Origin of the sequence: Bradyrhizobium guangdongense (assembly GCF_004114975.1) — a bacterium.
GTDB lineage: Bacteria > Pseudomonadota > Alphaproteobacteria > Rhizobiales > Xanthobacteraceae > Bradyrhizobium > Bradyrhizobium guangdongense.
On sequence record NZ_CP030051.1, the window covers coordinates 1,762,820 to 2,217,377 of the forward strand.

A 454,558-nucleotide genomic window follows, 5' to 3' on the forward strand; every position below is an offset into this window, starting at 1 on the left:
GATCAACGAGGTCGATGCGACCATGATCGAGGGCATCGCGAACATCACCAGGAAGCTGGTGACCAGCATGGCCCAGACGAAAAGCGGAATGCGGTCGAGCGTCATTCCCGGCGCGCGCAGCTTGAAAACGGTCACGACGATCTCCACGGAGACCGCGAGCGCGGCGACCTCCGTGAAGGTGATCATCTGCGCCCAGACATCTGGCCGCTTCGTCGGGGTGTACTGCAATGACGAGAGCGGAACGTAGGCAAACCAGCCGACGTCAGGGCCGACATTGAGCATGAAGGAAATCCAGAGGAAACAGCCGCCGAACAGGAACATCCAGTAGCTGAAGGCATTCAGGCGCGGGAAGGCGATGTTGCGCGTTCCGACCATCAGCGGCACGAGATAGACGGCGAATGCCTCCATGACAGGCACGGCGAAGAGGAACATCATCGTCGAGCCGTGCATGGTGAAGATCTGGTCGTACTTGTCGGCCGACAAGAACGTCTTCTCGGGGCCGGCGAGCTGAACGCGCATCAGCACTGCGAGAACCCCGCCGAGCAGCAGGAACACGAATGCCGTGACGATGTAGCGGCGCCCGACAACCTTGTGGTCCACCGACGCAAGTGCCCCGAAAAAGCCGGACGGCGTCCGCCAGAGGTTCTCGAGCCGCGTCGAAAGCTGCAGACCATTGAGCGCGTCGTCGCGCAGCTCGCGTTGCTCGGCCACAATGCTCACTTGAGCTGCTCCAGATAATGAAGAATCGCGATGAGCTCGTCCGATTGCAGCGGCATCTTCGGCATGTAGTTTCCGGGCTTGATGTGCTGGGGATCGGCGATCCAGGCCGCAAGCGTTGCCGGGGACATCGGCAGCGTTCCGGCCGCGACCGTCGTCCGGCTGCCGACATGGGTGAGGTCAGGGCCGAGCTGGCCGCCAGCGAGCGTACCGCGGATGCTGTGGCAGAGCGCACAGCCTCGCGCGCGGAACAGCTGCTCGCCCAGCCTGCCGAGCTGGTCGGCCGGATCGCGCGCGCTTTCGTTTTCGTGGTCGCGCCAGCGGCCGAATTCGTCCGGCGGCAGCGCGAGCACCGCGAAGGCCATATGGGCATGCTGAAGGCCGCAGAATTCGGCGCATTGGCCGCGATAGACGCCGGCATTCTTCGCGGTGAATTGCAGCTCGTTCTTCTGCCCGGTGATGAGGTCCATCTTGCCGGTCAGGCTGGGGACCCAGAAGCTGTGGATCACATCGGCGGACTCCAACTCGACCTTCACGGGCTTCCCGGCCGGAATGCGGATCTCGTTTGCGGTCACGAAGCTCCGGGCGGGGCTGTCGTCCTCGTAGCGGACTTCCCACCACCATTGATGCCCGATGATCTTGAGCGTGAGCGCGTTCTCGACCTTGGCGAAGACGGTGCGTTGGCCGGCATAGCTGACGATCGAGAGCCCGAGCACGATGACCAGGGTTGCAAGCCCCAACACGAAGATGACGCGACCGCTGGCTCGCTCAAACGGCTGGTGCAGCGCGAGCGGCTGGTCGGCCGCGCGCTTCCGGCGCAGCATGCTTAGCCCAAGGACGATCACCACGGCGATCCAGACGAGGGCCGCGACGATCAGGAAGACGGAGAGAGTGTGGAATATCTCGCCGGATTGAAGTCCCTGCGGGTCGAGCGCGGACTGCCGGCCTGCGCAAGCGGCCAGCGGCAACGTCGCAGATGGCACCAGAGCCGTTCGCATCCGGACAGGCATCGATGTTCGCCATGCTCCCCTTTTCCGGGAGCGAACCGGACAAACGTTTGAAGGTTCCTATTCGTCATCGGAGCGGTTGGCGGCGTTGGAGCCGCCAAGCTCCGGAACGTCGGCGAGCGCGCTCGATCCGAGCTGCTTGATGACGCTGAATGTGCCGTCGGCCTCGAGCACGACCGCGCCGACATTCTCAACGCGGTCAATGCCTTGGTGCCGGATCGCGGCACGCACATCCGCCTCGGCGACGCGCTGCCGGCGCATCGCATCGTGAACGAATTTCCCGTCGAGCAGCAGCAGCGTGGGTTGTGGATTGACGACGACCCGCAACTGACTCCAGTGCGCCACGGCGAAGGCGATCACGAATTGCAGGCCGATCAGGATGGCGAAGCCAACCAATGATTGCGCAACACTGATGTTGCCGGAAAGAACGCTGTTGGCGAAGGTGGAGCCCAGCGCGACGGTGACGATCAGGTCGAAGGCGTACCATTTCGCCAGCGTTCTGGGACCCGCGACGCGGAGCATGATGACCAGAGCGACATAGGTGAACGTGGTGCCGATGGCAGTTCGTAACAGCGGCGCCCAGCCTTGATAGAAAATATGTCCAACATCGACCATCGGACTGCCTGACTAGAGCGGCCAACCCCGGGTCGCGATGAAGATTGCGGCGTCCGCCGCCGCCATCAAGAGCAGGATGATCAGGACAGCGATGACAGCTCCGGGCTGGGTAATCGCGCGAAGGTCTTCAGGCATTCATGGTCCTCCGCATCCTGGCGCTGAGCGGCGTCCATTTCCCGCGCCGCTATTGCTCATTCGCAGGCTCCCGCTAGATATTCGGGCAATGCGCGCGTGCCGCTGTGGTTCCTACGTTGGTTGCCGTGAGGAGAGGTCCTGTGTCCAGAATTGGCGTGATTTCGGATACTCACGGTCTGCTGAGGCCGCAGGTTGAACAATACTTGGCGGGCGTCACGCATATCATCCACGCCGGCGATATCGGTGCCGAGCATGTGCTCGAGGGCCTGCGCAGGATTGCGCCTGTCACCGCCATCAGAGGCAATGTCGACGTTGGCGGTTGGGCAGACCGGTATCCGGCCGCGGAGACGCTGCGCCTGGGTGATCACCGCTTCTATATTCTGCACGATCTTGCGGAATTGAAGGACAAGCGGCCGGGCGCTGTTGATGCCGTCATCTACGGTCATTCGCATCGTGCGAGCGTCAGGATGGATGCTGGAGTCCTTTACCTCAATCCGGGAAGCGCCGGGCCGCGGCGCTTCAGGCTTCCGATCACGCTCGCAACGCTTGATATCGGTGAGGGTGGCGAGCTGCTGCCGGTCATTCATACCCTCGACGAATCTCCCGGGCGGCCCGCATAAGCCGTCTTGAATGGTCGATTTCATACCAAAGCCGAAATGCAGACGTCGGGCAAAACACCTCGCCCCCCCCTGTCAATCCCTTCTCATAAAAATATTCCACTTTACCGAAATTCGGAAATGTCGTATGTGTCGCCCATCCCGGCTCATCCTTGAGGGGCGGTCTCGAGTCGTCTTGATTGCGAGCCGGGCTTGCGGTGGACGCGGGCGGCGTTGGGCGCGAGAGGTGCGGGCAGGGCGGGTAGTCCCTGTGAGCCCGTAACCGCGCGCAGACGAACGGCGCTGTCAGGTTCGTCTCGCCAGCATGCTTCCGGCAACTTCGACGAAGCCGGGGGATCATGCGGCGAACAAGCGAGCCGTGCGGACGGCAAAACCGTGTGGTCCTGGCCGTCGTTGCTACGGTCAAGCCTGTCGCGGAGGTGTGGAGCGTCCAACCGGATCAACCACATCGTCAATTCGCGGGGTGAGGGAGGCCAGAGGGAAATCGGCTCCCGGGAGAGCACGGCATAAGCCGTCAAACCATCGCGCAGGGAAGGCCGAGTGTTCGGCGCCACCTGTATGCTGCTGTGCGGTCTTTTTGCGCTACATTTTCGCGCAGCGGACCGCGGGTGCGAGGTCGGCACCCGGTCTTCCCTGCGCCCTCTTGGTTCGAGAGGGCAGAACGGAAAGCAAAAGCTCGGGTGAAACACGCCGCGAGGCCGCAAAACTGCGTGCAGCGCTCGGTCCCATCGCTCGATTCAAGCGAGCACCGTAGCTCCCCGGGTTCGCTCGGCCGTCTCCATGTAGTTTCGGTCGACGACCCGCAGCGTCCTCCGCACCATGCCGTCGACGATTGCCGCCGACTTGCTGGGGCGCACATAGATCGCCGTGGATTTGAGCAACCACGGCAACACGGCCTGCTCCAGTCGTTCCTGATAGGCGTCGCGCATCATGTCGAAGGCCTGCAAGCCGGGACCGGCGAGAACGACGTGATGCGGGCGCAGCACCGATATTGTGGCGGCGACCGCCTCCGCGAGCGCGTTGCCGGCCTGCCGGAACAATTGCTCGAGGCGGGGATCGCCGTCCCGTGCCCTGTCCCGCAGCAGGGCCATCTGCGCTTCCGACGGTTGTTGCGAGGTCGCGGGCGGCAGGTCGATGATGGTGCGAGCGTCGCGGTAGAGCGCATAATCGGCGAGATAGGCCTCGACGCATCCGCGCTGGCCGCAGCGGCATTGCGGCCCGTTCGGGGCCAGCTTGACATGGCCGATCTCGCTGCTGGCGCCGACGCCCCAACGTGCCTCGCCGTCGACGACGACGCCCATTCCGACGCCGTGGCCGACCGTAATCGTGGCTGCAAGGCCCTCCGCCAGCGCCGGCTCGGCTGCAGCGAGGGCCAGAGCGACCGGGACGGCGTCGTTCGCAATCACCACGTCCACCTCGAAGGTCCGGCGGATCGGCGTCGCCAGATCGACGTCGGTGACCGACAGCGCCGGGCTCCAGAGATGCCGTCCGGTATCGGCATTCACGATGCCTTGCAGCGCGATTCCAATGCCGAGCAGCCGATGGCGCGGCGTGCCCGTCGCCTCCAGCATGCTGTCGATCTGTGCGATCACGATATCACACAGCGCCGTTGCATCGAGCGCGCGGGTCTCGAGGGCGAGCCGGGATTGCGCCAGGTCCGAGCCGCTGAAATCGGCGAGCAGCGTCTCGATCAGGTTCATGCGCAGCGAGACCGCGATGATGCGGCCGAACCCTGGATTGAGCGTCAGTTGGATGGCCGGCCGGCCGCGACGGCGGCCATTGCCGTCCGCGTCGTCTTCGCCGCCATCCTCGGGCCAAGCCGTCGTCGCGTCCGTCTCGGACAGCAGCTCTTCGGCCATCATCCTCGATGTGATCGCCGAAATGGCCGGGAAGCTCAGCCCGGTGCTGCGGGCGAGCTCCACGCGCGGCATCGGGCCCTGGCGCCGCAGGGCTTCGATGAGGCGGCCGCGGTTCGATCCGCGAGCCTGGCTGGAAGTGCGCGTCGGCTTGAGCTCATCGTCCATGCGGCGTCCTTTAATTCGTCGGTTGAAATTATTCGACTATTCGACTTTCGTACATGCGGCACGGTGTCGTTCCAAACGCGGCAAATACGTCACATGTTACCGGCAATACTATTGCAGAGTGAAGACAGACTGCAGATCACGCTTGACGAGCTAATTACCCCCTCCTAATTTATTCACACACAAAATTAAATAGGGCGCAACAAGCGCTGGACGTCAACGCCGGGGGATACCGGTCTGACGAAAGGGAGGTAACACATGAACGGTTTGCTGAAGAAATGGATCGTGCCGTTTTGTGCGAGCGCAGCCGTGCTCGCCATGACATCGGGCCTGGCCGAGGCGCAGCAGAAAAAGACCATTGCGCTGGTCACCAACGTTGCTGCCGACTTCTGGACCATTGCTGGTCGTGGCCTCGAGAAGGCGCAGAAGGAGCATCCGGACTACAACATCGAATTAATCGTCACCAACGAGGGCACCGCCGCCGGTCAGCGGCGGGAGCTGGACGATCTCCTGGTGCGTGGCGTTGCCGGGATCTCCATCTCGGTGGATGACGCGCCGCACGCGACCGAAGAGCTCAACAAGGTCGCGGCCAAGACCGTGTTGATCACGACCGACAGCGACGCGCCCCAGAGCAAGCGTCTCGCCTATATCGGCACCGACAACATCGCGGCCGGCCGCCAGGCGGGCGAGGAGATCAAGAAGGCGCTGCCGAACGGCGGCAAGATCGCCTTGTTCGTGGGAACGATGGACGCGGACAACGCGCGTGAACGGGTGCAGGGCATCAAGGACGCGATCGCCGGCACCAAGGTCGAGCTGGTCGACGTGTTCACCGATCAGGTCGACTTCGCCAAGGCCAAGGCGAACATGGAGAACGTTCTCGTCAAATACCCTGATATCGCGCTGTTGTCCGGTCTGTGGAGCTACGAGACGCCGCTGATCTATGACGCGGTCAAGGCGGCGGGGAAGGCCGGCAAGGTGAAGATCGTCGGTTTCGACGAGGATCAGCGCACGCTGCGGGGTATTTCCGACGGCACGATCGAATCGACCGTCGTGCAGCAGCCCTATGAGTTCGGATACCTCTCGGCGACCAACATCATCAAGACGCTGAACGGCGACAAGTCCTGGATTCCCAAGGATAGCAAGCTGATCGTTCCGACCAAGGTGATCAGCAAGGCCAATGTCGCCGAGTTCACGGCGCAGTTGAAGGACCTGCTCAAGAAGTGACGTCAGCGCATTTCGGTGCCCGGCAGCTGTCTCTGCCGGGCGCTGGATGGGAGGGAGCGCCGAATGGTGGAGACGCTGCTTGAGCTCGCGGGGATCGGGAAGACTTATCCCGGCGTCAGGGCTCTCGATAATGTCAGCCTGCGCCTGCATCGTGGCGAAGTGCTGGGCCTTATCGGCGAGAACGGCGCGGGCAAATCGACGCTGATGCGCGTCTTGGGCGGCGTGATCGAGCCGAGCGAGGGCGTCATCCGCATCGCTGGCACGGAATACGCCCGCATGACGGTGGGCGAGGCGACGCGGGCCGGCATCGCCTTTGTGCACCAGGAGCTCAATCTGTTCGAGAATCTGGATGTTGCAGCCAACGTGTTCATCGGTCGCGAGAAGCTGACCGGCGGCCCGTTGAAGCTGGTGGACAGCGCACAAATGCGCGCCGGCGTGACGCCTCTGCTGGCGCGGCTGGGCGCCGACTTCACCCCCGATACGCTGGTCGGCGATTTGTCGATCGCGCAGCGCCAGATGGTGGAAATCGCAAAGGCCCTCTCGATCGACGCCCGTATCATCATCATGGACGAGCCGACCTCGAGCTTGACGATTTCCGAGACCGAACGGCTGCTCGAGGTAATTGCGGACCTGAAGACACATGGCATTTCGGTGATCTACATCTCGCATCGGCTGGGCGAGATCATGAGCTGCGCCGATCGCGTCGTGGTGCTGCGCGACGGGCGAACGGTGGGCGAACTGGCGCGGCATGAGCTCAGCCATGTCGCGATGATCCGGCTGATGATCGGCCGCGATCTGAAAGCGCTGTACACGCCGCCGAAGCGCCCGCCGCAGCCGGGCGGCTGCAACATCGTCGATCTCGTGACCACCGCTTTTCCCGACAGGCACATCAATCTCTCGGTCCGTCGTGGCGAGATCCTCGGGCTCGCCGGTCTCGTCGGCGCCGGCCGCACGTCCCTGGCCCGGACCGCCTTCGGCATCGACCCGCTGCTGGGTGGCGAGATCAGGATCGACGACGTGCCGGTCGGCGTTGCCTCGCCGCGCGACGCGATCGAACAGGGCATCTACCTGGTGCCGGAGGACCGCAAGAAGTCCGGACTGGTGCTGGAGCTGCCGATCCGGGAGAACGTGACGCTTGCAAGCCTGCTGAATTACGCGCGGATGTGGCTGGTCGACGGCGCGGCCGAGCGCAAGGCCGCGAATGAACAGGCGAGGCGCCTGTCGATCAAGGCGCCGAGCGTCGATATCGAGGCCGTGGCGCTCTCCGGCGGCAACCAGCAGAAAATCGTGCTGGGCAAATGGCTGTCCATGCAGCCGCGCGTGATGTTCTTCGACGAGCCGACCCGCGGCATCGATGTCGGCGCCAAGAGCGAGATCTACGCGCTGATGCGCGATCTTGCCGACCGGGGCGTGGCGATCGTGATGATCTCCTCGGACATGGAGGAGGTGATCGGCGTCTCCGACCGGGTGGCGGTGATGCATGAAGGCGCGGTCAGCGGCGTTCTGGAGCGCGATCAGCTCAGCGAATACAACGTGCTGCGGCTAGCGATGGGCCAGGCGGTGCAAACCACGGAAGTCGCTGCGTCATGACGAAGAAGGAACTTGGCCTCGCCGTGTTGCTGGTGGTCATCTCGGCCATCACGGGCATCATCAATCCGGCCTTCCTGTCGCTGGTGAACCTGCTGAACATGGCCAATCTCATCGGCCTGTTCGGCGTATTCGCGCTCGGCGAGGGGCTGGTAATCATTACCGGAGGAATTGATCTCTCGCTCGGCTCGATGTTCGCGCTGCTCGGCGTCGTCTTCATCGACCTGCTGACGACGTATCAGGTCCCCTGGCCGCTGGCGCTGTTGCTCGTCCTGCTGGGCGGAGTGGCGCTCGGCGCCATCCAGGGTTTCCTGATCACGCGGCTGAAGATGCAGCCGTTCATCGTGACCTTGTGCGGCCTGCTGATCTATCGCGGCACCGCGCGCTACTATACGAGCGACTCGACGCGTGGCTTCGGTTATGGCGACGAAGCCGCCACGCTCAGCAACATCGCCTCGGGCAACGTCGCGGGTATCCCGAACACCTTCATCTTCCTGGTCATTCTGGCGCTGATCCTCGGCGTTCTGCTGCACCGTTCGGTGTACGGGCGCTGGCTCTATGCCGTCGGCAAGAACGAGGAGGCGGCACGCTTCTCGGGCATCAGCACGAACCTCGTGATCGCGGCCGCCTATATCATCAGCGGCGGCCTGGCCGGCGTCTCGACCGTGATGTTCGTGTTCTACACCAATTCGGTCTCGCCGAGTTCGTTCGGCAATTTCTACGAACTCTATGCGATCGCCGCCGCCGTCCTGGGCGGGTGCAGCCTGCGCGGCGGCGAGGGCTCCATTCTCGGAATCGTGCTGGGGACCGCGCTGCTCCAGGTGCTCCAGAATCTCGTCAATATCCTCGGCATCCCCAATTCCCTGAACTTCGCGGTGATGGGATCGGTGATCCTGATCGGTGTGCTGGCGGATCGGCAATTGCAGACCCGGCGGCAGCGGAAGATGGCGTTGGCCAGCATGGTCCGCACCCCATCCAAAGCGACGACGTCGCAAGGCGAGTCGGGCGCGCCACGCGGATCGGCGGCTTTGACGACAGGCACGGGCGATCGCCGATGACAGCTTAGCGCGTTACCCGCTGCAGGGCTTTGGGCGGGAGCGCGACAAGAAACAGACAAAGCCGGGGACGCTTGGAGTACTACAAATGCCGTTGCATAGATCAGTTTACGTCGCACGTCTGTGCGGCGCGGGGGTCGTTTTGTCATCACTGCTGAGCGGTGGAGCGAATGCCGCCGATCTTCTCACGAAGGCACCGCCGGTCCCTTATGCGACCGATGATTTCTGGACGAGGCCGTATCTGTTCGGCGATCTCGGCAGGACGAAGCTCAAGGAGCAAGGCATCGAGCTGGGCCTGACGCTCGGCGACGAAGCCGTCGGCAATCTGTCGGGCGGAAGCAAGAACACGGCGGCCAATGCCGGGCAACTGTGGTTTGGCGCGAAGTTCGACATGGGCAAGCTTGTCGGCATCCAGGGTGGCACCATCGGTCTTACATTGGTCGATCGTTTCGGAAAGAATCTGAATACCGAAGCGGGCATTCCCGCCTTGCAACTGACCAACGAAGTGTTCGGCCGCGGCAACATTCTGCGACTGACGCAGCTCTACTACTCGCAGAAGCTCTTCGATGACCGCCTCGAACTCAAGGGCGGCCGCCTTCCGGTCGGTTCGGACTTCTTCTTCGGTCTGTGCGAGTTCATCAACCTGACCTTCTGCGGCGGTCAGCCGGGCAACATCCAGGGCGGGTACATCTATAACTGGCCGGTGAGCCAGTGGGCCGGCGTCGTCCACTACAAGTTCGCCCCGGAGTTCACGATTTCTGCCGGCGTCTACGACGCCAATCCGAATTATCTCACGACCGACGATCCGACCGTCTATTTCCTGCCGGGCGTTCCTCACTCGACTCCCGCCAGCGGCGTGCTGGTGCCGGTGGAGTTGGTCTGGACACCCAAGGCTCCCTTGACCGGGACCTGGAGATTTGGCGGCTGGTATGACAGCGCCTCCACCATTGATGGCGGCATGCCGGGTATCATCTCCACCGTTCCGGGCGTCGGCGGCGTCCCGGATCAGAATCTCGGGGATCAGCGCGGCCGCTACGGCGTCTACGAATCGATCCTGCAACGCTTGACAGTGGATGGGGCCGGCGCGGTCGGGTGGTACGCCTTCCTCAATACGACGGTTGCCGATCACCGGACCTCGTACCAGGACTACCAGATCGCCGGCGGCTTCAAGCACACCGGAACGTTCGCCTGGCGTCCCCAGGACGAAGTCGGCTTCGCCGTGGGCACGACCCACGTGAACTCGGCGGCCCTCAGCCCCAACGCCGGCGGCAACGAAGTGCCGCTCGAAGTCTGGTACGGATGGCAGGCGACCGGCTGGATGAATCTCAAATTCGACGCGCAATACGTGATCAATCCCGGCGGGCGCGGCTACAACGGCGCGGGCGTGAAGACCGACAATGCCGTGGTTCTTGGTATGCGTACCGAGGTCCACTTCTGAACGGTGGCGCGTTCGATCAGAGCGCGCCGCACGACTTCGATGCATGCCCGTACTCGGGCATGCATCGTCGTCGTCAGATCCGGGCCGGCAGGAGCTCGCGCGCTGAGCCTACTGACGAAAAGGGCGCAGCGGGCGTCTCAGACCCAGCCGCCATCGACGATGTAGTGCTGCGCGGTGCAGGCGGAGGCTTCGTCGGAAGCGAGGAAGACGGTGAATTTCGCGACCTCGTCCGGCACGAGCCGGCGCTTCAGGCACTGTCTCTGCTGGAGTTCGATCTCGCCCGCCGGCGTCATCCATTTCTCGAGCTGACGCTCCGTCATGATCCAGCCCGGTGCGATCGCGTTGACGCGGATATTATAGGGGCCGTAATCGCGCGCCAGCGAGCGCGTCAAGCCGATCACGCCTGATTTGCTGGCGGTGTAGGCCGCCATGCCGCCCTGTCCCGCGATCCAGGATACCGAGCCGAAATTGATGATGGCGCCGGCGTTCGCGGCCTTCATGTCCGGCAGCACGGCTTGGGATGCAAAGAACTGGTGCTTGAGGTTGACGGCGATGCGGTCGTCCCAATATTCGGGTGTCATCTCCTCGGTCTTGTGCCGTTCGTCATGCGCGGCATTGTTGACGAGGATATTGATCGCGCCGTGCGTGTTGCGCGCCTCCGCCACGCCTGCGCGTAGCGCGGGGATGTCGGTCAGGTCGACGTGCTGGAAATGCGCAGCGAGGCCCCGATCGGACAGCTCGCGCGCCAGGCGTTGTCCCTCGTCGACCTTGATGTCGAAGAACACGACTTTCGATTTCTGCTCCGCGAACCGCCGCACGATCGCAGCCCCAATTCCCGCCGCACCTCCGGTGACGAGCACGACCTTGCCGGCGAGGTCGGAGTAAATGGCAGCCATGGATATCTCTCAATGTGTTGCGGCCGACGCGACGGGTCGCCCTGATTCTTTTCCGGACCTTAGCCATTCCTTTCGTGAGGTGCATAGATCAGAATTTTAGTTGCGTACCTCAAAAATCGAGAGCAGGATTGCGCTCAAAGAATAAAAGCTGCCGGGAGGATCTGATGAGACTGCTCGAGAAGCTGGGACTCGCCGCTGCCGCATGTCTCCTTGTGGTCAATGTCGCGGTCGCCGATACCACGGTGAAATGGCTCCACATCGAGGTTAACCCGGCCCAGGTGAAGATCTGGGAGGACGTCGCGCGTGCCTATGAGGCGTCGCATCCGGGCGTCAAGATCGAGATGCAGTTCCTCGAGAACGAGGCCTACAAGGCCAAGCTGCCGACCATCCTGCAATCCAAGGATCGGCCGAACATCATCTACAGCTGGGCCGGCGGCGTCCTGAAGACGCAGATCGAGGCCGGTGTCCTCGAGGACATCACTGATCAAGTGAAGGGATACAGCGACAGCCTCACCCCGGCAGCGCTCGCCGCCTTTACCAGCAACGGCCGTGTCTATGGCCTGCCTATCGCGCTCTCGCAGGTCGGCTTCCTCTGCAACAAGGAGCTGATGGTCAAGGCCAAGGTTGATCCCGCCGCAATCAAGACCTGGGACGATCTGCTCGCCGCGGTGAAGACACTCAAGGCCGCCGGCGTGACGCCGATCGTGGTCGGCGGCGCCGACAAATGGCCGCTGCACTTCTACTGGACCCACCTTGCGGTGCGCATCGGCGGTAAGGCGGCATTCGATGCAGCGCTGCGCGACGAGAATGGCGGCTTTGCCGGCGAAACCTTCCAGAAGTCCGGCGAGCTGTTCAAGCAGCTCGTCGAGCTCCAGCCGTTCCAGAACGGATTCCTCGGCTTCAAGAACCCGCAGGCCGTCGGCTATTTCGGCGACGGCAAGGCGGCGATGACGCTCGCGATCTCCAGTGCCTATAATCTGCAGCGCGCGCTCGCCGCCGACAAGGTCGGATTGAGCGAAGACAAAATCTGCTGGTTCGATTTTCCGGTCGTAGCCGGTGGCAAGGGAGAGCCGACGGACACGCTTGGCGGCATCACCGGCTGGCTGGTCACCAAGGGCTCGCCCAAGGAAGCGGTCGATTTCCTGAAGTACTTCATTTCGAAGGACGTGCAGACGAGGCTCGCTGCCGGCAGCTACATCATCCCCGTGGTGCAGGGCGCGGAGGCCGGCCTCAACAATTCCTTCATGAAGATGATCGCGGCCAATCTCGCAAAGTCGCAGTATCACCAGAACTTCTATGACCAGAGCCTCGGCCCCTCGGTCGGTCGCGTCGTCAACGACGTCTCGGCGGAGATCGCTGGGGGCAGCATGAGCCCGCAGGACGCAGCGAAAGCGATCGAAGCGGCGTTCAAGCAGGGTAACTGACGGTGGCGCGGCGGATGGCGATGACCTCGCCGATCAGCGTTGCTGGCAAGGCGGCCCCTCAGGCGCTGCGCGGACCGAGCTGGGACGGCCGCTTCACCGTCCTGATCTTGTTCCTGCCACCGGCATTGCTGCTGTTCACGCTGTTCGTGGTGCTGCCGATCGGCGAAGCAGCCTGGTATTCTGGTTTCAACTGGAACGGCTTTGGCCGGCCGAGCAACTGGATCGGCTTCGACAACTACCGTTTTGTGCTGGAGACCCGCGCCTTCTGGCTCGCGCTACGCAACAACGGGCTGATCATCGTGGTCTCGCTCGCCATCCAGTTGCCGCTCGCGCTCACGCTGGCCTTGATGCTCGCCGAGCGCTTTCGCGGGGCGGTGGCGCTGCGCATGCTGTTCTTCATGCCCTACATCTTGGCTGAGATCGCGACCGGGTTGATCTTCTCGTTCGTCTATGACGGCGATTACGGTCTCGTCGCCTCGATCTGGCGGACCTTCGGCGCCGAGCCGCCGCATCTCCTGGCCTCGACCGACACGGCCATGCTGGCGGTGCTGATCGTGATCGTCTGGAAGTACTTTGGCTTCCACATGATGTTATTCATCGCAGCGCTGCAGAGTCTCGACAAAAGCCTGGTCGAGGCGGCGCGGATCGACGGCGCAACGCGCGCGCAAGCCCTGCGCCATGTCGTCATCCCCCTGCTGTATCCAACGATCCGCTTGTCCGTGTTCTTCGCCATCGTAGGGTCGTTGCAACTATTCGACCTCGTCATGCCGCTGACGCGTGGGGGGCCTGCGGACTCCTCCAACACGATGGTGAGTTTCCTCTACAACAACGGAATCTCGCGGATGCGGGTCGGCTATGGCAGCGCCATCGGCGTCATCCTGTTCGTGATCTGCGTGACCTTCGCCTTCACGTACAAACGATGGTTCATGCGCGATGAGTAGTGCGGAGACCAACCGTGTGCCGTTCGATCCCGCCGTGCCGTTCAAGGTGGCGTTCCTCGCCGTCGTCGCCGTCTTCGTGCTGGTGCCGCTGCTCGCGACCGTGCTCGGTGGCTTCAAGTCGCTCGGCGAATTGCGCGTCAATCCGTTCGGCCTGCCCAGTCATTGGGAATGGCAGAATTATGCGGATATCCTGTTTTCAGGGCGATACTGGCAGCTCTTGCGCAACTCGCTGATCATCTCGACGCTCACGGTGACGTTGACACTGATCACAGCCTCGATGGCGGCGTTCACCTTCGCTCACGTGAAGTTCTTCGGGTCGTCGATGCTGCTGAGCTATTTGACCCTCGGCCTCTTGTTTCCGGCGGCGACCGCCGTGCTGCCGCTGTTCATCAAGGTGCGCGATCTCGGCCTGCTTGACACCTATTTCGGCGTCGCGCTGCCGCAAGTGGCCTTCAGCCTCGCCATGAGCGTGCTGCTGTTACGCCGCTTCTTCAAGGACATCCCCTATGAGCTGCTGGAGGCTGCGCTGGTCGACGGCTGCAGCTACATCAAGTTCTTCCGCTATGTGACGCTGCCGTTGTCCCGGCCAATCCTGGCGACCGTCGGGACCATCACCTTCGTCAACAGCTGGAACGCCTATCTGCTGCCGCTGGTGATGCTCAACACCGATGCACTCTATCCATGGCCGCTCGGCATCATGGTCTATCAGGGCGAGTATTCGTCGGAGTGGCACCTGATCCTGGCCTTCATCACGCTCACCATCCTTCCGACGATCATTCTGTTCCTGCTGGCGCAGAAGCACATCGTCGCCGGACTCACCGCAGGCGCAGTCAAGGGATGATCGATACGTCACGGAGACAGAAATGAGAAAAGTCGGCGTCGGAATCATCGGGTGCGGTGTGATCAGCACCGCCTATCTCAAGGCGGCGCAGCGCTTCCCTGTCATGGAGGTGAGGGCATTGGCCGACATGCGCAGCGATGTCGCGGAGCGGCAGGGCGCCGCCTTTGGTCTACCGGCGATGCGGGTCGATCAGCTGCTGAAGCGGGACGACGTCGAGGTCGTCATCAATCTCACGGTGCCGCTGGCCCACACCGATGTCAGCCTCGCGGTGCTGAATGCCGGCAAGCACGTTCACTCCGAGAAGCCGCTCGGCATCAACGTCGCGGAAGCCCGCAAGGTGATGGATCTCGCCGCGCAGAAGAGCCTTCGCGTCGGCTGCGCGCCGGACACCTTCCTCGGCGGCGGACACCAGACTGCACGCAAGCTGATCGACGATGGTGCGATCGGCACGCCGGTCGCCGGCAGCGCCTTCTTCGGCTGCCCCGGTCACGAGCGCTGGCATCCCGCGCCCGGCTTCTACTATTTGCGCGGTGGCGGGCCGATGCTCGACATGGGGCCGTATTACATCACCGATCTCGTGCAACTGCTCGGTCCGGTTGCCAGCGTGATGGGCTCGACGGCACGCCCGAAATCCGAGCGTCTGGTCACCAGCCAGCCGATGAACGGCACCATGATCCCGGTCGAGGTTTCCACCCATGTTGCCGGCACGCTGGAATTCGAGAGCGGTGCCATCGTCTCGATCGCGATGAGCTTCGATGTGCCGAAGCACCGGCATGCGCCGATCGAGATCTACGGCGACAAGGGCAGCATCCTGGTGCCGGATCCGAACCGCTTCGGCGGCGAAGTGCAGGTCGCGAGGACCGGCGGGGAATGGGAAACGATGCCGTTGACGCACGGTCATGTCGAAGGCGAGTTCCGTTCGATCGGTGTCGCCGACATGGCCTCGGCGATCCTGCACAACCGGCCGCATCGCGCTAGCGGCGCGCTCGCATTCCACGTGCTGGAGGTGATGGAGGCGTTCCAGACCTCGGCTGATGAGGGCCGCCGCGTCAAGATCGAGAGCCGCGTCGAGCGGCCGGCGATGCTGCCGGCCGGACGCGAGACCGGGCAGATCGACTGAGGGAATGACCATGCGCAAGGCAATGATTGTATGGGGCGGCTGGTCGGGGCACGATCCCGATCTCTGCGCCTCGATGATCCGCGGCTGGCTGAAGGCCGAAGGTTTCGAGGTTCGGATCGAAACGACCACAGAGGCGTTCGGCGATCCAGGGATTCATGACCTCTCGTTGATCATCCCGATCTACACCATGTCGAAGATCGAGAAGGCGGACGCGCTCAATCTCTGCGCCGCCGTACGGGGTGGGGTCGGGCTCGCCGGGCATCATGGCGGTATGTGTGACGCGTTCCGTGATTCTGTGGACTACCAGTTCCTGTGTGGCGGGCAGTGGGTTGCGCATCCCGGCAACATCATCGATTACAAGGTCGACGTGTCCAGGCCCGACGATCCCATCATGAAGGGGCTGAAAAGCTTCGAGCATCGTTCCGAGCAATATTACATGCATGTCGACCCCGCCATCGAGGTGCTGGCAACAACGACTTTCACCGGCGAGCATGCGCCCTGGATTGATGGAGTGGTGATGCCGGTGGTTTGGAAGAAGCGCTACGGTGCGGGCAGGGTGTTCTATTCCTCGCTTGGCCACCGCGCCTACGAACTCGACGTGCCGGAGATCCGGACAGTGATGACCCGGGGCATGCTATGGGCGGCGCGCGAATGACAGCTGGCGCGCCGCAGCCGACGGTTCGTGCCACGCTGGAGGACGTCGCGCGCGCAGCAGGCGTTTCGCTCGCCACCGTCGATCGCGTCGTCAACCGGCGGGAGGGCGTGCGTGCCAAGACCGTCGCGCGTGTCGAGGCCGCGGTCGCCAAGCTCGGCTACCGTCCCGACATCGCGGCCGCGCGTTTGGCGCGCGGGCAAAGCTTTCGCTTCGCCTTCGTGCTGCCGACCGGAAGCAACAGCTTCATGACCAACCTGACCGAGCAGGTCCAGCGCACCGCGGACTGGCTCGCCAGCCAGCGCGGTTTCATCGATATCCTCCATGTCGACGTGTTCGATCCGGACGTGCTGGCGCGCGCGCTGGAAAATCTCTCGCCGGCCTATCAGGGTGTCGCTGTCATCGCGCTCGACCATCCCCGGGTGCGCGCCGCGATCGACGAACTCTCTGCGCGTGGCGTGGCCGTCGTGACCCTGGTGTCGGACGCGCCGAGTTCGCGCCGTCTGCACTATGTCGGTATCGACAACCCCGCCGCGGGCCGAACCGCGGCAACGCTGATGGGGCGCTTCCTCTCCGGCCGCGAGGGGAAAGTCGCCGTGATCGCGGGATCATTGTCGCTGCGCGATCACGCCGAGCGGCAGTTCGGCTTCCACCAGATACTGTCCAGCGAGTATCCCAACCTCATCGCATTGCCTGTCATCGAGGGCCGCGACGACAGCGAGCGCACACGGGAGCTCACCGCCGCGCTGCTCAAGCGGCATGCGGACCTGCGCGGCATCTACTGTTGCGGCGCCGGCAATCGCGGCATCGCCGAGGCGCTGGAGGCGTCAGGCCGCGCGCACGAGGTGGTCTGGATCGCCCATGAGCTGACCCAGCATACGCGACGGTTCCTGGTTCGTGGCACGCTCGGCGCCATCATCAACCAGGACCCCGGTCACGAGGCGCGCTCCGCGGCGCGAGTGCTGCTGGCGCATTGCATGGAAGAGCCGATCAGCCCCGATCAGGAGCGTATCCGTATCGACATCTTCCTGCGGGACAATCTGCCGTAAGCTTCAGTTTGCGCGCATCTCGCTCAGAACTGCTTCGCCATCTCCGCGAGGCGGCGGTGGGCGGAGCTGCGGGCAGCGAGGACCGGTTCGGCAGGACCTGCCGTCGGCCCGATCGGCACGAAGCGCACGTCGTTGACGCCGATGAAACGGAGCGCCTCGCGCAAGTAGGGCGTTGCCATGTCGATCCGGCCGCGGTTCATGCCGGTGGCGAAATCGCTGCCGGAGGCGATGATGACGATGGTTGGTCGGTCCTTCAGGAGCGGAAGATAGCCTCCAACCGGATCGAACCGGAACGTCAGGCCGGGCTGAATGACAATGTCGAACCATTGTTTCAGCTTGTAGGGGATGCCGAAATTCCACATCGGCGTCGAGATCAGCACGCGATCGGCCAGCGAGAAGCGCAACGCCATCCGTTCGGCCTCGGCAAAACTGTCCCGCTGCGCGTCGTTGAAGGCTTGCGCCTTCATGCGCGCATATTTGGCTTCGACGATGGGACCGGCAAATTCCGGCATCCGCTCGCGCCAGAGATCGACGACGTCGATATCCCAGTCGGGGCGAGCCTGGCGAAAGCCATCAAGGAAGACGCGCGCGGCGGCGCCCGATTCGGAGTCGGGGCGGGGCGAACAGGATAGATGCAGGAGCTTCGCCACTGCTCATCCCAGCGCTCTGATGACGGCATCTGAACGGGTGACCACGGCGACGTTCTGCATGGCGAAGTTGATCGAAGCAGAGTGCCAATCGGCATTCATGGTCGAGCAGCAATCTTCCGGCACGATCATGAAATAGCCCTTGTCGGCACCGGTGCGTGCGGTGTGCTCGACCGACATGTTGGTCCATGCGCCGGTGTTGATGATCATGTCGCGGTCGGTGGCCTTGAGGATCGTCTCGAGCCGCGTGCCTTCCCAGGCGCTCATCCGCATCTTCTCGACGACGAAGTCGCCAGGACGCGGCTCGAGGCCGGAGACCGGCGCCGCACCCCAGCTTCCGCGCACCATCGCCTTGCTGTCGACCAGACCCTCGAACAGCGGCGCGTTCAGGGTCACGCCGGGCGCGCCGGGCTCGACCACGAACCAGACGTGGATGACGACAACGCCGCGGGCGCGGGCCGCCTCCGCCAAACGCCGGACGTTTTCGACAACATGCTGCTGTTTCGCGTGGCCCGGCGCACCGGAGTCGGCGAATGCACCGCCGTCCATGATAACGTCGTTCTGCAGATCCTGGATGATCATGGCGCAGCGGGTTGGATCGAGCCGCATCTCGCCGTCGGCGAGGATCGGTGCTGAGGCCGCAGGGCCCGCGCGAGTCGTCTCGCCTCCGCCGCGCCGGCCGCTCATATAGGGCTCGTGGCGCGGTCCGGTCTTGGTCGGAATCGCGTAGACTGAATGTGTCGCGGTGAGATAGAGCGTCCGGAAGTCGGGTCCGCCCCAGGCGAGATTGGCGACGAGTTCGGGCACACGGACTTTTCCGAGCAGCTCGCCGCGCGGCGAATAGACCCAGATGCCGCCGGGGGCGGTGACCCAGACGTTGCCGTGCTGGTCGCACTTCATGCCATCGGGAACGCCTGGCTCCAGCTCGGAGCGGATGCCGCTCGCGAACACGCGCACGTTCGACAGCGTGCCGTCAGCATTGACGTCGAACACGCGGATCAGCGCCTGCACGGTGTCGTTGACGTAGAGCAGCCCTTCGTCGGGCGAGAAGCACAGCCCGTTCGGCTGGTCGAACAGGTTGCGATCCACCACCAGTTTCGGCTCGCCCCCAGGCACGACGCGATAGACGCCTTGGAAGCCGAGCTGCCGTGGCCGCTCGACGCCATAGACCGGCATGCGGCCATACCAGGGATCCGAAAAATAGATCGCGCCGGAGGAGTGGACGCAAACGTCATTGGGACTGTTGAGCTCCTGTCCCCCATAGTGCGAGGCGAGCACCTCGCGGCGCCCATCAAGCCGCTCGCGGATCAGAGATGAGGTCGCGTGTTCGCAGACGATCAGATTGAGCTCGGCATCATAGGTCATGCCGTTGCACTTGTTCGACGGACGCTTGACCTCGACGACGCCGCGTCGTGCATCCCAGCGCCGTCGCACGTCGCCCGGCATATCCGAGAACAGCAGATAGTGATCGGCCGGATGCCAGATTGGCCCTTCCGTGAACTCAAAGCCGGTGCCGACCTGCGCGACGGGCGCGTACGGATCGATCAGGGTCTCGAATTCGGAGCGCAAGGTGACGTGCGTCATCGGTCGTTCCTTAGATCGCTCAGGCGGGGAACCAGTTACGGGCGGGCAAGGACTGCACGATCGGGCCCGGGACCTGGTCGTGCAGCCTGCCCACGACATTGCCGCCTTCGATCTTGGCGGGACGGTCGTGCACCGGCAGCAGGTAGCGCGAGTTGCTGAGCAGCTTCTTGATGGCGGCCTTCTCGGCACGCTTGCTGGTGCCGTGGTTACCGGTCGTGCGTGGCTCCCAATCCTGGATCTCGTTGAACGGCGTGACGATCTGGTCGTTGAAATCGTAGATCACGTCACCGCAGATGGTGGCGATGCCATCAGCCGTCTCGACAATGATGTTCATCGAGCCCTCGGTGTGGGCGCCGGCAGCATCGCAATAGACGCCGGGCATCAGCTCGATCGGGCCGGTGATCTCCAGGTCCAGGAAGCGCAGCGCGCTCTTGGTGTGCAGGCGATCGATCAGATGCTTGATGTCAGGGGCTGGATATTGCGGATGCATCAGGCCCGAGACGGAATATTCGAGCTCCTTGCGGTTGAGCACGACGGTCGTGTTCATCGGGAATAGATCGTCCTTGCCGGCGTGGTCGATATGCAGGTGGGTATGGCAGACGAACCTGATGTCGCCCATGCGCACGCCGTGGCGCGCAAGCTGGTTCTCGATCATGTTCTCATGATACTGCAGGCCGCGCATGCCCAGCGTCTCCATGATCTGGTTCGAGCGATAGCCAGTGTCGACCACGACAGGATATTTGCCGCCGAGGATCAAAAAGCCCAGCGTGAGGACGCGGCGGACGCGGCCGCAGTCGCGGCCGAGCACCAGAAAGCTCGATTCCAGTTCGATATCGCCGTAGTCCAGGATCTTGATCTCCAGCGCCATTCGTTGCTCTCCCTCGATTGTTTCTTGTCCGTCAAAGCCGGTAGACGCGCGTTGCGGTGGTGCGGAAGATCGCGTCCTGTTGTTCGATGCTCAGCGGCCCGGTCGCGTCGCGAAACGCGTCGACGAGCTCGCGATAGCTGGTCCACAATTTCTCGATCGGAAAATTGGAGCCGAACAGGCAGCGCTCGGCCCCGAAGATCGCGACGGTGTCGCGGATCACGGCGGCGATATGCGCGGGGTCATTGCGATGGATGAAGGTGCCGAGCCCGGACAGTTTTGAGACGACGTTTGGGCAGGTTGCGAGCCGGGCCATGCCAGCGCGCCAGGCGGCCCGGCCGGCCGGCGAAAGATCTTCGAGCATACCGGCATGCTGCAGGATGAAAGTCACCTTGGGGCAGGATTCGGCGAGCAGCGCCCCATCGGGCATCTGCGGTGTGAACAGCTGCAAATCAAAGCTCCAGCCATAGTCAGCGAGATGCGCGATGTTGCGGCGGACGATGGGATCAATGCAAAGGTCGGGTCTCGCCGCGAAACGATAGAGAGGGTTCTGATGCCAATGCAGCTGCATGCGGACGCCGCGCACGAGGGAATAGCGCTTGAGGCGGTCGAGCTGCGGGCGGACGTCGTCGACCGCGAAATCGGCATAGGCGACGATGGCGTGGGGCCACCCGTGCGAGTCGGCGGTCCGCTGCACCCAGGCGGTTTCGTCCTCGAAACGGTCGTTCGCCCAGTTGGTCTGGACATAGACCGAGCGGGCGACACCGCTGCCCTTGAGATCGTCGAGATATTCCTGAATAGGGTAATCGCGGCGGATGGCCTCGTACGGCCCGAAGATGCGAGGCTGCATCGGCCCGACCAGCCAGGGCAGGTCGGCCTGCCGCCAGATGTGATGATGGCCGTCGACTATCTCGGTCACGCAACTCTCCTTCGTCCCAATGCCAGCATATGCGCGACGATCGAAGTCGTGGATCCACCGTCGACGAGATCGTCGACGAAGCGCTCGATGGCAACGAGCGCTTCGGTCTGCGGGCGGAAACCTGGGCCGGTCGCCAGCGGCGTCAGCCAGCTCAGGCGCCAAGCCCGTCGCGACAGCTTTGCCACGGCGTCCCGCAGCGCATCGGGCTCTCCGCGTTCGAGCCCGTCCGAGACGATGACCACGGTCGCCCCGCGCGCATAGCCGCCGAACCGAGGTACCGCGAGGAAGGCCTGCAGCGCATCGCCGATGCGGGTGCCGCCGTCCCAATCGCTGACGAGATGCGCGGCCGCATTCAGCGCCTGCTCGCGGCGCTTCAGCCGCAGCGCGCGCGTGACGCGGGTCAGCCGCGTGCCGAAGGTGAACACCTCGACGTTGGGCGCGGCCTGCACCAGCGCATGCGCGAGCTTCATGTTGTCCTCGGTGCGGCTCTTCATCGAACCGGAGACGTCGATCAGCAGCAGGAACTTTCGTGGGCGCTGGCGGCGCTTCATGTGGCCGAGGCGCAGGATCTCGCCGTCGCTGCGAACGCTGTCACGTAGGGTGCGGCGCAGGTCGGCAAAGGAGCCGCGGCGCGCCCGCATGCGGCGATGACCACGCCGCCTGGGCAGCCGCCGCGGCGCCTCTCGCGCCAGGCGCCGGAGCGCGTCGGTGGTGGAGAGCTGGGCGAAGCGGCGCTCGACCAGCGCCTCCGTGCGCGTCGCGGTCAGGCCGGACTCATTGGCGTCATCCGCGAGCAGCGGCTCCTCGTCGCCGCGGCCTTCTTCCTGCAGGCGAACGGTCTCGTCGTCCTCGACCTCGTCGGAATGTTCAATCGCCTCGCTACCGCGGAAGTGAAGATCGAACAGTCGTTCAAAAGTCGCGCGGCGCTCGGGCGGCGGGGCAAGAGTGGCCAGTGCTGCCTGTCTGATATCGCTGAGGTCGTGCGGGCCGAGCAGCTCGATCGCAGCGAGGAATGCAGTGGTCTGCTCAGGCGCGACGGCGAAGCTGTTGGCGCGCAGCAGCGCGACGAATGAGACGAACACGCTGGCGGCGCGGGGAAGCCGCGGCTCAGTGCTCATGCGGTCGCCTCCGCCAGCATGGCGTCGAGCCGCGGTGAGATGAAGTGCAAATCCTCCTCGTCCTTCAGCGCCACGCCGATCGAGCGCTTGAACGCATCGGGCCAGCGCGCGCCACCCTTGTGCAGAAGGGTCGCGGCTTCGGCCCAGTCGACCGCCTCGGCAATCCCCGGCGCCTTGCTGAGGGGTTCGCGGCGCAATTTCTCGACTGCCGCCACTACGGCGCGCGCCGTGGACTCCGCAACACTGGAGGCGCGCATCATGATGATCCGCGCCTCACGCTCGGCCGTCGGATAGTCAATCCAGTGATAGACGCAGCGTCGGCGCAAGGCCTCATGCAAATCGCGGGTCCGGTTCGACGTCAGCACCACGACCGGGCGCTCGACGGCCCGCACGGTGCCGCGTTCGGGAATTGAAATCTGGAAGTCGGACAGGAACTCGAGCAGGAAGGCCTCGAACTCCTGGTCGGCGCGATCGATTTCGTCGATCAAAAGCACCGTGGAATCGGGTGCTCGCAGCGCCGCCAGCATGGGTCGCTCGATCAGGAATGTCTCGCCATAGATGTCGATGCTCTCGTCGCCGGCCTGGCGGATCGCCAGCATCTGGCGCGGATAGTTCCATTCGTAGAGCGCGGCGGAGGCGTCGATGCCTTCATAGCATTGCAGGCGGATCAGACGGCGACCAAGCACAGCGGCAATGGCTTTCGCGGCTTCGGTCTTGCCGACGCCCGGTGCGCCCTCGAGCAGCAGCGGCTTGCCGAGCGCGAGACCGAGATAGGCTGCGGTGGCAAGACCCTCGTCGGCGAGGTAATAGGCCGCGCGCAGCGCCTTCTCCAGCGCCTCCGGGCTGTCGATGCCGACGATGTTGCTGCGGACCGCCATGACCAAAACCTCTAGCGCCGCGCCTGCGGCCGTGCGCCGCCCTGGGCCTTGATCGCGCGCAGCACTTTTTCAGGCGTAATCGGCAGATCATCGATGCGCACGCCGACGGCGTTGAAGATCGCGTTGGCAACGGCCGGCAGCACCGGATTGGCGCACATCTCGCCGGGACCCTTGGCGCCGAACGGGCCGTCAGGGGCGGGGCGCTCCAGCACCGCAATGTCGTGCGGGCAGATGTCGCCGGGGCCGGGCATCAGATATTCGACGAAGTCGCGTGGGCCGTGCACCGGCTCGGGGTAGTATGGTTCCGGCGTCTCATAGAGCGCATGGCTGACCCCCATCCAGGCGCCGCCGACGAGTTGCTGCTCGACCAGCCGCGGATTGAGTGCGCGGCCGAGCTCATAGGCGGAATCCATGCGCACCATCGCGACCTCGCCGGTCTCGTCGTCAACCTCGACCTCGGCGACGAGACAGGCATGGGCGTAGCAGGTCGCGGGCGACATCTCGCCTGTCTCCGGATCGACGTCCGAGAGCGGCACCAGGAAGATGCCGCGACCGGAGATGGTCTTGCCCTGCTTGAACTGCGCGGCGATCGCGACGTCCTTGGTCGAGATCGAGCGATGTGGCGCGCCTTTCACGTGGATGTTGCCACGTCCGTCGGTTTCGAGATCGGCGGCGTTGACCTCCAGCTCTTCGGCGGCGGCTTCCATCATCACGCCGCGTGCCTCCCGCGCCGCCGCCATCACGGCATTGCCGACGCGGTGAGTGCCGCGCGAGGCGAACGAGCCCATGCAATGCGGGCCGGTGTCGGAATCGGCGGTGTCGACATAGACGTCCTCGACCGGCACGCCCAACGTCTCCGCGCAGATCTGCCGCGTCACCGACTTCATGCCCTGGCCGAGATCGATCGACGACAACGCCACAGTGAACTTGCCGCTCGGGTTGGAGTGCACCAGCGCCTGGCTGGGATCGCCGCCGAGATTCATGCCGATGGGATAGTTGACCGACGCGATGCCGCGTCCACGATGCCGGGTCATCTAGCGCCTCCTGGTGCCGAACACGGAGGAAAAGCGGGTGGCGCCATGCGAAGGCGCGGCCGGCCGCGGCGGAGGTGGTGGCGGCTCACGCGGCGGTTCGCCGGTGACGGTGGGCGGCAGCCGGTCGTAGCTGGTGCGCTGCTGAACAGGGGCGGTTGGCCTCGCGCGAGAGTCCGTCGGCGTCGGCGGGATCACGGCGCGGCTGCCGCCGCCGTCCTTGCGCGAGGATGCGCGCTTGAACTCTTCGCGCAGCGGCCATTTGGCCTTCTCGGCCGCGACCTGGACGCACTCGACGAGCGCGGTATTCTTGGCTTCGCGCCGGTGAGCCTTCATGTCGCCGTCGCGATAGGCGTTGAGGATCCGGAATTCCATCGGGTCCATGCCGATGAGGCTTGCCAGCTTGTCCATCTGGCACTCGATGGCAAAATCCATCGCGGTGACGCCGAAGCCGCGCATCGCGGTCGCAGGAGTGCGGTTGGTGAAGACGCAATAGACGTCGCCGTAGACATTCGGGATGGTGTAGGGCCCTGGCAGATGCGCGGCGCATTTCACGGCTGCGTAGCTGGACAGCCGCGTATAGGCGCCGCTGTCGAAAAGGGCGCGGATCTTGCGTGCGACGATGCGGCCGTCGCGCATCACGCCGTCCTTGATATAGATGCGCTCGGCGCCGCGTGGCGGGCCGTATTGCATCTCTTCCTCGCGGCCGAACACGTAGCGTACGGGCCGCCCGGTCAGCATCGCGCCAAGGATCGCGAGCGGCTCAGTCAGCGTGTCCACCTTGCCGCCAAAGCCGCCGCCGACGGTGCCGCCGATGAAGTGGAAGGTGTTGGAGGGCACGTCCAGGATCTTGGCGCAGGTGTCGACCGAGAAGAACAGCGCCTGTGTCGATGTGTAGACAACGTAGCGGCCGTTCGTATCAGGGGCGGCAATCGCGCCGTTGGTTTCGGTCGGCGCGTGCTCGATCGGCGACATCTGGTAGCGTTGCTCCAGCACATGATCGGCGGTTGCCAGCGCCGCGTCGGCGTCGCCGAAGCGCAGCCTCTGGTGATCGTAGGTCTCGTGATAGGTGAACGTGTTCTTTGGATAGGTCTCGTTGACCACGGGTGCGCCGGGCTTCAGCGCGTCCTCGACGTCGAACACTGCCGGCAACGGCTCGTAATCGATCCTGACCTTTGCGATCGCTTCGAATGCCTCGCGCTCGCTGTCGGCGACGATGGCGAGGATCGGCTCGCCCTTGTAGCGGACTTTGTCGACCGCCAGCGACGGTTCGTCATCCTTGCCGAAATTGATCAGGCTGAGCAGCGTGTTGAGATTTACCGGCACATCAGTGCCTCTGATGATCCGGCGCACGCCGGCCGAGCGTTCCGCCTCTGTGGTGTCGATGCGGCGAATGCGTGCATGCGCCTGCGTCGAGCGGACGACCTTTAGATGCAGCATGCCTTGCAGCTTGTGGTCGTTGAAGTAGCTCGACGTGCCAGTGACATGGCCGAGCATGTCCTGCCGCTGCGTGCCCTTGCCGATTTCCTTTAAGTTGTCGTCGCGCTCGTCGGCGAAGATGTCCTTGCGCAGTTCCAGCATGGCCCACGTTCCCTTACGCGCTGACCCGGCCGCCGGCGGCGGCGAGGATGGCATTGATGATCGGCTCATAGCCGGTGCAGCGGCAGATGTTGCCGGAGATGGCCTCGATGACCTCGTCGCGGCTCGGCGAAGGATTGCGGTCGAGCAGGGCCTTTGCGGCCATCAGCATGCCCGGCGTGCAATAACCGCACTGGGCGGCAAAATTGTCGGCGAAGGCGCGCTGCAGCGGATGCAGGTTCGGACCCTGCCTCATACCGTCGAGCGTCTCGATGGAGCGGCCGGCGACGGTTTCAGCCAAGGTCAGACAGGAGAGGTGAAGCTCGCCGTCGATGAGCACGCTGCAGGTGCCGCAGCCGCCCTGGCCGCAGCCGAATTTCGGCGTCATGTCGCCGATCAGCTCGCGCAACGCGACCAGGAGATTGGTGCCGCCGTCGACGAAGATCGCGACGTCGCGGCCGTTATGGCGAAATTGCAGGGGAATTTTCGACATGGGGCTCTATTCCTGTCCCGACAGCAAACGGCGCAGATGTACGCCGACGATTTCGCGACGATACCAGGCGCTGCCGAGTGCGTTGTCGGCTGGCGATGCTCCTTCAGTCGCGGCGGATGCTGCGGCTGCGATGGTTGCAGCATCCAGCGAGCGGCCCTCAAGAGCCCGCTCCGCAGCGCGGGCGCGGATCTGCGTCGGCGCCATCGAGCCCAGCGCGACCCGCGCGCCGGCAATGCGGCCGCCGGAGATTGGCAGATGCGCGGCCAGCGTGATGACCGAGCCACCCTTCGGCTTGATGCGCGCGATCTTTCGATAGCGGAACGCCTCGGTACTCGCCGGCCGGGTGCAGGAGACCGACAGCACCAGAGTCCCGGCCTGCCGGCCGCGCGCCTGCAAGAACTCCTCGATGGGAATGTCGCGCGAGCCGAAGCCGCCAGCGACGGCGACAGTCGCATCGAGCGCCAGCAGCGCGACGGTGAAATCGCCATAAGGATTTGGCGCGAAGAGATTGCCGCCGACGGTGCCCATGTTGCGGACCGCGGGGCCGCCGATCGAACGGGCAGGGGCGTGCAGGAAGCCCAGGTCGCGCTCGGCAAGGACGCGCGCGAAGGTCACGCCGGCGCCCAGCGTGACGCGCGGGCCCGAGGCATCGATGCGGCTCAGCGCCTGGTCCTGGGCGCGAACGACGGTCGAGATCGACACATCGCCCTCGTTCAGCGCCCGCATCACCAGCGTGCCGCCGCCGAGATAGCGCGCGCTGCGGTCCGAGGACAGCGCGCCGGCCGCCTCGCTGGCGCTTGAGAAAGTCTTCACGGTCACGGCCATCTAGGCGGCCTCCTTCAGATGCCGGCGGATTGCGTCGAACCCGGCCTGGTAAATGTCTTCGGCAACCATGTGGGTGATGCGGTCGCGATCCTCGGGCCGGGTGGTGAAGCGCGACTCCCAGTGCCAAAAGGTGCGATCGCCGTCGGTGACCGGCAGCAGGCGGACATGGGCGACGTAGTTGAACATGGGGATCGGAGTATCGAGCAGGCAGTAGCTGAAGCTTTGTTCGAGGTCCGACAAGGCGAGCAATTGCTCGCGCAGCTCGGCGCCGTCCCTCAGCTTGAACCGCCTGACGCAACCGATCTTGTCGGAAGGATGCGCGCGCTCGATCGAAGAGGTCGCAACCGCCGGATGCCAGTGATCATGCCCGTTGAAATCGCGCAGCAGCGCCCACGCCGCATCCGTCGGCGCGTTGAGGATGGTGCTCTTGACGATGTGCGGCACGGCTAGACCCCGGCGATCTTCTTCACCTCGCCCCGCTTGCGGGGAGAGGTCGCGCCGAAGGCGCGGGTGAGGGGGAGCCTCCGCGAGTCTAACTGCTTTCGTCCCCGGGGAGACTCCCCCTCACCCCGCAGGGGGGGCGAGGGGGCGCAATGTGCCATGGTGTGAGTGTTTGCGATCATCGATCAGCCTCCAAACACGCGCTTGAGGGCATCGAACCCGCCCTGGAACACGCCGCCGCCGATGTTGCCGACGAGCTCGGCCTCGCGCTCCGGCGCGCAGTCGAACTCGGCTGTCCATTCCACGAAGGTCTGATCGCCGTCGGTGACCGGCGTGAGGCGCAAGGTCGCGACGTAGTTCTCGACGCCCATCGGCGATTCCAGGATCGAATAGGTGCAGAACATGTCGTAATCGGAGAGGCCCAGCAGCTTCTCGCGGATGCGGTCGCCGTTGCGCAGGCGAAAGTCGCGCACACAGCCGATCTTGTCCGCGGGCTCGCCGCCCTCGATCCGGCTTTCGGCAATCGCGGGATGCCAGTTCGGCAATCCGTTGAAGTCGCGCACGCGCGCCCAGACGCGATCGTTGCGCGCTTTGACGACGGTGGAGACGTAGACGCGGGCCATGGGTCGGACCTCAGCTCTTCTTGCGCGGACCGCGCTCGGCCGGCGGTTCACCGCCACCTTCAGCCGCAGGCGGCGCTGCCGCCGACTTGTCGCCACCGCCCTTGCGTGCGGAATCCTTGATGCCTTGCATGTCGCGAGCCTCGCGGATCAGGCCCGGCATTTTGGCAAGGCTGCCGCCCTCGACGCCGATATCGGACAGTATGGAGTCGATCAGCGGCGCCTGGACGCGGTAGCGCAGCGCGGAGTCGATCACCTCGTCGGTGGCGCTGCGGCCGCCATTGCCGCCATTGCCATTGCCGTTGAGACCATCGACCTGCAGGATGCGGATGCCCTCGATCTTTTCCATCGGCTTGACGCTCTCGCGCACGATGCCCTCGATCTTGTCGAGCAGCTTGCGGCGGAACAGCGAGTAGCGCGCCTGATCCGTCAGCACGTTCTCAGCCTCGTTGAGCATCCGCTGCGCCTCAGCCTCGACTGCGGCGCGGACACGCTCGGCGTCCGCGGCGATCCTCGTCTCCTCAGCCTGCTTCTCAGCGAGCAGCACCTCGACCGTCTTGCGGCGTTTGGCAATCTCGCTCTCGCGGGCGGTGACGACGCGCTCGGCCGCTTCCGTCGCGCGCATGCGGGCCTCTTCGGCCGCGGCCCGGGCAGCGGATTCTTCGAGCGACTTCTGGTGAATGGCGATCGCCTTTTCCATCAGGACCGTCTCGACCTCCTTCTCGCGATTGACCTCCAACTTACGCAGCTCGCGCTCGCGACCGATCCGGGCCTCGTCGAGGCCACGGTCGGAGGCGATGCGGGCGCGTTCGACCTCTTCGCGCGAGGCGATCTCGGCTTCTTGCAGCGACTGGACGCGCGCGACCTCGAGCTGCTCGATGGCGCGCCGCCGCTCGAGCCGCGCGGCTTCCAGCGCCTGCTCGCGCGAGACATCGGTGGTCTCGACCTCCTTGCGGGCGACGATCTCCGCCTGCCGAACCTGGCGGTCCGCATCGATCCGCTCGGATTTTTTCACCGAGAGGGCGATGACGCGGTCCTCGTCCGCGATCTCGATCGCCTTTTTCTGCTCGATATTGAGCACCTCGCGCTTCTTGGACGAGTTGATCCGTTCGGCCTCCAGCGCGAGATCGACCGTGATGCGCTGGCGCTCGATTGCGTCGCGCCGCTTCAGCTCGGCCGCTTCGAGGACGCCGGTCCGTTCGATTTCGAGCGCGCGGGTCTCGCGTTCGGCCTGGATCCGCTCGGCCGCAACTGCCTTCTCCTGAGCGATACGGGCCGCCTCGATCGCCTCGCGCGAGGCGATGTCGGCTTCTTCGACGGCGCGGTTGCGAGCGATCTCGAGCGAGCGCACGCGCTCTTCCTGGGCGATTCGGCTGGCCTCCGTGGTCTCGCGCGCGGCAATGCCGGCGACGTCGAGCGCCTGGTTGCGCTCGATTTCCAGTTGCCGCGTGCTCTGCTCGGCGGCGATGCGCTCGGCGGCGAGCGTCCGCTCCCTGGCGATGCGGGCGGCTTCGACGGCGCGCTGCGCCTCGATCTCGGCCTCCTGGATGGTGCGGACCTGCTGAATCTCCAGCGCGCGGGTGCGCTCGTCCGAGGAGATACGCTCGACATTCACGATCAAGGTCTGGGCGATACGCGCTTTTTCGGTCGCCTCGCGCGCGGCGATCTCGGCCTCGTCCACGGCACGGGAGCGCTCGATCTCGCGGCGCCGCGTCTCCTCTTCGTTGGCGATGCGGGCATCGGTCACGACCCGGTCCTGCTGGATGCGAGCCTTCTCGATGGCTTCGCGCGCGGCGATCTCGGCCTCCTCGACGGTTCGCATCCGCTCGATCTCGCGTTGACGGACCTCGCGCTCGGAGGCGATGCGGGTGGTATCGATCGAGCGCTGGTTGGCGATCCTTGTCTTCTCGATCTCCTCGCGCGCCAGCAGCTCCTTCTCCTCGATGGTGCGGGTCCGCTCGATCTCCTTCTGACGGGTCTCGCGCTCCGAGGCGATGCGGGCCTCGGCAATCGCCTGGTCGTTGGCGATGCGCGCGCGCTCGATGGCTTCGCGCGCCGAAATCTGTGCCTGCTCGGCTTCGGTCTCGCGCAGGGCCCTTTCGCGGGCAACTTCCGTGCGCTGCAGCGCGCGTCGCATCTCGATGTCGCGTTCCTGCTCCAGTCGCGCCGTCTCGCTTTCCCGCTCGATCTCGAGTGCCTGCCGTTCGGCTTCCAGATTGCGGGTTCGAATCTTGATCATCGAGTCCTGCTCGATGTCGTTGCGCAGCTTGCGCCTTTGCTCGATCTCCTCCATCAACCGGGTCAGGCCTTCGGCGTCGAAGCGGTTCGAGGGGTTGAAGAATTCAAGGTCGGTCTGGTCGAGATCGGTGATGGCGACGGATTCGAGTTCGAGACCGTTCTGGGCGAGGGCTTCCGCCGCATTGGTCTTGACCCGGGCGACATAATCGCCGCGCCGCTCATGCATCTCCTCCATGGTCATCTCGGAAGCGACGGAGCGGATCGCGGAGATGAATTTGCCGGCGAGCAGCGCGTGGAGTTGCTCCGGCTCCATGGTGCGGCGCCCGAGCGTTGCGGCCGCAATCGAGACGGCCTCGCGGGTCGGCTGCACGCGGACATAGAAGTCCGCCTCGATGTCGACGCGCATGCGGTCGCGCGTGATGACGGCATCCTGCCTCGAGCGTACGATGCCCATCGGCAGCACGTTCATGTTCACAGGCGTGTAGGCGTGGATGAAGGGCATCACGAAGGCGCCGCCGTTGATCACCACGCGTTCACCGAGGAAACCGGTCCGGACGAACGACACCTCCTTTGAGGAGCGTTGATAGAGCCAATTGACGATGTAGACGCCGACCACGATGACGATAACAGCGACGATCAGCCAGAGGATGAGCTCGCCGACCAGGATCCCTGACATGTTTCCCTCCCTCGATCTTTCAGGCGTTATGGCGCGCCGATCGCCTTGAATTTGCGGACCTGCTCCGTCAGAGCCCGTTCCACCGGCAGTCGCTCCATCGAGGAAGCGCCGTAGAAGCCGTGGCAGTAGCGGGTGTTCTTCATGATGAAGTCGGCATCCTGGGGATCCGCGATCGGGCCGCCATGGGCAAGCACCAGGATGTCCGGATTGACGCTGAGCGCGGCCGAGGCCCAGGTGTCGATGCGCGCCGGACAGTCCTTCAGCTTAGGCGCGGTCTGCGCGCCGATGGTGCCGCCGGTGGTGAGTCCGAGATGACAGACGATGATGTCGGCGCCGGCGATCGCCATCGCGGCGGCTTCCTTCTCGCTGAAGACGTAGGGCGTCGTCAGCAGGTCCTTCTCGCGCGCCTTGGCGATCATGTCGATCTCCAGCGCATAGGACATGCCGGTTTCTTCAAGGTTCGCGCGGAACACGCCGTCGATCAGCCCAACGGTCGGAAAGTTCTGCACGCCGGCAAAGCCGAGCGTCTTGAGCTGGTCGAGGAATACGTCCATGTCGCGGAACGGATCGGTGCCGTTGACGCCGGCGAGCACCGGCGTCTTGCTGACGACGGGGAGCACCTCGCCGGCCATCTCCAGCACGATGGCGTTGGCGTCGCCGTAGGGCATCAATCCCGCGAGCGAGCCGCGCCCGGCCATGCGGTAACGACCGGAATTGTAGATGACGATGAGATCGACGCCGCCGGCTTCCTCGCACTTGGCCGACAAGCCGGTGCCGGCGCCGCCGCCGACAATCGGCTCGCCGCGTCTTGCCATCTCGCGAAACCGTTTCAACAGGGCTGCGCGTTCAAAACGGGCCATCGGTCACCTCGACACTCTCCGGCGCGCCCCGGCGCGGCCGAACAGCGTTCGGAATGCGCTCACGATGGTCGAGGCGAACTCGGGATCGTTGATGTTTTGCTTGAGGCGGATCAGTTGCCGATTGCCCGTCTGCCGCACCGTGCGCTCCAGCGCTCGGAACAGGGCGGCGTCGGCCTCCGGATTCCAGAATGGCCGACCGCGGGCATCAAGTGCGGAGACCCCGCCCTCGGGCAGGAAGAAGCGCACCGGTCCGTCCATCTGGTTCAGCCGTTCGCCGATCCAGCGGCCGATGCGCTCGTTCTCCTCCGCCGTCGTCCGCATCAACGTCACCTGCGGATTGTGCACGTGGAACTTGCGGCCGCGGTAGCGCTCGGGGATGGTGTCGGGTGCGCCGAAATTGACCATGTCGAGCGCGCCGACCGAGCCGACATAGGGCACACGGGTGCGGATAACAGCGCCGAAGCGATCCTCCGTGGCGGGAAACACGCCGCCCATCAGGAGGTCACAGATCTCGGTCGTGGTGAGATCGATCACGCCGGCGAGCTGGCCGGACTCGACCAGCTTCTCCATCGAGCGGCCGCCGACACCGGTGGCATGGAAGACGAGACATTCGAAGTCGCCGCGCAAATCGGCGGCAATCTTCGAGACCGCCGGCGTGGTGACGCCGAACATGGTGATGCCGACCGAGGGCAAGGCGGCGCTAGTACTTCGCTCGCTGGTCTCGCGTTGATCGAGTCGCGCCTTGACCATGCCGGCGATCGCATGGGCGCCGTTCGACAGCACCGCGCGCGAAATCGAGTTGAGACCCTGCACGTCGGTGACCGAATACATCATGGTGATGTCGGCGGGGCCGACATAGGGGCCCACGTCGCCCGAAGCGACAGAGGAGATGATCAGTTTTGGCACCCCGACCGGAAGGGCACGCATGGCCGGCGCGACCAGCGATGCCGCGCCCGAGCCGCCCGCCGAGATCACACCGGCGATATTGCCCTGGCGCTTGATCCAGTTCGCGAACGCATCCGCCATCGCCGTCACCGCAACACCGCGGTCCGGGCCGAACACGGCAGAGCCACCGCGGCCGTGATTCAGCGCGATCTCCTGGGCCGAGACATCGCACGTGCCGTGCTTGCCGCTGGTGGAGACGTCGACCAGGCGGGTGCGGAGGCCGGTCTCCGCAATGATATCGCGGATGAAGCGCAGTTCCGTGCCCTTGGTGTCGAGCGTGCCGACGACCAGCACGACGGGCGGCCCCGAAGCCTCCGTCGTCACCGGCTCGCGCCTGCGCCGCGCCGTCTCGTCGAGGCGCGCGACCTGGGTCGAGAGCGTACGTGCCGCGGCCTCGATACGTCCGATCGGGACCGGCTGCGACCAGCGTGTCGGCGTGACAGGATTGGAAATGTAGATGCGGATCGGGCCGCTGCTACGCGCAGGCTGCGGGGCCGGCTTCGAGTCGCTGTCAGCGGCGGGCGCATCAATGTCCGGTTCGAGTTCGGCGTGAAGCCCGACACCGAGCAGGCGCTGCTGCAACTCGCGGTCGGCGGCGAGCCGCACAGAGTCGATGATGCGATTGATGCGGCCGTTGACCATGATCGCGACATTGCGCGAGATGGCAGTGGCGACACCGATGTTCTGCTCGATCACGAGTACGGACATATCGCCGTCCTCGCCGAGCTGGATCAACATTTCCTCGACCTGGGCGACGATGACGGGCGCAAGCCCCTCGGTCGGCTCGTCCATGATCAGCAGATGCGGATTGGTCAGCAGCGCGCGCGAGATCGCGAGCATCTGCTGCTCGCCGCCGGAGAGCTGGCCACCGCCATGGTCCCGTCGTTCGGCGAGCCGCGGGAAGGTGTCGTAGATGCGCTCGACCGTCCAGGCGCCGGCGCGCATGCCGCCGGCGAGCCGCAGATGCTCGTCGACGCTGAGCGAGCGCCAGAGCCGGCGGCCCTGCGGGACGTAGCCGACGCCGAGCCGCGCGATCTGGGCCGGTGGCCTCCGTGTGATGTCCTCGCCGCGGACGCGGATCGATCCGCCGCTGACCGGCACAAGGCCCATGATCGCCTTGCACAGCGTGGTTTTGCCCATGCCGTTGCGGCCGACCACGGAGAACACGCCCGTGTCGAGAGAGAGGTCGACGCCCTGCAAGGCATGCGAATGGCCGTAATAGACATCGAGACCGCGGACCTCGAGTGCTGCGGGGGAGCGGCGGACGTCACTCATGGCCGCCTCCGAGGTAGAGTTCCTGCACCTCGGGGTCGGACTGGATCTCTTCCGGCACGCCCTCCTTGAAGATGCGGCCGTTATGCATCATCGTCACGCTCTCGACGACGCGCAGCGCCACGTCCATGTCGTGCTCGATGATGATATAGCCGATATGGTCCGGCAGCGAGGTGAGGATCTCCACCAGCTCGCCGCGTTCGGTCGGCGAGAGACCGGCGGCCGGCTCGTCGAACAGCACGAAGCGCGGCGCACCTGCGAGCGCCAAGGCGATCTCGAGCTGACGCTGCTGTCCATGCGCAAGCTCGGCGACGCGCTGGTCCTTCACCGCGCTCAAATGCACCGCCTGCACCAGATTGTCAGCGGCGTGCATCAACGCATCGTTCTGCCCAGGCCGCAGGAACGAGAACCGGCCGCGCGAGACCCCGCGGCAGGCGAGGTAAACATTTTCCTGCACGGTGAGGCCCGGGAACAGCGCGGAGATCTGATAGGTGCGCCTGAGCCCGCGGCGGATGCGCTCATAGGGCGGGAAGTGCGTGACATCCTCGCCGAAAAAGCGGATCGTGCCTGATGTCGGTGGGAAGTCGCCGGTGATGCAGTTGAACAGCGTGGTCTTGCCGGCGCCGTTGGAGCCGAGCACGGCGCGCCGTTCGCCGGGGCGCACCGTGATGGTGATGTCGGTGAGCGCCGCCAGTGCGCCGAACAGCCGGGTGACGCCGCGCAGCTCGAGCGCCGCACCGGCACCGACTGCGGAAAGGCGCTGGGCGACACTATCCATGGCGGCGCCCTCCGCCCGCGGGATCCGGCTGAAGACGATGGCTCCGACGCCAGCGCTGCCACAGGCCGATCACGCCGTCCGACGACCAGAACACGATGGCGAGGAAGCCGAGTCCGATCAGCAGGCGGAAACGGTTGCCGTCGAGCCCGATCTTGACCAGGAAGTCGAGCGCGAAGGTGCGCAGGAGCACGAAGACCAGTGCGCCGATATAGGGCCCGACCGGCCGCGTGATGCCGCCGACCACGGCGATGATAAGGATATCGATACAGGCGCCGACGCTGACCGAGCCCGGCGAGATCTGGCGATAGTTCCAGACCTGCAGCACGCCCGCGAGGCCCGCGATGAAAGAGGCGACGGCATAGGCTGCGACGCGATGCGCATTGACGTTGAAGCCGAGCGCGGCCATGCGGCGGGGATTGTCGCGGACGCCCTGCAGCGCCAGGCCGAACGGCGCGCGGGAGATGTAGTCAACCGCGAAATAGCAGAGCGCGGCGATCGCAAGCACGACATAATAGAAGGGAATGTCCGCCCGCCAGTCGACGTCCCAGAAATGCGGCGTCGCGACATTGTTGATGCCGGTGTGGCCGTTGAAGATCGCCCAGTTCTGGTTGGTGAAGTAATAGAAGGCCGCGCCGATCGCGAGCGTGATCATGATGGTGTAGATGCCCTCGGTCCGCACCGCGAGCGCGCCGCCGAGCGTGCCGAAGAGCGTCGCCAGCGTCAGCGCCATCGGCACCGCCAGCCACCACGGCCAGCCCAGGCTGATATTGGCGTTGCCGCTGACGCCGAACACCGCGACCATGTAGGCGCAGAAGCCCGCGATGGTTAGCTGCATCAGGCTGACCATGCCGCCATAGCCGGCGAGAAACATCAGGCTGAGCGCGATGGTGCCGAGGATCAGCGTAGTCGCAAAGATCTCGATCAGGAAGAAGCCGTTGGCGATCAGGGGCATGATCAGGAGAATGACCGCCACGATCCAGGCCGCGGGATTGTCGATGTCGGGCCAGCCACGCACGGCCGGCCGCTGCGCCGTCGCGGCGGAGTTTCGGACCTGAATGGGCGCATCGTGGGTGACCGACATGTCAGCGCCTCGCAAGCAGGCCCTGCGGCCGAAGCGCCAGCACCAGCACCATGATCAGAAAGGTCACGACGATGGCGTAGGTCGGGATGTAGACCGAGCCGAGCTGCTCGGCGAGGCCGATGATCAGCGCGCCGAGCGCGGCCCCCGGGATCGAGCCCATGCCGCCGACGATCACGACGACGAGCGAGGCGAGCAGGAAGCGGATGTCCTCGCCGGGTGAGAGCGACTGGAAGGTGCCGCCAACCACGCCGGCGATGCCGGCAAGGCCGGCGCCGAGCGCAAAGACCAGCACGAAGACGACCTGGATACGCACGCCGGTCGCGGCGAGAATGTCGCGATCGTCGACGCCGGCGCGGATGATCATTCCGATCCGGGTGCGGTTGAGCGCGAGCCACATCGCGATGCCGATGATCACGGAAGCCAGGAAGATCACGAGGCGTACCAGCGGGTAGCGCAGGTAAACCGGTTCGCCCGAGGATTTCACCGCGGTGATCAGCGGCAGCTCGATCGGACCGATCAGCCAGTTAGGTGTCTGGATCTGGTAGAAGTCGCCGCCGCAGGCCCACAGCATGAGATCGGCGAACACGATCGAGAGCCCGATCGTCACCATGGTCTGGCGCAGATCCTGGCCCTCCATGCGGCGAAATACGAGGACCTGAAGCAGCACGCCGACCAGTGCCGTCAGGATGAAGGCCACAATGAAAGACAGGATCCAGGAGCCGGTCGAGGCGCTGATGGCGTAGCCGACATAGCCGCCGAACAGGTAGAGCGAGCCGTGCGCGAGGTTCACATTGCGCATCAGGCCGAAGATCAGCGTGAAACCGCTGGCGACGAGAAAATAGAGGCCGCCGAGCGTGATGCCGTTGAAGAGCGCGTTGAGGAATACCCGCTTGCGGCCGATGGCCTCTTCGAGGCCGGGCGGCCACACCGCGAAGATCAACCACAGCGCCACGGCGACCGCGATGATGACGATCAGCGCCCAGGCAGGATGGCGCTCGACAAAGCGGGTCATGATCGCCGCTCCGTCTTCCCCTCTCCCCGCAAGCGGGGCGAAGGGGCACGCAGACCGTTGCCGGCCGCAAGCCCTGCCATGATTATGCGCTCCCTACCGTGCACGATCCTCTTGCCGGGATCGCGTTCCGCCTATCCTAATGGGGCTGACAGAGGGGCATTTGATCGTGAGTATCTTTTCGCGCGCCCCTTAGGCGCGCAAAACCTTGGCCGCGCGGCGATAATCCGTCGGCGCCATGCCGACATTGGCGGCGAAGAAGCGGGTGAAACCGCTCTGCGAGGAGAAACCGAGATCGAAGCCGATGTCGGCGATCGGCACCTCGCTCGCCACCAGCGCCTCCAGCGCCTGCTCCATCATCAGCGTGTTGAGATAGAGGTGGGGCGTGACCCCGGTCTGGGTGCGGAACAGCCGATAGAAGTGCGGTCGCGACAGTCCGGATTCGCGCGCGATGGTGTCGAGCTCGATCTCGGCGCCGGGGCTCTCCGACATCATCTTGATGCATTTGCGCACGCGAAAATCGGTGACCGAACCGTTGGCACGCGGATCGCGCGCGATCCTGGCCTGTTGCCAGCTTTCGTCGTAACAGACGTCGATCAGACGTCTCAGCTCGCCGTCGAGGCTGTTGAGCGAGGGGGCACCGCACACGAGGGCGGCAGCATGCCTGATTTGCCTGTCAAGCGCCTGCGTCCGGGTGAATTGCGTCCGACCGAAGCGCAGCCGGTCGGCGCCGGGCACATCGGGCGCAAACCACTCCGCATTGACATAGAGCACGAAGAAGACAGCACCGCCGTCGAGATCGGAGGGCAGGAAATTGTGCGGCTCCCATGGATTGACCGCAACCACGGAACTTTCCGTGAGCTCGTAACGTCCATCGCTGACGTCGATGGATGCGGGACGCCCCCCGACATGGAAGATCAAATGACCTTCGCGATGTGCGTGGATATTGAAAGGGCGGTTCAACTGATAGACCGTCGCCCGGCCGAAACGGCCGTGGAAGACGGCGAGCGCGCGGCTCATGCCTTCCCTCCCAGTAGCTCTTGCTTTTCCGACAGCGTTCAACAACCTGGGAGAGAATGCAAGGGGGAGCAATATAGCGCCCTTTGCAAACCTCTCCCTGGCCAGTCATCGCTCGCGAACGAGACTACGTCAGTACTTCTTACATTCCGGTACTGTACGGCTTGGCAAACCAATCTTGGCGAACACCGCGGGGTCGTAGCCCAGCGTCTGGTTCACGTCCGGGATCACCTTCACGACTTTCGAGAACAGCGCGCCCTTGCCGTCGTCGACCACTTCGGTGACGAAATTTGTGCCGATCGCCTGACGGTTGGAATCGAGCTTGATTTTGCCGTTGGGTGCATCGAGCTCGATCTTGGCAAGGGCTTCCTTGTACTTGGCCTGGTTGTTGGAGAGATCGCCATTGACCTGGCGGAGCGCCAGGATCAACGCCATGGTCGAGCCATAGTAGTTGGTGGCGAGCAGCGACGGGCTCGGGAAGCGCTTGTTCGGCGGGAAGGCGTCCTGATAATCCTTCACGAACTTCTGCCAGCGCGGATCTTCCCAGGTATCGGCTTGGCCGCTCGCAGCCAGCGTGCCGATCAGTGCGCTCTTGGCATTGCCCTTGGACGACAGAATGGTCTGGTCGATCATGATCGAGCCACCCATCAGATGCGCCTTGCCGCCGGCCTGCTGATATTGGTTGAGGAAGTTGACGGCATCCGCGCCGCCGAGGCCGAGATAGATTGCGTCGACATCGTCGGGCAGGGCGGCGATGACCGAGGCAAAGTCCTTGGTGCCGAGCGGCACCCATTGCCGGTTGGTGACCTGGCCACCGGCGCCGCAAAATTCGAGCACGAGGCCGAACACCTGGGTGTAGATGAACGAGTAGTCTTCGCCGACGGTCGCGATCTTTCGGTAACCCTTGGTCTCATAGGCATACTTGCCGAGGCCCACCTGCCACTGTGCGCCGTCCATGTTGTAGCGGAAGAAGTTCGGCGCAGGATCGACATAGGTCGTTTCCTGGGCGCCCGAGGCGGCGTTGATGAAAGTCAGCTCGGGGTGGGTCTTGGCGAAGTTCTTGACCGCGATGCCTTCGTCTCCGGACAGCGGTGACAGCAGGATCTGCACCTTGTCCTGCTCGATCAGCTTTCGCACCGCGCGGACCGCGGAATCAGGTGTGGCGTCGGTCGAGGCGATGACGAATTCGAGCTCCTTGTCGCCGACCTTCTTGCCGAGCACGTTGAGTGCGGTCTGGAAACCGCGGATGCCGTCCTCGCCAAGGACGGTGTAGGTACCTTCGAGCGTCGCGGTGACGCCGACCTTGATCTTTTCCTGTGCGAAGGCGGTGCCCGACAATAGCAGGCTGCTCAGCGCAATCAGTCCTAGACTGCCTTTCAACATTGCTCTCCTCCCTGGGGCGTTCTTGTCGTTGTTCGGCACCGCACCTCGCGCAACCGCCGCGTGGTGCGATGCTTTTGCAAGGTCGGCGCTTCTTGGGAGGAAGGCTAACCGAACTCGGATGCAGCGCACGCGTCGAAGCCGTGTGCGGCTTAACGGGCAGTCTCATTTTGAATGGTGCGTCGCAAATCGTTCCGCGGTGCAGCAGGTTCGCGCGTTCCGCACGCGGACTGGCGCTGCGTCTGACGTCACGTGCGGATCACAAAACCCTGGGCGAGGTGATTTCGCACGAAATAGATCATCGCCATTCCGGGGACGAGAGCGAGGACGGTCATGGCCATGACGAGGCCGAAATCGGTGCGGAAGCCGAACAGAGCGTTGATGGCCATGGTGATCGGCTTGCCGCCTGTGGTCGTCAGGATACGAGCCAGTACCACCTCCACCCAGGAAAAGATGAAGCAGAAGAAGGCGGCCACGCCGATGCCCGGCGCGATCGCCGGAACGAGGTGGCGGAAGAAGAAGCCGGGAAGCGAATGGCCGTCCAGGAAGGCCGTCTCGTCGAACTCGCGCGGCACCGAGGCGATGAAGCCCTCCAGAATCCAGATCGCGATCGGAATGTTGAAGACGCAGTGAACCAGCGCGATGCCGACCGGGGTATTCTCCAGGCCGATCTGCGCGAACAGAACGAAGATCGGCAGCGACAGCACGACGGTCGGCGTGATGCGAAACACCAGCAGCAGGAAGAACAGCTGCCGGTCGCCGATGAAGCTGTAGCGGGCGAACGCATAGGCGGCGGGCAATCCGACGCCGAGGCAAAGTGCGACGTTCAGGACGACATAGATGATGGAGTTGAGAATCGATTGTTTCAGAATCGGCGAATGAAGGATGTTCTGGTAATTGACGAGGCTGAAATGCCCCTCCGTAATCCCGGCTCGGGGCAAGGTGGATACGAGGCTGGTGATGATCGTCTGCGCCAGCGGCACCAGGACGAAGGCGCCGACCACCACGAACAGTGCAATGCGCCCGAGCGATCTCAGCGACTTCACTTGGCGGGCTCCATCGCGACGGGCGCCCTTGTGCTCGTGGCTGCCTTGAAGGTCCATGCGACCGTCAGAACGATCAGGAAATAGACCATCGAGCGGGCGGCTGAGGGTCCGTAGTTGAACGCCTGAATCTCCTCGCCGAGATCGAGACTGAGGAATGCGGTGGCGCTGTCGGGGCCTCCGGCGTTGATGCGGAAGGCTTCGACATAGATCATGAAGCTGTCCATGAAGCGAAGCAGAACCGCCATCGACAGCACGGTCTTCATCTTCGGCAGCTGGATGAAGCGAAACACCTGCCATTGCGATGCGGCATCGATGGCTGCGGCCTGATAGTAGGCGGGCGAAATGCCGGAGATGCCGGCATAGGCAAGCACGACGACCAGGCCGAGCCAATGCCAGGTGTCCATCACCACAAGCACGATCCAGGTGTGCAGCGGGTTGAACTTGTAGTCGAAACCCGCGCCCAGCCAGGCCAGCAACCGGCCGGCAAGACCGGCATTGGGATTGATGAAGTTGAGCCAGATCACCGGGATCATGTTCCAGGGCACCACCAGCGGCAGGGTGATCAGGACGAGGACGGTGCTGACGATGAAGCGATGCGATCGCTGCAGCAAAAGCGCAATCCAGATGCCGAGCGGCAGCTGGATCGAGAGCACGATGGCCGCAAACAGAAAGCTTCGCAATAGGCTCGCGTAGAAGCGCTCCGACGTGACGATGTTGCGGTACCAGTCGAGGCCGACCCAATAGGGATTGTTCAGGCTGAACAGGTCCTGAAAGGAGTAATTGGTGACGGCGACCAGAGGGAGGATGCCGACGAAGGTCATGATGACCAGCGCGGGGAGCACCAGGAACCAGGCTCTGTTGTCGTAGGGCTTCATTTCGAACGATTGCAACGGGGACGCGCCCGGTCACGAAAAAGGGCCTCGATTGACACCGAGGCCCTTCAGCATTCCCGATCGAGGGTGAGTTAGCGCCTCACACGGTCCAAATCCAAGAGGCGGTAGCGCAGCCCAGTTCCGCGCGGTGCTCATGCGCGGTTGATCAGCTCCGATACCAGCTCCCCAGATTCCACGTCGTCACATCCCAGCCCGAGATATCCGTCATGAGGTTGTTGACGGCGCCGCCGACGATGTAGCGCGACAGCAGCGGGAGAAACACGTCTGCTTCGCAGAAGATCTCGTTCACCTTGATCAGCAGCGCGGCGCGCTTGACCGGATCGAGCTCCTGCTGTGCGGCCTTGTAGGCCTTGTCTGCCTCTGGATCGGACCAGCGCGAGACATTGCGGCCGAGCCATTTGTTGTCCTTGCTCGCGATCTCCCAGGAGACGCACTGGTTCAGGAACCGCTCCGGATCGGGCTGCGGCATCGTGGTGTTGTACATCTCCATGTCGCAATAGAATTTCGAGTAGGTGTCCGGGTTGCCGACATCGGACGAGAAGAACACCGAGGCGGTGACCGATTTGAGCTCGATCTCGATGCCGGCTTTCTGGCAGGCCTGCTTGACGATGGCCTGCGTCTTCTGGCGCGGGGCGTTGGTCGAGGTCTGGAAGACGTATTTGAGCTTCTTGCCGTCCTTCTCGCGGATTCCGTCCGCGCCCATCTTCCAGCCGGCCACGTCAAGGATCTTGTTCGCCTTGTCGATGTTGAACTCGTAAGCAAGCTTGGGCGACTTGAACTGCGTCGGCTGGTTGACGAAGCTCGCGGTGGCGACGGCAGCGCGGCCATAGATGAATTTCTGGATTCCGTCGCGGTCGATCAGCAGGTTGATCGCTCGGCGTACCGCCGGGTCCGATAGCGTCGGGTGCTTGGTCTTCGCGTTGGAGCGTTCGCCGTCGACTTCGGTCCACGGGTCCGTTGTGTTGAGAATCATGAACTCGACGCCGCCGGCGGTCGTGAACTCCACCTTGCCCTTGCCGCCGGCCTCCATGCGCTTGAGGATCTCGTCCTCGACCAGCAGGTTCCAGGCATAGTCGTATTCGCCGGTCTGGAGCACGGCCCGCGCAGCGGAGACCGCATCGCCGCCACCCTTGATCTCGAACGTATCGAAATACGGCTGGTTCTTGACGTGATAGTCGGGATTGCGTTCGGCGCGAACCAGATCGCCCGGTTTGAACTCGACGAATTTGTAGGGGCCGGTGCCGACCGGCTTCAGATTGCCCGGCGCATCGCGCGACTTCGCGCCGGCATAATCGGCGAAATGATGTTTTGGCAGGATCTGGCCGACCGAGCCGACGAAGGGATCGGCCCAGAACGGGGTCGGCGCCTTGAAGATCACCTTGACGGTGTAGTCGTCGATCTTCTCGACCGTGATGTTCTGATAGGACCCGGTGGTGTAGGCGGCGGTGGCGAGATCGGCGGCGTAAGCCCACGTGAAGACGACGTCGTCGGCGGTGAACGGCTTACCGTCGTGCCACTTCACGCCTTGCTTCAGCTTCCAGATCACGCTGGTGCCGTCGGCCGAGAGGCCGCCATTGGCTTTGGTCGGGACCTCGGCGGCAAGGCAGGGGATGAGGTTGCCCTCCCTGTCCCAGCCGGCGAGTGGCTCGAAGAAGACGCGCGAGGCGACCTGGTCCTTGGTGCCGAGCGCGAAATGCGGATTGAGCAGGGTGGGGGCCTGCCAGACCAGCATCCTGAGCGGACCGCCGCCGCCCGCCTTAGTCGGCTTGTAGGCGAGCGTGGCGTCGGCCATCGCCACGTCGTTCCAGAGCAGGATCTGGCTGGCGAGTGGCGCAGCGATGCCGACCGCGCCCATGGCCTGGATGAACGAGCGCCGCGACAGCGTGCCCTGCTTCACCTCCGCGATGAACCCGCGGATGTCGTTTTCGTCCATCAGATGACCTCCACCTGCCACAAGAACAGTCGTCACCGGCTGAAACCCATCATGTTGCATCCAGGCCGAGGCGGCAATGGCGGCAAAGGTCGAAGGCGTGCGGCGAAATAGCGAGGGAGATCCCTTTCCAAGTTCGAAGGCCGGCAGAAGATCGATATTGTCGCGCCTTGCTCCGTCATTGCGAGCGCAGCGAAGCAATCCAGAATCTCTCCGCGATGGTGGTCTGGATTGGTTCGCTGCGCTCGCAACGACGCTGTGGAGGCATTCTGCTCCCTCAAGGCCTGCATCTCGCGGGATGCCGCCATGCGCCTGGTTCCCGCTCTCGGTAATCCATTGCCCTGCACGTGCGGCCCTCATTATATTAACGCGATGATTGCGACCGGAGCAGCCTGCGCGGCGCGTTCCGCGATGAGGGCCACGCGATGGACGATATGATCGGCTTCCCCGACCCCGGCCTCGATTTGTCCGATGGATTCAAGCCGCACACCTCGCATTGGGGCGTGTTTTCGGCACGCAACGGCAAGGCTGGGCTGGAGGTGAGGGCCTATGCGGGCGATCCCGATCCGAACGGCATCATCGACAATTTCCCGGGTGCCTTGCGCCATCAGGCGCGCATCGCCCAGCCGGCCATCCGCCGTGGCTGGCTCGAGCGCGGGCCCGGTCCCGACAACCGGCGCGGCCGCGATGAATTCGTCTCCGTCAGCTGGGAGAAGGCGCTCGATCTGCTCGGCGACGAGCTGGCGCGCATCCGCGACACGCGGGGCCCCGGCGCCGTGTTCGGCGGCTCCTATGGCTGGGCCAGCGCGGGTCGCTTCCATCACGCGCAGAGCCAGGTGCACCGCTTCCTCAACATCGCGATGGGCGGCTATGTCCGCTCGGTGAATTCCTATTCCTCCGGCGCATCCTCGGTGCTGCTGCCGCAGATCATGGCGGGCTACGAGGACATCACCAAGCGCAACGTCACCTGGCAGCAGATCGCTGATGAGACCGAGATCGTGCTGGCGTTCGGCGGCATGGCCTTGAAGAACTCGATGGTGGCCGGCGGCTCGATCAGCAAGCATGTCGAGCGTGGCGCGATGGCGGCGGCACGCCGGCGCGGCTGCGAATTCATCCTGATGAGCCCGCTTCGCGAAGACCTGCCGGTCGAGGCCGGCGCGGAATGGATGACCTGCATCCCCGGCACCGATACCGCGTTGATGCTCGGCGTGGTCCACACACTGGTCAGCGAGGGTCTGCACGATCAGGCCTTCCTCGATCGCTATACCGAGGGCTGGCCGGTGTTCTTGCGCTATCTCAGCGGAGAGAGCGACGGTCAGGCCAAGGACGCGACATGGGCGGCTGCGATCTGCGGTATCGAGGCCGATGCGATCCGCAACCTGGCGCGGCGCCTCGTCGGCAAGCGCGCGCTCATCACCGTCTCGCACTCACTGCAGCGCGCCGAGCACGGCGAGCAACCGGTGTGGATGGGCATGGTGCTCGCTGCGGTGCTGGGCCAGATCGGGCTTCCCGGCGGCGGCTACGCCTATTCGCTGGGCGCGATCGGCTATTACGGCCGCCGCGTCAACGACGTGCCGGGGCCGACGCTCGGGCAGGGGCGCAACGGCGTCAGGGATTTCATTCCGGTGGCGCGCATCGCCGACATGCTGCTCAATCCGGGCAGCACCTATCGCTACAATGGCGAGACGCGGACCTATCCGGACATCCGCCTGGTCTACTGGGCCGGCGGCAATCCCTTCCATCACCACCAGGACATCAACCGCCTGCGCAAGGCGTTTTGGCAGGTCGACACGCTGGTCGTCCACGAACTCGCCTGGACCGCAACCGCGCGCCATGCCGACATCGTGCTGCCCTCGACCATGACGCTCGAACGGGACGACATCGGCTATTCCAGCAACGATCCGCTGATGGTCGCGATGCACCGCATCGCCGAGCCGTTCGGGCTTGCACGCGACGACTACGAGATCTTTGCCGACCTCGCCGATCGCCTCGGCGCTCGCGAGCCGTTCACCGAGGGGCGCACCTCGCGGCAATGGCTGGAGCATCTCTACGAGCCGACCCGCGCCTCGCTCGCCAAGCGCGGCCTTGAAGCTCCGAGTTTCGAGGAGTTCTGGCGGCGCGGCAGCCTGGTCGTGCCGCAGCAGGCCGACGATGGCGGCCGCTTGCGCAGCTTCCGTGAGGATCCGGTTGCGCATCCGCTGCCGACGCCGAGCGGGCGCATCGAGATCTACTCCGCGAAGATCGCCGGACATGGCGATGCGGATTGTCCTGGCCATCCGGTCTGGCTCGAAAAGAGCGATGTGCCCAAGCCTGCTGCGCCGTGCTTCCTCGTCGCCAATCAGCCGGTGACGCGGCTGCACAGCCAGCTCGACTTCGGTGGGCATTCGCTTGGCGCCAAGCATCGCGGCCGCGAGGTCGCGCGCATGAATCCGCGCGATGCGAACGCACGCAGCATCGTCGATGGCGACATCATCCGCCTGTTCAACGAGCGCGGCGCGTGCCTCGCCGCCGTTCACGTCACCGACGACATTGCGCCCGGTGTCGTGCAGCTGCCGACCGGTGCCTGGTACGATCCGATGGATCCTGAAGACGACGCCCCGCTCTGCGTCCACGGCAATCCGAACGTGCTGACGCGCGACATCGGCACCTCGTCTTTTGCGCAAGGCTGTACCGGCCAGCTCACGACGGTGGAGGTTGAGAAGTTCACCGGCAATCTGCCGCCGATCCGGGCGTTCGATCCGGTAGCCTAACCGCCGTTGAAAAATGAAACTGGACCGCCGCCTGACGGCAGGGTCAGGTGGCGGCCCAGTGCGAACTCAGCGAACTTGGGGAAGTTGTAAGGCCGCGCGCAGACGCTAGCCCGGCCGCCGCGGGCATATCAAGTTTCGCTGTGTTGCAACGGCCAGAGATTGATTGCAGCCGCCTCCAAACCGCCACAGATGGCCTCCGGATATTTCGAATGGATCAGCTTTCGCTGGCGATTGTTACCGCCGTTTCCGCCGCATCCTCCAGGATCTCGTCGGACAATTCCCTGTCGTTGACCGCGCGCGCCAGTTGCAGGGCGCCGACCATGGTCGAATAGATCGCGATCGCCTTGCGCCGACGCTCTTTGGCCGAGCCCTGCCTGATCTGCTCGGCCATCAGCGAGATGATGTCAGCGACCTTGCCGGTGAAAGCATCGCGCGTGGCCTTGGGATGTCGCGCGATCTCGGCCACCAGGGCAGCGGTCGGGCAGCCGGTGCCGGCGCGGTCGCGGTGTCGCGTCGAAAGGTAGTCGCGGATCGTGGTTTCGAGCGCGATGCCGTTTTCCAGATTGGCCTTGTGCCGCTCCTCGCGTCTTGTGAGTGCGTCATTGAGCACCTCCCGCACCAGCTCCTCCTTGGAGGCGAAGTGCGTGTAGAAGGCGCCATTGGTGAGGCCGGCCTCCGACATGATGCCGGCGAGGCCGACCGCGGCAATTCCGCTCTTGCGGAACCGGGTGGAGGCAACATCGAGGATGTGCCGGCGGGTGTCGTCCTTGTGTCCTTTGTCGTAGCGCATGGGACCTCGCTCGCTCCTGATGTCGGCCTCGACGGGCGGCCACGGGATCGTGAGCGATCGGCTATTGCATTACGGTCATAATATTGCATTATAGCCGTAATGCAATGGCTGCGACCGTCTGCGGCCCGGAAAAAGACAACAGGACCGCAGGAATGTCTGTCGAGGATGCCATCGCCCCGCCCATGTCCGTCGTGGAGGCGGCCGCGCCTCGACCCGCGGCGACATCCGCTGACCAGCGCCGCGCTGCGCTGTTGACCGCTCCGATCCTGTCGACGCTGTTCAAGCTCGCGGCGCCGACCGTGACCGTCCTGGTGGCGCAGACCGCGGTGAACATTGCGGAGGCCTACTATGTCGGTTTTCTCGGCACCGATGCGCTGGCCGGCGCGGCACTGGTGTTCCCGATCTTCATGCTGATGACGATGATGTCGAACGGCGGGTTCGGCTCCGGCGTCGCCTCGTCGGTAGCGCGTGCGGTCGGCGCCGGCCGCCGGGGCGATGCCGACGCGGCGCTGTTCCATGCGATTATGCTTGCGATCATTGCGGGTGCGGTTTTCACGCTGGGAGTGCACTTTGCCGGCCCGGCGCTGTTCCGTGTCCTTGGCGGGCGGGGCGGCGCGCTCGAAGCCGCCGTCAGCTATTCCAGCTACCTGTTCGCAGGCGCGATCCCTGTGTGGGTCGTCAACCTCCAGGCGGCCGCGCTGCGCGGCTCCGGGAACGTCAAAGTGCCGGCGCTTGTGACCTTGATCGGCGCAATCGTGACCATTCCGGTCTCGCCGCTGCTGATCTTCGGCTTCGGGCCGGTCCCGAGCCTCGGCATCGCCGGGGCCGGTCTTGCTTTCGGGCTCTATTACGGCGCGGCAATGCTATTCCTGCTGCGCTACATGTCCTCCGGTGCGTCCGGCCTGCGGCTGCACATCGTGCCGCTCCGTGCGAAGATCTTCGGCGATATGCTGAAGGTCGGCATCCCCACCGCTTTCAACGCCGTGTTGACCAATCTCACCGTGATCCTCGTCACCGGCGCGGTCGGCCTGTTCGGCACCTCGGCGCTCGCCGGTTACGGCATCGCCTCGCGGCTCGACTACATCATGATCCCGCTGCTGTTCGGCATCAGCACGGCGACGCTGACCATGGTCGGCGTCAACATGGGCGCCGGGCAGACCGCGCGGGCGCAAAGGATCGGCTGGGTCAGCGGCGCCGCCGGCCTGATCATGACCGGCTTCATCGGATTGCTGGTCGCGATCTTTCCGACGGCCTGGCTGCATCTTTTCAGCCGCGACGCTGACGTCGTGAGCGAGGGGGTGACCTACTTGCGCATCGTCGCGCCGGCCTATGCGGCGCTGGGGTTCGGCTTCGTCACCTCCTTCGCAGCGCAGGGCACGGGCCGGGCGATGGGCCCGCTGATGTCCGCGGTCGCGCGCATCCTGATCGCGGCCGGCGGCGGCTGGATTGCGGTGGCTTATTTCGGCGCGGGCATGACCGGGCTCGCCAGCCTGATCACCGCGTCACTCGCCGCCTATGCGATGATCTGCGTGCTGATCATGCTGTCACCGTCGACCTGGGGTGCCGAGCGGCGTGCCTAGGTAGGGCTTGCACGCGGCGGTCACGGCCCCAATCTGCCCTCGTTTCCTGTTTGGCGGTGAATGGAGAAGCGTCGCCCGCCGCGGGCGGTCAATATGGATTTTCATTTCATTGATTTCGCCCGGCGGAGAAGCGAATACGGTCCCTGTTACCATTGCTGAGTTATGGAGACCCTCGATGTCATTTCGTCCCGCCTTGATCCTCGTAACCGTGCTCGCCGCATGGTCGGCAGCAAGCTCCGCCGAGACCATCAAGATCGGCGTGACGCCAGGCCCGCACGCCCAGATCTTCGAGGCGGTGAAGCCGGTCGCAGCCAAGCAGGGCCTCGACATCCAGCTGATCGAGTTCTCCGATTATGTCGTGCCGAATGCCGCACTCGATGCCGGTGATATCCAGGCCAATTCGTTTCAGAACCAGCCCTATCTCGACAACCAGAAGGCGGATCGCGGCTACAAGATCGAGTCGGCTGGCCTCACCGTGAATTTTCCGATCGGCGTTTATTCGAAAAAGCACAAGAGCTGGGCTGACGTCCCGGATGGCGGCAAGATCTCGATCCCCAACGATCCCACCAATGGCGGTCGCGTGCTGCTGCTCTTGCGCGACAAGGGCGTGATCAAGCTGAAGGACGGTGTCGGCTTCAAGCCGAGCGTGCTCGACATCACCGAGAACCCGAAGAAGCTGAAATTCGTCGAGGTCGATGCGGCGCAGGCGCCGCGCTCGCTCGACGACGTCGACGCCGCCGCGATCAACACCAATTATGCGACCCAGGCCGGCCTCGATCCGGTCAAGGATCCGATCCTGCGTGAGGACCCCAAGGGTCCCTACGTCAATCTGATCGCAGTGCGCAGCGCCGACAAGGACAAGCCCTGGGTCAAGATCCTGGTCGACAGCTATCACACGCCCGAGGTGAAGGAGTTCATCCTCACCAAGTTCAAGGGCGCGGTGTTGCCGAGCTGGTAGGCAAGCTGCCTAATCAAAGTCCTGCGCTGGAGGCCGATCCCGGCCGGCAGCCTTGCGCATTGCCCGCTTGTCTCGGGCCGCGGCAACCGACATCATCGGGCCGTGGCCATCCTCGCCCGACAGGGGTCGTATGAAACGCTTTGCCAACCTGAAACGCCTGGGATTCTTCACACGCCTGCTGGACGAGGCGCCGCCGGCGGAGCGCTACCGCTTCGCGGCCGAGCAGATCGTGCGTGCCGAGAAGGCGGGTCTCGATTCCGCGTGGATCGCGCAGCACCATTTTCACGAGCGCGAGGGCGGGCTGCCGTCGCCCTTCACCTTCCTCGGCTACGTCGCCGCTCAGACCTCGCGGATTCGCTTAGGGACGGGGATCGTCACCCTGCCGCTGGAGAGCGCGGTGCGGGTGGCGGAGGACGCCGCGGTGCTCGACCTGCTCTGCAATGGCCGGTTCGAGCTCGGCGTCGGCACCGGGGGGAACCCGTCCGCCTTCGCCGCCTTCGGCCTCGACGGCGCCCAGCGCAACGAGATATTTGCCCGCAATCTCGACGTCGTGCGCAAGGCGCTGACCGGCAAGCCGCTCGAGGGCGGCGACACGCTCTATCCGCAGCGGCCGCAACTGGACAAGCGCATCTGGCAGGCGACGTTCTCGGTGGCGGGCGGCGCGCGCGCCGGCAAGGCAGGCGACGGCCTGCTGCTGTCGCGCACCCAGCCGCGGGCCAAGGAGGCGCCAAACGCCACGCTTGCCGAGATCCAGAACCCGATCATCGATGCCTATCTCGCCGCGCTGCCACCAGGCGCCGAACCACGGATCATGGCATCGCGCAGTGTCTTCGTCGCCGACGATCATCGCGAGGCATTGCGGCTTGCGGATATTGGGCTGCGGCGCGCGCTGCCGCAGTTCATGAAGGGCGGTCACCTTCCTCCGGGCGAGACGCTGGAGGAGATGATCACAGCGTTCGACACGCATGTCGGCGGCACTGATGAGGTGATCGCTTCGCTGCGCACGGATGCGACCCTGGAGCGGGTGACGGATCTCGTGTTCCAGGTCCATTCGGTCGATGCACCCCATCCTTACGTCCTGCGCTCGATCGAGCTGGTCGCCGACAAGGTCGCGCCGGCGCTGGGCTGGAGCCGGACTGCGTCGGACGTGGCTCTGGCGGGCTAGTCAGAGTTTACGGAATTGCACGAGGTTTGAATGATGGCGCCGACTGATATCATCGACACGCTCGCCGGAATCGAACCGGGATCGGCGCTGGACGCCATTCGCGCCAAGCGTCTGCAGGCGCGCGAGAACGCGCAGAAGAGCTATCTCGCCTTGTTCGAGCCGATCGACGCTGGCGAATTCTCGCTGCTCGAACGTGCGGCGGTCGCGGCTTTCGTGACCGGACTGCATGGCGAGTCCCCGGTTGCCACCTTCTATCGCGACAAGCTTGCGGCGAGCGCCGGTGGTGCGGTTCTGCTTGAAACGATCGATGCGGAGATCGCGCGCGGCAAGACTTCCGGTCCGTATGGCTCGTTTCCGGCCGGTCCGCTGTCGGTCGAGAACACGGCAGGCCTGATTTACCGCGTGAGCGCGGCAAGCAAGCCCGTGCTCGGCGCCAGGCTCGTCGCAGCGTTCGAGCATGCGCACCTCCTGGTGTTCCGGCCGCGCGATGCGGCGTCCAGCGACATGAAGGCGCTGCTTGCCGCCGGCTGGTCTCCCACGGGCATCGTCACGTTCTCACAGCTCGTCGCGTTCCTTTCGTTCCAGGTCCGGGTTGTCTGCGGCCTGCGCACGCTCGCCACCGTGAACGCATAAGAGGAGGCTGGCACATGAGCGCCGCTGTCAATCCGCCCGTCGTCTTCACCCAGGATGAGCTCGGCTGGGTCTCCTGGATCGAACCGCTGCCGGAGGCCGAACTGACCGAGCGGCACTTCGCCGGCCTTGTCGATCGCGCCCGCGCCAAATCGGAATATTTCCGCCTGCTGGTGCGCGATCCCGAGGTGCTGGAAGCCCGTACCAAGACCGACAAGGACATCTTCTACAATGTCGCCGACGGCCTGCCGCGCGCCGAGCGCGAGCTGGCTGCCGCTGCGACGTCGCGCTACAATGGCTGTATCTATTGCGCCTCGGTTCATGCGCGCTTTGCTAGCACCTATTCCAAGCGCCGCGATGACGTGCAGAAGCTGCTCGATGAGGGCGTCAATGCCGATCTGGGCGAACGCTGGAATGCCGTGGTCAAAGCCTCGGTGGCGCTGGCCTCGACGCCGATCGCGTTCGGCCCTGATAACATCGAGGAGCTGCGGAAAGCAGGCCTCGACGATGCCGAGATCGTCGACGTCATCAACGGCGCCTCGTTCTTCAACTGGGCGAATCGGCTGATGCTGTCGCTGGGCGAGCCCTCGAAATAGTCTTTTCAACATCTGACTGGATGGAGCCGTACATGAGCAACATCAATCGTCGAACTCTGATCAAGGGCTCACTCGCCGCTGCAGTGGCGGGGACGTCGCTCTCGCGCGCCGCTTATGCCGACACCGATCCGATCCTGCTCGGCGTCAGCGGTCCGCTCACGGGGCCCAACGCGCAATACGGCACGCAATGGAAGCAAGGCTTCGATCTCGCCCTCGACGAGATCATGGCCGCCGGCGGCATCAACGGCCGCAAGCTCGCCTACACCTTCGAGGACAGCCAGAGCGACCCGCGCCAGTCGGTGACGATCGCCCAGAAGTTCGTGTCCGATCCTCGGATCGTGCTGGAGCTTGGCGATTTCTCCAGTCCCGCCTCGATGGCGGCTTCGCCGATCTATCAGCGCGGCGGACTCGTGCAGTTCGGCTTCACCAATTCGCACCCTGATTTCACCAAGGGCGGCGATTTCATGTGGAGCACCTCGGTCAGCCAGGCCGACGAGCAGCCGCTGCTCGCGCGATATGCGGTCAAGGGCCTCGGCCTCAAGCGGCTCGCGGTGCTGCACCTCAACACCGATTGGGGCCGCACCAGCCGCGACTATTTCAACAACGCGGCCAAGGAATATGGCGCCGAGATCGTCATCACCGAAGGCTACATCGCCGAGGAGCGCGACTTCCGCTCCACGCTGGTCCGCGTGCGTGACGCCAATCCTGATGGCCTCGTCCTGATCTCCTATTATTCTGACGGTGCGTTGATCGCGCGCCAGGCGCGTCAGATCGGGCTGAAGCAGGTGATCTGTGCCGCGAGCTCGGTCTATTCGCCGAAATTTCTCGAGCTCGGCGGAGATGCCGTCGAGGACGTTCATGTCGGCACGCGCTATTTCCCGGAAGATCCGCGGCCCGAGGTGCAGAAATTCATCGCCGGCTTCAAGAAGAAGTACAACGGGCAGGAGCCCGACGCGTTCAACGCATATTCCTATGATGCAATGAACATGGCCGCCGCCCTCGTGAGAATCGGCGGCACCGACCGTCGCGCCATCCGCGACGCCTTCGCCAAGGTCAAGGACGTGCCCAGCGTGATCTTCGGCACCGCGACCTTCGACGTCGCGACCCGCCGCGTCAAGGGCGCGATGAATGCCGAGCTCGTCGTGCGCAAGGGCCAGTTCGCGCTTTGGGACGGCAAGCCGACCTGAATGATGGCCGGAGCACTCGCCACCGGCCTTTCTCCCTCCATTAGGAACCCTGCGTGTCTTCCTGGCTCGACTACACCATCAACGGCCTGATCGTCGGCAATGTCTACGCTCTGGTTGCGGTCGGGCTCGCGCTGATCTTCGGCGTCAGCCGGCTGATCAACTTTGCGCAAGGCTCGATCTATTTGGTCGGCGCCTATATCGGCTGGGTCGCGGTGGTGCAGCTGCATACGCCGCTGCCGCTCACCATCATCTTCGTGGCGGTGCTGGCGGCACTGGTCGGACTGGTCATCGAGCGGTTCGGGCTGCGGCCGCTGCAGAACTCGGTGCGCATTGCGCCGCTGCTGGCCACAATCGGCATCAGCTTCGTGCTCGATCAGCTGGTGATGCTGACCTTCTCGCCCAATCCGCGCGCGCTGCCGAGCCAATTGCCTGACGTGCGTTTCCAGGTCGGCGGCGGCACGATCGGACCGCTTGACCTGCTCATTGCCGGCGTCGGCATTTCCAGCGCGCTTTTGCTGTTCGTGTTCCTGCGTTATAGCAAGCTCGGCTGGGCGGTGCGTGCGGCCTCGCAGGACCGCGACGCCGCGATGCAGATGGGGGTCGACGTCAACCGCGTCAATCAGACCGTGTTCGGCATCGCGGCCGCGCTCGGCGGCGTCTCCGGCCTTCTGGTCGGCATGTACTACAATCAGATCGACACTGCGATGAGCCTGCAGGCGACGCTGAAGGGCGTCGTCGCCGAGGTCGTCGGCGGCGCCGGCAATGTGCCCGGCGCTGTGGTTGGTAGTCTTCTGCTGGGACTGGTCGAGAGCTACGGCGTCGCCGTCTTCGGCACCAGCTATCGCAATCTGTTCGCCTTCCTGCTGCTGGTGATCGTGCTGGTGCTGCGGCCGAACGGCCTGTTCGCCAGCGCCCGGCAGGCGCCGCCCGAGCCGCTCACCGGCACCTTCATCGCACCGAGCCGGCCGGTGCGGATTCCGCGCTGGGCCTTGGCCGTCGCGGTTGCCGTGTTCGTGCTCCTGCCGCTGCTGCCGGTGTCGTTCTACGTGCTCCAGACCCTGATCAACGCCTGGCTGCTCGGCATGCTCGCGCTGAGCCTCACGCTGGTGGCCGGCACGATCGGCCAGGTCTCGCTCGGGCACGCCGCGCTGCTTGCGATCGGCGCCTATACTTCGGCGCTGCTGTCGCTGACACTCTCGGTTCCAGTCGGCCTCGCCATCATTGCCGGCGGGTTGATGAGCGCCGCGCTCGGCACGATCCTGATCTCGCCCTCGTTCCGCCTGCGCGGGCATTACGTCTCGATCGCGACGCTCGCCATCGGCGAGATCGTCTCGCTGGTGATCTTGAACTGGGAAAGCGTCACGCGCGGGCCCATTGGCATTTCCGGCATCCCGCCATTGTCGCTGTTCGGCTATGATCTGATCAGCCCTGCGTCGGTGTACTGGTTCGCCTTTGCGGTGATGGTCGTGCTCGCACTGTTGCAGGCCCGCCTGCTCGGCTCTCATCTGGGCCGCAGCTTTCGCGCCATCCGCGACGACGATATCGCCGCGCGTGCCTATGGGCTCAGCCTGAACCGCTATAAATCGCTGGCCTTCATCTTCGGCGGTTTCGCGGCCGGAATCAGCGGCGGCATTGCCGCGCATCTCTACTCCTACATCAACCACGAGACCTTCAACACGCAGCAATCGATCCTGGCGCTGACCGTCGTGATCCTCGGCGGCCTCGGCAATGTCGTCGGCGCCATTGTCGGTGCGGTCGCGCTGGTCGGCCTGCCCGAAATGTTCCGAATCGCAGCCGAGTATCGCATCCTGATCTACGGCATCGTGCTGCTGCTGCTCGTGCGGTTCAGGCCGCAGGGCCTGCTGGGGACGATCTGATGGGGGAGCCGCATGCACCGCTGTTATCACTGCGCGGGCTGACGCGCCGCTTCGGCGGCTTGACGGCCGTTGACGGTATCGATCTCGATCTCGCCAAGGGCGGGCTCGTCAGCATCATCGGCCCGAACGGCGCCGGCAAGACCACCCTGTTCAACCTCGTCGCCGGGCTCGACCGGCCGGACGCAGGCGAGCTTCGTTTCGAGGGGCAAGACATCACCGGCCTGTCGCCGGAACGACTGGCGGGGCAGGGCATCGCGCGCACCTTCCAGCTCGGCCGCGTCTTCGGCAATCTCAGCGTGATGGACAACGTCCTGATCGGCGCCCACACGCGCCTGCGTGCGGTGAAGCCTGCCGTGCCGGTGATCGGCCCGCTGCTGGAATTGGGACTGGCGCTGCTGCGTCCTCCAAGCGTCAGGAACGAGGAGGAGCGGCTGCGCGAAGAGGTCAAAGCCATTCTCGCCCGTTTTGGTGAGCGGCTCTTACCGCGGATCGACCAGCCCGCCTACAGCCTTTCTTACGCCAATCGCCGCCGCGTCGAGATCGCGCGCGCTTTGGCGCTGAAGCCGCGTCTTTTGCTGCTCGACGAACCCACCGCCGGCATGAACCCGAGCGAGACCGCGGAGATGCAGGCGTTGGTCGCCGAGCTGAAGGCGGAGGGCCTGACCATCCTCCTGATCGAGCACAAGCTGGAGATGGTGATGCGCCTCTCCGACCGTGTCATCGTCATGGACGAGGGCAAGAAGATCGCGGAAGGACCGGGCGAACAGGTGCGTGGCGATCCCAAGGTGATCGAGGCTTATCTCGGCCACGGCCTCTCGGGAACGACGGAGCAGGAGAGCGCGGCATGACGACGAGCGCACCCGCACCGCTGCTGGCGCTGACCAACGTCAACACCTTCTACGGCCAGGCCCAGGTCCATTTCGACCTCTCCATCACGGTGGGCCGCGGCCACATCGTGTGCCTGCTCGGCGGCAACGCCAGCGGCAAGTCGACGACGATGAAGATCATTCTCGGCCTGGTGAAGCCGCGCTCGGGCGAGGTGACGTTCGACGGCGCCTCGCTGATCGGCCTCACGACGCCGCAGATCGTCCGCCGGGGCATCGCCTCGGTGCCGGAGGCGCGACGGCTGTTTGCGGATATGAGCGTGCGCGAGAACATCTTGATGGGCGCTTTCGTACGTAACGACCGCAGCGCCGTGGCGCAGGATCTCGACAAAATGCTCACGCTGTTCCCAAAGCTCGGCCAGCGGCTCTCGCAGCGCGCGGGCTCCTTGTCCGGCGGCGAGCAGCAGATGGTCGCGATGGCGCGCGCATTGATGAGCCGGCCGCGCTTGATCGTGATGGACGAGCCGACCATGGGCCTGTCGCCGCTCTATGTCGATCGCGTGCTGGAGCTGATCCGCACCATCAACCAGGAAGGTGTCTCGATCTTCATGGTCGAGCAGAACGCCAGCCTTGCGCTGGAGATCGCCCACGAAGCCTATGTGCTCCAGACCGGCAAGATCGTTCTTTCGGGTCCGGCACGTGCCTTGAAGGATGATCCTCGCGTGCGCGATGCCTATCTCGGCGGCTCCGAGGCGGCATAGGGCACCTATGCACGACCATCGTTCCGGCAGCGTCGGATCGCACTGGTCAGTATGACCATCTTGTGAAAATATCATACCGTTGGGCAATGGGCGTGCGGCGGAATGCGTGTCGTGACCAGATGGTCTGTGCGGGCGGTCGAGCCCGAAATGGTGCTGCTGTTCGGCGGGCTCGTTGCCGCCAACATCGCTGCGTGGACCTGGGCTTTTGCGGCGTTCGGCGACCGGCCCGCGGTGATGGCCACCGCGCTGCTCGCCTGGGTGTTCGGCCTGCGTCACGCGGTCGACGCCGATCACATCGCCGCCATCGACAATGTCGTGCGCAAGCTGATGCAGGCGGGCGATACGCCGCGCAGCGTCGGCCTTTATTTCGCGCTTGGCCATTCCAGCGTCGTGGTGGTCGCGTCCATGTTGCTCGCTTTCGGCGTGGTCAGCCTCGGCGGCGACAGCCTGTTGAAGGAGGTCGGCAGCCTGATCGGCACCTCGGTGTCGGCGCTGTTCCTGCTGGCGGTCGCGGCGATCAACCTCGCCATCTTCGCCGGCTTGTGGCGGACCTTTCGCGCGGCGCGCGACCAAGGCGTTCACGACGCCGCCGGACTGGATGCGCTGCTTGCCAACCGCGGATTTCTCGCGCGGCTGTTCGGTCCGATGTTCCGCCTGGTGACCAAACCTTGGCACATGTTCCCGCTCGGATTGCTGTTCGGCCTTGGCTTCGACACCGCGACCGAGATCGGCCTGCTCAGCATCTCCGCCTCCGAAGCCGCGCGCGGTGCTTCGCTTGCCGACATCCTGGTTTTCCCCGCGCTGTTCGCGTCGGGCATGGCGCTGGTCGACACCGCCGATTCCGCGCTGATGGTGAGCGCCTATCGCTGGGCCTTCGTCGATCCCCTGCGCAAGCTCTGGTACAACCTGACGATAACAGGCGCGTCCGTCGCGGTCGCGCTGTTCATCGGCGGCGTCGAGGCGCTTGGCCTGGTCTCCGATCGGCTTGGACTCGACGGCGGCGTGTGGGCGCTCGTCGGTGTTCTCAATGAATCGCTCGCCAATATCGGCTTCGCGGTGATCGCGCTGTTTGTGATCGCCTGGATGGTCTCGCGCCTGTTTTACCGCCGCGTGTTTGCGGCAGCTTGATAGCGTCAGGCCGACACCGCGCTCGGCATCTGCTCCGCCGGCTGATCGTCGGCGTTAGGATCGCCCGGCGCGGTCGCCCAGGCCAGTTCCACCAGCGTGACGATCCGGCGTCCGCCGCCGTCGAGCTGGACCACGATCAGGCCTTGCTCCTCCATGTAGCCGAGCAGGCGCTGCGCCCGGCGCAGCGAGTGCGAGCCGTAGGCGCGGGCGATCGCGGCATCGCCGGGGCAGGGCCAGCCTTCCTTGGCGGCGCGCGCGATCATCATGAACACGCCCTGCATGTCGTCGGGCAGAATCGAAGCGCGGAGCGTCACCTCCTGCCACGCATCGTCCTCGGCCATATCAGTGCCGAGCCCGGCGCGCGCATGCGTCAGCATGCGGCGGAATTCGCTTAAGTCAGGCACGGACGCGCCGAGGCCCTCGATGCGGCAGCGGACCACGAATTCCTGATAGAGGACGCCGATGGCGCGGAAGCCGGCATCGGGCGCAGCCAGCACGGCGCGCAACGTGCGATCCACGCGCTCGCGCCGTTCCGCGAGCTCCTCGGCGCTGATCGCGACCTCGACCACCTCCGGGCTGATCTCGGGAGCTGCTGCCTTCGCGGCACGGAGCTGCTCGAGCAAATCAGGCGCCGGCCGGCGCGGTGGCCGGCTGGCATCCGGCGGCGGTGCGGCCAGGATCACCGCGCGCGCATCTTCCAGCGTTGCTCCAGGCAGCGGCATCAGCCGCGGCGTCGAATTGCGGGGAGATGTGTCGGTCGGGCCGATGTTCAGGCGCAACGGACGGCGCGACAGCGCGGGGCCCAGCGCCATGAATTGGCCGCGCTCGAGATCGCGAAAGGCTTCCGCCTGCCGCCGCTCCATGCCGAGCAGATCGGCGGCACGTGCCATGTCGATGTCGAGGAAGGTCCGGCCCATGAGGAAGTTCGAGGCTTCCGCCGCGACGTTCTTGGCGAGCTTTGCCAATCGTTGCGTCGCGATGATGCCGGCGAGTCCGCGTTTGCGGCCGCGGCACATCAGATTGGTCATGGCGCCGAGTGAGAGTTTGCGCGCCTCGTCCGAGACTTCACCGGCGACGGCCGGCGCAAACAGCTGCGCCTCGTCGACGACCACCAGCATCGGGTACCAATGGTCGCGCTCGACGTCGAACATCCCGCCAAGGAAGGCGGCGGCGCGCCGCATCTGGTTCTCGGCGTCCAGTCCCTCGAGATTAAGCACGGTGGAGACCCGATGCAGCCGCGCGCGCTCACCCGCGACTTGCAGGCCGCGCTCGGTGTGATCCTCGGCGTCGATCACGAGATGGCCGAATCGTTCGGCCAGCGTGACGAAATCGCCTTCGGGATCGATGATGGCCTGCTGCACCCAGGGCGCGCTCTGTTCCAAGAGGCGCCTGAGCAGATGCGACTTGCCGGAACCGGAGTTGCCTTGCACCAGAAGCCGGGTCGCCAGGAGTTCCTCGAGGTCCATGGCCGCCGCGGCGCCCGCCGTGGTCAGCCCCATCTCGATCGCAACCGTCATGTCCCCGACTCAAATCCCGCCATTCGCGGACAGGGGCTTATCAACCGGATCGGGACGCGTCGAGGGAAACAGGGCGAATCAGGCCGCGTTGCCCACGGGGGACTTCAGGCGTGACCGGATAGCCGTAGAAGTGCGGGCCGATAAGGTGCGCGAGGATCGTCGTCGTCATTCTCAGGGATCGCGCAGGAGCCGAATTCCTGCCGGATCCGCTCGATCTCGACGATGCGCTCATGCAGCCGCTGCAGATGCTCCGCCGACGTCGCCCGCCAGAATCGAAAGGTGTCTGCGGTCAGCGGCAGAAATGCCGTGCCTGATAGCGTCGGTTCGGGAACGACCGTGCGTCCGAGCAGTAGGAACCGGTTCGCGCCGGAGACCACGAGGGTCGCATAGCCGCGGTTGCCGATTCGCCTGATCCCGTTCAGCGACCATTCCGCGAGTTTGCTGAAATAGGGTTCTTCGCGCCAGCGATCGGGGCAGTGGTCATCGACCGTGACGTTCACGGCATCCTGGCTGAAATGCACGACGATGCCGGACTTCGCGGGAAACCATTCGTCGTCGAGGTGGCCTTGCAGCCAGGCGCAGGCGAAGGCGCGGCACATCTGTGGGCGGCGGTCGTAGATGGTGCAGCCGGTGCCTGTCCGCCAGTGCTTGCAGAGTTGGTGCGCGGCTTTGTCGACTGCGGCGACCTCGAGAATGTCGCAGCAGGCGTTGCACGATCCGCACTGCCGGGTCAGCGGCGCGGACTTCGGCAGGCCAGTCGCGCGAAAGCCCCGGCTGTCGCGAACCAGCAGCATCTGCTTTTCGAGCGCATTCAACGCACGTTCGATTTTGAGACGGGATAGTCCGGTGGCGTCGATCACGCCCTTCATAGTCGTCGCGCCTGCCTCTACCGCGCGGACGACGCTCAGCATCGCCTGGTCCATTGTTGTTGTTCTTGTTGCCTCGGTTTTCCTGCCTGGCCTTCCGGCCGGGGCCGAAACAGCAGACTGGCAAACAGGTCACGGACACCTGACTTGAACAGCTATAATGATCACCTTTCTGCTTCAGGACAAGAAGACGGGGCCTGCCGTGTGCGCATGCAGCGCTTGCGGAAATGCAAGATCACGAAGCGTGGTCACACCCGTCATTGACGTCATTTGGAGCGTGAATTCGGCCGCGCGGCTCAATTCGCGGCCTGATGAGGCCGTGGCGGTGCGCAGAGTCGCCAGAAGATCGAGCGTGACAGGCGTTGTCGTCACGCAGTCGTGATATCGCTCGATCTCTCCTGCCGAACTTGCGCGACGTCAACGCCGGAGGCGAGCGCGCGCGGCATCCTCGTCGAACACTGCAGGGCGGTCTTGCATGCTCAACCGACGACGTTTCATGGCGGGAATTGCCTGCGCGGCTGCAATGCGGTCACAGCCGTCGCACGCGGCCGCAGCCATGACATACGCGGAGGCGGTGCGCGCCACCTGGGCACCGTTGCGCGCCGAAGGCGGCCTTGGCGAAATCGTCCGCTATGCGACGCTGGCCGCCAACAGCCACAACACCCAGCCCTGGCGCTTCACCATGGGGCCGCGCAGCATCACCATCGCGCCGGATTTCTCGCGTCGCTGTCCCGCGGTCGATCCGAACGATCATCATGTTTTCGTCAGCCTCGGCTGTGCGGCCGAGAACCTGACACATGCGGCCCCCGCCCTCGGGCTGCGGCCGACGCTGCGGTTCGAAGCCGATGCGATCATGGCAGATCTCGAAAGCACTGCGGCGGAGCAATCAGCGCTGCTGGCCGCGATCCCGCACCGGCAGTCGACCCGCGCCGTCTATGACGGCAAGCCTGTGGCGACCGACCTCTTGCGCGAGCTGGAACGGGCCGGCACGGGGGAAGGCGTTGCGATCCTTCTCGTCACCGACCGCGGGCAGATGGCGGCGGTGACGGATTACGTGGTCGAGGGCAACACGATGCAGATGCGTGACGCCAGGTTCATGGACGAGCTCAAGGCCTGGATCCGCTTCAGCGAGAGCGAGGCGGTTGCGACCATGGACGGCCTGTTCTCGCGCGCTTCGGGCAATCCGGCTCTGCCGCGCTGGCTGGCGCAGCCGCTGCTGCCTTTCGTGCTCACCGAACGCAGCGAGAACGACAAATACCGCGCCGGTATCCAGAGCTCCGCCGGCCTTGCGGTGTTCGTCGCCGAGCGTGACGACGCCGCACATTGGGTCGAGGTGGGACGCGCCTGCCAGCGCTTCGCCCTGCAGGCGACGGCGCTCGGATTGAAATATGCCTTCGTCAACCAGCCGGTCGAGGTGCCGGGCCTGCGCCGTCAACTGGCGGCCTATCTCGACCTCGGCGCGCGCTTGCCCGATCTGGTGGTGCGTTTCGGTAACGGGCCGGAGCTGCCGAAGTCGTTGCGCCGCCCCGTTGCTCAGGTGATCGCGAGAGGCGCGAAATAACGCCGCCGCGCTAAAGCCGTCACTGCGCGCCCGATCCGCCCTGCACGATCTTCTCGTTCAGCTTCTGGTCGACGGTCTCGACCGTGCGGTCGATCTCGGCATTGGGCACGCCGAGTTGATGCGAGATCAGCTTCACCAGCAGGTCGACGCGCTCGATGAAGGGCGCGCCGCTGGCCACGGCCCGAGCCGCCGACGACGGCTTCAGCAGGCTCTCGGCGGCCTTGGCGTATTTCGCGAACGGCACCTGGTCCGCGGGGTCGGCGCCGAGGCGGCGCGCGATCGCGTCGACATGGTCGTAGATCGTCTGCGAGCGCTTGAGGTCGCCATGCACGGCATCGCGGATCGACTGCGGCTCGTGCGGCGTGATGCAGCGGTAGTTGCCGGTGAGCAGCATCGACCATTTCGCCAGCGGCACGAATAGCGAATCGAACACCTTCAGCTTGACCGGCACATCCTTGCCGTCGAGCGTCACCGCGTCGATGTCGGATTCGAGCTCGCGCAGCACCTTGTTGTGCTTATCGTCGGCGAAAACGGAGGCCTTGAAGTTCGTGGGCAGCCCGACATGCAGCACGTTCGCCGCCTCTTCCGGCGGACGGAAGGCCTGCGGATCGGGCGAGCACAGCGTGACCAGCCCCGGTTCGAACCGCTCCCACACCTGCGCATTGGTGTAGGCCTCTTCCAGGTCCATGTCGGCGAGCGCCGGGATGCGCTTCAGGTACGGCAACGGCGGCATGTTCATGATCGACAGGCACGGCAGCTTCGCCGCGGCGATCTTGACCATGAGCATGCGGACCGTGTGGTTGGTATATTGCGGCTCCTGCATCGCCAGCCCGACCATGTCGTAGCGGGACACGTCGACATTCTGCGGCGTCACCGCATCCAACTTGCCGGGCAGGTCGCGCGAGAAGATCGCGCGGTGCACGGCTTCGTCGCGCAGCTTGATGCGCACCTCGGTACCGTCGCGGTTGATCAGCTCCGCGGTCTTGGCGCGGCAGACCAGGGTCACGTTGTGCCCGGCCATCAGCAGCTTGGTGCCCAGCAGGGATCCGTAGGAAGCCCCTAAAATCAAAATGTTACGCGCCATGTTTCGTCCCCTCGATATCTGGTGTGATTTTTGAGCCCCGGTCCGTGATCCCAGGTGCGTTGAGGGGCATGTAAGTCAAATGGGTCAGTGATGGCAACTGGGATAATGCATACAAGGACCGCCGCCTTTTCCGAAGCCGGCTGGCCCAGGCGGCCGTCATTGCCCGATTGAACAGGATCGCCGACTGGCCCTCCGCTCAGAGGCCTGCTGTTTTACGGAAGCCGGGAGTCGTCGGGCATCGGCGAGGCGGCAATCCGCCGCACATCCTCGTGCCTTCAATGTCATCAATGGGATCTATTTTTAGTCGTTGGTGGCAACAAAAAATTGCAAAGCCGGCGTCGCAAAAATGGCAGAGTGCGCGGACTATGACAGACGTCAGCAACGGAGCTGAGACGTGACGATTGAGTTGAGGCGGCGCGACGTTCGCATCGAAACGGGCTCGGTGGAAAGACCGGCGGTTTGGTCCGGCCGGGTCGCTGCGCGAAGGCCGGAAGGCCCGAGCGCATATCCCGCCAATTGCTGACGAGCGCGCCGAGATGCAAGCTGATCATCGCTCTCGTCCCTCGTGCAACGGCGCCGGGCGAAACCTGGCGAGGTTGCGAAGCCGCGCGTCCGGATTCTTCGAGAGCCTGTCCGTCGCAGAGCTCGTACGCGAGACGCGCAGGCATGTGTGGATTTCGGACTGGTCGAGGATCGCGGACGAGCACCTGGCGTTCGCGGCGACCGCGCGCAAGGACGGCTCTGCGCAAGATGCGCGGGAGGCGTGGCTGTGCGGGCTGACGGCGCTCGAGGTTGCGCGCAGCCTGGCCTGTCCGGGAGACCTCGATGGCACCGATCTCGCGGAGAAGGTCGGTCAGGGCCTGCGAGGCTTCGCGGATGACGCCGGTCCGGCGATCCAGCCGGTCGAGATCGATGGCCCCGATGAAGCGGTGCTTGCCGGCTTCTTTCTTCCGGCGCGCCATCACGGATCTTCCGCACCCGTGGTCATCTGCGTCGGCGACGAGGGCATGGCCCGGGGCTCGATGATGAGCCGGTTGCTGCCGGGCTCGCTCTGCGGGACCATGTCGCTGCTGTTCATCGACGTCGGCCAACCCTCCGTTCGCCGTCCGTCCCGGCAGGAGCAGGCGCTTCATGGCTGGCTGGATTATCTGGAAGCCCGTTCGGATGTCGATCCGCAGCGGATCGCGATCTATGGCGAAGGAGCGGGCGCCGCGCACGCGTCCCGGCTTGCGTTCTCGGATCGCAGGATTGCTGCCGCCATATGTGACGGCGGTGTTGCGATGCCGGCCATGCGTCGGGCGTGGCTGCGCCGGACCATCGGCATGGGCCCGTCCGTCGATGACGGCACCGCAGCGGCATCGTTGGTACCGTCGCGCCGGATCGCATGTCCGCTGCTCGTGGTTGTCGGCAGCCGCTCCATGGTCTGGGAGCAGGACGCTCTCGAATTGCAAGCCGGCTATCGGCAGGCCGGAGCCGATTGCTCCGTCGCCGTGCCGAACCGCATCCCGCATCCTCTCGGCGAGGTCGAGAATTTCGTCGCGGTCGACGACTTTATCTTCGAATGGCTGGACGGCAAGCTCGGAGCCGAGCGGAAGCTCGATGCCGTGACCTACCTCTGACGCACGATTCCGAAAGTGCGCGCTCTAACAATTGCGGCGCCGTGAGCCCGGGCCGTCGCTGCGCGTGGAATGATCGACGGCTCAGGACGCATCGATCGCCAGCAGGCGCGCAGCCAAGCGGGCGTTCTTGGCGATCGTTGCGAGCGTGGCATTGAGATCAGCCAGGGTCTTCTCGTCGAGTTCGTTGAACATGGTCGAGTTCAGAGCGAGTTTGCGCTTGGATAGTTTTTCGATGTCGGCCGTCGCCTTTGTCGTCAACGACATCAGGACGAAGCGTGCATCGTCGGCGCCGGGGCGCCGCGACAAGAGGCCTGCCTTTTCGAGACTCTTGGTCTGGTTGGTCACGAAGGCCGGGTGGACCCGCAGCTTGTTCGCAATGTCGATGCCGGCCACGCCGCGCCCTTCGTCGAGCTCGGTGATTGCCATCAGGATCAGCCACTGCGGCTCGGTAATACCCAGCAGTCCAGCCCAGCTGGTGTGGATGTCCTCCAGCTGAGAATGGATCTCGACGACGTTCCAGATGAAGTCTCTGATCGCTCTGTCGAGTTTCTTCTCGATCATGCGGCTTGTCCCCTCCGTTTGGCTTGGTCATTTTTTTGATGAGATATGGACAGGCCTTGCCCGCCCGCGCAAGCCATGTTGGGGCCGTAGACCTATCATACCAAAGCGCAAGGACGCTTATTGCTTGCAAAAAGCAATTAATTAAATTAGGTCTGTGGTCCTCAGAATTTGCTGCTCTTGACCTTTCGACGACAGCGATGTGAGACCTCCAAGAAAGCCCTCGGGATGCCCCCCGAGGGCTTTTTCCGTTAATCGGGCCGGTTAACTGAAGGTTACTAAGCCGGATGCGGGCCCTGTTGCCCCCGTGCAACATTCGGTTCCGAAGTTTCGATTTACCAAATCAACAAATTGAGGCGGTTGTTTTTATAAACTATACGTGAGTCCACGATGGAGGGGGCACCTCGCTGTCGTTTCAGTTCCGAACCTTCTGTGCGGACTGGATTGAACGGAAATTGAAGAGGGCAGAGCGGCCTCCCATCGGGGAGCCGAGCCCCCGGAACCGACTTGGAGGCTTACTAATGAAGTTGACGAAGATGCTCTTTCTCGGCACGGCCGCCAGCCTGATGGCTGTCTCGGGCGCGTTCGCAGCCGATCTCCCCGTGAAGGCCAAGGCGGTCGAATACGTGAAGATCTGCTCGCTGTACGGCGCCGGCTTCTACTACATCCCGGGCACCGACACCTGCATCAAGCTGGGTGGTTATCTGCGTGCGGATGCCAACCTCGGCACCAACTCGGACTTCAATCCGAACCAGGGCGGTACTGCGGGTGCCCGCAACCGCCTGATGAACTACTACACCTTCCGCGCCCGTGAAGACCTGAACATCGATACCCGCACCGCGACCGAATACGGCGTGGTCCGCACCTTCTTCGATGGCGTCTTCACCTGGACGACCGGCAACTACACCCCGACCGGTTCGGCAACGGGCGGCACCGTGTATAGCGGCGCGCTCGGTCTGAACGCTGCGGGCACCGCCCTCGTCGGTTCGAACGGCAGCGGCAGCGTCAACGGCACCGACGGCAACACCTCGGCCGGTGCACTCGGCGTCTACTACGCTTTCATCCAGTTCGCCGGCTTCACGATGGGTAAGGCCGTGTCGCAGTTCGACGCGCCCTGGACCAACTATCCCGGCAACCTCACCGACAACCTCGTCGGCGGCGGCGGCACCGTTACCGGCGTCACTCAGTTCACCTATACGGCCGACTTCGGCCAGGGCGTGACGGCGTCGTTCTCGGCTGAAGATGCCACGGCTTACTATCAGGCCGGCAACCTGAACATGAGCGGCGCGACGGCGGGCGGCATGATCGGCGGCTCGTATGGCACCAACGCCATCGGCGGTTCGCGTTCGCCGAACCTCGTCGGTGCGGTGCGAGTCGACCAGGCCTGGGGCCTGTTCCAGGCGTCGGTGGCTGCGCATGACAACCACGTTGGCTATTACGGCGCGACCGAAGCCACTGGCCACCCCGACGACAAGTGGGGCTGGGCCGTGCAGCTCGCTCTGTCGATCAAGAACATCCCGACCGGCGCGGGTGACACGATCAACATCCAGGGCGTCTACACCGACGGTGCGACGCGCTACAACTTCCAGAACCTGTCCGGCAGCAGCTATGCTCTGTACGGCAGCTCGAGCGCTGCCGGCGCATACGGCAGCCTCGGCTTCGCCCAGGCGCCCGACACGGTGTTCGTGACCGGCAGCTCGCAGGAAACTGTCAAGACCTGGGGCTTCCGTGGCGCTTACACCCACAACTGGGATCCCTACTGGAACTCCTCGCTCTACGGCGCCTACGCTCAGGCCCAGTTCGGTACGCTCGCCAAGACCACCCTGTGCGGCGCCGGCGGTACTGGCGGCGTGTTCGGCGGCCTGGCTGGTGTCACCAGCTGTAACCCGGACTTCGCGATCGGTCAGATGGGTGTCGTCACCCGCTGGACTCCGGTCAAGAACCTGACGTTCTCCGCGGACCTCTCCTGGACCCACCTCGACCAGAAGTACGCGGGTTCGGTTGGTATCTCTCCGAGCGTCACGACTGCCAAGCCGGTCGCGGTTTACGAGCTGAAGGACCAGGACTCGCTGGCTCTGATCCTGCGCGCCCAGCGCAACTGGTAAGCTCGATCTATCCAGACACGTAACGAGCACCCGGCGGGAAACCGCCGGGTGTTTTTTTGTGCGGGATAGGGCTGTGGGGCGACGGGCAAAACACTGCGGAGGCTGTCAATCCGCTCGCGCTAAAATATTCCGCTTTACCGAAATTCGGAAATGACGTATGTGTCGTCCATCCCGGCTTGGTCTTGAGGGGCGATCGTCCGTCGTCACGTTCGCGAGCCGGGGATGCGGTGGACGCGGCAGCGTCGGCACGATGGGGTGCGGGCAGGGCGGGTAGTCCCTGTGAGCCCGAAACCTGCGTGGGGACGAACGAGGCTGTTCAGTTCGTTGCGCCAACATTCCTGCAGCGCGTGTGCACACTGCTGCAAGACCCTGTGGCCGGCGAATGCGCGTACGGCAAAACCGTGTGGTCCTGGCCGTCGTAGCTACGGTCAAGCTGTCGCGGAGGTGTGGAGCGCCCAACCGGGTTAACTGCATCGCCAATTCGCGAGGCGAGGGAGGCCAGAGGGAAATCGGCTCCCGGGAGAGCGCGGCATAAGCCGTCAAACCATCGCGCAGGGAAGGCCGAGTGATTGGCACCACCTGTATGCTGCTGTGCGGTCCTTTTGCGCTACATCTTCGCGCAGCAGACCGCGGGTGCGAGGTCAGCACCCGGTCTTCCCTGCGCCCTCTTGGATCAGAGGGCGGAAAGATCAAGCAAAGCTCGGGCAAAACGCGCCGCGAGATCGCGAAGGCGTGTCTGCGTCTACAAGCTCGCTGTCATCGCCCGGCTTGACCGGGCGATCCAGTACTCCGAGACGGCCGTGATCGAACCGAGAGGCCGCGGCGTACTGGATTCCCCGCCTTCGCGGGAATGACGCCGCGATTTGGAGAGCAACGTCACACGTCGCAACGAACTGCGCAGCTCAACCCTGGCTTGCGACGCGCGCGCGATCGAAATGTTCCTCGATCTTGGGACGGTCGCGGGTGCGTTCGAAGCTGGTGCAGAGCAGCTCCGTCTCCTCGAGCGAGACGGGAGCGCGATACAACCGGCACATGAATTCCGCGGTCGTGCGTCCCTTGCCCGTGCCAGGGCTGCGTTCGGCGAGGAACATGCAATCGCGGCAGATGCTGGCGTCGAGCCGCTGATGAGCTGCATCGAGATGATTGAGAATCTCGCGGAGCGAGTCGCGAAGCCTGATGCACTCCTCGGTGCCGAGCGAGTTGACCGCATTGACCACGTGATTGATCGGATCGTGCTGGCTCAGGCATTTCTCACCCTGTGGGGTGACGTGCAGAACGACAGAGCGCTTGTCCTCCTGCGACGGTTTGCGCACCAGGAAGGACTTGCTCTCCAGCGTCTTCACGATCTGCGAGGCGGTCGCCCTCGTCGCGCCGATGAACCCGGCGAGTGCGGACGGTGTGCGCGAGAAGCGGTTGGCGCGCCCGAGAAAGCGCAGCGCCATCCACTCCCGATCACGCAACCCGTGCTGATTGCCTTCGAAATACCAGGCTCTGGCCGCCTGAACCAGCAGCTCGACTGCTTCGCGTGCCAACGGCATAAATTCCTACCTCGCTCCGGGAATCGCGTGTGCGGCATCCCGAAGCCGCTCTCCGCCGTCGCCCACGAATGCCTCACGAGATGCCGGATGCGCAGCGATGTCCGATGCGTGCCTCGTACCCGGCTTCAGCGCGAAGGCTTGGACTGCAGGGCATCCGACCTGGACAGATCGGCGTCGCAGAAGTCTGCGCGAGAAACGAGACCGATGGCATGCCAACCGCGGGGCCGTCGAACGAAAGCCCGAGCTGCCGTCACTGCTGGACGATGGATCGGAGTTGTTCAACCGAAGCCCCTGAGTTTCAAAACACACGCAGACGTTTCTTATGTTCGACCGAAACGATGAATGAGCTTCTCAACAAAATCAAGTCAAGACACTCGCGGAGATCGGATGTCGTTGCAGTGGAATGTAAAGTTCAAGACAATCGCGATCTTCAGGACACATGATGGTGAGCGCAATACACGGCCTAAAAGCCGGCATGCACGTAGTTCTACGCTTACCTGGTTGCACGGATATTGCCGATCATGTCGATGCAACCTGATCGAAGCTTGTGCACGACAGGCGAGCGGACCACGGAAATCATCCACAACTTCCGCGATCTGCTTCGGGTCGCGCCAAGAAAGCGTGAGGGGAATTCGGAAGGATTGCACGCGCCGGTTGCTGCGACGTTGTGCCCCGCTATCGCGCGCGTCGGCTTGCAGGCTGAGGCGGGTCGTTTCACCCGAACGGATGAGAGCCGCCTCGCAAACATTGGGGACAATCAAACGCCTGCGCAGCTCGCGCTTCGTGATGACATGCGTTCGTCACACGCGGCGACGCGCGGCTTGCGCCTAGCCGCTGCGCTGCCGCTAGCCGCCCTTGAGCATGTCCCTGAGCTCGCGAAACGGATCGGCGCTCGGCGGAGCGGAGGCATCTTGTCGCATGGCGTCGTAGATTCGCGGAACCATGTCGACCGCCTGGTCGAGCCCGGAATCGCGTCCCGACTGGTAGCCGCCCATCAGGCGGAGATCGCGGGTGTCCTCGTATTTGGCGATCAGGGTGCGCAATTTGCTCACCAGCTCGCGCTCCTCGGGATCCCAGACGTTGTGGGCGAGGCGGGAGACCGAGGCCAGCACGTCGACGGCAGGATAGCGCGCCTGGTCGGCAATGTGCCTGGAGAGCACGATGTGCCCGTCCAGCGTACTGCGGATGGTGTCGGCGATCGGCTCGTTGTGGTCGTCGCCGTCCACCAGCACGGAGAAGATGCCGGTGATGGTCCCGGATCCCTCCTCGCCGGGCCCGGCACGCTCCAGGAGGCGCGGCAGATCGGTGAAGACAGTCGGCGCATAGCCGCGCGCCACCGCGGGCTCGCCGGCCGCAAGCGCGACCTCGCGGGCGGCATGGGCGAAGCGGGTGATCGAATCGACCACAAGCAGCACCGATTCGCCGCGGTCGCGGAAATATTCGGCCACCGCCATTGCCGTCTTCGGCGCCAGCCGGCGCATCATCGGGCTTTCATCGCCCGTCGAGACGATGGTGACCGCGCGGTTGCGGTCGTTGCCGAGCACGTCCTCGATGAATTCGCGCACCTCGCGGCCGCGCTCGCCCACCAGCGCCAGCACGACCGTGTCAAAGCCCTGGCTGCGGGCGAGCATCGCCAGCAGCGTCGACTTGCCGACGCCCGAGCCGGCGAAGATGCCGACGCGCTGGCCGGCGCAGATCGGCGCGAACAGGTCGATGACGCGCACGCCGGTGCGCAGCGGCTTGTGGACGCGCGCCCGTTTCATGGCCGGCGGTGCCTCCGTCTCGGCCGAGACGGTCCGCGATCCCGGCGTGAGAGGACCCATTCCATCCAGTGGTGCGCCGAGCGCGTTGATGACACGGCCCTTCCAGCTCGGATCCGGTGCGAACGACAAGGCCGGCATGCGGTAGGCGACCGAACCGAGCCCGCCGGCAAAGTGCCGATCGAACGGCTTGGCGACAATGCCGTCGCTGTCGATCCGTACCACCTCGCCGATTTGCGGCTTGCCGCCGGAGTTGACGCCGATCAGCTCGCCGAGCCTGACCGAACGCGACAGGCCGGAGACGCGGAAATGCGTCGGCGCGATCTCGGAGATTGCGCCGCTGATGCTGGCCAGCGGTGTACTCTGCTGAAGTTCGAGCAGCGCCCACTCGAGTTGGCGAAGAGCGTTCAAGGAAACCGTCCACCCAAATTACGCGCGAGGCGCAGTCTACTTACCGGGATCGCCCAGCGTCTGAATTGCATTCCGGAGCGTGCTCTCGGTGCCGTCGATCAGCGAGTTGGTGCTGTCGAAAGCGCGCGAGGCCGACATCAGTTTCGTCAATTCCATCATCGGATTGGCGCTGGAGCCCTCGACATAACCCTGCTTGAATCCGTCGCGGCTGAAATCGGCGATGGCGGTGGCGGGCCGGTCGGGCGTGACGCCGGAATTGCCGTAGCGGTCGAGATTGGCGTCGGGTGGAATGTTGAATAGGCCGATGGTGCCGATCTCGTTGTTGTCCTGGGTGATCGCACCGCTGCGCGAGATCGAGACCGGACCGCCGTTCGGATCGAGCGTGAGCTGCGCGCCGCCGGAATCGATGACGGGGAAGCCCGAGACCGTCTGAAGGTCGCCGTTGGGGGCGATCTGGAGCCGGCCGTCGCGGGTATAGACCGTGCCGTTGGGGCCGGCGAAGGCGATCCAGCCTTGTCCGACCACGGCGACGTCGAGCGGGTTGCCGGTCTCGGTGATGTTGCCTTGCTCGCGCGAGATGATGTTCTCGCCGGGCGAGGAGAACGCGACCGGGTTGGCGGCGGCCTTGGAGAGGACCGTCTCGAATTTCACGACGTCGGTGCGAAAACCCGATGTGTTGACGTTGGCGACGTTGTTGGCGATCGTCTGGAGACGCTTCTCGAGCGCGACCTGCGCCGACAACCCCACGTAAAGAGCCGATTGCATGGCTTACCTGTTGAACTTGATGTTCTGAAGTGTCGTGAGCGTGTTGGTGTCCATGCTGGCCGACGCTGTCGACGCGCCGGTGATCAGGACCAGGGCGGGGTTGGTCGAGGTGTCGCTCTGGGCCTGCGTCGCATCCCACATCGCGGCGAAACGCTGCACGAATTTGGTGACCTTGGCCGGGTCCTTGAAATCCGTGAGATTGATGCTCTTCGTGATCATCTTGGCCTGGCCATCGATGTCGCCGGAGCTGACGGTCGGCGACCAGCCGAGCGCGGTCTGCACCACCTGGGTCAGCGCCTTGTCGGCGAGGATCTGGTAGGCATTGCCGATCGAGGAGGCCTTGCGGGTGAAATAGAGCGCGAGCCGCAGGCCCTCGTTCTGGTCGCCGGCGTTCTGCTCCATCGTCTGCGTGACGTATTGGGTGGCCGTGCCGGTGGTCGCTGCGGTGGTCGAAGTTGCGTTGGCGCCGTTTGCGGCGAAATTGAAAGCCGTGGCGAATTCGCGGTAGCGGGAGTCGCTCAGCTTGTTGGCGAAGGAGTCCTTGTTCGACACACCTTCGGTCAGGACCTTCCGCATGAAGGCCTTGGCGTAGGTCATGTCGCTGAGGCCATAGGCCTTCATCGCATAGGAGTACAGCCGGTAGTCCCCCAGGAACTCGTCGATCGTCTTCACCTTGCCGATATGGCTCAGGAAGTAGTCGGTCTCGCGGCTGACATCGGGCTCAGTCGCGACCTGGGTCATCGACTTGCCCATGTTGCTGGTTATTCTGGTGTAGTCCGCGATGGTCGATAGCATGGCACGCGCCCCTTTGGCCGTCGTTGCGACCGCGTTGCAAGCTGCCGCGAATTGCTTGCGCGGGGCTGGCCATGCGCAAGCCAGCTTCGCGCAAGGCTCGCCGACTAGATATCCCCGGTGGGATCGGCGATGGAGTGGCGGGTTGCTCAGTTTCGTGGGGATTTTCATCACGGTGGTGGCGCTGCTCGGCGGATTTGCCGCGATGGGCGGGCACCTGGCCGTGCTCATGCAGCCGTGGGAATTCGTGATCATCATGGGTACCGCAGTCGGCACCTTCATCGTGGCCAATCCCTGGAAAACGGTCGTGGATACAGGGGTCGCCTGCGTGCAGGCCATCACCGGCGCGGTGCCGGGTGAGCGCTATTATCTCGATCTGCTCGGAGCGCTTCATGCCCTGATGCGCGAGCTGCGCGGCAAGGGCCGCAACGAAGTCGAGGCGCATATCGACGATCCCTCGTCCTCGGAGATCTTCAAGGCTTTTCCGAGCGTGCTCGGTGATCCGGCGCTGCTCCAGTTCATCTGCGACTACGTCCGTCTCATCATCATGGGCAATGCGCGCACCCATGAGATCGAGGCCCTGATGGATGAGGAGATTCATACCATCGTGAAGAGCAAGCTGACGCCCTACCATTCGCTGGTGACGGTGTCCGAGGCGCTGCCGGCGCTCGGTATCGTCGCCGCCGTGCTCGGCGTCATCAAGGCCATGGGTGCGCTCGACCAGTCGCCGAAGCTGCTCGGCGGCTTCATCGGCGCGGCGCTGGTCGGTACCTTCGCCGGCATCTTCCTGTCCTACGGCATCATTTCCCCCTTCGCGCTGAAGATCAAAATGACGCGCGAGAAGAAGTGTCGGCCCTACATCATCGTCAAGCAGACGCTGCTGGCGTTCATGAACGGTGCCATGCCGCAGATCGCGGTCGAGCACGGCCGCAAGATGATCTCTAGCGGTGAGCGGCCGTCGATCGACGTCGTCGAGAACGAGACGATCGCAGGCCCCAAGGCCGTCGTGGCCGACGCTGAACCCAAGGCTGCACGCGCATGACGATGGAAGACGTCGAGGTGGATCAGCGAAAGCAGCTGCCGAACTATCTGCTGGACGCGGCCGGCATCTCGATCGAACGCATGCCGATGCTCAATGTGATCTTCGATCGCATGGCGGCATCATGCACGGACAGCCTGCAGCCGATGGCCGGAACGCCTTGCTATTTCTCGGTCAACGGCATCACCAACGATCGCGTCGGCGACATCATCAAGGACTACGAGGGCAATGCGGTCGCCGCCGTGCTCTACGCCGAGCAGTGGGACTCCCGCGTCATCATCGTGCTCGACCGCGACTTCGTCTTCACCATGGTCGAGGCGATGTTCGGCTCCGACGGCGCCGAGCCGCCCCTCGACGTCGAGCGTTCGTTCTCGAACATCGAAATCCGCCTGGTCCAGGCGCTGTTCGAACGGTTCGCCAAGGCGCTGCAAACCGCTTTCGCCGGCACCTCCAACGTCAGTTTCCGTGTCGAGCGGGTCGAGACCGCGATGGCATCGCTGGCGATCGGGCGCAGCGGCAACATGTCGATCTGCGCGAACATCATGCTGCAGGCGCTCTATCGCGGCGGCCAGATGTTCCTGATCATTCCGCACTCGGCGCTCAACCCGCTCAGGCAGAAGCTGGCGCATGTCGTCGTCAGCGAGGGCGGCGCGGCCGATCCGCGCTGGCGCGAGCAGATGGAGAGCGAAGTTCACCGGACCGAGGTGACGCTGAGCGCGGTGCTGGACGAGAAGATGATTTCCCTCGAGGACGTCGTGAAGTTCAAGGTTGGGCAGGTCCTTGAGCTCGAGGCCACGCCGCGCACGCTTGCGCGGCTCGAGAGCAACAACCAGGTGCTGTTCTGGTGCCAGATCGGTCAGCTCGATGGCTACTACGCCATGCAGGTGGCAGATCCCGTCGATCAGAAGCGGGAGTTCGTCGATGATATCCTATCTCGTTGATGCGGTGTTGTTGATTGCGCTGGCCTTCACCAGCATGCGGGTGACCCGGATGCACCGCGAGCTGGCGCGGCTGCGCAGCTACCAGGGCGAGTTCTCGACCATCGTCCACGAGACCGCAGGCGCCTTCGATACCGTGATCAACGCGGCGCATGACTCCACCGCAAATCTGGGCCGGCTCGCCAACGTGCTGAGCACGAAGATCGACCAGGCTCACGAGGCGATCGCGGCGCTCGATGCGCGCAATGGGCTCCGGCCCGCGGCGAGCGTGAGCGGCGCCGAAGCCAACAAACATTAGGACCGGCACGGCCGAAGACGGAACTGAACGTCGCGACGCTCCGGGACTGGAAATACCAAGAGGCGATACCAAATGGCGCAATCCTTCGACTACGAATCTGCAACTGCATCCGATGATGCCGAGACGTCTTCGCTGGAGCGGCTGGCGGACATCGCCGCGCGCACGGCCGAGGAGGCCGGCAAGTTCGCCAATGTCGACGCCATCCTGCGCATTCCCGTCACCATGCAGGTTGTGCTGGGATCGGCGACGATCCCGGTCGCCAACCTGATGAAGCTCGGTCGCGGTGCCGTGGTCCCGCTGGATCATCGCGTCGGCGAGCCCGTCGATGTCGTGGTCAACGGCCGCGTCGTTGCCCGGGGCGAGGTGGTCGTCGTGGAAGAGGACAATTCCCGCTTCGGTGTCTCGCTGACCGAGATCGTCGGACCTCTGGGGCAGAGTGATTCCTGACCATGGCGGCACAGGTCGGCATCGCTCCCATCAAGCAGCGAGGCGTTGCCACGCTCGGCGGAACGGAAAAGGTCGCGGCGCTGCTGCTGGCCATGGGCCGCCAGGCGGCCGCGAGCGTGCTCGCGCAGTTCGAGCCGCAAGACATTCGCATCGTCACCAAGGCCGCAGCTGAGCTGCGGCCGATCACGGCGCAGGAGCTGGAGGCGATCGTCGAGGAGTTTGCCCAGCAATTCTCGATGGGCGCGAACATTCTCGGCACGATCGGCGGTCTCGAAGCCGTGCTTGGCGATGTGCTTCCGGCCGACCAGGTCACGGCGATCATGTCGGACCTGCTCGGCAATTCGAGCCGCTCGGTGTGGGACCGCGTCTCGTCGGTGTCGGAGAACTCGCTGGCGACCTATCTCTCCAAGGAGCATCCGCAGACCGCGGCGCTGATCCTGTCCAAGGTCAAGCCGTCCTGCGCCGCCAAGGTAATGAGCCAGTTGCCGTCGAGCCTGCGCAACGAGCTGATGCGGCGCGTGCTCAGTCTCAAGCCGATCGTCGATGACGCGATGAAGGTGCTCGAGAAGACCCTGCACGAAGACCTGACTCTGAATTTCGCTCGCAATTTGGGAGCCGACACCTACGCCCGCGTCGCCGATATCATCAACAAGATGGAGCGCGGCCATATCGAGGACATGCTGAAGAGCCTGTCGGAAAAGCGGCCGAAGTCGGCGGAGGTGCTGAAGGAACTGCTGTTCACCTTCGACGACGTCGTCAACCTGACGCCGAAGGCGCGGACCATGATCTTCGATCAGGTGCCGACCGATCGCATCGTCATTGCGCTGAAGGGGACCGACAAGCAGTTCCGCGAGCTGATCCTGTCGTCCGTCGCCTCGCGCGTTCGTCGCGTCGTCGAGCACGAGCTGGCGATCGGCGAGCCGTCGAACCAGCGCGACGTGCTGGAGGCCCGACGCGTGATCACCGACCTCGCTCTCGACCTCGCAGAAAAGGGTGAAATCGAGCTCAACCCCGAGCAGGAGGATGAGCTGGTCTTCCGCTGACCGCTGAACCGGCATGGCAGAGACATCCGACCAGGAGAGCAAAACAGAAGAGCCGACCGAGAAGAAAGTCCGCGATGCGCTCGAACAGGGCAGGATCCCGGTCTCTCGGGAGGCGTCCATGTTCGCGTCCATGGCGGCACTGATTATCATTCAGGCGTTCCTGATCGGGCAGGGCGTGCAGCAGCTGACGCCGACCTTGATGGGTTTCATCGACGATCCTGGCGGCTTTCGGCTCAGGACCGCGGCGGATGCGCAGAACCTTCTCACCGTGGTAGGCCTCGAGGCCTTGCGGTTCCTGGTGCCACTGGTCGTGATCCTGGCGGTGTTCGGGCTTGCGGCCTCGCTGCTGCAGAATGCGCCCCGTCTGGTGCTGGATCGCATCATGCCGGATTTCTCGCGCATCTCGCCGGCCAGCGGCTGGAGCCGCATCTTCGGCACGCAGGGTCTCGTGGAATTCGCCAAGTCGGTGTTCAAGCTTGCCTCGGTGACATCAGTCGTCTGCTTCGTGCTGCGATCGTCGGAGGCGAGGGCGTTCGAGGCGATGTATACCGATCCGGTTGCGCTGCCCGAGATGATCCTCACCATCGCGATGCGGATCGTATCGGCGATCTGCATCGCGACCATCGTGCTGGTCGCGATCGACCTTGCCTGGGCACGCTTCCACTGGCGGCGCGAGCTGCGCATGACCAAGCAGGAGATCAAGGACGAGCACAAGCAGGCCGAGGGCGATCCGTTGATCAAGGCGCGGCTGCGTTCGCTGGCGCGCGACCGCTCTCGCCAGCGCATGATCTCATCGGCAGCACGCGCGACGCTGGTGATCGCCAACCCGACGCATTTCGCGATCGCGCTGCGCTACCAGCGCGAGGAGAATCCCGCACCGCTCGTGGTGGCCAAGGGCATGGATCTGGTCGCGTTGAAGATCCGCGAAGTCGCCGAGCAGAACAAGATCCCGGTGATCGAGAACAAGGCTCTCGCACGCGCGCTCTACGAGGCGGTGCAGGTCGATCAGGTGATCCCGGCCGAATTTTTCCGCCCGGTCGCCGAGATCATCTACTTCCTCCAGTCGAAGCAGACGCCGCGACCCGAGAAGGTGCGGTAGAGTTCCGAGGATGCTGCTTCGCGCAACAGCTTGACGAAAGCTTAACGCCCTAGGGTTCTTTGCAATGAACCATAATGGGGCCGTCGTGGGACCGCTTTATCTCTTCGAACTCGCATCGTCGCAAGCGCGCTGGCTCGAGCTTCGCCAATCGACCATCGCCACCAACGTCGCCAACGCCAATACGCCGGGCTTCAAGGCGCGCGACGTCGAGCCGTTCAACAAGGTGCTCGACGGAATGCCGGTGAGGCTCGCGACGACGTCGCCCGCGCATATGCAGCTGTCTCCGGCCGAAACCGATACGCGCGCGACGGCGAAGAAGGACAGCTGGGACGTCGTCCATTCCGGCAACTCGGTCAGCCTCGAGCAGGAGATGATCAAGGGCAACGACGTCAACCGCGACTACTCGATGAATTCGGCGATCGTGCGGTCGTTCAACCGCATGATTCTGACAGGTGCGAAGGTCTGAGGTGAACTGACATGCTTGACCCTCTCTCGGCTTCATTGACGGTTGCGAGCTCCGGGCTCGAAGCGCAATCGACCCGCATGCGCATCGTCTCGGAAAATCTTGCCAATGCCAGCTCAACGGGGCGCACGGCCGGTGCGGATCCGTATCAGCGCAAGACGATCACGTTCGATGCGGCGATGGATCGCGCATCGGGCACGCAGCTGGCCAAGGTCAAGGAAATCGGTGTCGACACCACGCCCTATCGCGTCGAGTACGACCCGGGACACCCGGCGGCCGACAAGGCGGGCTACGTCAAGATGCCCAACGTCAACATGATGATCGAGATGGCGGACATGCGGGAAGTCAACCGGTCCTACGAAGCCAATCTCCAGGTCGTGAAGCAGGTCCGGTCGATGCTCGGCATGACCATCGATCTCCTGAGGAGCTGACAATGCTTGAGGCAATTTCATCCACCGCGATCACGGCAGGGCAGGCGGCCTCCCGCGCCACTGAAACACAGTCCATCGCGCCGACGGCGACGTCTGCGGTTCAATCCGCTGGCGACCTCGGCTTCGATTCCGTGATGAAGCAGGTAACCACGGACGCCGTCGGGACGCTGAAGGCGGGTGAGGCGGCCTCGATCTCGGCGATGCAGGGCAAGGAATCGACACGAAAGGTCGTGGAGGCGCTGATGTCGGCCGAGCAGGCCCTGCAGACGGCGGTCGCGGTCCGCGACAAGGTCGTGCAGGCCTACCAAGAAGTCGTTCGCATGTCGATTTGATCTGAAGGAGTGACGATAGTGAAATCGCTCGCCATCGCGGCCACGGGCATGAATGCCCAGCAGACCAATATCGAGGTCATCGCGAACAACATCGCCAACATCAACACGACGTCGTTCAAGCGCGCGCGTGCGGAGTTCACCGATCTGTTCTACCAGATGGACCGCATGCAGGGTGTCGCGAATGTCAACGGCTCCTCGCCGATCCCGGAGGGCGCCAATCTCGGCCTTGGCGTCAAGTCGGCAGCAATTCGCAAGCTGCACATCCAGGGCGCGCTGACTCAGACCGGCAATCCCTACGACCTCGCAATCAACGGCCGCGGCTGGTTCCAGGTGCTCGGTCCGAACAACGAGGTGCAGTACACCCGCGCGGGTTCGTTCAACACCAATGCCAACGGCCAGCTGGTGACGATCGACGGCTACCTGCTTGATCCCAACATCACGGTGCCGCAAGGAACGGTGCAGGTCACCGTCAACCAGACCGGGCAGGTCTTCGCCAAGCTCGACACCGAAGTCAATCCGCGGCAGATCGGCCAAATCAACCTCGCCAACTTCGCCAACGAAGCTGGCCTCGAGCCGCTGGGCAGCAATCTCTATCGCGAGACCACGGCGTCGGGCACGCCGGTCGTCGGCCTCCCGGGCGATGCCGGCTACGGCAAGATCAACCAGCAATATCTCGAGGCCTCGAACGTCGATCCCGTCAAGGAGATCACCGAGTTGATCTCGGCGCAGCGCGCCTACGAGATGAATGCCAAGGTGATCCAGGCGTCGGATGACATGGCGCAGACGGTGTCGAAGAATCTCAGTCGCTAGTTCTGGTATATCGATGTTGAACTGGGTGGGCCTGATCGCGCGCGGGTTGGCCGCCGCGCTGCTGGTGCTCGTCTCCGGGCGGCTTGCCGCGGCGGACGAGCGGCGGCTTCCCGTGCCGGCGGTAGCGATCCGCGCCGGCGAGCTGATCAAGGACGACATGATCATCGAGCGCAGCTTTGCGCCGAACGTGCTCGGTGTCGCCCTGTTCGTCGAAGGCCGTCAGGTGCTGGTCGGCCGCATGGCGAGGCGAGCGCTGCTGCCGGGGCAACCGATCCCGACCAATTCGGTGGAAGATCCCTGGACCATTGCCCGTGGCGCCACGGTCAAGGTCGTGGTCGAAGACTCGGGCCTGTCAATCGTGACCTACGGTTCAGCCATGCAATCCGGCGCGCCCGGCTCGCTCATCACCGTGCGGAACACTGACACAGGCGTGATCATCAGGGCGATCGTCCAGGCGGACGGCACCGTCAAGGTCGCGGACGGGTCATGACAAGATTGCTGATTGCACTCATCCTGATTCTTTCCGCCGCCGGCGCCCAGGCTGCCGTCCGCATCAAGGACATCGCCGACATCAAGGGGCTGCGTGAAAACCAGATCGTGGGTTACGGCCTGGTCATCGGCCTCAACGGCACCGGCGACACTCTGCGCAACGCACCATTCACGGAACAGTCGCTCCAGTCGATGCTCGAAAACATGGGCATCAACGTTCGGAACGAGACGACCAGCACCACCAATCCGCCGCGGCCGACGACTCTGCGCACGCGCAACGTCGCGGCCGTGATGGTGACCGCGGACCTGCTGCCGTCGATCGGGCCGGGCGAACGGATGGACGTGACGGTGTCGTCGCTCGGAGATGCAACGTCGCTGCTCGGCGGCACGCTGGTGATGACGTCGCTGCGCGCGGCCGACGGCGCAGTCTATGCGGTGGCGCAGGGGGCGGTCACCGTCGCCGGTTACAGCGTCGGAGGCCAGGCGCAGAACGTCAGCCAGGGCACGCCGACGGCGGGCCGCATTCCGAACGGTGCGCTGGTCGAGCGTGAGGTGCAAGGAAGCCTCCATGAAATGGAATTCCTGGTGCTGGAGCTGAAGAACCCCGACTTCGTCACCGCGACGCGAATCCTCGATGCCGTCAATCGCTATGCCGGTGGTCGCTACCGGTCCCAGATCGCCTTCGAGCGCGACTACCGGACCATCGTGCTGTCCAAGCCGCGCTATGTCGGTCCGGTCCGCTTCCTCGCCGAGATCGGCGAGCTGACCGTCGAACCCGATACGCCGGCGCGCGTGGTGATCAACGAACGCACCGGCACGGTGGTGATCGGACGCGACGTGCGGATTTCGACGGTCGCCGTCACGCATGGCAATCTGACGGTCCGCGTCACCGAGCTGCCCGTGGTGTCGCAGCCGGCGCCGTTCTCGCAAGGACAGACGGTCGTCGTGCCCCAGACGGTCGTCGAGGCCAACGAGGCGGGATCGCAGGTGGCGATCCTGAGCGGCGTCGATCTCCAGCGCCTCGTGCGCGGGTTGAACCAGATCGGACTGAAGCCGTCCGGCATCATCGCGATCCTTCAGGCGATCAAGACGGCCGGCGCGCTGCAGGCCGAAGTCATCGTGCAATGATGCATAAGCGTCATGCAAGCTTGGTCGCTCAATGCTCTGGTCTCGACCGAGAATCGCACGCCACCCGATGCTGAAGCTGGATCACAAAGCGCAACTTCTTCTCCTCGCAGCAATGTTCGCGCTCGCGGGCACATTGCCGGCGCTGGCGCTGGACGAGCCGAAGCCGTCGAAGCCGCTCAACTTGCTGTCCTTCGCGCGCGCCCGCGCGCCCGGGCCGCAGAAGCCGCATGCATCGGCCCCAGGCGATAACACCCGGGCAACCGCGTGGGCGGCCGAGGATTCGGGACCCGCGACCACCGGCGCCGTGCCGATGCCGGAGGCTCCGCCGCCGCCGGCCGCCACTCCCGCTCCACCGCCTGTGCCGACGCGTCCGGTGAAGCCCGGCAGCGTTGCGGCGCCGCCGAAGCCAGCGCCCGCGCAAGCAATCGCGCCTACAGACAACGAGATAGCGCTGTTCTGTAGCAACGTAGCGGATCCTGCCGTCGATGCCAGGCTCGCCTGGCAATTGAAAGAGCTGGAGAAGGCCGAGACCCAGTTGCGGGAGCGGATCGCCGAAGTCGAGGCGAAGCGGGCCGAATACGAGAAATGGATGGCGCTACGCGACGACTTCCTGAAGAAGGCCGAGGCGAGCGTCGTCGAGATCTATTCGCGGATGAAACCGGACGCTGCCGCCACCCAGATTGCCGGCATGGCGGACGAGACCGCCGCCGCGGTGCTCGCAAAGCTCAGCCCGAGAAGCTCGAGCGCGATCTTCAACGAGATGGAAACGTCACGCGCGGCCCATCTCGCCGATCTGCTCGGCGGAATGCGTCGCGTGGACGACGGAAAGACCAAGTGAATGAAGACGCCGATCCTCATCCTGTTGCTCGTGCTTCTTGCCGGGTGCTCGCACGATCCGGCGGAGGTCCTGACCGGTCCGCAGGTGTCGCCGGTCGGTAGTGGCTTGAGGTCGCAGGCCGATCCGATTCCGGTAACGCCGCGTGTCCGCACGCCCGTGAGCTATCGCTCGACCTGGGACGACGGCACCGATCTGTACCGCGATCCGCGCGCCCGGCACACCGGCGACGTCGTGACGGTGATCATCTCGATGCAGGACAAGGCGAAGCTCGACAACAAGACCGGTCGTTCGCGCGATTCGCAGATCAAGTTCGGGCTCGATTGGCTGATGAATGTCGCCGGATGGAGCGACACAGGTCAGGCCAACGCCAACCTCTCGACCAACACCCAGATCAAGGGCAACGGCCAGATCGACCGCGCCGAGGACATCAAGCTCTCGATCGCCGCGATCGTCACCGACGTGTTGCCGAACGGAAATATGATGATCAGCGGCTCGCAGGAATTCAAGGTTAATACGGAAATGCGTGTGCTGAACGTCGGCGGCATCGTGCGTCCACGCGACATCTCGCGCGGCAATACGATCTCCTACGAAAAGATCGCCGAGGCGCGCGTATCTTACGGCGGTCGCGGAAATCTGTCCGACGTGCAGCAGCCGGGATGGGGACATCGGATCTATGATGCCGTGGCACCGTTCTGAGGCTGGATCGTCGTGGGAGCAGGAGGCGTCATGCGCCTGATTGCCGCCATCGTCGTGCTGACTCTGGTCGCGATCGGCGCGGGCGCGCTTGCGGGCCTGCACCTGTTCGCTGCCGTCGAACGCGTCGCCGACGCGAAGAAGGGCGCCACACCGCCGCCGATCGCGTCGAGCTACGCCGGCAGCGCACGCCTCAGGAAGCTGTCGCCGATCGTGACCAATCTCGCCGCTCCAGCCAACAACTGGGCCCGGGTGGAGGCCTCCATGGTGACCGATAGCATGAGCGACGAGGATGCCGGCATTCTGGCGGCTCATATCAGCGAAGACATCGTCACCTATCTGCGGTCGGCCTCGGTCACGCAGTTCGAGGGCACGCGCGGACTGCAACATCTGCGCGACGATCTGTCCGAACGCGCCAGCATCCGCTCGTCCGGAAAGGTCCGCGAATTGATCATTGAGACGTTGGTGATCCAGTGAAATTGAAGGTCCTGCTGCTCGCGTTGCTGCTGGTCGTGTTGCCCGAGGTGGCATTCGCCCAGATTCCCGACCTCGATTCGCTGCTGCCGCCGGGTAACGGTTCGACCAGCGGCCGGATCATCCAGCTGATGGCGCTCCTGACGGTGCTCTCCGTCGCTCCGGGGCTGCTCATCATGGTGACGAGCTTCACACGCTTCGCCGTCGCGCTGTCGTTCCTGCGCGCGGGCCTCGGCCTGCAAACGACGCCGCCGAACCTCGTGCTGATCAGCCTCGCGATGTTCATGACGTTCTACGTCATGGCTCCGACCTTCGATCGCGCCTGGGAGACCGGCGTCCAGCCGTTGATGAAGAACGAGATCTCGGAGGAAGAAGCCTATCTGAAGATCAGCGATCCGTTCCGCGAATTCATGCTGTCACACGTCCGCGACAAGGACCTGCAGACGTTCGAGTCGCTTGCCGCGGAAAGCTTCCGCAAGAAGTTCGACGACAAGCGCATCGACATGCGCGTCATCATCCCGGCCTTCATGATCTCCGAACTCCGGCGCTCCTTCGAGATCGGATTCCTCATCATCCTGCCGTTCCTCGTCATCGACATGATCGTGGCGACGCTGACGATGTCGATGGGCATGATGATGATGCCGCCGTCGATCCTCGCATTGCCGTTCAAGGTGCTGTTCTTCGTGTTGATCGACGGTTGGAACCTGCTCGCCTCCGGCTTGGTGCGGTCGTTCTCGTAACAGAGAGCATCGTCTTAAGGATTGGTTAAGGTTAGCAAGTGGTGATATTAACCATATGATTTTGCTACATAATTCCAGTTTGCATTAAGCCGGAAGCAAGATTCGGCGTGCTAGCAATGCGGCACGGCGGGTTGGACCCCACCCACATCGTCCAAAGGCATGATGCCGCCCTGTCGTACCGGTGAAAGCCCGGTATGTCCCCTCGTGAAAATGTAACGCGTACATAAAGGGACATTCGCAATGTCAAGCCTGCTTACGAACTCGACTGCCATGACCGCTCTCCAGACCCTGCGGTCTGTGAGTTCGCAACTCGCCACCACGCAGACCCGGATCTCCACGGGCCAGCGCGTCTCGACCGCTTCCGACAACGCCGCCTATTGGTCGATCGCAACCTCGATGCGCGCCGACAACGCCGCGCTCTCCGCCGTTTCCGACTCGCTCGGTCTGTCGGCCGCGACCGTCGATACTGAGTATACCGCTTTGACCTCGGTGGTCGGTGACAGCAACGGTGGTCTCACCAAGCTGCAGTCGCTGCTGGTCGAAGCCAAGACCGCCGGTATCGACCGCACCAAGATTCAGGCTGACATCACCCAGATCCAGCAGCAGATGAAGGGCACCGCCTCCGCGGCGACCTTCAACGGCGTGAACTGGCTCAGCACGACGGCGACGACCCCGACGACGGTCGACCTGGTGTCGTCCTATTCTCGCGTCGGTGGCACGCCGACCACGGGTGCCATCACGCTGACGGTCGCCAACTACTCGCTCTATACCTCGACCCAGGGCGGTATCCTGGACAAGGTCAGCGGCAGTGCGTCGGTCGACACGATCGACATCAGCACGCTGACCGACTCGGCAGCGGACCAGACCACACTCAGCGGCTACATCTCGCAGGTCACCGGCGCGATCAACTCGGTGGCTTCGGCCGCCGCCAACCTCGGCGCCGTCAAGAATCGTATCTCGACCAACACGGACTTCGTGAAGTCGCTGATGGACTCGGTGAGCCGCGGTATCGGTCAGCTCGTCGACGCCGACATGAACCAGGAATCCACCCGCCTGTCGGCCCTCCAGGTTCAGCAGCAGCTCGGCGTTCAGGCGCTCTCGATCGCCAACAGCAGCAGCCAGAGCATCCTCTCGCTGTTCCGCTAAGTCTGACGACCATCCGAGGGGGCCGCGCTTCTCGCGAAGCGCGGCCCTTTCCGTTTGACGCGACATCTCGCCCGCGTCGCAATCTCGGCGGCCCTGTTGCGGCCGGGACACAGAGCCACAAGCCCCGCACAAGCTTCGCGCGATACGGTCGCCGTACGACAGGTTGGGCCCTAACCGCTTTTCGGAGCCCAAAGGCATGACGCCGCCCTGTCGTACCGGTGCAAGTCCGGTATGTCCCCCATCATCAATCTTCGAAGGGACATCAAAATGGGTTCAAGTCTTCTCACCAACTCCGCTGCAATGACCGCGCTGCAGACCCTGCGCAACGTCAGCTCCAGCCTCCAGACTACTGAAAACCGGATCTCGACCGGCCAGCGCGTCGCGACCGCGTCGGACAACGCCGCCTACTGGTCGATCGCGACCTCGATGCGTGCCGACAATGCCGCGCTCTCCGCCGTGTCCGACTCGCTCGGTCTGTCGGCTGCGACCGTCGACACCGAATACACCGCTCTGACCTCCGTTGTCGGTGACAGCACCGGCGGCCTCACCAAGCTGCAGTCGCTGCTGGTCGAAGCCAAGACCGCCGGTATCGATCGCACCAAGATCCAGGCTGACATCACCCAGATCCAGCAGCAGATGAAGGGTACCGCCGGTGCGGCAACTTTCAACGGCGTCAACTGGCTGAGCACGACGGCGACGACGCCCGCGACCTTCGACCTGGTGTCGTCGTTCTCCCGCGTCGGTGGCACGCCCACCATCGGCTCCATCACCCTGACGATCGCCAACTACTCGCTCTATACCTCGACCCAGGGCGGTATCCTGGACAAGGTCAGCGGCACCGCGTCGGTCGACACCATCGACATCAGCACGCTGACCGACTCGGCGGCTGACCAGACCACGCTCAGCGGCTACATCGCCCAGGTCACCACCGCGATCAACTCGGTGGCCTCGGCCGCCGCCGGCCTCGGCGCCGTCAAGAACCGCATCGCGACCAACACCGACTTCGTCAAGACCCTGATGGACTCGGTGAATCGCGGTGTCGGTCAGCTCGTCGACGCTGACATGAACGCGGAATCCACCCGCCTTCAGGCGCTCCAGACCCAGCAGCAACTCGGCGTTCAGGCGCTCTCGATCGCCAACCAGAACAGCCAGAGCATCCTCTCGCTGTTCCGCTAGGCCTGAAAACCATCTGAGCGGGCCGCGCTTCTCGCGAAGCGCGGCCCTTTCGTTTGCTCTGTGTTGCTTGCGCGCCGAGATCTCAACTTGGCGCTTCGAAATCGCCACCTGGCTGTGATCGAGCCACAAGCTTCGCACAAACTTCGCGTGCTATCGCCGCCCTTACGGCAGGTTGAGCGCGCTTTTCCGCAGCCCAAAGGCATGATGCCGCCCTGTCGTACCGGTGCAAGCCCGGTATGTCCCGACACATTCAATTCGTTTTCAAGGGGACGTCAACATGAGCTCTAGCCTTCTCACCAACTCCGCTGCAATGACCGCGCTGCAGACCCTGCGCAACGTCAGCTCCAGCCTCCAGACCACCGAAAACCGGATCTCGACCGGCCAGCGCGTCGCCACCGCGTCGGACAACGCCGCCTACTGGTCGATCGCGACCTCGATGCGCGCCGACAATGCCGCGCTCTCCGCCGTCTCCGACTCGCTCGGTCTGTCGGCTGCGACCGTCGACACCGAATACACCGCTCTCACTGCGGTCGTCGGCGACAGCACCGGCGGCCTCACCAAGCTGCAGGCGCTGCTCGTGGAAGCCAAGACCGCCGGTATCGATCGTACCAAGATCCAGGCCGACATCACCCAGATCCAGCAGCAGATGAAGGGCACTGCCTCGGCGGCAACCTTCAACGGTGTGAACTGGCTGAGCACGACGGCGACGACGCCTGCGACCTTCGACCTGGTGTCGTCGTTCTCCCGCGTCGGTGGCACGCCCACCATCGGCTCCATCACCCTGACGATCGCCAACTACTCGCTCTATACCTCCACCCAGGGCGGTATCCTGGACAAGGTCAGCGGCACCGCGTCGGTCGACACGATCGACATCAGCACGCTGACCGACTCGGCGGCTGACCAGACCACGCTCAGCGGCTACATCGCCCAGGTCACCACCGCGATCAATTCGGTGGCGTCGGCCGCCGCCGGTCTCGGTGCCGTCAAGAACCGCATCGCGACCAACACCGACTTCGTCAAGACCCTGATGGACTCGGTGACCCGCGGTGTCGGTCAGCTCGTCGACGCCGACATGAACGCGGAATCCACCCGCCTCCAGGCCCTTCAGACCCAGCAGCAGCTCGGCGTTCAGGCGCTCTCGATCGCCAACCAGAACAGCCAGAGCATCCTCTCGCTGTTCAAGTAAGCTCCGGCATCGAACACGACCGTGCTCCCTCGGGAGCACGGTCCCGCCGCGACCGGCGGATGTACCGGCACATGACGTGCCCGCCATGATCTCCTGACACCAGACGTCATGCTGTGCGTGCTTCGCGCGACAATGCGCGCGCCCGCCTGTCGCCGTGGGACCGATGGCGTCGACCCAGACTCCTGAAAAATTGCCACGTCTCGCCTGCGAACGGACACATTCCAGTCTGCGCGCAACCTTCAGACAAGGTTGGCAGCGGAGTGTCCTTGCCATTCGCATTGGTACGAGGTCATATGCTCAGTCGCGCGCAGCTACAGCAGCTGCTCAACAATCTGCTGGAACTTGGGCCGCGACGTCTGATGGCCTTGGGATTGATCGGCTTCGCCGTCCTCGTCACCGTGGTCGGGGGGGCCTACTATCTAAGCCGCCCGGAGTTCGAGTCTCTTTATACCGGCCTGACCCGCGAAGACGTGACACGCATTGGCGCCGCGCTGCGCGAGCAGAATATCGCATTCGACGTCAACGCGGCCGGTGACACCGTCTCTGTGCGTCCGAGCCAGACCAGCCAGGCGCGCATGCTTCTCGCCGAGAAGGGCCTGCCGACCAGCGCCAATTCCGGTTACGAACTGTTCGACAAAATTGGATCGCTCGGGTTGACCTCCTTCATGCAGGAGGTCACGAAGCTTCGCGCACTTGAGGGGGAGATCGCGCGCACCGTTCAGCTGATGAAGGGCGTCAAGGCGGCGCGGGTGCACATCGTGATGCCGGTGCGCGGCTCGTTCCGCGCCACGCAGCAGCCGCCCTCCGCTTCCGTCGTGCTGCGCACCGACGGCGCGATCGAAGCCCGCACGGCTCAGTCGATCCGTCATCTCGTCGCAGCCGCCATCCCTGGCATGACGCGCGACAAGGTCACCGTCCTCGATGCCGACGGCTCGATGCTGCTCGCCGAGGAAGACGAGGCCAGCGCTGCGCCGACCAAGATGGCGAGCCTTCAGAAGACCGTCGGCGGCATGGTACAGGAGAATATCCGCAAGGCACTGACGCCCTATCTGGGCCTGGACAATTTCGAGGTCAGTGTCGCGCCGCAGCTTTCGACCGACAAGCGGCAGATCAATGAGACCGTCTACGATCCCGAGGCCCGCGCCGAGCGCTCCGTTCGCAACGTCCGCGAAAACGAGAAATCATCCAACGCAGATCGTTCGACGCCGACCACAGTGCAGCAGAACCTGCCGGATCAGCAGGTCAATTCCGGCGGAACCAAGAACTCGAGCGAGGACAAAACGCGCCGCGAGGACGTCACCAATTTCGAGGTCTCGTCCAAGACCACGACGACCGTGAGCGATGGTTACTCGGTCAAGAAGCTCTTCATCGCCGTGCTGGTCAACCGCGCGAGGCTCGTCGCCGACCTCGGCGACAAGACCAACCAGGCCATCGTCGACAGCAAGCTCGCCGAGATTAGCCAGCTGGCAGCAACCGCGGGCGGCCTGGACAAGGCGCGCGGCGACCAGATCCAGGTGACCGCGGTCGACTTCGTCGAGGGCTCGCGCGATCTCGCTCCGGTGCCGCCGATCAGCTTCGTCGAGATGATAAACAAGCAGCTTGGCAGCGTCATCAATGCGGTGACGATCCTGGCCGTCGCCTCGATGCTGGTCTGGTTCGGACTTCGGCCCGCCGTCAACGGCATTCTGACCCATCGCGCGCAGCAGGAGCAGACCGAGGCGGCGGAAGCTGCTGAACTCGACTCTGCGGCGGCCCTCGCGTTGGCAGACAGCCAGGATCCCGAGCTCAACCTCGTCGAGGATCTCGAAGGCAAGATGCAGCGCACGCCGCAGAAGCGGCTGGAACAGATCGTTCGCCTCGATCAGATGCAGGCGGCAGCAATCCTTAAAGACTGGATGCGACGCGAGGAGGCGGCATGAACGCGGCAATCGGAAAACTCCTGACGCAATTCGACGCCAACGGCCGGGCCAAGTCACCGCCGCCTCCGCCGCCCAAGATCCAGGACGTTCTGGCAAGGAAGGAAATCCGGCGCGAGCCTCCATCGCAGCCGCAACTTCAACCGCAGCGTCAGGAGCGCCCGGCGCCGGCGCAGCCGCAACTTCAACCGGCGCCGGCGGAAGCTGCACCGGCCAATCTCCTCGACGATGCCTATCGCCGCGGCCATGCCGCCGGCCTCGCGGAAGGTGAAGCCAAGCTGGCCGAAGAGCGGGTCCGCAGTGCGATCCGGCTCGGTGAGGAACGGGCCAAATGGTCCGATCAGCAGGCGGTCGCAATCGTCAACGGGTTTGATGCGGCGTGCCGCGAGATCGAGAGCAACATCGCAAGCTCGGTCGCGCGGATATTGCTGCCGTTCCTCGCTGAGGCGGTCCGCGACAAGGCGATCGCATCCCTGGTCGATCAGATATCGGCGCTGACTTCGAATTCTCCTGTGCCGGCGTTCCGTGTCACCGGCCCAAGCGAACTCATCGATCTCGTCAGGACGCAACTCAATCTCGCGGGCCGCACGGGTGTCGAGTATCAGTCCGCCGACACCGTCGAGGTTCGCGTCCTCGCTGACCAGACCACGATCGAGACGCAGATCTCGATCTGGATGGATCGGCTGAAAGAGGCGCGCCGGTAGCTTCACCATGGAGGAGGTCAAGCACGAGCTCGTCATCATCCGCCGGCGGAGCGCCTTCGAGGACGAGAAGGCGCACGGTGGCGTCTGGAAGATCGCCTATGCGGACTTCATGACCGCGATGATGGCGTTCTTCCTGGTGATGTGGCTGCTCAACGCGCTCAACCAGGACCAGAAGCAGGTGGTCGCGAGCTACTTCAACCCGATCAAGCTCGCCGAGAACGCGCCCGCGCCGAAGGGCCTGAAGGATCTCACCAAGAAAGAGCCGACGACGTTCGACGGTCAGGACGGCAAGCGTCAGCCGGCGGGGCCGAACGAAGAGCGCCGCGGCGACTCGCCGACGGCTGAAAAGCCGCCCTTCTACGAAGAGAAGGTGTTGTTCCGCGATCCCTACGCGACGCTGGCTGAAATCGCCGCGAGCTCGAACCAGGCATCGGGCCAGCGGCGCGCCGGCGCGCTGACGTCGGTCGAGGAAGACGGCCTCAAGGGCGGTGAAGCCTATCGCGACCCGTTCGATCCCGGCTATTGGAAACTCGCGCCCGAGGCGTCGAAGGAAGCCGACCGCATCATGGACGGCGAGCCGAAGCCTGACGCATCAGCGCGCGACAATACGGCTGCGACAAATCAAGGCGAGCCGCGCCGCGGCAGGACGGACGATGCCGGCGGCAGCGTGGCTCCCGACGCGCAGGCCTCGTCGACGAGTCTGTCGCCGTTGCTGCCGCCGGGACCGCCACCGTCATCGGCTGCGCGCGATGGCAACACTCAACCGAACCCGCAGGCCAATCTTCAGGCCAATGCAGCACCGCAGGCGCGCGCCACCGATGCGCCGAAGGAATCCGAGTCGCGTGACACCGCCCAGACCCAGCAGCCGACCGTCAAGCAGCTTCAGTCCGCGATTGCCGATGCGCTGTCGGACATCAAGGCCGGAGCCGGACCGGTCGCCGAGGTTCGCCAGGTGGAGGAGGGCCTGCTGGTGAGCCTGACCGACGATGCAAGCTTCGGCATGTTCGCGGTCGGTTCGGCCGAGCCGCGGCCCGAGCTGGTCCGCGTCATCGACAAGATCGGTCCGCTGATCGCGAAGCGCCGCGGCATGATCATCGTGCGCGGTCATACCGACAATCGTCCCTACAAATCGGACAATTACGACAATTGGCGATTGTCCTCGGCGCGCGCGCAGATGGCCTATTACATGCTGGTTCGATCCGGGATCGATGCGCAGCGGATCGAGCATGTCGAGGGTTATGCCGATAGGAGGCCGAAACTCCCGAACGATCCGGCGGCCGCGCAGAACCGTCGGATCGAGATCCTGATCCGGGAGAAGCGCCCTTGAAGAGGTCGCTGCTCGGTGCCGCGCTGCTGACGATGTTATCGCTCGTGGCGACACGTGCGCTCGCTGATCCGGCACGGCCGTCCGGCGAGCCGTATGAGCTCGTCCGTGCGCTGCAAGCGGTGCAGGATGGGATAGCAAACGGCGACACCGCCGCGCACGGCAGCCATATCGCGCTGATCCGGCAGATCGGCGAAAAATTTCTCGCCGCCGATCCCACCGTGTGGAGCAATCCGCAAAACGGCCAGGCAGTCGTGATTTATCTGCTCTCCGGCGGCGCGCCCCAGATCGTCCGCAAGTTGCCGCGCGACAAGATCAATGTCGATGCGCGGCTGTTCGACGGCGCGCTGGCCTATGTCGAAGGCCGGCAAGACGAGGCGAGGGACCTGCTCAAGGACATCAAGCCGCGCACGATCTCGTCCGGCATGGGCGGCCAGGTCGCGCTGGTCCAGGGCGCGCTGTTCGCTCGTTCCGAAGCCTCGCTCGCGATCGAGCGTCTGGACGACGCGCGCCTGCTGTTGCCCGGCACGCTCGTCGAAGAGGCGGCTCTGCGCCGCGAGATCCTGCTGGTCGGGCAGGCCGAGGATTTCGACAAGTTCGAGTTCCTGACGCAGGCCTATATCCGCCACTACCGGAACTCGGTCTATGCCGGCGATTTCTGGCAGCGATTCTCCACGGGCCTGACGCAATCCAGCCTTGCCCTGGACGAACGTCGTTTTGCGCGGATCGCGGCCTTGCTGGAACAGGTCGACCGCGCCAGCCGCCTCAAGCTCTATCTGGTGATCGCGCGCGGCGCTCTGATCCGCGGCAGGCTCACCGTCGTCAGGCTCGCGGGCGAGCGCGCTCTGACGCTCAGCGCCGATGCTGCGGCCGATCGCGAGCGCGCCCATTTTTATCGGGGCGCCTCCCGCGCGCTCACCGACGAGTATGACGGCGGTTTGGCCGAGCTGAAGGCGCTCGACAGATCGAAGCTGGCCGAGCGCGACGTCCAGCTCCTCAACGCAACTCTTCAGCTCGCACTCGACATCCGTAAGCCGATTGCAGCTCCGCCCGCGCTCGCATCGGCCGAAAAACCGCCACTGACGCCGGCGCGGATCGATCTCGCATCATCCGATGCGACGCTCGCGCGCGCCAAGACGCAGCTCGGCGAACTGGAGCTTCTCACGAGGGATCGCCGTCCATGACCAAGCTTAGTGGAACCTCCGGACAGCTTTTCGCAGGCCTCGCCGAATCTCTCGTGCGCGGGGTCTCCCGCTCGGTGAAGGGATCGGCGACGACGGGTGCAAAAACACCCGACGACTCCTCGTTCCACGATCTGCTCCACACTGTCTCGAACATGGCCAAGCGGGCTCTGGACGACCAGAACGGCGACACGACCGCCAAGACCGCTGCTCCGGTGCTTCCGCGCATCGCCCAGCTCACTGGGCGCGACACGCCGAAGGATGAGACCGCGCACGAGCGATCCGGAGAGAGCAAATCGTCGCGCAAGCAGGATCGGATCGATAAATCCGCAAAAGCGGAGGTCCCGAACCGGTCAAACGTTCCTACGATCATGGGGCAGGAGCTCGCCGCCGCGCCGGCCGTGACAATGCAAACGGCCCAGCCGTCAAGCGACAAGAAGGAGACGTCGGCTCGGGACGAGCGGCCCGCTGCAACGAAGCGCGAGGTACAGAGCACGACAAGCACGGCAAAGGCAGATGTCGCGCCATCCGCCACCATGCCGTCGACAGCCGCCCATTCCGCGAGCGATGCATCCGGGCCGCGCCCGCAACCGGCGATGGCCGCTCAGGCCTCGGCGGCCGGCCAGGCGATGCCACAGGAAAGCGACGTCCAGCCGAAAGGCCTACCTATGCCTGGCTTCGAAGCCGTCGCGGCGAATGTCGAGCATGCTGCAAAGTCCGCAGGCCGAGACGCGCTGCCCGAGACAACAAAGGTCACGGTGGTTCAGCAGGAGACGCATCTGCCTCCCGTGGCGCAGTTCGGCGCGACCCAGCAGGTCGCAAATGCCGTTGTGTCGGAATTGAAGAGTTCGCCCGCGCCGGCTGCATCCGCCTCGCCCGGTATCATGGGTGCCCAGAGCAATTCGCCGGATCAGCCGCTCAGGATACTCACCGTCAATCTCGAGCCGCCTGATCTCGGCAATGTCACCATGCGCCTTCGTCTCGTCGGCAACGAAGTCTCGGTCCAGCTCGCTGCCGAACGCAAGGATACCAGCACGATGCTGGATCAGCAGCGCGACCAGATCCGCGACCTGATGCAGTCGGCGGGCTATGTGGCCGACGTCGCGCCGGTACAGCACGGCTCGCTCGACGGATTCCAGTCCGGATCCGGCCAACCGCAGCCGCAGCTCTCGGGCCAGCAACAGCAATCGTCCCAGTCGCAAGGCGCGTTCGGCGGCGCGGGCACGTCGTCCGGTCAGTCCGACGGCGGAGCCAGGCAAGCCCGACAGGAACGGCAGCTTAACCAGGAGGCACGCCATGACCAGGACGTGGCGCCGCACACTCGTCGCGGCCCTGTTTATCTGTAACACCGGCTCCGCCGCAGCCGCGGCGACCGACGTTGCACGCTCCTGCGAGCGAGAGATGGCGCGCGCCTCGCAACAACACGGGATTCCGCTCGGCATTCTCTATGCGGTCGGCCTCACCGAGACCGGGCGGCGCGGCGCGCTCTATCCCTACGCACTCGGGGCCGAAGGACAGACCGTGTTCGCCAAGGACCTGGATGACGCGATGGCGAATTTCGAAGCGATGCGAGCCAGGGGCATCAAGCTGATCGATCTCGGCTGCATGCAGATCAACCACTATTTTCACGGCGACAAGTTCACTTCGGTGCGGGCGATGTTCGATCCGGCCAAGAACGTCGACTACGCCGCGCGTTTCCTCAAGGAGCTTAAGCAGCGCGAGGGCAGCTGGACCATGGCGGTCGCCCGCTACAATGCCGGCCCCAATAACCAGCCGGCGCAGAAGCGCTATGTCTGCCACATCGTCGCGCATCTCGTCTCCAGCGGCTTCGGCGCGTGGACCGATAAGGCACGCTCGTTCTGCCAACCCAAGATGACCTGAATGACCAAGCGGCGCATCAAGTTGTGCATCGTCGCCAACCATCAGCCCCGCGCAAGCAAGACCCCCCATTGTAAATCCAATCTGCCAAAGGAGCCCACTACATGAGCCTGTATGGTGTTATGCGCACCGGCGTTTCCGGGATGAACGCGCAGTCCAACAAGCTGTCGACGGTCTCGGACAACATCGCGAACGTCAACACGGTCGGCTACAAGCGGGCTTCAACGGAGTTCTCCTCCCTGATCCTGAAGAGCGGCTCCGGCAATTACGACTCCGGCGCGGTCGAGACCACGGTCCGCTACGCCATCACCGATCGCGGCAATCTTCAGTTCACGACCTCCGCGACGGACCTTGCGGTCCAGGGCAACGGCTTCTTCGTCGTGCAGGACGCGAACGGCAACAATTTCCTCACCCGCGCGGGCTCGTTCGTGCCTGACAGTAGCGGCAACCTCGTCAATACGGCCGGCTTCCAGTTGATGGGCTACAACATCCAGAACGGCGCCGCACCGAACGTTGCCGCCAACGGCTTCGGCGGGCTCCAGGTCATCAACGTCAACAAGATGGCGCTGCAGGCTTCGCCGTCGACCTTGGCGACCGTGGCCGCCAATCTGGATCCGAGCGCGGCGGTTGTCGCTGCACCGGCCGCTGCAGCTGGCCCGAGCAACTACACCTCGAAGACGTCGATGGTAACCTACGACAATATCGGCAATGCCGTGACGCTCGACGTATATGCCGCAAAGACCGCCGCGAACACCTGGGACATCGAGGTCTACAATGGTGCCACCGCGCTGACGAGCGGCCCCTCTGCCGCGACCACTTTCAAGTTCGACGTGAGCTCGACTGGAAAAGGCAAGCTGGACCTCGTGGGCCCGCCGCCAAGCGCGACCTCGCTCACGGTTGCAATTCCCGGCGGTTCCGGCACGTTCAAGATCGATATGTCGGCCATGACCCAGGTCGCCTCCAGCTTCGATTTCAAGGCGACTGTCGATGGCAATGCGCCGTCTGCCGTCGACAAGGTCAATATCGACAGCAAGGGCGTGGTCACCGCGGTGCTCAAGAACGGCACCACGTTGCCGAGCTTCCAGGTGGCGCTCGCGACCGTGCCGAGCCCGGACCATCTGACGCCCGAGGTCGGCAACGTCTATTCGCCGAACCTGGACTCCGGCAACGTGCAGGTCGGCCTCGCCGGCCAGGGCGGTCTCGGAACCATCCAGTCGGGCGCGCTGGAAGACTCCAACGTCGATCTCGCCAACGAACTGACCTCGATGATCGAGGCGCAGCGCGGCTTCACCGCAAACTCGAAATCGTTCCAGACCGGCGCCGATCTGCTCGACGTCGTCGTCAACCTGAAGCGCTGAGTCCCTCAGCGCGGTTTGCGGGCAAGAGCTCCCATGTCCCTTACATCTGCCCTCGACTCTGCCCGCTCTTCGCTTATGGCGTCGGGCATCCAGTCCTCGACCATTTCGCGCAACATTGCCGGCGCCAGCACCACCGGCTATTCGCGCAAGATCACCGAGCTGGACAATCTCCCCGGCGCCGGCGTCTATGTGGCGGCGATCCAGCGCGCGGCGTCGTCGGGCCTGTACAGCAACGTCCTGACCGCAACCTCAGCGGCGGCCACGCAGAGCGCGATCTATGACGGTCTCCAGAAGATCGCGTCCGCCACGGTGGACGATCCGCAGCTCGATCAGTCGCCGACGGCTCAGCTCAATGCGCTGAAGCAGGCGTTGCAGCAATATGCCAACGCGCCTGACAACACCACGCTGGCGCAAGCAGCCGTCACGTCCGCCAAGGACATGGCGACAGCGCTCAACCAGGCGACTCAGACCGTGCAGTCGGTCCGCGAAGGCGCGGATGCCGACATGAATATATCGGTCCAGAACATCAATCAGTTGCTCTCCCAGTTCCAGACTGTCAACACGGCGATCGTGAAGGGAACGATCGCTGGCGACGACGTGACCGATTATCTCGATCAGCGCGACAACATCGTCTCGAAGCTGTCGCAGGAAGTCGGCGTCACGATGTCGATCCGCACCAACGGCGATGCCGCGCTCTACACCGACAGCGGCGTGGTCCTGTTCGACAAGACCGCGCGCACCGTGAGCTTCGCCCCGACCACCTCCTATTCGGCGAGCATCACAGGCAACGCGGTCTTCATCGACGGCGTGCCCGTGACCGGCGCCAATTCGGTGATGCCGATCAAGTCCGGTAAGCTGGCCGGTCTCGCCCAACTGCGCGACAAGGATACGGTCACCTATCAGAGCCAGCTCGACGAAGTCGCCCGTGGCCTGATCAACGCTTTCAGGGAAAGCGATCAATCGGGCGCTGCGCTGCCTGATGTTCCCGGCCTCTTCACCTATCCCGGCGCGCCCGCGATGCCGGCGAGCGCCACCGTCTCGGTGGGTCTAGCCGCCACGATCTCGGTTGCCGCATCGGTCGACCCGGCCCAGGGCGGCAACCCCAATCTGCTGCGCGACGGTGCGATCAGCGGCAACGTCGCCTACAAATACAATACGGTCGGCAACGGCGGCTATTCGACGCGGCTTCAGCAGCTCATCAGCAATATGGATGCCTCGCAGCCGTTCGATGCAACGACGCAAGGCAAGCCGAACGGCAGCTTGATCGATTACGCGTCGTCATCGACGAGCTGGATCGAAAATCAACGCAAGACCGCCAACGACAGCTCCCAGTATCAGACGACGCTGCTCAACCGCAGCACGACGGCGCTGTCGAACGTCAGCGGCGTCAACATGGACGACGAGATGTCATTGATGCTCCAGGTCGAGCGGACCTACTCGGCGTCATCCAAGATCATTTCGACCGTCGATCAGATGATGCAGAGCCTGCTGGCCGCCGTGGGGAATTAAGTCATGATGAGCGCAAACTACATTTCCACCCTGATGTTGTCCTCGTCGTTGAGGTATTCCATCACGAACAACCAGGCCGCGCTGAGCAAGGCCTCGACGGAAGCAACCACCGGCCGCTTCGCCGATGTCGGCCTCCAGCTTGGTGCGACCACGGGCGGCGACGTCACCCTGCGGGCAGACCTGAACTTCGCCGACCAACTGGTCGATACCAACGGGCTCGTCGCAGGGCGCCTGGATGTGACCCAGGACCGCATCACCCAGCTCAGCACGACCGCCACGGATTTCCTCAAGGATCTGATCGCTGCCCGCAGCACCGACGGCGGCGGGCGTATCATCCTGCCGCCTGCGTCCTCCAACCTCCAGGATCTGATCGGCGCGCTGAACATCTCGTACAACGGCTCTTATCTGTTCTCGGGCATCAACACGCAGAACCAGCCGATTACGGCTTACACCGCCGGCTCGGCCAGCAAGAACCAGGTCGACAGCGACTTCCTTGCTTCTTTCGGCTTCTCGCAATCCTCGGCAAGCGTGAGCAGCATTACGCCGGCTCAAATGCAGACGTTTCTCAACACCAGCTTCGATGCCGAATTCGCAAGCCCGGCCTGGAACACCAACTGGTCGACGGCGACCGACCAGGTCATGCAAAGCAGGATCTCCACGACCGAGATCGCCGATACGTCCGTCAGTGCCAACCAGATCGCCTTCCGCAAGCTCGCCGAGGCCTACACCATGATGGCTGATCTCGGGAATGCGAACCTCAATCAATCGACGTTCCAGGTGGTCGTGGACAAGGCCATCGGCCTCGTCGGCAGCGCCATTACGGATCTTGCTGCGCTCGGCGGCAGCGTCGGAACGGTCCAGCAGCGGATCACCACCGCGACCGACAAGCTCAAGACCCAGAAAGACATTCTGAGCAACCAGATCGTCGGCATGGAGAAGGTCGATCCGGCGGAAGCGTCGACGCGGGTCAATGCCTTGCAGACCCAGATCCAAACCGCGCTCGCGCTCACCTCGCAGCTCCAGAAGATCAGCCTGATCAACTATCTCTGAGCCCGGCGACCGTCGCTCCCGATTCAGTTTCCTGTAATATCCTGGCAGAGTTGTCCGCATGACTTTTGAAGCCTATGAGACGGTCGTTGAAGACAGCGGCTACGAGGCGCGAGGGCGCGAGCGCCAGGCGCTCAGCCTCGGCATCGAGCGGTTGGAGCGTCTCCAGAAGGAGCAGCGCTTCAGCATCGAGGACCAGGTCCAGAGCCTGCTCTATGTCCGGCGGCTATGGACAATCTTCATCGAGGATCTCGCTCATCCCGAGAACGGGCTGCCCGAGCAACTGCGCGCTGACATCATCTCCATCGGCCTGTGGGTGGTCAAGGAGACCGATCGTCTGCGTGAAGATCGCTCGAACGACGTCATGCAGCTCGTCGAAATCAACCGCCTGATCCGAGACGCGCTTTAATGAAGATTTCCTTGCGCGCGGGTGAACGAATCTACATCAACGGTGCGGTGCTGCGCGTGGATCGCAAGGTCTCGCTCGAGCTCGTCAACGACGTGATGTTCCTGCTCGAAGGGCAGGTGATGCAGGCTTCCGACGCCACCACGGCGATGCGCCAGCTCTATTTCATCGTCCAGCTCATGCTGATGAACCCGACGGACATCGGCGCCGCCGCTTCGCTCTATGGACAGCATCATGCGGCCCTCCTTGCCGTGTGCGAGAACCGCGAAATGCTAGACGGGCTCGCCGCGATCGACGAGATGGTCGGCGGGACCCGATACTTCGAGGCGCTGAAGCGGATCCGGGCGCTGTTTCCCCTGGAGCAGGCCATCCTGGCCGGCGCCACGGAATCCCCATTCAAGGCGGCCTGACAGCGGAGAGGCACATGAACGTCCCCAGCGCGACCGATACCAGCGGCACCAATCCGGCCGGTTCGACTTCAACCGGCGCGACCTCGATGAGCAAGGGCGTCGACTACAATACCTTCCTCCAGCTCCTCATCGCAGAGATGAAGAACCAGGATCCGACCAATCCGACCGATACCTCGCAATATATGAGCCAGTTCGCCCAGCTCTCGACCGTCGAGCAGGCGATGCAAACCAATACCAAGCTGGATTCGCTATTGTCCTCCCAGTCGTTGTCGCAGGCGGACGGGTTGATCGGGAAGACCGTCAGCTTCACCGACTCGACCGGTGCCACCTTCAGCGGCAAGGTCGCCTCGATCTCGATCAACAGCAACGGTTCCGTCGCAACCCTTCAGGACGGTACCAAGGTTGCGGTCGGCCCCGGCCTCACGATCAGCGGCTAGCGATGAACGAGCGGGATGCTCTCGACATCGTCCAGGCCGCGATCTGGACCATTCTCGTCGCCTGCGGACCCGCAGTCGGGGCGGCGATGCTGGTCGGCATCCTCATCGCGCTGATCCAGGCCCTGACCCAGATCCAGGAGGCGACGCTGACCTTCGTTCCGAAGATCATCGTCATTCTCGTCGTCGTGGCCATCTCCGGCTCCTTCATCGGTGCGCATCTCTCCACCTTCACCGAGATGGTCTATTCGCGGATCGAGCACGGCTTCTGATCCGCGGAACCTCCAGCCACCATCCTCGCGTAAGCTTTGGGGGGCAGATTGCGGGGCGGACCCTGCTGCCGGTGACCCATGGCCGATACGTTAGCTGCTAGCCTGCCGAACCCGCGACGCTTCGGCGCGGATGCCTTCTTCGCGGGCGGTATCGTGACCATGCTCACGATCCTGTTCCTGCCGATTCCTCCTGTTCTGATCGACCTCGGTCTCGCCTTCTCGATCGCGCTGTCCGCGCTGATTTTGATGGTTGCGTTGTGGATCCAGCGGCCACTCGACTTCTCCGCTTTTCCCACCGTTCTCCTGATCGCGACGATCCTGCGGCTGGCGCTGAATATCGCGACCACCCGCCTGATCCTGTCGCGCGGCGGAGAGGGTGAGCAGGCTGCCGGCCATGTCGTCGCCGGTTTCTCGAAATTCGTCATGGGCGGCGACTTCGTCATCGGCCTGATCATCTTCGCGATCCTGGTCACGGTGAATTTCGTCGTCATCACCAAGGGCGCGACGCGTATCGCGGAAGTCGGCGCCCGCTTCACCCTGGATGCCATTCCCGGCAAGCAGATGGCGATCGACGCGGATCTATCGGCCGGTCTGATCGACGACAAGGAAGCGCAGCGCCGGCGCCGCGAGCTCGAGGAAGAGAGCGCGTTCTTCGGTGCGATGGACGGTGCATCCAAGTTCGTTCGCGGCGACGCCATCGCCGGCTTGATCATCACTGCGATCAACATTTTCGGCGGCATCATCATCGGCGTCACCCATCATGGGCTGACCTTGTCGCGCGCCGCCGACGTCTACACAAAGCTCTCGGTCGGCGACGGCCTGGTGTCGCAGATGCCGGCGCTGATCGTATCGCTGTCGGCGGGTCTTCTGGTGTCCAAGGGCGGCACCAGGGGCTCGGCCGAGCAGGCCGTGCTGCGGCAGCTCGGCGGCTATCCGCGCGCGGTGTCGGCGGCCTCCTTGATGATGTTCGTGCTGGCGCTGATGCCGGGCCTGCCGATGGCGCCGTTCGTACTATTGGGCGGCGTCATGGCCTTCGTCGGCTACTCGCTGCCGAAGCGGCAGGCCGCGGCGAAGCAGAAGGATGACGCGCGCAAGGCGGAGGAGCGGGCGCAGAACGAGGCCAAGGAGTCCGTCAAGGAATCGCTCAAGACCGCCGAGATCGAGCTGTCGCTCGGCAGCCATCTGTCGGTCCACCTGCTTGGTTCGCGCAACGAGCTCGCACACCGCGTCAGCAAGATCCGCAAGAAATTCGCCAAGCAGTACGGTTTCGTCATTCCCGAGATCAAGCTGTCGGACAATCTGTCGATCGACCCCAAGGCCTACCAGATCCGGATCCACGATACCCGCGTCGCCCACGGCGAGCTCAGGATCGGCGAGGTGCTGGTGCTCGTAGACAAGGACGGCAAGCCCGACGTGCCCGGCGATGAGGTGATCGAACCCGCGTTCGGCATGAAAGCGCTGTGGGTGACGGAAGCCTTCACCGAGGAGGTCAAGAGGCAGGGCTGCAAGCCGGTCGACAATCTGTCGGTGCTGCTCACGCATCTGAGCGAAGTGCTGAGGGCAAACCTCTCGCAGCTGCTGTCCTACAAGGACATGCGAGGACTGCTTGACCGGCTCGAGCCCGAGTACAAGCGCCTGGTCGACGACCTCTGCCCATCGCAGATATCCTATTCCGGCCTGCTGGCGATCCTGAAGATCCTGCTTGGCGAGCGGGTGTCGATCCGCAATCTTCATCTGATCCTCGAAGCGATCGCCGAGATTGCACCCCATGTGCGGCGCTCGGAGCAGGTCGCCGAGCATGTGCGGATGCGCCTGGCTCAGCAGATCTGCGGCGACCTCTCCGACAATGGCGTGCTTAATGTCCTTCGTCTCGGCAACCGCTGGGACCTCGCCTTCCACCAGAGCCTCAAGCGCGACGGCAAGGGCGATGTCGTCGAGTTCGACGCCGACCCGCGGCTGATCGAGCAGTTCGCGACCGAGGCGAGCGCCGCGATCCGGAAATTCACCGAGGACGGCACCAGCGTGGTGCTGGCGGTAACACCGGAAGCACGGCCCTATGTCCGCATGATTCTCGAGCGTGTGTTCCCGACATTGCCGATCCTCTCGCATGTCGAGGTCGCCCGCAGCGCCGAGATCAGGGCGCTCGGAGCCATTTCGTGATTAGCGGTCTCACCGACAACGTGCTCGCCACGTTCATCGTGTTCTGCCGCATCGGTGCCTGCCTGATGCTGGTGCCAGGCTATTCCAGCGTGAACGTTCCGCCGCAGATCCGGCTGTTCGTCGCGCTGGTTACGACGTTCGCGCTGACGCCGATCCTGGTCTCAATCCTGAAGCCGCTCGTGGACGACGCTTCGCCACTGACGCTGGCGCTGCTGATCGGCACCGAGTTGCTGGTCGGCAGCGTCATCGGTCTCGGCGGCCGTGTGTTCTTCCTCGCGCTCCAGACCATGCTGGCCGTGATGGCCAGCGCGATCGGCCTGAGCAGCATCCCGGGCACGCCGGTGGGTGACACCGATCCGGCCCCGCCCGTGGTCCCGCTCATCATGGCCGCGGTCACCACGCTGTTCTTCCTGACCGACCAGCACTGGCAGGTGCTGCGCGGGTTGATGAACTCGTACGACGTCTGGCGCCCCGGAGAGAAGCTGAGCGGCGAAATGGCGCTGAACCAGCTCGTGAACCGGCTCACGGACGCGTTCGTGCTGACGCTGCGGATCACCAGCCCCTTCATCGTCTACTCCATCGTCGTCAATTTTTCGGTCGGTCTCATCAACAAGTTGACGCCGGCGATTCCGGTCTATTTCGTCTCGGTGCCGTTCGTGCTGTTCGGCGGCTTCCTGCTGCTCTACCTCACCAGCGACGAGTTGCTGACGCAGTTCATGCTCGGCCTCTCGTCCTGGCTGGCGGGGTGACCGGCCATGGAATCGCGCGCGGACAAGCTCGGTCGCATCGTCTCGCTGGTGAAGCTCCAACTGCGGCTGTCTGAATGGCAGCTCGCGCAATTGCGGCAGCAGGAAAGAACCATGCAGGACGAGCAGGCATGGCTGGTCGGAACCTTGAACGAAGGCAAGGCGCCGGCGGGTTCGTCCAGCGACTCGATCGCGCGGCGCCTCAACAAGACCAGTGTCGGTGCACGCGCTGTGCAGGAGCGCGCTTCGATGCAGCTCGACAAGGTCCGTTCGGAGACCAGGCGCGTGAAGCAGCTCGAGGAGGTCGCCAGGGTGGCGCTCGCCGACAAGCTGCGCGATGCAGAGAAGCGCTCGCTCGAAGACATCACGGGGACCCACGCCGCTGTCCGCGATTTGACGAGGCGGCCAGCCAGCCGGAACAAGCCATGATCGTGACACCGACATCCGACCTCGTTCTAGACGTTCTCGACGCCGCCGATCCTGTGGCGCAACACGCGGCGACTGCCAAGCTCCATGCGCTGAAATCGTCCGACGCCGATTTTGCCGCAACGATGGACGCCGCCGGCAAGGCGGCGGATCAATCCGCCGCAAGCGTCGCCGAGGCGCAATCGGGCGTAGTGAACGGGGCGCCGGTGCATGTGATCAAGAAGCCCGGGCCGGACGAGGTCTATCGCAAGTTCGAAGCCTTCATCCTCCAGACCTTCGTCGAGACGATGCTGCCGAAGGAGTCGGAGGAGGTCTTCGGCAAGGGCACAGCCGGCGGCATCTGGAAATCGATGTTGGCCGAGCAGCTTGGCGCCCAACTTGCGAAGGGCAAAGGGATCGGAATTGCCAAACAGCTCGCAGCTGCGCATCCGGCGGGGCCGGACGTGACGGGCAAGGCCGGATGATGAAGCCAGACAGGGATGACGAACGTTGAGGGATGAATTTGCTATGCAGGTAGAACAGGGCGCGACGGCCCCGGTAATGGAACAGCCGGTCGTCGACATCGAGGCCGTTGCGACTGAGGCTGCACGGGGCGACGTTCTGCTGCCCGCCCTCCTGCTCAGTTCCGGCGGCGAGATGACATCCGACGATGCTGAATCGGCAGGAGCGGAGGCGACGCGCTCCGAGGAGATCCGCGGCCTATTGGCCGCGATTCGCCGGCTCGAAACCATCGTCGTGGAAGAGACCACCGCGCTCGCGACAGGACAGAAGGTCGACTTCGACGACTTCAGCGCCCGGAAAAGCCGGAGCATGCTGGAGTTCGTCCGCCTGATGCGGGCGCGGATGCATCTCGGCGGCGAAACCGAGATCACCGAGGAGATCCAGCGGCTCCGCGAGAAGCTGGAGCGAAATCGCTCCCTCCTCGAGATGCATTACGAGGCCGTGCGCGAGGTCGCGGGCATCATCGTCAAGGCGATCAAGGATGCCGAGTCGGACGGCACCTATACCGGTCGTGCAGTGCGGGATGCAAAATGATCAAACTGGTGCTGGCCGGGCTCTGGGTATGCATCCTCACCGCGGGCACGAGCTACGGCGTGGCCTATTGGAAGGAAAACGGCAGCTTGCTGTCCGCCAAGGACGAATATCTGGATGGGCTGCAATACCAGAAAACGCGTGCTTTGAGCGTGCCCATGGTCGAGGGCGGTGCCGTGCAGGGCTACATCGTCGCGCGATTCGTCTACACGGTGGACGCCAAGACCATGCACCAGCTCACCGTTCCACCCGAGCCGTTCGTCGTGGATGAGGCCTTCCGCAGGATCTATGCGGACGAGCGCCTCGATTTCAGGAAGCTCGCCCGCTACGACCTCTCCCTTCTCACCGCAGCGATCAAGCAGCGCGTCAACGAGCGGATGCAAGCCGATATCGTTCAGGACGTGCTGGTCGAGGACTTCAACTACGTCTCCAAGGAAGAATTCCAGCAGAAGCCCTAGCCTGCCGGGCCGCGAAGCCGCGCCTGCGCAACGACGTTTCTGGCCTCAAAAAGCAAGCCGGCCTCTGCAGGATCTCCCGCAGAGGCCGGTCGTCGTTTGCGAGCCTTCCTCCAGCGCGTCAGTTGCCGGCCGGGTACGCCGCCGGGGCGGCATGGGCCCGGTTCAGCAGGATGCCGACGTCGTCGAGATCCTGCATCGGCTCGTCAATGGCCTCGTTGGCGGGGATGTTGAGCCGGTATCCGACATAGCGCCGTGCCACGATGGCGTCGAAGCCGAGGCGGTCGCGAAGCTTCTTGCGCAGCTTGCTGACGTGGCTCTCGATCACGCTCTCGTCGAAAGTGGATTCGAAGATGCCGTAGACGGCGTTGAAGATCTGCGTCTTGGTAATCCACTTGCCGTGGTTGCTGACCATGTATTCCAGGATGCGCAGCTCGCGGCGAGGCAGGGTGAGGGCGTGGCCCGCGATCTCGGGATCACGTCCGTTGAAGAAGACCTGGATCCTGGTCTCGCAGGGCCGCGGCAACTCGCCCACCCGGCGGCGTGCGATCGCGGCCGTTCGAGCGAGGATCTCGCGCAGGTGAATCGGCACGTGCACGACGTCGTCGACACCCGATTCGAACAGCTCCAGCGTGTTCTTGAGCATCTTCTGGCCGCTCATCGCGATGATCGGAGCCGCAGACCGCTTGCGCATCGCCCGTGGCAGGCTTCCGCGGGCATCGCACTCCCCCAGAAGGAAGGCATCGACGGCTGCGAGGTCCGATTCGTTCGCGGATTGCAGCCAGTCCCAGAATTCTCCGGAGGAGAAGCCGATCGACGATACACCCTCGCGAACGAGTCCTCCTACGTAGCTGTTCGCGACGCTCTCGCGATCATCAACGATAATATACATCAGTCAGTCGCCCCTGTTTCGCACTTGCCGCGGCCGGGAGGTTTATTGTGATGCCCCGGCTCGGCAGCCATGCTGTTTGACGATATTTCCCTCCCGCGAACCGTTATTATGGTTTCGATATTCGCGGGCAGCCCTACGCATTCAGTGCCTGCGCGAGCAGGCCTGCTACTTCGACTCGATACTGAACGCTACTGCGTGAAGCCCGGCGGGTGTCTTACGATCACCTTGCGGAGCGGATTGAGAAAACGACCTGGTACAGTGGCGTCACGTTACGCATTGCGTCCGAACACTACCGAACTCAGTCGATCTCCTCGCCAACGGGCGCGAATCACTTGATGTAGACCGTAACAATTGCCGATTTCCGATCAAGCGTGCGAAACAAAGCGTTTGCTACGTGTGCTTGATGCTGTTGATTCGTTTCCGGTTGTTTCTTTATGTGTCGCCTCGCATCAGTTGATTTCAAATCCGAACTAGTTTTGCACCGTGGTGGTCATAAAGTTCCATATACCCGTAAAAATTCAGCTATTTTGGGTGGTACTGCCGGATCGCCGCAGTGAAGGGTTTTCAACCCCGGATTGACTCTCCTTGCCGCGCAGCCGCGTGCGACAACTCGACTGATTTGTAGCGACGCGACTTCAGCTTGGCGAAATCTTGGCGAGGGTGTGTCTTTCGAGTCGCACTTTTGCCTTATGCAGTTGCGTCGGACTCGCCAACGATCATCCGCGACCAACAGTTTTTCGATGCGCACGTTTCAAGCAAGCTTCACCAACTAGCTTCGCTCGAAGATCGAAATGAACGGAGCATTTTCAAATGTTGTCCGATGGAAAAACGCGTCCCGTCGAAGCTGCGGATCTGTCCGCGACGGCGAAGCCCGCTCCGGACGCGCGCGATGCGAAGCTCAATACGAATGCGCGCGGCGCCAGGCCCGCGACCGTCGCGAAGCCTGCAGCGGCGTCGAGCGATGAGGTCGCAGCCAAAGAAGCGCTCGAGGGATTGAAGCGTATTCGCGCCAAGGCGCGCCTGGACAAGATGGCGATACCAAAGCCCGTGCCGACGGTGATCAAGCCGGCCGTGATCGTCGCCAAACCGCCGCCGCCGCGTCCGACCTGGGTCGCGCCGCTCGCGACGTTGGCAGTTGCCGCCATCCTCGTCGTCAGCGCCTGCACCGGTGTCATCGCCTATCTCACGATGCAGCCGAGCCAGCCCAATGTCGCGGCCAACGCGGAGATCAGGAATTTGCGCGACACGGTCGCCCAGCTGCGCAAGCAATTATCGGGTGTCTCCGAGAATCTCGATGGCCTGCGCACGGCGGTTGATCAGTCAAGCAAGGCGACCAGCGACCGGTTCGGCCGGTTTGCCGAGAACCTTGATCGCATCGAGCGGGTGAGCTCGTCCTCGACGGCGAAGCTCGACAGGCTGGCTCAGGCCCAGGTCCAGCCGCCGACTCCCGTCGCCGCGCAGCCGCTGTCGCCGGCACCGGCGATGCCGATGATGGCCTCGGTCACCGCGCCGGAGACCACGGGATCAGTGTCCCCGGTCGAACGAAGCTCGGCACTACGAAGAGTGGTCAAGGGGTGGTCAGTCCGCCAGGCCTATGAAGGCATCGCGATCCTTCAGGGGCCGAACGGTGTCGTCGAGGCCGTGCTCGGCCAACAGGTTCCGAACCTCGGCCGTATCGAGGAGATCAGGAACGAGAACGGCCGTCTGGTGGTGGAAACCAGCGGCGGCGTCGTCTATTCCGCGCGGAAGTGAGAGGCCGATAATTCTATTGGCGGTGATGTTCGTAGCTGGTGCATAGCAAATCCACCTCGCTCTCCGCGATCGGCGCGCGAAACAACCGGCAGGTGAACTCGACCGTCGTCTTGTTCTCGGAGCTGATGCGATCCTCGCGGAGGAAGATGCATCGCTTGCAGACGTCGGTGTGGTGCCGCTGTTCGGCGGCATCCGCCTGATCGAGCACCTGTCGCAAGGTGTCGCGAAAGCGGATCTTGCTGTCCTCCTCGAGGACGGCGATAGCCTCGATCAGGCCATTGACGGGATCGCGCGCCAGAAACTTCTTTCCCTGCAACGTCACACTCAGCATCACAGAGCGCTTGTCCTTGGCGGAGCGCTTGCGTTCCAGATAGCCGAGCCTCTCGAGCTCGCCGATGATGAACGAGGCGGTGCCACGTGTGGTGCCGACATAGCTCGCCAGCGCCGATGGCGTCCTGGAGAAGCGGTTGGCACGGGAGAGGAACCGCAGTGCCATCCACTCGCGATCGCGCATGCCGTGCTTGGTGCCTTCGAACCACAGGATTCGTGCCACCTGTCCCAGTAATTCAATCGCTTCGCGGGCCAAAATCATATGGGTGCCAGATCGGATAAAGCTTTATTCAATTGAGCCTTTGGTGCGCGATCGCTGCGGGACGCAATGAAGCTGTCGAGCGTTGCTTCGCCCGAAGCGAGAACAATTGCCGCGCTTTGAAGACGCTTCTCCGTTCTGGAGATGGAACATTCGCGAGTGGAACTAGAGCGCCACGAAGAAAGTTCGAGTAAATATGACAGCTCGACTGATCTGAAAATTTCAGTCAAATGGCGCGGTCCCGCGTCGATTATTGGGTGCTGTGCTGCGCCTAAGCAACATGATGTGGCCATATGGCCGCGATCGGGCTCATTTGTTGCGGCAATGCATTCCCAATCGCGCGAAGCCGCACACAATCTGCGGCACGCTTTGGTGCGGCAGGTCACGGGAGAACCCTTTCTTTCGGTTAATGGATGTTGCGGCGCAACGCGGGGACGCGGTTAAATCGGGCACATCATCAGATCGGAGAGGTCAGGCGTGTCGTCAGCAAAAGAGCAAGCCGCGCCGTTCAGCGTCAAACGCGCGGCACTGGCCGCCACCGTTGGCAATATGCTCGAGTTCTACGATTTCATCACCTACAGCTTCTTCGCGATCCAGATCGGGCATGCCTTCTTTCCGACCGGAAGCGAGTACGGCAGCCTGATGCTGTCGTTGGCGACATTCGGTGCCGGCTTCGTGACGCGTCCGATCGGCGGTATCGTGCTCGGCATCTATTCCGACCGGATCGGCCGGCGGCCCGCGATGCTGTTGAGTTTCGCGCTGATGGGGGCGGCGATCCTGACCATCACGTTCACGCCGTCCTATAATTCGATCGGGCTTGCGGCGCCGATCATCGTCATTGCGGCCCGCATGGTGCAAGGCTTTGCGCTCGGCGGCGAGGTGGGGCCGACCACCGCTTATCTGATTGAGATCGCGCCGCCGGAGCATCGGGCGCTGGTGGTGGCCTGGCAGCCGGCGAGTCAGGAGATCGCAGCAACGGCCGGAGCGCTCGTCGGCGTCATCCTGAGCAGGACGATGGCGCCGGAGATGTTGGATCTCTATGGCTGGCGCGTGGCGTTTCTGATCGGGGCGGTCTGCCTGCCGTTCGGAGTCTGGATGCGCCGGACCCTTCCCGAGACGATCTCACCGGCTGACGTCGGTGTCGCGGCAAAGGAAAGCACGGGTCATCTGTCGCTGGCTCGCTCCCACACCGGCCTGATCGTGCTAGCGTTGATGGTGCTGGCCAGCGGCACGATCTCGACCTATGTCACGCAATACATGACGACCTATGCGCAGAATACGCTGCATGTCTCGTCGACTCTGGCGTTTGCCGTATCGCTCGTCAGTAACGGCATTCAGTTCGTCGGCGCGCTGGTTGGCGGTTGGCTCGCCGATCGTCTCGGCCGCAAGCCTGTGATGATCTGGCCGCAGCTTGCGACCCTGCTGCTGACCTATCCTGTCTTCCTCTGGATCGTCCATGCGCCGGGCATGCTGTCGCTGCTGGTTGGCTTCGGCTTGCTGTCCATCATCGGCTCGCTGCCGTTCACCGCGTTCTACGCCACTTTCACCGAGGCGCTGCCACAAAGTATCCGCGGCGGCGTGTTCGCCACCGTCTACGCGGTCGCGATCGCGAGCTTCGGTGGCACCGCACAGCTCGTGGTGACCTGGCTGCTCCATGTCACCGGCGATCCGCTGGCGCCGGCTTGGTACCTGCTGCTTGCGGCGATCGTCGGACTGGTTGCGATGAGTCTGATGCCGGAAACTGCACCGGTGAAGCAGCGCGATCGTCGGGTCTGAAAGGTCCCGCGCTCGCAGGCTGGTGATTTGCGTTTCGCCGGCAATTATTGGCGAATGCGTCGCCTGCAGGATCAGGGCAAGAAACTAGGGCAAGACATCAGGGCAAGGCATAAGGAAGGATCAACCCATGAGTATTGAAACCACCATGACGGCCGATGTCGTCGGGCTGACGAAAGTCGCCCCGGTCTCGCGTCGCGGATTCATGAGCGCCACCGCGGCCGTCGCCGCCGGCTACACGCTTGCGGCAGGTCCCGTCCGCGCTGAGGTCATCACCACGGATACCAATGGCCTTCAGGCCGGCGACGCTAGGGTCAAGGTCGGCTCCGAGGAGATGCCGGCCTATTTTGCGCGGCCCGCGGGCGACACCAAGGCGCCGGTGATCATCGTCGCAATGGAGATCTTCGGCCTGCATGAATACATCAAGGACGTGACGCGGCGCCTCGCCAAGCTCGGCGCCTTTGCGGTCGCGCCCGATTATTATTTCCGCAAGGGCACTGATCTCACCAAGATCACCGACATCAAGGATCTGCTGCCGATCGTCAACGCCAAGCCGGATGCCGAGCTGCTGTCCGATCTCGACGCGACGGTGGCGTGGGCGGGATCGCAGGGCGGCGACACCACGAAGCTCGGCATTATCGGCTTCTGCCGCGGTGGACGCACCGTCTGGGAATATGCCGCGCATAGCGGTGCGCTCAAGGCCGGCGTCGCCTTCTACGGTCCGCCAGTGGATGCACCCAATCCGCTCTGGCCCAAAAGCCCGCTCCAGCTCGCGCCCGAGATGAAGGCTCCGGTGCTCGGCCTCTATGGCGGCGCGGATACCGGCATTCCCGTTGCCCAGGTCGAGCAGCTCAAGGCGGCGCTCGAACAGAACAAGAAGACGGCCGAATTCAAGATCTATCCGGATGCGCCGCACGGCTTCCACGCCGATTATCGCAGCAGCTACCGCAAGGATGCGGCGGAAGATGCCTGGAAGCAGGCGCAGGCCTGGTTTAAAAAGTACGGCGTGTTGAGCTGACGCTGGAAATCAAGGGGCGGCCTGACCGGCCGCCCTTGTTTGCCGTTTCAGAAAGCAAGTCTCACTTCGTCATCGCGCCATAGACGATATCCTGAACCTGCTCGCGATAATATTTGCGCAGCTCGCCCGGCGCGGCCGTTCCCACCACGACAACAAGCCGCTCTTTCGGGTCGCAGAAGAACTGCGTGCCGTAGGCGCCATTCCAGGTGAACTCGCCGGGATTGCCGGGAACCGACGACAATCCCTCGCTGGTGCGGACCGCGACCGCGAGGCCAAAGCCGAAGCCGGCGCGATGCGGCTCGATCACCGCCACGTTGTTCTTGATCTCGGGACCAAGGTGGTTGCTCGTCATGTGATGCACGGTCTTGGGCGACAGGATCCGCTGGCCGTCGAGCTCGCCGCCGTTCAGCAGCATCTGGCCGAAACGGATATAGTCGCCGACCGTCGCGAACGAGCAGGCACCGCCGCAATCGAACCTGGTCGGAGTGTCGAGCAGCTTGATGGCCTGTGGTTTCCCTGTCAGCGGATCATTGGCAAACGGACGGGCGAGGTGAGGGCGTTGCGCGTCGCTCGGATGGAAGGTCGCATCCTTCATCCCGAGTGGCTGCCAGACATTGGCGGCGAGATAATCGCCGAGCCGTTGCTCACTGACCTTCTCGATGACGGCGCCGAGCACGTCGATCGAGAAGCCGTATTCGAATTCGGTCGAGGGCTGATGCGCCAGCGGCAGCTTGGTGATGCGCTCGATGAACGCCTGTGTGTCTCCTTCGATCGCCGGCGCGGTGCCGTCAGGATATTGCCGCGCCAGCGCGCTGGACGAGTCCGGGCGACCGCCATACATCAGGCCGGACGTGTGTCGATACAGATCGTGGATGAAGATCGGCGAGGCCTGCGACTCGAGCTTCAAAGAACCGTCGGCCTGCTGGACGCCGACTTTCATGTCGGCGAAGGCAGGATAGTAATCGGACAGTTTGGCCTGCAACGGCAGCCTGCCCTGCTCCATGAGCGTCAGGCCTGCGACAGCGGCCATCGGCTTGGTCATCGAGGCCAGTGCGAACATCGCATCAACCGGCATCGGCGTGCCCTTGTCGGGATCGAGCATGCCATAGGCCTTGTAGCGCACGAGCTTGCCGTCGCGCGCCACCGCGACGACAGCACCCGGCACGCGCTTGGCAGTGATCTCGCGCGCGAAGAAGTCGTCGAGCCGTGCAAGTCCCTGTTTCGAGAAGCCGACATCTTCAGGGGCGGCTTCAGGCAGCGGTGCGGCGCGTGCTGCTCCGAAGGCGATGACGGCGGCCGCCGCCGCGATCGTGGCGATCGTCTTGTTCATTGCATCCTCCCGGCCGCGAGCTCTCGGCTCGCTCGACCTCTAGATCACGACCGACCAAACGCGGAGTCAAGCGCGGACGGGGCATGTCTGGGACGCGCCTGGAACCTCATCGACCATCCCCATCACGCCACAGCGCATCGAGGCCGTGCCGGTAGGTCGGATAGGCCAGCGTGACGCCGAGCTCGCGCTTCACTCTCGCGTTGGAGACGCGGGCGCTGCTGGCATAGAAGCTGCGCGCCATCGCCGACATCTCGGCGGTCTCGAACGCCTCTTCGGGCGGCGGCGCAATGCCCATGAGCTGCGCGGCATAGGCGATCACGTCCTGCGGCGGAGCCGGCTCGTCGTCGCAGACGTTCCAGGTGCCGCCGTTATCGTGGCGGATGGGCGCCATGATCGCGCTCGCGATATCGTCGACATGAATGCGGTTGAAGACCTGACCGGGCTTGATGATGCGCCGGGCGGTGCCGCTGCGCAGCGTCACCAGCGCGTTGCGGCCGGGACCGTAGATACCGGCAAGCCGCAGGATGGCGACATTGCCTTGGGCGGTTTCAGTCCATGCCTGCTCCGCCGCGACCCGCATCCGAGCGCGGTCGAGCGAAGACTGTGGCGGCGTGCTTTCGTCGACCCAACCGCCGGCGTGATCGCCATAGACGCCGATGGTGGAGAGATAGACCACCTTGCGGTGACCCTTCGCCACGACGTCGCCGAGCGCCGCCAGCGCGGGATCGCCGGTGTTGCCCGGCGGGATCGATATCAGGAGGACGTCGGCATCACGGATCCGGTTGACCGTCGAGTCAGCCGGGCGATTGCCGGAGAAGCCATGCAGCTCCAGGCCGGCCAGGTCGTCCCGCTTGGCCGGATCGCGCACCGTGCCGGCGACATGCGAGAAGCTGCCGCTGAACCTGCGGACGAAATGCCGGGCGGTATAGCCAAGACCGAGGATGAAGAGCCGCATGCGTTTGCCGTGCTAGATCCGAGTTCCCGTTCGCGCTGTCAGCGCGTGCTTGCTCATAAGAGATTTTTGGGTTCGGCAAAAGATATTGCGATTTTACTCGCCCGCCCGTGCAGGCGATGGTCGCGCCATCCAGGGAGGCGTCGATCATGCAGGCGGAAGCGGCCACCATCACGCCTTCGGGCGCGGCAGAGCTGATCCGAAACGCCGCCGCGCTGGTCTTCGATGTCGACGGCACTCTGGCCGAGACCGAAGAGCTGCATCGGCGGGCCTTCAACCTTGCCTTCGCCCGTGCCGGTCTCGACTGGCATTGGAACCAGGCCGTCTACCGGGATTTGCTGCGGGTGACCGGCGGCAAGGAGCGCATCCGCGCCTACCACACCATGCTGTCGATCGCGCCGCCGCTATCGGACGCTGACATCGCCGAGCTTCACCGCACCAAGACCGTACATTATGCCGAGCTGGTCGACACCGGCTGCTGCCGGTTGCGGCCTGGCGTGGCGGAGCTGCTCGCCAGCGCAAAGGCGCGCGGCCAGCGGCTTGCGATCGCGACCACCACCTCGCACGGCAATATCGAGGCGCTGCTGTCGCGAGCGCTGGGGCCGCGGTGGGCGAATAACTTCGAGGCGATCGTTGCCGGCGACGACGTCGGGCACAAGAAGCCTGCGCCGGATGCCTATCTGGAGATCCTGACGCGGCTGAAGCTGGAGCCATCGGATTGCGTCGCGATCGAGGATTCCGCCAACGGGCTGGTGGCGGCGACGCGGGCCGGCATTCCCGTGCTCATCACCCGCAGCATGTACTTCCGGGAAGACGACTTTCGCGACGCCCGGTTCGTGCTGGACGAGTTGTCGGAACTCGCCACCAAACAACAAAACGCAAAACAACCCCATGCACAGTAGATCACGCCGGCGTGAGGGCCGGTGTCAGTGAACCCGGTGGCTCGCTCTATCGTCCTCGGCCTGCTCGACAATCTGCGCGATCGGGCTCGACTGGTGGTGCACCAGCCTCCAGTCATCGCCGACGCGGCGAAAATGGTTGGCGGCGGCGAGCGCGGTGCCGTCGACGATCTCGATGCAGAGCACGCGGGCGCTGTCGCCATCGACGATGGCCTGCGGCTCGGCGCAGACGATCTGCGGCCGCTCCGGGTTCTGCAGGATGTCGCGCCAGCTTCCGATCACCGTAGCGTGGCCGACGATCGCGGGCCAGCCGGGATGAATGCAGGAAATGCCGTCGTCATCCGCCCACATCCGCTTCATCTCGTCGAAATCGCCCGTCGAGAACGCGGCGTAAAAAGCCGCGTTGGCGGCGATGACCTTGCTGTCCTTTGCCATCCTTCTCGGGTGGGCCAATGGCAGGCAAAAATCAAGCGCGACTTCAGGCGCACTTTGAACGCAGTGCAGCATCGCTGCCCAGTTCGTGGTCACGCCGAAACCAGCGTCTCCACTGCGCGCCGCGCGCCTTCCTTGTAGAGACGGCCGAGCGCCGCAGTGACGGCCTCGCGCAGGCGCGGCTCGGCGCCGAGCGGCCCGAACACTCTGGCGACGCCGAGCAACGCGGGTGCGAGCCGCTCGGCGACGGGGCCGGCCTCGCGCGCCAGACTTGCAAGCTCGGCGGCGAGGGGATCGCGCACGTCGATGGCGCGGCCCTGCTCGTCGATCGCGCTGACGTAGCGCATCCAGCCGGCCACCGCGAGCGCATGGGTTGCGATCGGCAGGTTCCTGGCGAGGCGATCCTGCATCGCGCCGAGCAGGCGCTGTGGCAGCTTTTGCGAGCCGTCCATCGCGATCTGCCAGGTGCGGTGATGCAGTGCCGGATTGGCAAAGCGCTCGAGCAGCGAGGCGCGATAGGCGGCGAGGTCGGTGCCAGATGGCATCGTCAGCGTCACCGCGGCATCTTCCATTACCCGCGCGGCGAGCCGCGCGAAATGCGGATCCTGCATGGTATCGGCGATGGTCTCGTAGCCGGCGAGATAGCCGAGATAGGCCAGCGCCGAATGGCTGGCATTGAGCAGCCGCAGCTTCATCAGTTCGAACGGCTTGACGTCGGTGACGAGCTCGACGCCTGCAGCGGCGAGATCGGGACGGCCCGCGCAGAACCGGTCCTCGACGACCCATTGTGTGAACGGTTCCGTCATGACAGGCCAGGCGTCGCGCATCCCGAGTGCCGCGGCGACCGCGTCACGATCCGCATTGGTCGTCTCCGGCACGATGCGATCGACCATGGTGCAGGGGAATGCGACCGTATCGGCGATCCACTTGCCGAGATCTCTCGAGCGGAGCGCAGCGAATTGGGTCACGATCCGCTGCACGGTGTGGCCGTTGGCGGCGAGGTTGTCGCAGCACAGCACGGTGAAGGGCGGAATGCCCAGCGCCCGCCGCCGCGCCAGCGCGGCCACGATGAAGCCGGGCGCCGAGCGCGGCGCATCGACATTGTTCAGGTCGTGCACGACGTCAGGATGGCGCTCGTCGAGATCACCGGTCTGCGGCGTGTGGCAATAGCCTTTCTCGGTGACCGTGAGCGAGACGATGCGAATGGCGGGATCGGCCATCCGCTCTACGAGTGCTGCCGGCTTCTCGCGCGCGACGACGCTGTCCAGCAGCGCGCCGATGATGCGGTGCTCGGTGCCTTCGGCAGCGCGTACGGCGACCGTATAGAGATGATCCTGCGGGGCGAGAGCATCGCGCGTGTCAGGGCTGCGCAGGCTCGCACCGATGATGCCCCAGGACGAGCTGCCCGCGGCAAGACAATCGTCGATGACGACGGCTTGATGGGCGCGATGAAACGCGCCCAAGCCGAGATGCACGATCCCAGGCGTGATGCGCGAGCGGTCATAGGCCGGGCGGCGAATGCCAGCTGGCAGCCGATCGAGATTGGCGCGACCAAGGCGCATCGACGTCTCCCCTTTGCTTTGGCGGCTGCTTGACATGGCGGCCATATCAGGTCAATGCTTCGGTCAATTGGTAAGGCCAATTATCCAAAATTGGCGGGCCGCCGGGCTGGAAGCCTTCCCGGCGAGACCCTTTCGGGAGGACCAGCGTGCCGCTGGAAGCTGTGGAGGCGAGACGGCTCTATCGCCAGGTCGCCGATCAATTGCGAAGCCTGATCGACAGCGGCGAATACGCGGTCGGCAGCCGCTTGCCGACCGAGCGTGAACTCGCCGATCAGCTCAAGGTATCGCGGCCGACGGTGCGCGAGGCGCTGATCGCGCTCGAGGTGGAAGGGCGCGTCCGCATTCGCGTCGGCTCCGGCATCTATGTGACCGAACCCGCCGAGGCCACGCCGGCTCCAACAGCCGTCATCGAGGGGCCGTTCGAGCTGCTGCGCGCCCGCGAATTCCTGGAAAGCGCCATTGCCGAGCAGGCCGCACGGGTGGCGACCAAGGACGATGTCGCGCGCATCGACGCGGCGCTCGTCGCGATGGAGAATGTCGAGCATCCCGGCGAAGCCTCGATGATCCATGACCGCGCCTTCCACATCGCCATCGCCGGGTGCCTCGGCAATGCCGTGCTGGTGCGGGTGGTCGGCGAGCTGTTCGATCAGCGCCTCAATCCCTATTTCGCGCAGCTGGCGCATTATTTCGAGAACCCCTCCACATGGCGCACCGCGCTTAGCGAGCACCGGGCCGTGCGCGACGCGATTGCGGCGCGCCGGCCGCTGGCGGCTCACGACGCCATGCGCGACCACCTCGCGCACTCGCAGGAGCGCTTCGCGCAGAACTTCGGCGCCGAGACATCAGCGGGGGCGCCGGCAGCGCGATCCGGGGCTCAGCCCGGCAAACCAAAGCGGCCGTCGAACAAACAGGCCAAGAGCGGCAGCGGACGACGACGATGAGATTGGGCGGTCCGCCTCTTTATTTGAGGGCGGGCGAACAAGAAGCAGACTTAAGTTAGTGGAGGAAGATCAGTGTTGAAGACAATGACGACGGTGCTGGCGATGTCGGTCGCCGCCACATTTGCGACCACCGAAGCCAGCCTGGCGCAAACCAAGCTGAAATGGGCCCATGTTTACGAGACCTCGGAGCCGTTCCACACCGCGTCGGTCTGGGCCGCGCAGGAGATCGGCAAGCGCACCAACGGGCGCTACCAGATCGACGTCTATCCGGCCTCGCAGCTCGGCAAGGAAGCCGACATCAACCAGGGCCTCTCGCTCGGCTCGGTCGACATCATCATCTCCGGCTCGAGCTTCGCGGCCAAGAGCTTTCCGCCGATCGGCGTGACCTATTATCCCTACACCTTCCGCGATGCCGATCACCTGCTCGCCTACACCAAGAGCGACATCTTCAAGGAGCTCGCCAAGGGCTATGAGGACAAGAGCGGCCATCACATCGTCGCAGTGACCTATTACGGCGTGCGCCAGACCTCGTCGAACAAGCCGATCAAGACCTGCGCCGACATGAAGGGCTTGAAGATGCGCGTGCCCGACGTGCCGGCCTACCTTGCGATGCCGCGCGCCTGCGGCGCCAACACCGCACCGATCGCATTCGCCGAAGTCTATCTCGCGCTCCAGAACGGCACGGTCGAGGCTCAGGAAAATCCGCTGACCACGATCGAGGCGAAGAAGTTCTACGAGGTGCAGAAGCACATCGTGCTCACGGGCCATATCGTCGACCACCTCAATACGGTGATCGCGGGCGCGCTCTGGAAGAAGCTTAGCGACGAGGACAAGAAGATCTTCACCGACGTCGCGCAGGAGGCCGCCGCCAAGGCGACCGAGGCGATCAAGGAGAAGGAGGCCAAGCTCGTCGCCTTCTTCAAGGAGAAGGGCTTGACCGTGACCGAGGTCGACAAGAACGAGTTCCGCGACACCGTGCTGAAGAACGTTCCGTTCGAGACCTTCGGCTATCGCAAGGCGGATTGGGAACGGATCCAGGCGGTGAAGTAAGGCGCGCCGTCGTTCCGGGGCCCGCGAAGCGAGAACTATGGTGCGCAATTGCGCACCTGAGAACCTCGAGATTCCGGGTTCGGCTCTTCGAGCCGCCCCGGAATGACGATTGAGATGTTTGGAGAGTAACCCATGTCCACCGCCGAAATACACCGGCAGATCACCGGCGACGAGATCGCCCATACCTTCGAGGAGGAGGGGACGCCGAAGATCGATCTCGGCGTCTACGCTTTCGAGGACTGGGTGGCGCTGGCGATCTTCTGGGTGATGGCGCTCGCCGTCTTCCTGCAGTTCTTCACCCGCTACGTGCTCAACGACAGCTATGCCTGGACCGAGGAGATCGCGACCTACTGCCTGATCGGCGTGGTGTTCATCGGCGCCTCGATGTGCGTGCGGCTGTCGCGGCACATCCAGGTCGACCTGATCTACCGCTATCTGCCTGGTGCCGTCGCGCGGACGCTGTCTACATTGATCGACCTGATCCGCATCGTCTTCTTCGGCTACGCCATCAAGCTGGTCTGGGTCTACATCCAGATCATCGGCGACGAATCCATGACCACGATCAACTTTCCCAAGAACTACGTCTATTACGCGGTGCTCGCCGGCTTCGTGCTGATGTTTGCGCGCTCGCTGCAGGTCGCTCTGCAGCATCTGCGGCAGGGCTATTCGATCCTCGAACGTCCCGGTGCCTACGACGGTTTTGAAGGGTAGTCTCATGCTGCTGTTGCTTGGCGGTTTTCTCGTTTTGATGCTGCTCGGCGTTCCCGTGGCGATTGCCATGGCCGCCTCGTCGCTGCTCTACATCCTCGTCAGCGGCGTGACGCCCGACGTCACGCTGGCGCAGCGCATGATCGCCGGCGTCGAGAGCTTTCCGCTGCTCGCGGTGCCGTTCTTCATCCTGGCCGGCAATCTCATGAACATCGCCGGCGTCACCGGGCGCATCTACAAATTCGCGGTCGCGCTGGTGGGCTGGATGCGGGGCGGCCTCGGCCACGTCAACATCATCGGCTCGGTGATCTTCTCCGGCATGTCCGGCACCGCGATCGCCGATGCCGCCGGTCTCGGCACCATCGAGATCAAGGCGATGAAGGACCACGGCTATACCACCGAGTTCTCGGTCGGCGTCACCGCGGCCTCCGCGACGCTCGGACCCATCATTCCGCCGTCGCTGCCGTTCGTGATCTACGGCATGATGGCGAACGTCTCGATCGGCGCCCTGTTCCTGGGCGGCGTCATTCCGGGCGTCGTCCTGACGCTGCTGATGATGGCGACCGTGACCTATTTCGCGCACCGCAATAAATGGGGCAGCGACACGCCGTTCTCCTGGCCGCAGCTCGGCTCCGCCGGGCTCGAGATCGTCGTGGTGCTCGCGTTCCCGCTCGCGATCTGGCTGATGGTGATGGCCGGCCTGTCGACCAATCTTGCGGTCGTCATCGGCCTCGGCGCGCTGCTCGCGATCGACTGGTACTTCGACTTCTCGGCGGTGATGGCGCTGATGGCGCCCGTCATCCTGATCGGCGGCATGACGCTCGGCTGGTTCACGCCGACCGAAGCCGCCGTCGCCGCGGTGATCTGGTCGCTGTTCCTCGGCCTCGTGCGCTACCGAACCATGACCCTGAAGACGGTGGCGAAGGCGACCTTCGACACCATCGAGACCACGGCCTCGGTGCTGTTCATCGTCACCGCAGCCTCGATCTTCGCCTGGCTGCTGACGGTGTCGCAGGCCGCCCAGCTGCTCTCGGACTGGATGCTCAGCATCACCCACAACAAATGGGCGTTCCTGGCGCTGGCCAATGTGCTGATCCTGTTCGTCGGCTGCTTCATCGACACCACGGCGGCGATCACCATCCTAGTGCCGATCCTGCTGCCGATCGTGCTCAAGCTCGGCATCGATCCGATTCATTTCGGCCTGATCATGACGCTGAACCTGATGATCGGCCTGTTGCATCCGCCGCTCGGCATGGTGTTGTTCGTGCTTGCCCGCGTTGCCAAGCTCTCAGTCGAGCGCACCACGGTCGCGATCCTGCCCTGGCTGGTGCCGCTTCTGCTCGCGCTGATCGCGATCACCTACATTCCTGAACTGACCCTCTGGCTGCCGAAATACATGGGACTCTCCAAATGACCTCGACCTCTCTCGCCGCAACGCTGTTTGGCCCCGAAGACCTGCGTATGGTCGAGCATCCGCTCGGTAAGCTCGCTGATGGCATGGTGCGCATCCGCTTCGGCGCCGGCGGCATCTGCGGCTCGGACATGCATTACTTCCGTCACGCCCGGACCGGCGACTTCGTGGTGAAGTCGCCCCTGGTGCTCGGCCACGAGATCTCGGGGCAGGTTGTCGAGATCGCAGGCTGGGCGGCGAATCTGAAGGTCGGCGACCGCGTCGCGGTCAACCCCTCGCGCTGGTGCGGCCATTGTGGCGCCTGCCGCGAGGGCCGGCAGAACCTCTGCGAGAACATCTACTTCATGGGCTCGGCGTCGAAGACGCCGCACATGCAGGGCGGCTTTGCCAATTACTTCGACGCCGTCCCCGCGCAGTGCGTGAAGATCCCGGATCATGTCTCCTACCAGGCTGCGGCGCTGGCCGAGCCTCTGGCGGTCTGCCTGCACGCGGTCGCGCGCGCCGGCAACATCAAGGGCAAGCGCGGCATCATTTTTGGTGCCGGCCCGATCGGGCTTCTCACCATGCTGGCCGCGCACCGTGCCGGCATGGACGACGTGACGGTCGCCGACATCGCGCCGGCACCGCTGGCTTTCGCGACCAAGCTCGGTGCGTCCCATGTCGAGAACGTCTCCGGAGGGGAAGAGGGTCTGAAGGCGCAGGCGGCCTCGCGTCCCTACGACGTCGCGTTCGAAGTCTCCGGCACCGCCGCGGGGCTTGCCAGCGCGATCGGCATCGTCAGGCGCGGCGGCGTCGTGGTGCAGATCGGCAATCTGCCTGGTGGCCAGATCCCGACGCCGTCGAATGCGGTGATGGCCAAGGAGATCGACCTGCGCGGCTCCTTCCGCTTCGGGCTCGAATTCATGACAGCGGTGGAACTGATCGGCGACGGCAGCGTCGACGTGCTGTCGCTGGTCACCGCGGAGCGGCCGCTCTCGACCGCGCCCGATGCGCTGCGCCTGGCCCTCGATCGCTCGCAGAGCGTCAAGGTCGTGCTGACCGCGAACTGATCGGAGAAGACCCATGCTCGAGGGATGGCGCTGGTACGGGCCGGACGATCCGGTCTCGCTCGACGATGTCAGGCAGGCCGGGGCGAGCGATATCGTCTCGGCGCTGCATCAGGTGCCGATTGGCGAAGCCTGGACGCGCAAGGCGGTGGAGGAGCGCAAGAATTTCATCGAGAACGGCCAGCCGGGCCGCTCGCAGCTGACCTGGTCGGTGGTGGAATCGATTCCGATCCCCGACGACGTCAAGCGTCTCGGGGCCAAGGCCACGAAATCCATCGACGCCTGGATCGCGAGCCTGGAGGCGGTGGCCGCCTCAGGCATCAAGATCATCTGCTACAACTTCATGCCCGTGGTGGACTGGTGCCGCACGGATCTGGAATGGGAGCTGCTGAACGGCGCCCGCGCCATGCGCTTCGACCAGGACCGTTTTGCCGCGTTCGAGCTGCACATCCTGAAGCGGCCTGCGGCCCTGCAGGAGTATTCGCCGCAAGCACAGGCGCGCGCGAAGGCGCTTTTCGAGCAGATGAGCCAGGCCGACATCGATTATCTTGTCATGGTCATCGCCAGCGCGCTGCCCGGCTCGACCACCGAGCCGATGACGATCCCGCAATTCCGCGACCGGCTGGAGACCTATCGCGACATCACGCCGAAGATCCTGCGGCAGCATCTGGCCGAGTTCCTCGCGCGCGTGACGCCGGTCGCCGAGCAGCTCGGCGTGTCGCTGACCCTGCATCCGGACGATCCGCCGCGGCCGCTGTTCGGCCTGCCGCGCATTGCCTCGTCCGCAGAGGATTATCAGGCGCTGTTCGATGCCGTGCCGTCGAAGGCGAACGGCATCTGCCTGTGCACCGGCTCGCTGGGCGTGCGGCCCGAGAACAATCTGCCTGAGATGGCCGAACGGTTCGGCCCGCGCATCGCCTTTGCCCATCTGCGCGCCACCAAGCGCGAGGCCGACGGTCTGTCGTTCTACGAGTCCGATCATCTCGATGGCGACGTTGACATGGTCGCGGTGCTCAAGGCGCTGCTGAAGGAGAACGCGCGGCGGGCTCCCGACAAGCAGATCGTGTTTCGCCCGGATCACGGCCACCGAATGCTCGACGATCTCGCCGCCACCAAACGAACCAATCCCGGCTACACCGCCATTGGCCGCCTGCGCGGGCTCGCCGAGCTGCGCGGCGCGATCCGCGCGATCGGGCATCGGTGATTGGCAGTTTCCCCATCGCCGCTGCTGGTGCTCTATTCTCCGTGTCATCGCCCGACTTGATCGGGCGATCCAGTACTCCGGGATAGTTGCGAGTCCTCGATCGGCCGCGGCGTACTGGATGCCCCGGTCAAGCCGGGGCATGACAGCGAGTGTATGGCGCTGCTGCCGTCTGTCTAGCGCGAGGGCGCAACGCTTGCCTGTCAGCCCGCGGTCGAAGAAGGCGGGCACCTTGGCCATCATCTCGGGGTTGCTACATGACCGAAGATGTGGCCGGCGTTTTCGCCTTGGCCCAAGACCGCCCGCCAGCCGCACCTGTAATCTGTTTCACAGGCGGATGCGCCGATCTGCGCTAGATGAGATCAGGCCCCGCCACCGCGCGGCCGGCTTCGGAGCTGGCGATGATTGCTGCATTGGCAAGAGCAATATCCCGCGCGACGGGAACCAACGTCGATATCGAAACCCTGAACATCCTGGTGATCTTCTCGGGCGCGGGCCTCCTGATCTCGCTCGTCGCCGCGATGATCTACGGACAGGCCATCAACGCCGCTCTGTTCTGAGCCCGTTTGGTCGGTCAGGCGACGGGATCTTCGGAACGGCTGCGCTCACGTGGCGCCAGCGGCGGGGCCTGCTTCAGGGGACCTGCCTGGCGTGACGCATCGCCGCTTGATGCGTGCTCGACCGGCGCGGGGCCGATGTCGCGATAGGCGAAAATCCAGATCAGAAAGCCCAGAACTGCCAGGCCGGCGCCGACCGGGCCGGTGGAGGTCCAGCCCAGCCCCTGGCGAATGGCGAGGCCGCCGAGGAAGGGGCCGAGCGCGTTGGCGGTGTTGAAGGCCGAATGGTTGAGCGCGGCGGCGAGCGCCTGTGCATCTCCAGCCACGTCCATCAACCGGGTTTGCAGGATGGCCCCGAGCGCGACACTGGCGCCGATGGCGAAGATGTCGATCGCGAGCAGCCAGGGATTGCCGGCGACGAGCGGAAAGACCGCGAGGGCCACGGCGGCGAAGACCAGGATGCCGCCCGCCGTCGGCATCAGCGCGCGGTCGGCGAAGCGCGGCACGAAGAGATTACCGAGCGTGGCGCCGATGCCGAAGATCGCGAGGAAAAACGGGATGACCTCGGTGCTGACCTTGGTGACCTCGATCAATGTCGTCGCCAGATAAGTGTAGACGGCGAACATGCCGCCGAAGCCGATAGCGCTGATCGCGAGCGTCGTCCAGACGCGGCGGCTCCTGAGTGCGCCGAGCTCGCGCAGCGGATCCGACCGGCCGGCCCGGTCGCGCGGGGCGAACAGCGCACAGAGCAGGACGGTGAGCAAGGCGAGCAGCGACACGAGGCCAAAGCTCGCGCGCCAGCCGACCATTTGGCCGATCAGATTGGCCAGCGGCACGCCGATGATGGTGGCGACGGTCAGGCCCAGCATGACCTGGCCGACCGCCTGCGAGCGGCGATGTTGCGGAACGAGCGAGGCCGCAACCAGCGCGGCGATGCCGAAATAGGCGCCGTGAGGCAGGCCCGAGAGGAAGCGGGCCGCGACCATCGAGCCGAAGCCGGGTGCCAGCGCGGTGAGGGCGTTGCCGAGTGCGAACACGGCCATCAGCGCCAGCAGCTGCGTGCGCCGCGCGAACTTCGCGCCGAGCACGGCAATCAGCGGCGCGCCCAGCACCACGCCGAGCGCGTAGGCGCTGATCGCGTGCCCGGCGGTCGGCTCGTCGATGTGAAGATCGGCCGCGAAGAACGGCAGCAGGCTCATCGATGCGAACTCGGTGGTTCCGATCGCAAAGCCGCCCATCGCGAGCGAGAACAGGACGATGGCGAGATGAGGAGGCGCTGAAGCCGGTTTCGATGTCGTGCTTGGCGAAGTCGCGGGAGGCGAGGGCGTCATGGGGCCTGCATGGGGCAAGGGAAGCCAGCCCAGCGAACGTCGCCACCCCTGCATTATTTCTCTCACCTACTTAAACGCGCATGTGTCTGCGTCAACACCGGAAGCTCGACGTCGGGCGGTGCGCATATCAGCGTCCCGGTTTGCTCAGAGCATCCGAAACGCGGAACGATGCCGGGCTGCTGTGCAGTGTTTCGGCTTGCACCTTATTTCCGCTTGTCTTACGCCACCTCGGAACAAATTTGCGCGAGGCCTTCAAACGCATCGCCGGAGCCTGCAGGGAGCTGTCATGACCATCCGAAACACCCGCACCGGGGGCCAGATCCTGATCGATCAGCTCGTTGCCCAGGGCGTCGAGCGTGTCACCTGCGTGCCGGGCGAGAGCTATCTGGCGGCGCTGGACGCGCTGCATGACAGCCCGATCGACGTCGTGATCTGCCGCGCCGAGGGCGGCGCCGCGATGATGGCCGAGGCTTATGGAAAGCTCACGGGACGGCCTGGAATCTGCTTCGTCACCCGGGGCCCCGGCGCCACCAATGCCAGCCATGGCGTCCACATCGCGATGCAGGATTCGACCCCGATGATCCTGTTCGTCGGCCAGGTCGACACCGGCATGCGCGAGCGCGAGGCGTTCCAGGAGCTTGACTACAAGGCCGTGTTCGGCTCGATGGCGAAATGGGCGGTCGAGATCGATCGTCCCGATCGCATTCCCGAGCTGGTCGCGCGCGCCTTCCGCGTCGCCATGCAGGGTCGCCCCGGTCCCGTGGTGATCGCGTTGCCGGAGAACATGCTGACCGAGACCGCAGCTGTGGCCGACGCCATGCGCATCGAGCCGGCGGCGAGCTGGCCGGCGCCTGCCGATATCGAGCGCGTCGGTGCGATGCTGGCCAGCGCCAAGGCGCCGCTCGTCATCCTCGGCGGCTCGCGCTGGACCGACGATGCCACCAGGAGCATCGCGCGTTTTGCCGAGCGCTTCGACCTGCCGGTCGCCACCTCGTTCCGCCGGGCCTCGCTGATCGACGCCGATCATTCGCATTATGCCGGCGATCTCGGCATCGGGCCGAGCCCTGGCCTGAAGGCGCGGATCGAGGGCGCCGATGTGATCCTGCTCATCGGTGGCCGCATGTCGGAGATGCCGTCCTCGTCCTACACGCTGTTCGACATTCCCTCGCCGAAGCAGAAGCTGATCCACGTGCATCCGGGCTCGGAAGAGCTCGGCCGCGTCTACCAGCCGGAGCTTGCGATCCAGGCGACGCCGGCCGCGTTCGCCGCCGCGGTCGAGACGCTGAAGCCTTCGGGCGCCGTGGCCTGGAAGGGCGAGGCCGCCAAGGCGCATGCCGATTACCTCGCCTGGACCGAGAAGGCGCGCGAGCTGCCGGGTTCGTTCCAGTACGGCCAGGTCATGACCTGGCTGCGCGATCGGCTGCCGAAGGATGCGATCGTCTGCAACGGCGCCGGCAATTATGCCGGCTGGATTCATCGCCACCACCGCTTCCACAGCTTTGCCTCGCAGCTCGCGCCGACCTCGGGCTCGATGGGCTATGGCGTGCCGGCGGGCGTGCTGGCGAAGCGGCAGTTTCCGGATCGCGTCGTGGTGGCTTTTGCCGGCGACGGCTGCTTCCTGATGAACGGCCAGGAATTCGCGACCGCCGTGCAATACGACGCGCCGCTGATCGTCATCGTCGTCGACAATTCGCAATACGGCACCATCCGCATGCATCAGGAGCGCGATTATCCCGGCCGCGTGGTCGGCACGCAGCTGAAGAATCCTGATTTTGCGATGTACGCTAAGGCGTTCGGCGGCCATGGCGAGCGCGTCGAGCGCACCGAGGAATTCGCGCCGGCGTTCGAGCGCGCGCTCGCCTCCGGCAAGCCGTCGATCCTCCACTGCATCATCGATCCCAGGGCGATCTCGGTCGGCAAGGATTTTACGCCGGCGGCGAAGGCGTAAGCGATGCCTACAGGCCGCCACGTCGCGATCATCGGAGCCGGCGCGGTCGGCGTGATCAGCGCCATCGAGGCGCTGCGCGAGGGGCATCGCGTCACGCTGATCGATGCGGGCGAACCCGGTGGCGAGCAGGCGGCGAGCTACGGCAATGCCGGCTGGCTGTCGTCGCATTCGGTGATCCCGCCGGCGGAGCCGGGCGTCTGGAAGAAGGTGCCGGGCTATCTGATGGATCCGCTCGGCCCGCTCGCGATCCGCTGGTCGTATTTGCCGAAAGCGCTGCCCTGGCTGATCAAGTACCTGCGCTCGGGCTGGACCGCGGCGCGAGTCGAGAAGACCGCGTTCGCGCTACGCGATCTGCTCAAGGACGCGCCGCTGTTGCATCGCAGGCTCGCGGAAGAGGCCGGCGTGCCCGAGCTGATCGAGCGCAACGGCGTGATGCACGTGTTCACCTCGCGCGGCAATTTCGACAACGATCTCGGCTGGCGCCTGCGCAGGAAGGTCGGCGTCGAATGGCTGGAGCTTTCCGCCGACGAAATGCGCCAGCGCGAGCCGGAGCTGCATCCGCGCTACACTTTCGGCGTGGTGGTGGAGGAGGCCGGACGCTGCCGCGATCCCGGCGCTTATGTCACAGCGCTCGCCCGGCATGCGCTGGCGAACGGCGCCGAGCTCGTGCGTGCCAGGGCGACGGGCCTCAAGCTCTCCGGCGACAAGCTGGTCGCCGTCCTCACCGAGACCGGCGAGATCGCTTGCGATGCCGCGGTGATCGCCGCCGGCGCGCATTCGAAGCAGCTCACGTCTTCGGTCGGCGATCCCCTGCCGCTCGAGACCGAGCGCGGCTATCACGTCATGATCGAGAACCCTGAAACAGGTCCGCGCAGCTCGATGATGGCCTCGGACGCCAAGATGGTGGTGAACTGGACCGACAAGGGCCTGCGCGCCGCCGGCACGGTGGAGATCGCGGGTCTCGAAGCCGCGCCGAACTGGAAGCGCGCCGAGATCCTGCGCAACCATCTGCTCGGCATGTTCCCGAAATTGCCGAAGGACATTCCGGCCTCGCGCGTCAAGACATGGTTCGGGCATCGGCCGAGCATGCCGGACGGTCGTCCCTGCATCGGCTATGCGCGCGCCTCGCGCGACATCGTCTATGCTTTCGGCCACGGCCATGTCGGCCTGGTCGGCTCGGCCCGCACCGGCCGCCTCGTCGCGCAGCTGTTGAGCGGCAAGGAGCCTGAGATTCCGCTCGCGCCGTTTTCGCCCAACCGCTTCTTCTGAGGTCGCGCCATGACTTACGCAGCCAACTCGACCTCCCGCATCGCCCGCGGCGGCAAGGCCATCTACGGCGCGCCGCTCGGCATCCTGATGCTGGAAGCGCGCTTTCCCCGCATCCAAGGCGACATGGGCAACGGCACGACCTGGCCGTTTCCGGTGCTCTATCGCGTGGTGAGCGGCGCCTCGCCGGAGAAGGTGGTGTTGAAGGGCGCGGCCGGGCTGCTGCCCGACTTCATCGACGCGGCGAGGGATCTGGTGCGGCTCGGGGCCGAAGCGATCACCACCAATTGCGGCTTTCTCTCGCTGTTCCAGAAGGAGATCGCGGCCGCCGTCGGCGTTCCCGTTGCGACCTCATCGCTGATGCAGGTGCCGTGGGTGCAGGCGACTTTGCCGCCAGGCAAGCGCGTCGGTCTCGTCACCGTATCAGGCTCGACCCTGACGCCGGCCCATCTCGAAGGCGCCGGCGTGCCGCTCGATACACCTGTGGTCGGCACCGAGCACGGCAAGGAATTCTTCCGCGTCCTGATCAAGGCCGAGAAGGAGGACATGGACATCGCGCAGGCGGAGCGCGACGTGGTCGAGGCGGGCAAGGAGCTCGTCGCCAAAAACCCCGACGTCGGCGCTATCGTGCTCGAATGCACCAACATGCCGCCCTACGCGGCGGCGCTGCAGGCCGAGGTCGGCCTGCCGGTCTACGACATCTATTCCATGATCACCTGGTTTCATGCCGGACTGCGCCCGCGCGTGTTCGCCTGATTTGCGGCTGTCGCGCAGCGCTTTACAACCTCTGCTTTCGTCTGAATTGCAATCGTTGCCGCGGGCCCGGTATATTTGCGCCGTGTTCGGGCATGAATGCAGCTGATGATGAGCAACGTGGAACTGGCTTCCGATAGTATCGTCGATCGCGTCTATGAGCAGCTCAAGGCGATGGCCGTGAGCTACGAGTTCAAGCCGGGTGAGCGGCTCAACGAGGGCGAGCTGGCAAAGCGCCTCGGCGTCAGCCGTACGCCGCTGCGCGAGGCGCTCAACCGTCTCAACACCGAAGGTTTCCTGCGCTTCGCGCCGGGCAAGGGCTTCTTCTGCCGCGAGCTCGACGCGCACGAGATCTTCGATCTCTACGAGCTGCGCAAATCGATCGAGGTCGCCTCGGTCCGCCTCGCCGTCAAGCGCGCCAGGGACGAGGACATCGATGCGCTCTTGAAATTCCTCGAAGCCACCGGCCCCGATCCCGGCGAGCGTTCCTCGATCGAGCTGGTCGAGCTGGACGAGACCTTCCACGAGCGGCTGATGGCGATGTCAGACAATGCCGAGATGCTGCGCGTCCTGCGCAACGTCAACGCCCGCATCCGCTTCGTACGCTGGATCGACATGGACAGCATCAACCGCTCCAAGACGCAAGCCGAGCACCGGGCCGTCGTCGAAGGCCTGAAGGCGCGGGACGAAGAGGCTTGCGTGTCGGTGCTCGAGAAGCACATCGACCGCCGCCTCGATCGGATCACGTCGGCGATCAAGGAAGGCTACGCGCAGATCTACATGCCGGCCGCGGCGCGAACGGCGGCGAATTGACGTCCGGCAGGGCGTCCATGTTGTGAGACGGCCGGTTGGCCCCTCACTCCGCCGCCGCCGTCATCCCGTAACCCAGCCGCTTCGAAATGCCGCCCGCACATTCCCGCAAGGCATGAGCGATCGGGCTGTCCCAGTGCGCGTCGAAAGTGCCTTCCGGTCCCATCGCGGTGATGACCAGCGCGACATGGCCGGAATGGTCGAACACGGGGGCGGAGAATGCGTTGACGCCGGGCAGGGGATCGCCGAGGGCGCGGGCGAGGCCATGCTTGCGGACCTCGGTGAGCATCTCGGCGACCTTGGCGCCTTTCACCGCGCGCTTCGGATTGTAGCCGACGCCCTGGCGATCGAGCCCGCTCTCGAGCGCGGCACTGATGGTCTGCTCCGGCAGGAACGCCGCGAAGGCGCGTCCCGTCGCGGTCTCCAGCAACGCCATCACCGAGCCCGGTCGCATCACGATGTGGACAGGCTGGGCCGGCTCTTCGATCTGCACCACGGTCGGGCCATGCGTGCCCCACACCGCAAGCGAGACCGCATGCCCGATCTGGCTCGCGAGCGCGGCGATCTTCGGCCGCGCGATGCGGACGCCCGAGAGACGACGCAGGCTGATCAGGCCGAGCTCGAGCGCCAGCGCGCCGATTTCGTAGCGGCCGGTGGTCTCGTCTTGCTCGATCAGGCCGATGCGGGAGAAGCTGGCGAGATAAGGATGGGCCTTGGCCGGCGTCATGCCGGCCTCGCGGGCGAGATCGCGCAGCATCATCGGCTCGCCGCATCTGGCGAGCGCGCGGAGCAATTCTCCGCCGACCTCGATCGACTGAATGCCGCGGCTTTCTCGCTTCATGCGCCTCCGATGCGCCTGAGTTCTCGTTTGAGCATGCTCTTTTCGGAAAACCGCTGCACACTTTGCGCTAACGCGGCCCTTCGGGTCCGGATCATGCTTTACGCCGCGTCGCGCTTGGCGGCGCTGTCGGCGAGATGACGGCCGGCAATGTAGCCGAAGGTCAGCGCCGGCCCAAGCGTGATACCGGCGCCCGGATAATTGCCGCCCATGATGCTCGCCATGTCGTTACCGGCGGCATAGAGCCCGGGAATCACCCGGCCCTCGGCGTCGAGCGCCCGGGCGTTCTCGTCGGTGACGATGCCGGCATAGGTGCCGAGATCGCCGATCATCATCTTGATGGCGTAGAATGGACCACGCTCGATCGGCGCAACGCAGGGGTTGGGGCCGTGCAGCGCGTCGCCTTGATAGCGATTATAGGCTTTGGAGCCCTTGCCGAAGGCCGCGTCTTGGCCCAGCGGTGCGGTCGCATTGAATTGCCTGACGGTTTCGGTGAACGCTTTCGCGTCGATGCCGGCCTTTGCCGCCAGGGCCTCCAGCGTGTCGCCGCGCATGAGATAACCGGTATTGAGGTGATGACCCAGCGGCATCGGGAAGGGCGGCACGCAGCCGAGACCGTATTTCCGGAGCGTCTTGTGATCGCAAACGAGGTAGGCCGCGATCTCCTCGCCCGGCTTGGCCGCTTTGATCATGGCTTGGACGAAGTCGTGATAGGAATTGCCTTCGTTCGCAAAACGCTTGCCGTCGCGCATCACAGCGATCACGCCCGGTTTGGCGCGGTCGATGAAATGCGGCATCACGCCCTTCGAGCCGTCCTTGCGCGTGGTCAGCGAGACCGGCACCCAAGCTGCTGCGTTCGGCAGCCGATCCTCGACATGTCCGCCCGCGTTCTCGGCGAGGCGCAAGCCGTCGCCGGTATTGCCGGTCGGCCCAGGCGAATAATGCTCCTGGCCGGTCGGCGCGTGCGGGAACATCTTCTTGCGCCGTTCGACATCATGCGGGAAGCCGCCGCAGGCGAGCACGACGCCTTGCCGTGCCCGGACACGGACGTCGCGCCCCTCGCGCGAGACGATCGCGCCGGTGACCGCGCCGTTCTCCACCGTGAGCTCGCGCACCGGCGAGGACAGCCACATCGGGATCTTCAGATCCTGGGCGGACTTGGCGAGGCGACCGGCGAGGGCATTGCCGTTGGTGAGCGTCATGCCGCGGCCGTAGCGAAGCACGTCCATCAAATGCCGCGACAAGCGCTTGGCGACGTACACCGCCGACGTCAACGACTTCGTCACGCGCATGAAGTGGATGATCTCCTTGCCGGAGCCCAGCATCATGCCGAACACGGTGAGCTCGGGCAGCGGCATGCCGAGCACCTTGATCTGATCGCCGAGCTCGCGACCGTCGAACGGGCGCGTCACCATGGAGCGGCCGCCCTGCGCGCCGCCGGGCGCTTCGGCATGGTAATCCGGAAACACCAGCGGCATGTCGAAGCGGAGCGCGGTCTTGGTGTTGAAGAAGTCGACCGCTTCGGGGCCTGCGGACAGAAACGCATCGACGCGCGCGGCGTCGAAATTGTTGCCGGCCTCGTGCCGCAGATAGGTGCGGGCCTGCTCCGGTGTTTCCTGGATGCCATAGGCCTTCGCCAGCGAGGTGCCGGGAATCCACAGCCAGCCGCCGGAACGGGCGGTGGTGCCGCCGAACCGCGGTTCCTTCTCGACAACAAGCACGTCGAGGCCGCGATATCTCGCAGTGATCGCGGCCGACATGCCGGAGCAGCCAGATCCGGCGACGAGCACGTCGCATTCGTAAGTTTCAATTGCGCTCTGCTCGCTGCCGGTCATGTCTCACCTCACTTCTTCAGGAGTGGGCATTTGGATTCGGAGACCGGGCGGAAGGCGTCCTCGCCTTTCACCGTCTTGATGATCTCCAGATAGTCCCAGGGCTCCTTGGACTGCTCGGGCGTCTTGACCTTGGCCAGGTACATGTCGCGGATGACGCGGCCGTCCTCGCGCAACTTGCCGCCATGGACGAACGTATCCTCGATCGGCAGCTCGCGCATCTTCGCCATCACCTTGGCCGGATCGTCGGTGCCGGCGGCCTTGATGGCCTTGAGATAATGCAGCACCGAGCCGTAGACACCGGTGTGGATCATGGTCGGCATCACGTTGGTGCGTGCGAAGAATTTCTTCGACCAGGCACGGGTTGCCTCGTCCATGTTCCAGTAGGAGGCCGTGGTCATGTAGGTGCCCTGCGCGGCCTTCAGGCCGATGGCGTGCACGTCAGTATCGAACATCAGGAGGCCGACGAGCTTCTGGCCGCCCTGGACCAGGCCGAACTCGCCGGACTGCTTGATGGCGTTGTCGGTGTCCTGGCCGGCATTGGCGAAGGCGACGACGTCGGCTTTCGAGCTCTGCGCCTGCAGCGCGAAAGAGGAGAAGTCGGCAGTGTTGGTCGGATGCTTGACGCCGCCGAGCACCTTGCCGCCCATCTCGTTGATGAAGCGCGTGGCGTCCTTCTCGAGTTGCTGGCCGAAGGCATAGTCCGCCGTGATGAAGTACCAGGACTTGCCGCCTTCCTTGATTACGGCCGAGGCCGTCACCTTCGACAGCGCGTAGGTGTCGTAGGTGAAGTGCACGGTGTTCGGGCTGCACAGCTCGTCGGTCAGCGAGCTGGCGCCGGGGCCGGAGAGCAGGGCGATCTTGTTGCGCTCGCGCACCATGTTGTGCACGGCGATCGCAATGCCGGAATTGGGGATGTCGACGACGGCGTCGACCTTGCCGTTGTCGAACCAGCCGCGCACGATATTGACACCGACGTCGGTCTTCATCTGATGGTCGGCGCTGATGATCTCGATCGGCTTGCCGAGCACGGTCGGCCCGAACTCTTCCACCGCCATCTTGGCGGCCTCGACAGAGCCCGGCCCGGAATTGTCGCGACCCCAGCTCGACAGATCCGTCAGCACGCCGATCCGCACCACGTCGTCGGAGACTTGCGCGGTGGCGGCCGTGGTCACGGCAGCTGAAGTCATGGCCGCGAGCATGGCGCAGGCCAAAAGCCCTCTCATCGTCGTTCCCTCTTCTTTGGGCCGCTTGGATGCGGCCGGTTGTTCTGAGGCTAAGTTAGATAATAGCAAATTAGTTTGTCAATGACGAAGAGCGGCTAGCTGGGCTTCCATGGCTGCCGCGAGGACTTGCGGAGAGGGGTGCACTGTTGTCTCAACAGCCGTCATTGCGAGCGAAGCGATGCAACCCAGACTGTTTTCGCGGAGACATCCTGGATTGCTTCGTCGCAAGAGCTCCTGGCAATGACGGGCGTTGTGAGAGAAGCGACGGGAAAATCTCGCACGGTGATCTCGGCGGCATGCAACACTCTCGCAAGTTGCAACCTTTATTGCGATTGGCCATGATGCCCCCTGGAATAAGGGGCGGATGACATGGCGGCAGCAACGGGGGTCTCCGCTGCGGCGGAGAGGTCGACGACGGCGCATGTGGTGTGGGCGAGCGCGCTCGGCACTGCGATCGAGTGGTACGACTTCCTGATCTACGGCACCGCGGCCGCACTCGTGCTCAACAAGCTGTTCTTCCCGAGCTTCGATCCCTTTGTCGGCACGCTGGCGGCGTTCTCGACCTATGCGGTCGGCTTCGTCGCGCGGCCGATCGGCGGCGCGATCATCGGGCATTATGGCGACCGGCTCGGCCGCAAGACCATGCTGGTCGCGACCATGATCGCGATGGGGCTCGGCACTTTCCTGATCGGCTGCCTGCCGACCTACAGCCAGATCGGCGTGTGGGCGCCGATCCTGCTGGTGATCCTGCGCTTCGTGCAGGGCATCGGCCTTGGCGGCGAATGGAGCGGCGCAGTGGTCATGGTGGTCGAGCATACGGGCTCGAGGCGCGGCTTCTACGGCAGCCTGGTGCAGATTGGCTTTCCCGTCGGCGTCGCGGCTTCCACCGGCATCTTCGGACTGATGACGCAACTGCCCGAGGCCGACTTCCTCAGCTGGGGTTGGCGCGTGCCGTTCTGGATCAGCATTCTGCTGGTCGGCGTCGGTTTCATCGTGCGCATGAGGCTCGCCGAGACGCCGCACTTCAAGGCCGTGGTCGAGCGCAAGGAAGTCTTGGCGCAGCCGGTCTGGGACGTTCTGCGGCGCGACTGGCGCAGCTTTCTGCTCGCGATCGGCATCACGGTGTCGGAAGTCGGGCTCGCTTATCTCCTCACCGTCTTCACCGTGGTCTATGCCACGACGAAACTCGGCCTGCCGCGCCAGGTGAGCCTGAATGCGGTGGTCTATGCCGCGCTCGTCGAGTTCGCGACGCTGCCGCTGGCCGGCTGGCTCTCCGACATCTTCGGCCGCAAGGCGCTCTATCTCGCCGGCGGCGTGTTCTCGGTGGCGCTGGCGTTTCCGCTGTTCTGGTTCCTCGACACCAGGGAGCCGGTGCTGATCACGCTGGCGCTGGTCGTCACCATGACGCTGACGCATGCGCTGCTGTTCGGGCCCAAGGCCGCGTTCATGCCGGAGCTGTTCCGCACCCAGGTGCGCTACAGCGGCGCCTCGCTCGGCGCAAATGTCGCAGCCGCCTTGAGCGGCGGCTTCTCCCCGCTGATCGCGGCCGCGCTGCTGGCCTGGGCCGGCACCTACTGGCCGGTGTCGCTCTACATCGTCGCGCTCTCGATCGTCACCATCGTCGCGACTTTGCTGGCGCCGGAGACCGCCCGCGAGGGATTAAGATCCTGAAAACCATTGCTCCGTCGCCCCTCCGCGGCCCCAAAATTTTTTTGGAGGGGTCCCTTGAAATCGCCGGCGGTTTTTCTAAGTCGTTTTTCGCCGCGAGAGCGGTGTGCCGGGCGCCAGATCGGGTCCGGCGCGGGCGCCGGGCCGGTCTTCGGACCCTGTCTGATACCCTGTTCCTGCGCTCCTTCGTATCCATCTTGCTCTCAGGAGGACTTGGTTATGAGGACCAGTTTCGACTTTGCGCCCCTGTGGCGTTCCACCATCGGCTTCGACCACCTGGCCGACCTCGTCGACAGCACGCTGCGCCAGGCGACCGAGGACAACTATCCCCCCTACAACATCGAACGTTCCGGCGAAGATCACTACCGGATCAGCCTTGCCGTGGCGGGTTTCGGCGCCAGCGACATCACGGTGACGGCCGAGCAGAACGCGCTCACCATCGAGGGCCGGAAGCCCGAGACTGCTGCGCGCGAATACCTGTACCAGGGCATCGCCGCGCGCCCGTTCCGGCGCGTGTTCAACCTCGCCGACTATGTCCAGGTCAAGCAGGCTTCCTTCCAGGATGGTCTGCTGATCATCGACCTCGTCCGCGAGGTTCCGGAAGCCATGAAGCCGCGACGGATTCCGATCGCGGGTGGCACTCCTGCGGCATCGCAGATCGAGCAGAAGAAAGCAGCCTGAGCGCTCAATCGGTCCAGTGGCGGAACGCGGCGTGCGAAGCGCGCCGCGTTCCCCGATGCATCAAGGAGAGAACCATGGCTTTTCGTGACCTCATTCCCTGGTCTGGAAAACAGGAGCTTGCGCCTGCGCGCGACAATTTCGATCCCTTCCTGACGCTGCATCGCGAAATGAACCGTCTGTTCGACGACGTCTTTCGCGGATTCGGCGGCACCGGCCTGTCGCCGCTGATGGAAGGCCGCTTCGGCTGGCCGAAGGTCGAACTCGGCGAGACCGACAAGACGGTGACCGTCTCGGCCGAGCTTCCCGGCCTCAACGAGAAGGACGTCCAGGTCGAGATTGCCAACGGCGTCCTGACCGTGCGCGGCGAGAAGAAGGCGGAGCGCAACGGCGAAGGCCGGTACTTCACCGAGCGCTACTACGGCGCCTTCGAGCGGCAGATCCCGCTGGAGGGTGTCGATGAGGACAAGGCCGAGGCGTCGTTCAAGGATGGCGTCCTGACCGTGTCGCTGCCGAAATCCGAGAAGGCGCGCGAGGGCGTCAAGCGCATCGCGATCAACACGCATTAACGTGAAACCCGGGCGGCGGCGACTGGCGCCGCCGTCCTGGTCAACAAACCCGTCCCTTTGAAAGGAGCATGAGGGAGGCACTGCCAATGACCAACGTGAATGCCAATGCCGGCACTCTCAATCCGCTGTTTCATCCCGCCGCCCATTACGACTCGCCTGCCGAGGTCCTGAATGCGCAGGAGCTCTCGACGCCGGAGAAGCGCATCATCCTGTCGTCCTGGGCGTCCGACATGTATGCGGTGGAATCCTGTCCTGGCCTGCGCGAGATTCCCGGCATGAGCCATACGGTCCGGCTCGTCGAGATCCTGGCTGCCTTGCGCAAGCTCGACGGGGACAACGACAATGACGACCCGCCGCGCGGCGGCGGCGTCCCGATGCGGCTGCGGCGGCCATGGGCCGCCGTAGAGGGGCGAAGTGCATGATGCTCACGCAGACCGTTCTCGGACTCGTGCTGCTCGGCCAGGTCTCGGCGGCCTGGGCTGTTCCGTTTCTGGCTCTGCAGGGCCTTGTCGCCACGCCACGTGGCGAGAGCTGAGGCCAAAGTCTTCCATTCGATCCGAGGCAAGGTGGCAGGTGATGACGATGCGTGCTGTGCGTCCGTTCTTGCTGGCGATGCTGGTGCTGACGCTCACGGCGTCGCAGCCTGCCGCCGGCCAAATCCCCGATTTCAAGACCGGCGGCTCGGTGCCGACCTTGGCGCCGCTGGTGCGTCAGGTGACGCCGGCCGTCGTCAACATCTCGGTCCACGGCCGGGTGCGCGAGGACAATCCGCTCTATCGCGACCCGGTGTTTCGCGAATTCTTCGACGTACCCCGCCAGATCGAGAAGGAGGTCAGCGCGACTGGCTCCGGCGTGATTGTCGATGCCCAGCGCGGCTACGTGCTGACCAACAATCACGTGGTCGAAGGCACCTCCGCCGTGCAGGTCACGACCAAGGACGGCAGGCAGTTTTCCGCGAGGGTCATCGGGCGCGATCCGCCCACTGATATCGCGGTGCTCCAGCTCCAGAGCCCGGCCGGGCTCAAGGCGCTCGCCTTCGGCGACAGCGACGCGCTGGAGGTCGGCGACTTCGTGCTCGCGATCGGCAATCCCTTCGGCCTCGGTCAGACGGTCACGTCCGGTCTCGTCAGCGCGCTCGGCCGGACCGGGCTCGGCAAGCAGGGTTATGAGGATTTCATCCAGACCGATGCCGCGATCAATCCCGGCAATTCCGGCGGTGCGCTGGTCAGCCTGCGCGGCGAACTCGTCGGCATCAACTCCGCGATCATCTCGCCCGCCGGCGGCAATGTCGGCATCGGCTTTGCGATTCCCGTCAACATGGCGCGCAAGGTGATGGAGCAGATCATTGCCAATGGCCGGGTGGAGCGCGGCCGTATCGGCGTCTCGCTGAGGGAGCCACATCCATCGGTCAACAGAGGGCTGACCGAAGGCGCCGTCATCGCCGAGATCGCGGCGGATTCGCCCGCCGACAAAGCGGGCTTGCGGAAAGGCGATATCATCACCAGAGCGGATGATCGTCCGATCCGCACCGCCGCCCAGCTCCGCAATACGATCGGCCTCGCGCGCATCGGCGAGGATGTGAAGCTCGCCGGGCTGCGCAACGGTGTGCCGTTCGCGGTTGTCGTCAGGGTGGCGCCTGCGACGGAATCGAGCAGTGCGCTCGCAGGCCCCGGTCGCCTCGTCCGCTAAAAGCGCGATGAGATCAAGTTCGATCGGCGCCCCGAGGCACCTCTCCCGAAGGGAGAGGTCGGATCGCATCGTAAGATGCGATCCGGGTGAGGGGTTACAGTCTCAGTGATTGCTGCGGCCCCTCACCCGGATTGCTCTGGACGATGCTTTGCATCGCCGGGGAGCAATCCGACCTCTCCCCTCCGGGGAGAGGTGAACCCGGGCCGAGCCCTATTTCATCAGCCGCTCAGGCCGCGCGGTGATCCAGCCCGTCCTGCAGGTCCCGGATCAACCGGTGCTCGCGTTCGATGCGTTGCCGGAAGAGCTCGCGCTCGTGCTCGCTTTTCGCGCTTGCAAGCAGAAGCTTGTAATGGCCGATGACTTTCTCGCTGCCGCGGATGAGCAGTTCTCGCTGACGGATCATTGCACCGCTCCCCGCACATCGATCGGCGCATGGGTCGCAGCGAAAGCCACGGGGAAGGTCGTCGCGGTCAAGCCCTCGAGCGCCGACCGCTCCTCTGCAAGCCGTCTCTCGATGAAATGACGCTCCAGCTCCGACAGCCTGGTCTTGAGCAGCCGCCGGTAGCGGTGGATGTTGTTGCGGTGCGCACGAATGCGGGCCAGATTCTCATCGAGCATCGTCGTCTCTCCAGACGGTCGCGTTTGATTCCTTGATTTTTGAGAGCGAGAAAGCGAGCTTTCTCGGCGAAAAAAATAGGCGGCCGGAATTGCGTGTCAAGAGGTTAGCGCGCGTGCCATGGTGCCGTGTGCGAGCATTGGCGCGGCCCTCGATTGGCTCTATGACTGTCGCCGACAACGATCGGCGAAATGCAGGGAGTGACGCCATGACAAGAACCAGCCGCCGTAGCGTGCTGACCGCCGCAGCCGCGATGACCGCGGCGGGTATCGCCGAAGCAACGCCGGCCGCAGCACAGGCCGCACCCAAGCCGATCTTTCCGGTGCCCATGGTGACGATCCCGATCGTCGGCGAGAGCCAGGTGTTTCAGGTCCGCCGCATCTACTGCATCGGCCGCAACTATGCCGCGCACGCGATCGAGCGCGGCTCGGATCCGAACCGCGAGCCCCCGTTCTTCTTCCAGAAGCCGACCGACGCGATCCAGAACGTGGCGATCGGGGAGGTCGCCGATCATCCCTATCCGTCGCTGACCAAGAACTATCATCACGAGGTCGAGCTGGTCGCCGCGCTGAAGTCAGGCGGCACCAACATCCCGGCCGACAAGGCGCTCGACCATGTCTATGGCTACGCGCTGGGCCTCGACATGACCCGGCGCGATCTCCAGAACGGCATGGCCGCGGAGAAGAAGCCGTGGGAGATCGGCAAGAGCTTCGATCACGCCGCGGTGCTCGGCCCGATCCATCCCGCGACCAAGACCGGCCATTTCGAGAAGGGCGCGATCTCGCTCGCCGTGAACGGCACGGTGCGGCAGAACTCGGACCTCAGCAAGATGATCTGGAGCGTCGCCGAGCAGATCGCAAAGCTGTCGGAAGCGTTCGAGCTCAAGGCCGGCGACATCATCTATTCCGGCACGCCGGAGAATGTCGGCCCGGTGGTGAAGGGCGACGTGCTGCTGTGCAAGCTCGAAGGCCTGCCTGACATGTCGATCAAGATCGTCTAGCGCGCGCGGGCCGCCGCCGGGAACCGGGAGCGCAGGCTCGGGTTCCATCGGCGATTGCCCCGTCTTGGGCCATAAACAAACCCGCTGTGGCCATATTTGAATAAGAGTGATCTCCCATGAGGGAGACGCTTCGATGAACAGGGCTCTGATCATTGCCATCCTGCTGCTGGCTGGCGTGCCGGCAAGCGCAATTGCGCAAGAGCGCGCCGGTTCTGCGGCGTTGGGCGCCGTGTCCGGTGCTGTCGTGCTCGGTCCGGTCGGTGCCGTCGCGGGCGCGGTGATCGGCTATACCGCCGGACCTTCCATCGCGAGATCATGGGGCTTGAGAGGCTCGTCGCGGTCGGCAAGACATCGGCAGCCCTCGCGTCGCGAGGCGTCCCCCGTTGCCGCGGCCAGCGCTCCGCCGCGCACGCGCCAGGCGATGGAAGCCAACGGTCAGATGAGAGCTGCAAGCAATCCGCCGGTGCAGGCCGCCCCCGCGGCGCAGCCGGCTCAAGCTGCGCCCGCGGAGACCACGATGCCGCCCGTTCAGGGATTCGAGTAGAGCGAGGCCCTAGCTCAGGCCGAGGATCTTCTGCGCGGCACGAAGGTGTGGCTTGTCGATCATCTGGCCGTCGAGCCGCAGCGTGCCGGAGTTCGGACTACTCGCGAACGCCGCGATCACCTTCTCCGCCCAGATGCGCTCGGCCTCGGTCGGCTCGAATGCCGCGTTGACGATGTCGACGTGCTTGGGGTGGATCAGCGCTTTCGCCGAAAACCCATCGCGCCGCGCCGCGCGCGTTTCCTGCTCGAGGCCTGCGAGATTGTCGATGTCGGTATAGACGGTGTCGATCGCTGCGACCTCCGCCGCGGCCGCCGCCATCAAGCAGAGATCGCGCGCCAGCCGATAGGGGCTATGGAATACGCCGCCGGTGGCCTTTTCGGTGGCGCCGAGTGAGGCCGAGAGATCTTCCGCGCCCCACATCAGGCCGGCGAGGCGAGGGGAGCAGTTCTTGTAGCTGCCGAGACCGAAGATCGAACTCGCGGTTTCGGTGGCGACGCAGACGATCCGCGTTGTGCCCACCGCGATGCCTGATGCCGCCTCGAGCGCTTCGAGCCAGGCCGCGACCTTTCGCACGTCGTCGCCGCCTTGCGATTTCGGCAGCACGATGCCGTCCGGCCGGCCCGGCATTACCGCGGCGAGATCGGTCAGCGTCATGCCGGTGTCGAGCGCGTTGACGCGGACATAGAGCTGGTGCGAGCCCGGGCGGCTCTTCAACATCTCCAGGGTCAGGCTGCGCGCCTCCGGCTTCTTGTCGGTGACGACGGAGTCCTCGAGATCGATGATCAGCGCGTCGGCCTTGCCTTCGCTCGCCTTCGCGAATTTGCGCGGGGAATCGCCCGGCACGAACAGCATGGAGCGCATCAGACCGGCCTCTCGTGCATCATCGCCATGCGGCGGCATTTGAAAAATCCTCGAAACAAGGCCCTGCCATCGCGCTTTCCTCCCTGCGAAATAACGGCGCGCCCGTTGCTTCGCGCCGCATGACGCTTTGCATCATACACGCACTTGACAGACAAATTCACGTCTATCTACTCAGTCTTCGAACCCAGGGAATGCTCGGGAGGGTGGGACAAGAACATGGATTTCGCGCTCACCGATCAACAGGAAGCCATTCGCGACGCCATCGCCAAGATCTGCGAAGGCTTTCCCGATGCCTATTGGCTGAAGAAGGACCACGACGGCGGCTTCCCGCACGATTTCCACAAGGCATTGGCCGATGCCGGCTGGCTCGGCATCTGCGTGCCGGAGGAGTACGGCGGCTCCGGTCTCGGCATCACCGAAGCTGCGATCATGATGCGGACCATCGCGGAATCAGGTGCCGGCATGTCCGGCGCCTCCGCGGTGCACATCAACGTGTTCGGACTCAATCCGGTCGTCGTGTTCGGCACCGAGGAGCAGCGCAGGCGCATGCTGCCGCCGATGGTCGAAGGCCGTGAGAAGGCCTGCTTCGCCGTCACCGAGCCCAATACCGGCCTCAATACCACCCAGCTCAAGACCCGCGCGGTCGCCAAGAACGACCGCTACATCGTCAACGGCCAGAAGGTCTGGATCTCCACCGCGCAGGTCGCGCACAAGATCCTGCTCCTGGCGCGCACCACGCCGCTGGAGGAGGTGCGCTCGCCGACCCACGGCCTCAGCCTGTTCTACACCGATTTCGACCGCAACAGGATCAAGGTCCACGAGATCGAGAAGATGGGGCGCAAGATCGTGGATTCCAACGAGCTGTTCTTCGAGGATTTCGAGATCCCGATGGAGGACCGCATCGGCGAAGAAGGCAAAGGCTTCCAGTACATCCTCGAGGGCATGAACCCCGAGCGCATCCTGATCGCGGCCGAAGCCGTCGGTCTCGGCAAGCTCGCGCTGTCGCGTGCGACCGAATACGCCAAGACGCGCACCGTGTTCAACCGGCCGATCGGCAAGAATCAAGGCATCCAGCATCCGCTCGCGGTGAACTGGGTCGAGCTCGAGGCGGCCTGGCTGATGGTGATGTCGGCGGCCTGGCAATACGACAAGGGCATGCCTTGCGGTGCTGCGGCCAATGCCGCGAAATATCTCGCGGGCGAGGCCGGCTTCTCGGCCTGCGAGCAGGCCGTGATGACCCATGGCGGCTTCGGCTATGCCAAGGAATTCCACGTCGAACGCTATTTGCGCGAAGTCCTGATCCCGCGCATCGCGCCGGTCAGCCCGCAGCTTGCGCTCAGCTTCATCGCGGAAAAGGTGCTGGGGCTGGCGAAGTCTTACTAGATCTGATGGCGCCAGCCGGATCGTCGCCCATGTGGAGACCGTGACGACGCCCCGCGCCAGCTCAGTTCATCATTGAGAGTGACGGGCGTTGAGTGTCGTTGGCCCCGATGATTCCCGGAAGCTCCTCAGCGCCGCCGGCAATCATGTCGGACATCCGCCAGAACAAATGGGCGAGGCGGCTGAACACCAGCCGCTCGCGCTCGGCGGCAACCGTTCCATCAGGAATCGTCACGGTTTCGAGGCCCACCACCTTCTTGAAATCCGGCCAGATCATCATCGATTGCGCGATCACGGAGTAGCAGCTCGGGGCCTCATCGTTCTCGTCCGGTGGCGACGGCAGCCCCGGATATTGCGTCGGCGCGGCGTAGAACTTGTAGGCGCCGTAGCCGAGCTGCAGCAGGAATTTCTCGGGGACCGCGACGTCGGCGGCAAAGGACACCAAACGTGCCTCGCCCAGAATCTCCGGTTCGATGGCGCTGAGGTCCTGGGCGCGCAGCGCGGAGCAGAAGGCGAGTTCGCGATTGTGCTCGCGAAGCAGATTGGCCAGCGGCTGCTGCTGTTGCACGGTGTCGGTGAGCAGGATGATGGTCTTGAGCATCGCGCGATGGTCCTCAGGGGAAGAGATGGCGGGCGGTCATGACGGAATCGTCGGCCGCGTGGTGGGCAAAGAAGTCGTTGGCGATGTGCTGTCCCGGCGCGATCTCCAGGATGCGGTAGCGGGCCTGAGTCGCCGCCTCGCGCGCCGCGCCCACGTCGTCCTGCCAGGCGCAGAGCGACAGCTCGAGGCGGCCGTAGCCGCCGCAATCGGCGGCATAGGCGCCGGTCACGGCCTCCACAGTGGCGGCAACCGCGCCGGCGTTGGTGGCCGAGATGTCGCGCAGGATGACGGCGATGCCCTTGTCCGCTTCGGCTTTCGACGTCATCACCAGAAAGGCATCGCGCGCGCCGGTGCGGCCGGCGCGGCGGGCGGTGCGCACCAGGCCCGCAAAGGCAGGATCGGGCCCGAGATCGAGCGTCGTGGTCTGCTCGCCGTGCAGCACCGTGGCGCGCATCGCGCCGAGATCGCCCGCGAGGGCATGATAGGAGCGCGGCAGCCATACCGTGTCGAGCGGCACCTGCGAGGAGGTCAGGCTCCAGGCCTGATCGAGCAGATAGCCTTCCCAGATCGCAGGGTAGGATGCGGCGAGATGCTGCCACGTCCGCAGCAGCATCTGCGCAGCACTGGTGCGGCCGATATAGAGCGTCCGCGCCGACATCTCCCAGCGGTTCCATTTGTGGAGCGCGACGTCGCAGCCGAGAAAGCACGGCAGCAGCGGGGCCTCGCGGAGCACGGCGCCGGCCTCGACGAACAGCAGCGGCTCGCGATACCTATTCCACATGCGCAGCATGAACTCCGCTTTCTCGAAGCAGAGCAGGCGATCGCCGAGCTGGGCGTCGATCGGCTCGATGTGACTGGCGAGACCAAACCGCTCGAGCGAATGCCGGAGCGCGAAGGCCGCCGCCGCGTCGCTGCCGCGCGGGTAGCAAGAGACGACCCGTGGGCGGAGGGTGCAGGCAGCAGCGGCGGCGTGGAATTTCGACCAGCCGATGCCGCCCCACCACATCTCGTGCGGGCCATCCACCCCGCAGGGGCCGACGGTGCCGAACTCGGTCAGCTTGGATTTGAGGAAGTCGAAGCCGGGGTTTTCGCTCGAGGCAATGACGACGGCAGAGGCGGGATTGAGCGAGCGGTAGAAGAGCTCGGCGGCCGCGCCGCTGGGCGGCTCCTTCAGAATAACCACGCCGTTATGCCTGATACCGCCGCTGTCGTCGAGCGTCGGCGCGCCATACTGCCCGGTCAGCCAGTCGAGGCGTTGGCGTTGGGCGCGGCCAAGCCGGATGCCGCCGGATTGCAGGAGGTCATCAAGGTTTGCGTGCGTCCCCTCAGTCAATTCCGTGTCCCCTCGCGTCACCGCCCGGCCCTCGGGCCAGCCCTTGGATTTGAACGGCCGGGACGGTGCGATCAGGCGCACTATTTGAGGCAGGAGCCGAGCGGGTTGATCGCGACCGAATAGATCGCGATATCCTGCGTCATCGGAACCGTCGGAATCAGCAGGCAGGCATCTTCGGTCTCGACACGATAATGCGAGCCGGTCCGCTGCATGCCGGCATAGACCAGGCTTTCCTCGGGGATGTCGACCACCTCCTGGCTCTCGGCTGCGTCGCTGACGTCGTCGGCGGATTGGATGGTTACGCCAAGAAGCAGGCCTTCGGGAGCAAATTTCGGCAGCGGCAGCGCGATCATGGTGATGCCCATGGCGCGCGAGACCGGAATACGCAAGCGCAGCTCGCCGAGGCCGGTGCGGTAGAGGGTTGCGGTTTCCAGCGTCGCTTCGGCGTCGGTGCGGAACAACCCGACCTGGACCTGGCCGCAGGGGCTCTCCTCGAAGACATCAGCGGGCAGACGGTTGGCGCCGAACAGCGCGTAGAGATAGGCGTTCGATGGCGACAGGCTTGCAAAGCTGCCGGCAAGCCACATCGGCGGTGCCGCCGACGTGCAGGCGGCGGAGACGCCCCGGGCGGTGATCTGCCGGCGGACGAAGTCGCTGTCGATCATCGGAGCCAGCGCATGCGTGCCGAGATTGACGTCGTGCTTCAATCCGCCGAGCAGCGCCAGTTCGTCCTCGTCAGGCAGCAACAGCAAACGTGCCAACGTCGCCGCGCACCAGCGCGCCGCCACGTCGGGCGCCGTGTAGGGATCGAGACGCAAGTCGAGCGCGGCATCGCCGGCACTCTTCGCAAAGGCGATGCTGCCTGCCTGAATTTCCGCGGCAAGCGCGACCTGGCTGGCGGGGCGCGGATTGATCTCGCGCAGCACCCGGCCATTGTCATAGTCCCGGACCGAGCCATCGGCGGAGCAGCAGATCTGCTCCAGCAGTGCGACATTGCGGATCAGCATGCGCTTGATATGCGGCGTCACCACGAGATCGGAGATGAAGCCTTCCGCGCTGTCTTCTTCGGCAATATCGTCGAAAGCATCGTCGAGCGAGAGCAGATAGGTGCCATGGAGGCGGATCCTGATGCCCTCCATCTCGAAGACGCGGCGCAGCGCCTTCTGCACGCTGCCGGAATAACCGAGGTCCGCGAGCACGAGGTCGGTACAAGAGTCGAACTCAGGGACGGTGTGACGCAGATAAGCCAGCAGCCGTGTGCGTAAATCCGCAGCGAGGCCGACAATCTCGTTGGCATCCATCAGTTCCGGCAGCGCTTTGGCGAGATCCTCGCCCGGCGCTATTCCATTGGGATACCCCGCGAAGAACAAAGCGACTTTCCGCGGCAGGAACTTCATCATGTCGCCGAATGTCGGCGCGTCGATCTTCAACACCTTGCTGAGAAGGTCGATGAGCGGCTGCATGGTGTCGGCCGAGGCGATCAGGCTGACGCGCCGGTTGATCTCGAGGTAGGCCGATATGGCGCCGTGCAATTCCTGCCAGATCCGGTGCGGCAAGAAGCCGTCGCGACCGAGGAAGGCGAGGGCGACTTTTCGGCCGGGGCCCGCGACCTCCTGGCACCGCCGGGCGATGAAGGCGTCGAAGGCCGTCATGACAGGGCCGAGCACGGTCATGCCGAGATGAGAGGCCGGAGACTTCTCGGCGCTGCGCGCGGCGACCACGCGCCGCAAGGTCCGCGCGCCGTGATCGAGCCTGGACGGCGCACCGCCGCACAGCAATTCGAACAGCGCCGTCTCGCGCTGGAACTTGGAAGCCAGCTGCGGCGTCGCCTGCGGATAATAACGCGGACGAATGCCGTGGCGCTTCGCGCCCCTGACATCCGCCCTGTCGTTGTCGCCGACGTGGAAGGAGGCGCCGGCATCGATCGCCTGCTCTGACAGATATTTTGCGAACAGCGCTTCGCCCTTGCCGCTGCCGTGGTCGCAGGAGGCGTAGAGGAAGTCCCAGCTCAGTCCGGGGCAGCACGCGCGCAGCAGCCGCGCCAGCCGATCAGAATCCCAATAGGTGTCGGAGATGAACCCGACGGGATGCCCGGCACGTTTCATGTCCAGATATTTCCCGACCATGTCCGGATTAGCGCGACAGAGCTCGAGCTCGGCTGCAAATTCCGATTCGATGAGATCGGTCAGATGATGCCGCGCAAGGCCGAACAGCCTGAACGGAAAGCCGGAATAGATTTCATCGATGCGAACTTCGCCCGTGCCGCGCGTCTGCTTCGCGGTTCTTCGCGCGCGTGCTTCGGCCTGGATACGATGCTGAACGAAACTTGCGGAAACATCAGGACATGTCCGTGAAATGCCGGAGAGCTCGTAAGTCCTTTCAAATACGCCATCCGGCGTCGTGCAGGCGCGCAGCAGAAATGTATCGAAAACATCGAACGACCAGGCAGAAACAATTTGCGCGCGCCGCTGCGCGCCGGCCGTTGCGATCGTCATGTGCACAGTCCCCGCCAATCAGATCAATTAACGTGCATCCTCACCAAGTCAGGCGGCATGCACGCGAAAAAAACTCGCGCGCGATTCAAAAACGCGCTCGTCGCGACTGACAGATTCAAAAAAATCGCTAGGTTCGAAAAAGGTGATTCGGAAAAAATTGCCGAGTGCGTGAAACGTCTCGCGTTCATTCACACTCGGAAACAATCGCTTCCTGGTGCGCTTCGCGCGCATCGCGTTTGATCACCTAGTGCCGCGTAATGTCAGCGTTTTCTCTCAACGACATCTGCTCAGGATGATTGATCCGCCATGGCGCGAGACGATGTGATGATTGCCGGTGCGATGCGCGAGGGGATCGCGCGCCCGGCAATTATTGCCCGATACTCGGCAAAACATACCGGCTAACATTTTGAAAAATAACAAAAATTCTTCGCCTGGATTGTTTTGGAGCCGCGTTCAACGCCTGGAAGCCGTGTGGCATGTGCGCCGGCATTGCGGGTTGGAGATTGCGGGATGAGTTACGCGGCCGATGTCTGGACTCCCGCGGAGGCCGAGATCACGACGGCGCTACCGGCTGACGGGATCGTGTCCGTGACACCGTCGGTGCCGCTGGCGCCGGACAGCACGCCCGATGCTGCCGATGTGGTCTACGACGAGGACAGCGAGCTTCTGGACAAGCTTGCGCTCGGCGACGAAGCCGCTTTCCGCATGCTGGTCGAGCGTCACATCGATCGTGCCTACGCAATCGCGCTGCGCATCGTCGGCAATGCCGCGGATGCCGAGGACGTGGTGCAGGACACCATGCTCAAGGTCTGGAGCCATCGCGGCCGCTGGCAGCACGGCCGCGCCAAATTCTCGACCTGGCTCTATCGCGTCATCTCCAACCGCTGCATCGATCTGCGCCGCAAGCCGCGCAACGAGAATGTCGAGACGGTGCCTGAGGTTGCCGATGGCCAGCCCGGCGCCGTCGAGATCATCGAGCGCAACGAGATGAATCATATGCTCGAGCTCGCGATGCAGCGGCTGCCCGAGCAGCAACGCATCGCAGTGATCTTCTCTTACCACGAGAACATGAGCAACGGCGAGATCGCCCAGGTGATGGACACCACGGTGGCGGCGGTGGAGTCCCTGCTCAAACGTGGGCGCCAGCAGCTGCGTCAGCTGCTGCGCAAGCACGAGCGCGACATTCGCACCGCCTTTACCGATTGCTAACCATAAAATCCCGCTCGCGAGAATTTTCGCGCCTGATCTCCTTGCGCTCCACCGTTTGAGCGAACGGACGGGGCTGCGGTCCGCGTCGTCAATCGTCTTCGATGCGGCACGCAATGCCCATCAGCACAGGAGTTTCCAATGCCTGCAATCTCCACCAATACCGCGGCCAACTCCGCGGTCCGCTACCTCAACATCAATTCCGCGCAGGAGAGCAGCGCGCTCGCCAAGCTGTCGAGCGGCTCGCGCATCACCTCGGCCTCGGACGACGCGGCGGGCCTCGCGATCTCGACCCGCATCTCGTCGGACGTCACCACGCTGCAGCAGGCCGCAACCAACTCCTCGCAAGCGACCGCGATCCTGCAGACGGCCGACGGCGGCGCCTCCAACATCTCGGACATCCTGGCCCGCATGAAGTCGCTGGCTTCGGAGTCCGCGTCGGGCACCACGACCGACTCCAGCCGCGCCTACATCAACTCGGAATTCTCGCAGCTTACGAGCGAAATCGATTCGATCTCGACCGGCACGCGCTATTCCAGCCAGAGCCTGCTGGACGGCTCGAGCGTGTTCTCCTCGGGTGTCTCGGTGCTGGTCGGCTCCTCCGGCTCCGACACGATCACGATCAAGCTCGCCAGCCTGACGTCGTCTTCGCTCGGCGTGTCCTCGCTCGACGTCAGCTCGCTGTCCGACGCGACCTCGGCGCTCAGTGTGCTGGACACCGCGATCGATACGGTTTCCGCCGCCCGCGCCAGCATCGGCGCGCAGGAATCGCGGTTCAACTTCTCGTCCGATTCGATCTCGACCCAGACCCAGAACCTGCAATCGGCGAATTCGGCGATCAAGGACGTCGATATCGCGTCGGAGCAGGCCACGCTGTCCTCGGCCGAGGTGAAGACCCAGGCTGCGGTCTCGGCCGAATCCGCGGCGAACCAGATGCCGCAATATCTGCTCAAGCTGCTCGGCTAAGCGCCCGGCTTGACGATTTCCGGGCCGGCGTGACGCCGGTCCGGTCCTCCTCGCGATGGATCCAGCAGCACAGTGACGTCAGTCAGTTCGAGCACCAGCACCGCGTCGACCAGCTCGAGCACGTCGAGCGCCGCCACCGTGACCACGACCGGCACCACGACGTCGTCCAGCGTCGATTGGAGCGCGCTGATCACCGCAGCGGTGAACGCCAAGCTCACCCAGGCGACGACGATCTCGACCACCATTACCAACAACGAGGCCAAGATCTCGGCCTACCAGACGCTCCAGACGGACCTCTCGACGCTGTCGAGCGGACTATCCTCGCTCGCGACGGCTGTCGTCAATTCGCTCGCCACAAACGTCTTCGCCACGCGCTCGGCGACCATCAGCTCGACCGGCGACGTCAGCGCGTCCTCCGCGCTCTCGATGTCAGTCAGCAACGGCGCGGCGACCGGCGACCACACGCTGACGATCAGCCAGGTCGCGACGGCGCAGAAGGTGGTCGGAACCTCGCAGTCGAGCCAGACCAGCGCGCTCGGCTATTCCGGCACGTTCTCGCTGGGTCTCGGCAGCGGCAGCACCGCAGATATCACGGTCACAAGCACGATGTCGCTTCAGGACGTTGTCGACGCCATCAATGCCCAGACCTCGACCACGAACGTGCAGGCCTCGATCGTCCAGGTGTCGAGCGGGTCGTACGAGATGGTGCTGTCGGGCACCGAGGATGCCGCCGACATCAGCTATTCCAGCACATCAGGCGACGACATCCTGAACAAGCTGGGCGTGACCGACAGCACCGGTGCGTTCGCCGACGTGCTGCAGACATCGCAGGCGGCGAAATTCTCACTCGATGGCATCTCGATGACGCGGGATACCAATGACATCACCGACGTGTTGACCGGCGTGACCTTCAACCTGCTGCAGGCAACGCCCAGAGGAGCATCGCTCAGCATCAGCATCGAGCCAGACACCAGCCAGATCTCGACGGCGGTGCAGAACCTCGTCACCAACTACAACACGTTCCGCGACGCGGTGATCGCGCAACAGGCGACGGCCTCGGACGGCACGGCGGATACGAGCGCGGTGCTGTTCGGCGACGGCACCATGCGCGATATCATGGATTCGCTCCAGAACGCGCTCAACAGCACCGTGGGCGGGCTCACCATGGCCGACCTCGGTCTGTCCTTCAACGAGAAGAACGAGCTCGAGCTCGACACCTCGACGCTGTCAAACGTTCTCAGCACCAATCTGAGCGGCGTCACCACGCTGTTGTCGGCGCAGACCAAGACCTCGTCGAGCCAGCTCAGCGTCGTCAACACCGGCACCTCTCCACAATCCTTCACGCTGGACTTGACAGTGGATTCGTCCGGGAATCTCACCTCCGCCTCGGTCGGGGGCGATTCCTCTCTGTTTACGGTCAGCGGCACCACGATCATCGGTACCGCCGGAACGGCCTATGCCGGCATGGCCTTCAGCTATTCGGGATCGACGTCGCAATCGATCACCGTGACTTCGACATCAGGCATCGCCACGCAGCTCTATCAGCTGTCCAAGAGCTATTCGTCGAGTTCCGGCTCGCTGCAGACGCTGATTACGAACCTGACCGATCGCGACACCGAGCTTCAGCAGAAGGTCGACGACATCGACAGCGCGGCGTCCGCCTACCAGTCGCAGCTCCAGACCCAATACGCGAATTACCAGGCCGCGATCACGAGCGCGAACAACACGCTCACCTATCTCAAGGCCCTGCTTAACTCCAGCTCGAGTGGTTGATGATGCATAATCCGATGGCGTACATGGCCAATCAGGCCTATCGGGGCGCGGCTACCAGCGTGCCGCCGCTGAAGGCGGTCTCGATGCTGCTCGGCGGCGCGATCACCTTCCTCCAGAAATCGCTGGCGGCGCAGGAAGCGCGGCGCTTCGAGGAGGGGCACGAATATCTGCTGAAGGCGACCGCGATCCTGCGCGGGCTCAGCCACAATCTCGACTTCACCAGGGGCGGGGCGGTCGCCGAGAGGCTGTTCCAGACCTACAACAGCGTGATCGTGGCGAGCCACAGGGCGTTCGGACGGCCGCACGTCCGCGAGAGTTTTCGGCGGATCATTGCGGCTCTCACCGAGCTGCGGGAGGCCTGGGAGTATGTGGACGCAACAGTGCGGGCCGGCAAGCCCGCGCCGGCTGATTCGGCCCGCATGGGCTGAAATGCGAGGGGCATCGGGGCCCGCGAACCCTCCGCGCGATCGCCTGTCCCGCCGTTTGGGCCTGTTTCCGTAGTGCTCCGGGTGGTTTTGGCCCACGCGGACGTCGGAAACCCGTTTCCGCCCCACTTGCAATGCTTTATGACGGCCTGACCGAGGCGGGATCGGCGGGCGATGGACGTCACCGAGTTTGAGCAACTGATCGATCGGCTGGGCGAGGATCTCTCCCTCTGGCCCGACGACCGGCGCTTGCCCGCCGAAGAGCTGCTGAAGCATTCCTCCGCCGCCCAGGCCTTACTGGAGGAGATGCGCGCTCTGCGCCAGGCCCTCGCCGCTCCCCCGGTGCGAGCGCCCGAAGGCCTCACTGATCGCATTGCGGCGGCGGCAGCGAAAATGAAGAGCGACACCGCAGAGCCGCGCACCGAAGGCGAGACGGCGGAGAGCTGAACGGCTCTTCTTCTGTACTTTGATGTGCGCCTCTTCACCCCTCCCGCAAGCAGGGCGAGAGGGCACGCCTCCATCGCCGCTGCAAATCGGCTCGAGATAGCCTCTCACTGCGCACGCGGCAGATTTTGCCAAATCGAAAGGTTTATCGCAGCGGCGAATCCGCGCCTGAATCCGCGCGCCTCCGCGTTTCATCAGCACACAGATTTCAAGCGCGCTGACCGGCATCCGTCTCGCCGGCCGCGCCGGAAGGTCGGAGTTCCTGATGACAGTTTCCGCAGTGAGTTCTGCAACGACCGCGAGCACGGCGACGTCGTCATCGTCGAGCACCTCCTCCAGCTCAACGCTGACGTCCAGCGATTTCCTGAGCCTGCTCGTCAGCGAGCTCCAGAACCAGGATCCGCTGAATGCGACATCGACGACCGACCTCGTCAATCAGCTCACCTCCTACGCCAATTTCAGCTCCCAGCAGTCGATCAACTCCAGTCTGACCTCGCTCGCGAGCTCGTTCTCGAGCCTCGTGACGCTGAACTCGGTCAACTATATCGGCCACACCGTCGAGGCGAAGACCGACACCTCGACCTTGAGCAACGGCTCGGCGACGTTCGGCTACTCGCTGTCATCGGCGGCCTCCGACGTTTCGATCACCGTCAAGGATTCTTCGGGCAACACGGTCTACACCGGCGCCGGGACCGGCAATTCCGGTTCCAACACCTTCACCTGGGACGGCAAGAATTCCAGTGGCACCCAGCTCGCTGACGGCGGCCAGTACACGATCTCGGTCACCGCGACGGACAGCGCCGGCAACTCGGTCCTCAATTACACGACTGTCACCGGTACCGTGACCGGCATCGACACCTCGACGTCCACGCCCTCGCTCACGGTGAACGGCGTCTCCGTCAGCGCTTCCAACATCATCGGCGTCACGTCCTGATCCCGCGTCCAGATCTCCTCGGAGTTTCATCATGAGTCTCACTGGTGCCCTTTCTTCGGCGATCTCCGCGCTCAGCGCGCAGAGCCAGTCGCTGTCCATGATCAGCGACAACATCGCCAATTCCTCTACGACCGGCTACAAGACGACGTCGGCGATGTTCGACGACCTCGTCACCGCCTCGAGCAACGCGACGTCCTATGCCTCGGGCGGCGTCATGGTCTCGGGCCGCGCCAACATCACCCAGCAGGGCCTGCTGGCCTCGACCTCCAACGCCACCGACGTTGCGATCCAGGGCTCGGGCTTCTTCGTCGTCACCAGCGCGACGTCGGGCGGCACCACCTCCTACACCCGCAACGGCGCCTTCTCGACCGACAATGCGGGCTATCTCGAGAACAACGGCAGCTATCTCGAGGGCTGGCGCACCGATGCGGACGGCAACGTCGTCGGCAATGAATCGGCGAGCAATCTCCAGGCCATCAACACAGAGATCGCCTCCACCAGTGGCAGCGCCACTACCAAGACCACGATTGCGGCCAACCTGCCATCGGATGCCGCCACCGGCGACACCTACACCAGCTCGATGACCGTCTACGATTCGCTCGGCGCTGCGAACTCGATGCAGGTGACCTGGACCAAGACCGGGACCAACACCTGGAGCGCGAGCTTCGCCAATCCGACCTCGACCTCGGATACCACCACCGCGACCGGCACGGCCTCGGGCTCGGTCGCCATCACCTTCAACAGCGACGGCTCGCTTGCCAGCACCAGCCCAAGTCCCGCGACCGTCAAAGTCACGGGCTGGACCGATGGCGCGACCGACAGCACGATTACGATGAATCTCGGCACCGCCGGCAAGACCGACGGTCTGACGCAATACGCCTCGGGCGAGACGACGCCGACGGTCAACGTCACCAGCATCTCCTCGGACGGCCTGTCCTACGGCAAGCTCTCCAGCATTTCGATCGGCAAGAACGGCGTGGTCGACGCCACCTATTCCAACGGCCAGACCATCGCGATCTACAAGATCGCGGTGGCGACCTTTGCCGACCCCACCGGACTATCCGCCGCCAGCGACGGTCTCTATTCCGCGACGGTCACCTCGGGGAGCGCCGCGCTGCAGGCCTCCGGCGAGAACGGTGCGGGCACGATCTACGGCAGCGAGCTGGAATCCTCGACCACCGACACCTCCAGCCAGTTCTCGAGCATGATCTCCGCGCAGCAAGCCTATTCGGCTGCGTCCCAGGTCATCTCCACCGTCAACAAGATGTACGACACCCTGATCTCGGCGATGAGGTGAGCGATGCGTCGCGACAAGGCGAGCGCCGCCGGAGAAGCGCTGCTGCGCCGGCTGCAACGACTGGTCGCGCGGGCCGCAACCGTCGCGGAGATCGATCGCAAGCAAATCGTTGCGCTGCTCGACGATCTCGAGACGACGCGGCGCGGTCTGCTGAAGGAATGCGCTGATGTCGACAGCGAAATGAGACAGGCGACCGTCAGGACGACCGCGATCGGCACATACTTGCGCAACGCGCAAGCCCGTCGCGGCAAGCGGCACAATTAGAAGAAGGCGATGATCATGAGTGTAGCCCAAGCCAATAGCCAAGCCACCAAAGCCGGCGCCGCAACCGGCGATGCGCGGATCAAGTCGCTGATCGCGCTGATCGACGTCCTGATCGCGCTGATCGCGGAAGAGAACGCCGAGCTCGCCAAGGGCCTGCCGGCCTCGCGGCTGAAGCAGGTCGATGAGAAGAACCGCCTGGCAGAGATTTTCGAGCGTACGGTCGCCGAGTGCGCGGCCGGCACGACCACGCTGAACGTGCGGGACCGGATCCTGCGCGAGCAGCTGCTGGACCGGATCCTGAAGCTGCGCGCCGCCATGGACGAGAACCTGGTGCGTCTGCGGGCCGCGATCGAGGCCAGCAACCGACGGATCGAGGCGGTCATGCAGGCGATCCGTGAGCAGATCGCCGCCGTGACGCCCTATGGCGCCTCGGGCCGCGTTTCCGCGCGCGCCGTCTCCAGCGGCACCAGCCGCAGCGCCTGAAGAGCAGGGGAGGCCTCCGTGTCGCTCGATATCGCACGATCGATCGCTTTCAGCGGCCTGTCGTCTACGTCGGTGCAGATCAGCGTCACGTCGTCGAACATCTCGAACGCCGACACGACGGGCTACACCAAAAAAACCGCGAACCAGTCGAGCAGCGTCACCAACGGCGTCGGTACCGGCGTCACCGTGACGGGCATCACCTCGACGGTCGACAAGCTGCTGCTGAAGTCGCTGGTCAGTGCGGATTCCGATCTCGGTGCGGCCGACACGACCAATACCTATCTGACGTCGCTGGAAAAGCTCTACGGCTCGACCAGCAGCACCAGCAGCTCGTCAACCGGAACGTCGCTCGCCAACAGCATCGCTTCGCTGGAATCGGCTCTGTCGTCGCTGGCGAGCACGCCGAGCAGCGCCTCGCTGCAATCCAACGTCGTCAGCGCGCTCGACGACGTCACCAGCCAGTTGCGGGAGACCTCGAGCGGGATCCAGAAGCTCCGCTCCAATGCCGACCAGGACATCGCGTCCTCGATCGACGACGTCAACACGGACCTGCAGAACATTTCGGATCTGAACGCCGAGATCAAGCAGACGGCCGCGGCCGGCCAGTCGACGGCCGACCTGGAGGACCAGCGCAACACCGCGCTCCAGGACGTCGCCTCCAAGATGAACGTCAGCTACTACACCGCCTCGAACGGCGATCTCCAGGTCTACACCACGACCGGGCAGGCGCTGGTCGACTCGTCCGCGCACAAGATCAGCTATGCGGCTGCGGCCAACGTGTCGCCGTCGACGACCTACACGGCGGGCTCCTCGTCGAGCGGCTTCAGCGCGATCTCGGTGAACGGTGTCGACATCACGTCGCAGATCACTGGCGGCGACATTGGCGCGCTCGTCACTCTCCGCGACAAGACCCTGCCGGCGGCGCAATCGCAGCTCGATCAGCTCGCGAGCCAGCTTGCCTCGGCGGTCAACACCGTCTCGAACAGCGCCTCCTCGGTGCCGGCGCCGACGAGCCTAACCGGAACGACCAGCGTTACCAGCGGCACGGCGCTGTCCGCCACCGGTACGGTGCGCCTTGCTGTCACCGACCAGAGCGGAAATCTGGTCTCATACGGCGATCTCGATTTGTCGTCCTATTCGACCGTCGGCGATCTCGTGACGGCCATCAATGGCATCTCCGGGATGTCGGCCTCAATCGATGCGAACGGCCATCTCTCGATCTCGGCGACCGCTTCGGGCAATGGCATCGCCATCAACGAGATGACGAGCTCGGTGGGAAGCTCGAACGAGGGGTTTTCGAGCTATTTCGGCCTCAACGACCTCATGACCGGAACCAGTGCATCGGATATCGCGGTCGACAGCAGTATTCTGACCGGCACCAAGGGGCTGCAGCTCGCCACGCTGAATTCCTCATCGAGCCTCACCGCCGGCAACAGCGTGCTGACATCGGGGTCGGCGACCACAGTCAATGCGCTCTACAGCGCATTGACTGCGTCCCGGACGTTTTCCTCCACCGGAGGTCTCGCTGCCACCACCGGGTCGTTCGCCGACTACGCCTCGACTATCGTCGCCGACGTTGCGAGCAAGTCCTCGCAGGCCTCGACCAATTACACCGCCAAGGAGACCGCGCAATCGACCTATGCAAGCTCGCTGTCGTCGCAGTCGGGCGTCAACCTCGACGAGGAATCGGCCAATCTGAGCACGCTACAGAACCAGTACTCGGCGGCGTCCGCGCTGATCTCGGCGATCAACACGATGTACTCGGCGCTGATCACCGCCGTGCAGTCGTCGTAACGCGGGGAGCAGGCCCATGGTCGCGATGCGGATCGCCACCTTCGCCCAGTCGAGCCAGATGATCGCCGACGCGATGCGCGTGGAATCGGTGATGGCCAGCGAGCAGGTCCAGGAATCCTCGGGCGTCGTCTCCACCGATTTCGGCGGCTACGGCTCGAACGCGCAGCATGTCGTCAATCTCCAGGTGTCGGTGACCCGCGCCCAGTCCTATATCGATGCGGCGACGCTCGCCGACAGCAAGGTGCAGGTGATGTATTCGGCGGTCGGATCGATGACCGACATCATCACCCAGCTCCGCACCCAGCTCAGCGCCGCCTCGACCGGAAGCTCGACTGAAACTACATCCGTGATCTCCTCGGCACAGCAGATGCTGCAAGAGATGGGCTCGCTGATGAACACCCAATATGACGGCCAGTATGTCTTTGCCGGCGGTAAGACCGACACGGCGCCGGTCGACCTCACCAGCTTTTCGTCGGGGACAGGCTCCACCACCACGGTGGATGCCAGCTACTACAAGGGCGGTAACGAGATCGCCTCGGTGCGTGTCGCCACCGACAACACCGTGTCGTACGGGGTCAACGCCGACAATTCGGCGTTCGAGGAGGTGATGCGCGTGCTGAAGTTCGTGGCCAACAGCAGCTCGCTATCGTCCTCGGACATTTCGAGCGCGCTCGATCTGGCGAGCACCGCGCTCGACGACACCGCCGCGGTACAGGCCAAGCTCTCCAGCTCAGCGTCCTCGATCGAGGCGGCGAGCACACGCCAGACCGATTACAAGAGCTATGCCGAGAGCCTGTCGAACGACCTCACCGGGGTCGATGTCGCCGCCATCACCGCCCAGCTCTCGACCTACCAGACCCAGCTCACCGCGTCCTATTCGGCGATGTCCAAGATCCTGGGCATGAATCTGGCGAGCTATCTGAAGTAGGCCTATTCGGCCGCGATCCGTTCGATCGCCATGGCGCGGAGCTTTGCGCGCTGGATCTTGACGCCGTTGGCGCTGTCGGTGACCGGGAAGGCGTCCACGAGATAGATCCGTGCCGGCACCTTGTAACCGGCGAGCCGCTCGCGCAGGCGGGCGAGCAACGTTTCCTGCTGCGGGGGCGCGCCGGCCGGGATGACGAAGGCCACGCAGCGCGCCTGGCCGTTCAGATCGACGGCGACGACCTGCGCATCCGCAACGCCCGCGCAGGATTTGAGCTCATCCTCGACCTCGCCGGGCGCGACCAGGAAGCCGCCGAGGCGCATGGCATCGCCGGCGCGGGTTTCATAAACGAATGAGCCGTTGCCGCGGAGCCGGCCGATATCGCCGGTGCGGAAGAAGCCATCCGCAGCGATCGCCTCGCGCGTCGCATCGGGATTGTTGAAATAGCCGAGGAAGCGCGACGGCGCGCTGATCTCGATTTCGCCGGAGACACCGGGAGCGGCGAGTTGGCCGGTCTCGGTGTTGCGCACGCGCACCTTCGCCTCCGATGACATCGGCCAGCCGCCGCCCTCGATGCGATCGGCAAAGGCGTCGGTGCCGCGGCCGATCGAGAACAGCGCCTGCACTTCGCTCGAACCGTAGAGGCCGAACAGCGACAGGCCGCGCGCTTCGGCCTGCGCAGCCAGCTCGCGCCAGCCGGGCTGGAAGGCGGCAAAGCCGCAGACTTCGAGATGCGGGTATGGCCGCGGCGCGTCGCTGAGAGCGAGAATGCGGCGGAACATCTCGTCGGAGCCGAAGGCGTGCGTGATCCTGTGTTCGCTGAGGATCTTCGACGCCGGCGTCGCCTCGAAGGCATCGAGCACGTGGATTGTCGCGCCAGCCGCGATGAAGCCGAGCAGGCTCGTCATGCCGAAGGTGCCGCAGAAAGGCAGCATTGCCAGCAGCGAATGGCGCTGCGGAGAGAGCCGAAGCGCGCGGGCCACAGCGTTGGCGTGGCTCGTCAGCGTCCGCTGCGAATGCGCCACCAGCTTGGGCCCCTTGGTCGTGCCCGATGTGGTGTAGAGCAGCACCGGCAGGTCGATGTCGCCTTGGGCACGTGCCGACGGGTAGGGCTTCTCGAACGCATCGAAGCGTGCGCAAGGCCATTGCGCGGATACCGCGTGCGGGCCGATCACCGCGAGCTTCTGCAGCGCGGGCACCTCGTCTTTGGAGATGTCGGCGAGGATCGCCGCGAAATCGATCGCGCGGAACGCCGCCTCGATCACCAGCAGCTTGGCGCCGGACAATTTGATGAGATGCGCGACCTCCGCGCTGCGGTAGCGTGTATTCACGGCGGCGACGATCGCGCCGAGCCGGGCGGCGGCGAACAGCAGCGCGATCCATTCGATCCGGTTGACCAGCCAGACCGCGACGACGTCGCCCTTGCCGATCCCCTGCGCGGCGAGCCAGGCCGCGGTCTGCCCGATCTTTCCTGAGAATTCCGCGCGCGAGACAGGCGTGTCGTCGAACACGAAGGCCGGCTCGGCAGCGGTGTCCGATCCGATCAGCGAATGAAGTGAAACCTCGTCGGCATGCATGGCAACCGGAGTAGCCCGATCGCGCCAGCCTGTCTACTTGGTGCCGAACATCCGGTCGCCGGCATCGCCAAGGCCCGGCACGATGTAGCCGTGATCGTTGAGCCGCTCGTCGATCGCGGCGGTCCAGATCGGCACGTCGGGATGCTCGCTCTGGAACTGAGCGATGCCCTCCGGCGCCGCCAGCAGGCAGACGAAGCGGATGTCGCGGGCGCCGCGGTCCTTGAGCAGCGAGGCGCCGGCGCAGGCCGAATTGCCGGTCGCCAGCATCGGGTCCATCAGGATCACGGTGCGGTCGGACAGGTCCTGCGGCGCCTTGAAGTAATATTCCACGGCCTGCAAGGTCTCGGGGTCGCGATAGAGCCCGATATGGGCGATGCGGGCCGAGGGCATCAGCGCCAGCATGCCGTCGAGGAAGCCGACGCCGGCGCGCAGGATCGGCGCCAGCGTGAGCTTCTTGCCGGCGATCTTCGGCGCCTGCATCGGGGAGATCGGCGTCTCGATCTCCACCAGCTCCAGCGGCAGGTCGCGCGTCACCTCGTAGCCGAGCAGCATCCCGACCTCGTTCAGGATCTCGCGGAAGCTCTTGGTCGAGCGATCCTTCTCCCGCATCAGGGAAAGCTTGTGCTGGACCAGGGGGTGGGCGACGACGTTGACGCTGCTTGTGCTCATGCAAGCGATCTAACACGGTTCCGCGAAAATGCGCCAGATCGGCTAGGCGTTTTCAGCAAGCGGCGGGGTGGCTGGCCGGTTGCTCGCCGCGTGGGCAGCCATGGTCAATTTGCGGTCGATCGCGCGGAAGCGTGGGGTCTAGACGCCAAGACCGCGCGCCGCGAGCATGATCACGATGGCCAGGATGCTGCCCCAGACCAAGCTCAATGTCATGGCCAGGATGGTCATCGTGACCGCGTGCTCGAAATGTCCTCTGAAGAGTTTCATGCCAGGCGGGACTATCGGATGACCATGGGGTTGCGGCGTTCGCTCAGCTGAAATTCTCGCAAGACGCCGGCTCGTAGAGTGGATCTGCCGCAGGGCGCACGCTGGGAACGCTCGGCCGCGAGGCTTCTACGCCTATGGCCTGGACTTCCTCGAAAGCCGACAGCAGGGCGATTGCGAGGTCGCCGTGGCATCCCTCGACGGCCGTGTCGAGCCAATCCGGGAGCTCGCGTTCACGGGAGATCGCACAATGCCATTCGCCTTCGTCATAGGCGATGCGGCGGATGTGCCACAGCGGCAGTTCGAGCTCGAGCAATGCCAGCGCCGCGTCGGCCCACGCCTCCACGTCGATCAGGCGCATGACGCGCGCGGTGCGCTCGGACTGTCCAAGCGAGGGAAAGCGGCGGCAGGCCTTTTCGATGATTTCGAGCATCAACGGTCGGGTCATGCCTTGCGCGTGACGCAGGCGCTCGCTGAGGGAGGGTGGCTCGTAGTGGGGGAGAGTGGCGGTCATGCAGCCTCCTGGAAGGGGCGTCGGTCAGTCGGCCGGCCTCTTCAGGGTGGCGGGGACGCCATTTGAAAACGAGAGGGGAAGGGGATGGCAGATATAGGAATCTCATAAAGGCCGAGGGGCGCGATGCATCGCAGGCTGTCCGGCCTTTATGAAATTCCTATAACTTCGCCACAGTCCCCGTCTCGAAAACCTATGGCCGTGATGGCATTTCAGCACGGTCAAAAGTCCCGGCTTCTTTCTACGAGCTCCGCCGGGTCGGTGAAAAGTGTTGCTCCCGATAGAGGGTGCAACGAGGAGCATCTCCATGATGGACATTCTGATGCTGGCGCTGGGCTTCGGCTTCTTCGCGCTTGCAATCGGCTACACTTACGTCTGCGAACGACTGTAACGGAGCGGACCATGATCTTCGATTATGTGCTCGCCGGCAGCGTCTCGTTAGGCCTCCTGATCTACCTCACCTATGCACTGTTGCGGCCGGAGCGGTTCTGAGCCGTGCTGCTGCTTGTCGAATTGCTGCTGGCGGATGTTGCGCTGGTCGGCTGCCTGCTTGTGGTGCTGCTGCCGCTGCTCCGCCGGGCACCAAGCCTGAAGGGTTGATTCCATGACCGTGACCGGTTGGCTCCAGATCATTCTGTTTTGCGTCGTCATCGTCGCGCTCACAAAGCCCCTCGGCTGGTACATGACGCGCGTGTTCAACGGCGAAAAGACATTCCTTTCGCCGGTGCTGCGCCCGATCGAGGCCGGCATCTATTGGGTTTCCGGCGTCGACGAGAAGCGCGAGCAGCACTGGCTGACCTACACGGTCGCCATGCTGCTGTTCCATGTCGGCGGCTTCCTGATCATCTACGGCGTGATGCGCCTGCAGGCCGTGCTGCCGTTCAATCCGGCCGGGCAGGGGGCGGTGGCCGAGGATCTGTCCTTCAATACCGCGGTCTCCTTCATCACCAACACCAACTGGCAGAACTACGGCGGCGAGAGCACGCTGTCCTATCTCGTGCAGATGCTCGGCCTGACGCACCAGAATTTCCTGTCGGCGGCGACAGGCATTGCCCTCGCGGTCGCCCTGATACGCGGCTTCTCGCGTGCATCGATGCGCACGGTCGGCAATTTCTGGGTCGATGTGACACGTTGTACGCTCTACGTGCTGCTGCCGATCTGCATCGTCTACACGCTGTTCCTGGTCTGGCAGGGTATGCCGCAGACGCTCGGAGATTACGTCGAGGCCACGACGCTCGAAGGCGCCAAGCAGACCATCGCGGTCGGCCCGGTGGCCTCGCAGGTCGCGATCAAGATGCTGGGCACCAATGGCGGCGGTTTCTTCAACGCCAATGCCGCCCACCCCTTCGAGAACCCGACCGCGCTGTCGAACTTCGTGCAGATGATCTCGATCTTCGCGCTCGGCGCCGCACTGACCAACGTGTTCGGCCGCATGGTCGGCAACCAGCGCCAGGGCTGGGCGCTTCTCGCCGTGATGGGCGTGTTGTTCGTCACCGGTGTCGCCATCACCTATTGGGCGGAAGCCGGTGGCACCTCGATGCTTCAGGCGCTCGGGCTTGCCGGCGGCAACATGGAGGGCAAGGAAGTCCGCTTCGGCATCGTTGCCTCCTCGTTGTTCGCCGTCATCACCACGGCAGCCTCCTGCGGCGCGGTCAATGCTATGCATGACAGCTTCACCGCGCTCGGCGGCATGATCCCGCTGATCAACATCGAGCTCGGCGAAATCATCGTCGGCGGCGTCGGCGCCGGCATGTACGGCATGCTGCTGTTCGTCATTCTCGCGATCTTCGTCGCAGGCCTGATGGTCGGCCGCACCCCGGAATATGTCGGCAAGAAGATCGAGGCGCGCGAGGTCAAGATGGCGATGCTGGCGATCCTGGTGCTGCCGCTGATGATCCTCGGCTGGACCGCGGTCGGCGTGGTCTATCCGGCCGCCGTCGCCTCCATGGCGAATGCCGGCCCGCATGGCTTCACCGAAGTGCTCTACGCCTACACATCGGGCACCGGCAACAACGGCTCGGCCTTCGCCGGCCTCAGCGGCAACACGTTCTTCTACAACCTGACGCTGGCAAGCGCGATGTTCGTCGGCCGCTTCTTTATGATCGTCCCGGCCATGGCGATCGCGGGCTCGCTCGCCGAGAAGAAGTCGATCCCGCCGTCTATGGGCACGTTCCCGACCACCGGCGGCCTGTTCGTCGGCCTCGTCGTCGGCGTCATCCTGATCATGGGTGGCCTGACCTTCTTCCCGGCGCTCGCGCTGGGCCCGATCGTCGAACATCTGGCGATGAACGCCGGCAACCTCTTCTGATTGTCTGGAGTGACCTCCATGGAAGCCATGAAACAGCAAAAGCGTGCGTCCGTCTCGGCGATGCTCGATCCCAAGATCGTCGTGCCCGCGATCCGCGCATCCGTCACCAAGCTCAATCCGCGCTTGATGATCAAGAACCCCGTGATGTTCGTCGTCGAGATCGTGGCCGCCCTGACCACCGTGATCTTCCTGCGCGACCTCGTCACCGGCGGGGCAAATCTCGGCTTCACCTTCCAGATCATCGTCTGGCTCTGGTTCACTGTGCTGTTCGCCAACTTCGCCGAAGCGGTGGCCGAAGGGCGCGGCAAGGCCCAGGCCGACTCGCTGCGCAAGACCCGCACCGAGAGCCAGGCCAAGCTCCTGACCGGCTCGGGGCAGGATTTCAAGCTGGTGCCGGGCACGAGCCTGAAGGTCGGCGATGTCGTGCTGGTCGAGGCGGGCGATACCATCCCCTCCGACGGCGAGGTGATCGAGGGCGTCGCGTCCGTCAACGAGGCCGCCATCACCGGCGAATCCGCGCCCGTGATCCGCGAGTCCGGCGGCGATCGCTCGGCAGTGACAGGCGGCACACAGGTTCTGTCCGACTGGATCCGAGTCCGCATCACCGCGGCGCAAGGCTCGACCTTCATCGACCGCATGATCAAGCTGGTCGAGGGCGCCGAGCGGGCCAAGACGCCGAACGAGATCGCGCTCAACATCCTGCTCGCCGGCCTCACCATTATCTTCGTGTTCGCCACCGTCACCATTCCGAGCTACGCCGCCTATGCCGGCGGCTCGATCTCGGTGATCGTGCTGGTCGCGCTGTTCGTGACGCTGATCCCGACCACGATCGGCGCGCTGCTGTCGGCAATCGGCATCGCCGGCATGGACCGCCTGGTGCGCTTCAATGTGCTGGCGGTGTCCGGCCGCGCCGTCGAGGCCGCCGGTGACGTCGACACGCTGCTGCTCGACAAGACCGGCACCATCACGCTCGGTAACCGGCAGGCGACCGCTTTCCGCCCCGTGCGCGGCGTGACCGAGCAGGAGCTGGCGGATGCCGCCCAGCTGGCCTCGCTCGCCGACGAGACGCCGGAGGGGCGTTCCATCGTCGTGCTCGCCAAGGAAAAATACGGCATTCGCGGCCGCGAGATGGCGGAGCTTGGCGCAACCTTCTTTCCGTTCACGGCGCAGACCCGCATGAGCGGTGTCGATGCCGGCGGCTCGTCGGTGCGCAAGGGCGCGGTCGATGCCATGCTCAACTACATCGGCGGAGGCGCTCCGACCGCAGTCGCGTCCGGCAACACGGCGCGGGCGATACAGCCTGCTGCCCTGTCCGAGCTCGGCCGCGAGATCCAGGCCATTGCCGACGACGTGTCGAAGTCCGGCGGCACGCCGCTGGCCGTCGCCAAGGACGGCAGGCTGCTCGGCATCGTCCAGCTCAAGGACATCGTCAAGGGCGGCATCCGTGAGCGCTTCGCCGAGCTGCGTCGCATGGGCATCCGTACCGTCATGATCACCGGCGACAACCCGATGACGGCGGCCGCAATCGCCGCGGAAGCCGGCGTCGACGACTTTCTGGCGCAGGCAACCCCGGAGGACAAGCTCAAGCTGATCCGCGACGAGCAGGCCAAGGGCAAGCTGGTGGCAATGTGCGGCGACGGCACCAACGACGCGCCGGCGCTCGCCCAGGCCGATGTCGGTGTTGCCATGAACACCGGCACCCAGGCCGCGCGCGAGGCCGGCAACATGGTCGATCTCGACTCCAACCCGACCAAGCTGATCGAGGTGGTGGAGATCGGCAAGCAGCTCTTGATGACGCGCGGTGCGCTCACGACGTTCTCGATCGCCAACGACGTCGCCAAGTATTTCGCGATCATCCCGGCGATGTTCCTGGCGTTCTACCCGCAGCTCGGCGTGCTCAACGTCATGAACCTGTCGAGCCCGCAGAGCGCCATCCTGTCGGCGATCATCTTCAACGCGCTCATCATCATCGGCTTGATTCCGCTGGCGCTCAAGGGCGTCGCCTATCGTGCGGTCGGTGCCGGCGCGCTGCTTCGGCGTAACCTCCTCATCTACGGCCTTGGCGGCATCGTCATTCCCTTCGTCGGCATCAAGGCGATCGATCTCGTGGTCGTTGCCTTGCACCTGGCCTAACCCCGTCATTGCGAGCGAAGCGACGAAGCAATCCAGAACGTCTCCAAGGAAAGATCCTGGATTGCTTCGCTTCGCTCGCAATGACGACGTAACTGGAGACCCAACATGCTCAGAGAAGTCCGCCCCGCCATCGTCCTGTTGCTCGTGCTCACCGCCATCACGGGCTTGGCCTATCCGCTCGCCATGACCGGCATCGCCGGCGCGATCTTCCCCGCCAAGGCGCAAGGCAGCCTAATCGAGAAGGACGGCAAGGTGGTCGGCTCCGCCCTGATCGGGCAGGAGTTCAAGGACGACAAATATTTCCACGGCCGCCCCTCGGCGACGCTGGCGCCGGACCCCAATGATTCCACAAAGACGGTCCCCGCGCCCTACAACGCCGCCAATTCGGGCGGCTCCAATCTCGGTCCGACCAGCAAGGCACTGGCCGATCGGCTGAAGGAGGATGTGGACAGGCTGAAAACCGAGAACCCGAACGCAGCGGTCCCGGTCGATCTGGTCACGACCTCGGCCAGCGGTCTCGATCCCGACATTTCGCCGGAAGCGGCGCAATTCCAGGTGCCCCGTGTGGCCAAAGCGCGGAATATGTCGGAGGATTCGCTGAAGCAGCTCGTCGCCTCCAACACCGAGGGTCGTCTGTTCGGCCTGCTCGGCGAACCCAGGGTTAACGTTCTTGCGCTGAACCTCGCACTGGATCGTGCATCCGCGAAGTAGCGCTCTAGGCTCGGAATATCAGGACGATTATATTGGGCTGATGGTTCAGCAGCGCCGCGATCCCGAACAACGTCCGTCGCCGGAGGCGCTGCTGGAAGCCGCGCGCCGGGAGGAGAGCGCGAGCGGCAAGCTGAAGATCTTCGTCGGCGCCGCTCCCGGCGTCGGCAAGACCTACGAGATGCTGCAGAGCGCCCACGCCAAGCGCAAGGCCGGCGTCGACGTCGTGGTCGGTTTCGTCGAGACCCATGGCCGCGCGGAAACCGAAGCGCTGGTGCGAGGGCTCGAGGTCGTCCCGCGCAAGCGGCTCGATTACTGCGGCCAAATCGTCGAGGAGATGGACCTCGATGCCGTGATCGCGCGACGGCCGAAGATCGCTCTGGTCGACGAGCTCGCCCACACCAACGCTGCCGGCAGTCGTCATCCCAAGCGCTATCTCGACGTCGAAGAGCTGCTGTCCCACGGCATCGACGTCTACACCGCCGTCAACATCCAGCACATCGAGAGCCTGAATGACGTGGTCGCCCAGATCACGCATGTCCGCGTGCGCGAGACTGTGCCTGACTCGATCTTCGACCGCGCCGATGCCATCGAGCTGATCGACCTCACGCCGGACGATCTGATCCAGCGCCTCCGTGAAGGCAAGGTCTACGTCCCCAAACAGGCAGAGCGGGCGCTGGAGCACTACTTCTCGCCCGGCAACCTCACTGCGCTGCGCGAGCTGGCGCTGCGGCGCACGGCCGAGCGGGTCGACGAGCAGCTGCTCAACCACATGCAGGCCAACGCCATCGCCGGTCCCTGGGCTGCGGGCGAGCGCATCCTCGTCTGTGTCAGCGAGGATCCGCGCGCGGCCGGGCTGGTGCGGTATACGAAGCGGCTGGCCGACCGGCTCCACGCGCCGTTCACCGCGCTCTCGATCGAGACGCGGCGCTCGCTGCAGCTCTCGGACAAGGAGCGCGACCGGCTCGCCGATACGCTGCGGCTCGCCGAATCGCTCGGAGGCGAGGCGCTGACAATTCCGGCGGTCGGCCGCCGCATCGCCGACGACGTCATCAACTTCGCGCAAGGCAACAACGTCACCCAGATCGTGATCGGCAAGTCGAGCCGCTCACGCTGGTTCGAGATGACCCGCGGCTCGGTCGTGCACGACCTGGTTCGCCGCGCCGGCAACATCACTGTCCATGTCATCGCCGGTAACGAGCTGCCCGACGAGGCCGCGGCCGGGAGCGCGGTGCAAACCGCCGTGCGGGCCGAGCCGTTTGATCCGCTGCCTTACTTGAAGGCGCTCGGGATCGTGTTGATCGGTCTCGGCGCCGCCGAATTGATCCAGCCCCATTTCGGCATCGAGAATGTCGATCTCGTGCTGCTGACGTCCGTCGTGGCGGTTGCCGTCCGGTACGGCCTGTGGCCGTCGTTGCTGGCGACCGTGGCGGCGTCGCTCTGCTACAATTTTTTCTTCATCCCGCCGATCTACACTTTCACGATCACCGATCCGACCAACGTCGCCGCCTTCGTCCTGTTCACGGTGGTCGCCATGCTGGTCTCCAATGTCGCAGCGCGCGTGCGTACTCAGGCCGACACCGCGATCGGCCGGATCAGGATGACCGAGCAGCTCTATGCCTTCAGCCGCAAGCTTGCCGGTACCGCGACGCTCGACGACGTGCTGTGGGCGACGGCCTATCAGATCGCGTTGATGCTGAAGGTCCGCGTGGTGCTGCTGCTGCCGGAGGACGGACTTTTGACGGTGAAGTCAGGCTATCCGCCGGAGGACCAGCTCGATCAGGCCGACCTTGCCGCCGCCAACTGGGCCTGGAGCAATGATCGTTCCGCCGGTCGCGGCGCAGATACGCTGCCGGGCGCAAAGCGGCTGTTCCTGCCGATGCGCACCGGGCGTGGTCCGATCGGCGTGATCGGCATCGACAACGATCGCACCGGCCCGTTGCTGACGCCGGATCAGCGCCGGCTGCTGGACGCCCTGGTGGATCAGGGCGCACTTGCGATCGAGCGCGTGCTGCTGGTCGAGGACATGGACCGCGTCAAGCGCACCGTCGAATCCGAGCGGCTGCGTTCTGCGCTCCTGACCTCGATCTCGCATGATCTGAAGACGCCGCTCGCTTCGGTGCTGGGCGCGGCCTCGACCATGCGCGATCTTGCCGGCGCGCTGTCCGACACCGAGAAGCGCGACCTGCTCGGCACCGTCATCGACGAGTCCGAGCGGCTCAACCGCTTCATCGCCAATCTCCTCGACATGACCAAGCTCGAGTCCGGCGCCATCGTGCCCAATACGGCGCTGCACGATCTCGGCGAGATCGTCGGCAGCGCGCTGCGGCGCGCTTCGAAAATCCTCACCGCTCACAAGGTAGAGCTGGTGCTGGCAGCCGATCTGCCGATGCTCGAGCTCGACGCCGTGCTGTTCGAGCAGGTGCTGTTCAACCTGCTGGACAATGCCGCGAAATATTCGCCGCTCGACACGACTGTCGCGATCAGGAGCCGGCGCGAGCGCGACCAGGTGGTGCTTGATGTCGTCGACGAAGGCGCCGGCATCCCACCCGACGAGCTCGAGAGCGTGTTCGACAAGTTCTACCGAGTCCAAAAGGGCGATCACGTCCGTCCTGGCACCGGACTTGGACTCGCCATTTCCCGCGGCTTCGTCGAGGCGATGGGGGGCACGATCTCAGCCGCCAATCGCAGTGACCGCAGCGGCGCGATCCTCACCATCCGTCTGCCTGTGCCGGCGCAGACCCACGCATTGGATACCGCCGCATGAGCGCCGCCCCGATCAAGGTCCTGGTGATCGACGACGAGCCGCCGATCCGCAAATTGCTGCGGATGGGGCTGTCGACGCAGGGCTACGAGATATTGGAGGCCTCGAACGGCAGAGGCGCGCTGGAGAAGCTCACGGAACAGCCGGCGCTGATCATCCTGGATCTCGGCCTGCCGGATATCCAGGGCCACGAACTGCTGCGGACCATCCGCGCGCGCAACGAGAGCGTGCCCATCGTGGTGCTGTCGAGCCGCGGCGACGAGGCCGGAAAGGTGCAGGCGCTCGATCTCGGTGCCGACGATTATCTGACCAAGCCATTCGGCATGGACGAACTGCTGGCACGCCTGCGCGCCGCGCTGCGCCATCAGCTTCAGGTGCAGGGCGAGCGCCCGGTGTTCCGCACCGGCGATCTCTCGGTCGATCTCGTGCGCCGCATCGTCAAGCTCGGCGAGCGCGAGATCAGGCTGTCGCCGAAGGAATATGATCTGCTGCGCGTGCTGGTTCAGCACGCCGGCAAGGTGCTGACCCACAGATTCCTGCTCAAGGAGCTCTGGGACGAGCTGACCGACGCACAATACTTGCGCGTCTATGTTCGCCAGCTGCGCCAGAAGATCGAGGCCGACCCGGAACGGCCGCAATATGTGCTGACCGAGACGGGAATCGGGTACCGGTTGAAGGCGGCGGATTAGTTTCAATGGTCATTCCGGGGCGCGCGCCAGCGCGAGCCCGGAATCCATTTCTCCGCTCAGCATGCGTGGCATGATGGATTCCGGGCTCGATGCTTCGCATCGCCCCGGAATGACGACTACCCTGCCTTGCGATGCCGAGCCGTCGAGCGGTGCGCCTTCTTCGCAGCTTGCCGCCGCCCCGTCGCACGTCTGGCATGGGACCTCGTCGCCGTCTTCTTTCCGCCGCGGCCCTTCAGGCTCTGCTTCAGTGCATCCATCAGGCTGACCACGTTGCTCGGCCGCTCTTCCGGCTCGGGCAGCTCGATGGTCTTGCCGCTCGCCTTGCGTTTCACCAGCGCCTTCAGCGCGGTCTCGTACTCGTCCTTGAACTTGCTCGGATCGAAATGCGCTGCCTTGGTGTGCAGGATGTGGCCGGCGAGATCGACCATGTCCCTGGTGATCTTCGGGCTCTTGATGTCGTCGAAGAACTGGTCCTCGTCGCGCAGCTCATACGGAAAGCGCAAGGTGGTGCCGAGCAGACCCTTGCCGAGCGGCTCGATGGCGATGATGTGCTCGCGATTGGTGAGCACGATCTTGGCGAGCGCCACGCGGTCCTGATCCTTCATGGCGTCGCGGATCACCGCGAAGGCGTCGACGGCCGCCTTGCCGTCGGGCGCGATGTAATAGGGGTGGTTGAGATAGCGCTGGTCGATCTCTTCGCTCGGCACGAAGCTCTCGATGTCGATGGTGTGGTTGCTCTCGATCTGGACCGCCTCGAGCTCCTCGGGCTCGATCTCGACATATTTGCCCTTGCGCAGCTCGTAGCCGCGGCCTTTCTGATCGCTCTCGACCACCTCGCCCGTCTCCGAATCGATCATCTGCTGCTTGAGCCGGTTCCCGGTCTCGCGGTTGATCAGGTGAAACCGCGTCTTCTCGGCCGCGGTGGTCGCGGGATAGAGCACGACCGGGCAGCTCACCAGCGACAGCTTCAACGTTCCCTTCCAATAGGCGCGCGGAGCCATTCCATTCTCCAGTGATTCCAAGGCCTTTCAGGAACTCCAACCGGGCTCCGGGGTTTTGGTTCCGGGTGGGACTTTGGCCGTGATAGGCTGAAAGCTGAAAGAGAAGCGGGACCGGTCGTGCTGCAGAAACTCTCCACTTACCGAAAGAAGCGTGACTTCGAGAAAACGCCCGAGCCGTCGGGCAAGACCGCTGTGGCGCCGTCGAAGCAGCGGCGCTTCGTGATCCAGAAGCATGATGCGACCCGGCTGCATTACGATCTCCGTCTCGAATTCGACGGCGTGTTCAAGTCGTGGGCCGTGACGAAAGGGCCCTCGCTCGATCCGCACGACAAGCGGCTGGCGGTCGAGGTCGAGGATCACCCGCTCGACTATGGCGATTTCGAAGGCACGATTCCGGAAGGCCAATATGGCGGCGGCACCGTGATGCTGTGGGACCGCGGCACCTGGGAGGCGGAGGATCCGGAAGCCGGCTTCAGGAAAGGCGATCTCAAGTTCACGCTGCACGGCGACAAGCTGCATGGCAGCTGGGTGCTGGTGCGCATGCGCAACCGCGGCGGCGAGAAGCGAACCAATTGGCTCTTGATCAAGCACCGCGACGAATATGCCAGCGAGGACCAAGACATCCTCGGCGAGGACAAGTCGGTCGCCTCCGGCCGTGCGATGGAGCAGATCGCCGAAGGCAAGGGGCGTGCGCCCAAGCCGTTCATGCTGGCGAAGGGCACGGGCAAGGCTGACGCGGTCTGGCAGTCCAATCGCGCCGAGGAGACGAAGGGCCGCACGGTCAAGCCCGCGCCGCGCGCGGCCTTGAAGGCCCGAAAGTCGGGAAAGAAAACGACGACGGCCACGAGTGCCAAGAAGGTCTCGGAGATGCCGGATTTCGTCGCGCCGCAGCTTTGCACCTCGGTCGAGCGGCCGCCGGCCGGTGAAGGCTGGTGCCACGAGATCAAGTTCGACGGCTATCGCGTGCAGCTCCGGGTCGAGGATGGCGAGGCGACGCTGAAGACGCGCAAGGGCCTCGATTGGACCGACAAGTTTGCGAGCATCGCGAAGGAGGCCGGCGCACTGCCGGACGCGATGATCGACGGCGAGATCGTCGCGCTCGATCACAACGGCGCGCCGAATTTCTCCTCGCTTCAGGCCGCGCTGTCGGACGGCAAGACCGAGGACCTCATCTTCTTTGCGTTCGATCTGCTGTTTGCCGAGGGACAGGACTGCCGCCGTCTGCCGCTCGGCGAGCGCAAGGCACGACTGAAGGAATTGCTGGAAGCGCGCAAGCGCAAGTCGGTGCAGATCCGCTATGTCGAGCATTTCGAGAGCGGCGGCGACGCGGTGCTGCAATCGGCCTGCAAGCTCGAGCTCGAAGGCGTGGTGTCGAAGAAGCTGGATGCTCCCTACCGATCGGGGCGCACCGAAAGCTGGACCAAAGCGAAATGCCGCGCCGGTCATGAGGTCGTGATCGGCGGCTACAAGACCACCAATGGCAAATTCCGCTCCTTGATGGCCGGCGTGCATCGCGGCGACCATCTCGCTTTCGTCGGCATGGTCGGCACCGGCTTTGGTGCCGACAAGGTCAAGCGGATCATGCCGTCGCTGAAGGCGATGGAAGCCAAGGAGAGTCCCTTCGGCGGCAAGAATGCGCCGAAGAAAGCCCGCGAGGTGCATTGGCTGAAGCCCGAGCTCGTCGCCGAGATCGAATTCGCCGGCTTTACCGCCGACGGTAACATCCGCCAGGCCGCGTTCAAGGGCCTGCGCCAGGACAAGCCGGCCGAGGAGGTCGAAGCCGAGACGCCCGTCGATACCGAGCTCGCCGAACCTTCGACGGGGCGGGCGAAGCCCGCCGCAAAAGCCAAATCCGCTCGCTCGGCGAAACAGCCAGGTGGAACCGCGGAGGTGATGGGCGTCGTCATCTCCAAGCCGGACAAGGAGCTGTGGCCTGACGATGGAGAAGGTTCTCCGGTCACCAAGCTCGATCTTGCGCGTTATCTCGAGGCCGTCGGCGACTGGATGATCGTCCACCTCAAGGGCCGGCCGTGCTCGTTGATCCGTGCGCCTGACGGCATCAAGGGCGAGTGCTTCTTCCAGCGCCACGCCATGCAGGGCACCTCGAACCTGCTCGAGCTCGCAAGAGTCTCCGGCGATCGCAAGCCCTACCTGCAGATCGACCGGATCGAAGGGCTCGCGGCCGTCGCGCAGATCGGCGGGGTCGAGCTGCACCCCTGGAATTGCGCACCTTATGCCTATGACACGCCGGGGCGGCTGGTGTTCGATCTGGACCCGGCGCCGGATGTCGACTTCGCCGAGGTCGTGCAGGCGGCCAAGGAGATGCGGCAGCGTCTGACCGATCTCGGCATGGAGAGCTTCTGCAAGACCACGGGCGGCAAGGGCCTTCACGTCGTGGTGCCGCTGCTTCACGGCGCGCGCGACAAGGTGACCTGGAAAGAGGCCAAGGCGTTCGCGCAAGGCGTCTGCCAGTGGATGGCCGACGACGATCCCGAGCGCTATCTGCTCAACATGTCCAAGAAGCTGCGCAAGGGAAAGATCTTCCTCGATTATCTGCGCAATGACCGGATGTCGACGGCGGTGGCCCCGCTGTCGCCGCGCGCGCGCGCCGGCGCCACGGTCTCGATGCCGCTGACCTGGGCGCAGGTGAAGAGCGATCTCGATCCGAAGAAATATACGCTGCGCACGGTGCCCGGCCTGTTGCCACGGTCGAAGGCCTGGGAGGGCTATGACGACGCGGCCGCCTCGATCAAGGCGGCGGTGAAGAAGCTCGCGGGGAAAGTGAAGTAGATCTGCGCTCAGGCATAGCTACCGTAAGGGTGGGCAAAGCGGAGCGTGCCCACCAGCTTTTGTTCCAACGAAAAGGTGGGCACGGCGCTGACGCGCCTTTGCCCACCTTACGAGATCGTCGCAGTGTCGCTAGATCCGTCCCATCAACAGCAGGATCAGCAGAATGATGATGACGAGCCCGAGGCCGCCGCCGCCGTAATAGCCGGTGCCGTAGAACGGCCCGCCGCCGATGCCGCTGAAGCCGCCGAGCAGGGCGATGACCAAGATGATCAGAATGATCGTACCGATAGACATGCGAATCTCCTCCAGCCCTTTGTGAAAGGGTCGTTGCAACCTGTCCCGTGGTGCGGGGGCAACTTGCCGCACGTTTGTTAGTTCCGGGTTTGAAACAGTACGGCGGGCTCCAACGTGCATGGAACCTTTCTCCGTCCGCCCGGCATGACTATGTGAGATCAGTCACCACAGGGCGCCGCCATGTCAGCACCGCTTGTCGTTTCCATTCCGCATCGCCTCGGCCGAGAGGAGGCGGTTCGCCGGCTCAAGACCGGCCTCGGCCGCGCCGCCGCGAGCATTCCGTAATGCAGGTCGAGGAGGAGCGCTGGAACGGCGACTCTCTGGCCTTCCGCGTCCGCGCGCTCGGCCAGATCGCGAGCGGTCAGGTCGATGTCGCCGACGATCACGTCAAGGTGCAGGTGGTGCTGCCGTGGCTGCTACAGCGCTTTGCCGAGATGGCGCAGGCAGCAATCAAGAAGCGCGGGCAATTGCTGCTGACCAAGGACGAGGGAAAGTAGGTTTCAGGCGCTGAGGCGCTGCCGAGAGGGTTTGGCGGCGCTTGCCGTACGGGCTTCGATGATCGCGGCGGGAAAATCACGGAAGGCCTGCACGACGGGGAGCTGATTGCGCGCAAGACCAGGTGCGGTATAGCCGGTGATGTCGACGGTTGCGTCAAATCCTTCGAACGTGGGCCATTCGCGGCCCGCTTGGGTGAAGGCAGCGAACTGGCGTGCGACCACGACGATCGCCGCAGCGCGGCCGCGGCGGCGAGCGAAGGCGATGACATGATCGGCGTGCGCACCTTGGACGTCGAGCGGCTGGTAATCGCCCTGCGCAAAGATGTCGGGGAGTGCGTTCCGCAGCTTGAGCAGGCGTCGCGTCCAGGCCAGCTTGAGCCGGCCGTCGGGACGGGACTTGACCAGGTCATGCCAATCCGGATCGTCCAGCACGCCCAGCGCCGCCTCTCGCGCGGCAAAATCCACCGGGCGGCGGTTGTCGGGATCGACCAGCGACAAGTCCCAGAATTCGGTGCCTTGGTAGAAATCGGGCACCCCCGGCAGGGTCGCCTTCAGCGTGAGCTGGCTCAGCGAATTCAGCGCACCGAGCAGCGCGACGCGACGGGCAAGGGTCTGCAGCGCGTCCAGGAATTCGCCCGATAGCGTGGGATCGAGGATCTTCGCGATGAAGTCCTTGATGCCGCTTTCATAAGCTTCGTGCGGATTGAGCCAGCTCGTCTCCTCCTTGCCTTCCCGGGCTGCTTTCAGCGCATAGGCCTGGATGCGCTCGACGAAAGCGGCGTCCGGCCCCTCAGGCGGCCAGGCACCGAGCAGGGTCTGATAGAGCATGTATTCGAAGGTTGCTGATGGCGCGCGCAGATGGCCACGAAGCGCGAGGTGCGGCGCGTTCAGCACCTTCCAGCGTGCCACCGCGCTGGTCCATTCGCCGGGGATCTCGCTGAGCGCCGCGATGCGCGCGCGGGCGTCCTCGCCGCGCTTGGTGTCGTGGGTCGCGGTCGCCGTCATCCCCAGCGGCCATTCCCTGGCGCGGGCACGCATCGCCTCGTGGAAGGCGGGAATGGTGAGGCCCTTGCTCGCGGGATCGCCGCCGACCTCGTTGAGCGCCAGCAGCCGGTGGAATTGATAGAACGCAGTGTCCTCCAGCGACTTGGCCATGACAGGTCCGGTGAACTGCTGCACCTTCAGCGCGAAGCGGCGCACGCGCGGGGCGCTGTGCGGCGGCCGGCCGGGCTTGAGCAGGTCCATGGTCAGGGCATCGCGCAGGAAATCGAAAATGCCTTCGTCGGCCGCGAACCATTCGGCGCGGGCGCGCGCGATGGTGTCGTCGATCAGCTTGCGGTCGAGTGCCGTCGGGCCGCTGTGGGTCAGATAGGTGCGATAGACCGGGAAGTGCAGCACGTACAGTTCCAGCGCTTGCCGCAGGCTGTCGGCGGAGAAGTCGCGGGTCGAGTAATGCCCGTTGGCGATGCGTGCGAGCAGGCGCGTCAGCACGGTGAATTCGCTGGTCAAGAGCGTCTCCAGCACGCGCCTTTTGGCTTCCTTGACGTAGGGGGCGAGCCGCGGCGGCCGGTTGCTGATCTGCCGCCAGGTTTCGTCCAGCGCTTCCAGCCCCTTGGCATCGACCAGCACCTGGGTGATGGCATTCATCCATTCATAGCCGGTGGTGCCTTGAACGCCGGCGAAGTGCGGCAGCCGTTCGTGCTCGCACAGGATCTTCTCGATCACGGTGTAGAATGGTTTTGCGTTGCCCTGCGCGTCGCGCACCAGCCGGCGCAGCCGCTGGCAATATTGCGCGGGATCGCGCAAGCCGTCGATATGATCGAGGCGGATGCCTTGCAGCCTGCCCTCGCTGACGAGCTGCTTTACCAGCCGGTGCGTCGCGGCAAAGGTGCTCGCGTCCTCGACGCGCAGGCCGGCAAGGCCATTGACGTCGAAGAAGCGGCGATAATTGATGTCGCTCGAGGCAAGCCGCCAATGGCCGAGCTTGTAGTTCTGTCGCTCCAGCAGATGATGCAGCGCCAGCGTCTGCGCCGGGCGATCCTTGCCGGCGCGGTAAGCGGCGAGGCCGTGGCTGATGACGTCGGCCGCTTCAGCGATGTCCTTCAACTCGGTCTTGAAGGCGGGAGCTTCCTTGCGGTTGGGGCGCCGCAAGCCGGTGTAGCGCGCGGCGAGCGAGAGCAGGCGCCTGCCGGCTTCGGTCTCGGCGGCGTCTGCCTCCTTCACGATCATCCGCAGGATCTCGCCATAGCGCTCCGGCGCGATCGGCAGCCGATGTTCGAAATACCAGGCGGAAAAGCTGCCTTCGCCGGCATCGTAGCGCAACTGGATATCGCCGCCCTCCAGCGCCTCGCCATAGGAGACGCCGAGGATCGGCAGCAGCACGCCGCCGCGGGCGCGAAAGGCCAGCTGGTCCCAGTCGATATCGAAGGAGACTGCGTGCGGCGACGCCTGGCCCCATTCCAGCACGTCCAGCCACCAGGGATTGTCGGAAAAATGCACGCCGACATGGTTGGGCACGAAATCGATGATGAGGCCGAGGTCGTGACGCGCCAACGCTTCGCTCAGCCGCGCAAAGCCGGCTTCGCCGCCAAGCTCGGGATTGAACTGGCTGTGGTCGACCGTGTCGTAGCCGTGGGTCGAGCCCTTGCGCGCCTTCATCACCGGCGATGCGTAGAGATGGGTGATTCCCAGCGCCTTGAGGTAAGGCGCGACTGCGGCGGCCTCGTCGAAACCGAAATCCGCGGTGAGCTGAAGCCGGTAAGTCGCAAGAGGGATCGCCGAAGGCATATCAACCTCCGAGATGCCAGATCACCGACCAGGGTGGCAGCCGGTCGCCGGCCGCGGCGCCCCAGATCGGCGCGCCCGTCATGCTGTTGGAGTACGCAACATCCTTGTCCGAGAGGTTGGCAACGAGACGTAGCGTCGTGCCGCCACCCATGCGCCAATGCGCAGTGACGACGCCGTCGTCCGCCGCCTCGGCATTGCCGAACCGCGCGCCCTTCAGCCGCGGCATGATCTCGTTGCGGCGAACTGCGAGCAGCTCACGCACCAGCGCGAGGCGTGCATTCTGCTCCCGCGAGCGCCCCGTCCAATCGAGTACGGCTGATTGCGGCGTCGCCGGGTCGAGCGGGTCGGGCACATCGTCGCCGTACTTCTCGTAGGCCCAGGCATATTCCTGCTTGCGGCCCTTGCGCACGGCGTCGGCCAGTTCGCCCTGGAAATCGCAGAAGAACGGGAAGGGGACTTTCGAACCCCATTCCTCGCCCTGAAACAGCATCGGCACCATCGGTGCGAGCAGCATCACCGCGAGCGCGGCTTCGATCTGCTTCGGCGATGCCAGGCTCTCGAGCCGCTCGCCGAGCGGCCGATTGCCGATCTGGTCGTGGTTCTGCAGGAAGTTGACGAAGGTCGCCGGCGGCAGCTCGCCGCTCGGTTCGCCTCGCGGCTTCTTGCCCCAGAACTCCGAGATCTCGCCCTGATAGACGAAGCCGGAAGCGAGCGCGCGCGCCAGATCCATCCGCGGCGTCTGATAATCCGCGTAATAGCCGGCGTGCTCGCCGGTCAGCATGACGTGCCAGACGTGGTGGTAATCGTCGTTCCACTGCGCGCGGTATTTGCCGTTCGGCGGCTCCTGCGCGGCGTCGAGCAGGCTGGCGCAGTTGTCGCCGTTCTCCAGCACGAGATGGATGTGCCGTCCCGTGGCCTTGGCGAGCTCGCCCGCGGCAACGCTGAGGTCCTGCAGCATCGACTGCTCGCCGGGGACCGCCATGATGTGGTTGGCGGCATCGAGTCTCAAGCCGTCGAAGCGATAGTCGGTGAGCCAGGACAACGCGTTCTCGACCGCGAAGGCGCGGACCTGCGGCACCCGATAATCGATCGTGCTGCCCCAAGGAGTGTGCGCGTCGGTGAAGAAGCCTGGCGCGTAGCGGCCGAGGTAATTTCCTTCCGGTCCGAAGTGATTGTAGACGACGTCCAGGAACACCATCAGCCCGCGCAGATGGGCCTCGTCGATCAGCGTCTTCAGCTCTTCGGGTCGGCCATAGGCACTATCGGGCGCGTACCACAGCACGCCGTCATAGCCCCAGCCGCGGCGGCCGGCGAAATCGGCCAGCGGCATCAGCTCCAGCGCGGTGATTCCGGTCGCAACGAGATGATCGAGCTTGTCGATCATGGCGCGGTAGCTTCCTTCCGCGGTGAACGTGCCGACATGGGTCTCGATCAGCACCGTCTCTTCCCAGGGGCGGCCGCGCCAGTCCTTCGCGCGCCATGCGAAGGCATCGTGATCGATCACTTCGCTCGGGCCGAACACGTCCTCAGGCTGGAACGCCGAGGCGGGATCGGGCACGTCGATCTCGTCGTCGATCCTGAACTTGTAGGGACTGCCGACCGGCAGGCCGGCAATCTCGGCGACATACCAGCCATCCTGCCGGCGCTGCATAGCGTGTCGTCGTTCGAGTAGGAGATCGACCCGACGCGCACCGGGCGCCCATAGTCGGAACGACACGCCGTCCTTGGTCGGCTTCGCCCCGAACGATGGCCTCATAGCGCCCCCGCAAAGGCGAGCACGGAGCGCGGCGGCGCCTTGCTGTCGCTTCCCGGCAGGAAATCGACGCTGTTCAGCTTGGCATCCGTCGTGTTCAGGATCTGCTGCCAGCTCTTGTATTCGGGCATTTTGGGCAATTTGAATGCGATCTCTTCGGGGGCGGCGTTCAGTACGATAAAGATCGCCGCGCTGCCCGGTTCCATCGGTCCCATCACATAAGAGAGGAACCGCCCGTCCGGAAATGTCCAGTCGCTCTCAGTCATCTCGTTGCCTTCGGGCGTCAGCCACAGCGCGCCATACGAAATGCCGTCCTTCGGCCGGCCGTCGAGCCAGCGATGGCTGCGCAATTGCGAGAAGCGGTGGCGAATGTCGGCGAGACCGGAGACGAAATCGACCATGTCGTCGCCGCTCTTGCCGAGATTGTCCCAGGAGACCCAGCCGATCTCATTGTCCTGGCAATAGGCATTGTTGTTGCCGGATTGCGAATTGCCGACTTCGTCGCCGGCGAGGATCAGCGGAATGCCCTGTGCCAGCATCAGACAGGCCAGCACGTTCTTGCGCAGCTGGCGGCGCAGGCCGAGAATGTTGGGATCGTCGGTCGGCCCCTCGACGCCGCAATTGTTGCTGTGGTTGTCGTTGGAGCCGTCGCGATTGTCCTCGCCGTTCGCCTCGTTGTGCTTCTCGTTGTAGCTGAAGAGATCGGCGAGCGTGAATCCGTCATGCACGGTGATGTGGTTGATGCTGGCGCGCGGCCGCCGTCCGTCGTGGTTGAACAGATCGGAGGACGCCGTCATGCGGCTGGAGATATCGCCGATCAGGCTGCCTTCGCCGCTCCAGTAGCGGCGCATGGCGCTGCGATAGCGGTCGTTCCACTCCGACCATTGCGAGGGGAAGGCGCCGACCTGATAGCCGCCGAGCCCGAGATCCCAGGGCTCCGCGACCAGCTTGACGGTCGCCAGCACCGGATCCTGCCGGATCGCCGTGAGAAACGAGATGCCGCGATCGAAGCCGTTCGGGCCGCGCGCGAGCGTGGTGGCGAGGTCGAAACGGAAGCCGTCGACATGGCAGACCTCGACCCAGTAGCGTAACGAATCCATCACCATCTGCAGCACGCGCGGGTGGGTCAGGTTCACCGAGGAGCCGCAGCCGGTGAAGTCGTCGTAGTAGCGCGGGTTCTCGCGGTTCAGCCAGTAATAGGAGGCGTTGTCGATGCCGCGATAGCACAGCGTCGGTCCGAGATGGTTGCCCTCGGCGGTGTGGTTGTAGACAACGTCGAGCATGACTTCGATGCCCGCGTCGTGCAGGCGCGCGACCGTGGTGCGAAAGGAATCGAGCGCATTGTCCTGGGCGTAGCGCGGCTCGGGCGCGAAAAATGACAGGGTGTTGTAGCCCCAGTAATTGGCGAGCTTCTTCTCGACCAGGATGCGGTCGTCGACGAAGCTGTGGATCGGCAGCAGCTCGATCGTGGTGACGCCGAGCTTCTTCAAATGCTCGATCATCGCCGGCGACGACAGGCCGCCATAGGTGCCGCGCAAATTCGGCGGCACGTCGTCGCGCTTCTGCGTCAGGCCCTTGACGTGGGCCTCGTAGATGATGGTGTCTTCCCAGGGGATGTTGGGGCGGATCTCGCGCCGGCCCCAGTTGAAGGTCTCGTCGACCACGACGGCCTTGGGCATGCCGCGCGCATTGTCGCGCCGGTCGAACGACAGATCTTCGCGCGCCGACCCGGTCCGGTAGGCGAAATGCGCGTCGCTCCACACCAGCCGGCCTGCGAGGCGCTTCGCGTAGGGGTCGAGCAGCAGCTTGTTGGCATTGAAGCGGTGGCCGTGCTCGGGCTCGTAGGGGCCGTGCACGCGATAGCCGTAGAGCTGGCCCGGCGAGACGTCGTTGAGATAGCCATGCCACACGTCCTCGGTGCGCTCCGGCAGCTCGATGCGTTCGAGCTCGCGGCGTCCTTGGGTGTCGAACAGGCACAGCTCGACCTTCTGTGCATTGGCGGAGAACAGCGCAAAGTTGGTGCCGCGGCCGTCCCAGCTTGCACCGAGGCGTGCGGACGATCCAGCAGTCAGGCGCATTGGTCAGCTTTCTGGAACGAGGAAGATCGCGGCGAGCGGTGGAACCGTGAGGCGAAGCTCGGGCGCCTTACCGGCAACGGTCTGAACCTCGCCGATGTTCCCGACATTGGTGCCGCCATAATGGGCGGAGTCCGAATTGAACACCTCTTTCCACTTGCCGGCAAAGGGCACGGGGACGCGGTAGTTGCGATAGACGTTCGGCGAGAAGTTGACGACCACGAGACACCGCGCGTGCTCGTCAAAGCCCTTGCGCAGCCAGGCGAACACGTTGCGGTTGGCATCATCAGTAATCAGCCATTCGAAGCCGGCCTGGTCGCAATCCATCTGGTGCAGCGCCGGCACCGCGCGATAGATCCGGTTGAGGTCGCGGACCAGCGCCTGGATGCCCTGATGGTACTTGTATTCGAGCAGGTGCCAGTCGAGCGACTGGTCGTGATTCCATTCGCGGCTCTGCGCGATCTCGCCGCCCATGAACAGCAGCTTCTTGCCGGGATGGCCGAACATGAAGCTGTAATAGGCGCGCAAATTGGCGAAGCGTTGCCATTCGTCGCCGGGCATGCGGCCGAAGATCGAGCGCTTGCCGTGCACGACCTCGTCATGCGACAGCGGCAGGATGAAATTCTCCGAGAAGGCGTAGTGCAGGCCGAACAGGATCTCGCCGTGGTGGTATTTGCGGTGGATCGGATCCTTGCTGATGTAGTTCAACGTGTCGTGCATCCAGCCCATGTTCCACTTGTAGCCGAAGCCGAGCCCGCCGAACTCCACCGGACGCGAGACCTGCGGCCACGCAGTTGATTCCTCAGCCGCCGTGGTCGCCTGCGGAAAACGCGCGAACAGTTCGGTGTTGAAGCGGCGCAGGAAATTGATCGCTTCGATGTTCTCGCGGCCGCCATACTGGTTCGGAATCCAGGCGCCGGGCGGGCGGCTGTAGTCGAGGTACAGCATGGACGCGACCGCATCGACGCGCAGGCCGTCGATGGCGTAGCGCTCCAGCCAGAACAGCGCATTCGACACCAGGAAATTGGTCACTTCGGTGCGGCCGTAATTGTAGATCAGCGTGCCCCAGTCGAGGTGGCGGCCCTGGAGCGGGTTGGCGTGCTCGTAGAGCGAGGTGCCGTCGAAGCTGCCGAGCCCGTGCGGGTCGTCGGGGAAATGGCCGGGTACCCAGTCGAGCAGCACGCCGATGCCTTCGCGATGGCAGGCATCGATCAGTGCGGCGAAATCCTCCGGCGAGCCGAAGCGGCTGGTCGGCGCATAGAGCCCGGTCGGCTGATAACCCCAGGAGCCGTCGAACGGATGCTCGCTGACTGGCAGGAATTCGAGATGGGTGAAGCCCATGTCGCGCGCATAGGCCGGCAGCTGCTCGGCGAGCTCGCGATAGGTCAGCCATTCGTTGCCGTCCTTGCGCCGCCACGAGCCGAGATGGACTTCGTAGATCGACATCGGCGCCGACAGCGCGTTGATGCCGTCAGGCGCGGGCCGCGGCCGCGGCAAGTGCGCCTCGTCGAACACGATGGAGGCTGTCTTCGGCCGCAGCTCGCTCGCAAACGCCAGGGGATCGGATTTCAGCGGCAGCAGATGGCCGTGCGGCCCGATGATTTCGAACTTGTAGTGATCGCCCGGCTTGGCGTTCGGGATGAACAATTCCCAATAGCCGGCGCCGCGCACCCGCATAGGGTGACGCCGCCCGTCCCAGAAATTGAAATCGCCGACCACCGAGACGCGTCGCGCATTCGGCGCCAGCACCACGAAGCCGATGCCGTCGACGCCTTCGAGCCGCATCGGATGCGCACCGAGCTTGTCGTAGATGCGCTGATGGGTGCCTTCGCCGAGCAAATAGAGGTCGAAATCGGTCAGGATGGTCGGAAAGCGGTAGGCGTCCTCGAACTCGACGACGTTGTCGCCGAACTTTGCGCGGAGCTGATAGTGCTTCGAGCCATTCGGCAGCGCGCCGATGAACAGGCCCGAATCGTGGACGCGGTCGAGCCTGGCGATCTCGCCATGCTCGCCGACCGCCTCGACGTTGGTGGCGTCGGGCAGGAACGCGCGCACCACGCTCTTGTCTCCCTCGGGATGCAGCCCGAGATAGTGGAACGGGTCGGAGTGGCGGCCCTCGATGATCGCATAGGCTTCGGCAGGCAATTTAGGCATGGGCTTCGCTCGCGGCACTGGACAGAATGCGAAGCAGGCCGGTCAGCGGCGCGTGGAGCCCCTCAGGCCGGTGGGACAGCTCGTACTCTACCTCGTCGAACGCTTGATCAAGCAGGAAGAACCTTAACATGCTTTCCGCGAAATGGTTCTCTTCCGGCCAGAGCCGCCGGTCGGTCATGGCCTCGCGGTAGGCGGACAGGAAGGTCGCCGTGGCATGCTCGCGCCATTCGTCGAGCGCGGCAGTGAGCCGGCCCTGTTCGTCATTCCCGCCCGCGAGCGCCCGGGTGAGCGCCGCGTTAACCGAAAGATCAATCGAGCGGATCAGGCCGGCGACGTCGCGGGCGGCGGGCAGCCTGCGCCGCTTGTCGGCCAGCGCCAGATGTGGATCGCCGTCGAAGTCGATGATGAAGATGTCATCCTTCACGATCAGAGTCTGCCCGAGACGGAAGTCGCCATGATGACGGATGTTCAACCCGCCGATCTCGGATGGCAAGAGCGCGTTGACATGGTCCGGTAAGGTCGTGCGCAACGCGACGAGTCTGTCGACCAGCGGACGGTCGGCTTCGCGCAGGCCGTCCCTGCTATCGGCGAGCCGGCGGAGAACACGCTCCGCACGCGCCTTGAGATCGCTCGTCCAGCGTTTGATGTCGGCGGGGCCGACCGGTTCAGGGGCCAGGTCGGCGGATGTTGCGGCGGCGAGCGCCATGTGCAACTCGGCGAGCCGGCGGCCGATCTGGGCCATGAAGTGCAGATAGGGCGCCTGCCCCTGGGTCTCGCGATGGGTTTCACCGGCCGGGAGCACCCGCTGCTCGTCGATATAGCGGTCGAGATAGCCCGTGGTGACGGTCCAGCCGTCCCCCTGGTTCTCGACATAGGCATGCAGCACGCCGAGCGCGCTGCTCCTGTCGCCCTCGACCAGCTCGACGCTGCCGAGCAGCGCCGGTGTATTGGGGAAGCGCGCGACCTCGGTGAGATAGCGACCGATCTCGATCTCAGGGTTGGCACCGCTTTCGAGCCGGCGATAGATCTTGGCGACATATTGGTTGTCGACCAGCGCGGTGCTGTTCGACTGCTCGACCGCCCGGATGCGCGCGGGCTCCTTCACGGTGTAGTCGGCGAAGCAGCTGGTGGGCTTGAACTCGAGCCGCAGATTGTTCTCTTCCACCACCAGGTTCTGCGACAAGCCTCGCAGGAAAAGCCCGATGAAGATCTGGTCGGTCGCGACGTCGAGCAGCGTGCCTTCGCGGGCGCCCTGGCGCACGGCGGCGAGTGCCTTCGGGTTGAAGCGCTCGCGGTCGAAACGCACCCACTCGATCTGCATCGGCAGCACGTAGCGCGTTGCGTCGTCCTGCCCCGTCTCGAAAAACGCGATCCAGGGCCTGTTGTCGCCGATGTCGCTGAAGGGCACCGCTGACGTCAGCGTAGCCTTGATGTGCTTGGGATTGTGCTCGGGATACCAGCGCGCCCGTGACAGGAATCCGGGCAGCACGTCGCGCTCGAACACGCCGCGCTCGCGAGCAAGCGAGACCCAGTTCGAATTCACCGGCACCACCAGCGTCTCGAATTCCGGCACCGCGCGCGGCACGACCGGCTCGGACTTGTCGCGCTCCTGGAGCTGGAACCAGTAGAAGCCGTAAGGGCCCAGCGTAATCATGTAGGGCAGTTCGCCGATCGCCGGAAACCGCGTGCGTCCCAGCATCTCCTGCGGGATGCGATCCTTCCACGGCGACAGATCGAGCTCGGTCGCCTGCGCCGCGCGCGACAGGTTGGCCACGCAGAGAATCACTTCGTCGCGATATTGCCGGACATAGGCGAGGACGGCGCGGTTTGCTGGGCGAATGAAGGTCATGGTGCCGCGGCCGAACGCCAGGGTCGACTTGCGCACCGAGATCAGCCGCTTGGTGGCGCTGAGCAGCGACGACAGGCTGCGCGACTGCGCTTCCACGTTGACGGAATCGTAGCCGTAGACCGGATCCATGATCGGCGGCGCGTAGAGGCGGGCGGGATCGGCGCGGGAGAAGCCGCCATTGCGGTCCGGGCTCCATTGCATCGGCGTGCGTACGCCGTTGCGATCGCCGAGATAGATGTTGTCACCCATCCCGATCTCGTCGCCGTAATAGATGATCGGCGTGCCCGGGAATGACAGCAGCAGCGAGTTCATCAATTCGATCTTGCGCCGGTCATTGTCCATCAGTGGCGCGAGCCGCCGGCGGATGCCGACATTGATGCGGGCGCGCGGGTCGTTGGCGTAAGTGGTCCAGAGATAGTCGCGCTCGACGTCGGTGACCATCTCCAGCGTCAGCTCGTCATGGTTGCGCAGGAACAACGCCCATTGGCAGCTTGCGGGGATATCAGGCGTCTGGCGCAGGATGTCGGTGATCGGAAAGCGGTCCTCCTGCGCGATTGCCATGTAGATGCGCGGCATGAGCGGAAAATGATAGGCCATGTGGCACTCGTCGCCGCGGCCGAAATATTCCTGCACGTCCTCGGGCCATTGATTGGCCTCGGCCAGCAATAGCTTGCCCTTGGAATAGGCGTCCAATTCCTGGCGCAGGCGCTTGATGATCGCATGCGTCTCGGGGAGATTCTCGTTCGAGGTGCCCTCGCGCTCGCAGAGATAGGGAATCGCATCCAGCCGGAAGCCGTCGACACCGGCATCCAGCCAGCGCTTCATCACCTGGATGATGGCGCTGACGACGCGCGGATTGTCGAAATTGAGATCGGGCTGATGCGAGAAGAAGCGGTGCCAGTAGAACGCGCCGGCCTCGGGATCCCAGGTCCAGTTCGACTTCTCGGTGTCGGTGAAGATGATGCGCGTGCCCTGGTATTTCTGGTCGGTGTCGCTCCAGACATACCAGTTGCGGGCGCTCGAGCCGGGATGGCTGCGGCGCGCGCGTTTGAACCATTTGTGCTGGTCCGAAGTGTGGTTGACCACGAGCTCGGTGATGACCCGCAAGCCCCGCTTCTGCGCCTCCTGGATGAAGCGCTTGAAGTCCTTCATCGTCCCGAAATCGGGATTGATCGAACCGTAGTCCGCGATGTCGTAGCCGTCGTCGCGGCCGGGCGAGGGATAGAACGGCAGCAGCCACAGGGCGGTGACGCCGAGATCCTGGAGATAGGGGAGTTTCTCGGTCAGCCCGGCAAAATCGCCGATGCCGTCATTGTTGCTGTCGGCGAAGGCCTTGACGTGGAGCTGGTAGATGATGGCGTCCTTGTACCAGAGCTCATCCACGATCTCGGCAGCCTCAGCCTTCTTGGTGTCGACGGAAGACAGAACATTCATGGCGTGACCCCTTACGCCAGGCAGCGGAATACGAGCGCCGGATCGCGGTCGGGATCGATACGCAACCTGATCCCGCCCCATTCGATGCGGGACTGTTCGCCGGTGAAGAGATTCTCAAGTGCCGTCACATGGCGTCGCTGCCCATCGACGTCAACCATGACATCACCGAGCGGCAGCCAGAATTCGCGCACATGGCGCGAGAGCGCGATGGCTGCGACGACCGTGTTGGCTGGTTCGGCTGCCTCCTTCACGAAGGCGATGGTCTCGCCGTCCTCGATGCCGAGGAACCGCAGATCGACGGTCTGCTGCAGGGCTGCGTTGTCGTTGCGGATGCGGTTGAGCGCCGCGATGTAGGGCTTGATGTTGCCGGGCTTGTCCCAGTCGCGCTGGCGGATCTGGTACTTCTCGGAATCCAGATATTCTTCGTGGCCCGGCACGGCCGCGTGCTCCAGCAGCTCGAAACCGCTGTAGAGGCCGTAATTGCCTGATAGCATGGCCGCCAGCGCGACGCGCGACTTAAACATCCAGGCTTCGCCGCTCTGGAGATGATAGGGCAGCAGGTCCGCGGTATTGACGAACAGGTGCGGGCGATAGAAGTCGCGCTCCGGATAGCGGGTCATTTCGCCGAGATACTGCTCAAGCTCCCACTTGCCGGTGCGCCAGGGGAAATAGCTGAAGGATTGCGAGAAGCCGAGCTTGGCGAGGCCCTTCATCAGCTTCGGCCGCGCAAACGTCTTGGAGAACAGGATCACCTCGGGATGCCGCGAGCGGATGTCGCGGATCAGCCACTCCCAGAACGGCAGCGGCGCGGTGTCGTGATTGTCGATCGCGAAGATGGTGACGCCATGATCGATCCAGAACAGCATGGCATCGCGAAACGCGTTCCACAGCCCGATGCGGTCGACGGAGGCGAAATCGGGGATGACGATGTCCGAATAGGGGCCATCCGCCGTCCGCACCGAACGGTCTGGCCGCCATTTGAACCATTCCGGATGTTGCGTCAGCCAGCGATGATCCGGCGAGCATTGCACGGCGAAGTCCAGCGCGAGCTCGAGGCCGTATTCGAGACAGGTCGCGACCAGCGCCCGAAAATCCTCGATGGTGCCGAGTTCGGGATGCAGCGCATCGTGGCCGCCTTCGGCCGCGCCGATGGCGTAAGGCGAGCCCGGCTCGCCTTCGGTCGCAACAGGTGCATTGTTGCGGCCCTTGCGCCTGGTGCGGCCGATCGGGTGGATCGGCGTGAAATACAAGACGTCAAAGCCCATCGCCGCGATATCGGGCACGCGCGCGATGCAGTCGCGGAGGGTGCCGTGCTGGCCCGCGACCGCGCTCTGGCTGCGCGGCATCATCTGATACCAGGCGCCGAAGCGCGCTCTGTCGCGGTCGATGACAACAGGGAAATTCGCAGAACGCGTCAGATCGGGGCGGGCCTGGCTCTCGGCCATGGCCTCGCTGAGTTCAGTCGCAAGCAGCGGGGCGACATCGCCGCTGCCGAGATAGTCCTCGCATTGCCTCGCGATCACGGCCGCCGCGTCCTGTCGCGCGCCATGCGCCTTGGTCAGCAGGCCCGCGCCCTCGATCGCATCGAGCGTGACATCGCCGCCGGCGAGCTGCTTGCGTTCGAGTCCATGACGCCAGGTGGCGAATTCGTCGGTCCAGGCTTCGATGGCATAGACATATTGGCCCGCTTCAGCCGGCACGAACGCACCGGACCAGCGGTCATTGCCGTGATGGATCATGGTCTCGCGTCGCCATTCCCGCTCCTGCTCGCCACGCCAGACCAGCGTGGCGCTGATGGTGGCATCGCCGTCGCGATAGATGTCCGCCCACACTTCGACCGGATCGCCCGCAATCCGCTTCACGGCGAAGCGGCCGCCGTCGATCGAGGGATAGACGTCTTCGATCAGGAAAGCGCTGCCGGCAGCGGCACTCTCGACAGTTTGAATTGTCTTGTTCACGGTGATGCCATTGACAAGAAAGCAGGGGCCCGTTTCCCTTGCCGGGAACCTACGCTTGATACCACTATAGAAAGCCGCTTGTGTGTCATTGGTTCCCTTGGGAACAGCAAGCGCAGTTTGTGAGTTAAGTCCGACTAACCTCTTCCGCGACCACGTTAAAATCGATGCCACCGGCCTGATAAGGGCCTGCAAGCTGCGTGCCGAATGGACCTTTTAGCTCAAGCCCGGATCAAGGGCGTCCAATCCGAATTCGTCGATGCGCTCGGAAAGTTGCGGATCACCGCGCCCGAAGCGCTCAAATCCATCCTCGAGGCCCTGCCGGAGAAGCGGGTCTATCGCTTCGCCAGCGGGCCGGTAGTGGTGCGCGCGCTGGGCAATCCGCGCACCGAGCTTGCGGCCGTCGGCACCGCGCCGTTGCAGTGGAAAATCACAGGTAATGGCAACCTGATTGCACAGGGCGAGACGCGCGAGCCCGTGATCGCCTGGCCCGCCGGCCTGCCACTCGGTTATCACCGGCTGACGCTGACTGATGGCGCGGGCGCGAGGGAAGAGGTGCCGATGATCGTGGCACCCGAACGGGCCTTCGGCGGCGATTTCGACCGCGGCTGGCTGCTCGCCGTGCAGCTCTACAGTGTTCGCTCGAACCGCAATTGGGGCATCGGCGATTTCACCGATCTGGCCGGCCTTGTCAGGCTGGCAAAACAACTGGGCGCCGATGGCGTCGGGCTCAATCCGCTGCATGTCCTGTTCGACGATCAGCCGGCCGATTGCAGTCCTTATTCGCCGAACAGCCGGCTGTTTCTCAATCCGCTCTACATCGACGTCGAGGCCATCCCGGAATTCTCCGCGGACCTCGTCCCGGACGCGGCCGCGACTGCCGCGCGGCTGCGCGAAGGCGATCGGGTCCCCTATGCCGATATGGCCGCGCTGAAATGGCTCGCCTTGCGCGCGGCCTTCGACAGTTTCATGAAAAGCGCGAGCGGCGTCCGCCGCACCCAGTTTGATGCTTTCCGCGCCGACCGAGGACCGCTGCTGTCGCGCTTTGCCTGTTTCGAGGTGCTGCGGCATCGTTTCAACAGACCATGGTGGGAATGGCCGGCGGAATGGCAGCAACCGGACGATACAAAATGCGCAAGCTTGCGCAACGGCGCCGAGAAGCGCGAGGTCGAGTTCGTCGAATTCGTGCAATGGACGGCGGATAGCCAGTTGCACGCGGCCAAGCAGCTCTCGGCCGAGCTCGGCATGCGCGTCGGGCTTTATCTCGACGTCGCCGTCGGCGTGCAATCCAACGGCTTCGATGCCTGGAACGAGCAGGCGGCGATCTCGCGGCATCTCGCGGTCGGCGCACCGCCGGACGTGCTCAACACCGTCGGGCAGGATTGGGGCTTGGCCGGCTTCAACGCAGGCGGCCTGGAGACGCAATCCTTCGTGCCGTTCGCGAACATGCTGGCCGCCTCGATGCGCCATGCCGGCGCCATCAGGCTCGATCACGTGCTCGGCTTGAAGCGGCTTTATCTGGTGCCGCGCGGCTTCAAGCCCGATAACGGCGCCTATGTGCAGATGCCGCTCGAGGCGCTGCTCGCCGCGGTCGTCCGCGAGAGCGTCGCGCACAAATGCATCGTGATCGGCGAGGACCTCGGCACGGTTCCGGAGGGCTTTCGCGAGACCATGCAGGATTTCGGTATCTGGTCGTACCTCGTCATGATGTTCGAGCGCGACGATGCCGGCCATTTCCGCAATGTCGATCATTACCGGCCGAACGCGCTTGTCACTTTGAACACGCACGATCTCTGCACCTATGCGGGCTGGCGCTCGTTCAGCGATCTCAGGATGAAGCGTTCGCTCGGGCTCGATCCCGGCGAGGACGATCAGGCCCGCTGGAATGCGCTCGGCGGGCTCGACCAGATCTTGCGCCAGAACGGCATCAGCGCCAACGATCTCTATTCGGTGCTCACCTTCCTGTCGCGCACGCCGTCGCGGCTGCTCGCGGTCTCGATGGAGGATCTGCTCGGGGTGATCGACCAGCCCAACATTCCCGGCACCATCGACGAGCATCCGAACTGGCGTCAGCGGCTTCCCGTCGCGCTCGACAAGATTGCGACCAAGGTCGATCTCGCGGCTTTGAAGGCCGCGACGCGGGAACGTTCGCTGCACGGCGGGAGTTGACAGGCCAGGGGAATTCCTGGACTCGCACGACATTGTCTCAGAGGATCGAAGACTATGCACTGATCGGCGACTGCGAGACCGCGGCGCTGGTGGGGCGCAACGGCTCGATCGACTGGCTGTGCTGGCCCGCCTTCGATTCCGACGCCTGCTTTGCCGCAATTCTCGGCACCCACGAGAACGGCCGTTGGCTGATCGCGCCGAGCGAGAACGCGACCGCGATTTCGCGCCGCTATGTTGGCGACACCCTCATCCTGGAAACGCGCTTTGAAACCAAGAGCGGCACCGTTGCGCTGATCGATTTCATGCCGCCGCGCGGCAAGGCGTCCGACATCGTGCGACTGGTGCGCGGCCTCCAGGGCGCCGTGAAGATGCGGATGGAGCTCGTGCTCCGCTTCGGCTTCGGGGTCAACATTCCCTGGGTGCGCCGGATCGACCATTCGCTGCTGGCGATCGCCGGCCAGGACATGACGGTGCTGCGTACGCCGGTCGAGACGCGCGGAGAGGACCTGACCACGGTCTCCGAGTTCGAGGTGAAAGCCGGCGAGACCGTACCATTCGTGCTGACCTACGGCCCCTCCCATCTCGACCCGCCCGAGCCGATCGACCCGGAGACCGCGCTTGGGGAGACGCAGAAGTTCTGGGAGGAGTGGTGCAATCATTGCACACGCGACGGTCCGTATCACGACCTGATCGTGCGCTCGCTGATCACGCTGAAGGCGCTGACCTTCGGTCCCACCGGCGGCATCGTCGCCGCGCCCACCACCTCGCTGCCGGAGAAGCTCGGCGGCAGCAGGAACTGGGATTACCGCTTCTGCTGGCTGCGCGATGCCACCTTCACGCTGCTGGCGTTGATGAACTCCGGCTACACCGAGGAAGCCTCGGCCTGGCACAATTGGTTGCTGCGCGCCGCGGCCGGCTCGCCCGCCAACATGCAGATCATGTACGGCATCTGGGGGCAGCGGCGGCTTCTGGAATGGGAGGCCGGCTGGCTCGACGGCTATGAGGGCGCGCAGCCGGTGCGTGTCGGCAACGCCGCGCATGCACAGCTTCAGCTCGACGTCTACGGTGAACTGATCGACGCCTTCCACCAGTCGCGCATGGCCAAGCTCAAGCTGAATGAGGAGAGCTGGGCGCTGGAATGCGCCGTGCTCGATCATCTCGCCGAGGTCTGGGACCATCCCGACCACGGCATCTGGGAGCGGCGCGGCGAGCCGAAGCACTACGTCTTCTCCAAGGTGATGACCTGGGTTGCGTTCGACCGGGCCATCAAGAGCGCCGAGACGTTCGGCTTCAAGGCGCCGCTGCTGCACTGGCGCGCTTTGCGCGAGGCGATCCATCGCGACGTCTGCGACAGGGGATTTGACGCGCAGGAGAATACGTTCGTCGAATCCTATGGGTCGAAACTGCTCGATGCCAGCCTGCTGCTGTTGCCGGGTGTCGGCTTCCTTCCGCCGGAAGACCCGCGCATCCGCGGCACCATCGCGGCCGTCGAAAAGCACATGATGCGCGACGGTTTCGTGCTCCGGCATGATCCGCGCGAGCTGGCTTCGGGGCAGCCGCCGCTCGAAGGCGCGTTCCTGGCCTGCAGCCTGTGGCTCGCCGACGCCTATGTGCTGTCCGGCGATCCCGACAAGGCGCAAGTGTTGTTCGACCGCGTGGTCGGGATCGCAAACGACGTCGGGCTTTTGGCCGAAGAATATGATTCTGACGCCAGGCGCCAGACCGGCAATTTCCCGCAGGCGCTGACGCACATCGCCCTGGTCAACACCGCGCACAATCTGTCGGCGGCACGGCAGAAGAGCGAGAAGCCGGCGATGCAGCGGTCGAAGTAAGGGACGTAAGCCTGATTGCCTCCGCGAGGAAGGTGCGCTCCCTCTCTCGCTTGCGGGGGAGGGCTGGCTTGGGGGTGTCTCCGTTGGCGAGAACCCCCGAGAGGAGAGAGCCCTCACCCGCCGCTTCGCGGCGACCTCTCCCGCAAGCGAGAGAGGTGGAAGCCAGCAAGCAGTCTGTCTAGACTAACCCGCCCCGTTCCGTTTCAGGATCATCTCCATCGCCTCGGCAAAACCATCCTGCTCGTTGCTTGCCGTGACGTGCGTGGCCTGATCCTTGACGTTATCGGTAGCATTACCCATCGCGATCGAGGTGCCGCTGACGCTGAACATCGCGAGGTCGTTCTGCATGTCGCCGATGGTGGCGACCGCATCCAGGGAAATGCCGAGGCGCTTGGCCATGGCCTGCACGAACGTGCCCTTGTCGAAGCCGGGCGGGGTGATGTCGAGATAATAGGTCTGCGAGCGCACCGCGGTGGCCTCGCTGCCGAGCGCCTCCTGCATCGCCTTCTCGCAATGTTCCAGACCTGCCGCATCGGCGCTGGCGCCGACGATCTTGCAGGCGCTCGAAAGGTATGGCGAGAAGTCCGTCACGATGGTCGGATCGGCACGGATCGTGTGCTGCTCGTGGGCAACATAGCCGCCGCGCGGATTGTCGATCAGCCATTTGTCCGCGGTGAACAGCCAGATATCGGCGCCGAAATCCCTCAGGATCTGCAGCGATCGTTGCGCCGCGTTGGCCGGAATGAGGTGCTGTTCGACCGGCCTCATCTCGGGGTCGATGATCGAGGAGCCGTTGAACGGGCCGACCGGCAACCACAGCGCCAGCGGATCGATCAGGAAGCGCATGCCGATCGCGGGGCGGCTCGAGGTGATGGTGAAGCCGATGCCGGCCTGGTGCAGCCGCTGCACAGCGCTCCGCGCGCGGTCCGTCAGTGTCTTGTCCTTGGTCAGCAGCGTACCGTCGACGTCCGAGACCACGAGTGAGATTTTCGTCATGTGATGGCCTTGCTTGTCCCGCTGTCGATCTTCAGCTGCCGCACGATGCCGTCCACGATCGCCTCGACGGTTTCGTCGATCGACGCGGTGATCACATGCTCGCTCGCCTCCGGCGGTTCCAGGGTGTTGAACTGGCTGGTGAGGAGGCCGGGCGGCATGAAATGGCCCTTGCGTTGGGCGAGGCGATCGGCGATCAGCTCCTGTGTGCCCTTCAGGAAGATGAAGCGGACGTCGTCCCGTCCGCGCAGCAGTACGTCGCGATAGGTGTGCTTGAGCGCGGAACAGGCGATGATGACGTGCTCGCCGCTGTTGCAGACCCGCGCGATCTCGTCGGCGATGGCATTGAGCCAGGGCCAGCGGTCCTCGTCGGTGAGCGGATGGCCGGCCCGCATCTTCTCGACGTTGCTCGCGGGGTGAAAGCTGTCGCCGTCCTCGAACCGCCAGCCGAGGCGCTCACTGAGCGCCGCTGCAACTGTGCTCTTTCCCGAGCCCGACACGCCCATCACGATCAAGGCACAAGGTGCTTTAACGCCCGCCACGAATTTCCTCCGGAAGCGCGGCTCTGTCGACCAGCCAGACGGTCTCACCATTCGAGCGCGCGCGTAAGGCCGGCAGATTCTCGCCATCCAGCAGGCGCGTCAAGATCGGCTGCTTGTCGTGCCCTGATATCTCGAACAGCATCTCGCGGCACGAGGCCAAGGTGGGCAGGGTGAGCGAGACCCGCGGCACGAAGGGCGCGACATTGGCCTTGGGGACGCCGACGACCCAGCGCGCGGTCTCCTCGATGGCGGGATAGCCGGGAAACAGTGAGGCGGTGTGGCCATCCGGGCCTACACCCATCAGCACGAGATCGAACAGCGGTCGCGCCGGATCGAGCTTTTCAGATCCGTAGAAAGCTTGCAGCTCGTGCGCATAGGCCGCGGCGCTCTCGTCCGGATTTTCGACCGCGGTCGGAATCGGATGAATATGGTCTGGCGGCGCGTTGCGATCGAGAAACGTGCTGCGAGCGACCGCCATGTTGTTGAGAGGATCGCTCTCGGGCACGAAGCGCTCGTCACCGATGAACCAGTGCACGCGCTCCCACGGGATTTTGCCGCGCCAGCCGTCGCTGCCGAGCAGCTGGTAGAGCTTCTTCGGGCTCGAGCCTCCGGTGAGGCAGATAGCGATGCGGCCGGAATTGGCTGACATCTGCGCGAGCACCCGTTCGGCTGCGGCTTGCGCCAGGGCGTTGGCGTCGGCGACGACGATCAGCTCCGGCGGGTCGGCCGCCGCCATCACGAGAACTTCCGCCAGCTGCGGCCGTCGCGCCGCAGCAGTTCATCCGCGCATCTGGGGCCGTCGCTGCCCGCTTCATAGGTCTCGATGCCGTTGCTGCCCGCCGTCTTCCAGGCGTCGAGGAACGGTTGCACCGCCTGCCAGCCGGCCTCGATGCCGTCGGCACGCTGGAACAGGATGTTGTCGCCGATCATGCAGTCGTAGATCAGCGTCTCGTAGCCGGTGGAGGGATCGGCCCGGAAATAATCGCCGTAGCGGAATTTCATCTCGACGCCGTCGATGGTGATGCTCGGCCCCGGGATCTTGGCGTTGAACTGCAGCTCGATGGTCTCGGTCGGCGCGATGCCGATGGTGAGGAAGTTCTGCGAGAGGCGGTCGACCGTCGTGCCCGAGAACATCGACAGCGGGGCCTGCTTGAACTTGATCGCCACCTCCGTGCGCTTGTGGCCCAATGCCTTGCCCGTGCGCAGATAGAAGGGCACGCCGGCCCAGCGCCAATTGTCGATCATCAGCTTCAGGGCGACAAAGGTCTCGGTGGTGCTGCCCGGCTTGACGTCCTCGGTCTTGCGGTAGTCCGGAATGTCCTCGTCGCCGATCCGGCCTGAGAGATATTGCGCGCGCACCGAATTCCTCAGGGCCTCCTCCAGGCTAGGCTGCTGAATCGAGGTGAGCACCTCGGCCTTCTCCGAGCGGACGGAATGGGCGTCGAACCGCGCGGGTGGCTCCATCGCTACCAGCGACATCAACTGGAACAGGTGGTTCGGCACCATGTCGCGCAACGCGCCGGTGGCATCGTAGAAGCCGCCGCGATGGCCGACGCCGAGCTTCTCTTCGACCGTGATCTGGACGTGGTCGATATGGTTGCGATTCCAGATCGGCTCGAACATGCCGTTGGCAAAGCGCAGCACCAGGATGTTCTGCACCGTCTCCTTGCCGAGATAGTGATCGATCCGGTAGATCTGGTGCTCCTGCATGATCTTGAGCAGTTCGGCGTTCAGCGCCTTGGCCGAGGCGAGATCGGTGCCGAACGGCTTTTCGATCACCAGCCGGCGCCAGGCGCCGTTCTCCTTCATCATGCCGGTACGCCCGAGCTCGCGCGCGGTCGGGGCGAAGGCAGCCGGCGGGGTCGCGAGATAGAACAGGCGGTTGCCGCCGGTACCTTGCGAGCACTCCAGGCCATCGAGGTGCTCGCGCAGGCGATCGAACGACGGCGGGTCTTTCGCGTCGGCTTCGACGAAGGTCACGCATTGCAGCAGTTGCCTGGCGATATCGTCGTCCACCGGGCGCGTCGCGAACTCGCGCAGGCCCTGCATCAGGCTGTCGCGGAGCTCGTCGTCGGTCTGCGGCTTGCGGGCCACGCCGACGACGCAGAACTTTTCCGGCAACAGGTTTTCGGCGGCGAGATTGTAGAGCGATGGCATCACGAGGCGATGGGTGAGATCGCCGGTGACACCGAAAATGACGAAGGCGCAGTTTTCCGGCTTACGCTTGGCTTGCGGGTCTTTTGTCACGAACGAGGGGCCTTCGCTTGATGGTATTTCTTATTTGATTTTCGCGGCGTCGGGCTGCGTCGGCTCCTTGTGGCCGCCGAATCCCGCACGCATCGCGGAGAGAATTTTTTCGGCGAAGGTGTGTTCCTTGCGGGAACGGAAACGTGCGTAGAGCGCCGCGGTCAGCACCTCGGCCGGCACGGCCTCGTCGATCGCCGCATTCACGGTCCAGCGTCCTTCGCCGGAATCCTCCACGAAGCCGGAATATTCCGACAGTTGAGGGCTGTCGGCGAGCGCTGTCGAGGTGAGGTCGAGCAGCCAGGACGGGATCACGCTGCCACGCCGCCACACTTCGGCGATGTCGGCGAGGTCGAAATCGTAACGGTGATCGGCGGGCAAGGCTTCGATATTGGCATTCTTGAGGATGTCGAACCCTTCGGCATAGGCCTGCATCAGGCCGTATTCGATGCCGTTGTGGATCATCTTGACGAAATGCCCGGCGCCGACAGGGCCGGCATGGATGTAGCCCTGCTCGATGCGGGGATCGCGCCCCTCGCGTCCTTCGGTGCGCAGAATCTCGCCGGCGCCGGGCGCCAGCGCGGCGAAGATCGGATCGAGCCGGTCGACCACCTGCTTTTCTCCGCCGATCATCATGCAATAGCCGCGGTCGAGACCCCAGACGCCGCCTGAGGTGCCGACGTCGACATAGTGGATACCGCGCGTCTTCAGCGCCTTGCCGCGCCGAACATCGTCCTGCCAGAAGGTGTTGCCGCCGTCGATGATGACGTCGCCTTCCTGCATCACGCCCGCGATGGTGTCGATCGTCGTCTCGGTGATGTGGCCTGCCGGCAGCATCACCCAGGCGGTGCGCGGCCGCTCCAGTTTCGAGATGAACTCCTCGAGACTTGCCGAGCCCACCGCGCCGTCCGCGGCGAGACCGGCAACGGCCTTGGCGTCCTTGTCATAAACCACGGTCGAATGACCATGGCGCATCAGCCGGCGAACGATGTTGCCGCCCATCCGGCCGAGGCCGATCATGCCGAGTTGCATTGCGATATTCCCTTTAGTTCAACGCGTCGTTCAGCGCCGCATTGAGTGCCGCGAGGCCTTTCTTGAGCCCGCCCTTGAGATGCACCCGAAGCGCGCGCCGGCCGCGCTCGGTGAGCACGTCGAAATCGCCGCGGGCCTGCGCCGCCTTGATCACCCCAAAGCTCGCCTTCTGGCCTGGCACCGGAAGGTCCTTGGCATCGTCGGCGGTGATCTGGAGGAATACGCCGCTGTCGGGTCCGCCCTTGTAGGCCTGACCGGTCGAGTGCAGGAAGCGCGGGCCGAACTCGGCGCAGGTCGCCACATGCCGCTTCTCGCGCACATCCAGCCGCATCGCCTGGAGCGCGTCGATATTGGCCTTGTCGCGCGCGATGTAGCCGAGCAGGGCGACGTAGTCGCCCTCACCCGAGCGCGACAGATGCGCCTTCAGCCATGAGGTGAGGTCGCCATTGGCGCCCGCCGCACGCAGCGCAGTGGCATTGGCCTCGTCGGTGTAGAGATCGGCCTCGATGGTGCTGACCACGGGCTTCTCGGGCGGGAGCGCGCCGCTCTTCTCGTATGCCGACGTCAGCTCGCGGGTCTTGATCTTGGCGGCTTCCACGTCCGGCTGGTCGAACGGGTTGATGCCGAGGATCGAGCCTGCAACTGCGGTTGCCATCTCGAAGCGGAAGAATTCCTGGCCGAGATGTTCGATCGACTTCATCACGATGCGCACCACGGGATGTCCGGCCGCCTCGATCCCGGCAAGCGCCGAGTCATGGGCGGCATCCGTTTCGCCTTCGGTGCGGATGTCGATGAAGAAGCGGTCGTTGCCGTAAACCGCGGACTCGCCCGGCGGCTCGCCGGCAATCGGGATCAGGCCCTTGCCTTCCTTGCCGGTCGATTCCGCGATCAGCTGTTCGGCCCAGGCGCCGAAATCGGCGATCTTCTTCGACGCCAGGATCGTCACCTTGTCGCGACCTTCCAGACCGGCATGGCCCATGGCGAGACCGAGCTGCACGCCGGGGTTTTCGCTCGGCGGCACGTCCGGTCCGCAGGAGCGGACCATCGCGAGCGCATGCTTGATGAAGGTCTTGACATCGATGCCGGCTGTCGCCGCCGGCACCAGGCCGAACGGCGACAGCACCGAATAGCGTCCGCCGATCGACGGCTCGCCGTGGAAGATGCGGGCGTAGTTCAACTTCTTGGCCGCCTTCTCCAGCGAAGAGCCGGGATCAGTCACGGCGATGAAGCGGAAGCCGGTCCTCGCCTTCGGGCCGAGCGCCTTTGCGACGCGTTCGTGGAAATAGTCCTTCATCGCGTTCGGCTCGGTGGTGCCGCCGGACTTGCTGGAAACGATGAACACGGTGTTGGCGATGTCGATCTTGGCTTCCATCGCCCGCACCTCGGCCGGGTCGGTGGAGTCAAGCACGTGCAGCTTCGGGAAGCCCGGCTTCCTTGCAAAGGTCTCGGCCAGCACCTCCGGTCCGAGGCTCGATCCCCCCATGCCGAGCACGACGGCGTCGGAGAATTTCTGACCCTTCACGCGGTTGGCATAGTCCTCGTAGTCGGCGACGTCGGCTTTCGCAGCGCTGTCGAGCCAGCCGAGCCATTTGTCCTCGTCCGTCCCGGTCCAGACCGATTTATCGCGCTGCCACAGCCTGCGGATCTTGGCCGAGGCGCGCCATTCCTCGGTGCTCTTGGCCACGGCCTTGCCGAGGCCGTCGCCGAGCGAGAGCTGCTGGCGGTCGATCGCCGCCCCGAGCACGGTCGCGCGCTTGTGCGCGACGGCGCCGTAGAGCTTGTCGGCGGCGTCCGCGAACAACTTGACGCCGTCCCTGACCAGCTCCTCGGTGATGGCGTCGAGCGAGATGCCGGAGCGCTCCAGCTCTTCCAGCACGCGGTTAGCCTCGTCGACGTTCTCTTCCAGGCTGTCGCGCAGTTTGCCATGGTCGCGGAAGGCGTCCAGCGTTGCCGGCGGCACGGTATTGATGGTGTCGGGGCCGATCAGCTCCTCGACGTAGAGGACGTCGCTGTAATCCTTGTTCTTGGTACCGGTCGAGGCCCACAACATGCGCTGCGGCTTGGCGCCTTTGGCGGCGAGCTTCTCCCAGCGGGGGCCCGAGAACAGCCGCTTGTAGTCTTGATAGGCGACCTTGGCGTTGGCGATCGCGACCTTGCCCTTCAGCGCGGCGAGCCGCTCCTTCTCGGATGGATCGTTGGCGCGGGCAATCTTCTCGTCGAGCTGCTTGTCGACGACGCTATCGATGCGGCTGACGAAGAAGCTCGCCACGCTCGCGACATGCGAGGGATCGCCGCCACCGGCGACGTATTTTTCGAGACCCGCCAGATAGGCTTCGGCGACCTGGAGGTAGACGGCCCTGGAGAACAGCAGCGTGATGTTGATGCTGATGCCGTCGCCGATCAGCGTCTCGATCGCCGGCAGGCCCTCCGGCGTCGCCGGCACCTTCACCATCAGGTTCTTGCGACCGACGTCCTTCCACAGGCGGCGCGCTTCGGCGACGGTGCCTGACGTGTCCATCGCCAGATAGGGCGAGACCTCGAGGCTGACATAGCCGTCGCCGCCCTTCAGGCGATCATAGACCGGACGAAGCACGTCGGCGGCAGCCTGGATGTCCTCGACTGCCACGGCCTCGAACAGATCGGCCACGGTGCGGTCGCCGCGCTTCAGCGCCTTGCCGATCGGAGCGTCGTATTCGTCCGAGCTGCCGATCGCCTTCTCGAAGATCGATGGATTGGAGGTGACGCCCTTGACGCCGTCGGTATCGATCAGCCGCTTCAGGTCGCCCTTGGCGATGAAGCCACGGGCCAGGAAGTCCAGCCAGACGGCTTGTCCGTGCTTTTCCAGTTCTTTGACGGGATTCATGATGATTATTTATCTCCAAGCCTTCGGGCGAGGGGTTTCCGCCCCGGTCCTGACGCGCTATTCTTTAGCTGACATGCTCCCGGGAGGGAACCAATCAAGGGTACGAGCGTCATACTCTTAGTTTAACTCCGTCGCGATCATGGCGATCCAGGCGGCAGTGATGATTTGCGTAATATAATTTGGCCGGAACGGATTGGCCGAAGCGTGTTGCGTGAGGTGCGTCTATCGCGTCGGAGTGTCATCAGGGGATCTCGATCTCTCTGATCGTCATAGGTTCGGTCGCGAATGGTTGTGCTTGGGGGGAAAGCATGCACGCACGTCCTGATGGCGTACCCATCGGGGGCAGCCGGCAATCGGTCGTCCCGTCCGTCTGCACCGATACCTCGCGCGATTTCGAAATCGGTCGATGCGCCACGCGCCTGCGGCTGCTGGTCGCGGCGGGCTTTGCCATGACATTGCTCAGCGCAAGTCTGGTTTTTAAATCAAGTCTTGTTTTCGAATGGTGGGACGACATCGGCAGCTACGACACGACGATGGGCTATCTCGGTGTCGCGCTGTTCGGCCCCATCACCGCCTGGCTGATCTGGAAGCTGCCAGCCGAACGCGGGCCGGTCGTGATCATCACCCCGTACGGCATCCGCGACTTGCGGATCGGCAACGAATTTCTGCCGTGGGACTCCATTGCCGATGTTTCGGCGGACGAGTGCCGGGGGCAGAAGGCGATCGTGCTGACGCCGACGCCCGCGTTGCAGCAGCAGCTCGCCGGCATCCGAAGCGTGGCGCGCGGCACGCGGCGCGATCGGATTGTTATCCGTTCGGGGGGGCTGGCGACCGATTTTGATACATTGCTGTGTGCTTGCCGCGATTGTCATGCTGCAAGCACCCAAGCCGCTGCAAGCACCCAAGCCGCTGCAGGCACCCAAGCCACCGCATTGCAGCAGGAAGATGAACGCGGCACGCAAGGCGTCGCCCTGCAAGCGTCATAAGTTTGCCGCTCGCGGATTGTCATGTTGCAGTGCCGGAGGGTCTCGCTCCGGTATTTGCCCGGATGTGGCGAGCCAGTGACAATTTCTGGAAATAAGCCAAGATGGACAGAGATTCGCACAAATTAAGGGCAAGTGCCTGTTCGTAATTCACGGAGTGCCTACCTTGTGCGTTGCGTCGCGTCGGCAGCCGGGTGTCCAATGATGGTCATGTGCTCACGCTGATTCGAAAGACGGCCTGAGGAACGGTCTAGTAACTGCTTTCGTTTCAGCTTGTAGCGGAACTCACGCGGAGAGGGATCATGTACAACGATTCTCTATTCAACGCCTTCGCCCGGTCGTTCGAGGCGCGAAGCCAGCACGACATGTCGATGGCGGAATATCTGGAATCGTGTCGAAGCGATCCCATGAAATACGCGAATGCGGCCGAACGACTACTAGCGGCGATCGGCGAGCCCCAGACGATTGACACGGCCAAGGACCCACGCCTTGGCCGTATCTTTTTGAACCGTACCATCCGCACCTATCCGGCCTTCGCCGGCTTCTACGGCATGGAAGAAACCATCGAGCGCATCGTCGGTTTCTTCCGCCATGCGGCGCAGGGCCTGGAGGAGCGCAAACAGATCCTCTATCTGCTCGGGCCGGTCGGCGGCGGCAAGTCCTCGCTCGCCGAACGGCTGAAATCGCTGATGGAAGTGCATCCGATCTACGTGCTCAAGGCCGGCGACGAGCTCTCGCCGGTGTTCGAGAGCCCGCTCAGCCTGTTCGATCCCGATCAGCTGGGGCCGATGCTGGAAGAGAAATACGGCATTCCGCGCCGGCGTCTCACCGGGTTGATGAGCCCGTGGTGCTACAAGCGGCTGGAAGCTTTCGGCGGCGATATTTCTCAGTTCCGGGTCGCAAAGATCCAGCCGTCGCGGCTGCGCCAGATCGCGATCGCCAAGACCGAACCGGGTGACGAGAACAACCAGGACATCTCCTCGCTGGTCGGCAAGGTCGATATCCGCAAGCTCGAGACTTACGCCCAGAACGATCCCGACGCCTACAGCTATTCCGGCGGCCTCAACCGCGCCAATCAGGGCGTGCTCGAGTTCGTCGAAATGTTCAAGGCGCCGATCAAGATGCTGCATCCGTTGCTGACCGCGACGCAGGAAGGCAACTACATCGGCACCGAGAATATCGGCGCGATCCCGTTCACCGGCGTCATCCTCGCGCACTCCAACGAAGCGGAATGGGCGAGCTTCAAGTCGAACAAGAACAACGAAGCCTTCATCGACCGCATCTGCGTCATCAAGGTGCCGTACTGCCTGCGGGTCACCGAAGAGCAGAAGATCTACGAGAAGCTGATCCAGGGCTCCGAGCTCGCGGCCGCGCCGTGCGCGCCCTCGACGCTGGAGACGCTGGCGCGGTTTTCGGTGATGTCGCGGCTGCGCAAGCACGAGAATTCGACGCTGTTCGCCAAGATGCGGGTCTACGACGGCGAGAGCCTGAAGGAGTCCGATCCGAAGGCGCGCAGCGTCCAGGAATATCGCGATGCCGCCGGCGTCGACGAGGGCATGGACGGCGTCTCGACGCGCTTTGCCTTCAAGATCCTGGCCGCGACCTTCAACCACGATCCGCAGGAGGTCGCCGCCGACGCCGTGCATCTGATGTACGCGCTGGAGCAGTCGATCCGCAGGGAGCAACTGCCCGAGGAAACCGAGAAGCGTTATCTCGAATTCATCAAGGCCGAGCTCGCGCCGCGCTATGCCGAGTTCATCGGCAACGAGATCCAGAAGGCCTATCTCGAATCCTACTCGGATTACGGCCAGAACCTGTTCGACCGTTACGTCGACTACGCCGATGCGTGGATCGAGGATCAGGACTTCAAGGATCCCGATACGGGCCAGCTGCTGGATCGCGAGCTTTTGAACCAGGAGCTGACCAAGATCGAGAAGCCGGCGGGCATCGCCAACCCCAAGGACTTCCGCAACGAGGTCGTCAAATTCTCGTTACGGTCCCGGGCCCAGAACGGCGGCAAGAATCCGACCTGGACCTCCTACGAGAAGATTCGCGATGTGATCGAAAAGCGGATATTCTCCCAGGTCGAGGACCTGCTTCCGGTCATCTCGTTCGGATCGAAGAAGGACGGCGAGACGGAGAAGAAGCACGGCGAGTTCGTCGCACGCATGGTGGAGCGCGGCTACACCGAGCGTCAGGTTCGCCGGCTCGTCGAATGGTACATGCGCGTGAAGCAGGCCGGTTGAGGCGGATGGTAAAGTGCCCATTCACATTATTGACAGGCGCCTGAATCCAGGCGGCAAGAGTCTTGAGAACCGTCAGCGGTTCTTGCGTCGGGCCAAGTCCCTGGTGCAGGGCGCCGTCAAGAAGACCTCGCAGGAACGCGACATCAAGGACGTCCTGGAGGGTGGTGAGGTCACGATTCCGCTGGACGGCATGCACGAGCCGCGCTTCCGCCGTGAAGGCGGAACGCGCGACATGGTGCTGCCCGGCAACAAGAAGTTCATCGAGGGCGACTATCTGCAACGCCAAGGCCAGGGCAGCGCCAAGGATTCCGGCCCCGGCGAAGGCGACAGCGAGGACGCCTTCCGCTTCGTGCTCTCCCGCGACGAATTCGTCGATCTCTTCCTCGATGATCTCGAGCTGCCCGATTTGGCCAAGCGCAAGATCGCGCAGACCGAGAGCGAAGGCATCCAGCGCGCCGGCTACACCACGTCAGGTTCGCCCGCCAACATCTCGGTCAGCCGGACCGTGAAGCTGGCGCTGGCCCGCCGCATCGCGCTCAAGCGTCCCCGCAAGGATGAAGTCGAGGAGCTGGAAGCCGAGATCGCGGCCTGCACCGACGAGGACGAGCGCGCCGAGCTCATCGCCCGGCTCGAAAAGCTGAAGGCCAAGACCAAACGCATTCCGTTCATCGATCCGCTCGACATCCGCTATCGCCGCTACGAGAAGGTGCCGCGGCCGGTGGCGCAGGCCGTGATGTTCTGTCTGATGGACGTCTCCGGCTCGATGTCAGAGCACATGAAGGATCTCGCCAAGCGCTTTTACATGCTGCTCTACGTGTTCCTGAAGCGGCGCTACAAGCATGTCGAGATCGTCTTCATCCGCCACACCGACCGCGCCGAGGAGGTGGACGAGCAGACCTTCTTCTACGGTCCGGCCTCCGGCGGCACGCTGGTTTCCAGCGCGCTGCAGGCGATGCACGAGATCGTGCGCGAGCGCTTCAATCCCTCGGACTGGAATATCTACGCCGCGCAAGCCTCCGATGGCGACAATTCCTATTCCGACGGCGAACTCACCGGCCTGCTGCTGACCGAAAAGATCCTGCCGGTCTGCCAATTCTTCGCCTATCTCGAGGTCGGGGAATCAGGCGGCAGCGCCTTCGATCTCTCCGATTCCTCGCTCTGGACCCTCTATGAGCGCCTGCGCAACAGCGGTGCACCGCTCTCGATGCGCAAGGTCTCCGAGCGCAGCGAGATCTTTCCGGTGTTCCACGATCTGTTCCAGCGCCGCGAAACTGCCCAGGAGAAAGCCGCTCCATGACGGAACGCTTGTTCGAAGGCGCCGATTGGGATTTCCAGACCTTGCAGCGGATCACCGACGCCTGCGAGGAAGTGGCGTTGAAGGATCTCGGGCTCGACGTCTACCCGAACCAGATCGAGGTCATCACCGCCGAGCAGATGCTGGACGCCTATTCGTCGGTCGGCATGCCGCTGTTCTACAAGCACTGGTCGTTCGGCAAGCACTTCGCGTTTCACGAGGCCTCCTATCGCAAGGGCCTGATGGGCCTTGCCTATGAGATCGTGATCAACTCCTCGCCCTGCATCTCCTACCTCATGGAGGAGAACACGGCGACGATGCAGACGCTGGTGATCGCGCACGCCGCGTTCGGCCACAACCACTTCTTCAAGAACAATTATCTGTTCAAGCAGTGGACCGATGCCGAAGGCATTCTCGATTATCTCGATTTCGCCAAGAACTACGTCATGCAGTGCGAGGAGCGCTACGGCCGCATCGAGGTCGAGCGCACGCTGGACGCGGCGCATGCGCTGATGTCGCACGGCATCGACCGCTATCCCGGCAAGAAGAAGCTCGACCTGCGCGCGGAAGAGAAGCGGGCAGGGCGTCGTCGCCAGCACGAGGAGGAAGTCTTCAACGACCTCTGGCGCACCGTTCCGACAGGCAAGAGCAAGAGCCGCTCGGCGCTCTCGGTCGAGCGTCGGCGCAAGCTGCTCGGCCTGCCGCAGGAGAACCTGCTCTATTTCCTGGAGAAGAGCGCGCCGCGGCTGGCGCCCTGGCAGCGCGAGCTGCTGCGCATCGTTCGCCACATCGCGCAATATTTCTATCCGCAGAGCCAGACCAAGGTGATGAACGAGGGGACGGCGACCTACGTCCACTATCGCATCATGACCAGGCTGCACCAGCAGGGCCGCATTACCGACGGCAACTTCCTCGAATTCCTGGGCTCGCACACCAATGTGGTGTTCCAGCCCGAATTCGACGATCAGCGCTTCTCGGGCTTCAATCCCTATGCGCTCGGCTTCGCGGTGATGCAGGACATCGAGCGCATCGTCACCAATCCGGAAGACGAGGACCGCGAGTGGTTCCCCGACATCGCCGGCAAGGGCGACGTGATGGGCGTGCTGCGCGACGTCTGGGCCAATTACCGCGACGAGAGCTTCATCGGCCAGTTCCTGAGTCCGAAGTTGATGCGGCACTTCCGCATGTTCCACCTCCACGACGATCCCGAGGAGCGCGCCGGCATCCGGGTCGATGCCATCCACGACGAGCGCGGCTTCCGCCGCGTCCGGCGCGAGCTGGCGCGGCAGCACGACGTCGGCTTCATCGACGCCAACATCGAAGTGGTCGACGTCGATCTCTCCGGCGACCGCCGGCTGATCCTGCACCACCACGTCATCAAGGGCTCGCAGCTCAACGAGACCGATGCCAAGCGCGTGCTCCAGCATCTCGCCGATCTCTGGACCTATGACGTCGCCCTGATCGAGGTCGACGCCAACGACAAGGTGCTGCGCGAATACGTCGTCAGCCCGCGCCCGATCCCGGCGGCGGTGGCGTAAGGATAGCGCTCAGGAGGAGGTGTGCTCCCTCCCCCGCAAGCGGGAGAGGTTGCACCGAGTCCGCGGCTGCTTATGCGATGAAAATCAATTCATGCTATCTTAGGCGGAGCGCTTCTTCGCCGGCTTCTTCTTCGTCGCATTCAGCTCCACCGCCGCACGGATCAGCGCCTTCAACGCTTTCTCGTTGATTTTCTCGCCTTCGCGAATGTCGATCGCGCGCCGTACATTGCCGTCGAGGCTGGAGTTGAACAGCCCGGCCGCATCGTCCAGCGCCGCGCCCTTGGCAAAGGTCAGCTTCACCACTTCCTTGTAGGTTTCGCCGGTGCAGATGATGCCGTCGTGCTCCCAGACGGGAACGCCGCGCCATTTCCATGCCTCGACCACTTCAGGATCGGCCTCCTTGATCAGCGCGCGGACGCGCTTCAGCGTCTCGCCGCGCCAGTCGCCGAGTTCCTTGATCCTGCCGTCGATCAGTTTCGAGGGCGACGGCCCGTCCGTTTCTTTCTTTTTTGCGGCCACGGCTTTCTTCACGACCGCGCCTCGCTGCGACGGCTGAGATAGGGCAGCGCGAACAGATAGAGCCCGGTCGCGAGCAGCGGAAGCAGCGGCACGAAGGCCATCAGGCCGATCCAGGCGGCCTGTATCTGCATCGTCAGCGCAACGATGTTGGCGATGACGGCAAGCGTGAAGGCAATCGACAACCAGCGATGGATCTGCCTGATCCACATGTTCGAGCTCATCTCAATCTCCTCTGGGACTATTCAGTATGGACGGGCTCGGCCGGGCTATTCCGTCCGCGCCAGCAGCTCGTCCAGCTTGGTGAAGAACTGCTTCCAGCCGGCATGCGCGCCGCCATAAGCCTGCTTCTGGCTGGGCCGGAAGCCCGCCTGTTCGACGCGCAGATGCGTGCCCGATCCTCGCGGGGTGAGCGTGAAGGTTACGACGCTCTTGAGGTCGTAGGCCGCGTCCTCATGCGTGAAATTCCAGGTGTAGGCGAGGGTACGCTGCGGCTCGATGGCGAGCACCTCGCAATCCAGCACGCCGCCCCACTCGCCGCGCAGATTGAAGCGGTGACCCACGTCAGGCTTGAAGTCGTTCTTCATCAGCCATTCCTCGATCAGATGCGGCTGGGTCAGCGCGCGCCACAGCCGCTCCGGCGGATAGGCGAACTCGCGCTCGATGACCACGGAACGTGTTTCGGTCGCAGCCTCAGTCATTGGTCCATCCTCTTCAGGAGATCGTCGAGCGCATCGAGCCGGTTCTGCCAGAAGCCCGCCATCTGGCCGGTCCAGTCGATCAGTGGATTGAGCGCACCGGGCTGCGCGCTGTAGTGGGTCTGGCGTCCTTCGTGGCGGTCGCGCACGAGGCCCGCCTGCTTGAGCGCGCCGAGATGTTTTGACACCGCCGGCTGGGAAACGCCTGATCGGGCCGTCAGTGCCCCGACCGTCTGCTCGCCCTCGCGGCACAGCCGTTCGAAGATCGCCCGCCGGGTGGGGTCGGCGAGCGTCCGAAACAGAAGATCGTGCGCGGCGGACATGCGAAATCCATAACTCGGAAGTTATGGATTGACTCATAACCGCGGGGTTATGGGTGTGTCAAGTGCGGCAGGGAAGCGGTGATGGCTCGCGCCGACCTCTCTCCCGTCATTGCGAAGACCTGCGAAGAAGCAATGCGGACTGTCTGCGCGGACGGACTGGATTGCTTCGCTTCGCTCGCAATGACGGAAGAGGCAACGGCGCCCTACGGCCGCAAGTACAGATATCCCTGCGACTGCAGCTCGGCCAAACGCACCACGCCGCCTCTTTCCGCGCTGACGAACCCCGGCAGCAGATCCTTCAGCGTGATGTTTTGCGCCTTCATGGTGTTGCCGCAGGCGGCGAGCTCGACGCCGTCCTTGGAGAAGTCGCTGATCCGCCTGCCGACGTCGGGATTGGCCTGCGCCGCGTGAAACGCCTTCAGCGCCGGCCCGTGGATCACGAGCGCGAGCGTGACATGGTCGGGGCCGCCGACGCCGTCGATGTGGTTCTGGATGTTGCCGAGCACGAAATTGACCTTGTCGGCATCAGCGAGGTGATAGACGACCTTCAGCTTGCTCGACGGTGCGGCCTCGGTCGCAGCTTTGGCGCGCGAGGCGGCAAAGGCCGCGCCCAGCGCCGAGACGGTGCTCCACAAGATGTTCCGGCGGTTCATGGCGATCTCCCTGGCGCATGATCTGAAGCGGTTTTCCGAAAAGATCATGCGCAAACAACAACGGCAGCCGGAGACATATCACTTGTGCCGGAGCGCGGCGAGTTCCTTGCGGTCGGTCACCAGCGCGGCGCATTCGCTGTTGTCGACCCGGTCGAGGCGGAAAATCCCGTCGTCGCTGCCTGCGACCAGCGACCGCTCGGCCTCGTCGTCAGGCTTGTTGTGCAGCCAGACCCTGATGCTGTCGAGCCGCACGATGGCCGATTTGTCGTCCTTCGACAGCGCGATCCCGACGCCGCCGCCCTCGCAATCGACGCCGCAGCCGAGCCGGACCTCGCTGCCCTGCTTGGTGAGCACGGTGTGGTGGCAGGAGCCGCTGGAATCGAAATCGCCGCTGCGGTGGCGATAGCGGAAGCCGAGCCGGAAGGAGTTGTGCAACTGCTCGTCCGCTTCAAAGGTCTCCGCCGAGACCAGCAGCTTCATCGACGCGACCTTCTGCTTGGGATGCCGCGCCAGATGGTCGGCGTCGTAGCGGCGGACGAAGCAGGCATAGGCGGTCTTGCCGGGCGCGCCCGCATAGAGGCGGGCGTTGAAAGTCTCGGCTTCGGACGTGGTGGCCTCGCGAAAGTCGTCGGCCTCCTCAGCCCGGGCGACGCCGATGAAGGCTGCGAGGGCAAGCGGAAGGATGAGGGCAAGCTTCATGATCGCACCGGGATCGTCAGGTCTTGGCGGCCCGCATCGCGCGCGATGGGGCCAATTGTCGGTTAGTCGCAAGCCCGGCGCCGTGCGTTCAACTGCGAATGCCTCGCACTCCCGCGGGCAGCCTCGCGCAAGGTTCCAGGCTTAACCCCTGACATGGAGGGGCGCGGATAGAGCCCAGGTTGTTGCAAATGGCTGGAGGCGGTTGAAATGTCCGAAAGTCCGACCTTGCCCAATCTCGCGATCGGCTATTCCCGAGCCCGGCTGCTGACGTTGTTCGGCGGCAGCCTGCTGTTGACGCTGCTTTGCACCGTCCTCGCCTTCAGCTGGCAAGAGGGCAATGACGTCACCAAGGTCCTGGTGGCCATCTGTTATGTCGGCGCGGTGTTTTTCGGCCTCGCCACCTGCAGGATGCTCTGGCGGCTGGCCACTGCCAGGCAGCCGGTGCTCTTCATCAGCCGTGTCGGCATTCGCGACACCAGGCTCGCCGGCGAGACCATCGCCTGGAGCGCCGTACGCAAGATTTTCTCATGGGAGCAGCGCGGGCAGAAATTCGTGGTGCTCAAGGTCGATCCCCTGATCGCCCAGCGATTCTCGAGGAGTATTGCGATGCAGGCCCTGACGCTGTTGAACAAGGCGCTTGGCACTGACAGCGTGATCGTGAATGCTGGCGGCCTGACCGTGGACATGGAAACGTTGCTCGAGACCTGCCAGCAATATTGGGGCGCCGGACGACCTGCCCAGGCAGACGAGGCCGCGGCGGAGGCTGAGGCCCAACCCGAGCCTGTCGGCTGAATCTGGAGGCGGTGCGAGTTCGGCGCTCAGCGCCGTAGGGTGGGCAAAGCGAAACGTGCCCACCATGCCTATCAACTGTGCGGAGAGATGGTGAGCACGGCGCGCTGCGCCTTTGCCCACCCCACGGCTTCATCGAAGCCGCCAATCATCGCAAACTGGCGTTGATCTTGTCCAGCACCGCCGAGCCCGGGCAGAGCGTGTCCGCTTCCAGCGTGTTGAGCGGCGTCTCGACCGTGTTGAGATGGGCGTGCAGATCTTCAGCGTCCGGATCGACATAGAGCAGACCCGTGACGATCTGGCCCTTGGCCGCGTGCTTGGCGAGGAAGGTCTGGGCCCCCAGCCGGTCGTGCGGATCGTAGTCGGCGTCGATCTTGCGCAGCGCGATCTTGCTGCCGTCGTGCTGCTCGACCACTTGCACCGTACCAGGCGCGTAGTCCACCGCAATGGGATCGCGGCCGACCAGCACGTCGAGCCGGTTCACGGCATCGTTGTGCTCGCGGACATAATCGAAGCTCTTGGTCGAGCCGGCGTGGTTGTTGAAGGCGATGCAGGGGCTGATGACGTCGATGAAGGACGCGCCCTTGTGGCGGATCGCGGCCGCGATCAGCGGCACCAGCTGCGTCTTGTCGCCGGAAAAGGAGCGCGCGACGAAGGTGGCGCCAAGCTGAAGCGCAATCGCGACGAGGTCGATGGCGTTGTCGGTGTTGGTCACGCCCTTCTTGCTCTTCGAGCCGCGGTCGGCCGTCGCCGAGAACTGGCCCTTGGTCAGGCCGTAGACGCCGTTGTTTTCGACGATATAGGTCATGTTGACGCCGCGTCGGATCGAATGCGCGAACTGGCCGAAGCCGATCGAGGCGGAATCGCCGTCGCCGGAGACACCGAGATAGATCAGGTCGCGGTTGGCGAGATTGGCCCCGGTGAGCACTGAGGGCATGCGGCCGTGTACGGAGTTGAAGCCGTGCGAATTGCCGAGGAAATAGTCCGGCGTCTTCGACGAGCAGCCGATGCCGGAGATCTTCGCCACGCGATGCGGCTCGATCGACAGCTCGTAGCAGGCCTCGATGATCGAGGCTGTGATCGAATCATGACCGCAGCCGGCGCACAACGTCGAGATTTTTCCCTCGTAGTCGCGATGCGTATAGCCAAGCTCGTTCTTCTTCAGGCCCGGATGATGGAATTTCGGTTTGGCGATGTAGGTCATGACACGGCCTTGCGGAGTGGGGTCACCTTGAGGTGATCCTGGTGGTCGCCGATGGCTTTTGCGATGAAGCGGGCGGTGATCGGCGTGCCGTCGTAATGCACGATCGGCACGAGGCGGACGGGATCGATGCCGTTCTCGTTGACGATGAGCTGGCGCAGCTGGCTGTCGCGGTTCTGCTCGACCACGTAGACGAAATCGTGCTCGGCGAGGAAGCTCGCGACGCTGGAGTGGAACGGGAAGGCACGGATGCGCAGGCGATCGAGCTGATGCCCGCGCGCCTCCAGGAGCCCGATGGCCTCGTCCATCGCCGGCGAGGTCGAGCCGAAATAGATCACGCCATATTTGGTCGGCCGTTCCGCATTGGCCTGCAGCGGGCGCGGCACGAGGTCCTGCGCGGTCTCGAACTTGCGGACCAGACGCTGCATGTTGTCGGCATAAACCGAGCCCTCCTCGGAGTAACGCGCATAACGGTCGCGCGAGGTGCCGCGGGTGAAATAGGAGCCCTTGGTCGGATGCGTGCCGGGATAGGTGCGATAGGGGATGCCGTCGCCATCGACGTCGAGATAGCGGCCGAAGTCGCGCCCCTCTTCCAGCATCTCCGCGGTCATCACCTTGCCGCGGTCGTATTGCCGCGAATCGTCCCATTTCAGGGGGCGGCAGAGCCGGTGGTTCATGCCGATGTCGAGATCGAGCATCAGGAAGATCGTGGTCTGCAGCCGCTCGGCGAGATCGAAGGCGGCCGCAGCGAACTCGAACGCCTCGGCCGGATCTTCCGGAAACAGCAGCACATGCTTGGTGTCGCCATGCGAAGCATAGGCGCAAGCGATGATGTCGCATTGCTGGGTGCGGGTCGGCATGCCCGTGGACGGGCCGGCGCGCTGGATGTTCATGATCACGGCCGGAATCTCGGCAAAGTAGGAGAGGCCGATGAACTCGGTCATCAGGGAGATGCCGGGGCCCGACGTCGCGGTAAAGGCGCGCGCACCGTTCCAGGAGGCTCCGATGACGATGCCGATGGAGGCGAGTTCGTCCTCGCCCTGGACAATGGCGTACTTTGCCTTGCCGGTCTCGGGATCGTGCCGGTACTTCTTGCAATGCGCGGTGAAGGCTTCCGCCACCGACGAGGACGGCGTGATGGGATACCAGGCGCAGACGGTGGCGCCGCCATAGACCGCGCCGAGCGCGGCGGCGCTGTTGCCCTCGATGAAGATGCGATCGCCGACCTTGTCGGACTTCTTCACCCTGAGCCCGATCGGGCACTTCAGGTTCTGCAGCGCCCAGTCGCGCCCCAGATGCAGCGCGTGGACGTTGGAGGAGAGCAGCTTCTCCTTGCCCCTGTACTGCTCGCCGATCAGCTGCTCGATCACCTTCGGGTCCATCTCGAGCAGCGCACTGAGCGCGCCGAGATAGATGATGTTCTTGAACAGCTGGCGCTGCCGCGGATCGGTATAGGTCGAATTGGTGATCGCGGTTAGGGGCACGCCGATCACGGTGATGTCGTCGCGGAATTTGGTCGACGGCATCGGCTTGGTCGAATCGTAGAACAGGTAGCCGCCCGGCTCGATGCCGGCGACGTCCTTGTCCCAGGTCTGCGGGTTCATCGCCACCATCATGTCGATGCCACCGCGGGCGCCGAGATGACCGGCTTCGGTGACCCGCACCTCGTACCAGGTCGGCAGGCCCTGGATGTTGGAGGGGAAGATGTTGCGCGGAGAGACCGGCACGCCGTGGCGGAGGATCGCGCGCGCGAACATCTCGTTGGCGCTGGCCGAGCCCGAGCCGTTGACGTTGGCGAAGCGAACGACGAAGTCGTTTACGCTGCTGATCGGCTTTTTGTCGGGCATGTCGAACCTGCGTGGGTCATCTCGATGAAGTATTTCTGCATGTCCCAGGCGCCGGTGGGACAACGCTCGGCGCACAGCCCGCAATGCAGGCAGACGTCCTCGTCCTTGACCATGACGCGGCCGGTCTTGAGATCGGAGGAGACGTAGAGATCCTGGTCCGGATGCGCCGAAGGCGCCTTCAGGCGATGGCGCAGATCGTCTTCCTCGCCATTGGCGGTGAAGGTGATGCAATCCATCGGACAGATGTCGGCGCAGGCATCGCACTCGATGCAGAGCGAGGTCGAGAACACGGTCTGCACGTCGCAGTTCAGGCAGCGATGCGCTTCGCCGAGCGCCAGCTTGACGTCGTAGCCGAGCTCGACCTCGGTGCGGATGTCCTTCAGCGCGACGACCTTGTCGCGATGCGGCACCTTGAAGCGCTTGTCGATGGAGATGTCGTTGTCATAGCTCCATTCGTGGATGCCCATCTTCTGCGAGGAGACATGCACCTCCGGCAGCGGGCGTTCGGTGATGTCCTCGCCCGACAGCATCTTGTGGATCGACAACGCCGCGTCGTGCCCCTGCGCCACCGCCCAGATGATGTTCTTCGGGCCGAACGCGGCGTCGCCGCCGAAGAACACTTTCGGGTTGGTCGAGACGAAGGTCTTCGGATCGACCTTGGGCATGTGCCATTTGTCGAACTCGATGCCGCAGTCCTGCTCGATCCAGGGGAAGGCGTTCTCCTGGCCGACTGCGACCAGCACGTCGTCGCATTCGAAGGTCTGGTCGGGCTCGCCTGACGGAACGAGGTTGCGGCGGCCCTTGGCGTCGTATTCGGCTTTCACCTTCTGGAAGGTGATGCCGGCGAGCTTGCCGTTGTCGTGGATGAAGGTGGTGGGGACGAGGAAGTTGAGGATCGGGATGTCCTCGTGGATCGCATCCTCCTTTTCCCAGGGCGAGGCTTTCATCTCCTCGAAGCCGGAGCGCACGATCACTTTGACGTCCTCGCCGCCGAGGCGGCGCGCGGTGCGGCAGCAATCCATCGCGGTGTTGCCGCCGCCGAGCACGATGACGCGCTTGCCGATCTTGTCGGTGTGCCCGAACGACACGGAGGAGAGCCAGTCGATGCCGATATGGATGTTGGCGGCGGCCTCTTTGCGGCCGGGGATGTCGAGCTCGCGGCCGCGGGGCGCGCCGGAGCCGACGAAGATCGCGTCGTATTTCTCCGCGAGCAGCGCCTTCATGCTCTCGATGCGATGCCCGCCCTTGAACTCGACACCGAGACCCAGGATATAGCCGGTCTCTTCGTCGATGACGGAATTGGGCAGGCGAAATTTCGGGATCTGCGTCCGCATCATGCCGCCGGCTTCGGGATCGCCGTCGAACACCGTGCAGTGATAGCCGAGCGGCGCCAGATCGCGCGCCACGGTCAGCGACGCCGGGCCGCCGCCAACGAATGCGACGCGCTTGCCGTTCTTCGGCGTGGGCTTCGGCAGGCGCTGCTTGATGTCGTCCTTGAAGTCGGCGGCGACGCGCTTGAGGCGGCAGATCGCGACCGGCGTCTCCTCGACGCGTCCGCGGCGACAGGCCGGCTCGCACGGACGATCGCAAGTGCGTCCCAGGATTCCGGGAAACACGTTCGATTTCCAATTGATCATGTAGGCGTCGCTGTAGCGGCCTTGTGCGATCAGTCGGATGTATTCGGGAACGGGGGTGTGCGCAGGACAGGCCCATTGGCAATCGACCACTTTGTGAAAGTAGTCGGGGGCCGCGATATCGGTCGGTTTCATTCCTACCCTGTCCGCGCAGGCCCAAAGACCCGGCGGCCTCTTCTTGAGCTTGGCGAACGCTTAATGCGTCTCGATGTGGTTTCTGAATGACGTCATTGGGTTAGCTTATTAGAACCGGTCCGAAGTACAACGGCAATTTTGGGTGATCACCGGCTTTCATGGGAGCCAAGCGCGCACAGCATTAACGGCTACGTGCGTTCATGCGGCGGTGCAGCATCATGCGATACTCCATCCCCGCCACTGCGAGGAGCCCGTGCGACGAAGCAATCCAGAGTGTTGCCGCGGTCGCAGTCTGGATTGCTTCGCTGCGCTCGCAATGACGGCGGCAGTCAGTCGCTCGCAATATCGCTCTTCGCCAGGTCCCACATCAGGCAATACGTGCCGACCGAGACAGGCGGCGGGAAGGGCGCTGCTGCGGGGCCGGTGAAGCGTTCTGCGATCGCGGTCGAGACGGCGCTGACCTGGGTGCCGTCGATCAGCACGTACCAGTCGCGTGCGCCCGCGTTGCGCACGGCCGGAATTTCAGGCGTTGCGCCCGACAATTCCGGCTCGCCCTCGAGCAAGTGCATCGAGACGATGCCTTCGAGCTTTTCGGGCGCCAGCTTTTCATGCAACGCGTCGCGCCATGCGCCGGCGTTGTCGGCTGTTGGGCGCAGCCGCACGAGCCCGAGCGCGGCGCCGCGGCCGGTGCCCTTGCTGATGGTGATGCGCGCGACGACGCGCAGCATGTCCTTGAAACGCGCCATGGTCTGCCGCGACCAGTCGGTCGGATTGGCAAGCCGCGCCCGGTAGGCGGGACTGTCGAGCACAGCGAGCGTCTCGGTCGAATACAGGCAGAGATATTTGGGATTGGCGGCGTGCGCGACATAGCGCCGCGCTTCGAGAAAGCCCTCGATCGCAACGCGCTCTTCCAGGTGCTCGCGATCGTACCAGCGGTTGAAATCCGCTTCATCGGCGGCGTCGACGTTCATCGACGTCAGCAGCATGCCTTTCCCGGCGAGGGGCATTTCCTTGTGACCTCTTATCGCCCGATCTTCGACGCGAGATCGGCGATCGACTTCATCACCGCATCCCGTACGCCGGCATCATAGAGCGAATGGCCGGCTTCTTCCACGATCCTGACCTCGGAACCCGGCCACACTTTCGCGAGCGCGTGGGATGTCTCAGGCGGGCACAACAGATCGTAGCGGCCTTGCACGATAATGCCGGGAATGCCTTCGAGCCTGACCGCATTCCGCAACAACTGATCCGCGCCCAGGAAGGCATTGTTGGCGAAATAGTGCGCCTCCATGAACGGCGTCGCCGGCAGCGTGCGCCAGACGTTGAGGGAGGGGAGGTCGAGGCGCGTCTTGGCCGGCTTGTGCTCCGACAGGGCGCGCTCCGTGTCGTGCCAGGCGCGCGAGGCGGGGCCGTGGACGGCGGGATCGGCATCGAGGATGCGGCGATAATAGGATTCGACAGGCCGCGCGCGCTCCTCCGGCGGCAGCACGGTGAGAAAGTCCTCTGAGAGCGCCGGGTAGAATTGCGCGAGGCGCGAGGTGAAGGCGGTCTCGACCTCGGCTTGCGTGCCGAGAAAGGTCGCGCGTAGCGCGATGCCGGAGACGTGCTCGGGATGGGCCTGTGCATAGGCCAGCGCCAGCGTCGCGCCCCAGGAGCCGCCGACCACCATCCAGCGTGAGATGCCGTACTTCTCGCGGATCTTTTCCATGTCCGCGATCAGATGCGCCGTGGTGTTGTGCTCGCGCGATCCCTTGGGACGGCTGCGGCCGCAACCACGCTGGTCGAACAGCACCGCGTGCATCCGCTCGGGATCGAACAGCCGGCGATGATCGGGCTGGCAGCCGCTGCCGGGCCCGCCATGCAGGTAGATGGCAGGGATTCCGCCTTCGCGGCCGACGCTCTCGACGTAGAGCTCGTGACCGTCGCCGACGTCGAGCATGTCCGAGGTCAGCGGCGCAAAGGGATCGGCGCGCCTCGCCGCTGTGCCTGCGTCGGCGTCAGGACCCATTCTCGGATTCCAGGGTGCCGCCGGCAAAATTGCGATAGAGGAAGCGGTTGGTCTCGCCCTCGGCCTCGGCTTCCGCCTGCTTGAAGATGGTCTCGTGCAGCGGCGACAGCGCGCAGGCGGGATCGGTGTTGGCGGCATCGCCCGTCAGCGCGAAGGCCTGGCAGCGGCAGCCGCCGAAATCGATCTCGCGGAATTCGCAGGATTTACACGGCTCCTTCATCCAGCCGGTGCCGCGATAGCGGTTGAAGGCCTCGGAGTTCTGCCAGATCCAGGCGATCGAATGGTTCGAGCGCACCGACTCGAACTCCAGCCCGGTGATGCTCTCGGCGGCGTGGCAGGGCAGCACCTTGCCGGCGGGCGAGATGTTGAAGAACTGCCGGCCCCAGCCGCCCATGCACTTCTTCGGCCGCAGCGCGTAATAGTCAGGCACGACATAGTCGATCGTAAGCCGGCCCTTCAGCCGCTCGCGCGCTTCCTCGACGATGGCCGTGCACTCGTCGAGTTGCGCCACGGTCGGCATCAGCGCGGCGCGGTTCTTCAGCGCCCAGCCGTAATATTGCACATTGGCGACTTCGAGCCGGTCGGCGTCGAGATCGACCGACATCTGGATGATCTCGGAAAGCTGATGCAGGTTCTGCCGGTGCATCACCGCGTTCACCGTGAGCGGCAGATCGAGCTCGCGCGTCCATTTCGCGACCTCGAGCTTCTTGCGGTGGCCCCCCTTGTAGCCGGCGACGCGGTCGGCGAGGCCTTCCTCGATGCCCTGGAACGAGATCTGCACGTGGCAGAGCCCGGCGTCGGCGAGCTCGCTCAGCTTCTCGCGCGTCAGCAGCACGGCCGAGGTGATGAGGTTGGTGTAGAGCCCGACGTCGCTGGCGTGCTTGACCAGCTCGACGAGGTCTTTCCGCGCGGTCGGCTCGCCGCCGGAGAAATGCACCTGGAGCACGCCGATCTCGGCGAGCTCGCTCAGCACCTTCTTCCATTCGTCCGTGGTCAGTTCCTTGCCCGAGCGGTCGAGCTCGACCGGGTTGGAGCAATAGGGGCATTGCAGCGGGCAGCGATGGGTGATCTCGAGCAGCACGGCGAGCGGAATGCCGAACGTCTCCGCCGTCGAGCGGCTCTTCTCCAGCACCGCGAGGCCGTCGCTGGGCGGGGGCGGGTTGCCGAGCACGTCGGTCATGACGTCTTCTCCCGCGCTTCGGTGAGAAAGCCCTTGTCGGCGAGATCCTGCAGCATGGCGATGACGTCGGTGAGGATCGCCTCGCGGGGCGCTGCGTATTTCCCTGCCAGCTGATCGGAGACGTCGCCGACGCTGCGCTTGCCGTCGCAGAGCTGCAGAACCTCGACCGCGATCTCGTCGGGCGCGAGCACGCGCTCCGGCGCCAGGATCACCCAGACCTTGCGCGTCTCGTCATATTTCAGCTTGGCGTGCCGCGGCAGCACCGGGCGGCTTGCCTCGCTGACGCTGATGTTCCGCGGCCCGGCCATTGCGCTATCCCTTAACCCGCTTTGGGCACGAACGCGCCCGGCGGAATGTTGCCCTCGACATAGGCGTAATACAGCGCATCCAGCTGCACCCACAAGACATTGGTCTTGAAGATCAGCGCGTTGCAGACCGCGGCGCGCTCCTCCGGATTGCGCGCATGCGTCCTGACATAGTCGAGCGCGAAATTGGCATCGCGCGGCGCCTGGGTCAGGCGGCGCTTGAAATAGCTCATGGTGTCGGAGTTGACGAAGTCGTAGTGCTGCAACATGCCGGCAATGCGCTCTTCGTGAATGCTCGGTGCGAACAGCTCGGTGAGCGAGGAGGCGATCGCCTCCAGCGGGCTCTTCTCGCGGCAGTAATGCACATAAGCTTCCACCGCGAAGCGCGTCGCCGGCAGGATGCCTTCGGTCGATTCCACATAGGCCGTGTCGAGCCCGAGACCTTCGGTCAGCTTGATCCAGCGCTCGATGCCGCCTTCGGAGCCGACATCGCCGTCATGGTCCTCGATGCGGTGGCGCCATTCCAGGCGTGTGGCGCGGTCGCGGAAGCGCGAGATCACCACCGCGTCCTTGATCGGGATCGTGCTCTGGTAATAGTAGCGGTTCAGCGCCCAGGCCTGCACCTGGCCCTTGTTGAGCTTGCCGCCGTGCAGCAGCTTATGGAACGGATGCAGGCTGTGATAGCGCGTCGCGCCGATGTGGCGCAGCGTCGCCTCGAGCTCTTCAGCCGAGTTGAGCCTGATATCCTTGCCGATCGAGAGCGCGGTCATTCCAGTCATGGATGCGGCATTCACAGCACGATCTCCGTTCCGTCGGCGGGAATCTGCCATCCCGCGTGTTCAGCAGTCTTGCGTTCAGGCGAGGCTGGCAGCAGCGCCGGGTTCGAGTTGTTGATGTGCAGAAAGATCTTCCTGTCGATGTTGAGGTCCGCGAGCCGCGCGATCGCGCCGTCCTCGCCCGACATCGCGACATGCCCCATGCTCTTGCCGGTTTTGTGGCCGAGGCCGGCCCGGATCATCTCGTCGTCCTGCCAGACCGTGCCGTCGAAGAACACCAGCGCGGCGCCGTCGATCTCGGCCTTGAGCGCGTCGGTCACCTCGGCGCAGGCGGCGATGAAGTAGAAGCATTTGCCTGATGACTTGTCGGTGATCTTCAGGCCCAGCGTATCGCCGTCGCCGCTCTCGCCGCCGGGATGCACCTTGCCTTCCAGGTACCAGGCCGATTTGCCGGGCACTGCGAACGGCAGCACCTCGATCCCTGAGCGCGCGCCATCGGGCAGTCGCGGCTCGAAGGGGTCGCCGATAGCGATCGGCTGGCGCTTGACGTGCTTCTCGTTCAGCACGTTGAAGATGCTGTTGCTGGCCAGGATCGCCAGCACTTTCTCATGCGCATAGACTGTGAATGGCGAACTCTCGCGCATCGAGAGCAGGCCCGCGACCGCGTCGACTTCGCTGTTGGTCAGGATCACGCCTGCAACAGGCGTATGGCGCAGCGCGCCGGCCTTGGGATGCAGCTGCGGCGTAGCGTTCAATTGCTGGCGCAGGTCGGGGGAGGCGTTGATCAGGAACCAATGCTCGCCGTCGCCGCTGAAGGCAACCGAGGCTTGGGTTCGATAAAGCTCGCGGCCGTTGGCGCGGGCCGCCCGGCAGCCCTCGCAGCCGCAATTCCACTGGGGAACTCCGCCGCCGGCTGCGGCACCCAGGACGACGACGCGAAGCATGATCCGTCTCCTGGAAGGAACACGCGCGGTGGATCTCAGGCCGACGCAGCTGCCGACACAGATTCTTTCTTTCGGAGACGCGTTGTGACCGAAAAATCCACCGGCGCGAGAAGCGCGAGATCGCCAGCCGCTTACTTGCGGGTGGCGCTCACATACATGTTGATTTCCATGCCGCAGGGCACTTCGACGATCTTCGGGGCTTTCCAGGCCATTTTGGCTCTCCATCTTTGCGAATTCGGACGTATCCGCCCACCGCTAAGTTAGTGCGGGCGGAAAAGTTCGCCAGTGAAATTTTCCCGGACATAGGTAGTAGGCCGGCGGAATTGCTGCACTGCAAGGCACGCGTAGCACGGCCTGAAAAAATATGAGCCAATGGCATGCGCAAGAGCGTTGATAGGTCGTGCTCCCTGCCGGGATAAACCAGTTGTGAGCATAGAACGGCTTCCAATCGTTTGCAGGCGACCCCATTGGATCAGGCATGCCCAGATATTTCTTCAACACCCGTATTGGCGACGAACTGATCGTGGATCCTGACGGCGAGGATCTGCGCAACCCCGATCGCGCCTGGGAGGTTGCCCGCCAGATGATCCTGGAGGTGGTGAAATCCGAGGGGGCCCAGCCGGCCCTGCTCGAGGCCGTCATCGAGGTCACCGACGTCGCCGGCGAGATCGTGCTGGAGTTCCCCTTCAGCGAGGCGTTGCTGGACATACCGGACGCGTCGGCGACGCGGCATTAGAGGCGTCCGCTCTCTGCCGTCATTGCTTCGTCGCTTCGCTCCTCGCAATGACGGAGAATGAGGCACCAGTCGGGGCCAAAGGCGCTCTTCCTCCCTGCGAAATCCGCATGGCTTTGCCGCGTTCCCGGCGCTAAAAGACGCCGGTCACACGGAGCACGTCATGCAAGATCTCTGGCGCCTGTCGGCCGCCGACCTCGCCACCCTCGTCAAATCAAGGAAAGTGTCCGCCCGGGAGGCCGCCAAGGCCGGCCTCGACCGCCTGGATGCCGTCAATCCCAGGCTGAACGCCGTGATCGACCACCGGCCCGAGGACGTGCTCAAACAGGCGGACGCCGTCGATGCCACCATCGCCAGGGGCGAAGATCCCGGCGTGCTCGCCGGCGTGCCCGTCACCATCAAGGCCAATGTCGACCAGGAAGGTTTCGCCACCACCAATGGCCTCAAGCTGCAGCGCGATCTGATCGCGCGCGAGGACAATCCGGTCGTCGCCAATTTCCGCAAAGCCGGTGCGGTTCTGCTTGGGCGCACCAATTGTCCGGCCTTCTCCTATCGCTGGTTCACCACCAACCTGGTCCATGGCGACACCAAGAATCCGCGCGACGCCTCGCTGACGCCGGGCGGCTCGTCCGGCGGTGCCGGCTCGGCGGTCGCGGCCGGCATCGGCCACATCGCCCACGGCACCGACATTGCCGGCTCGATCCGCTACCCCGCCTATGCCTGCGGCGTGCACGGCCTGCGCCCGACCTTGGGCCGCATCCCCGCCTTCAATCCGGCGCTGCCGGAGCGCCCGATCGGGCCGCAGATCATGGCGGTCTCGGGCCCGCTGGCGCGCACGGTCAACGATCTCAGGATCTCGCTCGAAGCGATGGCGGCCCGCGACATCCGCGACCCCTGGTTCGCACCGGTGCCGCTGCAAGGCCCTGCGCGCGCGAAGCGCGCGGCGCTCTGCCTCAACCCGGACGGTGTTGCCACCACGCCGGAGGTGAAGGCCGCGGTGAGTGATGCCGGCAAGCGGCTCGAGCGTGCCGGCTGGACCGTCGATGTGATCGAGAACACCCCGCCGATGCGCGAAGCGGTCGAGTGGCAGATCAAGCTCTGGCTCGGCGACGGCTATGAGGCGCAGCTCGAGGCGGCGGAACGGGAGGGCGATCCCGGCGCGCTGGCGTGCCTGCGCGGTATCAGCGCCAGGGTCACGCCGATGGATCAGGCGACTTACGCCAAGGCGCTGACCCGAAGAGCCACGCTGACGCGTGATTGGATGCAGTTCTTCGAGACCTATGCCGTGCTGCTGACGCCGGTGTCCGGCGAGCTGCCGTTCCCCGATCATCTCGACCGCAAGAACGACGAATCGTTCAAGCGCGTCTGGGAAGCGCAACTGCCGCAGATCGCGATCCCTTTCATGGGCCTGCCGGGTCTTGTGGTCTCCACCGGCCTCGTCGGCAAGACGCCTGTCGGCGTGCACATCGTCTCGGGCCGCTATCGCGAGGATCTCTGCCTGCTCGCCGGCGAGGCGATCGAGGCGGGCGGCGTGCCGCCGTCGCCGATCGATCCCGTGGGTTAGCGATGTCCGTCATCTACGACTTCAAGGCCGTCTCGCTTGCGGGCGAAGAGGTCGAGATGCGCCGCTTCGAAGGGCAGGTGCTGTTGATCGTCAACACCGCGAGCAAATGCGGCTTCACGCCGCAATATCGGGGCCTCGAGGATCTGCATCGCGATCTGTCGCCGCGCGGATTCTCCGTGCTCGGCTTTCCCTGCAACCAGTTCGGCGCGCAGGAGCCGGGCCAGGCGAGCGAGATCCAGGCCTTCTGCTCGACGAATTACGACGTCACCTTCCCGCTGTTCGAGAAGATCGACGTCAACGGGCCGAAGGCGCATCCCTTGTATGAGTACCTGAAGCGCCAGCAATCCGGCCTGTTGGGTGCCTCCATCAAATGGAATTTCACCAAATTCCTGGTGGATCGCGCCGGCAAGGTGGTCGCCCGCTACGCGCCGACCGCACGGCCCGAAGGCTTGCGCAATCAAATCGAAACCCTGTTATGAGCGAGACATCAATGAGCGACGAATTTCCGGACCGCCTGTCGGTCGATCCGAACAGCCCCTATTACAACGCGGACATCCTGTCGCGCGACGTCGGCATCCGCTTCAAGGGCGTCGAGAAGACCAATGTCGAGGAATACTGCATCAGCGAAGGCTGGGTCCGCGTCACCGCCGGGAACGCCAAGGACCGCTACGGCAACCCGTTGACCATCAAGGTGCACGGGCCGGTCGAGCCATATTTCAGGGACAAGAAGTAGTTTCTGCTCAGCGCGCTGCGCTCTCTCCTCCCGAGGAGCGCACACTCCCTCCACTCGTTATTGCGAGCGAAGCGAAGCAATCCAGAATCTTTCCGCTGAGACAGTCTGGATTGCTTCGTCGTTTCGCTCCTCGCAATGACGATAGAGAAAGCCCCGCCCATGTCCGTCCGCATCATCGACGTCCGCGAGATCACCAAGCCGATCTCGTCCCCGATCCGCAACGCCTATATCGACTTCACCAAGATGACGACCAGCCTCGTCGCCGTCGTCACCGATGTCGTGCGCGACGGCAAGCGCGTGGTCGGCTACGGCTTCAATTCCAACGGCCGCTACGGGCAGGGCGGCCTGATCCGCGAGCGCTTCGCCAAGCGCATCACGGAAGCCGATCCGAAATCGCTGCTGAACGCAACAGGCGACAATCTCGACCCCGACAAGGTCTGGGCCGCGATGATGACCAACGAGAAGCCGGGCGGCCATGGCGAGCGCTCGGTCGCGGTCGGCACCATCGACATGGCGGTGTGGGATGCGGTGGCGAAAATCTCAGGCAAGCCGCTGTTCCGCCTGCTCGCCGAGCGGCACGGCCTCACCGCCAATCCGCGCGTGTTCGTCTACGCCGCCGGCGGCTATTACTATCCCGGCAAGGATCTCGCGATGCTGCGGGCCGAGATGCGCGGCTATCTCGATCGCGGCTACAATGTCGTCAAGATGAAGATCGGCGGCGCCCCGATTGACGAAGACCGTACCCGCATTGAGGCGGTGCTGAAGGAGATCGGCAAGGACGCGCAGCTCGCCGTCGACGCTAACGGCCGCTTCAACCTCGAGACCGGAATCGCCTACGCCAAGATGCTGCGCGATTATCCGCTGTTCTGGTACGAGGAAGTCGGCGATCCCCTCGACTATGCGCTGCAGGCCGCGCTCGCCGAATTCTATCCCGGCCCCATGGCGACGGGCGAAAACCTCTTTAGCCATCAGGACGCCCGCAACCTCATCCGCTACGGCGGCATGCGCCCCGACCGCGACTGGCTGCAATTCGACTGTGCGCTGTCCTACGGCCTGTGCGAATACCAGCGCACGCTGGAAGTGCTGAAGACCCACGGCTGGTCGCCCAGCCGCTGCATCCCGCACGGCGGCCACCAGATGTCGCTCAACATCGCCGCCGGTCTCGGCCTCGGCGGAAACGAAAGCTATCCCGATCTGTTCCAGCCCTATGGCGGCTTCCCCGACGGCGTCCGCGTCGAGAACGGCCACATCACCATGCCGGATCTCCCGGGCATCGGCTTCGAAGGCAAGTCAGATCTCTACAAGGAGATGAAGGCGCTGGCGGAGTAGGCGCCGGGTAGACTGAGCGCATTGAGACGCAACGGCGGCGCCATACACTCCGTCATTGCGAGCGAAGCGAAACAATCCAGAGTCCTTCCGCGGACACGGTTCTGGATTGCTTCGTCGCATCCGCGCAAAATTGCTACGCAATTTTGTCGTTGAGCTCCTCGCAATGACGAGGAGAGAGCATAGTCCCTTACGACAACCGCATATCCAGCAGCCGTCGCCCTTCGCCCTTGAGCAGCTTCTTCACCGCGCTGGAGGCCACGACCTCGCCGTCGTTGGCGTAGGCTTCGTGGTTCTTCTCGATGTCGTCGAGGCGGTAGAGGTAGTTGACCATCACGCCGGCGGATTCCCGCAGGCCCTTGGGCGAGAGGTCGCCGAGCCAGTTGATGCGCTCGAGGCGGGCGCCGTTGCCGAGGTGGAAGCGGGCGACGGAATCGATCAGGCGGCCCTTCGACGTGCGCGCCTTCAGGAAGTAATGCGCGGCGAGCGGCTCGATCACGCCGCGCAGCTGCGTGGTCGTTTCAGGGTTCTCGAACCATTTGGGATCGTCGAGCCGCTTCAGCAATTCGCGGTCCTCGTCCGACAGCGGCAGCTCCTTGTCCTGCTTGATCCATGGCATGAAGCCGGGCACCGGCGACAGCGTCACGAAGGTGTCGAGCTTGGGCAGCTCGCGGCGCAGCTCCTCCACCACCTGCTTGATCAGGAAGCTGCCGAACGAGATGCCGCCGAGGCCACGTTGCGTATTCGAGATCGAATAGAACACGGCGGTGCGCGCCTTCTCGGTCGGCAGGTACTGGCGATCCACCGCCAATAGCGGCGCGATCGCGCCTGGGATCGTCTCGGTCAGCGCCACCTCGACGAAGATCAAGGGCTCGTCGACCATCGCGGGGTGGAAGAAGGCGTAGCAGCGGCGGTCGACCGGATCGATGCGGCGGCGCAGATCGTCCCAGTCGCTGATCTCGTGGACGGCCTCATAGCGAATGATCTTTTCGAGGATGTTGGCCGGGGTCGACCAGTCAATCCGGCGCAGCACGAGAAACCCCCTGTTGAACCATGACGAGAGCAGATGCGAGATGTCGTGGTCGAGCGCGGCGAGATCGGTGTGTCCGTTCATCATGCCGAGCAGGTCGGCGCGCATGGCGACGAGATCGCCGGTGCCGCCAGGCGCGCGGTTGAGGCGGCGGATCAGCTCCTGCCGTCGCGGTTCCGAGGCGAAATGCAGCGCGCTCGCGTCCTCGTCGGTGGGCTTGGTGCGCCACGTTTCGATCGCCTTGGTCAGGCGCTCGCGGTCCGGGCCGAAATCGCGCACCAGCCCTTCGAAGAAGGCGCGGCGTCCTGCCGCATCCAACTCCCGGTAGATGTCCAGCACCTCGCGCGCCATGGCAGTGCCGGAGGCCTCGCCCCGACCCGACAGTAGCGCGCCGCAGAGCGCGATCAGCCCGTCGGCGTCCTGCCTGGTATCGGCGGAATCCCCCCGTCGCAGCAGCGTGCGGCCGCGCTCGGAAATGGTGGCAAGCAGGTCGGAGAAGAAGGCATTGGCCATCTGGGCTTTTCGAATCCGGGTTTGTGCGGTGCGGAAGCTTACACGGGATTTAAGCGGAAGCCGATCACAATCAAGCGGCGGAATGCGGCATCTTTAGTCGGGCTGTGCGCTTGGAGAATGCCGTCATGCCGGGTGAGGGTTGAGTGGCGCCACACATCGCTGTCATGCCCCGGCTTGACCGGGGCATCCAGTACGCCGCGGCTTCTCGGTTCTAGCCGCGCTGTCTCGGAGTACTGGATCGCCCGGTCAAGCCGGGCGAGGACACCGAGTGTGTTGCAAACTCCGTCGGCGTCCGCCCGGTCACCTGGCGAAACGCCGCTGAAAACGCCGGGACGCTGGCATAGCCGAGCTGGGTCGCGAGCTGCTTTACCGAGACATTGACATCGGTTGACAAAAGCTGGATCGCGGACGCGATGCGGGCGCGCTGGCACCAGCTCTTGAAGCTGAGCTGCGTCTCGGTCGAGAACAATCGCGACAGCGTCCGTGCGGAGGTTCCGACCTCCCGCGCCAGCGTGTCGATGTCGTGGAGGCCCGTGGGATCGTCGAGCACGATCATTGCGGCGCGGCGGCAGCGCGGCTCGTGCGGCAGCGGCACGAAGGTCGCGGAATCCTCGGCCTGCTGCAACTCCAGCATCACCAGGCGGACCAGGAGCTCGGTGCGCTCTTCGGTGTTGCGCGAATCGAACAGCGCCAGGATCGCCTGGTTGAGCAGCGGCGACACCCGCACCACGAACTCCCTGGTCAGTCCCTCATAGCGCTTTTCGCGCTTCAACCAGGCGAGGTCGAAATAGAGCGTGCGCATCTCGATGTCGGCAAGCAGGTCGATGGCGTGCTGGAGCCCGGCCGGCACCCAGACCGCACGGTCCGGCGGCACCAGCCAGCGTCCGCCTGGTGTCGTCACCTGCATCGTGCCCTTGGCGGCATAGATCAACTGCGCCTCGCGGTGCATGTGCGGATCGATCCGCATGCCCCTGGGGTAGTCGCGCGCGACCAGGTGCACGCCCGCCGGCGAGCGGTGGTTGCTCCGGACCTCCCGCAGGATTGGCGTTTCCAAGACAGTCATTGGCAGCATCCCGTCATGGCCATGACATATAACTCATTTCGGAGCAGGAGAGGATTCCGAATGAACAGCCCCGGCAGGGTCATCAGTTTCGTCAACGCAGGCCATTTCATCGACCATTATTCGATGCTGATCTTCGCCGCCGCCGTAATCATCATGGGACCGGCGCTCGGCATGGCTTATTCGGAACTGCTTCCTTACGCGACTCCGGGCTTCATCGCCTTCGGCGCCGGCTCGCTGCTGACCGGCTGGCTCGGCGACCGCTGGAGCCGCCGCCACATGATGCTGATCTTCTTCCTCGGCATCGGCCTCTCCATGATATCGGTCGGCTTCGTGCAGACGGCGCTGCAGCTCGGCGCCGCGCTGCTCGCGATCGGCGTGTTCGCCTCGATCTATCACCCGGTCGGCACCGCGATGATCGTGTCCTATGCCGACAGGCTCGGCCGCGAGATGGGTATCAACGGCGTCTGGGGCAATCTCGGCGTGGCCTCATCCGCGCTGGTCACCGGCGTGATCGGGCAATATCTCGGCTGGCGCTTTGCCTTCATCATTCCCGGCATCGTCACCATCCTGATCGGCTTCGCCTTCGCGATGATGGTCGTGCACGAGGACCGCAAGGGCTCCAAGCAGGCGGCCGCGCAAGCGCGCGTCGCCAAGCAGGACATGTGGCGCGTGGTCCTGTCGCTGCTGATCGTGGTGATCGCGATCTCGACCACGTTCAACGCCGTCACCGTCGCGCTACCGAAACTGTTCGCGGAGCGGCTCGCGGATCTGACCAGGAGCCCCGCGCTGCTGGGCGTCATCGCGGCCTGCGTCTACGTGTTCGGCGCCATGACGCAATACACGATCGGCCGGCTGCTCGACCGCTATTCGCTGAAGACGGTCGCCTTGCCGCTGTCCTTCATGCTGGCGCCGTTCCTCTATCTCGCGGCGAGCCTGAGCAATCTGCCGCTGATCCTGGTGTCGATCGGCATCGTGATGGGCGCGTTCGGGCAGGTCACGGTGAACGATGCCATGGTCGGCAAATACACCAGCGAGGAATGGCGCTCGCGCGCCTATGCCGTGCGCTATTTCATCGGTTTCACCGCGGCGGGCGCGTCGGTGGGCCTCGTCGCCTGGCTCTACGAGCAAGGCGGCTTCGTCACCATGCTGCACGCGTTTGCAGCGCTGTGCCTGCTGGCGATCGCGGCGGCGATCATTCTGCCGCGCGAGATCCGCACGCCGGCGGCGGCGTGAGGGCGAGACTCTCTCCACGCGTCATTGCGAGGCGCTCAGCGACAATTGCGTAGCAATTTTGCGCGGCTGCGACGAAGCAATCCAGACTGCGTCCGCGGAGGGACCCTGGAATGCTTCGCTGCGCTCGCAATGACGGCGGATGGGACGGCACCTTGACCCGCCCGAAAGTCAGGGAACCCCGTCCACCCCCCGCAAGTTCTATCCCGGTGCCCCGGCACTCCGCCGGGTCAGCGAACGGGGGAAAAGCACCTGCATGCAGTGGAGCCTGCTCCGACCGGTCGGCCTTGTCCCCGCGGCGCTCATCCTCACCACCATCGCCGCCGGCGCGGAGGGCGGCAAATCGGCCGGCCCGTCCGAATTCCTGCTGGTGACGCAGATCGTGCTGCTGATCGCGGTCGGCCGCGGTCTCGGCGAGATCATGCAGCGGATCGGCCAGCCCTCGGTGATCGGCGAATTGCTCGCCGGGATCCTGCTCGGACCGTCGCTGTTCGGCTGGCTCTGGCCCGAGGCGCAAGCCGCGATCTTTCCGAAGGCACCCGAGCAGAAGGCGATGCTCGACGGCATCGCCCAATTCGGCATCCTCCTGCTGCTCCTGCTCACCGGCATGGAGACCGACCTCAAGCTGGTCAGGAAGATCGGCAAGGCCGCGATCGCGATCTCGATCGCCGGCATTCTGGTGCCCTTTGCCTGCGGCTTCGCGCTCGGCGAGTTCCTGCCCGATGCGCTGCTGCCGAAGCCGGAGCAGCGCCTCGTCGCATCGCTGTTCATGGGCACGGCGCTATCGATCTCCTCGGTGAAGATCGTCGCCGTGGTGGTGCGCGAGATGAACTTCATGCGCCGCAACGTGGGCCAGATCATCGTCGCGACTGCGGTGATCGACGACACCATCGGCTGGATCATCATCGCCGTCATCTTCAGCCTCGCCGCGCAAGGTGCGCTGGACATTGCCTCGGTGGCGAAGGCGGTGCTGGGCACGCTCGCCTTCCTCGCGGTCAGCTTCACCATCGGCCGCCGGCTGGTGTTTCAGCTGATCCGCTGGGCCAACGACAATCTCGTCAGCACGGCGGCGGTGATCACCGTGATCCTGTTGCTGATGGGCGCGATGGCGCTGATCACCCATGCGATCGGCGTCCACACCGTGCTCGGGGCTTTCGTCGCCGGCATCCTGGTCGGCGAGTCCCCGATCCTGACGCGGCAGATCGACGAGCGTCTGCGCGGGCTGATCTCCAGCTTCTTCATGCCCGTGTTCTTCGGCCTTGCCGGCCTCAGCGCCGATCTCTCGGTGCTGCGCGATCCCAATCTCCTGATGCTCACCGGGCTCCTGGTCGTGATCGCCAGCGTCGGCAAGTTCGGCGGCGCCTTTGTCGGCGGCACCGTCGGCGGTTTGAGCACGCGAGAGTCGCTGGCGCTCGCGAGCGGAATGAACGCGCGCGGCTCGACAGAGGTGATCATCGCCACCATCGGTCTCTCCATCGGCGTCCTCAGCCAGAATCTGTTCACGATGATCGTCACCATGGCGATCGTGACCACGATGGCCATGCCGCCGATGCTGCGCGCGGCGCTGGCCGGGCTGCCGATGAGCAAGGACGAGATGGAGCGCCTCGAGCGGGAGGAGTTCGAGAAGCGCGGCTTCGTTGCCAATCTCGAGCGTCCCCTGCTGGCTGTCGACGAGAGCGTCAATGCCACCTTCGCTTCACACGTCATCGGCCTGCTCGCCGGCATGCGCGGCCTGCCGATCACCGTGCTGCATATCGGCAAGCGCGCCAAGGAGCAGGAGAGGGGCCGCGACGAGGAGGAAAGCCACGAGACCGTGGTGAAGAGGGCCGCCGAAACCGTTTCCGCCGGCGGAGACGGCGACACCGGCAGTGTCGATGTCGTCACCCGCGCCAGGCGCGCCGAACTCGGCGAGACCATCACCGACGAAGCGCGCAAGGGCTTTGATCTCCTCGTCGTCGGCATCGACAAGGTCGCCGTCGCCAAGGATCGCTTCGATCGCAGGATCGAAGACATCGCCACGAAATTCGAGGGGCCGCTCGCGATCGTGGCGGCGAAGGGCAAGCATCTGAAGCAGCCGATGCCGGATGCGCTCAACATCCTCGTCCCGGTCTCCGGCAGCGGCATCTCCAAGCGGGGCGCCGAGGTCGCGGTGGCGCTGACGCAGGCCGGATCAGGCTCGCTTCGGGTGATCTATGTCGCGACGACCCGGGACAAGGGCGCGCAGCGCGGCGCCTCTCGCGGCTTGAGCCAGGAAGCCGGCATCCTCAAAGACGCCAGCGATCTCGCCGCCCGCTACGACGTCGACATCACCACCACGTTGCGGGTGAACCGGGCACCGGAATCGGCGATCCTGCGCGAGATCGACACCACCGATGTCGACCTCGTCGTCATGGGCGTCGACCGCATCCATGCCGATCATCTCTCCTTCGGCGGCGTCGCCGACGCCGTGCTCAGGCAGTCGAAGGTGTCGGTGCTGCTGGTGTCGAGCGGGGAAGCGCGGCAGGTGTCAGGCGAGAAGGCCTAGCTCCGCCGTCATTGCGAGCGCAGCGAAGCAATCCAGAATCTTTCCTCGGAGACAGCCTGGATTGCTTCGTCGCATCAGCGCAAAATTGCCACGCGATTTTGTCGCGAGCTCCTCGCAACGACGGAGGAGGCACCTTACCCATGCGGCCCATCATGCCATTATGCCGGTGTTTTGCCCGACGGCGCAAGCAATTTTCGGTATAATCGAAATTGTCGTGCCTTTTCAATCCCGTCCCTACTGTGCATGGGGTTGTTTTAGGATTTCACCTCCGCGACCGCCTTCGGCGCCTTCTTGCTCACGCGCCAGTTCTCGAACCGCTGCACCACCACGAAGAAGGCCGGCACGAACAGCACCGCGAGGCAGGTCGAGGCCAGCATGCCCGAGAACACGGTGATGCCGATCGACTTGCGCGCGCTGGCGCCGGCGCCGGTCGCGAGCACCAGCGGCACCACGCCGAGGATGAAGGCGAACGAGGTCATCAGGATCGGACGGAAGCGGGCGCGCGCCGCTTCGATCGCGGAGTCGATGATCGGCTTGCCGTCGCGGCCGTGCAGCTCGAGCCCGACCTCGACGATCAGGATGGCGTTCTTGGCCGACAGCGCGATCAGGAGGATCAGGCCGATCTGGCAATAGAGGTTGTTGTCGATCTTGAGACCCGAGAGGATCAGCATCGGCCCGAGCAGCGACAAGGGCACGGCGAGGATCACCGAGATCGGCGCGTACCAGCTCTCATACTGGCCGGCGAGCACGAGATAGACCAGCAGCATGGCAAGGCCGAACACCCAGTAGATCTGGTTCGAGACGGCCTTCTCCTGGTAGGACATCGCGGTCCATTCATAACCGGTGCCCGGCGGCAGCGTCTTGTCCGCGATCTCCTCCATCAGCTTGAGCGACTGGCCGGACGAATAGCCCTGTGCCGGCAGCCCGATCACGGTCGAGGAGGGATAGAGATTGTAGAGGCTGATCAGGGAAGGACCGGTGGCCGGCGTGATGGTGGCGACGGTGCCGATCGGGATCATGTCGCCGTTCGAGTTGCGCACCATCATGTTGGCGATGTCGCGCTCGGTGACGCGGAAGGCAGGATCGGCCTGGGTGTAGACCTGGAACACGCGGCCGAATTTGTTGAACTGGTTGACGAAGGACGAGCCGAGATAGGTCGACAATGCCGCGAACACCTGGTCGGTCGTCACGTGCAGCGTCTGGGTCTTGATGCGGTCGATCTCGACATTGAATTGCGGCACCGACGAGCGGAACGAGGACTGCACGCGCTGGAGCGCGCTCTGGCTCTGACCGTTGCTGACCATCGCCCCGGTGATCGCCTGGAGTTTCGCGAAATCGCTGTTGCCGTCGCGCAGCTCGACCTGCATGGAGAAGCCGGCGGCGTTGCCGATGCCCTGAATGGGCGGCGGCGGCAGCACCAAGGTGCGTGCCTCCATGATATCGGCGACCTTGTCGTTGAGGCCGTAGACCAGCGAGCGCAGATCCTCGCCTTTGCCGCGCGCCTCCCAGTCCTTCAGGATGATGTAGGCGACGCCGGCATTGGCAAGGCTGGCGCTGTTGTCCAGCGCGGAGATGCCGGCGATGGTGATGACCTGCTGGACGCCGGGCGTGTCCTTGATGATGTCGGCGGCCTTGTCGAGCACCTTCTGGGTCCGTTCCAGCGAAGCGCCGTCGGGCAGTTGCACGGCCGCGATCAGATAGCCCTGGTCCTCGATCGGCAGGAAGCCGGTCGGCACCCGCGACAGGCCGTAGCCGCTGGCTCCGATCACCAGCAATGCGAACGCGACCGAGACGGTGGCGTGCTTCACCAGAAACGTGATCAGCCTGGTATAGCCGCGCTCGACCTTGTCGTAGACGGCGTTGAAGCCGCGGTAGAAGACGTTGCGTTGCTCGGGCGGGACCGCCGGCCGCAGCCATAGCGCGCATTGCGTCGGCTTCAGCGTCGCCGCGTTGACGGCGGAGAGCAGCGCGGTCGCGGCGATCACCAGCGCGAATTGCGAGTAGATGCGCCCGGTGAGGCCGGCAAGGAACGAGGCCGGCAGGAATACCGAGATCAGCACCAGCGTGATGCCGACGATCGGCGCGAACAGCTGGTCCATCGCCTTGATCGCGGCGTCGTGGCCGTTCATGCCTTTCTCGATATTGTGCGCCGCGCCTTCCACCACGACGATGGCGTCGTCGACCACGATGCCGATGGCGAGCACGATCGCAAACAGCGTCGACATGTTGATGGTGAAGCCGAGCGCCGCCATCGCGGCGAAGGCGCCGATGATGGTGACGGGCACGGTCGTCGCTGGCACCAGCATCGCGCGCCAGTCCTGCAGGAACACCAGGATCACGACCAGCACCAAGAGGCCGGCCTCGATCAGGGTCATGTAGACCTCGTGCACCGAGGCGTTGACGAATTTCGTGGTGTCGAACGGCGTGTCGTACTTGATGCCCTCCGGAAAGCGCTTGGCAAGCTCCACCATCTTCTTCTCGACCGCCTGTTCGACCTCGAGCGCGTTGGCGCCGGGCGACTGGAATACGCCGATGCCGGTGGCGGGCTGCTTGTTCAGCGAGAAAATCTGGCTGTAGGTCTGCGCGCCGAGCTCGACCCAGCCGACGTCGCGCACCCGCGTGACGTCGCCGCTGGTGCCCGATTTGACGATGATGTTCTCGAACTGGCTGGTGTCGTCGAGCCGGCCGTTGACGTTGAGCGTGTACTGGAACGCCTGTCCCGGCGGCGTCGGCGGCGCGCCGACCTGTCCGGCGGAGACCTGCTGGCTCTGCTGCTGGATCGCGTTGATGACGTCCTGCGGCACGAGCCCACGGACTTGCAGCTTGTTTGGATCGAGCCAGACCCGCATCGAATACTGGCCGGCGCCGAACACGGTGACGTTGCCGACGCCGGGCAGGCGGGAGAGCTCGTCACGGATGTTGATAGTAGCGTAGTTGCTCAGGTAAAGGCTGTCGAAGGTCTTGTCAGGCGATGTCAGCGTCACGAACAGCAGGATCGAGGTCGACCGCTTCTGCACGGTGACGCCCTGGTTCTGCACGGCTGAGGGCAGTTGCGACAGCGCGCTGGAGACGCGGTTCTGCACCAGCACCTGCGCGAAGTTGAGATCGGTGCCGATCTTGAAGGTCACGGTCAGCGTGTAAGTGCCGTCGGAGCCGCTGTAGGACTGCATGTAGAGCATGTCCTCGACGCCGTTGACCTGCTGCTCGATCGGCAGTGCCACGGTGTCGATCACGGTCTTGGCGCTGGCGCCCGGATAGCGCGTCGTCACCTGCACCGTCGGCGGCACGACATCGGGATATTGCGCGATCGCGAGGTTGAACAGCGCGACGCCGCCGATCAGGATCATCAAGAGCGCGATGACGTTCGAGAGGACCGGCCGCTCGATGAAGAATTTTGAGATCATGGCTGCCAGCCCCTACTTGCTCGCGGCCTGCGGCTGCTCGATCTTGGTCTGCTGCGGGTCGATCTTCTGGCCCGGAATGACGCGCAGCAATCCTGACGTGACCACGCGATCGTCGGGCTTGAGGCCGCTTTCGATCACGCGCAGGCCGTTGTCGACTGGCCCGATCTGCACCTTGCGCTGCTCGACCACATTGTCCTTGTTGGCGACCAGCAGATAGCGTCCGCCCTGATCGCTGCCGAGCGCCGTATCGGGGACCAGGAGGGCGTCCTTCTCCTGGGTGAAAGGCACCCGGACGCGGACGAAATAGCCTGGGAGCAGCACCCGCTTGTCATTGGGCACGAGTCCGCGCACGGCAAGCGTGCCGGTCGATGAATTGAGGGTCGGCGCGACGTAGTCGAGCTTGCCCTCGTGCGGATAGCCGGTCTCGGTCTGGAGGCCGATTTCGATCGGGAATTGCTTGAGGTCGGCCGCGGTCAGTCCACGGCGTGCGGCCTCGGCACGGATGCGCAGCACGTCCTGCTCGTTGACGGTGAAGTTCACATAAATCGGATCCATCGCCACGATGGTCGCGAGCTGCGTCGGGGAGGAGACGCCGACGAGCTCGCCGACCGAGACCATGTGCGCGCTGACGATACCATCGAATGGTGCGGTCACCCTGGTGTAGCCGTAATTGACCTCGGCGAGCCTGGTGTTGGCCTGGGCCTGCTGGAGGTTGGCTTGCGCGTTGTCGCGGGTCGATGTCGAGGTGTCCAGGGTCGCTTGCGAGACCGCCTGTCGCTGCACGAGGTCGCTCTGCCGCTTGAAGTCGGCCTCGGCCTGGCGGAGCGATGCCTGCGCGCCCGTCTCTGCCGCCTGCGCCTGCTCGAGCTTGAGCTTGTAGGTCTCGGGCTCGATCGTGAACAGCTGGGTGCCCTGCTTGACGAAGGTGCCGTCGGTGTAGTCGATCGTTTGCAGAAAACCCTGCACGCGCGCGACCAGATCGACGCTCTTGATCGGCGCGGTGTTGCCGGTGGCCTCGACATAGCGCGTGACAGGACGCTGCACCGGCGTTGCGACATCCACCTTCGGCGGCGGCGGCGCGATGAACGTGTTCTTGTCCTCGCAGCCGGCGAGCGCAGCCACGGCTGCCGCAGCGGCCCAGGCCCGTCCGATATGCCTCCGCGCACGTTGGAATTGCGCGGGATCGGCGGGATTCGTTGCGGTCATTCGGTGGCCCCCGATGATTGTCTGTTGCCGGGGCAGGCTACCAACAAATGCCGAGCCGTGAAACACCATAGCCATGGCAGTCACAGCCCTTGCACTGCAAACAGTGGCGTGGCCTGTGACAGCTTTGTCATGACAAACCGCTTTTCATCGCGGGCACGATCGACCAGAATTGTGTCAAAGGCAGCGTGGCGCAGACCATCGGGCCACGTGGATTTCGACCTGGGGGCACATGCTCGGACGTTGGATTGCAATCGGGACGATGTCGCTGGTGCTGATGATGCAGAGCGCCCAGGCCCAACCCCTGACGGTCGATCCGGAGACCATCGTCCCGTTGCCGCCCCGGTTCGAGATGGAGCCGCCGGCAACCGACGTGCCGCCGGAGATCGCACGCTTCCAGGGCGCGTGGATCGGGACCTGGCAAGACGACCGGCACATCCTCGTGGTCGAGCGCGTCAGGCCTGACGGGCACGCCGATCTCGTATTCGCCCGCTCGGACTCGGCGTTCAACGGCATGAATCGCGAATGGTGGCGGGACCAGGCGACGGTCGTCGATGGCGTCTTGACCATGACGGGATTTCGCATCTTCCGTTACGCCTTCGATGGCTCTGATCGCTTGTATATGACGGCGACGCTCAAGAATGGGGTCGTGACGTCCGGAGCGTTGGTCCGCGCCGATCCGGCACGTCTGGCCGCGGGCGATCGACCGGACGAATGGCCGTGGCCCGGCGAGCGCGTCCGGATTCCGCACCTCTCGGTTCGAACGCCCGACGGCACTCGGCCGATCACGCTCGAGGGCACCTTTTATCCGCCGTCAGGGCAGGGACCGGCACCGCTCGCGGTCATGACTCACGGATCGGACGTCGGCCGCAACCAGCTCAGGTCCTGGTCGTTCTCCACCGAGGCGCATTGGCTGCGCGATAACGGATTTGCGGTGATGGCGCTGATGCGCCGCGGACGCGGCAGCTCCGAGGGCATCAATGGCGAAGAAACTTTCGGGCGCGATCACGATGGTAGCCTGATCGATGTCGCCTCGGGCGTCGGCGAGGCCGTCGAGGATCTCCAGTCCGCGTCGCCTATGGTCGCACGCTACCTAACGTCAAGCCGGGCAAGGTGCTGCTCGCCGGCCAGTCGCGCGGCGGCTTCCTCGCGATGCACTACGCAGGCCTGAAGCCAGAAGAGGTGATGGGCGTCGTGAACTTCAGCGGCGGCTGGTACCCGTACGGACCGGTGACTACACCTTACTATGCGAACGCCGGTCGCGGTGCGGGCGACAAGGTCAAGCAGCTCTGGCTCTATGCCGACAACGACCGCCTCTACAAGGAGGAGCTGATCCGCGAATATCACCACGCGTTCGCCGCCGCCGGCGGCAGCGCACGTTTCGAGCTGCTGCACGGCGTCCCCGGCGACGGCCATTTGCTGCGGCTCTATCCCGAGCGGTGGCGCGCCATCGCCGACGAGTATCTCAGCTCGCTTGATCGATAGCTCACTTGATTTCTGCGTATTTCACCATCGCCTTCTCGAATTTCCGCTTGAACGGCCACATCGCGCCGAGAATCTCGCGGAAGCTGGCCGAGCTTCGAGCCCGGTCTGTCTTGCCGAACGCGAAGATGCTGTTGTTGCGCAGGTGCTTCATGATAGTGGGATTGGACACTCTGTAGTTCAGCAGGTCGCCCGAGCTCAGCGCGGAGCGCGTCGGTGTCGGGACGATCTGGATCAGCTCGAACAGCTTCATCTGGTCGATCGGGTCCGGCAGGGTCTTCACGATTGTGGGGATCTCGCGGAACAGATCGGCGTGCGCGTTCATCAGGCCGTCGCGCACATTTGTCCAGTGATTGAAGCGGCGGTCGGTGCCGCGGGAGCGGGCTTCCTCCTTGTCGTCCCGGGCGCTTAATGCCGGATCGAGCGTCGCGATCGTGCCCTTGATGGCAGCCCATTTGCGCTGGCCGTTGCGGTCCTCCGAGGGGCCCGTCTGAAAGCTGCCCATATAGGTGTTCGAGCGCGCATTGCGGACGTTCTGCTTGCCGTTGGTCTCGGCATAGAACAGCCCCAGGCTGATGCGGCCCGCGGCTTCGGCGTCCTTGGATGCAAGTCCCTTGGCGCGCGCAATCGCGGTGCCGAGATCGATGACGTCCTTGAACGGCGTTGCCGAATTCTGAGCGTCCTCGGGCGGCGCCTCCATGATGTCGAAGATGTCAGCATATTCGTCGACCAGCGGCTCGATTGCGGCATCGAAATATGCAGGAGGAATCCCGAACTTGTTTGGCTTGCCGATCCGCGACGGCATGGCGTCGGTGAGATCCTTGTAGGTGCTGATCACAGCGACGCGGGCGAGGTATAAGGCCTGGCCCGGCAGGTTCGGCAGCGGCTGCCTGGTTTCGATCTGGCGGCGCCGTTCGGCGAGGATCGATTTGAAATCGGCAAGCGCCCGATCATAGGCGGCTTGCGCGTCCGCTTGCGTTGACGTCAGCGGTTGCGCCCGGCTCGCGGCGGGCGTTGTGAGCAGTAGTAGCCCAAGCACCGCCGCGGCGGCTGCGGCCCGGCATCGTTGTCCCATGGCGAGTTCCCGTCTCTCCCGGAGATTCATCGTCATGGGATCGTAAACGTCAGCCGCATCGCCTGGCGAGGTTCAAATCGGGTGCTCCGGTGTCATCCCACTGCTCGGTACTCCGGCGCCGTCGCCAGGAACTTGGCATAGGCATCCGCGTCCGGCGGCAGGAAGCGTCCCCCGAGCCCGCCGCGTTTTTGGGTCTTTGCGCCCATGTCGGCCATCAGCTCGTCGAAATGACGATAGTGATACGGCGCGACGCACAGGCCGCCATAGACGCCCGCGGCCGGCCGCTCGACGCGCTTGAAGTGCAGCATCATCTCGATGTTGTCGTGCATCTGCTGCGCCGTCGGCTGGTTTTTGAGTTGCCCGTCGGCATAGCGGACCAGCCAGTTGGCCGCGAGATCGGCGCAGAGCACGGTGCAGAACGACGAGTTGAAACCGACGAAGCCGAGGTCGGGCAGGTCAGGATTGGCGATCAGGCGATAGAGGCGGTACTGCCCGTCCGCATCGACCAGCTTTTGTTGATAGGCCTCGGGGAGAAACGGCACGCCGAGCTTGTAGCCGATCGCAAGCACCGCGACGTCGGCGCCGACACGCTCGCCGCCGCTCATCACGATCGTGTCGCCTTCATAATGATCGAACGTGCCGAACACCGCCTTGATGCGGCCGTCGGCGACCATCGGATAGAAGCCCGGCGTTGCGATCGGTACCGAGCAATTGATGCCGTCCTCGATCCGCTCGTTCGGGACCATCCTGCACTTGTTGAGCTTGAGCTGCGCCTTCAAGAGGCTCTCCAGCCCGCGCCAGTTCGCCCAGGCCAGCGGCGCGGTGACGCGGTGCGCGAGCCGCGTCAGAGGGCTCGCACCCCAGCCCTGAAACATCTCTTCCTGCGCGCGGATGTAGAGGATCCGCTTGAAGTTGACGAGCCCGCCGATGAAATAGGGGATTCGCCACACCGGCTCGCGCATCACGATGGTGACCTCGCGCGCGCCCGACTTCACCGCGTTCACGGCAATATCGGTCGCCGATTTCGATCCGCCGAGCACGACGACGCGGCGGCCCTTCGCCAGCGTGGGGTCGCCGTATTTCGACGAATGCAGGACCTGTCCGCCCTGCGCCAGGAAACTTTCTTCGCCGCGGCAATGCAGCTCGCGCGGCTCGTTGAACTGTCCGATGCAGACCGCGACGAAATCGAAATCCTCGTTGGTGCTCGCGCCGTCCTTGGTCGTCAGCGTCAGGGTCCAGCCCGGCTTGCCGTCGGCGCGCCGCGCCATGCCCACGACCGAAGTGTTGAAGCGCAGCATGTGGTCGAGACCGAAGCTCCTGGCGTAATCGGCGAGATAGGCATGGACCTGCGGCCCCGTCGGCCATTCCGGATAGGCGTCCGGCATGGCGCGATCGGTGTAGCGGTAGAGATCCTTCGGGCTCTGGGTCTGGACGTCGGGATAGGAACGTGCCGGTTCCCAGACGCCGCCGAGATCGGCGCTGCGCTCGACGATGGTGACGCGGTGGCCACGGGCGGAGAATGCTTTTGCGGTGGCGAGGCCGGAGACGCCGGCGCCGATCACGCAGACATGTTTTTGGCTGACCATGGGAGGGCTCGCAATCAATCTGTTTCGCGCGCAAGCGGCCTGGTTCGGCCGCAAGGCACGGCCGGCCGAGCTGCAAGCAGATGAAAGGGACGAGGAGGCGTGCCGCTTAGTCGTTGGCCTCGGGCGGCAGGAAGTCGACCTCGTGCAGCGCCGAGATGCGCACGACTTCGGCCGGGTCGGTCAGATTGTGGAGCTGGTTGAACAGCGCCTCCAGCTTCTGCGTCGGCGAGACCCAGAACAGCGCGCGGCACGGCTTGTCGGATTTGTTGAAATAGCCGTGCGGAATGCCGCGCGGCATCCGCACGAGATCGCCGGCATGCGCCTTGACCCAGACGCCGTCGAGCTTGAGGTCGAGCGTGCCTTCCTGCACCAGGATGAATTCGTCCTGCGTCGGATGGATATGCACCGGCACGAACTGGCCGGGATCGCTGTTGGTCTCGAACGCGAAGGTGGACTCGGTGACGGCCTTGGGGAAATAGACTTGGCCAAGGATGTTCCAGCTCTTGCCGCCATAGCCCGTGCCGTTTGCAGTAATGCCCTTTTCGAGTGCAGTCATGGCTTGCTCCTGATGGATTCCGGCAGGGACGGAGCTTCGGCCAGCCATGGCCTCCTGTCTATCCGCTAAACGAATCCGGTAAGGCTGCTGCTATGCAGCACGACGATTTCGAGAAACGGCTCTTTTCGCCTCCGGGCAACTATTATAAGCTTAAAGCAATTCCGTGACGCCATGCGTGGTCGATGATGTCCGCAGCCGTGCAGGAAATGAGCGCAAGGGTGTCCGAAGCCGAACGGCTTGCAGCCTTTGCCCGCGTCACCACCGATGATGTCGATGAAGCGGCCGAGCAGATCGGGCGTATCTTCTGTCCGCATGATCTCAAGCCGGCACGGCCCCGTGCGGCCGGGTTCTCCGCACGGCACAATTGCGCTGATTTCGACGGCTTTTCGATCAACTACGTTGCCTATGGCGGATCGGTGAGCATCGATCCCGGCTGCCTCGATCGCTTCTTCCTGGTGCAGATCCCGCTCTCGGGCACAGCTCACATTCACGCCGGCGCCGGCGAATTCGATGCTGCTCCTGGCCGGATCGCCTCGCTGCTGTCGCCGACCATCCCGACCCGGATGATGTGGAGCGATTGTGCGCAGGCGATCCTGCTGCTCGATCGCCGCATGGTCGAGCAGCGTGCCGCGGCGCTGTCCGGCGCGGCGGCCGGCGCGGTCGAGTTCGATCCTGTGGTCGACCTGAACACGTCGTCGGGCCAGGCCTTGCGGACCAGTCTTGCCGAGTTGATGACGCTCGCCGAACGGCTCGGACCGTCCGGCCTGATGTCGCCCGTCACGATGGCTGATTGGCGCGAGGTGCTGTTCGATCGTCTGCTCAACGGCCTGCGGCATGACCGGTCGGATGCGATCAGGACGTTTTCGGGGCAAGCCGAGCGTTTGCCGCGCGCACTCCGCGCCGCGCGCGATCATCTCGCCGACAATGCCGGCGAGCCGCTCGACCTGGTGCAGCTTGCCTGCGCGGCCGGGATCGGCATCCGCGCGCTCCAGCTCGGCTTCCGCCGTCACTTCGGGCTCTCGATCTCGCAGATGTTGCTCGACATGCGCCTTGCCGGTCTGCACGCCCGGCTCGCGCAGGCGTCACCCGACGTGTCGATCACCGACATCGCCTTCGATCTCGGCTTTACCCATCTCGGCCGCATGGCCGGCGCCTATCGCGCAAAGTTCGGCGAGACGCCGTCGGCGACGTTGCGGCGACGGATGAGCTAGAGCATGATGAGACTAGGTTTCATTTGCCGCGACAAGAAAGGTGCGCTCCCTCCCCCGCCTGCGGGGGAGGGTTGGGGAGAGGGTTTCTCCGCAACGGGACACTCCCCCAGAGGAGAGAACCCTCACCCGGCGCGTTGCGCCGACCTCTCCCGCAAGCGGGAGAGGTGCACCGAGCCCGCGGCGGCTTGATTCAACCCAATCTCATCGCGCTTTAGGTCATGTTCACGATCGCGAGCCGCGGTCTTCGGCGGCCTGCCTGCGCAGAAAACCCTCGAGATCGGCCTGCACCGAATAGGGCGTCGGGATGGCGTCGCCCACTGCGTCGACGGCGGTGTCGAGCGAGCGGCGCAGCATGCGTGCCAGTTCGGCCTTGCGATAGGGTTTCGTCAGAAGCGGCGCTCCCATGGTGACGCCTGCCTGCGCATGCTGGGAGTCGTGGGCATAGCCCGACGTGAACAGCACGCGAAGCGAAGGACGTGCGGCCACCATCTGGTCGGCGAGCTCGCGCCCGTTGATGCTTCCGGCCATCACGATGTCGGTGAAGAGCAGGTCGAACGGCGTGCCGGCGGCCGCAATCGCCAGCGCTTCGGCCGCGTTGGTGGCAGGGAGGACCTTGTAGCCCAGGCTCTCCAGCTGGACGGTGACGTATTGGCGGACGTCGCGGTCGTCCTCGACGCAAAGGATGGTCTCAGTCCCTCCCACGATCTTGCGCGCGTCATAACTTGCGGGGCGAAGCGCGCTGGTCTCGGCCTTCGGCAGATAGATCGTGAAGACCGTGCCGTGGCCTTCCTCGGATCTGACCTTGATGCCGCCGCCGGATTGCTTGACGAAGCCGAACACCATGCTGAGCCCGAGGCCGGTGCCCTTGCCGACCTCCTTGGTCGAGAAGAACGGATCGAAGATGCGTTCGAGGAGCGCCTGCGGAATGCCGGTGCCGGTGTCTGCGATCTCGATCTCGACATAGTCGCCAGCATAGCCGGCGCCAACTGCGAAGGCTTCGCGCACGCCGAACACCACGTTGCGTGTGGTCAGCGTCAAGCGGCCGCCTTCCGGCATCGCATCGCGGGCATTGATCGCGAGGTTGAGCAGCGCCGAGGAAAGCTGTCCGCGGTCGGCGAACGCCAGCCAGACGCTGCGGTCGAACTTCCTGACGATCTCGATCTTCTTGTCGAAGGTCGCCAGCAGCAGCTTCGCAAGCTCTTCGAGCAAATCGTTGACGTCGATCTCGGCCGGTTGCAGCGCCTGCTTGCGCGCAAAGGACAGCAGGCTCGAGGTCAGGGCCGCGCCGCGATCGGCGGCCTCGCTGATCAGCTTGGTGATGGTGGCGAGCGGCGGATTGTCCTTCACGGCCTCGGCGAGGATCTCGATCGTGCCCGTGATCACCGTGAGCATGTTGTTGAATTCATGCGCGATGCCGCCGGTGAGCTGGCCGATGGCATCCATCTTCTGGGCCTGGATCAACTGTTCTTCGGCCGCGCGCTTCTGCGTCAGATCCTTGACGAAGACATTGATGATGGTGCGGCCGCCGGCGTGGAGCGCCGTGCTCGATGCCTCGACCAGCATCGCATCGCCGTTCCGGTGCACAAGGCTCGCCTCGAAACGGATGCCGATCGGCGTATCGGATAATTCCGGCAACATCCGCATCATGCGTTGTCTGAAGCCTGATCGCAGCGGTTCGGCGAGCAGCAGTTCGACGACGTCCGCGCCGACCGCCTCCTGCCGCGACCATCCGGTCAGAGCCTCGGCCTGCACGCTCCACTCCAGCACGATGCCGGCAGCGTCGGTCTGAATGAACGCGTCGAGGGCGGTCCTGATGACGGCTTGCGTCATCTGGGCACTGTCAGCGCGCGCCCGCGCCTGCTCGGCCAGTTGTCCGGCAACGTGCTTGTCTTGGGACGTTGCGATTCTGTCTGCGCAAAACCGCGCGAGCAGCACCGCAGCGGCGGCGCTTGTCAGCAAGGCGATGATTTGGGCAATGCCGAACCCGGGTCCGGCCACGACATAGGAGACGAGGAGGGCCGCAGCGGTCACGACGGCTTGCGCAGCCATCGCGCGTGTCAGAAACCCCCTGAGTTTCATGGTCTGATCACACCCACGACGTTAGCCGCGAACCCCAGGGACCTTCATTGGACTTCCAGGTCCGCCCGGTCGAATGAGTCCGGCTCCCTGTGAGCTACAGACTCCCTGCGGCGCCGTCGAGGGCAATTTCCGGCGGTATCGAGACGGGTGCGTGTCGGGTGCTCAACCAGCAGGCGAATCGGTCTGGCGCAGTGTCGTGACCCAGATCACGCGCGCGGTCTGTTGGGTCGGGTTGTCGAACATGTGCGGCACGATGCTCGGGAAGCGGAAGCTATCGCCTGCTTCGAGCACATGAGCCTGGTTGTCCAGCCACAGCCGCAGGCTGCCGGAGAGGATATAGCCGGCCTTCTCGCCGGTATGTTGCAGGAAGTCGGTGCCTGAGGAGGCACCCGGATTGAGCGTGAGCTCATAGAGCTCGAGCTGGCCCTTGCCCTCCGGGGTCAGCGCTTCCTTGACGACGCCGCTGGCGGTGAGACGCAGCAGGCGCCGGTTGTTCTTGCGGACGATATAGCGCTGCACGTCGCCGGGATCGCTGCTCTCGAAGAAATAGGAGATCGGCACCTCTAGCGCGATGCTGAGCAGCCGCAGCGTGCGAATCGAGGGCATCGCGCGCGCGCGTTCGAGCTGGCTGATCATGCCGGTGGAGAGGCCGGTCTTGTTAGCGACGTCCTGGATCGACAGACCGGCCCGCTGACGCAGCAAGCGCACGGTTTCGCCGAGGCGCTGGTCCACGGCATCGTCAGTCTCGATCGCCGGGACGTCCTTCGGAGCGTTCGTGTCGCCGCGACCATCCATGTCGCTCTCCCATGCATCGTCCGAAGCACCCGAGTGCATCGGTCCGCGGCTTCAGCCGGAGTGAAAAGGTCGCGCATACTAGCAATGCGATTGACAGCTGTATTTAGTCGTGATGAAATTTTGTTTGAAAAATTTAGAAGCACTAAAGCTCACTCCTGTCCCTTTGCCGGGGTTTCGGGGGCGCGGGAGACGGTGCCGCGTGCGGGAACGGAGACTGGTCATGGCAGACAGCACCGGCAAGCTCGGCGTTGGGAGACTGCATCACCTCGGCATTCCGACGCGCCGTCAATTCTTTCAGCTTGGCGCAGGTGCGGCGGCGTTGACGCTTCCAGGCAGCGCCTTTGCGCAGACGGAGCGTCCGGGCAATCCGCCGGACAAGCCGCGTGGCCAGGTGATCGCGGCGCTATCGCAGGAGCCGACCGTGTTTCATCCGCTGATGCCCGGCATCGAGGTTGATCAGGGTGTCTGGTGGCAAGTGTTCTCGCTGCTCTGGTTCATCGATCCCGAGGGCAATTTCGTTCCGGACCTGGCGCGCGAAGTCCCGACCATCGAGAATGGCGGATTGTCGGCCGACGGACTGACCTGGAAGATCAAGCTGCGCAGCGACGTAAAGTGGCACGACGGCACGCCGTTCACGGCCGACGACGTCAAGTTCTCGCTCGAGCTGATCAACGATCCCAATTTCCGTGCGCGCAGCCGCGTCGGCCACAGCCTCGTCAAGGACATCGAGGTGGTCGCGCCGGACGAGATCCACTGGCGCATGGAAGCGCCCTATTCGCCCTACATGTCGATCCTGGGCTCGCTGACTTTCATCGTGCCCAAGCACATTCTGGAGAAGGTCTCCGATCCCAACGCCTCGCCGTTCCACAATGCGCCTGTCGGCACCGGGCCGTTCCGCTGGGGCGAGCGCGTGCCCGGCGATCATATCCTGCTGAATGCCTACACGGGCTATCACGGCAAGGGGCCTTACGTCGAACGCGTGGTCTTCAAATACATCCCCGACCTCACCGTGCTCTACACCCAGTTCCGCACCGGACAGGTCGACTACACCGGGCTGCAAGGCATCCTGCCGAACTTCGTGCAGGAGGCGAAGACGCTGAAGGGCCGCAAGATTGTCGTCTCGTCGACCTCCTCGGTGGAGCACATTGCGCCCAATCTCGAGTTCGGTCCTTTCGCCGACCGTGCCGTGCGCGAGGCGCTCTATTACGCCATCAACAAGCAGGCGATCATCGACGCGCTCTATTATGGTCTGCCGACGCAGACCGAGACGTTCGTGCCGCAGCAGGCCTGGTCGTTCCAGCAAGGGTTGCCGCAGCACAAATACGATCCCGCCAAGGCCAATACGCTGCTTGATGCCGCGGGGTGGGTCCGCGGCTCCGGTGGCGTGCGCGAGAAGAACGGTGTGAAGCTCGAATTCACCAATTCGACGACGGCGGGCAGCGCCGTGCGCGAGCAGTGCCAGCAGCTCCTGATCCAGGACTGGCGGGCCATTGGCGCTGCGATGCGCGTCAACAACATGCCGGCGGCCGTAATCTGGGGCGACTTCTGGCAGCAATCGAAGTTCAATTCGGTCATCGTCGGCGTGAACTTCATGCTGGGCAGCGACCCTGATGTGACGCCGCGGTTCGGCTCCGGCGCGATTCCCGCCAAGGGCGGCCGTGGCTACAACACCTATCAATACCAGAGCGCGGAGGCCGATCGGCTGCTCGCGCAAGGCGCCAAGCAGTTCGATCTCGCGCAGCGCAAGACCACTTACGGCGAGCTGCAGAAGCTGATCCGCAGCGACCTCGCGATCCTGCCGCTGTTCCAGGGCTTCATCGCCGAAGGCGTGAAGGAGGGGCTGCAGGGCTTCCGTCCCAACATCAACACCTCGATCAACAGCTGGAACATGCGCGAATGGTACTGGGCCTGATCAGGATCGCCTGAGATGGCCCGTTACGTCCTCAATCGCCTGGCGCAGGCGGCCATGCTGCTGGTGATCGTCTCGGCGATCGGCTTTGCCATCCTGCATCTGGCGCCGGGTGGTCCGCTCTCGCAATTTGCCGCGTCCGCTCAGATGACGCAGGAGGACCTTGACCGCGTCACCAGGCAGCTCGGCCTCGATCGCCCGCTGCCGATCCAGTATCTCGACTGGTTCGGCCGCATGTTGAAAGGCGATTGGGGCAAGTCCTATCGCGACGGCGAGGCGGTGCTGTCGGTGATCTCCTCGCATCTCGGCGCAACGCTGGAGTTGATGACGACCGCGACCATCATCGCCGTGCTGCTCGGCTGCTGGATCGGCATCTCTGGCGCGCTGCGACGCTACTCGCTGTTCGACTCGCTCGCCACCGTCGGCGCCATGATCGCGCTGTCGATCCCGACCTTCTGGTTCGGTCTTGTCACGATCTACGTGTTCTCGGTGAAGCTCGGCTGGCTGCCGGCCGGCAACCGCGAGACCGTCGGCGACGGCTCCTTGCCCGACCTGCTGCATCATCTGATTGCGCCGGCCATGGTGCTGGCGCTGGTCGAGACCGCGATGTGGGGGCGTTTCATGCGCTCCTCCATGCTCGAGGTCATTAACCAGGATTACATCCGCACGGCGCGCGCCAAGGGTATCCCGGAATGGCGCATTCTCACCGTGCACGCGCTGCGCAATGCGCTGCTGCCGATGATCACGGTGGCCGGTCTTCAATTTCCCACACTGCTCGGCGGCGCGCTCGTGGCGGAGACCGTGTTCACCTGGCCCGGCATGGGCCGGCTGTTCCTCGATTCGATCGGCTACCGCGACTATCCCGTGGTGATGGGGATCCTGATGTTCTCGGCAATGATGGTGCTGATCGGCTCGCTGCTTGCGGACATGCTCTACGCCGTCGTCGATCCGCGCATCCGGGTGGGCTAGGCGATGGCGACCGCAGTCTTGTCCACCGCTCAACCCCCGCCCGGCCAGGCCGCATGGCGGCGCTTCCGCCGGCATCGCCTGGCCCTCGCCGGTGCCGTCATCATTCTGGTGCTGGTGCTCGGCTCCGTCTTCGGTCCCTATCTACTGCCGTTCGACGACACCTATATCGACATCATGAAGCGGTTCGCGCCGCCGCTCTCGGGTGCGCATATCCTCGGCACCGACGAGCTCGGCCGCGACGTGCTGGCACGCCTGATGATGGGCGCACGCATCTCGCTGTCGATCGGCTTCGTCGCGATGGTGATCGCGATGGCGGTCGGCATCGTCGTCGGCGCCTTCGCCGGATTCTATGGCGGCGTGGTCGGGGCGGTGTTGATGCGGCTGGCCGACGCGGTGCTGTGCTTTCCGACCATCTTTCTGCTGCTGGCGCTGGCCGCGCTAACCGAGCCCGGCTTCGTCACCACCACCGTGCTGATCGCAGCGACCGCCTGGATGTGGGTGGCCCGCGTCGTCGAGGCCCAGGTGCGCTCGCTGCGGGAACGCGAGTTCGCGGTGGCCGCGCTCGCCTTCGGCTCGTCCAATCTGCAGATCATGTTCCGCGAGCTCGTGCCCAACGCGATCGCGCCGATCGTGGTGGCCGCGACGCTCAACGTCGCCAAGGCCATCCTGCTGGAATCCTATCTCAGCTATCTCGGCTACGGCATCCAGCCGCCGGCCGCGAGCCTGGGCAACATGCTCAACAACGCGCAGATCTATCTGACCAGCGCGCCGTGGCTCGCGATCGCGCCGGGCCTCGTCATCACCCTCGCGGTGACCAGCTTCAACTTCCTCGGTGACGGCCTGCGCGATGCACTCGATCCGCGAATGAACATCTCATGACAAAAAGACTCGAACCAAGCTTCAGGAGTCCATCATGTCCCCGCCGCTCAACCGTATAAACAGCGACGAGCGCCTGCCGGCCCAGGCGGATGTCGTCGTCATCGGCGGCGGCGTGATCGGCGTGTCTGCGGCCTATCACCTAGCGAAGAAGGGCCTCTGCGTCGCGCTGGTCGAGAAAGGCCATGTCGGCGGGGAACAGTCGAGCCGCAATTGGGGCTGGTGTCGCCAGCAGGGACGCGCGCGCGAGGAAATCCCGCTCGCCCGAGAAGCGCTACGCTTGTGGGAGGACATGCAGAACGATGCCGGCGTCGATGCCGGCTTCCGCCGCACCGGCGTGCTGTTCCTGACCAAGAGCAAGGACGAACTCGCAAGCTGGGAACGCTGGGCTGCGGTCGCGCGCGAGATGCAGGTGCACTCGACGGTCCTCACGCCGGCCGAGGTCGCCGAGCGCATGCCGGGGAATACCGATCAATGGGTCGGCGGCCTGCACACCCCGAGCGATGGCCGCGCCGAGCCGTCGATGGCGGTGCCTGCGCTGGCGACTGCCGCGCGAAAGCACGGTGTCACCATCCACCAGGGCTGCGCCGCGCGCGGGCTGGAGACTTCAGGCGGAAAGGTCAGCGCTGTCGTCACGGAAAAGGGCACCATTCGCACCCAGGCGGTGCTGCTGTCGGGCGGCGCCTGGTCGTCGCTGTTCTGCCGCCGCCACGGCATCGAGCTGCCGATCGGACTCGTCAATGCCACGGCGTGCCGGACCACGCCGGGACCCGAGATCACCTCCGGTGCGCTGGGCACCGACTTCTACTGCATCCGCCGCCGCCTCGACGGCGGCTTCACGCTGGCCCTGCGCAACCGTGGCACGGTGGAGCTGTCCCCGGATCTGCTGCGCTACGCCTGGACCTTCTGGCCGACATATCTGCATCGCAAGAACGGATTGAAGATGTCGTTCGGCAAGTCGTTCTTCGACCAGCTTATGCGCGGCACCAGCTGGAGCTTTGACAGGCCGTCGCCGTTCGAGACCGAGCGCGTGCGCGATCCTGCGCCCGACATGTCCCTGGTCAACGCGGCGCTGGCCTCATTGATCAAGGCGAACCCTGAGCTGAAGGATATCGAGATCGCGGAAGCCTGGGGCGGCACCATCGATTGCACGCCGGATACGATTCCCGTGATCTCGCCGGTCGACGCGCTACCAGGCTTCTTCCTCGCCACGGGCTTCTCCGGCCATGGTTTCGGCATCGGGCCCGCCGCCGGCAAGCTCGCTGCCGACATCGTCACCGGCGCGACGCCGCTGGTCGATCCCGCCGCCTACAGCCACAAGCGCATGATCGATGGCCGTCGGCTGGCGCCGGTCAGCCCGTTCTGAGGGCCGCATGACGGTCCTCTACAAGGCCAACATGGTGCGCGGCGCCGAGTGGGCGCGCTTCTTTGCGGAGCGCGCGCCTGATGTGCCATTCCGGCTTTGGCCCGACATCGGCAATGCCACCGACGTTCGTTATCTCGTGGCCTGGGTGCCGCCTGACGATATCGCGACGACCTTTCCCAACCTCGAACTCGTCTTCTCGGTCGGCGCCGGCGTCGACCAGTTCGACGCGACGAAACTGCCCCCGCACATTCCACTGGTGCGCATGCTGGAGCCCGGCATCGCCGAGACCATGGTCGAATACGTCACCCTTGCTGTGCTGGCCTTGCACCGTGACCTCCTGCACTTCATCAACCAGCAGAAGGAGCAGGTCTGGCGCGAGATCCGGATCACGCCGGCTAGGCGTCGGCGGGTCGGCGTGATGGGGCTCGGCCAGCTCGGCCAAGCCGTGCTCGAACGGCTCAAAGCGTTCGGCTTTCCACTGTCGGGGTGGAATCGCTCGCTACGCGAGATTGCGGGCGTGGCTTGCTACGCGGGCGCGGGCACCTTGCCGGAGTTTCTCGCACATGCCGATATCCTCGTCTGCCTGTTGCCCCTGACCGACGAGACCCGCGGCATCCTCAACGCCGATCTGTTCGCGCGCCTGCCGCGCGGCGCAGGGCTCGTCAATGTCGGGCGCGGTCCGCATCTCATTGAGGCCGACTTCCTCGCGGCGCTCGACAGCGGCGCGCTGTCGGGGGCCGTCCTCGATGTCACCGATCCCGAGCCGCTGCCGGCGGCCCATCCGTTCTGGAGCCATCCGCGCATCCTGCTGACGCCGCACAATGCCAGCATGACCTCGCCGGATACGGCCGTCGATTTCGTGCTCGACGTCATCGCCCGCCACCGGCGGGGCGAAGCGCTGCCGGGATTGGTCGATCGCGGCCGTGGTTACTAGGACATTCGCATGAGCATGAGCGCAAGCGGAGCCGACCACGTGATCGCCGAAGCGCGGTCGTCCGTGCTGTCCGTCTCCGGCCTGACCACCTCCTTCATGCTCGAGCGACGATGGATTCCCGTCGTCCGCAATGTCTCCTTCGACATCGCGCCGCGGGAAACCGTGGCGATCGTCGGGGAGTCCGGCTCGGGCAAGAGCGTCACCGCCCTGTCGATCATGCGGCTCATTCCCAGGGAGATCGGCCGCGTCGAGGGGCGCGTCATGCTCGCCGGCCGTGATCTGCTGGCGCTGCCCGAACCGAGTATGAAGGACATCCGCGGCAACGATGTCGCGATGATCTTCCAGGAGCCGATGACGAGCCTCAATCCCGTGCTCACCATCGGTTTCCAGATCGCCGAAGCATTGATCCAGCATCGCGGCCTGTCGCGTGCGGCGGCGGAGGCCGAGACCATCCGTCTGCTCGATCGGGTCCGCATCCCCGCGGCGAAGTCACGCTTCCACGAGCATCCGCATCGCTTCTCCGGCGGCATGCGCCAGCGCGTGATGATTGCGATGGCGCTGGCCTGCAAGCCAAAACTCCTGATCGCGGACGAGCCGACCACCGCGCTCGACGTCACCATCCAGGCTCAGATCCTGGAGCTCCTCAAGGAGCTTCAGCAGGAGGAGGGGATGGCGATCCTCTTCATCACCCACGACATGGGCGTGGTCGCCGAGATCGCCGACCGCACCGTCGTCATGTATGGCGGCCAGGCGGTGGAAACGGATGCAACCGCGCGCATCTTCGCCGCGCCCTCGCATCCCTACACCCGCGCACTGCTGTCCGCCGTGCCGCGGCTCGGCTCCATGGAGGGACGCGCGCGACCGATGCGTTTCCCGATCGTCGACAAGGTGACGGGCACCTCGGACGAGCCGGCGGAGACGCCCGATACGGTCTCGACCGCCGAGCGGCCGCTGCTGGAGGTGTCAAATCTCACCACGCGCTTTCCGATCCGCTCGGGCCTGTTCGGCAAGGTCTCGGGCCGCGTCCATGCGGTCGAGAACGTCTCCTTCACCTTGCGCGCCGGCGAGACCCTGGCGCTGGTCGGCGAGTCCGGCTGCGGCAAGTCGACCACCGGCCGCTCGATCCTCAAGCTGACCGAGCCGGATAGCGGCACCGTTCTGATCGACGGCCAGGACGTGCTCGCCATGAACGGCCGCGCCTTGCGCGACTTCCGCAAGCATATGCAGATCGTGTTTCAGGATCCTTTCGCGAGCCTCAATCCGCGCATGTCGGTGGGCACCGCGATCGCCGCGCCCTTGCTTGCCAACGGGCTCGCCACTGCGTCCCAAGCGCGCGACAAAGTCGCCAATCTGCTGGTGCGCGTCGGCCTCGCCGCCGACATGGCGGCGCGCTTCCCGCACGAATTCTCCGGCGGCCAGCGTCAGCGCATCTGCATCGCGCGCGCGCTCGCGCTCGGACCAAAACTGATCGTCGCCGACGAGGCCGTCTCCGCGCTCGACGTCTCGGTGAAGGCGCAGGTCGTCAACCTGATGCTCGATCTCCAGGCCAGCATGGGCCTCGCCTATCTCTTCATTTCCCACGACATCGCGGTGGTCGAGCGGATGAGCCATCGCGTCGCCGTGATGTATCTTGGCGAGATCGTCGAGATCGGCCCGCGCGCGGCCTTGTTCGGCAATCCCCAGCACCCCTATACGAAGAAGCTGATGGAAGCCGTGCCGGTGCCCGATCCTGCACGCCGCGGCACCAGGCGCAAAGCGGCGAACGACGAGATCAGGAGCCCGGTGCGCGCGACGGATTACCAGCCGCCGGTGCGGCAATATCGCGAGGTCTCGCCCGGCCATGTCGTGCAGGTCTGGGGCGAGGAGTGGTCGGCCTGAGGAGCCGTCATGAATTCACGTGCACGAAATCCCGCAGCAGCGGATAGATCTCGTTGTTCCAGCGTTTGCCGGAGAATACGCCGTAATGGCCGACGCCGGCCTGCATGTGATGGACGCGACGATAGGCGCGCACGCTGGTGCAGAGGTCTTGCGCCGCCAGCGTCTGGCCGATCGAGCAGATGTCGTCCTTCTCGCCCTCGACCGTCATCAGGCCCATGCGGCTGACGGCCCTGGTGTCGACCGGGCGGCCGCGATGCATCAGCTTGCCCTGCGGGAGCAGGTGCTCCTGGAAAACATCGCGCACGGTCTCGATGTAGAACTCGGCCGGCAGGTCCATCACCGCAAAATACTCGTCGTAGAAGGTCTTGATCGTCGCCGCCTTGTCCGTCTCGCCCTTGGCGATGTGGTTGGCGAGATCCATGTGCTGCTTGATGTGGCGCTCGAGATTCATCGAGACGAAGGCGGTGAGCTGCACGAAGCCGGGATAGACCTTCCGGAATGCGCCGCGGCACTGCACCGGCACGTAGTTGATCAGGTTGCGCTCGAACCATTCGATCGGCTTGCTCTTGGCAAACTCGTTGACCTTGGTCGGCTGGATCCGCGTGTCGATGGGACCTGCCATCAGCGTCAGCGTCGCCGGGCGAGAGGGATGATTGCCCTCGCACATGATCGCCGCGGCCGCGAGCGCAGAGACGGACGGCTGGCAGATCGCCACCATATGCGGGCGCGGTCCGAGCTGGCCGAGGAAGTCGATCAGGTGTTCAGTGTAATCGTCGAGCCCGAAGCGGCCTTCGCTGCGCGGAATGTCGCGCGGATTGTGCCAGTCGGTGATGTAGACGTCGTGATCCTGCAGCAGCGTCTTGACGGTGCCGCGCAACAGCGTGGCAAAATGGCCCGACATCGGCGCCACCAGCAGCATGCGCGGCTGCTCGCTCACGCCGTGTTTCCTGAAGTGCAGCAGCGAGCCGAAGGGCGTTGCGTAGGCGATCTCCTCGGTGACGCCGACCTCGCGATTTCCGACCATCACGCTGTCGATGCCGTAGGCCGGGCGGTCATAGGTCAGGGTGGAGCGCGAGATCAGCTCCAGCGCCGCCGACAGCCGGCCGACGACCTGGTCCGACATCCCCTGCGGCATCAGGTTGAGGAATTTCAGGGCGGACGAGGCGCCGGCCCGCAATGGCGCGGTCAGGTCCATCTGGTTCTGAAAAGCCTGATAATACATCGACATCATACGGAAGCGCCCACCTGTCCGCTGCCGTCATGCAATATCGGAGCCAGACGGGGACGGACGTCCTCAAATTGGCACGTCGCTTGCTGCTCGTTGGGCCGGAAAACGTGAGGGAAGGGCCCTATGGCGAAGGCGACACTGACCATCAGCAGCAAGAACTACTCGTCCTGGTCGCTGCGTGGCTGGCTGCTGACGAAATTTTCCGGGCTCGAGTTCGAGGAGATCGTCACAGCGCCGGACGACGCGTCGGCGCGCGCCGAAATCCTGCTGCTGTCGTCCTCGATCCTGGTGCCCTGCCTGCGGCACGACGGCGCCACCGTCTGGGATACGCTCGCCATCGCCGAATATCTCAACGAGGTGATGCCGGACGCCGGCCTGTTGCCTGATGACCGCGTCCAGCGCGCGCATTGCCGGTCGATCTGCGGCGAAATCCATTCCGGCTTCACCACGTTGCGCGCCTCTCTGCCGGTCAACCTGAAGAGCCATTTCCCCGGCTTCAAGATCTGGTCGCGCGCGCAGGCCGATATCGAGCGGGTCTGGTTCATCTGGCGCGACTGCCTGGAGAAGTCAGGCGGACCGTTCCTGTTCGGCGACAAGCGCACCATGGCGGATGCGATGTACGCCCCCGTGGTGACGCGCTTCGTCACCTACGACGTCAAGCTCGAGCCCCGGTTGAAGGCCTATGCCGACACCATCATGGCCATGAGCGAGATGAAAGAATGGATCGCGGCCGCGAGGGAAGAGCCGGCTGAGATCGAGGAGCTCGAGGTCGAATATTAGGCAGGCTCAGCGAGGCCCTGCCTGTTTCCGGGGCGAGCACGGCGAACGTTCGCGCCGGCCTCTATGTCTTTGCCAGCATTAACTTTTGGCGGTGGTCTGCGGCCTTGGGCAGCAATCGCGTTGCGCAGATCTTGTGCGTGCCCGTGGAGCCTTGCCGAGATCTAGCCGTGAACAACTGCGTACAGGCTTATCAGGCTGATTCGGACGTGATTCGTTCGGGCCGCGTTCCGTTCGTTAAGTTGGAAGCGCGGCCCCGTTGCATTTTGAGACAGAAGGGCGCCGTCAAGCAGCGCCGGAGTGCTTCACCCGGGGCATGCGCCAGCCGATGACGGTGGCTTCCACCGCGATGCCGGCCTCGTGGTTCTGCCAGCGTCCCTCGACGTAGCGGCAGGCGAACGGCAGCTGATACGTGCCGCTGTGGTCCTCGCACAAAACCTCGACCGGCAGGCCGGGTGGTGGTTCGCCGGCACCATCGAATTCCGCAAGACGTCTGTCGCGCGTTGCCATTCCAAAAAACTCCCCTAATCAAAGCCGCGGAAAGAGCGCCCAGTTCTTCCGCGCGCGGTTTACTGCTCCCCCGTCCAAAGGGAACACGCCAAGCTCAACGCGAGAATGCGGTACGAGTGTGGTAGCCTTACGCGGCTGTGCGCAATCGGCGCACATTGCCGTGATCAATTTGCTGAGGAACCTTTCATGCCGCGCCGGATCGCTGCCGCTTGTTTCGTCATGTTACCGCTCGTCGCGCATACGCCGGTCGCGGCGCAGGACGTTCCCGGCATCGAGATCTGCACGGTCGAGAAGACGATGGAGCGGCGCACCAGCTGCCTGCAGAGCAATGTCGATTTCCTGCAGAAGACCATCACCAAGCTCAATCTCGATCACCAGCAGAAGATCGACGCCGCGACCCGCCAGATCGATACGCTGAAGGTGACGCTCGCAGGCCTGCAGAAGACCATCGGCGATCTGCAGGCGGCGCAGGCGAAGCAGGCGGACGAACTGAAGAAGAAACAGGATGTGCCCCGGCCGAAGGATGCGGCGAAGTAGCAGCAGCGCCGTAGGGTGGGCACGGCGCTTGCGCGCCTTTGCCCACCCTCCGATTTTGGCATTCGGGCCCGAGAGCAATCCTGATCAAGCGCGGCGCGCGATGACGGCGCATCATCCCCCCGCTTCGAACGAGAGCCGTGACCCATGAACCCAGCCCAGCGCGCGCTCTGGTACATCGAGAGCCATCTGGCCGAGCCGATGACGCTCGACGAGATCGCCGCGATGTCAGGCGTGTCGCGGTTCCACATCGTGCGCGCGTTTGCCGCGGCCACCGGTTATCCGGTGATGCGTTACGCGCGCGCTCGGCGGCTGACGGAAGCGGCGCGCAGTCTTGCGAAAGGCGCACCGGACATCCTCAGCATCGCGCTGGAGGCGGATTACGGCTCGCACGAGGCATTCACCCGCGCGTTCCGCGACCAGTTCGGCACCACGCCCGAAGCGGTCAGGGCCGCGAAATGCACCGGTCATCTCAAGCTGCAGGAGCCGATCCTCATGGACTCCACCATGTCAGACAATCTCAAAGCCCCGCGTTTCGAAACGGCCAAGGCTTTCCTCGTTGCCGGTCCCGCCGAGCGCATCTCCTGCGACAACGGTGCGGCCATTCCCGGCCTGTGGCAGCGCTTCCACCAGGAGGTCGCCGATATCCCCGCGCGCATCGGCAAGCTCGCCTACGGCGTCTGTTGCAATGGCGACGATGCCGGAAATCTAGATTACATCGCGGGCGTCGAGGTCGCCGATTTCTCCGGCCTGCCGCGCCGCTTCGGCCGTATCCGCATTCCCGAGCAGCGCTATGCGGTCTTCACCCATTCGGAGCATATCTCCTCGATCCGCCGCACGGTCAGCGCAATCTGGAATCAGTGGTTGCCGGCCTCCGGCCTGAACGCCGCGGACGCGCCGAACTTCGAGCGCTACGACGAGACGTTCGATCCTGTGACCGGCAATGGCGGGCTTGAAATCTGGTTGCCGGTGCGAGAGTAACGCGCAACGCTGGCATACCGTCCCGCTTGCTTGGCAAGCGGAAGCGACTTTGTCATAACCGCTGGCAAACCTTGCCAGCGGGGCCCGTGCCGGACATCCCGCGTAAGCCATAACAAGCAAGCCGGGAGGGCCCCAAATGTCCACTGCCACGCCCAACGTCCGCGTTCTCGCGACCGACCTCGAATTTCCCGAAGGGCCGGTCGTGATGCCCGATGGCTCGGTGGTGTTGGTGGAAATCCGGGGACAGCGCCTGACCCGCGTTTATCCCGACGGTCGCAAGGAGATCGTCGCGAAGGTGCCGGGCGGACCCAACGGCGCCGCGCTCGGACCTGACGGCAAGATCTACATCTGCAACAACGGCGGTTTCTCCTGGATCCCGACCCGCAACATGATCATGCCGGGCCCGCAGCCGGAGGATTATCTCGGCGGCTCGATCCAGCGCGTCGATCTGCAAACGGGCAAGGTCGAGACCATCGTCACCAGATGCGGCGAGCACGACCTGCGCGGGCCGAATGATCTCGTGTTCGACAAGCAAGGCGGCCTGTGGTTCTCCGATCTCGGCAAGCGCCGGGCGCGCGAGATGGATGTCGGCGGCATATACTATCTCAAGCCCGGCATGACCGAGATCGTCGAGGTCGTGCACGGCATATTGCCGGCCAACGGCATTGGCCTCTCGCCGGACGAGAACATCGTCTACATCGCGGAGACGCCGACCGGCCGGCTCTGGGCCTATGAGCTCTCCGCGCCCGGCACGCTGAAGCCGCGCGACGTGATCTATCGCGGCGAACGCGGCAAGCCGATCTGCGGCCTCGGCGGTTACCAGATGTTCGACTCGCTCGCGGTCGAGGCGAACGGCAATGTCTGCGTCGCCACGCTGGTCTCAGGCTGCATCTCGGTGATCGCACCCGACGGCACCCTGGTCGAGCAGGTCCCGACCGGCGATCGCGTCACCACCAACATCGCCTTCGGCGGCCCCGAGCTGAAGACTGCTTATATCACGCTCTCGGGCAAGGGCGAGCTCGTCGCCATGGATTGGCCGCGCAGTGGTTTACCTCTCAATTTCCTAAACAAGTAAACGGTGCTAGTGACCGTCGTTGCGAGCGGAGCTAAGCAATCCAGGAATGCCTCTGCGGAGTTAGTCTGGATTGCTTCGCTTCGCTCGCCATGACAACGGAGAGAGACTTCAATGCCCTGGCCTGATCCCATCACCCTGCGCGGACAGCACGCTCGTCTCGAGCCGCTGTCGAAAGAGCATCTTCCGGGCCTGACGGAGGCGGTGAAGGACGGCGAGCTGTCAAAGCTCTGGTACACGGCAATCCCGCTGCCGGAGAACATGGGCAAGGAGATCGACCGCCGCCTGGGCCTGCAGGCCGCAGGCTCCATGCTGCCGTTCACGGTCTTCGACGCTGGCGGCAACATCGTCGGCATGACGACTTATATGAACATCGACGCCAACAACCGCCGCGTCGAGATCGGCTCGACCTGGTACGGCAAGAGCGCGCAGCGCGGCCCGCTCAACACCCAGTGCAAGCTGCTTTTGCTTCGGCACGCCTTCGAGACGCTGAATTGCATCGCGGTGGAATTCCGCACGCATTTTTTCAACCATCAGAGCCGCCGCGCCATCGAGCGCCTGGGCGCCAAGCAGGACGGCATCCTGCGCAGTCACCAGGTCGCGCCGAACGGCACCCTGCGCGACACCGTCGTATACAGCATCACCGCGGCTGAATGGCCGACAGTGAAGGCGCATCTGGAATATCAACTCAACGACAAGCCGCGCTAGGGGCGGCCGAGGCACCATGGATAGATTCGACTATGTGATCATCGGCGCGGGCTCTGCCGGTTGCATTCTCGCCTCCAGGCTCAGCGAAGATCCTGATGTCAGCGTCTGCGTGCTGGAGGCGGGGCCTTCCGACTGGCACCCCTACATCCATCTGCCGGCAGGTTTCATCAAGACCTTCCACATGAAGAGCATCAACTGGGCTTACCAGCAGGAGCCGGGCCCCTACACCGGCGGGCGCAGCATCTACGCGCCGCGCGGCAAGACGCTCGGCGGCTCGTCCTCGATCAACGGTCACATCTACAATCGCGGCCAGCGCATGGATTTCGACACCTGGGCGCAGATGGGCAATCGCGGCTGGAGCTATGCCGACGTGCTGCCCTACTTCCGGCGGCTGGAGAAGCGGGTCGGCGAGGGTGAGGCGCTCTATCGCGGCCGCGAGGGCAGCCTCACCGTCACCACCATGGACTGGCGCGATCCGCTCTGCGAGGCCTTCATGGAAGGCGCGGTCTCGCTCGGCATCCCGCGCAACCCCGACTACAACGGCAAGACGCAAGAGGGGGTGTCTTACTGCCAGCGCACCATCAACAACGGCCTCCGCGTCTCCGGAGCAACCGCGTTCCTCAAGCCCGCGATGAAGCGGCCGAACGTGCATGTGCACACCCATGCGCACGCGACCGAGATCATCTTCGAGGGCAAGCGCGCCGTCGGCGTGCGCTACATGAAGGGCGGCCGCGGCGGAACGCCTGTCGAAGTACGTGCCAACAAGGAAGTGATCCTCTCCGGCGGCACCTATAATTCGCCCCAGCTCTTGCAACTCTCCGGCATCGGCTCGCCCGATCTGTTGCAGCAGCACGGGATCGCGGTGCGCCACGCGCTGCCGGTCGGCGAAGGGCTGCAGGACCACTATGCGCCGCGCACCGTGGCGCGCGTCAAGGACATCAAGACCATCAACGAGCTTCGCCGCGGCTGGCGTCTCTGGGTCGAGGCGATGAAATGGGCTACCCAGCGCAAGGGCCTGCTCTCGCTGTCACCGACCATGGTCTATTGCTTCTGGCATTCCGGCGAGAGCGCCGAGAGCTCCGACCTGCAACTCACCTTCACGCCGGCTTCTTACAAGGAAGGCGTGCAGGGCCAGCTCGAGGACGAACCCGGCATGACGGTCGCCTCCTGGCAGCAGCGCCCGGAGAGCCGCGGCTATGTCCATATCCGCTCGTCAGATCCCTTTGCGCCGCCGATCATCCAGACCAATTATCTTGATGCCGAGCTCGATCGCCGCGTCATCGTCGGCGGCATGAAGCTCGCGCGGCGCCTTTTGAAGTCCGCGCCGCTGTCGCCCTATTACGCCTATGAGGATTTCCCCGGCCCCAACGTCAACAGCGACGACGAATTCTTGCACGCCGCCACCGAGCGCGGCACCACCACCTTCCACCCCGGCTGTACCTGCCGCATGGGCCCGGCGGATTCGACCTGGGCCGTCGTCGACGACCAGCTCCGCGTCCACGGCCTCGAAGGGTTGCGGGTGATCGACGCCTCGGTCATGCCCCGCATGATCTCGGCCAACCTCAACGCCTCGACCATGATGATCGCCGACCGCGCCTCGGACCTGATCCGTGGCAAGGCACCCATGGAAGCCGCAAGAATTCCGGACGCCGCGGTGGCGTAGGGCACTTGGTAGGGTGGGTAAGGCTGACCCAAACCCACCCTAATACGTCGTAGTCACATGAGCACGCGAGTCGGAGAGCGACGCCGTCGCCCCTCGGCAATGACGATGTAAACAGAGCCGCGAATGCTTCTCTGGCGTCGTCCTGGCGAAAGCCAGGACCCGTTACCCAGGGAGGGTTTTGCGAAAACTGTTCGGTACTCCGACGATCAGCAATCGATAGAGCATGCGGCATGGGTCCTGGCTTTCGCCAGGACGACACCGGCAGTGTGACTAGCCGCGTGCCTCAAACTTCCCGTCGGCTCAAGAACGCCAGCCGCTCGAACAGATGCACGTCCTGCTCGTTCTTGAGCAGCGCGCCGTGCAGCGGCGGGATCAGTTTGCGTGGGTCGCGTTCGCGCAGTTGCTCGACGCTCATGTCTTCGTTGAGCAGCAGCTTGAGCCAGTCGAGCAGCTCCGACGTCGACGGCTTCTTCTTCAAGCCGGGCACCTCGCGGACCTCGAAGAAGATGCGCAGCGCTTCTTCCACCAGACGCTTCTTGATGCCGGGGAAGTGGACGTCGACGATGCGGCCCATTGTGTCGGCGTCGGGGAACTTGATGTAGTGGAAGAAGCAGCGGCGCAGGAAGGCGTCCGGCAGCTCCTTCTCGTTGTTGGAGGTGATCATCATGATCGGGCGCTGCTTGGCCTTGATGGTCTCCCCGGTCTCGTAGACATGGAATTCCATGCGGTCGAGTTCGAGCAGAAGATCGTTCGGGAATTCGATGTCGGCCTTGTCGATCTCGTCGATCAAGAGCACCGGGCGCTGCTCGGCGGTGAAGGCTTCCCACAGCTTGCCGCGCTTGATGTAGTTCTTGATGTCGGACACCCTGCTGTCGCCGAGCTGGCTGTCGCGCAGGCGCGACACGGCATCGTATTCGTAGAGGCCCTGCTGCGCCTTGGTGGTGGACTTGATGTGCCAGGTCAGCAGCGGCGCGTTCAGCGCTTTCGCCACTTCCTCCGCCAGCACCGTCTTGCCGGTGCCGGGCTCGCCCTTCACCAGGAGCGGGCGCTCCAGCACGATCGAGGCGTTGACGGCGACCTTGAGATCGTCGGTCGCAACATAATCCTTGGTGCCCGTAAATTTCATTTCGCGTCCTTGTTGGTCGTCGTCCGGAGCTCTGTCCCGGTCGCGACAAGGGAACGGCCGCGGATGGCGGCCGTTCCTGGTTCGGTCAGGCTTTCAGACCCGTCTTATCAGCGAAAGGATCACCAGCACAATCACCGCGCCGATCGTGGCATCGACGATGGCGCCGAACGTGCCGGTGGCGAGCTCGATGTGCAGCTGCGGCAGCACCCAGCTCGCCACCAGCGCGCCGATGATGCCGACCACGATGTTGCCGATCAGCCCAAATCCCGCCCCGTGGACAATCTTGCCGGCAAGCCAGCCGGCGATCGCGCCGATGATCAGTGCTGCGATAATTCCCATTGCAAACGTCCCCCAAACATCCCGTTGAAGCGGGCAATTCTAGAGGAAAAAGCCTCCCGGTCCAGCGTGGAACGCCGGTCTCCGCCCCTTGACGTTCGCCACCCGACGGGCAATCTGTCAGCCATGTTCCTGCAATTCTTCACTTCTCTGCGCGATGCGCAGGTCCCCGTGACGCTGCGCGAATACCTCACGCTGATGGAGGCGCTCGACGCTGACCTCGGCGACTATTCGGTCGAGAATTTCTACTATCTTTCGCGCGCCTCGCTGGTGAAGGACGAGCGCAATCTCGACAAGTTCGACCGCGTCTTCGGTACGGTGTTCAAGGGTCTGGAAAGCCTGCTCGATGCCATGGAGAAGGCGGAGATCCCCGAGGAGTGGCTGAAGAAGCTCGCCGAGAAATATCTCAGCGAGGAGGAGAAGAAGCAGATCGAGGCGATGGGCTGGGACAAGCTCATGGAGACGTTGAAGAAGCGCCTCGAGGAACAGAAGGGCCGACATCAGGGCGGCTCGAAATGGATCGGCACCGCCGGGACCTCGCCGTTCGGCGCGCATGGCTACAATCCCGAAGGCGTGCGCATCGGTCAGGAGAAGAACCGCAACAACCGCGCCGTGAAGGTGTGGGACAAACGCGAGTTCAAGGATCTCGACGGCAATGTCGAGCTCGGCATTCGCAACATCAAGGTGGCGCTGCGCCGCCTGCGCAAGTTCGCGCGCACCGGTGCGCCCGACGAGCTCGATCTCGACACCACCATTCGCGAGACCGCCAATCACGGCTATCTCGACGTCCACATGCGCCCCGAGCGGCGCAATGCGGTGAAGCTCTTGGTGTTCTTCGACATCGGCGGCTCCATGGATTCGCATATCGAGCAGGTCGAGGAGCTGTTCTCGGCGGCGAAGAGCGAGTTCAAGCACATGGAGTATTTCTACTTCCACAACTGCCTCTACGAGGGCGTGTGGAAGCAGAACAAGCGCCGCTTCACCGACCGCACGCCGACCTGGGACGTGCTGCACAAATACCCGCACGACTACAAGGTCGTGTTCGTCGGTGACGCCTCGATGTCGCCCTACGAGATCATGGTGCCCGGCGGCTCGGTCGAGCACGTCAACGAGGAGCCGGGCTCGGTCTGGCTCGATCGCATCATCCGCACCTATCCGCACACGGTGTGGCTCAATCCGGTTGCCCAGAAGCACTGGGACTATTCGGAATCCACCACGATCATCAAACGTATTTTCGCCAATCGCATGTACCCGATCACGATCGAGGGTCTGGAGAATGCGATGAAGGAATTGACGCACTAGCTCCACGCGCGGCCGACAAGAGGGAGAACCATATGCCCCAAAACATCACCCGCGGCATCAAGGCGCTGATCGACGAGGCCAATGCCGAGATCGAGACGCTCTCCGCCAAGGAGGCCATCGAGATCTCCAAGAACGGCGACGTCGTCATCGTCGATATCAGAGACCCCCGCGAGATCGAGCGCGACGGCCGCATTCCCGGCGCGTTCTCCTGCACCCGCGGCATGCTCGAATTCTGGATCGATCCGCAGAGCCCGTATGCAAAGCCGATCTTCCAGGAAGACAAGAAGTTCGTGTTCCACTGCGCCGGCGGCCTGCGCTCCGCGCTTGCGGCCAAGACTGCGCAGGACATGGGCCTCAAGCCCGTCGCCCACATCGCCGGCGGCTACGCCGCCTGGCGCGATGCCGGCGGCCCGACGGAGAAGTGGGAGCCGAAGAAGAAGGGGTGAGGGCCTCGCTCTCTCCACTCGTCATTCCGGGGCGCGACGAGGTCGCGAGCCCGGAATCCATTCATCTACCAACGCTGCCGCACGATGGATTCCGGCTCGTGCTGCGCGCGTCCCGGAATGACAAGAAAGACGTAGCATGACCACCGATCCCCTCGTTTCCACCGAATGGCTCGCCGCCCACGTCAACGATGCCAACGTTCGGGTGCTCGACGCCAGCTTCAAGCTGCCGGGCGTGCTGCCGCTGCCGAAGGATGACTATCTCGCCGCGCATCTGCCGGGCGCCGTGTTCTTCGACGTCGATGCGGTGTCGGACCATTCCAACCCGCTGCCGCACATGTATCCGAGCGCCGAGCAGTTCGGCCGCGATGTCGGCAATCTCGGCATCTCCGACACAGACACCGTCGTTATCTACGATGCCGGCGGCTGGGTCGCCGCGCCGCGCGCGTGGTGGATGTTCCTGGCCTTCGGACACAGCAATGTGCGCATCCTCAACGGCGGCTTGAAGAAATGGCGCGCAGAGGGGCGCCCTGTCGAGGGCGGTGAAGTGAAGCCGAAGCCCGCAAGCTTCAAGGCGAGCTTCGATCCGAGGCGCGTGCGCAGCATGCAGCAGCTGATTGCGAATCTCGAAAGCCCTGCCGAGCAGGTGATCGACGCCCGCGCCGCCGATCGTTTCGAAGGCCGCGCGCCCGAGCCGCGTGCAGGCATCCGTTCCGGCCACATCCCCCGCGCGCGCAACGTACCCTACAATCTGCTGTTCGATGCCCCGACCGGCATCATGAAGCCGCTCGAGGATCTCCGCGCAGCCTTCGTGAATGCCGGCGTCAAGCTCGATGCACCGATCGTGACGAGCTGCGGCTCCGGCGTCTCGGCAGGCGTGCTGACGCTCGCGCTTTATCGCCTGGGGATCACCGACACCGCGCTCTACGACGGCTCATGGTCGGAATGGGGCCAGGAGAAGGGCCCGCCGATCGCGACGGGGCCGGCGTAAGGTCAGCGCGCGCGAGTGGCCGTCGTGGCGAGCGTCTGCTGTGGCTGGCCGAACGGGTCGAGTGCCTGCTGGATCTGCTGCGGCGGTGGGCGCCGAACGACGCGGTGACGCTTCTTCGGCTTGTGCGCGCGCGGCTTGCTTTCTGGCCTAGCGCTGTCGGCCTTGGGCCTCGCCGGCGGATCCTTGCTGGCCGTGGCCGCAAGCTCGTTCAGCGCAGCTAAGCGGGCGGCGGCCATGTCGTTCACGCGCGAGGCCAATGCCGGTGTCGCGGTTCGCGGCACGTCGGTGGCGGACATTGCCGGGGCCGGCGGCGGCGCGGCGATGGAAACGGTCGTGTCGGCCGTGGCGAGCGTGTCGGTCGGCGCGGGAGAAGCAGCCTCAATCTTGGCCGGCTCGGGGACCGGTGCTTCGGTGGCGGGCGGAGCCGTCTCCACAGCCGGCGCGATCGCCGCGACCTGAGCCTCAGGTTGGGATTCGAGCGTCACCGCGGCCATCTGCGCGGGATCGGTCTCGACGGCGGGCAGGGCGATGCTCGGGATCTGGTCCTGCATCGCAGGTGTCGCCTCATCGGGGACCTGCGCGACCGGCTCAACGCGCAACGCTGCGAGCACCGGCCGGGCCGGTTCGGGCGCTTGCGCGAACACCTGCTCCTGCGGACCGTTCCGCCAGGCCGGGTTATTGACATACTGCTCGTGGGTCGCCCGGAGCAGCGAGGCGGCGCCCAAGCCGAACACCAGGATGGAGGTAGACAGCAGGATCGCGCCAAGCAGGAAGCGGAAGCCGGGAAGCATCGAAGGGTTACGAATTTCCGCCCCGGCGGCGTATGGCCGGGGCCCATGAGCCATCTGAACGCGGTGACGGTACTGCTTGCCGCGTTCGCCACGCGGGGGATTCGAGCTCAAAGCGGTGGCGAATCAGGCTGATTCGAACATATCGCAACGTCTCCGCGCCGTTCCGTAAAAAACGGGGTGGAGAACTCCGGCATTCTACGGCGTGATGCGATTTCCGCCCCGTGATGCAACGGGGCAACTGTGTGCGATTGCATCACAAATCGCAAAATCAGGCACAAATCAGCCTGTTGTGTCTTGAATGTGCCGCTATCTTCGGTCATCTGGCCCATGACGGCCTGGACGGGGCCCGGGGACGACACAAGAGCGATGATGATCAAACATTTTCTGACGATATGCGCTGCCGCAACGGTCGCTGCGGCGGGAACCTCGCTTGTGCAGGCCCAGAGCTATCCGGTCCAGCAGGCGCCGAGTTACGGCGCCCCCGCTGAATACCGGCCCGGTGACCGCACGCCGAATTTCGACGCGCTGGAAGATGATGACGACGCGGCGCCGCAGGCTGCGCTGCCGCCGCCGGGGCCGAACGGCCCGATCACTTCGCCGGACGATCCGCGCTACGGACGCCCGGCCGGTGGTCCCCCGGTCTACTCCGCTGCCCCGCCGCAGGGCCCCGTGATGTCGCCGGATGATCCTCGCTACGGCCGTCCGGCTGGCGCGCCGCCGGTTTATTCCGCCGCGCCGCCGCAAGGGCCGGTGATGTCGCCCGACGATCCCCGTTACGGCCGCCCCGCGGCTCCGCCTCCGGTGATCTATGCCGACCGTCCGGGCCAGGCGCCCGCTAACGACGGCATGCGTCCGCCCGAGGCCGTTAGCGGCCCGGCTGCGACCGGAGCGGTCTCGCCGCAACCCGGCGCCGGTGGCCGGCCGATGTCGGTTGCTTCGCTGCCGCCCGAGGAGCAGCCCGACGCCGCGCCAGCGCAGCTGTCTCCGAACCTGCGCCGCCAGGAAGTCGCGTTCCAAACCAAGGAGCCCGCCGGCACCATCGTGGTCGATACGCCGAACACCTACCTCTATTACGTCCTCGGCAATGGCCGCGCGATCCGCTACGGCGTCCGTGTCGGCCGCGACGGCTTCACCTGGACCGGCGTGCAGAAGATCACCCGCAAGGCCGAGTGGCCGGATTGGCATCCGCCGGCGGAAATGATCGAGCGCCAGCCCTATCTGCCGCGCTTCATGGCCGGCGGCGAAGGCAATCCGCTCGGCGCCCGCGCCATGTATCTCGGCTCGACCGTCTACCGTATCCACGGCACCAACCAGCCCTCGACGATCGGCAAGTTCGTCTCCTCCGGCTGCATCGGCATGCTGAACGAGGACGTCTCGGACCTGTTCGATCGCGTCAAGGTCGGCACCCGCGTCGTGGTGCTGCCGGGCGGTCCGGCGCCGGGAACGGCGACGGCTTCCGCGGCGCCGACGCCGGGCGCTGCTGGTCCGGCTCCGATGGCCGCCCAGGCCGGCCCGGTTCCAGGGACCCAGCCGACCGTGGTGCCGCCGTTGCCCGCGCCGGTCACCGTGCGCTGAGCGCGGAGATCATTGAGATTGCGAAGGGCGTGCCGTCGGCGCGCCCTTCGTCGTTTCAGGCGAGCTTGCGCGGCAACTCACCGCCGTTGGTCCAGGCATCGATCGCCTCGACCATCTGGGCGTAATGCATGCGCAGCCCGTCTTCGGTCGCGTAGCCGAGGTGTGGCGTCAGCACGAGATTGTCGAGCTTGCGGAAGGGATGATCCACCGGCAGCGGTTCGACTGAGAACACGTCAAGGCCGGCCCCGGCGATCTTCTTCTGTTGCAAGGCCTCGAGCAGCGCCTGCTCGTCGACGATCGGCCCGCGCGCGGTGTTGACGAGGAAGGCCGTCGGCTTCATCCGCGCGAGATCCGCACGGCTGACCAGGCCCCGCGAACGCTCACTCAGCACCACATGGATGGTGATGATGTCGGCCTTGGCGAACAGCTCCTCCTTGGTGGCGTAGCCGACGCCCGCGCCCGCACACTTCTCCGGTGTCAGGTTCGGGCTCCAGGCGATCACGTTCATGCCGAAGGCCTTCGCAATGCCGGCCATCTTGGTGCCGAGCTTGCCGAGGCCGACGATGCCGAGCGTCATGCCCTCGATCTCGACGCCGGCAAAGGTCTGCCAGGGCTCGCCGGCATGCATGCGCGCGTTCTCGCGGCCGATGCCGCGGGTCAGTTCGAGGATCAGGCCCATGGTCAGCGGCGCGGTGGGGTCGCGCGAGTATTGCGTGCCGCCGATCGCGACGCCCTTTGCCTTGGCGGCCTCCATGTCGATCGCGGCATTGCGCATGCCTGACGTGAGCAGCAGCTTCAGGTTCGGCAGCTTGTCGAACAGGCCTTTGGGGAACGCGGTGCGCTCACGCATCGCGCAGATGATCTCGAAATCCGCCAGCGCGCCGGCCGTAGCCTGCTCGGAGGCGAAGGAGTGGGTGAACACGGTGATGTCGACGCGGTCGGACAGCTTCGACCACTGGGCGACGTCGAGGGCGAGGTTGAAATAGTCGTCGAGAATTGCACAGCGCAGCCGGCTCATCAGCGTTCATCCATGGCGAGGGGTGAAGGCGCGTGCGGGCGCCACCGTCGGACCGGGGCCATGGTTGCGCGCATTGGGGGCTGCGCGCAAGCAGCTTGCGTCTTCAAAAATCCGCAGCCGGCGACTAGCGGTCGCGGGGCTTGAGCCGGATCGGCGCATCCATGCCATGCTTGGCGCGCCAGGCGGGGCCGGGGCCGCGCATGTAGTGCAGTTCGGGCCGGTAGGGGCTGAAGGCGGTGGTGAAGAAGCGCTTCCAGAAGCCCTTGACCTCCGCGACGAACCCGGAGACGTGCCCGGCTTCTACCGGAACGTGATGAGAGGTGGTCTCGATCAGAGCCATGATGCGGCCTCGCTGTGCTCCCGGTCATTCTGAGCGGGTGGCGCTGTTTCCGCGCGAAACCGAGCTTTGGCTTGATTTATTAAAAGATGGTTTCAATTGTCCGGATCGGCGGCCGGATGGTGTCCGTTCCGTATTCATCCGTGGTGAACGGACGGAAAACGTTGCCCTTTCAGGGCGGGATCGCTACATCGGCGGCAAGCAAATTTCCTCAAATCGAAGGTTTCACGGGACCGATGGCGCGCCAGTTCATCTATTTCATGCAGGGCCTGACCAAGAGCTATCCGACCCGGAAGGTGCTCGATAACATCCATCTGAGCTTCTACCCGGACGCCAAGATCGGCGTACTCGGCGTCAACGGCTCGGGTAAATCGACGCTGCTCAGGATCATGGCCGGGCTCGACAAGGAGTACACCGGCGAGGCCTGGGTCGCCGAGGGCGCCCGCGTCGGTTACCTCGAGCAGGAGCCGCAGCTCGATCCCAAGCTGTCCGTGCGTGAGAATGTCATGCAGGGCGTCGCCAAGCAGAAGGCGATTCTCGACCGCTACAACGAGCTTGCGGTCAACTATTCGGACGAGACCGCCGACGAGATGACCAAGCTGCAGGATGAGATCGAGGCCCAGGGCCTCTGGGATCTCGACAGCAAGGTCGACCAGGCGATGGATGCGCTGCGCTGCCCTTCAGACGATGCCGATGTGACGAAACTTTCCGGTGGCGAGCGCCGCCGCGTCGCCTTGTGCCGGCTCTTGCTCGACCAGCCCGAGCTGCTGCTGCTGGACGAGCCGACCAACCATCTCGACGCCGAATCCGTGTCGTGGCTCGAAGGCCATCTGCGCAACTATCCCGGCGCCATTCTGATCGTCACCCACGATCGCTACTTCCTCGACAACGTCACGGGCTGGATCCTCGAGCTCGATCGCGGCCGTGGCATCCCCTACGAGGGCAATTACTCGTCCTGGCTGGTGCAGAAACAGAAGCGCCTGGAGCAGGAGGGCCGCGAGGACGCCGCACACCAGAAGACGCTGGCCCGCGAGCAGGAATGGGTCGCATCCTCGCCGAAGGCACGCCAGGCCAAATCCAAGGCGCGCTACCAGCGCTATGAAGAGCTGCTCAAGAAGGCGAGCGAGAAGCAGACCCAGACCGCGCAGATCATCATCCCGGTCGCCGAGCGGCTCGGCGCCAACGTCGTCGACTTCGAAGGCCTCAGCAAGGGCTTCGGCGATCGTCTCCTGATCGACAATCTCACCTTCAAGCTGCCGCCCGGCGGCATCGTCGGTGTGATCGGCCCCAACGGCGCCGGCAAGACCACGTTGTTCAGGATGATCACCGGCCAGGAAAAGCCCGACGCCGGTACGATCACGGTCGGCGAGACTGTTCATCTCGGCTATGTCGACCAGTCGCGCGATGCGCTCGACGGCAAGAAGACCGTGTGGGAGGAAATTTCAGGCGGCAACGAGCTGATCCTGCTCGGCAAGAAGGAAGTGAACTCGCGCGGCTATTGCTCGGCATTCAACTTCAAAGGCGCGGACCAGCAAAAGAAGGTCGGCGCGCTCTCGGGCGGTGAACGCAACCGCGTGCACCTCGCCAAGATGCTGAAGTCGGGCGCCAACGTGCTGCTGCTCGACGAACCGACCAATGACCTCGACGTCGACACGCTGCGCGCGCTCGAAGAGGCACTGGAGGATTTCGCCGGCTGCGCCGTCATCATCAGCCACGATCGCTGGTTTCTCGACCGCATCGCGACTCACATTCTGGCCTTCGAAGGCGACAGCCACGTTGAATGGTTTGAAGGCAACTTCCAGGACTACGAAAAGGACAAGATGCGCCGGCTCGGCCAGGACAGCATCATCCCGCACCGCGTGAAGTACAAGAAGCTGACGCGGTGATTGCGGCATGATGCGGCGGACGCTCATCGCTGCGGTGATCGTGGTCACCTGCGGCTGGTCGTCCGCGCACGCCGCCGATGCTGCGTTCACCCAGTTCATTGCTTCGCTCTGGCCGGAAGCGCAGGCCGCGGGTGTATCGCGCGCGGCCTTCGAAGAGCAAACGCGCGGGCTCGACCCGGATTACAAGCTGCCTGACCTGATCCTGCCGGGACGGCCCGCGACCGGCGCGCCGTCGCAGGCCGAGTTCGTGCAGGTGCCGGCCGACTACATCAAGGAAGCTTCGATCGCGCGGCTCGCGGGTGAGGGGCAACGGCTGCTGCAGAAATACAGCGCCGCGCTGGCGAAAATCGAGAAGAGCTCCGGCGTGCCTGCCACCGTGATGCTCGCGATCTGGGGGCGCGAGACCGATTACGGCCGCTATAAACTGCCTTACGATCTCGTCCGGGTGCTCGCGACGCAGGCCTATGTCGGCCGGCGCAAGGATACCTATCGCAATGAATTCATCCTCGCGCTGAAGATTCTCAGCGAGGGTGTGGTCACGCGCAAGGACTTGACCTCATCCTGGGCCGGCGCCACCGGGCTCACGCAGTTCCTGCCGTCCGAATATTACAAGCACGGCGTCGATTTCGACGGCGATGGTCGCATCGACATCTGGCACTCGGTGCCGGATGCGCTGGCGTCCGCGGCGCAGCAGCTCGTCAACAAGGGCTGGCAGAGCGGGGTGCGCTGGGCCTACGAGGTACAGGCGCCGGCGAAGGTCGATTGCACGATGGGCGTGCCGGAGGTGACGAAGCCGATCGGCCAGTGGTTGCGCGATGGCTTCGTGCCGGTGCGCGGGCAAAAGCTCAGTGCCGCGGAGCAGGCGGAGCCGGCCTCGTTGCTTCAGCCGGAAGGCATCTATGGTCCGTCGTTCCTGGCGACGAAGAACTACTTCGTCATCAAGGAATACAATTTCTCCGACCTCTACGTGCTGTTCGTCGGCCATCTCAGCGATCGCATGACGAGCCCGCTGCCCTTTGCGACGCCCTGGTCGGCATCGAAGCAATTGCGCACTCGGGATGTTGAGGCGATGCAGCGCGGGCTCACGCGCGTCGGGCTCTACAAGGACAAGGTCGACGGCAAGGCCGGCATGCAGACCCGTGCGGCGCTCGGCGCCTATCAGAAGTCGGCAGGTCTCAAGGTCGATTGCTGGCCCAGCGAAGAGGTGCTGCGTTCGATCCAGGCTGCGCGATAGCGCGGGACCAAAAGAAAAGCCCGGTCGAGGGTGCTCGACCGGGCTTCGATCGGGGCGCCCAAAAGCGCCGTGCGATCAGATCAGTAGCAAACGCGAACCGGGCGGATGACCCAGCCATAGCCGTCCCAATAGCGCTGGCGCTGCCAGTAGCAGGGCGGGGGCGGCGGGCCGGGCTCGGCGACGTAAACCGGGCCGCCATAGGCGGGACGGCTCGAGGCGATGGCGCCGCCAATGATCGCGCCGCCAAGCAGGCCGGCTGCGATGCCGGCACCGACGCCGTCGTGGGCCTGGGCGGACGGCGTGGCGGTCACCAGCGAACCGGCGATCGTCGCAACCGTGAGGGCGGCAACAATAGTCTTCTTCATGCTCTTGGCTCTCCTGGGAGAAGGACGTCCCTTGTTAGGAGCGTCCGGGGTTCAAAGGTTCACGCAGACTTTGATGGAATTGGCCTTGTGGCTAGGAAGCGCGCAAATGGTCAATCCACGGTAAACGCACACGGAGCTGTGACGAGAAAAAGCGGTCTTTTTCGGGCCCTGAGATGAACGGCCCCTCCGTAGCGAACCGGCCCTCTACGGACTCAGCCGCAGACCCGGACGCGGCGGATGCGCCAGGCATAGCCGTCCCAGAAGCGCTGTTTCTGCCAGACACAGCCACCGCCATAATAGTCGTCAGCGAGATAGCCGGGACCCGGCGCGTAGTAGCGGGGCGGGTAGTAGCCGGGTTCATAATAGCCCGGTCCAGGTCCGTAATAATACGGAGACGCCAGCGCACCGCCGACGATGGCGCCGCCGATGATCCCCGCGGCCACGCCGGCAGCGACACCGCGCTGTGCATGGGCCGGCGTTCCCGCCGTCAGGACCAGGGTTGCGGTGGCAGCGACTGCCATAAGCATCTTCTTCATCGGAGCGACCTTTCACAGCGAACGCGGAACTCTTGCGGCCAAAGTTCCATATTTCGCTTGAACGATCAATGAACGGTTCGTGGGCCGGGTGCGACCAAATGCTGGAAGGCACGGCTTTTTGCCCAGGAGACGACGATGAACATCCTCACCGATGCCCTGATCGCCTTCGGGGCCGTCGGCGTGATCGGCTATGCCCTGATGACCCATTTGCAGAGCCGAGCGCCGCGTCCGCGCGCCAGAGCAGGCGGCGACGGCGGAGGCGGTGACACTTATTCAGATACGCCGAACGACGGTTTCTCGCTGGGAAGCTGGTTTTCCAGCGACAGTTCCGGGAGCGCGACCGAGGGCAGCACCTGCTCGTCCAGCGATAGCAGCGGGGGCGGCGATTGCGGCGGAGGCGGCGACGGTGGAGGAGGCGGTGGCGGCGACTAGGACCGATCAGGGTATCCCCTTGATCCAGCGCAACGCCCTGTTTTAGAGCCGTTCTAGGCTATGAACGGGCCAGTTTGGAATAGCTTCAAATACCGGTTTTTCCTTTTGCATCGGGCCGGCCCGTTCAATATCGATGATGGCGCATCACCGAAGGGCCTACCACTTCCATGATCGTTTGTTCCTGTAACGTGCTGAGCGATGACGACATCCGCGCCGCCGTCGCCGAGTCCGACGATGCCGTGCGTCATGCCAAGCAGGTCTATGGATGTTTGGGCTGTAGCGCCGAATGCGGCCGTTGCGCGCGCACCATCAAGACCATCATCGACGAAGCGCTTGGCCCCTGTGCGCAGTCCTGCTGCGCCGGTTGCCCGCACAGCCACACGGTGGCTGCGAACGATGAGATCGCTGAACCCGTCCAGTTCGCCCTCGCGGCCTGCTGAATTTCACGCCATTGGCTGAGCTTTTCCCCGGCTGCGTCCCCGTAGCCGGTTGCCCCCATATTTGACCTGACTTAGAAACTTTCTAAAATCGGACACGGCCCATTTGAACTGCAAGAGCTGGAGTGAACCATGCAGGGCGACGCAAAAGTCATCGACTATCTCAACAAGGCGCTGCGTCATGAGCTGACTGCGATCAACCAGTACTGGCTGCATTATCGCTTCCTCGACAATTGGGGCCTCCTCGACATGGCCAAGGTCTGGCGCAAGGAGTCCATCGAGGAGATGGAGCACGCCGACAAGCTCACCGCACGCATCCTGTTTCTCGACGGCTTCCCGAACATGCAGGTGCTCGATCCGCTGCGCATCGGCCAGAACGTCAAGGAGATCATCGAATGCGATCTCGCCGCTGAAATGAGCGCTCGGGCGCTCTACCAGGAAGCGGCGACCTATTGCCACGGCGCCAAGGATTACGTCACTCGCGACCTGTTCGAGAAGCTGATGAGCGACGAGGAGCACCACATCGACTTCCTCGAAACCCAGCTCGACCTGATCGGCCGGATCGGTCTTGAACTCTACACCCAGAAGCATGTCGGCGGGCTCGAGGGCGAGGGGCACTAAGCTCAGCGCCAACATCAGCAGCACGCCTCGATGTCGTCCCGGTTTTCCGGGACGACATTTTTATTTGGGCGCGAGCTATAGCTGCGCCTTGTAGCGTTCTTCCACAATCTCCTGGCTCTCCGGCTCGCCGAGGCTGGTCTGGTCGTGGATGACTTGGCTGATGCTCGGCATCACCGAGCGCTGCACTTTCTCTGGCGACCACAGCTTTGAGCGCATCAGCGCTTTGCCGCAGTGGAAATAGACTTCGCTGACGGCAACGTTCAGCACCGCGCGCGGAGGCTTGCCGAACTCCACCATCGAGGCGAGCAGATCCGGATCGGCCGAAAGCGTGCCGCGTCCGCCGACGCGCAGTGTCTCGTCGATCCCAGGCACGAAGAACAACAGGTGCACGAAGCCCGACCCCTCGACGACGTTGCGAAAGCTGTCGATGCGGTTGTTGCCGGCACGGTCCGGCATCCGCAACTGATTAGGGCCGGTGACATGGACGAAGCCAACGCTGCCGCCGCGCGGTGAGGCGTCGACGCTGCCGTCGATGCCTGACGTCGCAAGCACGCAGAATGGCGACATCTCGATGAACTTCCTCGCATGCGCATCGATCGCGGGGCGCGCCTTCGCGATCACACGCGCCGTCGGCTTTGCATAAATGGTGGCGAGCTCTTCAGCGCAAAGGTCGGTCAACGGCGTACCTCCGTATTGGTTTGGGGCAAAGTACCCGATCGGCCGGTCTCCAGCATGGAAGCCATGCCAGACAGGTGCCGAAAGTAGCTGATGAGGATCGCAGCGCGATGAATCCGGCCTACATCGTGCGCTGCGGCGCGGTTTGCAGCAATTGGCGGACCTGCTCGCTGTAGAACTTCGCATTCCCGGTGGTGCCGTGGCCGCGCGTCTCGGTGCTTGCAGGGATGAGATACAGTTTGCCGTTCTTGACCCGCTTCATTGCCGCGTCCGTGATGCCGGTTTCCGGCGGATTGCGCTCATCATCGGCGGAATTGATCAGCAGCAGCGTTGCCTCGATCTGCTCCAATTTGTCGCCGGCGTTGTAGTCGTGCGAGGACTCCCACTGGTAGACGTAGTCGTTGGCGTCCGCCGTGATCGGCGTCCCCAGCCGTTCGTCGACGATCTTGTCGGCCTTAGCCGCGGTCGGCGCCTGCTGCTGATAAGCGAGCGTGCCGCCGATGCTGGCGATGCCATAGGCCGTGATGGCGTATTTCATCATGCGCGGCTGGCTGGTGTAATTGCCGCCATTGTAGTCGGGATCGTTGCGGATGGTGTCGAGCATGATCCGCCGCATCATCCAGTTGCGCGATGCCATCTCGGTCGGCTGTGAGGCCATCGGCACCAGCGCGTCCATGTCCTTGGGATATTTCTCGCCCCACAGCCAGGTCTGCATGCCGCCCATGGAGTTGCCGATCACGAGGCGCAGGTGCTTGATGCCGAGTCCTTCAGTCACGAGACGATGCTGAGCCTCGACCATGTCGTCGTAATCGTATTTGGGAAAGCTCGTCTTCATCCCATCGGACGGCTTTGACGATTTGCCATGGCCGATCGCATCGGGAAGGATGATATAATATTTGGAAGCATCGAGCGGCTGTCCGGCACCGAACATCTCGCCCGCGAAGGCGGGCGTCAGCATGCTCGCACCCGAGCCGCCGGTGCCGTGCAGCACCAGCACCGGTTGTCCGCTTGGGTCACCGATGGTGGTGTAATGGAGCTTCAGGTCCGGCATGACCTCGCCGGTGTGGAATTTGAAATCTTTCGCGATCCAGTCGCCTTGCTTCGGCGCAGGGTAATCGGTTGCCAGCGCCGGAATCGAGAACGACAGCAAGGCTGCGGCAAGCAGCGCGCTCGAGAACTTCATGAGTTTCCTCCCCGCTGCGGCCGCTGGAATCCGGCCGCTTCGCACTCGATATTATCAGCCTCACTCGGATGATCGAGTGCCGATGTGCTGTCCGCAGCCAAAACTTTTCGCAATTGATGCGTCGCGCAAGGGGAATATCTGGAGGCGGCGAGGCTGGCGGCCTAATGCTCCCGGAGCAAACCAAGCGCATACCAGCCCCAGTAGACTCTGTGACGCTGGATCAGTCCATTGTCGATCTCCATGATCTCGACCAGCTCCATCTGCTCGCCATCGGGAGCGACGCGTGGATATTCCCAGGTGACGATCCGGCCATCGGTGAAGAAGCCCTGCTTGAAGCGCTTTCGCTGCGGCGGATTGGTCTGGAACACGCGCGTAATGAAGACACGCAGATTGTCCCTGCCCTGGACGATCCCGGTGGGAGTGTTCATGAGATGCTGGACCAACGGGCTTTCGATGGATGCGTCATCGGCATAAAGTGCGAGCGACGCCTCGAGGTCCTTGTTGCCGAGGGCTTCATCCCAAAGTCTGCAGATGCGTTCTGCATCGCTCCGGTGGGCTTCGTAGACCATTGTTGTACTCCTCTGGATTTGGGACGGTATCTCGGGAGATCGCAAAGAACGCGGCCTTGAAGTTTCATTGAATTCTGAAATGTCCGGCTCTGGAACGATGCGATGACGTGGCGGCAGGTCCACATGGGCGGGAGGTTTTGATGGGCGCAGCCAGACAATCGGTACACTCGGGGTTTTCGCGGCTTACCGATGCCTTGAGCGATCCCGCGCGCGAGGCCATGGTGAGTGCTCTGTTCGGCGGCAAGGCGCTACCCGCAGGCGAGCTGGCACTGCTTGCCGGCGTATCGCCGCAAAGCGCCAGCGCGCATCTTCAGAAGCTGACCGAGGCGCGTCTGCTCTCGGTGTGGCAGCAGGGTCGGTTCCGCTACTACCGGATCGCGGACGATGAGGTCGCGGGGCTGATCGAAAATCTCGTTAATGTCGCGGCCAGGACCGAGCATGCGGAACGTGCGCGAGGCGTGCCGATGCCGCTCCGTCAGTCGCGGACCTGCTATTGCCATCTCGCCGGCCAGCTCGGCGTGGCGCTGAGACACGGGTTGCTGGCCAGGAAGCTGATAGCTCTGCGCGGGCGCGAGGCTTTCATCACCGACGAGGGACTCGCCTGGTGTCGTGCGGAGGCCGTCGACTTCAAGCCGGGTCGTGATGCACCTTTGCGGCTCTGCAACGATTGGACCGAGCGTGTGCCGCATCTGGCAGGACCGTTCGCCAATGCGATCCTGAAGCGGCTGATTGCGACGCATGCGCTGGCGCCGCACCGCGTTCCACGCGCGCTCCGTCTCACCCCGAGGGGCCGGGCGTTCTTCGAACGGCTCGGCGTTTCAATTCCGTTCTGAAGCCGCGCCGGATGACGGTGACACTGGCAGATCCCGCATGTAGCATTCGGCGGCCGCCGATCGTCCTTGAGCAGGATCGCCTTCCAGGAGGAACTATGTGCCGCAACATCAAGACGCTGTTCAATTTCGAGCCGCCGGCGACCGAAGACGAGATTCATGCCAGCGCGCTCCAGTTCGTGCGAAAGCTCTCCGGCTTCAACAAGCCGTCGCAGGCCAACGAGGCCGCATTCGAGCGCGCGGTGGCTGAGGTCTCGGAGGCAGCTCGGCGGCTGCTGACCTCGCTGCATACCCACGCGCCGGCGCGCGACCGCGAGGTCGAGGCGGAGAAGGCAAGGGAGCGTTCGCGGCTGCGCTTCGGCTAGAGGGCGGCAAGCTCCACCGTGACCTGACTCACGGAAGCGGGGGGCGCTCATGCGCGATGATGTGCGCCGGGGTTTTGACAACCCGGAGCAGGACCATGAACCGCCCCCTTATTCCGCTGAAAGCAGGTGCCATCGTTTTCACGCTGTTGTGGACCGCGTGGATGATGTGGTGGAGCGGCTCGTTCTCGAGCGCGAATGTCGTGATCCTCGCCTTCTGCGGGACAGCGGTCGGCTATCTCTGGTATCGCGCCATGCGCTGGCAATTCGAGCGCATGGGCATGTTGCCGGGGCCTGAGGATCAGGCCAAGTAGACCGGCTAGTCTTTGTGGCCGTGCTTCTTCTTTTTCTTCTTCTTGCGCTCGCCGCCTTCGCCTTCGTCGCTCTCGCCACCTTCATCGGAGCAGGCATCGCCGGCCTCGTGCACGGCGGCTTCGAGTGCCGCGCGTTCGGCGGCCTCCTGCTCACGCCGGCGGCGGCGTTCGTCCCAGGCATCGAACAACTGCTCGAGCCACGGCAGCACCTGCTCGATCGACGGCAATTGGCCGGGCGGACCCGCTTCGCCGCGCGGGCCTTGAGGACCGGCGGGTCCCTGCGGACCAACGGGTCCTTGCGGACCGGCCGGGCCCTGTGGTCCCGCTGCTCCCCGCGGACCTGCTTCCCCTGGCTTGCCCGGCACGCCAGGCTTACCCTGCGGGCCAGCCTTTCCGGCCGGACCTGGCTTGCCCTGCGGTCCCGGCTTGCCGCGTGCGCCATCCGGGCCGCGCTTGCCGGGATGCCCCTGCGGTCCCGGCCGTCCCGGCTCGCCCTGTCGTCCGCGCGGACCCTGAGGTCCCGGCCGTCCCTGTTCGTCTGCCACGCCGCTGCTCCTTCTGCGCACGCAAGCTACTTAGCGGCGTTTGGCGACAGCAGCAATTCCGCCCGCACATCATGCCGGGCTTGATCAACATCAATCCGCGACAGGGTGCGCCGTGTGATTGATGTCGCGGCCACAATCCTTGCGGGGAGCGACCGATGCGCGCGGCGTGGAAAGTCTTTTGTCTGGCGGCAATCGTGCTCGCGGCGGCGATCGGCCTCGCTCATCTGCTCGTGCCGGATGTCGTGCCGGTCGGCTACGCCGAAGAGCCGCAGGCCTCATGGGCGATCCTGACGGCCTTTGCGCTACGCGCAATCGCGCTGACCGCGGCCTGGGTCGCGATCATCACGTTGTCGGTGCTCGTCGGCAGCAAGCTTCATCAGATGGTCTTCCGCGCAGATAGCGCGCGGAACGATCGCACCGTCACGCGCTAGTCATGATAGGCCGGCACCTCGATGCCGGAAGCCGCATAGAGCCTGATCTTGTTGCGCAGCGTCCGCACTGACAGGCCGAGCACGCGCGAGGCGCGCGTGCGGTTGCCGTCGCAGCGTGCGAGGGTCTGCAGCACGAGCTCGCGCTCGACCTCGCCGACAGTTGCGCCGATCAGCAGTGGAACGATCTCGTTGGGTGCAAGGAACTGCGCGCCCCGCTCGGGCGCCGCGACATGAACAGTGGTCATCAACACACTCCCCGATCAACGCCCGCTTCCATCGTTGGAAGCGGATCGAGAACAAACGACCCCCAAGCCGTAGATCTACGGTCGGCGGGTTTGGTTAATGAAAGGTTAATTCGGCGCGAGCGCACGAATTGACCTTGGGAATGCCGCCGCGTTGCCGCGATTGGCACGAGATGCGTCGTGAAGCGGGCCTAACTTGCTCACACCGTGCGATATCCGCCGTCCACCATCACGATCGTTCCTGTGACGTAAGACGACAGGTCCGAGGCGAGGAAGATCGCGGGGCCCACGATGTCCTCGGGCTTGCCGGTGCGCGCGAGCGGAGTGTGGTCGACGAAGGCCTGCACCAATGCGGGATTGGTGGCGCGTACATTGGCGTTGATGTTGGTCTCGATGAAGCCTGGCCCGATCGCGTTGACGCGCACGCCCTCCTTGCCGAGCTCGACCGCGAGCGCTTTGGTGAAGCCGAGCACGCCGTGTTTTGACGTGGTGTACGCCGCCGAGCTCGGCGTGCGCAGATGCACGAAAGACTGGATCGAGCCGATATTGACGATCCGGCCCTTGCTTGCGCGTAACGGCGCGAGGAACGCCTGCGTCATGTTGAAGACGCCGTTGAGGTTCAGCGAGATGATGTCGTTCCAGTCCTTCGCCACGGTTTCCGTTTCCGCGGTGAAGGCGTTGCGGCGGGTGATACCGGCGTTGTTGACGAGGATCGAGACCTGCCCGACCTTGTCGGCCACCTGTTTGGCCAGCGCGAAGCAATCCTCGCGCCTGGTCACGTCGAGCGCAAAGCTCTCGGCCTTGCCGCCGGACTTGCGGATCTCCCCGGCGGCCTCCGCGACCGTCTCGGCATTGACGTCCAGCAGCACCACTTGCGCGCCCTCGCGGGCGTAGCCGGCGGCGATCGCCCGGCCGATGCCGGAGCCTGCGCCCGTGACGACGGCGACGTGGTTTGCGAGCAATGCCATGACGGTTTCCTTCCGGATTCGTTTCTAAGTTTCATGAAAGGCTAACCCGAAATTAAGGGGTCGGAAACGGCCGCCTTGGCATACTCGTCTTCATTGCTAAACGTTGCGCGCATGATGGAACGACTTGAATCCTGGAAACTGGCGCTGGAGCGCCTGCGGTCGGCGGTTGATGCCGATTGGGCCGAGGCCGGCCGGCTCGTGGCCGAAATCGTCAGGATGAGCACGGATGCCACGTTGCGGCAGGCCGCCGAGCAGGCGCTGCCCGTCCTCCGCCAGGCCGCGGACAATGACGATCACGGCGTCACGCTGGCCGCCCGGCGCCGCGTCGGCGTGATCCTCGATGTCGTCCATGATCTGACCGCGCCGCGCTTCGGCCGACGCAATGCGACGCCGAAGAAGCTGTCCAGCGAAGATCGCGCCCGCAAGATGCTGGGCCTGCCGCTCGCGGTGCAGCTAACCTGCGACGACATCAACCAGGCCTATCGCCGCGCCGCCAAGGGGATGCATCCCGACCAGGGCGGCAGCGCGCAGGCCTTCATCGACCTCTCCGCCGCGCGCGATGTGTTGATTCATCCCGGCGCGCACAAGGACGCCTGAGGGCGCTCAGCTCTTGTCGACGCAGCTCGGATAGGGCGCATCTTCGCCCGCGACGATCGGACAGAGATCGATCGGGCCGAGATCGCGCAGGCGCGCGTCCCAGCTGATGTCGTGGATCGGCGGCTCGTCGCTTTCGGGGCCGCGCTCGGCCCATTGGATGGTGTAATAATCGGTCGCGCCCCTGAGCGTGATCAGGAGCGTCGTCTCGCTGTGCCGGGTCGGGCCGCTGTCGATGCGGCCGCAACCGATCACCGCGACGAAGCCCTCGAAGCGGCCGAATGTCGTCTCGCCCACAGCCCTCGCCGCGAAACTGTCGGGGCAGGCCGACTTGAACCCGGCGGCGATCGTGCTCGCAAAAACTTGCGGCGAGTGACCTGGCGTCAAGGCCATGCCCTTCTCGCCGGTGATCGTGATCATCTGCGTCCAGCGCTCGGGCGTCTCGCCGTTCAGCACGGCTTCGCGGATGTAATGACCGCCCTTGGTGTTCTCGAACACCACGGTGAAATTCGACGGCATCGCGAAAGAGACGAGCTGGCCGAAGATCGGCGAGATCACGCGGAAGGATTGCGGCGCCTGGGCCTGCGCCGCCACCGCGAGCAGGAGCGAAGCCGCGAGGGCTGAGGCTGTGATCACGCGCATCGACCGGCTCCAATCCGCGAAATGAAAAACGACCGGGCAAGGATGCTAGCACCGCAGCCTTGCCCGGCCCTGTCGTCCGCCGATCGAATTGTTACCAGCTGCAGTGACCGGCCTTCAGCGCCTGGTCCTTCAGCGCGAGCGCGTCGAGGAAGGTCGGCACCGAGGCGCTGGCGCGGTGATAGCCCGCCGGCCACGGTGTGGTCGGGATGCTCTCGTCCCAGATCTGGCACACGCCGCTGTCGTGCCAGCGGATCAGGTGATAGCCGGCTTCGGCCGGGCTCGCGGCGACGAAGGCGGCGGCGGCGAGACCGGCGGCCGCGCAGAGCATGGAAATACGACGCATGGATCAGCTCCTCAAATTGAAAGATGTGATGCGCCTCCCGGCAATGCGGGGAGGGGAGTGCGGGACGCTCTTTAAGCGTGCGCCCCGGACAAGGGGTGAGTAGTTCCATGCGCCGATCAGGTTCAAAGCGCGCCTGTGGGCCGGTGCAAAAGAAAAAGGCGGGCTGCTCGCGCAGGCCCGCCCTCCGGCAGTGGATCGTCGTGACAGCTCAGAGCGTGCAGCGGTGCTCGGCGCGCATCTTGATCTGCAGGTCGGACGCCTGCGTGAAGGTCGGGAGCGGCTTGCTGACGACCTTGTAGGTCGAGGCGCCCCACTGGAACGGCTTGTACTTCAGGTCCTCGTTCCAGACCTGGCAGATCCCCGTGTTGTCCCAGCGGATCACGTAATAGCCTGTCTTCGCGGACGCGGGCACGGCGAAGACGGAACTGGCGATGCCGGCAACGGCACAAAGGGCGAGAACGCGACGCATGAAATATCTCCTGGTGGGGAAGGGTGAGCGGAAAATTCGTGCGGTAAAAACAGCCCCTTTGCAAGCCGGCGCGCCGGCTTTCACGGACATGTCAGACCGGCGCGGCCACTTGGTTTGCTTGCGTGCCCCGCAGGACACACAGGCTCACGTCACCAGCGATGCCGGTGCCGCGATGGCCATCAGCAACGGAATCGTGAAAACAACCCCATGCACAGTAGAAACGATTGGCAAAAATTCGAATTCGGAAAGGAGGAAATCTGGGTTGACCCGTCGGGCAAAACAGGAGCAGGATGGCATGGTTGTAAAGTGCGGGTGCGACCCATGCAGCGTCGAACGCCGCTGTCATGCCCCGGCTTGACCGGGGCATCCAGTACGCCGCGGCCTGTCGGTTCAATCATAGCCGTCTCGGCGTACTGGATCGCCCGGTCGAGCCGGGCGATGACAGTTGAATGCGGAGCTGCATCTTGCCCCTCGCACCCGTACCCTCATCATGTTGCCGCCGCGTTCGATCGGATAAATTGCGGCGTCTGATTCGTTTTCCCTCCCTTGAAAAATAGCCCTCGGAGACGCCCCATGAAGATTGCTTCCACCTTGCGTGCCGCGCTCGTCGTCCTTGCCGCGCTGGCCGGCCTCTCGACCGCGGCGCGGGCCGACGACGGCACCGTGGTGCTGACGATCTACAAGGCGGGCTGGATCATCGGCGGCTCCGGCGGCTCGGGCGTTCTGAACTTTCACGGCCGCTCCTATGGCCTCTCGACCGGCGGGCTCGATTACGGTCTCGTCTTCGGCGGCTCCAAGACCGTGCTGCGCGGCCGCGTCTCCAACATCTATCGTCCCTCCGACGTCGCCGGCGTCTACGGTGCCGCCGGTGCGGGCCTTGCCGTCGGCCGCGGCGCGCGCGCCATCGTGCTGACCAACCAGAAGGGCGCGGTGCTGGAGCTGACCGGCACCCAGGTCGGCCTGATGGCGAACGCGGATCTCAGCGGGCTTGCGATCACGATGCGGTAAGGCGCGCGGCATCAACACCGTCATTGCGAGCGCAGCAATCCAGAATCCCTCCGCGGAACAACTCCTGGATTGCTTCGCGGAGCCTGTCATCGGGCCGCGCCTTGCGCGGACCCGTTGGCTCGCAATCGCATGCACCCGCCCGTAAGGCCCGCGCTCAGCGTGCCGGCTGCTTGGCCTTGTCGTCAGTCATGCTCGCCTGCGCGCGTTTTCCCGAGCGGATCATCAGGAACGATCCCGAGGCGCCAGGCAGCCGCCAGCGCCCGTCGATCTCGGTCGCCTCGCCGTTGATGATGCCGTCGTACTGGACGGTGTCGAAGCCGTAGCCCGGCGGCTCGTAGCGTTTGACGAAGGACACGACGCTGCCGGCGCGATGGCCCGAGATCGAGGCGCTGTGGGTTCGTATCGGGCAGTGCGGATTGGAGCAGGGCTCGCTGATGCTGCCGCTCAGCGCACCGCCGGCCTCGATCAGGGTCGCCGTAAACGTGACCATTCCCGTGCCAGGCTGGATGTAAGTGCCGTCCCAGACACCGGAGAGATCGTCGCTCAAATTGGCGGCTTCCTCGAATTGATGTGAGCCGGTTGATGTCCGGCGCGAAGCTGTTCCACTCAAAGTCGTATCCCTGCCGTCACGCGCTTGCAATAGTCCCTGCGCGACGTTGCTTTCCGTCGTTATACTGCCTGACATCAGCGAAATGGTGATCTGAAATGGTGATCTCATGGGAAACGAATTGAAAGGCAAGGTGGCTGCCGTGACCGGGGCCGCCTCGGGCATCGGGCTGGCGAGCACTGAAGCGATGCTGGCCGCCGGCGCGCGCGTGGTGCTTGTCGACCGCGACGAGGCCGCGCTGCAGGCGCTCAGCCACAAGCATGGCGAGGCCGCGATCCCGCTGGTCGTCGACCTTCTCGATCCCAAAGACTGCGCAACGCTGCTGCCGCGTATTCTGCAGACGGCAGGGCAGCTCGACATCCTGCATGCGAATGCGGGCAGCTATGTCGGCGGCGACCTGGTCGATGCCGACACCAGCGCGATCGACCGGATGCTGAACCTCAACGTCAACGTCGTGATGAAGAACGTGCACGACGTGCTGCCGCACATGATCGCGCGCGGGAGTGGCGACATCATCGTGACGAGCTCGCTGGCGGCGCATTTCCCGACGCCATGGGAGCCGGTCTATGCCTCGTCGAAATGGGCGATCAACTGCTTCGTCCAGACCGTGCGGCGCCAGGTCTTCAAGCACGGCATCCGCGTCGGCTCGATCTCGCCCGGCCCTGTCGTCACCGCGCTGCTCGCGGACTGGCCGGCGGAGAAGCTGCAGGACGCAAGGGACTCCGGAAGCCTCCTCGAGGCCAGCCAAGTCGCCGAAGTCGTGATGTTCATGCTGACGCGGCCGCGCGGCATGACCATCCGCGACGTCGTGATGATGCCGACGAATTTCGATCTGTAGCTTTAGGCATGCTCTCGTAGGGTAGGCAAAGGCGCGCGTCCTCGCGCGACGTGCCCACGTTCTCTATCCATCACGGAGAAATCGTGGGCACGGGGCTGACGCGCCCTTGCCCACCCTACGGGACTGCGAATTTATCGGCCTGTGGGTCGGGTGCCAGGGCCTTCATGAGTTCGGGAAAAGGATAGAGCGGCTTGCAGCTGCCCATCCCCAATTCGACCGGCTTGACCCGACCGCCGTCGTTCTCGAATGCCCAATTGTCCTGGACGACGATCCCGAGAGGGTTGTCGCGAAAGACGGCAACGCAGACTACGGAAAACCTGCCGCCCCTGAGCAGGCCGCCCCATTGCTCGTAAGGCTTCGTGATCTTTGCATCGCGCACTACGTAGTGATTGCGTTCGCTGAGATAGGTCGCGATGTAATCGCGATAGTTCGCCGGCATCGGCATTGCAGTGGGCTGGCTTTGTGCCAGCGATTGGACAACACCCGTGTTGAAGAGGACGAAGGAGAGTAGCAGGATGACGAAATTCCGCATGATTTCCAGTTTTGCTTGATGCGCTCTAGCCATCATACGCGCTGTTGATCCATTGCGCGAGGTCCTGCCACGGCGCCAGTGTCCAGCTGCCGGAGGCTGTTCCCGATGGCGAAGCCAGCACGAAGACGTGGGGAAAGCCGCTCTCGGTTGGTTGCCGTCCCAGCACGATCCCGCTCGACGGCCGGCCATAAAACAAGCTGGCCGCCTTCTTGCTCGTGAACGCAATCGTCCGCGGCCGGTATTTCACCATCTTCGCCCTGAAGCCGGGCACGTCGATCGTCTCCGCCGCAATCTGGTGATCCATCCCCGCGCCCGACTTGGAGAGATCGGTGAAGCCGATGCCGAGCTCGATCAGCGATGCAAACTCGCTCGGCTGATAGCGCCGCGGCGTGATCCCGGCCTCATGGATCGCGCGCCAGAAGCGGTTGCCGGGATGGGCATAGTAGTGCCCCAGCTCGGCCGAGCGCGTCGAGGCGGCGGTGCCGACGAAGACGAGGCGGAGGTGCGGCCGGAGCTGGTCGGGGAGGCGGTGGAAGCTATTGGACATCTTCGATGCGACTATTGACTTGCTTCTTGCCTGAATCTGTCGTCGATATTGTCAGCGGCGTGCGACCGCCGTGCGCCTCACGCCGGTTGGGGGAACGATGCAGAACCAGTTCGCGTGGCCCGAGCCCGAGCCCGAGCACGAAGCCGACCACGTCATCTTGCGCAACGTCCGCAATCACGGCTGCCATATCACGGGTATACAAGATGGCAATCCGCCGTTTGCATTTTCAATCGGCCTCTACCTGAATTACGGCCACCCCGAGCTCATCATCTTCGGCCAGAGTGCCCAGAACGCCCAAGCCATCATCAACCTTATCCGCGATCGCGCTGCCGTGGGGCACAAATTCGCCGACGGTGACATCTCGGAGGACCTGCTGGAGAACGGCTACAAGCTCGGCTTCTGGACGGTGCCGTTCGGGGCCTATCCGGATTATCTCGGTACTGCGCTCTGGTTCTATCGGAAAGCGCGGCTCGCATTCCCCTGCCTCCAAATCGTCTGGCAGGACGTTGACCATCGTTTCCCCTGGGAAGCGGAATGCGCGCCCGACGTCAGGCGCGATCAGCCGTTGTTGAAGAATATAGTCTCTTGATGTTGTCTTGCGAAACGTCCTGATAATGACCCGCGAAGAATTAGCTGCCGCGTACACTGCGCCGGGCCGCCACTACCACAACCTCGCGCATATCGAGGACTGCCTTGCCGCGCTTGCGCAGGTGGAGGGTCTCTCGGCGCGCGAGCGCTTGGTTCTGTCGGAGGCGATCTGGTGGCACGACATCGTGTACGATCCGACGCGATCGGATAACGAGGAGCTCAGCGCACAATTGGCCGAACGGCACGTGCGTGCCGATATCAGCCACCAAGTCGGCCGCCTGATCCGCCTGACTAAGACGCATGACGTCGAGGCAGACGATCGCCTCGGCGCCATCCTGATCTCGATCGACCTCAGCATTTTGGGCGCGGAGCCGTCGCGCTATGACGACTATGCCGCCGCCATCCGGCAGGAGTTCATCCAATTCGGCGACGCCGGCTATCGCGCCGGCCGAGCCGCGGTGCTGCGCCGGTTCGCCACCCGCCCGGTGATCTATCCAGATGCGAGCTTCGCCGCGACATATGATCGGCAGGCCCGCGACAATCTTGCGCGCGAGTTGGCGTCGTTGAGTTGAGTCGAGCAGCGTGGGTCAGCGGCTCATGAGTGCGGTCGTTCAACGGTGACGACGCAAGGCGTAACCCACCACGTCTGGAGAGGCTGTGGGTGCCAAGTGGTGGGTTACGCTACGCTACCCACCCTACGAGCTACGATTGCTGCCCGACCCTCGCCATACGCTGGAGTTCTGCTTGCACGCGCGGCTCCGTACACAACTGGTGGTATCGTTCCGCGCGCCATACGACGTCAGAAGAATCTAAGTAGCCCCAAAGATTGCCAATAAATCGGTGTAGCCATTCTAGGTCTTGAGCGATCGTCTCCAAATCATCGGCTTCGTAGACGAAGACTTCTTCCAGATACTTGGTGTGCATCTGCGCGTAATCTGTACCCCAGACGGTAGCGGTATGGCGTACATAATCTTTTTGGTCTGTCCAGAGAACTCCGTCCTTGACGACTGTAGAGCCGCCAATCAGCCCATGAACAAGATGATTTCTTGCTCCCTCCATCGTCCGTCGAATATTCATGATCGCTTGGAATAGTTTGAAGTCGTCTGCCGATAGCGCTGTCCTAGCCGCGGCCGTCAAAACGTCGATCTGAACGCGTGAACTTTGCATGGCGAGAAACATCGCCAAGGCCGGTTCCGTGTTGATCTTGAGTATTTTAGCCAACAAGAGTGCCGTTTCATTTTCTACGTAGCTCCACTTGACCACACAGCGAGCGAATATAACTGCGCATTCGGGCTGATCTTCGATGAAACGTATGCCGAAGGTGGCTTTTGCCTTTGGATAGCGGTTTGATAGCTTCTGTCGTGCTTTCCCTGACGGTTTTCGGCGTGGAAGGGCAGGGCTGCCAAGTAGGTCTTCGTGTGCCTGCAGGGGTACCAGCTCGTGAGTGCCAAACAAGATTTCATCTGTTTCGCACGATCGACAAGGCACGCTGAATTTTGCTTCTCCAATCGCAACAGGACCCTTCGTTCCACCCTGTGTGGGATCGTCCAAGGAGTAAATGTTTGCGCCGCAGTGTGGGCAGATGAAGCCAAAATACCATCTACCCTTTTCAATCTTCATTCGGCTCGCTAGCCGCGATATTCCCTTCTCGAGGACAATTGGAATTGGCATCGGTTATTCCCCAAGGAGCAGTTCAATGGCGGTCTTAGTAGAGTTAGAAGCGCGATTTCGACGGCCGTATCAGAGCGTGGTGCCGCCACGACTTATATATGTCGAATGCTTCTTAACGTCGACTGAGGGAATCCGATGGCGCATCGGTTGAACTTATCGTTCCGACCAAAAAGAAAGCCGGGCGGTTAGCCCGGCATTCTTCATTAGTAGCTCATTCAAGCTCCGATCTTTGTGCGCGCCCCCTTACAGCACCCTATTGCTCTCCTTCACCTTCTCCGCATCCAGATACAAGCTCTCGCCCATCTCCTTGAATTTCGCGCTCATCTTGGCCATGCCGTCTTCCGCCGTGCCGTGCATCGACATCCCCACGCTGTTCGGATCGTTCAGCGTCGCCGCGTAATCCCGCACGTCCTGGGTGATCTTCATCGAGCAGAATTTTGGTCCACACATCGAGCAGAAATGCGCGACCTTGTGGGCTTCCTTCGGCAGGGTCTCGTCGTGGAAGCTCTTGGCGGTATCAGGATCGAGGCCGAGGTTGAACTGGTCGGTCCAGCGGAATTCGAACCGGGCGCGGGAGAGGGCGTCGTCGCGCAGCTGCGCGGCGGGGTGGCCCTTGGCGAGGTCGGCGGCGTGGGCGGCGATCTTGTAGGTGATGACGCCGGTCTTGACGTCGTTGCGGTCAGGGAGGCCGAGATGCTCCTTCGGCGTGACGTAGCAGAGCATGGCGCAGCCGAACCAGCCGATCATGGCGGCGCCGATGCCTGAGGTGATGTGATCATAGCCCGGCGCGATGTCGGTGGTCAGCGGTCCAAGCGTGTAGAACGGCGCTTCGCCGCACTCCCTAAGCTGCTTGTCCATGTTGATCTTGATCTTGTGCATCGGCACGTGGCCGGGGCCTTCGATCATGACCTGGCAGCCCTTGTCCCACGCGATCTTCGTGAGCTCGCCGAGCGTCTCCAGCTCCGCGAACTGCGCGCGGTCGTTGGCATCCGCGATCGAGCCCGGACGCAGGCCGTCGCCGAGCGAGAACGAGACGTCATACTTGCGCATGAGGTCGCAGATCTCGTCGAAATGCGTGTAGAGGAAGCTCTCCTTGTGATGCGCCAGGCACCACTTCGCCATGATCGAGCCGCCGCGCGAGACGATGCCGGTGACGCGGCTGGCGGTGAGGTGGATGTATTGCAGGCGCACGCCGGCATGGATGGTGAAGTAGTCGACGCCCTGCTCGCACTGCTCGATCAGCGTGTCCTTGTAGAGCTCCCAGGTCAGCTTGACGGGATCGCCGTTGCACTTCTCCAGCGCCTGATAGATCGGCACGGTGCCGATCGGCACGGGCGCGTTGCGCAGGATCCATTCGCGCGTGGTGTGGATGTTGCGGCCGGTGGAGAGGTCCATCACGGTGTCGGCGCCCCAGCGGATCGCCCAGACCATCTTCTCGACCTCTTCCTCGACCGAGGAGGTCACCGCCGAGTTGCCGATATTGGCGTTGATCTTGGTCAGGAAGTTGCGGCCGATGATCATCGGCTCCAGTTCGCTATGGTTGATGTTAGAGGGGATGATGGCGCGGCCGCGCGCGATCTCGTCGCGGACGAACTCCGGCGTGATGAAGGCGGGCACGGCGGCGCCGAAGCTTTCGCCGTCGGCAAGGGCGGCTTCGGCGCGCTCGAGTTGCTGCTTGCGCCCGAGATTTTCCCGCGCGGCGACGTAGATCATCTCCTTGGTGATGATGCCGGCGCGGGCGAATTCGAGCTGGGTGATCTTGTGGCCGTCGAGGCCGCGCAGCGGCTTGTGATAGGCCGAGAAGGCGCGCGCGGCGTTGTCGGTGGAGACGCTGCCATTGTCCTCCGGCTTGATCTGCCGGCCCTCATATTCCTCGACGCCGCCGCGCTCCAGCACCCATTGCTTGCGGCCCCGCGGCAGGCCGGCGTTGACGTCGATGGTGACGCTGGGGTCGGTGTAGGGGCCGGAGGTGTCGTACACCGGCAGGTTCGGCTCGCCGGCGCCTTCGGAGAGCATGATCTCGCGCAGCGGCACGCGCAGATCGGGCGCGGCATCCGGGGATGCGAAGATCTTGCGCGAGGAGGGCAGCGGGCCGGTGGTGACGGCGGGGATGGTCTTGTCGGGGTTGGAGCGGATGTTCATGGGATCCTCCGGTTTAATTCTGTTGGTTTCGCTGCGCGAGCGTCGATTACAGCTGTCATCCCCGCCTAGTGCGCAATTGCGCACGGGGGGCGGGGATCCAGTACTCCGAGGCGGTGCGGCTAGAACCGAGAGGCCGCGGCGTACTGGATCGCCCGGTCAAGCCGGGCGATGACAGGGGTGTGTTTGGAGAGAGCGTGTGCATCACGCCGCCTCCTTCAGCCCGAGCCATTGCCGCACGCGGGCGTCGGGATCGGGGTTTTGTGTGACGTCGGACACCACCGCGATCGAATCCGCGCCCGCGGCGAAGATCTCCGCGGCGTGCTCGAACTTGATGCCGCCGATCGCGACCAGCGGGATGTTGCCGATACGCTTCTTCCACTCGGTGATCTTCAGAATGCCCTGCGGCTCGAAGCGCATCGATTTGAGCGTGGTGAAGAAGATGGGGCCGAGCGCGACGTAATCCGGCTTGGCCTTGAGCGCGGTTGCGAGCTCCGCGTCGTCATGGGTGGAGATGCCGAGCGAGAGGCCGGCCTCGCGGATCGCCTTCAGGTCGGCCTCGGCCAGATCCTCCTGGCCGAGATGCAGATATTTCGCGCCGGCGACGACGGCCGCGCGCCAGTAGTCGTTCACGACCAGCTTGGCTTGCGTGCCCCTGGTGATCGCCAGCGCGTCGGTGACAATCTGCAGCGCCTGCGCGTCGTCGAGATCCTTGGCGCGCAGCTGGATGGTGCCGACGCCGAGCTTGGTGAGGCGTTCGACCCACTTGATGCTGTCGACGACGGGATAGAAGCGATCAGGAAACGGCATGCCAGAACGGGGTCCCAACGACAGGGGTTGAAGGGGAGGCGAAGTCGCGGGCGTTCATCAGCCCGGCCTCGTATGCGGTGCGGCCGGCCTCACAGCCGAGGCGGAAGGCATTGGCCATCGCGACGGGATCGGCGGCCTTGGCGATTGCGGTGTTGAGCAGCACGGCGTCATAGCCGAGCTCGAGCGCTTCGGCCGCGTGGCTCGGTGCGCCCAGGCCGGCGTCGACCACCAGCGTGATGTCGGGCAGCCGCTCGCGCAACAGCCTCAAGGCGTCACGGTTGGTGATGCCTTTGGCGCTGCCGATCGGCGCTGCCCACGGCATCACCACCTTGCAGCCGGCGTCGACCAGGCGGTTGGCGACCGAGAGGTCCTCGGTGCAATAGGGGAACACCTCGAAGCCGTCCTTGATCAGGATGGCGGCGGCTTCGATCAGGCCGACGACGTCGGGCTGCAGCGTGTCGTTGTCGGCGATCACTTCCAGCTTGATCCAGGTCGTGCCGAACAATTCGCGCGCGAGCTTGGCCGTGGTCACGGCCTCGCGCACGCTGCGGCAGCCGGCGGTGTTCGGCAGCACCGACACGTCGAGCTCGCGGATCAGCTTCCAGAACGCGTCGCCAGTCTTGCCGCCGGCGGATTCCCGCCGCAGCGACACCGTGACGATGTTCGCACCGGAGGCGCGGATCGCCGACTGCATGATCGCGGGCGAGGGATAGAGCGCGCTGCCGATCAAGAGGCGGGAGGAAAAGGTTTTGCCGTAGAAGGTCACCATGTGGGAGGTGTCTCCTTGAATGACGGTGTCATCCCCGCGAAAGCGGGGATCCAGTACTCCGCGGCAGCGCGGCTGGAAACGAGACGCCGCGGCGTACTGGATCGCCCGGTCAAGCCGGGCGATGACAGCGGAGTTTGTGGTGAGAGCATCACCATCACCCTCCCTGCCGCGGCGTGATGATCTCGATCTCGTCGCCGGCCTTCAGGCGGGTCTCGGCCCAGCGGCTCTTCGGCACGACGTCGTAATTGAGCGCGATGGCGAAATGGGTGCCTTCGTAATCGAGCTCGGAGAGCAGCGCATCGACGCTGACTGAAGCCACCTCGCGCTGCTCGCCGTTGACGATCACAAGCATTGCATCACCTCGTTGTCGATCTGGCCGCGTTCGACGTAATTGAGCGTCAGCTCGGCCAGCGCGGGGGCGATCAGGAAGCCGTGGCGGTAGAGACCGTTGATGCTGATCTTGCCGCCGCGGATGCCGATGCGCGGCAGATTGTCCGGAAAGGCGGGACGCAGGCCGGAGCCGAACTCGAGGATCCGCGCTTCCCCAAAGGCCGGATGCACGGTGTAGGCCGCGCCCAACAGCTCGAGCGCCGAGCGCACGCTGACGCCGGTGTCCTCGGCTTCGATCGAGGTCGCACCCAGCATGAACAGATTGTCCTCGCGCGGGATCACGTAGAGCGGCCAGCGCGGATGGATCAGCCGCACCGGGCGCGCAAGCTGCACCTCGCCGGTTTCGATCAGGATCATCTCGCCCTTGACGCCGCGCAAGTCGGGCTGCTCGTCGCGTGCCGAGAGGCCGCGGCAGTCGATTACGAGGCCGTCCAGATCCTCCTTGGCGACGTCGCTGTTGAACTTGATGGTGCCGCCGGCAGCTCTGATGCGCTCGTGCAGCTTGGGCAGCACGCGGCGCGGCTCGACATGGCCCTCGTTCGGGAAGAACAGCGCATCGCGGAAACGCCCTTCCAGCGATGGCTCGAGCTCGGCGAGGCCGGCGGCGTCGAGCCGGCGGTGCTCCTCGGTCATCCGCGCGAAGCGCTCGAAGTCGTTGCGCTCGCGCGGATGGGCCACGACCAGCGAGCCGTTGAAGGGCGTATCGGGCAGCTCGCGCCGCCAGATATCGAGCGAGCGCAGGCCGAGCCGGGAGATGATGGGTTCGGCAACCTCGGCCTCGCAATAGGGCGCGAGCATGCCGCCGGCCCAGTGGCTGGTGGCATCGGTCATGGTGGCGTCACCGCGCTCGTGTAACGTCACGGCATGGCCGGCCTGTGCGAACAACAGCGCCTGCCACGCGCCCGCAATGCCTGCGCCGATGATGGATACCGGTGAATCCGGCCGTTTGCTCGTCTGCGACATCCCTGTCCCTTCGCCGGCATGACCCGGATCAGGTTCAAAGGGTCACCGCGGTCCTGGGCGTTATTGCCCATTTAGCGGTATCTCAGCTCCTCCTCGGAGCACCCCTCGGAACGGTGCTAATGTAGGCCAGTAGAGGCCTGTGTCAACGCGTTTGGCTGGAACAGGGGACTATTTGGGCGCCTGTGCGCGCGCGTTGCGGACGCGCTGGGCCAGCTTTTTATGCGGCGCGGCGCCGAACATCGGCTGCGGGTTGCCGTTCGGCTCCAGCCAGGGCTCGTTGCTGGCTTCCTGCAGCATCGCCCGTTGCTGCTGCTGGCGCTGCTGCTTTGCAACGTAGTAATAGCCGCCCGCGAAATAACGCACGGCTCGGTCGTGGTCGCCATTGGCGGCGTGATAGGCGCCGGCGAGGTATTTCACCGCGTAGGTGAGGTTGGTGTTGGGGTCGCGCAGGCCGGCCGCATCGCCGGTGTAGCCGAGGCCGCGGGCGGTCGCGAGCTTGATCTGCATCAGCCCGATCGTGCCGCCATGGCCGATCAGGCCGGGCTGATAGCGGCTCTCGCGCATGATGACGCGATGCACCAGCGCTTCCGGCACGCCGTTGGCGCGCGCATGCATCGCGACCATTTCGGCATATTCCGCCTGCCCCGCGAAGGCGGCCTGCGACGACATCAATCCGGCCGCGACCAGCGCGGCGATGCGTAAAATCTTCATCAGAAATCCCGGATGTTCCTTGAGGAACCTGCACCCGGCGCCGTTTAGGCCTGCCGAACGCGGCGATGATGTGGCAAGACCGCCGTTAACGATTTTGCGGCGCAGAGCCGTCGTGACGCCGCAATGTCGGCGCAGCAGTTCGGAAAACGGCGGATACGCGCGACAGCAGCCCTGTCTATTCGCGCAGGGACGCGAAAGCGCGTATGAAGCGCCTTCCGATACGGGAGAGGTGCCATGACACAAGCAACCATGGTCAACACCCACAGCGGCGACATCCCAACCCAAAATCCGTGTGCCCAATGCGGGGCGCCGATCGCGCAGCCCGACTGGATTGAGCCGGGCGAGGGACGCGTGTCCTATCTCTGGAGCTGCCCGGCCTGCGGCTACCGCTTCGAGGCGATCGCGATCTACGACGAGGCGGCGATCCCGCTGGCCGCTTAAGCGGCGACTTGCCTCGCCAGCTTGGGCTGCTGCCACCCCGGCAATTGCATCCGCACGATCAGGCCGTGCGGCTGGCGGTCGTGCAGCGACAGCTCGCCGCCATGGGCGAGGGCGATCGCGCGCGCGATCGACAGGCCGAGGCCGAAGCCGGTGGACTCGTCCATGGTGCGGGCGTCGTCGCCGCGCACGAACGGCTCCAGCATCTCCTGCTTGCGCGCATCCGAAATGCCCGGGCCGTCGTCCTCGACGTCGATGACGAGATGGGTGCCTGATACGTCGAGGCGGATCGTCACCTCGGCGCCGAAGCGCACGGCGTTCTCGACCAGATTGGTGACGCCGCGATGCAGATCGTCGGGGCGCGCGGCGGCGGTCGCAGATAGCGGCCCGTCATAGTGCACGACGTGGCCCATGTCGCCGAACTGGTCGGCGATGAGCTGCAGCGTAGAGGCGATATCGACCAGCGTCACCGCCTCGATTTTGCGGTCGTTGCGCAAAAGCGACAGCACGCTTTCCAGCATCGAGCGCATCTGGTCGAGGTCGATCAGCATGCGCTTGCGATTGCCCTCGTCCTCGATGAATTCGGCGCGCAGGCGCAGCCGCGTGATCGGGGTGCGCAGATCGTGGCTGATCGCCGCCAGCATCTTGGTGCGATCCGACATCAGCCGCGCGATCCGTTCGTGCATGCGGTTGAGCGCGCGGGCGACCGAGCGGATCTCCTCCGGGCCTCGCTCCGGCAGCGGCTCCGCCTCGCCGTCCAGGCTGAAATTCTCGGCCGCCTTGGCAAAGGACGACAAGGGTGCCGCCAGCGCGCGCGCCGCCCACAGGCCGAGCACGGTGATGCAGATGAAGGCGGTCATCAGCGTGATCAGCCACGGCGCGCCCCAGAACCACGGGTGCGGCCCGTTTTCGACATGGCCTGCGATCACGGTGCCGTCGGGCAATTCCACGCCGAGGCGATGGCTGTCGCCCTCACTCGCGAGTTGCACCACCTTGTAGCCGCGACCGAGGTGGCGGCGGATCCCGCGCAGGTGCTGGCTGTCGCTGACCTCCACCATCGCTGCCGTGCCGGGCGCCGATATCGCGATGTCGAGCTTCGGGAAGGCGCGCGCGAGATCCGCGAGAAGGCGCGGCCGGTCGTCGGGCCTGGCCGAGCCGAGCAGCAGTGCGGCGTCTGCCAATTGATGGCCCCCATCCGGGGGCGCATCCACGCGGTCGGGCCGGCTCATCAGGAAGGCGGTGGTGACGACGAGATGCAGCGCGACGGTCGAGGCCAGCACCAGCGCGGCGATCTGCCCGCCGATGCCCTTGAGGTGGAAGAACCCGAACGACCTCATCGTCCCGAAAGCCCCGTCAGTTGCCGAGGGGCGTCGTAACCGCTTCCGTTCGGGGCGTAAACAGGTAACCGCCGGAGCGCACCGTCTTGATCATGGACGGATCGGCCGGATTGGGCTCGATCTTGCGCCGGATGCGGCTGACCAGCACGTCGATGGAGCGCTCGAACGAGCCGGTGTTGCGCCCTTGCGTGAGGTCGAGCAGGCTGTCGCGCGACAGCACGCGGCCGGGCCGCTCGCAGAACGTCCTGAGCAGGTCGAACTCGGCGCTGGTCACGGCGACGCGGGCGCCTTCCGGATTGCGCAGCTCGCGCAGGCGCAAATCGATGTGCCAGCCGTCGAAGGCCAGCGTCGAGGCGCCCTCGATCGAGCTTGCGGCCTGTGCCGAGGCCTGGCGCCGCAGCACTGCGTTGATGCGGGCGAGCAGCTCGCGCGGGTTGAACGGTTTCGGCAGGTAATCGTCCGCGCCCATCTCGAGCCCGACGATGCGGTCGACATCCTCGCCGCGCGCGGTCAGCATGATGATCGGCGTCTGCGCTTCCGAGCGCACCTTGCGGCACAGGCTGAGACCGTCCTCGCCGGGCAGCATGACGTCGAGAATGATGAGATCAACGCGGTGGTCGGCCATGGCGCGCGACATCTCGCGGCCGTCGCTCACAGCGGTCACGTTGCAGGAGTTGTTGCGCAAATATTTCGCAATCAACGTCCGGGTTTCGCGGTCGTCCTCGACGACCAGGATGTTGGGAGAGGGGATGGCCATGAGCCTTGTTTGTCCAAGATTCGGGCCAAAAGGCGAAGATTTTTGTTTCGATTTGTTTCCATAGGCAGGTCCGCAACGCCACGCAACGACCAGGTACTCCTACGGCAAGATCTCGTTAAGCCCGTTAACCACACTTCTTACGAGCGGCTCGGCCGGGACAGCCCGGATCCGTCCTACGGAGCCAATGGCGCGATGCGCGCATCGGGACCTTCGGATTTACGAGCTGACCTGAGGCGACGCCAGGTCGGCGTTCCTCGCCACGATCGTGCTTCATCCCAGGGCGCATGGTCGTCGGCGGGGAACGGTGCACCCCGCACGTTCCTCGCCTCAGGAACCTTCGTCGCATTGCAGCGCCGCAATGGCGCAGCGAAATTGCCGCACGCAAGGAACTGCAGCTGCACGTAAGGGTTCTTTCCGCACGAGTTTTCTGCTGAAGGAGAGGACGAAAATGTTGATGAAATCGATCGCCGCCGGCCTCGCCGGCACGGCTCTGCTTGCGACCGTTGCGTTCGCGCAAAATCCGACCACCACCACCGACAAGTCGGCGCCTGCGGCTAGTGCGACGACGACCAGCGCGTCGGGCGAATGGCGCGCCTCGAAGATGGCAGGCGTGAAGGTCTATAACGAGGCCAACGAGAATATCGGCTCGATCAACGATCTGCTGATGGACAAGAGCGGCGCGGTCAAGATCGCGGTGATCGGCGTCGGCGGCTTCCTCGGCATGGGCGAGCATCTCGTCGCCGTCCCCTACGAGAAGCTGAAATTCGTCAACGAAGCCGTGGCCTATACCGGCACCGGCGCGAACCCGGCCAATCCGAACGCCAAGCCCGCCGCGACCACGACGACCGGCGCCGCGACCGGCACCGACAAGACGGCGACCACGACCAGCTCGTCCTCGTCGAAATGGTATCCGGACCACGCCGTGTTCAATGCGACCAAGGACCAGCTGAAGAGCATGCCCGAGTTCAAGTACTCGGAGTAATGCGGATCGCGTGAGTGCCTAAACGAAGCGCGCCCGGTTTTCACCGGGCGCGCTGTCGATTGCGAAGGAGCCTGGATTGCTTCGCGGCGCCCGCAATGACGGAGGATGGAGCGAGCCTCACTTCACCAGCGGACAGCCGCCCTTGTCGAGCGGGCGGAAGGCTTCGTCGCCGGGGACGGTGGCGATCAGCTTGTAGAGGTCCCATTCCCCCTTGGATTCTTCCGGCTTCTTCACCTCGAACAGATGCATGTCGTGGACCATGCGGCCGTCGATGCGGATCTTGCCGTTCTTGGCGAAGAAGTCGTTGACCGGCGTCTTGCGCATCTGCTCCATCACCTTCGGCGCCTCGTCGGTCTTGATGGCTTCGATCGCCTTCAGATAGTGCATCGTCGCCGAATAAAGTCCGGCCTGGATCATGGTCGGCATGTGGCCGACCTTCTCGTTGAATCGCTTGGAGAAGGCGCGGGTCTCGTCGTTCGAGTCCCAATAAAAGGCGTCGGTGATGATCAGCCCTTGCGTCGCCTTGATCCCGAGCGAATGAACGTCGGTGATTTCCATGAGCAGCGCGATCATCTTCTGACCCCCTTGGGTCAGGCCGAACTCGGCCGCCTGCTTCAGCGCATTGGTGGTATCGCCGCCGGCATTCGCCAGCGCAACCACCTTGGCCTTTGAAGCCTGGGCCTGCAGCAGGAAGGACGAGAAGTCCGACGAGTTGAGCGGATGGCGAACGTCGCCGAGCACCTTGCCGCCGCTCTCCTTGACCACGTTGGCGGCATCACGCTCGAGCGCCATGCCGAAGGCGTAGTCGGCGGTGACGAAGAACCAGGTGTCCTCGCCGCGCTTCACCATCGCCTTGCCGGCGACATTCGACAGCGCGTAGGTGTCGTAGGTCCAGTGCACCGTGTTGGGCGAGCAGGCGGTGCCGGTGATGTCGGAGGAGCCGCCGCCGGAATTGATGTTGATCTTGTTCTTCTCGCGCGTCAGCGCCGAGACCGGCAACGCGACCGAGGAGGTCGGCACGTCGAGGACCGCGTCCACCTTCTCGTTGTCGTACCAGTTGCGGGCGATGTTGACGCCGACATCGGGCTTGTTCTGGTGATCGGCGGACACGACCTGGATCGGGACGCCGGCAACCTTGCCGCCGTAATCGGCGACGGCCATCTCGACGGCGGCGAGCGAGCCCTTGCCGGTCGCGTCGGCATACAGGCTCGACATGTCCGTGAGCACCCCGAGCTTGACGACATTGTCGGAAATCTGCGCCTGCGCCGCGCCTGACGTGGCGGCGAGGGCAAGGCCTGCCGCGACGGCGGCGATGAGTTTCTGCATGGCTGTTGTTCTCCCTGTGTGTTGTTGTTTGGGTGTTGTTGCGGCGCTGTTCTAGCGACAAACAGCCGGGATCGCAAAGCAGAGGAGGCATGCTGTTATCATCGTCATTCCGGGGCGCTGGGCGCGAGCCCGGAATCCATTCATTCATGCGGACTGATGGATTCCGGGTTCGCGCTATGCGCGCCCCGGAATGACGGAGGATCATCAGCCTCCGCCACCCTTGAGCCGCTCGTTGCGTCGGCGCAGGGCTTCCAGGGTGGCGAGGAGGATGACCGAGACCGTGGTCAGGATCACTGCGGCTGCCGTGATGGTCGGGCTGATATTCTCGCGGATGCCGCTGAACATTTCGCGCGGCAAGGTCCGCTGCTCGGGACCGGCCATGAACAATACGATCACCACCTCGTCGAAGCTGGTTGCGAAGGCGAACAGCGCACCCGACGCCAGCCCCGGCAGGATCAGCGGCAGGATCACGCGGCGGAACGCTTCAAGCGGCGAAGCGCCGAGCGAAGCGGCGGCGCGCGCGAGATTGGTGTCGAAGCTTTGCAGCGTCGCGCCGACAGTGATGACAACGAAGGGCGTCGCGAGCGCGGTGTGAGCCAGGATCAGGCCGAGATAGCTGCCGGTGAGGCCAATCGGCGCGAAGAAGAAATAGAGGCCCACCGCGGTGATGACGCCGGGCACAACGACCGGCGACAGCACGAACGCCAGCACAAGCGGTTTGAACCGGCTCTTCCACTGCGCCAGCCCAAGAGCTGCGAGCGTGCCGAGCGCCATCGACAACGCCGTCGAAGCGACGCCAATGATCATGCTGTTCTTCAGCGAGTTCATCCAGCGCGGCGAATTGATGAAATCGTCGTACCAGCGCAGGGAGAGGCCGGGCAGCGGATAGGTGAGGTAGGAGCCCGAGCTGAAGGACAGCGGCATGATCGCAAGGATCGGCGCAATCAGGAAGATGAACACCAGCGCGGAAATCACGATGGTCGTGGTCCAGGCGATGCGCTGGCTCGGCGTGCGGAGGGAAGGAGCGTCGCTCAATTCTTCATCCCTCCGGTGACTTGCTGACCCTGCACCAGCTTGCCGTAGACGAGGGCGAGCAGGACGGTCGCCAGCAGCAGTACGGCCCCGAGTGCCGAAGCAAGGCCCCAATTGGCTGTTTCGGTGGTGTAGAGCGCGATGAAATAGCTGATCATCTGGTCGGCGGCGCCGCCGACGAGGGCCGGCGTGATGTAGTAGCCGAGCGCCAGGATGAAGACGAGCAGGCTTCCGGCGCCGATGCCGGGCAGGGTTTGCGGCAGATAGATGCGCAGGAAGGCGGTGAGAGGCGGCGCACCGAGCGAGGCGGCGGCGCGCATATAGGCCGGCGAGATCGCCTTCATGCTGCTGTACAGCGGCAGGATCATGAAGGGCAGCAGCACGTGGGTCATGGCCACGCAGACGCCGAAGCGGTTGTAGATCAGCCGCAACGGCTCGTCGATGATGCCGAGCCAGTGCAGGCCGTCATTCACCACGCCCTTGCTCTGCAGCAGAACGATCCAGGCGCAGGTGCGGACCAGCAGCGAGGTCCAGAACGGCAGCAGCACGAAGATCATCAGCAGGTTCGACCGGCCGGGCGGCAACGAAGCGAGCAGATAGGCGACCGGAAAGCCCAGGATCAGGCAGAGGGCCGTGACGCCGAGGCTGATGAGGAAGGTGCGCGCGAAAATTTCGCGGTAGATCGCCTGATCCGGCGCGGCCGCGACGATCGCGCCGTCCGCGTTCCTGACGAGGTCGAGCGCCGCCAGCAGGTAGAAGCCGGTCACCGGGCCACTCGCATTCTTGATCGTGGTCCAGGTGGTGCGGTCGCGCCAGGCGGGGTTGATCCTGCCCAAGGTCTCCTTGGCCGTGCCGGGCTCCGGCAGCGTCTTCAGATTGCGTGCCGTGCTGGTGAGGATGGTGCGAAAACCGTTCAGGGCATAGTTGAGCCGCTTGGCTGCGATGGCAACGGTGCCGGCGGCGCGCGCGGCCTGGAGGTCGCTTGCCAGCGCCGCATAGGCCTTCTCGTCCGGCAGATCCTTGCCGTCCCACTCGGCAAGCGCGGTGATGGTTTGAGGCAGCACATGGCGTACCTCCGGGTCATTGATCGCGCGCCACAGCATGCCGGCGATGGGCCCGGCGAAGGTGAACAGCAGAAACAGCAGAAGCGGCAGAACCAGCGCCAGAGCCTTGATCTGCCGCGCACGCTCGGCCTGTTTCAGGCGCCGCTTGAGCGGCATCTTGGTCTCGGCATCCGCGCCGGTCAGGGAGGCTGCTGTCATGGGGCGGTTACTTCGCGTATGAGACGGGGCACAGGCGAAGGGCTCTCGCCCGTCCGCCTGCGCCATAGACCGATTTGATCGCGCGTTACTTCGCGGCCCATTTGTTGAAGCGCTCGGTCAGACGGTCGATGTTCTCGAGCCAGAAGGCGACGTTGATCTCGACCGCGTTCTTGATGTTGTCAGGCGCGGTCGGCAGGTCCTTCAGGACGGCGGGCTGCAACAGGCCGGCCGCGTCCTTGTTCGAGGTGCCGTAAGCGATGTTCTCCGACAGTTTTGCCTGGTTCTCCGCCTTGCCGGCGAAGTCCAGGAACTTGTAGGCCGCGTCCTTGTTCGGGCTGCCCTTCAGGATGACCCAGCTGTCGAGGGTGAACAGCGCGCCGTCCCACACCATGCCGAAATTCTTCTTCTCGTTCTTGTTCGCGGTGTCGATGCGGCCATTGTAGACCGATGTCATCACCACCTCGCCGGAGGCGAGCAGTTGCGGGGGCTGGGCGCCGGCCTTCCACCAGACGATATCGTTCTTGATGGTGTCGAGCTTCTTGAAGGCGCGCTCGACGCCCTCGTCGGTCGCCAGCACCTTGTAGACGTCCTTCGGCGCGACGCCGTCGGCCATCAGCGCGATTTCGAGCGTGGTCTTCGGGCCCTGGCGCAAGGCGCGCTTGCCCGGAATCTTCTTGGTGTCGAAGAAGTCGGCCCAGCCTTTGGGGACGTCCTTCAGCTTGTCCTTGTCGTAGCCGAGCACGAAATCGTAGAGGATAGCGCCGACGCCGCAAGGATTGACCGACGGCGGGATATAGGCGCCTTCGCCGCCGATCTTGGAATAATCCATCTTCTCGAACAGGCCTTCGTCGCAACCGACCGCGAGCTCGTCGCTCTCGACCTGGACGACGTCCCAGGTGGCGGCGCCACCCTGCACCTTGGCGCGCAGCACGCCGATGCCGCCGTCCCAGGACTCGTCGTTCATGGCGATGCCGGTCGCTTTCTTGAACGGCTCGAAATAGACCTTCTTCTGGGCCTCCTGATACGCGCCGCCCCACGACACGACAGTGAGGTCACGCGCCTGCGCCACCGTAATCAGCGCAGCGCTGGCGCTGAACGCCGCGGCGAAACCCAGAGCAATGTTGCGCTTCAGCATGGTCGTTGTTCCTTCTTCATGTGCATTGCGTTGAGGTTGATCGATCGGATCAGGCGGGGTCGAGGGCCAGGCAGTCCTCGGGGCGGAAAGTGATGGAGACGCTCGCGCCGTGCTTCAGGCTGTCATGCGCTCCCGGCTGGAGCTTGACCATGAATTCGGCATTCCCGGCGACATCGAGCACGGCCAGTGCGTGATCGCCGAGATAGATCGTGCTCTGCACCTTGGCCGGCAGCCGGTTCGGACCGTCGCTGGCGTTGCCATCCGCGATGATGGCGATCCGCTCCGGCCGCACCGACAGGGATGTCGCCGCGCCCGCGCCCGCTACATTGGCCGCCCGCGCCGTGACGGTGCCGCCGGCCGCCAGCGCGACGCGGCAATAATCCTTGTCGACTGTCTCCACGGTGCCTGAGAGCACGTTGTTCTCGCCGACGAAATTGGCGACGAAGCTGTTCACCGGACGCTCGTACAGTGCGTCGGGCCTGTCGACCTGCTGCACGATACCGTCGTTGAACACGGCGATGCGATCCGACATGGTGAGCGCTTCGCTCTGGTCGTGGGTGACGTAGACGATCGTGATGCCCATGGTCTCGTGCAGCTGCTTGATCTCGAGCTGCATCTGCTCGCGCAGGCGCTTGTCGAGGGCGCCCAGCGGCTCGTCCATCAGCACGATTTGCGGGTTGAAGACCAGCGCGCGGGCCAGCGCCACACGTTGCTGCTGGCCGCCTGACAGCTGTCCGGGCCGCCGCTGCGCCAGGGTCTCCATCTTGATCATTCGCAACGCCGCCTTGACGCGCTCCTGCGTTTCCGCCTTGCTCGTCTTGCGAACGGACAGCGGGAAGGCGACGTTCTCCTCGATCGTCAGGTGCGGAAACAGGGCGTAGTTCTGGAACACCATGCCGATGTCGCGCTTGTGCGGCGGCATGTTCTTGATCGGACGCTCCGCGAGGTAGATCTCGCCCTGGGTCGGAACCTCGAATCCGGCCAGCATCATCAGCGTGGTGGTCTTGCCCGAGCCCGACGGGCCGAGCAGGGTGATGAACTCGCCCTTCCTGATGTCGAGATCGAGGTTCTTCACCACGAGGTGCTCGCCATCATAGGTCTTCTGAATGCCGGAAAAGCGCACCAATGCCGGCGCAGGCGTGACCATGCCGGCTTCCATGTTGTCCTCGCTGTGTCCCCTACGATGCCGTCGGCACCTCGTTGGAGGTTGCGACGATCAGCTTAGCAGCCTGCAACGAGAATGCCAGCAGCGCAAGCCACAAGAGACTGCGCGGATTTCGTGCATGACAGCGCGCTACATCCCCGACAGCTTGGTCACGTATACGTTCAGTGTGCCGCCAGCCTCCGCGACCACGCGCAGCGTCTTGGAATCGAAGGCGATGTCGGCCAGCGTGAGGCTGCTGATATTCGCGTCGACCTTGAGGCCGTCCTCGCTCTTCTGGTAGTCGGCGATCGCGGCTGCGATCTTTTCGCGCGCGTTGGCGGCGATCGGCTTCAAATCGAGTGTCGCCTTCCGTACCAGCGCCTGCTGCATCTGCGGCACCACCGCGCGGGCTGCGGCGCCGAGCAGGCCGAACGCCGCCTCGGACTCCACCGCGAGCTGGATGTCGGCGAGCCGCAGCGTCTGCTGCTCCTGGTCGAGCATCGGCCGGCCCCAGATGTGCACGGTGGCCTCGGCGCCGAGCCCGAGCCAGCTCTTCTTTTCCTTGGCACGCACCAGCAGCGAGATCAGCAGCCGCTCGCCCGACGGGACCACGTTGACGCTCTTCACGGTGACTTCGACCGGACCGGAGCCGTCCTCGGGATAGGTGTGGCCGACCATTTGCGCCGCGATCAGCTTGTTGATCTCGGTGAAGGGCACGTCGATGGGAACGCCGATATTTACGCCGGTGCCGGTCGGCGGCACGATCGAGATCTTGTCGGGGAACGGGCAGTCCGGCTTGGTCGGCGTCGAGGTCACGCGCGTCTCGGCCTCGAGGCCGAGCAGCAGCGTCACGGCCTGGGCGTCGACGCGCGGCTGCGCCGCGATGGCGCGGGTCGGCTTCATCTCGAGCCAGAGCGGGGGCAGCGCTGTCGACGCACCGCCTTGCAGCGGGATCGAGCGGCAGGCCTTGGCCCATTGCAGCTTCGCGTTCTCGCGCAGGCTGGGATCGTTGCGGATGCGCTCGGCGACGATGTTGAGCTGATCGCCGACCGTCTTGTCGATCAGCGGCTTCACTTGCGCGGGCACGTTGACCTTGGCGCCGGCGACATTGACGTTGGTGTCGCCGAGATTGACCTGTGCGCCGAGATTGGGCTCGAGATGCCAGGCGGCCGCCAGCTTGGGGCGCGAGGTGACGACCACGTTGCCCTTGATCTCGGCGCTGGCATTCAGATTCTTGATGTTGACCGCGCCGATCCGTTTCGCCGCGTCGCCGCCGAGCACGCTGCTCAGCGCATCGCCGAGCGCGCCGGTGGCTTTGGATGACAACGATCCCGTCACGTTCAGCTTGCCGGTGATCGGCGTCGACAGCGTCAGCACGTCCTTGTCGCCGGTCGCCGCCATCGGCCCGCGGGCGGCGGTCCAGCCGATATCGGCATTTTCCAGGATCTGCGAGATCGGGTTCTCGGCCTTGCCGGCAAAATTGCGCGGTGCGGCCTTCTCGGCCTGCTCCCGGATCGCCGACAGTGCGATCGCCACCGGCGCCACCACGATCGAGCTTTTCGACGCGGGCGGCAGCGGCGGCAGCTCCGCAACCGGCGGCGCCGAATTGGTCGCGCGCGGCGACAGGAAGTCCATCACCTTCAGGCTGATGAAAAACGACGCCGCGAGCACCGCAACGGCGATCAGCACAGTCTTCAAGTTCAGCGTCAGACGCATCAATCCCCCAAGCCGCCCCGGCACGGATTTTACAGGGCTGGCGAGCAGGGCGCTAGAGCGTACCGATGGGGTGGAATTGCGGCGAAGGTGTTAACGGCTGTGGCGCACCGTTGCCGCGCCACGGTCGTCGCGCATCTGGACACAATGAGATTGGCTCGGTCGGCCATTCCGGGTTCACCTCTCCCCGGAGGGGAGAGGTCGGATTGCTATGGCGCGCAGTTGCGCGCGCGAGCAATCCGGGTGAGGGGCCGGTGAGACCATAACCCCTCACCCGGATCGCATCTTTCGATGCGATCCGACCTCTCCCTACGGGAGAGGTGAAACTACCTGCGCTTCGGGCGCCGCACCGCTCTCACCTTGCCGGAAGCGCCGCCGCCGCAGAACAGGCGATCGCCGCCGTCGGATTCCAGCCCTGAAACCATCGTGCCCTCAGGCATATCGAGCTGCTCCAGCACTTTGCCCGTGTCAGGATCGATTCGCCTGATGTCGCTGTCCTCGCCTTCCCAGGTGCCATGCCAGAGCTCGCCGTCGACCCAGGTCACCCCCGTCACGAAACGCTTGCTCTCGATGGTGCGGAGAATCTTGCCGGTGTCGGGATCGATCTGATGGATCCTGCGGTCGCGATATTGCCCGACCCAGAGCGAGCCTTCGGCCCAGGCCAATCCGGAGTCGCCGCCTCCACCGGGGGCGGGGATCGTGCCGATGACGGCGCCGCTTGCCGCGTCGATCTTCTGGATGCGATCCTCCGCGATCTGGAACAGGTGCCGGCCGTCGAACGCCGTGCCCGCATGTGCGGCGACGTCGAGCGAGCGCGCGATCTTGCCGTTCGCGGGGTCGACGGCGTTCAGCCTGTCGCCCGATGCGAACCAGAGATGGGTGCCGTCATAGCTGACGCCATGCACGGCCTCGACGCCGGGGAAGGGCCCGTACTCGGTGACGATCTCTGCCGCGGAACGCTTCATCTGCTCGATCCTGTGATGCGACTTCATTGCTTGCGCATGATCTTCTCGGAAAACCGCTGCGCACTTTTCCGGATCATGCTTTAGCCTACGCCTTCAGCAGCGGCGTGGGGAGTAACAAGCCTGTCGGGAATCCCGGCACGGGCGGGGTCATCCAGCGCCGCGCGCGGCCGTGTCCGAATGACTGAACCTTGTTCGATCGCGCCAGCTCGTCGAGAGCCCGCTGCACCGAGCGTGCGCTCATTTGAAGCGCGAGCGCGAGCGCCGAGCTCGACCACGGCTCGCCATCGGCGAGAATGGCGAGCACGGCGGCGTGCTTCTCCTCGACCGGGCGGGCCAGCACCAGGACGTCGTTTGTCTTGCGCGGCGCGAGCTCAAACCCCTGCTTGGTCGCGCTGATCTTGGCGAGCGGCTCGAGCTGGGTGCGGAGCCGCCCGATCTCGACGCGCAAGCGCGCGCGGTGGGATTCATCGGCGTGCCTCGCCTGAAACGCACCCGCTATCAATGCCTCGCGCGAGACATCGGCGGGCCAGGCCTGGGCCAGCAGGCGGGCGAGCGCGAACAGCACGGGCCGCGTGCCCAGCGATATGGCAACGCCTTGCTTGCGCACGACATGATGGAAGGTGTCGACGACGAGCGCGGTCGAGGTCGCCAGCCGCTCGACCTCGCCGAGCAGCAGGGGGTGCTCGCTGCCGCGCGCGATCAGGCGCGCGGCCGGCGTGTTCAGGATCAGGTTCGCGCTCTCGACCTCGGCGACGAGTGCTGCGATGCCGGCCTGTCGCGCGGCCTTGCCTGCGCGGTCGAGTGCGGCGCGCGCCTCCTGTGTCTTCAGCCGCCTGATCGCGATGCCGGCGAGGACCAGCTCGCGGACGACGAGAGACGCGGGCGGGAGCGGGGCGGCGCCGATCTCGGCCAGCGTGCGCTCGGCCTCGTCGATCCGGCCGAGCAGGAGCAGGCGGCGCGCTTCGATATGGCCGGCATGCGCGGCATTGGCGAGATCGCCGTGGCTTGCGAGCGTCGTCCGCGCGGCCGCGAGCGCCTTGGGCGGCCAGTTCAGCTCGCGCGAGACCAGCGCGATCTCGGCCTCGGCGACCACGCATCTGGCGCGCGCGACGGCTTCCCGCGGACCGAAGGCGCGCGCGGCGCTCCGCAGCAGCGTCTTGGCTTTGGCGAGATCGCCGAGCTGCGCCATCGCGATGCCGCGCAGCGCCAGCGAGGGTGCGTCATTGCGCAAGGCGACGCGGTTGAGGGCGCCGAGCGGATCGCCGGCCTCCAGCGCACGCGCGGCGGCAATGATCAGCGACTCCATGAAAATCCCGCCACACTTGTTACTCCCACCGCGCCACCGCTTGGTGCCAGAAATCGCCAGCGGCCGACAATGGGCGGTAAGCGAGAGATCTGGAGAGCCATGATGAATTCAGTCAACAAAGCAGCGACCAATGGACAGATTGCCATGCAAACACCGCCGGTGGTGTCGGCGCAGGAGTGGGAAGCAGCCCGCCAGCAGCTGCTCGTGAAGGAAAAGGCGCATACCCGCGCCCGCGACGCCCTCGCCGCCGAACGCCGGCGCATGCCGTGGATGGCCGTGGACAAAACCTACGCATTCGAGACGCCCTCGGGCAAGGCCAGTCTGCTCGATCTGTTCCTGGGCCGGCGCCAGCTGATCGTTTACCGCGCCTTCTTCGAGCCCGGCGTGTTCGGCTGGCCCGACCATGCCTGCCGCGGCTGCTCCATGGTGGCCGACCAGGTCGCCCATGTCTCGCATCTGAACGCCCGCGACACCACGCTGATGTTCGCCTCGCGGGCGCCGCAGGCGGACATCGCACGGCTGAAGGCGCGGATGGGCTGGACCATGCCATGGGTCACCATCACCGACAGTTTCGATGCCGATTTCGGCGTCGGCGAGTGGCACGGCACCAACGTCTTCTTCCGCGATGGGGAGCGTATTTTCCGCACCTATCTGATCAAGAGCCGCGGCGACGAGCAGATGGGCGGCACCTGGAACTATCTCGACATCACACCGCTCGGCCGCCAGGAGGTCTGGGAGGATTCGCCCTCCGGCTATCCGCAGACGCCGACCTACAAATGGTGGAACTGGCACGACAGCTACGAGGATGGCGCGGCGCCCGACAAGAAGTGGGTCGAGGTCTCGGATGCCGGCGAGATCGCGCTCCGCACGCCGGGTGCGCAGTGAGCGACGTCCATCCCGCCGGCGTCGGCCGCGATGGCCGCGAGGCCGCATCCCATCTCGTCCGATGGCTGGGTCTGGCGGCCACGCCGACCTTCGCGGTGATGGCCGTGTTGACAGCCGTCTTCAGCGGCGGCTCGGCGGACATGCTCTGCAACGCCGGACACGGGCTGTCGATGGACGGGATGGTGCCGATGTATCTCCTGATGAGCGCGTTTCACTCGGCGGCGTGGCTGCGGCTGATCCCCGGGCGGCGGGCGTAAACAGGAGACCGGCAGAACTCGAAGACGGCGCTCGTCTCGCGTGGGCCGTCTTCGCTATTTGCCGCTTCCGTCGACGAACATTTTCATCAGGACTTCATCGAAATATCGGCCGTTCTGCTTCAGCGCCTTCACCTCGCGGCCATATTCGACGAAGCCGGCGGCCCTATAGAGGCGGAGCGCCGGTTCGTTCTGGCTCGCAACGGACAGTTGGAGCTTTTCGACGTGCTTTGCGGCATGGGCAACCACGGTGTCGACGAGACGCCGGCCGACGCCTGATCTCCCCGCCGATGATCGCACATACATGCCCCACAGATCGGCCTTGTGCATGGTCTGCAGACCATCCTGCCGCCAGAAGCCGGCGACGCCGACGAGCTCACCTGCGATGAAGGCGCCGAAAACGTCCGAGATGGTGAGGCGCTCCTCGAACCATGGGAGCGGCTTTTCCTGTTCGCGCGCGAAGGTGCTGGCGAAGGCCTCGGGATGCGCGGCGAGCGCTTCCAGCCTGATCCGCCGGTAAATCGCCGCGTCTGCGCGCGTGAGCAGCCTGATCTCGAGAGTGGCGTGCGGCACGGGTCTCAAACCTGTTGTCTCTCACGGAACGAACTGACCATGCGGGTTGCGCCCAGGCAAGCTTTGTTCGTACATGGACCGCAACAGACACATCAAGGGAAACGCCATGGCGAGCACCGTTTTCGATTCCGCGCTGTTCCGCGACATGTTCGGCACGGCCGAGATGCGCGCGGTGTTTTCCGATGAAGCCCTGGTCGGCCGCTACCTGGAAACGGAGGCGGCGCTCGCCCGCGCGCAGGGCCGCGCCGGCGTGGTGCCGAAGGACGCGGCGGCCGCCATCGATGCCGCCTCGCGCAGCATCAAGCTCGATTTCGACAAGCTGCGCCGCGAGACCGAGATCGTCGGCTATCCGATCCTGCCGCTGGTGCATCAATTGTCCGAGGCCGCCGGCGAAGCCGGCCGCTACGTGCATTGGGGCGCGACCACGCAGGACATCATGGACACCGCCAACGTGCTCCAGATCCGCGCCGCGCTCGACATCGTGGCGCGCGACCTCAGGGAGTTGCGCACCATTCTCGCCGATCTCGCTCGCAAACACCGCGACACGCCGATGGCCGGCCGCACCCATCTGCAGCAGGCGCTGCCGGTGACCTTCGGCTACAAGGTCGCGATCTGGCTGTCCTCGATCGACCGGCATATCGAACGTGTCGACCAGGCGCGGCCGCGCATCCTGCTCGGCGAGTTCTCCGGCGCCGCCGGCACGCTCGCCTCGATCGGCGAGGGGGGCCTCGAGATGCAGCGCCTGTTCTGCGAGGAGCTCGGCCTGCGTCAACCGCCGATCACCTGGCACGTCGCGCGCGACGGCATCGCGGAGGCGGTGACGCTGCTCGGGCTGATCACGGGAACGCTCGGCAAGATCGCCACCGACGTGATGCTGATGTGCGCGACGGAGTTCGGCGAGTTGTCCGAACCCTTCGTGCACGGGCGTGGCGCGTCCTCCACCATGCCGCAGAAGCGCAACCCGATCTCCAGCGAATTGATGCTCGCCGCCGCCAAGGCCGTACGCCAGCACGTCGCCACCATGCTCGACGGCATGATCCACGATTTCGAGCGCGCCACCGGCCCCTGGCATCTCGAATGGGTGTCGCTGCCGGAGAGCTTTCTGCTCACCGCGTCCTCGCTTGCCAACGCGAAGTTCATGCTGGCCGGCCTCGTCGTGCACGAGAGGCGCATGCGCGCCAATCTCGGCCTGACCCACGGCCTGATCGTCGCCGAAGCCGTGATGATGGCGGCGGCGACGCAGCTCGGGCGGCAACACGCGCATGACGTCGTCTACGATGCCTGCCGCAAGGCGATCGAGCAGGGCGGCGACCTCGCCGATATCCTGTCCGGCGTGCCGGAGATCGTCGCCGCGCTCGGTGGCGTCGACGCCATCCGCCGCCATTGCGATCCCGCCAATTATCTCGGCCTCTCCGGCCGGATGGTCGATCGCGTTCTGGGCGGCTAATGTTATCGTTTCTCCTGAAACGAAAAGGCCCCGGCGTCACCGGGGCCTTTTACGTTCAAAGCGAGTTTACAGCGTCGCCTACCTCAGTTCGGCGCGGCGCTCGGTCATCGGCAGCACGATCACCTTGGTGCCGACGCTGACGCGGGAGTAGAGGTCGGAGACGTCGTCATTGGTCAGGCGGATGCAGCCGGACGAGACGTGCTTGCCGATCGTATCAGGGGCGTTGGTGCCGTGGATGCGGTAGACGGTGCCGCCGAGATACATGGCGCGGGCGCCCAACGGGTTGCCGGGCCCGCCGGCCATGTGGCGCGGCAGATAGGGCTGGCGCTGGATCATTTCCGGCGGCGGGGTCCAGTCCGGCCACTCGGCCTTCTTGGTCACCGACTGCGTGCCCGACCAGGTGAAGCCGTCGCGACCGACGCCGATGCCGTAGCGGATCGCCTGGCCGTTACCGAGCACATAGTAGAGATAGGTGTTGGGCGTATCGATGATGATGGTGCCTGGCGCCTCGCGCGTCGCGTAGGAGACGGTCTGGCGGCGGAAGCGGGCCGGCGTCTCGACGGCGTCCTGATCCTCTGACGGCGCGGTCTGGTAGGTCGGCGCCTGATAGGGCTGGTATGGCTGCAGCGGCTGCGGCGCGGTCAGCGGCGGGAAGAACGGGAAGAGCTGCACGGGCGCGGCCTTGGCCGGTCCTGCGAATGCGATTGCGGCAACGGCCACTGCGCTGACGGCAGCGCCGCGCGAGAACGTCTTCATCGTGTTCAGCTTGAACATTGGTCGCCCCTGTTTGCTCGGTGTTCTCTGTCACCCGGCACCGTTTCGGTGCTCCGTTGCCTAAACTCCTAGCGGCAAATGGTTTCGGGACGTTTCCGCGGAAAACCGAAAACGGTTTCGTCGCGGAAAGGATTGTTTCATGACAGTTTCGTGGCCGCAGGGGGCCGTTAACGAACAAAACAACGGGCCGACACTTCTGTGACGTCACACGCCTGAAATATCCTTCGTTGATGGTCGGTGCCTGAGAATCATCAAACTCTCGGGATTTCCCCATGCGGGTATTAATCGCGACCGACGCCTGGCATCCGCAGGTCAATGGTGTGGTGCGCACGCTGACCTCGCTGGCGAACGCGGCCAAGGCCCTCGATGTCGAGATCGACTTCCTGACGCCCGACGGCTTCCGATCATGGCCGCTGCCGACCTATCCGGGCCTGCGCATCGCGCTGCCCTCGGCGAAGGAGATCGCGCGGCGGATCGAGAAGTGCGCGCCGGACGCTCTGCATATCGCCACCGAAGGCCCGATCGGCTGGGCTGCCCGGGCCTATTGCCGCCGCAACCGGCTCGCCTTCACCACCTCCTACACAACGCGCTTTCCGGAATACATTTCAGTGCGGACGGGTCTTCCGGTCGCCATCGGCTATGCCGTGCTGCGCCACTTCCATGATGCCGCCGCAATGACCATGGTGGCGACCCCGTCGCTGCGTCAGGAGCTCGCAGGCCGCGGCTTCAAGCGGCTCGGCTTCTGGACGCGCGGCGTCGACACCGAGCTGTTTCATCCAGATGGCGCTGCGCCCCTCGACCTGCCGCGTCCGATCTTCATGACCATGGGCCGCGTTGCGGTGGAGAAGAATCTCGAGGCGTTCCTCGCGCTCGATCTGCACGGCACCAAGGTCGTCGTCGGCGACGGTCCGCAGAAGGCGGCGCTCGAGAAGAAATATCCCGATGCCGTTTTCCTCGGCGAAAAGAAGGGCGCGGATCTCACCGCCCATCTCGCCGCCGCCGACGTCTTCGTGTTTCCGAGCCTCACCGACACCTTCGGCGTGGTGCAGCTCGAAGCGCTCGCCTGCGGCACGCCGGTTGCGGCGTTTCCGGTCACGGGTCCGAAGGACGTCATCGCCGGCCATCCGATCGGCGCAATCGACGATGATCTGCGCGCCGCGTGCCTGCGCGCGCTCACCATGTCGCGCGAGACCTGCCGCAGCTTCGCGCTGGAGCGCTCCTGGGAGAACAGTGCGCGCCAGTTCGTCGGCAATCTCACCTCACTTCAGCCCAGCCGCGCCCTGCGCGCCTCGCCTCGGATGGCGCGGCGGCCGGTGCGCGGTTGATCCATATTTGACCCACAGCGAGAACCTCATCGATGGCTAAGATCATGAACCTTGACGGCACCCAGCAGCTCGACCTCACCCGTGGTTCCGTCGAGCAGGCCTATGATCGCTGGGCGCCGGTCTACGATCTCGTGTTCGGCGGTGTGTTCGCCAAGGGCCGGCAGGCGGCGATCGCAGCGACCAACAAGATCGGCGGGCGTGTGCTCGAGGTCGGCGTCGGCACCGGCATCTCGCTGCCGCTCTACGCCCCGAACCTGCGCATCTTCGGCACCGACATTTCGGACGCGATGCTCGACAAGGCGCGCCGCCGCGTCAAGGAGGGCAATTTGAAGAATGTGGAGGGCCTCGCGGTGATGGATGCCGAGAAGCTCGAATTCCCCGACAATTCCTTCGACGTCGTGATGGCGCAGTACGTCGTCACCGCCGTGCCGAATCCGGAGAAGGCGCTCGACGAATTCGCCCGCGTGCTGCGGCCGGGCGGCGAGCTGATTATTCTCACCCGCGTCAGCGCCGACACCGGCATGCGCCGGTTCATCGAGCAGAAGCTCCAGCCGGTGGTGCGTCCGCTCGGCTTCCGCACCGCCGAGTTCGCCTGGTCGCGCTATGCCAAATGGCTCGCCGGCGCGAAGGGGATCGAACTTGCCGAGCGTCGCCTGATTCCACCGCTCGGCCATTTCTCTCTGGTGCGCTTCCGCAAGATCGAGATCGCCAAGGCGGCCTGATCGCGCTCATGTGCGTGCGTCGCCGCGTCGCTGCGCACCGTCACATGACAAAATGATGATGTCACACCGCGTACATCGAATCTCTGTAAATCCTGAACCCGAAGCATTTTGGGGGAGAGCATGATCAAGAATTATCTCGAGCAGCTGCGGATCCAGCGCTGGGACGACCATCGCTACTATCACCACAGCCGCATCAATCAGAGCCTGCACTTCGTCAGCGCGCTGAGCTTTCTCTTCGCCTATGTCTGGCTGTTCGTCGATCCCGTGATCTCGGCGCTGGTGGGCTGGCTGGTCTCGATGACCTCGCGCCAGGCCGGTCACTTCTTCTTCGAGCCGCACGATTACGACCACATCAACCAGGCGACGCACGAATACAAGGAAGAGATCAAGGTCGGCTACAATCTCCAGCGCAAGGTGGTGCTGATGGCGATCTGGGCGGCTTCGCCCCTGGTGCTGTTTGCCGATCCCACGCTGTTCGGCCTGTTCAAGCCCTGGGCGAGCGCGACCGACTTCATGCGGCAGGTTGCCAAGATCTGGCTCGTGGTCGGCGGGGGCGGCCTTCTGTTCCGCACCGTGCATCTGTTCTTCATCCGCGACGTCGAGACCGGCCTCGTCTGGATGACCAAGATCCTGACCGACCCGTTCCACGATCTGATGCTCTATCGGAGTGCGCCGCTCGCGTTGATGCGCGGCGAACTGATGGATCCCGGCCTGCATCTCAACCCGGAACACACGCTCGGCCTGATTGCCGAGCCCGTGCTCGAAGAGCAGCACGCCTGAGCGCGCTGGTCTCACTAAACATCCCGATGTCTGATGGTTACCTCATGCCCGGGCTCGTCCCGGGCATCTACGTGTTGGAGGCTGTCGCTGCGGCGGCTCCTTCGCCTCTCCTCGCGTGCGGGGAGAGGCCGACGCGCGTAGCGCGGCGGGTGAGGGGGGCTCTCCGCGCGCGCGTTGCTAGTGGGGCGTCCGCCAATATTCACCGAGCCTGCGGAGAGTCCCCCTCACCCCAATCCTCTCCCCGCAAGCGAGGAGAGGGGGAGGAGAGAGCTCGCCCCGGAATGACGGTTGTGGTGGAGGGAAGAGCCTCAGCGACCAAATCGTTTGGCCAGCATCTCTTTCAAGATCTGCCGCTTGATGGTCTTGTTGGTGAGCGCGCCGTCGTGCCACCAGAAACCGTCAGCCTTCATCTTCCCGGCCGCGCGGACGAAGCGGTCGGCGACCTCAGCGAAATCGGCGTCGGTGTAGTTGAGGCTGAAGATCAGCCGGCCGGTGCCGACCCAGCTCAACGCCAGGCCCTCGGCGCGCAGGTAATATTGCAGCATCCAGTTGTAGCGCGACGGAATGGTGTATTTCACGGTCCAGATCGACGAGAAGTTGGCGAACCGCACCGGCAGGTCGGCATCGCTCATCATCTGGTTGAGCTTCTGCACGCGACCGTTCCAGGTCGCGTCGAGGCCGTCATAGATGGCGCGGAAGTTCGGGCTGGCCAGCCGGCTCAAGAACTCGTCCATCGCCGTCATGACGTAAGGATGCGAGTTGAAGGTGCCGCGCGCGAAGCAGATGTCGGCGGGACGATCGTCGCGGAAGCGACGCATCAATTCGCGCTTGCCGCAGACCACGCCGACAGGCAGGCCGCCGGCGAGACTCTTGCCGTAAGTCACCATGTCGGCCTTGACGCCGAAATATTCCTGGGCGCCTCCGGCGGCGAGACGGAAGCCGACGAACACCTCGTCGAAGATCAGCACGATGCCGCGCTGGTCGCAGACCTCGCGCAGCTTCTTCAGCCACGCCGTGTAAGCCGCGCGATCAAAATTGCCGCCACGGGAGGAATCCACCAGCGAGGAATCGCCGGGCGCGTTGACGTTCGGATGGAGGCCTTGCAGCGGATTGACCAGCACGCAGGCGATGTCCTTGCGCGTCTTCAGCACATGCAGGGTCTTCTCCGACATCTCGGAGAGGGTGTAGGTTTCATGCGCGGGAATCGGATTGCCGACGCCGGGCTGCACGTCGCCCCACCAGCCGTGATAGGCGCCGGCGAAACGGACAAGGTGCGTGCGCTTGGTGTGGTAGCGCGCCAGCCGCACCGCCTGCATCACGGCCTCGGTGCCGGACATGTGGAACGAGACCTCGTCGAGACCCGAGATATTGCAGAGCCGCTGCACGTTTTCGAGGATGACGGGGTGGTAGGGGCCGAGCACCGGACCGAGCGCATGCGCGCGCCTCTCGGAGCCCTCGATGCACTCCTTGTAAAAGTCGTGGCCGAAGATGTTGACGCCGTAGGATCCCGTAAGGTCGTACGAACTGTTGCCGTCGACATCGGTCACGGTGACGCCGCGCGACGATTCCATGAAGGTCGAGGTGCCCAGATGCTCGCGGACGAGGCGCGAGAACTGGAACGGCACGCGATAGCTTTCGGTGAAGTTGAGGTCGGAGATCGTCTCGGCCGCTTCCTTCGTCATCGCGCGGCCCTTGGGATAACGCTCGGCGTAGAGGCCGGCGAGACGAAAGAAGCCGTCCTTGCGCTGCTTCACCACATTCGCGGGCGCGTCGTCACAGCCGAAATATCTGTCGCCGTCGAACTCGTAGAAGGGCAGCAGCTTTGCCACCCGGCGCGACATCTTGGAGTGGCCGGCGAGCGAGCGGTGCTTGGCGCGGGACAGTTCGACCCGCGCCTTGATCTTCGGGAGGACGGCGGCAGCGGATGCTGCGGCGGCCACGGATATCGAGAGAATCGGGAGTGTCGTTTCCATGACAACAAGCGCTAATACTGTGAGCTGACAGATTCATGACAGTCAAAGCCCTCATCGCCTCTTTCACCCAGCAGGAAGACCTCAACTTCCTGCTGACCAACCGCATCCCTCGCGCGGGCCTGACCCGCTTCATGGGCTGGTTCTCCAAGATCGAGAATCCGCTGGTGCGGGATTTCTCCATCGCACTCTGGAAGCTGTTCTCCGATCTCGACCTCTCGGAGGCGAAGAAAGACCATTTCAACAGCCTGCACGACTGTTTCACGCGCGAGCTGAAGCCGGGCCTGCGACTTTTTGATCCCGACGCTTCGGTTGTCGCGAGCCCCTCCGACGGCATCGTCGGCGCCCACGGCCGCATCGCCGACACCGAGTTGTTCCAGGTCAAGGGCGCGCCCTATTCGCTGCTCGATCTGCTCGGCGATCCCGCCCTCGTCGAGCAGCATCGCGATGGCAGCTTCGTCACGCTGCGGCTGACCTCGAGCATGTATCATCGCTTCCATGCGCCTTATGATGCGCATATCGAGCGCGTCACGCTGATCCACGGCGACGTCTGGAACGTCAACCCGATCGCCTTGAAGAGGGTCGAACGCCTGTTCTGCAAGAACGAGCGCGCGGTGATCCGCACGCGGTTGTCGACCGGCGAAGCGGTGACGCTGGTGCCGGTCGCCGCGATCCTGGTTGCGAGCATCCGGCTGCACTTCCTCGACACGGTGCTGAACGCGCAGACCAGGGGACCGGTCAATTTCCCCTGCGACGTCAACGTGGCCAAGGGCGAGGAGCTCGGCTGGTTCGAACACGGCTCGACCATCATCATCCTCGCGCCCGGCGACTTTTCATTCTGTGAGGGGATCACCGAGGGGACGCGCATTCGCGCAGGTCAGGCCCTGCTTCGGCGGAGTCTTCATTCCGCCGCGGGTTGCGGCTATATCGTTGGCGGGGACGGCTAGACGATACGACGGGATCTGTGATGGTGCGGACGCCGGTAATGGCGGCGGGTGGGATCGTGCTGCGGCGTGGCGAGGCGCCGCTGATTGCCGTCGTGCGACAGCGCAAGCGCAACGAATGGGTGCTGCCCAAGGGCAAGCTCGACGACGGCGAGACGCCGAAACAGGCCGCCCACCGCGAGGTGCTGGAGGAGACCGGCCACGACGTCGCCATGCACGAATTCCTGGGCACGCTGGTCTACCAGTCGGGTGGGCGCTCGAAGGTCGTGCACTTCTGGCGGATGGAAGCCGAGGGCGGCCCCGTCCGCAAGCTGATGAGCGACATCAAGACGGTCGACTGGCTGACGCTGGACGATGCGCTTGCGCGCCTGTCGCGCGAATATGAGCGTGCGTTCCTCACCCAGGTCGGCCCGATCGCGATCGCGGCGGCGGGGCTTCCGATTGCGACTGAGCCGACGCCGACGCTGGCGGCCGATGATATCGATGCCGCCTTGCAGACGTTGACTCCCGCCGAAGCCGCCTCGGTCGACGAACTCAGGCATGGCCTGTTGCAGAAGGTCCGAGCCTGGCTGCGCGGCGAGGCGTGAGCTTTCCCATTCGTCTCTCTCTCTACGCCGTCATTGCCGAGAAAGTGGTGGGCACGCTGCGCTTTGCCCGACTCCGATACATCGCTGCTTCCGCAACGACGGAGGGGAGGCGCGCCCTTCCAACTACTGCCGCTTCTTTTCCCTCGGCGCCGGAGCCGGCGCAGGTCTGCGCGGCACGACGGGGCGTTGGACGCCGGGCAGGCGCTGCTGCAGGCCGGGCTGGCGCTGGACGCCGCCTTGTTGCGGCTGGACGGCCGGCTGCGGGCCGGGCTGCAGTCCGGTGCGCGGCGCTTGCGGCGGTGGCGTCATGCCTGGCTGAGGCGTGACCGCGCCTGGCCGCTGCGGAGGTTGTCCGCCGCGCGGTGGCTGGGTCTGCGGCGTCGCGCCGGGCTGCGTGCCTTGTCCGCTGCGCGGCGGAGCAGCCGGTAGTCCCGGACTCTGCCGCAGGCCGGGTCGCTGCGGACCATGTTGCTGCGGACCTTGGCCCGCGCGCGGCGTGCCCGGTTGCACGGCGCCGCCTTGCCGGCCCGGTGTCTGCGCGCCGGGCGGCTGCTGACCCGGACGGTTGTTCTGGCCCGGCTGAGCCGGCTGACCGTTCGGCCGCTGCGGCTGCTGGTTCGGCGTCGTCGCCGGACGCAATTGCTGTTGCTGGGGCGGCTGCGCCGGGCGTGGGATGCGACTGACCGCAGCCGGATTGGTCCGGCGGAAGTCGCGCTGCTCGGTGACGATCTGGCGACCCGTGGTCTGCGCCGCATGCACCTGGCTGACGAAGCCGCGGTCGCGCGCAATCTGCTGCGGTGGAATCGTGATCGGCACCGCGGCGAAGCGCATGCCGGCTGGGCCGCCCGCGCCCGGCCGGATCGCAAAGCCGCTCGCGGCTTGCGTCAGCGAGCCGAGCCGCGTGCCGCTGGTGCGGTCGCTGACCTCGATATGGCCGACCCGGCCATCGGCGTCGGGATAGAGCTTGATGTTGACGTTGTTGGCGCTGCTCGCGGCCGCGCCCTCGGGCACGTCGACGACGCCGGTGGTGCCGCGAATGCCGAGGGTCGCGGTCGGGGTTGCGATCTTCATGTCGCCGGTCTTCGCCACGGCCGCGGCAACGAAGGCGACGGTGCCCTTGCCGATGTCGAAGATCGCCGAATTCTGCTTGCCGCCGTCTTCATAGACGTAGTTGTCGATGGTGATCTTGGAGCCGGCGGAAAGATTGAACGTGGTGGCGTCGTTGAAGGTGATGCCGAGCGAGGAGTTCGAGGACGTCTGGACGACGTCGTTGAGATAGATGTCGTCGCGCACCTTCAGCGGATAGGAGTTCTTGTCGCGGATCACGGTCGCGATTCCCGTCACGGTCGCGACGTTGCCGATCGGCTCCACAGCGGCGGGTTGGGCGTCGGTGGCCGGTGCGGGCGAGGCCGATGGCGCCGGGGAGGGCGCGGGCGTCGGCTGCGCTTGCGGCTGAGCTTGTACTTGAGCTTGTACTTGAGCTTGTAGTTGGGCTTGCGCGAGCTCGACTGCGTCGGATGCGCACGCGCGGTCAGCACCCGCCAGCGGCAGCGCCAGCAGCGGCAAAGCGAACACGATGCGGCGCCAAGCCACCATCAAATCCACGAATGAGGTCCCGGTGAGAACGCGAGGCGAGGTCAGCCGATATCAGCCTGATATGGCTGAATGGCGGATGAACGTGTGTCGCATGGGACGGGCGGACGTTCAAACGCCACGTCCCGATATCAAGGACGTGGCGCCATCATGAGAACAAGAACGCTTGCCAGCGGCGGCGTCAGCTCACCCGCTTCCAGGTCTGGCCGCCGCAGAACAGGCCGCCGAAGGCGCAGCCCTGCACGCGCATCGCGTTCGGACCTTTCATCGCGATGGTCGAGTCGTAGTTGCGGCCGGAGTTGGGGTCGTGGATGCGGCCGCTCCACTTGGCGCCATCGGGCTTCATGTTGATCAGGATCCGCTCATTGGTTTTCTCGGCATAGCCGCAGAGATTGGTGCCGCACTGTTCGACGCGAACATTGCCTTTGTTCTCCTCGGTGGCCCAGACGCCGATCGGTGTATTCGCGGCCTGCACGGGCGCGGCCTGCACGGGCGCGACAGGCGCCGGAGCGGGCGGCGGCGTATAGGCGGGCGCCGCGGCAACCGGCGCGGGCGCGACAACCGGAGCGGGAGCTGCAACCGGCGCCGGCGGCACGGTCGTGTCGAGGGGCGGCGCGGCAGCAACATTTGCCGGAGCGGGGGCAGCGGTCGGCGCTGCCGGAGCGGGGCCAGGCACCGGCGCCTGCGCCACGGGCTGCTGCTGCACCGGAGCGGGCGCGGGCTGTGCCGTCGTCGTCGACGGCGTGGTGTCGTCGTTCCTGGAGCCGCCAAGGCCGTTGAGATTGATGTTGTTCAGCTTGATCGGCTTGTCCGACAGGCCGGGCGCCACGATGGTGACGCAATCGAGCGAGGCGCAATTGCGCGGCGTCTCGATGCGGATGCGCTGGCCCTCGATCTGGAACGAGAGCGAATTGCCGGCATGCGCGGCGGCGGTCGAGGCCAGGAAGAGCGCGGCGGCGGCGATGCTGAGCTTGTTCATGACAATCTCCGAAATGGCGTGGGTCCGAGCTGGACTGAAGTCGGTCGCGGACCGGATGTGGTTCGACCTTATGCCGGCGCTATCGGGCGTTCTGTGATGGACCTCACAACGGCTGCCCGAGCCCGGCATGGTTAAGGAAGGCTGAAATCAACGTGTTGAAGAGTCTTTAAGTAAATTCACCGAACGTGCGCGCATGACGCGCGGAGTTCGTTTGTATCTCGTCGGCTCCATCGTCCTTGTTTCGCTTGCGGGTTGCGGACGCGGCTGGTTCCAGGCCGAACGTGAACCGTGGCGGGCCGAGGCCGAAGCGGCGTGCCTGAAATCGGGCGCCGTGAAAGAGAGCGCCGACATCGTCCGGGTCGAGCCGATCTCCGGCCCCGGAATGTGTGGCGCCGAGTTTCCGCTGAAAGTCGCCGCCCTGGGTGAAGCCTCGAGCAGCTATGGCTTTGCCGACGAGGAGCTGCGCCCGCCCGGCACGATCGGCAATCAGCCGCGCTGGCCGGTGAACCAGCCGCAATCGAATTATCCGGCACCCGGCTATCCGCAGCGGTCGAACTACCCTGAAAGCGCGGTGCGCCAGCCCACCGGCTATGGCGCCTCGTCAGGCCCGGTGTCGCTCAATGCGCCCGGCGTGGCGCCGCAGGACGACGAGATCGACCTGCCGCCAGAGGGCACGGATGCCGCAGGTGCGGCGCGCTACATGAACGCGCCGAGCTATCCGGCTCGGCCGGCGCCGTATTCGCAGGCTCCGTATTCGCAGGCGCCGGCGCAGCAGCCGCTGCCGCGGCTCGGTCCTGCCCAAGGCAATCCCGTCGCCGCCGTCGGTCCCGTCGCGATCAAGCCGACGGCGACGCTTGCTTGTCCGATCGTCTCCGAACTCGACCGCTGGCTTGCCGACAGCGTGCAGCCTTCGGCGATGCGCTGGTTCGGCGCCCGTGTGGTCGAGATCAAGCAGATCTCCGCCTATTCCTGCCGCGGCATGAACGGCAATCCGCACGCCCATGTTTCCGAGCACGCCTTCGGCAACGCGCTCGACGTCGCCGCCTTCGTGCTCGCTGACGGCCGCCGCATCACCGTGAAGGACGGCTGGCACGGCATGCCGGAAGAGCAGGGATTTTTGCGCGACGTGCAGTCGGGCGCGTGCGCGCATTTCACCACCGTGCTCGCGCCAGGCTCGAACGTCTATCACTACGATCATATCCACGTCGATCTGATGCGCCGCGCCAGCCGCCGGCTGATCTGCCAGCCGGCCGCAGTCTCCGGCGAAGAGGTTGCCGGACGCGCCCAGCGGCGCAATCCCTATGCGAACTCGCGCGATCCCTACGTGACCGGCTCGCTCGGCACGCACAAAAGCAAGCGCGACAAGATCAACGAGGAAGACGAGTTCTCGGACGACTGACAATAGTCTTGCGAGAATCGTCCTCCGTCGTCATTGCGCGCCAACGGGCCCGCCCGAAGCGCGGCCCGATGACAGGCTCCGCGAAGCAATCCAGATTGTCACCGCGGCGGCAGCCTGGATTGCTTCGTCGCAAGAGCTCCTCGCAATGACGAGGAGAGACAGAGATTCCTGATAGCCGACGACGTCATCTGCTACCCTTGGCGGGGCTAGACTAAGCCATCATCTCGTGCTCGGCTTCGACGATGCCGGCGCCAGCCCCATGCACAGCTGCACTTCGGCCGGGACGTTGTAGGTCCGCATGATGTGGCGGCTGTCGCGCAGGCCGGTTGCCTCGCGTTGGACGACGAACATCCAGAGCGCCTGGCCGGCTTCCATCACCAGCTTCCGTCTTGCCGATTGCAGCGAGGCCGGCATTTCCAGGCGTGGATGGGCCGCGTCGAAGTCGCGCAATTGGGCCAGCGCCTGTTCGAGCGTGCGGCCCATTCGTCCAAGCGCCGAGGCCTGTTCCTGGACAAGCTCGTAGTGGAGGATATCGACCGGCGGGCGAAGATCACGGGACATGGCGCTCAATATAATGGCGCGCGTCCCGGACGTGCAACGCGGGGTCCGGGCTGCCGTTACTTTGCCTTGTAGGCGGCCAGGAACATCCGCGTCGCGCTGTCGACGACTTCCGTCATGCGCTGTTCCGATGGCGGCGAGGCGGCCTGGAAGATGAGCGGCAGGAACAGCGAGGCCTTGCACAGTTCCATAAACTGCGAGGCGGCGAGGTCGCAATCGTCGATCTCGAGATCGCCCGAGGCGACATGGGCTTTGAGATATTCGGACAGCCGGTTGATGGTCTTGTCCAGCACGCGCAGATAATAGCGGCGGCCGACGTCGGGCATGCGCTCGGCGATGGCCATTACGGTGCGGATCGCCGATCCGCCGCCGGGCCGGCAGAGCAGGTGGTTGTAGGCCTGGCCAAAGTCCTTCAGCGTGGTCTCGGCGTCGCGCGCAGGGTCGAAATTGAACACGACCTGGCCGTGAAAGAGCGCTTCCTCCTCCAGGATGGCTTCGAACAGCGCGCTCTTGTCGGCGAAGTAGACGTAGAGCGTGCCCTTGGAAACGCCGGCCGCGCGGGCGATCTCGCCCATGCTGGCGCCGTCGAAACCCAGATCCATGAACACCTTACGGGCGCCAGCCAGAATCTGGCGGCGTTTGGAGCTGTCCTCCTCCTGGAGGACGTGCAGATGTTCGCGACTGGCTACAACCATTGGTTCAGCGTCTCGGAAGGTTTCTGAAGCGGGCTCGAAGCATGAAACCTGAATAAAGGATTCGAGCTAGTAGGATCGGCCCGGGAATATTTATTAGATTGACCGAACCGTTCGGTCAATGGTATTTGGGAGGGCGAGCGGGAAACCGCGGCTGTGCGACGGCCGCCCCGAATCGCGTTTTTATGGGGGAGGCCTTTATGGCCGCATCGAGAGACCAGGCTGCGCGCGTCCTTCGCCAGGAAGCAGTGGAAACGGCACCCGCGAACGGTGAAGCTGCGACCGGGACATCAGCAGTCCTCGCCGAACAGCTGCGCTCTCATGTGGCCGAAGAGACCAAGCGCCGCACCAGCGAGGCGCCGGAGAAGCCCGTGACCGACCAACCGGCCCCGACTGCATCCGCGCCCGCTGCCGCGCCAAAATCCGGCAAGCGCAAATTCGTCATGATGGGCATCGGCCTCGTGCTGGCGCTCGCGGCCGCAAGCTATGCCGGCTATTACACGCTGGTCGGCCGCTTCTTCGTCTCCACCGACGATGCCTATGTCCGCGCCAACAACACCATGCTGGGCGCGCGCGTGGCCGGCCACATCTCGTCGATCCTTGCCCGCGACAACACGCCGGTGCATGCCGGCGACACTATCCTGCGCATCGACGACGGCGACTACAAGATCGGGGTCGATGCGGCTGCGACCCGGATCGGGACCCAGCAGGCCACCATCGATCGCATCGGCCGCCAGATCGCGGCGCTCGACAGCCAGGTCGTACAGGCCAAGGCGCAACTCGTCTCCGCCGAAGCCGGCCTCAAGCGCGCCGATCTCGATTATGAGCGCCAGCAGGCGCTGAGCAACAAGGGCTTCGCCTCGCGCGCGACATTCGAAACTTCGGAAGCCGGGCGCGACCAGGGCGCCGCCGCGGTGAAGGCCGCGCAGGCGGCCTACGACGTCGCGGTCAGCAATGTCGACGTCGCCAAGGCGCAGCAGGCCGAAGCCCAGGCGCAGCTCGCCGAGCTCAAGACCACGCTCGCCAAGGCCGAGCGCGATCTGTCCTTCACGGCCGTGCGTGCGCCGGTCGACGGCATCTTCTCCAACCGCCTCGTCAACGCCGGCGACTTCGTCGCGGTCGGCCAGCGGCTCGGCAATGTCGTGCCGCTCGATGACGTCTATATCGACGCCAATTTCAAGGAGACCCAGCTCAAGCGCATCCGCCCCGGCCAGCCGGTAACGATCAAGGTCGACGCCTACGGCATGCGCAAGTTCTCCGGCGTGGTCGACAGCATCGCGGCCGGCGCCGGTTCGGTGTTCACGCTGCTGCCGCCGGACAACGCCACCGGCAATTTCACCAAGATCGTGCAGCGCGTGCCGGTCCGCATCCGCGTGCCGAAGGCAGTTGCGAACCAGAACCTGCTCCGTGCCGGCATGTCGGTCTACGCCACCGTGGACACCAACAAGGGTGCTGCCGACGCCGACAGCGAGATCGACCTCGACGATCCCACCATGATCCATCCGCAGTAAGCGCGCCTGGGCGCTGCGAGGTCAGACCATGGCTACCGCCACGACTGCTTCACCGGCCATGATGGCATCGGCCGCCTCGGAGCGCATCGCGCCGAAGCGGCTGTTCGCCTTCATCATCATGGTGTTCGGGATGTTCATGTCGATCCTGGACATCCAGATCGTCTCGGCCTCCTTGAACGAAATCCAGGCCGGCCTGTCGGCGAGCTCGAGCGAAGTCTCCTGGGTCCAGACCGCCTATCTGATCGCCGAAGTGATCGCGATCCCGCTGTCCGGCTTCCTGTCGCGCGCCTTCGGCACGCGGCTCTTGTTCGCGATCTCCGCGGCCGGCTTCACCGCATCGAGCCTGCTCTGCGGCTTCGCCACGACGATCGAGGAGATGATCCTCTGGCGCGCGCTCCAGGGCTTTCTCGGCGCCGGGATGATTCCGACGGTGTTCGCCTCGGCCTATACCGTGTTCCCGCGCACCAAATTCCACATCGTCGGTCCCATCATCGGCCTCGTTGCGACGCTGGCCCCGACAATCGGACCGACCGTCGGCGGCTACATCACCGATTTGATGTCGTGGAACTGGCTGTTCTTCATCAACGTCGTTCCCGGCATCGGCATCACCTTGGGCGTGCTGGCGCTGGTCGATTTCGACGAGCCGCATTTCGAATTGCTCGACCGCTTCGACTGGTGGGGCCTCTTGTTCATGGCCGGCTTTCTCGGCACGCTGGAATATGTGCTGGAGGAAGGTCCGCAATATGAATGGCTGCAGGACACCTCGGTGGCGATCTGCGCGTGGATTTGCGTTCTCTCGGCGATCGCCTTCTTCGTGCGCGTCTTCACGGCGACTGAACCGATCGTCAATTTGCGCACCTTCTCCAACCGCAATTTCGCCGTCGGCTCCACGCTACAATTCTGCATCGGCATCGGCCTCTACGGCCTGACCTACATCTACCCACGCTATCTGGCCGAGGTGCGCGGCTACAGCGCGCTGATGATCGGCGAGACCATGTTCGTCTCGGGCATCACCATGTTCCTGGTCGCGCCGCTGGTGGGCCGGCTGATGGCGAGCCTCGACATGCGCTACATGATCGCCTTCGGCCTGATCGTGTTCGCGATCGGCTCCTACCAGATGACCTGGATCACGCGCGACTACGATTTCTACGAGCTGCTCGTGCCGCAGATCCTGCGCGGCGTCGGCATGATGTTCGCGATGGTGCCGACCAACAACATCGCGCTCGGCACACTACCGCCCGAGAGGGTGAAGAATGCCTCGGGCCTGTTCAATCTGATGCGCAACCTCGGCGGCGCGGTCGGTCTTGCCGTCATCAACACCGTGCTCAACGACCGCACCGATCTGCACATCACGCGCCTGCAGGAGCGCGTGACCTGGGGCAATGCGACCGCGACCGAAACGCTGACCATGCTGGCTCAGAAATTCCAGGGGCTCGGTGACTCCACGCTGATGGCGATGAAGCAGCTCAGCCAGATCGTGCACCGCCAGGCCGTGGTGATGAGTTTTGGCGATGCCTTCTTCATCCTGACGCTGTTCTATCTCGGTCTCAGCCTGCTGGTCACGCTGCTGAACAGACCGGCCTCGCCATTCGGCGGCGGCGACGCGCATTGACGCTGCCCCACACGCGGTGTCATCGCCCGGCTCCCGCTTTCGCGGGGAATGACGTGGAGTGTGAGGCCGGGGCAACCCGCACCAAAATGCAACACTCGTGCGTGATCTCGTATGTGGCCCGTTGCAAATCGCGGATGACACATCTATAAAGCGCACCTCATTCAACCGAACCGGGGAGGGATTTGCATGATTTCGTCGCATTCGCAGATCGTGCGCCCGCGCTCGGTTTTCTGGCTCGGTATGTGCTCGGCCCTGTAGAGGCCTCTTCCGCCAGCTTCGATTGGGTTCTCAGTCCCGATCGCTCCGCTTCCCAAGTCAAACTCAGTTTTAAGTGACGCCGCCTCGGCCCTCGTGGCCGGCTTGCGTCCATCGATGGGGCCGGCCCGCGCCAGCAGCGGCCGGATGATGCCATGACCACTCTGTCAAAAAAGCCCGCGGCGATCCGCGTGGTCCTGCCCTTCGTGTTCCGGCACTGGCTGAAGCAGCCGGGGCGGACGCTCGCCATCGCTGCCGGCCTGCTCGGCGCGACCGTCGCCGACCTGTTCATGCCCGTTTTTTCGGGACATTTGGTCGATGCCCTGACGCAGGGCCCATCCAGTCCCGAGGCGCGCCACGCCGCGCTGGTGGCGCTCGGCGGCATCGTCGTGCTGGGCGCAGCCTCGATGGTGCTGCGCCTGACCGGGCTGCAGGCGATCGTGCCGTTCACGCTGAAGATCATGTCCGACGTGGCGCAGGACGCGTTCCTGCGCGTGCAGCGCTTCTCGACCGACTGGCACGCCAACTCCTTCGCCGGCTCGACCGTGCGCAAGATCACGCGCGGCATGTGGGCGCTCGATCTGCTCAACGACACGCTCCTGCTGGCGCTGTTGCCCTCACTGGTCGTGCTGATCGGGTCGATGATCCTGCTCGGCGTGCACTGGGCCTCGCTCGGCGCGGTGATCGCACTCGGCGCGCTTGTCTATGTCACGATGACGGTGCTGTTCTCGACCCGCTATATCGCGCCGGCCGCGCGTGTCTCCAATGCCTGGGACACCAAGGTCGGCGGCACCCTGGCGGATGCGCTGACCTGCAATGCGGTGGTGAAGTCCTTCGGCGCCGAAGCGCGGGAAGATGCGCGGCTGGGACGTGTCATCAAGCGCTGGCGCGTGCGGGTGAAGCGGACCTGGTTTCGCTACAACTACACCGCCATGGCACAGCTCTCGCTGCTGCTGTGCCTGCGCGGCTCCGTGATCGGCGGCTCAGTGCTGCTGTGGATGTACGGGCATGCCTCGCCCGGCGACGTCACCTACGTGCTGACGAGCTATTACGTCATCCACGCTTATTTGCGCGACGTCGGCATGCACATCAACAATCTCCAGCGCTCGGTCAACGACATGGAGGAGCTGGTGGCGATCCATGACGAGCCGATCGGCATCGCCGATGCCGAAGGCGCGCGTCCGATCGCGATCGAAGGCGGCGAGATCGTGTTCGACCATGTCACCTTCCACTATGGCGGCCATCGCGCGCCGCTGTACGACCGACTGTCGATCAGGATCCGTGCCGGCGAGCGCGTCGGGCTGGTTGGCCGCTCCGGCTCCGGCAAGACGACCTTCGTCAAGCTGGTGCAGCGGCTCTATGACGTCACCGGCGGTCGCGTGTTGATCGACGGACAGGACATCGCGCTGGCAACGCAGCAATCGCTGCGCAGCCAGATCGCGATCGTGCAGCAGGAGCCGATCCTGTTTCACCGCTCGCTTGCGGAGAACATCGCCTATGGCCGGCCCGGTGCCAGCCTGGAGGCGATCGAGCAGGCGGCGCGGCTGGCGAATGCGCACGACTTCATCCTGCGCCTGCCGAAGGGCTACGGCACCCTGGTCGGCGAGCGCGGCGTGAAGCTGTCGGGCGGCGAGCGGCAGCGCGTGGCGCTGGCGCGCGCCTTCCTGGCTGATGCGCCTGTGCTGATCCTGGACGAGGCGACCTCGAGCCTGGACTCGGAGTCGGAGGCCCTGATCCAGCAGGCGATGGAACGGCTGATGAAGGGCCGCACCTCGATCGTGATCGCGCACCGGCTGTCGACGGTGCGCAGCCTCGATCGCATCCTGGTGTTCGACCGCGGCGAGATCGTCGAGCAGGGCACGCATGCCGCGCTCGCGGGCAAGCGCGGCGGCATCTATCGCAGTCTGTTCGAACGCCAGGTGGTGGAGCTCGGGCACATCGCAGCGGCGGAATGAGGACGTGGAATGGCGCGTGGCCGACGGGCGATCGTCGGCCACGCCGCCGAAGGATGGAATGAGATGAAAGACCTGACGCACGGCTCCATCGCGAGCCATATCCTGAGCATGGCGCCACCGATCGTGGTCGGCATGATCACGATCATGATCTGCCAACTGGTCGATTTGTACTTCGTCTCGGGCCTGGGCGAGGCGGCGATCGCCGGCGTCGCTGCGGCGGGCAATGCGGGCTTTCTCGTCAATGCGCTGATGCAAGTGCTCGGCGTCGGCACGGTGGCGCTGATGTCGCATGCGGTGGGGCGCAAGGACCGCAGCGATGCCAATCTCGTCTTCAACCAGTCCGTCGTCTTGTCGGTGCTGTTCGGCCTGCTGACACTGGCCGGGGGTCTTGCGCTGTCACGTCCCTATATGCGCGCGATTGCAGCGGACCAGGCCACGATCGAGGCCGGTACGACCTATTTGCTCTGGTTCATGCCGGCACTTGCGCTGCAATTCGCGACGCAGGTGATGGCGTCCGCATTGCGGGCCACCGGCATCGTGCGGCCGAGCATGCTGGTGCAGGCCCTCGCCGTGGCCATCAACATCGCGCTGGCGCCGGTTCTGATCACGGGGTGGGGCACCGGACACGCGCTTGGGGTCGCCGGAGCGGGCCTTGCAAGCTCCATCGCGGTTGGCATCGGCGTGCTGATGCTGCTGCTCTATTTCCACAGGCTGGAGCGTTACGTCGCTTTTCACCCGGCGCAATGGCGTCCGCAGCTTCGGCAGTGGAAGAGAATCCTCAGCGTCGGGCTGCCTGCCGGCGGCGAGTTTGTGATGGTCTTCATCGTCATGGCGGTGGGCTATTACGTGCTGAGCGTATTTGGCGCGGCGGCGCAGGCGGGATTCGGCATCGGGACGCGGCTGCTCGGGCTGATCCAGATGCCGGCGCTTGCCATCGCGCTTGCTGCAGGACCCATCGCCGGCCAGAATTTCGGCGCCGGCAATGGCGCGCGCGTGCGGGAGACCTTTGTCAAGGCATCGCTGATGGCGACCGCCGTGATGACGGCTTTTCTGGTCGTCGCGCAGCTCGCGCCGGGTCTGCTGCTTGCAGGGTTCTCGAGCGATCGGGAGACGATGGCGGTTGCCTCGCTTTTTCTGCGCATCGTCTCGTTCAACATGGTGTCGCAGGGGCTGATCTTTGTCTGCTCCAGCATGTTCCAGGGGCTGGGCAACACCAAGCCGGTGTTGTGGACCTCGGCCATGCGGGTCTTGACCTATTCCCTGCCGTCGATCTGGCTCTCGACCTGGCCGGGCTTCCGGATGGAGCACGTCTGGTACTTGTCGATCGCGACCAACACGCTGCAGGGCGGCTTGAGCGTGTCGCTGTTGCTGCGCGAATTCAGGAAGCGTCTTGCGCTGCCGGCCCGGCAGAGAGCTACGCCGCCGACGGATCCTGAGCCTGTCGCATCGCCGCTGCGCGAGCCGGCGTAGCGAGGCTACCTCGCTTTGCCTCATCCGCGGCTCCGGCCAGCCTGCCGCGCCGTGGAAAAGCACGACTAGTGCGCGCCGACGCTGTTCCAGACCAGGGTGGCGCCCGACAGGAACAGCAGGCCGAGCACGACATCGCCGAAGTGCTTGTCGCTGAGCGCGTGATAGACGCGCGCGCCGGCCCATGCCCCGATCAGCGTGCCCGGGAATGCGACCATCGCAAGCCAGACCACCTTGAAAGCGACCAGGCCCGAGATCGTCTGCAACACCAGCGCGGTGGCGAGCACCGTGAAATTGAACAGCTGGAAGATGCCGCGCCGCTCATGCTTGTTCCAGCCGCGGATGTTGGCCCAGAGGATCGGCAGCGGGCCGGACAATCCGGCGAGCCCGCCCAGAATGCCGCCGGCAAAGCCGATCGCGCCGTCGGCGATGCGGCCGCCGAACGTGATGGCGAGCGGCCTCTTGTTGAGGTACAGCGCGGTCGGGAAGATCAGCAGCAGCACGCCGACGCTGAGCTTGAACACTTTGGGATCGGCGGAGGCGACCAGCATGGTCCCGAGCGGAACGCCGAGCAATCCGCCGATCAGGAACGGCCAGACCAGGGAGAGGTCAAAGCTCTTCCACATCGACGGCAGCGTGGAGGTCTGTGCGATCACCGAGCAGATCAGCACCAAGGGGACCGCGAGCGAGGGCGGCAGCACGTAGAGCCAGATGCCGAGCGCCATCAGCGCCGTGCCGAACCCTGCGAGCCCCGAGACGAATCCGCCGGCCAGTGCGCCGAACAGAATCAGGGCGTAGGAGGACGTTTCCACCAGTGACTTCCCGTCGTGATCTGCGATCCCGAAGCCGTGATCGCCTCATGGCGCATAGCACAGATGCGGCTTGGAAGGTCAATTTCAAAACCGCACGCAAGCGTGATTCCGGATGGCGGGCATTCCCGAAAGACGCGCCTACATGCTGATCGTCCCGCGACTTGGGAGGCCTGCGGCAAGCCATTCGCGCTTCGAGCCGCCTGGCCCGTGAGATGATGGAGCACCCAAATGACCCGCATGCATCTTGCCGTGACGGCCGCGCTGCTGTCGGCGGCAAGCCTGATGCCGACCTTGGCCGAGGCGCAATTTTCCGAGCCCGCGGCCTACCAGGCCGCACATCCCGATCGCGACGTGCTGAACGGCGGACAGCTCACGCCGGCGGCCCGCGCAGCCCGCGGCGAGCCTGCCGTGTCGAGCGATGCCTACGCGGCCTATCCATCGCCTGCCGCGCCAGCCGTCCGCAGCCGCCATCGCCGCCAACATCGATAGAAATTTGCTAGACGATCTGTCTTGTCTCGGCAGGCCTCTGCAGCGCGCCAACGAGGATGCGCAGCGCCTCGCTCAATTCGGACCGGTTGCGCGCAGCGCCGAGTGAGACCCGCACCGCATGCGGCGAAGCTCCGTCGACGGTGAAGGCGTCCCCGACGACGATCGCGAGCCCGTTGCGCAAGAGATGTGCTGCGATATCCAATGGCCTTTCCGGCAAGTGCAGCCACAGATGATGCGCCGCCGGCTTCGCCTGGAATCGAAACCCCTTCAATGCGCGCTGCGCCAATCGCTGGCGGCCGACGGCCTCGTTGCGAATCGCGGTGATGATCCGATCGGCGACGCCGCTCTCGACCCAGTGCGTCACCAGCGCGACCATCAGCGGCGCAGGCATCTGCACGGTCGCCTGCAGCAGGCCCCGCATCTCCTGTTGTGCTGCGCTGTCGGGCGTCAGCAGGTAGGCGACGCGCAGCGCCGGTGCGATGCATTTTGACAGCGTGGTCGCCAGATACGTCCGCTCCGGGATGAGGGTGGCGATCGGCGAGGCCGAGCGGTCGAGCAGGCCGTAGGCATCGTCCTCGATCAGAACAGTATCGGCATCGCGGATGATCTTGGCGATAGCGCTGCGCCGCTCGGGGGCAAGCGTCGCCGTGGTCGGATTGTGCAGCGTCGGAATCAGATAGATGGCCTTGGGCCTGTGCGTGCGGCAGGCCTTCGCCAGCGCATCAGGCAGGATGCCGCCGTCATCCATGGTGACGCCGACGAGCTTGATACCGAGCTGCGACGCTGCGGCCTTGATACCCGGGAAAGTGATGGCTTCCGTCAGCACCACGTCGCCCGGACGCGCGAGATGCGCGAGCAGGTTGAACAGGATCGTCTGTGTCCCGGGAAAGATCACGAGCCTGTCCGTCTGCGTGTGCGGAACGCGCGTCCGCATCCAGCGTGCGGCGACCTCGCGCTCATGCGCGCTGCCGCCGGGCGGTTGGTAATTGAGGAATGCGGTCAGGCCCGATTGCGCGCGAATGGCTTCGAGGCCGGCGATGATGCGCTCCTCGAGCTGCGCTTCGAGCGGATGCGGCGGCACGTTCATGGAGAGGTCGATCGCGACCGGATGCGGCAGGTCGACCGCGCGGCGCGCGCTGGTCTCCGACACGAACGATCCCTGGCCGACCCGGGCTTCCATGATGCCGCGCCGCCGCGCCTCGGTGTAGGCGCGCGTCACCGTGGTGAGGTCGATCCCGAGCGCCTTTGCCAGCGCACGCTGCGTCGGCAGTTGCTGTCCTCGCACCAGCCGGCCGGCAGCGATGTCGGCCTCCATGGCATCGACGATGCGCTGGTAGCGCGGCCCCGACAGCTCAGAGATTGTAGGGGTCCATTCCATGCAATTTAGGTTCATATCCCTTCAATGTATGGATGCAAGCTATTATTGTATGGATCGTTGGAATGGAAGGGGTGTGGTCATGGCGACCGGTTCAGTCTCTCTGGCGAAGGCGATGTGGCGCGGCTTTCGCGGCAAATGTCCGAACTGCGGCGAAGGCCATCTGTTCGGTCGCTTCCTGAAAGTGGCGGATGCCTGCGACCATTGCGGCGAGGAGCTGGTTCATCAGCGCGCGGATGATTTTCCGGCCTATCTCGTGATGGTCGTGGTCGGCCATCTCGTGGTGCCGGCGATCCTCGCGGTCGAGACCGCCTATGCACCGCCGGTGTCGCTGCAACTCGCGGTGTGGCTGCCGGTGACGCTGTTTTCTTCTCTCGCGCTATTGCAACCGACCAAGGGCGCCATCGTCGGCCTGCAATGGCAGATCGGCATGCACGGTTTCGAGGCGAGCAAGCTGCGGCGCGAAGCCGGCCAGCTCGCGCCTGTGCTGGTGAAGGCACCGCGCGCAGCCTGAGGCACGCGGCGTTTACATCGCCCAGCCCATCGCTACACTCCATCGCATCAAAAACAAGAATTATGGAAACGCCGATGGCCGCGCGCGCAACAGCCTTCCTGCTTTGTCATGGCGCGTGGTCCGGCGGATGGGCCTGGAAGAAGATGCATCCGCTGATGGCCAAGGCCGGCCACCGCCTGATCGCGCCGACCTACACCGGGCTCGGCGAGCGGTCGCATCTCGCAAGCCCTGCAATCGATCTCGAGACGCATATCCAGGACATCCTCAACGTCATCTGGTTCGAGGATCTCAGCGACATCGTGCTGCTCGGCCACAGCTATGGCGGCATGGTCGCGACAGGGGTTGCCGATCGCGCCCGTGAGCGCGCGACACAATTGATCTATCTCGACGCCTTCGTGCCCGGAGACGGGCAGTCGCTGTTCGATCTCAACGAAGGCGGCCGCGAGCCGATGCGCAAGGCGGCTGCCGCAGGTGACGGCTACCGCGTCCCGCCGAACCCGCCGCCGCCGGATACGCCGCAGACCGATCTCGACTGGCTCAATGCGCGCCGCATCAACATGCCGCTCAAATGTTTTGAAACGAAGCTGAAGCTTCAGCACGGCGAACCGCCGATGCCGCGGAGCTACATCTACTGCAAACGCATTCCGCCGGGCGATGTGTTCGGCCAGTTTGCACGACGCGCGAAGAGCGAGGAGGGCTGGCGCTATTTCGAGCTCGACGCCAGCCACGCGCCGAACGTGACGGCGCCGGAGGCGCTGATGGGTGTGTTGAGCGAGATCGTGGCGTAACACTCACTGTCATTCCGGGGCTCGCGAAGCGAGAACCCGGAATCCATTCCTCCACCGTCTCTGCGGCCTGATGGATTCCGGGCTCGTGCTGCGCACGCCCCGGAATGACACCGTTCGAATGGTTGCGCGTTCGCCCCAAATTGGTGAGGGGTCCGATGCGCTGGCATCGAACCCCTCGTCGCAAGACATCAGCCGGCCTGTAAGCCGGGTTCTGTAGGGCACCGCCGGCTTGCGCAAGCGATACGTGACGGCCATTCCTCTGGGGCCATGTTCGCACATGGCCTCGAGCAACCTACCCGGACGGCGGGCCTGACATCGCCCCGCGGCGTTATCGCTTGCGCGAACAGCCCGCTTAAGTCGTCCCTATTCGGTTTTGCTCCCGGTGGGGTTTACCATGCCGGCTCCGTTGCCGGAGCCGCGGTGCGCTCTTACCGCACCTTTTCACCCTTACTTCCTCCGAGGAGGGAGCGGTTCGTTCTCTGTGGCACTTTCCCTGGGGTCGCCCCCGCCGGACGTTATCCGGCACCGTATGTCAAGGGAGCCCGGACTTTCCTCCCCGGCGGCCTTTCGACACTTGCAGGGGCGGCCGTCCGGCCGACTGACGGCCTAGCCAATGGGCATTTGTGACGGTTTCGTCAAGGCAATATCCTCACGCACGCCTCGCTCGAAATAATTTATCCTGAAGATGTCGTTTGGCGCGTGATCCGTTCGACTGGATGTCGGTGATCCCACCGAACAACAGGAGCCAGGCAATGCAATATCTGCTGATGATCTACCAGAACGAGGCCGAGTACGCGAAGGTCGACCCGGGAACCAGCCAGAAGATGTCGGCGGAGTATGAGGCCTTCACGCAATCCATCGTCCGGAACGGCAATTTCAAGGCCGGCGACCGGTTGCGGCCGACCACGACCGCGACCACGGTGCGCGTGCGCGATGGCAAGACGCTGACGACCGACGGTCCATTTGCGGAGACGCGTGAACAGCTCGGCGGCTATTATCTGATTGAGGCCAAGGACCTCAATGCGGCAATCGAGATCGCGGCGCGCATTCCCAGCGCGCGCATCGGATCGATCGAGGTGCGGCCGATCTGGGTCTACGACAAGTGACGGCCGGGCCTCGCATCGACGCATGACGCCGACCGACATCGACAAGGTCTTTCGCGACGAGGCGGGGCGGGCGCTGGCCACCCTGATCCGCCTCGTCGGCGATTTCGATCTCGCCGAGGATGCGCTCCAGGACGCGTTCGCAGTCGCGCTGGAGCGCTGGTCGGCGGGAGAGCTTCCCGACAATCCGCGCGCCTGGCTGGTCAATGTCGGCCGCAACAAGGCGATCGACCGGGTCCGCCGCCAGGCCGTCTTCCGCAGCAAGCAGCAGGCGCTTGTGCACGAGCTCGAGCACGATGCCGATGCCCCGGCCGAACCGCCGGCGATGCTCGATGACGACATGCTGCGGTTGATCTTCACCTGCTGTCATCCGGCGTTCGCGTCCGAAGTCCAGGTCGCGCTGACGCTGCGCACCGTCTGCGGCCTCTCCACGGCGCAGGTCGCGCGCGCGTTCCTCGTCAGCGAGGATGCGATGGGACAGCGCCTCGTTCGCGCCAAGCAGAAGATCAGGCTTGCCGGCATTCCCTATGAAGTGCCCGAACGCGACGCTCTGGCGCCACGGCTCGACGGCGTGCTCGCCGTGATCTATCTCGTTTTCACCGAAGGCTATGTCGCAACCTCTGGCGCGGACCTGATGCGGCCCGATCTCGCGGCCGAAGCCATCAGGCTCGCGCGCTTGCTCGACGGTCTGATGCCCGATCGCGCCGCGATCAAGGGGCTGCTGGCCCTGATGCTGCTGCACGATGCGCGCCGCGCCGGGCGCGAGACCGCGGCCGGCGACATCGTGTTACTGGAAGAGCAGGACCGCTCGCTCTGGGATCGGGCGCAGATCGAGGAGGGATCGCGTCTCGTCGATGACGCGCTGCGCGTGCCGGGGCGGCCGCAGTCCTATGTGGTGCAGGCCGCGATCGCCGCGCTTCATGCCCGCGCGCCGAGCTACGGCCAGACCGATTGGCCGCAGATCGCGGGACTCTACGAAGTCCTGCTGCGCATCAACCCGTCGCCGGTGATCGAGCTCAACCATGCCGCCGCGATCTCGATGGTCGACGGCCCGGCACGCGCGCTCGACCTCGTCGACGCGGTCGCCGCACGCGGTGGCCTCGACGGCTACGAGCTGCTGCCCGCCGTGCGCGCGGACCTGCTGCGGCGGCTGGGGCGGAAGGATGAAGCGCGCGATGCCTATGCTGCTGCGACGGCGGCGACGCAATTGGAGCCGTTAAGACGATTGTATGCGCGGCGCGTGAGGGAGATGGAGTAGGTGCCGCCGCACACTCCGTCATCGCGAGCGCAGCGAAGCAATCCAGGCTGTCTCAGTGGAAACAGCCTGGATTGCTTCGTCGCAAGTGCTCCTCGCAATGACGGAGTGTGTGGTGGTCGCCGTCACTTCGACGCGACAGTGGTCCCGTCCGCCGGCAGGCTCGCCAGCAGCGCCTGCAGGGTCGTCAGCGTCGAGTGATCCGCAACGCCGTCGAGCCGCGCGGGACGGAAGTGACGCTGGAAGGCGGTGACGACTTCCATGGTCGATGCATCGTATTTGCCCGTGAGCGGCACGCCATAGCCATAGCGAGCCAGCGCCTGCTGCAGGCTCAGCACCGCGTCGCTGATGGTGCCGAGCATCAGGGTTTCGCCGCGCACGACCGGCGCCGGAGTCACCCAGTGCCCGACGCCGGAATTGGCGAGCGAATGCCAGGGAAATTTCTCGCCGGGATCCTTCTTGCGCGCCGGCGCGACGTCGGAATGACCGAGCACGCGCTGCGGCACGATCTTGCGGCGGAGGATGATGCCGCGGCATAGCGCGATCACGGCGGCGATCTGGCGCAGCGGATATTCCGGATAGCCCCAATCGTGGCCGCGGTTGATGATCTCGATCCCGATCGAGCAGGAATTGATGTCGTCCTCGCCGGCCCAGGACGAGACGCCGGCGTGCCAGGCGCGCCGGGCTTCCGGCACGCATTGCACGATGCGGCCGTCCTCCAGCACGACATAATGCGCCGACACTTCGGTGCCGGCCGTGCACAGCCGGGCCAGCGCGCCCTCGACGTCGGGCATGCCGGTGTAGTGCAGCAGGATCATGTCGGGCTGCCGGCCCTTGCTGCGCTCGCCATGGTTGGGCGAGGGGATGATGTCCGAGACGATCGACGAATCCGGCTCGAACGTCCGCATGGTCGCCGCCGCCTTGGGAATCGGCAGAGCGCGCTGACGCTTCGAATCAGTTCCAGACGGCGTGGACGGACCGGACGGCATAAACAACTCAGAATCTGACGACGAGTGGGCCAAGCCCTTCTCTTTACTATTCCTTTACCCTCCGCTCCGCGCAATCGCGCAGGTCGGTTAACGCGCGCATTTTGGGTCAGTGTGTGGATGAGGCATCACCACCCAGCGAACGTCCAAAGACCTTTTCAAGATGTAACGAGCCGATCAACGCTTTCTTAACGCTAAGCGCCGTTACTGAGAGGTGAAGAGCCGACCCGCGTCCGGAGGCGGCCAAAAGCGTTTTTGGCTCGAAATCCCATGGTTGCCCGACATATTCCACTGGGAGCACCGGGTTTGCCGCCTGGGACGACCGGGCTCGGCTTGCATGCTGGCAAGGGTGCTGAAGAGGGGCTTTGTCGTGGAACCGCCGCGACGCGGAATCATTCGAGGCGTGATGGGCTGCTTCGCCCCAAAATTGACCTGCTTGCCCTCCTGCGCACGCGGCAGGCGCGAGGCATGAGCGACGCGCCCCACATCCCCGTGCTGGGCCGCGAGGCGGTCGCGCATCTCGCACCGCGCGACGGCGGCATCTACGTCGATGCCACCTTCGGGGCCGGCGGCTACAGCCGCGCCATTCTCGACGTATCAGGAACCCGCGTCATCGCGATCGATCGCGACCGCACCGCAATTGCGGGAGGTGCCGAACTGGTCGCGCAAGCCGCCGGGCGGCTGACGCTGGTCGAGGACCGATTCTCGAATCTCGCCGAGGTCTGCGCTTCGCAAGGCGTCCAGGCCGTCGACGGCGTCGTGATGGACGTCGGCGTGTCGTCGATGCAGCTCGACCAGGCCGGGCGCGGTTTTTCGTTCCGCTTCGATGGTCCGCTCGACATGCGGATGGGGCAGAACGGACCGACCGCGGCGGATGTCGTCGCGCGCGCCTCGGAAAGCGATCTGGCTGACATCATCTATCTGTTCGGCGAGGAGCGGCAGTCGCGCCGCATCGCCCGTGCCGTGGTCGCCGACCGGCAGGAGACGCCGTTCACCACCACGCGCGCACTCGCCGATCTCGTCGGCCGCGTGGTGCGTTCGAAGCCCGGGGACATTCATCCGGCGACACGGACATTCCAGGCGCTCCGCATCCTGGTCAACGAAGAGCTCGATGAGCTCCAGACCGCGCTGATGGCCGCCGAGCGCGTGCTCAAGCCGGGCGGGCGTCTCGTGGTGGTCTCGTTCCACTCGCTGGAAGATCGCATCGTCAAGAATTTCCTCGCCGAGCGGTCCAAGACCGGCGGCGGCTCGCGGCATCTGCCGGAAGTGGCGCAGGCGGCGCCGAGCTTCCAGCTTCTGACGCGGCGGCCCGTGATCGCGGGCGAAGCGGAAGTCGCGCGCAATCCGCGCGCCCGGTCCGCAAAGCTGCGTGCCGCCGAGCGTACCTCGGCGCCGGCGCATGCCGACGACCAGCGGTCGTCCTGGCCGAAACTCTCCGACGTGATGAGGGGCGGCTAGCACATGCGCTTCATCCACCTCCTCGTCATCGGCGCGCTGATCTTCGCGGCTGCCTATGTCTACCGGATCAAGATGGATTCCACCGCCCGCGTGGAAAAGGTGCTGCGGCTGCACGCCGAGATCCGCGAGCAGCGCGATGCGATCGCGCAGCTGCGTTCCGAATGGGCCAAGCTCGATGCCCCCCTGCGCCTGCAGGGCCTCGTCGAGCGGCATCTGCCGCTCAAGCCCGTCAACGGCACGCAATATGATTCACTGAAGAACCTGCCGGACCGTCCGCCGCGGATGTTCCGGCCGGGCGAGCCCGATCCGATCGGGTCCATGATCAACACCATCGAAGCCGCCAGCGATCCTGACAGCGTGACGGGTTCCGTGTCTCAGCCCGAGGACAAGCAATGAGCGCTGTTCCGGCCAAATCGACCGTGCGGCCAGCAGAACCCTGGCGGCAGCGCCTGATCCGCAGTCTGCTCTACGGGCGCAATGTCGATCGCGCCGCGAAGGCGCGCGCGCGCGTCGGCCTCGCGATGCTGGCGTTTGCCACCGTCTATGCCCTGATCGGCGGCCGGCTCGTGATGTTCGCGATCGGCGCCGACGCGCACAGTGCGCGGCGTGCGGCGGCGCAGGAGGTGGTCGCGACCGCGCGGCCCGACATCGTCGACCGCAACGGCGCGATCCTCGCGACCGACGTCAAGGCGTCCAGCCTGTTCGGCGAGCCGCGCCGGATCATCGACAAGGACGAGGCGATCGAGCTTCTGACCGCGACCGTGCCCGATCTCGACGAAGCCGAGGTGCGCGAGCGCCTGAGGACGCGCAAGGGCTTCGTCTGGCTCAAGCGCGAGATCACGGCGAAGCAGCAGCAGGACATCCACAAGCTCGGCATCCCCGGCATCGGTTTCCTGCGCGAGAACAAGCGCGTCTATCCGACCGGCAACGAGGTCGCCCACCTCATCGGTCTCGTCAACATCGACAACCAGGGCATCGCCGGCATGGAGAAGTGGCTCGACAACCAGGGCCTCGCCGATCTCCACCGCGCCGGCTTTGCTATCGACCGGTTGCAGAAGCCGATCGAGCTGTCGGTCGATCTGCGCGTCGAGCACGCGCTGCGCGATGAGCTGCTGAAAGCCAAGGAAAAATTCCACGCCAAGGCGGCCTCCGGCCTCGTCACCAACGTCAACACCGGCGAGATCGTGGCCATGGTCTCGGTTCCGGATTTCGACCCGAACAATCCCAAGGAAGCTCACGACCCTGACCGCATCAACCGCCTGACCACAGGCGTGTACGAGATGGGGTCGACCTTCAAGGCGTTCACGCTGGCGATGGCGCTCGACACCGGCAAATACGGTCTCGATTCGCTGTGGGATGCACGCGGACCGCTGCACTACGGCAAGTTCGCCATCCATGACGACGAGCCGAAGGGCCGCTTCCTGAACATGAAAGAGGTGTTCACCTTCTCCTCCAACGTCGGCGCGGCGCGGATCGCGCTGTCGCAGGGCGTGGAAGCGCACAAGGCGTTCCTGCGCAAGATGGGCCAGCTCGAGCGGTTGCGCACGGAGCTGCCGGAAAGCGCCTCGCCGATCCTGCCGCGACGCTGGAGCGAGCTCAACACCATCACCATCGCGTTCGGCCACGGCATCGCGGTCGCGCCGCTGCAGGCCGTGATGGGCGTCAGCGCGCTCGCCAATGGCGGCCTGCTGATTCCCCCGACGTTCCTCAAGCGCTCCGAGGAGGAGGCGCGGGCGATCGCCAAGCGCGTGATCAAGCCCGAGACCTCGGACAAGATGCGGTTCCTGATGCGGCTGAACGCCGAGATCGGCACGGCGCGCAAGGCGGACGTGAAGGGCTATTATATCGGCGGCAAGACCGGCACCGCGGAAAAGGTGGTCAACGGCCGTTACGCCAAGAAGCGGGTGCTGACCGCATTCACCGCGATCATGCCGGCCGACAAGCCGAAATACCAGCTCCTGATCATGCTCGACGAGCCGCAGCCTCTGAAGGAAACCTACGGCTTCATCACCTCGGGCTGGAACGCCGTCCCGACCGCGGGCAACGTCATCGCCCGTATCGGGCCGCTGCTCGGCATCGAGCCCCGCTACGACCTGCCGCCTGCGGACCGCCTTATTCTTGCAGCATCCAGGACAACCCAGTAATCAATCGGGTAGGCCGTCGCCGCTGCTGAGTCGGAGATTTTCCCTTCGGTTTCGGCTTTCCGGCACGGCAACTGGAAGACCATGAAGCTGCGTGACCTCCTAGGCAATGATGCCGCAATCGAGCCCGCCGTCGCGGCGCTCGAAGTTGCAGGCGTTGCGCTCGACAGCCGCGTGGTCAAGCCCGGCGATCTCTTCTTTGCGCTGTCAGGCAGCAAGACCGATGGCGCGCGCTTCATCGATGCGGCCATCGCCGCCGGCGCGGTGGTCGTGGCCGGCGATCACGCGCCTGACGGCTGCAAGGTACCGTTCGTCGCTGTCGCCAATCCGCGCCGCGCGCTGGCGCTGGCTGCGGCAAGATTTTTCCCGGCGCAGCCTGCGACCATCGCGGCAGTGACCGGAACCAGCGGCAAAACCTCGGTCGCCGCGTTCACGCGCCAGATCTGGGAGCGGCTGGGCCATGCCTCGGCCAGCATCGGCACCATCGGCCTCGTCTCGCCCAAGCGCACCGTCTACGGCTCGCTGACCACGCCGGATCCGATCGCCTTGCACCGCCAGCTCGACGAGATCGCGCGCGAGGGCGTGACGCATCTTGCGTTCGAGGCCTCGTCACACGGGCTCGATCAATACCGCCTCGATGGCGTGCGGGTGTCCGCAGGAGGCTTCACCAATCTTTCGCGCGACCACATGGATTACCATCCGACCGTCGCGCATTACCTCGCCGCAAAACTCCGGCTGTTCCGCGAGCTCATCCCCCCTGGCGGAGCCGCGGTGATCTCCGCCGATCATGATTGCTCGGCGGAAGCAATCGATGCGGCGAAGGCGCGCGGTCTGCGCGTGATGGCAGTGGGCCGTCAGGGCGATGGGGCAGGCGAGGGCATTCGTCTCACCGCGGCCGTGGTCGAAGGTTTTTCGCAGAAGCTGACGCTCGAGCATCGCGGCAAGCATTATGCCGTGCGGCTGCCGCTGGTCGGCGAATTCCAGATCGAGAACGCGCTGGTCTCGGCCGGCCTTGCCATCGGCACCGGCAGCGATGCAGCCAAAGTGTTTGCCAGCCTCGAACATCTCGAGGGCGCCAAGGGCCGGCTCGAGCGCGTCGGCGAACGCAACGGCGCGCCTGTCTTCGTCGACTACGCGCACAAGCCCGACGCGCTGGCGAAGGCGCTGCAAGCGCTGCGCCCCTACGCCAGGCGCAGGCTGATCGTCGTGTTCGGCGCCGGCGGCGATCGCGACGCCGGCAAGCGGCCGATCATGGGCGAGATCGCGGCTCAAAATGCCGACCGCGTCATCGTCACCGACGACAATCCGCGCAGCGAAAAGCCGGAAGCCATTCGCGCCGCGATCCTCGCCGCCGCCAAGGGCGCACGCGAAATCGGCGACCGCGCGGCCGCGATCCGCGTCGCGATCGAGGAGCTCGAAGAGGGCGATGCGCTGCTCATCGCCGGCAAGGGGCACGAGACCGGGCAGATCGTCGGCGGCGAGGTCCTGCCGTTCAGTGATCACGAGGCGGTCGCCGCCGCATTGGCATCGAGGGACGCATGAGCGGGCCATTATGGACGGTCGCCGAGGTGGCGCACGCGCTGGGTGCGGCCGGATCATTCCCGGACACCCCGATCGATTTCGCCACCCAGGACAGCCGCCTGGTGAAGCCGGGCAGCCTGTTCGTGGCGTTATCAGGCACCCCGAGTGGCGGTTTCATTTCAGCGTTCGCCAGCGCGCGCGACGGCTGGGAGTTTGCGGACAAGGCGGAAGCATCGGGCGCCGTCGCGATGATCGTCCCGCACGAGATCGCGGGTATCCGCATTCCGCAGATCGTCGTGAAGGACACGCTGATCGACGGTCTCTGGGGCCTCGCGCGCGCCGCACGTGCGCGCTTTCATGGGCCGGTGATCGGTCTCACCGGCAGTGCCGGCAAGACCAGCACCAAGGAATTCCTCGCCGCCTATCCCAATGCCTATGCGAGCCCCTCGAGCTTCAACAATTTCTGGGGCGTGCCGCTGACGCTATGCAACGCCCGGCCGGACGCCAGCCTCTGGGTCGTCGAGATGGGCATGAACCAGGTGGGCGAGATCGCGCGGCTCAGCGGATTGACGCGGCCGACGGTCGCGCTCGTCGTCAACGTCCAGCCGGTGCATCTGGAGAAGCTCGGCTCGCTCGATGCCATCAGGCGCGAGAAGGTGTCGATCGCGCACGGCCTGCCCGAGGACGGCGTGCTGGTGCTGCCTGCAGGCATCAAGGCGCCCGACTGGAAGGGCAAGGTGGTGCGCTTCGGCGAGAAGGCCGAAGTGCATGAGGTCACGCACGCGCCGCACGGCGAGAGCTGGCAGGTCGTGGCCCGCGTCGGCAAGAAGGAGATCGCCTTCAGCCTGACGCCGGGCGCGCCGCATCGGGTACAGAATGCGCTTGCCGCGCTCGCGTCTGTTCATGCCGCCCATCTCGATGTGGCGACACTTGCGATCAAGCTCGAGCGCGTCGGCATCATGACCGGCCGCGGCGTGGAACAGGCGGTCGGCGGTATCACCGTGATCGACGACAGCTTCAACGGCAATCCGGCGAGTGTGACGGCTGCGCTGCAAAGCCTTCAGGCGCGCAACACGAGCGGCGGCCGCCGTATCGCGGTGCTCGGCGACATGCTGGAACTTGGCGACGACGCTCCTCACTACCACACCGCGCTCGCCGCGCATCTCGACGGCATCGATGGCATCTATTGCGTCGGCCCCCTGATGCGCCACCTTTACGACGTGCTGCCCGCCGGCAAGGGGCTCGGCTGGCACGACGATCCCGCCACGCTGAAGCCGGGCGAGGTAGCTCACCTGCTGAAGGCAGGCGATGTCGTGGTTGTCAAGGGCAGCAAGAAGATGTTCTGGGTCAACAAGTTTGTGCCGGGCCTAGTGGCCGCCTTGCAGGCAAAGGCGTAAACTGCTTGGAAGGCGCAGTTCCCGAATCTTAACCCTTTGCGGCGCGCCGCCGTTCGGTTTCTTGAGGTCGCTCGACCCCATGATCAAGACCTGCGAATGCGCGTGCGGCGATGCGGCCTGAACGAAGGCCGCGTGCGAAAGGCGCCATAGGACCGTCTGAATGTTTTACTGGCTGATCGATCTCTCCAACACATTTCCGGGCGTCGGTGGAGTGCGCACCGTTCTCAACGTCTTCCGCTACATCACCTTCCGCACCGGCGGCGCGATCGTCACCGGCGCGCTGTTCGTATTCCTGTTCGGGCCCTGGATCATCGACCATTTGCGCATCCGCCAGGGCAAGGGCCAGCCGATCCGGACCGATGGTCCGCAATCGCATCTGGCGAAGAAGGGCACGCCCACCATGGGTGGGCTGATGATCCTGTCCGGCCTCACGGTCGGCACCGTGCTGTGGTGCAATCCGCTCAACCCCTATGTCTGGATCGTGCTGGCGGTGACGCTCGGCTTCGGCTTCGTGGGCTTCTATGACGACTACCTCAAGGTCACCAAGCAGACCACGAGCGGCTTCGGGGGCAAGCTGCGTCTGTTGATCGAGGCGATCATCGCGCTGGCCGCCTGCTATGCGCTGGTGCGGCTGAACCGCGATCCCGCGTCCACCGCGCTGACCATCCCCTTCCTGAAGGATACCGTGCTGCATTTCGGCTGGTTCTTCGTCGTGTTCGGCGCCTTCGTCATCGTCGGCGCAGGCAATGCGGTGAACCTCACCGACGGTCTCGACGGTCTCGCCATCGTGCCCGTGATGATCGCAACCGCAAGCTTTGCGATGATCGCCTATCTCGCCGGTAATGCGGTGTTCGCCGACTATCTCCAGATCAAATATGTTGCCGGCACCGGTGAACTCGCGGTGCTCTGCGGCGCGCTGCTGGGCGCTGGGCTCGGTTTTCTCTGGTTCAATGCCCCACCCGCCTCGATCTTCATGGGCGACACCGGCTCGCTCGCGCTCGGCGGCATGCTGGGGTCGATCGCGGTCGCGGTGAAGCACGAGATCGTGCTTGCGGTGATCGGCGGCCTGTTCGTGCTGGAGGCGGTCTCGGTCATCGTGCAGGTGGTGTCGTTCAAGCTGACCGGCAAACGCATCTTCCGCATGGCGCCGATCCATCACCATTTCGAGCAGCTCGGCTGGACCGAGCCGCAGATCGTGATCCGCTTCTGGATCATCTCGGTGATGCTGGCGCTCGCCGGTCTCTCCACGCTGAAGCTGCGTTGACGGTATCACGATGATTCCGGTCACATCCTTCGCCGGCAAGACGGTCGCAGTGTTCGGCCTCGGCGGCTCCGGGCTCGCCTCGTGCCACGCGCTGAAGGCCGGCGGCGCCGAGGTGATCGCGGCCGACGACAATGCCGAGAACGTCGCCAAGGCGGCGCAGGCCGGTTTCGTCACCGCGGATCTGCGCAATGTGTCCTGGGCGAAATTCGCCGCGCTCGTGCTCGCGCCGGGCGTGCCGCTCACCCATCCGGTGCCGCACTGGAGCGTGCTGAAGGCGCGCGAGGCCGCGGTCGAGGTGATCGGCGATATCGAGCTGTTCTGCCGCGAGCGTCGCCGTCATGCGCCGGACGCCCCGTTCGTCGCCATCACCGGTACCAACGGCAAGTCGACGACGACCGCCCTGATCGCGCATCTGACGAAGGTCGCCGGTTATGACACCCAGATGGGCGGCAATATCGGCACCGCGGTCCTGTCGCTGGAGCCGCCGCGCATGGGCCGCGTCCACGTCATCGAGATGTCGTCCTACCAGATCGACCTCACACCCTCGCTCGAGCCGTCCGTCGGCATTTTGCTCAATGTCAGTGAGGATCACATCGATCGCCACGGCACGATCTCGCACTATGCCGCGGTGAAGGAGCGCCTCGTTGCCAACGTGCAGGCAAACGGCACGTCGATCGTGGGCGTCGATGACGGCTATTGCCGCGACATCGCTGATAGGCTCGACCGCGCCGGCAAGAACGTCGTGCGGATTTCCGTCAAGAACCCGCTGGCTTCAGGCATTCATGTCGAGCACGGTACCATCGTGCGCACCTCGGGTGGCGCCCGCAGCGAGATCGCCACGCTCGGCGGCATCGGTTCGCTGCGCGGCCTGCACAATGCGCAGAACGCGGCCTGCGCCGCTGCCGCTGCGCTCGCGATGGGCATCAGCCAGGACGTGTTGCAGAACGGCCTGCGCAGCTTTCCGGGCCTGGCGCATCGGATGGAACAGGTCGGCCGCCGCGGCAACGTCCTGTTCGTCAACGATTCCAAGGGCACCAATGCCGACGCCACGGCGCATGCGCTGTCGTCTTTCGCCGACATCTTCTGGATCGCCGGCGGCAAGCCGAAAGCGGGCGGCATCACAGGCCTGACCGGCTTCTTCCCGCGCATCCGCAAGGCCTATCTGATCGGCGAAGCCGCTCAGGAATTCTCGGAAACGCTGAGCCAAGTGCCGCACGAGATCAGCCAGACGCTCGACGTCGCCGTCGCGCACGCCGCGCGCGATGCCGAAGCCTCCGGGCTCGCAGATGCGGTCGTGCTGCTGTCGCCGGCCTGCGCGTCCTTCGACCAGTACCGCAACTTCGAGATCCGCGGCACCAGGTTCCGCGAGCTGGTGCAGGCGCTGCCGGGTGTGAAGCCGGTGGTGTGAGGATGTCGCGGCGACGCTGGATCGGACTTGCCGTCGCTCTCGCTGTACCGGTCGGCTTTCTCTGTGTTGTCCTCATTGACCACGTCATGAGCGGACTTGGCGCATGCCGCGTCGTTCGCCAGCGTGCGTTCGCCTCCCCAAGCGGCAGTCAATTGGTTGTCGTGGTCTGGAAGACGTGCGGGGCAACCGACAGCACGCAAGCCAGTATCATCGCGCGCGGCCGGACCTTCTCGCCCGAGGACACGCCGACCTTTGTCAGCGTGCGTGGGCATCCCGAGGCTGTCGTCGCCTGGAGCAGCGAGCGGGCGGTCAGGATCGGCTTCATTCCTGAGCCGGGCGAAATCTACAAGCGCGACCAGCGCGCGGGGGATGTCGCGATCAGCTACGAATAGCCCTCTCGTGTCCCGGACGCGGTGCGGCACGAAGTGACGCTCCGCAGAGTCGGGACCAAGAGTGGCTGGGCCCCGGCTCAGCAGCGCACCGCACCGGACGATGCTTCGCATCGCCGGAGACGCTGCGCTGCGTCCGGGGCAAGAGACTCTTCAAAACTTGAACGATCCATTAACCCCCCGGTAACCAACCTCGGCGACCAATGGACGGACCTCTGTCCGAAAGCGGCCGCCCATGCTCTCCCGTGAAGAACGCACCCCCTTTACCGAGTGGTGGTGGACCGTCGACAAGCCGCTGCTCGGCGCCATCCTGGTGCTGATGCTGACCGGCGTGATCCTGTCGCTGGCGGCGAGCCCGCCGGTCGCGACCCGCATCGGGCTCGATCCGTTCCATTTCTTCAATCGTCACGTCATGTTCCTGGTGCCGTCGCTTCTGGTGCTGATCGGGGTGTCCTTCATGTCGCCGCGCTCGATCCGGCGTAGCGCGCTGCTCATCTTCACGATCAGCATCATCCTGATCGTGGTGACGCTCGCGATCGGCCCCGAGGTGAAGGGATCGCGGCGCTGGATCACGCTCATCGGCATCAACATCCAGGCCTCCGAAATCGCCAAGCCGTCCTTCGTCGTCATCGCGGCCTGGCTGTTTGCGGAATCGACCAAGCGTCCGGAGATGCCCGCGACCTCGATGGCGCTGGTGCTGCTGCTGATGCTGGTGTCGCTGCTGGTGATGGAGCCGGATTTCGGCCAGACCATGCTGATCCTGATGGTGTGGGGCTCGCTGTTCTTCATCGCGGGCATGCGCATGATCTGGGTGTTTGGCCTCGCGGGGCTCGGCGCGGCCGGACTGTTCAGCGCCTATCTTTTTGTTCCGCACGTCGCAGGACGCATCAAACGCTTCATGAACCCGGCCTCCGGCGACACTTTCCAGGTCGATACCGCGATGGAGGCCTTCTACAACGGGGGCTGGTTCGGGCTCGGACCGGGCGAGGGCATCGCCAAGCGCAGCCTGCCGGACAGTCACACCGACTTCGTCTTCGCGGTCGCCGCCGAAGAGTTCGGCATCATCCTGTGTCTTGCCATGCTGGCGCTGTTCGCCTTCGTCGTCATCCGCACGCTGTCGCGCGCCTACGCCAATGAAGACATGTTCTCGCGCTTTGCGGCCTCGGGCCTTGCGATCCTGTTCGGGGTGCAGGCGGCGATCAACATGTCGGTCAACCTCCAGCTCATTCCTGCCAAAGGCATGACGCTGCCGTTCATTTCGTACGGCGGTTCCTCGATCGTGTCGCTGGCCTATGGCGTCGGCATGATGCTGGCCTTGACGCGGCTGCGGCCGCGCACCGAGGTCGAGGCCAGCGGCCACGCCGACGCGATGCGCAGCTACGCTTAAGTCGTCATTGCGAGGAGCGTAGCGACGAAGCAATCCAGAATCCCTCGGGGAGACAGTCTGGATTGCTTCCCTGCGCTCGCAATGACGGCGGAGGCCCTGTAAAAGGGCAGATATGACCACGTCCCCCTTGATTCTTCTCGCCGCGGGCGGCACTGGCGGCCATCTGTTTCCGGCCGAGGCGCTCGGCGTCGAATTGATTCGGCGCGGCTTTCGCGTGCGCCTCGTCACCGATGAGCGCGCGCTGCGCTACAGCGGGCTGTTCAGCAAGGACATGATTGACGTCGTCGCGAGCGAGACCGCGCGCGGCCGCAATCCGCTGCAGCTCGCCTATGCCGGCCTCACGCTCGCCACCGGCACGCTGTCCGCCTACGGCCTGATCAAGCGATTGAAGCCGGCTGCCGTCGTTGGCTTCGGCGGTTATCCGACATTGCCGCCGTTGGTCGCGGCGAAGTTCGCCGGCGTGCCCGGGATCATCCACGAGGCCAACGCCGTGCTCGGCCGCGCCAACCGCTTCCTGTCGGGCCGCGTCCGCGCCATCGCAACCTCGTTGCCCGGCGTGCTCGACCGCGATCCCGCGCTCTCGGGCAAGACCACCACGGTCGGCACGCCGATGCGGCCGGCGGTCCTCGCCGCTGCCGCCGTGCCCTATGCCGCGCCCGAAACGAACGGTCCGCTCCGCCTGCTCGTCGTCGGCGGCAGCCAGGGAGCGCGTATCATGGCCGACATCGTGCCCGGCGCGATCGAGCGGCTCGAGCCCGCGCTGTGGGGACGGCTCATCCTGACCCAACAGGTCCGCGACGAGGACATGAGCCGCGTGCGCGCCGTCTACGACAAGCTCAAGATCAAGGCCGAACTGGCGCCATTCTTCACGGATCTGCCGGCACGGTTCGCGTCCAATCATCTCGTGGTATCGCGCTCCGGCGCCGGCACGGTGGCCGAGCTTGCCGCGATCGGCCGGCCCTCGATCCTGGTGCCGCTGCCCGGCTCGATCGACCAGGACCAGTTCGCCAATGCCGGCGTGCTGGCCAAGGTCGACGGTGCCATCCGCATCCCGCAGACCGAGTTCACCTCCGATCGCCTCGCCGCCGAGATCTCCGCCTTTGCCGCCGAGCCGGCGCGCCTCGGTGCCATGGCTGCTGCGGCAAAAGGGGCAGGCCGGCTCGATGCCGCCGAGCGGCTCGCCGATCTGGTGGTCAAAGTCGCGGGAATCTGACGCGAAAAAGCCCTTGTCTTCGTCTTCCAAAGCGGGGCATCCAGTAGGAACGGCGCGGCTGATTTGGCCGTGATGTCAGCCAGATGCCGCCGTTTCAGGCGGCGAGGTCAGGGAACACAGAATGAGACTGCCGCGCGAGATCGGACCCATCCACTTCGTCGGGATCGGCGGGATCGGCATGAGCGGCATCGCCGAGGTGCTGGTCAATCTCGGCTATGCCGTGCAGGGCTCGGACGCATCAGACAATTACAATCTCGACCGTCTGCGCAAGAAGGGCGCAAAAGTCTCGGTCGGTCACAAGGCCGAGAATATTGATGGTGCCGAGGTGGTCGTGGTCTCCTCCGCGATCAAGCGCGACAATCCGGAATTGATGGCGGCGCGCGAACGGCGCATTCCCGTGGTGCGGCGTGCCGAGATGCTGGCCGAACTGATGCGGCTGAAGAGCTGCGTCGCGATCGCCGGCACCCATGGCAAGACCACGACGACCACGATGGTCGCAACGCTGCTCGATGCGGGCGGGCTCGATCCGACCGTGATCAACGGCGGCATCATCAACGCCTACGGCTCCAACGCACGTCTCGGCGCCGGCGACTGGATGGTGGTCGAGGCCGACGAGAGTGACGGCACCTTCCTGAAGCTGCCGACGGACGTGGCGATCGTTACCAATGTCGACCCCGAACATCTCGACCACTTCAAGACGTTCGATGCCGTGCAGGATGCGTTCCGCCACTTCGTCGAGAACCTGCCGTTCTACGGTTTTGCCGTGATGTGCATCGATCATCCCGTGGTGCAAAGCCTGGTCGGCAAGATCGAGGATCGCCGCATCATCACTTACGGCGAAAATCCGCAGGCTGATGCGCGGCTGCTCGATCTCACCCCAATGGGCGGCGGATCGAAGTTCAAGGTCGCGTTCCGCGATCGCAAGACCGGCGCCGTGCACGAGATCGCCGATCTCATGCTGCCGATGCCGGGGCGTCATAACGCCTCGAACGCGACGGCGGCGATCGCTGTCGCACGCGAGCTCGGTGTGTCGGACGAGGCGATCCGCAAGGCGATCGCAGGCTTCGGCGGCGTCAAGCGCCGCTTCACCAAGACAGGCGAGTGGAACGGCGTCACCGTGATCGACGATTACGGTCATCATCCGGTCGAGATCGCGGCGGTGCTGAAGGCGGCGCGCGAATCCACCAACGGCAAGATCGTCGCCGTGGTGCAGCCGCATCGCTACACCCGCCTGCAATCGCTGTTCGAGGAATTCTGCACCTGCTTCAACGACGCCGATGCGGTCGTCGTCGCCGATGTCTATGCCGCAGGCGAGGCGCCGATCGACGGCATTGACCGCGATCATTTCGTGACAGGCCTGCGCGCCCACGGGCATCGCGAGGTGATCCCGCTGCCGGCAGCCCCGGAGCTTGCGGGCATCGTGAAGGGGCTCGCGAAGTCGGGCGATCTCGTCGTGTGCCTGGGTGCCGGCAACATCACGCAATGGGCCTATGCGCTGCCGGATCAATTGAAGGCGCTGGGGTGAAGTGGTGACTTTGATCTCATCAATTGCCACACGACGCACTGCGCTCCCTCCCCCCTTGTGGGGGAGGGCGGGGGAGAGGGGTGGCCACAGGCGAGGTCTCAGTTCGTGGCTACCCCCCTCCCTGACCCTCCCCCACAAGGGGGGAGGGAACGGAGACAGTTCCTCACGCGGGGACGCCGCATGAGCTTTCCCGACATCACCCCCGCTCTCAAAGGCGCGATGCCGGAGTTGCGCGGGCGGTTGCTTGCGAACCAGTCGCTGGCGGAGCTCACCTGGTTTCGCGTCGGCGGCCCGGCCCAGGTGCTGTTCACGCCGGCGGATGAGGACGATCTCGCTTACTTCCTCGCGCATCTCGCCCGCGACATCCCGGTCTATGTCGTCGGCGTCGGCTCCAACCTCATCGTGCGCGATGGCGGCATCGCCGGCGTGGTGATCCGGCTTGCGCCGCGTGCTTTTGGTGAAGCCGTTGCGAACGGCGACATTGTCACCGCCGGCGCTGCCGCGCTCGACAAGCGCGTGGCGGAAGTCGCGGCTTCCGCCAATATCGGCGGGCTCGAATTCTACTTCGGCATTCCCGGCACCATCGGCGGCGCGCTACGCATGAACGCGGGCGCCAATGGCGGCGAGACCAAGGACGTGCTGATCGAGGCGCGTGGCGTCGGGCGCGACGGCACCAAGCACGTCTTCTCCAATGCCGACATGAAATTCGTCTACCGCAACAGCGGCGTCGATCCCTCCATCATCTTCACCTCCGCGCGTTTCCGCGGCGAGATCAGGGATGCTGATGCGATCCGCGCGCGTATGGCGGAGGTGCAAACCCACCGCGAGACCGCACAGCCGATCCGCGAAAAGACTGGCGGCTCGACCTTCAAGAATCCGCCCGGCCATTCCGCCTGGAAGCTGGTCGACGCCGCCGGTTGCCGCGGCTTGCGCGTCGGCGGCGCGCAAGTGTCCGAGATGCACTGCAATTTCCTGATCAATAAGGGCGATGCCACAGCGCACGACATCGAGACGCTCGGGGAGACGGTGCGCGAACGGGTGAAGGCGAATTCCGGAATTGAGCTCAACTGGGAAATCAAGCGGATCGGGATTTTTTAGCCTCTGTCATTCCGGGGCTCGCGAAGCGAGAGCCCGGAATCCATCGGACGGCAGAGGCGGTGGGGAAATGGATTCCGGGCCTGCGCCTTGCGGCGCATCCCGGAATGACGAATAGAGAGATTGGGACCAAGAGAACATGCGCACCACCATCCTCTTCGGGGGCTCCAACCGCGAGCGTCTGGTTTCCGTCGCGTCGGCCCAGGCGCTGCAGCAGGCGCTGCCCGAGGCCGATCTCTGGTTCTGGGATGTCGAGGACAAGGTGCATGTCGTGCAGTCGAACCAGCTGCTCGAACATTCCCGGCCCTTCGAGGACGAGTTCAAGCCGGGCACATCAGGCATTCCACTCGCGCAGGCGCTCGACAAGGCCAAGGCGGAAGCTCGCGTACTCGTTCTCAGCCTGCATGGCGGCAGCGCAGAGAACGGCGAATTGCAGGTGATGTGCGAGGCGCGCGGCGTGCCGTTCACCGGCTCCGGCTCGGCATCCTCGCATCTCGCCTTCGACAAGATCGCGGCCAAGCGCTTTGCCGCGCTCGGTGGCGTGACGCCGCCCGTGGGCATCGCGCTCGAGAAGATCGACGACGCCTTCGCCGAATATGGCAGGCTGATCGCAAAGCCTGCGCGCGACGGCTCGAGCTATGGCCTGATCTTCGTCAACGCCAGGCAGGATCTCGTCGCGGTCCGCAATGCGGCCAGGCACGAAGAGTATGTGATCGAGCCGTACATCGCCGGTGTCGAGGCGACCTGCGGCGTTCTGGAGCGCACCGACGGCTCGATCATCGCGTTGCCGCCGATCGAGATCATCCCGGGCGAGGGCAATTTCGACTACGCCGCAAAATATCTCTTGAAGTCGACCCAGGAAATCTGCCCGGGCCGCTTCACACCCGAGGTCACCGCCGCGCTCAAGACGCAGGCCATGCTGGCGCATCGGGCGATGTCCTGCTCCGGCTATTCCCGCTCCGACTTCATCGTCTCGGAGAAGGGGCTGGTTTACCTCGAAACCAACACGCTTCCCGGGCTCACCAAGTCCTCGCTCTACCCCAAGGCGCTGAAAGCCGAGGGCATCGCCTTCGTCGACTTCCTGCGCGACCTGATCGAGCTGGCCGTCCGGCGGGCGCGGAAATAGTTAGGATTGGTTAACGGCCGGATCGGCCAAAAGGGCCAATTTGGCGGCCAAACCCGGTAAAATGCCGGACATCGTGGCGCAACTGCCTCACTTGCCTTGGCAAAAAGCATCCCGCGTTAACGAATTTTACCTTTTGTTTACCAGGACGTCCGAAGGTTAACGCTGGCGGCGCATATGGCGTTTTGGCTGCCGGCGCGTGAGCCGTTTCGGATGTATCCGGCCGGCAAGCGCTTTGAAGGGGAGCGGCTTCTTCTACCGAAGACCATCACCCGGCCCGGCACGACCGAGACGTCATGTTCGCCAGGACCCGCGCGGTGTCGCGGGCAAACTGTTGACGAGCTCGTGCAATGGATGGTGCAGGAAGCCTCACCCGGTCGTTTGTGAGATCGCTGAGGCCCCAAGCTGACCTGAAGGCGGCCGCTATCGGAGCGGTCGTGCTTCTGCGCGAGTGGGTACAGGACAAGCGCGCTGAACAGCGCGCCGCTGCCAGGCAGAAGATCAAGGCCAAGGCCCTCGTCGAGCGCGAGCCGCCGCCGCGCATCGTCGCGCTGGTCGAGCGCTATCTGCCGCGCCGGGTCGGAATCACCATGACCGTGCTGCTGCTGATCGGCAGTTGCGGCCTTGGCATCGTCAAGGGCGGCCATCTGCAGGATTTCATCACCGCCGTCAGCGACGCGCGCAACGCCATGGCCAATTCGGCCGGCTTCCGCATCACCTCCGTCGTGATCAACGGACGCAAGCAGCTCAGCCAGGACGAGATCCTTGCGATCGGCGGCGTCAGCGGCCGCTCCTCGCTGCTGTTCCTCGATGCCGACGACGTCCGCGACAAGCTCAAGGCCAATCCCTGGATTGCGGACGCGACCGTGCTGAAGCTCTATCCGGGTCAGCTCATGATCGAGATCACCGAGCGCAAGGCGTTCGCGCTGTGGCAGGAGGCCGGCCGGCTCTCCGTCATCGCCGACGACGGCGCCGTGCTCGAACCCTATGTCTCGCGCCGCTTCCTGACCTTGCCGCTCGTGGTCGGCAAGGGCGCCGACACCCAGGCTCGCGACTTCCTGGCGCTGCTCGCCCGTTATCCTCAGGTGAATTCGGTGACCAAAGCCGCGATCTATGTCGGTGAGCGGCGCTGGAACCTGAGGCTGAAGGACGGTCTCGATGTCCGCCTGCCCGAGCAGGATGTCGGCAACGCGCTCGCCGCGCTCTCCAAGCTCGACAAGGACGAGAGGCTGTTCTCGAAGGACATCGTCGCGGTCGACATGCGCCTGCCTGATCGTCTGGTGGTGCAGCTGTCCGACGACGCCGCCAAGGCGCGCGACGACCTGTTCAAGGACAAGAAGAAAAAGAAGGCCGATCCCGTATGACCGGTCTTGATCGCACCCAGACACCGAAGACGCGCCCGATCCCGCACAAGCGCGGCGGCCTCGTCGCCTGCCTCGACATCGGCACCAGCAAGATCGCCTGCATGATCGCGCGACTGAAGCCGTCGGCACCCAGCGAGGCGCTGCGCGGCCGCACCCATGCGGTGGAATTGATCGGCTACAGCCAGATCCAGTCGCGCGGCATGAAGGCCGGCGCGGTGGTCGATCTCGGAGAATGCGAGCATGCCGTGCGCCAGGCCGTCGGCATTGCCGAGAAAATGGCCAAGGTGCGGGTCGAATCCGTTTTGCTGTCGGTCTCGGGCGGCCGGCTCGCGGGTCAGCTGGTCGAAGCCGCCGCCGACATTCGCGGCGGCGCGGTGACGCCGGCCGACGTCAGCCGCGTCACCTCCACCGGCATGCGCCACGCCACCGGCGAGGGCCGCACCGTGCTGCATGCGCTTCCGGTCGGCTACACGCTGGACGGCGTGAAGGGCATCCGCGATCCGCGCGGCATGGTCGCGCATCAATTCGGCGTCGACATGAACGTCGTCACCTGTGACGCCACCGTGGCGCGCAACCTGATGCTGGCGGTGGAGCGTTGTCATCTCAACGTCGAGGCCATGGCAGCGAGCCCCTATGTGGCCGGGCTGTCGGTGCTGACCGACGACGAGGCCGATCTCGGCGCCGCGGTGGTCGAAATGGGCGCGGGCACCACCACGATCGCCGTCTATTCCGGCGGTCGCTTCGTGCACGCGGCCGGATTTGCGGTCGGCGGGCAACACATCACGATGGATCTCGCGCGCGGACTCTCGGCGACCATTACCGATGCCGAGCGAATCAAGACGTTATACGGCACCGTCATCACCGGCGGATCGGACTCGCGTGAGCTGATGTCTGTGCCGACAGCCGGTGACGACCAGGATCTGCCGCAGATCGTTTCGCGCGCCACCATCGCCAATATCGTCAAGCATCGTGCCGAGGAAGTCTTCGAAATGGTTCGGGACAAGCTGAAGGATTCGCCCTTCGCGGCAGAGCCCAAGGGCCGCGTCGTGCTCTCGGGCGGCGCCTCCCAGCTCACCGGCCTCGTCGAGCTTGGAACGCAAATTCTCGGCCGGCCCGTGCGGGTCGGACGTCCGCTCGGTTTTGGCCGGCTGCCCAACGAGGCGAAGAACGCCGCGTTCGCGGTGCCGGCCGGACTTCTCGTCTACCCGCAATATGTTCACCACGAGCATGTCGAACCGCGGCATACGCGGCAGCAGGTCAGGACAGGGACCGGCGGTTATTTCGGAAAGGTCGGGCGATGGCTACGCGAGGGCTTTTGATGACCGCTTTCCGCAAATGTCAGATTTCACCAACTCCCGCGGCCGCAGGCCGGGGCGAACCCACGCGCGCGTGATCGAGAGGCAAACATGACCATCAGCATCAACGTTCCTGATATTCACGAGTTGAAGCCCCGCATCACCGTGTTCGGCGTCGGCGGCGCCGGTGGCAACGCCGTCAACAACATGATCACGGCGGGCCTCCAGGGCGTCGACTTCGTGGTCGCCAACACCGACGCGCAGGCGCTGACGATGTCGAAGGCGCAGCGCATCGTCCAGATGGGCACCGCCGTGACGCAAGGGCTCGGCGCAGGTTCGCAGCCGAACGTCGGCGCCGCCGCCGCCGAAGAGGTGATCGACGAGCTGCGCGACCATCTCTCGGGCGCCAACATGGTGTTCGTCACCGCCGGCATGGGCGGTGGCACCGGCACCGGTGCAGCTCCCGTGATCGCCAAGACCGCGCGCGACATGGGCATCCTCACCGTCGGCGTCGTCACCAAGCCGTTCCACTTCGAAGGCGGCCGCCGCATGCGCACCGCCGAGGCCGGCATCGCCGAGCTGCACAAGGTGGTCGACACGCTGCTGATCATCCCGAACCAGAACCTGTTTCGGGTCGCCAACGAGAAGACGACCTTCGCCGACGCGTTCGCGATGGCCGACCAGGTGCTCTATTCGGGCGTCGCCTGCATCACCGACCTGATGGTCAAGGAAGGTCTGATCAACCTCGACTTCGCCGACGTCCGCGCCGTCATGCGCGAGATGGGCAAGGCGATGATGGGGACGGGCGAAGCCTCCGGCGACAAGCGCGCACTGACCGCCGCGGAAGCCGCGATCGCCAACCCGCTGATCGACGATTCCTCGATGAAGGGTGCCAAGGGCCTCTTGATCTCGATCACCGGCGGCAAGGACCTCACCTTGTTCGAGGTCGACGAAGCTGCGACCCGCATCCGCGAGGAAGTCGACCAGGACGCCAACATCATCGTCGGCGCCACTTTCGACGAAGCCCTCGATGGTCTGATCCGCGTTTCGGTCGTTGCCACCGGCATCGAGCAGGCTGCGATCGCCCGCAACAGCCAGGCGACCTCCGCTCCGGTCGCGAACGCCGCGCCGCAGCAGATCCAGCAGGCTCCCGCGGCTCCGGCCGCCGCTGCCGAGAGCCGTCTCGCCGACCTGACCGCGCGCCTGCGCGCCGACAACCAGCGCCTGGCCGAGCGCGCCCAGAAGCTCGAATCGCAGATCCCGGCTGCTGCACCCGCCGCTGCTCCCGCAGCGCCGCGTCCCAATGTCGAGCGCGCCGCGCTTGCCGCCATCGCCGCTGCCGTTGCCGAAGTTCCGCCGGCGCCCGCGCCGCAGACTTATGGCGACGTCACCGTGCGCCCGATCGCACAGAAGCCCACGCTGTTTCCGGAGCCCGAGCAGGCACCGCTTGCCATGCATGAGCCGATGACGCCGGAAACCTTCATCCCGCCGCAGGCCGAGCGTGCCCCGCCCCGCGCGCCGCGCATGCCGCGCCTCGACGAGCTGCCGATGCCGGCCCAGGCCGAGCTTCGTCAGGCCCGCGGCGAGGTGGAAGAGGAGACCCCGCAAAAGACCCGCCTATCGCTGCTCCAGCGTCTCGCCAATGTCGGCCTCGGCCGTCGCGACGAGGAGACGGAAGCTCCGATCGCCGCCCGCACCGCCGGTCCCGCCATGCCGGCGCTGCCCGAGCGCAAGCCGCAGCGGACGGTGCAGCAACAAATCGCCGCCAGCGAGCCGGTATCTGAATATGCCCGCCGGCCCGCGCCGCAGGGGCTCGATGCCCATGGTCGCCCCGCGCCTGTTGCGCCGGCGCCACAGGGAGACGACCATCTTGATATCCCGGCCTTCCTGCGGCGGCAGGCGACCTGAGGATTGTTACAATAAGGCAGACGCAAAAAGGTCCCGGCGAGACGCTCGCAGGGACCTTTCCTTTTGTCCCGTGCATGTCCGGATTGCGTATTCAAGCAACTGATTTTAAATCATTAATTACCTGTTGGGTGCTTCACTAAAGCTACCGCTATCGGTCCAAAACCCCTGCGCAATTTGGTTAAGCCTTGGCGCGAATACGGCGGGTTTGGGGTAACAATCGGTAAAAAAGCGTGAGTTGGCGCTGTTTGGGGCAGTGACTATGGTTCGGGCGTGACTTGGGGATACGGAGATTCGGACGGTCGATCTCAATCGATCAGTCGGGTCTAGTATAAGTCGCAATGGGTCGTAGTGGGGCGGGTTCCTGATGAAATTTAGCCGGCAAACAACGCTTCGTGCGCAAGCCACCGTGGCCGGCGTCGGCGTTCATTCCGGTCTTCCCGTCACCGTGACTCTTGGGCCTGCGCCGATCGACGCGGGTTTTATTTTTGTCCGGACCGGCCTCGACGGCTGCGACCGCGAAGTGCAGGCCACCGCGGAGCAGGTGGTCGCGACCGACTTCCAGACCGTCCTGGGCGACAGCAAGGGTCCGCTGGTTTCAACCGCCGAGCACGTGCTCGCCGCTTTGCGCGGCATGGGCGTGGACAACGCGACCATCGAAATCGACGGTCCGGAAGTGCCGATCATGGACGGCAGCGCGGCACCCTTCGTCGCGGCCATCGACCAGGCCGGCATCGCAACCCAATCGGCACAGCGCCGCTTCATCCAGGTCCTCAAGCCGGTGTCGGTTGCAACGGGTGATTCGTTCGGCGAATTGCGCCCGTACGCCAACGGCTTCCGCACCGAGATCGAGATCAATTTCGCCAATCCCGTGATCGGCCGGCAGAGCTATGCGCTCGATCTATCGCCCGAGCGCTTCCGTCGGGAAATCGCACGCGCCCGCACTTTCGGCCTGATGTGCGATCAGGCCCGGCTCTGGGGCGCGGGCTATGCCCGCGGCGCCTCCTTCGACAATACCGTGGTGTTTGACGACGAGCGGCTGCTCAACCCCGAGGGCCTGCGCTACGCCGACGAATGCGCCCGCCACAAGGTGCTGGACGCGATCGGCGATCTCGCGCTGGCCGGCCTGCCGCTGCTCGGAGCCTATCGTTCGGTGCGTGGCGGCCACAAGCTCAACCACGCCGTCCTGACCGCGCTGCTCGCCGACCGTACCGCCTGGCGGGTGGTCGAGGGCGAGGCGGCCCGCCGCACCACGCGTCCCGTGGTCGAGGTTGGCAGCGGGATCGTTGGCGGCCGGATCGCCGCCGCCTACGGGCCGGACGTGTCCTGAACGGCTGCTGCGGCAGGCGCCGAAGCGGCACTTTCTCCGGGAAACTCCTGGTAACCATGATGCACTAGGATTGCGGCGTTTTCGCCTTAATCCGGGCGGAATGCCTGCCTATCCGATGGGTTAACAATCGATTTTCGATTACACCGACGTGGTCGCGTGGCAGGCACCACGGTACATTTCGCACCCATGATGGGGATCATGGGCCGGCGGGCACCGCATCACAGGGCGTCAGGTCTAGAATTCATGTCGGCACAGCGTATGACGCGCGGATATCTCTTGGTTTCTCCGATCGGAACTCGTCGGCTGCTTCAGGCGGCAACTCTCCTGCTGCTCGCGGTGCCGCTGGCTGGCTGCGGTACCGGGTCGCTCTGGGACAAGTTCACCCAGAAGGACGACACCTTCGTCGAGGAGCCCGCCGACAAGATCTACAATGAGGGCTTGTACCTCATGAACGAAAAGAAGGACATGAAGGCGGCGACCAAGAAGTTCGAAGAGGTCGACCGCCAGCATCCTTATTCCGACTGGGCGCGCAAATCGCTGCTGATGTCGGCTTACGCGTCCTACCAGGGCGGCGACTATGACGGCTGCATCGGCGCCGCGACGCGCTACGTCACCCTGCATCCCGGCAGCCCGGATGCCGCCTACGCGCAGTACCTGATCGCCGCATCCCATTACGACCAGATCCCGGATATCAGCCGCGACCAGGCCCGCACCGAGAAGGCGATCGCCTCGCTGGAAGAGGTGGTGCGCAAATATCCGACCTCCGAATACGCGACCTCCGCCAAGGCCAAGATCGAGGGCGCCCGCGATCAGCTCGCCGGCAAGGAAATGAACGTCGGCCGCTACTACATGCAGAAGCGCGACTACACCGCCGCAATCAACCGCTACAAGACCGTGGTGACGCAGTATCAGACCACGCGCCACGTCGAGGAGGCGCTCTACCGCCTCACCGAGGCCTATATGTCGATCGGCATCGTCGGCGAGGCCCAGACCGCCGCCGCTGTGCTCGGCCACAATTTTCCTGACAGCCGCTGGTACAAGGACGCCTATAATCTTGTAAAATCGGGCGGTCTCGAGCCGAGCGAGAATCAGGGGTCCTGGATCAGCCGGACCTTCAAGAAGATAGGCCTCTAGGTCTCGGCTAGGAAATTTGGTTCCATGCTGGCGCGTCTGTCGATCCGTGACATCGTCCTGATCGAACGGCTCGATATCGAATTCGCCACCGGGCTTGCGGTTTTGACCGGCGAGACCGGTGCGGGCAAATCCATCCTGCTCGATGCCTTTGCGTTGGCGCTCGGCGGCCGCGGCGACGCCGGCCTCGTGCGCCATGGCGCGGAGCAGGGTCAGGTCACCGCCGTCTTCGATGTCCCGAAGAATCACCCCGCGGCGAAGATCCTGGCCGAAAACGGGCTCGACGATACCGGCGAGATGATCCTCCGCCGGGTCCAGCTCGCCGACGGCCGTACCCGCGCCTTCATCAACGACCAGTCGATCAGCGTGCAGACGCTGAAAGCGGTCGGCGCCGCGCTGGTCGAGATCCATGGCCAGCATGACGAGCGCGCGCTGGTCGATGCCGCCACGCATCGCCGCCTGCTCGACGCCTTTGCCGGCCTCGAAAAGGACGTGGCGGCCGTCGAAGCGCTGTGGGACGCGCGCCGCTCGGCCAATAGCGAGCTGGAAGAGCATCGCGCCGGCATGGAGCGCGCCGCGCGTGAGGCCGATTATCTGCGTCACGCCTCCGACGAGCTCAAGCAGCTCGCGCCCAAGGACGGCGAGGAGACCTCGCTGGCCCATCGCCGCACCACCATGATGCAGGGCGAGAAGATCGCCTCCGATCTGCGCGAGGCGCAGGAGGTCGTCGGCGGCCATAATTCGCCGGTTGCGGCGCTGTCGGCCGCGGTGCGTCGGCTGGAGCGCCGCGGCGTCAATTCACCGGCGCTGGTCGAGCCCGCGGTGAAGGCGATCGACGTCGCCATCAACGCGCTGGAGGAGGCCGATCAGCATCTCCAGGCGGCGCTTGCCGCGACCGATTTCGATCCCGCCGAGCTCGAGCGCATCGAGGAGCGGCTGTTCGCGCTGCGCGCCGCCTCGCGCAAATATTCGACGCCGGTCGATGGGCTGGCGGCATTGGCCGCCAAATACGCCGCCGATGTCGTGCTGATCGATGCGGGCGCCTCGCGCCTGAAGAAGCTGGAGCAGGCCGCAATCGAGGCCGATAGCCGCTACGCGACGGCCGCGAAGAAGCTCTCCGCGGCGCGGCAGAAATCGGCCGAGAAGCTCAACAAGGCCGTTACCGCCGAGCTTGCCCCGCTCAAGCTCGAACGCGCCAAATTCATCACCCAGGTCACCACCGACGAGGCTGCCCCCGGGCCGCAAGGCTTCGACCGCGTCGAGTTCTGGGTGCAGACCAATCCCGGCACCAAGCCGGGTCCGATGATGAAGGTTGCCTCCGGCGGTGAGCTCTCGCGCTTCCTTTTGGCCCTCAAGGTCGTCTTGTCCGACCGCGGCTCCGCACCGACGCTCGTGTTCGATGAAATCGACACCGGCGTCGGCGGCGCGGTTGCGGATGCCATCGGCGCCCGGCTGGCGCGTCTCGCTGGCAAGGTCCAGGTGATGGCCGTGACCCACGCCCCGCAGGTCGCCGCCCGCGCCGACCAGCATCTCCTGATATCCAAGGATGCGCTGGACAAGGGCAGGCGCGTCGCCACGCGCGTCAATGCGCTCGCCGACGACCACCGCCGCGAGGAAATCGCCCGCATGCTCGCCGGCGCCGAGATCACGGCCGAGGCGCGGGCGGCCGCGGACCGGCTGCTCAAGGCGGCAAGCTAGATTCCGCCTCCCGGACGCGCGTAGCGCGAGCCGGGATCCAGAATTCCCGCTGTATGGGCCGCGGCTCTGCAGCGCACCGCACCGGTCGACGCTTTGCATCGCCGGGGGCGTTGCGTTGCGTCCGGGGCGCGAGATTTCCACACGCCTTTACCGAGCAACCCGCTCCGTCGTATCCAAGCACCATGGCAAGAGCAGCAAGATCAAAACCGCTCCGTGACGTCGCCGACCTCACCAAGGCGCAGGCCAAGGTCGAGCACGTCAGGCTCGCGCTCGAGCTCGAAGAGCACGACAGGCGCTACTACCAGGAAGATGCGCCTACCGTCACCGACGCCGAGTACGACGCGCTGCGTCAGCGCTTCAACGCGATCGAAAAGCGCTTTCCTGAATTCGTCAGCGGGGATTCGCCGTCGCAGAAGATCGGCGCGGCGCCGTCCGGCCGCTTCAGGAAGGTGCGGCACGCCGTGCCGATGCTGTCGCTCGACAACGCGTTTGCCGAGGAGGACGTGCGCGACTTCGTCGGCCGTATCGTGCGCTTCCTGAAGCTCGACGACGACAACGTCAATTTCTCCGCAGAGCCGAAGATCGACGGCCTGTCGATGTCGCTGCGCTATGAGGGCGGCGACCTCGTCACCGCGGCAACGCGCGGCGACGGGACAGAGGGCGAGGACGTCACTGCCAACATCCGCACGCTCGAAGACGTGCCGCAGAAGTTGAAGGGGCGCAACATCCCCGACATCTGCGAGGTGCGCGGCGAGGTCTACATGACCAAGAAGGCCTTCCTCGCGCTCAACGAACGGCAGAAGGCGGAAGGCGCCACCATCTTCGCCAATCCGCGCAATTCGGCCGCAGGCTCGTTGCGGCAGAAGGATCCGACCATCACCGCCTCGCGCCCGCTCGGCTTCTTCGCCTATGCCTGGGGCGAGATGAGCGCGATGCCGGAGGACACGCAGAGCAGCATGATTCACTGGTTCGAGCGCTGCGGCTTCAAGACCAATCCGTTGACGAAGCTCTGTCATTCCGTCGAGGAGCTGCTCGCTTTTCATCGTTCCATCGAGGAGCAGCGCGCAAAACTGGACTACGACATCGACGGCGTCGTCTACAAGGTCGACCGCATCGACTGGCAGGAGCGGCTCGGCTTCGTCTCGCGCACGCCGCGCTGGGGCATTGCGCATAAATTTCCGGCCGAGCGCGCCATGACGGTGCTGCGCGCCATCGAGATCCAGGTCGGGCGCACCGGCTCGTTCACGCCGGTCGGCAAGCTCGAGCCGGTCGGCGTCGGCGGCGTGATCGTGCAGAACGTCACGCTGCACAACGAGGACTACATCAAGGGCATCGGCAACAAGGGCGAGAGCTTGCGCGATGGCCGCGACATCAGGATCGGCGATACCGTCGTGATCCAGCGCGCCGGCGACGTCATCCCGCAGGTGGTCGATGTCGTCCTCGACAAGCGGCCGAAGAGCGCTAAGGAATTCCACTTCCCGAAGAAGTGTCCATGCCCGCTGCACACCGACGTCACGCGCGAGGAGACGGCGACGGGAGAGGAGGGCTCGCGTGCCCGCTGCACCGGCGAGTTCGCCTGCCCCTATCAGAAGATCGAGCACCTCAAGCTGTTCGTGTCGCGCCGCGCTTTCGACATCGACGGTCTCGGCGAGAAGCAGCTCCAGTATTTCTTCGATGAAGGATGGGTGAGAGAGCCCGCCGACATCTTCACGCTGGAGAAGCGCAACGCGAAGCTCAAGCTCGAGGAGATCGAGGGCTACGGCACGACCTCGGTGCGCAATCTGTTCGGCGCCATCGAGAGCCGGCGCAGAATCGCGCTGGAGCGCTTCATCTACGCGCTCGGCATGCGCCATGTCGGCGAGACCACCGCCCTGGCGCTGGCGCGCGGCTACGGCTCCTGGGAAGCCTTCCACGACGCCTGCCTCAAGGTCGCCAAGGGCGACGAGGAAGCGATGGCGGAGATGGATGCGCTGGACCAGATCGGCGACACCGTGATCAGGAGCATCGCCGATTATTTCGGCGAGAGCCACAATCGCGGCATCGTCGAGCGGCTGACCCGGGAGGTCGAGATCGTCGACGCCGAGAAGCCGAAGAGCAACTCGGCCGTCGCCGGCAAGACGGTCGTATTCACAGGCTCGCTGGAGAAGATGACGCGCGACGAGGCCAAGGCGACCGCGGAGCGGCTGGGCGCCAAGGTCTCGGGCTCGGTGTCGAAGAAGACCGATCTCGTCGTCGCCGGCCCCGGCGCAGGCTCGAAGCTCGCGGACGCCAACAAGCACGGCGTCAAGGTGCTGACCGAGGACGAGTGGTTGAAGCTGATCGGGGAGTGACGGGGTGCGCCTGGCCTAGTTGCGCGCCGGCTCTTTCCACCGGTTGATGATGGCGCTCTTGATCCGGCCTTCCTCGATCCAGACTTTGGCCGTTCGGCCTTCGGTCGGGCAGCAACGCGCATCATCTTCGCCGATGCTGAGCCCGTCGATTTCGACATAGGACGTCGAGGCGTTTGCGTCCTGCTTGAAGCTTACGTTCTTGACCTGCGAAAACAGCGTGTCGTCGACCACGTTCTTTGCCAACGGTATCTTCCTGACCTGGGCAGCGGCCCGGAAGGGCTGCTTGACATAAAACGCGCTCGTTGATGTCGCCCAATTGTTGCCGCCGCCGCAGCCGTCGACACCGTAGACCCAGAACACGATGAATTCATCGACGGGTCCATTATAGTTGCTGGTTATCGTTCCGGTGGCCTTGAGCGAGAAGTTGCACCCCGCGGTCTCCTTCTTCAGGATCTGGAGCATCGTCACGAGGGTATCGGTAGATTGTGATCGCGCCGCACTCGGCGCCAGCATCGCCGCCGCCAACAGCAGCCAATAAAGTACGCGCTTCGACGAAATCATCGGTTCGCCCCCCAAGCAGGTGTCCGCGCAGTATTCGTGAGCGCAACGCGCTTGGCAATCGGCGGGCTACATCATCCCGGTCTCTTCCTCTTCCGCCTGCTCGATCAGTGCCTCGCTCACCATGATCTCGCCGCGCGGCACCACGAAGATCATCGTGCAGGCGCAGAGCAGCGAGATGGCGAGGACGGCGGAGGTGAGCGCCAGCGTGGTGGCCGAGTGGCCGCCGAGATAGGCGCCGAATTGCGACATCAGCGCGCCGATACCCTGTTGCAGAAAGCCCATCGCGCCCGAGGCGGTGCCGGCGGCTTCGGGACGGATGCTGATGGCGCCGGCCGCGGAATTCGCCATCACGAAGGCATTGCCGACCATCACGATCATCTGCGTGCCGAACAGCCAGCCAGGTGCTTCGTTCCAGCCGGTCAGACTCCACATCAGGTTCAACAGGCTGCCGCAAAGCTGCAGGGCGAGCCCGAACCAGATCAGCTTCTCCAGCGCGTGCCGCGGCGCAAAGCGCACGCAGAGCAGATTGCCGATCAGATACGCAAAGCCCGTCGTGGCGAACCACGCGCCGTATTCGGCGCTGGTCCGCCCCATCTGGGTCACGACGATGTAGGGACCGCCGCCGGCGAAGGTGAAGATGATCTGCGACGCCAGCACCTGGCACATCACATAGCCGATGAAGGCGCGGCTCTTGATCAGGCCGCCGACGTCGCTGCGAAAGCCGCCGCTGCCGACCGCTCGATCGCGACGCGTCTCCGGCAATGCGATGGCGATGCCGACGGCCACCGCAAGCGCACCGGCCGTGACGGCGTAGAAGATCGCGCGCCAGCCGAACGCGGTCTCGATCAGGCCGCCGGTGAGCGGCGAGACCATCTGGCCGATCATCAGGGCCGCGACCACGAGGCTGATCATGGAGGCAACGCGGTCGCGCTCATAGATGTCGCGGATGATGGCGCGGCTGATCACCATGCCGGAGGCGCCGCCGAGCGCCTGGAAGAAGCGCGCGGCGATCAGTTGCGGCAGGGTCTCGGTGAACATGCAGGCGACACTCGCCCCGACCATCAACGCGAGGCCGCCAAGCAGCACCGGGCGCCGGCCGAACTTGTCCGACAGCGGTCCCATGATGAGCTGCGACAGGGCGATGCCGACCATATAGAGCGACACCGTCATCTGCGCGATCGAGATGTCGCGACCGAACGTCGTTGCCAGCACGGGCAGCGCCGGGACCAGGATGTACAGCGAGATCGGGGCGACCCCTGTCATGACGACCAGAAGCAGCAACACCACGCGCGAGGTCGCGATGTTCTTCGTCGCCGCCTCCGGCGGCCCGCTGATCATGCCGTGCATCGCCGGACACTAGCCGTATCGCATCGCGAGCGAATACGGCCATTTCGGAATACGGCTATGCGCGCGGCGTCAAGGCGCGGCAGTCTTGGGACGGATTCAGGCCCGCAGCTCCGCCGTCGCTTGGTCGAGCCAGCTCTTCGTCGCCTCATCCAGCGCCGGCCGCACCTCGTCGCGGACACGCGCGTGGTAAGAATTGAGCCAGGCGAGTTCCTCCTTGCTCAGCATCGATGTGTCGATGAGCCGGCGGTCGATCGGCGCGAGCGTCAGCGTCTCGAACGCGTTCATCGACTTCTCGGCGCCCTTGATGCTGGCTTCGACCACCAGCTCGAGGTTTTCGATGCGGATGCCGAAACCGTCGGTCTTGTAATAGCCGGGCTCGTTGGAGAGGATCATGCCGCGCTTGAGCGGCGTGGTGCCGAGCTTCGAGATCCGCGCCGGTCCTTCGTGGACCGAGAGATAGCTGCCGACGCCGTGGCCGGTGCCGTGCTCGAAATCGACGCCGGCGGCCCAGAGATATTGCCGTGCCAGCGTATCGAGCTGCGCGCCGGTGGTGCCGTCGGGGAAGACCGCGCGGGCGATCGCGATATGGCCGCGCAGCACGCGGGTGAAGCGGTCGCGCATCTCCGCCGTCGGTTCGCCGACAGCCATGGTGCGCGTCACGTCGGTGGTGCCGTCTTCATATTGCGCGCCGGAATCGATCAGCAGGAGATCGCCGGGTACGATGCGCCGGTTGCTCTTGCGGGTGACGCGGTAGTGCACGATGGCGCCGTTCGGACCGGTGCCCGATATGGTCGGGAACGACACGTCCTTCAGCGCGCCGGTGTCGCGGCGGAACGTTTCCAGCGCTTCGACCGCGTCGATTTCGGTCAGCTTGCCGCTTGCCGCCTCGCGATCGATGAAGGCGAGAAAGCGCGCCAGCGCGATGGCGTCGCGACGGTGCGCGGTCTGCGTGCCCTTGATTTCGGTCGCGTTCTTGACCGCCTTCAGCAGCGCGATCGGATCGCTGCCGCGCACGGGCTTGCCGCCGGCGCCCGCGATCAGCCGGCTCAGGGCGTCGGCCGCGGTGGCGCTGTCGAGCGCGATTGCCCCGCCGCTTCTCGCCAGCGCCATCAGCGTCGGCGTCAGCGCATCGGGCTCGCGCACGTCGGCCGATTGCTCGAGATGATCGCGCGTCAGGTTCGAGAGCTTGCGGTGGTCGATGAAAACAGTGGGCCGCCCGACCTTGGGCACCACCGCATAGGACAGCGGCAGCGGCGTATGTGCGACGTCGGCGCCGCGGATGTTGAAGCTCCAGGCGACCGCATGGCTGTCGGACAGCACCAGGGCATCGGCGCCCAGCTTCTCGATCTCGGCCTTGATCTGCGCCAGCTTCTCGGCCTCCGCCACGCCCGCATATTGCAGGCCGTGGATCGCCACCGGCGCGATGGGCGGCTGCGGCCGGTCGTGCCAGACCGCATCGACCGGATTGCTGTCGACCGCCACCAGTTCGGCGCCCGCCTTGGCGCAGGCGGCGGAGAGCCGCTCGGCTGCCGCAAAAGTGTGCAGCCACGGATCAAATCCTAGGCGATCGCCTGATTTGAGATGCGCCGAGACCCAGCTCTCGGGAGGCGGATCGATTAGCGATTCCACCGCCCAGGCCTTGGCGTCGACCTGCTTGGCTGCCTGGATCGTGTAGCGGCCGTCGACGAACAATGCGGCTTCCTGGGCCAGCACCACGGCAAGGCCGGCCGAGCCGGTGAAGCCGGTCAGCCAGGCGAGCCGCTCTTCGGAGGGCGCCACATATTCATTCTGCTGCTGGTCGGCCCGCGGAACGACGAAGCCGCTCAATTTGCGGCGGGTGAGTTCTTCACGGAGCGCAGCCAGCCGCGCCGTCAATGCGACGCCGGCCTCCGGCTCCTCGAATGTCTGGAAGTGTGCTTCGAACATGGCTCAGTTTAGGATCATGGGGATCAGTCCGCAATCTAGACGCAATTGCCGTCTCATCTGGCATGGACTGTGCTTGAAAATGTTCCATTCGAATTGAGTGGAGTAATGGATGCGGCAGTTGCGCTTCGTCCGGATGTCGGGAAAATTCGAGCAAGTGGTTCGTCTCAACGGCGAGGGGACACACGATGCCAGCGTTCACCTTTGAGAAGATTTCGCCGCCGGTGCGCCGCGCACCCGCAGCCAAGACACCGAAAAAGCCGCGCGGCCTCATCAGCCAGATGATCGACCGCGTCGCCGAGCGTCGCGCCAGGCGCGCCTTGCAGGGCGAGCGCGCGATGCGCGGGGACGATAAGCCGGCGGAGTAGGGCAGCCTCGACAGTCTTGTAGCCTGGGCAAAGACGCAGAGCGCCGTGCCCACGGATTACCTCGTATCGGCGGACGAAAGTGGTGGGCACGCTACGCTTTGCCCACCCTACGAGAGCTCGCTCAATCCACTTTCCGCAGCAACAAACTGCTCCAGCCCTCGATCCGCAGATGCCGAAGCGGCACGAGGCCGCGCGCGCGGTAAGCGGCGATCACGGCGGGCGCCTGATGGGTCAGCAGGCCGGAGAGGATGACGCGAGCGCCGGGCGCGAGATGCCGGACCATCGGGCCCGCCAATTGCCGCAGGGGATTGGCAAGGATGTTGGCGAGCACCAGGTCGAACGGACCGCTCTTGGCAAAATCCGGCGCAGCGAAGCCGGTGGCGCGGATCACCCGCACATATTGGCCTGTTTCGTTCAGGGCTGCGTTCTCGGCCGCGACCCGTACAGAAGGCGGATCGATGTCGGAGGCCAGCACCCTCAGATGCAGCGCCTTGGCGGCTGCGATGCCCAGCACACCGGTTCCGGTGCCGAGATCGAGCACGCGCTTCGGCCGCGCATGTTTCAGGACATGGTCAAGCAGGAGTAAACAGCCACGCGTAGTGCCGTGGTGTCCGGTCCCGAAGGCGAGTGCCGCTTCGATCTCGATGGCGAGCTTGTTCGGCGCCACGCGGTCGCGGTCGTGGCTGCCGTGGACGACGAAGCGTCCGGCCGGGACCGGGACGAGGTCCTCCAGGCTCGCCTTGACCCAGTCCTTTGCCTCGACCGTGTCGAAGGCAAGCCTGGCGGCGACGTCATTTCCTGCTGAATTTGCAACGAGTTCGCGTAGGCCCGCCTGATCCGGCGCCGCGGCGAAATGCAGCGTGACGTCCCATTGCCCGTCCGGTCGCTCGAAGGCGGCGACCGCGGCATCGCCCTCGAAAAAGACCTCGGTCAACACATCGACCACGCGCCTGGCTGCGGCTTCGGTGCCGATCGAAAAGCTGGCGCGATGGGTAGGGGAAAGCTGCATCCTAAGGTTCCGTTGGTTTCAATTTGGGGAACTTTTCTTCCCAATTTTCCGCACAAGTTGCGGTTCCCGGCTTAACTCGATCGTAGGCGGTGCGACCGTACATTTCCGGATGATGGAGCTAACCGGCACATCCTTAAATGGAGATGGAGGCGAGTCTTGAAGCGCATGGTTTCGAAGTTCTGGTCCGATGAGTCTGGCGCGACTGCGATTGAATACGGGCTGATCGCGGCCGGTATCGCGCTGGCGATCATCACGGTGGTGAACAGCCTGGGCACCACGCTGAACGACAAGTTCACCTCGATTAGCAGCTCCTTGAAGTAATTTCTGCCTCCCATTTTCCGGCGGCGGCCACTTTCTTCATAGACGGCATTTTCGACGACCAGCCCGCCCAGAGGATTCTCCCTTGGCGGGCGAAGTCGTGTTGGGGGGAGCCCGAGGCGGTGATCGCTGCCTGTGTCCACGGGTTATCCACGCGTGACCCGGGGGGTCATCCACAGCCTCGTATCGGGCCTATCCGCCGCCCTCCCACAGTTTGGTTCGCGGCTTGTACCCAGGGGCCGCGACAGACTTCCACAGCTTCATCACAGCGCTGCGAGCAGGCCTGTCCACAGCCCGTCCACAGACCTATCCACGGCTTGCGAACAGCCTGCGGTGATCTCTCAGTATGGCCTGCGCTGCATTGTGGCCAGGGGCTCCGGTGACGCCGCCGCCGGGATGGGCCCCGGAGCCGCAATGGTAGAGCCCCTTCAACGGCCCGCGATAATCGGCATGGCCCAGCATCGGCCGCGCCGAGAACAGCTGGTTCAGCGTCAACGCGCCGTGGAAGATATCGCCGCCGAGCAGGCCGAATTGCCGCTCGAGATCGAGCGGGGACAGGATCTGGCGGCCGAGGACGCTCGCGGCAAAACCGGGCGCGTAGCTGTCCACCGTCGCGATCATGAGATCGGCAACCTCGTCGCGATGGTCGTCCCAGGACCTTCCATCGGGCAGTTCGGGCGCGACATGCTGGCAGAACAGGCTCGCGACGTGGTGTCCGGCAGGGGCGAGCGTGTCGTCGAGCGTCGATGGAATCAGCATCTCGACGATCGGCTGACGGCTCCAGCCCTGCGCCCGCGCATCGAGATAGGCTCGGTCCATATAGCCGAGATCAGGCGCCAGGATGATGCCGGAGGTGAGGTGATCGCCGTCGCCGGGTAGCGCGGCGAAGGAGGGCAGGCGGTCGAGCGCCACGTTCATGCGGAAGGTGCCGGAGCCGTTCTTCCAGCGGCGGATGCGGGCGAGGAAGTCCTGCGGCAGGGCGTCCGCCGCGACCAGCCGCGTGTAAAGCAGTTTTGGATTGACGTTGGCGGCCACATATTTTGCGCGGATCGCCGTGCCGTTCTCCAACACCACGCCGACGGCGCGGTCGCGCTCCACGATGACTTCGCGCACGCCGGCGTCGAGGTCGATCGTGACGCCCCTGGCACGCGCGGCGCGCGCCATGGCCTGCGTGATCGCGCCCATGCCGCCGATGGCGTGACCCCAGACGCCCTTCTTGCCGTTCACCTCGCCAAAGGCGTGATGCAGCATCACATAGGCGGAGCCGGCCGCATAAGGGCTCGCATAATTGCCGACGATGGCATCGAAGCCGAACAGTGCCTTGACCAGATCGTGCTCGAACCGCTCATCCAGCATCTCGCCGGCCGAACGCGTGAAGAGATCGAGCAGGCTGCGGCTTTGTTCCAGCCTCAGGCCGCGCAGGATATTGGCTGTCGTCAGTGCGTTCGCGGCCTCGCGGATCGCGCCAAGGCCAAAGCTGGCAAGCAGATTCGGCGGCGCGCGCAGCACGAACTGCCTGAGCACATCGGCGATATCCTCGAGCTCGCGCGAAAAGCCGTCGAGGGCGTCGGCATCGCGCGTACTGAGCCGCGCAACGGCGGCTTTCGTCCGGCCTTCGCCGGTGAGGAGGTAGTTGCCGTCCGGTGCGGGCAGAAAATTCTGCGCGCGCCGCTCGACGACACGCAGGCCCTGCTCTGCAAGCCCCAGATCGCGGATGACCTGCGGATTGAGCAGGCTCACCGTGTAGGCCGCGACCGAGTTGCGGAAGCCCGGATGAAACTCCTCCGTAACCGCGGCGCCGCCGACCACCTTGCGCCGCTCGACCACGCGCACGCGCAAGCCCGCGCTCGCGAGATAGGCCGCGCAAGTGAGGCCGTTATGGCCAGCGCCGATGATGACGACGTCGGTATCTGTCATGACTTCCTTGGCGTCATTCCGGGGCGATGCGCTGCATCGAACCATGGTGCGGGCTTTCGCACCGGAGAATCTCGAGGTTCCGGGCTCGATGCTCTGCATCGCCCCGGAACGACCGTCTAATAGCAAGCAGTCGCCGCGGCAACATCACGACACCATTTATTGCCCGTTCAGGCGCGGTGTGCTCCATTGCGCGCGCCCGGCGCCCGCCGGAAGTAAGCCGGAGCTCCCATGGATTCGATCGCGCAACCCGCCGCCGCGGAGCAGCCGTCCGCCTCGCGCAATAGGCTGCTGCTGATAATCTACACTGCAGCGATCTTCGTCAGCGCGCTCTTGCTGTTCTCGGTGCAGCCGCTGTTCACGAAAATGGTGCTGCCGCGGCTCGGCGGCTCGCCTGCCGTGTGGTCGGTGGCGATGGTGTTCTTCCAGTCGCTGCTGCTGGCGGGCTATGCCTATGCCCATCTGCTCATGCAGATCAAGAATCGTGTGGTCCCGGTCGTGGTCCATCTCGTGCTGCTGATCGCCGCCTTCGTCACGCTGCCGCTCGGCATCGCCAGCGCCTATGGCGAGCCGCCGGCGTCCGGCTACGCGTTCTGGCTGCTCGGCCTGTTCGTGACCTCGATCGGCCTGCCGTTCTTCGCGCTCGCCGCCAACAATCCGCTGCTACAGGCATGGTTCGTCCGGACTGGTCACCCTGATGGTCACGATCCGTACTTCCTCTATGCGTCCTCCAATATCGGCAGCTTCCTTGCGCTGCTGTCCTATCCGTTCCTGCTCGAGCCGATGTTCACGTTGCATGCGCAGAACCGGCTGTGGACCGGCGGCTACGGGCTTTTGATTCTGCTGATCGGGGCTTGCGGCGTGATGCTGTTGCGCTCGCCCAAGGTTGCGGAGGCCGATACACGGACCGATGACGCAAATGCTCCGGCTCCAGGCGTGGTGACTCGGCTGCGCTGGATCTTCCTTGCGGCCGTCCCCTCGGGCCTGCTGATCGCAGTCACGGCGCACATCTCGACCGACGTCGCGGCGGCGCCGCTGCTGTGGGTGCTGCCGCTGTCGCTGTATCTGCTGACCTGGGTCGTGGTGTTTCAGTCACGGCCGCTCCTGCCGCACAAATGGATGCTGATGCTCCAGCCGCTGGCGATCGCGGGGGTCATCTTCCTTCTTGCCTTCGGCGGCGAGCAGAATCTGCTGCTCACGCTCGGCGGCCATCAACTCTGCTTCTTCATCATCGCCATGGCCTGCCATGGCGAACTGGCGCGGACCCGCCCCGCGGCCAGATATCTCACCGGGTTCTATGTCGCGCTGTCATTCGGCGGCATGGTCGGCGGCCTCTTTGCCGGCCTCGTGGCGCCGTTCACGTTCTCCTGGATTGCCGAATATCCGATCCTGGTCGCGCTTGCCGCACTGTGCCGGCCGTCAGCGAACGAGCGTCTTGCTGGTCTCGTGAGATGGTATTGGCTGGCGCTTGCCTTGCTGGCGGCGGCGCTGGTGGTGCCATCTTATACCTCGGGCGATCTCTCGACCTGGTTCGAGGATCACCGCGTCTGGGTTGCCGGCGCCGTCAGCGTGCTTGCAGCGCTTCTGGCGCTCGCGCTCAATGCCGATCGCTGGAAGATCTTTGCCACCGTGGCGCTGGCGCTGGCCTTGACGCGGATTTATCCGGCCGACGAGGGCCGCGTCACCACCGTGCGCAGCTTCTTCGGCGTGCACAAGATCGTGGTGACGCCGGGCGGCTATTTCCACGTGCTGATGCATGGCACCACGATTCACGGCGCCGAGCGCTTCCGCAACAATGACGGCACGCCCGTCACCGGCCGGCCCGAGCCTATCACTTATTATCACAAGGACGGCGGCATCGGTCAGGCGATCACCGCGATCCGCGAGCGCAAGGGCGCTCCCTTGAAGGTCGCGGCGATCGGCGTCGGCTCAGGCACGCTCGCCTGCGCCGCTGCGCCCCGCGAGGACTGGAAATTCTTCGAGATCGACCAGTCCATGGTCGATGCCGCGCGTGACCCCAAGAACTTCCGCTACATCTCGAGCTGCCTGCCGGACCTGAAGCCGGTGATCGGAGATGCGCGCCTCACCTTTGCCAGGGAGCCCGACGGCATCTACGACCTCATCATCGTCGACGCCTATTCGTCGGATGCGATCCCGATTCACTTGGCGACCCAAGAGGCGATGAAGATCTACAAGGAGAAGCTCGCCCCGCATGGCGCCGTGGTGATGCACGTCTCCAACCGGCATCTCGATCTCGAACCTGTCGTGGTCGGCATTGCCGATGCCAATGATCTCAAAAGCTGGGTCTTTGATGAGGATTCCGGCCGCGACGCAGATTACATCTTCTCGACCGACGTCGTCATCTCCGCGCGCGAAGCCGATGACGTCGGCAGGCTGGCCTCTTCCAAGCAGTGGGAGGAGACCGACGCGGACGAGAAGGTGCGGGTCTGGACCGACGACTATTCCAACATCCTGGGTGCGCTGTATCGGCGCTTGCGGTTCGGAGAGCAGTAGCTCTTCGAGCTACCAGTCGAGGCTTACGGTTCGACCGGCGTCCCGGGCGGCAGCGCTATTCCCTTCTCGCCGGCGACCTGCCGCAACAGGTCCGGCCTGTCGGAGATGATGCCGTCGACGCCGATCTCGATCATCCGCGCCATGTCGTCGGGCTTGTTGACCGTCCAGACCACGACGCGCAATCCCTGCGCATGGGCCTCGGTGACGAGCGCCGCGGTGACGTCGCCGAAATAGGGAGACCATACTGCGCCGCCCGCGGCCTTGATCGTCCGCGGCAGCGAGCCGCCGTGATCGGCCGGGTTGAAGCCCGCCGTCCAGCTGGTGGCTTTATCGAGGGCGATCGTTGGCGCCGAGCCGCGCTGCAGTGTCAGGTACACCGTCGGAATGGCCGGAGCTTGCTGTTGGACGAGCAGCAGGGTTCGCCAGTCGAAGGACTGGATCATGACACGGTCGGAAAACTTTTCGTCCGCGATCACTCCCAGCAGCTTGGTGACGAATGCCTGAGGCTGCAGCGATTCATCGGGATGATCCGGATCGATCTTGGTCTCGATATTGAAGCGCACGCGTTCGTTGCCGGACTTGCGCACCAGCGCGAACAACTCCTCCAGGGTCGGAATGCGGGTGCCCGGCACTGCGCGCTGGTCGGGAAATTGCTTCGCATAGGCGCTGTCGGGCCGGATCCGGCCGACGTCGTAAGTTCTGACCTCGGCGAACCGCAGCTTCACGAAAGGCGTGCCGGGCGCCGCGACATAGGCGCCGTTCGGATCCCGCGCGAGATCGGGATTGAGCCCGCGCTCATGCGACACCACGACCTCGCCATCGGCGGTCACGCCGACGTCGAGCTCCAGCGTGTCCACGCCCATCGTGAGCGCGTTGGCAAAGGCCGGCAGCGTGTTTTCCGGCATCAGCGCGCGCCCGCCGCGATGCGCCTCGAGATCGAAAGCCATCGCTTTTCCGGTCATGGTTTGTCCTGTCGTGAGAACCGAAAGCACGGTCAGAATTGTCGCAATGCGTGAATGCATCTCGGTTCGCGGCCCAAATGAAAGGAAAAACATATGAAATCTTCGCTCGTTTCGTCCAGTCCCGCGGTTGACGGCGGCTGGAGAAAGCGGAAACTGTTCCGCAAAAAAGACCGGGAGCGATTTACATGCGGCTCACCTTCCTCGCAACGATGGCGGCTCTGATGGTCGGACAGGCGGCAGCCAAGGATGTGTTGTCGGGCGCGAGCCTCTATGCCGACGTGGCGCGCTATGCCTCCTTCGGCCTGCACCGCTTCGGCTCATCCGGCGATCGCGCGACGGCCGACTGGATCGCGGGCGAACTGTCCGGGGCCGGCTTCGCCATCAAGTTTCAACCCGTCGTGCTCGGCCGGCAATATGTCGTGGAGCGTGCCAGCGCCGAAGCCTCCGGCACCGCGGCCGAGGCGACGCCGTTCTGGTGGCCGCCGGAGGACAAGGCCAGCTTTCATCTGTCCGCGCCGCTCGCGCGGGAGGGCGATGTCGCCGGCAAGATTCTCTGGGTGGATCTGCCGTTCGATCGCGGCGCCTATCTTGGCCCGGCCCACCGTGCCGCGATCTCCGAGGCCGCAGCAAGGGGACCCGCTGCCATCCTGCTGACGATCGGCAATCCCGCCGATGACCGCTTTGCCTACAACGTCACGCAGGAGGACGCGCCCTGGCCGGTGCCGGTGATGGTGGTCGGCGCCAAGTCGCGTGCTCCATTCGATCGCGCACTCGCCTCGGGCGCGCCTGTGACGTTCGAGGTCAAAGGCCATTACGACCGCAACGTCTCGGGACGCAACGTCGTCGCGGAGACCGGCATCGGTCGCGGGCCCACCATCGTCGTCTCGACGCCCATGACCGGCTGGTATTCCTGCGTCTGCGAGCGCGGTCCCGGCATCGCCAACTTCCTCGCGCTGGCGCGCATTGCGGCGGCGGAAAAATGGCCGGCGCATTTCGTCTTCATCGCGACCGCCGGTCACGAGATCGGCCATGGCGGCATGGAGCTGTTCTTGAAAGACGGCGCGCCTGCGCCGAAGGACACGCTGGCCTGGATCCACTTCGGCTCGTCGAACGCGTGCTACGCGTTTGCGAACGGCGCGCGCACCGCAAGGCCCGAGGAAGAGCGCTATCTGGTGCTGAGCAAATCCGCCGTTGCGCTGACCGACGAGGCCTTCGTCGCGGTCGCGGCGAAACGTCTGGTGACGGAGAAGCAGGCGGTCGGCGAACTGCGCGACGTGCATGCGGCGGGCTATGCCAATTTCCTCGGCATGGCCGGCCGCCATCAAACCTTCCATACGCCCGCGGACGATCTCGGCGCGACCGGCCCCGAGATTCTCGAACCGGTCGCCCGCGCCTTCGTCGATGTCGTGCGGAAGATCGTCGAACGCGGCGACGCCGCGTTCAGGTAACGTCAGTTCTGATAGAAGTAGTTGCGCGGCTGATAATATTGGCGCGGCTGCGGCTGATAGTAATAGCCCTGCTGGCCATAGCCCTGGTCGTAAGTCTGCTGCGGCTGCGGCAGTTGCTGGTAGACCTGCGCGCCATACGGGCGGGTGATCGGGCGCGGCGCCGGGTAGCGCGCGCCGGTGTCGCTGCCGTCAGCGGGATAGATGTAATTGTCATCCTGCGGCATGTAGCGGCGTGCGGGTTGCATCGGCGGCGTCAGGTTCACGGGATCGCCTGTGGTTGCGTATTGCTGCTCGTCGGCGCCCTGCTGGGCGCGCGCGACCGCAGTGTTGGCGCGGCCGCGTGGGTTGCGGGCCAGCGCCACCTGTGCCGAGCCGGTCAGCGTCACCGTGGTGTTGAGCACGCCCTGATCCTGCACCAGCGCGTAGAGGGTCGAGGCGTTCTGGCGCGACAGCCGCACGCAGCCATGCGAGGCGGGCGTGCCCAATCGTCCGACCGAGTCGGTACCGTGGATGGCGTGCCCGGCCTTGGTGAAGAAGATCGAGTGCGGCATCGGCGCGTCGTCGAATTCCTTGGAATAGTGATCCTCTTCCATGCGGAAGGCGCGGAACGATCCGTTCGGCGTCTCGCGCGAGGGAATGCCTGTGGACACCGGCCAGTGGTAGCGGGTGACGCCGTCGACCGCGACGGTCATCTGCTGATTGTCCTTGTCGATGGTAATGTCGACCTTGGCTTGCGCGGTGCCCGCGCTCGCAAGCATCAGCGAAGTGAAAGCGATGAAAAATGCACGCATCTGACGTCTGGCCTCCGGCCTGTTCACGCTGGAGCATGATCCGGAAAAGTGTGTAGCGATTTTCCGAAAGGGATCATGCTCAAACCATAACACCGCGGCTCACCGTCCCCGGCGTGCACTATGCCTGCAATCCGGCTTTCGTTCCAGCGGCCTGCCTGCCCATCGTTAACGTGATGCCGGGCGTAAGCAAGGCCGCTTTGTGCCGCGCATCTCCCGGCGACGCTGACATTTTCGCGAGCGCGGCGTGCGTTCACAACGCCGACAATTCGTCACAAAGGCGCAACCATTTGGCCGCTTCGGACGTTGACCATGCCTGCCCTGACAGGCGGCTTCCGCCGCAATTATTCCCTTGGGATTGAAAATGAACAAAGCTCGTATCGCCGCCGCAGTCTTGCCGGCCGGCTTGCCCGTCCGCCTGCTGTTTGCAGCCGCTGCTGTCTTTCTCGCGCTGTTGTCTCTTCCGCACGCCAGTCACGCCCAGGGCATCGTCCGCGGCGCCCAGGAAGGCTCCTATGAAGGCAACCGGATTGCCGGTCCTGTGGGCGGCGCGGTCGGAGGCGTGGTCGGTGCCGGCGTCGGCGGCGCCGTCGGAGCGGTCGAGGGCGTGTTCGGCGTTCCCCACCATCGCTACTATCGCCATTGTCACGGCTATTACGACGGCTATCACCGCTTCCACTGCTATCGGTGAGGCTTCAGCTGTCATTCCGGGGTGCCCGAAGGGCGAGCCCGGAATGACAGCAAGGCTCAGTTCTTCAGCCGGTATCCCGTGCGGAAGATCCACCAGATCACGGCCAGGCACACCACGAGGAACGCCGCCGTCATGCCGATGGAGACGGACACGCTGACATCGGCGATTTCGTAGAAGCTCCAGCGGAAGCCGGAGATCAGGTAGACGACCGGGTTGAGCAGCGCCACGGTGCGCCAGGTCGGCGGCAGCATGTCGATGGAATAGAAGCTGCCGCCGAGAAACGTCAGCGGCGTCACCACCAGCATCGGGATCATCTGCAGCTTTTCGAAACCGTCGGCCCAGATGCCGATGATGAAGCCGAACAGGCTGAACGTCACGGCCGTCAACACCAGGAAGGCCAGCATCCAGACCGGATGATGGATGTGCAGAGGCACGAACAAGCCGGCCGTCGCGAGAATGATCAGGCCGAGGATGATCGATTTGGTCGCGGCGGCGCCGACATAGCCGAGCACGATCTCGAAATAGGAAATCGGCGCGGACAGGATCTCGTAGATCGTGCCGGTGAATTTCGGGAAGTAGATGCCGAACGAGGCGTTGGCGATGCTCTGCGTCAGCACCGAGAGCATGATCAGGCCCGGCACGATGAAGGTGCCGTAGCTGACGCCCTCGACCTGGCTGATGCGCGAGCCGATCGCGGCGCCGAACACCACGAAATAGAGCGAGGTCGAGACGACAGGCGAGACGATGCTTTGCAGCAGCGTGCGCCAGGTGCGCGCCATTTCGAACAGATAGATGGCGCGGATGGCGCGATGGTTCATGACGTCCTCACGAGGTCGACGAAGATGTCCTCGAGCGACGACTGGGTCGTGTCGAGATCGTTGAAGCGGATGCCGGCGGTGCGAAGGTCGCTGAGCAGGCTGGTGATGCCGGTGCGCTCGCCCTTGGTGTCGTAGTCGTAGACCAGCGTCGCGCCGCCGTCGCAAAGGTCGAGCTCGTATTGGGCGAGACTATCGGGCAGCGCGCCGAGCTTGCCCTGCAGATGCAGCGTCAGCCGCTTCTTGCCGAGCTTCTGCATCAAGGTGGTCTTGTCCTCGACCAGCACGATCTCGCCCTTGTTGATGACGCCGATACGGTCGGCCATCTCCTCGGCTTCCTCGATGTAATGCGTGGTCAGGATGATCGTGACGCCGGACTGCTGAAGGCCGCGCACCACCTCCCACATGCCCTTGCGCAGCTCGACGTCGACGCCGGCGGTGGGCTCGTCCAGGAACAGGATCTGGGGTTCGTGCGACAGCGCTTTGGCAATCATCACGCGGCGCTTCATGCCTCCGGAGAGCGTGATGATCTTGTTGTCCTTCTTGTCCCAGAGCGAGAGGTCTTTCAGCACCTTCTCGATGTGCGCAGGATTCTTCGGCTTGCCGAACAGGCCGCGGGAGAAGCTCACGGTCGCCCACACGCTCTCGAAAGCGTCGGTGTGCAATTCCTGCGGCACGAGGCCGATCAGCGAGCGCGCCTTGCGGTAGGAGGTCTGGATGTCCTCGCCGCCGACCAGGACACGGCCCTCGCTCGGATTGGCGATGCCGCAGATGATCGAGATCAGGGTGGTCTTGCCGGCGCCGTTGGGGCCGAGCAGCGCAAAGATCTCGCCGCGGCTGATCTCGAGATTGACGTTCTTGAGCGCCTTGAAGCCGGACCCATAGGTCTTCGACAGATTGGCGACGGAAATGATGGAGGACATGTGAGCCGGTCAGGGTGGGGAGGGAGGCGCCGGAGTCCGTACCTGGGCGGCGGAAGACCGGCGGAGCCCTGAAATAGGAAGGGCGTTGCCTGCCCGCAATTGCCCGGAGAAAAATGGTCTCAAAACAGGCCCTTCGGTGGCAGGTTTCGGGCAAGTGTTGCGCGATGGTCACGCATTGCGGCTAAGATCGCCGTTCACGCGCCTCTTTGTTGCGTCTGCGAGCAGGCCGTGGCTACGATTCCGGCCAATCGCCAAGCGTATGTCCCCAGGGAAACAATCGATGAGACCGAACGGCCGTCACACCGCCGGCGCCAGCCAGTTGCTCGCTCTCCGCATGTGGGCGATTTGCCTGCTCCTGCTGTCAGCTGTTGCCATGAGCCCGACCACCGCCAAGGCAGCGCCGAGCCAGGCGGCTGCGACCACGCACGTCTACCTGCTGCGCGGCGTGCTCAACATCTTCTCGCTCGGGCTCGACACGATCGGTGCCCGGCTCGAGGCGCAGGGCATCCCGGTGACGGTCGCCAACTTTGTCTCCTGGTCCTCGCTTGCCGATGAGGCCGCTGCGAATTACAGGGCCGGCCGCGTCAAGACCATCGTGCTGGTCGGGCACTCCTCGGGCGCGACCGCGCTGCCCGACATGATCGCCAAGCTCAACCACCTCGGCGTCCCCGTGAAGCTCGCGATCGGCCTCGACTCCGTGTTCAAGACCAAGCTGTCGACCGGTGCCGAACGCTACATCAACATCTATATCGGTGACGGTCCGGGCGAGCCGGTGCGGGCCGCTGCCGGCTTCCGCGGCAAGCTCGACAATGTCGACGTGCGCGGCAGCGGTGTCGGCCATATCACCATCGACAAGAACGAGGCGATCCAGCGCCGCGTGATCGCCGAGATCGACGCTGCCATCGCCCGCTCGCGCGGCCCGGCAGGCCCGATTGCTGCACCCGGCGCCGCTCCGCGGAGCGCGCGCTCGGCAGCGGCGGTGCCGCCGGCGAGGAACTAAAGCGGCGCGCGGCGCCGGATCAGGTTCCGTGCCCCAAATTCCACCCAATCGGCGCTCACTAAGCGCCGCGGTGGAGGGCGCTTGCCCTCCCGTGGTGGGACTGCGGGACTTGATGATTGATCCAAGGCGACTTGTGGTGTTGGCGGCGGTTGCGCTGCTCGCCTTGACCCCCGGATTGGCCGCGGCCTCGCCTGCCAAGTCAAAGCGCGCGGCCATGACTGCCGTGGTGCCGCCGCCTCCCACTCCGCCATTCGAGCCGCTGCCGCCACCGAAGATCTATCTGTTTCGCGGTGCGATGGGGCCGATCTTCTCGACCGGCATGGATCGGCTCAGCGAGAAGCTGACAAAGGCCGGCTTTTCGGCCGATGTCTACGAATTCACCCTGTGCCGGCTGATCGGCAACCGCGCCATCGCCAGCTACAAGGAAAGCCCGGCGCCGATCGTGCTGATCGGTCATTCCATGGGCGGGCTGTGCTCGGTGATCATCTCCGAGATGGCGGCCAAGGAGAACATTCCGATCAGCCTCGTCATCACCATCGACCCCGCGCATGCGACCGATGACGTGCCGCTCAATGTCGAACGCTTCATCAACATCTTCCTCTCCGACAGCGTGCTCGGCGGCGGCGACGTCGTGGCCGTGCCCGGCTTCCGCGGCCATTACGCGAGCTACGACCTGAAGGAGAACAGCCGCGTCTCTCACATCAACATCGAGAAGTCCGACGACATCCATCGCCAGATCATCGAGATGGTGACGCAGCTGCCGCGCATCTCGCCGCAGACCGAGGCCGATGCGGTGCCACTGCGCTATCTCGTTCCGGCCGATACGCTGGTCGAGTTGTGGGACAGCGGCGTGCGTCTGCCGGTACGCGCGGGAGATACGATGGAGAGCATTGCGGCTGCCAATCGCGTGCCGGTCTGGACGATCGCGCAAAGCAATTCGTTGCCCGAAAACGCAACGCTCACCCCGGGGCAGTCGATCATCGTGCCGCGGCACCTGGTGCCGCCGGAGCCTGCGGCCGCTGCTGCGATGGCGGTGCCGCCGCCGGCCGCACCTTCGGGGCGCAAGAAGTAGGTTTGCTCACACGTTCGAGCCGTGGATCGCGTCGATCACGGCGTCGGTGACGTCCTTGGTCGTCGCCTTGCCGCCGACGTCAGGCGTCAGCACGCCGGCCGCGCAGACCTGCTCGACCGCCTTCATCAAACGTGCGGCGGCATCCTTTTCACCGAGATGTTCGAGCATCTGCGCACCGGTCCAGAACGTCGCGACCGGGTTGGCGATGCCTTTGCCGGTGATGTCGAAGGCGGAGCCGTGGATCGGCTCGAACATCGAGGGGAAGCGGCGCTGCGGATCGATGTTGCCGGTCGGCGCCACGCCGAGGCTCCCGGCCAGCGCACCGGCGAGGTCGGAGAGGATGTCGGCGTGCAGATTGGTCGCGACGATGGTGTCGAGGCTCTTCGGGTGCAGCGTCATGCGCACCGTCATGGCGTCGACCAGCATCTTGTCCCAGGTCACGTCGGGGAATTCGGTCGCGACCTCGGCCGCGATCTCGTCCCACATCACCATGCCGTGCCGCTGTGCGTTCGACTTGGTCACCACGGTGAGGAATTTGCGCGGCCGCGACTGCGCGAGCTGGAAGGCATAACGCATGATCCTGCTGACCCCGACGCGGGTGAACACCGCGACTTCGGTGCCGACCTCTTCCGGCAGGCCCTTGTGCGCGCGGCCGCCCATGCCGGCATATTCGCCTTCCGAATTCTCGCGCACGATCACCCAGTCGAGATCGCCGACGCCGACATTGCGCAGCGGAGAGGCGACGCCCGGCAAAATCTTGGTCGGCCGCACATTGGCGTATTGGTCGAAACCCTGGCAGATCGGCAGCCGCAGGCCCCACAGCGTGATGTGGTCGGGCACGTCAGGGGCGCCGACTGCGCCAAAATAGATCGCGTCGAATTTCCTGAGCTCGGCGAGGCCGTCGGCCGGCATCATCACGCCGTGCTTCTTGTAGTAGTCAGAGCCCCAGTCGAACGTCTTGACGTTGAAGGCGAGATCGCCGCTGCGCTTGGCCAGCGCTTCCAGCACGCGCACGCCGGCCGAGATCACCTCGGGGCCGATGCCGTCGGCGGGAATGGCTGCGATCGAATGGGTGCGCATGGGAAGGCTCCGTTTGAGAGATCAATGGGATTGCGTGACGGCTTCGACGGGCGCGGTTTTCGCGCGCGACAATAGCAGGGTCAGGGCCGCGGAGAGAACCAGCAGGCCGCTGACGAAGTAAAGCCCGCCGATGAAGCTGCCGGTCTGGTCCTTGATCCAGCCGATCATGGCGGGACCGACGAAGCCGCCGAGATTGCCGATCGAATTGATGGTCGCGATGCCTGCGGCGGCCGCCGGGCCGGACAGGAACAGCGTTGGCATGCTCCAGAGCGGCGGTTTCGCCGAGGAGATCCCGATGTTCACCAGCGTCAGCGCAACGAGGACGGTGACCACTCCGGCTGCAAGGCCAGCATAGGCAAGGCCCGCGGCCGAGAGCAGGCAGGCAAGCACGACATGCCAGGTACGTTCGCCGGTGCGGTCTGAATGCCGCGCCCACAGCACCATGGCGACCACGGCAGCGGTTGCCGGCAATGCGTTGAGGAATCCGACCTGGAGCGAGGACAGGCCGAATTGCTTGATGATCTGCGGCGCCCAGACGCCGAGCGTATAGAGACCCGCCGAAGTGCCGAAATAGATCAGCGACAGTGCCAGCACGCGGGGATCGGCCAGCCCGCGCCAGATGCTGTGGCTCGCGGTCGCAGCTTTGCGCGTGGTCTCTTCGTTCATGGTCTCGACCAGCCAGCGGCGCTCGTCCTCGCCGAGCCATTTCGCCTTCTCGGGCCGATCGGTCAGGAGCGCCAGCACGACGAAGCCGAGCAGCACGGCAGGCAGTGCCTCCAGCACGAACAGCCATTGCCAGCCCTTGAGGCCGAGCATTCCGTCCATCTCCAAGAGCGCGCCCGAGACCGGCGAGCCCAGCACGGTCGAGAGCGGTGCGGCCGCCATGAACAGGGCGGTCACAGCGGCGCGCTGGCGTGCCGGGAACCAGTAGGAGAGATAAAGGATGATGCCGGGAAAGAAGCCGGCCTCCGCGACGCCGAGCAGGAAGCGCAGGATGTAGAAGCTGGTCGCGCCTTGCACGAACGCCATCGCCGCCGAGACGAGGCCCCACGTAATCATCACCCGCGCGATCCAGATTCGCGCGCCGACCTTGTGCAGAATGATGTTGGAGGGCACCTCGAACAGGAAATAGCCCCAGAAGAAGATACCGGCGCCAAAACCGTAGACGGTCGGCGACAGGCCGATGTCCTTGTTCATCGTCAGTGAGGCGAAGCCGATGTTGACGCGGTCGACGAAGGCCACGAAGTAGAGCAGCATGATGAAGGGAACGATGCGCCAGGTGATCTTGCGCAGCACGCGCGTCTGAATCTCGCTCGCCACCCTGGTCTCCCTATATGCGTTCTCGATGTGCGGCACCGAACCTAGGCGGGGGCGGGAGCCTGACTCAATTGGCGCTGGTTTATACAAAAAAATGATATAATCGTCCCATGGTCGCCCGACAGCCCGGGCATGGCGACTGGTGCAGGCGAGAGGATTTGCGAATGGAATTGCATCAGCTTCGATGCTTCGTGGCGGCGGCCGAGCAACTGCATTTCGGCCGCGCCGCACAGCATCTCCAGATGCTGCCGTCGGCGCTCGGACGTCAGATCAGGCTATTGGAAGAGGATCTGGGCACGCGGCTGTTCGCGCGCACGACCCGCGCCGTTTCGCTTACCGAGGACGGCGCGACGCTGCTGCGCGACGCCCGCGCCATCCTTGCCAAGGTCGAAGCCGTCGAGAGCAACTTGCGCAACCGCTCGCGCGCGGGCGCGGCGCGGCGGCTGCGGATCGGTGCCATCGACAGCGCCGCAGCGGGGCTGCTACCGCCGCTCTTGCGCGACTTCCGCGCCGGGAATCCGGATATCTCAGTCCAACTCCTGGAAGACAAGACCGTCCGGTTGCTGCCAAAGATCCTGACCGGTGCGCTCGATCTCGCCTTCGTCCGACCGCCCGACCGGCCGGACAAGCGGCTGGAGTTTCGCCCGTTGCTCCAGGAGACCGCGATCGTGGCCTTTCCGCAGCGCCATGCGCTCGCCGCGCGGAAGTCGGTGATGCTGGCCGACATCGCCGACGAAGCGATGCTGGTGCCGGACCGCCGCTCGCGGCCGCACAGCCACGACCTCACGGTCAAGCTGTTCGAGCAGGCCGGGCTGACGCCGCGCATCGTGCAGGTTGCAGACGAGAAACAGACCATCATCAACCTGGTCGCAACGAAGCTCGGCGTTGCGATCGTGCCGCGCTGGACCACGCGGATGGCGGTCTCGGGCGTGCGCTTCGTGCCGCTCCGTCCCAAGCAGAGCGGTCCCGTCGGCCGGCTGCCGCTGGCCGCAGCCTGGCTGCGCGGCTCGCGCGATCCGGCTCGCGACGCCATGCTGTCGGTGCTGGAGGCGCGCCTGCGCAGCTATGCGCGGGAGGCGTGAGCGGTTATGACACTGACGTGGACAAACAGTGAGATACGATGACGGATCAGAATGCTTCAAGCGAATTGCGGGTGGCGATTGCAGGCCTCGGTTCGATCGGCACAAAGGTAGCAAGCGCGCTCGATCAGGGCATCGAGGGATTGGCGCTGTCGGCGCTGGCAGTGCGCGATCCCGCCAAGCACCAGGCGTTTCTCGGCGGCCTGCGCCATCCGCCGCAAATCCTGCCGATCGATCGGCTCGGCGACGCCGCCGATATCGTGGTGGAATGCGCACCGAGCAGCCAATTGCGAGGGATCATCGAGCCAGCGGTGAGACGCGGCAAGTCCGCGGTCGTGGTCAGCGTCGGCGGGCTGCTCGACAATTACGATCTGGTTGATCTCGCCCGCGCCAATGGCGGCCGCATCCTCGTGTCGACAGGCGCGCTGATCGGACTTGATGCGGTGAACGCCGCCGCGATCGGAACCATCCATTCGGTGAAGATGGTGACGCGCAAGCCGATCGATGGACTCAAGGGCGCGCCGTTCATCGTTCAGAACAACATCGACATCGACAATCTGCGCGAGCCGCTGAAACTGTTCGAGGGCAGCGCACGCGACGCGGCGAAGGGCTTTCCGGCCAATGTCAATGTCGCGGTTGCGCTGTCGCTGGCGGGCATCGGACCCGATCGTACTCAGATCCAGGTTTGGGCCGACCCGACGGTGACGCGCAATGTTCATCGTATCGAGGTCGAAGCGGATTCGGCGCGGTTCTCGATGAGTATCGAGAACATCCCGTCCGAAAATCCCAAGACCGGTCTGATCACCGCGCTGTCCGTGATCGCGCTGCTGCGCAAGCAGCGCGCCACGCTGTGCGTGGGGACGTGATCCTTACGCCCCCGTCACGCGCCAGATCACGTTGCCGACGTCGTCGGCCATCAGCAGCGACTTCTTGTCGGGGCCGATCACGACACCGACCGGTCGGCCGTAGGATTCCTTCTCGTCGGGGGACAGGAAGCCCGACAGGATGTCGCGCGAAGGGCCGGACGGCTTGCCGTTCTCAAACGGGACGAACACCAGCTTGTAGCCGGACAACTTGCTGCGATTCCACGAGCCGTGCTGGCCGATCACCATGCCGTCTCCGAAGCCGGGCAGGGTCCCTGCCGGCATCCAGCACAGGCCGAGCGACGCGGTGTGGCCGCCGAGCGCGTAGTCCGGCTGCAGCGCTTTCGCGACCATCGCCGGATCCTGCGGCACGCGGTCGTCGATCGTCTTGCCCCAGTAGCAATAGGGCCAGCCGTAGAAGCCGCCATCGCGCACCGAGGTCAAATAATCCGGCGGTGTCTCGTCGCCGAGCCCGTCGCGCTCGTTGACCACCGTCCAGAGCACGCCCGTCGTCGGCTCCCAGGCAAGCCCGACCGGATTGCGCAGACCGGCGCCAAAAATGCGGTGCGTGCCGGCGACGAGGTCGAGTTCGTAGATTGCGGCGCGGCCCTCCTCGACCTCCATGCCCATCTCGGCGATGTTGCTGAGCGAGCCGACGCCGGCATAGAGCTTCTTGCCGTCGGGGCTGGCGAGCAGGCTGCGGGTCCAGTGGCCGCTGGGCTTGAAATTGGTGAGCCGCTTGCCCGGTGCAGTGATGCGGTCGGCATTGGCGACGTAAGGAAACGCCATCACGCCGTCGGTGTTGCCGACGTAAAAGGTGTCGCCGACCAGCGCCATGCCGAACGGCTGGTTGAGGTTCTCCATGAAGGCGCCGCTAACTTCCGCAACGCCGTCGCCGTCCTTGTCGCGGAGCAGCGTAATACGGTTGGCCGAGACGCCGAGCGCCGCGGCGCGGCGCATCGTTGCCTGCATGGCGTAGTGAAATACGCTGCGCGGGGGACCCGCGACCTGCGTCGCCTCCGCGATCAGCACGTCGCCATTGGGCAGCACCTCGATCCAGCGCGGATGATCGAGGCCGGTCGCGAACGCGTTGACCTTGAGCCCGGCCGCGACGGTCGGCTTTTGCCCTTGGCTCCAGCCGCGTGCAGTCGGCATCTTCAGGGTCGGGATCGCGCCTTGCGGCTTGGCTTCGGGAATGGCGGGCGTCTGGCCCCAGGCCGGTGCCGGCTCGGTGCCGGTCAGCTTCCGCCATTGCAGCGCAATGCCGCCGAGAACCGCGACGAATTGCGCGAAGATGCTGGAAAAGGTCATGCGAAGCCCCTGTTTGCGGGCGCATCCAACTGGCTGTCGGGGCAGACGTCAACCTGTGCGGTACGCCGATCCGGCCTATTCCCTGGGAATGGCAGCCGATCAAATTTGCATGGAGAGGCGCGAAGCAGTTCCTCCCGGGAGTAATAGCAACGCTGCTCAGGGAAGGCTTTAGCGCTCGCGCGCTATCACTGCGGCGATGTGAACGGAATGATCATCGGCACGCGGCGGCAATAGGCGCCGTAGGCGTCTTCGCCGAGCTCCTTCGACAGGAACACCTCTTCCATCCGGCCCTTCTGCCACATGCCGAGCGAGATCAGGATGGCGCCCAGGATCGTCGTGACCAGGCCGATCGCGAATCCGGTGACCAGCATGCCGAAGATCAGGCCGGTGTAGATCGGGTGGCGCACGATGCCGTAGGGGCCGGTATCGATGACGCGGTGGTCTTCCTTGTGGGTGATGGTGTTGGACCAGAATTTCCCGAGATGCAGCCGACCCCACCAGGCGAAGGCGATGCCGGCGACCGAGAGCAGCGCGGCGATGGTGATGCCAGTGTTGCCGAGCACCCAGAGCGGCTTCCAGCCCAGGATCTCCGCAATGAATGGCGTGTAGAGGATGCCGCCAATCAGGATCGGCAGGCTATAGCGCTGCGATTCCCGCGTCATCACCTGCTTCTTGGTCCGCCCCTGCCAGAACGAGGCGCCCACCCAGCTAGCGAGAAAGGCAAGCCAGATCAGGGCCAGGAGTTCGGTCGGCCAGGTCGTGGTCCAGCCACCCCAGGCCACGGAGAGAAGCTTGCTGAAATCGAAGGACATGCGGAAAGGTTCTTTGCTTTGGGCGGCAGATCAGCTCGCGCGCGAGGAGAGCGCGTGATGCTTGATGGTGCCGGTGGGCTGCTGGCCGTTGCGGGCGAGCAGATGGGTGATGGTTTCGCGCAGCACCGGTTCGATCGGTCGCGGCGCATAGCCGAGCTCGGTACGCGCCTTGCCGATCGACAGGTCGCTGGCGGCAAGCGCGATGCGGACGCCTTCGGCAGTGCCGTTGGGCGGCCGGCGCGTGAAATGATCGGAAATGAATTCGAGCATGATCGCGGAAAGCTCAGCGATCCGGCCGGGCACGACGATAGGAAACTGGCGGCGACCGCTCATCGCCGACATCATCCGCAGGATGCGCCCGAGCGGAACGCAGTCGCCGCCGAGAATATAGCGCTGACCGATGCGGCCGCGTTCCATGGCGAGCACGAGGCCCGTGGCGACGTCGCGCACGTCGACCAGGTTCACCAGGAAGTCGAGATGCGGCTGCACCTTCTTCTGGAGGAAGTACCAGAGCATCGCGGTCGGCGGCGTCAGATTGTGGTCGGCAGCGCCGATCGGCATGGTGGGCGTGCCGATCACGAGCGGGAAACCCGCTGCGGCCGCTTTCGCGGCGTGATGCTCGGCGAGCGATTTCGACCGCGTATAGGCGCCGGGCATCGCCTCGGCCGGCTGCAGCGCTTCTTCGGCGGCAACGCCATTCAGGCTGGAGTAGGGGAACAGGATCGATTCCGTCGAACAGTGCAGGAAGCGCGACACGCCGCGCTTCATCGCCGCCGCCAGCACGATCTCGGTGCCGCGGAAATTGACGTCGTGAAAATCCTGCTTGTTGGCGACCCACATGCCGGGCAGGCCGGCCAGGTGATAGACCTGATCGACGCCGGCGAGCGCGGCATCGACCGCGGCGGCGTCGAGAACCGAGCCTGTCACGTAGTCGACGTCGGCACAGGGTGCGGCAGGCGGTCGCACGTCGAGCACACGCACCCGCTGCTCCCTGCCGCGGAGCGCTTCGACGAGATGATGTCCGATGAAGCCGCTGCCACCGGTAACCAGTACGAGAGCCATGAAGTAGGTTGCTATTATTCCGCTTCGGGAAGCCTATCGGGTTGAAAGGGAGTTGGTCGGAAGAGGCGCGAGAATCGCGGCAAGGTCACGACGAAAACCCAGTGCAATGAATAATTTTGCCATGACGAACATCGGTCCGAGCAAAAGGTGCGAAGGAAAAGTGAACAACGAGGCCTCGCGCCCCTCAAAAACCTTGTGGCCGATGGTCTGCGCGGCGAGGCCGAGCACGATCAGGGCGGTGAAAATCGCCCACATCGCCATGATGTTGACCTGCGCGGCAACGGTCGAGGCGATGGAAAACAGCACGATGGAAACGGCCAGGATCCCGAGCCCGAGCGCCACGTCGAGCAGCAGCCAATAGATCAGAACCGGCACGGCCAGGATCACCGCCAGGCTGACCTCGGCACCGAACAGCGGCAGCTTCACCAGCGTCAGCGGCATCACAGCGCCGGTGAACAGCAGGAGGATGCCGACGACATGCATCGCCGTGTTCCGGGGATCGCGATGGTACTCGACATAAACGGCAAGTTGGCGTTGAAAAAAGCCACCCATCTCGGTCTCATGCAGTACAGGGTCGGGGAAGGACGAACAGAGCCTATAGCACCGGATAGAGCAGTGCACAAACCGGGGCATTTGTCGCGCAGGACCGCGCCGTCGCGCGCTGAGACAGGTCACAAAATAATCGAGACTTCAAAGGGTTCCCGTAGCGGCCGGGACGCGCATGCTCAGTGCCTCTTGGCGGGCTTTTTGGTCGCAGGCGGAGGAGCTGCTGCGGGACGTGCCGGTGCATCCTCGGGGAGTTTGGCAAAGGTCATGATTTGCAACTGGCCGTTGACGGCCGAGGTCGGTTTCGCGCGGTCGAGGAACTGCTCTTCGCCGAGGCCGATCGGCACAAGCCGCTTGGTCGAGATCTTGAAGGTGTTGACCAGCACGTCGCGGATCGCGTCAGCACGGCGCTGGCTCAGGATCGCGTTGGCCTCGCGCGTCTTCGAATTGGACTCGACGTGGCCGACGATGAGGAACGTGTAGGGCAGCAGCGAGGCATGAACCAGCGCGTCGGCGATCCGGCCGACGGTCTGGTAGGATTCCGGCTGGATGATCGGCGTGTCGGCGTCGAACTGGATCTGGGCGTTGAAGGCCGGCAGCTTGGCCAGGTCAGGCGCGATCAGCGGCCGGTTCACCGGACCGGGATCGTTCTTGATGCGCGCCCTGGCCCGTTCCATCACCTGCTGCTTCAGTGCTGGAATGTCGACCTCGACGGCTTCCTCGAAATGGTTGAGCTTCCCGACGATGTCGTCGCGGGTCGGTGCCGTCTGCGCGCCGGCTTTGCCTGCGAGCAGAGCGAGGCCCAACGCAACACCGATTGCAAGGCGGACGTGCCCGGACGCGCGCATCAGCGATACCCCGCGTCGTCGACGGCCTTCAGGCAGTTGTTGCTGATGCCCTTCGGCGTCGAGATCAGGCAGGGGATCGACTTGCTGGTCTCCTTGGTCGAGCCGCCGCAGACCTTGACGATTTCACGCTGGCAGGCGTTCGCGACCGTGACACGGGCGCCGATGCGCTTCTGGATGGCATCGAACACGGTGAGGTAGTCGCTCAGGCACTGCTGCGAGAGCACGTCCCGATTGCGGGAGAGACACTCCTTCAGGCGGGTGGAGTCCGGGTTGACGCCGCGGCAATTGGCGACGATGTCCGCACCGCAACTTTTCGCCAAGAGCCCGATCGAATCGCCAAAGCTCATGGTCTCCGCCGCCGCAAGCGACGGCATCCCCAATGCCAGCAAGATCAGTGTGATGGAGCCCCGGACCATGGCTGCATCTGATACGGGGAAGTTCGCGATGGTCAAGGGCTGTTCGCCGCGGAATTGTCGACAGTCCGGCCAGTGCGGCGAACAGTCCTCACTCCTCGCCATCGGCATTGGGAGGAAATTCGATCAGCACGGCGGTGTGGTTCCGGATCGCATCGGCAAATTCGGGGTCGGCCTTGAGCTGGTCCAGGGTTCGCGGCGAGGGAAGCTTGCGCCCGTCCTCGGTCAGATCCTGCGCGTAAAATCCGATCGCCTCGGCCGCGTTCTCCAGGGCTTCGTCGACATCGTCGCCGCCGGAGATGCAGCCGGGCAGGTCCGGAAACCACAGGCTGACGTCATCGGGGCCGGCATCCTCGATGATGGCGACGTAGTGAGGCATGCCTCACGCCCGCTGGACAAAGCTGTCCACGACCTTCTTCTCGCCGGCCTTGTCGAAGGCGATGGTGAGCTTGTTGCCGTCGATCTTGGTGACACGGCCGTAGCCGAATTTCTGGTGGAAGACGCGGTCGGACAGCGAGAACTCCGAGGTCGTGCCGGTCGATTTGGCGATCAGCTCGCCCTCGATCGTCAGCGGGCCGCGGCGGCGCGAGGAGAAGCTGCCGAAATCGGGGCCGGATGACGATGAGGACGAGAACGTCGCGGCCTCTTCCTCGAAGCCGCCGCTTCTGCCGCCATTGCGGCCGCCGCCGCGATTGCGGTTCGCCTGGGCGCGCTGCCAGCCCGGCGTCGAATAGCTCGAGCCGAACGCCTCCATGTCGTCGAAGCGGGAGGCGCCGTAGCCGCCGGTGCCGCCCCAGGCCGAGCCGCCCTTGGATTCCGTGATCTCGACATTGGCCGCCGGCAGCTCGTCGAGGAAGCGCGAGGGGATCGTGGTCGACCAGGTGCCATGGATCCGGCGGTTGGTCGCGAAATAGATCATGGCGCGGCGGCGGGCGCGGGTCAGGCCGACATGGCCGAGCCGGCGCTCCTCCTCGAGCCCGGCGCGGCCCTGTTCGTCCAGCGTGCGCTGGCTCGGGAACAGGCCTTCCTCCCAGCCCGGCAGGAACACGTTGTCGAATTCGAGGCCCTTGGCGGAGTGCAGCGTCATCAACGACACGGCGTCGTCCTCGGCGCCGCCCTCGCGGTCCATCACCAGCGAGATGTGTTCGAGGAAGCCTTGCAGGTTCTCGAATTCCTCCATCGAGCGCACGAGTTCTTTCAGATTCTCGAGCCGGCCCGCGGCGTCGGCCGAACGGTCCTTCTGCCACATCTCGGTGTAGCCGCTCTCGTCGAGCACGATCTGGGCGAGATCGGTGTGTGCGGTGACCTCGCGCTGGGCGCGCCAGCGGTCGAACTGGGCGACGAGATCGCGCAAGCTGCCGCGCGCCTTCGGCTTCAGCTCGTCGGTCTCGACCACCGCGCGCGCCGCGTCGAACAGCGGGACGCGGCGCTTGCGGGCATGGTCGTGCAGCATCTGCACGGTGGCATCGCCGAGGCCGCGCTTGGGCACGTTGACGATGCGCTCGAAGGCGAGATCGTCCGCCGGCGAATTGATCACGCGCAAGTACGCCAGCGCGTCGCGGATTTCGGCGCGCTCGTAGAAGCGTGGACCGCCGATGACACGATAGGGCAGGCCGAGCGTGACGAAGCGGTCTTCGAACTCGCGCATCTGGTAGGACGCGCGCACCAGGATCGCGATCTCATTGAGCTTCTCGCCCTGGCGCTGCAGCTGCTCGATTTCCTCGCCGATGCCGCGCGCTTCCTCTTCCGAATCCCAGGAGCCGGTGACGGTAACCTTCTCGCCCTCGACGTCCTCGGTGCGCAGCGTCTTGCCGAGCCGGCCTTCATTGTGCGCGATCAGGTGCGAGGCGGCGGCGAGGATGTGGCCGGTCGAGCGGTAGTTGCGCTCGAGGCGGATGACCTTGGCGCCCGGAAAATCGTGCTCGAAGCGCAGGATGTTGTCGACCTCGGCGCCGCGCCAGCCATAGATCGACTGATCGTCGTCGCCGACGCAGCAGATGTTTTTGGTCTTCTCCTTCTCCCCGCTTGCGGGGAGAAGGTCGGGATGAGGGGGAGTCTCCACGAGCGCGGTCTGCGGAGAGTCCTCCTCACCCGCATCGCTTTGCGGTGCGACCTCACCCCGCAGGCGGGGAGAGGTCGAAGAGGGCGCCTGCGACAGCAGCCGCAGCCACAGATATTGCGCGACGTTGGTGTCCTGGTACTCGTCGACCAGGATGAACTTGAAGCGCTGCTGATACTGCCTGAGGATGTCAGGATGCTCGCGGAAGATCCTGATGTTTTCCAGCAGCAGGTCGCCGAAATCGGCGGCGTTCAGGATCTTCAGCCGCTCCTGGTAGCTCGCATAGAGCTTGCCGCCCTTGCCGTTGGCGAACATCGCGGCTTCGCCCGACGGCACCTGTGATGGCATCAAGCCGCGGTTTTTCCAGCCGTCGATCAAGCCGGCCAGCATGCGCGCCGGCCAGCGCTTGTCGTCGATGTTCTCGGCCTGCAGCAGCTGCTTGAGCAGGCGCACCTGATCATCGACGTCAAGCACGGTGAAATTCGACTTGAGCTGCGCGAGCTCGGCGTGGAAGCGCAGGATGCGGCCGCCGATGGAGTGGAAGGTGCCGAGCCACGGCATGCCTTCGACGGCGTGGCCGAGCATCTGGCCGAGCCGGTGCTTCATCTCGCGCGCGGCCTTGTTGGTGAAGGTCACCGACAGGATCTCGGCCGGCCGTGCGCGGCCCTGGCTCAGGATGTGGGCGATGCGCGTCGTCAGCACGCGCGTCTTGCCGGTGCCGGCGCCGGCCAGCACCAGGACCGGTCCGTCCAGCGTCTCCACTGCCTCGCGCTGCTCGGGATTGAGCCCGGAGAGGTATTTCGGGCCCACCGAGGCGCGCGCACGCGCGGCGATGCCGCCGGCTGCGGGCTGGTGGTCGGGAACGGCTGTGATCTTGCTCGGCTCGGTCATGCGAATCATTGGCCCCACGATGGCACCGCGGGGTGGCGGAAGGGAGCCTTCTTAACAGGGATTGGTGGCTATATGGGGCGCCGGAAAGAGGTTTTCCACGTACGCCGCGGGCCGATTTGTTCCTCGGAACGGCATTAAATTCCGGCCAGCCTGCACCGGAACCATCGTTCCCGGGTCGAGATTGTCAAGGCATGAGGCGCGGCCAGCCGCGTCGATCGCAGACAGACATCAAGACAGAGGTTTCACCATGCTAGGCTGGGTCGTAACGTTTCTGGTCATCGCACTGATCGCCGGCATCCTGGGCTTTGGCGGCATCGCCGGCGCTTCCGTCGAAATCGCCAAGATCATCTTCTTCGTCGCCGTCATCCTGTTCCTGGTCTCGGCCGTGGTCGGCCTGGCGCGCGGGCGCAGGATATAGCTACCGCTTCGAGGGCATCGCCACGTTCCGGCCGATGCCCTCGGGCCGCGGCACGGCGCGGTGAGCGCTGACGACGGTTGCAATGCGCTCGCGAATGTCGGGCGGAAACGCCGCCACCTTGCGCGAGCCCATGTCGATGTGCAGCGACATGTTCTCGGAGGTCGCCGACAGCCAGCCTTCGGTCGCGTGTCGCAGCTCCTCGAAGGTATGCAGCCGCTTGTCGTCGGCTTCCAGCAGCCAGACCGAGACCTGCACGGGATCGCCGAGATGGATCTCGCGCAAGTAGCGCACGTGGCATTCGGCCGTGAAGGTCGAGCCGCCGCGCTCTTTCATGTAGGTGGGCCCGATCCCGAGCTGCAGCCACATCTGGTCGATCGCGCGGTCGAACATCACGTTGTAATAGGCCATGTTGAGATGGCCGTTGTAGTCGATCCATTGCGGCTCGATCTGCATAATCGAGGCGCGGAACGGTTCAGGCGTAGCGGCTGCGGCGGCACTCTCCGGCATGTGTCCTTCCCAAGCTATGCGTCCGGTCGCTTGACTTGACCGGCTTTATGTCCTTTGCCACGGTTTCTTCTGTCGGGAGGAATGTCCGTGGGTACTGTTATCACCAATAATCCGCCGCGGCCGGCGCCGGAAGCCCTCGCAAGCGCGCTGGAGCAGCTTGCCGCACGGTTCGGCAACCGTCTGATCACCTCGCAGGCTGTCCGCGAGCAGCACGGCCATACCACGACATGGATCGTCAACCAGCCGCCCGACGGCGTGGTGATGGCGCAGGAGACCGCCGACATCCAGGACGTGGTGAGGATCTGCGCCAACCATGGCGTGCCCGTCATTCCCTTCGGCACCGGCACCTCGCTCGAGGGCCAGGTCAATGCGCCCGCCGGCGGCATCTCGATCGATTTGCGTGACATGAACAAGGTGCTGGCGGTGCATGCCGAGGATCTCGACTGCGTGATCCAGCCCGGCGTGACCCGCAAGGCGCTCAATGAGCATCTGCGCGATCAGGGCCTGTTCTTCCCGATCGATCCCGGCGCGGACGCCTCGCTCGGCGGCATGGCCTCGACCCGCGCCTCCGGCACCAACGCGGTGCGCTACGGCACCATGCGCGAGAGCGTGCTGGCACTGAAGGTGGTGCGCGGCGACGGCGAGATCATCACCACGGGCACGCGCGCCAAGAAGTCATCGGCCGGCTACGACCTCACGCATCTGTTCGTCGGCGCCGAAGGCACGCTCGGCATCATCTCGGAGCTGACCATCCGCCTGCGCGGCATCCCCGACACGATCGCGGCCGGCGCGGTGTCGTTCGAGACAGTGCACGGGGCGTGTCAGGCGGTGATCCTGGCGATCCAGACCGGTATTCCCGTGGCGCGCATCGAGCTGCTCAATGCCGCGCAGGTGCAGGCCTGCAATGCCTATTCGAAGCTGACTTTGCCGGAGACGCCGCTGCTGCTGCTGGAGTTCCACGGCAGCGAGATCGAGGTCGCCGAGCAGTCCAAGGCCTTCGGCGAGATCGCGAAAGAATGCGGCGGCGGCGATTTCTCCTGGACCACCAAGCCGGAGGATCGCACAAAGCTGTGGCAGGCGCGGCATGATGCCTATTGGTCCGTCAAGGCGCTGCGCCCGGGCGACAGCATCGGCGTGGTCGCGACCGACGTCTGCGTGCCGATCTCGCGGCTCGCCGATTGCGTCAGCGAGACCGAGGAAGATCTCAAGCGGCTCAAGCTGCTGTCGCCGATCGTCGGCCATGTCGGCGACGGCAATTTCCACTGCTCGCTGGTGTGTGACACCAACGATGCAGCCGAAATGGCGCGCGGCGAGGAGTTCATGCATCGCCTGGTCGAGCGCGCGCAGGCGATGGACGGAACCTGCACCGGCGAGCACGGCATCGGTCAGGGCAAGCAGAAATACCTCAAGGCCGAGCTCGGCCCGGAAGCGCTGGATGCGATGCGTGCGCTGAAAAAGGCGCTCGATCCGCAAAACATCTTCAATCCCGGCAAGATCGTGCCGGAGGCGTAGCGCGCCGGCCGGTCGCCGTTTATGCTCGCTCCGTCACGGCGGAGCGATGCAATGCAGTGGTTTGCGCGCAAGACGCGACAGGAGATCTGGGACGAGGCGATCCAATGGCCGCTCGGCGACATCGAAGCCGCCGCGCGCATCCGCGCCATCTGTGACGCCGCGGCCCAGAGCGCCATGGCCGCTGCGCAAAACGACAAGGGCGAGAACGTCCGGTATGAGCGCGCGGCGAAGGTCGCAATGGAGATCGCGATGAAGATCTCCGACGATCTGATGCGCGACGACGCGGTGCATCGCATCGTCGACCTCTGCATGAGCGCGAGCGATCTCAAGACGGCGCAGATCCTGTTCCGCGCGATCCACGCCAGCTGGATCCGCGAGACGGTGCAGCGGGATCATCCGACTTTGGTGTCGTGATTACCTCGCCAGCCTGTGCACGGCCTCATCCACGCTGTGGAAGACGTGCTCCCTCGGCAAGGCGTCAAAAAGGCGGAAACGCTCGAACGCGTCCTGCGCGCGCACCGATTCCAGCCGGGCCAGCGCGACGGTGACGCCTTGCGCGTTGCACACCTTGAAGACGTCGAGCAGGATCTGCGCGGCGGTGAAGTCGATCTCGACCATGCCGCTCGCCTCCAGCACCAGGAGTTGCGGCATTGCCGTGCCGAGCACTTTTGCCACGTCGCTCCGGAAGCTCGGCGCATTGAGGAACGACAGCGGCGCCTGCAGCCCGATCACGGCAACGCCCTCGACGCGCTCTCCGGTCATGTGCGGATGCGCCGGCCACCAGATCGTGGTGCCCGGCACGCGCTCGAATTCGACCAGCCTTGCGCGCGTCGTGCTCCAAATGCCGTGCAGCAGCGACAGCATGATGCCGAGGAACGCACCCTGCTGGATCGGCAGCACGATGATCAGCGCGGCGGTGGCGACGATCAGCAGAAATTCGCTGAACGACTGGCGGTAGATCGTGACGATCTGCCTGGTGCGGATGATCCGCAGCGCCACGAACAGCAGGATGCCGCCGAGCGCTGCGTCGGGTACATGGCGCAGCAATCCCGTTCCGAAGGCGAGCAGCGCCAGCACGATCAGCGCTGCCGCAAGGCCGGCGAGCTGCGATTGTCCGCCGGTCTCGGCGACGATGCCCGTGCGCGGCGGGCTGGCATTGACCGGAAAGGCGCCGAACAGGCCGGACAGCACGCTGCCCGCGCCGGTGCCGAGGAAGTCGCGGTCGACATCGGCGGGCTGGTCGGGATCGGACGGGAACGATCGCGTGGTGGCCGCGGTCTGCACCATCACCACCACGGTGACCACGAAGGCGAGCGGCACCAGGCGAACCCAGAGCTCCGGTGCAAGGACCGGGAAGGTCGGTCGCGGCAGCGTGCCTGGCACGGCGCCGACGACGTTGACGCCCTTGCTCTCGAGGCCAAGCGCGATCGTGGCCAGCGTCGCGGCAACCAGCCCGATCAGCGCGCCCGGGATTTTTGCGCTGATCTTCTCGGAGATGAAGACCACCGCGAGCACGCCGAAGCCGATGCAGAGCGTGACGGGATTGGTGCGGCCGATCTCGGTAGCAAGCACGCCGATGCGATCGAGTGTCGGGCCGTCAGGCGAGTCCAGCCCGAGCACGCTCGGCAATTGCGACACGATGATGTGGACGGAGATGCCGGCGAGGAAGCCGACCATCACAGGCATCGACAGGAGGTTGGCGATACCGCCGAGCCGGAACGCGCCGCCCGCGACCATCATCGCGCCGACCATCAAGGCCAGCGCGATGGCGAACCCCTGATATTCCGGTGAGCCCGTGGCGGCGAGCGCCGCAAGTCCGCCGGCGAAGATCGGCGTGATGGTGGAATCGGCGCCGCAGGACAGGAAGCGGTTGCCGCCGAGCAGCGCAAAGCCGAACGAGCCTGCCATGAAGGCGAAGAATCCGATCTGCGGCGCAAAGCCGCCGAGCCGCGCCGTTGCCATCTGCTCGGGGATCGCGATCGCCGCCAGCGTCAGTCCCGCCATCAGGTCGCCCGGTAAGGAATAGGAGGCGAGCGATCGGAGTAGCGGCCAGGCAGGCTTGGCGTCGGCGTCGTGCGGCATCGAGGTCCCCGGAAAACTGTGCGTCAAACAACAACACTACAGCATTTCGGGATCGGAAGGCGCCAGACGCGATTTCTCACCATCCGCGTCGTTGCGAGCGCAGCGAAGCAATCCAGAATCCCTCCCAGGAAAGACTCTGGATCGCTTCGCTGCGCTCGCAATGACCGAGGAGAGATTGGTTCTCGGTATCGCTGGCGAAAACCTCAGTACCGGCCGCGCTCGTTGCGATAATCGCCGCCGCGGCCTCCGCCGCCCATTCCCATGCCAATTCCAATCCCGATCCCGATGCCTTGCATCACGGCACCGGCGGTGGACCGGGAGGCGGTGCGCGTTCCACGACGACTTCGTCGGGCGGCGGCCGGCGCTTCGGCGGTGTATCGACGACCTTGCGCTTTGGCGGCGTGTCGTCGACGCGCTTCTTGATGACGGGCGCAATCGTCGGATTGATCGGCGTCGCCGGCGGCGTCGGTGCCGAGCATGGACAGGTCGGCGCCATGGCGACGGCGACGGGAACCGCCGCGGCCGCAACCGGCACGGCATAATTGCGGTTCTGCACGCGCAGCAGCAGCCGCCGCGCGGTTGCGGCGAGATCGCTGTTGCCCCAGTTCGCGAGATAGGCCTCGAAGGAGGCGCGGGTGTTCATCGCGACCGCGCGCTCCCACGCCAGCATCTGGCGCCGGCGCTCCAGCACCGTGCGCAGGCGCGGCGTGGTGGAGGCCTCCGCGTAGAGTTCGATATAGGCCTGATAGGCCTCTACGGTGTCCTCAGTGATCACGAGATCATAGGCGGCGCTGGCATCCTTGCCCTGCAAGTCCTTGCGCCACTCCGCGACGCTGCGCGGGGTGCTGGCAAGCGCCATCGCATTTGTGACAGCAGCAGCCGGCTGGCCGCTGCTGTCACCGAAGAATTTGAAGTCGGTGGTCAGCGACGAGCTTTCCCACGGGATCTGTCGCCCGTCGGTCGATTGCGCCACGGCGATGCGGATGCGTTTGAACACTTCCTCGATCGGCAGGTTCGGTTGCTTGGCGACCGTCAGTGCCGCCGTTGTGTAGGGACTGTCGGCGCCGGAGCCGTCCTCGGCCTCAGCGCCGGGCGAGGTCGAATACGAGATGAAGGACCCGGGCGCGCCCGCTTTGGTATCGACGATGGCAAGCCCATGGCCGGCGCCCGAGAGCGCCGGGAACGGATTGTTGCGGCAGGCATCCAGCATGAAGATGCGCGCCCGTGTCGGCAGCGCGCCAAGCGTGTTGAGCAGATCGTTCAGCCGCACGCCCTGAAGCGGAATGTCGGCTTCGCGCTTGGGATCGAGATCGACAGGCACCAGATAGTTCTCGCCGTCGATCTGCAGGCCGTGGCCAGCGTAGAACACCAGCGCGACGGTGTCGGCGCCGCTGGCGCTGACCTTGTCGGCGAAATCCGAGATCGCCTGGCGCATCTCGATCTGCGCGAGGTTCGGCGCCGCAGTGACGGTGAAGCCGGCATTACCGAGCAGCTCGGCCATGCCCTTGGCATCGTTGGCAGCGTTGGGCAGCTCGGGCACGGTGCGATAGGCGGACTGGCCGATCACCAGCGCGAGCCGCGCTTCGGCGGCAGCCTCCGTCGGCGTCATCAACTGGCTGAGGGCAAACAGGCCGGAGGCAAGAAGCAAATTGCAAAGGACTGGACGGCGCATGGTGTCACCTCCATCGGCAATGGCGCGAGGATGTCACCTTTTGTAGTGGTCCGCCATGGCGCCGTCTGTGCGCTAGCTCACGGACGCGCGTGCGGCAAAGTGGGGCAGGGCCGCTGCCGGAGCCGACGCATCATAGGCCACGGTCCCATGGAGGGTCCGGCGCAAAGCGCGCGGCGAGGAAATCGATGAAGGCGCGCACCTTGGCCGGCGGACGACGATCGGGCAGGTAGACCGCATGGACCGCGGAGGACTGGATCTCCGGCTGGTCGAGCGGCAGCGCGACCAGCGTGCCGGCCCGCAGATCATCGGCGATGATGAAGGTCGGCTGCCGGGCGATGCCAAGGCCGGCCAGCGCTGCCGCGCGCAGCACATCGCCATTGTTGGCGCGCAGGTTTCCCGACACCTGGACGCGGATCTCGCCATCCGCCCCGAACAGCCATTCCGCCGCGCTCGCCTGCTGCGAAAGCGTGTAGCCGAGACAATTATGCGCGGCGAGATCGCCCACGCTGCGCGGCGTGCCGTGCTTCGCCAGATATGACGGCGCGGCGCAGACGACCAGGCGGTTCGGCGCGAGCTTGCGCGCCACCATGCTGGAGTCGCGCAGCTTGCCGATGCGGATCGCGAGGTCCCAACCCTCCTCGGCGAGGTCGACGAGACGATCATTGAGGCCGAGCTCGAGGGTGACTTCAGGGTGGCGCTCGGAGAATTCGGCAATCAGGGGAGCGATCTGTCGAGTGCCGAATACCACGGGCACGTTGACCCGCAACGATCCGCGCGGCTCGACCCGCTCGCGCGCGACCGCGGCATCCGCCGTCTCCATGTCGGCGAGGATCCGCTCGGACGATTCCAGATAGAGGCGGCCGGCCTCGGTGATCGACAGTCGCCGCGTGGTGCGGTGGAACAGCTTGACGCCGAGCCGCGCCTCCAGCGACGCGACGTGCTTGGTCACCATGGTCTGCGACAGCCCCATCGCGCGGGCCGCGCCGGACAGGCTGCCGTTCGCCGCCACCTTGGCGAAGACTTCCAGGCTGGTCAGCCGGTCGAGCATCTATTTCACTCTAGAGGTGTGAGGTATATTTCCAGAATAGCAGATTATCATTCTATCGGGAATAGATCATAGATCTTCGCAACAATGGAGACACCGATGATCGATTCCCGTACTGCCCCTTACGCGGCCCTCGCGTTGCGTGTGACCTTGGGCGCCCTGTTCCTGGCCCATGCGAGCCTGAAACTGTTCGTCTTCACCCCCGCCGGCACGGCAAAGTTCTTCGGCAGCCTCGGCTTCCCGCCGGAGCTGGCCTACCTCGTGATGACGGTGGAAGTTCTCAGCGGCATTGCGCTGATCCTCGGCGTCTGGACCCGCTATGCGGCGCTGGCAGGCATTCCGGTCCTGCTCGGCGCGATCTTCACCGTGCACGGCGCGGCGGGCTTCTTCTTCACCAACCCGAAGGGCGGCTGGGAATTTCCCGCATTCTGGGCCATCGCGCTGGTCGCGCAGGCGCTGCTTGGCGATGGCGCCTTCGCATTGCGGCCCTCGCGCGAGGTCGAGGCAGCAAGCGGGCAGCTGAGCGTGGCGCCGTCGCGCTGATCGCAACGATCGTTTGAAATGAGAGAGCTGCGGGACCTCGGTCCCGCAGCTCTTTTGCTTGGTCCCATCAATATGCGTTCGGCATTGATCCATGCCCGATTTGGATCGATCGTCGTCGCTCCTGCATGCCGGGCCTTGTCGCTGCCGTGCGGCATCGTCGAAAACATCGGAAAACATAGGCGTTCCGCTGCGATCTCCGTCAGCGATCCAATCCCTCGCGCACGCGTGTCGCTCCCTGCCGCGAGCCTTGCCTGCTCCGTCGCTTTGGCCATACAGTCTGCGCAACAGGCCGTGTCAACGAGCGCGGCTACAAACAAGAATATTGGGGAGAGAAACCATGGCCCTCGTGCCCGTCAGCCGTCGCGCGTTCCTGAGGTCGTCGACCGGGGTGACCGCCGGTTTCGTGCTCTCTCCCGCCATCATCGGCCGCGCTGAAGCTGCAACGCTGAAGCTAAAATGCTCCTCCTCGCTGCCGAACGATCCCAAATTCGCCAACGGTCGCGTCTACTATGACAATCTCGTCAAGAATCTGAAGGGCAACGGGCTCGGCGAGCAGGTCGAGGTCGCCTTCTTTCCGGACAATCAGCTCGGGCAGGAAATCGACGTCATCAATTCGGTGAAGCTCGGCGTCATCGACCTCATGGTCTCGGGCTCGTCGATCTCGGCCAATCTGGTGCCGCTGGTCGGCACCTACGATCTCGGCTTCCTGTTCTCGAGCTTTCCGCAGCAGACCAAGGCGTTCGACGCCGGCGCCGCCAAGCCGATCGAGGACGCGCTGCTCAAGGGCAGCAACATCCGCATCATCGCCTGGGCGTATAATTTCGGCTCGCGCAGCGTGTTCGCGAAGAAGCCGGTGAAGACGCCGGAGGATCTCGCCGGTCTCAAGATCAGGACGCTGCCCAATCCAGTCATTACCGAATGCCTGCGGCTGATGGGCGCTGCCGCGACGCCGCTGGCGTTCGGCGAAATCTACACGGCGCTGCAGGCCGGCGTGCTGGACGGCCTCGAGCACGATCCTCCGACAATCCTCGCCAGCAAGTTCTATGAGACCGCGAAGTTCTACGCGCTGACGCAGCACAATTTCTCACCGCTTGCGATCTACTTCAGCGATGCGACCTTCAACCGCATGGATCCGAAGCTGCGCGAAGGCTTTCTCGACGCCGCGAAGAAGGCCGCGGCCGATACGCGGACGCACGGGCTCGCGGTCGAGAAGGAGGCACTGGCTGCGCTCACCGAGAAGGGCGTGACGGTGGCCGAATGCGACCGCGAAGCCTTCAAGAAGCGCGTGGCACCGCAGACGGAGAACTTCATCAAGGCGCGGCCGGAATCCAAGGCGGTCATCGACATCATTCGTTCGACGCAAGCCTGAGATGGCCAAATCCGAGATGGCCATGACCGGCGCCTTGCCCCTCTCGGGCGGTCGACACGGCAGCATTGCGCTGCTGCTCCGTTGCAGCGACACGATCGCAGCCATCTTGCTGGCTGCCGATCTCGCGGTCGTCTGCGGCTCGGTGCTGTTGCGTTTCTTCTTCAACGCGCCGGTCGAATGGTCGGATGACGTTGCGCGCGGATTGATGGTCGGCTCGGCCTTCTTCGGCGCGGCGAGCGCACTCGCACGCGGCGAGAATGTCGGCGTGTCCTTCTTTCGCGATCTGTTGCCGCAGCGGCTACGAACGCTGGTCGACGCGGCGAGTGCCGTGCTCGTCGTGCTGATCTCCGGCTATGTCGCCTACAACGCGATCAAGCTGGGTTCGCTGACATCGGGCCAGACCACCGGCTCGGGCCTGCCGCTGGAGCTCACCTTCTATCCGATGGGCATCGGTGCGCTGTTCATGACGGTGTTCGCGGTCGATCATCTCTGCGCGCGGCCGCTGCCGGAGATCGTCAGAGGCCTGGTCGCCGTCGCCATCGTCACCGGGCTCTATCTCGCCTGGGATTACCTGTCGCCGTCATCGGTGCCGTCGGCGGGCACGCTGATGCTGATCGGCTTCTTCGCCACGTTGTTCGGCGGCTTGCCGATCGGATTTGCGCTGGCGCTGGCCGCGCTGATCTTCATCTGGGTCGAGGGCGCGCTGCCGGGCGTCATCTTCGCCCAGCAGATGGCGCGCGGCATCGACAATTTCGTGCTGCTTGCAATCCCGTTCTTCATCCTCGTCGGCTACCTCATGGAAGCCAACGGCATGTCGGTGCGCCTGATCGAGCTGCTGCAGCGCGCTGTGGGGCGCATGCGCGGCGGACTGAACGTGGTGATGGTGGCCTCGATCGTGCTGTTCTCGGGCATCTCGGGCTCTAAGATGGCCGATGTCGCCGCGGTCGGTTCCGTGCTGATTCCGGCGGCACGCCGCTCCCGGCAGAATCCCGGCGGCGCGGTCGCGCTGCTTGCGGCGTCCGCGGTGATGGCGGAGACCATTCCGCCCTGCATCAACCTGATCATTTTGGGCTTTGTCGCGAACCTGTCGATCGGCGGCCTGTTCATGGCGGGGCTGTTGCCGGCGGCGCTGATGGCGGCGGTTCTGATCGCCTTCTCCATCATCTCCGGCAAGCCACGCGCGGACGCCGAAGAGGTCGAACCGCAGGTGGCGGTGTCGGGCCTGTGGAGCGGCGCGATCGCCTCGTTCGGTCTGATCTTCCTGATCTTCTTCGGCTTCAAGAGCGGCTTTGCCACCGCAACCGAAATCTCGGCCTTCGCGGTCGCCTATGCGCTCATCGTTGGCAGCGTGGTGTTCCGCGAGCTCAGCTTCAGATCGGCGGCGCACAGTTTCGTGCAGGCGGCGACGCGTGCGGGTCTCGTGCTGTTCATCGTCGCCGCCGCGCAGTCGCTCGCGTTCACGCTGACCCTGCAACAGGTGCCGCATGCGGTCGGCGACTTCATGCTTTCGTTGTCCAAAACCTCGGGCGTCTGGCTGTTCATCCTTCTCGCGATCGCCGTGCTGATCGTGATGGGCTCGGTGCTGGAAGGCGCGGCCGCGCTGATCATCTTCGGGCCGCTGCTGCTGCCGGTTGCGGTGCAGCTCGGCATCGATCCCCTGCATTTCGGCGTCGTGCTCGTGATCGCAATGGGCATCGGCCTGTTTGCGCCGCCGCTCGGGCTCGGGCTCTACGGTGCCTGCCTGATCGGCAACGTGCCGATCGAGCAGACGGTGAAGCCGATCCTGGGCTATCTCGGCCTGTTGTTCCTCTGTCTGCTCGTCATCGCCTTCGTGCCCTGGCTCTCGACCGCCTTGCCGCGCGCATTCGGCTATTGAAGGAGTGCCGTTGTGAAAGTCCTGCTGGCCCATACGCCGGAGATGCGCCGCAATTACTACGGCGATCGCAGCCTGAACGGCCTGCGCGCGATTGCTGACGTGATCCTCCACGAGGGCGATCAGGCGCTCGATGCGGCCGGCCTCGTGACTGCGGCCAAGGATGCCGACATCATCGTCGCCGATCGCATGACCGAAGGCCGCGGCGAGATCTTCGCGCTGTTGCCGCGCCTGCGTGCCTTCGTCCGCTGCGCCGTCGACATCCGCAACGTCGATGTCGAGGCGGCCTCGCAGGCCGGCGTGCTGGTGACCCGTGCCGGTCCCGGCTTCGTCCAGGCGGTGGCCGAGCTCGCGGTCGGCTTCATGGTCGATCTGTCCCGCGGCGTGTCGCGGACGACGGCGGATTACCACGCCGGCCGCAAGCCGGAAGCGCGGATGGGCCGCCAGCTCGCCGGCAGCACGATCGGCATCATCGGCTATGGCAGCATCGGCCGCTATCTCGCCGAGATTGCCAAGGTGCTGCGGATGGAGGTGCTGGTCGCCGATCCTTTTGCCACTGTCGCTGACACCGCGCTCAGGCACGTCGCGCTGGAGGAGCTTCTCGCGGCCTCCGACTATGTCGTGTGCCTTGCCATCGCCAACGAGCAGACCGAAAAGCTGATCGGGGAGGCGGCGCTTGCGCGGATGCAGAAGCATGCCGTCTTCATCAATCTGTCGCGCGGTAATCTGGTCGACGAAGCCGCGCTCGCCAAGGCGCTGCTGGAGAACCGCATCGCCGGCGCGGCGATGGACGTCGGCCGCGCGCCCGACCAGATGCCGACGCCGGAGCTGGCGAAGCTTCCGAACGTCATCGCGACGCCTCATGTCGGCGGGCTGACGCCGCAGGCGATTGAATATCAGTCGCTGGAAACCGTGCGGCAGGTCGAGGCGATCAGCAAAGGCGAGGTGCCGCCGGGCGCCGTCAATGCCGAGCACTGGACGAGGCGCCCTTGAGCGGCTCTACAGCCGGTCCACCGCCTTGAACGTCCCGTCCTTCTGGATCACCGTCAGAAACACCTTTGGCGGTGCCTCGCCGGCGCGCGCGCCGACGGTGACGAGGCTGCCGCTGATGTCGAAGCGGCCGGTCGCGTTGATCGTGTCCAGCAGGCCCGCGCGCGTCGGATTTGGTCCGGCTTTTTCCAGCGCGGCTGCGGCGAGGCGGCCGGAGATGTAGCCTTCGAGCGAGACGAAGTCCGGCGTCGTCGTGGGATCGAGCGCGGTCTGTGCCGCCTGGTAGTCGGCGACGAGCTTGATCGAGCGATCCCAGGGAAACGGCACGACCTGGGAGACGATGACGCCTTCGCCGTCCGGGCCGAGCTCGCGGGCAAGCGCGGTGGCGCCGACGAAGGAGATGTTGACGAAGGTGGGATAGGCACCGTTGTGATGCGCGAGCTTGATGAACTCGGCGCTCGGACCGTATGTGCCGACGATCACGATCGCCTCGGGCTCGGCGCGCTTGATGGTGCGCCAGCCCGCGCTGACCGCACGCGTGTTGCGCTCGAAGGTGCCTTCGGCGGCGAGTTCGAGCCCGCGCCTGGCAAGCGCGTTCTTCACGCCGGCAAGGCCGTCGCGGCCGAAGGAATCGTCCTGGTAGAAGATGCCGATCCGGGTGAACTGACGATCCTCGGTGAGATGCTTGATGAGGGTCTCCGTCTCCGCGCTGTAGCTGGCGCGAATGTTCACCACATTCGATAATTCGGGATCGCGCAGGAATTCGGCGCCGCTGAACGGTCCGATGAAGGGAATGTTGCGAGCGCTGGTCATCGGGATGGTCGCGATCGCAGTCGGCGTCCCCACCGCGCCGATCAACGCGAACACCTTGTCGTCTTCGACGAGCCTCAGCGTTTGCGCCACCGAGCGGTCGGGATCGTAGCCATCGTCGCGGCTGATGAGCTGGAGCTTGCGGCCGTAGACGCCGCCTCTGGCATTGATCTCGGTGAAGGCTGCGACGATGCCGCGCCGCATGTGTTGCCCGAGCACGGAAGAGGGACCCTCGAGCGCCGCGGCTTGGCCGAACAGGATTGCGTCCTTGCTGACGCCGACCTCGTCGCCGCGCGCCGTCAGCGTTGTCGCCGCCGAGAAGGCGGCGGCGAGTGCGACGCCTATCGCTGCGCGCGATCGTTTCATGAGTGAGCTCGCCGGATGCACAAAGTGACGCCGACGATAGGTCCGCAGGCTGAACAGGGCGCTAACCGGAGCCGACGGAGTGCTCCGTAGGACTGCGGGTAAAAACAGCAAATGGCTACCTGATTTTGGCAATGCGAAGGTCATTCGTTAACTACATCTCGCGATGCGAGATGGACGAGTTCCAATGTTGTACGGTTCTTAACTCCGATCCTTGTCCGATAGTCACCGCGGTGGCTCAACCCTAAGTTCGGACGCCGCGCCGAGGGACGTGACGGGATTAAGATGGGCGATCGCGATCAGAACGATCCGGGTCGAAGGCGTAAGACTGGCCGCTGGCGCGTTGCGACGCTGCTCGGCCTGTATCGCCCTGCTCTGGTCGCGGCCGCCCTTGGCTTGCTGTTCTCGCTCGCAGGCGCCGCGGCGGTGGCGCGCTGGGAAGATCGCGTCAACAAGATCGAGTTCGAGAACGCGGCCGAGACCCAATCGATCGTCATGCAGAACGGCATGAACGAATATATCAGCCGGCTGGTGGCGCTGCGGACGCTGTTCGAGTCCTCCAACGAGGGGGTCACGCGCAGCGAGTTCGAGACGTTCAGCGGCCGCCTGTTCGAGCGCTATCCCGGCTTGCTGCGCGTCGGCTGGCTGCCGGGGATCTCCCGCAAGGAGCGCGCCGAATACGAGGCTGCCGCGATTGCCGACGGCGTGTCCGGCTATCGCATCAAGGCGCTCGATGGCAAAGCCTTCGTCACCGCGCCGCAAGGGGAGGAGTATTTCCCCGTCTTCTATTCGACGCAGCCGAAGACATCGCCCGTCTACGGCATGGACTACATGAGCGTGCCGGACCGCAAGGCGGTGCTCGAGCGCGCTCGCGACAATGACGACATCGCCGCCATCCGCACCGAGCTCTATGCCCGCAACGAAGACAGCAAATTGCCGAACGTTCTGGTGATCGTGCCCGTCTACGCCAAGGGCACCTCGCGTGAGACCATCGCCGATCGCCGACGCAACATCACGGGGTTCGTTGTCGGCATCTTCGACCTGCCCTTGCTGATGCAGGCCATCCGCGTCAGGACCGGGGCGAGCCCCGCCGTCAGCGTGAACGTCTATCAGCCCTTCAACACGCGTACCATCAGCCTGGAAGGCATGCTGCCCGATTACGCCTCCGCAGCGGCCGCGCCGCAATCGATCGGCGATGTCGCGCGTGGCCGGCACTGGTCGGGCGGCCTCAGGATCGGCGACGCCGATTGGCAGGTGCGGGCGGTTCCGACCGCCGGCGGTGCGTTGGAGACGAGTTACGACCGCGCGGGCGCCGTGCTGACCGTCGGCATGCTGCTGACGCTGTCGCTTTCGACCTATCTGATGCTCGCAAGCCGCAATTCGCGGCGGCTGTCGCTGGCCAACCGTCGCGTGCTCGAGTTGGCGCAGACCGACGTGCTCACGGGCTTGCCGAACCGCGCCTTCTTCCTCGCCCGGCTCGACGAGCTCAACAGCCAGCTGAAGGATGGTGGCTGGACCTTCTCGATCCTGATGCTCGATCTCGATCGCTTCAAGAACGTCAACGATTCCCTCGGTCATGGCGCCGGCGATGCGCTGCTGCGACTGGTGGCGCAGCGGCTGAAATCCGCGGTGCGCTCCACCGACGTGCTGGCGCGCCTCGGTGGCGACGAATTCGCCATCATCCAGGAGGGCTGCGATGACCAGCGCGCCGCTTCGACCGAGCTCGCCGCGCGGATCGCCAAGCTCGTCTCCGAGCCGTTCCTGCTGCCGGGACATCGCGTCGAGATCGGCACCAGCATCGGCATCGCGATCGCGCCGGATCACGGTAGCGACCAGGAGCAGCTGCTGAAGAAGGCGGATCTTGCGCTCTACCGCTCGAAATCGGCCGGCCGCAACTGCTTCACCATCTACGACGAGGCGATGTCGGCGGAGCTCGAGGCGCGCAACACGCTGGAGGGGGATCTGCGCGATGCCATCGCGCGTTGTCAGCTCGAGGTGCACTATCAGCCGTTCATGGACGCCGGCACCGGCGCGCGGCGCGGCTTCGAGGCGCTGGTGCGCTGGCGCCATCCGGTGCGCGGGCTGATCCCGCCGGATCAGTTCATTGCGCTCGCCGAGGAGACCGGGCTGATCGTGCCGCTCGGCGAATTCGTGCTGCGCCGCGCCTGCGCGGATGCCGCGAGCTGGCCGTCCGATCTGATGGTCGCGGTGAACCTGTCGCCGATCCAGTTCAAGGAAGCCGATCTGTTCGACGTCATCTGCGCCGCCTTGCACGATTCCGGTCTGTCGCCGCAGCGGCTCGAGATCGAGATCACCGAATCCGTCCTGCTGGAGCGCGGCGCCGAGAACCACGCCTTTATGGAACGGTTGAAGGGCATCGGCATCGAGCTCGCGCTCGACGATTTCGGCACCGGCTATTCCTCGCTCAGCTATCTCACCGCGTTCCCGTTCGACAAGATCAAGATCGACAAATCCTTCATCCGCAGCCTCACGCACCAGCCGCGCTCTTCCGCCATCATCTCCTCGATCGTGACGCTGGCGCGCGGGCTCGACATGGCGGTCACCGCCGAGGGTGTCGAGACATCGGAGGAGTTCGAGCGGCTGAAGGCGCTCGGCGTCAATTTCGCGCAAGGCTATCTGTTCGGCCGCCCGCGCCCGATCGCCGAGATCGAGCTCGACGGGCCGAGCTCGCGTTCGCAACGCGACGCAGCCTGAGCGCTCGGCCCCAAGCCGCGTCCGTGAAAATCGCTTGACCCGCGCGTCCCCAGATGGTCCGAAGGATCGTCCAGGGATGAAACAAGAAAATGCGACTTCCGTTCTTCTACGGCTGGGTCGTGGTTGCCGTGACGTTCGTCACCATGGCCATCGGCGTCAACGCGCGCACCGCCTTCTCGCTGTTCTTTCCGCCGATCATCTCCGAATTCGGCTGGGAGCGCGGCGTCACCGCGGGCGCTTTCTCGTTCGGATTCGTCGCCTCGGGCGTCGCCAGTCCGTTGATCGGACGGCTGATGGACCGTGCAGGCCCGCGCGCGGTGATGGAGCTCGGCGTCGCGCTGATGGCCGGCGGGCTGCTGCTCGCCCCGCTCACCAGCCAGCCCTGGCATCTCTATCTGACGCTCGGCGTGATGGTCGGCGCCGGCTCCGTGTGCCTCGGCTATTCCGGCCAGTCGCTGTTCCTGCCGAACTGGTTTATCCGCAAGCGCGGATTTGCCATCGGTATCGCCTTTGCCGGCGTCGGCATCGGTTCGATGACGCTGCTGCCATGGGTGCAGCACATGATCGAGCAAACCGGCTGGCGCACCGCCTGCACCGCGATGGGGCTGACGATCCTGATCGTGCTGGCGCCGATCAACCTGCTCCTCCACAAACGTCCCGAAGACCTTGGCCTTCAGCCGGACGGCGACGCCACGCCGGCCGTGGGTGCCGCAAAGCCGGTCTCGAACATCGTCGATCCGGCCTGGGCCAGCACCGATTGGACGCTCGCACGGGCGGTTGCGACGGCCCGGTTCTGGTGGATCGCGTTCGGCTATTTCTGCGGCCTGTACATTTGGTACTCAGTGCAGGTGCATCAGACCAAGTTCCTGCTCGACATCGGCTTCAGCCCGAGCATTGCGGTCTGGGCGCTCGGCGCTGTCAGCCTGCTCGGCATTCCCGGCCAGATCCTGCTCGGCCACGTCTCCGACCGGATCGGACGGGAATGGGTCTGGGCGATCAGCTGCGCCGGCTTTGCGATCTGCTTTTCGGCGCTGATCGCGCTGAAATATCAGCCCTCGCTGTGGCTGGTCTGGCTGATGGTGTTCACGCAAGGGGCGCTCGGCTACGGCCTCACCTCGATCATGGGGGCGGTGGTGTTCGAGATTTTCCAGGGCCGACATCAGGGCAGCATCTTCGGCACGATCATGCTCGCGGCACTCGCGGGCGGTGCCGCCGGTCCCTGGTTGACGGGCCTGCTCTACGATCGCGCCGGCGATTACACGCTGGCCTTTGCCATCGGCATTCTCGTGAGCCTGCTCTCGGCGCTGTCGGTCTGGCGTGCCTCGCCTGGCAAGGTGCGGGCGGTGGCGGGCCGGCTGCACAGGCTTCGCACGACAAACTAGGTTCCTTCTGCAACGGATTACCGTCGCGCCTTTCAAAGACTGTTAAGCATGTCGCGGCTTGCCGGAACCGAGGCCAGCGACAAAAACGTCTTGGACACTATCGCAGCGTTAGCTTCGGGCTCATTGCCATATCTTCCCGATCCTGCCGGGTCCAACGATGTCTGCTGACGCCCCCGTGACCGAAATGCCTGATGTGCTGCGCGCGGCGCTCGAATGCGCCGACGACGGCATCGTCATCGTCGATGACGCGCGTCGCATCACTCATTTCAACGCCGGTGCGGAGCGGATCTGGAAGTTCGCGCGGGCCGATGTGCTCGGCCACGACGCTGCAATTCTCACGCTCAAATGCCTTCAGGCCGACCCGGTCGCGGATTTTCGTGACGAGATCAGCCTGGTTCGTTGCGACGGCAGCCGGATCAAGGTCCAGATTGCGCTGTCCTCGGTGACCACAGGCGGCGCGCTCCATCACATCGTGTTCGCGCGCGATGTCACTGCCGATGCCGAGCGCCGCGTCAGGATCGGGCTGCTCAACACCGTCTCCGACCAGACCAACCGCGCGGTCATCATCAGCGATGTCGAGCAGAACATCGTCTACGTCAATTCGGCCTTCACGACACTGTTCGGCTACAGCAGCGGCGAGGCCGAAGGGCGCCGCGCAGGCGATCTCATCGCCGGCTGCCATACCGATCGGAAGGCCATTGCCAGGGTCATCGAACGCCTGATGCGTGGTGGCCGTCGCGGCGAGGCCGAGGTGCTGGTCTACGACAAATCCGGCCAAGAGATTTGGGTTTGCGCCCGGATCGATGCCTTCCGCGACAAGAAGGGGCGGGTCAAGCATTTCTTTGCGCTGCTCGAGGACATCACCGAGACCAAGCAGCTGCGCTCGCTCCAGCAACTGATCATGAGCGCGCTCGCCGACGAGGTCCCGATCGCCGAGATCGCCGACAGGCTGTGCCGCCGCGTCGAGGAAATCGCGCCCGACGTGGTCTGCTCGCTGCTGCACATCGATGCCGCCGGCCTGGTCCATCCGCTCGGCGGTCCAAGCCTGCCAGAGGACTATTCCCGCGCGCTGGATGGCCTCGCCATCGGGCCCAATGTCGGCTCCTGCGGCACAGCGGCCTTCTATGGCGAGCCGGTGCTTGCGACCGATCTCGATACCGATCCACGCTGGCAGCCCTACAAGACGATGCCGCTGGCGATAGGCTTGCGTGCCTGCTGGTCGACACCGGTCAAGGCCAAGGACGGCCGGGTCATCGCGACGTTTGCTTTCTATTATCGGGAGCCGCGCGCGCCGAGCAACTGGCACCGGCGCATCGTCGAGGCCTGCGTCGACCTCGGCGCTTTCGCGATCGAACGCAAGGAGGCGCGCGCCGAGATCGCGCGGCTCGCCTATCACGATATCCTCACCGGCTTGCCGAACCGCGCGCAATTGCGGCACCTGATCACGACCGCGATCGACGCCTGTCCGACCGGCGGCCATGTCGCGCTGGCTTTTCTCGACGTCGACCATTTCAAGGACGTCAACGACACGCTCGGCCACGCCGCCGGCGACGAACTGCTGGTTCAGCTGGCGCAGCGCCTGCGCGAGCAGATCGGGCCTGAGGACATGTTGGGCCGGCTAGGCGGCGACGAGTTCGTGGTCCTGCTGCCGCACCGGAATGCACAGGACGCCGAGCGCGTCGCAGCCGGCATCACCGAGGCGCTGGCCGCTCCCTTGCGGCTCGGATCGAAGCTGATGCCGATGTCGGCCAGCATCGGCATCAGCCTCTATCCCGACCACGCCACCGACATCGACACGCTGATGCAGCAGGCCGACGCCGCCATGTACATGGCCAAACAGGCGGGCCGGTCGACCCATCGCATGTTCAGCGCCGAGATGAACGGCCTTGCCGAGCAGCGACTGGCGATGATCGCAGCGCTCCGCCGCGCCATTGCCGACAATGCGCTGAGCCTGTTCTATCAGCCGCAGGTCCGCAGCTGCGATCGCGCCATCCACGGCGTCGAGGCGCTGGCGCGCTGGCACGATGCCGCGCTCGGCGACGTCTCGCCGGCCAAGTTCATTCCGCTCGCCGAAGAGTGCGGCCTGATCGAGCAGATCGGCCTGTGGTCGGTGCGCGAGGCCTGCCGGCAGATGGCGATTTGGCGCCGCGCCGGGCTCAACATTCCGAGCGTGTCCGTGAACCTGTCGCCGCTCAATTTCCGCAACGTCGCGCTGGCCGCGCGGCTCAAGGACATTCTCGCCGAACATGCGCTGCCGCCCGATGCCCTGATGCTGGAGATCACCGAAGGCACGTTCATGCAGGACGGTGCCGCCGCGCTGGAGACGATGCATGCGATCCGCGAGCTCGGCGTCGGGCTTTCGGTCGATGATTTCGGCACCGGTTATTCCAGCCTCAGCCGGCTCGCGCATCTGCCGATCCGCGAGCTGAAGATCGACCGCAGTTTCATGCGCGACATCGACAAGGATGCAGCCGCGCTCGCGATCGCCACCGCCGTGGTGCGCGTCGGCCAGGGCCTCAGGCTGACCGTCGTCGCCGAAGGCGTCGAGACTGAAGGCCAGCGCAAGATGCTGACCGAGCTCGGCTGCGACGTCGTGCAGGGCTTCCTCTACGCCCCCGCGCTCGCCCCGGTCGCCTTCGAGCGCTGGCTGATCGAACATTGCGCCGAGCAGGCTAGGGCGATGCTGGGGCGGCTCGATGTTAACCCGGCGGGACGAGACGCGGTGAAGCGGTCGGCTTAGCCGTCGCTCACTCACCAGCTGTACTTGAGAACTCCTTTGCCGGCGTAGCTCGTCAGGTTGCCGGAAAATTCGCCTTCGAACGTCGCACCGAGCGAGACTCCGTTGAGCCATGTCGTCTCGGCAGACGCGCTGACCAGAGCGGAATCGGGATCTGGTCGGGCGCCGTTCACGACAAAGCTCGTGCCCGGCAGCGACTGGAACGCCGCCCGAACCGCTCGGTCGGGGTTGTAGTCATGCGCCCACGCCAGCCGGCCGCGGAGCGTCAGTACGCTATCCCTGATCGCGAATGACTTATCGCTGCGGAAGCCGAATTCGGTGCGGGTATCGGTTGTGGTCTGTGCCCCATAATTCAGCGCGAACAAACCGCCGCCGACAAGACTCTGCTCGGCATAGGCCGGCAGATCGAAGTTGATCGCCTGCACGGCCGCATAAGGCGTCAAGCCCGCAAACGGCGTCGTAAACCGATAGCCACCTTCGAACCGGCCCGAGAAACTGTCGGCGCGAAAGCGGCCTTCGAGCCTGTCGATGCCGGCGAGCGCCACGCTGCGCGTGGTGGTGACGTCGTGCCAGCCGTAGGCGAATGCGGCGGAGACATAGGCGCTGCCGTACTGATGTCGGCCATAGGCGCCGGCCTGGAAGAGATCGGCCGAGCCGGAGCCGAAGCCGTTAGCCACGGCATAGGTCGTGCCACCGCCGCCGAGTGCAAAACCAACGACCGTATCCGGCGAGAGCCTGTAGTCGGCTCCTGCGGCGACGCCCCAAACCTGCGCTCTGGTGTCCTGCGATCCCACCACCGCGTTGCCGGCGATAGTTTGGGCGCCACCATAGCCTGCTGCCCACGAGCTCCACGGATTGAATGCATGCGATGCGTATTGCGGCGCCTTGGCGACCATTGCGTAGGTCTGGTCTGCGCTTCTGCCGGCCGGTCGTCCGGCATAGGACAGTGCTGCCTCGCCAGTCGCGAAAGGTGCTTCCTCCGGCGCAAAGCCGCCGGCGCGCCCGGCGGTCGTCTGGTCGAGCAACAGGTTGAGGAACAGGTCGTCAGCCTTCAGCGATGACTGAATGACGCCGGTGCCGAGCTCGCCGGAGGCCACCGACAGACCCGCCGGTGTCAATGCACCGAATGTCAACGGAATGCCGGAGGTCGTATTGAAGTAGTCGGTCAACGTGCTCGCGACCTGCTGCTGGTTGCTGTTGAGGCCACTGCCAAAATTCAGGTTAGCGAAGTTCAGCGTCAGATTGAGATAGGCGTTGTTGGTGTCATAGCTCAGCGAGCCGAAGAAGCTCGCCGGCAGGTTCGTGTTCACTGCGCCGCTAAAGGTGCCGTTGACGCCTCCGGCGGCGTTGAGGATCGTGTAGCGCCTGGCGACGTAGCTTCCCGGCGCATAGCTCGCGGCGACCGTCGCGCCTCCCAGGGTCGCCGTCCCCGTCACGTTGACCCGGTCGGCATTGGCCGGCGAAACCTCGACCGAATAGGTCGAGGCCGATGTGAAGGTGAGATTGCCGGCAACTGTCAAAAGGCCGATGGAATTGCCCGGCGAGAGCGTGCCGCCGTTGATCAGCGTGTTGCCGACCGTGCCGCTGCCGCCGAGCGTGCCCAGTGCTCCGACGATCACCGTGCCGCCAAGCGCGGCGCTCGGAGTGCTGGCATCGCCGACCTTCAGCGTCCCGTCCGCGACCGTCGTGGTGCCGGCGAAGCCGCTGCTCACGCCGTTCAGCACCAGCGTGCCGGTGCCTTGCTTGGTGAAAGAGCCGCTGCCGATCAACGTGCCGTCGAACGACCCGTTGCCGCCCATCGTGACCGTCAAGGCGTTTGCGCCGAGCACGATGTGCGAACCGGCCACGCCGGAGAGATCGGCAATCGATTGCGCGCCGGCAGCGGACAGGTCAAACGTTGCGCCGCTGCCAGCCAGTGCGAGGCGCGTGGCCGAGGACAGGCCGCCCATGCCAGCCAATGCCAGCGTGCCGGCGTTGATCGTCGTCGCTCCCGTATAGGTGCTGGTGCCGGTCAGCCGCTCTGTCCCCCCATTCAGCGTCAACCCGCCGCTTCCCGCGACGGTCCCGCTGAACGTTCCTGCGGCGTTCGTCAGCGTCAGTGTGCCGGCACCGAGCGCGACCGTGCCGCTGCCGGCAAGGCTCGCCACCGATGCGCCGCTCGCCGTCGCCGAGATATCGAGCGTCCCGTTGGTCGTGACTCCGCTCGAGGCGGCGATACTGCCGCCGGCGCCGAGCGCGAGTGTCGCGCCGTTGCCGACGATGGTCGCGCCCGAATACGTATTGACGCCGGTCAGCGTCTGTGTACCGCCGGCGATCATCACGCCGCCCGCGCCGCCGATCACGCCGCCGAACGATCCGATGGCGTTGCTCAGGGTCAGCGTTCGGCTGCCGAGCGCCACGACCCCGCTGCCTGTGAGTGCGCGGATCGAGGCGCCAGCGCTGGTGCCGGAAATATCGAACACGCCGTTGTCGACGAGGCCGGCCGATGCGGCGATGCTGCCGTTGCCGGACAATGCAAGCGTGCCGCTGCTGATCGTCGTCGCGCCCGTATAGGTGTTCACGCCCGACAAGGTCAGGGTATGGTTCCCGATGAACGTCACCGCACCCGCGCCGGAGATGGCGCCCGAGGCGACAAGGCTCGTAGTAGAGGTCTCGAGGGTCAGGGCGGAGGCGCTGTCGGCGAGAGAGATCGCGTTGCCGAGCGTGAGTCCGGCATTTTGCCCGGCGATGGTCGCCGACGCGCCGGCATCGATCGCAATACTGCCGATGATCGTCGATCCCGTTAGCAGATCGAGCCTGTTACCAGTGCCGCCGAACTCGATCGCAGCGGCGCGCGTTCCGCCGGCAAGGCCGCCACTGATCGTGCCGGCATTTACGATCAAATCCCGGCCGCGCGTGATGATGCCCACGCCGGCAGCGCCGCCGTTGCTGCCGCCGCCGGTGATCGTCCCGGCATTGGTGAGCACATTGAATCCGCCGACAAGGTTCACGCCGGCGCCGCCCGCACCGCTCGCGCCCCCGGCGAAAAAGCCGGCTCCGCCCGCTCCACCGTCGCCCCCAGTGATGGAGCCAACGTTGGTGATCATCGCGGAACTTCCCAAAGAGAGCAGGCCGTCGCCGCCGCCACCACCACCGCCGCCGAACCCGCTGCTGCCCCCTGTTCCGCCCGCGCCACCGATGAGCGAACCCCAGTTCTCGATTTGCACGGCTCCCAGGGTGGCCGTCAGCCCGCTTCCGCCGCCGCCGCCACCACCACCATTGCCCGTACCGGCGTTCAAGTTGTCGCTGCCTGCGCCGCCCCCTCCGCCGGAAATCGTGGCGCCGTTACTGATCGTTATGGACGTCCCGCTGTAATAGATACCACTGCCGCCACCCGCGCCTCCCGCGCCGAAGTTGGTGCCCTGGGGACCCGCTGAACCGGTTGCTCCCGCAACGCCGGCATTGAAAACGATTGAACCCGCACTCAGGGCTACGCCTGGTGCGGCGCCTGTCACGCCGCCCGCATCGCCGGGCGCACCATCTCCGCCGCTGCCGTTCGTGCCTGGGCTGCCCGGATCCTGGATAGTTGTGCCACCGGCGCCAAGGTGACTCGCGCCGCCGCCTTGGCCGTTACCGGCGCCACCATTGCCGCCGCGTCCCGGGGCGCCGCTTCCACCGGCGGCGCTGCAGGTTGTCGTATCAATAGCCGTGCATGCAGCCCATGCTGATGAGGGCACGCAGGCGAGTGCGAATGTGAGTACGACCTGTCCGGCAGCGCAATGAAGTCGGCGGAACAACGCGGATCGATGAGAGGCTGTTTCGGCGGAACCAATGCCGTCGTGGACGGCCGGCCAGACATCGGAATCTATCGGCAGACTGCCGATCGCGACCCCTCGCATTCCCAACTTCATGGCATTCCCAGCAATGGCACGCTGCAAGGCGTGCTGCACCATAGCACCGTGCAGTCGTATTTCTGCAGATTGCTATTTCATGTCAATCCGGCCGGCGTGAGCCTGCCCATTTCGCAATCTCGTGTTGCATTTGAAGCACGCGGGTGCAGCGTGCGGAGCGTTCAAAAGCGCAGCGACCGCTTGCCAAAGACAATCTGTCGCAGTTGCGCTCAAGGATGGACCTGGTCGTCAACTCGGGAGCTAACTCTGGTTCGGCCCCAGCCCCGTGCGCCGCCGCAAATCCGTGATCGCGCGTAGAAAACTGTCGGCCGGCGTCGTCTCGGGATCGATCAGCCGATGCAGACGAAAGCCGTCTTCCAGCGCCAGCACGACCGAGGCCATCCACGGCGGATTCAGCCTCTCGCCATTCGCCTTGTCCTTCAACGTCGCCTCGACGATGTCGGCAATCAGCTTGCGCCGGGCGCGCAGCCGCTTGGCGAGCTCGGGCCGGCGCTTCTCGGCGCGCGCGACGAACAGGATCATCTCGATGTGCAGCAGTGGGGAGCGGGTGAGGGGATCCTGCCGGCCGCGGTCCATCGACTTAAGCGCTGCGATGAAGTCGTCGAGGTTGTCGTGCTGCGCCAGGATCTCCATGTTGCGCCGGATCGATCGCTCGACGTGATCCTCCAGCATCGCGAAGATCAGCTCGTCCTTGCTCGCAAAGTTCGAGTAGAACGCGCCGCGGGTGAAGCCCGCCTCCGACGCGATCGCCTCGATGCTGGCGCCACCGATGCCGTCCTGTTCGAACACGCGTGCAGCCGCCTCGAACAGCTTATCGCGCGTGTCGTCCCTGGTCGGTCTGGTTCTCACCCTTGACATCGGCGCAGGGTAGGGCAGAATGCAACTCGATACAATAATGTATCGAGTTGATAATTCACAGGGATGGTTACGCCGGGGCTTCGGGCTGCCTCGCGTATCGTGTCATGCGGCAACCGGTGCGAGGTCCACCATGAACGAGCAAGTGCAACCCGCAGGCGATCCGCTGTTCAATCCGCTGGCACCGGACTTCATCCGCGATCCCTATCCGCATTATGAGCGGCTGCGCACGATCGATCCGATCCATGTGACGCCGTTCGGCCAGTTCGTCGCCAGCCGTCATGCCGACGTGAGCCTGGTGATGCGCGACAAGCGCTTCGGCAAGGACTTTGTCGAGCGCACGACGCGCCGCTATGGCCCCGACATCATGAACGAGCCGGTGTTCCGCAGCATGGGCCACTGGATGCTGCAGGCCGATCCGCCCGATCACACCCGCCTGCGCGGTCTGGTGGTGAAGGCCTTCACCGCCCGCCGCGTCGAGGACATGCGGCCGCGGATTCAGGAAATCGTCGACCAGACGATCGATGCCGTGATCGATCGCGGTCAGATGGACCTGATTGAGGATTTCGCCTTTCGCCTGCCCGTCACCGTGATCTGCGAGATGCTCGGCATCCCCGAGGATCATCGCGAGGTCTTCTACAAGAGCTCGCGCGACGGCGGACGGCTGCTCGATCCCGTCCCCTTGTCTCCTGAGGAGATCGCGAAAGGCAACCAGGCCAACTTGATGGCGCAGATGTACTTCCAGCAGCTGTTCGAGCTGCGCCGTCGTAGTCCCGGCGACGACCTCATCACCCAGCTTGTGCAGGCCGAGGAAGACGGCAACAAGCTCACGAATGAGGAACTGACCGCCAACATCATTCTGCTGTTCGGCGCCGGACACGAGACCACCGTCAATCTGATCGGCAACGGCCTTTTGGCGCTCCACCGCAATCCGGATCAGCTTGCGCTTCTGAAGGCGCGGCCGGACCTGATCACCAACGCGATCGAGGAGTTTCTGCGCTACGATTCCTCGGTGCAGATGACCGGACGCGTCACGCTGGAGGAGATCGACGATCTCGGCGGCAAGAGGGTCCCCAAGGGCGAGAGCGTGCTCTGCCTGCTCGGGTCGGCCAATCGCGATCCCGCTGTTTATCCTGACCGCCCCGACAGGCTCGACATCACCAGGCCCAACGTCCGGCCGCTGTCGTTCGGAGGCGGCATCCACTTCTGCCTGGGCGCCCAATTGGCGCGTATCGAGGCCGAGATCGCCATCGCCACGCTATTGCGGCGGCTGCCCGACTTGCGCATCGACGACGTCGAAAACCCGGAATGGCGGCCGACTTTCGTGCTGCGCGGCCTGAAGCGCCTGCCGGCCAGTTGGTGAAGCCGGACGGGTTAACCTCCGCGCGCAACAGTCGCTGTGACTTCGCCACACTTCCCCCTATATAAGGGGCAGTTCCGGCGCGCCTGAAGCTTGGTTTGTCAGCTTGGGTTTGACCCGGGTGCCGGCTTGGCCGAGGGGAGACCCGTGCAGACGACACTGCTCGGACTGGCGATTGCCTTTATTCTAGCGCTGCTGGCCGCGCTGATCGGGCCTTACTTCGTCGACTGGAACCAGTTTCGGCCCCAGTTCGAGGCGGAAGCGACCCGGATTATCGGCGTGCCCGTGCGCGTTGCGGGCGAGCTCGATGCGCGGCTGCTGCCCACGCCGACGCTGCGCCTGCGCTCTGTCACCTTCGGCGGCAACAACGATCTCGGCCGCCTGCGCGCCGACAAGCTCGATGTCGAGTTCAGCCTGGGCTCGCTGATGCGGGGCGAATGGCGCGCCACCGAGCTTTCGGTCGGCGGCATGGCGGTGGATCTCGGCCTCGACGCCAGGGGCAGGGTCGACCTGCCGTCCACCGCGAACGGCACCTTCAACCTGGCTTCGCTCGCGATCGATCGGCTCAACCTCACCGGCCGCATCGCCCTTCATGACGCCGCCAGCCATTCGACGCTGGAGCTGAACGACATCGTCTTCTCCGGCGACGTGCGCTCGCTCGCAGGCGCGGTGCGGGGCGACGGCAGTTTCGCCGCCGCGGGCACCCGCTATCCGTTCCGGATCTCCTCCGGCCCGAGCGCTGACGGCAGTGCCACCCGCGTTCACCTCAATATCGATCCCGGCGAGCGCGCCGTTCTGGCCGATCTCGAAGGCGTGCTGGCCTTCGACAACCGCCAGCCGAAATTCGACGGTGCGCTGACGCTGGCGGTGCCGCCGGCGAAGAAAGCCGGCGAGGCGGGGCCAACGCCATGGAAGCTCGCCGCGAAACTCAAGGCTGATCCGGCCGGTGCCAAGTTCGACCAGATCGACGCGAGCTTTGGCCCTGAGGACACCGCGCTGAAGGTCGGCGGCGTCGGCGATCTCAGGTTCGGCGCCTCGCCGCTGCTGCGCGCTGTGCTGTCGGCGCGGCAGGTCGATGCCGACAAGCTCGCGGGCCGCGACGATACTGAGCCGCTTCGCATCCTGCCCGCCCTGCGCGCAGGTCTGGCTGCGATCCCGCAGGCGCCGATCCCGGCGCAGATCGAGTTCAACTCCGACCAGATCATGCTGGGCGGCCGTCCGCTCCAGAACATCACGACCGAGCTACAGACCGATGGCCGGTCCTGGACCTTCCAGCGGCTCGAGCTGCGCGCGCCCGGCATGACGCAAGTGTCGCTCAACGGCGCCACGCCCGGCGCCGACAGCTTTAGCGGCCGCCTCAGCGTCGAGTCCTCCGATCCCGATACGCTGGTGGCCTGGCTGCAGGGCCGCAACGAGGTGATCAGGCGCAGCACACGGCCGCTGCGCCTTTCCGGCGAGGTGACGATCGCCGCCAATCATCTCGCAATCGACAAGCTCCAGGCCGAAATCGAAGGCGGCGCGGTCGGGGGCCGCATCGCCTTCGTGCAGACAGGCGCGAGCAAAGGCTCGCGAATCGATGCCGACCTCAAGGCCGACCGTCTCGACCTCGATGCCGCCGCGAGCTTTGTCCGCGCGCTCGCCGGTCCGCAAGGTGAATGGCCGGACGAGGCAAAGCTCTCGCTCGACATCGGCCGCGCCATCTCGGCGGGCCAGGAGCTGCGGCCGTTCGCGGCCAAGCTCGGCTATGGGCCCGCCTCGCTGTCGCTGGAGCAGTTGCGGTTCGGCCAGGCCAGCGGCGTGACGACGGAGGCGAGCGGCAGCTTTGATCGCACCAAGGCTACCGGCAAGCTCGCGCTGAAATCGTCGGCCAATTCGCTGCGCGATCTCACGGCGCTGCTGGAGCCGATCGCTCCTGCGGTGCGCGCACGCCTCGACGCCATCCCGGCACTGTCGGGCGCGACGCGCCTGACGCTCAATCTCAGCCTCGACAAGAACGCCGAACATGCCGATCGCAGCGACGCGCGCGTCGTGTTCGATCTCGATGCGCCGCAGCTCAAGGCCTCCGCCACGCTTGCCGCGCAGATGCCGGTCGGGGCCGTTAACGGCCTCGACATGGACCGTTTACGTAACAGCGACTTCACGCTGGACTCGAAAGTATCGACGCCGCAGGCGAACGCATTGTTGGCGCTGCTCGGCCTCGATCGCGTGGTCGCGGCCGGCGAGGGCGTCTCACAGATCGAAGGCAAGTTGAGCGGCGCGTGGCGAAAGCCCTTGCAACTGAACGCCAGGCTCGGTGGCGGCGGGTTGGATGCGGATGCGCAAGGCAGCGTCGAATTGTCGGGGCCGGAGCCGAAGGGCAGCGTGAATCTGCACGTGCGCAACGCCAATCTGGCGCCGCTGCTCGGGACCAATCCCGCCGACAAGTCGATCCAGAAGGTGAGCTTGTCGTCCCGCCTCACGCTGGCAGGCAATCGGTTGAGCTTCGACGATCTCGACAGCGGGGCTCTAGGCTCGCATCTGCGCGGCCATCTCGCGGTGACGCTCGATCAGGAGAGGAGCGTCGACGGCGAAGTCGGGCTCGACACGCTCGATCTGGCGCCTGCGCTCGCGCTTGTGATCGGCGCCGCCGGGCATGATGGCGGCGAACCGCTGAGTGCGGGCCTCGTCAGCGGCTGGCGCGGCCGAGTCGCCTTCCAGGCCTTGCGCGGCAGCCTGCCCGACGGCATCGAGCTGCGTCCCTTCAGCGGCACGATCAGGAGCGACGGCCAGTCGCTCGCGCTCGATGGGCTCAAGGGCGGCCTCGCCGGCGGCGAGATGACGGCAAGCTTGGACGCGCGCAACGGCGCCAATGGTCTGGCGCTGAACGCGCATCTCGATCTCACCAATGTCGATGCGGCCTCGCTGCGCTACCGTGATCTGGCGCTGCCCAGGGGGCGCGCGTCGGTGCAGATGGCGCTGACGAGCCAGGGCCGCAGCGTCTCGGCACTGACGGGCGCGCTTGCCGGCAACGGCACCGTGACGCTGGACTCGGTCGAGATCAGCGGGCTCAATCCGCGCGCCTTCGAGATCGCCATCCGCGCCAGCGACAGCGGTCAGGTCCCCGATGACGTCAAGCTGCGGCAGCTGGTCGAGCCCGCATTGTCGGCTCCCATTACGGTCCCCTCGGCCCAGATCGCCTTCACGATCCGCGACGGCCGGCTGCGCGTCGGCGCGACGCCGCTGGACGCGAAGAACGCGCGTGCCATCGTCTCAGGCGGTTACGACATTCCCGCCGACCAGGCCGACATCCGCGCCAGCCTGACGCCGATCATGACCGGCCTCTCCGGCGCGCCGCCGGAGATCCAGCTGTTCGCGGCAGGTCCGCCCGACAAGCTCAGCCGCACCGTCGATCTCACGCCGCTGTCGTCGTGGCTAGCGGTGCGCACCATCGATCGCGAGACGCGAAGGCTCGATGCCATCGAACGCGGCGAGCCGCCGCCGGCGACGGCCGCGCTGCCGACGCTGGTCTCGCCCGAGCCCGCGCCGGAGCCGGCGCTGACCGACGTGCCGATGCCCGGTCGCGATCCGCGCCGCCCGCCGCCGAAGGCGAAGGTCGAACCCAAGGCTGAGTCAAAGACTGCACCGACGCCGAGGGCGCCGCAGGCCGCGCCGGCCGTGCCGAACCCGCCGCTGGCAAGCCAGCAGGCCGCGCCCCTGCCGCCGCCGATCGACGTGCGGCCCGCCCCGGGCTCGCCGCCCGCCAAGCCCCGGCCGAAGCCGCCGCTGGTCCTGACGCCGCAGAATCCGTAAGGCGGCTCGACTCGGTGTCCGCCTCTCGCTCCGCGAGAGGTGAGCGGCTTACGCTTCCGTAACCACACTCGCTCGCATTTGACCGAAATCTCGTCGGCAAAACTGATGTGACGGTTTTACTGGATTCTCGCGTTTGTTCCCTAGTGTCGGCTCCCAGAGGAATCCGAGAGTCCTGCCCGTACAGGCAGGATGGCGCCAAAGAACTTCCAAGAACTGGGGTTATCGAGATGGACGGGGCGAAGACGCTTCTACAGGATCTGGACGACGCAATCGCGCGCGGCACCGACGAAAGCCGGGCCAAGGCGCTGTGGCATGCGACCGATCTGTTGATCACCGGTCGCTACGTCGACGACGAGATCAGCATGTTCGGCGAGGTCATCGGCCGGCTGGCCGACGAGATCGAGGTCGCCGCGCGGGCGCAGCTCTCCGAATTGATGGCGGGCTGCGATCATGCCCCGCTCAACGTCATCGAGAAGCTCGCTCTTGACGACGAGATCGCAGTCGCCGGCCCCGTGCTGCGCGACTCGAACCGCATCGGCGAGAAGGTTCTGGTCGAGAGCGCGATGACCAAGGGCCAGGCGCATCTGCTCGCGATCTCCCAGCGTGAGGAGATCGGCGAGGCCGTGACCGACGTGCTCGTCAAGCGTGGTAACCAGGAGGTTGTCACCTCGGTCGCCCGGAACGAGGGCGCGCGCTTCTCCGGCTCGGGCCTGCTGCACATGGTCCGCCGCGCCGAGGGCGATTCCATCCTCGCCGAGCAGCTCGGCCTGCGCAAGGACGTGCCGCGCCACATCTTCCAGCAGCTCATCTCCAAGGCCTCGGAAGACGTCCGCCGCCGGCTCGAGACCGAGCGCCCCGAAATGATGTCGCAGATCCAGAGCTCGGTGACCGAGGTCACCGGCGATCTGCAGTCCAAGTTCGGCCCGTCCTCGCGCAGCTATTTCGTCGCCAAGCGCGTGGTGACGACGCAGTACCGGCAGGGCAATCTCAACCAGGACTCGATCTCGAACTATGCGCGCCAGCACCGCTTCGACGAGGTGCAGATCGGCCTGTCGCTGCTGTCGTCGCTGCCGGTCGACGTGATCGAGCGCGCGCTGATGGACCGCAACCGCGAGATGATCCTGGTGCTGTGCAAGGCGCTCGACTTCTCCTGGGACACGACGATGTCGCTGCTGTTCCTCGGCGCCAAGGACCACCTGATCACCGCGCGCGAGCTCCACGACAACGAGCGCGATTTCAACCGGCTCAAGATCGAGACCTCACGCAGCATCTTGAAGTTCTACCAGTCGCGCAAGAACAGCGCCGGCGCCGATCCCGCGACGGGTCGTCAGGCTGAGCTCCAGGTTCACTGAACGGGACATCGAGGGAGTATTTGCAATGTTGCCTCAATTCGGCACCGCAGTTCGCAAGAACAAGAGCCTCACCAAGACCGTCGCCGCCGAGCCGGGCGGATCGGCTCCGGAGAAGGCCACGGTCGACGCCGCATGGCTCGTGCTGGAAGCCGCCAACGACCTCGGCGACCATGCCGCGATCGACGCCTGCCGGCGCGTCATCGATGCCGAACTGAACGGCACGGTGCCGGGCAGCGCGGATACCGAGCTCGTGCTGGGCTATTTCCGGTAAGACCAGAGCCGCCGGCTGTCCCGGCCGCTGTCGGCCACAGCCCATCTCTACCTTTGCGCTTATTTCCGGCATGATGTAGCCTCCACTTGCGGTCGTCGAACGGTGGCCGCGGGCAATGGGGTTCGGAGCGGTCGCTATGGGGCGGCGTGGCTTCCTTGTTGATGGTTTGGCGCGGGCGCGCGGGCCTGCGCGTAGTCGTTTGCATGAAAATTTCTGGAACGCCTCCGGTGCTGCACGCAGCGCCATCGGTGGCGCATGATTGCTGATTGCCTGGTAGCGACGGCACTGACGCCGTCACGATTGAAAGCTTCACGTTGATTGGAGCGGATCATGAATTTTGATGTGCGCGTCCCGTTGATCGCCGTCGTGTCCCTTCTCGCCACCGTCATCGCCGTATCGGCTGAAGACAAGCCCGCGCCGGGGGCTCCCGTCCATCTGCAACAGGGCTGGAGCGAGGAGACCGCCGATCGCTGGCACTTCATCTCGCAGGGAACGGCGCTGATCCCCTATGAATGGTTTGTCGCGCTGGAGCAGCCGGGGCAGCCGCCCGGGCAAACCGCCCTGATCAAGGCGCCCGAGAATCTGCAGCGGCTGGGTTTCCTCCCCGAGCCCGCCAGCGCCACCAATCCGGATGGTTTGGCGATCGGTCTCTACAGCACCCCCGTGGATATTCCCGACGGACGGCATGCGTGCTGGAAAGGCAACTGGCTCGGCCTCGGCTGCGCCGGCTGTCACACCGGGCAGGTCAGCTACCGCGGCCAGCAGATCCGGATCGAGGGCGGCCCGTCCCACATCGATATCGACGCCTTCGTCGCACAACTGGTCGGCTCGATCGGCGCGGTCCTGCAGAATCAGGACGGCGCCGCACAGCGCTTCATGGCGCGGGTGAAGGCGCCGCCGGCCGACGTGCAGAGCGGATTGCAGTGTTTCGGCGGCGTGTTGCAGGCGGCCGCGAAATTCAACCAGGTGGTCGGTGCGAACTCCGGCGATACGGCGGGCGGGGCGGGCAGGCTGGATGCACATGGCGCCGGCCTGAATCAGCTTCTGGCCGGGCCTTTCAGGCTCATGACCGATCCGGCGGACATCGGCGAGACCAGGAACTACGCGCACCTGACCGCGCCGGTGCGCTATCCGGCGCTGTGGGATACGCCGCGTTTCAACTGGGTGCTGTACAACGCCTCGATCCGTCAGCCGCTGACGCGCAACATCGTCGAGGCGCTCGGCGTGCTCGCGCCGATCAAGCATGACGCGACGATGATCGGACCCGACGTGATGCACGGCATCCAGATGGAGAATGTGGTGTGGGGACAGCGCAAGCTGATGGACCTGCGCTCTCCGCGCTGGCCGGAAGCCGTCCTCGGTGCGCTCGACCCGAAGCGGGCGCTGCGCGGCCAGCTCGTCTATGTCAGCGCCTGCGCGAACTGCCACGATGCCGCGCCCACCGAAGCGGCGTCGGGCGCGTGCAGCGAGATCCAGATCCCGCTGGTCGATCTCCGCAAGATCGGCACCGATCCCGAGCAGGCGACGACGTTCAACAGACGCAAGATCGCGCTGTCGAAGATCGGCGGCCCCGATGCGATGTCCAACTACAAGGCGGCCGAAGTGCTGACCGGAAACATTGCCGCGCTGTGGATTGCTCGCTCGAAGGACAACGCGGCCAGTGCCGCCGAGATCAATTGCGGCCGTCCCAACCAGTTCAGGGCGCCGCTCGCCTACCGGGCAAGGCCGCTCAACGGCATCTGGGCGATGGCGCCATACCTGCACAACGGCTCGGTGCCGTCGTTAAACGATCTGCTGCTGCCGCCGAGCCAGCGGCCGAAGACCTTCTATGTCGGCAATTGGGAGTTCAACCCCGACATCGTGGGATACGACATGAAGGCGCAGACGCCGGGCGCATTCCTGTTCGACACGAGCGTCCGCGGCAATTCGAATGCCGGGCATACTTACGGAACTGATATGACCGAGGACGACCGCAAGGCGCTGATCGAATATCTCAAGACGCTCTGAGTGGCCGCATCAATCCTTGCGGCAGGTGAAGCTGTAATAGGGGCAGGTGCCGTTCGCGAAGGACGCATGCAATTGCGTGCCCGGAATGCCCGCGAATTCGTGCGAGACGCCGAGCAGTACGCGCGGCACGATCTCGTCCGCCAGCGCTGTCCGTCGCGCACCGTCCAGCTCCAGCGCGCGCGCGACATTGGCGGTGATGTCGTCCTCGTGCACGAGGCGCAAGCGTGACTTCGCCAGAGCCTCGCGCGGATAGACCTCCTTCGTCCGGTCTTCGAAGCACGCCATCAGGAACGCGCCGCCGGGCCTCAGCACGCGGTGGACTTCATCCAGAAAGCGTCCCATGTCGCCGTAATGCTGCGCGCTTTCGACGTTGACCACGACGTCGAAATTCTCGTCCGCGAACGGCAGGCTGAGCGCATCGCCGACGCGGAATGCGAGATTGTCCTGGTCGGCATAGCGCGCCTTGTTGAAGCGGATCGCCGGCTTGCAGATGTCGAGCCCGGTGTAGCTCTTCGGGTGGAGATAGCGCGCGATGTAGGATGCTCCGCCGCCGCGGCCGCATCCGACCTCCAGCACGTCTTTGCCGGCGATCGCGGCCCCCGATGCGACATGATGATAGAGCTGGATCGCGTAGCGATCGGGCTCGTCGGCGGCCTGCAATTCGACTTGCGCTCCGTTCAGCGGGGCATAGCCGTAATTGAGGAAGCGGATGGCGGCATCCCTGTCGAGGTTGCTCAGCAGGGAGTACCAGGCGTTGGTGAAAAGATGGCGCGCGGCGCGCGAATAAAACAGTTTGACGACGGCCTGATGGATCGGGCTTGCCGCTGTCGGATACGGATCCTGCTTCACGGATGAATACTCTCACGCGAAAATGGGGAACGCTTCCACCATCGAGCATGGGCCAGTGCCTGCGATGCGTCAACAATGGCGACGCTTGCCTGCCACGATTGACTTCATTCCGACGGGAGATATATCCTAGGTTTAGTACGGATAATGCTGGACCCGCGTGATGACTGGGCAGGTTGCTGCCTGGTTGGAGAAGGTCGGCCTCCCTCAATACCTGAAGTCCTTTTCCGACCACGGCATTGATTTCGATATTCTTTCCGAAATTACGGATCGCGATCTCGCGACCATGGGCGTCGTGCTCGGGCATCGGCGCCGGCTGCTGCGTTCGATTGCAGAGCTGGACGTTCCGAAAGCGCGCCTCGGCGTGCCTGAGATCGATGCCGGTGCCGAGCGCCGCCAACTCACGATCATGTTCTGCGATCTGGTCGGCTCGACTGCACTGTCGCAGCAGTTCGATCCCGAGGAGATGCGCGAGATTCTGCAAGCCTATCGCGAGGCCGCGACCGCGGTCATTGCGAGCTATGACGGCATCGTCTCGCGCCTGGTGGGCGACGGCATCCTGTCGTATTTCGGCTATCCGGCCGCGCATGAGGACGATGCCGAGCGCGCCGTCCGCGCCGGTCTCGAGATCACGGCCGCCGTGCAGGCGATCGATATCCAGCCGGGCTTGCGGCTGGAGGTGCGGATCGGCATCGCCACCGGGCTCGTCGTGGTCGGCGATCTCATCGCAAAGGGCGCCTCCAGCCGGCTGGAGGTGATCGGCGAGACGCCGAACCTTGCGGCGCGGATGCAGGCCTTTGCCGAGCCCGGATGCGTCATCATCGCGGCTTCGACGCGGCGCCTGATCGGCAATCTGTTCGAGCTGCGCGAGCTCGGCACCCGCGCGATCAAGGGATTTGGCGAGCCGGTCGAAGTCTGGGCGGTGGATCGTCCATCGCCGCTTGCGAGCCGCTTCGAAGCCTATCACTCCGCGCGCCTTGCCGGCTTCGTCGGCCGCGAGCACGAGCTCGCGCGCTTGGCCGAATGCAAGCAGCGGGCCTGGCGCGGCCAGGGCCAGGTCGTGCTGATTTCAGGCGAGCCCGGCATCGGCAAGTCGCGGCTATCGGAGCATTTCCTCCATGAGCGGATCGGCGCGGAGCCGCACGTCCTGCTGCGCTATCAATGCTCGCCGCATCATCGCGCCAGCGCGCTCTATCCCGTCATCACGCAGCTCCAGCGCGCGGCGAAGATCGCTGCAGGCGACAGCAATGCACAACGGCTGCGCAAGCTCGAAGCGCTGCTCGGGCGCAGCGACCTGAAGGCGCCGGCGCTGGTGCCGCTGTTTGCGGATGTGTTGTCGATCGCCACCGACGGACGCTATCCGCCGCTGGACTGGACGCCGCAGCAATTGCGGCGCAACACGCTGGCCGCGCTGATGCAGCGCCTGCAGCGCCTCAGCGCCGAGGCGCCGGTGGTCTGCATCGTCGAGGATTTGCACTGGGCGGATGCGACCTCGCTCGAACTGCTCCATCTTGCGGTCAGGCTGGCCGACCAGCTTCGCCTGCTGCTCGTCCTGACGTTCCGCGACGACTTCACGCTGCCGTGGATGGGGCCGGCGAATTTGACGACGCTGGAGCTCGGGCGTCTCAAGGAGGTCGACGTCGAGCGCATGGTCGCGGACCTGATCGGAAGCCGCGCGGTTCCGTCCGAGCTGGTGAGGCAGATTGCGACGCGGACCGACGGCATCCCGCTGTTCGTCGAGGAGCTGACGCGTACCGTGCTCGAGATCGGCGTCCTCGAAAAGGCGGCCGGCGGCCGCTACCGGATCGCCGGCAGCCTGCCCATCCCTACGACGCTGCAGGATTCGCTGATGGCGCGGCTCGACCGGCTCGGACCTGCCAAGGAGGTGGCGCAGATCTGCGCCGTCATCGGCCGCGAATTCTCCGACGAGCTGCTGCGCGCCATCGCCGACAAGGAGGATGCGGAGATCGACGCCCGGCTTGCCCAGCTCGAAGGCGCCGAGCTGATCTTCCGCAACAGGTCCGCGGGAGACGGCGCCTATGTGTTCAAACACGCGCTGGTGCAGGACACCGCCTATGAGAGCTTGCTGAGGAGCAGCCGCCGGCGATTGCACGAGCGGATCGCGGCCGTTCTCCAGGAGAAGTTCCCGGAGGTCGCCGCCGCGGCGCCCGAAATCGCCGCGCATCACTTCACGCAGGCCGGTCTCGTCGAGGACGCGGTCGAATGGTGGGGCAAGGCCGGCGATCGATCCTTGCGCAGCTCGGCCTATCCCGAGGCGATCGCGCATCTGACCAAGGCCATCGGCCTTGCAGAAGGCCTGAGCGAAAGCCCGGCAGGGCGGAGCCGCCGGCTGCAATTGCAGATCGCCTATGGCAACGCGCTGATCGCCACACGCGGCTATGGCGCGCCGGAGACGTCGGTCGCTTTCGCCCGTGCGCGCGAGCTTGCCTCCGGGCTCAAGGGCGCGCCCGAGCGGTTCGCCGCGACTTACGGCCTGTGGGTCGGAAGCCTCGTTCGCAGCGAGCTCGGATCCATGCAGGAGCTCGCGCAGGCGTTCCTGCACGACACCGCCGACCGGCCCGATGCGCCGGAGGCGGGGATCGCCCGTCGCGTCTGCGGCATGACCCGCTGGTTCGAAGGCAATTTCGTCGACGCCAGGCAGCACCTCGAGCAGGCGCTCACGATCTACCGCGACGAGCATGATCGCAATCTCGCGTTCCTGTACGGCCACGATTGCGGCATCGCGGCGGCGATCTACCTTGCGCTGGTGTTGTGGCCGCTCGGCGAGGTCGATCGCGCCGGGCAACTGGCGCAGCAGGCGATCCGCCGTGCGGCGGAGAGCGGCCATGTGGCGACCATGGTGTACACGCATTTCCACAAGATCGTACTGGAGGCGATGCGCGGCAACCCTGAGGGCGCGAGGCCTCATGTCGATGCCGTGATCGAGCTCAGCCGCGAGCACGGCCTTCTGCTCTACGCACGCACCGGCAAATTCTGGAACGGCTGGATCCGTTGCCATCTCGGCGAGCCGGGAGCCGGGCTGCAGGAGATGGAGGAGTCCATCGCGCTGCCGCTGGTCGGAAAGATGGCGACCGGGCTGTACGTGCCCTTGACCTGGACGCTGCTGGCGGAAGCAAAGGCGTGCGAAGGACGGTTCGACGAGGCGCTCGCGATCCTCGACGAACAGCTCCTCGAAGTGGAGCGGACGGGACAGCAATGGTTCACCGCGGAGATCCAGCGGCGGCGTGGCGAATTGCTGCTGCGCAAGGATCCCATCGATATCGTCGCCGCGGAGACGGCCTTCACGCGGGCCATCGAGACCGCGCGGGCGCAGAAGACCGTGACGTTCGAGCTGCGCGCCGCGCTCTCGCTTGCCAGGCTCTATCAGGCGAGCGGAACGGATGCGCAGGCGCGAAGTGTGCTCGGTCCGGTGATCGGATTGTTCGATGACGCAGAGGAATTGCCGGAGATTTTCGAAGCACGGGCGGCCATGGAGCGGTCCAGCCAGACAAGCCCATGCGCCATCCCATGCGACTGAAAACTTTCTTGTACTTTGCCGACTTCGTATTCTATCCCCTCGCAAGCGCTGCACTGGTTGCGGTCGCGTTGCTCTTGAAGCAGCCGCCGCGCTGGGATGAGGCGGCGGTCGGCTTTGCGTGCGGGCTGCTGCTCTGGAGCCTCGCCGAATACGTCATTCACCGCTTCGCCCTGCATGGTCCGGCCTATCTCGCCGCCCTGCACGACATGCATCATGCCGATCCGCGCGCGCTCGTGGGCTCGCCGCTCTGGCTGAGCCTGAGCTCGATCTGCCTGGGATCGCTGCTGCCGGTGTGGCTGCTGGTCGGGTTTGGATCCGCCTGCACCGTCACGGCGGGACTGATGCTGGGCTATATCTATTTCGGCGCGCTTCACCATGTCATTCACCATTATCGCCTGAAGCGCGGCAGCTATCTCTGGCGCCTCAAGCGCCGCCACACGCGTCATCACTACGGCAAGACGCCGTGCAATTTCGGCGTCGTCACCAGCATCTGGGACCGCGTCTTCGGAACGTATTGTCCTGAGTGAGTGCGCCGCCCTCATTGAAGTGCGGCCGGACGATGCCGCGGCTATTAAGTGCGCTATGATTTCTGCGCGCCGTCTGTTCATTCGGAGAGGTGCTCGTTTCACCTCTCCCGAAGGGAGAGGTCGTATCGCATCGATGGATGCGATCCGGGTGAGGGGTTACAGTCCCACCGGTTGCCGCGGCCCCTCATCCGGATTGCACTGGACGATGCGTCGCATCGTGAGGCGCAATCCGACCTCTCCGCATCGGGCAGAGGTGAAGCGGTCAGCCGCAATTCCAGATCGCGCCGATCGGCGTGCGCGTCCAGCACGGACCGAAGCTGCCGCCATTGTAGCGGGGGCCGCCGAAGCCGGGCCGGCCGAAATAGTGCCATTCGCCGTCGAAGTAGCGGTAATAGACTGGCACGGGATCGATATACCAGGGACGCTGGTTCTCACGCGCGTAACGCCGAAACCCGTTCTTCTGTGCGTAGATCGGCTGGCTGTTGCTCAGCGGCTGGCGATAGCCCGGCAGGAAGCCGTAGCCGTGCCAGGCCTGCGAGGGCTTCTTGTGAGCGGACGCGGCCGGCGCAGCGACGGGCAGCAGCGACAGAATGGCAGCAACAAAAAGACACAAAAGGCGCGACATGCACCGACCATAGAGAATCGATGGCGGGAAAGCCATTCAAATTCGAGTGGGATCCATTTGCCATTCGATGACCGCAGCAGGTCTGCGCCGACTGCGACTTCGCAACGCGCGACGCGGCGCTCAGCAGGAATTTGACCGTTTGGCCGCAGCATCGAGCCGCAGGCCTGACCTTGCCGCGGACAAGGCCGCGGCCAGCTCTTCGAGTTGGTAGGGCTTGGGCAGGATCTGGATGCCCGCATTCTGTGCCTCGTGCACCGAGGCTTCGGCATAACCGCTGGTCAGCAGCACGGGAATGTCGCTGCGTCGCCGCTTGATCTCCCGCGCGAGCTCGACCCCGTTCATGCCGCCGGGCATCATGATATCGGAGAAAATCACATCGACGGGGCGGCCATCGGCCAAAGCACCGAGCGCAGCGGCCGCGCTGGCGGCGCGCGTCACGCCGTAACCGAGCTGAGCGAGCATCTCGCCGACCAGCGCCGCAACCTCCTCGTCGTCCTCGACCAGGAGAACCTGGCCCTGATCGTTCTTCTTGGGCCGTGCCTTGTTGAAGTCGATGAGGTGCCGGTGCTTCGAAGGGATATCTTCGGAGCGCGGCAAGTACAGCTCGATGGCGGTGCCCTGGCCCAGCTGCGATTTGATGCGAACCGTTCCGCGCGACTGGGTCGCAAAGCCATGGACCTGCGCGAGCCCGAGGCCGGAGCCCTTGCCGATCTCCTTCGTCGTGAAAAAGGGTTCGAAGACACGGGATAGGATTTCCGGAGGCATGCCGACGCCGGTGTCGACGACGGATAGGCGGACGTAGTCTCCCGAGATCTCCTCCTCGCTCACGTCGGGCAGGTTCTCGCCGCGCACGACGATCGTGCCGCCATTGGGCATGGCATCGCGGGCGTTGACGGCCAGATTGAGAATGACCAGTTCGAGCTCCCCGGGATCGACCTCCACCGGCCAGAGCTGATCCGGAAAATCGAACTCGACATGAACGTCGCCTCGCAGGCTTCGATCGAGCAATTCACGCATTCCGCCGATCTGCATGGCAACGTCGACGGGCTCGGGGCGAAGCGTCTGGCGGCGAGAGAACGCCAGCAGCTGCCTGGTCAGGCTGGCACCGCGTTGCGCGGCCTGGATCATCCCGTCCATGAGGCGGCGCCTGCGGTTCGGATCGGTCTGGCGGTCGAGCATGTCGAGCCCGCCCGATATCACCATCAGCAGGTTGTTGAAGTCATGAGCCACGCCGCCGGTGAGCTGACCGATCGCTTCGATCTTCTGGGCCTGGCGGAGGGTTTCCTCCACGCGTGCCCGCTCCTCCATTTCCAGGCGCAACTGCTCGTTGGTCTCTGCCAGCGCGCGCGTCCGCTCGGCCACGAGTTTTTCGAGCTCCTGAGCGATCTGCTCGCGCGCGGCGAGCAGGGTGCGGATCTCGTATTGACGTCGCCGGGCGCGCAACGCCGATTGCACGGCGCTGGTCAGCGTCATCGGCTGCACCGGCCGTTCGAGCAGTGAAACGTTGCGCAGAAGCGAGACGATACTGCGGCGCCAGGCCACAACCGCCGGCTGGTCGCGATGGCTGGTCAGGACGACGAAGGGCAGATCGGACCAGGGCGGCTGGCTCTCGATCCATTGTGCCAGCGGCCCCGTGTCCTTGCCGAACAAGGCTTCTTCGGCGACGAAAACGGCGCCGACGCCATTGACCATCTCGGTGACGAGTTCGGCAAGATCCCGGCAGTTGATTGCCTCCAGGCTCGAGCCGCGGAACAGCTCGACCGAGGCAGGCCCGTCCCGTCCAATCGGAGCAAAGACGAGAACCCGTTGATCGTGCGCGCCGCTCATTCAACGGTCCCTTCGGACATCGCCGGGCCGGTATAACGTGGTGTGCCGGAAAAGATGCCGCTGAAATCCCTAAGCGGCGGACCGAGCTTGATACCAGCGCCGGTGAGCCGAAATTCGCGGATCGTATGCTCGTGGTTGCCACTGCGCTTCTTGACCACGGAGAGCGCGCGCCGCACCGTTCCGCCGAGCTCGAAGTAGCGCAGCATCAGCACGGCATCGCTCAAATAGCTGATATCGAGATTGGACTCTGTCGGCCCTACCAAACCGTGTTGAGCAAGGATCAGAATGGTCAGTACCCCCTGCTGGGCCAGATAACTGAGCAGTTCGTGCATCTGCAGGATGAGAAAGCGCTCGTCCGGCATCGCGTTGAGATAGCCGTTCAGACTGTCGATGATGACGATCCGGGCATTGTCGCGCTCGACGCTCTCCCTCACATTGCTGGCGAACTCGCCGGGCGAGAGCTCGGCCGGATCGATTTGCTGGAAGCGGATGCGGCCGGACTCGAGATGATTGTCGAGATCCAGCCCCAAGGTCCTGGCGCGCGCTTCGACCGTGCCGCGGCCTTCGTCGAAGGCGAAGAACACCGCGTGCTCGCCGCGATCGGCTGCCGTGATGGCGTAGGTCAGCGCGAGCGACGATTTACCTACGCCTGCCGCCCCGATGAGAAGCGCGTTCGTGCCGCGCTCCAGGCCACCGCCCAGAAGCTGATCGAGCTCCGGGTTGCCGCTCGATGTGAAATTGCCGAGAAACGATTTGTGATGTTCTGCCGCCACGAGGCGAGGGAAGATCTTGAGGCCGCCCGTTTCGATGATGAAGTCGTGATAGCCGCCGCGAAAGCGGATGCCACGCATCTTCATGACGCGAAGCCGGCGCCGCTCCGCGCCGTAGTCGAGTGCGAGCTGCTCGAGCATGACGACGCCGTGTGCGATCGAATGCAGTTGCAGATCGTCCTGAGCCGAAGACAGGTCGTCGAGCAGGATCACGGTGCAGTTGCGGTTGGTAAAGAAGTGCTTCAAGGCCAGCACCTGGCGCCTGTAGCGCAGCGGGTTCTGGGCGAGGAGGCGAAGTTCGGACAGGCTGTCGAGCACCACGCGGGCGGGGTTGATCCGCTCGACCTCCTTGAAGATCAGACTGGTGGTCTCACTCAGCTCCACCTCGGCCGGATGAAAAACCGTAAGCTCGCGGTCGGGGTCGAGCGTCGTTTCCGGCGGCACCAGTTCGAAGATATCGACCCCGCTCAGAGACCATCCATGCCGCTGCGCGACCACGGTCAGTTCACGTTTGGTTTCGGACAACGAAATGTAGAGCACGCGCTCGCCATCCCGGACGCCCCTCAGCAGGAACTGCAGCGCAATGGTGGTCTTGCCGGTTCCGGGCCGTCCCTCGTAGAGGTACATCCGGTTGGCGTCGAACCCGCCCCCCAGGATGTCGTCCAGGCCCTCGCTGCCGGTCGAAATTCTCGGCAAATCCGCGGGATCGCTGCCTGAAGCTGCTTGAAATGAACCGGTCATTGAACCCCTACGCATTGTGGAAGCCCGCTGTCCGATGTCCAGGGGCCGGGGCTCGAAAAACTGTTGGGCCCCCGGAATAGGAACTCTCCAGCGGGGACCGAGTTCCCGGCAGCCCGAGCGGGCCTGCCGGGAACAGTAGGCGGAAATGCTTCACGCCTGTCGGTTCACGATTGAACGTAGGGAGTCAGGCAAGACAATGGGTTTTCCGAAATGTGTGCCGCCTGCGTGTCGCAGAGCGGTCTCCGCGTTCTGACACTCCTCCACGCCGACCTCGGTCGCAGGTGTTTCAGCTGAACGCAAAAAGGCCTCGCCAAAGCGAGGCCTCCCTGTGTCATCGTGCTGGTACGAACTAATCGTCGTCATCCCAGTGATGGCGACGGATTACGACGCCGCGGTCGTAATCGCGGTCGTGGTGGTACCAGCCATGATGCCAGCCGCGGTCATGTTCATAGAGGCGCGCGCGGGGGCCATAGTAGTCACTGTCGCCGCCGACGTAGAAGCCGACGCCCGCCGCGTTGGCGATGGTAGGGGCACCGATTGCGAGCGTCGAGACGGCCGCAAGAGCGTATATCAGCTTTCTCATCTGTTCCTCCTTCCGCATTGTCGGGGAGTCAACGGCTGTCGCGCCGGCCTGTTGCCGGAACGGGCAAGAAACTTTCTTGAATGGGTGTTCATGTTTCGGGCGTTCCATCGTGAGAAAGAACGATGAGGGGTGTCGCGTTCGATCTGGAACGCTTGTATCGGCAGCACCCATGTTGTGCACCGCCGGCATTCGAGCATTACCGCTGGATGCGGTAGATCACGACGTCTTCGCCGTGATGTATCGTGGTCTTCTCCAACAGATAGTTCGATTTTTCCAACACGCGGCGCGAGGCGCCATGTTCGACAAAGACGAGACCGATGAGCGAGGATAAGTCGAGCCGCGACAGCCCAATTTCCGTCAGCGCAACCGCGATCTCGCTCGCAAGCCCCCGGCCCCAGAGATCACGCTTGAACGCGTAGGCAATCTCGGTCTCGTCGACGCCGTCCACGAGGATGCGCCGGATGCCCGCGCGCCCGGCGAACGCGCGGTCCTTCGTGCGCAATGCCCACAGCCCATAACCGTGCTGGTCCCAATGGGTCATGTTGGTCGCGACATAGGCTTTCGTCGTCTCCGCCGAGCGCACCCCGCCGAGAAAGCGGGAGACTTCGGGATCGAGGTGGAGCGCGACGAGATCGGCGAGGTGGCTTTCGTGAAGCCGCTCGGCGGTGAGTCGGTCGGTGCTGAAGTGATCGATGGACACGGATGGCCGCGGTGAAGCTGGTTGCGATCTTGATGCCGCAAGAGCCGACGATGCCATCATGCCAGTGTTTTGCCCGACGCGTCAACGGATTTTCCGAAGCGCAGAGCGTGTGTTGCCGGCGCATGATTTTTGCGCGTGCTAAGCCCTTGATCTGACAAACCCCCGTCTACTGTGCATGGGGTTGTTTTCGCAATTTGGGTTGTAGGGGCTAACCCGCGCCGAGCGCAACCGCGACGTTGTAGGTCAGGAGGCTCGCCGCATAGGCCAGCACCAGCATGTAGCTGAAGGTCACGGCCATCCAGGTCCAGCTTCCGGTCTCGCGTCTGATCACGGCGAGGGTGGACGCGCATTGCGGAGCGAAGATGTACCAGGCGAGCATCGACAGGGCGGTTGCAAGCGACCATTTGGTTGCCAGCACCTGGCCGATCTGCTCGGCCGCTTCCTTGCCGCCCTCGATCGCATAGACGGTGCCGAGCGCTGCGACCGCGACCTCGCGCGCCGCCATGCCCGGGATCAGCGCCACCGCGATCTGCCAGTTGAAGCCGACCGGGGCGAGCAGAGGAGCGATCGCCTTGCCGATGATGGCGGCGAGGCTGAAGTCGATCGCCGGCTCGGTCGCGCCTGCCGGCGGCTGCGGGAACGAGGCCAGGAACCAGATCAGCACCATCATCGAGAAGATCGTGGTGCCGGCGCGCTGCAGGAACATCTTGGCGCGGGTGTAGATGCCGATCGCGATCGATTTCAGCCTGGGCACCTTGTAGTCCGGCAGCTCCAGCATGAACGGCGCCGGCGCATAGTCGCGCAGCATGAAGAACTTGATCAGGAACGAGACCACGAGCGCGCTGGTGATGCCGGCGCCGTAGAGGCCGAACATCACGAGGCCCTGCAGGTTGATGAAGCCCCAGACGTCCTTGGCCGGAATGAAGGCCGAGATGATCAGCGTGTAGACCGGGATGCGCGCCGAGCAGGTCATCAGCGGCGCGATCAGAATCGTGGTCAGCCGGTCGCGCTTGTTGTCGATGACGCGCGTCGCCATGATGCCGGGAATGGCGCAGGCAAAGCTCGACAGCAGCGGGATGAAGGCGCGGCCGTGCAGCCCCGCGCCGCCCATGATGCGATCCATCAGGAACGCGGCGCGCGCCATGTAGCCGAAATCTTCCAGCAGCAGGATGAACAGGAAGATGATGATGATCTGCGGCAGGAACACGATGACGCTGCCGACACCGGAGATCACGCCGTTCTGCAGGAAGCTCTGCAACAGGCCGGCGGGCAGGGTGGCATGCACGAACTCGCCGAGCGCATCGAAGCCGGACTGGAGCAGCTCCATCAGCGGCTGCGCCCAGGCGAACACCGCCTGGAACATCACGAACAGGATCGCGGCGAGCACGACCAGCCCGCCGACCGGGTGCAGCACCACGGCATCGATGCGCGAGGTCAACGTGTCGGGCCTGGCAGGCAGGCTGACGCAATCGGCGATGATGCGGTCGGCCTCGCGCTGGGTGGCGCGCAGCTCGGCGACGCTGAGCGCGCGCCAGCTGTTCTCGGAAGGCTCGGCGGCGAGCTTGGCCGAGATCTCGTCGGTGAGCGCCAGGAGGTCGGCCGTGCCGCCCTTGCGCACCGCGATCGAGGTGACCACGGGCACGCCGAGCTCCTTGGCGAGCCTGTCGACGTCGACCGAGATGCCGCGGCGGCTCGCGATGTCGAACATGTTGAGTACGAGGATCATCGGCCGGCCGGTGCGCTTCAGCTCCAGCAGCAGGCGGATGGTCAGGCGCAGATTGGTGGAATCGGCCACGCACAGCACGAGATCGGGCAAGATCTCGCCGGAGGCCTTGCCGAGCACGAAGTCGCGGGTGATCTCCTCGTCCGGGCTGCGGCCGCGCAGCGAATAGGTGCCGGGCAGGTCGACGACCGAAACCTGGCGTCCCAGAGGCGTGACGAAAAAACCTTCCTTGCGCTCGACGGTGACGCCCGGATAGTTCGCGACCTTCTGCCGGCTGCCGGTCAGGGCATTGAACAGCGACGTCTTGCCGCTGTTTGGCGTGCCCACCAGGGCGACATGCAGAAGAGGTAATTCCATGGATCAGGTGTCCGGCCGCGATCTCAGGCGACGATGATGGCCATGGCCTCGCGACGGCGCACCGCGATGGTGATGTTGTCGACCCGCACGGCGATCGGATCGCGCCCGACCAGCCCCTCGTGCAGGACCTCGACCCGGGCGCCCTCGACGAAGCCGAGTTCGATCAGCCGGCTCTCGAGCTCGATGTCCGAGAGCGCCGATCCCGCGTCCTTGGCGGAGAGGTGCTGAATGACGCCGGTATAGCCGCGCTGGGCCAGGCCCAGCGGCATCTCGCGGCGCATGTCATGGAGGTCGGTCATGCCCTGTATTTTCAATGCAGGGCATTGAGGTCAAGCGCGCGCCCCCGCTGAAACTGCACCTTAGAGCGATTTTAAAGTGCGGATCACGAAGCCGTGGGCGGCGTGCCCGGCGCTACTGCGCCGGGACCTTGTCCGGCTGCATGGCGGCCATGGCGCGGCTCTTGAAGTAATCGAGCACGAACAGACGGATCGCCGAGGACAAATTGCCCTGCTGGCGCGCGCCGTCGATCTCGCCGACGAGCTCGGACAGCGTCATGTTGCGCAGGCCCGAGATTTCCTTCATGCCGTTCCAGAACGCCTCTTCCAGGCTGACGCTGGTCTTGTGGCCGGCGACGACAATCGACCGTTTTACGACGGGCGACTTCATGGCCGCTCCTCGCGATCGATCCGATGCTGGTCCAGATGCGCCTTCGCCTGGTCCGCCTGCTTCTCCGCCGCCGATCGCTCGGCTTTCGTGCGGCCGAACTTCGTTCGGTTGGCGTCCGCCTGCTTCGCCGAGGCTTCCCGCTCGGCGCGCTTCCTGAAACGATTCAGGTTGATGACGTTCCCCATGCCGCGTCTCCATCATCCGATCCTTTCCAGGCAGGATGAAACTAACAGGGGGCCGCTTTGCGCCCCAAAAGAGTTGATCGTCATTCGCTCATCCTCGTCAATCGGCCCCTGGGGCCACCAAACGATGAATTTCACCCGGTGGAGGGGCGGAAAGGCTGCGTAACACGCCGTCCTGCCGCAACATTGACGGTAATCAAATCCCGTCCCCAAAGTCGCATATTTCTGCGCGCCGGGGGTTCCGTATCATTACGGATGGCTATCGGAATTCGGAAGTCTAGCCCGGGCTTGTCATCTTCTCCGGGCGGACCAGGCGATCGAACTCGTCGGCCGAGACGAAGCCGAGCCGCAGCGCCTCCTCCTTCAGCGTGGTGCCGTTGGCGTGCGCGGTCTTGGCGACCTTGGCCGCGTTGTCGTAGCCGATCTTCGGCGCCAGCGCCGTCACCAGCATCAGCGAGCGCTGCATCAACTCCTTGATGCGCTTCTCGTCGGCGCGGATGCCGCTGACACAATGTTCGGTGAAGGAGCGCGCCGCATCCGCCATCAGGCGGATCGAGTGCAGCATGTTGTAGGCGAGCACGGGCTTGTAGACGTTGAGCTCGAAATGGCCCTGGCTGCCCGCGACCGTGATCGCGGTATGATTGCCGAAGATCTGGCAGCACACCATGGTCATCGCTTCGCACTGCGTCGGATTGACCTTGCCCGGCATGATCGACGAGCCCGGCTCGTTCTCCGGCAGGATCAACTCGCCGAGACCCGAGCGCGGGCCCGATCCGAGCAGGCGGATATCGTTGGCGACCTTGAACAGGCCTGTGGCGACGGAATTGATGGCGCCATGCGCAAGCACGTAGGCATCGTTCGATGCCAGCGCCTCGAATTTGTTGGCGGCGCTAGTGAAGGGCAGCTTGGTGATCTTGGCGACGTGCTTGGCGAACAGCTTGGCGAAGCGCGGCTTGGAGTTGAGGCCGGTGCCGACGGCGGTGCCGCCCTGGGCCAGCGGATAGAGCTCTTTCACCGCGACCTTCAGTCGCGCGATGCCGCTTTCGACTTGGGCGGCATAGCCGGAAAATTCCTGGCCTAGCGTCAGCGGCGTCGCATCCTGGGTGTGGGTGCGGCCGATCTTCACGATCTTCGCGAACTCCTTCTCCTTCTTGCGTAGCGCGCGGTGCAGCTCACCGAGGGCGGGAACGAGATCGGCATTGATGCGGTTTGCGGCAGCAATGTGCATCGCGGTCGGGAAGGAGTCGTTCGACGACTGGCTCATGTTGACGTGGTCGTTGGGATGCACCGGCTTCTTGGCACCGAGTTCGCCGCCGAGCAGCTCGTTGGCGCGGTTGGCGATGACCTCGTTGAGGTTCATGTTGCTTTGGGTGCCCGAGCCGGTCTGCCACACGACCAGCGGAAAGTGATCGTCGAGCTTGCCCTCGATCACCTCGTGCGCGGCGCGGATGATGGCGGTGGCGCGGCGTTTGTCGAGCAGACCGAGTTCGAGGTTGGTCCGTGCGGCCGCGAGCTTGACGATGCCGAGCGCGTGCACGAGCGAGATCGGCATGCGATCGCTGCCGATGCGGAAATTCTGCCGCGAGCGCTCGGTCTGCGCCCCCCAATAGCGATCGGCGGGGACCTCGATGGGACCGAAACTGTCGGTCTCGGTGCGTGTCGCGGGGCGGGCGGTCTTCGCGCGGGCAGCTTTGGCCATGAGCACATCCATTCTGCCGTGCGGAATTCCGCGCGGCTTTCGTGCTCATCTATATAGGGAGTTTGGCGGGGCGCGATGGCTTCGCGCCCAGGCTAGATCATTTCTTGCGGAAACGGTCGAGTCGGACAACTTCGGCGCCGCCCTGGTTCGGCGGTGGCGGCTCGTCCGTGCTCTCCGCCGCCTCGGTGGCGGGCGCCGGCACCGCGACCGCGGACGTAGCAGGCGCCGCCGGCAAGTTCTCGCCCGCGACCTCGGTCACATCTGACGTATCGAATTGGAGGCCGAATTTCACGGAGGGGTCGAGAAAGCTCTTGATGGCGCTGAATGGCACGACCAGCCGCTCGGGGATGCCGCCGAAGGAGAGGCCGACCTCGAAGCGGTCTTCGAGCACGGTCAAGTCCCAGAACTGGTGCTGCAGGATGATCGTCATCTCTTCCGGATACTGCGCCAGGAGCCGCGGCGACAGCTTCACGCCCTCGGCCTTCGATACGAAGGTGATGAAGAAATGGTGTTCGCCCGGCAGGCCATGGGCCGCGGCGTCGGTCAGCACCTTGCGCAGCACGCCGCGCAATGCGTCGCGGGCAAGCACATCGTATCGGATATGGTCGGTCGCCATGGTGGTCCTGTTGCATCCCGAAGCCGGACCCGCGGTCCGACTCGCCAAGCTGCGATAGTATCGCGCCTGAGAGGTCAGCAGGAGTCCCCGCCGGGAAGGAAATCAGAGGTAAGTGGAGGCTTCTGTTGCCAGGTGCCTCCGAACCCCGCCTAACGGAGCTTAACCCGTTAGGACTTTAAAGTGGTCTTTCAAACTGCGTTACGCAGCCTGAGCAACCGGAGCAAAGTTGTCGTTGGCAACTATTGCAGTAGCCCGATAACGGCGGAACAATACCGGGAAAAAGCACGCCCTTTACGCCCTCGTCGATCCTATTTCGCCCCCGCCAAAGCCCGCTTTGGAGGTAGCCCGCAAATGGGCTTTGGTGGAGGCGCCGGGTACCGCCCCCGGGTCCGAATGGTTTATTGCGACGACCGTTTATTTCCATAGCCGGCGAACCGGCACCCCCAATATAGGGGGCAAAGGTTTCAAAAAACAGGGGTTTCGAGTGGGCAGGGCGCGGTTCCCTTTGGATAGGTCGGGGACGGCCCAAGGCGCGATCTTGGCCGCATCGCGGGCCGCGTTCTAAGCTCCTGACATGTCCACGGATTCAGCACCGGCCATGCACGAGCCGGATCAGGCGCCGGCTATCCCTGCCGCTCGCGTCCCGTCGCCCGGCCTGCTCGCGCTATCCCTGGCCTTTGCCCGGATGTCGCTGGCCGGCTTTGGCGGCGTCCTGGTCTTTGCCCGGCGCGCCATCGTCGAGCAGCACTGCTGGATGACGGCGGACGAGTTCAACGAAACCTTTGCGCTCTGCCATTTCCTGCCGGGGCCCAACATCGTCAATCTGTCGATGGTGTTCGGGTCGCGGCTGCGCGGGATTGCCGGCGGGGTCGCCGCCTTCACCGGATTGCTGCTGCCGCCAACGCTGATCATGACTGTGCTCGCGATCATCTACGCCCGGTTCGGCGACGTGGAAATGCTCCGTCGCAGTCTCGCAGGCATCTCTTGCGCCGCGGTCGGTCTCTTGATCGCGGTGGTCTTCCGTATGATGACGCCGCTGCTCAAGCGAATGGAGATCGTGGTGCTCATCCTGATGCTGGGCGTGTTCCTGGCCATCGGCGTGCTGCGCCTGCCACTGCAGGCGGTGCTCCTGGTCGCGATCCCGCTCAGCATCGGCATCACCTATGTGATGCGACGGAAGGTAGCAGCATGAGCACCGAGAACCCGATCTGGTCGCTGATCTCCACCTTTGGTCTGATGTCGCTGTTCGCGGTCGGCGGCGCAGCCGCCGCCGTGCCCGAGATGCATCGCATCGCCGTCGATGTGCACCACTGGATGACCGACAAGCAGTTCACCGACGCCTATGCGATCGCGCAGCTCTCGCCGGGTCCCAACGTGCTTATCGTCACGTTAATCGGCTATGCCGTGGCCGGCGTCCCTGGCGCGCTGGCGGCAACGCTGGCGATGTGCCTGCCCACGGCGCTGCTTGCCTATTGTGTCAGCCGTCTCTTGAATCGGCCGAGCCAGTCCCGCTGGCCCGGCCTGATTCAGGCTGCACTGGTTCCGCTCTCGATTGGATTGATGGCAGCCAGCGCTCTGATCCTGGCCCAGTCGACAGATCGCAGCATTGCTGCACTGCTTCTGACCGCGATGGTTGCGCTGATCGCCTCGATCTCGCGCGTCAATCCATTGTGGCTTCTGCTCGCAGGAGGACTGTTGGGTTTTGCTGGCATTGTGTGATGAAAATCGCTAGGCAGTGATCCGGGCGGGTATCCAGTTCCAGCCGATTTAGAACAACAGTGCTCGTGACTTGCGGGTCGCGGAGGAGACAAGCATGGCCGATACGATGGGCCACTCGGCGACAGTCACCCGAAACACCTCGGTGGCGCTCGGCTTCTGTCTATTGGCGCTTGCGCCGCAGATTTTCGAATTCATCTGGTCGATCGGAACGATCTTCGGCTGGGGTGCGGGACGCGGTCCGGCTACGGTCCTGATCAGCCATGCCACGGCGCTGGTTGCGGGCGGTCCCGCCGCTCTGCTCGGCGCGGTCGGCGGTGAGACCAAGAAGACCTCATCGGATGTGCTGCTCGCGCTGATCTATTCCTACCCGCTGTTTGCGGTGGCGATCGTGACGCTGTTCATGACGATCAGGTCGGGCCAGGACTATATCGGGGGCGTCATCCTGATGGCGCTTGCACTGTTCGCGCTGTGGGCTTCGAGCGATTTGCAGGGCATGCGCGGCTTCTCCTTCGGTGCCGGCACCGCACCGCGGATGTTCGGCGGACTGCTGGTGGCGTTGTCCGCCGGTATCGCCTTGACCGGTCTTTTGAACGAGGGGCCGGCGCTCGCTCATTATTCCTGGCGCGGGCCGCTGTTCGTGATGTGCGCGATCCTGTTTTTTGCGCTGGCGATCCGGCCGCTGGGCCTCGTGGTCTCGGCCTTCGTGAGCTTCATGATCGCCGCTCTCGGATCGCATGAAACGCGCTGGGTGGAGGCCGCCATCGTCGGCGCTTGCCTGACGGTCGGCTGCGCGCTGTTGTTCCCCTACGTGCTCGGCTTGCCGATGCCGATGTTCCCGCGATTCCTGGCTCAGTGAGGCTGTCATGGAGCTCTTTGCCAACCTCGCCCACGGTTTTGCCGTCGCCTTCTCTCCAATCAACCTTCTGATGTGCCTGATCGGTGCGCTCGTCGGCACGCTGGTCGGCGTGCTGCCGGGCATCGGCACCATTGCCACGGTCGCGATGCTGCTGCCGATCACCTTCGGTCTGCCGCCGGTGGGTGCGCTGATCATGCTCGCAGGTATCTATTACGGTGCCCAGTACGGCGGCTCGACCACGTCGATCCTGGTCAACATTCCAGGCGAAGCGACATCGGTCGTCACCGCCATCGACGGCCACGCGATGGCCAAGCAGGGCCGTGCCGGTCCGGCGCTGGCGATCGCCGCGATCGGCTCGTTCTTCGCCGGCTGCGTCGCGACCGTGCTCATCGCCGTGCTCGGCGCGCCGCTGACCAAGCTGGCGCTCGCCTTCGGTCCGGCGGAATACTTCTCGCTGATGGTGCTCGGCCTGATCTTCGCGGTGGTGCTCGCCAAGGGCTCGGTGCTGAAGGCAATCGCGATGATCGTGTTCGGCCTGCTGCTGTCGATGGTGGGCTCCGACATCGAGACCGGCGCCTCGCGCATGGCCTTCAACATTCCGGAGCTTGCCGACGGTCTCGGCTTTGCGACGGTGGCGATGGGCGTGTTCGGCTTTGCCGAGATCATCCGCAATCTCGACGCCGGCGCCGAAATGAACCGCGACCTCGTGCAGCAGAAGATCACCGGTCTGATGCCGACCAGAAAGGATCTGATCGACTCGGCGCCCGCGATCGGACGCGGCACCGTGCTCGGCTCGATCCTCGGCATCCTGCCGGGCGGCGGCGCGGTCATCGCCTCGTTCGCGGCCTACACGCTCGAGAAGAAGCTGGCCAAGAACCCGTCGCGGTTCGGCCGTGGCGCGATCGAGGGCGTGGCGGCGCCGGAAAGCGCCAACAACGCGGCGGCGCAAACGTCCTTCATCCCGCTGCTCACCCTCGGCATCCCACCGAACGCGGTGATGGCGCTGATGGTGGGCGCGATGACCATTCACGGCATCGTCCCCGGCCCGCAGGTGATGCAGAAGCAGCCGGATCTGGTCTGGGGCATGATCGCCTCGATGTGGATCGGCAATCTGATGCTGATCATCATCAACCTGCCGCTGGTCGGCATCTGGGTGCGCCTCTTGCGCGTGCCGTATAGGCTGATGTTCCCCTCGATCGTGATCTTCTGTGCGATCGGCATCTACTCGGTGAACAACGCGCCGGTCGACGTCATCCTTGCGGGCGTGTTCGGCCTGGTCGGCTACTGGCTGATCAAGCACGATTTCGAGCCGGCGCCGCTGCTGCTCGGCATGGTGCTCGGACCGCTGATGGAAGAGAACCTGCGCCGCGCGCTGCTGATCTCGCGCGGTGACTGGAGCGTGTTCCTGACCCGTCCGCTCTCGGCGGTGCTGCTCGCGATTGCGGCTTTCCTGCTGGTGCTCACGGTGCTGCCGGTGCTGCGCGCCAAGCGCGACGAGGTGTTCACCGAATCCGAGAACTGATCGCGGCCCCGGCCTGCGTCGGCCCGCCATGGTCAAAAGCAACTTGGGCAGTACTTTCAAAGCGATAGGCAATGGGGCGGGACGCGAGTTCCGCCTCTTGTCGTTTGCGCCGGGAGCTCTCACTTTTCCGGGTATAATCGGTGAAGGCAGCGAATCGATGCTGTCGCAGCGCAAGGGCGGCCGTTAAGTTCGCCGCCTCCCCAAAGGCTGCCGTGTTTCTAAAGGTTTGGGCACATGCACCAATATCAGGACCTGCTCGAGCGGATTCTTTCAGACGGCGCCGAGAAGACCGACCGGACAGGTACCGGCACGCTGTCGGTGTTCGGCCATCAGATGCGCTTCAATCTGTCCGCCGGCTTTCCGATGCTGACGACCAAGCGGCTGCCGCTGAAGGCGATCGTGCACGAGCTGTTGTGGTTCCTGAAGGGCGACACCAACATCAAATATCTGCGCGACAACGGCGTCACCATCTGGGACGAATGGGCCGACGCCAATGGCGATCTGGGGCCGGTCTACGGCCATCAATGGCGCTCCTGGCCGGCGCCGGACGGACGCAGCATCGACCAGATCGCCAACGTCGTCGACATGATCAAGCGCAATCCGGATTCGCGACGCCTGATCGTCACGGCCTGGAATCCGGCCGACGTCGAGAAGATGGCGCTGCCACCCTGCCACTGCCTGTTCCAGTTCTACGTCGCGAACGGCAAATTGTCCTGCCAGCTCTATCAGCGCTCGGCCGATGTCTTCCTCGGCGTGCCCTTCAACATCGCTTCCTATGCGCTACTCACCATGATGGTCGCTCAGGTCACCGGCCTGAAGCCCGGCGACTTCGTGCATTCGTTCGGCGACACCCATCTCTATTCCAATCATCTGGAACAGGCGCGACTCCAGCTCACGCGCGCGCCACGCGCCTTGCCGGTGATGCGGATCAATCCGGATGTGAAGGACATCTTCTCCTTCCGTTATGAGGATTTCGAACTCGTGGGCTACGATCCGCATCCGCATATCAAGGCGGAAGTCGCAGTCTAGCGCCGATGTCGCTCAGCATCCGCCGCGCACGTCCTGGCGAGGCCGGGCTCGTCCTTGATTTCGTCCGCGAGCTTGCCGAATACGAAAAGCTCTCGCATGAGATCGAGGCGAGCGAAGCCGATATTGCCGGAGCCTTGTTCGGCAACGATCCCAGGCTGTTTTGTGCGATCGCCTGTTGGGACGGCGAGCCGGTCGGCTTTGCGGTTTGGTTCCTGAATTTCTCCACCTTCAGCGGCCGCTACGGCATCTATCTCGAAGACTTGTATGTGCGGCCGTCGCATCGCGGCAAGGGTCTCGGCAAGGCGCTGCTGGTCTACCTGGCCCAGGAATGCGTCGACAATGGCTGGCCGCGCCTGCAATGGGCCGTGCTCGACTGGAACGCGCCGTCCATCGCATTCTACAAATCGATCGGCGCCGTCATGCTGGACGATTGGACGCTGTGCCGCGTCTCCGGTGCTGCACTGGCTCGGCTTGCGGGGAGAGCATCCTGATGGAGATCGTGTTCGTCGTTGCGGTCGCGGAGAATGGTGTCATCGGAGCCGGCAATGCGATCCCCTGGCGGCTGAAATCCGATATGGCGCGCTTCAAGGCTCTCACCGTCGGCAAACCCGTCATCATGGGCCGCAAGACCTTCGAATCCCTGCCCGGGCGCCGGCCGCTGCCGAACCGCACCAACATCATCATCACGCGTGACGCGGACTATCGCGCCGCGGGCGCCATCGTCACGACATCAGCAGCCGACGCGGGAGCGGTTGCGCGTGGTGACGCCCTGCGGCGTTCGGTCGCCGAGATTGCGGTGATCGGCGGCGCCGAAATCTACCGTCAGTGGCTCGATCGTGCCGATCGCCTCGAGATCACGGAAGTGCATGCGCGTCCCGACGGTGACACGCATTTCGCCATCGACAAGACGCAGTGGCAGGAGACCGAGCGTGTTCGCCATCCGGCCGGACCTGACGACACCGCCGACTACTCCTATGTGACATATCGTCGGCGATCACCCCATTAACCGCGTTCGCCAATGTTAACATTGACTTTTCTGCCTCCGAGCTTAGCTCGAAGGGCGGTCAGGCTTGCGTTGTAAGGGCCCTTTCGGTCCCCTATAAAGCCGGACCGGACAATGCGGGCCGGCTGAAGTTCTAGTCCCGGTCTGCCGAGGAGAGCGTCGAATGCCGTGGAAGAATCAGGGCGGTGGCCCTTGGGGCTCGGGTCCGAAAGGACCATGGGGCACAGGCCCGCAACCGGTCGGGCCGAGGCCGCCGGATCTGGAAGACCTTCTGCGGCGCGGTCAGGACCGGCTCCAGCAGATCATGCCGGGCGGCTATTTCTCCGGCATCGGCATCACGCTGATCCTGCTCATCATCATCGCGCTCTGGCTGCTGTCGGGCTTCTTCCGCGTGCAGTCCGAAGAGCAGGGCGTCGTGCTGCGCTTCGGCAAGCATGTGCGCACCGTCGATCCGGGCCTGAACTATCATCTGCCCTATCCGATCGAGACCGTGCTGCTGCCGAAGGCGCTGCGCGTCTCCACCATTTCAATCGGCATGACACTGATCGATGATCCGGCCCGCCGCGGCCGCTCGATCCGTGACGTGCCTGAAGAGAGCCTGATGCTGACCGGAGACGAGAACATCGTCGACGTCGACTTCACCGTGCTGTGGCGCATCAAGCCCAACGGCGTCGGCAACTTCCTGTTCAACATCCAGAACCCCGAGGGCACCGTGAAGGCGGTCGCCGAAAGCGCGATGCGCGAGGTGATCGGCCGCTCCAACATCCAGCCGATCCTGACCGGGGCGCGGACGCAGACCGAGACCACCGTGCAGGACCTGATGCAGAAGACGCTCGACGGCTACGGCGCCGGCATCCAGATCACCCAGGTGCAGATGCAGAAGGTCGACCCGCCGGCGCAGGTGATCGATGCGTTCCGCGACGTGCAGGCCGCGCGCGCCAATCTCGAGCAGCTGCAGAACGAAGCGCAGACCTATGCCAACAAGGTCGTGCCTGAAGCCCGCGGCAAAGCTGCGCAGATCCTGCAAGCGGCCGAAGGCTACAAGGAGCAGGCGGTCGCCGAGGCCAAGGGCCAGAGCGCGCGCTTCCTGAAAGTGTACGAGGAATACAAGAAGGCGCCCGACGTGACGCGTGAACGGATCTATCTGGAGACGATGGAGCGCGTGCTCGGCGGCTCGGACAAGCTGATTTATGACGGAAGCTCGTCGGGCCAGGGCGTCGTGCCCTATCTGCCGCTCAATGAATTGTCGGCCAAGAAGCCTACGATGACCGGCCAGCAGCCGAGCGGAGGTAGCCGATGAGGTCTCCCGTGACAGGCTTTGTCGCGCTGCTTGCGGCGCTTCTGGTCGTGATCGTCGGCTATATGTCGCTGTTCACGGTGCAGCAGACCGAGCAGACCATCGTGCTGCAATTCGGCAAGCCGGTGGATGTCGTCACCGATCCCGGGCTGCACTTCAAGGCGCCCTGGAACTCGGTGATCAACATCGACAAGCGAATCCTCGATCTCGAGAACCCGTCGCAGGAGGTCATTGCCTCCGATCAGAAGCGGCTCGTGGTCGACGCCTTTGCCCGCTATCGCATCAAGGACGCATTGCGCTTCTATCAGAGCGTCGGCTCGATCCAGGCCGCGAACCTCCAGCTCACCTCGCTGTTGAACGCGGCGCTTCGTCGCGTGCTGGGTGAGGTCAGCTTCATTACGGTGGTGCGTGACGAGCGCGAAAAGTTGATGGGGCGCATCCGCGACCAACTCGACCACGAGGCTGACGGTTATGGCATCGAGGTGGTCGACGTCCGCATTCGGCGCGCCGACCTGCCGGAGCAGAACAGCCAGGCGGTGTACGACCGGATGAAGTCCGAGCGCCAGCGCGAAGCAGCCGAGTTCCGCGCGCAGGGTGGCCAGAAGGCGCAGGAGATCAAGTCGAAGGCCGACCGCGATGTCACGGTGATCATCGCCGACGCGAACTCTCAGGCCGAACAGACGCGCGGCGTGGGTGATGCCGAGCGCAACCGCCTGTTCGCCGAAGCCTATGGCAAGGATGCTGACTTCTTCGCCTTCTACCGGTCGATGACCGCTTATGAGAACGGGCTGAAGAAGGACGACACCCGCTACCTGCTGCGGCCGGACTCGGATTTCTTCCGGTATTTTGGTAACCCGTCCGGCAAGACGCCAGCCGAGACGCCGGCGAAGCCGTAAGCTAGACAGGGGCGGCGGCTTTCGCCGCCCTTCGTCCAACCAAGAACAGCACCACGGGAGGTTCCATTCCGATGAGGTCCATTGCGTTCGCCGACTTCCTCATCGGCTTAGGCATCCTGTTCGTGCTCGAAGGCTTGATGTTCGCGGCAAGTCCGTCCTGGATGCGCAAGGCCATGAAGAGCGCCATCGCCACGCCGGACAACATCCTGCGGGCGGTCGGGATCGGTTCGGCTGTGGCCGGCCTGATCCTGATCTGGGTTATGCGACGTCCGATCTAGCCGCTGCGCCAGCGCCAAAGTGAAGGCGAGAGGCCGGATTTCGCCGTATTATGACGGACTTGAGGCCCGTTAAGCTCCGCGCTTGCGCGTGCCCCCCCTTCGAGCGCAGTCTTGACGCCGAATCCTTTTCTCTGGAGACCACAATGACCGCTGCCACCATTGTCCCGACCCGTTTGCGCCAACACGCGCGATTTGGGCTGGCCGCGCTCGCGCTCGGTGCTTTCAGCGTGTTCGGCTCGCCGGTACATGCACGCGGACCGGAGGGCATCGCCGACGTCGCGGAGAAAGTGATCGATGCGGTCGTCAATATCTCGACGTCGCAGACCGTCGAGGCCAAGGGCGGCGGCAGCAACACGATGCCGCAACTGCCGCCCGGCTCGCCGTTCGAGGAGTTCTTCGACGACTTCTTCAAGAACCGCAAGGGTCCCGGCGGCGGCAAAGGCGGCGACAACGGCGGCGGCCCGCCGCGCAAGACCAACTCGCTCGGATCAGGCTTCATCATCGACACATCAGGCGTCGTCGTGACCAACAACCACGTCATTGCGGACGCGGACGAGATCAACGTCATTCTCAACGACGGCACCAAGATCAAGGCCGAGCTGGTCGGTGTCGACAAGAAGACCGACCTCGCCGTGTTGAAGTTCAAGCCGCCGAAGCCGCTCGTTGCGGTGAAGTTCGGCGATTCCGACAAGCTGCGTTTGGGTGACTGGGTGGTCGCGATCGGCAACCCGTTCAGTCTGGGCGGCACGGTGACGGCGGGCATCGTCTCGGCCAAGAACCGTGACATTTCCTCGGGGCCCTATGACAGCTACATCCAGACCGATGCCGCCATCAATCGCGGCAATTCCGGCGGCCCGCTGTTCAACCTCGAAGGCGACGTCATCGGCGTCAACACCTTGATCATCTCGCCCTCGGGCGGCTCGATCGGCATCGGCTTCGCCGTGCCGTCGAAGACAGTCGCTGGCGTGGTCGACCAGCTCCGCCAGTTCGGCGAATTGCGTCGCGGCTGGCTCGGCGTGCGGATCCAGAGCGTCACCGACGAAATCGCCGAGAGCCTCAACGTCAAGCCGGCGCGCGGCGCGCTGGTCGCCGGTGTCGACGACAAGGGCCCGGCCAAGCCCGCCGGCATCGAGCCCGGCGACGTTGTCGTCAAGTTCGACGGAAAGGACGTCAAGGACCCGAAGGACCTGTCCCGCGTCGTCGCCGACACCGCGGTCGGCAAGGAGGTCGACGTCGTCATCATCCGCAAGGGCGAGGAGCAGACCAAGAAGGTCACGCTCGGCCGCCTGCAGGATCCGGACAAGGTGCAGGCCGCGGTGAAGAGCGATGAGCCTCCGCCGGAGAAGCCGGTGACGCAGAAGGCGCTCGGCCTGGATCTCGCGGTGCTGAACAAGGATCTGCGCGCGCGCTACAAGATCAAGGACAGTGTCAAGGGCGTGGTCGTCACCAATGTCGACGCCAATTCGGATGCCGCCGAGAAGCGACTCTCCGCCGGCGACGTCATCGTCGAGGTCGCGCAGGAGGCCGTCTCGAGCGGCGCCGACGTCCAGAAGCGGATCGACCAGATCAAGAAGGACGGCAAGAAGTCGGCGCTGCTGCTCGTGTCCAATGGTGACGGCGAGCTGCGGTTCGTGGCGCTGAGCGTGCAGTAGTCGCAGGCTCAAATCTCGTAGGGTGGGCAAAGCGAAGCGTGCCCACCACCTTTCACCATCGCGAAGAATGGTGGGCACGGCGCAAGGGCGCCTTTGCCCAGCCTGCGGCGCCGCAGTGGGGCAACGGAGGCTACGCCTCCACGAACTCGTCGCGCCGATATCCTTGCGCATACAGCAGTGCGGTGAGATCGCCATGATCGATCCGCGCGGCTGCTGCCGCCGCGACCGCCGGCTTGGCGTGATAAGCCACGCCGAGCCCCGCCGCCTGAATCATCGCCAGATCATTGGCGCCGTCGCCGACGACCACCGAGTCGACATCGTCGAGATCGAACGATTCCATCAGATCCACCAGCGTCGCGAGCTTGGCCGCACGGCCCAGGATCGGCTCCTTGACCTCGCCGGTGAATTTGCCGTCGCGCACGACGAGCTCGTTGGCGCGATTTTCCTGGAAACCGATCTTGGCGGCGACCGCGTTGGTGAACAGCGTGAAGCCGCCGGAGACGAGACAGGTATAGGCGCCGTGGGCGCGCATGGTCGCGACCAATTCGCGGCCGCCCGGGGTCAGCGTGATGCGCTTGGCCAGCACTTCGTCGACGACGCCGGCGGGCAGGTCTTTCAGCAGCGCGACGCGCTCGCGCAATGCCGGTTCGAACTCGATCTCGCCACGCATCGCGCGTTCGGTGATGGCGGCCACGTGGGCCTTCATCCCGACGAGATCGGCAAGCTCGTCGATGCATTCTTGGCCAATCATGGTGGAATCCATGTCGGCGAGAAAAAGCTTCTTGCGCCGGAAGCCGGCAGGCTGCACCACGATGTCGATCGGCAGGTCGCCGCGAAGCTCGCGGAGGCGCTGTTCGATGGCGTGACGGTCGCTTTCGAGGTTACTGTCGGCGCCGAAAGGAATGTCGACCGCAACCCCGTCGAACAGCCAGTGCGCCGGTTGCGCCTTCGGCAGCACGGCGCGGGCGCCGTCGACGATGGTGGAGTCGAGCGCGGGATTGGCGGGATTGCAGATCAACGTGGCGACGAGGGACATTTGAGGTTTTCGTGAGCGAGGGGCATCCGATCAAGGCCGTGCTTATCGCAGGCCCGACCGCCAGCGGCAAGTCGGCGCTGGCGCTGGAGCTTGCCTCGCGCGCAGACGGCGACGTCATCAATGCCGATTCGATGCAGGTCTATCGTGACCTCCGCATCATCACCGCGCGTCCGACGCCGGATGAGGAAGCGCGCGTCCCGCACCGCCTCTATGGCTATGTCGATGCGGCCGTGAATTTCTCGGCGGGGGCCTGGGTGGCTGATGCTGCGAAAGCGCTGGAAGAAGCGAAGGCCGGGGGCCGTCTGCCGATCTTCATCGGCGGCACCGGGCTGTATTTCAAGGCGCTGACAGCAGGTCTTTCGGTGGTGCCGCCGATCCCGGTAGAGGTGCGCGAAGGCGTCCGCGCACGCCTGGAGCGGAACGGCGTCGAGGCGCTGCATGCGGAACTCGCAACCCGCGACCCGCGTGCGGCCGAGCGATTGAACTTGCGCGACCGCACGCGGATCGCGCGTGCGCTCGAAGTGATCGAGGCGACCGGCCGCTCGCTGCTCGACTGGCACCATGACGAGCAGCCGCCGCTGTTGCCGAAGGACAGTTTTCGCGCCGTGTTTCTCGCTCCCGAACGCGACGAACTCTATGCCCGCATCGACGCCCGGTTTGGCGCCATGCTGGGCGCGGGGGCCCTTGATGAGGTCGAGCGGCTCGCCGCCCGCGGCCTCGACCCGCTGCTGCCGGCCATGAAGGCCCATGGCGTGCCAGCCCTGATCCGGCATTTCCGCGGTGAACTCAGCCTGGAAGAGGCGGCCACGATCGGTCGCGCCGATACCCGCCACTATGCCAAGCGGCAATTCACCTGGTTCAGGCACCAATTGCCGGAGTTCGAATGGGTGAAGCCGGAGGAGGCGAGGGGATGGCTGGCGGCGGCCGTCACGGCCCGGGCTCCCGGCTGACACGCTTTTGTGCCGGGCTTGCTCGATTTTACCTCTCGCCGAACCCCGGGAACGCCGCTACACTGCTAAAATCGCGCGGGAACAGCCGCATTGCCTTGACATCCAGGCTTTGGCCGCTATGTTTCGCGCAACCTTTGGGAAGCCGAGCGCCTGCCATGCGTAACATTATTACCAAACTCCTTATCGCCGTCGTACCCAGGCACACCGCCGGGGGTGGCTAGCTGCCATCCACATGACAGGCGGTGTGCAGGGTCCCTCTTCGGGGCCTTTTTTATTTCCCGAAACCGACACGAACGAAGCCGCTGACGTCAGCGCATCCGGAGCAAGCCAATGACCGACAAGAGCCACGATCCGAACCAGATGACCGGCGCCGCAATGATCGTCCGCGCGCTCATCGATCATGGCGTGACCGACATTTTCGGCTATCCCGGCGGCGCGGTGCTTCCCATCTATGACGAGATCTTCCAGCAGAGCGAAGTCCAGCACATCCTGGTCCGCCACGAGCAGGGCGCCGGTCACGCCGCCGAAGGCTATGCCCGCTCGACCGGCAAGCCCGGCGTCGCGCTGGTGACCTCAGGTCCGGGGGCGACCAACATGGTGACGCCGCTGACCGATGCGCTGATGGACTCGATCCCGCTGGTTTGCATCTCCGGCCAGGTGCCGACGCATCTGATCGGCAACGATGCATTCCAGGAATGCGACACCGTCGGCATCACGCGTCCCTGCACCAAGCACAACTGGCTGGTGCGCGACGTCAATGATCTCGCAAAGGTCCTGCACGAAGCCTTCTACGTCGCGACCACGGGCCGTCCGGGCCCGGTGCTGGTCGACGTTCCCAAGGACGTGCAGTTTGCGATCGGCACCTATCATCCGCCGCGCAAATCCGACGTTCATCGCTCCTACGCGCCGCGCGTCAAGGGCGATGCGACGCAGATCCGCAAGGCCGTCTCGCTGCTCGCCAGTGCCAAGCGTCCCGTGATCTACAGCGGCGGAGGCGTGATCAATTCCGGCCCCGAGGCCACCAGGCTGCTGCGTGAACTGGTCGAAATCACCGGATTCCCGATCACCTCCACGCTGATGGGCCTCGGTGCATATCCGGCGTCGGGCAAGAACTGGCTCGGCATGCTCGGCATGCACGGCACCTACGAGGCCAACATGACCATGCATGATTGCGACGTCATGTTGTGCGTCGGCGCACGCTTCGACGATCGCATCACCGGCCGTGTCGATGCGTTCTCGCCGGGCTCCAAGAAGATCCACATCGACATCGACCCGTCCTCGATCAACAAGAACATCCGCGTCGACGTGCCGATCATCGGCGATTGCGGCAACATCCTCGGCGACATCCTCCAGGTGTTCAAGGCGGAGGCGAAGAAGCCCGACATCAAGGCGTGGTGGCAGCAGATCGCGCAGTGGCGCGCCCGCAACTCGCTCTATTACAAGAAGAGCAACGACATCATCCTGCCGCAGCACGCGATCCAGAGCCTGTTCGAGGCGACGCGCGGCAAGGACACCTACATCACGACCGAGGTCGGTCAGCATCAGATGTGGGCGGCGCAGTTCTATGGCTTCGAGGAGCCGCATCGCTGGATGACGTCGGGCGGTCTCGGCACGATGGGCTACGGCCTGCCGGCCGCGGTCGGCGTGCAGGTGGCGCACCCCGACAGCCTCGTCATCGACATCGCGGGCGACGCCTCGGTGCAGATGACGATCCAGGAGATGTCGACGGCGGTCCAGTATGAGCTGCCGATCAAGATCTTCATCCTGAACAACCAGTACATGGGCATGGTGCGGCAGTGGCAGCAGCTGCTCCATGGCAACCGCCTGTCGCATTCCTACTCCGAGGCGCTGCCGGATTTCGTCAAGCTCGCGGAAGCCTATGGCGCAGTCGGTCTTCAGGTCACCAAGCCTGCCGATCTCGATGGTGCCATCAAGGAGATGATCGCGGTCAAGCGGCCGGTGCTGTTCGATTGCCGTGTCGCGGCGCTGGAGAATTGTTTCCCGATGATTCCCTCCGGCAAGGCCCATAACGAGATGTTGCTGCCGGAGCAGGCCAACGATGAGGCCACGGCCAAGGCCTTCGCGGGCGGCAAGGCTCTGGTGTGAGCACGATAGATTTGAGGGGATGACAATGAACCAGCCCGCATCCGCGTACTTCATCGAAGAACGCCACGATCCGAACGAGACACACACGTTGGCCGTGCTGGTGCAGAACGAGCCGGGCGTGCTCGCGCGCGTCATCGGCCTGTTCTCCGGCCGCGGCTACAACATCGAGAGCCTCACGGTCTCGGAGACCGAAGCGCAGAAGCATCTGTCGCGCATCACCATCGTCACCACGGGGACGCCGATGGTGATCGCGCAGATCAAGCATCAGCTCGACCGCATGGTTCCGGTTTACCAGGTCGTCGACATGACGCAGACCCGCCGATCGATCGAGCGCGAGCTGGCGATGGTGAAGGTGCGCGGGCAGGGCGAACACCGCGTCGAGTCTCTGCGTCTGGCGGATGCCTTCCGCGCCCGCGTGATTGATGCCACCACCGAGAGCTTCGTGTTCGAGATCACAGGCAATACGGACAAGATCAACCAGTTTATCGACCTGATGCGCCCGCTCGGCCTTGTCGAGGTGTCGCGCACCGGCGTTGCCGCGATCGGTCGCGGGCCTGAAGGGATGTGAGCCATGCTGGCGCGCGACTGGTACTACAACGAGCGGAACCGGATGGGCATCGAGCCCGCGGTGGCGTCGATCTACGATGCCC

General features: G+C 64.7%; 419 protein-coding genes, 2 other RNA genes, 2 pseudogenes and 1 riboswitch (2 of these 424 cut by a window edge). Of the genes and pseudogenes, 234 read left to right on the top strand and 189 right to left on the bottom strand.

Translation table 11 applies throughout. The annotated features are described in order from the left end of the window. The 4 genes in view from ctaD to X265_RS41925 are tightly spaced (at most 57 nt apart) and all read right to left on the bottom strand, a layout consistent with a single transcriptional unit that may run on beyond the window. On the bottom strand, positions 1–720 hold the beginning of the coding sequence (ctaD, locus tag X265_RS08460) for a cytochrome c oxidase subunit I (RefSeq protein WP_128964391.1). Its footprint begins 1,194 nt before the window's first position; the window shows 720 of its 1,914 coding nt (coding positions 1–720); its start codon is at positions 718–720; its stop codon lies beyond the left edge, outside the window. After that, positions 717–1,727, bottom strand: coding sequence for a cytochrome c oxidase subunit II (gene coxB, locus X265_RS08465; protein WP_128964392.1), 1,011 nt, complete (start codon positions 1,725–1,727; stop codon positions 717–719). The genes ctaD and coxB overlap by 4 nt, the downstream gene beginning before the upstream one ends. 57 nt (positions 1,728–1,784) lie before the next feature. Next, positions 1,785–2,339 carry a DUF421 domain-containing protein gene (locus tag X265_RS08470; RefSeq protein ID WP_128964393.1) on the bottom strand — a complete coding sequence of 185 codons (555 nt, stop codon included), beginning with the start codon at positions 2,337–2,339 and terminating at the stop codon, positions 1,785–1,787. Positions 2,340–2,351: 12 nt separating this feature from the next. Beyond that, on the bottom strand, positions 2,352–2,474 hold the full coding sequence (locus X265_RS41925; protein WP_283814958.1) for a hypothetical protein: 123 nt from the start codon (positions 2,472–2,474) through the stop codon (positions 2,352–2,354). A 140-nt stretch (positions 2,475–2,614) separates the two neighbouring features. Between X265_RS41925 and X265_RS08475 the strand changes: the two genes are divergently transcribed. Next, positions 2,615–3,094: a metallophosphoesterase family protein gene (locus X265_RS08475; RefSeq protein WP_128964394.1), complete on the top strand. Its 480-nt coding sequence runs from the start codon at positions 2,615–2,617 to the stop codon at positions 3,092–3,094. Between the two features lie 734 nt (positions 3,095–3,828). On the opposite strand, the gene X265_RS08490 is transcribed toward X265_RS08475, so the two are convergent. Further along, entirely contained in the window at positions 3,829–5,115 is a 1,287-nt protein-coding gene (locus X265_RS08490) for an ROK family protein (protein ID WP_128964395.1), read from the bottom strand. A 255-nt stretch (positions 5,116–5,370) separates the two neighbouring features. On the opposite strand from X265_RS08490, the gene X265_RS08495 reads away from it, so the two are divergent. The 4 genes from X265_RS08495 (at position 5,371) to X265_RS08510 (ending at position 10,416) form a co-directional block, all read left to right on the top strand. Then, positions 5,371–6,336 (top strand): sugar-binding protein, encoded by a 966-nt coding sequence (locus X265_RS08495; RefSeq protein ID WP_128964396.1) that lies wholly within the window; start codon positions 5,371–5,373, stop codon positions 6,334–6,336. A 63-nt stretch (positions 6,337–6,399) separates the two neighbouring features. Further along, a complete protein-coding gene (locus X265_RS08500; protein ID WP_128964397.1) occupies positions 6,400–7,926 on the top strand; it encodes a sugar ABC transporter ATP-binding protein in 1,527 nt (508 codons plus the stop codon). Further along, positions 7,923–8,981: an ABC transporter permease gene (locus tag X265_RS08505; protein ID WP_128964398.1), complete on the top strand. Its 1,059-nt coding sequence runs from the start codon at positions 7,923–7,925 to the stop codon at positions 8,979–8,981. The genes X265_RS08500 and X265_RS08505 overlap by 4 nt, the downstream gene beginning before the upstream one ends. A gap of 85 nt (positions 8,982–9,066) precedes the next feature. Continuing rightward, complete coding sequence (locus tag X265_RS08510; RefSeq protein ID WP_128964399.1) at positions 9,067–10,416, top strand: carbohydrate porin; 1,350 nt, start codon at positions 9,067–9,069, stop codon at positions 10,414–10,416. 137 nt (positions 10,417–10,553) lie between these two features. Here X265_RS08510 and X265_RS08515 read toward each other — a convergent pair whose 3' ends face one another. Further along, on the bottom strand, positions 10,554–11,312 hold the full coding sequence (locus X265_RS08515) for an SDR family NAD(P)-dependent oxidoreductase (protein WP_128964400.1): 759 nt from the start codon (positions 11,310–11,312) through the stop codon (positions 10,554–10,556). A gap of 164 nt (positions 11,313–11,476) precedes the next feature. Between X265_RS08515 and X265_RS08520 the strand changes: the two genes are divergently transcribed. Genes X265_RS08520 through X265_RS08545 form a run of 6 tightly spaced genes read left to right on the top strand, consistent with a single transcriptional unit; the run spans position 11,477 to position 17,339 of the window. Then, a complete protein-coding gene (locus tag X265_RS08520) occupies positions 11,477–12,736 on the top strand; it encodes an extracellular solute-binding protein (protein ID WP_128964401.1) in 1,260 nt (419 codons plus the stop codon). Positions 12,737–12,750: 14 nt separating this feature from the next. Next, entirely contained in the window at positions 12,751–13,677 is a 927-nt protein-coding gene (locus X265_RS08525; RefSeq protein ID WP_373291535.1) for a carbohydrate ABC transporter permease, read from the top strand. Then, positions 13,670–14,518: a carbohydrate ABC transporter permease gene (locus tag X265_RS08530; protein WP_128964403.1), complete on the top strand. Its 849-nt coding sequence runs from the start codon at positions 13,670–13,672 to the stop codon at positions 14,516–14,518. Before X265_RS08525 ends, X265_RS08530 begins: the two co-directional genes overlap by 8 nt. A 22-nt stretch (positions 14,519–14,540) precedes the next feature. Further along, positions 14,541–15,638, top strand: a complete 1,098-nt coding sequence (locus X265_RS08535; RefSeq protein WP_128964404.1) for a Gfo/Idh/MocA family protein — start codon at positions 14,541–14,543, stop codon at positions 15,636–15,638. A 10-nt stretch (positions 15,639–15,648) separates the two neighbouring features. Next, positions 15,649–16,293, top strand: a complete 645-nt coding sequence (locus tag X265_RS08540; RefSeq protein ID WP_128964405.1) for a ThuA domain-containing protein — start codon at positions 15,649–15,651, stop codon at positions 16,291–16,293. Continuing rightward, a complete protein-coding gene (locus X265_RS08545) occupies positions 16,290–17,339 on the top strand; it encodes a LacI family DNA-binding transcriptional regulator (RefSeq protein ID WP_128964406.1) in 1,050 nt (349 codons plus the stop codon). The genes X265_RS08540 and X265_RS08545 overlap by 4 nt, the downstream gene beginning before the upstream one ends. Before the next feature lie 23 nt (positions 17,340–17,362). On the opposite strand, the gene X265_RS08550 is transcribed toward X265_RS08545, so the two are convergent. From X265_RS08550 to X265_RS08660, 23 genes are all read right to left on the bottom strand, one after another. After that, entirely contained in the window at positions 17,363–17,989 is a 627-nt protein-coding gene (locus X265_RS08550; RefSeq protein ID WP_128964407.1) for an FMN-dependent NADH-azoreductase, read from the bottom strand. Between the two features lie 3 nt (positions 17,990–17,992). Then, positions 17,993–19,570: an isochorismatase family protein gene (locus X265_RS08555; RefSeq protein ID WP_128964408.1), complete on the bottom strand. Its 1,578-nt coding sequence runs from the start codon at positions 19,568–19,570 to the stop codon at positions 17,993–17,995. A 19-nt stretch (positions 19,571–19,589) separates the two neighbouring features. Further along, positions 19,590–20,438: an MBL fold metallo-hydrolase gene (locus X265_RS08560; protein ID WP_128964409.1), complete on the bottom strand. Its 849-nt coding sequence runs from the start codon at positions 20,436–20,438 to the stop codon at positions 19,590–19,592. 31 nt (positions 20,439–20,469) lie between these two features. Next, entirely contained in the window at positions 20,470–21,354 is an 885-nt protein-coding gene (locus tag X265_RS08565) for an amidohydrolase family protein (protein ID WP_128964410.1), read from the bottom strand. Further along, the gene (locus tag X265_RS08570) at positions 21,351–22,472 is read right to left on the bottom strand and encodes a vWA domain-containing protein (RefSeq protein ID WP_128964411.1); all 1,122 of its coding nucleotides are present in this window, start codon (positions 22,470–22,472) and stop codon (positions 21,351–21,353) included. Before X265_RS08570 ends, X265_RS08565 begins: the two co-directional genes overlap by 4 nt. Next, entirely contained in the window at positions 22,469–23,350 is an 882-nt protein-coding gene (locus X265_RS08575; RefSeq protein WP_128964412.1) for an AAA family ATPase, read from the bottom strand. The genes X265_RS08570 and X265_RS08575 overlap by 4 nt, the downstream gene beginning before the upstream one ends. 11 nt (positions 23,351–23,361) lie before the next feature. Then, entirely contained in the window at positions 23,362–24,384 is a 1,023-nt protein-coding gene (locus X265_RS08580) for a xanthine dehydrogenase family protein molybdopterin-binding subunit (protein ID WP_128964413.1), read from the bottom strand. Further along, on the bottom strand, positions 24,385–25,962 hold the full coding sequence (locus X265_RS08585) for a xanthine dehydrogenase family protein molybdopterin-binding subunit (RefSeq protein ID WP_128964414.1): 1,578 nt from the start codon (positions 25,960–25,962) through the stop codon (positions 24,385–24,387). It lies immediately after the preceding gene. 13 nt (positions 25,963–25,975) lie between these two features. Continuing rightward, the gene (locus X265_RS08590; RefSeq protein WP_128964415.1) at positions 25,976–26,452 is read right to left on the bottom strand and encodes a (2Fe-2S)-binding protein; all 477 of its coding nucleotides are present in this window, start codon (positions 26,450–26,452) and stop codon (positions 25,976–25,978) included. A gap of 6 nt (positions 26,453–26,458) precedes the next feature. After that, a complete protein-coding gene (locus X265_RS08595) occupies positions 26,459–27,277 on the bottom strand; it encodes an FAD binding domain-containing protein (protein WP_128964416.1) in 819 nt (272 codons plus the stop codon). Next, positions 27,278–27,721 carry an SRPBCC family protein gene (locus X265_RS08600; protein WP_128964417.1) on the bottom strand — a complete coding sequence of 148 codons (444 nt, stop codon included), beginning with the start codon at positions 27,719–27,721 and terminating at the stop codon, positions 27,278–27,280. Between the two features lie 182 nt (positions 27,722–27,903). After that, the gene (locus tag X265_RS08605) at positions 27,904–28,341 is read right to left on the bottom strand and encodes an SRPBCC family protein (protein ID WP_128964418.1); all 438 of its coding nucleotides are present in this window, start codon (positions 28,339–28,341) and stop codon (positions 27,904–27,906) included. A 10-nt stretch (positions 28,342–28,351) separates the two neighbouring features. Beyond that, positions 28,352–31,252: a flotillin family protein gene (locus X265_RS08610; RefSeq protein WP_128964419.1), complete on the bottom strand. Its 2,901-nt coding sequence runs from the start codon at positions 31,250–31,252 to the stop codon at positions 28,352–28,354. 26 nt (positions 31,253–31,278) lie between these two features. Then, the gene (locus X265_RS08615; RefSeq protein WP_128964420.1) at positions 31,279–32,112 is read right to left on the bottom strand and encodes a phosphoenolpyruvate hydrolase family protein; all 834 of its coding nucleotides are present in this window, start codon (positions 32,110–32,112) and stop codon (positions 31,279–31,281) included. A gap of 3 nt (positions 32,113–32,115) precedes the next feature. Then, positions 32,116–34,332 carry an ABC transporter permease gene (locus tag X265_RS08620; protein WP_128964421.1) on the bottom strand — a complete coding sequence of 739 codons (2,217 nt, stop codon included), beginning with the start codon at positions 34,330–34,332 and terminating at the stop codon, positions 32,116–32,118. After that, the gene (locus X265_RS08625) at positions 34,325–35,107 is read right to left on the bottom strand and encodes an ABC transporter ATP-binding protein (protein WP_128964422.1); all 783 of its coding nucleotides are present in this window, start codon (positions 35,105–35,107) and stop codon (positions 34,325–34,327) included. Before X265_RS08625 ends, X265_RS08620 begins: the two co-directional genes overlap by 8 nt. Further along, complete coding sequence (locus X265_RS08630; RefSeq protein WP_128964423.1) at positions 35,100–36,188, bottom strand: branched-chain amino acid ABC transporter permease; 1,089 nt, start codon at positions 36,186–36,188, stop codon at positions 35,100–35,102. The genes X265_RS08625 and X265_RS08630 overlap by 8 nt, the downstream gene beginning before the upstream one ends. Position 36,189: 1 nt before the next feature. Beyond that, positions 36,190–37,200, bottom strand: a complete 1,011-nt coding sequence (locus X265_RS08635; RefSeq protein ID WP_128964424.1) for a branched-chain amino acid ABC transporter permease — start codon at positions 37,198–37,200, stop codon at positions 36,190–36,192. 189 nt (positions 37,201–37,389) lie between these two features. After that, positions 37,390–38,217 (bottom strand): AraC family transcriptional regulator, encoded by an 828-nt coding sequence (locus X265_RS08640; RefSeq protein ID WP_128964425.1) that lies wholly within the window; start codon positions 38,215–38,217, stop codon positions 37,390–37,392. 129 nt (positions 38,218–38,346) lie between these two features. Next, the gene (locus tag X265_RS08645) at positions 38,347–39,597 is read right to left on the bottom strand and encodes an ABC transporter substrate-binding protein (RefSeq protein ID WP_128964426.1); all 1,251 of its coding nucleotides are present in this window, start codon (positions 39,595–39,597) and stop codon (positions 38,347–38,349) included. A gap of 245 nt (positions 39,598–39,842) precedes the next feature. Next, the gene (locus tag X265_RS08650) at positions 39,843–40,640 is read right to left on the bottom strand and encodes a carbohydrate ABC transporter permease (RefSeq protein ID WP_244659239.1); all 798 of its coding nucleotides are present in this window, start codon (positions 40,638–40,640) and stop codon (positions 39,843–39,845) included. Then, positions 40,637–41,515: a carbohydrate ABC transporter permease gene (locus X265_RS08655; protein WP_128969187.1), complete on the bottom strand. Its 879-nt coding sequence runs from the start codon at positions 41,513–41,515 to the stop codon at positions 40,637–40,639. Before X265_RS08655 ends, X265_RS08650 begins: the two co-directional genes overlap by 4 nt. A gap of 163 nt (positions 41,516–41,678) precedes the next feature. Further along, on the bottom strand, positions 41,679–43,466 hold the full coding sequence (locus X265_RS08660; RefSeq protein WP_164938473.1) for a peptide ABC transporter substrate-binding protein: 1,788 nt from the start codon (positions 43,464–43,466) through the stop codon (positions 41,679–41,681). 422 nt (positions 43,467–43,888) lie between these two features. On the opposite strand from X265_RS08660, the gene X265_RS08670 reads away from it, so the two are divergent. Next, on the top strand, positions 43,889–46,213 hold the full coding sequence (locus tag X265_RS08670) for a molybdopterin guanine dinucleotide-containing S/N-oxide reductase (protein WP_128964429.1): 2,325 nt from the start codon (positions 43,889–43,891) through the stop codon (positions 46,211–46,213). Positions 46,214–46,427: 214 nt separating this feature from the next. On the opposite strand, the gene X265_RS08675 is transcribed toward X265_RS08670, so the two are convergent. After that, positions 46,428–47,003, bottom strand: a complete 576-nt coding sequence (locus X265_RS08675; RefSeq protein WP_128964430.1) for a TetR/AcrR family transcriptional regulator — start codon at positions 47,001–47,003, stop codon at positions 46,428–46,430. Between the two features lie 152 nt (positions 47,004–47,155). On the opposite strand from X265_RS08675, the gene X265_RS08680 reads away from it, so the two are divergent. From X265_RS08680 to X265_RS08725, 10 genes are all read left to right on the top strand, one after another. Next, positions 47,156–48,583, top strand: a complete 1,428-nt coding sequence (locus X265_RS08680) for an MATE family efflux transporter (RefSeq protein WP_128964431.1) — start codon at positions 47,156–47,158, stop codon at positions 48,581–48,583. 175 nt (positions 48,584–48,758) lie between these two features. Further along, a complete protein-coding gene (locus tag X265_RS08685; RefSeq protein WP_128964432.1) occupies positions 48,759–49,541 on the top strand; it encodes a MetQ/NlpA family ABC transporter substrate-binding protein in 783 nt (260 codons plus the stop codon). 130 nt (positions 49,542–49,671) lie between these two features. Beyond that, on the top strand, positions 49,672–50,706 hold the full coding sequence (locus X265_RS08690; protein ID WP_128964433.1) for a putative FMN-dependent luciferase-like monooxygenase: 1,035 nt from the start codon (positions 49,672–49,674) through the stop codon (positions 50,704–50,706). 33 nt (positions 50,707–50,739) lie between these two features. Beyond that, positions 50,740–51,339: a CMD domain protein gene (locus X265_RS08695; RefSeq protein ID WP_164938982.1), complete on the top strand. Its 600-nt coding sequence runs from the start codon at positions 50,740–50,742 to the stop codon at positions 51,337–51,339. A 14-nt stretch (positions 51,340–51,353) separates the two neighbouring features. Then, the gene (locus X265_RS08700; protein WP_128964435.1) at positions 51,354–51,932 is read left to right on the top strand and encodes an alkylhydroperoxidase domain protein; all 579 of its coding nucleotides are present in this window, start codon (positions 51,354–51,356) and stop codon (positions 51,930–51,932) included. A gap of 32 nt (positions 51,933–51,964) precedes the next feature. Then, positions 51,965–53,119, top strand: a complete 1,155-nt coding sequence (locus tag X265_RS08705; protein ID WP_128964436.1) for an ABC transporter substrate-binding protein — start codon at positions 51,965–51,967, stop codon at positions 53,117–53,119. Positions 53,120–53,172: 53 nt separating this feature from the next. Then, a complete protein-coding gene (locus tag X265_RS08710; RefSeq protein WP_128964437.1) occupies positions 53,173–54,996 on the top strand; it encodes an ABC transporter permease in 1,824 nt (607 codons plus the stop codon). After that, entirely contained in the window at positions 54,996–55,844 is an 849-nt protein-coding gene (locus tag X265_RS08715; RefSeq protein WP_164938474.1) for an ABC transporter ATP-binding protein, read from the top strand. Before X265_RS08710 ends, X265_RS08715 begins: the two co-directional genes overlap by 1 nt. Further along, entirely contained in the window at positions 55,841–56,581 is a 741-nt protein-coding gene (locus tag X265_RS08720) for an ABC transporter ATP-binding protein (protein ID WP_128964439.1), read from the top strand. The genes X265_RS08715 and X265_RS08720 overlap by 4 nt, the downstream gene beginning before the upstream one ends. Before the next feature lie 102 nt (positions 56,582–56,683). Continuing rightward, positions 56,684–57,709: a HoxN/HupN/NixA family nickel/cobalt transporter gene (locus X265_RS08725; protein ID WP_128964440.1), complete on the top strand. Its 1,026-nt coding sequence runs from the start codon at positions 56,684–56,686 to the stop codon at positions 57,707–57,709. A 5-nt stretch (positions 57,710–57,714) separates the two neighbouring features. Here the strand turns inward: X265_RS08725 and X265_RS08730 are convergent, their stop codons facing one another. Both X265_RS08730 and X265_RS08735 read right to left on the bottom strand, forming a co-directional pair. Continuing rightward, positions 57,715–59,226: a helicase HerA domain-containing protein gene (locus X265_RS08730; protein WP_128964441.1), complete on the bottom strand. Its 1,512-nt coding sequence runs from the start codon at positions 59,224–59,226 to the stop codon at positions 57,715–57,717. A 104-nt stretch (positions 59,227–59,330) separates the two neighbouring features. Then, complete coding sequence (locus tag X265_RS08735; protein WP_128964442.1) at positions 59,331–60,149, bottom strand: CxxCxxCC domain-containing protein; 819 nt, start codon at positions 60,147–60,149, stop codon at positions 59,331–59,333. Between the two features lie 499 nt (positions 60,150–60,648). On the opposite strand from X265_RS08735, the gene X265_RS08740 reads away from it, so the two are divergent. Continuing rightward, the gene (locus tag X265_RS08740) at positions 60,649–61,653 is read left to right on the top strand and encodes an Acg family FMN-binding oxidoreductase (protein WP_128964443.1); all 1,005 of its coding nucleotides are present in this window, start codon (positions 60,649–60,651) and stop codon (positions 61,651–61,653) included. A gap of 19 nt (positions 61,654–61,672) precedes the next feature. On the opposite strand, the gene X265_RS08745 is transcribed toward X265_RS08740, so the two are convergent. Continuing rightward, a complete protein-coding gene (locus X265_RS08745) occupies positions 61,673–62,737 on the bottom strand; it encodes a ketopantoate reductase family protein (RefSeq protein WP_128964444.1) in 1,065 nt (354 codons plus the stop codon). 536 nt (positions 62,738–63,273) lie between these two features. Between X265_RS08745 and X265_RS08750 the strand changes: the two genes are divergently transcribed. After that, positions 63,274–64,356: an alpha/beta hydrolase family protein gene (locus X265_RS08750; RefSeq protein WP_128964445.1), complete on the top strand. Its 1,083-nt coding sequence runs from the start codon at positions 63,274–63,276 to the stop codon at positions 64,354–64,356. An 81-nt stretch (positions 64,357–64,437) separates the two neighbouring features. Here X265_RS08750 and X265_RS08755 read toward each other — a convergent pair whose 3' ends face one another. Next, complete coding sequence (locus X265_RS08755; RefSeq protein ID WP_128964446.1) at positions 64,438–64,917, bottom strand: MarR family winged helix-turn-helix transcriptional regulator; 480 nt, start codon at positions 64,915–64,917, stop codon at positions 64,438–64,440. Between the two features lie 518 nt (positions 64,918–65,435). Here X265_RS08755 and X265_RS08760 point away from each other — a divergent pair. Continuing rightward, positions 65,436–67,019 carry a porin gene (locus tag X265_RS08760; RefSeq protein WP_128964447.1) on the top strand — a complete coding sequence of 528 codons (1,584 nt, stop codon included), beginning with the start codon at positions 65,436–65,438 and terminating at the stop codon, positions 67,017–67,019. Between the two features lie 902 nt (positions 67,020–67,921). Here the strand turns inward: X265_RS08760 and X265_RS08770 are convergent. The 4 genes from X265_RS08770 to X265_RS08785 all read right to left on the bottom strand — a co-directional run bounded on the left by X265_RS08770 (position 67,922) and on the right by X265_RS08785 (position 72,288). Further along, positions 67,922–68,557, bottom strand: a complete 636-nt coding sequence (locus X265_RS08770) for a MarR family winged helix-turn-helix transcriptional regulator (protein ID WP_128964448.1) — start codon at positions 68,555–68,557, stop codon at positions 67,922–67,924. Between the two features lie 845 nt (positions 68,558–69,402). Beyond that, a complete protein-coding gene (fliI, locus tag X265_RS08775) occupies positions 69,403–70,728 on the bottom strand; it encodes a flagellar protein export ATPase FliI (protein ID WP_128964449.1) in 1,326 nt (441 codons plus the stop codon). A 36-nt stretch (positions 70,729–70,764) separates the two neighbouring features. Beyond that, complete coding sequence (gene flgF, locus X265_RS08780; protein ID WP_128964450.1) at positions 70,765–71,493, bottom strand: flagellar basal-body rod protein FlgF; 729 nt, start codon at positions 71,491–71,493, stop codon at positions 70,765–70,767. Positions 71,494–71,496: 3 nt separating this feature from the next. Further along, positions 71,497–72,288: a DUF1217 domain-containing protein gene (locus X265_RS08785; RefSeq protein ID WP_128964451.1), complete on the bottom strand. Its 792-nt coding sequence runs from the start codon at positions 72,286–72,288 to the stop codon at positions 71,497–71,499. A gap of 142 nt (positions 72,289–72,430) precedes the next feature. On the opposite strand from X265_RS08785, the gene motA reads away from it, so the two are divergent. The 38 genes from motA (at position 72,431) to X265_RS08975 (ending at position 104,316) form a co-directional block, all read left to right on the top strand. Then, the gene (gene motA, locus X265_RS08790; RefSeq protein WP_164938475.1) at positions 72,431–73,327 is read left to right on the top strand and encodes a flagellar motor stator protein MotA; all 897 of its coding nucleotides are present in this window, start codon (positions 72,431–72,433) and stop codon (positions 73,325–73,327) included. After that, on the top strand, positions 73,324–74,265 hold the full coding sequence (locus X265_RS08795; protein WP_128964453.1) for a flagellar motor switch protein FliM: 942 nt from the start codon (positions 73,324–73,326) through the stop codon (positions 74,263–74,265). Before motA ends, X265_RS08795 begins: the two co-directional genes overlap by 4 nt. Beyond that, positions 74,246–74,560, top strand: coding sequence for a hypothetical protein (locus tag X265_RS08800; protein ID WP_128964454.1), 315 nt, complete (start codon positions 74,246–74,248; stop codon positions 74,558–74,560). The genes X265_RS08795 and X265_RS08800 overlap by 20 nt, the downstream gene beginning before the upstream one ends. A 72-nt stretch (positions 74,561–74,632) precedes the next feature. Continuing rightward, positions 74,633–75,007 carry a flagellar motor switch protein FliN gene (gene fliN / locus X265_RS08805; RefSeq protein ID WP_128964455.1) on the top strand — a complete coding sequence of 125 codons (375 nt, stop codon included), beginning with the start codon at positions 74,633–74,635 and terminating at the stop codon, positions 75,005–75,007. A 2-nt stretch (positions 75,008–75,009) separates the two neighbouring features. After that, positions 75,010–76,050, top strand: a complete 1,041-nt coding sequence (locus X265_RS08810; RefSeq protein WP_128964456.1) for a flagellar motor switch protein FliG — start codon at positions 75,010–75,012, stop codon at positions 76,048–76,050. Positions 76,051–76,063: 13 nt separating this feature from the next. Beyond that, complete coding sequence (gene flhB / locus X265_RS08815) at positions 76,064–77,149, top strand: flagellar biosynthesis protein FlhB (protein WP_128964457.1); 1,086 nt, start codon at positions 76,064–76,066, stop codon at positions 77,147–77,149. A gap of 64 nt (positions 77,150–77,213) precedes the next feature. Beyond that, entirely contained in the window at positions 77,214–77,615 is a 402-nt protein-coding gene (flgB, locus tag X265_RS08820; protein ID WP_128964458.1) for a flagellar basal body rod protein FlgB, read from the top strand. A gap of 11 nt (positions 77,616–77,626) precedes the next feature. Then, complete coding sequence (flgC, locus tag X265_RS08825; protein ID WP_128964459.1) at positions 77,627–78,043, top strand: flagellar basal body rod protein FlgC; 417 nt, start codon at positions 77,627–77,629, stop codon at positions 78,041–78,043. Positions 78,044–78,045: 2 nt separating this feature from the next. Next, the gene (gene fliE, locus X265_RS08830) at positions 78,046–78,375 is read left to right on the top strand and encodes a flagellar hook-basal body complex protein FliE (RefSeq protein WP_128964460.1); all 330 of its coding nucleotides are present in this window, start codon (positions 78,046–78,048) and stop codon (positions 78,373–78,375) included. Positions 78,376–78,393: 18 nt separating this feature from the next. Continuing rightward, entirely contained in the window at positions 78,394–79,185 is a 792-nt protein-coding gene (gene flgG / locus X265_RS08835) for a flagellar basal-body rod protein FlgG (RefSeq protein WP_128964461.1), read from the top strand. Between the two features lie 13 nt (positions 79,186–79,198). Continuing rightward, complete coding sequence (gene flgA / locus X265_RS08840) at positions 79,199–79,675, top strand: flagellar basal body P-ring formation chaperone FlgA (RefSeq protein WP_164938476.1); 477 nt, start codon at positions 79,199–79,201, stop codon at positions 79,673–79,675. Beyond that, positions 79,672–80,802 carry a flagellar basal body P-ring protein FlgI gene (gene flgI, locus X265_RS08845; RefSeq protein WP_128964463.1) on the top strand — a complete coding sequence of 377 codons (1,131 nt, stop codon included), beginning with the start codon at positions 79,672–79,674 and terminating at the stop codon, positions 80,800–80,802. Before flgA ends, flgI begins: the two co-directional genes overlap by 4 nt. Before the next feature lie 67 nt (positions 80,803–80,869). Then, positions 80,870–81,640 (top strand): MotE family protein, encoded by a 771-nt coding sequence (locus X265_RS08850; protein WP_164938477.1) that lies wholly within the window; start codon positions 80,870–80,872, stop codon positions 81,638–81,640. Beyond that, entirely contained in the window at positions 81,641–82,336 is a 696-nt protein-coding gene (gene flgH, locus X265_RS08855; protein WP_128964465.1) for a flagellar basal body L-ring protein FlgH, read from the top strand. A gap of 30 nt (positions 82,337–82,366) precedes the next feature. Beyond that, positions 82,367–82,810, top strand: coding sequence for a flagellar basal body-associated FliL family protein (locus tag X265_RS08860; RefSeq protein WP_128964466.1), 444 nt, complete (start codon positions 82,367–82,369; stop codon positions 82,808–82,810). Further along, on the top strand, positions 82,807–83,547 hold the full coding sequence (fliP, locus tag X265_RS08865) for a flagellar type III secretion system pore protein FliP (protein ID WP_128964467.1): 741 nt from the start codon (positions 82,807–82,809) through the stop codon (positions 83,545–83,547). The genes X265_RS08860 and fliP overlap by 4 nt, the downstream gene beginning before the upstream one ends. 240 nt (positions 83,548–83,787) lie before the next feature. Then, positions 83,788–84,693, top strand: coding sequence for a flagellin N-terminal helical domain-containing protein (locus X265_RS08870; protein ID WP_128964468.1), 906 nt, complete (start codon positions 83,788–83,790; stop codon positions 84,691–84,693). Positions 84,694–84,960: 267 nt separating this feature from the next. After that, positions 84,961–85,869 (top strand): flagellin N-terminal helical domain-containing protein, encoded by a 909-nt coding sequence (locus X265_RS08875; RefSeq protein ID WP_128964469.1) that lies wholly within the window; start codon positions 84,961–84,963, stop codon positions 85,867–85,869. Positions 85,870–86,146: 277 nt separating this feature from the next. Further along, complete coding sequence (locus tag X265_RS08880; RefSeq protein WP_128964470.1) at positions 86,147–87,055, top strand: flagellin N-terminal helical domain-containing protein; 909 nt, start codon at positions 86,147–86,149, stop codon at positions 87,053–87,055. Positions 87,056–87,348: 293 nt separating this feature from the next. Next, a complete protein-coding gene (gene fliF, locus X265_RS08885; protein ID WP_164938478.1) occupies positions 87,349–88,974 on the top strand; it encodes a flagellar basal-body MS-ring/collar protein FliF in 1,626 nt (541 codons plus the stop codon). Then, on the top strand, positions 88,971–89,675 hold the full coding sequence (locus X265_RS08890) for a hypothetical protein (protein WP_128964472.1): 705 nt from the start codon (positions 88,971–88,973) through the stop codon (positions 89,673–89,675). Before fliF ends, X265_RS08890 begins: the two co-directional genes overlap by 4 nt. 7 nt (positions 89,676–89,682) lie before the next feature. After that, positions 89,683–91,002 (top strand): MotB family protein, encoded by a 1,320-nt coding sequence (locus X265_RS08895; protein ID WP_128964473.1) that lies wholly within the window; start codon positions 89,683–89,685, stop codon positions 91,000–91,002. Further along, entirely contained in the window at positions 90,999–92,183 is a 1,185-nt protein-coding gene (locus X265_RS08900; protein WP_128964474.1) for a chemotaxis protein, read from the top strand. The genes X265_RS08895 and X265_RS08900 overlap by 4 nt, the downstream gene beginning before the upstream one ends. Further along, the gene (gene fliK, locus X265_RS08905; protein WP_128964475.1) at positions 92,180–93,526 is read left to right on the top strand and encodes a flagellar hook-length control protein FliK; all 1,347 of its coding nucleotides are present in this window, start codon (positions 92,180–92,182) and stop codon (positions 93,524–93,526) included. Before X265_RS08900 ends, fliK begins: the two co-directional genes overlap by 4 nt. Further along, positions 93,477–94,061 (top strand): transglycosylase SLT domain-containing protein, encoded by a 585-nt coding sequence (locus X265_RS08910; RefSeq protein ID WP_128964476.1) that lies wholly within the window; start codon positions 93,477–93,479, stop codon positions 94,059–94,061. Before fliK ends, X265_RS08910 begins: the two co-directional genes overlap by 50 nt. A gap of 101 nt (positions 94,062–94,162) precedes the next feature. Further along, entirely contained in the window at positions 94,163–95,416 is a 1,254-nt protein-coding gene (locus tag X265_RS08915) for a flagellar hook protein FlgE (protein WP_128964477.1), read from the top strand. Positions 95,417–95,449: 33 nt separating this feature from the next. Then, positions 95,450–96,925 carry a flagellar hook-associated protein FlgK gene (flgK, locus tag X265_RS08920; RefSeq protein ID WP_128964478.1) on the top strand — a complete coding sequence of 492 codons (1,476 nt, stop codon included), beginning with the start codon at positions 95,450–95,452 and terminating at the stop codon, positions 96,923–96,925. A gap of 3 nt (positions 96,926–96,928) precedes the next feature. Next, positions 96,929–97,975 (top strand): flagellar hook-associated family protein, encoded by a 1,047-nt coding sequence (locus X265_RS08925; protein WP_128964479.1) that lies wholly within the window; start codon positions 96,929–96,931, stop codon positions 97,973–97,975. 58 nt (positions 97,976–98,033) lie between these two features. Continuing rightward, a complete protein-coding gene (gene flaF, locus X265_RS08930) occupies positions 98,034–98,381 on the top strand; it encodes a flagellar biosynthesis regulator FlaF (RefSeq protein WP_128964480.1) in 348 nt (115 codons plus the stop codon). After that, positions 98,381–98,788 carry a flagellar biosynthesis repressor FlbT gene (gene flbT, locus X265_RS08935; protein ID WP_128964481.1) on the top strand — a complete coding sequence of 136 codons (408 nt, stop codon included), beginning with the start codon at positions 98,381–98,383 and terminating at the stop codon, positions 98,786–98,788. The genes flaF and flbT overlap by 1 nt, the downstream gene beginning before the upstream one ends. A 14-nt stretch (positions 98,789–98,802) precedes the next feature. Beyond that, complete coding sequence (flgD, locus tag X265_RS08940) at positions 98,803–99,225, top strand: flagellar hook assembly protein FlgD (RefSeq protein ID WP_128964482.1); 423 nt, start codon at positions 98,803–98,805, stop codon at positions 99,223–99,225. 2 nt (positions 99,226–99,227) lie between these two features. After that, a complete protein-coding gene (gene fliQ, locus X265_RS08945) occupies positions 99,228–99,494 on the top strand; it encodes a flagellar biosynthesis protein FliQ (protein WP_128964483.1) in 267 nt (88 codons plus the stop codon). A gap of 78 nt (positions 99,495–99,572) precedes the next feature. After that, positions 99,573–101,654, top strand: coding sequence for a flagellar biosynthesis protein FlhA (gene flhA / locus X265_RS08950; RefSeq protein WP_128964484.1), 2,082 nt, complete (start codon positions 99,573–99,575; stop codon positions 101,652–101,654). Continuing rightward, positions 101,651–102,403, top strand: coding sequence for a flagellar biosynthesis protein FliR (fliR, locus tag X265_RS08955; RefSeq protein ID WP_128964485.1), 753 nt, complete (start codon positions 101,651–101,653; stop codon positions 102,401–102,403). Before flhA ends, fliR begins: the two co-directional genes overlap by 4 nt. Positions 102,404–102,409: 6 nt before the next feature. Continuing rightward, positions 102,410–102,829, top strand: a complete 420-nt coding sequence (locus X265_RS08960) for a hypothetical protein (protein WP_128964486.1) — start codon at positions 102,410–102,412, stop codon at positions 102,827–102,829. After that, positions 102,826–103,290: a rod-binding protein gene (locus tag X265_RS08965; protein WP_128964487.1), complete on the top strand. Its 465-nt coding sequence runs from the start codon at positions 102,826–102,828 to the stop codon at positions 103,288–103,290. Before X265_RS08960 ends, X265_RS08965 begins: the two co-directional genes overlap by 4 nt. A 43-nt stretch (positions 103,291–103,333) precedes the next feature. Then, positions 103,334–103,861 (top strand): flagellar biosynthesis protein FlgN, encoded by a 528-nt coding sequence (locus tag X265_RS08970; protein ID WP_128964488.1) that lies wholly within the window; start codon positions 103,334–103,336, stop codon positions 103,859–103,861. Beyond that, entirely contained in the window at positions 103,858–104,316 is a 459-nt protein-coding gene (locus X265_RS08975; RefSeq protein WP_128964489.1) for a hypothetical protein, read from the top strand. Before X265_RS08970 ends, X265_RS08975 begins: the two co-directional genes overlap by 4 nt. Before the next feature lie 118 nt (positions 104,317–104,434). On the opposite strand, the gene X265_RS08980 is transcribed toward X265_RS08975, so the two are convergent. Continuing rightward, positions 104,435–105,205, bottom strand: coding sequence for a response regulator transcription factor (locus tag X265_RS08980; protein ID WP_128964490.1), 771 nt, complete (start codon positions 105,203–105,205; stop codon positions 104,435–104,437). An 810-nt stretch (positions 105,206–106,015) separates the two neighbouring features. Between X265_RS08980 and X265_RS08990 the strand changes: the two genes are divergently transcribed. Next, on the top strand, positions 106,016–106,957 hold the full coding sequence (locus X265_RS08990) for a hypothetical protein (RefSeq protein ID WP_128964491.1): 942 nt from the start codon (positions 106,016–106,018) through the stop codon (positions 106,955–106,957). A 13-nt stretch (positions 106,958–106,970) separates the two neighbouring features. Here X265_RS08990 and X265_RS08995 read toward each other — a convergent pair whose 3' ends face one another. Next, a complete protein-coding gene (locus tag X265_RS08995) occupies positions 106,971–107,549 on the bottom strand; it encodes a MarR family winged helix-turn-helix transcriptional regulator (RefSeq protein ID WP_128964492.1) in 579 nt (192 codons plus the stop codon). Between the two features lie 546 nt (positions 107,550–108,095). On the opposite strand from X265_RS08995, the gene X265_RS09000 reads away from it, so the two are divergent. Together X265_RS09000 and X265_RS09005 are read left to right on the top strand one after the other, a co-directional pair. Beyond that, positions 108,096–109,322 (top strand): MFS transporter, encoded by a 1,227-nt coding sequence (locus tag X265_RS09000; RefSeq protein ID WP_244659266.1) that lies wholly within the window; start codon positions 108,096–108,098, stop codon positions 109,320–109,322. Between the two features lie 127 nt (positions 109,323–109,449). After that, a complete protein-coding gene (locus X265_RS09005; protein WP_128964494.1) occupies positions 109,450–110,337 on the top strand; it encodes a dienelactone hydrolase family protein in 888 nt (295 codons plus the stop codon). Positions 110,338–110,398: 61 nt separating this feature from the next. Here the strand turns inward: X265_RS09005 and X265_RS09010 are convergent, their stop codons facing one another. Beyond that, positions 110,399–111,667: a serine hydrolase domain-containing protein gene (locus X265_RS09010; protein WP_128964495.1), complete on the bottom strand. Its 1,269-nt coding sequence runs from the start codon at positions 111,665–111,667 to the stop codon at positions 110,399–110,401. A 106-nt stretch (positions 111,668–111,773) separates the two neighbouring features. After that, positions 111,774–112,622 carry an SDR family oxidoreductase gene (locus tag X265_RS09015; RefSeq protein WP_128964496.1) on the bottom strand — a complete coding sequence of 283 codons (849 nt, stop codon included), beginning with the start codon at positions 112,620–112,622 and terminating at the stop codon, positions 111,774–111,776. Between the two features lie 146 nt (positions 112,623–112,768). Between X265_RS09015 and X265_RS09020 the strand changes: the two genes are divergently transcribed. Then, the gene (locus X265_RS09020) at positions 112,769–113,521 is read left to right on the top strand and encodes an HAD family hydrolase (RefSeq protein WP_164938479.1); all 753 of its coding nucleotides are present in this window, start codon (positions 112,769–112,771) and stop codon (positions 113,519–113,521) included. A 24-nt stretch (positions 113,522–113,545) separates the two neighbouring features. Here the strand turns inward: X265_RS09020 and X265_RS09025 are convergent, their stop codons facing one another. Then, complete coding sequence (locus X265_RS09025; RefSeq protein WP_128964497.1) at positions 113,546–113,953, bottom strand: nuclear transport factor 2 family protein; 408 nt, start codon at positions 113,951–113,953, stop codon at positions 113,546–113,548. Between the two features lie 89 nt (positions 113,954–114,042). After that, positions 114,043–115,512, bottom strand: coding sequence for a mannitol dehydrogenase family protein (locus tag X265_RS09030; RefSeq protein WP_164938480.1), 1,470 nt, complete (start codon positions 115,510–115,512; stop codon positions 114,043–114,045). 146 nt (positions 115,513–115,658) lie between these two features. Here X265_RS09030 and X265_RS09035 point away from each other — a divergent pair, with 146 nt between their 5' ends. From X265_RS09035 to X265_RS40355, 7 genes are all read left to right on the top strand, one after another. Next, complete coding sequence (locus X265_RS09035) at positions 115,659–116,453, top strand: FadR/GntR family transcriptional regulator (RefSeq protein WP_128964499.1); 795 nt, start codon at positions 115,659–115,661, stop codon at positions 116,451–116,453. An 84-nt stretch (positions 116,454–116,537) separates the two neighbouring features. Continuing rightward, positions 116,538–117,503 carry a sialic acid TRAP transporter substrate-binding protein SiaP gene (locus X265_RS09040; RefSeq protein WP_128969190.1) on the top strand — a complete coding sequence of 322 codons (966 nt, stop codon included), beginning with the start codon at positions 116,538–116,540 and terminating at the stop codon, positions 117,501–117,503. A gap of 132 nt (positions 117,504–117,635) precedes the next feature. Beyond that, positions 117,636–118,214: a TRAP transporter small permease gene (locus X265_RS09045; RefSeq protein WP_128964500.1), complete on the top strand. Its 579-nt coding sequence runs from the start codon at positions 117,636–117,638 to the stop codon at positions 118,212–118,214. 4 nt (positions 118,215–118,218) lie between these two features. Further along, positions 118,219–119,625, top strand: a complete 1,407-nt coding sequence (locus X265_RS09050) for a TRAP transporter large permease (RefSeq protein ID WP_128964501.1) — start codon at positions 118,219–118,221, stop codon at positions 119,623–119,625. Beyond that, a complete protein-coding gene (locus X265_RS09055; protein WP_128964502.1) occupies positions 119,622–120,671 on the top strand; it encodes an L-idonate 5-dehydrogenase in 1,050 nt (349 codons plus the stop codon). The genes X265_RS09050 and X265_RS09055 overlap by 4 nt, the downstream gene beginning before the upstream one ends. Positions 120,672–120,684: 13 nt before the next feature. Then, positions 120,685–121,872 (top strand): mannonate dehydratase, encoded by a 1,188-nt coding sequence (uxuA, locus tag X265_RS09060; RefSeq protein ID WP_128964503.1) that lies wholly within the window; start codon positions 120,685–120,687, stop codon positions 121,870–121,872. Positions 121,873–122,270: 398 nt separating this feature from the next. Continuing rightward, positions 122,271–122,429, top strand: a complete 159-nt coding sequence (locus X265_RS40355; RefSeq protein ID WP_164938482.1) for a hypothetical protein — start codon at positions 122,271–122,273, stop codon at positions 122,427–122,429. 14 nt (positions 122,430–122,443) lie between these two features. On the opposite strand, the gene X265_RS09065 is transcribed toward X265_RS40355, so the two are convergent. Next, a complete protein-coding gene (locus tag X265_RS09065) occupies positions 122,444–123,757 on the bottom strand; it encodes an MFS transporter (RefSeq protein ID WP_128964504.1) in 1,314 nt (437 codons plus the stop codon). Between the two features lie 286 nt (positions 123,758–124,043). Between X265_RS09065 and X265_RS09070 the strand changes: the two genes are divergently transcribed. The 4 genes from X265_RS09070 (at position 124,044) to X265_RS09085 (ending at position 128,537) form a co-directional block, all read left to right on the top strand. Then, a complete protein-coding gene (locus X265_RS09070) occupies positions 124,044–125,705 on the top strand; it encodes a thiamine pyrophosphate-binding protein (RefSeq protein WP_128964505.1) in 1,662 nt (553 codons plus the stop codon). 3 nt (positions 125,706–125,708) lie between these two features. Next, a complete protein-coding gene (locus tag X265_RS09075) occupies positions 125,709–126,974 on the top strand; it encodes an NAD(P)/FAD-dependent oxidoreductase (protein WP_128964506.1) in 1,266 nt (421 codons plus the stop codon). Between the two features lie 9 nt (positions 126,975–126,983). After that, positions 126,984–127,727, top strand: a complete 744-nt coding sequence (locus tag X265_RS09080) for an aspartate/glutamate racemase family protein (RefSeq protein ID WP_128964507.1) — start codon at positions 126,984–126,986, stop codon at positions 127,725–127,727. A 105-nt stretch (positions 127,728–127,832) separates the two neighbouring features. Beyond that, a complete protein-coding gene (locus X265_RS09085) occupies positions 127,833–128,537 on the top strand; it encodes a GntR family transcriptional regulator (protein ID WP_244659238.1) in 705 nt (234 codons plus the stop codon). A 43-nt stretch (positions 128,538–128,580) separates the two neighbouring features. On the opposite strand, the gene X265_RS09090 is transcribed toward X265_RS09085, so the two are convergent. The 3 genes from X265_RS09090 to X265_RS09100 all read right to left on the bottom strand — a co-directional run bounded on the left by X265_RS09090 (position 128,581) and on the right by X265_RS09100 (position 132,430). Continuing rightward, positions 128,581–129,375 (bottom strand): IclR family transcriptional regulator, encoded by a 795-nt coding sequence (locus tag X265_RS09090; RefSeq protein WP_128964509.1) that lies wholly within the window; start codon positions 129,373–129,375, stop codon positions 128,581–128,583. A gap of 98 nt (positions 129,376–129,473) precedes the next feature. Beyond that, the gene (locus X265_RS09095) at positions 129,474–131,207 is read right to left on the bottom strand and encodes an FAD-dependent oxidoreductase (protein WP_128964510.1); all 1,734 of its coding nucleotides are present in this window, start codon (positions 131,205–131,207) and stop codon (positions 129,474–129,476) included. An 8-nt stretch (positions 131,208–131,215) separates the two neighbouring features. Further along, complete coding sequence (locus X265_RS09100; protein ID WP_128964511.1) at positions 131,216–132,430, bottom strand: ABC transporter substrate-binding protein; 1,215 nt, start codon at positions 132,428–132,430, stop codon at positions 131,216–131,218. 369 nt (positions 132,431–132,799) lie between these two features. Between X265_RS09100 and X265_RS09110 the strand changes: the two genes are divergently transcribed. From X265_RS09110 to X265_RS09130, 5 genes are all read left to right on the top strand, one after another. Next, a complete protein-coding gene (locus X265_RS09110) occupies positions 132,800–134,101 on the top strand; it encodes an MFS transporter (protein WP_128964513.1) in 1,302 nt (433 codons plus the stop codon). A 216-nt stretch (positions 134,102–134,317) separates the two neighbouring features. Then, a complete protein-coding gene (locus tag X265_RS09115; RefSeq protein WP_128964514.1) occupies positions 134,318–134,779 on the top strand; it encodes an Hsp20 family protein in 462 nt (153 codons plus the stop codon). Positions 134,780–134,853: 74 nt separating this feature from the next. Beyond that, positions 134,854–135,345: an Hsp20/alpha crystallin family protein gene (locus tag X265_RS09120; RefSeq protein ID WP_128964515.1), complete on the top strand. Its 492-nt coding sequence runs from the start codon at positions 134,854–134,856 to the stop codon at positions 135,343–135,345. 86 nt (positions 135,346–135,431) lie between these two features. Continuing rightward, positions 135,432–135,767 carry a hypothetical protein gene (locus X265_RS09125; RefSeq protein WP_128964516.1) on the top strand — a complete coding sequence of 112 codons (336 nt, stop codon included), beginning with the start codon at positions 135,432–135,434 and terminating at the stop codon, positions 135,765–135,767. 151 nt (positions 135,768–135,918) lie between these two features. Then, complete coding sequence (locus X265_RS09130; RefSeq protein ID WP_128964517.1) at positions 135,919–137,034, top strand: trypsin-like peptidase domain-containing protein; 1,116 nt, start codon at positions 135,919–135,921, stop codon at positions 137,032–137,034. Positions 137,035–137,260: 226 nt separating this feature from the next. Here X265_RS09130 and X265_RS40360 read toward each other — a convergent pair whose 3' ends face one another. Further along, positions 137,261–137,437, bottom strand: coding sequence for a hypothetical protein (locus X265_RS40360; RefSeq protein ID WP_164938483.1), 177 nt, complete (start codon positions 137,435–137,437; stop codon positions 137,261–137,263). Further along, positions 137,434–137,652 (bottom strand): hypothetical protein, encoded by a 219-nt coding sequence (locus tag X265_RS09135; protein WP_128964518.1) that lies wholly within the window; start codon positions 137,650–137,652, stop codon positions 137,434–137,436. The genes X265_RS40360 and X265_RS09135 overlap by 4 nt, the downstream gene beginning before the upstream one ends. Before the next feature lie 206 nt (positions 137,653–137,858). Here X265_RS09135 and X265_RS09140 point away from each other — a divergent pair, with 206 nt between their 5' ends. Together X265_RS09140 and X265_RS09145 are read left to right on the top strand one after the other, a co-directional pair. Next, a complete protein-coding gene (locus X265_RS09140; RefSeq protein ID WP_128964519.1) occupies positions 137,859–138,650 on the top strand; it encodes a fumarylacetoacetate hydrolase family protein in 792 nt (263 codons plus the stop codon). A gap of 133 nt (positions 138,651–138,783) precedes the next feature. Next, complete coding sequence (locus X265_RS09145; protein WP_164938484.1) at positions 138,784–139,194, top strand: hypothetical protein; 411 nt, start codon at positions 138,784–138,786, stop codon at positions 139,192–139,194. 9 nt (positions 139,195–139,203) lie between these two features. On the opposite strand, the gene X265_RS09150 is transcribed toward X265_RS09145, so the two are convergent. Further along, the gene (locus tag X265_RS09150; protein ID WP_164938984.1) at positions 139,204–140,055 is read right to left on the bottom strand and encodes an HpcH/HpaI aldolase/citrate lyase family protein; all 852 of its coding nucleotides are present in this window, start codon (positions 140,053–140,055) and stop codon (positions 139,204–139,206) included. A gap of 216 nt (positions 140,056–140,271) precedes the next feature. Here X265_RS09150 and X265_RS09160 point away from each other — a divergent pair, with 216 nt between their 5' ends. After that, complete coding sequence (locus tag X265_RS09160) at positions 140,272–141,438, top strand: acyl-CoA dehydrogenase family protein (RefSeq protein ID WP_092297474.1); 1,167 nt, start codon at positions 140,272–140,274, stop codon at positions 141,436–141,438. Between the two features lie 61 nt (positions 141,439–141,499). Here X265_RS09160 and X265_RS09165 read toward each other — a convergent pair whose 3' ends face one another. The 3 genes from X265_RS09165 to X265_RS09175 form a co-directional block, all read right to left on the bottom strand. Beyond that, positions 141,500–142,036, bottom strand: coding sequence for a hypothetical protein (locus X265_RS09165; RefSeq protein WP_128964522.1), 537 nt, complete (start codon positions 142,034–142,036; stop codon positions 141,500–141,502). A gap of 13 nt (positions 142,037–142,049) precedes the next feature. Continuing rightward, a complete protein-coding gene (locus tag X265_RS09170; RefSeq protein ID WP_128964523.1) occupies positions 142,050–143,369 on the bottom strand; it encodes a hypothetical protein in 1,320 nt (439 codons plus the stop codon). A gap of 80 nt (positions 143,370–143,449) precedes the next feature. Next, entirely contained in the window at positions 143,450–145,864 is a 2,415-nt protein-coding gene (locus X265_RS09175; protein WP_128964524.1) for a hypothetical protein, read from the bottom strand. 510 nt (positions 145,865–146,374) lie between these two features. Between X265_RS09175 and X265_RS09185 the strand changes: the two genes are divergently transcribed. Together X265_RS09185 and X265_RS09190 are read left to right on the top strand one after the other, a co-directional pair. Continuing rightward, positions 146,375–147,073 (top strand): RNA polymerase sigma factor, encoded by a 699-nt coding sequence (locus X265_RS09185; RefSeq protein ID WP_128964525.1) that lies wholly within the window; start codon positions 146,375–146,377, stop codon positions 147,071–147,073. Positions 147,074–147,211: 138 nt separating this feature from the next. Further along, the gene (locus X265_RS09190; protein ID WP_128964526.1) at positions 147,212–148,036 is read left to right on the top strand and encodes a flagellin; all 825 of its coding nucleotides are present in this window, start codon (positions 147,212–147,214) and stop codon (positions 148,034–148,036) included. Here the strand turns inward: X265_RS09190 and X265_RS41260 are convergent. Continuing rightward, positions 148,033–148,191, bottom strand: a complete 159-nt coding sequence (locus X265_RS41260; protein WP_245478051.1) for a hypothetical protein — start codon at positions 148,189–148,191, stop codon at positions 148,033–148,035. The genes X265_RS09190 and X265_RS41260 overlap by 4 nt on opposite strands. Between X265_RS41260 and fliD the strand changes: the two genes are divergently transcribed. The 9 genes from fliD to X265_RS09235 all read left to right on the top strand — a co-directional run bounded on the left by fliD (position 148,175) and on the right by X265_RS09235 (position 156,378). Beyond that, the gene (gene fliD, locus X265_RS09195; RefSeq protein WP_244659237.1) at positions 148,175–149,809 is read left to right on the top strand and encodes a flagellar filament capping protein FliD; all 1,635 of its coding nucleotides are present in this window, start codon (positions 148,175–148,177) and stop codon (positions 149,807–149,809) included. The two genes, X265_RS41260 and fliD, sit on opposite strands and share 17 nt — an antisense overlap. Continuing rightward, positions 149,809–150,237 carry a flagellar export chaperone FliS gene (locus tag X265_RS09200; protein WP_164938485.1) on the top strand — a complete coding sequence of 143 codons (429 nt, stop codon included), beginning with the start codon at positions 149,809–149,811 and terminating at the stop codon, positions 150,235–150,237. Before fliD ends, X265_RS09200 begins: the two co-directional genes overlap by 1 nt. 171 nt (positions 150,238–150,408) lie before the next feature. Further along, a complete protein-coding gene (locus tag X265_RS09205) occupies positions 150,409–150,681 on the top strand; it encodes a hypothetical protein (protein ID WP_128964529.1) in 273 nt (90 codons plus the stop codon). A gap of 262 nt (positions 150,682–150,943) precedes the next feature. Beyond that, positions 150,944–151,612 (top strand): flagellar hook assembly protein FlgD, encoded by a 669-nt coding sequence (locus X265_RS09210; protein WP_128964530.1) that lies wholly within the window; start codon positions 150,944–150,946, stop codon positions 151,610–151,612. Positions 151,613–151,643: 31 nt separating this feature from the next. Then, positions 151,644–152,909, top strand: coding sequence for a flagellar hook protein FlgE (gene flgE, locus X265_RS09215; protein WP_128964531.1), 1,266 nt, complete (start codon positions 151,644–151,646; stop codon positions 152,907–152,909). 3 nt (positions 152,910–152,912) lie between these two features. Beyond that, a complete protein-coding gene (locus tag X265_RS09220; RefSeq protein ID WP_128964532.1) occupies positions 152,913–153,173 on the top strand; it encodes a hypothetical protein in 261 nt (86 codons plus the stop codon). A 9-nt stretch (positions 153,174–153,182) separates the two neighbouring features. Then, positions 153,183–153,656, top strand: coding sequence for a flagellar protein FlgN (locus X265_RS09225; protein WP_164938486.1), 474 nt, complete (start codon positions 153,183–153,185; stop codon positions 153,654–153,656). A gap of 18 nt (positions 153,657–153,674) precedes the next feature. Next, on the top strand, positions 153,675–155,450 hold the full coding sequence (flgK, locus tag X265_RS09230; RefSeq protein ID WP_128964534.1) for a flagellar hook-associated protein FlgK: 1,776 nt from the start codon (positions 153,675–153,677) through the stop codon (positions 155,448–155,450). A 16-nt stretch (positions 155,451–155,466) separates the two neighbouring features. Further along, positions 155,467–156,378: a flagellin gene (locus X265_RS09235; RefSeq protein ID WP_128964535.1), complete on the top strand. Its 912-nt coding sequence runs from the start codon at positions 155,467–155,469 to the stop codon at positions 156,376–156,378. 2 nt (positions 156,379–156,380) lie between these two features. Here the strand turns inward: X265_RS09235 and X265_RS09240 are convergent, their stop codons facing one another. The 4 genes from X265_RS09240 to X265_RS09250 all read right to left on the bottom strand — a co-directional run bounded on the left by X265_RS09240 (position 156,381) and on the right by X265_RS09250 (position 159,399). Then, positions 156,381–157,952, bottom strand: a complete 1,572-nt coding sequence (locus X265_RS09240; protein WP_128964536.1) for an AMP-binding protein — start codon at positions 157,950–157,952, stop codon at positions 156,381–156,383. Between the two features lie 33 nt (positions 157,953–157,985). Continuing rightward, the gene (gene upp, locus X265_RS09245) at positions 157,986–158,621 is read right to left on the bottom strand and encodes a uracil phosphoribosyltransferase (protein WP_128964537.1); all 636 of its coding nucleotides are present in this window, start codon (positions 158,619–158,621) and stop codon (positions 157,986–157,988) included. Positions 158,622–158,759: 138 nt separating this feature from the next. After that, positions 158,760–158,888, bottom strand: a complete 129-nt coding sequence (locus tag X265_RS41930; RefSeq protein ID WP_283814957.1) for a hypothetical protein — start codon at positions 158,886–158,888, stop codon at positions 158,760–158,762. A gap of 43 nt (positions 158,889–158,931) precedes the next feature. Then, positions 158,932–159,399, bottom strand: coding sequence for a hypothetical protein (locus X265_RS09250; protein ID WP_128964538.1), 468 nt, complete (start codon positions 159,397–159,399; stop codon positions 158,932–158,934). Between the two features lie 265 nt (positions 159,400–159,664). On the opposite strand from X265_RS09250, the gene X265_RS41935 reads away from it, so the two are divergent. The 7 genes from X265_RS41935 (at position 159,665) to X265_RS09285 (ending at position 167,998) form a co-directional block, all read left to right on the top strand. Beyond that, positions 159,665–159,787, top strand: coding sequence for a hypothetical protein (locus X265_RS41935; protein WP_283814956.1), 123 nt, complete (start codon positions 159,665–159,667; stop codon positions 159,785–159,787). An 11-nt stretch (positions 159,788–159,798) separates the two neighbouring features. Further along, a complete protein-coding gene (locus tag X265_RS09260; protein WP_128964539.1) occupies positions 159,799–159,888 on the top strand; it encodes a K(+)-transporting ATPase subunit F in 90 nt (29 codons plus the stop codon). Positions 159,889–160,000: 112 nt separating this feature from the next. Next, positions 160,001–161,704: a potassium-transporting ATPase subunit KdpA gene (gene kdpA, locus X265_RS09265; protein WP_128964540.1), complete on the top strand. Its 1,704-nt coding sequence runs from the start codon at positions 160,001–160,003 to the stop codon at positions 161,702–161,704. Between the two features lie 18 nt (positions 161,705–161,722). After that, entirely contained in the window at positions 161,723–163,837 is a 2,115-nt protein-coding gene (gene kdpB / locus X265_RS09270; RefSeq protein WP_128964541.1) for a potassium-transporting ATPase subunit KdpB, read from the top strand. Between the two features lie 105 nt (positions 163,838–163,942). After that, positions 163,943–164,548 carry a K(+)-transporting ATPase subunit C gene (locus X265_RS09275; RefSeq protein ID WP_128964542.1) on the top strand — a complete coding sequence of 202 codons (606 nt, stop codon included), beginning with the start codon at positions 163,943–163,945 and terminating at the stop codon, positions 164,546–164,548. Positions 164,549–164,588: 40 nt separating this feature from the next. After that, positions 164,589–167,312 carry a sensor histidine kinase gene (locus X265_RS09280; RefSeq protein ID WP_128964543.1) on the top strand — a complete coding sequence of 908 codons (2,724 nt, stop codon included), beginning with the start codon at positions 164,589–164,591 and terminating at the stop codon, positions 167,310–167,312. Beyond that, a complete protein-coding gene (locus X265_RS09285) occupies positions 167,309–167,998 on the top strand; it encodes a response regulator (RefSeq protein WP_128964544.1) in 690 nt (229 codons plus the stop codon). The genes X265_RS09280 and X265_RS09285 overlap by 4 nt, the downstream gene beginning before the upstream one ends. Positions 167,999–168,114: 116 nt before the next feature. Here the strand turns inward: X265_RS09285 and ku are convergent, their stop codons facing one another. After that, positions 168,115–168,999 (bottom strand): non-homologous end joining protein Ku, encoded by an 885-nt coding sequence (gene ku, locus X265_RS09290; RefSeq protein WP_128964545.1) that lies wholly within the window; start codon positions 168,997–168,999, stop codon positions 168,115–168,117. Positions 169,000–169,116: 117 nt separating this feature from the next. Here ku and ligD point away from each other — a divergent pair, with 117 nt between their 5' ends. Next, on the top strand, positions 169,117–171,789 hold the full coding sequence (gene ligD, locus X265_RS09295) for a DNA ligase D (protein ID WP_128964546.1): 2,673 nt from the start codon (positions 169,117–169,119) through the stop codon (positions 171,787–171,789). 129 nt (positions 171,790–171,918) lie between these two features. Here the strand turns inward: ligD and X265_RS09300 are convergent, their stop codons facing one another. After that, entirely contained in the window at positions 171,919–172,083 is a 165-nt protein-coding gene (locus tag X265_RS09300) for a DUF3309 family protein (protein WP_084298933.1), read from the bottom strand. Between the two features lie 180 nt (positions 172,084–172,263). Here X265_RS09300 and X265_RS09305 point away from each other — a divergent pair. Further along, positions 172,264–172,580 (top strand): annotated as a pseudogene (locus tag X265_RS09305) (polyhydroxyalkanoic acid system family protein). Between the two features lie 3 nt (positions 172,581–172,583). Here X265_RS09305 and treY read toward each other — a convergent pair. Genes treY through X265_RS09335 form a run of 6 tightly spaced genes read right to left on the bottom strand, consistent with a single transcriptional unit; the run spans position 172,584 to position 186,590 of the window. Then, positions 172,584–175,367 (bottom strand): malto-oligosyltrehalose synthase, encoded by a 2,784-nt coding sequence (treY, locus tag X265_RS09310; protein WP_128964547.1) that lies wholly within the window; start codon positions 175,365–175,367, stop codon positions 172,584–172,586. A 1-nt stretch (position 175,368) separates the two neighbouring features. Beyond that, positions 175,369–177,123, bottom strand: a complete 1,755-nt coding sequence (gene treZ / locus X265_RS09315; RefSeq protein ID WP_128964548.1) for a malto-oligosyltrehalose trehalohydrolase — start codon at positions 177,121–177,123, stop codon at positions 175,369–175,371. Continuing rightward, on the bottom strand, positions 177,120–179,198 hold the full coding sequence (gene glgX / locus X265_RS09320) for a glycogen debranching protein GlgX (RefSeq protein ID WP_128964549.1): 2,079 nt from the start codon (positions 179,196–179,198) through the stop codon (positions 177,120–177,122). Before glgX ends, treZ begins: the two co-directional genes overlap by 4 nt. Positions 179,199–179,201: 3 nt before the next feature. Then, positions 179,202–181,349, bottom strand: coding sequence for a 1,4-alpha-glucan branching protein GlgB (gene glgB, locus X265_RS09325; RefSeq protein WP_164938487.1), 2,148 nt, complete (start codon positions 181,347–181,349; stop codon positions 179,202–179,204). Continuing rightward, positions 181,342–184,632, bottom strand: a complete 3,291-nt coding sequence (gene treS / locus X265_RS09330; RefSeq protein WP_128964551.1) for a maltose alpha-D-glucosyltransferase — start codon at positions 184,630–184,632, stop codon at positions 181,342–181,344. The genes glgB and treS overlap by 8 nt, the downstream gene beginning before the upstream one ends. A gap of 11 nt (positions 184,633–184,643) precedes the next feature. Then, entirely contained in the window at positions 184,644–186,590 is a 1,947-nt protein-coding gene (locus tag X265_RS09335) for a maltotransferase domain-containing protein (RefSeq protein ID WP_128964552.1), read from the bottom strand. A 204-nt stretch (positions 186,591–186,794) separates the two neighbouring features. On the opposite strand from X265_RS09335, the gene malQ reads away from it, so the two are divergent. Both malQ and X265_RS09345 read left to right on the top strand, forming a co-directional pair. Then, on the top strand, positions 186,795–188,756 hold the full coding sequence (gene malQ, locus X265_RS09340; protein ID WP_128964553.1) for a 4-alpha-glucanotransferase: 1,962 nt from the start codon (positions 186,795–186,797) through the stop codon (positions 188,754–188,756). A 32-nt stretch (positions 188,757–188,788) separates the two neighbouring features. Continuing rightward, complete coding sequence (locus tag X265_RS09345; RefSeq protein ID WP_128964554.1) at positions 188,789–190,588, top strand: glycoside hydrolase family 15 protein; 1,800 nt, start codon at positions 188,789–188,791, stop codon at positions 190,586–190,588. 183 nt (positions 190,589–190,771) lie between these two features. Here X265_RS09345 and X265_RS09355 read toward each other — a convergent pair whose 3' ends face one another. The 6 genes from X265_RS09355 to X265_RS09380 are packed head-to-tail and all read right to left on the bottom strand — an operon-like array spanning position 190,772 to position 198,262. Beyond that, a complete protein-coding gene (locus X265_RS09355) occupies positions 190,772–191,584 on the bottom strand; it encodes an HAD family hydrolase (protein WP_128964555.1) in 813 nt (270 codons plus the stop codon). Then, positions 191,581–192,123, bottom strand: a complete 543-nt coding sequence (locus X265_RS09360) for a gluconokinase (protein ID WP_128964556.1) — start codon at positions 192,121–192,123, stop codon at positions 191,581–191,583. Before X265_RS09360 ends, X265_RS09355 begins: the two co-directional genes overlap by 4 nt. Beyond that, positions 192,110–192,859 carry a 6-phosphogluconolactonase gene (gene pgl / locus X265_RS09365; RefSeq protein ID WP_164938488.1) on the bottom strand — a complete coding sequence of 250 codons (750 nt, stop codon included), beginning with the start codon at positions 192,857–192,859 and terminating at the stop codon, positions 192,110–192,112. The genes X265_RS09360 and pgl overlap by 14 nt, the downstream gene beginning before the upstream one ends. Then, positions 192,859–194,370, bottom strand: coding sequence for a glucose-6-phosphate dehydrogenase (zwf, locus tag X265_RS09370; RefSeq protein ID WP_128964558.1), 1,512 nt, complete (start codon positions 194,368–194,370; stop codon positions 192,859–192,861). Before zwf ends, pgl begins: the two co-directional genes overlap by 1 nt. A gap of 30 nt (positions 194,371–194,400) precedes the next feature. Beyond that, positions 194,401–195,399 carry a phosphogluconate dehydrogenase (NAD(+)-dependent, decarboxylating) gene (gene gnd, locus X265_RS09375; protein ID WP_128964559.1) on the bottom strand — a complete coding sequence of 333 codons (999 nt, stop codon included), beginning with the start codon at positions 195,397–195,399 and terminating at the stop codon, positions 194,401–194,403. Between the two features lie 13 nt (positions 195,400–195,412). Next, positions 195,413–198,262 (bottom strand): bifunctional transaldolase/phosoglucose isomerase, encoded by a 2,850-nt coding sequence (locus tag X265_RS09380; RefSeq protein WP_128964560.1) that lies wholly within the window; start codon positions 198,260–198,262, stop codon positions 195,413–195,415. A gap of 308 nt (positions 198,263–198,570) precedes the next feature. Here X265_RS09380 and X265_RS09385 point away from each other — a divergent pair, with 308 nt between their 5' ends. The 4 genes from X265_RS09385 (at position 198,571) to X265_RS09400 (ending at position 204,323) form a co-directional block, all read left to right on the top strand. After that, positions 198,571–199,248 (top strand): STM3941 family protein, encoded by a 678-nt coding sequence (locus X265_RS09385; RefSeq protein ID WP_128964561.1) that lies wholly within the window; start codon positions 198,571–198,573, stop codon positions 199,246–199,248. Between the two features lie 299 nt (positions 199,249–199,547). Next, complete coding sequence (locus X265_RS09390; RefSeq protein ID WP_128964562.1) at positions 199,548–201,491, top strand: PrkA family serine protein kinase; 1,944 nt, start codon at positions 199,548–199,550, stop codon at positions 201,489–201,491. Positions 201,492–201,510: 19 nt separating this feature from the next. After that, positions 201,511–202,788: a YeaH/YhbH family protein gene (locus tag X265_RS09395; RefSeq protein ID WP_188637359.1), complete on the top strand. Its 1,278-nt coding sequence runs from the start codon at positions 201,511–201,513 to the stop codon at positions 202,786–202,788. Further along, positions 202,785–204,323 (top strand): SpoVR family protein, encoded by a 1,539-nt coding sequence (locus X265_RS09400; protein WP_128964564.1) that lies wholly within the window; start codon positions 202,785–202,787, stop codon positions 204,321–204,323. Before X265_RS09395 ends, X265_RS09400 begins: the two co-directional genes overlap by 4 nt. A gap of 99 nt (positions 204,324–204,422) precedes the next feature. Here the strand turns inward: X265_RS09400 and X265_RS09405 are convergent, their stop codons facing one another. The 6 genes from X265_RS09405 to X265_RS09430 all read right to left on the bottom strand — a co-directional run bounded on the left by X265_RS09405 (position 204,423) and on the right by X265_RS09430 (position 207,212). Beyond that, entirely contained in the window at positions 204,423–204,854 is a 432-nt protein-coding gene (locus tag X265_RS09405) for a DUF1801 domain-containing protein (protein ID WP_128964565.1), read from the bottom strand. Beyond that, positions 204,851–205,063 (bottom strand): hypothetical protein, encoded by a 213-nt coding sequence (locus tag X265_RS09410; RefSeq protein ID WP_164938489.1) that lies wholly within the window; start codon positions 205,061–205,063, stop codon positions 204,851–204,853. Before X265_RS09410 ends, X265_RS09405 begins: the two co-directional genes overlap by 4 nt. 45 nt (positions 205,064–205,108) lie before the next feature. After that, positions 205,109–205,540: an SRPBCC family protein gene (locus tag X265_RS09415; RefSeq protein ID WP_128964566.1), complete on the bottom strand. Its 432-nt coding sequence runs from the start codon at positions 205,538–205,540 to the stop codon at positions 205,109–205,111. Further along, entirely contained in the window at positions 205,537–205,860 is a 324-nt protein-coding gene (locus X265_RS09420) for an ArsR/SmtB family transcription factor (RefSeq protein WP_128964567.1), read from the bottom strand. Before X265_RS09420 ends, X265_RS09415 begins: the two co-directional genes overlap by 4 nt. A gap of 203 nt (positions 205,861–206,063) precedes the next feature. After that, positions 206,064–206,513, bottom strand: a complete 450-nt coding sequence (locus X265_RS09425; RefSeq protein ID WP_128964568.1) for a DsrE family protein — start codon at positions 206,511–206,513, stop codon at positions 206,064–206,066. A gap of 78 nt (positions 206,514–206,591) precedes the next feature. Further along, positions 206,592–207,212: a hypothetical protein gene (locus tag X265_RS09430; RefSeq protein WP_128964569.1), complete on the bottom strand. Its 621-nt coding sequence runs from the start codon at positions 207,210–207,212 to the stop codon at positions 206,592–206,594. A gap of 207 nt (positions 207,213–207,419) precedes the next feature. Between X265_RS09430 and X265_RS09435 the strand changes: the two genes are divergently transcribed. Continuing rightward, a complete protein-coding gene (locus X265_RS09435) occupies positions 207,420–208,004 on the top strand; it encodes an STM3941 family protein (protein ID WP_128964570.1) in 585 nt (194 codons plus the stop codon). Between the two features lie 145 nt (positions 208,005–208,149). Here the strand turns inward: X265_RS09435 and X265_RS09440 are convergent, their stop codons facing one another. The 10 genes from X265_RS09440 to pqqA all read right to left on the bottom strand — a co-directional run bounded on the left by X265_RS09440 (position 208,150) and on the right by pqqA (position 218,243). Next, a complete protein-coding gene (locus X265_RS09440) occupies positions 208,150–209,205 on the bottom strand; it encodes a 2-oxoacid:ferredoxin oxidoreductase subunit beta (protein ID WP_128964571.1) in 1,056 nt (351 codons plus the stop codon). Continuing rightward, entirely contained in the window at positions 209,202–211,049 is a 1,848-nt protein-coding gene (locus X265_RS09445) for a 2-oxoacid:acceptor oxidoreductase subunit alpha (RefSeq protein ID WP_164938490.1), read from the bottom strand. The genes X265_RS09440 and X265_RS09445 overlap by 4 nt, the downstream gene beginning before the upstream one ends. Continuing rightward, positions 211,019–212,818, bottom strand: coding sequence for an FAD-dependent oxidoreductase (locus X265_RS09450; protein ID WP_128964573.1), 1,800 nt, complete (start codon positions 212,816–212,818; stop codon positions 211,019–211,021). Before X265_RS09450 ends, X265_RS09445 begins: the two co-directional genes overlap by 31 nt. 329 nt (positions 212,819–213,147) lie before the next feature. Then, positions 213,148–213,825, bottom strand: coding sequence for a DUF4286 family protein (locus X265_RS09460; protein WP_128964575.1), 678 nt, complete (start codon positions 213,823–213,825; stop codon positions 213,148–213,150). Positions 213,826–213,839: 14 nt separating this feature from the next. Then, a complete protein-coding gene (gene pip, locus X265_RS09465) occupies positions 213,840–214,826 on the bottom strand; it encodes a prolyl aminopeptidase (RefSeq protein ID WP_128964576.1) in 987 nt (328 codons plus the stop codon). After that, on the bottom strand, positions 214,816–216,006 hold the full coding sequence (gene pqqE / locus X265_RS09470) for a pyrroloquinoline quinone biosynthesis protein PqqE (RefSeq protein ID WP_128964577.1): 1,191 nt from the start codon (positions 216,004–216,006) through the stop codon (positions 214,816–214,818). The genes pip and pqqE overlap by 11 nt, the downstream gene beginning before the upstream one ends. Continuing rightward, complete coding sequence (pqqD, locus tag X265_RS09475) at positions 216,003–216,314, bottom strand: pyrroloquinoline quinone biosynthesis peptide chaperone PqqD (protein WP_128964578.1); 312 nt, start codon at positions 216,312–216,314, stop codon at positions 216,003–216,005. Before pqqD ends, pqqE begins: the two co-directional genes overlap by 4 nt. Before the next feature lie 11 nt (positions 216,315–216,325). Beyond that, on the bottom strand, positions 216,326–217,081 hold the full coding sequence (pqqC, locus tag X265_RS09480; protein WP_373291573.1) for a pyrroloquinoline-quinone synthase PqqC: 756 nt from the start codon (positions 217,079–217,081) through the stop codon (positions 216,326–216,328). A 20-nt stretch (positions 217,082–217,101) separates the two neighbouring features. Beyond that, positions 217,102–218,031 (bottom strand): pyrroloquinoline quinone biosynthesis protein PqqB, encoded by a 930-nt coding sequence (gene pqqB / locus X265_RS09485; protein WP_128964580.1) that lies wholly within the window; start codon positions 218,029–218,031, stop codon positions 217,102–217,104. A 131-nt stretch (positions 218,032–218,162) separates the two neighbouring features. Continuing rightward, a complete protein-coding gene (pqqA, locus tag X265_RS09490; protein WP_007595659.1) occupies positions 218,163–218,243 on the bottom strand; it encodes a pyrroloquinoline quinone precursor peptide PqqA in 81 nt (26 codons plus the stop codon). Between the two features lie 266 nt (positions 218,244–218,509). Between pqqA and X265_RS09495 the strand changes: the two genes are divergently transcribed. The 5 genes from X265_RS09495 (at position 218,510) to tarD (ending at position 222,390) form a co-directional block, all read left to right on the top strand. After that, positions 218,510–218,767, top strand: a complete 258-nt coding sequence (locus X265_RS09495) for a DUF6894 family protein (RefSeq protein WP_128964581.1) — start codon at positions 218,510–218,512, stop codon at positions 218,765–218,767. Between the two features lie 160 nt (positions 218,768–218,927). Beyond that, positions 218,928–220,328 carry an amidase family protein gene (locus X265_RS09500; RefSeq protein WP_128964582.1) on the top strand — a complete coding sequence of 467 codons (1,401 nt, stop codon included), beginning with the start codon at positions 218,928–218,930 and terminating at the stop codon, positions 220,326–220,328. 2 nt (positions 220,329–220,330) lie between these two features. After that, entirely contained in the window at positions 220,331–220,807 is a 477-nt protein-coding gene (locus X265_RS09505) for a glutathione peroxidase (protein WP_128964583.1), read from the top strand. Continuing rightward, positions 220,804–221,061, top strand: coding sequence for a DUF3297 family protein (locus X265_RS09510; protein WP_128964584.1), 258 nt, complete (start codon positions 220,804–220,806; stop codon positions 221,059–221,061). Before X265_RS09505 ends, X265_RS09510 begins: the two co-directional genes overlap by 4 nt. A gap of 159 nt (positions 221,062–221,220) precedes the next feature. After that, positions 221,221–222,390, top strand: a complete 1,170-nt coding sequence (gene tarD / locus X265_RS09515) for a D(-)-tartrate dehydratase (RefSeq protein ID WP_128964585.1) — start codon at positions 221,221–221,223, stop codon at positions 222,388–222,390. A 187-nt stretch (positions 222,391–222,577) separates the two neighbouring features. Here tarD and X265_RS09520 read toward each other — a convergent pair whose 3' ends face one another. Together X265_RS09520 and X265_RS09525 are read right to left on the bottom strand one after the other, a co-directional pair. Next, complete coding sequence (locus X265_RS09520; RefSeq protein ID WP_128964586.1) at positions 222,578–223,930, bottom strand: malonyl-CoA decarboxylase; 1,353 nt, start codon at positions 223,928–223,930, stop codon at positions 222,578–222,580. Between the two features lie 211 nt (positions 223,931–224,141). Then, a complete protein-coding gene (locus X265_RS09525; RefSeq protein ID WP_164938491.1) occupies positions 224,142–224,993 on the bottom strand; it encodes an AraC family transcriptional regulator in 852 nt (283 codons plus the stop codon). A gap of 60 nt (positions 224,994–225,053) precedes the next feature. On the opposite strand from X265_RS09525, the gene X265_RS09530 reads away from it, so the two are divergent. Both X265_RS09530 and X265_RS09535 read left to right on the top strand, forming a co-directional pair. Further along, complete coding sequence (locus X265_RS09530) at positions 225,054–226,226, top strand: MFS transporter (protein WP_128964588.1); 1,173 nt, start codon at positions 225,054–225,056, stop codon at positions 226,224–226,226. A gap of 253 nt (positions 226,227–226,479) precedes the next feature. Continuing rightward, positions 226,480–228,747, top strand: coding sequence for a cation:proton antiporter domain-containing protein (locus X265_RS09535; protein WP_128964589.1), 2,268 nt, complete (start codon positions 226,480–226,482; stop codon positions 228,745–228,747). A gap of 254 nt (positions 228,748–229,001) precedes the next feature. Here the strand turns inward: X265_RS09535 and X265_RS09540 are convergent, their stop codons facing one another. Further along, positions 229,002–232,151: an efflux RND transporter permease subunit gene (locus X265_RS09540; RefSeq protein ID WP_128964590.1), complete on the bottom strand. Its 3,150-nt coding sequence runs from the start codon at positions 232,149–232,151 to the stop codon at positions 229,002–229,004. Between the two features lie 12 nt (positions 232,152–232,163). After that, positions 232,164–233,357, bottom strand: coding sequence for an efflux RND transporter periplasmic adaptor subunit (locus X265_RS09545; RefSeq protein ID WP_164938492.1), 1,194 nt, complete (start codon positions 233,355–233,357; stop codon positions 232,164–232,166). 229 nt (positions 233,358–233,586) lie between these two features. On the opposite strand from X265_RS09545, the gene X265_RS09550 reads away from it, so the two are divergent. Beyond that, on the top strand, positions 233,587–234,525 hold the full coding sequence (locus tag X265_RS09550; protein WP_244659236.1) for an alpha/beta hydrolase: 939 nt from the start codon (positions 233,587–233,589) through the stop codon (positions 234,523–234,525). Further along, complete coding sequence (locus X265_RS41265) at positions 234,507–234,839, top strand: hypothetical protein (RefSeq protein ID WP_244659235.1); 333 nt, start codon at positions 234,507–234,509, stop codon at positions 234,837–234,839. Before X265_RS09550 ends, X265_RS41265 begins: the two co-directional genes overlap by 19 nt. Before the next feature lies 1 nt (position 234,840). On the opposite strand, the gene X265_RS09555 is transcribed toward X265_RS41265, so the two are convergent. The 3 genes from X265_RS09555 to X265_RS09565 all read right to left on the bottom strand — a co-directional run bounded on the left by X265_RS09555 (position 234,841) and on the right by X265_RS09565 (position 238,053). Beyond that, positions 234,841–235,911, bottom strand: coding sequence for a hypothetical protein (locus X265_RS09555; protein ID WP_128964591.1), 1,071 nt, complete (start codon positions 235,909–235,911; stop codon positions 234,841–234,843). A gap of 92 nt (positions 235,912–236,003) precedes the next feature. Continuing rightward, the gene (locus X265_RS09560) at positions 236,004–237,497 is read right to left on the bottom strand and encodes a flavin-containing monooxygenase (protein ID WP_128964592.1); all 1,494 of its coding nucleotides are present in this window, start codon (positions 237,495–237,497) and stop codon (positions 236,004–236,006) included. 106 nt (positions 237,498–237,603) lie between these two features. Beyond that, entirely contained in the window at positions 237,604–238,053 is a 450-nt protein-coding gene (locus X265_RS09565) for a cupin domain-containing protein (RefSeq protein ID WP_128964593.1), read from the bottom strand. A gap of 185 nt (positions 238,054–238,238) precedes the next feature. Between X265_RS09565 and X265_RS09570 the strand changes: the two genes are divergently transcribed. Beyond that, complete coding sequence (locus X265_RS09570; RefSeq protein ID WP_128969193.1) at positions 238,239–239,264, top strand: AraC family transcriptional regulator; 1,026 nt, start codon at positions 238,239–238,241, stop codon at positions 239,262–239,264. Between the two features lie 222 nt (positions 239,265–239,486). On the opposite strand, the gene X265_RS09575 is transcribed toward X265_RS09570, so the two are convergent. Further along, entirely contained in the window at positions 239,487–241,343 is a 1,857-nt protein-coding gene (locus tag X265_RS09575) for an ATP-binding protein (RefSeq protein ID WP_128964594.1), read from the bottom strand. Between the two features lie 162 nt (positions 241,344–241,505). After that, a complete protein-coding gene (locus X265_RS09580) occupies positions 241,506–242,138 on the bottom strand; it encodes a cupin domain-containing protein (protein ID WP_128964595.1) in 633 nt (210 codons plus the stop codon). A 220-nt stretch (positions 242,139–242,358) separates the two neighbouring features. Between X265_RS09580 and X265_RS09585 the strand changes: the two genes are divergently transcribed. The 6 genes from X265_RS09585 to X265_RS09610 are packed head-to-tail and all read left to right on the top strand — an operon-like array spanning position 242,359 to position 250,070. Beyond that, complete coding sequence (locus tag X265_RS09585) at positions 242,359–244,050, top strand: peptide ABC transporter substrate-binding protein (RefSeq protein WP_128964596.1); 1,692 nt, start codon at positions 242,359–242,361, stop codon at positions 244,048–244,050. A gap of 15 nt (positions 244,051–244,065) precedes the next feature. Beyond that, a complete protein-coding gene (locus X265_RS09590) occupies positions 244,066–245,016 on the top strand; it encodes an ABC transporter permease (RefSeq protein ID WP_128964597.1) in 951 nt (316 codons plus the stop codon). 3 nt (positions 245,017–245,019) lie between these two features. Then, complete coding sequence (locus X265_RS09595; protein WP_128964598.1) at positions 245,020–245,895, top strand: ABC transporter permease; 876 nt, start codon at positions 245,020–245,022, stop codon at positions 245,893–245,895. A 34-nt stretch (positions 245,896–245,929) separates the two neighbouring features. Further along, on the top strand, positions 245,930–247,258 hold the full coding sequence (locus tag X265_RS09600) for an NAD(P)/FAD-dependent oxidoreductase (protein WP_128964599.1): 1,329 nt from the start codon (positions 245,930–245,932) through the stop codon (positions 247,256–247,258). A gap of 7 nt (positions 247,259–247,265) precedes the next feature. Beyond that, positions 247,266–248,192 (top strand): 2-hydroxyacid dehydrogenase, encoded by a 927-nt coding sequence (locus X265_RS09605; protein WP_128964600.1) that lies wholly within the window; start codon positions 247,266–247,268, stop codon positions 248,190–248,192. A gap of 9 nt (positions 248,193–248,201) precedes the next feature. After that, positions 248,202–250,070, top strand: a complete 1,869-nt coding sequence (locus tag X265_RS09610; RefSeq protein ID WP_128964601.1) for an ABC transporter ATP-binding protein — start codon at positions 248,202–248,204, stop codon at positions 250,068–250,070. 7 nt (positions 250,071–250,077) lie between these two features. Here X265_RS09610 and X265_RS09615 read toward each other — a convergent pair whose 3' ends face one another. After that, on the bottom strand, positions 250,078–251,301 hold the full coding sequence (locus tag X265_RS09615; RefSeq protein WP_128964602.1) for a polyhydroxyalkanoate depolymerase: 1,224 nt from the start codon (positions 251,299–251,301) through the stop codon (positions 250,078–250,080). 120 nt (positions 251,302–251,421) lie between these two features. On the opposite strand from X265_RS09615, the gene X265_RS09620 reads away from it, so the two are divergent. Then, positions 251,422–252,078, top strand: coding sequence for a glutathione S-transferase family protein (locus tag X265_RS09620; RefSeq protein WP_128964603.1), 657 nt, complete (start codon positions 251,422–251,424; stop codon positions 252,076–252,078). Positions 252,079–252,360: 282 nt separating this feature from the next. Here the strand turns inward: X265_RS09620 and X265_RS09625 are convergent, their stop codons facing one another. Then, positions 252,361–252,585 carry a hypothetical protein gene (locus X265_RS09625; protein ID WP_128950183.1) on the bottom strand — a complete coding sequence of 75 codons (225 nt, stop codon included), beginning with the start codon at positions 252,583–252,585 and terminating at the stop codon, positions 252,361–252,363. Between the two features lie 186 nt (positions 252,586–252,771). On the opposite strand from X265_RS09625, the gene X265_RS09630 reads away from it, so the two are divergent. The 5 genes from X265_RS09630 (at position 252,772) to X265_RS09650 (ending at position 257,543) form a co-directional block, all read left to right on the top strand. Continuing rightward, a complete protein-coding gene (locus tag X265_RS09630; protein ID WP_128964604.1) occupies positions 252,772–253,122 on the top strand; it encodes a hypothetical protein in 351 nt (116 codons plus the stop codon). Positions 253,123–253,266: 144 nt separating this feature from the next. Further along, positions 253,267–254,100, top strand: a complete 834-nt coding sequence (locus X265_RS09635; RefSeq protein WP_128964605.1) for an AraC family transcriptional regulator — start codon at positions 253,267–253,269, stop codon at positions 254,098–254,100. A 136-nt stretch (positions 254,101–254,236) separates the two neighbouring features. Continuing rightward, positions 254,237–255,175, top strand: a complete 939-nt coding sequence (locus tag X265_RS09640) for an SMP-30/gluconolactonase/LRE family protein (RefSeq protein ID WP_128964606.1) — start codon at positions 254,237–254,239, stop codon at positions 255,173–255,175. A 111-nt stretch (positions 255,176–255,286) separates the two neighbouring features. Further along, complete coding sequence (locus X265_RS09645; RefSeq protein ID WP_128964607.1) at positions 255,287–255,880, top strand: GNAT family N-acetyltransferase; 594 nt, start codon at positions 255,287–255,289, stop codon at positions 255,878–255,880. 16 nt (positions 255,881–255,896) lie between these two features. Continuing rightward, positions 255,897–257,543, top strand: coding sequence for a GMC family oxidoreductase (locus tag X265_RS09650; RefSeq protein ID WP_128964608.1), 1,647 nt, complete (start codon positions 255,897–255,899; stop codon positions 257,541–257,543). Positions 257,544–257,826: 283 nt separating this feature from the next. Here X265_RS09650 and X265_RS09655 read toward each other — a convergent pair whose 3' ends face one another. Beyond that, on the bottom strand, positions 257,827–258,669 hold the full coding sequence (locus X265_RS09655; RefSeq protein ID WP_061027206.1) for an AAA family ATPase: 843 nt from the start codon (positions 258,667–258,669) through the stop codon (positions 257,827–257,829). A gap of 93 nt (positions 258,670–258,762) precedes the next feature. Further along, positions 258,763–259,008: a GlsB/YeaQ/YmgE family stress response membrane protein gene (locus tag X265_RS09660; RefSeq protein ID WP_092297730.1), complete on the bottom strand. Its 246-nt coding sequence runs from the start codon at positions 259,006–259,008 to the stop codon at positions 258,763–258,765. Positions 259,009–259,131: 123 nt separating this feature from the next. On the opposite strand from X265_RS09660, the gene X265_RS09665 reads away from it, so the two are divergent. The 3 genes from X265_RS09665 to sseA all read left to right on the top strand — a co-directional run bounded on the left by X265_RS09665 (position 259,132) and on the right by sseA (position 261,741). After that, complete coding sequence (locus X265_RS09665) at positions 259,132–260,307, top strand: vWA domain-containing protein (RefSeq protein WP_128964609.1); 1,176 nt, start codon at positions 259,132–259,134, stop codon at positions 260,305–260,307. Positions 260,308–260,339: 32 nt separating this feature from the next. Further along, on the top strand, positions 260,340–260,753 hold the full coding sequence (locus X265_RS09670; protein ID WP_128964610.1) for a rhodanese-like domain-containing protein: 414 nt from the start codon (positions 260,340–260,342) through the stop codon (positions 260,751–260,753). A 136-nt stretch (positions 260,754–260,889) separates the two neighbouring features. Next, a complete protein-coding gene (sseA, locus tag X265_RS09675) occupies positions 260,890–261,741 on the top strand; it encodes a 3-mercaptopyruvate sulfurtransferase (protein WP_128964611.1) in 852 nt (283 codons plus the stop codon). Between the two features lie 2 nt (positions 261,742–261,743). Here the strand turns inward: sseA and X265_RS09680 are convergent, their stop codons facing one another. Continuing rightward, complete coding sequence (locus X265_RS09680) at positions 261,744–262,532, bottom strand: hypothetical protein (protein WP_128964612.1); 789 nt, start codon at positions 262,530–262,532, stop codon at positions 261,744–261,746. Between the two features lie 369 nt (positions 262,533–262,901). Here X265_RS09680 and X265_RS09685 point away from each other — a divergent pair, with 369 nt between their 5' ends. Next, the gene (locus tag X265_RS09685; protein ID WP_164938987.1) at positions 262,902–264,107 is read left to right on the top strand and encodes a L,D-transpeptidase; all 1,206 of its coding nucleotides are present in this window, start codon (positions 262,902–262,904) and stop codon (positions 264,105–264,107) included. 55 nt (positions 264,108–264,162) lie between these two features. On the opposite strand, the gene X265_RS09690 is transcribed toward X265_RS09685, so the two are convergent. Together X265_RS09690 and X265_RS09695 are read right to left on the bottom strand one after the other, a co-directional pair. Next, complete coding sequence (locus tag X265_RS09690; RefSeq protein ID WP_128964614.1) at positions 264,163–265,125, bottom strand: D-2-hydroxyacid dehydrogenase family protein; 963 nt, start codon at positions 265,123–265,125, stop codon at positions 264,163–264,165. Between the two features lie 124 nt (positions 265,126–265,249). Next, positions 265,250–265,465 (bottom strand): hypothetical protein, encoded by a 216-nt coding sequence (locus X265_RS09695; RefSeq protein WP_128964615.1) that lies wholly within the window; start codon positions 265,463–265,465, stop codon positions 265,250–265,252. Positions 265,466–265,698: 233 nt separating this feature from the next. On the opposite strand from X265_RS09695, the gene ettA reads away from it, so the two are divergent. Then, positions 265,699–267,348: an energy-dependent translational throttle protein EttA gene (ettA, locus tag X265_RS09700; protein WP_128964616.1), complete on the top strand. Its 1,650-nt coding sequence runs from the start codon at positions 265,699–265,701 to the stop codon at positions 267,346–267,348. A 7-nt stretch (positions 267,349–267,355) separates the two neighbouring features. After that, positions 267,356–268,582 (top strand): lytic murein transglycosylase, encoded by a 1,227-nt coding sequence (locus tag X265_RS09705; RefSeq protein WP_128964617.1) that lies wholly within the window; start codon positions 267,356–267,358, stop codon positions 268,580–268,582. An 80-nt stretch (positions 268,583–268,662) separates the two neighbouring features. On the opposite strand, the gene X265_RS09710 is transcribed toward X265_RS09705, so the two are convergent. Continuing rightward, positions 268,663–268,947 (bottom strand): hypothetical protein, encoded by a 285-nt coding sequence (locus X265_RS09710; RefSeq protein ID WP_128964618.1) that lies wholly within the window; start codon positions 268,945–268,947, stop codon positions 268,663–268,665. Between the two features lie 212 nt (positions 268,948–269,159). Beyond that, positions 269,160–269,483 (bottom strand): hypothetical protein, encoded by a 324-nt coding sequence (locus tag X265_RS09715; protein WP_128964619.1) that lies wholly within the window; start codon positions 269,481–269,483, stop codon positions 269,160–269,162. 135 nt (positions 269,484–269,618) lie between these two features. On the opposite strand from X265_RS09715, the gene X265_RS09720 reads away from it, so the two are divergent. The 3 genes from X265_RS09720 (at position 269,619) to bfr (ending at position 270,973) form a co-directional block, all read left to right on the top strand. Then, positions 269,619–269,915: a hypothetical protein gene (locus X265_RS09720; RefSeq protein WP_128964620.1), complete on the top strand. Its 297-nt coding sequence runs from the start codon at positions 269,619–269,621 to the stop codon at positions 269,913–269,915. A gap of 167 nt (positions 269,916–270,082) precedes the next feature. Further along, the gene (locus tag X265_RS09725; RefSeq protein WP_128964621.1) at positions 270,083–270,355 is read left to right on the top strand and encodes a (2Fe-2S)-binding protein; all 273 of its coding nucleotides are present in this window, start codon (positions 270,083–270,085) and stop codon (positions 270,353–270,355) included. Between the two features lie 129 nt (positions 270,356–270,484). Next, positions 270,485–270,973 carry a bacterioferritin gene (gene bfr, locus X265_RS09730; protein WP_024339472.1) on the top strand — a complete coding sequence of 163 codons (489 nt, stop codon included), beginning with the start codon at positions 270,485–270,487 and terminating at the stop codon, positions 270,971–270,973. Between the two features lie 75 nt (positions 270,974–271,048). Here bfr and X265_RS09735 read toward each other — a convergent pair whose 3' ends face one another. The 3 genes from X265_RS09735 to X265_RS09745 form a co-directional block, all read right to left on the bottom strand. After that, complete coding sequence (locus X265_RS09735) at positions 271,049–271,651, bottom strand: MSMEG_1061 family FMN-dependent PPOX-type flavoprotein (protein ID WP_128964622.1); 603 nt, start codon at positions 271,649–271,651, stop codon at positions 271,049–271,051. 118 nt (positions 271,652–271,769) lie between these two features. Then, positions 271,770–272,831 carry an alpha/beta fold hydrolase gene (locus tag X265_RS09740; protein WP_128964623.1) on the bottom strand — a complete coding sequence of 354 codons (1,062 nt, stop codon included), beginning with the start codon at positions 272,829–272,831 and terminating at the stop codon, positions 271,770–271,772. Positions 272,832–272,992: 161 nt separating this feature from the next. Beyond that, entirely contained in the window at positions 272,993–273,400 is a 408-nt protein-coding gene (locus X265_RS09745) for a nuclear transport factor 2 family protein (RefSeq protein WP_128964624.1), read from the bottom strand. Positions 273,401–273,540: 140 nt separating this feature from the next. Between X265_RS09745 and X265_RS09750 the strand changes: the two genes are divergently transcribed. From X265_RS09750 to X265_RS09760, 3 genes are all read left to right on the top strand, one after another. Continuing rightward, on the top strand, positions 273,541–274,233 hold the full coding sequence (locus tag X265_RS09750; protein ID WP_128964625.1) for an ArsR/SmtB family transcription factor: 693 nt from the start codon (positions 273,541–273,543) through the stop codon (positions 274,231–274,233). Between the two features lie 95 nt (positions 274,234–274,328). After that, entirely contained in the window at positions 274,329–274,595 is a 267-nt protein-coding gene (locus X265_RS09755; protein WP_128964626.1) for a DUF2277 domain-containing protein, read from the top strand. Between the two features lie 95 nt (positions 274,596–274,690). Continuing rightward, positions 274,691–274,906 carry a hypothetical protein gene (locus X265_RS09760; protein ID WP_128964627.1) on the top strand — a complete coding sequence of 72 codons (216 nt, stop codon included), beginning with the start codon at positions 274,691–274,693 and terminating at the stop codon, positions 274,904–274,906. 5 nt (positions 274,907–274,911) lie between these two features. Here X265_RS09760 and X265_RS09765 read toward each other — a convergent pair whose 3' ends face one another. Beyond that, on the bottom strand, positions 274,912–275,451 hold the full coding sequence (locus X265_RS09765) for a collagen-like domain-containing protein (RefSeq protein WP_128964628.1): 540 nt from the start codon (positions 275,449–275,451) through the stop codon (positions 274,912–274,914). Between the two features lie 155 nt (positions 275,452–275,606). Here X265_RS09765 and X265_RS09770 point away from each other — a divergent pair, with 155 nt between their 5' ends. Beyond that, a complete protein-coding gene (locus X265_RS09770; protein WP_128964629.1) occupies positions 275,607–275,882 on the top strand; it encodes a hypothetical protein in 276 nt (91 codons plus the stop codon). On the opposite strand, the gene X265_RS09775 is transcribed toward X265_RS09770, so the two are convergent. Both X265_RS09775 and X265_RS09780 read right to left on the bottom strand, forming a co-directional pair. Further along, complete coding sequence (locus X265_RS09775) at positions 275,879–276,127, bottom strand: helix-turn-helix domain-containing protein (protein WP_128964630.1); 249 nt, start codon at positions 276,125–276,127, stop codon at positions 275,879–275,881. The two genes, X265_RS09770 and X265_RS09775, sit on opposite strands and share 4 nt — an antisense overlap. Positions 276,128–276,324: 197 nt before the next feature. Then, a complete protein-coding gene (locus X265_RS09780) occupies positions 276,325–277,092 on the bottom strand; it encodes an SDR family NAD(P)-dependent oxidoreductase (RefSeq protein ID WP_128964631.1) in 768 nt (255 codons plus the stop codon). A gap of 111 nt (positions 277,093–277,203) precedes the next feature. On the opposite strand from X265_RS09780, the gene X265_RS09785 reads away from it, so the two are divergent. Continuing rightward, positions 277,204–277,689, top strand: a complete 486-nt coding sequence (locus X265_RS09785; protein ID WP_128964632.1) for a J domain-containing protein — start codon at positions 277,204–277,206, stop codon at positions 277,687–277,689. A gap of 6 nt (positions 277,690–277,695) precedes the next feature. Here the strand turns inward: X265_RS09785 and X265_RS09790 are convergent, their stop codons facing one another. The 4 genes from X265_RS09790 to X265_RS09805 form a co-directional block, all read right to left on the bottom strand. Further along, complete coding sequence (locus tag X265_RS09790; protein WP_128964633.1) at positions 277,696–278,328, bottom strand: hypothetical protein; 633 nt, start codon at positions 278,326–278,328, stop codon at positions 277,696–277,698. A gap of 91 nt (positions 278,329–278,419) precedes the next feature. Continuing rightward, the gene (locus X265_RS09795) at positions 278,420–278,671 is read right to left on the bottom strand and encodes a hypothetical protein (RefSeq protein WP_128964634.1); all 252 of its coding nucleotides are present in this window, start codon (positions 278,669–278,671) and stop codon (positions 278,420–278,422) included. 208 nt (positions 278,672–278,879) lie between these two features. Then, on the bottom strand, positions 278,880–279,140 hold the full coding sequence (locus X265_RS40365) for a hypothetical protein (RefSeq protein ID WP_164938494.1): 261 nt from the start codon (positions 279,138–279,140) through the stop codon (positions 278,880–278,882). A gap of 91 nt (positions 279,141–279,231) precedes the next feature. Beyond that, complete coding sequence (locus X265_RS09805; protein WP_128964635.1) at positions 279,232–279,486, bottom strand: hypothetical protein; 255 nt, start codon at positions 279,484–279,486, stop codon at positions 279,232–279,234. Positions 279,487–279,713: 227 nt separating this feature from the next. Between X265_RS09805 and X265_RS09810 the strand changes: the two genes are divergently transcribed. Next, positions 279,714–280,148 carry a hypothetical protein gene (locus X265_RS09810; protein WP_128964636.1) on the top strand — a complete coding sequence of 145 codons (435 nt, stop codon included), beginning with the start codon at positions 279,714–279,716 and terminating at the stop codon, positions 280,146–280,148. 154 nt (positions 280,149–280,302) lie between these two features. On the opposite strand, the gene X265_RS09815 is transcribed toward X265_RS09810, so the two are convergent. After that, positions 280,303–280,695 carry a hypothetical protein gene (locus X265_RS09815; RefSeq protein ID WP_128964637.1) on the bottom strand — a complete coding sequence of 131 codons (393 nt, stop codon included), beginning with the start codon at positions 280,693–280,695 and terminating at the stop codon, positions 280,303–280,305. 169 nt (positions 280,696–280,864) lie between these two features. Between X265_RS09815 and X265_RS09820 the strand changes: the two genes are divergently transcribed. After that, positions 280,865–281,593, top strand: coding sequence for an SDR family oxidoreductase (locus tag X265_RS09820; RefSeq protein ID WP_128964638.1), 729 nt, complete (start codon positions 280,865–280,867; stop codon positions 281,591–281,593). Positions 281,594–281,708: 115 nt separating this feature from the next. Here the strand turns inward: X265_RS09820 and X265_RS09825 are convergent, their stop codons facing one another. Then, a complete protein-coding gene (locus tag X265_RS09825) occupies positions 281,709–282,125 on the bottom strand; it encodes a hypothetical protein (protein WP_128964639.1) in 417 nt (138 codons plus the stop codon). 25 nt (positions 282,126–282,150) lie between these two features. After that, positions 282,151–282,672 carry a mismatch-specific DNA-glycosylase gene (locus X265_RS09830; protein ID WP_128964640.1) on the bottom strand — a complete coding sequence of 174 codons (522 nt, stop codon included), beginning with the start codon at positions 282,670–282,672 and terminating at the stop codon, positions 282,151–282,153. Positions 282,673–282,769: 97 nt separating this feature from the next. On the opposite strand from X265_RS09830, the gene X265_RS09835 reads away from it, so the two are divergent. Continuing rightward, positions 282,770–283,261, top strand: a complete 492-nt coding sequence (locus tag X265_RS09835) for a DUF4262 domain-containing protein (protein ID WP_128964641.1) — start codon at positions 282,770–282,772, stop codon at positions 283,259–283,261. A 25-nt stretch (positions 283,262–283,286) separates the two neighbouring features. Beyond that, the gene (locus X265_RS09840) at positions 283,287–283,832 is read left to right on the top strand and encodes an HD domain-containing protein (RefSeq protein WP_128964642.1); all 546 of its coding nucleotides are present in this window, start codon (positions 283,287–283,289) and stop codon (positions 283,830–283,832) included. A 130-nt stretch (positions 283,833–283,962) separates the two neighbouring features. Here the strand turns inward: X265_RS09840 and X265_RS09845 are convergent, their stop codons facing one another. The 7 genes from X265_RS09845 to X265_RS09875 all read right to left on the bottom strand — a co-directional run bounded on the left by X265_RS09845 (position 283,963) and on the right by X265_RS09875 (position 290,713). After that, positions 283,963–284,880 carry a hypothetical protein gene (locus X265_RS09845; RefSeq protein WP_128964643.1) on the bottom strand — a complete coding sequence of 306 codons (918 nt, stop codon included), beginning with the start codon at positions 284,878–284,880 and terminating at the stop codon, positions 283,963–283,965. A 294-nt stretch (positions 284,881–285,174) separates the two neighbouring features. Further along, entirely contained in the window at positions 285,175–287,073 is a 1,899-nt protein-coding gene (gene thiC, locus X265_RS09850; protein ID WP_128964644.1) for a phosphomethylpyrimidine synthase ThiC, read from the bottom strand. A gap of 201 nt (positions 287,074–287,274) precedes the next feature. Beyond that, positions 287,275–287,880 carry a thiamine phosphate synthase gene (locus X265_RS09855; protein WP_128964645.1) on the bottom strand — a complete coding sequence of 202 codons (606 nt, stop codon included), beginning with the start codon at positions 287,878–287,880 and terminating at the stop codon, positions 287,275–287,277. Continuing rightward, on the bottom strand, positions 287,867–288,649 hold the full coding sequence (locus tag X265_RS09860; protein ID WP_128964646.1) for a thiazole synthase: 783 nt from the start codon (positions 288,647–288,649) through the stop codon (positions 287,867–287,869). The genes X265_RS09855 and X265_RS09860 overlap by 14 nt, the downstream gene beginning before the upstream one ends. 154 nt (positions 288,650–288,803) lie before the next feature. Next, positions 288,804–289,001 (bottom strand): sulfur carrier protein ThiS, encoded by a 198-nt coding sequence (gene thiS / locus X265_RS09865; protein WP_128964647.1) that lies wholly within the window; start codon positions 288,999–289,001, stop codon positions 288,804–288,806. After that, positions 288,992–290,002: an FAD-dependent oxidoreductase gene (locus X265_RS09870; protein ID WP_128964648.1), complete on the bottom strand. Its 1,011-nt coding sequence runs from the start codon at positions 290,000–290,002 to the stop codon at positions 288,992–288,994. Before X265_RS09870 ends, thiS begins: the two co-directional genes overlap by 10 nt. Next, a riboswitch (TPP riboswitch) is annotated at positions 289,990–290,118 on the bottom strand. It overlaps the preceding gene by 13 nt. 52 nt (positions 290,119–290,170) lie before the next feature. Then, positions 290,171–290,713 (bottom strand): lytic transglycosylase domain-containing protein, encoded by a 543-nt coding sequence (locus tag X265_RS09875; RefSeq protein ID WP_128964649.1) that lies wholly within the window; start codon positions 290,711–290,713, stop codon positions 290,171–290,173. Positions 290,714–290,947: 234 nt separating this feature from the next. Between X265_RS09875 and X265_RS09880 the strand changes: the two genes are divergently transcribed. Then, entirely contained in the window at positions 290,948–291,154 is a 207-nt protein-coding gene (locus X265_RS09880; RefSeq protein ID WP_128964650.1) for a hypothetical protein, read from the top strand. Here X265_RS09880 and X265_RS09885 read toward each other — a convergent pair. Both X265_RS09885 and X265_RS09890 read right to left on the bottom strand, forming a co-directional pair. Further along, positions 291,151–292,488, bottom strand: a complete 1,338-nt coding sequence (locus tag X265_RS09885; protein ID WP_128964651.1) for an ATP-binding protein — start codon at positions 292,486–292,488, stop codon at positions 291,151–291,153. The genes X265_RS09880 and X265_RS09885 overlap by 4 nt on opposite strands. Before the next feature lie 16 nt (positions 292,489–292,504). Continuing rightward, positions 292,505–293,245, bottom strand: coding sequence for a response regulator (locus X265_RS09890; protein WP_128964652.1), 741 nt, complete (start codon positions 293,243–293,245; stop codon positions 292,505–292,507). A 448-nt stretch (positions 293,246–293,693) separates the two neighbouring features. Between X265_RS09890 and X265_RS09895 the strand changes: the two genes are divergently transcribed. Beyond that, the gene (locus X265_RS09895) at positions 293,694–294,227 is read left to right on the top strand and encodes a PRC-barrel domain-containing protein (RefSeq protein WP_128964653.1); all 534 of its coding nucleotides are present in this window, start codon (positions 293,694–293,696) and stop codon (positions 294,225–294,227) included. Positions 294,228–294,344: 117 nt separating this feature from the next. Here the strand turns inward: X265_RS09895 and X265_RS09900 are convergent, their stop codons facing one another. From X265_RS09900 to X265_RS09935, 8 genes are all read right to left on the bottom strand, one after another. After that, positions 294,345–295,553, bottom strand: coding sequence for an ABC transporter substrate-binding protein (locus X265_RS09900; RefSeq protein ID WP_128964654.1), 1,209 nt, complete (start codon positions 295,551–295,553; stop codon positions 294,345–294,347). A gap of 204 nt (positions 295,554–295,757) precedes the next feature. After that, complete coding sequence (locus X265_RS09905) at positions 295,758–296,588, bottom strand: ABC transporter permease (protein ID WP_164938495.1); 831 nt, start codon at positions 296,586–296,588, stop codon at positions 295,758–295,760. After that, complete coding sequence (locus tag X265_RS09910) at positions 296,585–297,847, bottom strand: ABC transporter permease (RefSeq protein WP_128964655.1); 1,263 nt, start codon at positions 297,845–297,847, stop codon at positions 296,585–296,587. The genes X265_RS09905 and X265_RS09910 overlap by 4 nt, the downstream gene beginning before the upstream one ends. A gap of 85 nt (positions 297,848–297,932) precedes the next feature. Beyond that, positions 297,933–298,982 carry an ABC transporter substrate-binding protein gene (locus X265_RS09915; protein WP_128964656.1) on the bottom strand — a complete coding sequence of 350 codons (1,050 nt, stop codon included), beginning with the start codon at positions 298,980–298,982 and terminating at the stop codon, positions 297,933–297,935. Between the two features lie 49 nt (positions 298,983–299,031). Next, positions 299,032–300,141, bottom strand: a complete 1,110-nt coding sequence (locus X265_RS09920; RefSeq protein WP_128964657.1) for an ABC transporter ATP-binding protein — start codon at positions 300,139–300,141, stop codon at positions 299,032–299,034. A 135-nt stretch (positions 300,142–300,276) separates the two neighbouring features. After that, the gene (locus tag X265_RS09925; protein ID WP_128964658.1) at positions 300,277–301,842 is read right to left on the bottom strand and encodes a DUF4403 family protein; all 1,566 of its coding nucleotides are present in this window, start codon (positions 301,840–301,842) and stop codon (positions 300,277–300,279) included. A 323-nt stretch (positions 301,843–302,165) separates the two neighbouring features. After that, on the bottom strand, positions 302,166–302,804 hold the full coding sequence (locus tag X265_RS09930) for a Vgb family protein (RefSeq protein ID WP_128964659.1): 639 nt from the start codon (positions 302,802–302,804) through the stop codon (positions 302,166–302,168). An 85-nt stretch (positions 302,805–302,889) separates the two neighbouring features. Next, positions 302,890–304,110, bottom strand: a complete 1,221-nt coding sequence (locus X265_RS09935; RefSeq protein ID WP_128964660.1) for a helix-turn-helix domain-containing protein — start codon at positions 304,108–304,110, stop codon at positions 302,890–302,892. Positions 304,111–304,209: 99 nt separating this feature from the next. Between X265_RS09935 and X265_RS09940 the strand changes: the two genes are divergently transcribed. Together X265_RS09940 and X265_RS09945 are read left to right on the top strand one after the other, a co-directional pair. Next, positions 304,210–304,995, top strand: coding sequence for a DUF899 domain-containing protein (locus tag X265_RS09940; protein WP_128964661.1), 786 nt, complete (start codon positions 304,210–304,212; stop codon positions 304,993–304,995). After that, a complete protein-coding gene (locus X265_RS09945; protein WP_128964662.1) occupies positions 304,992–305,252 on the top strand; it encodes a hypothetical protein in 261 nt (86 codons plus the stop codon). The genes X265_RS09940 and X265_RS09945 overlap by 4 nt, the downstream gene beginning before the upstream one ends. A gap of 54 nt (positions 305,253–305,306) precedes the next feature. Here the strand turns inward: X265_RS09945 and X265_RS09950 are convergent, their stop codons facing one another. Next, complete coding sequence (locus X265_RS09950; RefSeq protein ID WP_128964663.1) at positions 305,307–305,822, bottom strand: GNAT family N-acetyltransferase; 516 nt, start codon at positions 305,820–305,822, stop codon at positions 305,307–305,309. A gap of 106 nt (positions 305,823–305,928) precedes the next feature. Between X265_RS09950 and pcaB the strand changes: the two genes are divergently transcribed. Then, positions 305,929–307,269 carry a 3-carboxy-cis,cis-muconate cycloisomerase gene (gene pcaB, locus X265_RS09955; RefSeq protein ID WP_128964664.1) on the top strand — a complete coding sequence of 447 codons (1,341 nt, stop codon included), beginning with the start codon at positions 305,929–305,931 and terminating at the stop codon, positions 307,267–307,269. A 78-nt stretch (positions 307,270–307,347) separates the two neighbouring features. Here pcaB and X265_RS09960 read toward each other — a convergent pair whose 3' ends face one another. Then, complete coding sequence (locus X265_RS09960) at positions 307,348–308,043, bottom strand: L,D-transpeptidase (RefSeq protein ID WP_128964665.1); 696 nt, start codon at positions 308,041–308,043, stop codon at positions 307,348–307,350. 272 nt (positions 308,044–308,315) lie between these two features. Between X265_RS09960 and X265_RS09965 the strand changes: the two genes are divergently transcribed. The 3 genes from X265_RS09965 (at position 308,316) to X265_RS09975 (ending at position 310,870) form a co-directional block, all read left to right on the top strand. After that, positions 308,316–309,368 carry a glycosyltransferase family 4 protein gene (locus X265_RS09965; RefSeq protein WP_128964666.1) on the top strand — a complete coding sequence of 351 codons (1,053 nt, stop codon included), beginning with the start codon at positions 308,316–308,318 and terminating at the stop codon, positions 309,366–309,368. Between the two features lie 32 nt (positions 309,369–309,400). Then, the gene (locus X265_RS09970; protein WP_128964667.1) at positions 309,401–310,090 is read left to right on the top strand and encodes a class I SAM-dependent methyltransferase; all 690 of its coding nucleotides are present in this window, start codon (positions 309,401–309,403) and stop codon (positions 310,088–310,090) included. 120 nt (positions 310,091–310,210) lie between these two features. Continuing rightward, entirely contained in the window at positions 310,211–310,870 is a 660-nt protein-coding gene (locus tag X265_RS09975) for a hypothetical protein (protein WP_128964668.1), read from the top strand. 308 nt (positions 310,871–311,178) lie between these two features. Here the strand turns inward: X265_RS09975 and X265_RS09980 are convergent, their stop codons facing one another. Continuing rightward, positions 311,179–312,843 (bottom strand): aminotransferase class III-fold pyridoxal phosphate-dependent enzyme, encoded by a 1,665-nt coding sequence (locus X265_RS09980; RefSeq protein ID WP_128964669.1) that lies wholly within the window; start codon positions 312,841–312,843, stop codon positions 311,179–311,181. A 35-nt stretch (positions 312,844–312,878) separates the two neighbouring features. On the opposite strand from X265_RS09980, the gene asd reads away from it, so the two are divergent. Beyond that, entirely contained in the window at positions 312,879–313,787 is a 909-nt protein-coding gene (gene asd / locus X265_RS09985) for an archaetidylserine decarboxylase (protein WP_128964670.1), read from the top strand. Between the two features lie 20 nt (positions 313,788–313,807). Beyond that, complete coding sequence (locus X265_RS09990) at positions 313,808–314,371, top strand: NUDIX hydrolase (RefSeq protein ID WP_128964671.1); 564 nt, start codon at positions 313,808–313,810, stop codon at positions 314,369–314,371. 123 nt (positions 314,372–314,494) lie between these two features. Here X265_RS09990 and X265_RS09995 read toward each other — a convergent pair whose 3' ends face one another. Both X265_RS09995 and X265_RS10000 read right to left on the bottom strand, forming a co-directional pair. Beyond that, positions 314,495–315,967 (bottom strand): FecR family protein, encoded by a 1,473-nt coding sequence (locus tag X265_RS09995; protein ID WP_164938988.1) that lies wholly within the window; start codon positions 315,965–315,967, stop codon positions 314,495–314,497. 178 nt (positions 315,968–316,145) lie between these two features. Then, positions 316,146–316,943 carry a DUF2147 domain-containing protein gene (locus X265_RS10000; protein ID WP_128964673.1) on the bottom strand — a complete coding sequence of 266 codons (798 nt, stop codon included), beginning with the start codon at positions 316,941–316,943 and terminating at the stop codon, positions 316,146–316,148. 193 nt (positions 316,944–317,136) lie between these two features. Between X265_RS10000 and X265_RS10005 the strand changes: the two genes are divergently transcribed. Beyond that, a complete protein-coding gene (locus X265_RS10005) occupies positions 317,137–318,342 on the top strand; it encodes an extensin family protein (protein ID WP_128964674.1) in 1,206 nt (401 codons plus the stop codon). Between the two features lie 219 nt (positions 318,343–318,561). Here the strand turns inward: X265_RS10005 and X265_RS10010 are convergent, their stop codons facing one another. Together X265_RS10010 and X265_RS10015 are read right to left on the bottom strand one after the other, a co-directional pair. Further along, positions 318,562–318,903 carry a DUF6665 family protein gene (locus tag X265_RS10010; RefSeq protein WP_128969195.1) on the bottom strand — a complete coding sequence of 114 codons (342 nt, stop codon included), beginning with the start codon at positions 318,901–318,903 and terminating at the stop codon, positions 318,562–318,564. 56 nt (positions 318,904–318,959) lie between these two features. Beyond that, positions 318,960–319,595, bottom strand: coding sequence for a TetR/AcrR family transcriptional regulator (locus tag X265_RS10015; protein WP_128964675.1), 636 nt, complete (start codon positions 319,593–319,595; stop codon positions 318,960–318,962). Positions 319,596–319,792: 197 nt separating this feature from the next. Between X265_RS10015 and X265_RS10020 the strand changes: the two genes are divergently transcribed. From X265_RS10020 to X265_RS10035, 4 genes are all read left to right on the top strand, one after another. Next, positions 319,793–321,103: an HlyD family secretion protein gene (locus X265_RS10020; protein ID WP_128964676.1), complete on the top strand. Its 1,311-nt coding sequence runs from the start codon at positions 319,793–319,795 to the stop codon at positions 321,101–321,103. A 28-nt stretch (positions 321,104–321,131) separates the two neighbouring features. Further along, positions 321,132–322,715, top strand: a complete 1,584-nt coding sequence (locus X265_RS10025; RefSeq protein WP_128964677.1) for a DHA2 family efflux MFS transporter permease subunit — start codon at positions 321,132–321,134, stop codon at positions 322,713–322,715. Between the two features lie 410 nt (positions 322,716–323,125). Beyond that, entirely contained in the window at positions 323,126–324,925 is a 1,800-nt protein-coding gene (locus tag X265_RS10030) for an ABC transporter ATP-binding protein (RefSeq protein WP_164938496.1), read from the top strand. 63 nt (positions 324,926–324,988) lie between these two features. Then, positions 324,989–326,395, top strand: coding sequence for an MATE family efflux transporter (locus X265_RS10035; RefSeq protein ID WP_128964679.1), 1,407 nt, complete (start codon positions 324,989–324,991; stop codon positions 326,393–326,395). A gap of 65 nt (positions 326,396–326,460) precedes the next feature. On the opposite strand, the gene X265_RS10040 is transcribed toward X265_RS10035, so the two are convergent. After that, positions 326,461–327,204 carry a sulfite exporter TauE/SafE family protein gene (locus X265_RS10040; RefSeq protein WP_128964680.1) on the bottom strand — a complete coding sequence of 248 codons (744 nt, stop codon included), beginning with the start codon at positions 327,202–327,204 and terminating at the stop codon, positions 326,461–326,463. A gap of 228 nt (positions 327,205–327,432) precedes the next feature. Between X265_RS10040 and X265_RS10045 the strand changes: the two genes are divergently transcribed. Continuing rightward, entirely contained in the window at positions 327,433–327,693 is a 261-nt protein-coding gene (locus X265_RS10045; RefSeq protein WP_128964681.1) for a hypothetical protein, read from the top strand. 7 nt (positions 327,694–327,700) lie between these two features. Here X265_RS10045 and X265_RS10050 read toward each other — a convergent pair whose 3' ends face one another. Further along, a complete protein-coding gene (locus X265_RS10050) occupies positions 327,701–329,071 on the bottom strand; it encodes an aminotransferase-like domain-containing protein (protein ID WP_164938497.1) in 1,371 nt (456 codons plus the stop codon). Between the two features lie 79 nt (positions 329,072–329,150). Between X265_RS10050 and X265_RS10055 the strand changes: the two genes are divergently transcribed. Together X265_RS10055 and X265_RS10060 are read left to right on the top strand one after the other, a co-directional pair. After that, entirely contained in the window at positions 329,151–329,582 is a 432-nt protein-coding gene (locus X265_RS10055; protein WP_244659234.1) for a DUF983 domain-containing protein, read from the top strand. A gap of 74 nt (positions 329,583–329,656) precedes the next feature. Continuing rightward, a complete protein-coding gene (locus X265_RS10060) occupies positions 329,657–330,370 on the top strand; it encodes an alpha/beta fold hydrolase (protein ID WP_164938499.1) in 714 nt (237 codons plus the stop codon). Between the two features lie 184 nt (positions 330,371–330,554). Here X265_RS10060 and rnpB read toward each other — a convergent pair. Next, positions 330,555–330,972: RNase P RNA component class A (gene rnpB / locus X265_RS10065), an RNA gene on the bottom strand. Between the two features lie 150 nt (positions 330,973–331,122). Between rnpB and X265_RS10070 the strand changes: the two genes are divergently transcribed. Next, complete coding sequence (locus X265_RS10070) at positions 331,123–331,476, top strand: YciI family protein (RefSeq protein ID WP_128964685.1); 354 nt, start codon at positions 331,123–331,125, stop codon at positions 331,474–331,476. A gap of 22 nt (positions 331,477–331,498) precedes the next feature. After that, entirely contained in the window at positions 331,499–332,731 is a 1,233-nt protein-coding gene (locus tag X265_RS10075) for an RNA polymerase sigma factor (protein ID WP_128964686.1), read from the top strand. 122 nt (positions 332,732–332,853) lie between these two features. Here X265_RS10075 and X265_RS10080 read toward each other — a convergent pair whose 3' ends face one another. After that, complete coding sequence (locus X265_RS10080; RefSeq protein ID WP_128964687.1) at positions 332,854–333,636, bottom strand: N-acetylmuramoyl-L-alanine amidase; 783 nt, start codon at positions 333,634–333,636, stop codon at positions 332,854–332,856. A 546-nt stretch (positions 333,637–334,182) separates the two neighbouring features. On the opposite strand from X265_RS10080, the gene rsmH reads away from it, so the two are divergent. From rsmH to ligA, 20 genes are all read left to right on the top strand, one after another. Beyond that, the gene (gene rsmH, locus X265_RS10085) at positions 334,183–335,172 is read left to right on the top strand and encodes a 16S rRNA (cytosine(1402)-N(4))-methyltransferase RsmH (protein WP_164938500.1); all 990 of its coding nucleotides are present in this window, start codon (positions 334,183–334,185) and stop codon (positions 335,170–335,172) included. A 3-nt stretch (positions 335,173–335,175) separates the two neighbouring features. Beyond that, positions 335,176–335,568: a cell division protein FtsL gene (ftsL, locus tag X265_RS10090; protein WP_128964689.1), complete on the top strand. Its 393-nt coding sequence runs from the start codon at positions 335,176–335,178 to the stop codon at positions 335,566–335,568. Further along, positions 335,565–337,316 carry a peptidoglycan D,D-transpeptidase FtsI family protein gene (locus X265_RS10095; protein WP_128964690.1) on the top strand — a complete coding sequence of 584 codons (1,752 nt, stop codon included), beginning with the start codon at positions 335,565–335,567 and terminating at the stop codon, positions 337,314–337,316. The genes ftsL and X265_RS10095 overlap by 4 nt, the downstream gene beginning before the upstream one ends. 81 nt (positions 337,317–337,397) lie before the next feature. Further along, the gene (locus tag X265_RS10100; RefSeq protein ID WP_128964691.1) at positions 337,398–338,855 is read left to right on the top strand and encodes a UDP-N-acetylmuramoyl-L-alanyl-D-glutamate--2,6-diaminopimelate ligase; all 1,458 of its coding nucleotides are present in this window, start codon (positions 337,398–337,400) and stop codon (positions 338,853–338,855) included. After that, entirely contained in the window at positions 338,852–340,231 is a 1,380-nt protein-coding gene (locus X265_RS10105) for a UDP-N-acetylmuramoyl-tripeptide--D-alanyl-D-alanine ligase (protein WP_128964692.1), read from the top strand. The genes X265_RS10100 and X265_RS10105 overlap by 4 nt, the downstream gene beginning before the upstream one ends. Before the next feature lie 160 nt (positions 340,232–340,391). Beyond that, positions 340,392–341,495, top strand: a complete 1,104-nt coding sequence (gene mraY / locus X265_RS10110; protein ID WP_128964693.1) for a phospho-N-acetylmuramoyl-pentapeptide-transferase — start codon at positions 340,392–340,394, stop codon at positions 341,493–341,495. Positions 341,496–341,505: 10 nt separating this feature from the next. Further along, positions 341,506–342,903, top strand: coding sequence for a UDP-N-acetylmuramoyl-L-alanine--D-glutamate ligase (gene murD / locus X265_RS10115; RefSeq protein WP_128964694.1), 1,398 nt, complete (start codon positions 341,506–341,508; stop codon positions 342,901–342,903). Between the two features lie 86 nt (positions 342,904–342,989). After that, positions 342,990–343,295 (top strand): hypothetical protein, encoded by a 306-nt coding sequence (locus X265_RS10120; protein WP_128964695.1) that lies wholly within the window; start codon positions 342,990–342,992, stop codon positions 343,293–343,295. Positions 343,296–343,527: 232 nt separating this feature from the next. Then, positions 343,528–344,679 carry a putative lipid II flippase FtsW gene (ftsW, locus tag X265_RS10125; protein WP_128964696.1) on the top strand — a complete coding sequence of 384 codons (1,152 nt, stop codon included), beginning with the start codon at positions 343,528–343,530 and terminating at the stop codon, positions 344,677–344,679. Positions 344,680–344,791: 112 nt separating this feature from the next. Beyond that, entirely contained in the window at positions 344,792–345,892 is a 1,101-nt protein-coding gene (gene murG, locus X265_RS10130) for an undecaprenyldiphospho-muramoylpentapeptide beta-N-acetylglucosaminyltransferase (RefSeq protein ID WP_128964697.1), read from the top strand. A 121-nt stretch (positions 345,893–346,013) separates the two neighbouring features. Then, positions 346,014–347,417: a UDP-N-acetylmuramate--L-alanine ligase gene (gene murC, locus X265_RS10135; protein WP_128964698.1), complete on the top strand. Its 1,404-nt coding sequence runs from the start codon at positions 346,014–346,016 to the stop codon at positions 347,415–347,417. A gap of 180 nt (positions 347,418–347,597) precedes the next feature. Beyond that, positions 347,598–348,515 carry a UDP-N-acetylmuramate dehydrogenase gene (murB, locus tag X265_RS10140; RefSeq protein ID WP_128964699.1) on the top strand — a complete coding sequence of 306 codons (918 nt, stop codon included), beginning with the start codon at positions 347,598–347,600 and terminating at the stop codon, positions 348,513–348,515. 136 nt (positions 348,516–348,651) lie between these two features. Beyond that, complete coding sequence (locus tag X265_RS10145; protein ID WP_128964700.1) at positions 348,652–349,638, top strand: D-alanine--D-alanine ligase family protein; 987 nt, start codon at positions 348,652–348,654, stop codon at positions 349,636–349,638. A 347-nt stretch (positions 349,639–349,985) separates the two neighbouring features. Beyond that, on the top strand, positions 349,986–350,999 hold the full coding sequence (locus X265_RS10150; protein WP_128964701.1) for a cell division protein FtsQ/DivIB: 1,014 nt from the start codon (positions 349,986–349,988) through the stop codon (positions 350,997–350,999). Then, positions 350,996–352,318, top strand: a complete 1,323-nt coding sequence (gene ftsA, locus X265_RS10155) for a cell division protein FtsA (RefSeq protein WP_128964702.1) — start codon at positions 350,996–350,998, stop codon at positions 352,316–352,318. Before X265_RS10150 ends, ftsA begins: the two co-directional genes overlap by 4 nt. A gap of 87 nt (positions 352,319–352,405) precedes the next feature. Further along, positions 352,406–354,202, top strand: coding sequence for a cell division protein FtsZ (gene ftsZ, locus X265_RS10160; RefSeq protein WP_128964703.1), 1,797 nt, complete (start codon positions 352,406–352,408; stop codon positions 354,200–354,202). Positions 354,203–354,566: 364 nt separating this feature from the next. Then, positions 354,567–355,529, top strand: coding sequence for a UDP-3-O-acyl-N-acetylglucosamine deacetylase (lpxC, locus tag X265_RS10165; protein WP_128964704.1), 963 nt, complete (start codon positions 354,567–354,569; stop codon positions 355,527–355,529). Between the two features lie 243 nt (positions 355,530–355,772). After that, complete coding sequence (locus X265_RS10170; RefSeq protein ID WP_128964705.1) at positions 355,773–356,663, top strand: outer membrane protein assembly factor BamD; 891 nt, start codon at positions 355,773–355,775, stop codon at positions 356,661–356,663. 24 nt (positions 356,664–356,687) lie between these two features. Further along, entirely contained in the window at positions 356,688–358,358 is a 1,671-nt protein-coding gene (recN, locus tag X265_RS10175) for a DNA repair protein RecN (RefSeq protein ID WP_128964706.1), read from the top strand. A gap of 182 nt (positions 358,359–358,540) precedes the next feature. Continuing rightward, a complete protein-coding gene (ligA, locus tag X265_RS10180; RefSeq protein WP_128964707.1) occupies positions 358,541–360,688 on the top strand; it encodes an NAD-dependent DNA ligase LigA in 2,148 nt (715 codons plus the stop codon). A gap of 15 nt (positions 360,689–360,703) precedes the next feature. Here ligA and X265_RS10185 read toward each other — a convergent pair whose 3' ends face one another. From X265_RS10185 to X265_RS10195, 3 genes are all read right to left on the bottom strand, one after another. Then, positions 360,704–361,249, bottom strand: a complete 546-nt coding sequence (locus X265_RS10185) for a hypothetical protein (protein ID WP_128964708.1) — start codon at positions 361,247–361,249, stop codon at positions 360,704–360,706. 66 nt (positions 361,250–361,315) lie between these two features. After that, complete coding sequence (locus X265_RS10190) at positions 361,316–362,596, bottom strand: multidrug effflux MFS transporter (protein WP_128964709.1); 1,281 nt, start codon at positions 362,594–362,596, stop codon at positions 361,316–361,318. 96 nt (positions 362,597–362,692) lie between these two features. Further along, the gene (locus X265_RS10195) at positions 362,693–364,522 is read right to left on the bottom strand and encodes an aminopeptidase P family protein (protein WP_128964710.1); all 1,830 of its coding nucleotides are present in this window, start codon (positions 364,520–364,522) and stop codon (positions 362,693–362,695) included. A 185-nt stretch (positions 364,523–364,707) separates the two neighbouring features. Between X265_RS10195 and X265_RS10200 the strand changes: the two genes are divergently transcribed. After that, positions 364,708–364,887 carry a hypothetical protein gene (locus X265_RS10200; RefSeq protein WP_128964711.1) on the top strand — a complete coding sequence of 60 codons (180 nt, stop codon included), beginning with the start codon at positions 364,708–364,710 and terminating at the stop codon, positions 364,885–364,887. Between the two features lie 121 nt (positions 364,888–365,008). Here X265_RS10200 and X265_RS10205 read toward each other — a convergent pair whose 3' ends face one another. Beyond that, entirely contained in the window at positions 365,009–365,896 is an 888-nt protein-coding gene (locus X265_RS10205; protein ID WP_128964712.1) for a 50S ribosomal protein L11 methyltransferase, read from the bottom strand. 165 nt (positions 365,897–366,061) lie between these two features. On the opposite strand from X265_RS10205, the gene X265_RS10210 reads away from it, so the two are divergent. Then, positions 366,062–366,217 carry a Flp family type IVb pilin gene (locus tag X265_RS10210; RefSeq protein ID WP_128969196.1) on the top strand — a complete coding sequence of 52 codons (156 nt, stop codon included), beginning with the start codon at positions 366,062–366,064 and terminating at the stop codon, positions 366,215–366,217. A gap of 303 nt (positions 366,218–366,520) precedes the next feature. Here X265_RS10210 and X265_RS10215 read toward each other — a convergent pair whose 3' ends face one another. Further along, positions 366,521–368,131: a phytoene desaturase family protein gene (locus tag X265_RS10215; RefSeq protein ID WP_128964713.1), complete on the bottom strand. Its 1,611-nt coding sequence runs from the start codon at positions 368,129–368,131 to the stop codon at positions 366,521–366,523. A 228-nt stretch (positions 368,132–368,359) separates the two neighbouring features. Between X265_RS10215 and X265_RS10220 the strand changes: the two genes are divergently transcribed. Then, a complete protein-coding gene (locus tag X265_RS10220; RefSeq protein ID WP_128964714.1) occupies positions 368,360–370,642 on the top strand; it encodes a spermidine synthase in 2,283 nt (760 codons plus the stop codon). 23 nt (positions 370,643–370,665) lie between these two features. Here the strand turns inward: X265_RS10220 and X265_RS10225 are convergent, their stop codons facing one another. Beyond that, positions 370,666–371,604, bottom strand: a complete 939-nt coding sequence (locus X265_RS10225; RefSeq protein WP_244659233.1) for a glycerophosphodiester phosphodiesterase — start codon at positions 371,602–371,604, stop codon at positions 370,666–370,668. A 185-nt stretch (positions 371,605–371,789) separates the two neighbouring features. Between X265_RS10225 and X265_RS10230 the strand changes: the two genes are divergently transcribed. Then, complete coding sequence (locus X265_RS10230; RefSeq protein WP_128964716.1) at positions 371,790–373,052, top strand: hypothetical protein; 1,263 nt, start codon at positions 371,790–371,792, stop codon at positions 373,050–373,052. A 2-nt stretch (positions 373,053–373,054) separates the two neighbouring features. On the opposite strand, the gene X265_RS10235 is transcribed toward X265_RS10230, so the two are convergent. Continuing rightward, complete coding sequence (locus X265_RS10235; protein ID WP_164938503.1) at positions 373,055–373,843, bottom strand: L,D-transpeptidase; 789 nt, start codon at positions 373,841–373,843, stop codon at positions 373,055–373,057. A gap of 361 nt (positions 373,844–374,204) precedes the next feature. Here X265_RS10235 and X265_RS10245 point away from each other — a divergent pair, with 361 nt between their 5' ends. Beyond that, a complete protein-coding gene (locus X265_RS10245) occupies positions 374,205–374,531 on the top strand; it encodes a hypothetical protein (RefSeq protein ID WP_128964718.1) in 327 nt (108 codons plus the stop codon). Between the two features lie 56 nt (positions 374,532–374,587). Here the strand turns inward: X265_RS10245 and X265_RS10250 are convergent, their stop codons facing one another. Both X265_RS10250 and X265_RS10255 read right to left on the bottom strand, forming a co-directional pair. Then, positions 374,588–375,349: an ABC transporter permease gene (locus X265_RS10250; RefSeq protein WP_128964719.1), complete on the bottom strand. Its 762-nt coding sequence runs from the start codon at positions 375,347–375,349 to the stop codon at positions 374,588–374,590. Beyond that, complete coding sequence (locus tag X265_RS10255; RefSeq protein WP_128964720.1) at positions 375,346–376,269, bottom strand: ABC transporter ATP-binding protein; 924 nt, start codon at positions 376,267–376,269, stop codon at positions 375,346–375,348. The genes X265_RS10250 and X265_RS10255 overlap by 4 nt, the downstream gene beginning before the upstream one ends. 280 nt (positions 376,270–376,549) lie before the next feature. Here X265_RS10255 and X265_RS10260 point away from each other — a divergent pair, with 280 nt between their 5' ends. Both X265_RS10260 and X265_RS10265 read left to right on the top strand, forming a co-directional pair. Beyond that, entirely contained in the window at positions 376,550–377,269 is a 720-nt protein-coding gene (locus tag X265_RS10260) for a hypothetical protein (protein ID WP_128964721.1), read from the top strand. Between the two features lie 112 nt (positions 377,270–377,381). Continuing rightward, entirely contained in the window at positions 377,382–378,341 is a 960-nt protein-coding gene (locus X265_RS10265; protein ID WP_128964722.1) for a LysM peptidoglycan-binding domain-containing protein, read from the top strand. A gap of 6 nt (positions 378,342–378,347) precedes the next feature. On the opposite strand, the gene X265_RS10270 is transcribed toward X265_RS10265, so the two are convergent. Together X265_RS10270 and X265_RS10275 are read right to left on the bottom strand one after the other, a co-directional pair. Continuing rightward, positions 378,348–379,421 (bottom strand): tartrate dehydrogenase, encoded by a 1,074-nt coding sequence (locus tag X265_RS10270; protein WP_128964723.1) that lies wholly within the window; start codon positions 379,419–379,421, stop codon positions 378,348–378,350. A 21-nt stretch (positions 379,422–379,442) separates the two neighbouring features. Further along, positions 379,443–380,741, bottom strand: a complete 1,299-nt coding sequence (locus X265_RS10275) for an MFS transporter (protein ID WP_128964724.1) — start codon at positions 380,739–380,741, stop codon at positions 379,443–379,445. Between the two features lie 161 nt (positions 380,742–380,902). Here X265_RS10275 and X265_RS10280 point away from each other — a divergent pair, with 161 nt between their 5' ends. Together X265_RS10280 and X265_RS10285 are read left to right on the top strand one after the other, a co-directional pair. Beyond that, a complete protein-coding gene (locus X265_RS10280; protein WP_128964725.1) occupies positions 380,903–381,820 on the top strand; it encodes a LysR family transcriptional regulator in 918 nt (305 codons plus the stop codon). 38 nt (positions 381,821–381,858) lie between these two features. Further along, positions 381,859–382,683, top strand: coding sequence for an aspartate dehydrogenase (locus tag X265_RS10285; protein WP_128964726.1), 825 nt, complete (start codon positions 381,859–381,861; stop codon positions 382,681–382,683). Positions 382,684–382,686: 3 nt separating this feature from the next. On the opposite strand, the gene X265_RS10290 is transcribed toward X265_RS10285, so the two are convergent. From X265_RS10290 to X265_RS10325, 8 genes are all read right to left on the bottom strand, one after another. Next, complete coding sequence (locus X265_RS10290) at positions 382,687–383,991, bottom strand: PQQ-dependent sugar dehydrogenase (RefSeq protein ID WP_128964727.1); 1,305 nt, start codon at positions 383,989–383,991, stop codon at positions 382,687–382,689. A gap of 185 nt (positions 383,992–384,176) precedes the next feature. After that, on the bottom strand, positions 384,177–384,803 hold the full coding sequence (locus X265_RS10295) for a methyltransferase family protein (RefSeq protein ID WP_128964728.1): 627 nt from the start codon (positions 384,801–384,803) through the stop codon (positions 384,177–384,179). Positions 384,804–384,833: 30 nt separating this feature from the next. Further along, complete coding sequence (locus X265_RS10300) at positions 384,834–385,865, bottom strand: NAD-dependent epimerase/dehydratase family protein (RefSeq protein WP_128964729.1); 1,032 nt, start codon at positions 385,863–385,865, stop codon at positions 384,834–384,836. 33 nt (positions 385,866–385,898) lie between these two features. Further along, complete coding sequence (locus tag X265_RS10305) at positions 385,899–386,417, bottom strand: Mpo1 family 2-hydroxy fatty acid dioxygenase (protein WP_128969197.1); 519 nt, start codon at positions 386,415–386,417, stop codon at positions 385,899–385,901. Between the two features lie 173 nt (positions 386,418–386,590). Beyond that, the gene (locus X265_RS10310; protein ID WP_128964730.1) at positions 386,591–387,259 is read right to left on the bottom strand and encodes an OmpA family protein; all 669 of its coding nucleotides are present in this window, start codon (positions 387,257–387,259) and stop codon (positions 386,591–386,593) included. Then, complete coding sequence (locus tag X265_RS10315) at positions 387,259–387,675, bottom strand: hypothetical protein (RefSeq protein WP_128969198.1); 417 nt, start codon at positions 387,673–387,675, stop codon at positions 387,259–387,261. Before X265_RS10315 ends, X265_RS10310 begins: the two co-directional genes overlap by 1 nt. Before the next feature lie 88 nt (positions 387,676–387,763). Further along, positions 387,764–388,051: a type II toxin-antitoxin system HicB family antitoxin gene (locus tag X265_RS10320; RefSeq protein WP_128964731.1), complete on the bottom strand. Its 288-nt coding sequence runs from the start codon at positions 388,049–388,051 to the stop codon at positions 387,764–387,766. Between the two features lie 3 nt (positions 388,052–388,054). Next, positions 388,055–390,631, bottom strand: coding sequence for an ATP-dependent helicase (locus X265_RS10325; RefSeq protein ID WP_128964732.1), 2,577 nt, complete (start codon positions 390,629–390,631; stop codon positions 388,055–388,057). 238 nt (positions 390,632–390,869) lie between these two features. Here X265_RS10325 and X265_RS10330 point away from each other — a divergent pair, with 238 nt between their 5' ends. Further along, a complete protein-coding gene (locus X265_RS10330) occupies positions 390,870–391,040 on the top strand; it encodes a DUF1328 domain-containing protein (protein WP_092299745.1) in 171 nt (56 codons plus the stop codon). On the opposite strand, the gene X265_RS10335 is transcribed toward X265_RS10330, so the two are convergent. Next, a complete protein-coding gene (locus X265_RS10335) occupies positions 391,041–391,547 on the bottom strand; it encodes a thioesterase family protein (RefSeq protein ID WP_128964733.1) in 507 nt (168 codons plus the stop codon). A gap of 87 nt (positions 391,548–391,634) precedes the next feature. Between X265_RS10335 and X265_RS10340 the strand changes: the two genes are divergently transcribed. Both X265_RS10340 and X265_RS10345 read left to right on the top strand, forming a co-directional pair. Then, a complete protein-coding gene (locus X265_RS10340; RefSeq protein ID WP_128964734.1) occupies positions 391,635–393,059 on the top strand; it encodes an FAD-binding oxidoreductase in 1,425 nt (474 codons plus the stop codon). A gap of 51 nt (positions 393,060–393,110) precedes the next feature. Then, a complete protein-coding gene (locus tag X265_RS10345; RefSeq protein WP_164938504.1) occupies positions 393,111–393,473 on the top strand; it encodes a hypothetical protein in 363 nt (120 codons plus the stop codon). On the opposite strand, the gene X265_RS10350 is transcribed toward X265_RS10345, so the two are convergent. From X265_RS10350 to X265_RS10360, 4 genes and pseudogenes are all read right to left on the bottom strand, one after another. Further along, positions 393,474–395,141 (bottom strand): SulP family inorganic anion transporter, encoded by a 1,668-nt coding sequence (locus tag X265_RS10350; RefSeq protein WP_128964736.1) that lies wholly within the window; start codon positions 395,139–395,141, stop codon positions 393,474–393,476. Between the two features lie 76 nt (positions 395,142–395,217). Next, the gene (locus tag X265_RS40370) at positions 395,218–395,415 is read right to left on the bottom strand and encodes a hypothetical protein (RefSeq protein WP_164938505.1); all 198 of its coding nucleotides are present in this window, start codon (positions 395,413–395,415) and stop codon (positions 395,218–395,220) included. Next, positions 395,345–396,813, bottom strand: a pseudogene (locus tag X265_RS10355) (caspase family protein). The gene X265_RS40370 and the pseudogene X265_RS10355 overlap by 71 nt, the downstream one beginning before the upstream one ends. A 130-nt stretch (positions 396,814–396,943) precedes the next feature. Beyond that, positions 396,944–397,861 carry a LysR family transcriptional regulator gene (locus tag X265_RS10360; RefSeq protein ID WP_128964737.1) on the bottom strand — a complete coding sequence of 306 codons (918 nt, stop codon included), beginning with the start codon at positions 397,859–397,861 and terminating at the stop codon, positions 396,944–396,946. Positions 397,862–397,957: 96 nt separating this feature from the next. On the opposite strand from X265_RS10360, the gene X265_RS10365 reads away from it, so the two are divergent. From X265_RS10365 to X265_RS10380, 4 genes are all read left to right on the top strand, one after another. Further along, on the top strand, positions 397,958–398,401 hold the full coding sequence (locus tag X265_RS10365) for a DoxX family protein (RefSeq protein WP_128964738.1): 444 nt from the start codon (positions 397,958–397,960) through the stop codon (positions 398,399–398,401). A 337-nt stretch (positions 398,402–398,738) separates the two neighbouring features. Continuing rightward, positions 398,739–399,770 (top strand): TRAP transporter substrate-binding protein, encoded by a 1,032-nt coding sequence (locus X265_RS10370; RefSeq protein WP_164938507.1) that lies wholly within the window; start codon positions 398,739–398,741, stop codon positions 399,768–399,770. Between the two features lie 22 nt (positions 399,771–399,792). Then, complete coding sequence (locus X265_RS10375) at positions 399,793–401,646, top strand: TRAP transporter large permease (protein ID WP_164938989.1); 1,854 nt, start codon at positions 399,793–399,795, stop codon at positions 401,644–401,646. A 12-nt stretch (positions 401,647–401,658) separates the two neighbouring features. Further along, positions 401,659–402,636, top strand: a complete 978-nt coding sequence (locus X265_RS10380) for an NAD(P)-dependent oxidoreductase (protein WP_128964739.1) — start codon at positions 401,659–401,661, stop codon at positions 402,634–402,636. A gap of 6 nt (positions 402,637–402,642) precedes the next feature. On the opposite strand, the gene X265_RS10385 is transcribed toward X265_RS10380, so the two are convergent. Next, the gene (locus tag X265_RS10385; RefSeq protein ID WP_128964740.1) at positions 402,643–403,809 is read right to left on the bottom strand and encodes an ABC transporter substrate-binding protein; all 1,167 of its coding nucleotides are present in this window, start codon (positions 403,807–403,809) and stop codon (positions 402,643–402,645) included. 282 nt (positions 403,810–404,091) lie between these two features. Between X265_RS10385 and X265_RS10390 the strand changes: the two genes are divergently transcribed. From X265_RS10390 to X265_RS10400, 3 genes are all read left to right on the top strand, one after another. Beyond that, the gene (locus X265_RS10390) at positions 404,092–406,521 is read left to right on the top strand and encodes a bifunctional diguanylate cyclase/phosphodiesterase (protein WP_128964741.1); all 2,430 of its coding nucleotides are present in this window, start codon (positions 404,092–404,094) and stop codon (positions 406,519–406,521) included. 89 nt (positions 406,522–406,610) lie between these two features. Continuing rightward, the gene (locus X265_RS10395) at positions 406,611–407,903 is read left to right on the top strand and encodes an MFS transporter (protein WP_128964742.1); all 1,293 of its coding nucleotides are present in this window, start codon (positions 406,611–406,613) and stop codon (positions 407,901–407,903) included. 157 nt (positions 407,904–408,060) lie between these two features. Continuing rightward, positions 408,061–410,643 (top strand): EAL domain-containing protein, encoded by a 2,583-nt coding sequence (locus X265_RS10400; protein WP_128964743.1) that lies wholly within the window; start codon positions 408,061–408,063, stop codon positions 410,641–410,643. Between the two features lie 11 nt (positions 410,644–410,654). Here the strand turns inward: X265_RS10400 and X265_RS10405 are convergent, their stop codons facing one another. Both X265_RS10405 and X265_RS10410 read right to left on the bottom strand, forming a co-directional pair. Next, a complete protein-coding gene (locus tag X265_RS10405) occupies positions 410,655–413,918 on the bottom strand; it encodes an autotransporter outer membrane beta-barrel domain-containing protein (protein WP_128964744.1) in 3,264 nt (1,087 codons plus the stop codon). Between the two features lie 852 nt (positions 413,919–414,770). After that, a complete protein-coding gene (locus tag X265_RS10410; RefSeq protein WP_128964745.1) occupies positions 414,771–415,388 on the bottom strand; it encodes a TetR/AcrR family transcriptional regulator in 618 nt (205 codons plus the stop codon). Positions 415,389–415,518: 130 nt separating this feature from the next. On the opposite strand from X265_RS10410, the gene X265_RS10415 reads away from it, so the two are divergent. The 5 genes from X265_RS10415 (at position 415,519) to X265_RS10435 (ending at position 424,164) form a co-directional block, all read left to right on the top strand. Further along, complete coding sequence (locus tag X265_RS10415; protein WP_128964746.1) at positions 415,519–416,748, top strand: cytochrome P450; 1,230 nt, start codon at positions 415,519–415,521, stop codon at positions 416,746–416,748. A 144-nt stretch (positions 416,749–416,892) separates the two neighbouring features. Continuing rightward, entirely contained in the window at positions 416,893–420,534 is a 3,642-nt protein-coding gene (locus tag X265_RS10420; RefSeq protein WP_128964747.1) for an AsmA family protein, read from the top strand. Between the two features lie 227 nt (positions 420,535–420,761). Further along, positions 420,762–421,886, top strand: coding sequence for a DUF2336 domain-containing protein (locus X265_RS10425; protein ID WP_128964748.1), 1,125 nt, complete (start codon positions 420,762–420,764; stop codon positions 421,884–421,886). 25 nt (positions 421,887–421,911) lie between these two features. After that, a complete protein-coding gene (locus X265_RS10430; protein WP_128964749.1) occupies positions 421,912–422,157 on the top strand; it encodes a hypothetical protein in 246 nt (81 codons plus the stop codon). 330 nt (positions 422,158–422,487) lie between these two features. After that, positions 422,488–424,164 (top strand): di-heme-cytochrome C peroxidase, encoded by a 1,677-nt coding sequence (locus X265_RS10435; RefSeq protein ID WP_128964750.1) that lies wholly within the window; start codon positions 422,488–422,490, stop codon positions 424,162–424,164. 9 nt (positions 424,165–424,173) lie between these two features. On the opposite strand, the gene X265_RS10440 is transcribed toward X265_RS10435, so the two are convergent. Beyond that, a complete protein-coding gene (locus X265_RS10440) occupies positions 424,174–425,013 on the bottom strand; it encodes a class I SAM-dependent methyltransferase (RefSeq protein ID WP_208764268.1) in 840 nt (279 codons plus the stop codon). Between the two features lie 160 nt (positions 425,014–425,173). Here X265_RS10440 and X265_RS10445 point away from each other — a divergent pair, with 160 nt between their 5' ends. After that, on the top strand, positions 425,174–428,548 hold the full coding sequence (locus tag X265_RS10445; protein WP_128964751.1) for an AAA family ATPase: 3,375 nt from the start codon (positions 425,174–425,176) through the stop codon (positions 428,546–428,548). Next, on the top strand, positions 428,539–429,075 hold the full coding sequence (locus X265_RS10450) for a sterol desaturase family protein (RefSeq protein WP_128964752.1): 537 nt from the start codon (positions 428,539–428,541) through the stop codon (positions 429,073–429,075). Before X265_RS10445 ends, X265_RS10450 begins: the two co-directional genes overlap by 10 nt. A 262-nt stretch (positions 429,076–429,337) precedes the next feature. On the opposite strand, the gene X265_RS10455 is transcribed toward X265_RS10450, so the two are convergent. The 12 genes from X265_RS10455 to ssrA all read right to left on the bottom strand — a co-directional run bounded on the left by X265_RS10455 (position 429,338) and on the right by ssrA (position 440,042). Continuing rightward, positions 429,338–429,700, bottom strand: a complete 363-nt coding sequence (locus X265_RS10455; RefSeq protein WP_128964753.1) for a hypothetical protein — start codon at positions 429,698–429,700, stop codon at positions 429,338–429,340. Positions 429,701–429,820: 120 nt separating this feature from the next. Further along, complete coding sequence (locus X265_RS10460) at positions 429,821–431,527, bottom strand: ATP-binding protein (protein ID WP_128964754.1); 1,707 nt, start codon at positions 431,525–431,527, stop codon at positions 429,821–429,823. Further along, complete coding sequence (locus tag X265_RS10465; protein ID WP_128964755.1) at positions 431,524–433,038, bottom strand: ATPase domain-containing protein; 1,515 nt, start codon at positions 433,036–433,038, stop codon at positions 431,524–431,526. The genes X265_RS10460 and X265_RS10465 overlap by 4 nt, the downstream gene beginning before the upstream one ends. Before the next feature lie 349 nt (positions 433,039–433,387). Next, positions 433,388–433,621, bottom strand: coding sequence for a hypothetical protein (locus X265_RS10470; RefSeq protein WP_128964756.1), 234 nt, complete (start codon positions 433,619–433,621; stop codon positions 433,388–433,390). Between the two features lie 196 nt (positions 433,622–433,817). Next, complete coding sequence (locus tag X265_RS10475) at positions 433,818–434,315, bottom strand: GNAT family N-acetyltransferase (protein ID WP_164938990.1); 498 nt, start codon at positions 434,313–434,315, stop codon at positions 433,818–433,820. A gap of 214 nt (positions 434,316–434,529) precedes the next feature. After that, complete coding sequence (feoB, locus tag X265_RS10480; RefSeq protein ID WP_128964757.1) at positions 434,530–436,401, bottom strand: ferrous iron transporter B; 1,872 nt, start codon at positions 436,399–436,401, stop codon at positions 434,530–434,532. 23 nt (positions 436,402–436,424) lie between these two features. Continuing rightward, positions 436,425–436,700, bottom strand: a complete 276-nt coding sequence (locus X265_RS10485; RefSeq protein WP_128964758.1) for a FeoA family protein — start codon at positions 436,698–436,700, stop codon at positions 436,425–436,427. A gap of 112 nt (positions 436,701–436,812) precedes the next feature. Next, complete coding sequence (locus X265_RS10490) at positions 436,813–437,067, bottom strand: ribbon-helix-helix domain-containing protein (protein ID WP_128950354.1); 255 nt, start codon at positions 437,065–437,067, stop codon at positions 436,813–436,815. After that, the gene (locus X265_RS10495; protein ID WP_128964759.1) at positions 437,064–437,252 is read right to left on the bottom strand and encodes a DUF4169 family protein; all 189 of its coding nucleotides are present in this window, start codon (positions 437,250–437,252) and stop codon (positions 437,064–437,066) included. The genes X265_RS10490 and X265_RS10495 overlap by 4 nt, the downstream gene beginning before the upstream one ends. A 274-nt stretch (positions 437,253–437,526) precedes the next feature. Next, entirely contained in the window at positions 437,527–438,960 is a 1,434-nt protein-coding gene (gene fumC / locus X265_RS10500) for a class II fumarate hydratase (protein ID WP_128964760.1), read from the bottom strand. Between the two features lie 85 nt (positions 438,961–439,045). Further along, on the bottom strand, positions 439,046–439,564 hold the full coding sequence (locus X265_RS10505; RefSeq protein ID WP_128964761.1) for an SspB family protein: 519 nt from the start codon (positions 439,562–439,564) through the stop codon (positions 439,046–439,048). 111 nt (positions 439,565–439,675) lie between these two features. Further along, positions 439,676–440,042, bottom strand: a transfer-messenger RNA (tmRNA) gene (gene ssrA / locus X265_RS10510). A 96-nt stretch (positions 440,043–440,138) separates the two neighbouring features. On the opposite strand from ssrA, the gene X265_RS10515 reads away from it, so the two are divergent. The 11 genes from X265_RS10515 to X265_RS10565 all read left to right on the top strand — a co-directional run bounded on the left by X265_RS10515 (position 440,139) and on the right by X265_RS10565 (position 449,816). Then, positions 440,139–440,756 (top strand): chromate transporter, encoded by a 618-nt coding sequence (locus X265_RS10515; protein WP_128964762.1) that lies wholly within the window; start codon positions 440,139–440,141, stop codon positions 440,754–440,756. After that, the gene (locus X265_RS10520; protein WP_128964763.1) at positions 440,753–441,283 is read left to right on the top strand and encodes a chromate transporter; all 531 of its coding nucleotides are present in this window, start codon (positions 440,753–440,755) and stop codon (positions 441,281–441,283) included. Before X265_RS10515 ends, X265_RS10520 begins: the two co-directional genes overlap by 4 nt. 94 nt (positions 441,284–441,377) lie before the next feature. Further along, positions 441,378–442,139 (top strand): tripartite tricarboxylate transporter TctB family protein, encoded by a 762-nt coding sequence (locus X265_RS10525; RefSeq protein WP_128964764.1) that lies wholly within the window; start codon positions 441,378–441,380, stop codon positions 442,137–442,139. 7 nt (positions 442,140–442,146) lie between these two features. Beyond that, positions 442,147–443,661 carry a tripartite tricarboxylate transporter permease gene (locus X265_RS10530; protein ID WP_128964765.1) on the top strand — a complete coding sequence of 505 codons (1,515 nt, stop codon included), beginning with the start codon at positions 442,147–442,149 and terminating at the stop codon, positions 443,659–443,661. 234 nt (positions 443,662–443,895) lie between these two features. Next, complete coding sequence (locus tag X265_RS10535; protein WP_128964766.1) at positions 443,896–444,690, top strand: thymidylate synthase; 795 nt, start codon at positions 443,896–443,898, stop codon at positions 444,688–444,690. A gap of 5 nt (positions 444,691–444,695) precedes the next feature. Next, positions 444,696–445,181 carry a GNAT family N-acetyltransferase gene (locus tag X265_RS10540; RefSeq protein ID WP_128964767.1) on the top strand — a complete coding sequence of 162 codons (486 nt, stop codon included), beginning with the start codon at positions 444,696–444,698 and terminating at the stop codon, positions 445,179–445,181. Next, positions 445,181–445,696 (top strand): dihydrofolate reductase, encoded by a 516-nt coding sequence (locus tag X265_RS10545; RefSeq protein WP_128964768.1) that lies wholly within the window; start codon positions 445,181–445,183, stop codon positions 445,694–445,696. Before X265_RS10540 ends, X265_RS10545 begins: the two co-directional genes overlap by 1 nt. Before the next feature lie 160 nt (positions 445,697–445,856). Further along, complete coding sequence (gene hflK, locus X265_RS10550; RefSeq protein ID WP_128964769.1) at positions 445,857–446,993, top strand: FtsH protease activity modulator HflK; 1,137 nt, start codon at positions 445,857–445,859, stop codon at positions 446,991–446,993. Then, the gene (gene hflC / locus X265_RS10555) at positions 446,990–447,886 is read left to right on the top strand and encodes a protease modulator HflC (protein ID WP_128964770.1); all 897 of its coding nucleotides are present in this window, start codon (positions 446,990–446,992) and stop codon (positions 447,884–447,886) included. Before hflK ends, hflC begins: the two co-directional genes overlap by 4 nt. A gap of 71 nt (positions 447,887–447,957) precedes the next feature. Beyond that, positions 447,958–448,164 carry a DUF2065 domain-containing protein gene (locus X265_RS10560; protein WP_128964771.1) on the top strand — a complete coding sequence of 69 codons (207 nt, stop codon included), beginning with the start codon at positions 447,958–447,960 and terminating at the stop codon, positions 448,162–448,164. Between the two features lie 143 nt (positions 448,165–448,307). Further along, complete coding sequence (locus tag X265_RS10565) at positions 448,308–449,816, top strand: Do family serine endopeptidase (RefSeq protein ID WP_128964772.1); 1,509 nt, start codon at positions 448,308–448,310, stop codon at positions 449,814–449,816. A gap of 130 nt (positions 449,817–449,946) precedes the next feature. Here X265_RS10565 and serB read toward each other — a convergent pair whose 3' ends face one another. Then, positions 449,947–450,852 (bottom strand): phosphoserine phosphatase SerB, encoded by a 906-nt coding sequence (gene serB / locus X265_RS10570; RefSeq protein ID WP_128964773.1) that lies wholly within the window; start codon positions 450,850–450,852, stop codon positions 449,947–449,949. Positions 450,853–450,863: 11 nt separating this feature from the next. On the opposite strand from serB, the gene miaA reads away from it, so the two are divergent. From miaA to X265_RS10590, 4 genes are all read left to right on the top strand, one after another. Next, positions 450,864–451,802, top strand: coding sequence for a tRNA (adenosine(37)-N6)-dimethylallyltransferase MiaA (gene miaA / locus X265_RS10575; protein WP_128964774.1), 939 nt, complete (start codon positions 450,864–450,866; stop codon positions 451,800–451,802). A 330-nt stretch (positions 451,803–452,132) separates the two neighbouring features. Beyond that, positions 452,133–453,908, top strand: a complete 1,776-nt coding sequence (locus X265_RS10580) for an acetolactate synthase 3 large subunit (protein ID WP_128964775.1) — start codon at positions 452,133–452,135, stop codon at positions 453,906–453,908. A gap of 25 nt (positions 453,909–453,933) precedes the next feature. Next, entirely contained in the window at positions 453,934–454,476 is a 543-nt protein-coding gene (gene ilvN, locus X265_RS10585; protein ID WP_092299629.1) for an acetolactate synthase small subunit, read from the top strand. A 3-nt stretch (positions 454,477–454,479) separates the two neighbouring features. Further along, positions 454,480–454,558, top strand: the start of a protein-coding gene (locus tag X265_RS10590; protein ID WP_128964776.1) for a class I SAM-dependent methyltransferase. It continues 617 nt past the right edge of the window; the window shows 79 of its 696 coding nt (coding positions 1–79); it begins with the start codon at positions 454,480–454,482; its stop codon lies beyond the right edge, outside the window.

Excerpts from the sequence above, each read along its gene's own strand:
- coxB (WP_128964392.1), bottom strand. The coding sequence starts at position 1,727 with ATGCCTGTCCGGATGCGAACGGCTCTGGTGCCATCTGCGACGTTGCCG.
- X265_RS08470 (WP_128964393.1), bottom strand. The coding sequence starts at position 2,339 with ATGGTCGATGTTGGACATATTTTCTATCAAGGCTGGGCGCCGCTGTTA.
- X265_RS41925 (WP_283814958.1), bottom strand. The coding sequence starts at position 2,474 with ATGCCTGAAGACCTTCGCGCGATTACCCAGCCCGGAGCTGTCATCGCT.
- X265_RS08490 (WP_128964395.1), bottom strand. The coding sequence starts at position 5,115 with ATGGACGATGAGCTCAAGCCGACGCGCACTTCCAGCCAGGCTCGCGGA.
- X265_RS08495 (WP_128964396.1), top strand. The coding sequence starts at position 5,371 with ATGAACGGTTTGCTGAAGAAATGGATCGTGCCGTTTTGTGCGAGCGCA.
- X265_RS08500 (WP_128964397.1), top strand. The coding sequence starts at position 6,400 with ATGGTGGAGACGCTGCTTGAGCTCGCGGGGATCGGGAAGACTTATCCC.
- X265_RS08505 (WP_128964398.1), top strand. The coding sequence starts at position 7,923 with ATGACGAAGAAGGAACTTGGCCTCGCCGTGTTGCTGGTGGTCATCTCG.
- X265_RS08510 (WP_128964399.1), top strand. The coding sequence starts at position 9,067 with ATGCCGTTGCATAGATCAGTTTACGTCGCACGTCTGTGCGGCGCGGGG.
- X265_RS08515 (WP_128964400.1), bottom strand. The coding sequence starts at position 11,312 with ATGGCTGCCATTTACTCCGACCTCGCCGGCAAGGTCGTGCTCGTCACC.
- X265_RS08520 (WP_128964401.1), top strand. The coding sequence starts at position 11,477 with ATGAGACTGCTCGAGAAGCTGGGACTCGCCGCTGCCGCATGTCTCCTT.
- X265_RS08525 (WP_373291535.1), top strand. The coding sequence starts at position 12,751 with ATGGCGATGACCTCGCCGATCAGCGTTGCTGGCAAGGCGGCCCCTCAG.
- X265_RS08530 (WP_128964403.1), top strand. The coding sequence starts at position 13,670 with ATGAGTAGTGCGGAGACCAACCGTGTGCCGTTCGATCCCGCCGTGCCG.
- X265_RS08535 (WP_128964404.1), top strand. The coding sequence starts at position 14,541 with ATGAGAAAAGTCGGCGTCGGAATCATCGGGTGCGGTGTGATCAGCACC.
- X265_RS08540 (WP_128964405.1), top strand. The coding sequence starts at position 15,649 with ATGCGCAAGGCAATGATTGTATGGGGCGGCTGGTCGGGGCACGATCCC.
- X265_RS08545 (WP_128964406.1), top strand. The coding sequence starts at position 16,290 with ATGACAGCTGGCGCGCCGCAGCCGACGGTTCGTGCCACGCTGGAGGAC.
- X265_RS08555 (WP_128964408.1), bottom strand. The coding sequence starts at position 19,570 with ATGACGCACGTCACCTTGCGCTCCGAATTCGAGACCCTGATCGATCCG.
- X265_RS08560 (WP_128964409.1), bottom strand. The coding sequence starts at position 20,438 with ATGGCGCTGGAGATCAAGATCCTGGACTACGGCGATATCGAACTGGAA.
- X265_RS08570 (WP_128964411.1), bottom strand. The coding sequence starts at position 22,472 with ATGAGCACTGAGCCGCGGCTTCCCCGCGCCGCCAGCGTGTTCGTCTCA.
- X265_RS08575 (WP_128964412.1), bottom strand. The coding sequence starts at position 23,350 with ATGGCGGTCCGCAGCAACATCGTCGGCATCGACAGCCCGGAGGCGCTG.
- X265_RS08580 (WP_128964413.1), bottom strand. The coding sequence starts at position 24,384 with ATGACCCGGCATCGTGGACGCGGCATCGCGTCGGTCAACTATCCCATC.
- X265_RS08585 (WP_128964414.1), bottom strand. The coding sequence starts at position 25,962 with ATGCTGGAACTGCGCAAGGACATCTTCGCCGACGAGCGCGACGACAAC.
- X265_RS08590 (WP_128964415.1), bottom strand. The coding sequence starts at position 26,452 with ATGTCGAAAATTCCCCTGCAATTTCGCCATAACGGCCGCGACGTCGCG.
- X265_RS08595 (WP_128964416.1), bottom strand. The coding sequence starts at position 27,277 with ATGGCCGTGACCGTGAAGACTTTCTCAAGCGCCAGCGAGGCGGCCGGC.
- X265_RS08605 (WP_128964418.1), bottom strand. The coding sequence starts at position 28,341 with ATGGCCCGCGTCTACGTCTCCACCGTCGTCAAAGCGCGCAACGATCGC.
- X265_RS08610 (WP_128964419.1), bottom strand. The coding sequence starts at position 31,252 with ATGTCAGGGATCCTGGTCGGCGAGCTCATCCTCTGGCTGATCGTCGCT.
- X265_RS08615 (WP_128964420.1), bottom strand. The coding sequence starts at position 32,112 with ATGGCCCGTTTTGAACGCGCAGCCCTGTTGAAACGGTTTCGCGAGATG.
- X265_RS08620 (WP_128964421.1), bottom strand. The coding sequence starts at position 34,332 with ATGAGTGACGTCCGCCGCTCCCCCGCAGCACTCGAGGTCCGCGGTCTC.
- X265_RS08625 (WP_128964422.1), bottom strand. The coding sequence starts at position 35,107 with ATGGATAGTGTCGCCCAGCGCCTTTCCGCAGTCGGTGCCGGTGCGGCG.
- X265_RS08630 (WP_128964423.1), bottom strand. The coding sequence starts at position 36,188 with ATGTCGGTCACCCACGATGCGCCCATTCAGGTCCGAAACTCCGCCGCG.
- X265_RS08635 (WP_128964424.1), bottom strand. The coding sequence starts at position 37,200 with ATGACCCGCTTTGTCGAGCGCCATCCTGCCTGGGCGCTGATCGTCATC.
- X265_RS08640 (WP_128964425.1), bottom strand. The coding sequence starts at position 38,217 with ATGAGCCGCGCGCTCGCCGTCTTCCACGGCCGTTTCGGCCGGGCGACG.
- X265_RS08645 (WP_128964426.1), bottom strand. The coding sequence starts at position 39,597 with ATGTTGAAAGGCAGTCTAGGACTGATTGCGCTGAGCAGCCTGCTATTG.
- X265_RS08655 (WP_128969187.1), bottom strand. The coding sequence starts at position 41,515 with ATGAAGCCCTACGACAACAGAGCCTGGTTCCTGGTGCTCCCCGCGCTG.
- X265_RS08660 (WP_164938473.1), bottom strand. The coding sequence starts at position 43,466 with ATGGACGAAAACGACATCCGCGGGTTCATCGCGGAGGTGAAGCAGGGC.
- X265_RS08670 (WP_128964429.1), top strand. The coding sequence starts at position 43,889 with ATGGACGATATGATCGGCTTCCCCGACCCCGGCCTCGATTTGTCCGAT.
- X265_RS08675 (WP_128964430.1), bottom strand. The coding sequence starts at position 47,003 with ATGCGCTACGACAAAGGACACAAGGACGACACCCGCCGGCACATCCTC.
- X265_RS08680 (WP_128964431.1), top strand. The coding sequence starts at position 47,156 with ATGTCTGTCGAGGATGCCATCGCCCCGCCCATGTCCGTCGTGGAGGCG.
- X265_RS08685 (WP_128964432.1), top strand. The coding sequence starts at position 48,759 with ATGTCATTTCGTCCCGCCTTGATCCTCGTAACCGTGCTCGCCGCATGG.
- X265_RS08690 (WP_128964433.1), top strand. The coding sequence starts at position 49,672 with ATGAAACGCTTTGCCAACCTGAAACGCCTGGGATTCTTCACACGCCTG.
- X265_RS08695 (WP_164938982.1), top strand. The coding sequence starts at position 50,740 with ATGGCGCCGACTGATATCATCGACACGCTCGCCGGAATCGAACCGGGA.
- X265_RS08700 (WP_128964435.1), top strand. The coding sequence starts at position 51,354 with ATGAGCGCCGCTGTCAATCCGCCCGTCGTCTTCACCCAGGATGAGCTC.
- X265_RS08705 (WP_128964436.1), top strand. The coding sequence starts at position 51,965 with ATGAGCAACATCAATCGTCGAACTCTGATCAAGGGCTCACTCGCCGCT.
- X265_RS08715 (WP_164938474.1), top strand. The coding sequence starts at position 54,996 with ATGGGGGAGCCGCATGCACCGCTGTTATCACTGCGCGGGCTGACGCGC.
- X265_RS08720 (WP_128964439.1), top strand. The coding sequence starts at position 55,841 with ATGACGACGAGCGCACCCGCACCGCTGCTGGCGCTGACCAACGTCAAC.
- X265_RS08725 (WP_128964440.1), top strand. The coding sequence starts at position 56,684 with ATGCGTGTCGTGACCAGATGGTCTGTGCGGGCGGTCGAGCCCGAAATG.
- X265_RS08730 (WP_128964441.1), bottom strand. The coding sequence starts at position 59,226 with ATGACGGTTGCGATCGAGATGGGGCTGACCACGGCGGGCGCCGCGGCG.
- X265_RS08735 (WP_128964442.1), bottom strand. The coding sequence starts at position 60,149 with ATGGACCAGGCGATGCTGAGCGTCGTCCGCGCGGTAGAGGCAGGCGCG.
- X265_RS08740 (WP_128964443.1), top strand. The coding sequence starts at position 60,649 with ATGACATACGCGGAGGCGGTGCGCGCCACCTGGGCACCGTTGCGCGCC.
- X265_RS08745 (WP_128964444.1), bottom strand. The coding sequence starts at position 62,737 with ATGGCGCGTAACATTTTGATTTTAGGGGCTTCCTACGGATCCCTGCTG.
- X265_RS08750 (WP_128964445.1), top strand. The coding sequence starts at position 63,274 with ATGCAAGCTGATCATCGCTCTCGTCCCTCGTGCAACGGCGCCGGGCGA.
- X265_RS08755 (WP_128964446.1), bottom strand. The coding sequence starts at position 64,917 with ATGATCGAGAAGAAACTCGACAGAGCGATCAGAGACTTCATCTGGAAC.
- X265_RS08760 (WP_128964447.1), top strand. The coding sequence starts at position 65,436 with ATGAAGTTGACGAAGATGCTCTTTCTCGGCACGGCCGCCAGCCTGATG.
- X265_RS08770 (WP_128964448.1), bottom strand. The coding sequence starts at position 68,557 with ATGCCGTTGGCACGCGAAGCAGTCGAGCTGCTGGTTCAGGCGGCCAGA.
- flgF (WP_128964450.1), bottom strand. The coding sequence starts at position 71,493 with ATGCAATCGGCTCTTTACGTGGGGTTGTCGGCGCAGGTCGCGCTCGAG.
- X265_RS08785 (WP_128964451.1), bottom strand. The coding sequence starts at position 72,288 with ATGCTATCGACCATCGCGGACTACACCAGAATAACCAGCAACATGGGC.
- X265_RS08795 (WP_128964453.1), top strand. The coding sequence starts at position 73,324 with ATGACGATGGAAGACGTCGAGGTGGATCAGCGAAAGCAGCTGCCGAAC.
- X265_RS08800 (WP_128964454.1), top strand. The coding sequence starts at position 74,246 with ATGATATCCTATCTCGTTGATGCGGTGTTGTTGATTGCGCTGGCCTTC.
- fliN (WP_128964455.1), top strand. The coding sequence starts at position 74,633 with ATGGCGCAATCCTTCGACTACGAATCTGCAACTGCATCCGATGATGCC.
- X265_RS08810 (WP_128964456.1), top strand. The coding sequence starts at position 75,010 with ATGGCGGCACAGGTCGGCATCGCTCCCATCAAGCAGCGAGGCGTTGCC.
- flhB (WP_128964457.1), top strand. The coding sequence starts at position 76,064 with ATGGCAGAGACATCCGACCAGGAGAGCAAAACAGAAGAGCCGACCGAG.
- flgB (WP_128964458.1), top strand. The coding sequence starts at position 77,214 with ATGAACCATAATGGGGCCGTCGTGGGACCGCTTTATCTCTTCGAACTC.
- flgC (WP_128964459.1), top strand. The coding sequence starts at position 77,627 with ATGCTTGACCCTCTCTCGGCTTCATTGACGGTTGCGAGCTCCGGGCTC.
- fliE (WP_128964460.1), top strand. The coding sequence starts at position 78,046 with ATGCTTGAGGCAATTTCATCCACCGCGATCACGGCAGGGCAGGCGGCC.
- flgA (WP_164938476.1), top strand. The coding sequence starts at position 79,199 with ATGTTGAACTGGGTGGGCCTGATCGCGCGCGGGTTGGCCGCCGCGCTG.
- flgI (WP_128964463.1), top strand. The coding sequence starts at position 79,672 with ATGACAAGATTGCTGATTGCACTCATCCTGATTCTTTCCGCCGCCGGC.
- X265_RS08850 (WP_164938477.1), top strand. The coding sequence starts at position 80,870 with ATGCTGAAGCTGGATCACAAAGCGCAACTTCTTCTCCTCGCAGCAATG.
- flgH (WP_128964465.1), top strand. The coding sequence starts at position 81,641 with ATGAAGACGCCGATCCTCATCCTGTTGCTCGTGCTTCTTGCCGGGTGC.
- X265_RS08860 (WP_128964466.1), top strand. The coding sequence starts at position 82,367 with ATGCGCCTGATTGCCGCCATCGTCGTGCTGACTCTGGTCGCGATCGGC.
- X265_RS08870 (WP_128964468.1), top strand. The coding sequence starts at position 83,788 with ATGTCAAGCCTGCTTACGAACTCGACTGCCATGACCGCTCTCCAGACC.
- X265_RS08875 (WP_128964469.1), top strand. The coding sequence starts at position 84,961 with ATGGGTTCAAGTCTTCTCACCAACTCCGCTGCAATGACCGCGCTGCAG.
- X265_RS08880 (WP_128964470.1), top strand. The coding sequence starts at position 86,147 with ATGAGCTCTAGCCTTCTCACCAACTCCGCTGCAATGACCGCGCTGCAG.
- fliF (WP_164938478.1), top strand. The coding sequence starts at position 87,349 with ATGCTCAGTCGCGCGCAGCTACAGCAGCTGCTCAACAATCTGCTGGAA.
- X265_RS08890 (WP_128964472.1), top strand. The coding sequence starts at position 88,971 with ATGAACGCGGCAATCGGAAAACTCCTGACGCAATTCGACGCCAACGGC.
- X265_RS08895 (WP_128964473.1), top strand. The coding sequence starts at position 89,683 with ATGGAGGAGGTCAAGCACGAGCTCGTCATCATCCGCCGGCGGAGCGCC.
- fliK (WP_128964475.1), top strand. The coding sequence starts at position 92,180 with ATGACCAAGCTTAGTGGAACCTCCGGACAGCTTTTCGCAGGCCTCGCC.
- X265_RS08910 (WP_128964476.1), top strand. The coding sequence starts at position 93,477 with ATGACCAGGACGTGGCGCCGCACACTCGTCGCGGCCCTGTTTATCTGT.
- X265_RS08915 (WP_128964477.1), top strand. The coding sequence starts at position 94,163 with ATGAGCCTGTATGGTGTTATGCGCACCGGCGTTTCCGGGATGAACGCG.
- flgK (WP_128964478.1), top strand. The coding sequence starts at position 95,450 with ATGTCCCTTACATCTGCCCTCGACTCTGCCCGCTCTTCGCTTATGGCG.
- X265_RS08925 (WP_128964479.1), top strand. The coding sequence starts at position 96,929 with ATGATGAGCGCAAACTACATTTCCACCCTGATGTTGTCCTCGTCGTTG.
- flaF (WP_128964480.1), top strand. The coding sequence starts at position 98,034 with ATGACTTTTGAAGCCTATGAGACGGTCGTTGAAGACAGCGGCTACGAG.
- flbT (WP_128964481.1), top strand. The coding sequence starts at position 98,381 with ATGAAGATTTCCTTGCGCGCGGGTGAACGAATCTACATCAACGGTGCG.
- flgD (WP_128964482.1), top strand. The coding sequence starts at position 98,803 with ATGAACGTCCCCAGCGCGACCGATACCAGCGGCACCAATCCGGCCGGT.
- fliQ (WP_128964483.1), top strand. The coding sequence starts at position 99,228 with ATGAACGAGCGGGATGCTCTCGACATCGTCCAGGCCGCGATCTGGACC.
- flhA (WP_128964484.1), top strand. The coding sequence starts at position 99,573 with ATGGCCGATACGTTAGCTGCTAGCCTGCCGAACCCGCGACGCTTCGGC.
- X265_RS08960 (WP_128964486.1), top strand. The coding sequence starts at position 102,410 with ATGGAATCGCGCGCGGACAAGCTCGGTCGCATCGTCTCGCTGGTGAAG.
- X265_RS08965 (WP_128964487.1), top strand. The coding sequence starts at position 102,826 with ATGATCGTGACACCGACATCCGACCTCGTTCTAGACGTTCTCGACGCC.
- X265_RS08970 (WP_128964488.1), top strand. The coding sequence starts at position 103,334 with ATGCAGGTAGAACAGGGCGCGACGGCCCCGGTAATGGAACAGCCGGTC.
- X265_RS08975 (WP_128964489.1), top strand. The coding sequence starts at position 103,858 with ATGATCAAACTGGTGCTGGCCGGGCTCTGGGTATGCATCCTCACCGCG.
- X265_RS08980 (WP_128964490.1), bottom strand. The coding sequence starts at position 105,205 with ATGTATATTATCGTTGATGATCGCGAGAGCGTCGCGAACAGCTACGTA.
- X265_RS08990 (WP_128964491.1), top strand. The coding sequence starts at position 106,016 with ATGTTGTCCGATGGAAAAACGCGTCCCGTCGAAGCTGCGGATCTGTCC.
- X265_RS08995 (WP_128964492.1), bottom strand. The coding sequence starts at position 107,549 with ATGATTTTGGCCCGCGAAGCGATTGAATTACTGGGACAGGTGGCACGA.
- X265_RS09000 (WP_244659266.1), top strand. The coding sequence starts at position 108,096 with ATGCTCGAGTTCTACGATTTCATCACCTACAGCTTCTTCGCGATCCAG.
- X265_RS09005 (WP_128964494.1), top strand. The coding sequence starts at position 109,450 with ATGAGTATTGAAACCACCATGACGGCCGATGTCGTCGGGCTGACGAAA.
- X265_RS09010 (WP_128964495.1), bottom strand. The coding sequence starts at position 111,667 with ATGAACAAGACGATCGCCACGATCGCGGCGGCGGCCGCCGTCATCGCC.
- X265_RS09015 (WP_128964496.1), bottom strand. The coding sequence starts at position 112,622 with ATGCGGCTCTTCATCCTCGGTCTTGGCTATACCGCCCGGCATTTCGTC.
- X265_RS09020 (WP_164938479.1), top strand. The coding sequence starts at position 112,769 with ATGCAGGCGGAAGCGGCCACCATCACGCCTTCGGGCGCGGCAGAGCTG.
- X265_RS09025 (WP_128964497.1), bottom strand. The coding sequence starts at position 113,953 with ATGGCAAAGGACAGCAAGGTCATCGCCGCCAACGCGGCTTTTTACGCC.
- X265_RS09030 (WP_164938480.1), bottom strand. The coding sequence starts at position 115,512 with ATGCGCCTTGGTCGCGCCAATCTCGATCGGCTGCCAGCTGGCATTCGC.
- X265_RS09040 (WP_128969190.1), top strand. The coding sequence starts at position 116,538 with ATGACGACGGTGCTGGCGATGTCGGTCGCCGCCACATTTGCGACCACC.
- X265_RS09045 (WP_128964500.1), top strand. The coding sequence starts at position 117,636 with ATGTCCACCGCCGAAATACACCGGCAGATCACCGGCGACGAGATCGCC.
- X265_RS09050 (WP_128964501.1), top strand. The coding sequence starts at position 118,219 with ATGCTGCTGTTGCTTGGCGGTTTTCTCGTTTTGATGCTGCTCGGCGTT.
- X265_RS09055 (WP_128964502.1), top strand. The coding sequence starts at position 119,622 with ATGACCTCGACCTCTCTCGCCGCAACGCTGTTTGGCCCCGAAGACCTG.
- uxuA (WP_128964503.1), top strand. The coding sequence starts at position 120,685 with ATGCTCGAGGGATGGCGCTGGTACGGGCCGGACGATCCGGTCTCGCTC.
- X265_RS40355 (WP_164938482.1), top strand. The coding sequence starts at position 122,271 with ATGATTGCTGCATTGGCAAGAGCAATATCCCGCGCGACGGGAACCAAC.
- X265_RS09065 (WP_128964504.1), bottom strand. The coding sequence starts at position 123,757 with ATGACGCCCTCGCCTCCCGCGACTTCGCCAAGCACGACATCGAAACCG.
- X265_RS09070 (WP_128964505.1), top strand. The coding sequence starts at position 124,044 with ATGACCATCCGAAACACCCGCACCGGGGGCCAGATCCTGATCGATCAG.
- X265_RS09075 (WP_128964506.1), top strand. The coding sequence starts at position 125,709 with ATGCCTACAGGCCGCCACGTCGCGATCATCGGAGCCGGCGCGGTCGGC.
- X265_RS09080 (WP_128964507.1), top strand. The coding sequence starts at position 126,984 with ATGACTTACGCAGCCAACTCGACCTCCCGCATCGCCCGCGGCGGCAAG.
- X265_RS09085 (WP_244659238.1), top strand. The coding sequence starts at position 127,833 with ATGATGAGCAACGTGGAACTGGCTTCCGATAGTATCGTCGATCGCGTC.
- X265_RS09090 (WP_128964509.1), bottom strand. The coding sequence starts at position 129,375 with ATGAAGCGAGAAAGCCGCGGCATTCAGTCGATCGAGGTCGGCGGAGAA.
- X265_RS09095 (WP_128964510.1), bottom strand. The coding sequence starts at position 131,207 with ATGACCGGCAGCGAGCAGAGCGCAATTGAAACTTACGAATGCGACGTG.
- X265_RS09100 (WP_128964511.1), bottom strand. The coding sequence starts at position 132,430 with ATGAGAGGGCTTTTGGCCTGCGCCATGCTCGCGGCCATGACTTCAGCT.
- X265_RS09110 (WP_128964513.1), top strand. The coding sequence starts at position 132,800 with ATGGCGGCAGCAACGGGGGTCTCCGCTGCGGCGGAGAGGTCGACGACG.
- X265_RS09115 (WP_128964514.1), top strand. The coding sequence starts at position 134,318 with ATGAGGACCAGTTTCGACTTTGCGCCCCTGTGGCGTTCCACCATCGGC.
- X265_RS09120 (WP_128964515.1), top strand. The coding sequence starts at position 134,854 with ATGGCTTTTCGTGACCTCATTCCCTGGTCTGGAAAACAGGAGCTTGCG.
- X265_RS09125 (WP_128964516.1), top strand. The coding sequence starts at position 135,432 with ATGACCAACGTGAATGCCAATGCCGGCACTCTCAATCCGCTGTTTCAT.
- X265_RS40360 (WP_164938483.1), bottom strand. The coding sequence starts at position 137,437 with ATGATCCGTCAGCGAGAACTGCTCATCCGCGGCAGCGAGAAAGTCATC.
- X265_RS09135 (WP_128964518.1), bottom strand. The coding sequence starts at position 137,652 with ATGCTCGATGAGAATCTGGCCCGCATTCGTGCGCACCGCAACAACATC.
- X265_RS09140 (WP_128964519.1), top strand. The coding sequence starts at position 137,859 with ATGACAAGAACCAGCCGCCGTAGCGTGCTGACCGCCGCAGCCGCGATG.
- X265_RS09145 (WP_164938484.1), top strand. The coding sequence starts at position 138,784 with ATGAACAGGGCTCTGATCATTGCCATCCTGCTGCTGGCTGGCGTGCCG.
- X265_RS09150 (WP_164938984.1), bottom strand. The coding sequence starts at position 140,055 with ATGCGCTCCATGCTGTTCGTGCCGGGCGATTCCCCGCGCAAATTCGCG.
- X265_RS09160 (WP_092297474.1), top strand. The coding sequence starts at position 140,272 with ATGGATTTCGCGCTCACCGATCAACAGGAAGCCATTCGCGACGCCATC.
- X265_RS09165 (WP_128964522.1), bottom strand. The coding sequence starts at position 142,036 with ATGCTCAAGACCATCATCCTGCTCACCGACACCGTGCAACAGCAGCAG.
- X265_RS09175 (WP_128964524.1), bottom strand. The coding sequence starts at position 145,864 with ATGACGATCGCAACGGCCGGCGCGCAGCGGCGCGCGCAAATTGTTTCT.
- X265_RS09185 (WP_128964525.1), top strand. The coding sequence starts at position 146,375 with ATGAGTTACGCGGCCGATGTCTGGACTCCCGCGGAGGCCGAGATCACG.
- X265_RS09190 (WP_128964526.1), top strand. The coding sequence starts at position 147,212 with ATGCCTGCAATCTCCACCAATACCGCGGCCAACTCCGCGGTCCGCTAC.
- X265_RS09200 (WP_164938485.1), top strand. The coding sequence starts at position 149,809 with ATGATGCATAATCCGATGGCGTACATGGCCAATCAGGCCTATCGGGGC.
- X265_RS09205 (WP_128964529.1), top strand. The coding sequence starts at position 150,409 with ATGGACGTCACCGAGTTTGAGCAACTGATCGATCGGCTGGGCGAGGAT.
- X265_RS09210 (WP_128964530.1), top strand. The coding sequence starts at position 150,944 with ATGACAGTTTCCGCAGTGAGTTCTGCAACGACCGCGAGCACGGCGACG.
- flgE (WP_128964531.1), top strand. The coding sequence starts at position 151,644 with ATGAGTCTCACTGGTGCCCTTTCTTCGGCGATCTCCGCGCTCAGCGCG.
- X265_RS09220 (WP_128964532.1), top strand. The coding sequence starts at position 152,913 with ATGCGTCGCGACAAGGCGAGCGCCGCCGGAGAAGCGCTGCTGCGCCGG.
- X265_RS09225 (WP_164938486.1), top strand. The coding sequence starts at position 153,183 with ATGATCATGAGTGTAGCCCAAGCCAATAGCCAAGCCACCAAAGCCGGC.
- X265_RS09235 (WP_128964535.1), top strand. The coding sequence starts at position 155,467 with ATGGTCGCGATGCGGATCGCCACCTTCGCCCAGTCGAGCCAGATGATC.
- X265_RS09240 (WP_128964536.1), bottom strand. The coding sequence starts at position 157,952 with ATGCATGCCGACGAGGTTTCACTTCATTCGCTGATCGGATCGGACACC.
- upp (WP_128964537.1), bottom strand. The coding sequence starts at position 158,621 with ATGAGCACAAGCAGCGTCAACGTCGTCGCCCACCCCCTGGTCCAGCAC.
- X265_RS41930 (WP_283814957.1), bottom strand. The coding sequence starts at position 158,888 with ATGAAACTCTTCAGAGGACATTTCGAGCACGCGGTCACGATGACCATC.
- X265_RS09250 (WP_128964538.1), bottom strand. The coding sequence starts at position 159,399 with ATGACCGCCACTCTCCCCCACTACGAGCCACCCTCCCTCAGCGAGCGC.
- X265_RS09260 (WP_128964539.1), top strand. The coding sequence starts at position 159,799 with ATGATCTTCGATTATGTGCTCGCCGGCAGCGTCTCGTTAGGCCTCCTG.
- kdpA (WP_128964540.1), top strand. The coding sequence starts at position 160,001 with ATGACCGTGACCGGTTGGCTCCAGATCATTCTGTTTTGCGTCGTCATC.
- kdpB (WP_128964541.1), top strand. The coding sequence starts at position 161,723 with ATGGAAGCCATGAAACAGCAAAAGCGTGCGTCCGTCTCGGCGATGCTC.
- X265_RS09275 (WP_128964542.1), top strand. The coding sequence starts at position 163,943 with ATGCTCAGAGAAGTCCGCCCCGCCATCGTCCTGTTGCTCGTGCTCACC.
- X265_RS09280 (WP_128964543.1), top strand. The coding sequence starts at position 164,589 with ATGGTTCAGCAGCGCCGCGATCCCGAACAACGTCCGTCGCCGGAGGCG.
- X265_RS09285 (WP_128964544.1), top strand. The coding sequence starts at position 167,309 with ATGAGCGCCGCCCCGATCAAGGTCCTGGTGATCGACGACGAGCCGCCG.
- ku (WP_128964545.1), bottom strand. The coding sequence starts at position 168,999 with ATGGCTCCGCGCGCCTATTGGAAGGGAACGTTGAAGCTGTCGCTGGTG.
- X265_RS09300 (WP_084298933.1), bottom strand. The coding sequence starts at position 172,083 with ATGTCTATCGGTACGATCATTCTGATCATCTTGGTCATCGCCCTGCTC.
- treY (WP_128964547.1), bottom strand. The coding sequence starts at position 175,367 with ATGCCTTCGGCGATCCCTCTTGCGACTTACCGGCTTCAGCTCACCGCG.
- treZ (WP_128964548.1), bottom strand. The coding sequence starts at position 177,123 with ATGAGGCCATCGTTCGGGGCGAAGCCGACCAAGGACGGCGTGTCGTTC.
- glgX (WP_128964549.1), bottom strand. The coding sequence starts at position 179,198 with ATGCGCCTGACTGCTGGATCGTCCGCACGCCTCGGTGCAAGCTGGGAC.
- glgB (WP_164938487.1), bottom strand. The coding sequence starts at position 181,349 with ATGCCTAAATTGCCTGCCGAAGCCTATGCGATCATCGAGGGCCGCCAC.
- treS (WP_128964551.1), bottom strand. The coding sequence starts at position 184,632 with ATGAATGTTCTGTCTTCCGTCGACACCAAGAAGGCTGAGGCTGCCGAG.
- malQ (WP_128964553.1), top strand. The coding sequence starts at position 186,795 with ATGGACCTTTTAGCTCAAGCCCGGATCAAGGGCGTCCAATCCGAATTC.
- X265_RS09355 (WP_128964555.1), bottom strand. The coding sequence starts at position 191,584 with ATGACGAAAATCTCACTCGTGGTCTCGGACGTCGACGGTACGCTGCTG.
- pgl (WP_164938488.1), bottom strand. The coding sequence starts at position 192,859 with ATGGCGGCGGCCGACCCGCCGGAGCTGATCGTCGTCGCCGACGCCAAC.
- gnd (WP_128964559.1), bottom strand. The coding sequence starts at position 195,399 with ATGCAACTCGGCATGATCGGCCTCGGCCGGATGGGCGGCAACATCGTT.
- X265_RS09380 (WP_128964560.1), bottom strand. The coding sequence starts at position 198,262 with ATGAATCCCGTCAAAGAACTGGAAAAGCACGGACAAGCCGTCTGGCTG.
- X265_RS09385 (WP_128964561.1), top strand. The coding sequence starts at position 198,571 with ATGCACGCACGTCCTGATGGCGTACCCATCGGGGGCAGCCGGCAATCG.
- X265_RS09390 (WP_128964562.1), top strand. The coding sequence starts at position 199,548 with ATGTACAACGATTCTCTATTCAACGCCTTCGCCCGGTCGTTCGAGGCG.
- X265_RS09400 (WP_128964564.1), top strand. The coding sequence starts at position 202,785 with ATGACGGAACGCTTGTTCGAAGGCGCCGATTGGGATTTCCAGACCTTG.
- X265_RS09410 (WP_164938489.1), bottom strand. The coding sequence starts at position 205,063 with ATGAGCTCGAACATGTGGATCAGGCAGATCCATCGCTGGTTGTCGATT.
- X265_RS09415 (WP_128964566.1), bottom strand. The coding sequence starts at position 205,540 with ATGACTGAGGCTGCGACCGAAACACGTTCCGTGGTCATCGAGCGCGAG.
- X265_RS09420 (WP_128964567.1), bottom strand. The coding sequence starts at position 205,860 with ATGTCCGCCGCGCACGATCTTCTGTTTCGGACGCTCGCCGACCCCACC.
- X265_RS09425 (WP_128964568.1), bottom strand. The coding sequence starts at position 206,513 with ATGAACCGCCGGAACATCTTGTGGAGCACCGTCTCGGCGCTGGGCGCG.
- X265_RS09430 (WP_128964569.1), bottom strand. The coding sequence starts at position 207,212 with ATGAAGCTTGCCCTCATCCTTCCGCTTGCCCTCGCAGCCTTCATCGGC.
- X265_RS09435 (WP_128964570.1), top strand. The coding sequence starts at position 207,420 with ATGTCCGAAAGTCCGACCTTGCCCAATCTCGCGATCGGCTATTCCCGA.
- X265_RS09440 (WP_128964571.1), bottom strand. The coding sequence starts at position 209,205 with ATGACCTACATCGCCAAACCGAAATTCCATCATCCGGGCCTGAAGAAG.
- X265_RS09445 (WP_164938490.1), bottom strand. The coding sequence starts at position 211,049 with ATGCCCGACAAAAAGCCGATCAGCAGCGTAAACGACTTCGTCGTTCGC.
- X265_RS09450 (WP_128964573.1), bottom strand. The coding sequence starts at position 212,818 with ATGAAACCGACCGATATCGCGGCCCCCGACTACTTTCACAAAGTGGTC.
- X265_RS09460 (WP_128964575.1), bottom strand. The coding sequence starts at position 213,825 with ATGCCCCTCGCCGGGAAAGGCATGCTGCTGACGTCGATGAACGTCGAC.
- pip (WP_128964576.1), bottom strand. The coding sequence starts at position 214,826 with ATGGGTCCTGACGCCGACGCAGGCACAGCGGCGAGGCGCGCCGATCCC.
- pqqE (WP_128964577.1), bottom strand. The coding sequence starts at position 216,006 with ATGACCGACGTGCTCGGCAACCCGCCCCCGCCCAGCGACGGCCTCGCG.
- pqqD (WP_128964578.1), bottom strand. The coding sequence starts at position 216,314 with ATGGCCGGGCCGCGGAACATCAGCGTCAGCGAGGCAAGCCGCCCGGTG.
- pqqC (WP_373291573.1), bottom strand. The coding sequence starts at position 217,081 with ATGACCGCGCTCTCGATCGGCAAGGATATCAGGCTCAACTCGGCTGAA.
- pqqB (WP_128964580.1), bottom strand. The coding sequence starts at position 218,031 with ATGCTTCGCGTCGTCGTCCTGGGTGCCGCAGCCGGCGGCGGAGTTCCC.
- pqqA (WP_007595659.1), bottom strand. The coding sequence starts at position 218,243 with ATGGCCTGGAAAGCCCCGAAGATCGTCGAAGTGCCCTGCGGCATGGAA.
- X265_RS09495 (WP_128964581.1), top strand. The coding sequence starts at position 218,510 with ATGCCCAGATATTTCTTCAACACCCGTATTGGCGACGAACTGATCGTG.
- X265_RS09500 (WP_128964582.1), top strand. The coding sequence starts at position 218,928 with ATGCAAGATCTCTGGCGCCTGTCGGCCGCCGACCTCGCCACCCTCGTC.
- X265_RS09505 (WP_128964583.1), top strand. The coding sequence starts at position 220,331 with ATGTCCGTCATCTACGACTTCAAGGCCGTCTCGCTTGCGGGCGAAGAG.
- X265_RS09510 (WP_128964584.1), top strand. The coding sequence starts at position 220,804 with ATGAGCGAGACATCAATGAGCGACGAATTTCCGGACCGCCTGTCGGTC.
- tarD (WP_128964585.1), top strand. The coding sequence starts at position 221,221 with ATGTCCGTCCGCATCATCGACGTCCGCGAGATCACCAAGCCGATCTCG.
- X265_RS09520 (WP_128964586.1), bottom strand. The coding sequence starts at position 223,930 with ATGGCCAATGCCTTCTTCTCCGACCTGCTTGCCACCATTTCCGAGCGC.
- X265_RS09525 (WP_164938491.1), bottom strand. The coding sequence starts at position 224,993 with ATGACTGTCTTGGAAACGCCAATCCTGCGGGAGGTCCGGAGCAACCAC.
- X265_RS09530 (WP_128964588.1), top strand. The coding sequence starts at position 225,054 with ATGAACAGCCCCGGCAGGGTCATCAGTTTCGTCAACGCAGGCCATTTC.
- X265_RS09535 (WP_128964589.1), top strand. The coding sequence starts at position 226,480 with ATGCAGTGGAGCCTGCTCCGACCGGTCGGCCTTGTCCCCGCGGCGCTC.
- X265_RS09540 (WP_128964590.1), bottom strand. The coding sequence starts at position 232,151 with ATGATCTCAAAATTCTTCATCGAGCGGCCGGTCCTCTCGAACGTCATC.
- X265_RS09545 (WP_164938492.1), bottom strand. The coding sequence starts at position 233,357 with ATGACCGCAACGAATCCCGCCGATCCCGCGCAATTCCAACGTGCGCGG.
- X265_RS09550 (WP_244659236.1), top strand. The coding sequence starts at position 233,587 with ATGCTCGGACGTTGGATTGCAATCGGGACGATGTCGCTGGTGCTGATG.
- X265_RS41265 (WP_244659235.1), top strand. The coding sequence starts at position 234,507 with ATGCACTACGCAGGCCTGAAGCCAGAAGAGGTGATGGGCGTCGTGAAC.
- X265_RS09555 (WP_128964591.1), bottom strand. The coding sequence starts at position 235,911 with ATGGGACAACGATGCCGGGCCGCAGCCGCCGCGGCGGTGCTTGGGCTA.
- X265_RS09560 (WP_128964592.1), bottom strand. The coding sequence starts at position 237,497 with ATGGTCAGCCAAAAACATGTCTGCGTGATCGGCGCCGGCGTCTCCGGC.
- X265_RS09565 (WP_128964593.1), bottom strand. The coding sequence starts at position 238,053 with ATGACTGCACTCGAAAAGGGCATTACTGCAAACGGCACGGGCTATGGC.
- X265_RS09570 (WP_128969193.1), top strand. The coding sequence starts at position 238,239 with ATGTCCGCAGCCGTGCAGGAAATGAGCGCAAGGGTGTCCGAAGCCGAA.
- X265_RS09575 (WP_128964594.1), bottom strand. The coding sequence starts at position 241,343 with ATGAAACTCAGGGGGTTTCTGACACGCGCGATGGCTGCGCAAGCCGTC.
- X265_RS09580 (WP_128964595.1), bottom strand. The coding sequence starts at position 242,138 with ATGGATGGTCGCGGCGACACGAACGCTCCGAAGGACGTCCCGGCGATC.
- X265_RS09585 (WP_128964596.1), top strand. The coding sequence starts at position 242,359 with ATGGCAGACAGCACCGGCAAGCTCGGCGTTGGGAGACTGCATCACCTC.
- X265_RS09590 (WP_128964597.1), top strand. The coding sequence starts at position 244,066 with ATGGCCCGTTACGTCCTCAATCGCCTGGCGCAGGCGGCCATGCTGCTG.
- X265_RS09595 (WP_128964598.1), top strand. The coding sequence starts at position 245,020 with ATGGCGACCGCAGTCTTGTCCACCGCTCAACCCCCGCCCGGCCAGGCC.
- X265_RS09600 (WP_128964599.1), top strand. The coding sequence starts at position 245,930 with ATGTCCCCGCCGCTCAACCGTATAAACAGCGACGAGCGCCTGCCGGCC.
- X265_RS09605 (WP_128964600.1), top strand. The coding sequence starts at position 247,266 with ATGACGGTCCTCTACAAGGCCAACATGGTGCGCGGCGCCGAGTGGGCG.
- X265_RS09610 (WP_128964601.1), top strand. The coding sequence starts at position 248,202 with ATGAGCATGAGCGCAAGCGGAGCCGACCACGTGATCGCCGAAGCGCGG.
- X265_RS09615 (WP_128964602.1), bottom strand. The coding sequence starts at position 251,301 with ATGATGTCGATGTATTATCAGGCTTTTCAGAACCAGATGGACCTGACC.
- X265_RS09620 (WP_128964603.1), top strand. The coding sequence starts at position 251,422 with ATGGCGAAGGCGACACTGACCATCAGCAGCAAGAACTACTCGTCCTGG.
- X265_RS09625 (WP_128950183.1), bottom strand. The coding sequence starts at position 252,585 with ATGGCAACGCGCGACAGACGTCTTGCGGAATTCGATGGTGCCGGCGAA.
- X265_RS09630 (WP_128964604.1), top strand. The coding sequence starts at position 252,772 with ATGCCGCGCCGGATCGCTGCCGCTTGTTTCGTCATGTTACCGCTCGTC.
- X265_RS09635 (WP_128964605.1), top strand. The coding sequence starts at position 253,267 with ATGAACCCAGCCCAGCGCGCGCTCTGGTACATCGAGAGCCATCTGGCC.
- X265_RS09640 (WP_128964606.1), top strand. The coding sequence starts at position 254,237 with ATGTCCACTGCCACGCCCAACGTCCGCGTTCTCGCGACCGACCTCGAA.
- X265_RS09645 (WP_128964607.1), top strand. The coding sequence starts at position 255,287 with ATGCCCTGGCCTGATCCCATCACCCTGCGCGGACAGCACGCTCGTCTC.
- X265_RS09650 (WP_128964608.1), top strand. The coding sequence starts at position 255,897 with ATGGATAGATTCGACTATGTGATCATCGGCGCGGGCTCTGCCGGTTGC.
- X265_RS09655 (WP_061027206.1), bottom strand. The coding sequence starts at position 258,669 with ATGAAATTTACGGGCACCAAGGATTATGTTGCGACCGACGATCTCAAG.
- X265_RS09660 (WP_092297730.1), bottom strand. The coding sequence starts at position 259,008 with ATGGGAATTATCGCAGCACTGATCATCGGCGCGATCGCCGGCTGGCTT.
- X265_RS09665 (WP_128964609.1), top strand. The coding sequence starts at position 259,132 with ATGTTCCTGCAATTCTTCACTTCTCTGCGCGATGCGCAGGTCCCCGTG.
- X265_RS09670 (WP_128964610.1), top strand. The coding sequence starts at position 260,340 with ATGCCCCAAAACATCACCCGCGGCATCAAGGCGCTGATCGACGAGGCC.
- sseA (WP_128964611.1), top strand. The coding sequence starts at position 260,890 with ATGACCACCGATCCCCTCGTTTCCACCGAATGGCTCGCCGCCCACGTC.
- X265_RS09680 (WP_128964612.1), bottom strand. The coding sequence starts at position 262,532 with ATGCTTCCCGGCTTCCGCTTCCTGCTTGGCGCGATCCTGCTGTCTACC.
- X265_RS09685 (WP_164938987.1), top strand. The coding sequence starts at position 262,902 with ATGATCAAACATTTTCTGACGATATGCGCTGCCGCAACGGTCGCTGCG.
- X265_RS09690 (WP_128964614.1), bottom strand. The coding sequence starts at position 265,125 with ATGAGCCGGCTGCGCTGTGCAATTCTCGACGACTATTTCAACCTCGCC.
- X265_RS09695 (WP_128964615.1), bottom strand. The coding sequence starts at position 265,465 with ATGGCTCTGATCGAGACCACCTCTCATCACGTTCCGGTAGAAGCCGGG.
- ettA (WP_128964616.1), top strand. The coding sequence starts at position 265,699 with ATGGCGCGCCAGTTCATCTATTTCATGCAGGGCCTGACCAAGAGCTAT.
- X265_RS09705 (WP_128964617.1), top strand. The coding sequence starts at position 267,356 with ATGATGCGGCGGACGCTCATCGCTGCGGTGATCGTGGTCACCTGCGGC.
- X265_RS09710 (WP_128964618.1), bottom strand. The coding sequence starts at position 268,947 with ATGAAGAAGACTATTGTTGCCGCCCTCACGGTTGCGACGATCGCCGGT.
- X265_RS09715 (WP_128964619.1), bottom strand. The coding sequence starts at position 269,483 with ATGAAGAAGATGCTTATGGCAGTCGCTGCCACCGCAACCCTGGTCCTG.
- X265_RS09720 (WP_128964620.1), top strand. The coding sequence starts at position 269,619 with ATGAACATCCTCACCGATGCCCTGATCGCCTTCGGGGCCGTCGGCGTG.
- X265_RS09725 (WP_128964621.1), top strand. The coding sequence starts at position 270,083 with ATGATCGTTTGTTCCTGTAACGTGCTGAGCGATGACGACATCCGCGCC.
- bfr (WP_024339472.1), top strand. The coding sequence starts at position 270,485 with ATGCAGGGCGACGCAAAAGTCATCGACTATCTCAACAAGGCGCTGCGT.
- X265_RS09740 (WP_128964623.1), bottom strand. The coding sequence starts at position 272,831 with ATGAAGTTCTCGAGCGCGCTGCTTGCCGCAGCCTTGCTGTCGTTCTCG.
- X265_RS09745 (WP_128964624.1), bottom strand. The coding sequence starts at position 273,400 with ATGGTCTACGAAGCCCACCGGAGCGATGCAGAACGCATCTGCAGACTT.
- X265_RS09750 (WP_128964625.1), top strand. The coding sequence starts at position 273,541 with ATGGGCGCAGCCAGACAATCGGTACACTCGGGGTTTTCGCGGCTTACC.
- X265_RS09755 (WP_128964626.1), top strand. The coding sequence starts at position 274,329 with ATGTGCCGCAACATCAAGACGCTGTTCAATTTCGAGCCGCCGGCGACC.
- X265_RS09760 (WP_128964627.1), top strand. The coding sequence starts at position 274,691 with ATGAACCGCCCCCTTATTCCGCTGAAAGCAGGTGCCATCGTTTTCACG.
- X265_RS09770 (WP_128964629.1), top strand. The coding sequence starts at position 275,607 with ATGCGCGCGGCGTGGAAAGTCTTTTGTCTGGCGGCAATCGTGCTCGCG.
- X265_RS09775 (WP_128964630.1), bottom strand. The coding sequence starts at position 276,127 with ATGACCACTGTTCATGTCGCGGCGCCCGAGCGGGGCGCGCAGTTCCTT.
- X265_RS09780 (WP_128964631.1), bottom strand. The coding sequence starts at position 277,092 with ATGGCATTGCTCGCAAACCACGTCGCCGTCGTCACGGGCGCAGGCTCC.
- X265_RS09785 (WP_128964632.1), top strand. The coding sequence starts at position 277,204 with ATGATGGAACGACTTGAATCCTGGAAACTGGCGCTGGAGCGCCTGCGG.
- X265_RS09790 (WP_128964633.1), bottom strand. The coding sequence starts at position 278,328 with ATGCGCGTGATCACAGCCTCAGCCCTCGCGGCTTCGCTCCTGCTCGCG.
- X265_RS09795 (WP_128964634.1), bottom strand. The coding sequence starts at position 278,671 with ATGCGTCGTATTTCCATGCTCTGCGCGGCCGCCGGTCTCGCCGCCGCC.
- X265_RS40365 (WP_164938494.1), bottom strand. The coding sequence starts at position 279,140 with ATGCGTCGCGTTCTCGCCCTTTGTGCCGTTGCCGGCATCGCCAGTTCC.
- X265_RS09805 (WP_128964635.1), bottom strand. The coding sequence starts at position 279,486 with ATGACAGCGGCGTTCGACGCTGCATGGGTCGCACCCGCACTTTACAAC.
- X265_RS09810 (WP_128964636.1), top strand. The coding sequence starts at position 279,714 with ATGAAGATTGCTTCCACCTTGCGTGCCGCGCTCGTCGTCCTTGCCGCG.
- X265_RS09820 (WP_128964638.1), top strand. The coding sequence starts at position 280,865 with ATGGGAAACGAATTGAAAGGCAAGGTGGCTGCCGTGACCGGGGCCGCC.
- X265_RS09825 (WP_128964639.1), bottom strand. The coding sequence starts at position 282,125 with ATGCGGAATTTCGTCATCCTGCTACTCTCCTTCGTCCTCTTCAACACG.
- X265_RS09830 (WP_128964640.1), bottom strand. The coding sequence starts at position 282,672 with ATGTCCAATAGCTTCCACCGCCTCCCCGACCAGCTCCGGCCGCACCTC.
- X265_RS09835 (WP_128964641.1), top strand. The coding sequence starts at position 282,770 with ATGCAGAACCAGTTCGCGTGGCCCGAGCCCGAGCCCGAGCACGAAGCC.
- X265_RS09840 (WP_128964642.1), top strand. The coding sequence starts at position 283,287 with ATGACCCGCGAAGAATTAGCTGCCGCGTACACTGCGCCGGGCCGCCAC.
- X265_RS09845 (WP_128964643.1), bottom strand. The coding sequence starts at position 284,880 with ATGAAGATTGAAAAGGGTAGATGGTATTTTGGCTTCATCTGCCCACAC.
- thiC (WP_128964644.1), bottom strand. The coding sequence starts at position 287,073 with ATGAACATCCGCTCCAACCCCGACAAGACCATCCCCGCCGTCACCACC.
- X265_RS09855 (WP_128964645.1), bottom strand. The coding sequence starts at position 287,880 with ATGCCGTTTCCTGATCGCTTCTATCCCGTCGTCGACAGCATCAAGTGG.
- X265_RS09860 (WP_128964646.1), bottom strand. The coding sequence starts at position 288,649 with ATGGTGACCTTCTACGGCAAAACCTTTTCCTCCCGCCTCTTGATCGGC.
- thiS (WP_128964647.1), bottom strand. The coding sequence starts at position 289,001 with ATGCTTGTGATCGTCAACGGCGAGCAGCGCGAGGTGGCTTCAGTCAGC.
- X265_RS09870 (WP_128964648.1), bottom strand. The coding sequence starts at position 290,002 with ATGTCGCAGACGAGCAAACGGCCGGATTCACCGGTATCCATCATCGGC.
- X265_RS09875 (WP_128964649.1), bottom strand. The coding sequence starts at position 290,713 with ATGAAGATTTTACGCATCGCCGCGCTGGTCGCGGCCGGATTGATGTCG.
- X265_RS09880 (WP_128964650.1), top strand. The coding sequence starts at position 290,948 with ATGACACAAGCAACCATGGTCAACACCCACAGCGGCGACATCCCAACC.
- X265_RS09885 (WP_128964651.1), bottom strand. The coding sequence starts at position 292,488 with ATGAGGTCGTTCGGGTTCTTCCACCTCAAGGGCATCGGCGGGCAGATC.
- X265_RS09890 (WP_128964652.1), bottom strand. The coding sequence starts at position 293,245 with ATGGCCATCCCCTCTCCCAACATCCTGGTCGTCGAGGACGACCGCGAA.
- X265_RS09895 (WP_128964653.1), top strand. The coding sequence starts at position 293,694 with ATGTTGATGAAATCGATCGCCGCCGGCCTCGCCGGCACGGCTCTGCTT.
- X265_RS09900 (WP_128964654.1), bottom strand. The coding sequence starts at position 295,553 with ATGCAGAAACTCATCGCCGCCGTCGCGGCAGGCCTTGCCCTCGCCGCC.
- X265_RS09910 (WP_128964655.1), bottom strand. The coding sequence starts at position 297,847 with ATGACAGCAGCCTCCCTGACCGGCGCGGATGCCGAGACCAAGATGCCG.
- X265_RS09915 (WP_128964656.1), bottom strand. The coding sequence starts at position 298,982 with ATGCTGAAGCGCAACATTGCTCTGGGTTTCGCCGCGGCGTTCAGCGCC.
- X265_RS09920 (WP_128964657.1), bottom strand. The coding sequence starts at position 300,141 with ATGGAAGCCGGCATGGTCACGCCTGCGCCGGCATTGGTGCGCTTTTCC.
- X265_RS09925 (WP_128964658.1), bottom strand. The coding sequence starts at position 301,842 with ATGCGTCTGACGCTGAACTTGAAGACTGTGCTGATCGCCGTTGCGGTG.
- X265_RS09930 (WP_128964659.1), bottom strand. The coding sequence starts at position 302,804 with ATGAAGCGTTCCGCGGCAGAGATCGTCACCGAGTACGGGCCCTTCCCC.
- X265_RS09935 (WP_128964660.1), bottom strand. The coding sequence starts at position 304,110 with ATGGAGTCGCTGATCATTGCCGCCGCGCGTGCGCTGGAGGCCGGCGAT.
- X265_RS09940 (WP_128964661.1), top strand. The coding sequence starts at position 304,210 with ATGATGAATTCAGTCAACAAAGCAGCGACCAATGGACAGATTGCCATG.
- pcaB (WP_128964664.1), top strand. The coding sequence starts at position 305,929 with ATGGCGAGCACCGTTTTCGATTCCGCGCTGTTCCGCGACATGTTCGGC.
- X265_RS09960 (WP_128964665.1), bottom strand. The coding sequence starts at position 308,043 with ATGTTCAAGCTGAACACGATGAAGACGTTCTCGCGCGGCGCTGCCGTC.
- X265_RS09965 (WP_128964666.1), top strand. The coding sequence starts at position 308,316 with ATGCGGGTATTAATCGCGACCGACGCCTGGCATCCGCAGGTCAATGGT.
- X265_RS09970 (WP_128964667.1), top strand. The coding sequence starts at position 309,401 with ATGGCTAAGATCATGAACCTTGACGGCACCCAGCAGCTCGACCTCACC.
- X265_RS09975 (WP_128964668.1), top strand. The coding sequence starts at position 310,211 with ATGATCAAGAATTATCTCGAGCAGCTGCGGATCCAGCGCTGGGACGAC.
- X265_RS09980 (WP_128964669.1), bottom strand. The coding sequence starts at position 312,843 with ATGGAAACGACACTCCCGATTCTCTCGATATCCGTGGCCGCCGCAGCA.
- asd (WP_128964670.1), top strand. The coding sequence starts at position 312,879 with ATGACAGTCAAAGCCCTCATCGCCTCTTTCACCCAGCAGGAAGACCTC.
- X265_RS09990 (WP_128964671.1), top strand. The coding sequence starts at position 313,808 with ATGGTGCGGACGCCGGTAATGGCGGCGGGTGGGATCGTGCTGCGGCGT.
- X265_RS09995 (WP_164938988.1), bottom strand. The coding sequence starts at position 315,967 with ATGGTGGCTTGGCGCCGCATCGTGTTCGCTTTGCCGCTGCTGGCGCTG.
- X265_RS10000 (WP_128964673.1), bottom strand. The coding sequence starts at position 316,943 with ATGAACAAGCTCAGCATCGCCGCCGCCGCGCTCTTCCTGGCCTCGACC.
- X265_RS10005 (WP_128964674.1), top strand. The coding sequence starts at position 317,137 with ATGACGCGCGGAGTTCGTTTGTATCTCGTCGGCTCCATCGTCCTTGTT.
- X265_RS10010 (WP_128969195.1), bottom strand. The coding sequence starts at position 318,903 with ATGTCCCGTGATCTTCGCCCGCCGGTCGATATCCTCCACTACGAGCTT.
- X265_RS10015 (WP_128964675.1), bottom strand. The coding sequence starts at position 319,595 with ATGGTTGTAGCCAGTCGCGAACATCTGCACGTCCTCCAGGAGGAGGAC.
- X265_RS10020 (WP_128964676.1), top strand. The coding sequence starts at position 319,793 with ATGGCCGCATCGAGAGACCAGGCTGCGCGCGTCCTTCGCCAGGAAGCA.
- X265_RS10025 (WP_128964677.1), top strand. The coding sequence starts at position 321,132 with ATGGCTACCGCCACGACTGCTTCACCGGCCATGATGGCATCGGCCGCC.
- X265_RS10030 (WP_164938496.1), top strand. The coding sequence starts at position 323,126 with ATGACCACTCTGTCAAAAAAGCCCGCGGCGATCCGCGTGGTCCTGCCC.
- X265_RS10035 (WP_128964679.1), top strand. The coding sequence starts at position 324,989 with ATGAAAGACCTGACGCACGGCTCCATCGCGAGCCATATCCTGAGCATG.
- X265_RS10045 (WP_128964681.1), top strand. The coding sequence starts at position 327,433 with ATGACCCGCATGCATCTTGCCGTGACGGCCGCGCTGCTGTCGGCGGCA.
- X265_RS10050 (WP_164938497.1), bottom strand. The coding sequence starts at position 329,071 with ATGGAATGGACCCCTACAATCTCTGAGCTGTCGGGGCCGCGCTACCAG.
- X265_RS10055 (WP_244659234.1), top strand. The coding sequence starts at position 329,151 with ATGGCGACCGGTTCAGTCTCTCTGGCGAAGGCGATGTGGCGCGGCTTT.
- X265_RS10060 (WP_164938499.1), top strand. The coding sequence starts at position 329,657 with ATGGCCGCGCGCGCAACAGCCTTCCTGCTTTGTCATGGCGCGTGGTCC.
- X265_RS10070 (WP_128964685.1), top strand. The coding sequence starts at position 331,123 with ATGCAATATCTGCTGATGATCTACCAGAACGAGGCCGAGTACGCGAAG.
- X265_RS10075 (WP_128964686.1), top strand. The coding sequence starts at position 331,499 with ATGACGCCGACCGACATCGACAAGGTCTTTCGCGACGAGGCGGGGCGG.
- X265_RS10080 (WP_128964687.1), bottom strand. The coding sequence starts at position 333,636 with ATGCGGACGTTCGAGCCGGATTCGTCGATCGTCTCGGACATCATCCCC.
- rsmH (WP_164938500.1), top strand. The coding sequence starts at position 334,183 with ATGAGCGACGCGCCCCACATCCCCGTGCTGGGCCGCGAGGCGGTCGCG.
- ftsL (WP_128964689.1), top strand. The coding sequence starts at position 335,176 with ATGCGCTTCATCCACCTCCTCGTCATCGGCGCGCTGATCTTCGCGGCT.
- X265_RS10095 (WP_128964690.1), top strand. The coding sequence starts at position 335,565 with ATGAGCGCTGTTCCGGCCAAATCGACCGTGCGGCCAGCAGAACCCTGG.
- X265_RS10100 (WP_128964691.1), top strand. The coding sequence starts at position 337,398 with ATGAAGCTGCGTGACCTCCTAGGCAATGATGCCGCAATCGAGCCCGCC.
- X265_RS10105 (WP_128964692.1), top strand. The coding sequence starts at position 338,852 with ATGAGCGGGCCATTATGGACGGTCGCCGAGGTGGCGCACGCGCTGGGT.
- mraY (WP_128964693.1), top strand. The coding sequence starts at position 340,392 with ATGTTTTACTGGCTGATCGATCTCTCCAACACATTTCCGGGCGTCGGT.
- murD (WP_128964694.1), top strand. The coding sequence starts at position 341,506 with ATGATTCCGGTCACATCCTTCGCCGGCAAGACGGTCGCAGTGTTCGGC.
- X265_RS10120 (WP_128964695.1), top strand. The coding sequence starts at position 342,990 with ATGAGCGGACTTGGCGCATGCCGCGTCGTTCGCCAGCGTGCGTTCGCC.
- ftsW (WP_128964696.1), top strand. The coding sequence starts at position 343,528 with ATGCTCTCCCGTGAAGAACGCACCCCCTTTACCGAGTGGTGGTGGACC.
- murG (WP_128964697.1), top strand. The coding sequence starts at position 344,792 with ATGACCACGTCCCCCTTGATTCTTCTCGCCGCGGGCGGCACTGGCGGC.
- murC (WP_128964698.1), top strand. The coding sequence starts at position 346,014 with ATGAGACTGCCGCGCGAGATCGGACCCATCCACTTCGTCGGGATCGGC.
- murB (WP_128964699.1), top strand. The coding sequence starts at position 347,598 with ATGAGCTTTCCCGACATCACCCCCGCTCTCAAAGGCGCGATGCCGGAG.
- X265_RS10145 (WP_128964700.1), top strand. The coding sequence starts at position 348,652 with ATGCGCACCACCATCCTCTTCGGGGGCTCCAACCGCGAGCGTCTGGTT.
- X265_RS10150 (WP_128964701.1), top strand. The coding sequence starts at position 349,986 with ATGGATGGTGCAGGAAGCCTCACCCGGTCGTTTGTGAGATCGCTGAGG.
- ftsA (WP_128964702.1), top strand. The coding sequence starts at position 350,996 with ATGACCGGTCTTGATCGCACCCAGACACCGAAGACGCGCCCGATCCCG.
- ftsZ (WP_128964703.1), top strand. The coding sequence starts at position 352,406 with ATGACCATCAGCATCAACGTTCCTGATATTCACGAGTTGAAGCCCCGC.
- lpxC (WP_128964704.1), top strand. The coding sequence starts at position 354,567 with ATGAAATTTAGCCGGCAAACAACGCTTCGTGCGCAAGCCACCGTGGCC.
- X265_RS10170 (WP_128964705.1), top strand. The coding sequence starts at position 355,773 with ATGTCGGCACAGCGTATGACGCGCGGATATCTCTTGGTTTCTCCGATC.
- recN (WP_128964706.1), top strand. The coding sequence starts at position 356,688 with ATGCTGGCGCGTCTGTCGATCCGTGACATCGTCCTGATCGAACGGCTC.
- ligA (WP_128964707.1), top strand. The coding sequence starts at position 358,541 with ATGGCAAGAGCAGCAAGATCAAAACCGCTCCGTGACGTCGCCGACCTC.
- X265_RS10185 (WP_128964708.1), bottom strand. The coding sequence starts at position 361,249 with ATGATTTCGTCGAAGCGCGTACTTTATTGGCTGCTGTTGGCGGCGGCG.
- X265_RS10190 (WP_128964709.1), bottom strand. The coding sequence starts at position 362,596 with ATGCACGGCATGATCAGCGGGCCGCCGGAGGCGGCGACGAAGAACATC.
- X265_RS10195 (WP_128964710.1), bottom strand. The coding sequence starts at position 364,522 with ATGTTCGAAGCACACTTCCAGACATTCGAGGAGCCGGAGGCCGGCGTC.
- X265_RS10200 (WP_128964711.1), top strand. The coding sequence starts at position 364,708 with ATGCCAGCGTTCACCTTTGAGAAGATTTCGCCGCCGGTGCGCCGCGCA.
- X265_RS10205 (WP_128964712.1), bottom strand. The coding sequence starts at position 365,896 with ATGCAGCTTTCCCCTACCCATCGCGCCAGCTTTTCGATCGGCACCGAA.
- X265_RS10210 (WP_128969196.1), top strand. The coding sequence starts at position 366,062 with ATGGTTTCGAAGTTCTGGTCCGATGAGTCTGGCGCGACTGCGATTGAA.
- X265_RS10215 (WP_128964713.1), bottom strand. The coding sequence starts at position 368,131 with ATGACAGATACCGACGTCGTCATCATCGGCGCTGGCCATAACGGCCTC.
- X265_RS10220 (WP_128964714.1), top strand. The coding sequence starts at position 368,360 with ATGGATTCGATCGCGCAACCCGCCGCCGCGGAGCAGCCGTCCGCCTCG.
- X265_RS10225 (WP_244659233.1), bottom strand. The coding sequence starts at position 371,604 with ATGACCGGAAAAGCGATGGCTTTCGATCTCGAGGCGCATCGCGGCGGG.
- X265_RS10230 (WP_128964716.1), top strand. The coding sequence starts at position 371,790 with ATGCGGCTCACCTTCCTCGCAACGATGGCGGCTCTGATGGTCGGACAG.
- X265_RS10235 (WP_164938503.1), bottom strand. The coding sequence starts at position 373,843 with ATGCGTGCATTTTTCATCGCTTTCACTTCGCTGATGCTTGCGAGCGCG.
- X265_RS10245 (WP_128964718.1), top strand. The coding sequence starts at position 374,205 with ATGAACAAAGCTCGTATCGCCGCCGCAGTCTTGCCGGCCGGCTTGCCC.
- X265_RS10250 (WP_128964719.1), bottom strand. The coding sequence starts at position 375,349 with ATGAACCATCGCGCCATCCGCGCCATCTATCTGTTCGAAATGGCGCGC.
- X265_RS10255 (WP_128964720.1), bottom strand. The coding sequence starts at position 376,269 with ATGTCCTCCATCATTTCCGTCGCCAATCTGTCGAAGACCTATGGGTCC.
- X265_RS10260 (WP_128964721.1), top strand. The coding sequence starts at position 376,550 with ATGAGACCGAACGGCCGTCACACCGCCGGCGCCAGCCAGTTGCTCGCT.
- X265_RS10265 (WP_128964722.1), top strand. The coding sequence starts at position 377,382 with ATGATTGATCCAAGGCGACTTGTGGTGTTGGCGGCGGTTGCGCTGCTC.
- X265_RS10270 (WP_128964723.1), bottom strand. The coding sequence starts at position 379,421 with ATGCGCACCCATTCGATCGCAGCCATTCCCGCCGACGGCATCGGCCCC.
- X265_RS10280 (WP_128964725.1), top strand. The coding sequence starts at position 380,903 with ATGGAATTGCATCAGCTTCGATGCTTCGTGGCGGCGGCCGAGCAACTG.
- X265_RS10285 (WP_128964726.1), top strand. The coding sequence starts at position 381,859 with ATGACGGATCAGAATGCTTCAAGCGAATTGCGGGTGGCGATTGCAGGC.
- X265_RS10290 (WP_128964727.1), bottom strand. The coding sequence starts at position 383,991 with ATGACCTTTTCCAGCATCTTCGCGCAATTCGTCGCGGTTCTCGGCGGC.
- X265_RS10295 (WP_128964728.1), bottom strand. The coding sequence starts at position 384,803 with ATGTCCTTCGATTTCAGCAAGCTTCTCTCCGTGGCCTGGGGTGGCTGG.
- X265_RS10300 (WP_128964729.1), bottom strand. The coding sequence starts at position 385,865 with ATGGCTCTCGTACTGGTTACCGGTGGCAGCGGCTTCATCGGACATCAT.
- X265_RS10305 (WP_128969197.1), bottom strand. The coding sequence starts at position 386,417 with ATGGGTGGCTTTTTTCAACGCCAACTTGCCGTTTATGTCGAGTACCAT.
- X265_RS10310 (WP_128964730.1), bottom strand. The coding sequence starts at position 387,259 with ATGCGCGCGTCCGGGCACGTCCGCCTTGCAATCGGTGTTGCGTTGGGC.
- X265_RS10315 (WP_128969198.1), bottom strand. The coding sequence starts at position 387,675 with ATGGTCCGGGGCTCCATCACACTGATCTTGCTGGCATTGGGGATGCCG.
- X265_RS10320 (WP_128964731.1), bottom strand. The coding sequence starts at position 388,051 with ATGCCTCACTACGTCGCCATCATCGAGGATGCCGGCCCCGATGACGTC.
- X265_RS10325 (WP_128964732.1), bottom strand. The coding sequence starts at position 390,631 with ATGATTCGCATGACCGAGCCGAGCAAGATCACAGCCGTTCCCGACCAC.
- X265_RS10330 (WP_092299745.1), top strand. The coding sequence starts at position 390,870 with ATGCTAGGCTGGGTCGTAACGTTTCTGGTCATCGCACTGATCGCCGGC.
- X265_RS10335 (WP_128964733.1), bottom strand. The coding sequence starts at position 391,547 with ATGCCGGAGAGTGCCGCCGCAGCCGCTACGCCTGAACCGTTCCGCGCC.
- X265_RS10345 (WP_164938504.1), top strand. The coding sequence starts at position 393,111 with ATGCAGTGGTTTGCGCGCAAGACGCGACAGGAGATCTGGGACGAGGCG.
- X265_RS10350 (WP_128964736.1), bottom strand. The coding sequence starts at position 395,141 with ATGCCGCACGACGCCGACGCCAAGCCTGCCTGGCCGCTACTCCGATCG.
- X265_RS10360 (WP_128964737.1), bottom strand. The coding sequence starts at position 397,861 with ATGCTCGACCGGCTGACCAGCCTGGAAGTCTTCGCCAAGGTGGCGGCG.
- X265_RS10365 (WP_128964738.1), top strand. The coding sequence starts at position 397,958 with ATGATCGATTCCCGTACTGCCCCTTACGCGGCCCTCGCGTTGCGTGTG.
- X265_RS10370 (WP_164938507.1), top strand. The coding sequence starts at position 398,739 with ATGGCCCTCGTGCCCGTCAGCCGTCGCGCGTTCCTGAGGTCGTCGACC.
- X265_RS10375 (WP_164938989.1), top strand. The coding sequence starts at position 399,793 with ATGACCGGCGCCTTGCCCCTCTCGGGCGGTCGACACGGCAGCATTGCG.
- X265_RS10385 (WP_128964740.1), bottom strand. The coding sequence starts at position 403,809 with ATGAAACGATCGCGCGCAGCGATAGGCGTCGCACTCGCCGCCGCCTTC.
- X265_RS10390 (WP_128964741.1), top strand. The coding sequence starts at position 404,092 with ATGGGCGATCGCGATCAGAACGATCCGGGTCGAAGGCGTAAGACTGGC.
- X265_RS10395 (WP_128964742.1), top strand. The coding sequence starts at position 406,611 with ATGCGACTTCCGTTCTTCTACGGCTGGGTCGTGGTTGCCGTGACGTTC.
- X265_RS10400 (WP_128964743.1), top strand. The coding sequence starts at position 408,061 with ATGTCTGCTGACGCCCCCGTGACCGAAATGCCTGATGTGCTGCGCGCG.
- X265_RS10410 (WP_128964745.1), bottom strand. The coding sequence starts at position 415,388 with ATGTCAAGGGTGAGAACCAGACCGACCAGGGACGACACGCGCGATAAG.
- X265_RS10415 (WP_128964746.1), top strand. The coding sequence starts at position 415,519 with ATGAACGAGCAAGTGCAACCCGCAGGCGATCCGCTGTTCAATCCGCTG.
- X265_RS10425 (WP_128964748.1), top strand. The coding sequence starts at position 420,762 with ATGGACGGGGCGAAGACGCTTCTACAGGATCTGGACGACGCAATCGCG.
- X265_RS10430 (WP_128964749.1), top strand. The coding sequence starts at position 421,912 with ATGTTGCCTCAATTCGGCACCGCAGTTCGCAAGAACAAGAGCCTCACC.
- X265_RS10435 (WP_128964750.1), top strand. The coding sequence starts at position 422,488 with ATGAATTTTGATGTGCGCGTCCCGTTGATCGCCGTCGTGTCCCTTCTC.
- X265_RS10445 (WP_128964751.1), top strand. The coding sequence starts at position 425,174 with ATGACTGGGCAGGTTGCTGCCTGGTTGGAGAAGGTCGGCCTCCCTCAA.
- X265_RS10450 (WP_128964752.1), top strand. The coding sequence starts at position 428,539 with ATGCGACTGAAAACTTTCTTGTACTTTGCCGACTTCGTATTCTATCCC.
- X265_RS10455 (WP_128964753.1), bottom strand. The coding sequence starts at position 429,700 with ATGTCGCGCCTTTTGTGTCTTTTTGTTGCTGCCATTCTGTCGCTGCTG.
- X265_RS10460 (WP_128964754.1), bottom strand. The coding sequence starts at position 431,527 with ATGAGCGGCGCGCACGATCAACGGGTTCTCGTCTTTGCTCCGATTGGA.
- X265_RS10465 (WP_128964755.1), bottom strand. The coding sequence starts at position 433,038 with ATGACCGGTTCATTTCAAGCAGCTTCAGGCAGCGATCCCGCGGATTTG.
- X265_RS10470 (WP_128964756.1), bottom strand. The coding sequence starts at position 433,621 with ATGAGAAAGCTGATATACGCTCTTGCGGCCGTCTCGACGCTCGCAATC.
- feoB (WP_128964757.1), bottom strand. The coding sequence starts at position 436,401 with ATGGAATTACCTCTTCTGCATGTCGCCCTGGTGGGCACGCCAAACAGC.
- X265_RS10485 (WP_128964758.1), bottom strand. The coding sequence starts at position 436,700 with ATGACCGACCTCCATGACATGCGCCGCGAGATGCCGCTGGGCCTGGCC.
- X265_RS10490 (WP_128950354.1), bottom strand. The coding sequence starts at position 437,067 with ATGAAGTCGCCCGTCGTAAAACGGTCGATTGTCGTCGCCGGCCACAAG.
- X265_RS10495 (WP_128964759.1), bottom strand. The coding sequence starts at position 437,252 with ATGGGGAACGTCATCAACCTGAATCGTTTCAGGAAGCGCGCCGAGCGG.
- fumC (WP_128964760.1), bottom strand. The coding sequence starts at position 438,960 with ATGGATGTGCTCATGGCCAAAGCTGCCCGCGCGAAGACCGCCCGCCCC.
- X265_RS10505 (WP_128964761.1), bottom strand. The coding sequence starts at position 439,564 with ATGGCGACCGACCATATCCGATACGATGTGCTTGCCCGCGACGCATTG.
- X265_RS10515 (WP_128964762.1), top strand. The coding sequence starts at position 440,139 with ATGTCCACGGATTCAGCACCGGCCATGCACGAGCCGGATCAGGCGCCG.
- X265_RS10520 (WP_128964763.1), top strand. The coding sequence starts at position 440,753 with ATGAGCACCGAGAACCCGATCTGGTCGCTGATCTCCACCTTTGGTCTG.
- X265_RS10525 (WP_128964764.1), top strand. The coding sequence starts at position 441,378 with ATGGCCGATACGATGGGCCACTCGGCGACAGTCACCCGAAACACCTCG.
- X265_RS10530 (WP_128964765.1), top strand. The coding sequence starts at position 442,147 with ATGGAGCTCTTTGCCAACCTCGCCCACGGTTTTGCCGTCGCCTTCTCT.
- X265_RS10535 (WP_128964766.1), top strand. The coding sequence starts at position 443,896 with ATGCACCAATATCAGGACCTGCTCGAGCGGATTCTTTCAGACGGCGCC.
- X265_RS10540 (WP_128964767.1), top strand. The coding sequence starts at position 444,696 with ATGTCGCTCAGCATCCGCCGCGCACGTCCTGGCGAGGCCGGGCTCGTC.
- X265_RS10545 (WP_128964768.1), top strand. The coding sequence starts at position 445,181 with ATGGAGATCGTGTTCGTCGTTGCGGTCGCGGAGAATGGTGTCATCGGA.
- hflK (WP_128964769.1), top strand. The coding sequence starts at position 445,857 with ATGCCGTGGAAGAATCAGGGCGGTGGCCCTTGGGGCTCGGGTCCGAAA.
- hflC (WP_128964770.1), top strand. The coding sequence starts at position 446,990 with ATGAGGTCTCCCGTGACAGGCTTTGTCGCGCTGCTTGCGGCGCTTCTG.
- X265_RS10560 (WP_128964771.1), top strand. The coding sequence starts at position 447,958 with ATGAGGTCCATTGCGTTCGCCGACTTCCTCATCGGCTTAGGCATCCTG.
- X265_RS10565 (WP_128964772.1), top strand. The coding sequence starts at position 448,308 with ATGACCGCTGCCACCATTGTCCCGACCCGTTTGCGCCAACACGCGCGA.
- serB (WP_128964773.1), bottom strand. The coding sequence starts at position 450,852 with ATGTCCCTCGTCGCCACGTTGATCTGCAATCCCGCCAATCCCGCGCTC.
- X265_RS10580 (WP_128964775.1), top strand. The coding sequence starts at position 452,133 with ATGACCGACAAGAGCCACGATCCGAACCAGATGACCGGCGCCGCAATG.
- ilvN (WP_092299629.1), top strand. The coding sequence starts at position 453,934 with ATGAACCAGCCCGCATCCGCGTACTTCATCGAAGAACGCCACGATCCG.